General features: G+C 54.2%; 323 protein-coding genes, 7 tRNA genes, 1 other RNA gene, 1 pseudogene and 3 CRISPR repeat arrays (1 of these 335 only partly in view). Of the genes and pseudogenes, 158 read left to right on the plus strand and 174 right to left on the minus strand.

The window, feature by feature from the left end; all coding sequences use genetic code 11:
* The 11 genes from ACI43T_RS00310 to ACI43T_RS00360 all read left to right on the plus strand — a co-directional run.
* Window positions 1-696 carry the 3' portion of an LpxL/LpxP family acyltransferase gene (locus ACI43T_RS00310; RefSeq protein ID WP_405385221.1) on the plus strand. Its footprint begins 234 nt before the window's first position, so 696 of the gene's 930 nt are visible here — the last part of the coding sequence; the start codon falls outside the window, past its left edge; it ends in the stop codon at window positions 694-696.
* A gap of 53 nt (window positions 697-749) precedes the next feature.
* A complete protein-coding gene (locus ACI43T_RS00315; RefSeq protein WP_039862881.1) occupies window positions 750-1,187 on the plus strand; it encodes an acyl-CoA thioesterase in 438 nt (145 codons plus the stop codon).
* Between the two features lie 47 nt (window positions 1,188-1,234).
* Complete coding sequence (locus tag ACI43T_RS00320; protein ID WP_405385222.1) at window positions 1,235-1,825, plus strand: LolA family protein; 591 nt, start codon at window positions 1,235-1,237, stop codon at window positions 1,823-1,825.
* Between the two features lie 537 nt (window positions 1,826-2,362).
* The gene (locus ACI43T_RS00325) at window positions 2,363-3,283 is read left to right on the plus strand and encodes a flavodoxin family protein (RefSeq protein WP_405385223.1); all 921 of its coding nucleotides are present in this window, start codon (window positions 2,363-2,365) and stop codon (window positions 3,281-3,283) included.
* A 37-nt stretch (window positions 3,284-3,320) separates the two neighbouring features.
* Window positions 3,321-3,740 carry a nuclear transport factor 2 family protein gene (locus ACI43T_RS00330; RefSeq protein ID WP_405385224.1) on the plus strand — a complete coding sequence of 140 codons (420 nt, stop codon included), beginning with the start codon at window positions 3,321-3,323 and terminating at the stop codon, window positions 3,738-3,740.
* 115 nt (window positions 3,741-3,855) lie between these two features.
* Window positions 3,856-4,101: a GNAT family N-acetyltransferase gene (locus ACI43T_RS00335; protein ID WP_009174195.1), complete on the plus strand. Its 246-nt coding sequence runs from the start codon at window positions 3,856-3,858 to the stop codon at window positions 4,099-4,101.
* Between the two features lie 78 nt (window positions 4,102-4,179).
* Window positions 4,180-5,337 carry a beta-ketoacyl-ACP synthase III gene (locus tag ACI43T_RS00340; RefSeq protein WP_377079480.1) on the plus strand — a complete coding sequence of 386 codons (1,158 nt, stop codon included), beginning with the start codon at window positions 4,180-4,182 and terminating at the stop codon, window positions 5,335-5,337.
* A gap of 27 nt (window positions 5,338-5,364) precedes the next feature.
* Window positions 5,365-5,763, plus strand: coding sequence for a hypothetical protein (locus ACI43T_RS00345; protein ID WP_377079479.1), 399 nt, complete (start codon window positions 5,365-5,367; stop codon window positions 5,761-5,763).
* Between the two features lie 127 nt (window positions 5,764-5,890).
* Entirely contained in the window at window positions 5,891-6,883 is a 993-nt protein-coding gene (locus ACI43T_RS00350; protein ID WP_377079478.1) for a BtrH N-terminal domain-containing protein, read from the plus strand.
* Between the two features lie 108 nt (window positions 6,884-6,991).
* The gene (locus tag ACI43T_RS00355; RefSeq protein WP_405385225.1) at window positions 6,992-7,906 is read left to right on the plus strand and encodes an ABC transporter ATP-binding protein; all 915 of its coding nucleotides are present in this window, start codon (window positions 6,992-6,994) and stop codon (window positions 7,904-7,906) included.
* Window positions 7,903-9,156: an ABC transporter permease gene (locus ACI43T_RS00360; RefSeq protein WP_377079477.1), complete on the plus strand. Its 1,254-nt coding sequence runs from the start codon at window positions 7,903-7,905 to the stop codon at window positions 9,154-9,156. Before ACI43T_RS00355 ends, ACI43T_RS00360 begins: the two co-directional genes overlap by 4 nt.
* A gap of 391 nt (window positions 9,157-9,547) precedes the next feature.
* Here ACI43T_RS00360 and ACI43T_RS00365 read toward each other — a convergent pair whose 3' ends face one another.
* From ACI43T_RS00365 to ACI43T_RS00380, 4 genes are all read right to left on the minus strand, one after another.
* Window positions 9,548-10,069: a lytic enzyme gene (locus ACI43T_RS00365; protein ID WP_377079476.1), complete on the minus strand. Its 522-nt coding sequence runs from the start codon at window positions 10,067-10,069 to the stop codon at window positions 9,548-9,550.
* 83 nt (window positions 10,070-10,152) lie between these two features.
* Window positions 10,153-11,268 carry a hypothetical protein gene (locus tag ACI43T_RS00370; RefSeq protein ID WP_377079475.1) on the minus strand — a complete coding sequence of 372 codons (1,116 nt, stop codon included), beginning with the start codon at window positions 11,266-11,268 and terminating at the stop codon, window positions 10,153-10,155.
* 89 nt (window positions 11,269-11,357) lie between these two features.
* Window positions 11,358-11,819 (minus strand): hypothetical protein, encoded by a 462-nt coding sequence (locus ACI43T_RS00375; protein ID WP_377079474.1) that lies wholly within the window; start codon window positions 11,817-11,819, stop codon window positions 11,358-11,360.
* 213 nt (window positions 11,820-12,032) lie between these two features.
* Window positions 12,033-12,242 carry a hypothetical protein gene (locus ACI43T_RS00380; protein ID WP_377079473.1) on the minus strand — a complete coding sequence of 70 codons (210 nt, stop codon included), beginning with the start codon at window positions 12,240-12,242 and terminating at the stop codon, window positions 12,033-12,035.
* Between the two features lie 106 nt (window positions 12,243-12,348).
* On the opposite strand from ACI43T_RS00380, the gene ACI43T_RS00385 reads away from it, so the two are divergent.
* The 3 genes from ACI43T_RS00385 to ACI43T_RS00395 are packed head-to-tail and all read left to right on the plus strand — an operon-like array spanning window position 12,349 to window position 14,419.
* Window positions 12,349-12,639, plus strand: coding sequence for a phosphopantetheine-binding protein (locus tag ACI43T_RS00385; protein WP_003763573.1), 291 nt, complete (start codon window positions 12,349-12,351; stop codon window positions 12,637-12,639).
* Window positions 12,636-13,670, plus strand: coding sequence for a beta-ketoacyl synthase N-terminal-like domain-containing protein (locus tag ACI43T_RS00390; protein ID WP_405385382.1), 1,035 nt, complete (start codon window positions 12,636-12,638; stop codon window positions 13,668-13,670). Before ACI43T_RS00385 ends, ACI43T_RS00390 begins: the two co-directional genes overlap by 4 nt.
* Window positions 13,652-14,419 (plus strand): hypothetical protein, encoded by a 768-nt coding sequence (locus ACI43T_RS00395; RefSeq protein ID WP_405385226.1) that lies wholly within the window; start codon window positions 13,652-13,654, stop codon window positions 14,417-14,419. The genes ACI43T_RS00390 and ACI43T_RS00395 overlap by 19 nt, the downstream gene beginning before the upstream one ends.
* A 176-nt stretch (window positions 14,420-14,595) precedes the next feature.
* Here ACI43T_RS00395 and miaB read toward each other — a convergent pair whose 3' ends face one another.
* Both miaB and ACI43T_RS00405 read right to left on the minus strand, forming a co-directional pair.
* Window positions 14,596-15,924 carry a tRNA (N6-isopentenyl adenosine(37)-C2)-methylthiotransferase MiaB gene (gene miaB, locus ACI43T_RS00400; RefSeq protein ID WP_377079471.1) on the minus strand — a complete coding sequence of 443 codons (1,329 nt, stop codon included), beginning with the start codon at window positions 15,922-15,924 and terminating at the stop codon, window positions 14,596-14,598.
* 147 nt (window positions 15,925-16,071) lie between these two features.
* Entirely contained in the window at window positions 16,072-16,455 is a 384-nt protein-coding gene (locus tag ACI43T_RS00405) for a hypothetical protein (RefSeq protein ID WP_377079470.1), read from the minus strand.
* 234 nt (window positions 16,456-16,689) lie between these two features.
* Between ACI43T_RS00405 and hemL the strand changes: the two genes are divergently transcribed.
* Window positions 16,690-17,976 (plus strand): glutamate-1-semialdehyde 2,1-aminomutase, encoded by a 1,287-nt coding sequence (gene hemL / locus ACI43T_RS00410; protein ID WP_377079490.1) that lies wholly within the window; start codon window positions 16,690-16,692, stop codon window positions 17,974-17,976.
* Between the two features lie 72 nt (window positions 17,977-18,048).
* Here hemL and ACI43T_RS00415 read toward each other — a convergent pair whose 3' ends face one another.
* Window positions 18,049-20,262 (minus strand): RelA/SpoT family protein, encoded by a 2,214-nt coding sequence (locus ACI43T_RS00415; protein ID WP_377079469.1) that lies wholly within the window; start codon window positions 20,260-20,262, stop codon window positions 18,049-18,051.
* A gap of 230 nt (window positions 20,263-20,492) precedes the next feature.
* Here ACI43T_RS00415 and ACI43T_RS00420 point away from each other — a divergent pair, with 230 nt between their 5' ends.
* A complete protein-coding gene (locus ACI43T_RS00420; RefSeq protein ID WP_308022498.1) occupies window positions 20,493-21,143 on the plus strand; it encodes a GrxB family glutaredoxin in 651 nt (216 codons plus the stop codon).
* Window positions 21,144-21,199: 56 nt separating this feature from the next.
* Here ACI43T_RS00420 and rarD read toward each other — a convergent pair whose 3' ends face one another.
* The 3 genes from rarD to ACI43T_RS00435 form a co-directional block, all read right to left on the minus strand.
* The gene (gene rarD, locus ACI43T_RS00425) at window positions 21,200-22,084 is read right to left on the minus strand and encodes an EamA family transporter RarD (protein WP_308022501.1); all 885 of its coding nucleotides are present in this window, start codon (window positions 22,082-22,084) and stop codon (window positions 21,200-21,202) included.
* 58 nt (window positions 22,085-22,142) lie between these two features.
* A complete protein-coding gene (locus tag ACI43T_RS00430; protein WP_405385227.1) occupies window positions 22,143-23,513 on the minus strand; it encodes a DEAD/DEAH box helicase in 1,371 nt (456 codons plus the stop codon).
* Window positions 23,514-23,747: 234 nt separating this feature from the next.
* Window positions 23,748-24,524, minus strand: coding sequence for a FadR/GntR family transcriptional regulator (locus tag ACI43T_RS00435; RefSeq protein WP_297957862.1), 777 nt, complete (start codon window positions 24,522-24,524; stop codon window positions 23,748-23,750).
* 134 nt (window positions 24,525-24,658) lie between these two features.
* On the opposite strand from ACI43T_RS00435, the gene ACI43T_RS00440 reads away from it, so the two are divergent.
* Window positions 24,659-24,790 carry a hypothetical protein gene (locus ACI43T_RS00440; protein WP_405385228.1) on the plus strand — a complete coding sequence of 44 codons (132 nt, stop codon included), beginning with the start codon at window positions 24,659-24,661 and terminating at the stop codon, window positions 24,788-24,790.
* Window positions 24,791-25,412: 622 nt separating this feature from the next.
* Window positions 25,413-25,694, plus strand: coding sequence for a hypothetical protein (locus ACI43T_RS00445; protein WP_009174214.1), 282 nt, complete (start codon window positions 25,413-25,415; stop codon window positions 25,692-25,694).
* Between the two features lie 239 nt (window positions 25,695-25,933).
* Here ACI43T_RS00445 and ACI43T_RS00450 read toward each other — a convergent pair whose 3' ends face one another.
* The 3 genes from ACI43T_RS00450 to ACI43T_RS00460 are packed head-to-tail and all read right to left on the minus strand — an operon-like array spanning window position 25,934 to window position 31,946.
* On the minus strand, window positions 25,934-27,373 hold the full coding sequence (locus ACI43T_RS00450) for an efflux transporter outer membrane subunit (protein WP_405385229.1): 1,440 nt from the start codon (window positions 27,371-27,373) through the stop codon (window positions 25,934-25,936).
* 53 nt (window positions 27,374-27,426) lie between these two features.
* The gene (locus ACI43T_RS00455) at window positions 27,427-30,660 is read right to left on the minus strand and encodes an efflux RND transporter permease subunit (RefSeq protein WP_377079465.1); all 3,234 of its coding nucleotides are present in this window, start codon (window positions 30,658-30,660) and stop codon (window positions 27,427-27,429) included.
* A gap of 11 nt (window positions 30,661-30,671) precedes the next feature.
* On the minus strand, window positions 30,672-31,946 hold the full coding sequence (locus ACI43T_RS00460; RefSeq protein ID WP_405385230.1) for an efflux RND transporter periplasmic adaptor subunit: 1,275 nt from the start codon (window positions 31,944-31,946) through the stop codon (window positions 30,672-30,674).
* 264 nt (window positions 31,947-32,210) lie between these two features.
* Between ACI43T_RS00460 and mtrR the strand changes: the two genes are divergently transcribed.
* Window positions 32,211-32,849: a multidrug efflux system transcriptional repressor MtrR gene (gene mtrR, locus ACI43T_RS00465; RefSeq protein ID WP_009174220.1), complete on the plus strand. Its 639-nt coding sequence runs from the start codon at window positions 32,211-32,213 to the stop codon at window positions 32,847-32,849.
* Between the two features lie 67 nt (window positions 32,850-32,916).
* Here mtrR and ACI43T_RS00470 read toward each other — a convergent pair whose 3' ends face one another.
* Together ACI43T_RS00470 and ACI43T_RS00475 are read right to left on the minus strand one after the other, a co-directional pair.
* Complete coding sequence (locus ACI43T_RS00470) at window positions 32,917-33,435, minus strand: gluconokinase, GntK/IdnK-type (RefSeq protein WP_009174221.1); 519 nt, start codon at window positions 33,433-33,435, stop codon at window positions 32,917-32,919.
* 23 nt (window positions 33,436-33,458) lie between these two features.
* Window positions 33,459-34,844: a GntP family permease gene (locus ACI43T_RS00475; RefSeq protein ID WP_377079463.1), complete on the minus strand. Its 1,386-nt coding sequence runs from the start codon at window positions 34,842-34,844 to the stop codon at window positions 33,459-33,461.
* A 364-nt stretch (window positions 34,845-35,208) separates the two neighbouring features.
* Here ACI43T_RS00475 and lspA point away from each other — a divergent pair, with 364 nt between their 5' ends.
* On the plus strand, window positions 35,209-35,718 hold the full coding sequence (gene lspA / locus ACI43T_RS00480) for a signal peptidase II (protein ID WP_039850830.1): 510 nt from the start codon (window positions 35,209-35,211) through the stop codon (window positions 35,716-35,718).
* Between the two features lie 15 nt (window positions 35,719-35,733).
* Complete coding sequence (ispH, locus tag ACI43T_RS00485) at window positions 35,734-36,702, plus strand: 4-hydroxy-3-methylbut-2-enyl diphosphate reductase (RefSeq protein WP_009174224.1); 969 nt, start codon at window positions 35,734-35,736, stop codon at window positions 36,700-36,702.
* 79 nt (window positions 36,703-36,781) lie between these two features.
* Here ispH and rbsK read toward each other — a convergent pair whose 3' ends face one another.
* Entirely contained in the window at window positions 36,782-37,687 is a 906-nt protein-coding gene (gene rbsK, locus ACI43T_RS00490) for a ribokinase (RefSeq protein ID WP_405385231.1), read from the minus strand.
* A gap of 398 nt (window positions 37,688-38,085) precedes the next feature.
* Complete coding sequence (locus tag ACI43T_RS00495) at window positions 38,086-39,816, minus strand: potassium/proton antiporter (protein ID WP_405385232.1); 1,731 nt, start codon at window positions 39,814-39,816, stop codon at window positions 38,086-38,088.
* Window positions 39,817-40,004: 188 nt separating this feature from the next.
* Here ACI43T_RS00495 and ACI43T_RS00500 point away from each other — a divergent pair, with 188 nt between their 5' ends.
* The 11 genes from ACI43T_RS00500 (at window position 40,005) to ACI43T_RS00550 (ending at window position 57,938) form a co-directional block, all read left to right on the plus strand.
* Window positions 40,005-40,877, plus strand: coding sequence for a DUF808 domain-containing protein (locus ACI43T_RS00500; RefSeq protein ID WP_405385233.1), 873 nt, complete (start codon window positions 40,005-40,007; stop codon window positions 40,875-40,877).
* Between the two features lie 54 nt (window positions 40,878-40,931).
* Window positions 40,932-42,473 (plus strand): apolipoprotein N-acyltransferase, encoded by a 1,542-nt coding sequence (gene lnt / locus ACI43T_RS00505; RefSeq protein WP_405385234.1) that lies wholly within the window; start codon window positions 40,932-40,934, stop codon window positions 42,471-42,473.
* Window positions 42,474-42,775: 302 nt separating this feature from the next.
* Entirely contained in the window at window positions 42,776-43,639 is an 864-nt protein-coding gene (gene rpoH / locus ACI43T_RS00510) for an RNA polymerase sigma factor RpoH (RefSeq protein WP_314106608.1), read from the plus strand.
* A gap of 169 nt (window positions 43,640-43,808) precedes the next feature.
* Window positions 43,809-45,062 (plus strand): glutamyl-tRNA reductase, encoded by a 1,254-nt coding sequence (hemA, locus tag ACI43T_RS00515; RefSeq protein ID WP_009174229.1) that lies wholly within the window; start codon window positions 43,809-43,811, stop codon window positions 45,060-45,062.
* Between the two features lie 118 nt (window positions 45,063-45,180).
* Window positions 45,181-46,125, plus strand: coding sequence for a type I-F CRISPR-associated endonuclease Cas1f (cas1f, locus tag ACI43T_RS00520; protein ID WP_405385235.1), 945 nt, complete (start codon window positions 45,181-45,183; stop codon window positions 46,123-46,125).
* A gap of 338 nt (window positions 46,126-46,463) precedes the next feature.
* Window positions 46,464-49,808, plus strand: coding sequence for a type I-F CRISPR-associated helicase Cas3f (cas3f, locus tag ACI43T_RS00525; RefSeq protein WP_405385236.1), 3,345 nt, complete (start codon window positions 46,464-46,466; stop codon window positions 49,806-49,808).
* A 140-nt stretch (window positions 49,809-49,948) separates the two neighbouring features.
* A CRISPR array of direct repeats spans window positions 49,949-51,658; the repeat unit is 28 nt; unit sequence GTTACCTGCCGCACAGGCAGCTTAGAAA.
* Window positions 51,659-51,915: 257 nt separating this feature from the next.
* Entirely contained in the window at window positions 51,916-53,280 is a 1,365-nt protein-coding gene (gene csy1 / locus ACI43T_RS00530; RefSeq protein WP_405385237.1) for a type I-F CRISPR-associated protein Csy1, read from the plus strand.
* Window positions 53,277-54,248 (plus strand): type I-F CRISPR-associated protein Csy2, encoded by a 972-nt coding sequence (csy2, locus tag ACI43T_RS00535; RefSeq protein WP_405385238.1) that lies wholly within the window; start codon window positions 53,277-53,279, stop codon window positions 54,246-54,248. The genes csy1 and csy2 overlap by 4 nt, the downstream gene beginning before the upstream one ends.
* Window positions 54,249-54,263: 15 nt before the next feature.
* Window positions 54,264-55,280 carry a type I-F CRISPR-associated protein Csy3 gene (gene csy3, locus ACI43T_RS00540; RefSeq protein ID WP_377081904.1) on the plus strand — a complete coding sequence of 339 codons (1,017 nt, stop codon included), beginning with the start codon at window positions 54,264-54,266 and terminating at the stop codon, window positions 55,278-55,280.
* Window positions 55,281-55,283: 3 nt separating this feature from the next.
* Window positions 55,284-55,853, plus strand: a complete 570-nt coding sequence (cas6f, locus tag ACI43T_RS00545) for a type I-F CRISPR-associated endoribonuclease Cas6/Csy4 (RefSeq protein ID WP_405385239.1) — start codon at window positions 55,284-55,286, stop codon at window positions 55,851-55,853.
* Between the two features lie 129 nt (window positions 55,854-55,982).
* A CRISPR array of direct repeats spans window positions 55,983-57,211; the repeat unit is 28 nt; unit sequence GTTACCTGCCGAATAGGCAGCTTAGAAA.
* A 232-nt stretch (window positions 57,212-57,443) separates the two neighbouring features.
* The gene (locus tag ACI43T_RS00550; protein ID WP_405385240.1) at window positions 57,444-57,938 is read left to right on the plus strand and encodes a disulfide bond formation protein B; all 495 of its coding nucleotides are present in this window, start codon (window positions 57,444-57,446) and stop codon (window positions 57,936-57,938) included.
* Between the two features lie 287 nt (window positions 57,939-58,225).
* Here ACI43T_RS00550 and gcvP read toward each other — a convergent pair whose 3' ends face one another.
* Window positions 58,226-61,078, minus strand: a complete 2,853-nt coding sequence (gene gcvP, locus ACI43T_RS00555) for an aminomethyl-transferring glycine dehydrogenase (protein ID WP_405385241.1) — start codon at window positions 61,076-61,078, stop codon at window positions 58,226-58,228.
* A gap of 220 nt (window positions 61,079-61,298) precedes the next feature.
* On the opposite strand from gcvP, the gene kdsC reads away from it, so the two are divergent.
* From kdsC to hpf, 6 genes are all read left to right on the plus strand, one after another.
* Window positions 61,299-61,877, plus strand: coding sequence for a 3-deoxy-manno-octulosonate-8-phosphatase KdsC (gene kdsC, locus ACI43T_RS00560; RefSeq protein WP_377080112.1), 579 nt, complete (start codon window positions 61,299-61,301; stop codon window positions 61,875-61,877).
* The gene (gene lptC, locus ACI43T_RS00565) at window positions 61,874-62,455 is read left to right on the plus strand and encodes an LPS export ABC transporter periplasmic protein LptC (RefSeq protein ID WP_308024663.1); all 582 of its coding nucleotides are present in this window, start codon (window positions 61,874-61,876) and stop codon (window positions 62,453-62,455) included. Before kdsC ends, lptC begins: the two co-directional genes overlap by 4 nt.
* Window positions 62,436-62,963 carry a lipopolysaccharide transport periplasmic protein LptA gene (lptA, locus tag ACI43T_RS00570; RefSeq protein WP_039850833.1) on the plus strand — a complete coding sequence of 176 codons (528 nt, stop codon included), beginning with the start codon at window positions 62,436-62,438 and terminating at the stop codon, window positions 62,961-62,963. Before lptC ends, lptA begins: the two co-directional genes overlap by 20 nt.
* Window positions 62,964-63,056: 93 nt before the next feature.
* On the plus strand, window positions 63,057-63,791 hold the full coding sequence (gene lptB / locus ACI43T_RS00575; RefSeq protein ID WP_009174241.1) for an LPS export ABC transporter ATP-binding protein: 735 nt from the start codon (window positions 63,057-63,059) through the stop codon (window positions 63,789-63,791).
* A gap of 197 nt (window positions 63,792-63,988) precedes the next feature.
* Window positions 63,989-65,350 carry an RNA polymerase factor sigma-54 gene (rpoN, locus tag ACI43T_RS00580; protein WP_297954721.1) on the plus strand — a complete coding sequence of 454 codons (1,362 nt, stop codon included), beginning with the start codon at window positions 63,989-63,991 and terminating at the stop codon, window positions 65,348-65,350.
* Between the two features lie 55 nt (window positions 65,351-65,405).
* The gene (gene hpf, locus ACI43T_RS00585) at window positions 65,406-65,720 is read left to right on the plus strand and encodes a ribosome hibernation-promoting factor, HPF/YfiA family (protein ID WP_009174243.1); all 315 of its coding nucleotides are present in this window, start codon (window positions 65,406-65,408) and stop codon (window positions 65,718-65,720) included.
* Between the two features lie 94 nt (window positions 65,721-65,814).
* Here hpf and ACI43T_RS00590 read toward each other — a convergent pair whose 3' ends face one another.
* Genes ACI43T_RS00590 through ACI43T_RS00600 form a run of 3 tightly spaced genes read right to left on the minus strand, consistent with a single transcriptional unit; the run spans window position 65,815 to window position 67,909 of the window.
* Window positions 65,815-66,522, minus strand: a complete 708-nt coding sequence (locus ACI43T_RS00590) for a glutamine amidotransferase (protein ID WP_405385242.1) — start codon at window positions 66,520-66,522, stop codon at window positions 65,815-65,817.
* 31 nt (window positions 66,523-66,553) lie between these two features.
* A complete protein-coding gene (locus tag ACI43T_RS00595) occupies window positions 66,554-67,264 on the minus strand; it encodes an SAM-dependent methyltransferase (protein WP_405385243.1) in 711 nt (236 codons plus the stop codon).
* A gap of 54 nt (window positions 67,265-67,318) precedes the next feature.
* The gene (locus tag ACI43T_RS00600; protein WP_405385244.1) at window positions 67,319-67,909 is read right to left on the minus strand and encodes a Maf family protein; all 591 of its coding nucleotides are present in this window, start codon (window positions 67,907-67,909) and stop codon (window positions 67,319-67,321) included.
* Between the two features lie 53 nt (window positions 67,910-67,962).
* Here ACI43T_RS00600 and ACI43T_RS00605 point away from each other — a divergent pair, with 53 nt between their 5' ends.
* The 18 genes from ACI43T_RS00605 (at window position 67,963) to ACI43T_RS00690 (ending at window position 86,526) form a co-directional block, all read left to right on the plus strand.
* Window positions 67,963-68,460 carry a YceD family protein gene (locus tag ACI43T_RS00605; RefSeq protein WP_009174247.1) on the plus strand — a complete coding sequence of 166 codons (498 nt, stop codon included), beginning with the start codon at window positions 67,963-67,965 and terminating at the stop codon, window positions 68,458-68,460.
* 51 nt (window positions 68,461-68,511) lie between these two features.
* The gene (rpmF, locus tag ACI43T_RS00610; RefSeq protein ID WP_009174248.1) at window positions 68,512-68,691 is read left to right on the plus strand and encodes a 50S ribosomal protein L32; all 180 of its coding nucleotides are present in this window, start codon (window positions 68,512-68,514) and stop codon (window positions 68,689-68,691) included.
* Between the two features lie 176 nt (window positions 68,692-68,867).
* Complete coding sequence (locus tag ACI43T_RS00615; protein ID WP_293278009.1) at window positions 68,868-69,395, plus strand: phosphoribosyltransferase; 528 nt, start codon at window positions 68,868-68,870, stop codon at window positions 69,393-69,395.
* A 181-nt stretch (window positions 69,396-69,576) separates the two neighbouring features.
* Window positions 69,577-70,644 (plus strand): phosphate acyltransferase PlsX, encoded by a 1,068-nt coding sequence (gene plsX / locus ACI43T_RS00620; RefSeq protein ID WP_009174250.1) that lies wholly within the window; start codon window positions 69,577-69,579, stop codon window positions 70,642-70,644.
* A 214-nt stretch (window positions 70,645-70,858) separates the two neighbouring features.
* Window positions 70,859-71,821 carry a beta-ketoacyl-ACP synthase III gene (locus ACI43T_RS00625; protein ID WP_405385245.1) on the plus strand — a complete coding sequence of 321 codons (963 nt, stop codon included), beginning with the start codon at window positions 70,859-70,861 and terminating at the stop codon, window positions 71,819-71,821.
* A gap of 216 nt (window positions 71,822-72,037) precedes the next feature.
* The gene (locus ACI43T_RS00630; protein WP_377080130.1) at window positions 72,038-73,279 is read left to right on the plus strand and encodes a DUF1294 domain-containing protein; all 1,242 of its coding nucleotides are present in this window, start codon (window positions 72,038-72,040) and stop codon (window positions 73,277-73,279) included.
* Window positions 73,280-73,287: 8 nt separating this feature from the next.
* The gene (gene fabD, locus ACI43T_RS00635; protein ID WP_377080132.1) at window positions 73,288-74,214 is read left to right on the plus strand and encodes an ACP S-malonyltransferase; all 927 of its coding nucleotides are present in this window, start codon (window positions 73,288-73,290) and stop codon (window positions 74,212-74,214) included.
* 420 nt (window positions 74,215-74,634) lie between these two features.
* The gene (gene msbA / locus ACI43T_RS00640) at window positions 74,635-76,485 is read left to right on the plus strand and encodes a lipid A export permease/ATP-binding protein MsbA (protein ID WP_377080136.1); all 1,851 of its coding nucleotides are present in this window, start codon (window positions 74,635-74,637) and stop codon (window positions 76,483-76,485) included.
* A 95-nt stretch (window positions 76,486-76,580) separates the two neighbouring features.
* Entirely contained in the window at window positions 76,581-77,423 is an 843-nt protein-coding gene (locus tag ACI43T_RS00645; protein WP_377080138.1) for a glycosyltransferase, read from the plus strand.
* A gap of 3 nt (window positions 77,424-77,426) precedes the next feature.
* Window positions 77,427-78,506 carry a glycosyltransferase family 2 protein gene (locus ACI43T_RS00650; protein WP_377080140.1) on the plus strand — a complete coding sequence of 360 codons (1,080 nt, stop codon included), beginning with the start codon at window positions 77,427-77,429 and terminating at the stop codon, window positions 78,504-78,506.
* A 108-nt stretch (window positions 78,507-78,614) separates the two neighbouring features.
* Complete coding sequence (gene glyS / locus ACI43T_RS00655) at window positions 78,615-80,678, plus strand: glycine--tRNA ligase subunit beta (RefSeq protein WP_405385246.1); 2,064 nt, start codon at window positions 78,615-78,617, stop codon at window positions 80,676-80,678.
* Window positions 80,679-80,854: 176 nt separating this feature from the next.
* Window positions 80,855-81,865, plus strand: coding sequence for a hypothetical protein (locus tag ACI43T_RS00660; RefSeq protein ID WP_405385247.1), 1,011 nt, complete (start codon window positions 80,855-80,857; stop codon window positions 81,863-81,865).
* A gap of 9 nt (window positions 81,866-81,874) precedes the next feature.
* Window positions 81,875-82,915, plus strand: a complete 1,041-nt coding sequence (locus ACI43T_RS00665; protein WP_405385248.1) for a hypothetical protein — start codon at window positions 81,875-81,877, stop codon at window positions 82,913-82,915.
* Window positions 82,916-83,117: 202 nt separating this feature from the next.
* The gene (gene fabG, locus ACI43T_RS00670) at window positions 83,118-83,864 is read left to right on the plus strand and encodes a 3-oxoacyl-ACP reductase FabG (protein ID WP_405385249.1); all 747 of its coding nucleotides are present in this window, start codon (window positions 83,118-83,120) and stop codon (window positions 83,862-83,864) included.
* 301 nt (window positions 83,865-84,165) lie between these two features.
* The gene (locus ACI43T_RS00675; RefSeq protein ID WP_039850835.1) at window positions 84,166-86,148 is read left to right on the plus strand and encodes a monovalent cation:proton antiporter family protein; all 1,983 of its coding nucleotides are present in this window, start codon (window positions 84,166-84,168) and stop codon (window positions 86,146-86,148) included.
* A 72-nt stretch (window positions 86,149-86,220) separates the two neighbouring features.
* A tRNA-Val gene (locus tag ACI43T_RS00680) sits at window positions 86,221-86,296 on the plus strand.
* Between the two features lie 35 nt (window positions 86,297-86,331).
* Window positions 86,332-86,408, plus strand: a tRNA-Asp gene (locus ACI43T_RS00685).
* A gap of 42 nt (window positions 86,409-86,450) precedes the next feature.
* A tRNA-Val gene (locus tag ACI43T_RS00690) sits at window positions 86,451-86,526 on the plus strand.
* 146 nt (window positions 86,527-86,672) lie between these two features.
* Here the strand turns inward: ACI43T_RS00690 and ACI43T_RS00695 are convergent.
* A complete protein-coding gene (locus ACI43T_RS00695; protein ID WP_405385250.1) occupies window positions 86,673-87,311 on the minus strand; it encodes an OmpA family protein in 639 nt (212 codons plus the stop codon).
* Between the two features lie 137 nt (window positions 87,312-87,448).
* Between ACI43T_RS00695 and glyQ the strand changes: the two genes are divergently transcribed.
* Complete coding sequence (gene glyQ, locus ACI43T_RS00700; protein ID WP_009174262.1) at window positions 87,449-88,360, plus strand: glycine--tRNA ligase subunit alpha; 912 nt, start codon at window positions 87,449-87,451, stop codon at window positions 88,358-88,360.
* Window positions 88,361-88,492: 132 nt separating this feature from the next.
* Here the strand turns inward: glyQ and ACI43T_RS00705 are convergent, their stop codons facing one another.
* Window positions 88,493-89,218 carry a 16S rRNA (uracil(1498)-N(3))-methyltransferase gene (locus ACI43T_RS00705; protein ID WP_377081085.1) on the minus strand — a complete coding sequence of 242 codons (726 nt, stop codon included), beginning with the start codon at window positions 89,216-89,218 and terminating at the stop codon, window positions 88,493-88,495.
* 83 nt (window positions 89,219-89,301) lie between these two features.
* Here ACI43T_RS00705 and ACI43T_RS00710 point away from each other — a divergent pair, with 83 nt between their 5' ends.
* Window positions 89,302-90,090 (plus strand): inositol monophosphatase family protein, encoded by a 789-nt coding sequence (locus tag ACI43T_RS00710; RefSeq protein WP_405385251.1) that lies wholly within the window; start codon window positions 89,302-89,304, stop codon window positions 90,088-90,090.
* 250 nt (window positions 90,091-90,340) lie between these two features.
* On the opposite strand, the gene ACI43T_RS00715 is transcribed toward ACI43T_RS00710, so the two are convergent.
* Entirely contained in the window at window positions 90,341-90,811 is a 471-nt protein-coding gene (locus tag ACI43T_RS00715) for a YchJ family protein (protein WP_405385252.1), read from the minus strand.
* 171 nt (window positions 90,812-90,982) lie between these two features.
* Here ACI43T_RS00715 and ACI43T_RS00720 point away from each other — a divergent pair, with 171 nt between their 5' ends.
* Together ACI43T_RS00720 and gap are read left to right on the plus strand one after the other, a co-directional pair.
* Window positions 90,983-91,831, plus strand: a complete 849-nt coding sequence (locus ACI43T_RS00720; RefSeq protein WP_405385253.1) for an RnfABCDGE type electron transport complex subunit B — start codon at window positions 90,983-90,985, stop codon at window positions 91,829-91,831.
* Between the two features lie 376 nt (window positions 91,832-92,207).
* Window positions 92,208-93,239: a type I glyceraldehyde-3-phosphate dehydrogenase gene (gap, locus tag ACI43T_RS00725; RefSeq protein ID WP_405385254.1), complete on the plus strand. Its 1,032-nt coding sequence runs from the start codon at window positions 92,208-92,210 to the stop codon at window positions 93,237-93,239.
* 64 nt (window positions 93,240-93,303) lie between these two features.
* Here gap and dnaJ read toward each other — a convergent pair whose 3' ends face one another.
* Window positions 93,304-94,440: a molecular chaperone DnaJ gene (gene dnaJ, locus ACI43T_RS00730; protein ID WP_405385255.1), complete on the minus strand. Its 1,137-nt coding sequence runs from the start codon at window positions 94,438-94,440 to the stop codon at window positions 93,304-93,306.
* A gap of 222 nt (window positions 94,441-94,662) precedes the next feature.
* Between dnaJ and leuS the strand changes: the two genes are divergently transcribed.
* Together leuS and ACI43T_RS00740 are read left to right on the plus strand one after the other, a co-directional pair.
* Window positions 94,663-97,293 carry a leucine--tRNA ligase gene (gene leuS / locus ACI43T_RS00735; RefSeq protein ID WP_405385256.1) on the plus strand — a complete coding sequence of 877 codons (2,631 nt, stop codon included), beginning with the start codon at window positions 94,663-94,665 and terminating at the stop codon, window positions 97,291-97,293.
* A gap of 1,091 nt (window positions 97,294-98,384) precedes the next feature.
* Window positions 98,385-101,261: a right-handed parallel beta-helix repeat-containing protein gene (locus ACI43T_RS00740; RefSeq protein ID WP_405385257.1), complete on the plus strand. Its 2,877-nt coding sequence runs from the start codon at window positions 98,385-98,387 to the stop codon at window positions 101,259-101,261.
* A 94-nt stretch (window positions 101,262-101,355) separates the two neighbouring features.
* On the opposite strand, the gene ACI43T_RS00745 is transcribed toward ACI43T_RS00740, so the two are convergent.
* From ACI43T_RS00745 to ppc, 5 genes and pseudogenes are all read right to left on the minus strand, one after another.
* On the minus strand, window positions 101,356-102,375 hold the full coding sequence (locus ACI43T_RS00745) for a lysozyme inhibitor LprI family protein (RefSeq protein WP_405385258.1): 1,020 nt from the start codon (window positions 102,373-102,375) through the stop codon (window positions 101,356-101,358).
* Between the two features lie 274 nt (window positions 102,376-102,649).
* Entirely contained in the window at window positions 102,650-104,437 is a 1,788-nt protein-coding gene (locus ACI43T_RS00750) for an acyl-CoA dehydrogenase (protein ID WP_405385259.1), read from the minus strand.
* A 318-nt stretch (window positions 104,438-104,755) separates the two neighbouring features.
* Window positions 104,756-106,240 (minus strand): annotated as a pseudogene (gene msrAB / locus ACI43T_RS00755) (bifunctional peptide-methionine (S)-S-oxide reductase MsrA/peptide-methionine (R)-S-oxide reductase MsrB); the annotation flags it as partial.
* Window positions 106,241-106,473: 233 nt separating this feature from the next.
* A complete protein-coding gene (locus ACI43T_RS00760; RefSeq protein WP_405385383.1) occupies window positions 106,474-108,060 on the minus strand; it encodes an L-lactate permease in 1,587 nt (528 codons plus the stop codon).
* Window positions 108,061-108,515: 455 nt separating this feature from the next.
* Window positions 108,516-111,218: a phosphoenolpyruvate carboxylase gene (ppc, locus tag ACI43T_RS00765; protein WP_405385260.1), complete on the minus strand. Its 2,703-nt coding sequence runs from the start codon at window positions 111,216-111,218 to the stop codon at window positions 108,516-108,518.
* A 338-nt stretch (window positions 111,219-111,556) separates the two neighbouring features.
* Between ppc and moaC the strand changes: the two genes are divergently transcribed.
* Both moaC and ACI43T_RS00775 read left to right on the plus strand, forming a co-directional pair.
* Entirely contained in the window at window positions 111,557-112,057 is a 501-nt protein-coding gene (moaC, locus tag ACI43T_RS00770; protein ID WP_009174278.1) for a cyclic pyranopterin monophosphate synthase MoaC, read from the plus strand.
* Between the two features lie 138 nt (window positions 112,058-112,195).
* Window positions 112,196-112,945, plus strand: a complete 750-nt coding sequence (locus ACI43T_RS00775; RefSeq protein ID WP_314107755.1) for a HesA/MoeB/ThiF family protein — start codon at window positions 112,196-112,198, stop codon at window positions 112,943-112,945.
* Between the two features lie 70 nt (window positions 112,946-113,015).
* Here the strand turns inward: ACI43T_RS00775 and thiE are convergent, their stop codons facing one another.
* Window positions 113,016-113,630 carry a thiamine phosphate synthase gene (gene thiE, locus ACI43T_RS00780; protein WP_405385261.1) on the minus strand — a complete coding sequence of 205 codons (615 nt, stop codon included), beginning with the start codon at window positions 113,628-113,630 and terminating at the stop codon, window positions 113,016-113,018.
* Window positions 113,631-113,711: 81 nt separating this feature from the next.
* Complete coding sequence (locus ACI43T_RS00785) at window positions 113,712-114,071, minus strand: MerR family transcriptional regulator (RefSeq protein ID WP_405385262.1); 360 nt, start codon at window positions 114,069-114,071, stop codon at window positions 113,712-113,714.
* A gap of 87 nt (window positions 114,072-114,158) precedes the next feature.
* On the opposite strand from ACI43T_RS00785, the gene ACI43T_RS00790 reads away from it, so the two are divergent.
* Together ACI43T_RS00790 and glnE are read left to right on the plus strand one after the other, a co-directional pair.
* Window positions 114,159-114,536 carry a carboxymuconolactone decarboxylase family protein gene (locus ACI43T_RS00790; protein ID WP_297953689.1) on the plus strand — a complete coding sequence of 126 codons (378 nt, stop codon included), beginning with the start codon at window positions 114,159-114,161 and terminating at the stop codon, window positions 114,534-114,536.
* A 101-nt stretch (window positions 114,537-114,637) separates the two neighbouring features.
* Complete coding sequence (gene glnE, locus ACI43T_RS00795; RefSeq protein ID WP_405385263.1) at window positions 114,638-117,322, plus strand: bifunctional [glutamate--ammonia ligase]-adenylyl-L-tyrosine phosphorylase/[glutamate--ammonia-ligase] adenylyltransferase; 2,685 nt, start codon at window positions 114,638-114,640, stop codon at window positions 117,320-117,322.
* Between the two features lie 470 nt (window positions 117,323-117,792).
* On the opposite strand, the gene ACI43T_RS00800 is transcribed toward glnE, so the two are convergent.
* Window positions 117,793-118,038, minus strand: a complete 246-nt coding sequence (locus ACI43T_RS00800; RefSeq protein ID WP_009174284.1) for a Blp family class II bacteriocin — start codon at window positions 118,036-118,038, stop codon at window positions 117,793-117,795.
* A gap of 452 nt (window positions 118,039-118,490) precedes the next feature.
* Window positions 118,491-120,002 (minus strand): catalase KatA, encoded by a 1,512-nt coding sequence (katA, locus tag ACI43T_RS00805; RefSeq protein WP_405385264.1) that lies wholly within the window; start codon window positions 120,000-120,002, stop codon window positions 118,491-118,493.
* Between the two features lie 373 nt (window positions 120,003-120,375).
* Here katA and uvrD point away from each other — a divergent pair, with 373 nt between their 5' ends.
* From uvrD to ACI43T_RS00820, 3 genes are all read left to right on the plus strand, one after another.
* A complete protein-coding gene (gene uvrD / locus ACI43T_RS00810; RefSeq protein ID WP_405385265.1) occupies window positions 120,376-122,583 on the plus strand; it encodes a DNA helicase II in 2,208 nt (735 codons plus the stop codon).
* A gap of 97 nt (window positions 122,584-122,680) precedes the next feature.
* A complete protein-coding gene (locus ACI43T_RS00815) occupies window positions 122,681-122,830 on the plus strand; it encodes a hypothetical protein (RefSeq protein WP_405385266.1) in 150 nt (49 codons plus the stop codon).
* 174 nt (window positions 122,831-123,004) lie between these two features.
* Window positions 123,005-123,181, plus strand: coding sequence for a hypothetical protein (locus tag ACI43T_RS00820; protein ID WP_405385267.1), 177 nt, complete (start codon window positions 123,005-123,007; stop codon window positions 123,179-123,181).
* 51 nt (window positions 123,182-123,232) lie between these two features.
* Here the strand turns inward: ACI43T_RS00820 and ACI43T_RS00825 are convergent, their stop codons facing one another.
* From ACI43T_RS00825 to ACI43T_RS00890, 14 genes are all read right to left on the minus strand, one after another.
* Window positions 123,233-124,072, minus strand: a complete 840-nt coding sequence (locus ACI43T_RS00825) for a DNA adenine methylase (RefSeq protein ID WP_009173248.1) — start codon at window positions 124,070-124,072, stop codon at window positions 123,233-123,235.
* Window positions 124,073-124,155: 83 nt separating this feature from the next.
* On the minus strand, window positions 124,156-124,269 hold the full coding sequence (locus tag ACI43T_RS00830) for a zinc finger domain-containing protein (protein WP_405385268.1): 114 nt from the start codon (window positions 124,267-124,269) through the stop codon (window positions 124,156-124,158).
* Between the two features lie 149 nt (window positions 124,270-124,418).
* Window positions 124,419-124,907: a hypothetical protein gene (locus ACI43T_RS00835; protein WP_405385269.1), complete on the minus strand. Its 489-nt coding sequence runs from the start codon at window positions 124,905-124,907 to the stop codon at window positions 124,419-124,421.
* Window positions 124,908-125,531 carry a hypothetical protein gene (locus ACI43T_RS00840; protein ID WP_405385270.1) on the minus strand — a complete coding sequence of 208 codons (624 nt, stop codon included), beginning with the start codon at window positions 125,529-125,531 and terminating at the stop codon, window positions 124,908-124,910. It abuts the gene before it with no gap.
* Window positions 125,528-127,810: a tail fiber domain-containing protein gene (locus tag ACI43T_RS00845; protein WP_405385271.1), complete on the minus strand. Its 2,283-nt coding sequence runs from the start codon at window positions 127,808-127,810 to the stop codon at window positions 125,528-125,530. Before ACI43T_RS00845 ends, ACI43T_RS00840 begins: the two co-directional genes overlap by 4 nt.
* Before the next feature lie 2 nt (window positions 127,811-127,812).
* Window positions 127,813-128,379 (minus strand): YmfQ family protein, encoded by a 567-nt coding sequence (locus ACI43T_RS00850; protein WP_009173245.1) that lies wholly within the window; start codon window positions 128,377-128,379, stop codon window positions 127,813-127,815.
* Complete coding sequence (locus ACI43T_RS00855) at window positions 128,376-129,443, minus strand: baseplate J/gp47 family protein (RefSeq protein WP_405385272.1); 1,068 nt, start codon at window positions 129,441-129,443, stop codon at window positions 128,376-128,378. Before ACI43T_RS00855 ends, ACI43T_RS00850 begins: the two co-directional genes overlap by 4 nt.
* Window positions 129,440-129,793 carry a phage GP46 family protein gene (locus tag ACI43T_RS00860; RefSeq protein WP_002212752.1) on the minus strand — a complete coding sequence of 118 codons (354 nt, stop codon included), beginning with the start codon at window positions 129,791-129,793 and terminating at the stop codon, window positions 129,440-129,442. Before ACI43T_RS00860 ends, ACI43T_RS00855 begins: the two co-directional genes overlap by 4 nt.
* A gap of 60 nt (window positions 129,794-129,853) precedes the next feature.
* Window positions 129,854-130,483 carry a phage baseplate assembly protein V gene (locus ACI43T_RS00865; protein WP_405385273.1) on the minus strand — a complete coding sequence of 210 codons (630 nt, stop codon included), beginning with the start codon at window positions 130,481-130,483 and terminating at the stop codon, window positions 129,854-129,856.
* The gene (locus ACI43T_RS00870) at window positions 130,484-131,623 is read right to left on the minus strand and encodes a phage baseplate assembly protein (protein ID WP_405385274.1); all 1,140 of its coding nucleotides are present in this window, start codon (window positions 131,621-131,623) and stop codon (window positions 130,484-130,486) included.
* The gene (locus ACI43T_RS00875; protein WP_405385275.1) at window positions 131,607-132,974 is read right to left on the minus strand and encodes a DNA circularization protein; all 1,368 of its coding nucleotides are present in this window, start codon (window positions 132,972-132,974) and stop codon (window positions 131,607-131,609) included. Before ACI43T_RS00875 ends, ACI43T_RS00870 begins: the two co-directional genes overlap by 17 nt.
* Complete coding sequence (locus tag ACI43T_RS00880; RefSeq protein WP_009173241.1) at window positions 132,974-135,118, minus strand: phage tail tape measure protein; 2,145 nt, start codon at window positions 135,116-135,118, stop codon at window positions 132,974-132,976. The genes ACI43T_RS00875 and ACI43T_RS00880 overlap by 1 nt, the downstream gene beginning before the upstream one ends.
* On the minus strand, window positions 135,115-135,363 hold the full coding sequence (locus ACI43T_RS00885; protein ID WP_405385276.1) for a hypothetical protein: 249 nt from the start codon (window positions 135,361-135,363) through the stop codon (window positions 135,115-135,117). Before ACI43T_RS00885 ends, ACI43T_RS00880 begins: the two co-directional genes overlap by 4 nt.
* Window positions 135,321-135,710 (minus strand): hypothetical protein, encoded by a 390-nt coding sequence (locus ACI43T_RS00890; protein ID WP_405385277.1) that lies wholly within the window; start codon window positions 135,708-135,710, stop codon window positions 135,321-135,323. The genes ACI43T_RS00885 and ACI43T_RS00890 overlap by 43 nt, the downstream gene beginning before the upstream one ends.
* Before the next feature lie 168 nt (window positions 135,711-135,878).
* Here ACI43T_RS00890 and ACI43T_RS00895 point away from each other — a divergent pair, with 168 nt between their 5' ends.
* Window positions 135,879-136,058 carry a YdcA family protein gene (locus ACI43T_RS00895; protein ID WP_405385278.1) on the plus strand — a complete coding sequence of 60 codons (180 nt, stop codon included), beginning with the start codon at window positions 135,879-135,881 and terminating at the stop codon, window positions 136,056-136,058.
* A gap of 41 nt (window positions 136,059-136,099) precedes the next feature.
* On the opposite strand, the gene ACI43T_RS00900 is transcribed toward ACI43T_RS00895, so the two are convergent.
* The 12 genes from ACI43T_RS00900 to terL form a co-directional block, all read right to left on the minus strand.
* Window positions 136,100-136,474 carry a hypothetical protein gene (locus tag ACI43T_RS00900; protein ID WP_002212737.1) on the minus strand — a complete coding sequence of 125 codons (375 nt, stop codon included), beginning with the start codon at window positions 136,472-136,474 and terminating at the stop codon, window positions 136,100-136,102.
* Window positions 136,475-136,487: 13 nt separating this feature from the next.
* Complete coding sequence (locus ACI43T_RS00905; protein WP_405385279.1) at window positions 136,488-137,915, minus strand: phage tail sheath C-terminal domain-containing protein; 1,428 nt, start codon at window positions 137,913-137,915, stop codon at window positions 136,488-136,490.
* Complete coding sequence (locus tag ACI43T_RS00910) at window positions 137,915-138,103, minus strand: DUF2635 domain-containing protein (protein WP_002212735.1); 189 nt, start codon at window positions 138,101-138,103, stop codon at window positions 137,915-137,917. The genes ACI43T_RS00905 and ACI43T_RS00910 overlap by 1 nt, the downstream gene beginning before the upstream one ends.
* Window positions 138,100-138,768 (minus strand): phage protein Gp37, encoded by a 669-nt coding sequence (locus ACI43T_RS00915; protein ID WP_405385280.1) that lies wholly within the window; start codon window positions 138,766-138,768, stop codon window positions 138,100-138,102. The genes ACI43T_RS00910 and ACI43T_RS00915 overlap by 4 nt, the downstream gene beginning before the upstream one ends.
* Entirely contained in the window at window positions 138,752-139,177 is a 426-nt protein-coding gene (locus ACI43T_RS00920) for a gp436 family protein (protein ID WP_002212733.1), read from the minus strand. Before ACI43T_RS00920 ends, ACI43T_RS00915 begins: the two co-directional genes overlap by 17 nt.
* Entirely contained in the window at window positions 139,174-139,647 is a 474-nt protein-coding gene (locus ACI43T_RS00925) for a hypothetical protein (protein WP_405385281.1), read from the minus strand. The genes ACI43T_RS00920 and ACI43T_RS00925 overlap by 4 nt, the downstream gene beginning before the upstream one ends.
* A 37-nt stretch (window positions 139,648-139,684) precedes the next feature.
* The gene (locus ACI43T_RS00930) at window positions 139,685-140,587 is read right to left on the minus strand and encodes a Mu-like prophage major head subunit gpT family protein (RefSeq protein WP_002212731.1); all 903 of its coding nucleotides are present in this window, start codon (window positions 140,585-140,587) and stop codon (window positions 139,685-139,687) included.
* A gap of 21 nt (window positions 140,588-140,608) precedes the next feature.
* A complete protein-coding gene (locus tag ACI43T_RS00935; RefSeq protein ID WP_405385282.1) occupies window positions 140,609-141,673 on the minus strand; it encodes a phage protease in 1,065 nt (354 codons plus the stop codon).
* A 208-nt stretch (window positions 141,674-141,881) separates the two neighbouring features.
* Window positions 141,882-142,379: a phage virion morphogenesis protein gene (locus ACI43T_RS00940; RefSeq protein WP_314764122.1), complete on the minus strand. Its 498-nt coding sequence runs from the start codon at window positions 142,377-142,379 to the stop codon at window positions 141,882-141,884.
* Window positions 142,380-142,482: 103 nt separating this feature from the next.
* Window positions 142,483-143,829 carry a phage head morphogenesis protein gene (locus tag ACI43T_RS00945; protein WP_405385283.1) on the minus strand — a complete coding sequence of 449 codons (1,347 nt, stop codon included), beginning with the start codon at window positions 143,827-143,829 and terminating at the stop codon, window positions 142,483-142,485.
* Complete coding sequence (locus ACI43T_RS00950; RefSeq protein WP_405385284.1) at window positions 143,822-145,381, minus strand: DUF935 domain-containing protein; 1,560 nt, start codon at window positions 145,379-145,381, stop codon at window positions 143,822-143,824. Before ACI43T_RS00950 ends, ACI43T_RS00945 begins: the two co-directional genes overlap by 8 nt.
* Before the next feature lie 78 nt (window positions 145,382-145,459).
* Window positions 145,460-147,079 (minus strand): phage terminase large subunit, encoded by a 1,620-nt coding sequence (terL, locus tag ACI43T_RS00955; protein WP_405385285.1) that lies wholly within the window; start codon window positions 147,077-147,079, stop codon window positions 145,460-145,462.
* Between the two features lie 12 nt (window positions 147,080-147,091).
* On the opposite strand from terL, the gene ACI43T_RS00960 reads away from it, so the two are divergent.
* Window positions 147,092-147,361 (plus strand): hypothetical protein, encoded by a 270-nt coding sequence (locus ACI43T_RS00960; protein WP_257065931.1) that lies wholly within the window; start codon window positions 147,092-147,094, stop codon window positions 147,359-147,361.
* Here the strand turns inward: ACI43T_RS00960 and ACI43T_RS00965 are convergent.
* The 5 genes from ACI43T_RS00965 to ACI43T_RS00985 are packed head-to-tail and all read right to left on the minus strand — an operon-like array spanning window position 147,358 to window position 148,919.
* Complete coding sequence (locus tag ACI43T_RS00965) at window positions 147,358-147,864, minus strand: DUF1804 family protein (protein WP_257065933.1); 507 nt, start codon at window positions 147,862-147,864, stop codon at window positions 147,358-147,360. The genes ACI43T_RS00960 and ACI43T_RS00965 overlap by 4 nt on opposite strands.
* Before the next feature lie 2 nt (window positions 147,865-147,866).
* A complete protein-coding gene (locus ACI43T_RS00970) occupies window positions 147,867-148,082 on the minus strand; it encodes a hypothetical protein (RefSeq protein ID WP_002212722.1) in 216 nt (71 codons plus the stop codon).
* Window positions 148,082-148,363: a hypothetical protein gene (locus ACI43T_RS00975; protein WP_257065934.1), complete on the minus strand. Its 282-nt coding sequence runs from the start codon at window positions 148,361-148,363 to the stop codon at window positions 148,082-148,084. Before ACI43T_RS00975 ends, ACI43T_RS00970 begins: the two co-directional genes overlap by 1 nt.
* Window positions 148,360-148,704, minus strand: coding sequence for a hypothetical protein (locus ACI43T_RS00980; RefSeq protein ID WP_314764114.1), 345 nt, complete (start codon window positions 148,702-148,704; stop codon window positions 148,360-148,362). Before ACI43T_RS00980 ends, ACI43T_RS00975 begins: the two co-directional genes overlap by 4 nt.
* Complete coding sequence (locus tag ACI43T_RS00985) at window positions 148,701-148,919, minus strand: hypothetical protein (protein WP_405385286.1); 219 nt, start codon at window positions 148,917-148,919, stop codon at window positions 148,701-148,703. The genes ACI43T_RS00980 and ACI43T_RS00985 overlap by 4 nt, the downstream gene beginning before the upstream one ends.
* Window positions 148,920-148,931: 12 nt before the next feature.
* On the opposite strand from ACI43T_RS00985, the gene ACI43T_RS00990 reads away from it, so the two are divergent.
* Complete coding sequence (locus ACI43T_RS00990) at window positions 148,932-149,102, plus strand: YegP family protein (protein WP_002215844.1); 171 nt, start codon at window positions 148,932-148,934, stop codon at window positions 149,100-149,102.
* Window positions 149,103-149,147: 45 nt separating this feature from the next.
* Here ACI43T_RS00990 and ACI43T_RS00995 read toward each other — a convergent pair whose 3' ends face one another.
* The 25 genes from ACI43T_RS00995 to ACI43T_RS01115 all read right to left on the minus strand — a co-directional run bounded on the left by ACI43T_RS00995 (window position 149,148) and on the right by ACI43T_RS01115 (window position 160,626).
* Window positions 149,148-149,330, minus strand: a complete 183-nt coding sequence (locus tag ACI43T_RS00995; RefSeq protein ID WP_405385287.1) for a hypothetical protein — start codon at window positions 149,328-149,330, stop codon at window positions 149,148-149,150.
* Window positions 149,331-149,349: 19 nt separating this feature from the next.
* Window positions 149,350-149,766: a hypothetical protein gene (locus ACI43T_RS01000; protein WP_405385288.1), complete on the minus strand. Its 417-nt coding sequence runs from the start codon at window positions 149,764-149,766 to the stop codon at window positions 149,350-149,352.
* Window positions 149,747-149,980, minus strand: a complete 234-nt coding sequence (locus tag ACI43T_RS01005) for a hypothetical protein (protein WP_405385289.1) — start codon at window positions 149,978-149,980, stop codon at window positions 149,747-149,749. The genes ACI43T_RS01000 and ACI43T_RS01005 overlap by 20 nt, the downstream gene beginning before the upstream one ends.
* Window positions 149,981-150,141: 161 nt before the next feature.
* A complete protein-coding gene (locus ACI43T_RS01010; protein ID WP_405385290.1) occupies window positions 150,142-150,351 on the minus strand; it encodes a hypothetical protein in 210 nt (69 codons plus the stop codon).
* Window positions 150,348-150,893, minus strand: a complete 546-nt coding sequence (locus ACI43T_RS01015) for an N-acetylmuramoyl-L-alanine amidase (protein ID WP_405385291.1) — start codon at window positions 150,891-150,893, stop codon at window positions 150,348-150,350. Before ACI43T_RS01015 ends, ACI43T_RS01010 begins: the two co-directional genes overlap by 4 nt.
* Before the next feature lie 131 nt (window positions 150,894-151,024).
* Window positions 151,025-151,666, minus strand: a complete 642-nt coding sequence (locus ACI43T_RS01020) for a hypothetical protein (RefSeq protein WP_405385292.1) — start codon at window positions 151,664-151,666, stop codon at window positions 151,025-151,027.
* 47 nt (window positions 151,667-151,713) lie between these two features.
* The gene (locus ACI43T_RS01025; protein WP_002237250.1) at window positions 151,714-152,160 is read right to left on the minus strand and encodes a Mor transcription activator family protein; all 447 of its coding nucleotides are present in this window, start codon (window positions 152,158-152,160) and stop codon (window positions 151,714-151,716) included.
* Entirely contained in the window at window positions 152,157-152,597 is a 441-nt protein-coding gene (locus tag ACI43T_RS01030) for a gp16 family protein (protein ID WP_405385293.1), read from the minus strand. The genes ACI43T_RS01025 and ACI43T_RS01030 overlap by 4 nt, the downstream gene beginning before the upstream one ends.
* A gap of 75 nt (window positions 152,598-152,672) precedes the next feature.
* Window positions 152,673-152,981 carry an HU family DNA-binding protein gene (locus ACI43T_RS01035; RefSeq protein ID WP_405385384.1) on the minus strand — a complete coding sequence of 103 codons (309 nt, stop codon included), beginning with the start codon at window positions 152,979-152,981 and terminating at the stop codon, window positions 152,673-152,675.
* Between the two features lie 19 nt (window positions 152,982-153,000).
* Complete coding sequence (locus ACI43T_RS01040) at window positions 153,001-153,186, minus strand: hypothetical protein (RefSeq protein WP_405385294.1); 186 nt, start codon at window positions 153,184-153,186, stop codon at window positions 153,001-153,003.
* Window positions 153,187-153,567 carry a hypothetical protein gene (locus ACI43T_RS01045; protein ID WP_405385295.1) on the minus strand — a complete coding sequence of 127 codons (381 nt, stop codon included), beginning with the start codon at window positions 153,565-153,567 and terminating at the stop codon, window positions 153,187-153,189. It abuts the gene before it with no gap.
* Between the two features lie 5 nt (window positions 153,568-153,572).
* Window positions 153,573-153,836 (minus strand): hypothetical protein, encoded by a 264-nt coding sequence (locus ACI43T_RS01050; RefSeq protein ID WP_405385296.1) that lies wholly within the window; start codon window positions 153,834-153,836, stop codon window positions 153,573-153,575.
* A 5-nt stretch (window positions 153,837-153,841) separates the two neighbouring features.
* On the minus strand, window positions 153,842-154,453 hold the full coding sequence (locus tag ACI43T_RS01055) for a DUF3164 family protein (RefSeq protein WP_257065943.1): 612 nt from the start codon (window positions 154,451-154,453) through the stop codon (window positions 153,842-153,844).
* Window positions 154,450-154,908, minus strand: coding sequence for a hypothetical protein (locus ACI43T_RS01060; RefSeq protein WP_405385297.1), 459 nt, complete (start codon window positions 154,906-154,908; stop codon window positions 154,450-154,452). The genes ACI43T_RS01055 and ACI43T_RS01060 overlap by 4 nt, the downstream gene beginning before the upstream one ends.
* Entirely contained in the window at window positions 154,892-155,392 is a 501-nt protein-coding gene (locus ACI43T_RS01065) for a hypothetical protein (RefSeq protein ID WP_306440781.1), read from the minus strand. Before ACI43T_RS01065 ends, ACI43T_RS01060 begins: the two co-directional genes overlap by 17 nt.
* Complete coding sequence (locus tag ACI43T_RS01070; protein WP_257065946.1) at window positions 155,389-155,676, minus strand: hypothetical protein; 288 nt, start codon at window positions 155,674-155,676, stop codon at window positions 155,389-155,391. Before ACI43T_RS01070 ends, ACI43T_RS01065 begins: the two co-directional genes overlap by 4 nt.
* Entirely contained in the window at window positions 155,673-155,852 is a 180-nt protein-coding gene (locus tag ACI43T_RS01075; protein ID WP_257065947.1) for a hypothetical protein, read from the minus strand. Before ACI43T_RS01075 ends, ACI43T_RS01070 begins: the two co-directional genes overlap by 4 nt.
* Window positions 155,852-156,325 carry a hypothetical protein gene (locus tag ACI43T_RS01080; RefSeq protein ID WP_257065948.1) on the minus strand — a complete coding sequence of 158 codons (474 nt, stop codon included), beginning with the start codon at window positions 156,323-156,325 and terminating at the stop codon, window positions 155,852-155,854. Before ACI43T_RS01080 ends, ACI43T_RS01075 begins: the two co-directional genes overlap by 1 nt.
* Before the next feature lie 16 nt (window positions 156,326-156,341).
* Entirely contained in the window at window positions 156,342-156,506 is a 165-nt protein-coding gene (locus ACI43T_RS01085; RefSeq protein ID WP_002212708.1) for a hypothetical protein, read from the minus strand.
* Window positions 156,507-156,521: 15 nt separating this feature from the next.
* On the minus strand, window positions 156,522-156,674 hold the full coding sequence (locus ACI43T_RS01090) for a hypothetical protein (RefSeq protein WP_002212707.1): 153 nt from the start codon (window positions 156,672-156,674) through the stop codon (window positions 156,522-156,524).
* 2 nt (window positions 156,675-156,676) lie between these two features.
* Complete coding sequence (locus tag ACI43T_RS01095; RefSeq protein WP_405385298.1) at window positions 156,677-156,976, minus strand: hypothetical protein; 300 nt, start codon at window positions 156,974-156,976, stop codon at window positions 156,677-156,679.
* Window positions 156,966-157,208: a hypothetical protein gene (locus tag ACI43T_RS01100; protein WP_405385299.1), complete on the minus strand. Its 243-nt coding sequence runs from the start codon at window positions 157,206-157,208 to the stop codon at window positions 156,966-156,968. The genes ACI43T_RS01095 and ACI43T_RS01100 overlap by 11 nt, the downstream gene beginning before the upstream one ends.
* A gap of 75 nt (window positions 157,209-157,283) precedes the next feature.
* Entirely contained in the window at window positions 157,284-158,198 is a 915-nt protein-coding gene (locus tag ACI43T_RS01105) for an AAA family ATPase (protein WP_314764089.1), read from the minus strand.
* 41 nt (window positions 158,199-158,239) lie between these two features.
* Window positions 158,240-160,285 carry a Mu transposase C-terminal domain-containing protein gene (locus ACI43T_RS01110; protein ID WP_257065950.1) on the minus strand — a complete coding sequence of 682 codons (2,046 nt, stop codon included), beginning with the start codon at window positions 160,283-160,285 and terminating at the stop codon, window positions 158,240-158,242.
* A gap of 77 nt (window positions 160,286-160,362) precedes the next feature.
* The gene (locus tag ACI43T_RS01115) at window positions 160,363-160,626 is read right to left on the minus strand and encodes a helix-turn-helix domain-containing protein (RefSeq protein WP_002212702.1); all 264 of its coding nucleotides are present in this window, start codon (window positions 160,624-160,626) and stop codon (window positions 160,363-160,365) included.
* A gap of 216 nt (window positions 160,627-160,842) precedes the next feature.
* Here ACI43T_RS01115 and ACI43T_RS01120 point away from each other — a divergent pair, with 216 nt between their 5' ends.
* The 8 genes from ACI43T_RS01120 (at window position 160,843) to ACI43T_RS01155 (ending at window position 169,762) form a co-directional block, all read left to right on the plus strand.
* Entirely contained in the window at window positions 160,843-161,547 is a 705-nt protein-coding gene (locus tag ACI43T_RS01120; protein WP_002212701.1) for a LexA family transcriptional regulator, read from the plus strand.
* Window positions 161,548-161,831: 284 nt separating this feature from the next.
* Window positions 161,832-162,995 (plus strand): pentapeptide repeat-containing protein, encoded by a 1,164-nt coding sequence (locus ACI43T_RS01125; RefSeq protein WP_405385385.1) that lies wholly within the window; start codon window positions 161,832-161,834, stop codon window positions 162,993-162,995.
* A gap of 100 nt (window positions 162,996-163,095) precedes the next feature.
* Window positions 163,096-163,503, plus strand: coding sequence for an OsmC family protein (locus ACI43T_RS01130; RefSeq protein ID WP_308023458.1), 408 nt, complete (start codon window positions 163,096-163,098; stop codon window positions 163,501-163,503).
* A gap of 153 nt (window positions 163,504-163,656) precedes the next feature.
* Window positions 163,657-164,508, plus strand: coding sequence for a mechanosensitive ion channel family protein (locus ACI43T_RS01135; RefSeq protein ID WP_293278427.1), 852 nt, complete (start codon window positions 163,657-163,659; stop codon window positions 164,506-164,508).
* Between the two features lie 27 nt (window positions 164,509-164,535).
* Window positions 164,536-165,402, plus strand: a complete 867-nt coding sequence (locus ACI43T_RS01140; RefSeq protein ID WP_405385300.1) for a hypothetical protein — start codon at window positions 164,536-164,538, stop codon at window positions 165,400-165,402.
* A gap of 254 nt (window positions 165,403-165,656) precedes the next feature.
* Window positions 165,657-167,693, plus strand: a complete 2,037-nt coding sequence (locus ACI43T_RS01145) for a M3 family metallopeptidase (protein WP_405385301.1) — start codon at window positions 165,657-165,659, stop codon at window positions 167,691-167,693.
* A gap of 272 nt (window positions 167,694-167,965) precedes the next feature.
* Window positions 167,966-168,634: a DUF4145 domain-containing protein gene (locus ACI43T_RS01150; RefSeq protein WP_405385302.1), complete on the plus strand. Its 669-nt coding sequence runs from the start codon at window positions 167,966-167,968 to the stop codon at window positions 168,632-168,634.
* 63 nt (window positions 168,635-168,697) lie between these two features.
* The gene (locus ACI43T_RS01155; RefSeq protein ID WP_297953718.1) at window positions 168,698-169,762 is read left to right on the plus strand and encodes an AI-2E family transporter; all 1,065 of its coding nucleotides are present in this window, start codon (window positions 168,698-168,700) and stop codon (window positions 169,760-169,762) included.
* An 842-nt stretch (window positions 169,763-170,604) separates the two neighbouring features.
* Here ACI43T_RS01155 and ACI43T_RS01160 read toward each other — a convergent pair.
* Together ACI43T_RS01160 and ACI43T_RS01165 are read right to left on the minus strand one after the other, a co-directional pair.
* Window positions 170,605-172,170, minus strand: a complete 1,566-nt coding sequence (locus ACI43T_RS01160; RefSeq protein ID WP_405385303.1) for a SulP family inorganic anion transporter — start codon at window positions 172,168-172,170, stop codon at window positions 170,605-170,607.
* Window positions 172,171-172,457: 287 nt separating this feature from the next.
* A complete protein-coding gene (locus ACI43T_RS01165) occupies window positions 172,458-173,132 on the minus strand; it encodes a carbonic anhydrase (protein WP_405385304.1) in 675 nt (224 codons plus the stop codon).
* 420 nt (window positions 173,133-173,552) lie between these two features.
* Between ACI43T_RS01165 and ACI43T_RS01170 the strand changes: the two genes are divergently transcribed.
* The 17 genes from ACI43T_RS01170 to murU all read left to right on the plus strand — a co-directional run bounded on the left by ACI43T_RS01170 (window position 173,553) and on the right by murU (window position 185,497).
* The gene (locus tag ACI43T_RS01170; protein ID WP_405385305.1) at window positions 173,553-174,794 is read left to right on the plus strand and encodes an aromatic amino acid transporter; all 1,242 of its coding nucleotides are present in this window, start codon (window positions 173,553-173,555) and stop codon (window positions 174,792-174,794) included.
* 141 nt (window positions 174,795-174,935) lie between these two features.
* Window positions 174,936-175,382, plus strand: a complete 447-nt coding sequence (locus ACI43T_RS01175) for a DUF7832 domain-containing protein (RefSeq protein ID WP_308024738.1) — start codon at window positions 174,936-174,938, stop codon at window positions 175,380-175,382.
* A gap of 27 nt (window positions 175,383-175,409) precedes the next feature.
* Window positions 175,410-176,477, plus strand: coding sequence for a glycosyltransferase family 4 protein (locus ACI43T_RS01180; RefSeq protein WP_405385306.1), 1,068 nt, complete (start codon window positions 175,410-175,412; stop codon window positions 176,475-176,477).
* A gap of 92 nt (window positions 176,478-176,569) precedes the next feature.
* Window positions 176,570-177,148 carry a D-glycero-beta-D-manno-heptose 1,7-bisphosphate 7-phosphatase gene (gmhB, locus tag ACI43T_RS01185; RefSeq protein WP_377080568.1) on the plus strand — a complete coding sequence of 193 codons (579 nt, stop codon included), beginning with the start codon at window positions 176,570-176,572 and terminating at the stop codon, window positions 177,146-177,148.
* A gap of 433 nt (window positions 177,149-177,581) precedes the next feature.
* Window positions 177,582-178,316, plus strand: coding sequence for a lysophospholipid acyltransferase family protein (locus tag ACI43T_RS01190; RefSeq protein ID WP_377080571.1), 735 nt, complete (start codon window positions 177,582-177,584; stop codon window positions 178,314-178,316).
* A 33-nt stretch (window positions 178,317-178,349) separates the two neighbouring features.
* Window positions 178,350-179,045, plus strand: a complete 696-nt coding sequence (locus ACI43T_RS01195; RefSeq protein WP_377080574.1) for a M48 family metallopeptidase — start codon at window positions 178,350-178,352, stop codon at window positions 179,043-179,045.
* Window positions 179,046-179,170: 125 nt separating this feature from the next.
* Window positions 179,171-180,160 carry an NAD(P)H-dependent glycerol-3-phosphate dehydrogenase gene (locus ACI43T_RS01200; protein ID WP_377080577.1) on the plus strand — a complete coding sequence of 330 codons (990 nt, stop codon included), beginning with the start codon at window positions 179,171-179,173 and terminating at the stop codon, window positions 180,158-180,160.
* 138 nt (window positions 180,161-180,298) lie between these two features.
* On the plus strand, window positions 180,299-180,625 hold the full coding sequence (locus ACI43T_RS01205) for a hypothetical protein (RefSeq protein ID WP_314107339.1): 327 nt from the start codon (window positions 180,299-180,301) through the stop codon (window positions 180,623-180,625).
* 9 nt (window positions 180,626-180,634) lie between these two features.
* Window positions 180,635-180,931: a cell division protein ZapA gene (locus tag ACI43T_RS01210; RefSeq protein WP_009174305.1), complete on the plus strand. Its 297-nt coding sequence runs from the start codon at window positions 180,635-180,637 to the stop codon at window positions 180,929-180,931.
* Between the two features lie 11 nt (window positions 180,932-180,942).
* Window positions 180,943-181,122: non-coding RNA, 6S RNA (gene ssrS / locus ACI43T_RS01215), on the plus strand.
* 188 nt (window positions 181,123-181,310) lie between these two features.
* Window positions 181,311-181,742, plus strand: coding sequence for a 50S ribosomal protein L13 (gene rplM / locus ACI43T_RS01220; RefSeq protein ID WP_009174306.1), 432 nt, complete (start codon window positions 181,311-181,313; stop codon window positions 181,740-181,742).
* Window positions 181,743-181,751: 9 nt separating this feature from the next.
* Window positions 181,752-182,144, plus strand: coding sequence for a 30S ribosomal protein S9 (rpsI, locus tag ACI43T_RS01225; protein ID WP_009174307.1), 393 nt, complete (start codon window positions 181,752-181,754; stop codon window positions 182,142-182,144).
* A 258-nt stretch (window positions 182,145-182,402) separates the two neighbouring features.
* Entirely contained in the window at window positions 182,403-182,651 is a 249-nt protein-coding gene (locus ACI43T_RS01230) for a GlsB/YeaQ/YmgE family stress response membrane protein (protein WP_009174308.1), read from the plus strand.
* A 68-nt stretch (window positions 182,652-182,719) separates the two neighbouring features.
* Complete coding sequence (locus tag ACI43T_RS01235) at window positions 182,720-183,229, plus strand: protein disulfide oxidoreductase (protein ID WP_405385308.1); 510 nt, start codon at window positions 182,720-182,722, stop codon at window positions 183,227-183,229.
* 313 nt (window positions 183,230-183,542) lie between these two features.
* Window positions 183,543-183,980 carry a homoprotocatechuate degradation operon regulator HpaR gene (gene hpaR / locus ACI43T_RS01240; protein ID WP_009174310.1) on the plus strand — a complete coding sequence of 146 codons (438 nt, stop codon included), beginning with the start codon at window positions 183,543-183,545 and terminating at the stop codon, window positions 183,978-183,980.
* A 17-nt stretch (window positions 183,981-183,997) separates the two neighbouring features.
* Window positions 183,998-184,498 (plus strand): 4-hydroxyphenylacetate 3-monooxygenase, reductase component, encoded by a 501-nt coding sequence (gene hpaC / locus ACI43T_RS01245; RefSeq protein ID WP_308022287.1) that lies wholly within the window; start codon window positions 183,998-184,000, stop codon window positions 184,496-184,498.
* Window positions 184,499-184,798: 300 nt separating this feature from the next.
* A complete protein-coding gene (gene murU, locus ACI43T_RS01250) occupies window positions 184,799-185,497 on the plus strand; it encodes an N-acetylmuramate alpha-1-phosphate uridylyltransferase MurU (protein WP_377080588.1) in 699 nt (232 codons plus the stop codon).
* A gap of 136 nt (window positions 185,498-185,633) precedes the next feature.
* Here the strand turns inward: murU and ftsZ are convergent, their stop codons facing one another.
* The 22 genes from ftsZ to mraZ all read right to left on the minus strand — a co-directional run bounded on the left by ftsZ (window position 185,634) and on the right by mraZ (window position 209,287).
* Window positions 185,634-186,842 carry a cell division protein FtsZ gene (gene ftsZ, locus ACI43T_RS01255; RefSeq protein ID WP_009174313.1) on the minus strand — a complete coding sequence of 403 codons (1,209 nt, stop codon included), beginning with the start codon at window positions 186,840-186,842 and terminating at the stop codon, window positions 185,634-185,636.
* 300 nt (window positions 186,843-187,142) lie between these two features.
* Window positions 187,143-188,387, minus strand: a complete 1,245-nt coding sequence (gene ftsA / locus ACI43T_RS01260) for a cell division protein FtsA (protein WP_009174314.1) — start codon at window positions 188,385-188,387, stop codon at window positions 187,143-187,145.
* A 14-nt stretch (window positions 188,388-188,401) separates the two neighbouring features.
* Window positions 188,402-189,145 carry a cell division protein FtsQ/DivIB gene (locus tag ACI43T_RS01265; RefSeq protein ID WP_314107336.1) on the minus strand — a complete coding sequence of 248 codons (744 nt, stop codon included), beginning with the start codon at window positions 189,143-189,145 and terminating at the stop codon, window positions 188,402-188,404.
* Window positions 189,135-190,046: a D-alanine--D-alanine ligase gene (locus tag ACI43T_RS01270; protein ID WP_405385309.1), complete on the minus strand. Its 912-nt coding sequence runs from the start codon at window positions 190,044-190,046 to the stop codon at window positions 189,135-189,137. The genes ACI43T_RS01265 and ACI43T_RS01270 overlap by 11 nt, the downstream gene beginning before the upstream one ends.
* A gap of 190 nt (window positions 190,047-190,236) precedes the next feature.
* Complete coding sequence (murC, locus tag ACI43T_RS01275; protein WP_297955952.1) at window positions 190,237-191,646, minus strand: UDP-N-acetylmuramate--L-alanine ligase; 1,410 nt, start codon at window positions 191,644-191,646, stop codon at window positions 190,237-190,239.
* 144 nt (window positions 191,647-191,790) lie between these two features.
* Window positions 191,791-192,858: an undecaprenyldiphospho-muramoylpentapeptide beta-N-acetylglucosaminyltransferase gene (murG, locus tag ACI43T_RS01280; RefSeq protein WP_405385310.1), complete on the minus strand. Its 1,068-nt coding sequence runs from the start codon at window positions 192,856-192,858 to the stop codon at window positions 191,791-191,793.
* Window positions 192,859-192,861: 3 nt separating this feature from the next.
* Window positions 192,862-194,022 carry a putative lipid II flippase FtsW gene (ftsW, locus tag ACI43T_RS01285; RefSeq protein ID WP_405385311.1) on the minus strand — a complete coding sequence of 387 codons (1,161 nt, stop codon included), beginning with the start codon at window positions 194,020-194,022 and terminating at the stop codon, window positions 192,862-192,864.
* Between the two features lie 282 nt (window positions 194,023-194,304).
* A complete protein-coding gene (locus ACI43T_RS01290; protein ID WP_405385312.1) occupies window positions 194,305-195,039 on the minus strand; it encodes a hypothetical protein in 735 nt (244 codons plus the stop codon).
* A 77-nt stretch (window positions 195,040-195,116) separates the two neighbouring features.
* Window positions 195,117-196,613 carry an amidase gene (locus ACI43T_RS01295; RefSeq protein WP_405385313.1) on the minus strand — a complete coding sequence of 499 codons (1,497 nt, stop codon included), beginning with the start codon at window positions 196,611-196,613 and terminating at the stop codon, window positions 195,117-195,119.
* Between the two features lie 203 nt (window positions 196,614-196,816).
* Window positions 196,817-197,401, minus strand: a complete 585-nt coding sequence (locus ACI43T_RS01300) for a L,D-transpeptidase family protein (protein ID WP_405385314.1) — start codon at window positions 197,399-197,401, stop codon at window positions 196,817-196,819.
* Window positions 197,402-197,414: 13 nt separating this feature from the next.
* Entirely contained in the window at window positions 197,415-198,752 is a 1,338-nt protein-coding gene (gene murD, locus ACI43T_RS01305; RefSeq protein ID WP_405385315.1) for a UDP-N-acetylmuramoyl-L-alanine--D-glutamate ligase, read from the minus strand.
* A gap of 57 nt (window positions 198,753-198,809) precedes the next feature.
* Window positions 198,810-199,892 (minus strand): phospho-N-acetylmuramoyl-pentapeptide-transferase, encoded by a 1,083-nt coding sequence (gene mraY / locus ACI43T_RS01310; RefSeq protein ID WP_009174321.1) that lies wholly within the window; start codon window positions 199,890-199,892, stop codon window positions 198,810-198,812.
* 357 nt (window positions 199,893-200,249) lie between these two features.
* The gene (locus tag ACI43T_RS01315) at window positions 200,250-200,438 is read right to left on the minus strand and encodes a hypothetical protein (RefSeq protein WP_405385316.1); all 189 of its coding nucleotides are present in this window, start codon (window positions 200,436-200,438) and stop codon (window positions 200,250-200,252) included.
* Between the two features lie 2 nt (window positions 200,439-200,440).
* On the minus strand, window positions 200,441-201,808 hold the full coding sequence (locus ACI43T_RS01320; protein WP_405385317.1) for a UDP-N-acetylmuramoyl-tripeptide--D-alanyl-D-alanine ligase: 1,368 nt from the start codon (window positions 201,806-201,808) through the stop codon (window positions 200,441-200,443).
* A gap of 55 nt (window positions 201,809-201,863) precedes the next feature.
* The gene (locus ACI43T_RS01325; RefSeq protein WP_405385318.1) at window positions 201,864-202,745 is read right to left on the minus strand and encodes a uracil-DNA glycosylase family protein; all 882 of its coding nucleotides are present in this window, start codon (window positions 202,743-202,745) and stop codon (window positions 201,864-201,866) included.
* Window positions 202,636-203,496, minus strand: a complete 861-nt coding sequence (locus tag ACI43T_RS01330) for a peptidase (protein ID WP_405385319.1) — start codon at window positions 203,494-203,496, stop codon at window positions 202,636-202,638. Before ACI43T_RS01330 ends, ACI43T_RS01325 begins: the two co-directional genes overlap by 110 nt.
* Before the next feature lie 24 nt (window positions 203,497-203,520).
* Window positions 203,521-204,042 carry a M23 family metallopeptidase gene (locus tag ACI43T_RS01335; protein WP_377079752.1) on the minus strand — a complete coding sequence of 174 codons (522 nt, stop codon included), beginning with the start codon at window positions 204,040-204,042 and terminating at the stop codon, window positions 203,521-203,523.
* 187 nt (window positions 204,043-204,229) lie between these two features.
* A complete protein-coding gene (locus ACI43T_RS01340) occupies window positions 204,230-205,708 on the minus strand; it encodes a UDP-N-acetylmuramoyl-L-alanyl-D-glutamate--2,6-diaminopimelate ligase (RefSeq protein ID WP_405385320.1) in 1,479 nt (492 codons plus the stop codon).
* Between the two features lie 25 nt (window positions 205,709-205,733).
* Window positions 205,734-207,479: a peptidoglycan D,D-transpeptidase FtsI family protein gene (locus ACI43T_RS01345; protein WP_314106089.1), complete on the minus strand. Its 1,746-nt coding sequence runs from the start codon at window positions 207,477-207,479 to the stop codon at window positions 205,734-205,736.
* Window positions 207,480-207,598: 119 nt separating this feature from the next.
* Window positions 207,599-207,862, minus strand: a complete 264-nt coding sequence (gene ftsL / locus ACI43T_RS01350; protein ID WP_293278364.1) for a cell division protein FtsL — start codon at window positions 207,860-207,862, stop codon at window positions 207,599-207,601.
* Between the two features lies 1 nt (window position 207,863).
* Window positions 207,864-208,835: a 16S rRNA (cytosine(1402)-N(4))-methyltransferase RsmH gene (rsmH, locus tag ACI43T_RS01355; protein ID WP_405385321.1), complete on the minus strand. Its 972-nt coding sequence runs from the start codon at window positions 208,833-208,835 to the stop codon at window positions 207,864-207,866.
* Window positions 208,832-209,287 (minus strand): division/cell wall cluster transcriptional repressor MraZ, encoded by a 456-nt coding sequence (gene mraZ / locus ACI43T_RS01360; RefSeq protein WP_009174330.1) that lies wholly within the window; start codon window positions 209,285-209,287, stop codon window positions 208,832-208,834. Before mraZ ends, rsmH begins: the two co-directional genes overlap by 4 nt.
* A gap of 352 nt (window positions 209,288-209,639) precedes the next feature.
* Here mraZ and ACI43T_RS01365 point away from each other — a divergent pair, with 352 nt between their 5' ends.
* The 3 genes from ACI43T_RS01365 (at window position 209,640) to ACI43T_RS01375 (ending at window position 211,120) form a co-directional block, all read left to right on the plus strand.
* A complete protein-coding gene (locus tag ACI43T_RS01365; RefSeq protein ID WP_405385322.1) occupies window positions 209,640-210,791 on the plus strand; it encodes a class I SAM-dependent methyltransferase in 1,152 nt (383 codons plus the stop codon).
* 173 nt (window positions 210,792-210,964) lie between these two features.
* A tRNA-Met gene (locus tag ACI43T_RS01370) sits at window positions 210,965-211,041 on the plus strand.
* A 3-nt stretch (window positions 211,042-211,044) separates the two neighbouring features.
* Window positions 211,045-211,120: transfer RNA gene (locus ACI43T_RS01375), tRNA-Ala, on the plus strand.
* Between the two features lie 137 nt (window positions 211,121-211,257).
* Here ACI43T_RS01375 and ACI43T_RS01380 read toward each other — a convergent pair.
* On the minus strand, window positions 211,258-212,079 hold the full coding sequence (locus ACI43T_RS01380; protein ID WP_405385323.1) for an alpha/beta hydrolase: 822 nt from the start codon (window positions 212,077-212,079) through the stop codon (window positions 211,258-211,260).
* Window positions 212,080-212,351: 272 nt separating this feature from the next.
* The gene (locus ACI43T_RS01385) at window positions 212,352-214,454 is read right to left on the minus strand and encodes a TonB-dependent siderophore receptor (RefSeq protein WP_405385324.1); all 2,103 of its coding nucleotides are present in this window, start codon (window positions 214,452-214,454) and stop codon (window positions 212,352-212,354) included.
* A gap of 371 nt (window positions 214,455-214,825) precedes the next feature.
* Between ACI43T_RS01385 and ACI43T_RS01390 the strand changes: the two genes are divergently transcribed.
* Window positions 214,826-215,734, plus strand: a complete 909-nt coding sequence (locus tag ACI43T_RS01390; protein WP_009174334.1) for a helix-turn-helix transcriptional regulator — start codon at window positions 214,826-214,828, stop codon at window positions 215,732-215,734.
* A gap of 55 nt (window positions 215,735-215,789) precedes the next feature.
* Here the strand turns inward: ACI43T_RS01390 and dnaE are convergent, their stop codons facing one another.
* A complete protein-coding gene (dnaE, locus tag ACI43T_RS01395) occupies window positions 215,790-219,224 on the minus strand; it encodes a DNA polymerase III subunit alpha (RefSeq protein ID WP_405385325.1) in 3,435 nt (1,144 codons plus the stop codon).
* 164 nt (window positions 219,225-219,388) lie between these two features.
* Between dnaE and ACI43T_RS01400 the strand changes: the two genes are divergently transcribed.
* The 3 genes from ACI43T_RS01400 (at window position 219,389) to ACI43T_RS01410 (ending at window position 220,971) form a co-directional block, all read left to right on the plus strand.
* The gene (locus ACI43T_RS01400; protein ID WP_405385386.1) at window positions 219,389-219,646 is read left to right on the plus strand and encodes an RNA-binding S4 domain-containing protein; all 258 of its coding nucleotides are present in this window, start codon (window positions 219,389-219,391) and stop codon (window positions 219,644-219,646) included.
* Complete coding sequence (locus ACI43T_RS01405) at window positions 219,624-219,842, plus strand: hypothetical protein (protein WP_405385326.1); 219 nt, start codon at window positions 219,624-219,626, stop codon at window positions 219,840-219,842. Before ACI43T_RS01400 ends, ACI43T_RS01405 begins: the two co-directional genes overlap by 23 nt.
* A 292-nt stretch (window positions 219,843-220,134) precedes the next feature.
* A complete protein-coding gene (locus tag ACI43T_RS01410; protein ID WP_405385327.1) occupies window positions 220,135-220,971 on the plus strand; it encodes a PHP domain-containing protein in 837 nt (278 codons plus the stop codon).
* 76 nt (window positions 220,972-221,047) lie between these two features.
* Here ACI43T_RS01410 and luxS read toward each other — a convergent pair whose 3' ends face one another.
* Together luxS and cyaY are read right to left on the minus strand one after the other, a co-directional pair.
* Entirely contained in the window at window positions 221,048-221,554 is a 507-nt protein-coding gene (gene luxS, locus ACI43T_RS01415; protein WP_405385328.1) for an S-ribosylhomocysteine lyase, read from the minus strand.
* Window positions 221,555-221,608: 54 nt separating this feature from the next.
* Window positions 221,609-221,932, minus strand: coding sequence for an iron donor protein CyaY (gene cyaY, locus ACI43T_RS01420; RefSeq protein ID WP_003755648.1), 324 nt, complete (start codon window positions 221,930-221,932; stop codon window positions 221,609-221,611).
* A gap of 70 nt (window positions 221,933-222,002) precedes the next feature.
* Between cyaY and lptM the strand changes: the two genes are divergently transcribed.
* Together lptM and lysA are read left to right on the plus strand one after the other, a co-directional pair.
* Entirely contained in the window at window positions 222,003-222,185 is a 183-nt protein-coding gene (lptM, locus tag ACI43T_RS01425) for an LPS translocon maturation chaperone LptM (RefSeq protein WP_293278346.1), read from the plus strand.
* The gene (gene lysA, locus ACI43T_RS01430; RefSeq protein WP_405385329.1) at window positions 222,182-223,402 is read left to right on the plus strand and encodes a diaminopimelate decarboxylase; all 1,221 of its coding nucleotides are present in this window, start codon (window positions 222,182-222,184) and stop codon (window positions 223,400-223,402) included. Before lptM ends, lysA begins: the two co-directional genes overlap by 4 nt.
* 79 nt (window positions 223,403-223,481) lie before the next feature.
* On the opposite strand, the gene ACI43T_RS01435 is transcribed toward lysA, so the two are convergent.
* Window positions 223,482-223,709: a SlyX family protein gene (locus ACI43T_RS01435; protein ID WP_405385330.1), complete on the minus strand. Its 228-nt coding sequence runs from the start codon at window positions 223,707-223,709 to the stop codon at window positions 223,482-223,484.
* Window positions 223,710-225,080: a Na+/H+ antiporter family protein gene (locus tag ACI43T_RS01440; protein ID WP_377081776.1), complete on the minus strand. Its 1,371-nt coding sequence runs from the start codon at window positions 225,078-225,080 to the stop codon at window positions 223,710-223,712. It lies immediately after the preceding gene.
* Between the two features lie 391 nt (window positions 225,081-225,471).
* On the opposite strand from ACI43T_RS01440, the gene ACI43T_RS01445 reads away from it, so the two are divergent.
* Window positions 225,472-225,657, plus strand: a complete 186-nt coding sequence (locus ACI43T_RS01445) for a hypothetical protein (RefSeq protein ID WP_009174345.1) — start codon at window positions 225,472-225,474, stop codon at window positions 225,655-225,657.
* 334 nt (window positions 225,658-225,991) lie between these two features.
* On the opposite strand, the gene ACI43T_RS01450 is transcribed toward ACI43T_RS01445, so the two are convergent.
* The 4 genes from ACI43T_RS01450 to ACI43T_RS01465 all read right to left on the minus strand — a co-directional run bounded on the left by ACI43T_RS01450 (window position 225,992) and on the right by ACI43T_RS01465 (window position 229,329).
* On the minus strand, window positions 225,992-226,381 hold the full coding sequence (locus ACI43T_RS01450; protein WP_009174346.1) for a glycine zipper domain-containing protein: 390 nt from the start codon (window positions 226,379-226,381) through the stop codon (window positions 225,992-225,994).
* Window positions 226,382-226,618: 237 nt separating this feature from the next.
* The gene (prmC, locus tag ACI43T_RS01455) at window positions 226,619-227,443 is read right to left on the minus strand and encodes a peptide chain release factor N(5)-glutamine methyltransferase (RefSeq protein WP_405385331.1); all 825 of its coding nucleotides are present in this window, start codon (window positions 227,441-227,443) and stop codon (window positions 226,619-226,621) included.
* Between the two features lie 76 nt (window positions 227,444-227,519).
* Window positions 227,520-228,434 carry a DUF58 domain-containing protein gene (locus ACI43T_RS01460; protein WP_405385332.1) on the minus strand — a complete coding sequence of 305 codons (915 nt, stop codon included), beginning with the start codon at window positions 228,432-228,434 and terminating at the stop codon, window positions 227,520-227,522.
* Entirely contained in the window at window positions 228,421-229,329 is a 909-nt protein-coding gene (locus ACI43T_RS01465; protein ID WP_405385333.1) for an AAA family ATPase, read from the minus strand. Before ACI43T_RS01465 ends, ACI43T_RS01460 begins: the two co-directional genes overlap by 14 nt.
* A gap of 182 nt (window positions 229,330-229,511) precedes the next feature.
* Here ACI43T_RS01465 and ACI43T_RS01470 point away from each other — a divergent pair, with 182 nt between their 5' ends.
* The gene (locus tag ACI43T_RS01470; RefSeq protein WP_405385334.1) at window positions 229,512-230,912 is read left to right on the plus strand and encodes a tetratricopeptide repeat protein; all 1,401 of its coding nucleotides are present in this window, start codon (window positions 229,512-229,514) and stop codon (window positions 230,910-230,912) included.
* Window positions 230,913-231,190: 278 nt separating this feature from the next.
* On the opposite strand, the gene ACI43T_RS01475 is transcribed toward ACI43T_RS01470, so the two are convergent.
* From ACI43T_RS01475 to ACI43T_RS01500, 6 genes are all read right to left on the minus strand, one after another.
* Window positions 231,191-231,316, minus strand: a complete 126-nt coding sequence (locus ACI43T_RS01475; protein ID WP_314106060.1) for a hypothetical protein — start codon at window positions 231,314-231,316, stop codon at window positions 231,191-231,193.
* 189 nt (window positions 231,317-231,505) lie between these two features.
* Window positions 231,506-232,393 carry a prephenate dehydrogenase gene (locus tag ACI43T_RS01480; RefSeq protein ID WP_377081806.1) on the minus strand — a complete coding sequence of 296 codons (888 nt, stop codon included), beginning with the start codon at window positions 232,391-232,393 and terminating at the stop codon, window positions 231,506-231,508.
* A 141-nt stretch (window positions 232,394-232,534) separates the two neighbouring features.
* On the minus strand, window positions 232,535-233,338 hold the full coding sequence (locus ACI43T_RS01485) for a 3'-5' exonuclease (protein WP_009174352.1): 804 nt from the start codon (window positions 233,336-233,338) through the stop codon (window positions 232,535-232,537).
* Between the two features lie 791 nt (window positions 233,339-234,129).
* On the minus strand, window positions 234,130-234,999 hold the full coding sequence (locus ACI43T_RS01490; RefSeq protein ID WP_405385335.1) for a lipid A biosynthesis lauroyl acyltransferase: 870 nt from the start codon (window positions 234,997-234,999) through the stop codon (window positions 234,130-234,132).
* A gap of 144 nt (window positions 235,000-235,143) precedes the next feature.
* Window positions 235,144-235,692: a crossover junction endodeoxyribonuclease RuvC gene (gene ruvC, locus ACI43T_RS01495; RefSeq protein WP_405385336.1), complete on the minus strand. Its 549-nt coding sequence runs from the start codon at window positions 235,690-235,692 to the stop codon at window positions 235,144-235,146.
* 44 nt (window positions 235,693-235,736) lie between these two features.
* The gene (locus tag ACI43T_RS01500; protein WP_405385337.1) at window positions 235,737-236,576 is read right to left on the minus strand and encodes a carbon-nitrogen hydrolase family protein; all 840 of its coding nucleotides are present in this window, start codon (window positions 236,574-236,576) and stop codon (window positions 235,737-235,739) included.
* Window positions 236,577-236,676: 100 nt separating this feature from the next.
* Between ACI43T_RS01500 and ACI43T_RS01505 the strand changes: the two genes are divergently transcribed.
* Window positions 236,677-236,991: a porin gene (locus ACI43T_RS01505; protein WP_377080909.1), complete on the plus strand. Its 315-nt coding sequence runs from the start codon at window positions 236,677-236,679 to the stop codon at window positions 236,989-236,991.
* 75 nt (window positions 236,992-237,066) lie between these two features.
* Here ACI43T_RS01505 and rfaQ read toward each other — a convergent pair whose 3' ends face one another.
* Both rfaQ and ACI43T_RS01515 read right to left on the minus strand, forming a co-directional pair.
* A complete protein-coding gene (rfaQ, locus tag ACI43T_RS01510) occupies window positions 237,067-238,137 on the minus strand; it encodes a putative lipopolysaccharide heptosyltransferase III (RefSeq protein ID WP_297956292.1) in 1,071 nt (356 codons plus the stop codon).
* Window positions 238,138-238,627: 490 nt separating this feature from the next.
* A complete protein-coding gene (locus ACI43T_RS01515; RefSeq protein WP_405385338.1) occupies window positions 238,628-239,920 on the minus strand; it encodes a valine--pyruvate transaminase in 1,293 nt (430 codons plus the stop codon).
* 383 nt (window positions 239,921-240,303) lie between these two features.
* Here ACI43T_RS01515 and cas9 point away from each other — a divergent pair, with 383 nt between their 5' ends.
* The 3 genes from cas9 (at window position 240,304) to cas2 (ending at window position 244,878) form a co-directional block, all read left to right on the plus strand.
* Window positions 240,304-243,573 (plus strand): type II CRISPR RNA-guided endonuclease Cas9, encoded by a 3,270-nt coding sequence (gene cas9 / locus ACI43T_RS01520; protein ID WP_377080903.1) that lies wholly within the window; start codon window positions 240,304-240,306, stop codon window positions 243,571-243,573.
* Between the two features lie 71 nt (window positions 243,574-243,644).
* Complete coding sequence (gene cas1 / locus ACI43T_RS01525; protein WP_377080901.1) at window positions 243,645-244,559, plus strand: type II CRISPR-associated endonuclease Cas1; 915 nt, start codon at window positions 243,645-243,647, stop codon at window positions 244,557-244,559.
* Window positions 244,552-244,878 carry a CRISPR-associated endonuclease Cas2 gene (gene cas2 / locus ACI43T_RS01530; RefSeq protein WP_009174361.1) on the plus strand — a complete coding sequence of 109 codons (327 nt, stop codon included), beginning with the start codon at window positions 244,552-244,554 and terminating at the stop codon, window positions 244,876-244,878. The genes cas1 and cas2 overlap by 8 nt, the downstream gene beginning before the upstream one ends.
* Before the next feature lie 62 nt (window positions 244,879-244,940).
* Window positions 244,941-246,231: a CRISPR direct-repeat array (repeat unit 36 nt; unit sequence ATTGTAGCACTGCGAAATGAGAAAGGGAGCTACAAC).
* 65 nt (window positions 246,232-246,296) lie between these two features.
* On the opposite strand, the gene ACI43T_RS01535 is transcribed toward cas2, so the two are convergent.
* Window positions 246,297-247,832 carry an ABC transporter permease gene (locus ACI43T_RS01535; protein WP_405385339.1) on the minus strand — a complete coding sequence of 512 codons (1,536 nt, stop codon included), beginning with the start codon at window positions 247,830-247,832 and terminating at the stop codon, window positions 246,297-246,299.
* Between the two features lie 506 nt (window positions 247,833-248,338).
* On the opposite strand from ACI43T_RS01535, the gene ACI43T_RS01540 reads away from it, so the two are divergent.
* Complete coding sequence (locus ACI43T_RS01540; RefSeq protein ID WP_405385340.1) at window positions 248,339-249,826, plus strand: RNA-directed DNA polymerase; 1,488 nt, start codon at window positions 248,339-248,341, stop codon at window positions 249,824-249,826.
* A 241-nt stretch (window positions 249,827-250,067) separates the two neighbouring features.
* On the opposite strand, the gene ACI43T_RS01545 is transcribed toward ACI43T_RS01540, so the two are convergent.
* The 3 genes from ACI43T_RS01545 to ACI43T_RS01555 form a co-directional block, all read right to left on the minus strand.
* A complete protein-coding gene (locus ACI43T_RS01545) occupies window positions 250,068-250,448 on the minus strand; it encodes an ACP-like domain-containing protein (RefSeq protein ID WP_009174363.1) in 381 nt (126 codons plus the stop codon).
* Between the two features lie 140 nt (window positions 250,449-250,588).
* Complete coding sequence (locus ACI43T_RS01550; protein WP_405385341.1) at window positions 250,589-251,578, minus strand: ABC transporter ATP-binding protein; 990 nt, start codon at window positions 251,576-251,578, stop codon at window positions 250,589-250,591.
* Window positions 251,579-251,580: 2 nt separating this feature from the next.
* A complete protein-coding gene (locus tag ACI43T_RS01555) occupies window positions 251,581-252,474 on the minus strand; it encodes an NUDIX hydrolase (protein WP_405385342.1) in 894 nt (297 codons plus the stop codon).
* Between the two features lie 130 nt (window positions 252,475-252,604).
* On the opposite strand from ACI43T_RS01555, the gene ACI43T_RS01560 reads away from it, so the two are divergent.
* The 4 genes from ACI43T_RS01560 (at window position 252,605) to ACI43T_RS01575 (ending at window position 254,885) form a co-directional block, all read left to right on the plus strand.
* Window positions 252,605-253,192, plus strand: a complete 588-nt coding sequence (locus tag ACI43T_RS01560) for a beta-class carbonic anhydrase (RefSeq protein WP_297956306.1) — start codon at window positions 252,605-252,607, stop codon at window positions 253,190-253,192.
* 3 nt (window positions 253,193-253,195) lie between these two features.
* Complete coding sequence (gene nadD, locus ACI43T_RS01565) at window positions 253,196-253,804, plus strand: nicotinate-nucleotide adenylyltransferase (protein WP_377081551.1); 609 nt, start codon at window positions 253,196-253,198, stop codon at window positions 253,802-253,804.
* Between the two features lie 136 nt (window positions 253,805-253,940).
* A complete protein-coding gene (gene rsfS / locus ACI43T_RS01570; protein ID WP_009174368.1) occupies window positions 253,941-254,333 on the plus strand; it encodes a ribosome silencing factor in 393 nt (130 codons plus the stop codon).
* 189 nt (window positions 254,334-254,522) lie between these two features.
* On the plus strand, window positions 254,523-254,885 hold the full coding sequence (locus ACI43T_RS01575; RefSeq protein WP_039850851.1) for a DUF5339 family protein: 363 nt from the start codon (window positions 254,523-254,525) through the stop codon (window positions 254,883-254,885).
* A gap of 219 nt (window positions 254,886-255,104) precedes the next feature.
* Here the strand turns inward: ACI43T_RS01575 and ACI43T_RS01580 are convergent, their stop codons facing one another.
* The 5 genes from ACI43T_RS01580 to ACI43T_RS01600 form a co-directional block, all read right to left on the minus strand.
* Window positions 255,105-266,666: a YadA-like family protein gene (locus ACI43T_RS01580; protein ID WP_405385343.1), complete on the minus strand. Its 11,562-nt coding sequence runs from the start codon at window positions 266,664-266,666 to the stop codon at window positions 255,105-255,107.
* A 647-nt stretch (window positions 266,667-267,313) separates the two neighbouring features.
* Window positions 267,314-268,663: a chloride channel protein gene (locus tag ACI43T_RS01585; protein ID WP_405385387.1), complete on the minus strand. Its 1,350-nt coding sequence runs from the start codon at window positions 268,661-268,663 to the stop codon at window positions 267,314-267,316.
* 342 nt (window positions 268,664-269,005) lie between these two features.
* Window positions 269,006-270,226, minus strand: a complete 1,221-nt coding sequence (gene argJ, locus ACI43T_RS01590; protein WP_009174372.1) for a bifunctional glutamate N-acetyltransferase/amino-acid acetyltransferase ArgJ — start codon at window positions 270,224-270,226, stop codon at window positions 269,006-269,008.
* A gap of 303 nt (window positions 270,227-270,529) precedes the next feature.
* Window positions 270,530-270,748 carry a hypothetical protein gene (locus ACI43T_RS01595; RefSeq protein WP_009174373.1) on the minus strand — a complete coding sequence of 73 codons (219 nt, stop codon included), beginning with the start codon at window positions 270,746-270,748 and terminating at the stop codon, window positions 270,530-270,532.
* 11 nt (window positions 270,749-270,759) lie between these two features.
* Window positions 270,760-271,470, minus strand: a complete 711-nt coding sequence (locus tag ACI43T_RS01600) for a C40 family peptidase (RefSeq protein WP_039850854.1) — start codon at window positions 271,468-271,470, stop codon at window positions 270,760-270,762.
* 176 nt (window positions 271,471-271,646) lie between these two features.
* Between ACI43T_RS01600 and ACI43T_RS01605 the strand changes: the two genes are divergently transcribed.
* The 20 genes from ACI43T_RS01605 to polA all read left to right on the plus strand — a co-directional run bounded on the left by ACI43T_RS01605 (window position 271,647) and on the right by polA (window position 290,557).
* Window positions 271,647-273,290: an ABC1 kinase family protein gene (locus tag ACI43T_RS01605; RefSeq protein WP_405385344.1), complete on the plus strand. Its 1,644-nt coding sequence runs from the start codon at window positions 271,647-271,649 to the stop codon at window positions 273,288-273,290.
* Between the two features lie 156 nt (window positions 273,291-273,446).
* Window positions 273,447-274,349, plus strand: coding sequence for an Hsp33 family molecular chaperone HslO (gene hslO / locus ACI43T_RS01610; RefSeq protein WP_405385345.1), 903 nt, complete (start codon window positions 273,447-273,449; stop codon window positions 274,347-274,349).
* Window positions 274,350-274,625: 276 nt separating this feature from the next.
* Window positions 274,626-275,426: an ABC transporter ATP-binding protein gene (locus tag ACI43T_RS01615; protein WP_009174377.1), complete on the plus strand. Its 801-nt coding sequence runs from the start codon at window positions 274,626-274,628 to the stop codon at window positions 275,424-275,426.
* Window positions 275,427-275,452: 26 nt separating this feature from the next.
* Entirely contained in the window at window positions 275,453-275,914 is a 462-nt protein-coding gene (locus tag ACI43T_RS01620) for a hypothetical protein (RefSeq protein ID WP_405385346.1), read from the plus strand.
* A 120-nt stretch (window positions 275,915-276,034) separates the two neighbouring features.
* On the plus strand, window positions 276,035-276,811 hold the full coding sequence (mlaE, locus tag ACI43T_RS01625) for a lipid asymmetry maintenance ABC transporter permease subunit MlaE (RefSeq protein WP_405385347.1): 777 nt from the start codon (window positions 276,035-276,037) through the stop codon (window positions 276,809-276,811).
* A 5-nt stretch (window positions 276,812-276,816) separates the two neighbouring features.
* A complete protein-coding gene (mlaD, locus tag ACI43T_RS01630; RefSeq protein WP_039850855.1) occupies window positions 276,817-277,320 on the plus strand; it encodes an outer membrane lipid asymmetry maintenance protein MlaD in 504 nt (167 codons plus the stop codon).
* Between the two features lie 33 nt (window positions 277,321-277,353).
* Window positions 277,354-277,956, plus strand: coding sequence for an MlaC/ttg2D family ABC transporter substrate-binding protein (locus tag ACI43T_RS01635; RefSeq protein ID WP_308022555.1), 603 nt, complete (start codon window positions 277,354-277,356; stop codon window positions 277,954-277,956).
* The gene (locus tag ACI43T_RS01640; protein WP_405385348.1) at window positions 277,953-278,228 is read left to right on the plus strand and encodes an STAS domain-containing protein; all 276 of its coding nucleotides are present in this window, start codon (window positions 277,953-277,955) and stop codon (window positions 278,226-278,228) included. The genes ACI43T_RS01635 and ACI43T_RS01640 overlap by 4 nt, the downstream gene beginning before the upstream one ends.
* The gene (locus ACI43T_RS01645; RefSeq protein ID WP_405385388.1) at window positions 278,225-279,076 is read left to right on the plus strand and encodes an MlaA family lipoprotein; all 852 of its coding nucleotides are present in this window, start codon (window positions 278,225-278,227) and stop codon (window positions 279,074-279,076) included. The genes ACI43T_RS01640 and ACI43T_RS01645 overlap by 4 nt, the downstream gene beginning before the upstream one ends.
* Window positions 279,077-279,251: 175 nt before the next feature.
* A complete protein-coding gene (locus ACI43T_RS01650; RefSeq protein WP_293278272.1) occupies window positions 279,252-279,914 on the plus strand; it encodes an NAD(P)H-dependent oxidoreductase in 663 nt (220 codons plus the stop codon).
* 137 nt (window positions 279,915-280,051) lie between these two features.
* Window positions 280,052-280,414, plus strand: a complete 363-nt coding sequence (locus ACI43T_RS01655) for a hypothetical protein (protein WP_009174385.1) — start codon at window positions 280,052-280,054, stop codon at window positions 280,412-280,414.
* Window positions 280,414-280,800 carry an acyl-CoA thioesterase gene (locus ACI43T_RS01660; RefSeq protein WP_293278269.1) on the plus strand — a complete coding sequence of 129 codons (387 nt, stop codon included), beginning with the start codon at window positions 280,414-280,416 and terminating at the stop codon, window positions 280,798-280,800. Before ACI43T_RS01655 ends, ACI43T_RS01660 begins: the two co-directional genes overlap by 1 nt.
* On the plus strand, window positions 280,797-281,285 hold the full coding sequence (locus ACI43T_RS01665; RefSeq protein ID WP_405385349.1) for a peroxiredoxin family protein: 489 nt from the start codon (window positions 280,797-280,799) through the stop codon (window positions 281,283-281,285). The genes ACI43T_RS01660 and ACI43T_RS01665 overlap by 4 nt, the downstream gene beginning before the upstream one ends.
* Before the next feature lie 273 nt (window positions 281,286-281,558).
* Window positions 281,559-282,707 carry a GTPase ObgE gene (gene obgE, locus ACI43T_RS01670; protein ID WP_405385350.1) on the plus strand — a complete coding sequence of 383 codons (1,149 nt, stop codon included), beginning with the start codon at window positions 281,559-281,561 and terminating at the stop codon, window positions 282,705-282,707.
* 62 nt (window positions 282,708-282,769) lie between these two features.
* Window positions 282,770-282,952 (plus strand): hypothetical protein, encoded by a 183-nt coding sequence (locus ACI43T_RS01675; protein ID WP_003760384.1) that lies wholly within the window; start codon window positions 282,770-282,772, stop codon window positions 282,950-282,952.
* Between the two features lie 90 nt (window positions 282,953-283,042).
* On the plus strand, window positions 283,043-283,822 hold the full coding sequence (locus ACI43T_RS01680; protein ID WP_234396306.1) for a TIR domain-containing protein: 780 nt from the start codon (window positions 283,043-283,045) through the stop codon (window positions 283,820-283,822).
* A 26-nt stretch (window positions 283,823-283,848) separates the two neighbouring features.
* A complete protein-coding gene (gene cysS / locus ACI43T_RS01685) occupies window positions 283,849-285,270 on the plus strand; it encodes a cysteine--tRNA ligase (protein ID WP_405385351.1) in 1,422 nt (473 codons plus the stop codon).
* A gap of 158 nt (window positions 285,271-285,428) precedes the next feature.
* Window positions 285,429-285,647 (plus strand): 50S ribosomal protein L31, encoded by a 219-nt coding sequence (gene rpmE / locus ACI43T_RS01690; RefSeq protein ID WP_009174393.1) that lies wholly within the window; start codon window positions 285,429-285,431, stop codon window positions 285,645-285,647.
* Between the two features lie 160 nt (window positions 285,648-285,807).
* Window positions 285,808-287,460 carry an ArnT family glycosyltransferase gene (locus ACI43T_RS01695; protein ID WP_405385352.1) on the plus strand — a complete coding sequence of 551 codons (1,653 nt, stop codon included), beginning with the start codon at window positions 285,808-285,810 and terminating at the stop codon, window positions 287,458-287,460.
* A 307-nt stretch (window positions 287,461-287,767) separates the two neighbouring features.
* Window positions 287,768-290,557 (plus strand): DNA polymerase I, encoded by a 2,790-nt coding sequence (polA, locus tag ACI43T_RS01700; RefSeq protein WP_405385353.1) that lies wholly within the window; start codon window positions 287,768-287,770, stop codon window positions 290,555-290,557.
* Window positions 290,558-290,619: 62 nt separating this feature from the next.
* On the opposite strand, the gene ACI43T_RS01705 is transcribed toward polA, so the two are convergent.
* From ACI43T_RS01705 to ACI43T_RS01715, 3 genes are read right to left on the minus strand one after another with little or no spacing between them, the layout of a single operon-like run.
* On the minus strand, window positions 290,620-291,243 hold the full coding sequence (locus tag ACI43T_RS01705) for a hypothetical protein (RefSeq protein WP_405385354.1): 624 nt from the start codon (window positions 291,241-291,243) through the stop codon (window positions 290,620-290,622).
* The gene (locus tag ACI43T_RS01710) at window positions 291,243-291,932 is read right to left on the minus strand and encodes a hypothetical protein (protein ID WP_405385355.1); all 690 of its coding nucleotides are present in this window, start codon (window positions 291,930-291,932) and stop codon (window positions 291,243-291,245) included. Before ACI43T_RS01710 ends, ACI43T_RS01705 begins: the two co-directional genes overlap by 1 nt.
* Window positions 291,929-292,636 (minus strand): hypothetical protein, encoded by a 708-nt coding sequence (locus ACI43T_RS01715; protein ID WP_405385356.1) that lies wholly within the window; start codon window positions 292,634-292,636, stop codon window positions 291,929-291,931. The genes ACI43T_RS01710 and ACI43T_RS01715 overlap by 4 nt, the downstream gene beginning before the upstream one ends.
* A gap of 236 nt (window positions 292,637-292,872) precedes the next feature.
* Here ACI43T_RS01715 and ACI43T_RS01720 point away from each other — a divergent pair, with 236 nt between their 5' ends.
* The 3 genes from ACI43T_RS01720 (at window position 292,873) to ACI43T_RS01730 (ending at window position 294,686) form a co-directional block, all read left to right on the plus strand.
* Window positions 292,873-293,013, plus strand: coding sequence for a hypothetical protein (locus ACI43T_RS01720; protein WP_405385391.1), 141 nt, complete (start codon window positions 292,873-292,875; stop codon window positions 293,011-293,013).
* A 110-nt stretch (window positions 293,014-293,123) separates the two neighbouring features.
* Entirely contained in the window at window positions 293,124-293,756 is a 633-nt protein-coding gene (locus ACI43T_RS01725) for a DUF421 domain-containing protein (RefSeq protein ID WP_405385357.1), read from the plus strand.
* Window positions 293,757-293,840: 84 nt separating this feature from the next.
* The gene (locus tag ACI43T_RS01730; protein ID WP_405385358.1) at window positions 293,841-294,686 is read left to right on the plus strand and encodes a mechanosensitive ion channel family protein; all 846 of its coding nucleotides are present in this window, start codon (window positions 293,841-293,843) and stop codon (window positions 294,684-294,686) included.
* A gap of 536 nt (window positions 294,687-295,222) precedes the next feature.
* Here ACI43T_RS01730 and ACI43T_RS01735 read toward each other — a convergent pair.
* Window positions 295,223-295,918, minus strand: coding sequence for an LrgB family protein (locus ACI43T_RS01735; protein WP_405385359.1), 696 nt, complete (start codon window positions 295,916-295,918; stop codon window positions 295,223-295,225).
* Window positions 295,919-295,930: 12 nt separating this feature from the next.
* Window positions 295,931-296,323 (minus strand): CidA/LrgA family protein, encoded by a 393-nt coding sequence (locus tag ACI43T_RS01740; protein ID WP_293278241.1) that lies wholly within the window; start codon window positions 296,321-296,323, stop codon window positions 295,931-295,933.
* Window positions 296,324-296,460: 137 nt separating this feature from the next.
* Here ACI43T_RS01740 and ACI43T_RS01745 point away from each other — a divergent pair, with 137 nt between their 5' ends.
* Window positions 296,461-297,351 carry a LysR family transcriptional regulator gene (locus ACI43T_RS01745; protein WP_405385360.1) on the plus strand — a complete coding sequence of 297 codons (891 nt, stop codon included), beginning with the start codon at window positions 296,461-296,463 and terminating at the stop codon, window positions 297,349-297,351.
* A 325-nt stretch (window positions 297,352-297,676) separates the two neighbouring features.
* On the opposite strand, the gene pgmB is transcribed toward ACI43T_RS01745, so the two are convergent.
* The 10 genes from pgmB to rpmH all read right to left on the minus strand — a co-directional run bounded on the left by pgmB (window position 297,677) and on the right by rpmH (window position 308,636).
* The gene (pgmB, locus tag ACI43T_RS01750; RefSeq protein WP_405385361.1) at window positions 297,677-298,342 is read right to left on the minus strand and encodes a beta-phosphoglucomutase; all 666 of its coding nucleotides are present in this window, start codon (window positions 298,340-298,342) and stop codon (window positions 297,677-297,679) included.
* A gap of 12 nt (window positions 298,343-298,354) precedes the next feature.
* Window positions 298,355-300,613 (minus strand): glycoside hydrolase family 65 protein, encoded by a 2,259-nt coding sequence (locus ACI43T_RS01755; protein WP_405385362.1) that lies wholly within the window; start codon window positions 300,611-300,613, stop codon window positions 298,355-298,357.
* Window positions 300,614-300,692: 79 nt separating this feature from the next.
* Window positions 300,693-301,700, minus strand: a complete 1,008-nt coding sequence (locus ACI43T_RS01760; protein ID WP_405385363.1) for an aldose epimerase family protein — start codon at window positions 301,698-301,700, stop codon at window positions 300,693-300,695.
* A 3-nt stretch (window positions 301,701-301,703) separates the two neighbouring features.
* Entirely contained in the window at window positions 301,704-303,059 is a 1,356-nt protein-coding gene (locus ACI43T_RS01765; RefSeq protein WP_377080148.1) for an SLC45 family MFS transporter, read from the minus strand.
* 468 nt (window positions 303,060-303,527) lie between these two features.
* The gene (gene apbC / locus ACI43T_RS01770; protein ID WP_405385364.1) at window positions 303,528-304,607 is read right to left on the minus strand and encodes an iron-sulfur cluster carrier protein ApbC; all 1,080 of its coding nucleotides are present in this window, start codon (window positions 304,605-304,607) and stop codon (window positions 303,528-303,530) included.
* 145 nt (window positions 304,608-304,752) lie between these two features.
* On the minus strand, window positions 304,753-305,712 hold the full coding sequence (locus ACI43T_RS01775; protein ID WP_009174410.1) for an L-lactate dehydrogenase: 960 nt from the start codon (window positions 305,710-305,712) through the stop codon (window positions 304,753-304,755).
* A gap of 326 nt (window positions 305,713-306,038) precedes the next feature.
* Window positions 306,039-307,673 (minus strand): membrane protein insertase YidC, encoded by a 1,635-nt coding sequence (gene yidC, locus ACI43T_RS01780; protein ID WP_405385365.1) that lies wholly within the window; start codon window positions 307,671-307,673, stop codon window positions 306,039-306,041.
* 269 nt (window positions 307,674-307,942) lie between these two features.
* Window positions 307,943-308,161 (minus strand): membrane protein insertion efficiency factor YidD, encoded by a 219-nt coding sequence (gene yidD / locus ACI43T_RS01785; RefSeq protein ID WP_009174412.1) that lies wholly within the window; start codon window positions 308,159-308,161, stop codon window positions 307,943-307,945.
* Window positions 308,161-308,499 carry a ribonuclease P protein component gene (gene rnpA, locus ACI43T_RS01790; RefSeq protein ID WP_009174413.1) on the minus strand — a complete coding sequence of 113 codons (339 nt, stop codon included), beginning with the start codon at window positions 308,497-308,499 and terminating at the stop codon, window positions 308,161-308,163. The genes yidD and rnpA overlap by 1 nt, the downstream gene beginning before the upstream one ends.
* Before the next feature lie 2 nt (window positions 308,500-308,501).
* On the minus strand, window positions 308,502-308,636 hold the full coding sequence (gene rpmH, locus ACI43T_RS01795) for a 50S ribosomal protein L34 (RefSeq protein WP_002214728.1): 135 nt from the start codon (window positions 308,634-308,636) through the stop codon (window positions 308,502-308,504).
* A gap of 290 nt (window positions 308,637-308,926) precedes the next feature.
* On the opposite strand from rpmH, the gene dnaA reads away from it, so the two are divergent.
* From dnaA to ACI43T_RS01810, 3 genes are all read left to right on the plus strand, one after another.
* Window positions 308,927-310,441 carry a chromosomal replication initiator protein DnaA gene (dnaA, locus tag ACI43T_RS01800; protein ID WP_377080153.1) on the plus strand — a complete coding sequence of 505 codons (1,515 nt, stop codon included), beginning with the start codon at window positions 308,927-308,929 and terminating at the stop codon, window positions 310,439-310,441.
* An 88-nt stretch (window positions 310,442-310,529) separates the two neighbouring features.
* Complete coding sequence (dnaN, locus tag ACI43T_RS01805; protein ID WP_377080155.1) at window positions 310,530-311,633, plus strand: DNA polymerase III subunit beta; 1,104 nt, start codon at window positions 310,530-310,532, stop codon at window positions 311,631-311,633.
* A 434-nt stretch (window positions 311,634-312,067) separates the two neighbouring features.
* Window positions 312,068-315,988 carry a pilus assembly protein gene (locus ACI43T_RS01810; RefSeq protein WP_405385366.1) on the plus strand — a complete coding sequence of 1,307 codons (3,921 nt, stop codon included), beginning with the start codon at window positions 312,068-312,070 and terminating at the stop codon, window positions 315,986-315,988.
* 107 nt (window positions 315,989-316,095) lie between these two features.
* Here the strand turns inward: ACI43T_RS01810 and ACI43T_RS01815 are convergent, their stop codons facing one another.
* Window positions 316,096-316,695, minus strand: a complete 600-nt coding sequence (locus ACI43T_RS01815) for an RDD family protein (protein ID WP_405385367.1) — start codon at window positions 316,693-316,695, stop codon at window positions 316,096-316,098.
* Between the two features lie 149 nt (window positions 316,696-316,844).
* On the opposite strand from ACI43T_RS01815, the gene asd reads away from it, so the two are divergent.
* Window positions 316,845-317,960: an aspartate-semialdehyde dehydrogenase gene (asd, locus tag ACI43T_RS01820; RefSeq protein WP_405385368.1), complete on the plus strand. Its 1,116-nt coding sequence runs from the start codon at window positions 316,845-316,847 to the stop codon at window positions 317,958-317,960.
* A gap of 58 nt (window positions 317,961-318,018) precedes the next feature.
* Here the strand turns inward: asd and ACI43T_RS01825 are convergent.
* The 6 genes from ACI43T_RS01825 to gluQRS form a co-directional block, all read right to left on the minus strand.
* Window positions 318,019-318,094: transfer RNA gene (locus tag ACI43T_RS01825), tRNA-Lys, on the minus strand.
* Between the two features lie 123 nt (window positions 318,095-318,217).
* Entirely contained in the window at window positions 318,218-318,682 is a 465-nt protein-coding gene (locus ACI43T_RS01830; protein ID WP_009174419.1) for an outer membrane protein assembly factor BamE, read from the minus strand.
* Window positions 318,683-318,737: 55 nt separating this feature from the next.
* Window positions 318,738-320,006: a YadA family autotransporter adhesin gene (locus tag ACI43T_RS01835; protein ID WP_405385369.1), complete on the minus strand. Its 1,269-nt coding sequence runs from the start codon at window positions 320,004-320,006 to the stop codon at window positions 318,738-318,740.
* A gap of 463 nt (window positions 320,007-320,469) precedes the next feature.
* Window positions 320,470-321,135, minus strand: a complete 666-nt coding sequence (locus ACI43T_RS01840; protein ID WP_405385370.1) for a histidine phosphatase family protein — start codon at window positions 321,133-321,135, stop codon at window positions 320,470-320,472.
* 93 nt (window positions 321,136-321,228) lie between these two features.
* A complete protein-coding gene (locus ACI43T_RS01845) occupies window positions 321,229-321,960 on the minus strand; it encodes a LytR/AlgR family response regulator transcription factor (RefSeq protein ID WP_009174422.1) in 732 nt (243 codons plus the stop codon).
* Between the two features lie 317 nt (window positions 321,961-322,277).
* Window positions 322,278-323,165, minus strand: a complete 888-nt coding sequence (gluQRS, locus tag ACI43T_RS01850; protein ID WP_405385389.1) for a tRNA glutamyl-Q(34) synthetase GluQRS — start codon at window positions 323,163-323,165, stop codon at window positions 322,278-322,280.
* A 161-nt stretch (window positions 323,166-323,326) separates the two neighbouring features.
* Here gluQRS and tsaB point away from each other — a divergent pair, with 161 nt between their 5' ends.
* The 8 genes from tsaB to ptsP all read left to right on the plus strand — a co-directional run bounded on the left by tsaB (window position 323,327) and on the right by ptsP (window position 331,112).
* A complete protein-coding gene (gene tsaB / locus ACI43T_RS01855) occupies window positions 323,327-324,007 on the plus strand; it encodes a tRNA (adenosine(37)-N6)-threonylcarbamoyltransferase complex dimerization subunit type 1 TsaB (RefSeq protein WP_405385371.1) in 681 nt (226 codons plus the stop codon).
* Window positions 324,004-324,480 carry a ribosomal protein S18-alanine N-acetyltransferase gene (gene rimI / locus ACI43T_RS01860; protein ID WP_314764528.1) on the plus strand — a complete coding sequence of 159 codons (477 nt, stop codon included), beginning with the start codon at window positions 324,004-324,006 and terminating at the stop codon, window positions 324,478-324,480. Before tsaB ends, rimI begins: the two co-directional genes overlap by 4 nt.
* The gene (locus ACI43T_RS01865) at window positions 324,480-325,277 is read left to right on the plus strand and encodes a uracil-DNA glycosylase family protein (protein ID WP_405385390.1); all 798 of its coding nucleotides are present in this window, start codon (window positions 324,480-324,482) and stop codon (window positions 325,275-325,277) included. The genes rimI and ACI43T_RS01865 overlap by 1 nt, the downstream gene beginning before the upstream one ends.
* A 1,025-nt stretch (window positions 325,278-326,302) precedes the next feature.
* Window positions 326,303-327,793, plus strand: coding sequence for a DNA recombination protein RmuC (rmuC, locus tag ACI43T_RS01870; protein ID WP_405385372.1), 1,491 nt, complete (start codon window positions 326,303-326,305; stop codon window positions 327,791-327,793).
* Between the two features lie 100 nt (window positions 327,794-327,893).
* Window positions 327,894-328,457 (plus strand): hypoxanthine-guanine phosphoribosyltransferase, encoded by a 564-nt coding sequence (locus ACI43T_RS01875; protein WP_405385373.1) that lies wholly within the window; start codon window positions 327,894-327,896, stop codon window positions 328,455-328,457.
* Window positions 328,458-328,568: 111 nt separating this feature from the next.
* Window positions 328,569-329,027 (plus strand): PTS sugar transporter subunit IIA, encoded by a 459-nt coding sequence (locus ACI43T_RS01880; protein ID WP_297954686.1) that lies wholly within the window; start codon window positions 328,569-328,571, stop codon window positions 329,025-329,027.
* A 52-nt stretch (window positions 329,028-329,079) separates the two neighbouring features.
* Window positions 329,080-329,349 (plus strand): HPr family phosphocarrier protein, encoded by a 270-nt coding sequence (locus ACI43T_RS01885; RefSeq protein WP_297954688.1) that lies wholly within the window; start codon window positions 329,080-329,082, stop codon window positions 329,347-329,349.
* Window positions 329,349-331,112, plus strand: coding sequence for a phosphoenolpyruvate--protein phosphotransferase (gene ptsP / locus ACI43T_RS01890; protein WP_405385374.1), 1,764 nt, complete (start codon window positions 329,349-329,351; stop codon window positions 331,110-331,112). Before ACI43T_RS01885 ends, ptsP begins: the two co-directional genes overlap by 1 nt.
* A gap of 66 nt (window positions 331,113-331,178) precedes the next feature.
* On the opposite strand, the gene ACI43T_RS01895 is transcribed toward ptsP, so the two are convergent.
* The 5 genes from ACI43T_RS01895 to ACI43T_RS01915 form a co-directional block, all read right to left on the minus strand.
* Window positions 331,179-331,703 (minus strand): DUF2478 domain-containing protein, encoded by a 525-nt coding sequence (locus tag ACI43T_RS01895; protein WP_377081403.1) that lies wholly within the window; start codon window positions 331,701-331,703, stop codon window positions 331,179-331,181.
* Between the two features lie 138 nt (window positions 331,704-331,841).
* On the minus strand, window positions 331,842-332,234 hold the full coding sequence (locus ACI43T_RS01900) for a murein L,D-transpeptidase (RefSeq protein WP_377081414.1): 393 nt from the start codon (window positions 332,232-332,234) through the stop codon (window positions 331,842-331,844).
* Window positions 332,235-332,282: 48 nt separating this feature from the next.
* Window positions 332,283-332,795, minus strand: coding sequence for an outer membrane protein assembly factor BamE (locus ACI43T_RS01905; RefSeq protein ID WP_377081405.1), 513 nt, complete (start codon window positions 332,793-332,795; stop codon window positions 332,283-332,285).
* Between the two features lie 415 nt (window positions 332,796-333,210).
* Window positions 333,211-334,449, minus strand: coding sequence for a DUF937 domain-containing protein (locus ACI43T_RS01910; RefSeq protein ID WP_377081407.1), 1,239 nt, complete (start codon window positions 334,447-334,449; stop codon window positions 333,211-333,213).
* A 185-nt stretch (window positions 334,450-334,634) separates the two neighbouring features.
* A complete protein-coding gene (locus ACI43T_RS01915) occupies window positions 334,635-335,267 on the minus strand; it encodes an MBL fold metallo-hydrolase (RefSeq protein ID WP_377081409.1) in 633 nt (210 codons plus the stop codon).
* Between the two features lie 91 nt (window positions 335,268-335,358).
* Between ACI43T_RS01915 and ACI43T_RS01920 the strand changes: the two genes are divergently transcribed.
* Window positions 335,359-336,231: a DNA ligase gene (locus ACI43T_RS01920; RefSeq protein WP_405385375.1), complete on the plus strand. Its 873-nt coding sequence runs from the start codon at window positions 335,359-335,361 to the stop codon at window positions 336,229-336,231.
* Window positions 336,232-336,470: 239 nt separating this feature from the next.
* Here the strand turns inward: ACI43T_RS01920 and ACI43T_RS01925 are convergent.
* The 3 genes from ACI43T_RS01925 to tpiA form a co-directional block, all read right to left on the minus strand.
* Window positions 336,471-336,556: transfer RNA gene (locus ACI43T_RS01925), tRNA-Leu, on the minus strand.
* A gap of 15 nt (window positions 336,557-336,571) precedes the next feature.
* The gene (secG, locus tag ACI43T_RS01930) at window positions 336,572-336,934 is read right to left on the minus strand and encodes a preprotein translocase subunit SecG (RefSeq protein ID WP_308024750.1); all 363 of its coding nucleotides are present in this window, start codon (window positions 336,932-336,934) and stop codon (window positions 336,572-336,574) included.
* A gap of 6 nt (window positions 336,935-336,940) precedes the next feature.
* Window positions 336,941-337,714: a triose-phosphate isomerase gene (tpiA, locus tag ACI43T_RS01935; protein WP_009174440.1), complete on the minus strand. Its 774-nt coding sequence runs from the start codon at window positions 337,712-337,714 to the stop codon at window positions 336,941-336,943.
* Window positions 337,715-337,887: 173 nt separating this feature from the next.
* Between tpiA and ACI43T_RS01940 the strand changes: the two genes are divergently transcribed.
* The 4 genes from ACI43T_RS01940 to moaA all read left to right on the plus strand — a co-directional run bounded on the left by ACI43T_RS01940 (window position 337,888) and on the right by moaA (window position 340,630).
* The gene (locus ACI43T_RS01940) at window positions 337,888-338,385 is read left to right on the plus strand and encodes a GAF domain-containing protein (RefSeq protein WP_405385376.1); all 498 of its coding nucleotides are present in this window, start codon (window positions 337,888-337,890) and stop codon (window positions 338,383-338,385) included.
* Between the two features lie 89 nt (window positions 338,386-338,474).
* The gene (locus tag ACI43T_RS01945) at window positions 338,475-339,131 is read left to right on the plus strand and encodes a protein-L-isoaspartate O-methyltransferase family protein (RefSeq protein WP_009174442.1); all 657 of its coding nucleotides are present in this window, start codon (window positions 338,475-338,477) and stop codon (window positions 339,129-339,131) included.
* Window positions 339,132-339,237: 106 nt separating this feature from the next.
* Window positions 339,238-339,561 carry a rhodanese-like domain-containing protein gene (locus ACI43T_RS01950; RefSeq protein WP_009174443.1) on the plus strand — a complete coding sequence of 108 codons (324 nt, stop codon included), beginning with the start codon at window positions 339,238-339,240 and terminating at the stop codon, window positions 339,559-339,561.
* Between the two features lie 94 nt (window positions 339,562-339,655).
* The gene (moaA, locus tag ACI43T_RS01955) at window positions 339,656-340,630 is read left to right on the plus strand and encodes a GTP 3',8-cyclase MoaA (RefSeq protein WP_405385377.1); all 975 of its coding nucleotides are present in this window, start codon (window positions 339,656-339,658) and stop codon (window positions 340,628-340,630) included.
* A 101-nt stretch (window positions 340,631-340,731) separates the two neighbouring features.
* Here the strand turns inward: moaA and ACI43T_RS01960 are convergent, their stop codons facing one another.
* Together ACI43T_RS01960 and orn are read right to left on the minus strand one after the other, a co-directional pair.
* A complete protein-coding gene (locus ACI43T_RS01960) occupies window positions 340,732-341,781 on the minus strand; it encodes a metallophosphoesterase (RefSeq protein WP_405385378.1) in 1,050 nt (349 codons plus the stop codon).
* 41 nt (window positions 341,782-341,822) lie between these two features.
* Window positions 341,823-342,380 (minus strand): oligoribonuclease, encoded by a 558-nt coding sequence (orn, locus tag ACI43T_RS01965; protein ID WP_405385379.1) that lies wholly within the window; start codon window positions 342,378-342,380, stop codon window positions 341,823-341,825.
* Window positions 342,381-342,519 lie beyond the last annotated feature (139 nt).

The following is a 342,519-nucleotide window of genomic DNA, read 5'->3' on the forward strand; positions in this document are numbered from 1 at the left end:
GTATTCAAACAATTTATCGCGTTCGGCGAGGCAATATGCGACCGTTTTGCCGTGTGGCAGCGCAAAATCCGTTATGAAGATTTGGTACTGGAAGACCCGGACGGCGTTTATGCGCAAGTGAGCAATTCGGTACGCGGGCAGATTTTCGCCTGCTCCCACTTGGGCAACACCGAAGTCTGCCGCGCGCTGGTGTCGCACCATAAAGGCTTCAGGCTCAATGTGTTGGTACACAGCAAACACGCACAGGCGTTCAACGAAGCCTTGCAAAAAGCGGGCGCGGAACACATCCGCCTGATTCAGGTCACAGATTTGGATTCCACCCTGATGATGGAGTTGAACCGCCGCATCGAAGACGGCGAATGGATAGCCATTGCCGCCGACCGCGTGCCCGTGCGCGGCGAGAAAACCGCCGACATCCATTTCCTAGGCCATACCGCCCCCATGCCGCAAGGCGCATGGCTCTTGGCGGCGCTCTTGAAAACGCAGGTGAACACGCTGTTTTGCGTCAAGCAAAACGGCCGCTACCATTTGAAACTGCGCCGCTTCACCGACACCTCCGACTGGAAACGCGGCAACCGCGAAGCCGCCGTTACCGCCGCCATGCAGAGCTTCGCCGATATTTTGGCGCAAGAATGCGCGCAAAATCCGCTGCAATGGTTTAATTTTTATGATTTTTGGAGTGAACAGGCCGTCTGAAAAACCGGTATCGTCCGCCCCCCGGCCTTTCCCTCCCCCACACAAGGAACCTCATGAAAAAACACATCTACTGCCGCCACAGCTTTGAAATCGAAGTCCAGTTTTTCGACGTGGACGCCATGCACATCGTCTGGCACGGCAACTATGTGAAATACCTCGAAACCGCCCGCTGCGCCTTTCTGTCCGCCATCGGCTACGACTACAACGAAATGGCGCGGCAGGGATATAGTTGGCCGATTGTGCAGATGAACCTCAAATACATCCGCCCCGCCCGCTTCGGTCAAAAAATCCGCGTCGATATGGACATCGTCGAAATCGAAAGCTGCCTGCGTATCGATTACACGATTTATGATGTTGAAACCAACGAAAAGCTGACCCGCGCCTCGACCACCCAAGCCGCCGTTTCGCTTTCAGACGGCCTGATGCAGTTTCAAACGCCCGGCAGTTGGCTGGAAGCCGTGAAAAGGCATCCGACTTTTCAGGCCGTCTGAAACCGCAGCACAAACCCGACATCCGAAACATTCAAAGGAAATTGAAGATGAAAAAAACCATCGCCGCCGCCCTTCTCACCCTCGCCAGCCCCGCCTTGTGGGCGTTTTCCACCGCCGAACTCGCCCAAACCCTGCAAAAACCGTCTAACGTACAGGGCGCGTTTACCCAGCAGCGGCAGTTGAAATCCCTGAGCAAACCGATGGTTACCGGCGGGAAATTCGTCCTTATCCCGAAAAAAGGCTTGTTGTGGCAAATGCAGAAACCGTTTGAAACCACCCTGCGCGTGCGTGCGGACGGCATCATGCAGTGGAACGGCAGCGCATGGACCAACCCCAACCAAGGCAAAATCGGTCAGGGCCAACAAATCAAACTTTTCCTCGACCTGCTCGGCGGCAACACGCAGGGGCTGGAAAAGCAATTCGACCTCGCCCTCTCCGGCACTGAAAAGCAATGGACGCTCAATTTGACGCCGAAAACCGCCGTTACCCGCCAGATTTTCAACCGCATCGCCATCAGCGGCGACAGCGTGGTGCGTAAAATCGAGTTGGACGAAAAACAGGGCGACAAAACCGTGATGCAGTTCAGAGAGGTGCAAACCGGCAAGCCGCTGGACGATTTCTCCCAGAAAGCCTTGTAAGCGCCGCCATCCGACAGGCTTCCCGCGAAAGTCCGAATCGTCCAAATCTCTCGAAAAAACAAACCTGACGGTCTGTTGCCTCCCCCTCTCCCCTCATGCGTGGAGAGAAGGCTGATTGTCAGAAAACCTGAAAACAGGTCGAGTTTAGGCGGCGTTAATCGGGCATTTATACCCGACAAATGCAGGCCGCGGCAGCGACGGAATTTCAGACGGCCTTTTCACCGCAACGGCAATCTTGCCCCTCCCCTGCGGGAGAAAGGGCTGTTGCCAAATCTCAATACAGGCCTGCCTTTGTATCCGCCGGATAGTGTGCCGCCGCTATTTTTTATTCGGCGATTTCATATACATCTTTGCGTGCACAAGGTTTCGCAGCAAGCCTGCCTGAATGATGAAGGAGACGCCGTCTGAAAATCGTTTTCACGCCGGTTAAACCCTTTCAGACGGCCTCCGTTTCATCCGCCTTACCTTATTGTTCTTTAAATAATTTTACAGAAAAGCTATAATAGCTGTTCATCGAATAATTTTTGTTAATACATAATGGGAAACGACGTGAAAAAAGTGCTGCTGGTGTATTACTCGCAAACCGGACAGCTGGCGGAACTGGTGCGGAATTTCGCCGAACCTTTGCAGCAGGGTGGCGTCCATGTGGATTGCGTGAACCTTGAACCGCAAGAGCCGTATCCGTTTCCGTGGTCGTTTTGGCGGTTTTTCAACACCTTTCCCGAAACCGTCCACCTGAAACCCGCGCCGATTCTGCCGCCCGCCATTCCCGCCGACGATTACGACGCTGTGGTTATCGCTTATACCGTCTGGTTCCTCTCGCCCGCGCAGCCGATTACCGCCTTCCTGCAACGGGAAGAAACCCGCCGCCTGCTCAACGGCAAACCCGTGGTAACGCTTATCGGCTGCCGCAATATGTGGTTGGGCGCGCAGGAAAAAATGAAGTCGCTTTTGGCACAAAACGGCGCGAAACTCATCGGCAACATCGTTAAAATCGACGCATGCAACAGCGCCGCCAGCTTCATCACCACCCCCGCATGGCTGCTGTCGGGCGACAAACAATACTTCCGCGCCCTGCCCTCCGCCGGCATCGCAGACGGAGAGCTGGCCGACGCGGCGCGCTTCGGCGCGAAAATGCGGGATACCCTGTTGCAAAACAAAACTTTGGACGAAACCCTGTTTCAAAACATGGGCGCGGCCAAGGTGAACGAAAAACTGATTTTCAGCGAAAAAGCCGCCGGACGCAGCTTTTTCCTGTGGGGCAGGCTGCTGATGGCCGCCGGACGTGTGTCCCCCCTGCTGCGCCGCGCCCTGCTGTGTTTTTATATCCTGTTTCTGCTGGCAATGATTCTGGTGTTGGTACCGGTGAGCGTATTGGTAAAAAAACTGCTGCATCCGCTGCTTAAAGGCCGTCTGAAAAAACTGGCCGATTATTACGGCCAACCTTCCGGCGGATGAATCGGATTGCGGGCGGCAACCTGTAAGGAGACTGTATATGGACGATTTTGAACGCATTTACCGCGACTGGCACGAATATGCCAAAAACCGCGACACCGACGCGCTGATTGCGCTGTATGCCGACGACGCCGTATTTGAAAGCCCGCTGGTGCCCGCGATTATGGATACCGACAGCGGCATCCTGTGCGGCAAAGCCGAAATCCTGCGTTTCTTACAGGAAGGCACGCGCCGCCGTCCCAACGATTTGGTGCGCTGGTATCGGGACGGCCGCTATTTCGTTGCGGGCGATACGCTGGTGTGGGAATATCCGCGCCAAACGCCCGACGGCGATCAGGTAGATATTTTGGAAGTGATGCGGCTGGAAGACGGCAAAATCAAGCACCACCGCATTTATTGGGGCTGGTTCGGCACGCAGATGCTGACAGCTTCGGCACTCGCCAAAGCGGTTAAGGATTGACGCCGGAAGCCGCACCGACGTTGGCAGAGGCCGTCTGAAAACGACCAAAATGTTTTACAGCAACGGCCGACGACAGTTTTGCTTTTCAGACGGCCTCAAATACAGAAAGCACTCCATGCCCGAAGTGATCCATTACCCCGAACGCCGCCGCTTCCAAATCGACATCAACGGTTTGGAAGCAGGCTACATCAGTTATACCGAACACAACGGAAGCTGGGACGTGGACCATACCGAAGTTTCGCCCAATTTCCGCAATCAGGGCATCGCCCGAATGCTGGTGGATGCGTTAACGGCATATGCCGAAGCACACGGCATCCCGCTCACCGCAAGCTGCGATTACGCGGCGCGGTTTATCGGCTGACCACTTATCATAGTGAGACAAAATAAGGCAAGGCAACGCCGTAGTATCATATTTTGTTTCGCCATATAACAAAGAACCATGATTCCAAATAACACACTCAAAAACGTTTACCTCAACCGTACCGCCGCCTTCCTGCCCAACACGCCCGTCGGCAATGATGCGATAGAAGCCGTACTCGGCATGGCGGGCGATCTGCCCTCGCGCGTGCGGCGCATGATTTTGCGTTCCAACGGCATCCAAACGCGGCACTACGCCATAGACCCCGACAGCCGCCGCGCCACGCACACCAATGCCGAACTTGCCGCCGAAGCAGTCCGCCGGCTGTTCGCACAAGGCATCAAGCCTGAAGACATCACCAGCCTGTCCTGCGCCACGTCCTACCCCGACCAGACCATGCCCGGACACGGCGTGATGGTACACGGCCTTTTAGATATGCCCTCCTGTGAAGTGTTGAGCATGGCGGGCGTGTGCGCGGCAGGCATGGCGGCGATGAAACACGCCTACAATGCCGTCCGCACCGGCGAACACGCCCACGCCGTTGCCGTCGCATCGGAAAACGCTTCGGCGGTGATGCGCGGCGAAGTGTTCCAACACGAAACCGACCATAAAAAGCTGGAGAATGCCTCCCCAGAAATCGGTTTTGAAAAAGACTTTTTGCGCTGGATGCTGTCGGACGGCGCGGGCGCGGCATACTTGTCCGACCGCCCCAATTCAGACGGCCTCAGCCTGAAAATCCGCTGGATAGAGCTACTCTCCTACGCCAACGAAATGCCGCCCTGTATGTATGCCGGCGCAGAATTCCGCGACGGCGTGTTCGAAGGCTGGAAACACGCCGACCCCGAATACAGCCGCCGCCACAGCCTGATGGCGGTCAAGCAGGACGTAAAATTATTGAACGAAAACATCGTCCGCTACACGGTGGAAAAACCGCTCGCGCAAATCGCCGCCAAACACGGCATCCGCGCCGACGAAATCGACTGGTTCCTGCCCCACTATTCTTCCGGCTTTTTCCGCGACCGCCTTTCAGACGGCCTGAAAAACATCGGCTTCGAAATCCCGCAGGGAAAATGGTTTACCAACCTCTACACCAAAGGCAACACCGGCTCGGCATCGATTTACATTATCCTTGAAGAATTTATGCGCACTTTCCCATTGGAGCGCGGTCAAAAAGTTTTGTGCTACGTTCCCGAAAGCGGGCGTTTCTCAACTTGCTTTATGCTTTTGGAAGCGGTATAGCGAACTGAAAAAAGGTCGTCTGAAACTATGGAAATCAAAGACATCCCGCAAGATGACAGCGAAAGCTACCACGGACATCTGAAAGTCATTTACGGCACGCGCGACGGGCGTTACGAAGCCGGTACCAGCAGCGGCTGGCAGGACGAAGCCTACGCCACCGAAATGGCGGTCGCCGAACTCGACGAACAAACCCGTGCCGCCCGCGAAGCAGTGGCACAGGGCGAATATTCGCCGCTGTATTACCATATGTTCCGCTTCCGCCACGACGAAGCCGGTTTGGCAATGGCCGCGGGCGTATGGAAATGGCAGCTCCGCCGCCACCTGCGTCCCGAAATCTTCGCCAAGCTGCCCGACAAAACCCTGCAAAAATACGCCGACGCGCTGCAAATCAACATAGACGAATTGAAGCGGACGGACGCGGATTAAGGCGAACCGGCCCTTGCTGACGGCGGCAACCTGCCCTGATTTGTTTTTCAGACGACCTTACCTGTGTTTGAAACGCAGCCGCCTAACCATAAAAATACTTCTAAACAGACACCCGATTGATACCCCCATGACCGAATTCCCACACCAGCATACCGCCCACTGCGAAAGCGGCGTAATGTCCACACTGCTCAAATACCACGGCCACGATTTGGACGAAGCCATGATTTTCGGCATCGCCCACGCGCTGACCTTTGTCTGGCTGCCCGTCGTCAAGCTGGGCGGCATGCCGCTGGTTTCCTACCGCATCGCACCGCGCGGCATCATCAAAAACACCTGCAAGGCATTGGGGCTGAAATTGTCCGCCCGCAAATTTTCCAATGCTAAAAAGGGACAAGACGCGCTGGATGCCGCGCTTTCATCGGGCAAACTGGCGGGTTTGCAGACCTCCGTATTCTGGCTGCCGTATTTCCCGCCGCAAATGCGTTTCCATTTCAACGCGCACAATCTCTTGGTGTACGGCAAAGACGGCGGCGACTACCTGATCAGCGACCCCGTGTTTGAAACAGTGCAGCGCTGCGCCGCCGAAGATTTGCAGCGGGCGCGCTTCGCCAAAGGCGTATTGGCCGCCAAAGGCATGATGTACACGCTGGAAAACGACAGGCCGTCTGAAAAAGTTAAGGCCGACTTACCCGCCATCATCCGCAAAGCCATACGCAAAAACGCCAAACAAATGCTCCCGCCCGTTTTTTTCGTCGGCGTAAAAGGCATCCGCACGTTGGCAAAAAACATCGAAGCCCTGCCCGCCAAACGAAATGAAAAATACCAAAAGCTGTTTCTCGGCCATCTCGTGCGGATGCAGGAAGAAATCGGCACCGGCGGCGCGGGTTTCCGCTATATCTACGCCTATTTCCTCGAGCAGGCTGCCCGTATCTGCGACAACCCCGCGTTTCAGACGGCCTCGGAACAAATGACCGCCATCGGCGACCAATGGCGGCAGTTTGCAGCGATGTGCGTGAAGCAGTGCAAAAAGCCGTCTGAAAACGGCTGCCGCGAAATCGCCGCGTTTTTGCGCAAGATTGCGGATGATGAAGAAGCGTTGTGGCGGGGATTGTTGAAATAATGGGGAATCATGCGGTATCGATAAATTTTCTATAAACGTTTGCGCGCAGGTAAACCGATGCCGTAGCGATTTCACTATGCTCCACCCATACTAAGGCCGTCTGAAACCATGATTCAAATCCAATCCCTCTCCCACCGTTATCCCAAAGCCGAAACTGCCGCGCTGGACAATGTGTCGTTCGACATTGCCGACGGCGAATGTTTGGGGCTGCTCGGTCACAACGGTGCGGGGAAAACGACGCTGATGTCGCTTTTGGCCGGCTTGCAGGAAGTACGGCAGGGCGAAATCTTGTTTGACGGCAAGCCTTTGCGCCTGTTAAGCCGCAGCGAACGGCAGAAAATCGGTTTGGTGCCGCAGGATTTTGCGTTTTATCCGCAGCTTTCGGTGTGGGACAACCTGCTGTTTTTCGCCTCGCTTTACAAAGTGCGCGACAAAGGCCGTCTGAACGCGCTGTTGGAACAGACCGACCTGACCGCCCACAAAAACAAAGCGGCAAAGCATCTTTCGGGCGGGCTTAAACGTCGTCTGAATTTTGCCATCGGCCTGATTAACACGCCGCAACTGGTGTTCCTCGACGAAATCACAGTCGGCATCGACCCGCAGTCGCGCCGCTTTATCCTCGACAGCGTGGCGGATTTGACGCGGCAGGGAGTAACGGTGGTTTACACCTCGCACTATCTGTCTGAAATCGAGCAGCTTTGCGGCAAAATCGCGCTGTTGCAACACGGCAAACTGGTGTACCACGGCGGTTTGGACGAGCTTCTAAGCACGCAAACCGATGTCGTGCGTTTTACCGTTGAACCGTCGCTGCTGCCTCAGACGCTGGCCGCTTTGGGTGCAAAGCAAGTGGACAGCCGCGGCATGATGGAAACGGCGCACGATGCCGCCGCCGTTTACGCCGCCCTGCAAAAAAGCGGCGCGCAAATCCGCTACTTCCAGCAGGGACACGGTTCGCTGGAAACGTTTTACCTTGATTTCCTGCGCAAAGACGAGCCAGCAACAGATAAGCAAAATCCACAATGACAACCTCCTCCCTCCTCAAAGAACTCAAACTGCTCTGCCGCGACCTGCACGGTTTGGCCGTGTTGTTTGTGATGCCCATCGCTTTCATGCTGATTATGTCGTTGGCGCTGAGCCGCGACCAAGACCCGCACACCGACAGCCGCATCGCGCTGGTCGGCGCGGCAGACGACAGCGTCAATACCGCGCTGGCCGCCGCGCTGGAAAAAGAGCAGATTCATGTCACGCTGATGTCGTCTGAAAAACTGACCGACGCGCAAAACGGCCTGCACGACAAACGTTTCCAACTGGTGCTGCACAACCCGAACCCCGCTTCCGGCAAAATCGCCGACAACAAAGCCTTGCAAATCTATGTACCGCCCGATACCGAGCCTTCATGGCTGGCGGCGGTTAAAGGCGTTTTGCAGCAGCACTACACCCAAACGCGGCTGGACGCCTATTTCGACAACAACGACGGCATCAAAATCGACAATAAAAAACTGCCCCGCTCCATCCGCAAAGACATCCAGAAAAAAGTCGATGAAAAAAACGACGAACAATTCGCCGCCGTGCGCAGCTTTTTAGATAAAAAAATGCTGGAAGAACACTACCTGAGCGCAGGCAGCGGCACGGTGGAAAAACCCAACGCCGTACAGCACAGCGTTCCCGCATGGCTGATTTTCGGTATGTTTTTCATCATGATACCGCTGTCAAACGTCATGGCGCTGGAACGCCAGACCAACACCATCACCCGCCTGCGTCTCGCCCGCGCCTCCGCGTCCGGTCTAATTGCCGCCAAACTCGTCCCCTATTTCCTGATTAACCAGCTTCAGTTTGTCGGAATGCTGCTGCTCGGCCGTTACCTGCTGCCCGAAATCGGCGTGCCCGCCCTCATACTCAACGGCAGCCTTGTTCCCTACGCGCTGCTGTCCGCCGCCGTCAGCGCCGCCGCACTCGGCTACGCGCTTTTGGTCAGCGTCTGCGCCAAATCCACCGAACATGCCGTCGTCCTCGGCGGCGGCGGCATCATCCTGATGGCGGCAATCGGCGGCATTATGGTACCCGCCCACGTCATGCCAGAAACCATGCAGCAACTCACTTGGATTTCCCCGATGGCATGGGGTCTGAAGGCCTTTCAAGAACTGCTGCTCAACCGCAGCGGACTGGACGGAATCGGCCGCTACCTTATCCTGCTGTCCGCCTTCGCCGCCACCACCCTGACCGCCGCCGTGCTGGTTTACCGCAGACAGTTGCAGACGCAGGTGCGGTTTTAAAAAAACGTTGTCAAAACCATAAAAAAGGCCGTCCGAAATTATGTTTAAATTTCGGACAGCTTTTTTATTAAAACTATAACAGTTTCAACTTGCTTCAATAAAAAGAAAACCAATAGTGACTGTATTTTTAACTCCATCGGGTAAAAAATACAGTCACTACAGGCTCCAAAGAACGGTCAAATTTTAGAGAATTTTTACAAATTGTCTTACTCAAAAGTTTGTCAATCATGGATAAGTGACAAAGCAGTTTGCGAATCAGAAATACAATTTTCTGATTCGCAAAGGCCGTCTGAAAACTTGTATTTAGATTTTAATAGTAGTTCTATACTGAAAAAAGTGGTAAGTTTTCATGATGGTGAAAACTTCTTTAGGAATACTGAAAGGTTTTACGTCATCTGTGCTGAATAACCCGATAGCCATTTTCAACGCTTTTACCTGTTTTAGCACAAAGCTCATCACCACATCGCACAATATTAGCACGGTTGATGCGGCCGACCATATCCGCATCTTGTCTTTTTTGCTCAATCAGCATGGAGTAAAAGAAAAACAGTACCAATCCGCCAATAATCAATGTCGCCATAGAAATAGAAATGATCAAAACCAATCGAGAAGATATTTTTTTGTTTTCCTCATTAACTTTGTTCAGATAAGAATTAAATTCCCTCACTTGGTTTACCATTTGGTTGCGGGCATTTTCCATGTCTCTAACATATCCCGCAACTGAAACCGACATCTCTCGCATTACCTCGTTCCTAACCATGTCCGTAATCATTTCGCGCTGATCACAAAGAGATTTATCCAATTTTTCCTGAAGACTTCGAACAATATGACTACTGTTCTGCTTAAATTGCGCCATAACTTCGGCAGTTTCAAGTAAAAGATTATGGGCGCGCTCGATTTCGTTATTATCCATGATTTACTTTCCATAAAATAATAAAAAGATGAAGGAATGCTTTAATCCGCACTCCTTCAAATCCATTTTCAACAACCGATTACTCAACCAAACGAACGGCCGCCATAGCTGCGCTCTTCTTGAATCTGCGGCGTATTTTGTGCAACCTCCTGCTGCTGTTGTTGGCTGCGTTCTTTCAATACCTCTTGCTGTTCGGCTCTGAAGTTTGCCACCACGTCAGCATTTTCAGCCAAGGCTTTGGCAGCGAATGAACCATCGGTATCGTTTTTAAAACCTTGGATTAGGGCGTGGAGACGGTCGGCTGGATTATTATTACTGCTTGTATTGAACTCGGCAGATTTCTGATTATCTTGCTGACGAGTTGGAGCAGTAATTTTTTCTATATTTTCATCTCTACGAATGGCATCTTGATGTGTTTTAAGCCCTTGGGGATCTTTTTTTGTCTTTAATCCAACACCATACGCTGTATTCATACGGAAATTTTTAAGATCTTCCATATCTAATTGACCACGTACTTTTACTGTATGTGGTGGAACACTATATTCTTTATTTTTTTTATTTACATATCCAGGCAGAGTAACACCTTTATCATGTTCAGTTTGATTAAGAAATTGCTTAAGTTTCTCGTTTACAACTGAGCCATATTGGTTACCAATATCTGCAATAAAGACTTTAGCTTGCATACTAGATTCAAGGAATCTCTTATTTTCTGGGATATTAATTTGATTAATGACCTTATTTACATCATTAATCTTTTTATCCAAGGCTTTTGGATAATCCTGGTTAATTAATTGCATACCTATTTCAGAACTTAAAGCCTTATCCAATTTTGGTTTTAAATGATCATATATTTGCTTCTCTTCTTGAGACATCTTATTGAATGGTTTATATAAATGTCTTTGCATCTGCTTGATTTCCTCATCAGATACAAAACGTTTACCATCACCATTTTTAGCCTGTGTTGCCACTTTTTCAAGTAATACACGCCCATCTTTATTATTACTACCAATATCATATTGAATAGGCCCAAAACTCGGACCACTTGAACCTTTACCGGCATTAGACATTAAATATCCACCATAACCATTGTCTAATTCGTTCACCATCATGGTTTTGTGCAGATAATATTTAAAACCATCTTCCGGCCTTAAATGATCACCACCAGTGAAACGAGGGCCATATTGTGTTTTTTGACTCATCCTTGATTCCTTTCCAAAATTAAGTCAATAAGAAAAAGTTTTCCTAAATTTTTAAAGCTGCTCATAAACTATTGTTTAAGACATAAAAACTAAAAGATTTCTTTATCAAAGCGCTCAAGAGTTTTTAACTGAAATAATTTTTGCTCTATATAACAGACTAGATAAGTGCTTTCATACGCCGTTTTCATCCCTCCAGTTTCCTCAACCAAAGGATTGAAACAGGCCTTTTCTTTGTAAGCATTATATTTTTCCTTCAATTTTGAAAAATAATTCTGAGGTAATTTTGGTTTCAGCTTATTTTGTTTATTTTTAGCTTGTAGATCTTTATACCTTTTATCTATCGCCGCGTCCAAATCCAGAGATAGACCATATAAACAATCATCTCCGATTTCATCCAGTTGATTGCGTTTTCCTATTTCACATAAATTATATGTTTTTCCATCAGTTGATTTTTTAATGGTATCTCGAAATGCAGAAAGTGTTGAAACATCTTGGGCATAACAAAAAGCTACGCCCATTAAAATCACAGAGAAAAATAATGTTTTTCTCATTTTGAATACTCCTTAAATTTGCAGAAACTTAGTTCATTATGATCATAATAACAACTTATGCACAATGTATCAATATTTGGTCATTCATATTTTACAGGCTACCTGCCGCAATGACTGCCGACACCGTAACCAGCAAGCAGTACGACAGCAAATCGTTGGACAAATTTCATATCCTTCTCCTATCATCTTTGGTTTCAGAAATGTAGTAGCTTTTCAAATGACATCAAACGGTATCTGAAAAAATTCAGGCTTTATCCGCACGATTTTGCCTTTCGCTGCACGCGACACCTCGCACGCACACAAGAACAATTTGCCCACCACCAGTGTTTTCACCTGCAAACCCTCAGCAAACAGGGCTGTTTCTTCATGGTTCAGTTGGAGCAAGACGTTTGCACTTAAGGCAAGATAGGCGGATAGAGGCATGATAAAATGCTGCATGAGAAATTTAAATTATATCAGTTTGGAAAACCTTGGGCCGTCTGAAAACACAAGCCGACATCCATCCCCACCCTAAACACGAAAGCAAAAAATGTCCTACACCTTTACCTTGGCAGAACACGCGCTGGAAGCGGAATTGAAAAAGCTGATTCTGCAAGAAGCCGACAAAACCGATGACGTTGCCGCCGAAGACTTTACCGACGATGCGCCGTTGTTCGGCGATGGCAGCCCTGTCGATTTGGATTCGCTCGACGCGCTGCAAATCTGCGTCGCGCTGCAACAGTATTTCCAAGTGCGGCTGCAAGGCGACCGCATGGTGCGCAAGCATATGATGTGCGTGCGCGATTTGGCGGCGTTCGTCCGCGCGGAGCATGGGGCGTGAGCTGGGTTTGCGGTACGGCGGCCACCTCCGCGCTGAATCCGCAGGCGGATTTCAGACGACCCGATGCGGTGTCTTATACGTTTTTAAACCAGCCGCAGCAGGCCGCTTATTTCCGCGCTTTTGCCGACGACAGCTTGGGGAGCACCGCTTTTGCGGATATTGCCGAACAACATTTGCGCCGCGCCGCCGAAGATGCCGGATGGCCGTCTGAAAGCTGGCACGATGCGCCGGTTTTTATCGGTTCGAGCTCCTACGCCATCGCCGAATACGAAAACCGCCGCCGCGCGGGCAATACGGACATTGGGGAACACGGCTTGCTCTATCTTGCCGAAGATTTGCGCAAACGCAGCGGCAACCGGCAGATTTTCAGTTTGGCGACCGCCTGCACCTCGTCCGCCCATGCGCTGATTCAGGCAGACAATTGTTTGCGCGGCGGGGCTGAACGCGCCTTCGTCCTCGGCATCGAAAACCTCAACCGCCTGACCCTGCTGCATTTCCACAGCTTGGGTTTGTTTACCGAACGCTATCGGCCCTTCGGCGGCAACGGTCTGATTTTGGGCGAAGGTGTCGCCGCACTCGCCCTCTCTGCCACGCCGCCCGACTGTGCAGGTCGTCTGAAACTCGTCGGACACGCCGCCAATACCGGCAACGACCTGATTCAAAGCAACAGTAAGGCGTTGGAACAGGTTATCCGCCGCGCTTTAAACATCGCCGCCGTTGCACCCGAAAACATCGCCGCCGTCAAAACCCACGGCATCGGCACCGCCGACAGCGACGCCGCCGAACTGGCTGCGCTGGAAACCGTGTTCGGCACCCTTCCGCCGCTGATGGCATTCAAAGCGCAAATCGGCCACACCCTCGGCGCAACCGCCGCCCTCGAAACCGCGCTGCTCTTGTCCGCCCTGAAACAAGGCGGCGCTACCGATTATCAAGGACGCGAAATCGAGTTTTCAGATGACGTTTTCTGTCTCGCCAACCATTTCGGTTTCGGCGGCAGCAACACAGCTATGGTATGGCAATGGCAATCATAAATCCCGACATCCGCATCACTGCCGCCGCGCGTTTCGACACCGAAGCAGCCGTCGGCAACAAAATCCTCAAACAAACCTTGCAGCAGCAAAGCGGCACGGACGCCCGCCGCCTCAGCCGCCTGAGCCTGATTGCAGCACTCGGCGCAGGCCTGCTGCGCGGACAAGGCGAAATCCGCCACGATTGCGCCGTATTCCTCGGCACGCCGTTTTCCTCGCCGTCCGTGTTTGAAAAAATGGTGGATAACGTGTTCAACCACCATGCCGCCATGCCTTTCGACTTCATCGCCAACCTGCACAACGCCCCCGTTTTTCATGCCGCGCAAACCCTAGGCACACACGGCGCAACGTTGGCGGTTGCTACCGAACGCCATTTGGAAACCCGTTTCCATCCCCTGCTGCTCGCCGCACAATCCTTGCCAAACGGCGGACAGGCCGCAGTCGGTTGGGCATACGAACACCAAGCCGCCCACGCCGATACGCGCGAAGGCAGCATTTGGATTTTGCTTGGACACGGCGCGGAACACGGCGTTCCCGTTACCTTGGGCGGACAAACTAAAGAAGCTGAAAGGCCGTCCCGTCAGGAGGCTGCGCACTCTGAAACGCAAAGATACTATTGGCAGGATATTGCCGATTGGGCGGAAGAGCTGGGAAGGTGCGACAATTCGGCGGCAGCCGGAACATGGACGTTGGACACGCGCAAAGCGGAGCATGAAAAAGATAGGATAACGGTTAAAAAATCGGCGATATAGCGGATGGAAATAAAAATAAATATGCCTCGCCGTGTTACCCGCGCGGGCATAACGGAAAATATGTTTTCCATTTGTTGCACTGTTCGGGCGGGCGGGCCGCAAAAGCAAGCGTCCGTCCTGCATTTGCGAAAAGGCCGTCTGAAAATTTCAGACGGCCTTCATCAATTCCCAATCCGTTACGCTTCGACCGGTTTGCCGCGCAGGGAGAAGGTGTAGGCTTCGGTGATTTCCAAATCGATCATTTGGTTGATCATATCGGGCGTGCCGGTGAAGTTGACCACGCGGTTGTTGGCGGTGCGGGCTTGGAGTTGGTCGGGGTCTTTTTTGGAGATGCCTTCCACCAAGCAGCGCTGCACCGTGCCGAGCATGGTTTGGTTGATGCGGGCGGTTTCGGCTTCAATTACTTCGTTCAGTGCTTCCAAGCGGCGCACTTTTTCTTCGTGCGGCGTGTCGTCCGGCAGGTTGGCGGCGGGCGTGCCGGGGCGCGGGCTGTAAATGAAGACGAAACTTAAATCAAAGGCGATGTCTTTCACCAGTTTCAGCGTTTGCTCGAATTCGCGCTCGGTTTCGCCGGGGAAGCCGACGATGAAGTCGCTGCTCAGGCACAAATCTGGGCGGATGGCGCGCAGTTTGCGGATGATGGATTTGTATTCCAAGGCGGTGTAGCCGCGTTTCATCGCGCTCAATACGCGGTCGGAACCGCTTTGAATCGGTAGGTGCAGGTGCGACACCAGCTTGGGCAGGTCGCGGTAGCACTCGATAATCGAGTCGGTAAACTCGCGCGGGTGGCTGGTGGTGAAGCGCATACGCTCAATGCCGGGGATTTCGTGGACGATGCGCAGCAGGGTGGCGAAGTCGCAGATTTCGCCGTCTTCCATTTCGCCGCGATAGGCGTTGACGTTTTGTCCCAAGAGGTTGATTTCTTTCACGCCTTGCTGAGCAAGGTTGGCGATTTCGGTCAAAACGTCGTTCAGCGGGCGGGAGAATTCTTCGCCGCGGGTGTAGGGGACGACGCAGAACGAGCAGTATTTGGAACAGCCTTCCATGATGGACACGAATGCTGCGCCGCCTTCGACGCGGGCGGGCGGCAGGTGGTCGAATTTTTCGATTTCGGGGAAGGAAATATCGACTTGCGACAGGCCGCTGGTTTCTTTATCCACAATCATTTTGGGCAGGCGGTGCAGCGTTTGCGGGCCGAAGACGACGTCCACATAAGGCGCGCGTTTGATGATGTTTTCGCCTTCTTGGGAGGCGACGCAGCCGGCAACGCCGATGATGAGGTCGGGATTTTTCTCTTTGAGCGGGCGCACGCGGCCTAAGTCGGAGAACACTTTTTCCTGCGCTTTTTCACGCACTGAGCAGGTGTTGAAGAGGATGATGTCGGCTTCGTCGGCTTCGGTCACTTGTTCGATGCCGCCGTTTTCCTCAGCGAGTACGGCGAGCATTTTTTCGCTGTCGTATTCGTTCATTTGGCAGCCGAAGGTGCGGATAAATACTTTTTTCATGGTAGTTTGTTACTGTCTGCAATGGTTTTACGCCCCTGCGGGGGCAAAAAAGCAAGGCCGGACGCCTTGCGCTTTTCGGTTTTCAGACGGCCTGCGGGCAGATGGCCGGGCCGTCTGAAAACAAACCGCCGATGCGGAACGCTATATTTATTTTGCCTGCGCCGCAGCGGCTTTTTCTTTGAACGCGGCCACTTCGTCGTCGTTCAGCAGCCAAAGTTCGCGGATGACGCCCGCAGCATCGCGTTTCACGGCCACGGGTTTGCCCGACTGCACGGTCAGCCTGCCCAACACGAGGAAGCGGTCGTTTTCGTCCCTCAGGCGGACGCCGCGCGCAAGCTGGAATGTGGCGGCGTTGCCGTCTATCCAGCCCAGCGTCAGTACCTTCATCCATGAAAAACCGCCGCTGCTCAATTCTACATAAGGCAGGTCGATTCGTTTTAAAACGGCAACATCCATATCGTCCGGCAGGATGCGCGCCCAAGTCAGCGACGACAGGAGCAATATTGAAACAGCAATGAATCCGCGTAACATGTTTATCTTTCTTAAATACTTAATAATCGGTACAGGGGCGGGATTATAACACAGCGGGGCAAAACATGCCCATAGTGGTTGTTTTTACAGAACAATTTTTACGGCGCGCGCAAACGGTCCGGCGCAGTGTCAAAGGCCGTCTGAAAAACGCGATAAATGTTAGAATATCCCCGTTTTGAATCCCGTTTTACCGTGCTGGAACCGCGTTTTCAGACGGCCTTGAAAGGAATGATTATGACCGACCGCAACGAAACCCTGTTCAACCGCGCCAAAGCCATCATCCCCGGCGGCGTAAACTCCCCCGTCCGCGCATTCGGCAGCGTCGGCGGCGTGCCGCGCTTCATCAAAAAAGCCCAAGGCGCGTATGTGTGGGACGAAAACGGCACGCGCTACACCGATTACGTCGGCTCGTGGGGGCCTGCGATTGTGGGGCACGCGCATCCCGAAGTCATCGAGGCTGTGCGCGAAGCGGCTTTGGGCGGATTGTCGTTCGGCGCGCCCACCGAGGCGGAAATCGTCATCGCCGAAAAAATTGCCGAACTCGTGCCCAGCGTCGAACAACTGCGGCTGGTCAGCTCAGGCACCGAAGCCACCATGTCGGCCATCCGCCTCGCGCGCGGCTTTACCGGCCGCGACAAAATCATCAAGTTCGAAGGCTGCTACCACGGCCATTCCGACAGCTTGCTGGTCAAAGCCGGCAGCGGCCTGCTTACCTTCGGCAATCCGTCTTCCGCCGGCGTGCCGGCCGATTTCACCAAGCACACGCTGGTGCTCGAATACAACAACACCGCCCAACTGGAAGAAACGTTTGAAAAAATCGGCGGCGAAATTGCCTGCGTGATTGTCGAACCGTTCGCGGGCAATATGAATCTGGTCAGGCCGTCTGAAAACTTCGTCCGCGCCCTGCGCTCCCTCACCGACAAACACGGCGCGGTGTTGATTTACGACGAAGTGATGACCGGCTTCCGCGTCGCGCTCGGCGGCGCGCAGTCGCTGCACGGCATCACGCCCGACCTGACCACGATGGGCAAAGTCATCGGCGGCGGTATGCCGCTGGCGGCGTTCGGCGGGCGCAAAGACATCATGGCCTGCATCTCCCCGCTGGGCGGCGTGTATCAGGCGGGCACTTTGTCGGGCAACCCCGTGGCCGTGGCGGCCGGACTGAAAACACTGGAAATCATCCGGCGCGAAGGCTTCTACGAAGACCTGACCGCGCGCACCGAACAGTTGGTTAAAGGTTTTCAGACGGCCGCCGCCAAAGCAGGCGTGGCGTTCACCGCCGACAGCGTGGGCGGCATGTTCGGCCTGTATTTCGCCGACCATGTGCCGCAAAACTACGCCGACATGGCGCGCTCGAATACCGACGGTTTCAAACATTTCTTCCACGGCATGTTGGAACGCGGCGTCGCCTTCGGCCCGTCGGCCTACGAAGCGGGCTTCGTCTCCGCTGCGCACACGCCCGAGCTGATAGACGAAACCGTGGCGGCGGCGGAAGCGGTGTTCGCCGGAATGGCTGAATAACGGGCATCCGTTTGTAACAGAGGCCGTCTGAAAATTCTTTCAGACGGCCTCTTGCCATTTCTGCGCCCCGCGCTACAACCTCGTTACGCTCAACACGCCTTTGACGTCGCCGAGGCTGGCGAGGACGCGCGGGAGGTCGTTGACTTGTTTGACCTCGAGCGTGAACCTCATGCTGGCTTCCAAGTCGCGGGACTGGGTTTGCACGGCGGTAACGTTGAGTTTGTGGCGGGCGAGCGCGTCGGATACGTCGCGCAAAAGCCCTGAGCGGTCTTGGGCGCGGATTTCGACATCGACGGCGAACACTTGCCCTTCCTGCAACGCCGCCCAGCTTGCGTCCAACACTTTTTCAGGCGCTTGTTCGGCGAGGTGTTGGAAAGAGGGGCAGGTTTTGCGGTGTACGGAAATGCCGCGTTCGCGGGTAACGAAGCCGACAATATCGTCGGGCGGCGCGGGTTTGCAGCATTTGGCCAGCGTGGTCATCAGCCCGTCTTCGCCATCGATGAGCACACCGGTTTTGCCGCCTTTTTTGATTTTGGACTGTTTGACGATGGTGGTTTCGCTGACGGGCACGGGCGGCGGTTCGTTCAGCGTGCCGCAGGCTTTCTGGATGGCGCGGTTGGAAATTTCGCCCTGTCCGACGGCGGTGTAGAGGTCGTCGAGTTTTTTGTAGCCGAGATTTTCGGCAAGCTCTTGCAGGTTGGGCTTGGGCGTGAGTTTGGCAAGCTGCTTGTCGAGCTGGACGCGGCCTTCTTCGCGCACGGTGTCGGCGTTTTGCTGGCGGATGTAGGCGCGGATTTTGCTGATTGCCTTGCTGGATTTGACCCAGCCTTCGTAGAGCCAGTTGACGGAAGGATGCCCTTCTTTGGCGGTAATGATTTCGACGCGCTGTCCGTTTTCGAGCGGGGTGGACAGCGGCACGATTTGCCCTTCAACTTTCGCGCCGCGGCAGCGGTCGCCGATGCTGCTGTGCAGGGCGTAGGCGAAGTCGATGGGAGTCGCGCCCGTAGGCAGGGAGAGGACTTTGCCGTGCGGGGTCAGGACGTAAATCGTGTCGTTGAAAAGCTCGGTTTTGAAGGCGGCGGCGAGGTCTTCCTTGCCGCTTTCCGCCATGTTTTCTCGCCAGTCCAAGAGTTGGCGCAACCAAGCGATTTTTTGTTCGTAGGCGGAATCGCCCTTGCCGCCCTCTTTGTAACGCCAGTGGGCGGCGACACCGAATTCGTTGAATTGGTGCATATCGAAGGTGCGGATTTGCACTTCCACGCCTTTGTCTTCCGGGCCGACGATGACGGTGTGCAAACTTTTATAGCCGTTGCCTTTGGGGTTGGCGATGTAGTCGTCGAACTCGCCCGGGATAGGCTGCCAGAGGCTGTGGACGATGCCCAGCGTGGTGTAACACTCGGGGACGGTATCGACCAAAATCCGCACGGCGCGGATGTCGAACAGCCCGTCGAAGCTGAGTTTTTTCTTCACCATTTTTTTGTAAATGGAGTAGATGTGTTTCGGGCGGCCGGCGACTTCAAAGTGAACGTTGTATTTTTTGAGCTCCGCGCGCAGGATGTTGAGGAAGTTTTCGATATATTCGAGGCGCTCGGTGCGTTTTTCGTCCAAAAGCAGCGCGATTTCGCGATATTTTTCGGGTTCTTGATGGCGGAAGCCGAGGTCTTCAAGCTGCCATTTGAGCTGCCACACGCCCAGACGGTTGGCGAGCGGGGCAAAAATGTCGAGGGTTTCTTTGGCAACAGCACGTTTTTCGGGGCAGTCGGGGATATTGCTGAGAAACTGCATGGTGCGGGTGCGCATGGCGAGTTTGATTAGCACGACGCGGATGTCGGTCACCATCGCCAGCAGCATTTTACGCATGGTTTCGGCTTGCTGGGCGCGCTCTTCGGAAGTGGCAAGGCTGTCCACTCGGGCGAAGTGGGTGAGCTTCTGCACTTCGTCCACACCTTTGACCAGCTCGCAGATGGTTGCGTTGCACTGCTCGGTAACGACCTGCTGCCAGTCGGGACAGTAACCCGAAATAGCGGCAAGGAGGGTGGCGGCGACGGCATCTGGCAGCAAATCCATGTCGTTGACCATCTGCGCCGCCCCCATCAGATTGCTCAACAACGGCTCTCCGCTGTCGGTCTTCGCTTCGGCGGGATAATGCCGCTGTGCCAGTTTCAAGGCCGTCTGAAGCAGCCGCACATCTTTGTCGGGCAAGCCTGCGAGATAACCGTCGAACCAGCCGCGGTAATTTTCAAGGTCGGGCGCGATACTGCTCGGAGTGTGGAGGATGCCGTTCATGGTGCTTCCTAGATAGGTGTCGGAACAAACCGGCCGCAAGACGGCGGCCTTGAGAAAGGATTATTGACTGTTTGTCGGTCGTTTATATTGTATCAAAAACGGGTAGGATTAATAATATCTATTGAGCCTATATCAAATAGGCCTAATACCGCCGAGCCGTCCGCAGCCCTTGTTTCAGACGGCCTGAAATGCTATGTTAGCCCTATCCGCCACCCATTCGGAGCATAAACATGAAGCTTTATATATACGACCATTGTCCGTTCTGCGTCCGCGCCCGCATGATTTTCGGCCTGCGCGGCGTAGAAGTGGAAAACATCATCCTCGCCAATGACGACGAAGACACCCCCATCGGCATGATTGGTGCCAAACAAGTCCCGATTCTGGAAAAAGACGACGGCACGTTTATGGGCGAAAGCCTCGACATCGTACACTATATCGACGAAACGGCTGGCAAAGGCCGTCTGAAAACCGAAGTCCGCCCCGAATTGCAGGCATGGCTCGACAAAGTCGGCGAATACAACAACCGCCTTGCCCAGCCGCGCCTGGTCAAAATCGGCCTGCCTGAGTTCGCCACCGAATCAGCGGTACAATACTTCATTGATAAAAAAGAGAAAAACATCGGCAACTTCGAAACCAACCTAAACGAAACCGCACAATATCTGGAACGGCTCAACCAAGACCTTGCCCAACTGGAAACCCTCGCCGCTTCCGGTTCGGACGGCATCGGCGGCGAAATCGGCATGGAAGACATCCTGACCTTTCCGATTCTGCGCAACCTCACCGTCGTCCGCGGCGTACAGTGGCCGGCAAAAATCGCAGACTACTTAGCGCGGATGAGCGCGCAAAGCAGCGTACCGCTCTATTTCGACCGCGCCTTGTGAAAACCCGCTTCCATAAGCGCCAAAGGCCGTCTGAAAAATTTTCAGACGGCCTTTGTTTATTTTTTCTTCATTCTAATTAAACTGTTAGCTATCATCACGCTCAGACCCAGCCAAATCAGGCCGTAGCCGGCGAGGGCGCTGTTTTCGAGCGGTTCGTCCAGCCAGAGCACCGCGATGACGAACAGTAAAATAGGTTCGAGATAACTCAGCATGCCGAATACGGCCATCGGCAGCATGTTGTTGGCCTGAAGGTTCAGATACATCGCCAGCGCGCTGTTGATGCCGATCAGAACGATGAATGCAATCAAACTCGGTTGGGCGGCTATCATGCCCGGGCTGTCGGAAAAGAAAACGATATACACCAGCATACAGGGGGTGATGATAATCAAGTCGACGAGCAGGCCGATAAGGGACGGCACGCCCAGTTTGCGGCGCAGCAGGTAATACAGCGGATAGGTGCCGAACACCCACACCGTCACCCATGAAAATGCGCCGTTGCGCCACAGTTGGCAGGCGACGCCGGCGCAGGCCAATGTTACGGCAAGGCGTTGCGGGCCGCCCAGCCGTTCTTTGAACCAAATCCTGCCTACCAACATCATGGCCAGCGGAAACAGGAAATAACCCATGGCGACGTTGATGCCCTCGCCGTTGACGGGCGACCAGACAAACAGCCAAAGCTGGCTGGCGAGTATCGGCGTAGGCAGGATGACGAGCAGCCAGCGTTTCCAGTCTTTGCCGATGCCGGCGGCGAAATTCAGCGCGCCCTGCCAACTGTGTGTCAGGCTTGCTAGGGCGAACAGGGCAAACAGCATTCCGACCATGCGCCATGCGAATACGTCGGTACCGTTCATCGGCTTCATCCAGCTGCTATACAGAAACAGCATGGCAAACAGTACGTTGGACGCAACGGCGGCGAGTACGCCTTTGGCGGTCTGCGGCATTGCTTCAGACGGCATCGTTTTCTCCGGACGTGTTTTAATCAGTATGCCGTGTAATTTTTTATGCGCCGTAATTCGGTTGTAAGAGTGCGCACGGCTGGCGTTCGCGGCGGCTGCGGCGGTTGCGTCCGGCGATTTTTCCGCAGGCCGCGCCCGGATCGGTTTTATCGGCATGGGGTTTGTCGCTGCGTTCGCCTGCCTTGCGCGCGTTGTCGCGCCGGCGTTCGCGGCGGCTTTCAGACGGCCTGCTTTCTTCGGAAGACGCGGTATCCGCCCCGCCCCACCACTGCGGCTCGAAGCCTTCGATGCGTTCGACTACCAAGTCGTTGCCGGTCAATTCTTTGATGGCTTCAAACATTTTTTGCTCGGTTTTGTCCATCAGGGAAATGGCGACGCCGTCCGCGCCTGCCCTGCCGGTGCGTCCGATGCGGTGGACGTAGTCTTCGGGCTGGGTCGGCAGCTCGTAGTTGATGACGAAGGGCAGCTCGGCGATGTCCAAACCGCGTGCGGCGACGTCGGTGGCGACGAGGACGCGCAGGCTGCCTTCCTTGAAGGCGTTGAGGGTTTCGAGGCGGCTTTGCTGGGATTTGTCGCCGTGGATGGATTGGGCGGCAAGGTTGCGGCGCACGAGGTCGCGGGTGACTTGGTCGACGCTTTGTTTGGTTTTGCAGAACACGATGACTTGGTTCATCTGCAAATCGACAATCAGCCGCTCTAAGAGGTTGCGTTTTTTGAGCGCGTCAACGGCGATGATGTGCTGCTCGACATTGGCGCTGGTGGTGTTTTGCGCGGCGACTTCGACGATTTCGGGCGCGTTCATGAAGTCTTTGGCGAGCTTGCGGATGGGCGGGGCAAAGGTTGCGGAAAAGAGCAGGGTTTGACGTGGTTTGGGTAGCATCTGCATGATTTTGCGGATGTCGTCGATGAAACCCATATCCAGCATACGGTCGGCTTCGTCGAGAACGACGATTTCGACTTTGTTTAAGTTGATGTTTTTCTGTTTGACGTGGTCAAGCAGCCTGCCGACGGTGGCGACGACGATTTCGCAGCCGGCACGCAGGTCGGCGGTTTGTTTGTCCATGTTGACGCCGCCGAAGAGGACGGTATGCCGCAACGGCAAGTTTTTGATGTAACCCTGCACGTTTTGGTCGATTTGGTCGGCGAGTTCGCGCGTCGGGGTCAACACCAGCATACGCACGGGGTGCATCGCGGGCGAAGTGCTGGAGGTAGCGTAGCGCTTGAGCCGTTCCAACGCGGGCAGCATAAAGGCAGCGGTTTTGCCCGTGCCGGTTTGGGCGGCGGCCAAGAGGTCGTGGCCGGCGAGTGCTTTGGGGATGGCGGCGGTTTGGATGGGGGTCGGGGTTTCGTAACCTTGCTCGGTCAGCGCGGAAACGATTTCGCTGCCCAAGCCGAGGGATGCAAATGGATTCATATCGGTCGTCTCTCTGTTCAGACGGCCTTTTGCGGTATGCAGGCCGTCTGAAAAATAGTGTGTCGGATGCAAACAGACGGTTTGCTTCGAACTTCGGATTATGCCACAAAACATACCGCTTTATCAGGCCGCAGGGATGCGCCGACCGAAGGGCCGATACATATCAGGCCGTCTGAAACCTTGTTTTCAGACGGCCTGGAAGACAGGATGAAGGTCAAAATGCGGATTTACTTCTCACCAATCCTGCACCCGCTTCAAATCGTTCTGCGCCAGCGTGTCGGCGTGTTCGTTGCGGCTTTTGTATTCCCTGTTTTGCAATATGCTGTTGGCGACGTAGTTTAAGTGTATTTTTGCGGCTTCGGCGGCATCGGCAGGGCGGCGTTCCAAGATGGCTTCGTAGATGGCGCGGTGTTGGGCAATCAGCTTCGGGCGCGGGTCTTCGGTTTGGTTGAAGTAGATGATGCTGCTGCGCGTCTGGCGGTAGAGCATTTTGAGCAGGCCGCCGGAGAGGTGGCTGAAGAGGATGTTGTGCGCGGCGTCGGCGATGGTTTGATGGAAGCTCACGTCAGCTTCGGTTTGGTGTTCCAGATGGCCGCTTTCGCAGGCGGATTCGAATTTTTGCCGCCAAAAATCAATCCGTTTCAAATCGGCATCGGTGCGCCTCTCGGCAGCCAGCGATGCCATGCAGCCTTCGATGTGGCAGCTGAAATCGAAAACGTCGGTTTCCCAGTTGGAATGTTTGCCGAGCAATTCCTGCCAGCTTTGGAGGAAATCTTGTTGCGGTTTGACGGAAACGTAATAGCCGTCGCCCTGCCGCGCTTCCAAAACCTGCCGCGCAATCAGTATGTTCAGCGCGACCCTGACCGACGGACGCGATACGCCGAACTCTTCCGCCAGCGTGCGCTCGGGCGGGATTTTGCCGCCTTCTTCGTAAATGCCCGCCGCGATGCGTTCTTCCAAAACCGACAATACTTGGTCGCTGACTTTTTGCGGCCGAACCAGTTTCGCCATCTTTATCCCTCTTTTTTGCTTGATTCAGGGCGGACCGGCCATTCGATAACGGCGGTATTCTGCCCCATACAACAGCATCTGCTACGTTTAAAATGCCTTTAAATAAAGCGTTCACCGACTTTTGAAACGGCTATATGGAGAATTTGGATATTTCCTATCCCAATCCATATAAAAGGCCGTCTGAAAACAAGGCATCAGTGAAACGGGGTTTCGTCCAAGGTTTTCAGACGGCCTCCATTCCAAGCTACAAAGCCGCGCACTTTTGAAATTGGACTGACCAATGCGGCGTATTCTAATAACAGCCCATACCCCCGTCAACATCCCGCCCCATGCTTCTCAAGCGCATCAAACCACACAGGACTGCATTTTACATCTTTAATAACAATTTGTTTTATTTGATTTTAAGCAGATGCCTCCATCAAGCCGGATAAGGCCGTCTGAAAAATAATTTTCCGGCATATCAAAGTTTTGCGAACCTGCGCAATTCCGATATTGGTTTAACCAATTATTCGGATGTATCAGAAAACATTGGGAGACTCTTCAGCCACAGAAACTTGAATTCAAAACCACAGCGCTTTTTCCTGCCTCTTTATCGACATACTGCCGCTGCCTCGGGCTTACGTTTTGCCGCGAACGCCGGTTCTCCCCCGGCAAATAACATTCGGGCAAACATTCCGCTTTAACAGCACAAACTTTTGAGTTCGGACTGTTTTTGTTTTTGTCATTAACACTCCGCCTATTCCCTTAGCGTAAACTTACATCATGATTTGAAACTAAATCCGCCGAATCCAATCTCTAACACAGGACCGCCCAATGATGTCCGAATGCGTTTGCCGCATCGGCGGATTACGGCTTCTGACGACCATAAACAGACTAAGGATTATACAAATGAAAAAATTATTGATTTCGACAATCGCAGCTGGTTTGATGTTAAGCGCATGTGCCAGCAACAAGTCTGCGGAAGAAAACCAAGCTCCGCAGCAGATGAGCGTTGAAGAAGCGAAACAGCAATGCCAACAGGCCGGCGGAGCCGGTCAGGACAGCGCCACTTTTGACGCATGTATGAAAGGCAAAGGTTTCGAACGCGTATCCGTTCCCGCACAAGCTGCTCCCGCTCCGACTCAGGAAGCGGCTCCGGCTACCGCTCCGGCTGTTCCGGCTAAAAAATAAGGCCGTCTTTGTTTACTCCCTAACAAGCAGTCGTTTAAAAGCGGCAAAAGGCCGTCTGAAAATTTCAGACGGCCTTTTGTTTTGGTGTCAGCATGGCATGAGAGGTTGACTGTGCCGCCATGACAAACCGGCTGACGTCCGGCCTCTTCCATACGGAATCTTCCCGAAAAACGGAAAAAGAGGCCGTCTGAAAACGTAAATCCTGTTTTCAGACGGCCTCTTATGCTCGAACGCAACGCTTATTTCGACGAGCCTTCGGTTTCACCGGTCATACGTTTCAAACCGCCGCCGAGCGCTTTATACAAATCGGCAAGGTTTTCCAAACGGGTCAACTGGTTAGACAACAGGGCCGTATCGGCGCCATAACTGCTGCGTTCGGCATCCAGCAAATCCAGCGCACTGGAAACGCCGTGTTTGTAGCGCAGGCGGACCAAACGCAGCGCATCGGCGTAAGCCTTGCTCTGCCGGCGGTTGGCGGCATAGGTTTTGTCCAACTGTTCACGGGCGACAAGTGCGTCGGAAACGTCGCGGAAAGCCGACTGCACGGCCGCCTCATAATTCACAATCTGAACCTGCTGCTGGATTTTGGCGTAATCCAAATTGGCTTTGTTGCTGCCCCAGTTGAAAATCGGCAGGTTGATGGTCGGCGCAAACGCCCATGTGCGGTTGCCGCCTTTAAACAGGCCGCTCAATTCGGTCGAACCCGTGCCTATGGTGCTGGTCAGGCTGATGCTGGGGAAAAACGCCGCGCGCGCCGCGCCGATATTGGCATTGGCTTTTTTCAAATCAAACTCGGCGGCACGGATGTCGGGCCGGTTCAGCAATACTTCCGAAGACAGGCCGGCCGGCAGCTTGGTGATTTTAAACTGCTTGTCCAGCGGCAGCGGTGCGGGCAGGTCTTCGGGAATCGGGCCGTTTATCAACACGGCCAGCGCATTGCGCGCCTGTTCCCTGTTTTTAACGGCGTTTTCATAATCTGCTTTGGCCGATTCTATCAGTGCCTGCTGCTGGCTCAGATCGACGGCGGAAATAACACCCGCCTTGTGTTTCAACTGCGTCAGTTTGAAAGTCCGCTCGCGCGATTTCAACACGTTTTGCGCCAGCTTCATCGAATCTTGGGCGTAAAGTTCGTTGAAATAGGCTTTGGCCACCGAAGCAATCAGGCTCAAATGGGCCGAATCGCGCGCGGCAAGGCTGCTGAAATAAGTTTGCAGCGCGGCTTGGGTATTGCTGCGCACTTTGCCGAACAGGTCCAATTCGTATGACGTTACGCCCAGTCCGACGTTATAGGCCGAAGAAACATTAGAATTGCCGGTCGAACTCAAATCCTTCGCCGTGCGGCCGCGCGAACCGCTACCGGTGGCATTGATGCCCGGCAGCAGGTCGGCGCGGCTAATCATATACTGCTTGCGCAGCCCTTCGGCGTTCAGTGCGGCGGTACGCAAATCGGTATTGCGCTCCAACGCAATGTCAATCAAACGGTACAGGCGCGGGTCGGCGAAATAGTCCTGCCACCCCAAGGAAGCCGCTTGGATGCCTGTTCCGGCCTGCGTATCGTATTTGAATGTTTCGGGCACGTTCACTGCGGGCTGTTCGTATTTCGGAATCATGGTACAGGCCGACAGGGCGACAGCGGCAGCCAGAACGCTCAAAACAGGCTTGAATGTGATATTTTTCATGTCTAATCCTCGTTATAGATGCCGTCTGAAAATTTCAGACGGCATCTGTTCGCTCAGTGTTTCTTATCCGAATCTTCTTCGTCTTCAAACGGAATGTCTTCAATCATCATCGCGCCGCTTTCGGCCGCATGTTTGGCGGCCATTTCGTGCTCGTGCGCAGTTTCTTTGAAGAGTTTACGCACGATGACATAAAAGAGCGGCACAAGGAACACGGACAAAATCGTACCGATCAACATACCCCAGAACACAGTCGTACCGATGGCACGCTGGCTGGCGGAACTGGCCCCGCTGGCGATATACAGCGGCACCACGCCCAAGATGAAGGCAAACGAAGTCATGATAATCGGGCGGAAACGCAGGTGTGCCGCAGCCAATGCGGCCTGCAAGGCACTCTTGCCCTGAGCCTGCAAGTCTTTGGCAAATTCGATAATCAAAATCGCGTTTTTCGCACTCAGACCCATCACGGTGATGAAGCCGACTTGGAAATAGATGTCGTTGGTAAACGAAGGCACTTTACCGAGCAGCCCTTCAAACAGGTTGCGTCCGGTCACACCCAAAGCGGCACCGATCAAACCCAACGGAATCACCAGAATTACCGCCAGCGGAATCGACCAGCTTTCGTACAGTGCGGCAAGCACCAAGAATACGGCGGCAATCGACAAAGCATACAGAATCAGTGTTTGCGAACCGCCTTTGGCTTCTTCGCGCGACTGGCCGCCCCATTCGAGACTGTAACCGCTGCCCATTTCGTCAACCATTTTCTGTACCGCCGCCATTGCCTGACCGGTAGATACACCAGTGGCGGGTGAAGCAGAAAGGCTCATTGCAGGATAACCGTTGAAGCGCACGCTTTGCTCCATGCCGTTTTCCCAAGAAACGGTGGCGATGGTGGAAAGCGGCACGGCGACGCCGGAACTGTTAGGCACGGTCAGGTTCAGGATGTCGGCGGGTTGCATACGGGAGTTTGCATCAGCCTGAACCATTACGCGTTGCAGACGGCCTTGGTTCGGGAAGTCATTGACATAAGAAGAACCCAGCGAAGTCGCCAACGCAGTACGGATGTCGGAAAACGAAATCCCCTGCGCAGCGGCGGCGGCACGGTTGATGTCGATTTTCAACTGCGGCGCATCTTCCAGACCGCTGGCACGGACGGTGCTCGGGTCAAACAGGCCGCTGGCGCGCATTTTCTGAATCAACTCGTTGCGTTTGGCCAGCAATGCGGCATGACCGGTGTTGTTGCGGTCTTGCAGGTTGATGGTCAGACCGGAACCGTTGCCCAGCTCCATAATCGGAGGAGGCGTTACGGCAATACCGAAGCCGTCTTTAAGCGTACCCATCATCATGCCGGTCAGTTTGCCTGCAACCGATTCCGCATCGCTGCCCGGAGTTTTACGCTCGTTCCAGTCTTTGAGCATGGCAAAACCCATCGCCATGTTCTGACCGCTGCCCGAAAAGCTGAAGCCGGAAACGGTAATGATGTTTTCAATTTCAGGAATGCTTTTTGCCAACTGCGTTACTTGCGCCAGCGTCGCATCAGTACGCTCTTTGGTCGCACCCGCAGGCAGTTGCACGCTGACCATGATGAAGCCTTGGTCTTCGGTCGGCAGGAAGGCAGTCGGCAGGCGCATAAACAGGAATACGCCCACAACCGCCAAGCCGATATAGATAACCATCATGCGGAAAGTCTTACGCAGCACTTTGGCAACCCAGCCTTCGTAGCCATGCGTCCAAGCGGTGAATTTTTTGTTGAACCAGCCGAAGAAACCTTTTTTCTCTTCGTGATGCCCTTTCGGAATCGGCTTGAGCATGGTGGCGCACAAGGCTGGTGTCAGCGTCAGGGCAAGGAAGGCAGAGAATGCGATTGATGCCGCCATGGTCAGGGCGAACTGTTTGTAAATATTGCCGGTCGCGCCGCTGAACATCGCCAGAGGCACGAACACGGAAATCAGGACGGCGGTAATACCGATAACCGCGCCGGAAATCTGACCCATCGCTTTTTTGGTGGCTTCTTTAGGCGGCAAACCTTCCGTCGCCATAATGCGCTCAACATTTTCGACGACCACAATCGCATCGTCGACCACGATACCGATGACCAATACCATCGCAAACATGGTCAGTACGTTAATCGACATGCCCATATAGGAGATGAAGGCAAAACCACCCAACAGCGAAATCGGCACGACAATGGTCGGAATCAGCGTATAGCGGATATTTTGCAGGAAGAGGAACATCACCAGAAATACCAATGCGATGGCTTCCAAAAGCGTATGAATCACTTTTTGAATCGAAAGATCAACGAATTTGGAGGTATTGTAAGGGTTTTTCCAGCTCATGCCCTGCGGGAAGTATTTTTTCAAGGTCGCCATCTTTTCCTGCACGGCGGTAGCAGTTGCCAAAGCATTACCGCTGTTGGACAGCATAACCGCCATACCGGTGGTGTTCACGCCGTTCAGACGGATTGAGGCGGAATAGTCTTCCATACCTAGGCTGACTTTCGCCACGTCTTTCAGGTAGACGTTGGAACCGTCGGTATTGGAAACCAGAATGATGTTGCCAAACTCTTCGGCCGTACTCAACTGACCTTGCGCCGTAACGGTCGCCGAAATGGTCTGGCCTTGCGCGGCAGGCAGCGAACCGATGGAACCCGCGGAAATCTGAACGTTCTGAGCAGACAGCGCATTGGTTACCGTTGAAAACGACAAGTTGTAGTTTTGCAGTTTTTTCGGGTCAACCCAAATACGCATGGCGCGTTGCGCACCAAACAATCGAACCTGACCCACGCCGTCAATACGTTGCAATTCAGGTACGATATTGCGCTGCGCGTAGTCGTTCATCTCCTCGATGGACTGTACGTCTGACGAGAGCATCACAATCATCAGAAAGTTGTCACGCGCTTTGGATACGGTAACGCCGTATTGCTGCACGGTAGCAGGCAGGTTGTTCAACACTTCGGAGAGTTTGTTCTGCACGTCCACCTGCGCCAAATCTTCGTCGGTTTCAGGCGTAAATGTGATGCTGACGCTGCCGCTGCCGCTGGAGTCGGCGGAAGTGGTCATATAGTCCAAGCCATCTACGCCATACATATTGCGTTCGATAACGGCAAGCACGCTGTCTTCCATTACCTGCGCGGACGCGCCAGGATAAGTGGCGGTCAGCGTAATGGTCGGTGCGGCAACGGACGGATATTGGGAAACCGGCAGGCTTCTGATGCCGATAATACCTGCCGCGATGATGAAAATCGCAATCACCCATGCGAAGATGGGACGGTCGATAAAAAACTTAGCCATTGATGCCTTCCTTATTTAGCCGCAGATGCCGGTTTGGCTTCAGAGGCCGTCTGAACGGCCGGTTTGGCGGAAGAAGCGGCTGCCTGAGGAGCAGAAGCGGCGGATTTGCTTTCAGACGGCGTCCATTCTTTCGGCGTTACTTTCTTCGCACCCGACATGGCGGCGATACTGGTTCCTTCCACGACGACTTTGTCGCCGTCGTTCAGACCTGCGGTGATAATCCAGTTGGTTCCCTGCTGTCGGGCAACTGTTACCTCGCGCGGCTCCATTTCGCCTTTGGCGTTCACAATAAGAACCGTATCTTTCGTGCCTCGGGTAACGGCCTGCTGCGGAACGACGAACGAGTCGGCAATATCGGCCTGCGGCAGACGCACGCGGACATACAGACCCGGCAGCAATACATTGTCTTTATTCGGCACTTCCGCACGCAGTGTTACTTGTCCCGTGGTTTCGTTCACGGTCGGGTCGGCAAACAACAGGCGGCCTTTATGTGGATATTCCGTACCGTTTTCCAGCAAAATGCTCACTTCCACCGCACCGTTTACCGCCTGCATTTTACCGTCGGCAATATCCTGCTTCAGACGCATCACGTCGGTAGCGGACTGGGTAAGGTTGACATACATCGGATTGGTTTGCTGGATGGTCGCCAGTACGGTACTATCGTTCGCGCCGACCAGCGAGCCTTCGGAAACTTTGGATTGTCCGATATAGCCCGAAATCGGCGCGGTAATGCGCGAATAACCGACGTTGATTTGCGCGGATTTAATCGCAGCTTTGGCCGATTTTACCGACGCTTCGCCGGAACGCTTGGATGCCACGGCGGCATCGTAATCCTGTTTGCTGATGGCATCGGCGGCCACCAACGGTTTATAGCGCGTCAAATCCGCATTGGCTTTCGCCAGAGAGGCTTCCGCCGTCGCCAGCTGCGCGCGCGCGCTTTCCAGAGAAGCGACATAAGTTGCGTCATCAAGTTGGTAAAGCGGCTGCCCGGCCTTCACATAACTGCCCTCTTGAAACAAGCGTTTCTTGATAATGCCGCCGACTTGGGCGCGGACACCTGCCGAACGGAACGATTCCAGACGGCCGGGAAGGTCGGTGCTGATGGTAACCTGTTGCGGATGTACCGTAACCACCCTGACTTCGGGCGCGGGGGCCTGTTGGCCTGCCGCCGCACCGCCCTGCTGTCCGGCTTTGTCTTCACTCTTGCCGCAGGCAGACAGAGCCAGCGCCGTTGCCGCAGCGATTGCCGCTACGCGCAGCATCTTGTTAGAGACATGAAGAGTCATTATTTTTCCTATCTGAAATATTGATGATAACGAATATTTGTTATTGAAAACGCGCTGCAAACCTATCGTACGGACCAACCGCCTACACGGCCGTTTTTCCGAGCAATGCAGGAAAATGAGAATTACGAATGCGTACAACACATTGATACTTCTATTACATTTCAGCGCGGTATTATACATACATTCTTGCATGTTCCCAAGGATTTTTTTATAATTACAGACAGACTTGAAATACTTTTACACGACCGCTTCCGGACTTCAGCCATGAGAAAAACCAAAATCGAAGCATTGAAAACCAAAGAACATTTAATGCTTGCCGCTCTGGACACCTTCTACAAAAAAGGTATCGCGCGCACTTCGCTCAACGAAATCGCCCAAGCCGCAGGCGTAACGCGCGGTGCGCTGTATTGGCATTTCAAAAACAAAGAAGACTTGTTCGACGCCCTGTTCCAACGCATCTGCGACGATATCGAAAGCTGTATGCAGCAGGATTTGGAAAGCAATGCGGGAGAATGCTGGCCGAATTTCCGCCTGACCCTGCTGAAATTCTTTCAGCGTTTGGAAAATAACAGCATGCACTACAAATTCCACAACATCCTGTTTTTAAAATGCGAACATACCGAACAAAACGAAGCGGTCATCGCAATGGCCAACAAACACCAGCTGCTGTGGCGTGAAAAAATCACCACCATTCTTTCCGCATCCATCCGCCAGAACGCCCTGCCTGAGGATTTGGACATCGACATGGCCGTCATTTTCCTCAACTCTATGCTCGACGGCCTGATTTGGCGGTGGTTCACTTCGCCGCAATCTTTCGATTTGGGCACGACGGCCCCCCGCATGGTGGAAATTGCTTTGGACAATCTGCAAAACCACCCGCAACTGCGCAAGCAGGCGAATTAAAGCGTCCGAACATTAAAGAGGCCGTCTGAAAAATCATTTCAGACGGCCTCCCAACGTTATATGAGTCCTATACCAACCCTTCTTTTTCCACCCAAGCGGTAATATCGGCCTCCACTTCCTCAGGCGTGCCCGGATTGCCGATTTTCACGCCGTATTCGTCCGCATCCAATTCTTCCAGAATCTCCAGTTGCGAATCCAGCATTCCGGCCTTCATATAATGCCCTTTGCGCGCCATCATGCGTTGCAGGTTCACCTCCTGCGGCGGCGTCAGGTGCACGAATACCACCTTTCCCTCCGCACCGCGCAGAATATCGCGGTAACTGCGTTTCAGCGCCGAACAGGTTACGACGGAATACGCCACCCCTTCACGCGACCGCTCCGTCATCCAGTCCCGCAACCGGCACAGCCACGGATAACGGTCTTCGTCGGTCAGCGGAATGCCCGCGCCCATTTTGTCGCGGTTTTCCTGCGTATGAAACTCGTCGCCTTCGGCATACGGGCAGCCATTCAAAAATCTCTGCAACGCAAGCGCAGCCGTGGTTTTACCGCAGCCGCACACGCCCATCATCACAAAATGCACTGTCATTCCGCCTCTCCTTCCTTATCCAATCAAACCAAAACGAAGGCCAACGCCGACAATGCAAACCCGATGGCTGCAATCAGCGTTTGGTTGACCGTCCACGTTTTCAGCGTCGTCGGCACGTCCATATCCAGCAGGCGGCCGACCAGCCAGAAGCCCGAATCGTTGAAATGGCTGCAACCGACCGAACCTGCCGCCGTCGCCAACACCACACATGCAAGCTGCCAGTCGCTGAAACCTGCGGCGGCAACGGCAGGAGCCATCAGCGCGGCGGCGGTCGTCAATGCGACCGTTGCCGAACCTTGCGCCACGCGCAACGCCAGCGCCACCAAAAAACAGCCCAGCAAAACGGGAATACCCAAATCCGCCATACTGTCGGCCAGTGCCTTGCCGATACCCGATGCACGCAATACGCCGCCGAACATGCCGCCCGCGCCGGTAATCAAAATCACCGAGCAGACCGGACCGAGCGCGCCGTCTATGGTTTTCTCCAGCGCACTGGCTTTATCGCCGCGTTTGCGTCCCAGCACGAACATTGCCGCCAACACCGAAATCAACAACGCTACGGGTGTCGAACCCAACATCTGCAAAATTTGAACCCAACTTTCGCCCGCATCGACCACTTTCTCGCTGATTAAGGTGGCCAGACCGGTATTCAGGAAGATCAACACCATAGGAATCAGCAAGATACCGATAACCGTCGCCGCGGAGGCCGGTTCCTGCGGCTGGTCCGCATCTTGCGCGCCGCCGCTCAGAAAATCGGGAACGGGGACATGAATCGTGCGCCCCAGCACTTTGCCGAGCAGATAACCGCTGAAATACCATGCGACGAACGCCACCGGCAGCCCGATAATCAGCACATGGCCGATATTCGCACCGTAAAATTCCGCCGAAGCAATCGGCCCGGGATGCGGCGGCAGGAAGACGTGCATCACCGAAAACGCGCCGATGGACGCCAGCGCATAAGGCAGCACGTCCTGTTTCATACGCCGCGCGGTGGCGAACACAATCGGCAGCATCACCATCAGTCCCGCGTCAAAGAAAATCGGGAAACCGAAAATCAGCGAAGCCATCCCCAGCGCAAACGGTGCGCGTTTCTCGCCGAACGCCCGCACCAGCGCATCGGCCAGCGACTGCGCGCCGCCGGACGTTTCCACCAGCCGCCCCAGCATCGCGCCCAAGCCGACCAGCAAGGCCACGCTGCCGAGCGTGCCGCCGAAGTTTTTGACCAGCACGTCGTTGACGATATGGTTCATCGGCAGCCCCGTCGCCACCGCCGTGGCCAGGCTGACCAGAATCAGCGTCAGCAGCGCGTGGATACGGAACTTCACAATCAGCACCAAAATCAGCAACACCGCGCCCGCGGCAATACCCAAGAGCGTGCCCGCACTTAAAGTCTGCGTCCAGTTTTCCATTTCGGATACCTCTGAGTAGAAAAAATACAAATAATATGCCGTTCATATCCAAGATAGCACAAACCTGACGCGGCAGCGCCACCGTTTAAACCGTTTTCGGTTAACCGTTTATTTTCAAATTAAAAAAGGCCGTCTGAAAAACGGCTTTCAGACGGCCTTCGGGAAAACGGCGGTTGTTAAAGCTGAAACATTCATTCATATGCCGAACGAAGCCTGTAATCGGATTTCATTATCCCGCTCCCGCCGTTTTCAGACGGCCTCGGCAACGATGGCGCACGGAAGGCGCGGCGCGGGCAAAAGTCGGACATCCCGCTGCGCTTTCGGGTAGAATACGGGCTTTGTGTTTATCAGGCCGTCTGAAAATATGTCTTCCGCCCCGTCTTCAAAAATCCCCTATTTCCTGTTGTCCGCACTGGCCGTCGCATCCGACCAGTTCAGCAAACTGGCCGTGCTGGAGAGTTTCCGCTTCATGGAGCGGCTGAACATCGTCCCCGGCTTTTTCGACCTGACGCTGGTATACAATACCGGCGCGGCATTCAGTTTTCTGGCCGACCAAGGCGGCTGGCAAAAGTTCTTTTTTCTGGTGTTGGCCGCCGTCATCAGCCTATACCTTGCCCGCGCCATCTGGCGCGACGACTTCGGGCGCTGGGGCAAAATCGGCGCGGCAATGATTATCGGCGGCGCGGTCGGCAACGTCATCGACCGTTTGCTTTACGGCCATGTGGTTGATTTTTTATTGTTTTACTGGCAGGATTGGTTTTATCCGGCCTTTAACATCGCCGACAGCTTCATCTGCGTAGGCGCGGTGCTGCTGGTAGTGGACGGTTTGAAAAACAAAAAACCGTCCGAAAATGGAAATAAAGAAAAACAATAAACGGAATCACACGCAATGTCTGAAAAAACCATTATTCTGGCCAACCCGCGCGGCTTCTGCGCCGGTGTCGACCGGGCCATCAGTATCGTGGAGCGCGCGCTGGAAGAATTCGGCGCGCCGATTTATGTGCGTCATGAAGTGGTGCACAATAAATTCGTGGTGGACAATCTGCGCGAAAAAGGTGCGGTCTTTATCGAAAACCTGTCCGAAGTGCCTGCCGGCGCAACCCTGATTTACTCGGCGCACGGCGTGTCCAAAGCCGTACAGGAAGAAGCCAAGGCGCGCGGCTTCCGCGTGTTCGACGCCACCTGCCCGCTGGTAACGAAGGTACACAAGGAAGTGGCGCGGCTGGACGCGCAAGACTGCGAAATCATCATGATAGGCCACAAAGGCCATGTCGAAGTCGAAGGCACGATGGGCCAACTGCCGCCGGGCAAAATGTTTCTGGTCGAAACGGTCGAAGACGTGGCGCGGCTCGAAGTCAGAAATCCCGACAAGCTGGCCTATGTCAGCCAGACCACGCTTTCGGTCGACGAAACCAAAGACATCATCGCCGCACTGAACGCGCGCTTCCCCAACATCCGCAACCCGCATAAAGAAGACATCTGCTACGCCACCACCAACCGTCAGAAAGCCGTCAAAGAGCTGGCGGAAGAATGCGATTTGGTGATTGTGGTCGGTTCGCCCAACTCCTCCAACAGCAACCGCTTGCGCGAAGTCGCGGCCCTGCGCGGCGTGGACGCCTACATGGTGGACAACGCCGGCTACCTGCGGCGCGAATGGTTCGAAGGCAAAAACAAGGTCGGCGTCACCGCCGGCGCATCCGCCCCCGAAGTGCTGGTCAAAGAGGTGCTGCAAACCATTCAGGAATGGGGGCACGAAACCATACGCGAGGGCGAAGGCGCGGAAGAAAGCATCGTATTCGTCCTGCCCAAAGAACTGAGGCGCGAGGGTGAAAACAAACAGGCGTTGAACAAAGGCTGAAAAACCTTCGGAAACAGATGAGGCCGTCTGAAAACAGATTTTCAGACGGCCTCGTTACCAACGGGAAACCGAACGCAGCTTATCGACGGATTGCCAGAAATTCTTCCAGCTCCTCTTCAGACGGCATACCGCTTTGCGCGCCGTTTTGGGTAATGGACACTGCGGCTGCGGCGCAGGCTTTGCGTACGGCGGTTTCCATGCCCTCTTTCCAATACACCGCAAATGCGCCGTTGAAGGTGTCGCCCGCGCCGGTGGAATCGACCGGCGTTACCGGAAAACTCGGCACATAGTGCAGCACACCTTGCTCGTCGTTATAAACCGCACCTTTTTCGCCAACCGTCATCAGCACGGGGCAGGGCGAACGGCTGATGAGTTCCTCGGCAGACATATCCTGAGGCAGCCCCAAGCTGGCGGCCAGCTCGTAAGTGTTGGGCGTCAGCAGCGTGGTCAGTTCGAGCAGCTCCTGCGGCAGCCTCTGCGCCGGCGCGGGGTTCAACACAAACGGCCTGCCGTGTTTCTGCGCCAGCTTCGCCGCGGTAATCACGCACTCCATCGGTATTTCGAGCTGCGAGAGCACCACATCGCTTCCGGCAATGGTTTCCTCATGCGCCAGCACGTCTTCCTGCGTCAGGGCGAAATTGGCGCCGGACACGGCAACAATCGAATTTTCACCGCCCGCAACGGTGATGTTGGCGATACCGCTCGAGTATCCCTGCACCGTCTTGACACAATCGCTGCATACGCCCTCACGGTCGAGGTTGGTCAGCATTTCATAGCCGAAACCGTCGTCGCCCACCGCGCCGATCATGCGCACGTCCGCACCCAGGCGCGCGGCGGCCACCGCCTGATTGGCCCCCTTGCCGCCCATGAAGCGGTTGAAATCCGTTCCCAGCAGCGTTTCGCCCATACGCGGGAAACGCGGTGCGTTGGTTACCAAATCCATATTGATACTGCCGACTACGGCCACTCTTACCTGTTTGAACACAATAAATCCCTTATATAATTTGCCATGCCGCCTTTTTCAGACGGCCTTTCATCACTTTTTACATACACGGAATACTATGACGTATGCAACCGTCTGTCAAACTATAATACCGTTAATCTGATTATTTAATACCGAAATTTAGCATTTTTGCAGCATTTCAGCATAAACGGCAGCGAGGCCGTCTGAAAATCGGGAATCCGGCGGCGGATGCCCTGCGCTGTTTTTCAGACGGCCTCTTTCAATTCGACGGCATCCGATATTTTACGCACGGCAACCGTTGCCGCAAACACCGCGCCGCCGTCTCGGGAAACATAATGCCCAACGGCGTTTCGCCGTCCAAAAGGATACGGTAGGACACGAATCCGCCCGCAACGCCGGTTGCGGGGAAACGGCGGCGGTTATTGCGGACATTTCAGACCCAGCCATTTAATCGTGCCGTTTTTGTCCAATTCTTTGACGATCAGCATAAAGCCACCGATTTCGATGCGATCGCCCTCCACCGGATATTTGCTGTCGGCGCGCATTTCAAACAATTCGTACAGGCTCAGGCTCTCCTCGCCGTCGTTGAGCCTCAGGCCGTAAGCCTGCGCCAAATCGCCCGCCCTGCCGGCCGGATCGACGACAAATTCGCCGAAGAAATTGAAATTCATGCGCACGCTGCTACCGGTTTCGGTAAAGTAGCGCGCCATATTGTCTACCTGCTCTTCCGGCAGGATATACCATGCCGTGTCGCCCGCCTGCAAAGCGGTGTCGCCGTGCAGCGCAATCCGCCTGCCGCCGCGTATCAGGGCGAAGCAGCGCAGCTCGAACGACGAGGAAATCGGCGCGACTTTGTCGGGGTGCATCCCTTCGGCCTCCGAATCGGCCGCCACGCGGTAGGCGGTCAGGCGCACGGATTCGCGTTCGGCCAGCCAGATGTCGCGCGTGTCTTTCGGTTCTGGTTTGGGCGGCACGGCCACTTTCAGCCAGCGCGCCATCACCGGAATGGTGGTTCCTTGAATCAGCAGCGACAAAATCACCACGGCAAACGCAACGTCAAACAACAGCTTCGAATTCGGCACGCCCATCACCAGCGGCATCATCGCCAACGAAATCGGTACGGCGCCGCGCAAACCGAGCCAACTGATATATGCCTTTTCACGCAGGCTGTAATGGAATTTCCACAAGCCGCCGAATACGGCTGCGGGACGCGCCACCAGCATCAGGAACACGGCGATGACCAGCGCGTCCGCGCCTTTTTCCAGTACGCTGGTCGGCGTGACGAGCAGGCCGAGCACTACGAACATGGTCGCCTGCGCCAGCCACGCCAGCCCGTCCATCACCCGCAGCACATGTTCGGTTGCCCGGCTGTGCTGGTTGCCGACGATGATGCCCGCGAGGTACACCGCCAGAAACCCGCTGCCGCCGATGAGGTTGGTAAAGGCGAACACCAGCAGCCCGCCCGAAACAATCATCAGCGCATACAGCCCCTCCGCCAGATTCAGACGGCCTACCAGCTTGGCCAGTATCTTGCCGCCGAGCCAGCCCAGCAGCAGGCCGAAGCCGAGTTGCCGCACCAGCATCCACAGGAACGACAGTACGCCCGACCGCTCCGGCTGCATAATCAGGCCAATCAGCGCCGTAACCAGAAAAACCGCCATCGGGTCGTTGGCGCCCGATTCGATTTCCAATGTTGCCTGCACGCGCTCGTTCAGGCGCACGCCGCTGTTGCGCAGCAGGCTGAACACCGCGCCCGCATCGGTCGAACCGACAATCGCCGCCATCAGGATGCCGAACTTCCAGTCCGACCCCAGATAAAACGTGGTAAACAGTCCCAGCAGCAACACGGTCGCAAACACGCCCCAAGTCGCCAGCACCACCGACGGTTTCAGCGCGATGCGGAAACTTTCCAGCCGCGTGCGCAGCCCGCCGTCGAGCAGGATGACCGCCAGCGCAAGCTGGCTGATGACGTTGGCCTGTACGAAATTGTCGAAGTCGACACGGCCGATGCCGTCTTCCCCCGCCAGCATTCCGACCGCAAGAAACACCAGCAGCAACGGCATCCCCAACCGTGCCGACAGCGTGGTCGAAACCACGCTCAGAAACAGCAGCGCCCCGCAAAGTAAAAACAGGCTGTTCATCCAATCCAATTTGTCCGCCCTCCCCTCGTCATGATATGCGTGTGAAATTTTCAGAATTTTATCATGAAAACAATGGGTTTTACCGACCGCGCCGCAGTCCGGCCGACAAAGCCGCCGCAGGCTGTTTTCGGTCGGACGCCCCGTTATCAGTTATAATGCGCGGTTCGCACATACTAACTTTTTCAGGAACCGCACACATGGCCTTTGCCTCGCTTTTCACCCTGCTCGACGACATCACGTCCGTTTTGGACGACGTCGCCCTGATGACCAAAATGGCCGCCAAAAAAACCGCCGGCGTAGTCGGCGACGACCTGGCACTGAACGCCAACCAGGTAACCGGCGTTTCCGCCGATAGGGAGCTGCCGATTATCTGGGCCGTCGCCAAAGGCTCGCTCGTCAACAAAATCATCCTCGTGCCGCTGGCGCTGCTGCTGTCGTTCTTCCTGCCCGCCGCGATTACACCGTTGCTGATGATAGGCGGCGCATACCTGTGTTTCGAAGGCGTGGAAAAACTGCTGCACAAATTCCTCCGTTCAGACGGCCACGAAGAAGCCGGAAGTCCGGCGGAAACATTGGATGAAAAAACCAAAATCAAAGGCGCCATCCGCACCGACTTCATCCTTTCCGCCGAAATCATCATCATCGCGCTGGGCGTGGTGGAACGGTACGACGCCGTTACCCAATCGCTGGTGATGGCCGCCATCGGTGTCGGCATGACCGCCTTCGTGTACGGCTTGGTCGGCGTCATCGTCAAACTCGACGATTTGGGTATGTTCCTGATGAAAAAAGACAGCGGCGCGGCCAAAACGCTGGGGCGCGGGCTGATTGCCTTTATGCCGTGGTTCATGCGCACGTTGAGCGTGGTCGGCACGCTGGCGATGTTTTTGGTCGGCGGCGGCCTCATCGTGCACAACTTCGCCCCGCTGCACCACTTCCTCGAAGCGCGCCACTGGGCCGACGGCCTCGCAGGCAATATCGCGGGGCTGGTAACCGGCCTCGTCAGCGGCGCCATCGTCTGCGCCGTCGTCCTGCCGCTGCTGCACCTGGCAAACAAAAGCAAATCCCACTGACAACCAACTGAAAGGCCGTCTGAAATCCGTTTTCAGACGGCCTGTCCGAATATTATGAAACTCATCCGCACCCTCGAAACCTACTGGCGGCAACCCCGTTTCTACTGGCCGCTCACCGTCATCATCGCCGCCGCCACGCCGCTGACTTTCGCCCCCTATTACCATTTCTGGCTGATGCCGCTGCTGTTCGGCGCCCTCGTCCGCCTGACCGAACTGCGCCCCGAACGCGCCGCCGCCACCGCCTACCTCTACGGCCTTGTCGGTTACGCCGCCCAGTTTTACTGGATACATACCGCCATGCACGACGTATCCGGCCTGAGCAACCTTTATGCCGTTCCGATTACCTTCCTGCTGCCCGCCTTTCTGGCGCTCTACCCCGCCCTGTGCTTCCGCCTGCTCCGCATGTTCCGTTACCCGCGCGCGGTCAACATCGGCATCATCCTGCCGCTATTGTGGACGCTGGCGGAATTTGCCCGCGAACGCCTGCTCACCGGCTTCGGCTGGGGCGCGCTGGGCTATTCGCAAATCGTCCCGAACAGCCCGCTGGCAGGATTCGCCCCCGTAGGCGGCATCCATCTGGTTACGCTGGCGACCGCCTGTACCGGCGCATGGCTGGTTTTGCTGATTGACAACACAGGCCGTCTGAAAAAACGCCTGCTGCCGCTGGCGGGCATCGCCGCCCTGTGCGGCACCGGCTACGCCCTCCAGCAGACTGATTTCACCCGTCCCGACGGCAGCACTGCCACCGTCGCTCTGATACAGGGCAATATCGAGCAGACCTTCAAGTGGCACGAAGACCAAATCGTTCCCACCATCCAAAAATACTACGCCCTGCTCGGCCAAACCAAAGCCGACATCGTCATCATGCCCGAAACCGCCATCCCCGTGATGCGGCAGGACTTACCGCCCGACGTACTGGTCAAATTCGCCGAACAGGCCGACGGCAACAACAGCGCGCTGGCACTGGGCATCAGCCAATACACCGCCGACGGCAGCGGCTACGAAAACGCCGTTGTCAACCTCAGCGGCTACCGCGACGGCGGCAAAACCCCGCCCTATTACGCCAAAGACCACCTCGTCCCGTTTGGCGAATACAAACCGCTCAAATTCATCACCGAACCGCTCTACCGGCTGATGAACATGCCGCTGGCCGACTTCCGGCGCGGCGGCGGCAGGCAAATGCCGCTGGAAATGAAAAACCAGAAAATCGCGTTCAACATCTGCTACGAAGACGGCTTCGGCGACGACTTAATCGCCACGGCCAAGCATTCCACCCTGCTGGCCAACGCCAGCAATCTGGCATGGTTCGGCGGTTCCAACGCCATGTACCAGCAGCTCCAGCAGTCGCAGGCGCGCGCAATGGAATTGGGCCGTTACATGGTACGCGCCACCAACACCGGCGCAACCGCCATCGTTTCCCCTAAAGGCGCTGTCCTCGCCGCAGCGGAACCCAACACCGATGCCGTACTGGAAGGCACCGTCAAAGGCCATACCGGCGAAACGCCCTATATGAAGCTGGGCGGCTCATGGCCGCTAATCTGCCTGCTGGCGGGCACCGTACTGTTTTTATACTTATTGCAGAAAAAACAAAAATAACGCCTGCGCTTACCTTTTTTCAGACGGCCTTTACCCAACTTTGAGGCCGTCTGAATTTACATTCACCATTGTTTGTAATATACTAAATCAAATTCATATGAATCTGCTCAAATTTTAAAAATCAATCAAAATTAATAAATCACAAAATTTTACCTATCACATATTGAACATTAACCGCAAACCCGCGTCTAATTAGTCATCCGCAGCAAGCAATGCTATACTGACCGGCCAAACGGCCGCATAATCCGCAAACAACACACAAGCGGCGCCGGAAAGCGCCGCCTCACAAAGGAAAACACTCGATGAACAACGCTTTCGCATTACCCGCCGTACACAGCGGCAACGGCAGCCTCGAACAATACATCCACACCGTCAACAGCATTCCCATGCTTTCCGCCGAAGAAGAAAGCAGCTTGGCCGAGCGTCAGCAGAAAGGCGACCTCGAAGCCGCCAAACAGCTCATCCTTTCCCACCTGCGCGTGGTCGTATCCATCGCGCGCGGTTACGACGGCTACGGCCTCAACCAGGCCGATCTGATTCAAGAAGGCAACATCGGCCTGATGAAGGCCGTCAAACGCTACGAACCCAGCCGCGGCGCGCGCCTGTTTTCGTTCGCCGTACACTGGATTAAAGCCGAAATCCACGAATTCATCCTGCGCAACTGGCGCCTGGTGCGCGTCGCCACCACCAAACCGCAGCGCAAACTGTTCTTCAACCTGCGCAGTATGCGCAAAAGCCTCAATGCACTGTCGCCGAAAGAAGCGCAGGAAATCGCCGACGATTTGGGCGTGAAACTTTCCGAAGTGCTGGAAATGGAACAGCGCATGACCAGCCACGACATCGGCATCATGGCGGACAGCAGCGACGACGAAGACAGCTTCGCCCCCATCGACTGGTTGGCCGACCACGACGCCGAACCGAGCCGCCAGCTTGCCAAACAGGCCCATTACGCCCTGCAAACCGAAGGCCTGCAAAACGCGCTGGCGCAGCTTGACGATCGCAGCCGCCGCATCGTCGAAAGCCGCTGGCTGCAAGACGACGGTGGGCTGACCCTGCACGAGCTGGCCGACGAATACGGCGTGTCGGCCGAGCGCATCCGCCAAATCGAAGCCAAAGCCATGCAGAAACTGCGCGGATTCCTCGCCGAAGAGGCCGCAGCCGTCTGATCCCGTTTCCAAGCGCATAACAGGCCGTCTGAAAAACTCCGCGATACGTTTTCAGACGGCCTGTTTTTATTTTCCTAATCAACAGGATTGACGCCTCCGAACATTCATTTCAAGGCTGATTTGTTCTATAATACGCCCTGACACACATCCCTATCCCCGCCCCACTCCCATGCAACTTACCGCCGTCGGACTCAACCACCAAACTGCGCCTTTGAGCATACGCGAAAAGCTGGCGTTTGCAGCCGAAAGTCTGCCCGAAGCCATGAGCAGTCTGGCCCGAAGCGAGGCCGCCAGAGAAGCGGTAATCTTATCCACCTGCAACCGTACCGAGCTTTACTGCATCGGCGAAGCCGAGCGGATTATCGAATGGCTGGCGCAATACCACGGCCTGCCCGCCGAAGAAATCCGTCCTTACCTCTACACCTTAGACAGCGGCGAAACCGTCCGCCACGCCTTCCGCGTCGCCTGCGGGCTGGATTCCATGGTACTCGGCGAACCGCAGATTCTCGGCCAAATCAAAAACGCCGTGCGCATCGCCCAAGAGCAGGAAAGCATCAACAGCGGCCTCAACGCCCTGTTTCAAAAAACCTTCGCCGTTGCCAAAGAAGTCCGCACCGATACCGCCGTCGGCGCCAACTCCGTTTCCATGGCTTCCGCTTCGGTCAAGCTGGCCGAACAGATTTTTCCCGCCATTGCCGATTTGAACGTTTTATTCATCGGTGCCGGCGAAATGATCGAGCTGGTCGCCACCTACTTCGCCGCCAAAAACCCCAAACTGATTACCGTCGCCAACCGCACCCTGCCGCGTGCGCAGGAATTGTGCGACAAGCTCGGCCTCAACGCCGAACCGTGCCTGTTGAGCGAACTGCCCGCCATCCTGCACGAGTACGACGTCGTCGTTTCGTCCACCGCCAGCCAGCTTCCGCTCGTCGGCAAAGGCATGGTCGAAAGCGCGCTGAAAAAGCGCCACAGTATGCCCGTGTTCCTGCTTGATTTGGCCGTCCCGCGCGACATCGAGGCCGAAGTCGCCGAACTGAACGACGCCTACCTCTACACCGTCGACGACATGATGGACATCGTCCAAAGCGGCAAAGACGCCCGCCAGAAGGCCGCCGCTGAAGCCGAAGCGATGGTGGAGGAAAAAGTCGCCGAATTTATCCACCGGCAGCAAAGCCGCCAGAGCGTTCCCCTTATCCGTGCCCTGCGCGACGAAGGCGAACGCGCCCGCCGCCAAGTGCTCGAAAACGCCATGAAGCAGCTTGCCAAAGGCACTTCCGCCGAAGAAGTGCTCGAACGCCTCTCCATCCAGCTCACCAACAAGCTGCTCCACTCACCGACCCGCACCCTCAACAAAGCGGGTTCGGAAAACAGCGGGCTGGTTGACGCCGTCGCGCAAATCTATCAGTTGGACCACCACGACTGAAAGGCACATACCCGAAAGGCCGTCTGAAATCCGCGTATTACGTTTTTCAGACGGCCTTTTCCGACACACCGACGATTCCACGGAACGCAGCATCGTCCCGCCCCGAACGGAGTATTCCATGCCCGCCTACATCCCGTCTTCCGATTTGAAAACCATCCTCCATTCCAAACGCGCCAACCTCTATTACCTAGAGCACTGCCGCATACTGGTCAACGGCGGCCGCGTCGAATACGTTACCGAGCAGGGGAAGGAATCCCTGTATTGGAACATTCCGATAGCCAACACCACCTGCATCCTGCTGGGAACGGGCACATCCGTTACCCAGGCCGCCGTGCGCGAGCTGTCCAAAGCGGGCGTGGTCATCGGATTTTGCGGCGGAGGCGGAACACCCTTGTTTGCCGGTTGCGAAGTCGAATTTTTCAGCCCGCAGAGCGAATACCGCCCCACCGAATACCTGCAACGCTGGTGCGACTTCTGGTTTGACGACGCCAAACGGCTGGCGGCCGCCAAACACCTACAGGCCGCCCGTCTGAAAACAGTGGCGCAAATCTGGTCCCAAACCGACTGGCAGCCCGATTCGGACATTCTCAACGGCCTGCTGCGGCGATACGAGAAAGAATTTCAGACGGCCCCGGACAACCAATCGCTGCTCGCCGCCGAAGGACGCTTCACCGCCAAACTTTACAGCATCGCCAACCGGGCCACGCTGAACGACGCGACGTTCAAACGCAGCACGCGCGGCGAAAGCGGCGACGCGGCCAACAAATTCCTCGACCACGGCAACTACCTCGCCTACGGGCTGGGCGCAACCGCCTGCTGGGTGCTCGGCCTGCCGCACGGTTTGGCGGTGCTGCACGGCAAAACGCGGCGCGGCGGCCTGGTATTCGACGCCGCCGACATCGTCAAAGACGCGCTCATCCTGCCGCAGGCCTTTATCAGCGCGGCCGAAGGCGACAACGAGCGCGAATTCCGCCAACGCTGTATCGAACGGCTGGTGCACTTCGAAGCACTCGACATCATTATCGACACGCTGAAATCCATCGCCGCCGAATCCTCGAAATAAGGCCGTGCCGCAATCATCCGCCCACAGGCGGCAATCCGCACTCCAAAGTTTCAGACGCAGAATCAAATAACTCTATTTAAAACACTTACTTTAATTGATACAGTTACAGCTACAATGAATTCACTTCATTTTTGATACAGCGGCCTATTGATTCCGTCATTCCCGCGCAGGCGGGAATCCAGGCCTATCCGCACAGAACTATCGAGGGAAAGGGTTCCCTGAATTTTGCGTTCTAGATTTCCGCCTGCGCGGGAATGACGGAATTTAATGACCGGTTGTATTTAAAATTTAGTAAGTTCACTGTATATGACGCAACCGGCCTATCGGGAAGAAAACGCATGAACATCCTGCTCATCAGCCAATGCAGCAAAAACGCCCTCAAAACCACCCGCCGCATCCTCGACCAATTTGCCGAACGCTGCGGCGAACGCACCTGGCAGACGCCGATAACCGAAGCAGGGCTGGACACCCTGCACCGGATGCTGCGCGAGACCGCACGCAAAAACACCGCCGTCGCCTGCTACTGGACGCGCGGCAGAAACCGCACCGAGCTGTTATGGATAGTCGGCGACCGCAGGCAGTTCAACGCGCAGGGCCGCGTTCCGACCAACCGCAGCCGCCGCGACATCTTGCGCAGCGACCACGAAACCGAGTGGCGGCACGGCGCTTCCATCCAGATTGCCGCCACCCTCGCCGCCCTGCTGCACGACTTGGGCAAAGCCACCGGATTTTTTCAGAACAAACTGAAAACCCGCACCCCGTCGGCCGACCCCTACCGCCACGAATGGCTGTCGCTGCGCCTGTTTCAAGCCATGATTAAGGGCTGCCGCACCGACGCCGAATGGTTGGGCCGCCTGAAAAATTGGCCGCAATACCTGGCCAAGCATCCGCATTGGTATAAAAATTTCGGCGCAAGCGATAAAAATCCCAAAGGCGATTATGATTTCACATTCCCGCCGCTGGCCAGATGGATTGCATGGCTGATTGTCAGCCACCACCGATTGCCGTTTTATCCCCGCTACAATTATCCTGGCGATACCTTTAAAAAAGGCTGGGAAGACACCCGCACCAGACAAACCGTCGGCGAATTCTTCGACCAGCTGGAACCTGCCGACCGTTGGGTGCGCAATTCAGCAGCCAAAATCAACAAAACCTCTTTCTTCTCGCTCCAGGCCGACCCGACGACCAGCCCGCTATGGCAGAAACAGGCGGCTTTTTGGGCGGACAGGGCCTTGCAGCACCGCCCGCTGGCGGAGTGGTGCGAACAAAACCATTCCGACACACCCGCCGATCCGTTGCTCCTGCACCTCTCCCGCCTGTGCCTGATGGCCGGCGACCACAACTACTCCGCCCTGCCGCCAAACGACGAAAGCCGTCTGAAAGGCGTGTCCGAACTCTACGCCAACACCGATAAAGATAAAGAAAAACGCCCCAAACAAAAACTCGACGAACACCTCTGCGGCGTCGCCAAACTCACCGCCCGCTTCGCCCGCCTGTTGCCGCTGCTGCCGCGCGAACTGCCCGCCCTCGGCAACCACCGCCCGTTCAGAAAGCCCACCGCAAATCCCCGTTTCCAGTGGCAGAACAAAGCCTTCGACCTCAGCCGCCGTTTTCAGACGGCCTCTGCCAAACAAGGCTTCTTCGGCGTCAACCTCGCCAGCACCGGCTGCGGCAAAACGCTCGCCAACGCCCGCATCATGTACGCCCTTTCAGATCCGGACCGCGGCGCGCGCTTTACCATCGCCCTCGGCCTGCGCGTGCTCACCCTGCAAACCGGCCTCGCCCTGCGCCAACGGCTGGAACTCGAAGAAAACGAAAGCCTTGCCACATTGGTCGGCGGCGGTGCGGCCAAAGAACTGTTTGCCCGCCGTGCCGACGATTCGCCGCCGGAAAAAGAAAACGGGCCGACGCCGGAAGAAACCGGCAGCGAATCCGCTGAAGGCCTGCTTGACGGCAAATCATTCACCGACATCAGCGACTGCCCGATAGACGACAAAATCTTCGGCACGCTCATCGCCGACACCACCGCCCGCAGGCTGCTGCACACCCCCGTCGTTACCTGCACCGTCGACCACCTGATGCAGCTTTGCGAACAACAACGCGGCGGCCGCTACATCGTCCCCATGCTGCGCCTGCTCGGCAGCGATTTAGTGCTCGACGAACCCGACGACTTCTCCACCGAAGACCTGCCCGCCCTCTCGCGGCTGGTTTACTGGGCCGGACTGCTCGGCAGCCGCGTCCTGCTCTCCTCCGCCACCCTCACCCCCGACATGGTCATCGGCCTGCGCGACGCCTACCGCGACGGCCGCAGAATCTGGAACGAACACCAAGGCCTGCCGCAGGAACCCGTCGTCTGCGCCTGGTTCGACGAATTCGACCAACATATCGGCGCATACCGCAGGGAAGAATTCATCCGGCAACACGAAACCTTTTGCCGCAACCGCAGCGAAAAACTCGCCGCCCAACCCGTCCGCCGCCGTGCCGAATGGCTCGACATCGACAGCACCGACCCCGCAACCCTCACCGCCAAACTGCTCGAACGGGCAAGCACCCTCCACCGCCGCCACAGCCAGACCGACCCCGCAAGCGGCAAACACATCAGCGTCGGCCTGATACGCTTCGCCAACATCAACCCGATGGTCAAATACGCCCAAGCCATGTTCGGCCTTACCCTGCCCGACGACACCGCCCTGCACATCGCCTGCTACCACTCCCAGCAGCTCCTGCTGCTGCGCAGCAACCTCGAACGCCGCCTCGACACCCTGCTCGACCGCAAAGACCCCGCCAAACTGTTCGCCCACCGCGACATTCAGACGGCCTTAGCCCAAAGCCCCGCCCGAAACCACATCTTCATCGTCTTCGGCTCCCCCGTAACCGAAGTCGGCCGCGACCACGATTACGACTGGGCCATTATCGAACCCTCCTCCATGCGCTCGCTCATCCAACTCTGCGGGCGCGTATGGCGGCACCGTCCGCACCTGAGCGCGGCAGAACACGCCAACATCGCCATCCTCAGCCGAAACATCAAGGCACTGACCCGCAGCCCGGAAGAACCCGCCTATTGCCACCCCGGCTTCGAAAGCAAAAACGCCATGCTGAGCAGCCACGACGCCCAAACCCTCATCAGCAGCGAAGAAACCGGCCACATCAACTCCATCCCCCGCCTGCACCGCCCCATGCCGTCTGAAAAACCGAAGCCAAGGTCAGACAGCCTGACCGAACTCGAACACCGCGTCATGGCCGACATCCTCAACAACCCGCAACGCTTCCCCGCCCTATACCGCCAACCCGGCAACGCCGCCCCGCTGACCGCCCACCACGCCAAAATCAGCCCGTTCCGCTCCGGCCGCCCCCAAACCGACTATGTCGCCTTCTGGGACGCCGAAGACGAAAAAATCGCCTTCAAAACCAGTGAAAACGCCGAACGCTACGGCGGCAGCAAAGACGGCCGGGATACCGAAGTAGCTTTCAAGCTCACCGCCGCCCCCAGCCCCACCGCAGCCGTTTTCCCGTGGCTTTGCCAAAGCCTGCCCGACGCCCTTGCCAAAAAAGCAGACGGCGACACCCCCGAAGCCCTCGCCGCCGCCGCGCAAAAATACGCCGTCGTCAGCCTCGATATAGACAGTGAAAAATGGTGCTACAACGAATGGAGCGGCTTCTGGCATGACACCGAACAAACCTAGGCCGTCTGAAACCCTTTTTTCAGACGGCCTGCAAACCGCACGTTTTATCAGGCCCGCAGCAATGGCTGCAAAAAAAGGTTTTCTGATACAATGCCGCGCAGGGTTTTCATTTTTCTGAAGAAAACCGGAAACTCGGTTAGGTTACCTGCCGCACAGGCAGCTTAGAAATTCTTCAATCAAGGCGATGATTTGATTAGTTAGTTACCTGCCGCACAGGCAGCTTAGAAAAAAGATATTGTGATTCCTTTTGAAGTGCTGACGTTACCTGCCGCACAGGCAGCTTAGAAACAAACTTTCAGACGGCCTCCACGCCTATTTCTGTTACCTGCCGCACAGGCAGCTTAGAAATGTTTCACCGTCGCTATGCTCATGACCATCGTGTTACCTGCCGCACAGGCAGCTTAGAAAGCTTTGTAACATGACTTCAATTCGTTCAACGTGGTTACCTGCCGCACAGGCAGCTTAGAAATCACGGAATTCGTAATCTTCCGGATTCTTGCCGTTACCTGCCGCACAGGCAGCTTAGAAAATATCCCTTAAAAGTAAAGGAGGCAGCGGCATGTTACCTGCCGCACAGGCAGCTTAGAAAAAAGAACATCGGGCAAGGGAAAGAAAATGACTGTTACCTGCCGCACAGGCAGCTTAGAAATACACTAAATGCCAGCAATGGCAAACAAAACAGTTACCTGCCGCACAGGCAGCTTAGAAATGTCGGTAAACCGCTTAAATTTGCGCGTATGCGTTACCTGCCGCACAGGCAGCTTAGAAATTTCCCGCTTCAATCAAACGGATGATTTCATTGTTACCTGCCGCACAGGCAGCTTAGAAAGCCTGAACAACCAACCGCAAAGCGGTTTCATCGTTACCTGCCGCACAGGCAGCTTAGAAAATTCTATTCAGGCGCAAATATCCTTTTGCGATGTTACCTGCCGCACAGGCAGCTTAGAAAGGCTATATCAACGAAAAACTAGCACCATACAGGTTACCTGCCGCACAGGCAGCTTAGAAAGTTGTCAAACGACAAATTGCCTTCTTCAATCAAGTTACCTGCCGCACAGGCAGCTTAGAAAGGTCAAAACGGGCATACATGGTCGCTTTGCCGGTTACCTGCCGCACAGGCAGCTTAGAAAGATGGCGGCAACGCCGTCAGCGGCCGCAGCGCGTTACCTGCCGCACAGGCAGCTTAGAAAACATTTTCGGATGTACCGGAAAGCACGACCAAGTTACCTGCCGCACAGGCAGCTTAGAAATGATGTGTTTGTTCAACTCGTATTGTTTCTGTGTTACCTGCCGCACAGGCAGCTTAGAAATACGCCGCCGCGGATAAGGACGCTGATGACGTGTTACCTGCCGCACAGGCAGCTTAGAAATTCTGAAAGAATGTTACAATTTGCCTTTAATAGTTACCTGCCGCACAGGCAGCTTAGAAAAGCCTGACCCCGCTGAAAGAGTCCGTTCCTTAGTTACCTGCCGCACAGGCAGCTTAGAAAGTCGAAAATTGCTGACGGTAACTGTACCTGTAGTTACCTGCCGCACAGGCAGCTTAGAAAGATAACAGCCGTATTTTTTACCTCAACATAGAGTTACCTGCCGCACAGGCAGCTTAGAAAATACCCGCCAGCCGTCGGCCGCCGCCCCGACCGTTACCTGCCGCACAGGCAGCTTAGAAAAGCAAGACGCACGGACTTGGAAGCGCGTCGGTGTTACCTGCCGCACAGGCAGCTTAGAAAGACTGTTTCAAAAAACAGAAGGCGGAAGAAGTGTTACCTGCCGCACAGGCAGCTTAGAAAACACGGCCTTCGGAAACTCCTCGGATATAACCGTTACCTGCCGCACAGGCAGCTTAGAAAGCCTGTTACCGGACCCTCTCATCAGGCTACCCGTTACCTGCCGCACAGGCAGCCTTATCCATCCCTTTCTTAAACCCGCCCGTCGTCATTCCCGCGCAGGCGGGAATAACGGGGTTCAATAAACAGTCGTATCAATGTAAATTCGCCATATTGGGGCCGTCTGAAAACGTTTTGTTTTCAGACGGCCCCAATGCTTCTATTCCCCTGTCGTCCGTATTAGAATCTCCTCACGAAACAACCCTTTCAAGGAGAAACTTATGCCCGATATTTCCACGGCGCAAGTCCGGGCGGCCATACTGGGTTTTCTGCAAAGCCAGTATGAAAAAAAGGCCGAAGCGAATTTGAAAAAGCTGGCGAAGGCGAAAGAAGCCCGCGATAAAGCCAAGATTGCTTCGCTTCAGACGGCCTTATCGGCCTTAAAGGCCCAATACGGTTTGGACGCATGGCTTGAGCAGGTCGCCGTCCGTTTTGCGGCGCAACTTAAATTCGGCTCGCACATCTCCAAAGGCATACATTCCAGTTCTCAGGGCGACAACGTGATTTTCCAAACAGATTTTGAATTACCTGCATCTTTGGCCGGTTCGCAATCTTTACGCAAAGCCGAGAAAAAATTGGACGCGACCAGAAATGCCACCGCCCTGCCTTTGGCGGCCTTTTTTGATACCATCGTCGACGAGGCTTCGCAGTCCACCCTGCTGGATTTGCTGTTGCAAGACCATCCCGCACTGAAAGGGGCGTTTGCCGACGACCGTGAACGTTCCGACCGTTACCGGCAGGTTTTTCAGACGGCCTTGCAGGCGCAAACGGATACGCCCGCATCAGACGAACGTAACAAGCAGATATTGTGGCCGTTGGGGGATGATGCCATCAAAACCGATCGCTATATCACGCTGATTCCGCTGCATCCCGCCTCGCTGACCCATAGTTTTTATCAAAAAGTGAAACAAGTGAAAAAACAGCATTTCGGTGAAGAAAATGCCCAAGCCCAGGAAAACCGCCGCGAGGGCAAAGGCAGCCAGACGGCCTATACTGAATTTTCGCCGCTGGCTTATGTGAAACTCGGCGGAGGGAATTCGCAAAACGTCAGTTGGCTGACCAAACTCCAGAACGGCAGGAACTACCTGCTGCCGTCGCTGCCGCCGCAATACGAGCGTCCGAAACAGCTTCATTTTTCGCGTAAGAGTAACTCTTTCTTCAACAACGGCCTGCGTTATTTATGCCGTTCGGGCTATAAAATCCTGACCAATGCGGTGAAGGCGAAGAAAAACAAAAAAGACACGCGCCTGCTGCGCGAACAGGCGCTGGAGATGATAGTGCGGCAGATTGTCGTCGTATCGGAGCATCTGCGCGAAACGCAACCCGCAGGCTGGACGGACGATTACCGTGATCTTAATGCCAACCACAAGCATTGGCTGGACAGGAAATACCCGCTTTCAGACGGCCCCGACGGCTGGCAGGAAAAAATTGCCGACGACTTCGGGAAATGGTTGCAGGATTTATTGAGAAAGGACTTCCAATCCATCAAACATGATTTTGACGAGATCGAATGCGCGCAATGGTGCAAAACCCTAGCCGACGCGCTGAAGGCGGCGCAGCGGCGCAACAAACGGAGGGCGGCATGAATACCGATTTTTATCTTTTGTTCGACCGCGTGGAGATTCAGGGCGCAAACTGCATTTCCTCGCCGCTGACCTACGGTTTTCCCGCGCTCAACGGCTTCCTCGGCGCCATCCATGCGCTGCAACGCCGCCTGCCGCAGGATTGCGGCCTCACCCTCGGCGGCGTGCTGATTGCCTGCCACTGGTGCAGCCCGCAGATATTCCGCGCCGATACCTACAGCGACGCAACCTTTGTCCAAAGCCGCAACCCGCTGAAAAAAAACGGTAAGCCGGCTTCGATTATCGAAGAGGGTAAGACCGACCTGACGGTCAGCCTAGTTGTGGAAGTGGGCGGTACCCCGAACGACATCAGAAAAAACAAAGAGCAGCGCGAAACCTTATTGCAATTCCTGCTCCAGCAACAGCGCATCGCCGGCGGCAGCGTGCGCCATATCGAACGTACCGCGCTATACGAGTCCAATCAGGACGAGGAATTGAAAGCCGCGCTGTTCCCCGCCTATATCTTGGCCGATGCCGGCAACGATTTTGCCGCCATCACGCAGGAGCTGCAACTCGGCTGCCGCGTTACCGCCGATAAAGACGGCGGCACCACCGTCTATGAAGACCGGCCCACCGGCCTGCCGCCGCAGCCGGAGGCCACCGCGCTCGACGCATTGTTTGCCACCGCACAGTCTTTCCACCTGCCGCCCGACGACGAACATCCGCAATGGCATACCTACCGTATCCGCCAAGGCCGCGGCTGGCTGGTGCCGATACCTGTGGGCTATCAGGCCATCGCGCCGGAACACGCGGCCGGCGTGATGCAGCACGTGCGCAATCCCGAATATCCGTCCCGCTATGTGGAAACGGTATACAGCCTCGGCAAATGGCTGTTCCCCAACAAACTTTCAGACGGCCTCCACGCCTATTTCTGGCGCTACGCCCCACCGCAGGACAACCTTTACCTTATCACCCAGACAACCCGCCCCTAATTAAGGAGACACATCATGGCAAAACCCGAAACCCCCAGCCTGCTGGCCTTTGAACGCAAACTCGACTGCTCCGACGCCGTGTTCAGCCAAACCGACGGCAACAATCCCGAAGCGCGGGAACTGCCCGTCACCGTCAGCGAAAAATCCATACGCGGCACCATTTCCAACCGCCAGAAAAACCCCATCGCCAACGATCCGGCCAAGCTCGACACTAAAATCGAAAACGCCAACCTGCAAACCGTCGATGTCGCCGCATTAAGCAGCGGCTGCGACACCCTGATTGCGCGCTTCACGCTGAAAGTATTGCCGTTCGACGGCAGCCCATGCATCTGCAACGGCATGGAATACCGCGGCAGACTGCTCGAAACCGTAACGCAATACCTGCAAAAGGAAAAAATGCAGGCACTGGCCGAACGCTACGCCGCCAATATCGCCAACGGCCGCTGGCTGTGGCGCAACCGCATGGGTGCGGAAAATATCCGCATCACCGTGTCCAACAAAAACGACAGCATAACCGTCGACAACGCCAAGGCCCTGCCGCTGGACCGCTTCGACAGGCCGTCTGAAAACGTCGCCAAAATCGCCGAATGGATAAGCCAAGGCCTAAGCGGCGAAGCCTTCATCCTGCTCAACATTGAAGCCCGCGTCCGAGCCGGCTATGGACAAGAAGTCTATCCCTCGCAAGAATTTATTTCAGACACCGACTCAAACAACAAAAATAACCCAAACAATAAACGCAAAGTGCTCTACCAAACCGACGGCAAAGCCGGCATGCACAGCCAAAAAATCGGCAACGCCATCCGCACCATCGACACATGGTACGCCCCGGACGCCGCCTTCCCCATCGCCGCCGAACCCTACGGCACCGTAACCACCCTCGGCACCGCGTTCCGCCAGCCCAAACAGAAAAACGACTTCTACACCCTACTTGACAACTGGGTATTAAAAGGCGAACAACCGAGTATCGAACAACAACACTACGTCATCAGCGTCCTTATCCGCGGCGGCGTATTCGGTTCAAGCGAGGGATAAATCATGCCCAGCCACTACGCCGACCTGAAAGCCATACCGCAGGCCGAAATGCTGCAAAGCCAGGTAGTCGCGCACATCGTGCAGACCCTGCACGGCCTGCTGCCCCGCTTCGGCGGACGCATCGGCATCGGCTTTCCCGCCTACGGGCAAAACCGTACCCTCGGCGGCATCGTCCGCCTGTTCGGCAGCGAAACCGATTTAGACGACCTGCACTGCCTGCTGCAAAACACCGGCCTGTCCGATTACGCCCTAATCGGCCGCATAGAGGAAGTGCCGTCTGAAAAAGTGTACGCCCACGCCCGCTTCGTCCGCCGCCAGCCCAAACACGGCAGCGACCTCAGGCGCGCCGAAAAACGCATGGCGGCGCAAGGCCTCCCGCCCGAAGAAATCCGGCGGCGGCTGGCCGCCAAAGCCGCCAAACGCAGCGCCTGCACCCTGCCGCATATCTTTTTGAACAGCAAATCCACCTGCCAACGCTACCTGCTGGCCGTGGACAAAAAAATCGCCGCCCGAACCGAAGGCACGTTCAACAGCCACGGCCTCAGCCTCGGCGCAAGCGTACCACTGTTCTGACCCTTTTTTTCAGACGGCCTCAGAAAGCCCGTATCACCAAGCCTCCCGCAGGCCGTCTGAAAAAGGGTAAAAACCGAAAACACCGGATAACAGTTTATTTTTATACGGGATTTCTTTGGTTTTATTGTAGTTACCTGCCGAATAGGCAGCTTAGAAATCAGCCTGTCTTTTTGATTTCGTCGGATTGCTGTTACCTGCCGAATAGGCAGCTTAGAAATGACAATCAAGTATTTCGCTTCCACACTTCTAGTTACCTGCCGAATAGGCAGCTTAGAAACCTCTGCGCCGGCGCGGGGTTCAACACAAACGGTTACCTGCCGAATAGGCAGCTTAGAAACGATTTGGTTTGCAGTCTGAATAGCTGTACGCGTTACCTGCCGAATAGGCAGCTTAGAAAAACTGCCAAATCCTTGTTCCGTTGTCGACCGTGTTACCTGCCGAATAGGCAGCTTAGAAATGAACATACGAAGAACCTATTGCTAATATGGCGTTACCTGCCGAATAGGCAGCTTAGAAACCTGTACTACGGTTCATAGAAACAACCGGATTGTTACCTGCCGAATAGGCAGCTTAGAAATTGCGGCGCAAGGCCGGCATCGAAACGTTCGTGTTACCTGCCGAATAGGCAGCTTAGAAAAATTTGACATCTTCGGGGGAAACATATGTTTCGTTACCTGCCGAATAGGCAGCTTAGAAACAGACGAGTTGGTAGGTACCGAGTGCGAAGACGTTACCTGCCGAATAGGCAGCTTAGAAACCTGTCCAAATCCAGCACAAACAGATAAGAATGTTACCTGCCGAATAGGCAGCTTAGAAAAAAAAAAACCGCCATAAGGCGGATACAAAAAACGTTACCTGCCGAATAGGCAGCTTAGAAACGCGGCATTGATATTCGGCACGATACCGCCATGTTACCTGCCGAATAGGCAGCTTAGAAACTTGCTACCACCGAACGGGAAAAAGACGAAAAGTTACCTGCCGAATAGGCAGCTTAGAAAAAAAACAGAACGTTATAACAACATCGCAATTCGTTACCTGCCGAATAGGCAGCTTAGAAATCTCTGTCCGTGAGGATTTGGATATTTCCTTAGTTACCTGCCGAATAGGCAGCTTAGAAACAATGTTCAGACGGCTCTACCCGTCTTTAAATGTTACCTGCCGAATAGGCAGCTTAGAAAAATGATCCAACAACGGGATGTCGGAAAGCTGCGTTACCTGCCGAATAGGCAGCTTAGAAATCATTGATACATCAACAATGGCCCGTGCAGTAGTTACCTGCCGAATAGGCAGCTTAGAAAATAGCGGCAGTGCGATGATGAATTGGGTGGTCGTTACCTGCCGAATAGGCAGTTTTAGAAAATGATGTGCAGCGGGAAAGCCGAGTCGTAATCGTTACCTGCCTAATAACCAGTCGGAGCTTTGGCTTTAGCTGGAACGGTTTTTCAGACGGCCTTGCGGGATTTGTGGTTCGGGGCGTGCGGTTAGGGTGTCTTCGCCGTTAATCTGTAAACGTTTTGTGGTAAAGTTACATTTCCGATATGTTGAGGCCGTCTGAAAACGGGGCGGTCGGGATTGGATAGGCGGATTACGATGAATTTCTTTCGGAAAACCTTGTGGGGTATCGCGGCGTTGTCGGTTTTGACTGCCTGCGGTTCGTTTGTTTCGCAATATGTGCTGGGGATGAATCCCTGCGTTTTGTGTATTTTGCAGCGGCTGTCGGTATTGGCGGTCGGGCTGGCGGCTTTGCTGGCGGCGTTTTTCAAACAGTCCGGCCGCATCGGGCGGACGGTGAGTGCGCTGGCGGTCAGTATTCCGGCCGTATACGGGGCGGGGGTGGCGGTTTATCAGCGCTATATCCAGAGCCTGCCGCCGGGTACGGCGCCCGAATGCGGCGCGCCGTGGACGTTTCGTTTGAGGGACTGGCCGTTGTTTGAGTGGTACGAACCGGTTATCCGCGGCTTCGGCGACTGCGCGGTACCGGATTATCTGCTGGGGGTGCCGCTGCCGATATGGAGTGTACTGTATTTCTGCTTCGTGCTGCTGCTGGTCTGGTTCGGCTGGTTTAAGGCGCGCGCCGTCGGGTAAACACGGCAAAGCGGCATGCCTTTTTCAGGCCAAAGGCCGTCTGAAAAATTTTCAGACGGCCTTTCGGTATCAAAATAACACAAATCCGTGCCGTCATTCCCGCGCAGGCGGGAATCTAGAATGCGAAATTGAAGAAAACCTTTTTACCCGATAGGTTCCTGTGCGGATAAGCCTGGATTTCTGCCTGCGCGGGAATGACGGTTGTCGGACAGCATTCTTTTCGCGGCATTTCCGATACTCCGAAAGGCCGTCTGAAATCTTCAGACGGCCTTTCTTCGTTTCAAGCCTTAATCTTCATACGCTTCCATCGGCGGGCAGGTGCAGACCAGATTCCGGTCGCCGTACACGTCATCCACGCGGTTGACGCTCGGCCAGAATTTGTTTTCGCGCACGAAAGGCAACGGGAAGACGGCTTCTTCGCGGGAGTACGGATGCGCCCATTCGCCGGTTACGTCGGCGGCGGTGTGCGGGGCGTTGACCAGCGGGTTGTCGTCTTTCGGCCATTCGCCGCGCTCGACTTTCAGCACTTCCTGTTTGATTTGTTTCAGGGCGGCGATGAAGCGGTCGAGTTCGGCTTTGCTCTCGCTTTCGGTCGGCTCGATCATCAGCGTGCCGGCAACGGGGAAGGAAACGGTCGGGGCGTGGAAGCCGTAGTCCATCAGGCGTTTGGCGATGTCGGTTTCGGTGATGCCGCTTTCGGCTTTGAGCGGACGCAAATCGACGATACATTCGTGCGCGACGCGGCCGTTTTTGCCTGTGTAGAGAACGGGATAGTCTTCGCTCAGGCGTTTGGCGACGTAGTTGGCGTTGAGCAATGCCCAGCGCGTTGCCTGTTCCATGCCTTGTTTGCCCATCATGGTCAGGTACATCCAGGTAATCGGCAGGATGGACGCGGAACCGAAGGCGGCGGAGGAAACGGCGGTTTGCTTGGCACTGGCGCTGTGCGTGTCGGTTAACACATGGCCTGGGGCAAACGGGGCGAGGTGGGCTTTCAGGCCGATAGGGCCCATGCCCGGGCCGCCGCCTCCGTGGGGGATGCAGAAGGTTTTGTGCAGGTTCATGTGCAACACGTCCGCGCCGACTTCGGCGGGCTGCATGATGCCGATTTGGGCGTTGAGGTTGGCGCCATCCATGTAAACCTGTCCGCCGTTTTCATGGATGATGCGGCAGATGTCGCGGATGCCTTCTTCGTACACGCCGTGGGTGGACGGGTAGGTAATCATGATGGCGGACAAGGCGTCGCGGTGTTGTTCGGCTTTGGCTTTCAAATCGTCGATGTTGACGTTGCCGTGTTCGTCGGTATCGACGACGACGACTTTCAAACCGAGCATGGCGGCGGTGGCGGGGTTGGTGCCGTGGGCGGACTTGGGAATCAGGCAGATGTTGCGGTGCGCTTCGCCTTGGGCTTCCTGATAGCGGCGGATGGCGAGCATACCGCTGTATTCGCCCTGCGCGCCGGAGTTGGGCTGGAAGGAAATCGCGTCAAAGCCAGTGATGGCTTTCAGGCTGTTTTCCATGTCGGTCAGGATCTCGCGGTAGCCTGCGGTTTGGGTTTCGGGGGCGTAGGGGTGGATGTCGGAGAACTCCGCCCAAGTAATCGGCAGCATTTCGGCGGTGGCGTTGAGCTTCATGGTGCAGCTGCCCAGCGAAATCATGCTGCGGTTCATCGCCAAGTCGCGGTCTTCGAGTTTCTTCAGGTAGCGCAGCATTTCGTGCTCGGTGTGGTAACGGTTGAACACGGGATGTTGCAAGATATTGTCTTGACGCAGGAATTCGGTTTTCAGACGGCCTTTGACGTCGTCTGAAAGCGTGAAGGTGTTGTTGCCGGTGAAGGCGTAGTACAACACGGCAAGGTCTTCACGCACGGACGTTTCGTGGAAGGCGGCGGCGATTTGGGTGTCGCTGACGCGGCGCAGGTTGTAGCCCAGTTCCAAAGCGGTTTGGAACGCTTTGTCCGCTTTGTCTTTACTGCCGAAATCGACGGTAACGGTATCGAAGAAGGTTTCGTGAACCACTTTCAGGCCGTCTGAAACCAGCGCGTCGGCAAAGACGGAAGCCAGCGCGTGAATGCGGTTGGCGATGCGTTTCACACCTTCGGGGCCGTGATAAACGGCGTACATGCCCGCCAAGTTCGCCAGCAATGCTTGTGCGGTACAAATATTGGATGTCGCTTTTTCGCGGCGGATGTGTTGTTCACGGGTGGACAACGCCATGCGCAGCGCGGGTTTGCCTGATGCGTCTTTGGATACGCCGATGATGCGGCCCGGGGCGGAGCGTTTGAACTCGTCTTTAAACGCGAAATAAGCGGCGTGCGGCCCGCCGAAGCCCATCGGTACGCCGAAGCGTTGGGTGTTGCCCAATGCAATGTCCGCGCCCAATTCGGCAGAGGATTTCAGTAAAACCAAGCTCATGATGTCGGCAGCAACGGCAACAATCGTGCCTTTGGTTTTCAGACGACCTATAACGCTTTGCAAGTCTTGCACGTCGCCGTCTTTGCCGACGTATTGGAACAGCGCGCCGAAGTATTCGCCTTCATCCGCTTTGGCAAAATCGCCAACCACCAGCTCAAAGCCAAAGTATTTGGCACGGGTTTTCATTACGTCCAAAGTTTGTGGATAAACGCGCTTGTCCACGAAGAAACGCTCGGATTTCACTTTGCCCACGCGGTGCGCCATCGCCATCGCTTCAGCCGCGGCAGTCGCCTCATCCAGCAAAGACGCGCCCGCCACGGGGAAACCGGTCAAATCGATACACACCTGCTGGAAGTTCAACAACGCTTCCAAACGACCCTGCGCGATTTCCGCCTGATACGGCGTGTAGGCGGTGTACCAGCCCGGATTTTCCAACACGTTGCGCAAAATCACGTTCGGCACGCGGGTCGGATAATAGCCCAAGCCGATATAGGATTTGTTGATCACGTTTTTCGCCGCAATGGCTTTCAGCTTCGCCAAAGCGTCCGCCTCGGTCAGGGCTGCGGGCAGGTCGAGTTCGGACGGCATACGGATGCTTTGCGGCACGGTGTTGCCGACAAAATCGTCCATGCTCTTCTCGCCGAGCGCTTCCAAAAGCGCAGCCTCGTCGCCGAAACTCAAATGACGCGCGGCAAATTCGTTGGGGTTGAACAGTTCGGATAGTTTCATTTCTACTCCTCGTTATTGGAAATACCGCACGCACGCGGCGGTAACGTTTTTTTCAGACGGCCTCGATACCGTCAGGCCGTCTGAAATAATATATGAGACCGCCGGCCATTTGAATATCCGCCGGCAAAAAACATGACCCCCGCCGCACGGCATTCTGTAATCCCATGCCATACAGAACCCGAACATCCGCTAACGTTTTTCAGACGGCCTTTATGTTAAAATGCCCCCAAACCAACACAGGCCGTCTGAAACGGAGACCGCTATGCAAACCTTATCCCCCGACCTGCAAGCCCGTGCGGCGCAGATCAAGCTGCTGATTCTCGATGTCGACGGCGTATTGACCGACGGCCGCATCTTCATCCGCGACAACGGGGAAGAAATCAAATCGTTCAACACCTTGGACGGCCACGGGTTGAAAATGCTGCAAGCCGGCGGCGTGCAGACCGCCGTGATTACCGGCCGCGACGCACCGTCGGTGGGCGTGCGCATCCAACAGCTCGGCATACGCTACTATTTCAAAGGCATCAGCGACAAACGCGCGGCCTATGCCGAACTGCGCAAACAGGCGGACGTAGAAGAACACGAATGCGCATATGTCGGCGACGACGTGGTCGATTTGCCGGTCATGGTGCGCTGCGGCCTGCCGGTCGCCGTGCCCGATGCGCACTGGTTTACGCTGCAACACGCGGCTTACGTTACCCGCCGTCGCGGCGGACGCGGCGCGGTGCGCGAAGTGTGCGACCTGATTATGCGGGCGAAAGGCACGCTCGGCGCAGCTTTGAGCGAGTATGTCAAATGAAGCTGAGATGGCGCTACGGTATCGCGTTTCCGCTGATTTTATCCGTCGCCCTCGGCGGCCTCGCGGCATGGCTGGGGCGCATCAGCGAAATCCAAACGGAGGAAGTCCGCCTCAACCCCAACGAGCCGCAATATTCGATGAAAGGCATCAACGGCAAGCGTTTCGACGAGGCAGGCCGTCTGAAAGAAAACCTGAGTTCGTCCAAAGCATGGCAGATGCCGGGCAGCAACGACGTCCATTTTTCCAGCCCGCAACTGATATTCCGCAAAGAAGGCCGCCTGCTTTACCAAGTCAGAAGCGACGAAGCGGTCTACAATACCGAAAACAAACAGGTTGTGTTTGACAACAACGTCATTCTGACTAAAGAAGCCGATGCCGAACACCCTGCGGGCGTGTTCAAAACCAGCCGCCTGCATGTCGATACCGAAACGGAATTTGCCAAAACCGATGCGCCCGTAGCCTACGAATACGGCCAGTCGCACGGCACGGCCAACGGTATGACTTTCGACAATAAAAAAAGTCTGCTGAATTTCCCTTCCAGAGTGAAAGCCACGATTTATGATGCGAAAAACCTTTAAAACCGCCGCCCTTTCCCTGCTGCTGGCCAGCGCGCCCGCCTTCGCCCTGCAAAGCGACAGCAAGCAGCCCATCCAAATCGAAGCCGACCAAGGCTCGCTCGACCAAGCCAAACAAGTTACCCATTTCAGCGGCAACGTGATTATCAAACAAGGCACGCTCAACCTGCGCGCCGCCAACGTGCGCGTTTCGCGCAACGACAAAGGCGAACAGTTCATGGCCGCCGACGGCTCGCCCGTCAAATTCAGCCAGACGCTCGACGACAACCAGGGCGTCGTCAACGGCCAAGCCAACAACGCCGAATATTCCTCGGCCACCGGTATCGTCAAACTGACCGGCAACGCCAAAGTGCAGCGCGGCGGCGACGTCGCACAGGGCGCGGTAATCACCTACAACATGCGTACCGAGGTGTACAACATCATCGGCGGCGGCAAATCCTCCGCCAAGGCAGGCACCAAATCCGGCCGCGTCAGCGTCGTCATCCAGCCCTCCAGCACACAGAAAAAATAATGTAAAGGCCGTCTGAAACCCCGCCCGCAGGCTTTTCAGACGGCCCCGCACACCAGCAAACGATACACAGCAACCATCCCGAAGAGCCATATCATGACCGAAACCGCCAGCCGCCTTGTCGTTCAAAACCTTCAAAAAAGTTTCCGAAAACGCCAGGTCGTCAAAAACTTCTCACTCGAAATCGAAAGCGGCGAAGTCATCGGCCTGCTCGGCCCCAACGGCGCCGGCAAGACCACCAGTTTCTACATGATAGTCGGCCTGATTGCCGCCGACGCAGGCAGCGTGATGCTCGACGGCCAGGAATTGCGCCACCTGCCCATACACGAACGCGCCCGCTTGGGCGTCGGCTACCTGCCTCAAGAAGCCTCGATTTTCCGCAAAATGACGGTCGAGCAAAACATCCGCGCCATTCTGGAAATCAGCACCAAAGACAAAAACCGCATCGACAGCGAAGTGGAAAGGCTGCTGTCGGACCTCAACATCGAACGCCTGCGCCACAATCCCGCCCCGTCGTTATCGGGCGGCGAACGCCGCCGCGTCGAAATCGCCCGCGTACTGGCCATGCAGCCGCGCTTCATCCTCTTGGACGAACCCTTCGCCGGCGTCGACCCGATTGCCGTCATCGACATCCAGAAAATCATCGAGTTCCTCAAATCGCGCGGCATCGGCGTGCTGATTACCGACCACAACGTGCGCGAAACCCTCAGCATCTGCGACAGGGCTTACATCATCAGCGACGGCGCGGTCCTTGCCGCAGGCAAACCCGACGAACTGGTCAACAACGAACAAGTCCGCTCCGTTTACTTGGGCGAAAATTTCAAATATTGAACGGACAGGGCCGCCCGAAACAACGATTAACAAAGGGATACGGCATTTTCAGACGGCCTGCCGCAAATATTTGACCCAAAGCTCTAAAAGTTTTAACCTAGACACATCCGGTTCCGACTGCCGGATTAAAGGGAAGCAGCCGCATCAGAACAACACGGGCTGCCGCTAAACAGACAATAACAAAACGTACTTACAACATGACCCAAAACTTCAGCCTGAAACTCAAACAAACCCAGCAGCTCAACCAGCGCCTGCAACAGTCTTTGCGCATACTGCAAATGTCCGGCCTGGAAATCGAGCGCGAAGTGGAAGACTGGCTTCAGGACAATCCCCTGCTCGAACGCCACGAAACCGAAGAATTCACCGACGCGGATTTCAACAGCAAAATTTCGGCCGCCCTGCCGCGCAGCGGCCAGATAGGCGGCGACGATGCGGAAGACGCGTGGCTCAATATCGCTGCCGAAGAAGATTTCAACACCTACCTGCACAAACAAGTCTGCGAGCATCCGCTCACCGAAAAAGAAGCGGCGCACGTCCATATCCTCATCGACTTTCTCGACGAACAAGGTTACTTCACCGACAGCCTCGAAGACGTCATCGACAATACCCCGCTGGACTGGATGCTTGACGAAGACGACCTGCAAAACGCCCTCGACCTGCTGCAAACTTTCGACCCGCCCGGCGTTGCCGCCGCCAACCTGACCGAATCGCTGATGCTCCAGCTCATGCGCCTGCCCCCCTCGCCCGCGCGCCAACTCGCCGCCCACCTGATTCAAGACTCCCTCCACGAATTAGGCAAAAACCGCCAACAAAACATCGCCCGTTTCCGCAAATCATTTCCCGAAGCCTCGGTCGAAACCATTCAGACGGCCTTGGACATCATCGCCGCACTCAACCCCTATCCCGCCTACGGTTTCGCCTCCGCCGAACCGACGGCCTATGTCCAACCCGACGTATGGGTCAAAGAAACCGCATCCGGCTGGAAAGTCATCGGCAACGATGCCGCATGGCCGAAAATCCGCCTCAACAAAGAATACTGCGACCTGCTTCAGGAAGCCGGCAGCGGCGACGCGGCGTGGAAAGACAAACTCAACGAGGCCAGGCAGAAAATCGACATTCTGGAACTGCGCAAAAACACCGTTATCCGTCTGGCGGAGTACATCGTCGCCAAACAGGAAGACTTCTTCACTTTCGGAGAAATCGGCCTCACCCCCATGCTGCTGAAAGACGCCGCCGCCGAGCTGGACGTGGCCGAAAGCACCGTTTCGCGTGCCGCCAACCAGAAATATTTAGCTTGCCCGCGGGGTATATTTGCGTTACGCTATTTCTTCACACAGGCCGTCGGCACGGACAGCGACAACGAAGGCGTCAGCCAAGGCGCCATCAAAGCCGTCATCTCGCAACTCATCGACAACGAAAACAGCAGCAAACCGTATTCCGACGAAGCTCTGGTCCGCCTGCTCAAACAACAGGGCATCGACATCGCCCGCAGAACCGTAGCCAAATACAGAGAGTCGCTCGACATCCCCCCCGCGCACAAGCGCAAAACCGTCGGATAAGGATTTTTCCACACCTGCCCCACGGGCGGGCTTACACAACCGAAGGAGCTGTATTATGAATCTGAAAATTACCGGTCTGAATTTTGATGTTACCGCAGCAATCAAAAACCATGTTACCGAGAAATTAGAGCGCATCAGCCGCCATGCTTCCAACGTGATTTCCGTTGCCATTACCCTCTCGGTGGAAAAAGTGAACCATAAAGCCGAAGCCGACATCCATTTGGCCGGTAAAGACCTGCACGTCGAAGCCGTCGAAGCCGACATGTATGCCGCCGTCGACGTATTGATGGACAAAATTGACCGCGCCGTCCTGAAATACAAAGAAAAAAGCAACGACGTGCGCAATACGGTGAAACCCGCCGCCGAATAAACGGGAAACAAACAACGGCAGCAGTCTGCCAATAAGCCGGAGGCCGTCTGAAAACAGTTTCAGACGGCCTCCGGCTTATTATCGGTTGCATTATTTATTCGGAACCGGCCAACGCTCCGCTCAGCCACTCCGACACCGTCTTCTCGCCGGCCAGACGCAACAGCGTACCGAATGCCGCCGCATCATCGCGGATTTGCCGCACGTCCGCCCCCGCAACACCCAATTCGCAAGCATGACCGACCAGCCAATATTCGATTCTGTCCGCATCCGCCTCCAGATGGAACTGCAAACCCAGCACCTTGTCCCCCAGCGCGAACGCCTGTTCGCCGCACACATCGGTATAAGCAAGCCGCACCGCGCCGGCGGGCAGCACATAACGGTCGCCGTGCCAATGCAACACGGGTATGTTTTCCAAATGCCGCAGCGGCGAACGCCTGCCCGCCTCAGTCAAAGTCAGCGGGGAAAAACCGATTTCCTTCGTGGCCATCGGCACGACCTCCGCCCCCAGCATCCGCGCCATCAGTTGCGCACCGAGGCACACGCCCAATATCGGTTTGCCCGATGCCAGCCGCCGCCCGATACATTCGGCCTCCGCCGCAACAAAAGGATAAAGTGCGTCATCATACGCCCCGACCGGCCCGCCCAACACCACCAGCAAATCCGCGTCCTGCAAAGCGGCATCGGAAAAATCCGCCTCCGGCGCTTCGTAATAGGCCACCTTGTCGCCGCGGCGGGCGAACAAATCTGCCAAAACACCCAAATCCTCAAACGCCACATGGCGCACGACAGCAATCGCAGCCATACCTTCTCCTTTTCAGACGGCCTGCAACCATTCAAGCCGCATACAGAACAAAAATCGCCGGCCGCTTTTTCAAGTTCGGCATCTCTTTCAATTTGCGCCAATCGGCGACAGCCTTACTGATTATTGTCTGCGTCGGCAACGTCAAATCGCAGGCGACGCACAACCGCGTGGCCGGATGAAGCTGGCCGACCGCATCTGCCAGCAACGCATCGTTTCGGTATGGCGTTTCAATGAAAATCTGCGTTTCGCCGTGTTTGCGCGAATGTTGCTCCAACGCCTTCAAAGCCTGAATCCGCCCGTCTTTTTCAGACGGCAGATAGCCCTTGAACGCAAAACTCTGCCCGTTTGCCCCCGAAGCCATCAGCGCCAGCAGCAGGCTGGACGGCCCCACCAGCGGCCGCACCTCAAACCCGCGCGCGTGGGCCAGCGCCACCAGATTCGCCCCGGGGTCCGCCACCGCCGGACAACCCGCCTCGCTGACAATCCCCATGCTCCTGCCCTCCTGCAACGGCTTGAGCAAATCGGGCAGCGTCTTCAAATCGGTGTGTTCGTTCAACGTTTGCAGATTCAGTTCCCGTATCGGCGCGGTTACGCCCAAATGTTTCAGATGCAGGCGCGCGGTTTTCTCCGCCTCGACCACAAAATCAGTCAGCCCTGCAATCTGCACCTGCTCATGCGGCAGCAGGCAGGGGGTATCGGGCGCACCCAACGGGGTGGGTATCAAATAAAGTACCGGATTCATTCCATTTCCTCAAAGGCCGTCTGAAAACAGCCTTGCCATATCGTTCAGACGGCCTCACAAAATTTCAACGCCTTCGTTGCGCAGAAAATCAATCAGGCGGAATAACGGCAGACCGATTAGCGCGTTCGGATCGGTACTGTCTATCCGCGCCAGCAGCGCCGCACCCAGCCCTTCGCTTTTCGCCGCACCCGCGCAGTACACCGCATCCGGTTCGCGTTCGAGATAACGGCGGATATCCCCCTCGCCCAGCTCGCGCATGGTAACGACGGTTTTATCCGCATGGCGCTGCACCCGTCCCGTTGCAGTGTTCAAAAGCACGATTGCGCTGTAAAATTCGATAACCTTACCGCTGAGCTCGGCCAGCATTTGTTGTGCCGCCGCCACGTTCATTGGCTTGCCCAACTGCCTGCCGCCGCACCACGCGACTTGGTCGGCGCCGATGACCAGCGCCGCAGGAAACCGTCCCGCCAACGACCGCGCCTTGCCCTCGGCCAAACGCAGCGCAGTCTCCCGCGCACCCTCGCCCGCCAACGGCGTTTCGTCGAAATCCGGCGGGGCCGTCTGAAAGGCAATGCCCAGACGCTCAAGTTGCGCGCGGCGGAACACCGAACCCGACCCCAATACCAACGGTAGTTTTTCACTCATTTTTACTTAAAAATATTGACGTTAGACTGCCGAAATTATATCATGCCCAGTTTATGTCAGACCTTAATTTGATTGACCCGAAGGTTTTCGCCGAAGAAAAGCAGAAGCTGCAAGGCAGTTTCCGGCTCGGCGAATTGGACGAACGCGTCAGTTCGCACGACTATCCGGCCGACAGTCAAACCGAAATTTCGTTTACCCTGCAAGGCGGACGCGACTCTTTGCAGCGTTTGTTTTTGGAATTGACGGTCAAAGCCGACATGCCGCTCGTCTGCCAACGCTGCATCAAGCCGATGCCGTTCAAATTGGACGAAACCAGCCGCATCGTCCTGTTTGCTGACGACGAAAGCCTTGACGCGGCAATGCTTGCCGACGACGAGTTGGAAGGCATACTGACGGAAAAAGAGCTTGACGTGCGGGAACTGGTCGAAGACCAAATCCTGATGGCGCTGCCTTTCTCACCGCGCCACGAAGAATGCGGCAACGTCCCGTTGGCGCAAATCAATCAGGACAAACCCAATCCGTTCGCCGTACTGGCCGGTTTGAAGAAATAACCCCGTGCAGCTTTGGGCAACAGTTTTATTTATATTATCTAGGAGCTTGAAATGGCCGTTCAACAGAACAAAAAATCCCCTTCCAAACGCGGTATGCACCGTTCGCACGACGCACTGACTTCTCCCGCCCTGTCTGTCGACAGCACCACCGGCGAAGTACACCGCCCGCACCACATTTCGCCCAACGGCATGTACCGCGGCCGCAAAGTGGTTAAAGCAAAAGGCGAATAATTTATCCGACCGACAAAAAAGCCAGAAAATTGCCGGAAGTTTGCAATTAACTGGCTTTTTTGTGTTGCAGCCCACCTTTCAGACGGCCTCGGAATTCCGGCCGGCGAAACACGTTCTTCCGCCGGCCTCCGCACCGCCTGCCCCCCCCCAAAGCAAAACACAACAGCGGAACCGATATGAAACAGAAAATCTGGTACACCTACGACGACATCCACCGCGTTATCAAAAACCTGGCGGAAAAAATCCGGGCTGCGGGCATAAAATACGATGCCATGATTGCCATCGGCGGCGGCGGCTTCATCCCTGCGCGCATGTTGCGCTGTTTTCTTGAAATCCCGATTTACGCCGTAACCACGGCCTATTACGACAGCGACAACGAAGGCCAGGTTACCGAGGAAATCAAAAAAGTACAGTGGCTGGACCCCGTACCAGAGGTGCTGGAAGGTAAAAACGTTTTGGTCGTCGACGAAGTGGACGACAGCCGCGTTACAATGGAATTCTGTCTGAACGAGTTTTTGAAAGAGAAATTCAACACCGTCGGCGTAGCCGTCCTTCACGAGAAAATCAAGGCGAAGACCGGCAAAATCCCCGACGGCATCCCCTATTTCAGCGGCATTACCGTCGAAGACTTGTGGATAAATTATCCGTGGGACGCCGAAAACATCGACGAACACAACCGTTTGGCGGCAGAAAGCAAACGCTGATTCCCGTCCGCAGCCAACAGCGGCATTCCGCTGTTTCAGACGGCCTGTCAAATGTTTTCATGCCGTCCGGAAGCGGAATAATCTTTTGAAAAAAGCATTTCTGAAAACCGGAAATCGGGACTGAAAATACAGCCCCAAAATAGGAAAACGCACGTTCTATAGCAGGAATACGGAGACAAGCATGATTACATTGGCCGTAGATGCCATGGGCGGCGATTCGGGTTTGGCAGTTACCGCTCCCGGAGCCGCCGCATTCCTGAAACAGCAGCGGGATGTACGACTGATTATGGTCGGCGACGAAGCTGCCGTCCGCAAGGCGCTTGCCGAGGCCGGCGCGCCGATGGAGCGTATCACCATCCAACACGCAACTCAGGTGGTGGAAATGGATGAAGCCCCCCAATCCGCCCTGAAAAACAAAAAAGATTCATCCATGCGCATCGCCATCAACCAAGTCAAAGAAGGCAACGCGCAAGCCGCTGTTTCCGCCGGCAACACCGGCGCGCTGATGGCCACCGCCCGCTTCGTACTGAAAACCATGGCCGGTATCGAACGCCCTGCCATAGCCAAATTCATTCCTTCCGCGGGCAACCACATGACGCTGGTGCTCGACTTAGGTGCGAACGTGGATTGCAATGCCGACCAACTGACGCAGTTCGCCGTCATCGGCAGCGAGCTTTTTCAGGCACTCTATCCCGAAAAAGGCCGTCCGCGCGTCGGGTTGTTGAACGTCGGCACGGAAGACATCAAAGGCACGGACACGGCCAAACAGACATTCAAACTGCTGCGGGGCAGCAAACTGAATTTCGTCGGCAACGTGGAAGGCAACAGCGTTTTTACCGGCGAAGTGGATGTGGTTGTCGCCGACGGCTTTGTCGGTAACATTATGTTGAAAACCATCGAGGGCGCGGTTAAATTCATGGGCAGCGCCATCAGGGAAGAATTTCAGCGCACCCTGTTCAACAAACTGGCCGCCGTCGCCGCCATCCCCGCCTTGAAAGGCATGAAAAACAAACTCGACCCGCGCAAATTCAACGGTGCGATTTTCCTCGGCCTGCGCGGCGTCGTCATTAAAAGCCACGGCGGCACCGACCAAACCGGCTTTATGTACGCGCTGGAAGAAGCCTGCCACGAAGCGCGCGCCGCCAGTTTATCGAAAATCGAGCAAGGCGTGGCCGTTCAGCTTGCCGCTTTGGACGAAGCACGCGCCCAAGAAGCCGCCGAAGGCGAAACGGCAAACGAAACCCAATAAAGCCAATATCAAATTCCGCATCCCCAGTGAGGCCGTCTGAAAATCCCTTCGCTGTTTTTTCAGACGGCCTCTCCGCTTATCCAAACATATCCGACTGGCCTTTTCCCGAAACATTTGTTTCACTTTGCAAAACTGCGTTTTCCATTGGGAAACATACCCGTTTTCGCTTACAATAGCCGGCATTCCAATTTAAACAAAATCTCAGAGGCTACACATGCAATATGCCAAAATTCTCGGAACAGGCAGCTACCTTCCCGCCAACCGCATCAGCAACGACGACTTGGCGCAAAAAGTGGACACATCCGACGAATGGATAACCACACGCACCGGTATCAAGTTCCGCCATATTGCAGACGAAAACGAAAAAACCAGTGATCTGGCTGCAGAATCCGCCCGCCGCGCACTGGCCGCCGCAGGCATCTCGGCAGACGAAATCGACCTGATTATCGTCGCCACCGCCACACCCGATATGCAGTTCCCCTCCACCGCCACCATCGTACAACACAAACTCGGCATGACCAACGGCTGTCCCGCGTTCGACGTACAGGCCGTATGCGCAGGATTTATGTACGCCCTCAACACTGCCGATGCCTATGTCAAAAGCGGCATGGCAAAGAAAGTTTTGGTTATCGGCGCAGAAACGTTCAGCCGCATTCTCGACTGGAGCGACCGGACGACCTGCGTGCTGTTCGGCGACGGCGCCGGAGCGGTGGTACTGGGCGCAGCCGACGAACCCGGCATCATTCACGGCAAATTGCAGGCGGACGGCAACTATCTCGACCTGCTCAATGTTCCCGGCCAAATTGCCAACGGCCAAATCTGCGGTACGCCGTACATTAAAATGGACGGTCCGGGCGTTTTCAAATTCGCCGTCAAAATGCTGGCCAAAGTGGCGGAAGAAGTGATTCAGGAAGCAGGCATGACGCCCGACCAAGTCGATTGGCTCGTTCCACATCAGGCCAACAAACGCATCATCGAATCCACGGCCAAACACTTGGGCTTGGGCATGGAAAAAGTCATACTGACCGTACAGGACCACGGCAACACTTCCGCCGCCTCCATCCCGCTGGCTTTGGACGCCGGTATCCAAAGCGGGCAAATCCAACGCGGCCACAACCTGCTGCTTGAAGGTATAGGCGGCGGCTTCGCATGGGGCGCGGTGTTGCTGAAATACTGACCGGAAACACCCGAAAGGCCGTCTGAAAAAAGTGGAAAACCGACATTCCGCTTTTTTCAGACGGCCTTTGCATATTTTCATTAACAATGGTTATGATAAGTTGGTATAATTTACGAAATTTACCATATTGCCGCTAATCCGTTTTTCCATCCGCATGGGCGATTTAACAAAAATACGGACGGCGGAATCCATAACAATCAACTTATCATAACAACAATGGAACAAAAAAAATATTACGGGACCATCGTTCACTGGTTTAACGATTTGCACCGCGGCTCCATCCTCCCCGATGATTCGGCGCAACGGATTTTCGCCGACGGACAATCGCTCACCGCAGACTACCTCTCACCGAAATCGGGCGACCGTGTCGGCTTTTATCTGGATGCCGGCGAAAAGCAGCCCGTCGCACACGATGTCTCCCCCGTCCCCGATTATCATCCTGACGAAAAAACCGTCATTACGTTGGAAGAATGGGACTTCCAGCAAAACGGCGGTTACGGCAGCAGCAAAAAAAACAAAGGCCGCCCCGTATTCGTCTTGGGTCAGTTTCTCACCGACCAAACCCGCGTGCCCGAAATCGGCGAACTCCTGGAAGGCCGCCTGTGCCAGCACAGCAACGGCCAATGGTTGCTGAAAGAAGCCGTCATCCTAGAACAAACGGTTCCCGCAAAGAAAGAACCTTCCCCGCGCGTCCGGCCGGTTGCGGCAGATTTGCCGAAAGGAAGCATCCCATTGCCTCCGACCGCGCCGACGGAAGAAACCGTCCACAAAGCCCAAACGCAGGCAACGACCGAAAACCTGCCGGTCAACCGCATCATAAAAGGTTCTATTATCAGTTGGGATGACGCAAAAGGTTACGGCTTCATCAACTACGGCAGCAAAACCCACAATATCTTCTTCCACATCAGCGCCTTCCACTATACCAACCGCCGCCCGAAAACCGGCCAGGCCGTCAGCTTTTACTGCCATCCCGCCAACGGCTGCGGCAAGCAAAAAGCAGCGCGCGTGGTGTTGCGCGGCGACGAAGCAAGGCTGTCAGACGACCGTCCGCAGCAATCCCTGCCAATCAATATCATCAATCTGCTGGGCGGAATCGTCGCCTCCGCCGCTTATTTGGGCGCGGTCTCCTTGTTGTCGAGGAAACTTGCCGCCGTGTATCTGCTTGTATCCGCCGCAACCTTTTGGTATTACCGCGAAGACAAACGGATTGCATTGAAAAAAAACAATAAAAAAGACAGCGGCTACCTCGGCCGCATTCCCGAAAACCTGTTGCACAAACTCGGTTTGTTCGGCGGCTGGCCTGGCGCGCTGATTGCCCGCAACGCATTGAACCACAAAACCAGCAAAGTTCCTTTCGTGCGCAAATTCTGGCTGACTGCCGCCGTCAATATTGCCATTACCTACGCTCTGCTGATACATTATGCCGACAAACCGTTTATTTCCCTCTTACGAAACTAAGGAATCCCATGTCTTTTGCATTTTTCTTTCCCGGACAAGGTTCGCAAAGCCTCGGCATGATGAGCGGCTTTGACGGCCGAACCGTCGTTAAAGCCACCTTCGACGAAGCAGCCGGCATTCTCGGCCAAGACCTGTGGGCCATGATTAACGGCAGCGACGCCGACATCATCGGCCAAACCGTCAACACCCAACCCATCATGCTGGCCGCCGGCGTAGCGACTTACCGCGCCTATCTGGAGGCAGGCGGCAAAACACCCGCCGCCGTCGCCGGACACAGCTTGGGCGAATATACCGCCCTTGTTGCCGCCGATGCCCTGTCGTTTGCCGATGCCGTCAGACTCGTCCGCCTGCGTGCCGAACTGATGCAGGCGGCCGTTCCGCAGGGTGCGGGCGCGATGGCTGCCGTGCTGGGGCTGGAAGACGAGCAAGTCAAAGCCCTTTGTGCCGCAGCCGCACAGGGTGAAGTGGTAGAAGCAGTGAATTTCAACTCCCCCGGACAAGTGGTGATTGCCGGCCACGCCGCTGCCGTCGAACGTGCCATAAATGCCGCCAAGGAAGCGGGTGCCAAGCGCGCCTTGCCGCTGCCCGTGTCCGTGCCCTCGCATTGCAGCCTGATGAAACCGGCCGCCGAGAAACTGGCCGAGGCGCTGCAAAGCGTGAAAATCGACCGCCCGAAAATCCGCGTCATCCATAATGCCGACGTCGCATCCTACGACGACGCCGAGAAAATCAAAGATACCTTAGTCCGCCAGCTCTACAGCCCCGTGCGCTGGACGGAAACCGTCAACGCGCTGGTTTCAGACGGCCTCACCGAATCCGCCGAATGCGGCCCGGGCAAGGTGCTGGCAGGTTTGGCCAAACGCATCAACAAAGAAGCGGTCTGCACCGCGTTAACCAATATCGAGCAGGTAACGGCCTTCGTCGAAACGCATTGATATTGTCTGAAATATAAGATTCGTACGACGCGCTCCGCCGCCGATATGCAAACAAAAACCGCAGGACACCGTTTTTTAAAGCCTGCGGTTTTTGTTTGCGCCGCCATCGTACAAAATAAAAATGATTTGCCGTCCCAAGCCCTCATTGCTTTACAGGCAGCCAATTATCCGCTGAATCCTTCTTTTCCAAACTCGGCAGGCCGTCTGAAATACAGGGTTCCCCGGCCGGAATCACCGCCTTTTGCAAAGAGTATCATTAATTTCGTCACGATAATCCTCATCCTGAGATATAATTTCAGACGGCCTCCGTCGTTGAGGCCGTCTGAAATTATACGGTTCGCCAATTAAGAAAGACCGACCGGCGCGGCCTTACCCCTAAACCGAAACGACCGCCAACCACTTCCCGCAGAATCCAAAGCCATGATAGAAAAACTGACCTTCGGCCTTTTTACCAAAGAAGATTCGCATAACTTCATGCGTCTGATGGACTACGTCCGTCCCTATAAGGCCCGCATTATCTGCGCCCTGCTCGCCATCTTCGGCGTTGCCGCCACTGAAAGCTATCTGGCCGCCTTTATCGCACCTTTGGTCAACCAAGGTTTCGCCGCGCCTTCCGCCCCGCCGGAACTCAATACCGCCGCCGGTATCGTCGCCACCCTGCAAAACTGGAAAGCGCAATTCACGCACATGATTTGGGGCACATCCAATAAGGTCTGGATTGTGCCGGTCTTTTTTATCATTTTGGTCATCATCCGCGGCATCTGCCGCTTCGTCAGCACCTATTTGCTGACATGGGTGTCCGTCATGGCCATCAGCCACGTCCGCCGCGACATGTTCAACAAAATGCTGCTGCTGTCCTCCAAATTCCATCAAGAAACGCCCCCCGGCACCGTGTTAATGAACTTGGTACATATGGCCGAACAGTCTATCAGCAACGCCAGCAACGTATTTATCGTCCTGACCCGCGACACTATGATCGTCATCGGACTGGTTTGCGTATTGCTCTATCTGAACTGGCAGCTCAGCCTGATTGTCGCCCTGATGTTTCCACTGCTGTCGTTACTGTCGCGCTACTACCGCAACCGCCTGAAAAGCATCATCGCCAGTTCGCAACTCAGTATCGGCACCATGAACAACGTCGTCAACGAGGTGCATCAGGGGCATCGCGTCGTCAAACTGTTCGGCGGCCAACGTCAGGCGGCCGAACGCTTCACCGCCGTCAACGACACCATCGTCCGCTTGGGTAAAAAAATCACCCAAGCCACCGCCGCCCGTTCCCCGTTCAGCGAATTAATCGCCTCGTTCGCGCTGGCCGTCGTCATATTCATCGCACTCTGGCAGAGCCAGAAAGGCTATACCACCATCGGCGAATTTATGGCCTTTATCGTTGCCATGCTGCAAATGCTCAGTCCCATCAAAAATCTGGCCAATATCAGCATCCCCATGCAGACCATGTTTTTAGCATCAGATGCCGTCTGCCAGTTTTTAGATACCGAACCCGAAAAAGATACCGGCACCCAAAACCTGCAAAACGTTTCAGGCCGTCTGAAATTCGAAAACATTGACGTACGCTACCGCGAAGACGGCAAAAAAGCCCTAGACGGATTCAACCTCGACATCCGCCAGGGCGAACGCGTCGCCTTGGTCGGCCGCTCCGGCAGCGGCAAATCCACCGTCGTCAACCTGCTGCCGCGCTTTGTGGAGCCGAGCGCAGGCGCAATCTATCTCGACGGCATCAACATCGCCGACGTCAGACTGACCGACTTGCGCGCGCAATTCGCCCTAGTCTCCCAAGACGTTTTCCTGTTTGACGACACCCTTTTGGCAAACGTGCGTTACAGCCGCCCCGAAGCCAGCGAAGAAGAAGTTTCAGCCGCCCTCAAAGCCGCCAATCTGCAAGACTTGGTCGAAAACTCGCCGCACGGCCTGCACCAACCCATAGGCGCAAACGGCAACCAGCTCTCCGGCGGACAGCGGCAGCGCGTCGCTATTGCCCGCGCCATCCTGAAAGATGCCCCCATCCTGCTCTTGGACGAAGCCACCAGCGCACTGGACAACGAATCCGAACGCCTCGTCCAACAAGCTCTCGAACGCCTGATGGAAAACCGCACCAGCATCATCGTCGCCCACCGCCTGACCACCGTCGAACAAGCCGACCGCATCATCGTCATGGACGACGGCCATATCGTCGAGCAAGGTTCGCACAGCGAACTGATGGCCCAAAACGGCTACTACGCCATGCTGCGCAACATGCCGAAAATCACAGGTTAGTTTTAAACATTATCTAATTTACATGAGAAAAATTAATTAATGTAAAATATTAAAATATGTTATCTCCCATAATATTTCTTTAAGGCAATCAAATCATGCGAGAAAACCCTTTGATTAGTATTGGTATCATCACTTTTAACAATTCAATTAGTGAAATCAAAAGATGTCTAGATTCTATATATAGCCAAACTTACGATATAGAACAGATTGAGATAATTATCAGAAATCAAGGAAGGTCAAGAGTATTACAAGAAATCGAAGCTCTTATCCAACAAAACAACTGGCAGAATATCAAAGCCTATCAAGGCGAAAATATAGGCTTTGGGAAAGGCCATAACGAATTATTCTCCAGAATTTCTCCTCAAAGTAAGGCATATATCTGTTTTAACCCAGACGGTTTTTGGCATGACGAAGCTCTAGATCGCCTAATTACAATGGCACATATAAATGATTGGAATGGTATATTTGAGTCAATTCAAGAGCCTATTATGCATCCAAAAGTTTTTGACGCTCATACAGGTGTTACCGCATGGTGTTCCGGAGCATGTCTGCTTATTCCTACAACAATCTACAAAATAATAAACGGTTATGATGAAGACTTTTTCCTTTATTGTGAAGATGTAGATTTATCTTGGCGAGTAAAAGCCTCCGGATTTAATTGTTATACATGTCCTGAATCATACTTTTTCCACTATGCAATGGAGCGACAATCTCGAGAGCAGGAGATATGGAAAGCCGCATCCTATCTTGCCCATAAATGGCGATCTGATAAATTTAAAAAAATCGCATTACAACAATGGTCAAAATACTGTGACGTCCCTGAGTCGGACTTGGAAAAAGATATAGCTGCTTTACAACAACATAGTTTTGAAGAAGTAAAGCGCGCAAACCCCGACTTCCACCATGGTCTTGTATTTTCTCAACAGATGTGGAGCTAAAAAATGAATAAATCATTATCTATAATTATCCGCACTATGCCTAGACGCGAGAAATTCCTTGACAAATGTTTGTTTATTTTAACAGGACAAACATATACATCTATTACGATTATTGTTGTATGCCAAAAACTAAAAGATACCGACTCTACTGAAAAAATTAAAAACATAATTCAAAAATGGAAACATTATTTCCAAGATATTCAATATTTCGAACATACCTCTAAAACAGATGCGCGTTCACATAGCCTAAACATAGGATTAGATGCAGTAAAAAGTAGATTTGTGGCATTCTTAGATGATGACGATAAAGTTTACCCCAGTCACTATGAAAACTTAATCAAGCCATTAGTAGATGATTGTGCGGCATGGTCATACAGCGATGTCATTCTCTCTAAATTTAATAACAATGATCAATTAATTGCAAGAGAAACTCCTTTTAAAAGAAACGGATATTCTTTTCTTGAACACATTAAGGCTAATTTCATTCCTATCCATTCATTCGTAATGAACTATGATAAGGTTAAAAGCATTGGTAAAATTAACGAAACCTTAGATAAACATGAGGATTACGATTTTTTATTACGTCTGGCGTTTAAACACGAACCTATTTATGTTCAAGGTTTCAGTGCCGAATACTGTACCCGTTCAGATGGTAGTAATACCATCCTTGCAGCCGGATTGACTAAAACAGAATTTCATAAAAGGTGTACTCAATGGGAAACATCTACTCGAAAATTAAATGAATTAAAAAGGGAACAATTTGGTTGGTGGATAGACGAATTGGAAGCACAACATCTCTCTGTTCCTTTTCATCCTAACTCATCCAGTTTTAATAATATCGATGCACAAACTCTTCTAAATAGAATCTATCATTCATATACATGGGAAATCATCCGTTTTATAAAAAAAATTAACTGGTTTATCCGCCGTCGACCTAAAAAACGGCGCTCAATACCTAGTTCTCCAGAACTAGCACAACAAGAATTAAATAAATTATTACTATCACCCTGTTGGTTATTAATGGCTCCTTTATATCTCATAGAAAGTCAAATCCGCTTTAGAAAAATAAAATCTACAAAATAGCCACCATTCTTATTGCTTAACAACTTAGAATTTAACGGCTGTTTATACCAAAGTTCACAACAAGCAACTCAACCAATAATATATGAGCAAGACAACAGAAAGTTACCCATGACAACCCAAACCCTTTTAATCGAACTCCTTACCGAAGAACTCCCCCCAAAAGCCCTGAATAATTTAGGCAACCACTTCGCCGCTTCTGTTACCGAAGGCTTGGAAAAAGCGCAACTGATTGACGGCACAGCCGAATTTACTGCCTACGCCTCGCCGCGCCGTTTGGCCGTTCAAATCAAAAATGTCAAAGCCGTGCAAGCCGATCAAAAAATCGTGAAAAAAGGCCCAGCCGTGGCCAATGCCATGAAAGACGGTGCGCCGACCAAGGCTTTAGAAGGTTTTGCACGCGGTGCGGGGGCGAAAATCGAAGACTTGACCATCGTCCACGACGGCAAGCAGGATGTGTACGCCTACGAATACGTCCAAACCGGCAAACCGTTGGGCGAACTTTTGGAAGACATTATCAATCAAGCCGTTAAGAAACTGCCGATTCCGAAAGTGATGCGTTGGGGCAGCAGCACGTTTACCTTCGTGCGCCCCGTTCACGGGCTGATTGTGCTGCATGGCGACGACATTGTGAACGTCAGCGTCTTGGGTCTGCAAAGCAGCAATCAAACCTTGGGACACCGCTTCCTGTCCAACGGCGAAATCACCATTGAAAACGCCGACAGCTACGCCGCACAAATGCGCGAGCAAGGCAAAGTCGTCGCTTCATTTGCCGAGCGCAAAGCTGCGATTCAGACGGCCTTAAACGAGCAGGCAGGCCGTCTGAAAGCGACCGTTGCCGCCGATGAAGCCCTGCTGGACGAAGTGACCGCGCTGGTCGAATACCCCGTTGTTTTGGAAGCCGGTTTTGAAGAGCATTTCCTCGCCGTGCCGCAAGAATGCCTGATTCTGACCATGCAGCAAAACCAAAAATACTTCCCGCTGCTCGACCAAAACGGCAAGCTGATGAACCGCTTCCTGCTGGTCTCCAACCTGCAAACCGAAGACCCGTCGCACATCATCCAAGGCAACGAACGCGTCTTACGCGCGCGCCTGTCTGATGCCGAGTTCTTCTACAAGCAAGACCAAAAAGCGACTTTGGAAAGCCGCCTGCCCAAGCTGGCAAACGTGGTTTATCACAACAAAATCGGCTCGCAAGCCGAACGCATCGAACGCCTGCAAAGCATTGCCGCCCACATCGCCAAGGCTTTAGGCGTGGACGCTGCCGCAGCCGAACGCGCCGCGCGTTTGGCGAAAGCCGACTTGGTTACCGAAATGGTCGGCGAGTTCCCCGAACTGCAAGGCACGATGGGCAAATACTACGCCCGTTTGGACGGCGAAACCGAAGAAATCGCCGAAGCCGTCGAACAGCACTATCAACCGCGTTTTGCCGGCGACAACCTTCCGAACGGCAAAGTTGCTACCGCCGTGGCGCTGGCCGACAAACTGGAAACCTTGGTCGGCATTTGGGGCATCGGCCTGATTCCGACCGGCGACAAAGACCCCTACGCCCTGCGCCGCGCCGCCTTGGGTATTTTGCGGATGCTAATGCAGTATGGTTTGGACGTAAACGAGCTGATTCAGACGACCTTCGACAGCTTCCCCAAAGGTTTGCTCAACGAAAAAACGCCGTCTGAAACCGCCGACTTCATGCAGGCGCGCCTTGCCGTGTTGTTGCAAAACGACTATCCGCAAGACATTGTTGCCGCCGTACTTGCCAAACAGCCGCGCCGTTTGGACGATTTGACCGCCAAACTGCAAGCTGTTACCGCGTTCAAGCAACTGCCCGAAGCCGCCGCGCTCGCCGCCGCCAACAAACGCGTGCAAAACCTGCTGAAAAAAGCCGATGCCGAGTTGGGCGAAGTCAATGAAAGCCTGCTGCAACAAGATGAAGAAAAAGCCCTGTACGCCGCCGCACAAGGCTTGCAGCCGAAAATTGCCGCCGCTGTTGCCGAAGGCAATTTTCAGACGGCCTTGTCCGAACTGGCTTCCGTCAAACCGCAAGTCGATGCCTTCTTCGACGGCGTGATGGTAATGGCGGAAGACCCCGCAGTGAAGCAAAACCGCCTGAACCTGCTGAACCGCTTGGCAGAGCAGATGAACGCGGTAGCGGATATTGCGGTATTGGGCGAGTGAGGCCGATTATTATCAAAAAGCATCCTGTAGTTAAATGCTTTATCCCGTTTTGACGCCGGAATTTATAAAATTCCCTGTCAAAACCTACGGCACGCATTTAACTACATGTCCCACAAATAATATTCCGACATAATCTGTTCACCCGACTATGAATTTTCCGCATTTAGTATTTTCATATGAGTAAAACCATCATACTGGCCGTTCCCTATATGTACGGGTTGGACAAGTGCATAGAGAAAAACCTGCGCTTCCACGGCTTCAATGTCATCAATCTCTGTTACGACGACAGGGACTCATACTATCCGCACATAGGCTGCCGTATTCTCGGTTTGTATCATAAACACATTAAAAAAGACGGCGATTATAAGAAAAAACTGAAATATTCCCGCTACCGCAAGCAGATAGCCGAAAAACTGGCTTCTTTGGAAGGCGGCAAAGCAGACTACGCCCTTTGCATCCGCGCCAATATTTATCCCAAAGAAATCATTTCCGCCATCCGCGAACACAGCAAAGTATGCGTCAACTACCAATGGGACGGTATCGACCGTTTCCCCGACATCATCGAATATCTGCCCTATTTTGACCGCTGCTGGGTGTTCAATAAAAACGATGTGGAGAAATACCCCCAACACCGTTTCAAAGCAACCACCAATTTCTATTTCGATTTTCCGATTGACGGAAACGGAAAAACGGAAGGCCTTTATTTTTTAGGCGGCTACGAAGCAGGCAGAGAACATCAAACCTCCGTTTTTCTCGATGAAGCACGCAGACTGGGGCTGCCTTTGGATTTCCACATCTACTGCAAAGACGACCGCGCAAGCAAAATTTTCGGCAACGACGGCATTACCTATTTAGACAGACAAAGCATCCTGAGCTTCGAGCAAAACCTGCAAAAGGTCAAAAACTGCCTGGCAGTCGTCGATTTTGTCCAATTTGAAAATTACGGTCTGTCTTTCCGCGTATTCGACGCCCTGTGTTTCGACAAAAAACTGATTACCACCAATCAGGCCGTAGCGGAATGCGACTTCTACCATCCCGACAACATCTTTATTTGGGACGGAGAAAACCCCGAAGGCTTGCAAGACTTTTTCAGACGGCCTTACCATCCGCTTCCTGAAGAAATAAAAGCCCGATACGCCTTCGGCAACTGGGTCCGCCGAATCCTCGACATATCAGACGAAGCATAAACAGATACCATGCCGACCGAACAAAAAACGATTATTCTGGGCATGCCCGCCGACAACCAAATCTACCGCGTCATCGAAGCCGCCTTGGATCATCACGGCTTCAACGTCGTCAGCGTCGTCATGGACAACCTGAATTTCCGCTATCCCTCCCTTTCCTGCCGTCTGAAAATCAAATTCAGGCAACTGGTGCTGCGGGACAAGAATGCCAAAAAAGACTTTAAATCCGCCCAATTAATCCGAGACGTCGAAAACAAACTGGCAGCGTACGGCAAGGCGGATTACGCCCTGTTTATCCGCGGCGACATCTACTCGCCTGAGTTTCTGGATATGATTAAACGCCATACCCGTCATGGCAATATGGTCAACTACCAATGGGACGGCATCGACCGTTTCCCCGCCATTTGGGATTGCGCCGACCGGTTCGACCGTATTTACGTTTTTGATCCCGCCGATATGCGAAATCCGAAACATCCTTTCCTGCCGACCACCAACTTCTATTTCGATCACGACGTCAACCTGCCCGAAAACCCGCCCAACGATTTCTATTTCATCGGCTGGCATATGCCCGACCGCGCCCCGATTATTTCCGCGTTCGGCAAAGCGGCCGAAACGCTGGGCTGGAAGCTCGACTTCAATATCGGCTGTCTGAATACCGACGTCGATACCCTCCGCCGTTTTTATCCTACGGAAAACATCAAAATCTTCATCGGCGTCAGAAGTTTCGTAGACAACCTCGAAGCCGCCAAACAGGCAAAAATCCTGATAGATTTCAAAACGCCCGTTCACAACGGCCTCTCGTTCCGCCCCTTCGAAGCCCTCGGCTACCGCAAAAAACTGATTACCACCAACGCCGAAATCAAAAAATACGATTTCTACCACCCCGACAATATCTTCGTTTGGGACGGTAAAAGTTTGGACGGTTTGGCAGAATTTGTCGCCAAACCCTATCGCGAGCTGCCGCCTGAAATCTACCAAAAATACAGCTTCGGCAACTGGTTGCGCTATATTCTGGACATACCGCCCCATCAAAAAATCACCCTGCCCGAATAAACGGAGAGGCCGTCTGAAATTTGCCGATATAGCAGATTGAAATAGGTAATTCCAGCACCGTCATTCCCGCCTGCGCGGGAATGACAATACGGAGGCTTCTTATTTTGTTTCAGACGGCCTCAAAAATTAGATTCATCACACTATTTATGCTATAAGGTCGTCTGAAATAAACAGACTCTATTCTCGAAACAAGGAAGTAAACATGAGTACACAAGATTTAAGCGGCAAAGTCGCATTGGTAACTGGCGCATCGCGCGGTATCGGCGCAGCGATTGCCAACACGCTGGCGGCAGCAGGAGCCAAAGTCATCGGTACGGCGACCAGCGAAAGCGGCGCGGCAGCGATTAGCGAGCGTCTGGCGCAATGGGGCGGCGAAGGCCGTGCATTGAATTCCGCCGAACCCAAAACCATCGAAAACCTGATTGCCGACATCGAAAAAGAATTCGGCAAACTGGACATTCTGGTCAACAACGCCGGCATCACCCGCGACAACCTCCTGATGCGTATGAAAGAAGAAGAGTGGGACGACATCATGCAGGTCAACCTTAAATCCGTGTTCCGCGCCTCCAAAGCCGTCTTGCGCGGCATGATGAAGCAACGCACCGGCCGCATCATCAACATCACATCCGTTGTCGGCGTGATGGGCAATGCCGGTCAGACCAACTATGCCGCGGCAAAAGCAGGCTTGATCGGTTTCTCCAAATCCATGGCGCGCGAAGTCGGCAGCCGCGGCATTACCGTCAACTGCGTCGCCCCCGGCTTTATCGACACCGACATGACCCGCGCGCTGCCTGAAGAAACCCGCAAAACCTTCGAAGCGCAAACTTCGTTGGGCAAATTCGGCGAAGCGCAGGACATTGCCGATGCGGTATTGTTCCTCGCTTCCGACCAAGCAAAATACATCACCGGTCAAACGCTGCACGTCAACGGCGGCATGTTGATGCCTTAACGGGTCGGAAGCTAAAAAACCACCGTGTTCGCCCCGCATGCATCATTCCTGATTAAGCGGCTACAAAAAGGCCGTCTGAATTTTTTCAGACGGCCTTCCACCACCCGATTCAGACAGGACGCCCTTCGGGACAATATTTCAGACGGCATTTTTTTGGTCATACAAAACATTATTTTACAAATTTTTTTGATATAATTTTAACAATCCGTTCCGATAACCGTTGATATTATTTCTCGCGTGTTTTCAGACGGCCTATCATAAAAATACGATTCATCTTGCAACAAAAAAGGCCGCCCGCGCTATGCACGAATTCTCCCTTGCTCCCATTGTCATTGTCCTGCTGGTTTCCGTCATCACAGTTATCTGCTGCCGCAAATTCAATATCCCCTCCATGCTCGGTTATCTTCTGGTCGGTTTTCTGGCCGGTCCGAGTATGCTCAGTTTGATTCCGAAAAGCGATGCCACCGATTACTTAGGCGAAATCGGTATCGTCTTTCTGATGTTCAGCATCGGCCTCGAATTTTCCTTGCCCAAGCTCAAAGCCATGCGCCGCTTGGTGTTCGGGCTGGGCGGATTGCAGGTCGTCGTTACCATGCTGTCTATTATGAGCATCTTGATGCTGATGGACGTCCAATTCAACTGGGCGTTTGCCGCCGCCGGTGCGCTGACCATGTCGTCCACGGCGATCGTCAGCCGCATCCTCTCGGAAAAGACCGAACTGGGGCAGCCGCACGGTCAGATGTCGATGGGCGTCTTATTAATGCAGGACATCGCGGTCGTGCCACTGATGATTCTGATTCCCGCATTGGCAGGCGGCAACAGCGGCAACCTCTGGCTGGAATTGGGTTTGGCTGCATTAAAAATGATCATTACGCTGGGCGTGCTGTTCATCGTCGGCAACAAAATCATGTCGCCGTGGTTCAGGCTGGTGGCCAAACGCAAATCGTCCGAACTCTTCATGATTAACGTGTTGCTGGTAACGCTCGGCGTCGCCTATCTGACCGAACTGGAAGGCCTGTCGCTGGCGCTGGGCGCATTTGTGGCCGGTATGCTGCTTTCCGAAACCGAATACCGCTTTCAAGTGGAAGACGACATCCGCCCGTTCCGCGACATCCTGCTCGGTTTCTTCTTCATTACAGTCGGTATGAAACTGGACATTCAAGCCTTAATCGGCGGCTGGCGGCAAATTCTGATTCTGCTGGCGATTTTGTTGGTTTTGAAAGCATTGGTCGTAGCCATCATCGCATTCCGCATGAAACACCCCGTTGCCGACAGCCTGAAAAGTGCGCTCTATCTGGCGCAAGGCGGCGAATTCGGTTTTGTGATGCTGGCAATTTCCAGCAAAATCAATATGGTTTCCCCCGAGTTGGAGCAGGCCGCCACCGCCGCCATCCTGCTGTCGATGATTATCGCCCCGTTCCTGCTGGGTGCCAGCGATACCCTCATCAACTTTTTCGTCAAATCAAACTGGGACATGAAAGCGCTGGATTTGCACAGTATGCTGGTGGAAACCATGAACAAATCCGACCACGTGCTGATTATCGGCTTCGGGCGCGGCGGTCAGACCATAGGCCGTATTCTGGCGCAGGAAAACATCCCCTACTACGCCCTCGACCTTGACGTAGAGCGCGTACAAGTCGCCCGCAGCGCAGGCGAGCCGGTGTCTTTCGGCGACGCCAAACGCCGCGAAGTATTGGAGGCTGCCGGCTTGAACCGCGCAAAAGTGGTTGTAATTACGCTGAATAATATGCACGAAACGCAGCATGTTTTGGACAACATCATGTCGCTGCACCCCACCATGCCGGTCTACGTCCGCGCCGTCAACGACGATTACCTGAAAAAATTTAGCGACATGGGCGCGGAAGAAGCCGTATCCGACACCAAAGAAACCAGCCTCGCCCTTGCCAGTTATGCCATGCTTGCCAACGGTGCGCCCTATACCCATGTATATCAGACCATTACCAACATCCGCCGCAGCCGTTACGCCTCGCTGGAAGACCTGTTTGTCGGCAGCGACGACGAAACCTCATTTTCTGAAGAAAGCAAAAACATCAGCCGCCACGCTTTTCCGCTGGCCGGCGAAGCGTATGCCATCGGCAAAACTATTCAGGACCTGCCGCTAGCAGGCAACGGCATCAAACTGCTGTTCGTCCGCCGCAACACCAGCCGCCTCGACAGCCTTGAACCGGATTTCCGGCTCCAAGCCGGTGATATTTTGGTGGTTGCGGGAAGAAAAGAAGAAATTATCTCTTTTGAAAACTGGAGTTTGCAGGGAAACACCTGATTACGGCAAAATAAACCTTGCACGAAGGCAGCCGATTTGGTTTAATAGCGGCTTCGCAGTTTCGGCTGCAACGGGTGATTAGCTCAGTTGGTAGAGCGTCTGCCTTACAAGCAGAATGTCGGCGGTTCGACTCCGTCATCACCCACCAAGTTTCTTTTCCGCTGTTGTTAATGCAGCGGATGCGCGGTGGTAGCTCAGTTGGTTAGAGTACCGGCCTGTCACGCCGGGGGTCGCGGGTTCGAGCCCCGTCCGCCGCGCCAAATCCCCAAAATACCGACTTTGTCGGTATTTTTTGTTTTTAGGGGTGATTAGCTCAGTTGGTAGAGCGTCTGCCTTACAAGCAGAATGTCGGCGGTTCGACTCCGTCATCACCCACCACCGAACCAAACGGCCTTATCGGGAAGATAAGGCCGCAGCCGTTTTCAGACGGCCTCAAATTCTACCGCCAATGCAGGCCGTCTGAAAAACGGCAACAAAAAGCCCGAATCTTTCCATTCGGGCTTCTTCCATCATATTGGTAACCGCTACTCCAAAACCACCTCCACACGGCGGGCTTCGGCTTTGCTGCCGCTGCCTTCGCTGTCGGACGGTTTACGCAGTTCGATTTGGTTTTCCGCCACGCCAAGACCCATCAAAGCGTTTTTCACGGCAAATGCGCGCTGTTTGGACAATTCCTCATTCAGCGCCTGATTGCCCGTTTTATCGTGAAAACCGGAAACCACTGCCTTCTTGCCTGCTTTCACACCGGCCAAAACATCTTTCAAGGCATCTTCCGCACCGGCAGCCAAATCCGATTTGCCGCTGGCGAAGTAGAATTTCACAATACCGTTTTCCACCACTACCGCTGCTTCGTTTTCAGACGGCATAGAGGCAGACGCTTCGGTCGGCGCGACATCGGCCGGCGCAACGGTTTCCGACGCCGAATTTTCGGCCATTCCGTTCACTACGGCCTGTTCGACTGCGGCCTCTTCTTTTCCCTCTTCGGCGGCGGATGCTTCCTCCATCACCACAGCAGAGGCATTGGCATTATTCGGCGAACCTTCTATCCGGCCGGTTTCCCAGCCCCAGACGGTAAAAAACAGGGTTGCTGCCGCCGCCAAACCTGCCGCGCCGCCGACCAGCCAAAGTCCCAAACGTTGTTCTTTGTGTTCGTCGTTAGCCATTTCCAGCCTCCTCGTTGAATTGAAAAATCGTCATGCTCCAATTATACATAAAAAGCCGAAACAAACCGACAAAACTATCCAAACCGATATCAAAACAGTAAAATGCCTACCTTCTCCCCAACCGACACAACTGTACCATGCTCACCTTCCAACAAATCATCTTCAAACTGCAAACATTCTGGGCAGACAAAGGCTGCACCGTCATCCAACCTTTCGACATGGAAGTCGGTGCCGGCACCTCCCACCCTGCCACCTGCCTGCGCGCGCTCGGCCCAGAACCTTGGTTTGCCGCCTACGTCCAGCCCAGCCGCCGCCCCAAAGACGGCCGCTACGGCGACAACCCCAACCGCCTGCAACACTATTACCAATTCCAAGTCGCCCTCAAACCCGCCCCCGCCAATATCCAAGACCTCTATCTCGATTCCCTGCGCGAATTGGGCATCGACCCCAAAGTCCACGACATCCGCTTCGTCGAAGACGACTGGGAAAACCCCACCCTCGGCGCATGGGGCTTGGGCTGGGAAGTCTGGCTCAACGGCATGGAAGTGACCCAGTTCACCTACTTCCAACAAGTCGGCGGCATCGACTGCACCCCCGTACTCGGCGAAATCACCTACGGCATCGAACGCTTGGCGATGTATCTGCAAGGCGTGGAAAACGTCTATGACCTCGTTTGGGCAAAAACGCTCGACGGCAACACCGTCACCTACGGCGACGTGTACCACCAAAACGAAGTCGAACAATCCACCTACAACTTCGAATACAGCGATGCCGACTGGCTGCTGCGCCAGTTCAACGACTACGAAGCGCAAGCCAAACGCCTGCTCGCCGAAGAAAACGCCAGCCTCGCCCTGCCCGCCTACGAGCTTGTCCTCAAAGCCGGACACACCTTCAACCTCTTAGACGCACGCGGCGCCATTTCCGTTACCGAACGCGCCACCTACATCGGCCGCATCCGCGCGCTGAGCCGCACCGTGGCGCAGAAATACGTCGAAAGCCGCGAGAAGCTGGGCTTCCCGTTGATTAAAGACAAGGCTCAGGCCGCATGATTTTCAGACGGCCTCTGAAACGTCCCGCCGAATAGGAAAGGTCGTCTGAAACAATTTCAGACGGCCTTTTTCCTTTTACTCTACTTATTCCGTATCGGCAAACCACGATAACCGCTATCCGTTCCGCATCTTTCAAACAAAATCGCCCCACAAAGTCTGCATCGCCGCAATCGCCGCCAACGATGCCGTTTCCGTCCGCAATACGCGCGGCCCCAGCGTTACCGCCTGAAAGCCCGCACCGAACGCCTGCTGCTCCTCACTTTCCGTCCAGCCTCCTTCCGGACCGACCATAAAAATCAGGCCGTCTGAAGACGGAGTGATCCGGTTCAGTTTCTGTGCGTTCCGCACACTCATCAGCAATTTGGTTTTTTCAGACGGCATCTGCCGCAGTACTTCCTGATAAGAAACCAGCGGCAACACCTGCGGCACGGTATTGCGGCCGCTCTGCTCGCAGGCAGAAACAACAATTTCCTGCCAACGCGCCACCCGCTTCGCCGCCCGTTCGCCGTCCAACCTGACTACGCAGCGCTCGCTGAGTACGGGGCGGATTTCGCCGACGCCCAGTTCGACGCTTTTTTGCAGGGTAAAATCCATCCGTTCGCCGCTGGAAACAGCCTGTACCAGCGTAATATTCAACGGAGACTCGTTGCCCGCCTCTTCTTCACGCAGGATTTCGGCCGTGGCGCGGCGCTTTTCCAAAACGCCCAAGCGGGCCGGATACGCCTTACCGTCGCCGTTGAACAAAACGATTTCCTCGTCCGGCTTCAAACGCAAAACATGCAAATGACGGACGACATTGTCGGGCAGCGATACCGCCCTTCCGGCAGACAAAACTTCGGACAGGTAAAAACGGGGCATAGGTTCAAACTTATCGGCGTATAATGCGGAAATCCTGAATATTGGCGGCTGCACGCCGAAATGGCAAGACTCAAGGACAAAAAGTGCTACACAAACTGCAAAACGTGATACGGCACATCGCCCAAACGGAAGTGATGCCGCGCTTTTTAAATACGCCCTCGTTCCGCAAAGAAGACGGTTCGATGCTCAGCGAAGCGGATTTGGCGGCGCAAACGGCTTTCGCCGCCGCCCTGCCGCTGCTTATCGGCTGTCCGATGCTGGGCGAAGAAATGACGGCGCAACAGCAGGCGGATTTGTGGCACAACCATTCAGACGGCCTGTGGATTGTCGATCCGATTGACGGCACGAATAACTTTATCAACGGCCTGCCGCATTTCGCCGTATCCGTAGCCTATGTCCGGTACGGACGCGCGCAGCTGGGCGTTATCTACAACCCCGTCAGCGGCGAATGTTTTTACGCCGAACGCGGCCGCGGCGCCTTCCTCAACGGCACACCGCTCCCTTTGCGCCTCGTCGGCAAAAAACTGAACGAAGCCATCGCCGGCGTCGAAATCAAATACCTGCGTTCGGGCAAACTCTCCAGCCGCCTGAACACACTCGCCCCTTTCGGCACGATACGCAGCATGGGCAGCAGCACTTTGGACTGGTGCTACCTTGCCTGCGGCCGCTACGACGTTTATGTGCACGGCGGACAAAAACTGTGGGACTATGCCGCAGGCGCGCTGATTTTCGAAGAAGCCGGCGGCTGCCTGAGCACCTTGGAAGGCGATGACTTTTGGAACGGCGAACACGTTTTCAAGCGTTCGGTTGTTGCGGCTTTGCAACCGGATTTATTCGAAAAATGGTTAAAATGGATACGCGAAAATCAATAATACGTAGGCATATTTACGCAATATACCGTTTATCTTGTCTTTCAATCGCTCATACGCGCAATTTACTAAAATCATTTCACATCTTAACGGCATTTAATACTAAGGTAGGTAGAATAGCCATTGCTGACACACACCGCTCTTTTCATCCCTTTTAGGGCGGTGCAGCAAGTAAGACGTTTTCCCGCAATGTATTGGCCATTCATACTTCTCCCTTAGTATGAATGGTTTTTTTTATCTGAAAACGGCTTACTTATCGGAAAAACCGTCCGCAGCAAGCCTTGAACTTTTTACCCGACCCGCAGAGACACGCCTGCTTCATGGCAGGCAGCGGCACGGTAGGGTCGATAAAATACCAGCGGCCGCCGATGTTGACGAAAATCGACCGTTCGCGGTGGCAGTATGTCTCGCCGTTTTGCCGGAAATGTGCCGCAAATTCCACTTGCGCATGGTGTTTGCCGATTTTGGGAATGTGCGCCGACACATCCAGCCCCAGCCACTGCGCCGAACGCCCCCATTCCGCCATCCCTTCCACATCCAGCAAATGCCGCTGGCTAGGTACCGTCGTTTCCACGAGATAAGCCGTTTTCTGCAAAACATATGCGCTGTAACGCGAGCGCATCAGTTCCTCTGCGGTGGCGGGATTGGTTCCGTCATGAAAAAGCGCGCAACAAGCCGCATAGGGCTTGCCCGATTGGCACGGGCAAAGTTCAGTATCCGTCATCTTTTTAAAAAGCCAAGCAAAAATCGGATTATAAGGCCGTCTGAAACCGTATACCGGATTTTCAGACGGCCTCAATGCGGCCTAATCGGAACTTCCGCCTTTGGCATACCAAAGTTTCTTCGTTCAAACAATATGTTAAAATATAATTTTCGATTTTGACCACCATCCGCCATGACCGCCACCGTTCAACGCCTCAACCGCCTGCTGCCGCAAACCCAATGCCGGGAATGCGGCTACGACGGCTGTCTGCCCTACGCTCAGGCTCTCGCCGAAGGCAGCGCACCCGTCAATCTGTGCGCGCCGGGAGGGGAGGCCGTTATGGCAGACATTGCCGGACTGCTCGGCAAAGCGCGTATCGCTCCGGCCAAAATCCAGCATCACGCACTGGCATGGATTGACGAAACGGCCTGTATCGGCTGCACCGCCTGCATCCGCGCCTGCCCTGTCGACGCCATCATGGGGGCGCGCAAACTGATGCACACCGTGATTGCCGACGAATGCACCGGCTGCGGATTATGCGTTGCCCCTTGCCCGGTCGACTGCATCCACATGCAACCGGTCAAAGCCGACTACCTGCCGCAGGCACGCCATCTTTCCAATAACGGCGCGGCACGTTTTGCCGCCGCCGAACACGCGAAAACCCGTTACGAACGCCATCAGGCCAGAAAACAGCGCGAAGCCGCCGAACGCAATGCCATGCTGGCCGGACGCGAAGCCGCCGCCAAAGCCAGAATCCAAGCCCAAGCCGCCTCTACCGCAGCAAAGTCCGCGTTCAATCCGGCCGACCTGATTGCCAAAGCAATGGCCAAAGCCCAGGCGCAACAAACCCAGTTGATTACGCCGCAAAACCGCGACGACTTCAAAGCCAGACAACTCGAGGAAGCCAAGCAACGTGCCGCCTACCGCCGCGCCCAACGCGACATGAAATACGGCAGTGCGGCGGAAAAGGCCGAGGCATTGGAATTTTTGCGCCGCCACAAGGCGGAGCAGGAAGCCAAAGAGGCCACTGCTGCAAAATAAAGCACCTCACTAAAGTTGGAAGGCCGTCTGAAAAAACGATTTTCAGACGGCCTTATTATTGCCTTATCATGTTGTTCCGTGTAACAGAGATTCCACCTGACGCATAACCGAGGGATTAATAAAACCAATGATAAAATTTTCTCCCCGCACACTCTCTTCTCACAATAACGCATTAAAAATGCAAACAACGAAATTTTCAGGAATATTATGCCAAAAATGGTTTTTATGTGAAATTTAACATCTTAAAATCCAATCCGATAATACGCGATACAAAGCCGGCAGCTTAAACCAATTCAATAAAATATTAATTACATAAAACTACATTTTTGCTATAATCCGCCCCAACATTCCGCAACCAAACGAGGACAAACTGACCATGGGTATCAAAGTCGCCATCAACGGCTACGGCCGCATCGGCCGCCAAGTATTACGCGCCATTTATGATTACAAGCTGCAAGACCAGTTCGAAGTCGTCGCCGTCAACGCCAGCGGCAGCCTCGAAACCAATGCCCACCTGACCAAATTCGACACCGTTCACGGCCGCTTCGATGCCGACATTAGCCATGATGCCACCCACCTCATCATCAACGGCCGCAAAATCCCGTTCTTCTCCACCCGCAATCCTGCCGAACTGCCGTGGCGTGATTTGGACGTGGATTTGGTGATGGAATGTACCGGCTCATTCACCAGCAAATCCAAAGCCAACGCCCACCTCGAAAGCGGCGCGAAAAAAGTCCTGATTTCCGCCCCGTGCGAGGCAGATGTTGACGCCACCATCGTTTACGGTGTGAACGACGACATCATCACCGACGACATGACCGTCATTTCCAACGCCTCCTGCACCACCAACTGCCTTGCCCCCATCGCCAAAGTCCTGCACGAAAACGTCGGCATCGTCAAAGGCGCGATGACCACCATCCACGCACTGACCAACGACCAGACCGTTACCGACGTGCGCCACACAGACCTGCGCCGCGCGCGCAGCGGCGTGGAAAACATGATTCCGACCAAAACCGGCGCGGCAAAAGCCGTCGGTCTGGTACTGCCCGAATTGAAAGGCAAACTCGACGGCCTCGCCATCCGTGTGCCGACCGTCAATGTTTCTGTGGTCGATTTGAGCTTCCAAGCCGCGCGCGACACCACCGTCGAAGAAATCAACGCCCTGATGCAGGCCGCTTCCGAAGAAGGCCGTCTGAAAGGCATTTTGTGCTGCAACACCCTGCCGCTGGTCTCCATGGACTTCAACCACACCACCCAAGCCAGCACCTTCGACGCCACCCTGACCAAAGTCATAGACGGCAACATGGTCAAAGTATTCGCTTGGTACGACAACGAATGGGGGTTCAGTTGCCAAATGCTCAACACCGCCCGCAGAATGTTCGGTTTCGAAGTTCGGCCGTTTAAATAAACAAACAGGGAAAGGCCGTCTGAAAGCAGCTTTCAGACGGCCTTTCCCTGTTTTTAAGCCCGAATCAGTCGAACAAATCGCCTACTTTGTCCCAAAATGATTTTTTGCGCGGGGTTTGGCTGCGGTCGAGGCCGGTGGAGATCTTTTCAAACTCTTCCAGCAATTCTTTCTGGCGGTCGGTCAGGTTGACCGGCGTTTCCACCAAAACGTGGCAGTACAAATCACCCATCGAGTTGGAGCGCAGGGATTTGATGCCTTTGCCTTTGACGCGCATACGGCGGCCGGTTTGCGTTTCTTTCGGGATGTTCAGTTTGACTTTGCCGTCTAAAGTCGGGACTTCGACTTCGCCACCCAAGGCTGCGACGGCGAAACTGATGGGCAGCTCGCAATGCAAATCCAAGCCGTTGCGCTCGAAGATTTTGTGTTCTTTGACGCGGACGTTGACGTACAAATCGCCTGCGGGCGCGCCGTGCGTACCCAGTTCGCCTTCGCCGCTCAAGCGGATGCGTTGACCGTCGTCGATGCCGGCGGGAATGTTGACCTCAACGGTTTTGCTGGTTTTGGTGCGGCCTTCGCCACGACATTTGACGCACGGGTCTTTGATTTCCTTGCCTGTGCCGTGGCAGGTCGGACAGGTCTGCTGCATTTGGAAAATGGCTTGGCGGATGTGCACCGTACCCGAACCGTGGCAGGTCGAACAGGTCGACGCGGACGTACCCGGTTTCGCGCCCGAACCGTGGCAGACGCTGCATTCTTCGTAGGTCGGGATGTTAATGCGTTTTTTGATGCCTTTGGCGGCATCTTCCAGCGTAATTTCCACGCCAACCTGCAAATCCGCGCCTTGATAGTTTGGCTGACGGCCGCCACCCCCGCCTCCGCCGAACATTTGGCTGAAGATGTCAGAAAAGTCGAAGCCCTGCGCGCCGCCGAACCCGCCAAAACCGCCGAATCCGCCCGCGCCGCCGCCCATGCCCTGTTCGAACGCGGCATGGCCGTATTGGTCGTACATGGCGCGTTTTTCTTTGTCGGACAGCGTGTCGTAGGCTTTCTGCACTTCTTTGAATTTATCTTCCGCTTCTTTGTCGCCCGGATTACGGTCGGGATGGTATTTCATCGCCAGCTTGCGGTAGGCTTTTTTGATTTCGTCGTCGCTCGCACCGCGCGCCACGCCGAGTGTTTCGTAAAAATCTTTATTGCTCATAGTGTTATCGATAAAATTGGGTTTTGTGAAAACTGCCCTGCAAATATGGGCGGCTATGGAAAAACTCAAGGGCATAGGGCGGTTTTATGTTTCAGGCCGTCTGAAAATCCGTTTTCAGACGGCCTCTTAACGTATTTTCCTGCCGTCAACAATCACACCGACAACCTGCTATAATCCCTCCTTTATTTTTCCTAACGTTTTCAAGCGAAAAACAGAATGACCATGCAAGAACATTACCAGCCCGCCGCCATCGAGCCTGCGGCGCAGAAAAAATGGGACGACGCCCGTATTTTCAACGTCTCCGAAGACGCTTCCAAACCAAAATACTACTGCCTCTCCATGTTCCCTTACCCCAGCGGCAAGCTGCACATGGGGCATGTGCGCAACTACACCATCGGCGACGTATTAAGCCGCTTCAAACTCTTAAACGGCTTCAACGTCATGCAGCCTATGGGTTGGGACGCGTTTGGTATGCCTGCGGAAAACGCGGCGATGAAAAACAACGTCGCCCCCGCCGCTTGGACGTACGACAACATCGAATACATGAAAACCCAGCTCAAAAGCCTGGGTTTTGCGATTGACTGGGAACGCGAAGTCGCCACCTGCAAACCCGAATACTACCGTTGGGAACAATGGTTGTTTACCAAGCTTTTTGAAAAAGGCATCGTCTATCGCAAAAACGGCACGGTAAACTGGGACCCTGTCGACCAAACCGTCCTTGCCAACGAGCAAGTCATCGACGGGCGCGGCTGGCGTTCGGGCGCGTTGATCGAAAAACGCGAAATCCCGATGTATTACTTCAAAATCACGGATTACGCCGAAGAGCTGCTCAACGATTTGGACAAGCTGGAACACTGGCCGGAACAAGTCAAAACCATGCAGCGCAACTGGATCGGCAAATCTCGCGGCATGACCGTGCGCTTCGCCGTTTCAGACGACAGCAAACAAGGCTTGGAAGGCGATTACGCGAAATTCCTGCAAGTTTATACCACCCGCCCCGACACGCTGATGGGCGCAACTTATGTTGCCGTTGCCGCCGAGCATCCGCTGGCAACCGCCGCAGCCGCCGACAAACCCGAATTGCAGGCATTTATCGCCGAATGCAAAGCCGGATCCGTTGCCGAAGCCGATATGGCGACAATGGAGAAAAAAGGCGTGCCGACCGGCCGCTACGTCGTCAATCCGCTCAACGGCGACAAGCTGGAAGTGTGGATTGCCAACTATGTCTTGTGGGGCTACGGCGACGGCGCGGTGATGGCGGTTCCGGCGCACGACGAACGCGATTTCGAGTTCGCCACCAAATACAATCTGCCGAAAAAACAAGTCATTGCCGTCGGCGACAACGCATTCGACGCAAACCAATGGCAAGAATGGTATGCCGACAAAGAAAACGGCGTATTGGTCAACAGCGGCGACTTGGACGGTATGAATTTTCAGACGGCCTTCGACGCCATCGCCACCAAACTGCAAAGCCAAGACGCAGGCGAACCGAAAACCCAATACCGCCTGCGCGACTGGGGTATTTCGCGCCAACGCTACTGGGGCTGCCCGATTCCCATCGTCCATTGCGAAAAATGCGGCGACGTCCCCGTCCCTGCCGACCAACTGCCCGTCGTCCTGCCTGAAAACGTCGTACCCGACGGCATGGGTTCGCCGCTGGCAAAAATGCCCGAGTTTTACGAAACCACCTGCCCATGCTGCGGCGGCGCGGCGAAACGCGAAACCGACACCATGGACACCTTCATGGAATCGAGCTGGTATTTCTTCCGCTACATGTCGCCCAAGTTCGCAGAAGGCATGGTATCGGCTGAAGCCGCGAAATACTGGGGCGCGGTCGACCAATACATCGGCGGTATCGAACACGCGATTTTGCACCTCTTATACGCGCGCTTCTTCACCAAACTGATGCGCGACGAAGGCTTGGTTAATGTTGACGAACCGTTTGAACGCCTGCTGACTCAAGGCATGGTCGTCTGCGAAACCTACTACCGTGAAAACGCCAACGGCAGCAAAGACTGGATCAACCCCGCCGATGTCGAATTGACTTTCGACGACAAAGGCCGCCCCGTTTCCGCCGTCCTCAAAGCCGACGGACTGCCCGTCGTCATCAGCGGCACGGAAAAAATGTCCAAGTCCAAAAACAACGGCGTCGATCCGCAAGAGCTGATTAACGCCTACGGCGCGGACACCGCCCGCCTGTTCATGATGTTCGCCGCACCGCCCGAACAGTCCCTCGAATGGAGCGACAGCGGCGTCGAAGGCGCACACCGCTTCCTGCGCCGCCTGTGGCGCACCGTTTACGAATACCTGAAGCAAGGCGGCGCAGTCAAAGCATTTGCAGGCAACCAAGACGGTTTATCTAAAGAACTCAAAGACCTGCGCCACAAGCTGCACGCCACCATCGCCAAAGTCAGCGACGACTACGGTCGCCGCCAGCAGTTCAACACCGCCATCGCCGCCGTGATGGAACTGCTCAACCAATACGACAAAACCGACACCGGCAGCGAACAAGGCCGCGCCGTCGCCCAAGAAGTATTGGAAACCGTCGTACGCCTGTTATGGCCTATCGTGCCGCACATCTGCGAAACCCTGTGGAGCGAATTGAACGGCGCGAAACTGTGGGAAGCAGGCTGGCCGACAGTCGACGAAGCCGCCTTGGTCAAATCCGAAATCGAAGTGATGGTTCAAGTCAACGGCAAACTGCGCGGCAAAATCACCGTCGCCGCCGACGCCTCCAAAGCCGACCTCGAAGCCGCCGCACTCGCCACCGAAGGCGCGGTGAAATTCATGGAAGGCAAGCCTGCGAAGAAAATCATCGTCGTGCCGGGCAGACTGGTGAACATCGTGGTGTAAAGCCCGATGTAGCTTGCGCCATCAACCAAACGCATGTGCCGAAATAATCCGCACATGCGTTTTTTATTGGCCGCCCGACATCCGAACCGCACCGGCTATCGCACAACATTCGAAGGCCGTCTGAAAAGATAAACAAACATTTTTCAGACGGCCTTTATACTTTTTTACAACATTTTCCGTTTTACCACAGTATCCATTGGTAAATTTCCATTTTATGGCAACGGCAATTTTAACATTTATCCCGATGCGGATTTTATGTCTTTAAAATATCCGTGCAAATCAAACAACCCTTTAATTTTTCTGACATTCGCATCTTTAGTATAAATACTCATAATTACGCGAAAAATTATCCATTATGAGTATTTTTAGTTTTTTATGCCAACTAGGCATAAATCATTTCCTCTCCCTTTCACCATACCGTTCGTAAATCATATTGACCGCTCATCTGGCAATATCAATAATATTGCATATCCGATTCGATTATCACACAGAAAAACAGTCGCATGTACGGCGAAAAATAGGAAAACGTCCGCAGTACAACGACAACAGGCCGTCTGAAAGAGACGCTCACCTCTTGGCCTGCCGCCTACCGTTCAAAATCAAACAGGCGGAAAACGAACTGGATAAAGCAATAAAATATTACACCGCAGCGGAATTTCCGATGCGATACCATCCGGAAGGCGGACACACTCACTTCCGCCAACCGAAAGGTCGACCGCACAAAGAGGCGGCGGCGAAAACAACCGCAGACAAAACAGAATGCGCCGTTTTAAACGTCCGGTGCATTTTGCAGGGCAAACCGAAAGGCACTCACTCCTTTTTGCCCGCACGTTCTCCGCAGCATGGCCGGGAAAACCATGACCGACGGAAACGGCTGCCGACCGATAAACAAAACACGGCGGCAGGGTTGCATATAGAAATTTAAAGCGCAGCCGTTTTAAACGTCCGGCTTCGTTTTTAAATTCAAGGCCGTCTGAAAAGGGCTACTCACCCCTTTCCGACCGGCAAAGCAAATCTTACCGGCTTGCGGCCTTGATTTGCCGACTGTCTGCGCAAGCGGACAGCACTATAACAACATTAGAAAGAAAATCATGTCTAAACACATTACGTTATCTGTCCGCGAGTCGGACAGCGGGTTACTGTCGCCATCGGTTTCTCAAAACCGCCATCACCACTCTGACCAAGGCCGCGAACAGCTTGCCGCGCAAGCTGTCGACGCCGCCTTGCAGCCTCAAAACGGCGAAGTGGAAAAACTGCCTGAAAACGCAGTATTCCTGTCCGCCGACGATGCATTAGACATCGGCCTGACTCCGGATTACGCGGCCCTTGCCGCCTCCGCAGGCCAATACCGTCCCATTGCCGCCAACGGCTTTACCCCCTTATCCGAATATTCCGAAGACGAATTTGCAATCGACACCGATCAAGAATCCGCAGGATTAGAACCTGTACGCGCATCGGAAATCATCTCCCGCACATCCCAATCCTCTTCATTCGCCCCCAAACTGCTGGGCGGACTTGCCGGAACCGGCCTGCTGGGCGGTTTGGCTGCCGCAGGCGGCGGTGGAGGCGGCGGCAAAGGTGAAGAAAAGCCTGCCGAAAAAACCGCTGCTGAGAAAGCTGCTGCTGAGAAAGCCGCCGCTGAGAAAGCCGCCGCTGAGAAAGCCGCCGCTGAGAAAGCCGCCGCTGAGAAAGCTGCTGCTGAGAAAGCTGCTGCTGAGAAAGCTGCTGCTGAGAAAGCTGCTGCTGAGAAAGCTGCTGCTGAGAAAGCTGCTACTGAGAAAGCTGCTACTGAGAAAGCTGCTGCCGAGAAAGCCGCTGCTGAAAAAGCCGCTGCTGAAAAAGCCGCTGCTGAAAAAGCCGCTGCTGAAAAAGCCGCTGCTGAAAAAGCCGCTGCTGAAAAAGCCGCTGCTGAAAAAGCCGCTGCTGAAAAAGCCGCTGCTGAAAAAGCCGCTGCCGAAAAACACCATAACGACGTTGACCATCACAATGATGCTTCCCACAATCATGATATGTCGGGCAAAGGTTATACCGTCCATATGCACGAAACCCGCGGCAAATATATCGACGCATCCGATTTCGGCACCGATCCCACCGGCAAAACCGACAGTCTGCCTGCCATCAAAGCCGCGCTTGCTGCTGCCCATGCAGAAGGAGCCTCGCTATACCTGCACGGCAAGCTGTATATTTCCGATCAGATTAAAATCGACCACAGTTTGAGCAATGTTAAAGGTTTGTTCGGCGACGGTATGGGCAAAACTGAAATCAGCTTCGACAAAGCGCAAACCGGTGTTTTCAACTCCAATACGAACGAAGACGACATCCGTCCGTTCGCAGGCATTTTGGTAGACAACGTAAACGGCGTAACCATTGCTGATTTGTCCGTCAAATACACCAATCCGGATTTCTACCGCAAAGGCAGCAGCTACTTCGGCAAGGTAAACGGCATTATGGTCAATGATTCGGACCACACTCTGATCGACGGAGTGGAAGTTACCGGTGTCAACCGCGCGGGTGTCTTTTTCGGTTCGACAGCCACGCTGACCAAGGATCCGCTCGGCAGCGGGGCGACTTACAAAGCCCGTCTGATCAGGGGCGAAATCGACGAAAATTACGGAACGCTGCCTTTGGGCGAGCACAACAGCGTCGTGAACAGCTACCTGCACCACAACCGCGTCGCCGGCGTTCTTTTCGCCTATCAGAAAAACTTTACCGCCGACCACAACAGACTCGACTGGAACGGCCACGAGGCCGACGGCGGTACGGGTTACGGCGTGGCGGCTATGGCCGGCAGCTACAACTACGGTATCACCTTTACCAACAACTCTACCGACCACAACTACCGCAAGGGCTTGGACGTCCACGACGGCAACGACATCGTCATCAGCAACAATACACTGAACGGCGACCGATTATACGGTATCGGTGTCTACAACCGCCAGTTTACAATGGACAACGTCAAAATCACCAATAACGTCATCACGCAGGATGCGAAGTTCCGTCTGCCGGTGGACGACGATTTGCCCGCCAACTACCACAGCTATTCGGGAATCCAACTGCAAACCAATACGCAGTATAAAAACCTCCATACCGAAAACAATGCTTCGTACGTCATCAACGGCAACACGATTAAAGGCCTGACACTGTATACATACGACCGCACCGACCGCTCCGCATTGCAGACATACGGCATCGAAGTGCGCAACCACGAGCAGACCATCGACTACACCATCGATATCAGCAATAACACCATCGAAGGCAATTCCTCGCGCTACCTGATTGCGGTGATCAACAGCACGCAAAATCCGGCCACCAAAGACAAAGGTCCGGGTTCGGGCGACATCAACATCACCGGCAACAATCTGTCTATCGAAGAAATTCCAAACGGCACGATGCCTATTTATGTTGAAGAAAAACACAACAACGGCAGCCTGCGCGGCGACGTCGACGTATCCGGCAACCACATTGCCATCGCCAAATCCAACGGCACGGTGGAAGCCATCCAAATGTTGGGCAATGCCGAAACCTACACGGTCAGCCACAACAAATTCGAACTGCACGGCATGTTGGACAAATCCATCGTCAGCATCCACGGCAGGGGCGACAGCGCTTCCAGCGTTACCATCAGCGACAACGATTTGGTAACGGACCGTACGGACGCCCTTTACAAAGGCTGGATTGAAACCAAAAACGTGTCCTACATCTCCATCGACAACACCCACAACAACGATGCGGTGGCAGTCAGCTCGAACATGTCGACGGAAGATGTCGCCGCGTTTACCGCCAAACACGAAGCGGCCGATCTGGCCAAAGAGTGGGCTGCCGATACCTCGCTCGACCTTTCCAGCCTGCTGTCTGCCGACGGTTCGGCACAGGCAGGAATCATAGATGTCGCAGCCGGTGCGGAACACGCCGCCTATGCAATGACCGACACCTTCACTGTCGACACTTCGGATACCCACGTCCTGTAAGGCAAGCATCTCTCCGAAACGGCAGAAAGGCCGTCTGAAACAAGTTTTCAGACGGCCTTTTATCTTACGTCCGGCCCGTGTCGCGCCAAACCTTTTAATTAATCGTATAACCGCGCAGGTATTGCACCCGTTCGCGCGTCATGCGCGTATCGCACTGGAGCCGGAGATATTCGGCCTGCGCCGGATTGTCTGCTTCCGCGGCGGCTTGGGCGCAGTTTTGTTTTTTGCTCTGAATCCAAGAACGCTGCTCGGCCAACATTCCCTGCTGGATGGTTTTGTCCATACCGCCCCAGATACGGTTGATTTCACTGTCGGCCTTACGGTTTTGCTCGCGCGCGCGTTCCAAATCGCTGAAGGCGGGCGACGGGGTTTCCTGTTCGGTGGTTTTCGGGCTCAGCAGTTCGGCATCCGAACCGGTATCCTCCAGCAATGACGAGAGTCCGGCTTCCTGACTGGCCGCGTTGTTTTCCAAAATGTCTTCCGGTTTGAGTTCGGGCGGTTCGCCGAACGCTCCGCCGCGGTTCATTTTCAACGCGTCTTCTTTGGACACGGCCTTGCCGTCTATCATCACGATGCTTTTGACGCCGTAGGGCAGCAATGCCGAGGAAATAATCTGCGCGGTGGTGTTCAGCGTATTGTCTTCAAAGGTTACTTCTTTGTTTTGATTCGGCGTGTAACTCAGCGCGGTGGAGAAGGTGCCGCCGTTGTAGCTCAGGTTGCTGCCCATGATTTTCCGTTCGATAAACTGGTTCAGGCCGAGGTCGCCGTAAATCAGCGGGCTGTTGTTTTCGGCAGTGGCGGCAATTTCGGAAGGTATCTGGACTTTCAAATCGGCACGGCAGATTTTTTTATTGTCTTCGGTGGTTTCTTCGGCATTTTCCAACGAAATTTCAAGCTGGCTGCCGGCGGCGATGAGTTTGTCGGCATCGACGAACTGGCGGCTGTCTTTACGTGCGAACTCCCGCGCCTGCTGCTTGATGATTTCCTGAATATTGCTGCGTACGCTCTGCTCTACCGAGGTATCGCCGCAGGCAAGGGGCTGCTGGTCGGAATCTTTGCTGCACGCGCAGAGGACGGCAGCCGTCAAAGATAAGGCAAGCAGTTTTTTGTACATGAGTGTCTCCTTAGGCCGCAAGGCCGTTGCAGGGTCGTTTGTTTTTCAGACGGCCTCTGCCGTATGGTGCCCGGTGCAAACGGCGGAGGTTTGTTTCCATATCGCATGATGATAGCAAAAGCATCCGCAACGGTTAAGACATTGCGGATGCTTTTTAGTTTACTTAGCGGCTTATTTTCGGGAAATTTACGAAAACAGGCAGAACTAAACCCTGATGCGGGCCGTCTGCGGCCAAGCCGGAACGGATAGCCGCCCCGCCCGATTCGGAAAGGTTTCAGACGGCCTCGCTTCCATCGAAACACCCTAACGGCACATCCAGCAATGCCTGCGCGTTTTCAATCTGCGCGGCGCAGGCGTAAACCTGCGGCAGGACGTGGGCGTAATAGACGCGGGCGTTATGTTTCTGCGCGGCGTAGAAACCGCTGCCGAAGCCGTCGGCGTCGTCCTTTTGGGCGGATTCGGCGGCAAGGTAGGCGCGGGCGAGTCCGATGGCGCCGAGCGTCAGCCCCATTTGTTGCAGGTAGGCGTTGGACGCGGCGGCGGCGAGGGCGGGACGGTCGGCGTATCCGACCATGCGGGCGATGCTTTGTTCCGCCGTTTCAATGGCTTGCGTCAGTTGTTGCGCGGCGGCGGGTTCGGCGGCGGCGAGTTTGTCCGCCAGCTCTTTGCCTTCGGCGAGCAGCTTCAAAGGCAGCGCGCCGTTTTTGCCGGTGGTTTTGCGCCCTGCCAAATCGGCGGCCTGTATGCCGTTGGTGCCTTCGTAAATCGGCGTAATCCGCACGTCGCGCAGGTATTGCGCCACGCCGCTTTCTTCGACGTAACCCGCGCCGCCGTAAATCTGGACGGCGAGGTTGGTCAGGACGACGCCGTTGTCGGTCGGCCAGGCTTTGACGATGGGAATCAGGAAATCCAGTTCGCGCTCCGCTTCTTTGCGCAATACGTTGTCGGGGCAGGCGGCGGCAACATCGGTCAGGGCGGCGGCGCGCAGATAGAGGGCGCGTTGGGCGGCGAGCGTTGCCTTTTGTATCAACAACATACGGCGCACGTCGGGATGGCGGATAATCGCCACGTCGTCTGAACCGTCCGCCTCGTCGCGTCCCTGCACGCGTTCTTTGGCATAGGCGAGCGCGTTTTGATAGGCGCGTTCGGCGACGGCGTGGCCTTCGATGCCGACGTTCAGCCGTGCGGTTTTCATCATGGTAAACATATACGCCAAACCCTTGCCCGCCCTGCCGACCAAATAGCCTTCGGCGTTGTCGAACTCCATCGTACAGGTCGGGCTGGCGTGTATGCCGAGCTTGTGTTCGATGCCGATGGCGCGCACGCCGTTGCGTCCGCCCAAGCTGCCGTCCGCGTTCACCAAATATTTCGGCACGATAAACATCGACACGCCCTGCACGCCCGGCGCGGCATCGGGCAGGCGCGCGAGCACCAGATGGACGATGTTTTCCGTCATTTCCTGATCGCCCCAAGTGATGAAGATTTTCTGACCGCTGAGGGCATACGCACCGTTTTCTTTCGGCACGGCGCGGGTGGCAATGTGGTTCAAATCCGAACCCGCCTGCGGTTCGCTCAAATTCATCGTTCCCGCCCATTCGCCGCTGCACATTTTCGGCAGGTAGGTCTGTTTCTGCTCCTCGCTGCCGTGTTTGAACAGCGCATCCACCGCCCCCAGCGTCAGCATCGGCATCAGCGACAGGGCGAGGTTGGCGGCACACCACATCTCTTCACACGCCGCCGACACGACCGCCGGCAGCCCCTGCCCGCCAAACTCCGCCGGCGCGCGCAAACCCGCCCAGCCCGCTTCGCAGAAATCGCGGTAGGCACGCGCCAAATCGGGATGTGTGGTGATCAGGTCGTCTGAAAAACCCGCGCCGTAGAGGTCGCCGGTGCGGTTGGTGTCCGCCCATTGCTCCGAGGCAAACCGCGCCGCTTCGTCCAGCACCGCATCCACCGTTTCCGCATCCAAACCTTCCGCATGGGGCAGTTGCAGGATTTCGTCCAACCTGCCGTGCACGCGGATTCCGAAACGCAATTCGTTTACAGGGGCCGTGTAACTCATGGAATCTCTCCGAAGTGAATGATTTGAAATGGATTTGGGATAAATTCGTGCGGTTATACTAATCCCAAACGGCAGATTTGGAAAGCGCGGCGGCTTTCAGACGGCCTCTGTCAAAACCGCCCGCTTCCTTATATATAGAGAAGGTCAAGCGGTTAGTTTGCGGAAACACCGCCGGCAACTATGCGCAGCCTAAGTCAATGCCCGACAAAACCGTTCCTCATATGCGCGGAAAAGGCTGCAAATGAAAAAGGCCGTCTGAAAACTTTAAAACTTCGTTGAAGTATACGTTTTCAGACGGCCCCCATCCGTTCAACCGCTTTATTTCACTTTGCCCTTCAACGCGCCGTAGCCTGCCGCGTCCATTTGTTCCAGCGGGATGAATTTCAGGCTCGCGCCGTTGATGCAGTAGCGCAGGCCGCCTTTATCTTTGGGGCCGTCGGGGAAGACGTGCCCCAAGTGCGAATCGGCGGCACGGCTGCGCACTTCGGTGCGGCGCATGTTGTAGCTGAAATCGTCGTGTTCGGTAACGGCGGCGGCGTTAATCGGGCGGGTGAAGCTCGGCCAGCCGCAGCCGGAATCGAATTTGTCGGCGGAGCTGAACAGGGGTTCGCCGCTGACGACGTCCACATAAATGCCGGGCTTAAACAGATGGTCGTATTCGTGGCTGAAGGCGTATTCGGTTGCGCTTTTTTGAGTAACTTGGTATTGCTCTTCGGTCAGGATGCGTTTGAGTTCGGCATCACTGGGTTTTTTATACGTTGCCGCGTCGAAGCCTTTGCCTTGCGGGGCGGCTTTGGTTTTGCCCGGCAGCGGTTCGTCGGCTTTGCGGATGTCGATGTGGCAGTAGCCGTTGGGGTTTTTAATCAGGTAGTCCTGATGGTATTCCTCGGCGTCGTAGAAGTTTTTCAGCGGCTCGTTTTCGACGACGAGGGGCTGTTGGTATTTTTGCTGCTCGCGTTTGAGGGCGGCGGCGATGACGGCTTTTTCGGCGGGGTCGGTGTAGTACACGCCGCTGCGGTATTGCGTGCCGGTGTCGTTGCCTTGTTTGTTGAGGCTGGTCGGGTCAACGACGCGGAAATAGTATTGCAGGATGTCGTCGAGGCTGAGTTTGTCGGCATCGTAGGTGACTTTGACGGTCTCGGCATGGCCCGTATCGCGGTAGGACACGTCTTCGTAGCTCGGACTTTTTGTTTTGCCGTTGGCGTAGCCGGATACTGCGTCAACCACGCCGTCTATGCGTTGGAAATAGGCTTCCAAGCCCCAGAAGCAGCCGCCGGCGAGATAGATGGTGCGCGTGTTCATGATTTTTGAATCCTTTTTCTGTGTATCGGGTTTGTAGAACGAATTTTTCAGACGGCCTAAATCGGCATTCGGGTCGCGGATTAACGCCAATGCCTGCGCTTCGTTGATGCTGCCTTTGACGATACGCTGCACGTCGCCGTCTTTACCGAGCAATGCCCACGAGGGATAAACGCCGATATTCAGGCTTTGTGCGATGGTGCCGCCGTTGTCGGTAACGACGGGCAGCTTGGGATAGTTCAAACCGGCATACCATTTTTGAAAGTCGCCGTCTTTTTTCTCGTGCAAAAAGCCGGGGGAAGCGACGGTAATCAGGTTGGCGGAGCCGAACCGCTTGTCCTGCGCCCATTTTTCGGTTTGTCCCAATTCGGACAGACACAAAGGACACCAGCTCGCCCAGAATTTAATCAGGGTCGGTTTGTTTTTCACCAGCAGCGAAGCCGCCGGCCGGCCGTGCGAATCTTTCAGCCGCGACAGCATCTGCGGTACCGGCGCCGCCTGCACGGGAGCGGCTTGCGGCAGCAGGAAAGCGGTTCCCGCCACGGCCGCTCCCAGCAGCAGCGCGATTTTCCAAACGGATGTTTTTCCCATTTTCATTTTTTGCTCCTCATGGTTGCGTTTCGATAGTACGGATTAGACGGCGGCGGATACCGAATCTTACAGTCTTACGCATAAAAAAGTAAAAAGGCCGTCTGAAAATCGGTTTTCAGACGGCCTTCGGTCTATAAAACGGCGGATTACAGGAACAATACCAGCGCCACCGCCACGGCAATCACGCCGTAAATCGTCATCGGAATCACGGTTTTCTTGATAATCGCGCCTTCGGCATTGTGCACGTCAAGCACGGTACATACGGCGATGATATTGTTGATGCAGACCATGTTGCCCATCGCGCCGCCGACCGACTGCAAGGCCAGAATCAGGGTGACGGACAGGCCGGTGTCCAGCGCGATTTGCTGTTGAATCGGGCCGAAAGTCAGGTTGGACACGGTGTTCGAACCGGAGAAGAACGCGCCGATGGCACCCAGATACGGCGAGAAGTAAATCCAGTGTTCGCCCGCCATGGCGGCAAATTCTTTACCGATGATTTTCACCATCGAATTGTCGCCGCCGACCATCATCAGTTTCACCATAATCAGCGCACCCATCAGGGCCAGCAGCGGTTTTTTGGTCTGATGGAAAGTCGCCGCGTAAAACTCCCAGGCGTCTTTAAACTTGGTTTTGTAAAGCGCGATGCAGATCCATACGGTAAACACAAACGGAATCCACGCCGGCACATACAGCGTCTGATACGACTCGCTCACGCCCTGTCCGAAGATGTTGCTGAAGGTAATGGTCAGAGAATCGCTGACGGAGATTTTGCTCAAATCAAACGGCAGTTGGAAGCTGAACCATTCGGTTTTGCTGGTCAGCAGGCCTTTGATGCCGAGCTGTTTGATGCGCGTAACCACCAGCATACCGATAAGCATACCCAGCGGCGCGAGTGCTTTGGCGACTTGGGCGAAAGGCACTTTTTCGGCGTTCGGGTCTTTCGCATGGTCTTTGCTCAGGCCCCAGCCGTGGTTGGCGGCGAACACGGACACCAGCAGGCCGACGGCGCCCGCCACCAGCGACGGAAATTCCTCGTTGACCATCGCCAGCGCAACATAAGGAATGGTACAGGAAAACACGCTGATGCCGACGAAACCGAGGTTTTTGCGGATTTCCGCCCACGGCACGATAAAGCTCAGGCCGATGACGGGGATGATGAAACCTGCGGCAAAGTGCATGATGCCGGTTTGTCTGCCGATGGCCATGATGTCTTCGGCACTCAGGTTCAACGGTGCGAAACCGAACCAGGTCGGCGTACCCACCGCGCCGAACGATACCGGCACGGAGTTCATCACCAGGGTGAAAATCGCCACTTTCAACGGATTGAAACCCAGACTCATCAGAATCGGGGCGGCAATCGCGGCCGGCGTGCCGAAACCGGACGCGCCTTCAATCATAAAGGCAAACGCCCAGCCGATAATCATCAACTGCGCCACGGGGTTCGGGCTGATGGTTGCCAGCCATTTGCGGATAACGTCGATACAGCCGGTGGTTTCCATCATGCGGTTGAACATAATCGCGCCGAAAATCACGGTAATCGGCGTCAGGGTCGAAACCAGGCCCGATGCCGCGGTAGCGTTGAGCAGCATGGCGTCGTCGTCGAAATAAAACAGCTTGATGGCGTAAATCAGCGCGGCGGTAATCGGCAGCGCGATATACGAGGGCATACTGTTTTTCTTCACCATCAGCCAAATCAGGAGAATGATGGGAAAGATACTGAGAAAAAGAGGCATCATACTGCGCATCCTTGTATTACAAAATTAATCTTGTCCGGCCCGTAACGGACAGGCCGTCTGAAAAATATCCGTCGAGTCGTTTTTCGAAAATTGGTTTTACCAATTTTCGAAAAACTTGCTTACTTTATGTAATATCGTGTTGTCCGTCAAGAAGATTCTGAACGACAATAAATCCCGTTTGCAAAACGATATTGTCATTCTTACGATATTTTTTTATTTTCAACGGATTAAAACCATTCGAACGGACAGCGGTTTTCAGACGGCCTGTTTCCAAGCAAGCAAAAAAGGTACGCGTGGAAGAATATCGGCCGGCGCAATGGTCAAACCATTTGATACGAAAGAGAAGCGGTATGGGCCGTTTGCGCCGCCATTCCGCCAAAAACCGAAGGCCGTCTGAAAACGGAATCCCCGTTTTCAGACGGCCTCGATTCAAACCGATGCTTTCCGCGGCATCAGCCCGTATTGCGCAGCCCCTGCGCCACACCGTTGATGGTCAGATGCACCATCAGCAGCAGGTGCGGATTGTTCGGGTCTTTGCGCAGGCGTTTGAGCATGGCGACCTGTAAGCCGTTGAGCGCGTTCAGATACGGGATGCGCAATGCCAGCGAACGGGCAAGGCTGCGGTTGCCGCTTAAAAGCCCGGCGGTTTTCAGGATGTCCAGCAGGGCTTTGCGGCTGCGCAGGTATTCTTCTTTAATCATGCCGAAGATGATTTCGGCTTTTTCCGGCGACTCGCTCAATCCGGCGTAACTTTCCGCCAACATGATGTCGGTTTTCGCCATCACCTGCTCCATGTTCGACAGCATGGCGCGGAAGAACGGGTTGTCTTGCGCGTGCTGCTGCAACAGCGACATATCGTCGGGATTGCGGCGGCACAATTCTTCCACCGCGCTGCCGAAGCCGTACCAAGCGGGCAGCATCAGGCGGTTTTGCATCCATGAGAACACCCACGGAATCGCGCGCAAGTCCTGAATCCGCGCCAAGGTTTTGCGGCTGGCGGGACGGCTGCCGAGATTAAGCGAGGCGATTTCGCGTATCGGACTGGTTTGCAGGAAATAGTCGATAAAGTCTTCGTGCGTAATCAGCGCGCGGTAAAACTTGAACGAACTGTCGGACAATTCCTGCATCAGCCTGCCGTCGGGGTCTTTGCGGTCGGGCAGCAGGCTGGCTTCGAGCGTAGCGGCGACCAGTGTTTCCAGATTGCGTTGCGCGTTGCCGGGGTCGGCGTATTTGGCGGTGATGACTTCGCCTTGTTCGGTGATGCGGATTTGTCCGGCCACGCTGCCCGCCGGTTGGGCGAGAATGGCTTGGTAAGACGGGCCGCCGCCGCGTCCGACGCTGCCGCCGCGGCCGTGGAAGAGGCGCATACGGACATCGTATTTTTTGAAGAGTTCGACCAAACCCAATTCCGCTTGATAGAGGCACCAAGAGCTGGTTACGTAGCCGCCGTCTTTATTGGAATCGGAATAGCCGAGCATGATTTCCTGAATGTTGTCGCGGCTTTGCAGCAGGGCGCGGTACCATTCGTTGCTGAACATGGTTTCCATGACGGGGCAGGCGTTTTCGAGGGCTTCGATGGTTTCGAAGAGGGGGACGATGTTGATGCGGCTTTGCGGTTTGCCGTTTTCAACTGTCAACAAGCCGCTTTCTTTGAGCAGCAGCGCGAGGGCGAGCAGGTCGCTGGGCTGTTCGCAGTTGGAGATGATGCTTTGGGTAACGGCGTTTTCACCGAATTCGTCTTTGATTTTGCGCGCTTCGTTGAAAATCGCCATTTCGCGGCGGGTGTGTTCGCTGTAAGTGATGAACGGGCTGGACAGCGGCCGCTGGTGTTTCAGCTCGCGCAGCAGGACTTTCTGTTTTTCCGTTTCGGAAAGGCTGGCGTAGTCTTCCAAACCGGCGTGTTTGAAGAGTTCGGCGACGACATCGGCGTGTTTTTCCGCGTGCTGGCGCAAGTCGAGCGGCATCATGTGGAAGCCGCATACCGACGCGGTGCGGATGATGTTGGCCAGCCGCCCCTGCGCCAACAGCGCGCTGCCGTTGTCGCACAGGGAGCGTTGCAGCTTGAGGAGGTCGTCTGAAAACTCTTGCGCGGAGGCGTAGGGCAGCATGAAGCCGAATTTGCAGCCCATACCCAAGCCGAGCGAGCGGGCTTTGCCCATCACGCGCGCCATGATGTAGGCGATGGCGCGGCGGTACGGCTCTTCGGTGCGGGCGATTTCTTCGTCGGGCGATTCGTCGGACAACGCCATCACGTCGTCGTTGACTTTGACGCGGCGGACGGAAAGCGGCAGCTCGCGGTAGAGTTTGTCGAGTTCGCCGCGGTAAAAACGGAACACGGCGTCGGCATGGCGGCGGAAAGCGAAACGCAGGGTTTCGGCGGAGACAAACGGATTGCCGTCGCGGTCGCCGCCTATCCAGCCGCCGATTTTCAGGATGTCGGGGATGACGACGTCGGGATAGGCCGTCTGAAACTCGCGTTCCATGCTGCGGTAGAGTTTGGGCAGCGCCTCGAAGAAACTCATCGGAAAGATGGATACGCCGTTGTTGATTTCATCGTTGACGCTGATTTTGTGGTGGCGCGTTTCGCTGGTCTGCCACAGGCTGAGCAACACGGTGTCGATTTCACGGCGCAAATCCGTCAGCGCTTCCGCGTTGGTGCAGCGTTCCCGCATTGATAGCAGCGAATGGATGCGGCGGTTGAAGCCCAACACCGTCTGCCGCTGCACTTCGGTCGGATGCGCGGTCAGCACGGCGGTGATGCTCGTTCCGTCGAGCTGCTTCTGCACGGCGCTGCCTACGATTTGATTGGCCTTCAGCTTGCGCACGGTTTCCGACAGGCTGCCTTCGGCGGCATTGTGCCCCGCGTCTTCGTGAATCTGGCGGCGACGTTCGTGGTGCACGTCTTCGGCGATGTTCAGAATCTGCGCAAACAACCCGCAGGCCAGCGTCAAATCGTGGGTCTGCTGCTCGTCCAGTTCCGGCAGCACCTTTTCGATAACCGCGCTGCTGTCGTCGGAAGAGGCCAGCAGTTTGACCGTTTCCACCACCTGCGGCGAGGCTTCCTCGTGCAGCAGGTTGAACAGCGACTGCTTCAGAAACTCCGCATCCGCCGCCAACGGCGCGTCTTTCGGATTATTGAGGATATGGAGCTGCATGACTTTTCTCGCTTTCCTTTACATTTGAATGAAACCATTGTATAGCAGGCACACCGAATCTGCCATAAGCGTAAACAATGTAATGCAACGTAATTTGATATAAATCTTACAAATCAATCAGTCATTCAAAAGAAAACCAAGAAAAATACATTTTTTAACCGTATTCCCATATTTACCTTCTTTCACACCAAACCGTCCGGCATAAAATTCCAGCCGATTATCATAAAAACAACAACGCCGCCCCTCATCATGCAGAGCGGTAAGCGTAAAACCGAAAAATGACTTAAAATAGTCCCGATTTTACTCATAAATAAACCTCACATTCGCAGGAACCGAAAATGTTTGATTTAACCCACTTGAACGAAAACGGCGATGCCCACATGGTCGATATTTCCGGCAAAGCCTCCACCGAGCGCACCGCCATCGCCAGCGGCGTCATCAACATGAGCCTCAAGGCCATCGGCATCCTTGCCGACAACACCGCTGAAAAAGGCGACGTACTGGGTACGGCCCGCATCGCCGCCATCCAGGCCGCCAAGCAGACCGGCTTTCTGATTCCCCTCTGCCATCCGATCGCACTGAACCATATCCGCGTCGACTTCGACATCGACAAAGACCTCGCCCGCGTCAAAGCCACCGTAACCGCGTCCACCGAAGGCCAGACCGGCGTGGAAATGGAAGCGCTGATGGGCGTCAACATCGCGCTGCTCACCATTTACGACATGATGAAGGCGGTCGACAAAACCATGATTATCAGCCAAGTGCATCTGGAAGAGAAAACCGGCGGCAAAAGCGGCAATTTCATTTTTACCGACGACTACGAAAACATCGACTTCTGATTTCCGCACAATACAAACAGCCTGCACGGGTTTATAATCGTGCAGGCTGTTTTGCCGGATAAGACATACCGCCGACCAACCCCTTTTCAGGCCGTCTGAAAACCGCAATAGTGTTTTCAGACGGCCTCATCCATCACCATGAACGACCACCAACTGCTCCGATACAGCCGCCACATCCTGCTTGACGAAATCGGCATCGAAGGCCAGGAAAAACTGCTTGGCGCCCACGCGCTCGTCGTCGGCTGCGGCGGTTTGGGTGCGGCCGCCCTGCCCTATCTCGCCGCATCGGGCATCGGCCGGCTGACCATCGCCGACCCCGACACCATAGACGACACCAACCTCCAGCGCCAGATTACCTTCACCGAAGCCGACATCGGCCGATCCAAAGCCCTGGTCATGGAAGGCCGTCTGAAAAACATCAACAGCCAGGCCGGTATCACCGCGCTGCCCGAAAAACTCACCGAAGCGCGCCTGACCGAACTCATGCGCGCCGCCGACATCGTCCTCGACTGCTGCGACAACTTCCCCACCCGCCAGGCCGTCAACCGCGCCGCCGTCGCCACCCGCACGCCGCTGGTTTCCGGCGCCGCCGTGCGCTTCGACGGCCAAATCGCCGTGTACCGTCCCGACCTGCCCGACTCCCCCTGCTATGCCTGCCTGTTCGACGGCGACACCGCCGACGACGGCGCCTGCGCCCTGTTCGGCGTATTCTCCCCGCTGGTCGGCATCATCGGCGCCACCCAAGCCGCCGAGGCACTGAAAGTCTTGGCAGGCATCGGCACGCCGGCACACGGCAAGCTGATGACTTACGACGCGCTGGCGGGGGAATGGCACACCTTCCGGCTGGAACGCCGCCCCGAATGCCGCGTCTGCGGCGGCAGACGCTGAACGGCAAACCATACTGGAGGCCGTCTGAAAACGGAAAGCTGTTTTCAGACGGCCTCTTTATATAAAACGGTTACTTCCACAAAGCCTGAAACGCCTTCACCGCCGCTTCGGGATTTCCGGCCTTGGTAACGGCACTCACCACCGCCAGCGAAGCAACTCCCGTCGCCAGCACGTCGGCGGCATTGTCCAGCGTAATCCCGCCGATGGCGACCACAGGCGTACCGCCGGCCCGCACGACCTGCCCGCGCAGCCGCTCCAAGCCCTGCGGCGCGGTGGGCATGTCTTTGGTGGCGGTCGGGAACACCGCGCCGCTGGCCACATAGCTGGGATGCAAGGCCAACGCCCGGTCCATCTCTTCAAGGGAATGGGTACTCAACCCCAGCCGCAAACCCGCCGCTGCGATGGCGGCGAAATCGGCGGTATCCATGTCCTCCTGCCCCAGATGCACGCCGTATGCGCCCGCCGCCACCGCTTCGCGCCAATGGTCGTTGATAAAAAGCTGCGTGCGGCTGCCGCGGCAGGCGGCGACGCAACGCTCGATTTCCCGTTTCAATTCATCGCCGTACAGGGTTTTGCAGCGCAGTTGAACCGTGTCCGCCCCCGCCCTGACCATACGTTCCACCCACTCGGCGGTGGGGACGACGGCGTAAAATTTCAGCGGGGATTTCAAGGGGGGAAAACGCATGATGTGGCTCCTTAATGATTTACCTGCCGGAATTTTAAAACGCCCCGATACGGAACGGTAGCCTTTTTCGCTACCTTCCCGTCAACCGCGTTCCGCCATCGCTTTCCGGTATACGTCCAGTTTGCGTTCTAGAAATTCCTGATGTTCCGCCAGTTGCCGCTGCTGCGCCGCCAATGTTTCCTTGTGCGCCTGCAAAATGGCGAAGCGTTCGGGGATGGTGCTCTCGCCCAAGTGCCGCAGGCGGGCGTATTCTTTGATTCTGGCAAGCGGCACGCCCATTTCTTTCAGGCGCAGGATGAAGCCCGTCCATTCGGCGTCGCGCGTGCCGTAAACGCGGTAGCCGTTGCCGTCGCGTTCCGGCAGCAGCAGCCCTTCTTTTTCGTAGTAGCGCAGCGTGTCGGCCGACAGCCCCGTCTGCGCGGAAAATTCTTTGATATACATAAACCCGGCCCCTTGCATTGGAGTTTGCTCCATAGTTTAACCTGTATGCGCCATTTGGCAAAACAACCTGATTTCAAAGGACTTATCATGTTAAACGACGAAAAACTGCTGCAACGCGGTATGCAGACGCTGAACGACATCGACGGCGAACAGGGTGCGAAGGTGATGCAGGCGCTGGCGGACATTGCGCCCGATTTGGGGCGGTACATCATCGGTTTCGGCTTCGGCGAAATCTACAACCGGCCCCATCTGGACAATCAACGGCGCGAACTGGTTACGCTGGCGGCCCTGGCGGCGCAGGGCGGCTGCGAGAAACAGCTTGCCGTCCATATCCATGCCGCGCTCAATGTCGGCCTGAGCCGTGAGGAAATCGTGGAAACCTTTATCCACTGCGTGCCGTATCTGGGTTTCCCGAAAGTGCTGAACGCGGTGTTCGCCGCCAAAGAAGTGTTTGCGGAAGGCTGACGGCGCGGGGGTGAAGGCAGGCCGTCTGAAAACAATCCGTCCTTTCAGACGGCCTCAAACATTGTTATGATTCCCCATCAATATCCTTCGCCCCGACCGCCATGAACCGCCTCGACACTGCCCGCCGCCATTCCCTGTTCCTCGCCCGCCAGCTCGACAACGGCAAACTCAAGCCCGAAATCTTCCTGCCCATGTTGGACAAGGTTTTAACCGAAGCGGATTTCCAAGCCTTTGCCGACTGGGACAAAATCCGCGCGGAAGAAAACGAGGAAGAATTGGCGCGGCAGTTGCGCGAGTTGCGCCGTTATGTCGTGTCGCAGATTATCGTGCGCGATATAAACCGCATCAGCGATTTGAACGAAGTAACCCGCACGATTACGCTGTTTGCCGATTTTGCCGTCAATACCGCGCTGGATTTCGCCTACGCCTATTATCGGGACATGTACGGCACGCCGATCGGGCGTTATACCAAATCACCGCAGCATTTGAGCGTGGTGGCGATGGGCAAGGCGGGCGGCTATGAGTTGAACGTGTCTTCCGACATTGATTTGATTTTCATCTATCCCGAATCGGGCGACACCGACGGCAGGCGGGAACGCGGCAATCAGGAGTTTTTCACCAAAGTCGGGCAGAAACTGATTGCGCTGCTGAACGACATTACCGCCGACGGGCAGGTGTTCCGCGTCGATATGCGGCTGCGGCCGGACGGCGATTCGGGCGCGCTGGTATTGAGCGAAACTGCGCTGGAGCAATATTTGATTACGCAGGGACGCGAATGGGAACGCTACGCATGGTGCAAAGGCCGCGTGGTTACGCCGTATCCGAACGACATCAAATCTCTGGTGCGCCCCTTCGTGTTCCGAAAATATCTGGATTACAGCGCGTATGAAGCGATGCGGAACCTACACCGCCAAATCCGCAGCGAAGTCAGCAAAAAAGGCATGGCGGACAACATCAAACTCGGCGCGGGCGGCATCCGCGAAGTCGAATTTATCGCCCAGATTTTCCAGATGATACGTGGCGGTCAAATGCGCGCGCTGCAACTGAAAGGCACGCAGGAAACGCTGAAGAAACTTGCCGAGCTGGGCATCATGCCGTCTGAAAACGTCGAAACCCTGCTCGCCGCCTACCGCTTCCTGCGCGACGTCGAACACCGCCTGCAATACTGGGACGACCAGCAAACCCAAACCCTGCCCGCCTCGCCCGAACAGCAGCAACTGCTTGCCGAAAGCATGGGTTTCGACAGCTACGCCGCCTTTTCAGACGGCCTCAACGCCCATCGCGCCAAGGTGAATCAGTTGTTCAACGAAATTTTGAGCGAACCCGAAGAACAAACGCAAAGCAACAGCGAATGGCAGTGGGTATGGCAGGAAAAGCCCGACGAAGAAGAGCGGCAAGGCCGTCTGAAAGAACACGGGTTCGATGCCGAAACCGTCGCCACAAGGCTCGACCAAATCCGCAACGGCCATAAATACCGCCATCTCTCCGCACACGCCCAGCCGCGTTTCGACGCCATTGTGCCGTTGTTGGTACAGGCGGCGGCAGAGCAAAACAACCCGACCGATACGCTGATGCGGCTGTTTGACTTCCTCGAAAACATCAGCCGCCGCTCCGCCTATCTCGCCTTTCTCAACGAGCATCCGCAGACCTTGGCGCAACTGGCGCAGATTATGAGCCAAAGCTCATGGGTGGCGGCGTATCTGAGCAAATATCCGATTCTGCTGGACGAACTCATCAGCGCGCAGCTTTTAGATACCGCGTTCGACTGGCAAGCCCTCGCCGCCGCCCTTTCAGACGACCTCAAAGCCTGCGGCGGCGACACCGAAGCGCAAATGGACACCCTGCGCCGCTTCCAGCACGCCCAAGTCTTCCGCCTCGCCGTCCAAGACCTCGCCGGACTGTGGACCGTAGAATCCCTCTCCGACCAACTCTCCGCCCTCGCCGACACCATCCTTGCCGCCGCCCTGCCGTGCGCGTGGGCGGACATGCCCAAAAAACACCGCGATACCCCGCAATTCGCCATCGTCGGCTACGGCAAACTCGGCGGCAAAGAACTTGGCTACGCCTCCGACCTCGACCTCGTCTACCTCTACGACGATCCCCATCCTGACGCAGGCGACGTGTACAGCCGCCTCGCCCGCCGCCTGACCAACTGGCTTTCCGCCGCCACCGGCGCAGGCAGCCTCTACGAAACCGACCTGCGCCTGCGCCCCAACGGCGACGCCGGCTTCCTCGCCCACAGCATCGCCGCCTTCGAAAAATACCAGCGCGAAAACGCATGGACATGGGAACACCAGTCCCTCACCCGCGCCCGCTTCATCTGCGGCACACCCGAAATTCAGACGGCCTTCGACCGCATCCGCACCGAAATCCTCACCGCCGAACGCGACCAAACCGCCTTGGCAGGCGAAATCATCGAAATGCGCGAAAAAATGTTCCCCACCCATCCGCCGGTTGACAGCAACGTCAAATACGCGCGCGGCGGCGTGGTCGACGTCGAATTTATCGTCCAATACCTCATCCTTGCCCATGCCCGCCGATATCCGCAACTCCTCGACAACTACGGCAACATCGCCCTCTTGAACATCGCCGCCGACTGCGGCCTCATCGACAAAACCCTCGCCGAACAAAGCCGCACCGCCTACCGCTTCTACCGCCAGCAGCAACACAACACCAAACTGCGCGATGCGGAAAAAACCGAAGTAACCGACGAATTGCTGGCACATTACGGCAATGTCAGGAAATTGTGGCGGGAAGTGTTCGGCAGGGAAGTGAAGTTCGGGTAAAGAAAGAAACTCAAAGGCCGTCTGAAAACAGATTTCCGTTTTCAGACGGCCTTTTTTAGGGTTTATATAGCTAAAACACCTAATTGTTTGATGCGGTACTTACCCACTGTCGTCATCCCCACCTCCGCCCATGCGCAGCAGGTTCGGACAAATCATTTAAATTTATTTTTATTGAAAACTTTTTGCAAAACGATATTCAGGGGCACGAATATTAAAACGGCCAGCGACGTTACCTTCAAAGACTGCATGAAATCATGAAATATCAGAAAATAGGTTGCGATAAGCGTAAATACAAAAACGAAAACTGCCGTTACAAGTATAAAAAGATTGAATTTCATCACATCGGCATCCTTAATTTTATCAAGCATGAAACCGTAAAATTTCAACTAATTAAATCTTGAATGACTATGTCGGACTTGTGCCGAAAAGCACGAGTCCGACCACCTTGCTACAAGATTCTGTTTCGGGGATTATTCCCAACCATCTGAAACCACAGTGGAACCGAAGCCTCCGACAAATCCACCGGCTGCAGCTGCGGCTGCAACTCCCGGCCCGCCTGTCAGACCGGCTACTCCGGCACTCAATCCAGTTACTGCGCCAACCGCAACAGCCTTACCCCATTGAACTTTATCCCAATTAAACCCACCGGCAACCAAACTCAATTCATCCATAGAAAGAGTACGGATTTCAGTTTTGTCTGCGTAAAATGCTTGCATAATATTCTCCTATCGAAGTGAATTAATCAAATACATCGTACTGGCGTACCAACCGACCATAATCCGATTTTTATTTTTTTTATTTTGTTCGCTTCTTTCAGGTTAAATTCAGAAAATACATTTATATTTATTTTAACTTCATATACATACAAAAATATATGTGATGCTCACATACAAAATAAAACTGATAAATTTAAAAATACAGCAGCACCACAACGGGCATAACAGCCCGACCGACCTTTGTTTTCAGACGGCCTCATATTTCCATTAAAATACCGTATTCCCATTTTCAGACGGCCTTTTTAGGTTTGATTGCCAATTAACCGACTCCGATACGGCACTTGCCGGATACCGTTATTCCCGTCTGCACGGGAATAACCGGGCTTAATAAACGGTCGTATCGGAAGTTAAGTTAATCCGCTATTGCTCAAATGCGATTTGCAGCCTTGATTTTACAGCAAACCAGCCTGACCCAATGCGGGGTCGGTCGCGCGGGCGGCTTGTGCGTCTTCAACGGTCAACCCTAAGGCTTTCGCCACGCCTTCGCCGTAGGCGGGGTCGCAACGGTGGCAGTTGCGGATGTGGCGGTATTTGATGAAGTCGGGCGCGTCGCCCATTGCAGCGGCGGTGTTGTCGAACAAAGCCTGTTTCTGCGCGTCGTTCATCAGGTTAAACAAGGCGCGCGGTTGGCTGAAGTAGTCGTCATCGTCTTGGCGGTAGTCCCAGTGCGCCGCGTCGCCTTTGATTTTCAAAGGCGGTTCGGCGAAGTCGGGCTGTTGCTGCCATTGGCCGAAGCTGTTGGGTTCGTAGTGCGGCAGGCTGCCGTAGTTGCCGTCGGCGCGGCCTTGTCCATCGCGCTGGTTGCTGTGGACGGGGCAACGCGGGCGGTTGACGGGAATTTGGCGGAAGTTTACCCCCAGGCGGTAGCGTTGCGCGTCGGCGTAATTGAACAAACGGGCTTGCAGCATTTTGTCGGGGCTGGCGCCGATACCGGGAACAAGGTTGCTCGGTGCAAAGGCGGATTGTTCCACATCGGCGAAGAAGTTTTCGGGATTGCGGTTCAACTCGAATTCGCCCACTTCGATCAACGGATAGTCTTTTTTCGGCCAAACTTTGGTCAGGTCGAAGGGATGATACGGTACTTTTTCCGCATCGGCTTCAGGCATGACTTGGATGTACATCGTCCATTTCGGAAACTCGCCGCGTTCGATGGCTTCGTACAGGTCGCGCTGGTGGCTTTCGCGGTCGTCGGCGATGATTTTTGCGGCTTCTTCGTTGGTCAGGTTTTTAATGCCTTGCTGGCTGCGGAAATGGAATTTCACCCAAAAACGCTCGCCCGCTTCGTTCCAGAAGCTGTAAGTATGCGAACCGAAGCCGTGCATATGGCGGTAGCTGGCGGGGATACCGCGGTCGCTCATGACGATGGTGACTTGGTGCAGGGCTTCGGGCAGCAGCGTCCAGAAGTCCCAGTTGTTCGTGGCGGAGCGCATATTGGTGCGCGGGTCGCGTTTAACCGCCTTGTTCAAGTCGGGGAATTTGCGCGGGTCACGCAGGAAGAACACAGGCGTGTTGTTGCCGACCATATCCCAGTTGCCTTCTTCGGTATAGAACTTCAACGCAAAGCCGCGGATGTCGCGTTCCGCATCGGCTGCGCCGCGCTCGCCTGCCACGGTGGTGAAACGGGCGAACATCTCGGTTTGCTTGCCGACTTCGCTGAAGATTTTGGCGCGGGTGTATTTCGTGATGTCGTGCGTCACAGTAAACGTACCGAACGCGCCCGAACCTTTGGCGTGCATACGGCGTTCGGGGATGACTTCGCGCACGAAGTCGGCAAGTTTTTCATTCAGCCACAAATCCTGCGCCAGCAACGGGCCGCGCGCGCCTGCGGTCAGGCTGTTTTGATTGTCGGCAACTGGGGCGCCGTTGTTCATGGTGAGATGGGTTACAGGGCATTTTTGGGTCATGGTTTGTGTTCCTTTTGCTTCGTTGGCGGGTAAAGCAGCTTACAGCGCAATTTGGCAGAAAGCGCATTCGTAACTTGCTTCTCAGTTAAAATAGATTTTTTAAATAGATATTTAATTCTCTTTTTGTTTAAACTATGCATCGAACTATACAGGAATATTTTAACTATTACAACACTGGAATCGATTTACAATACATATCAATCTACAACCCCATGACTTAAAAACCGCACCAATCCATTGAAATAATTGCCGGCAGGCCGTCTGAAACGGCAGCCTGCGCGGTTTCGGCCGTAAATAAAAATCCTGCAACGCCGCATTGCCTTGTATCATTCCCTATTTGTTTCATAACCCATTTTTCAGACGGCCTCTCCCTATGTTTCCCGACCAATCCGCCCCCAATCTGCTGCAAGGCTTGAACCCCGAACAACTCTCCGCCGTAACCTGGCCGCCGCAATCCGCCCTCGTTTTGGCGGGCGCGGGCAGCGGCAAAACGCGCGTGCTGACCACGCGCATCGCGTGGCTTTTGCAAACCGGTCAGGCAAGCGTACACAGCATCATGGCGGTAACGTTTACCAACAAAGCCGCCAAAGAAATGCAAACCCGTCTCGGCGCGATGATTCCCATCAACGTCCGCGCCATGTGGCTCGGCACGTTCCACGGCTTGTGCCACCGCTTTCTACGGCTGCACCACCGCGACGCCGGCCTGCCGTCTTCCTTTCAAATCCTCGACAGCGGCGACCAGCTTTCCCTCATCAAACGCCTGCTCAAAAGCCTCAACATCGCCGAAGAAATCATCGCCCCTCGTTCGCTGCAAGGCTTTATCAACGCGCAAAAAGAATCCGGTTTGCGCGCTTCCGTGTTGAGCGCGCCCGACCCGCATACAAGCCGCATGATTGAGTGCTACGCCGAATACGACAAAATCTGCCAACGCGAAGGCGTGGTCGATTTCGCCGAACTCATGCTCCGCAGCTACGAGATGCTGCAAAGCAACGAAATCCTGCGCCAGCACTACCAAAACCGCTTCAACCACATTCTGGTCGATGAGTTCCAAGACACCAACAAACTGCAATACGCCTGGCTCAAACTTATGGCGGGCGGCAACGCGGCGGTATTTGCCGTCGGCGACGACGACCAAAGCATCTACCGGTTCCGCGGCGCGCACGTCGGCAACATGACCGCGCTGATGGAAGAGTTCCACATCGACGCGCCCGTCAAACTCGAACAAAACTACCGCTCCGTCGGCAACATCCTTGCCGCCGCCAATGCCGTGATTGAAAACAACGACGAACGCCTCGGCAAAAACCTGCGCACCGATGCCGAAGCAGGCGACAAAATCCGCTACTACTCCGCCTTTACCGACCTCGAAGAAGCCCAATTCATCGTTGACGAAACCAAAGCCCTCGAACGCGAAGGCTGGGATTTGGACGAAATCGCCGTCCTCTACCGCAGCAACGCCCAATCCCGCGTCATCGAACAAAGCCTGTTCCGCAGCGGCATCCCCTACAAAATCTACGGCGGCCTGCGCTTTTACGAACGCCAAGAAATCAAACACGCACTCGCCTACCTGCGCCTCGCCGTCAATCCCGACGACGACAACGCCCTCTTGCGCGTCATCAACTTCCCGCCGCGCGGCATCGGCGCGCGCACTATTGAAAACCTTCAGACGGCCTCCAGCGAACAAGGCATCACCCTCTGGCAGGCAGTCTGCAACGCCGGCGCAAAAGCCGCCAAAGTCGCCGCCTTCGTCCGCCTGATTGAAGCCCTGCGCAACCAAGTCGGACAACTGCCACTGCCCGAAATCATCGTCGGCATCCTCAAAGACAGCGGCCTGACCGAACACTACCGAACCCCAAAAGGCGACAACCAAGACCGCCTCGACAACCTCGACGAACTCGTCAACGCCGCCATCGAGTTCAAACCCGAAGACAGCAACTTCGAAATCCTGCCTGAAAACATTTCAGACGACCCTGCCCTCCCCATCCTCGCCTTCCTAAGCAACGCCGCCCTCGAATCCGGCGAAAACCAAGCAGGCACGGGCGAAAAAGCTGTCCAACTCATGACCGTCCACGCCGCCAAAGGCTTGGAATTCAACGCCGTCTTTCTCACCGGCATGGAAGAAGGCAGGTTCCCCAGCGAGATGAGCCTTGCCGAACGCGGCGGCCTCGAAGAAGAACGCCGCCTCATGTACGTCGCCATCACCCGCGCCCGCAAACGCCTCTACATCACCATGGCGCAGCAAAGAATGCTGCACGGGCAAACCCAATTCGGCATCGTCTCCCGCTTCGTCGAAGAAATCCCGCCCGAAGTGCTGCACTACCTGTCCGTCAAAAAAACCGCCTACGACAGCTACGGTAACACGCGCCAAACCGCCGTACAACGAGACAAAATCCTCGATGACTTCAAACAGCCGCAAACCTACGCAGGCTTCCGCATCGGACAAAACGTCCGCCACGCCAAATTCGGTACCGGCGTGATTATCGACGCCGTGGACAAAGGCGAATCCGCCCGACTGACCATCAACTTCGGCAAACAGGGCGTGAAAGAGCTGGATACCAAGTTTGCGAAATTGGAAGAGATGTGAAAAGGGAGATGGCAGAGGTCGTCTGAAACCCGTAGCGTGGGCTTTGCCCGCGAATCAAACCCAAAATTTCAGACGGCCTCTTTTACCCAACATTATCGTGGGCAAAGCCCACGCTACGATGTACACCGACAGGGCAAAAGGCCGTCTGAAAACGAGAGGAGCAATTTTTGCCGAAACCTCCGCCGTCATTCCCGCGCAGGTGGGAATCCAGAAGTTTGAGGTCGCAGCAGCCTTGAAATATTTCTGAAATACCAAGGTCTGGATTCCCGCCTGCGCGGGAATGACGAACGGAAAAACGCAGGTGGGTCGGACATTCATGCCCGACCTACGGCTTAGGCTAGTGAATTACCTGCTCAAGTCAATCCAACGATTATGGTTAATTTAGAGAAAAACAATGGAACAAACATACAAGAAGATAGACATGGACACCGCAGTATCCATGCTGAAAGACCATCAGTTATGGCTTTCAAGTGGTGGTAAAGAAGGTAAACAAGCTGTTTTTACGGGATATGATTTAAGCGGTTTAGATTCAGATTATGCAGAAGCGTATAAGGCGGCGCGAACTTTAGCACCTTTTCGGAAAATCTTTGACACCTAGTTAGGCCGCGCTATAAGGTAGAACTTTGATACCGCCCGCCGTTTAGGCGGGTTAATCTATTTTATAAATCATATTGTCCTGATACTCGATGCCTTTGCCCATCTTGGCATCTAGTGAAACGATATTGTAGCCGCTGAAGCGCCGGTATTTGTCCGGTTCGCACTCTTGCAAAAATTGGAAGTAGTCCAGCGCCTCGCTACGGGTGGAGCTAAATAGGATAAACGGTGGGCGCATATACTGAATCATACGCAGGAAGCTAACCATATTAAAGTATTTATCAGCGGCATACGCACCCTGAGCAGTGGACACATAAGGCGGGTCTAATACCAGCAGAGTATTGGGGTTATGCTGATGCTCAGCCATCAAAAGATTATAGTCTTGCCGGGTGATTTCGAGGCCGTCTAAATAGTCGGCAGCGATGGAGTACGGGGATTGGCGTACCTTATTGTAGAACTCAAACCCCAGCAATTGTTCAAGCGAATTTGCCTGTTTGGCACTAAATAAAAGCCATGATGAAAGTACGCGCACATCAATGTGGCCTTGGAAATTAGTGATTGTTTGTTGCACTGATCGGGTGCGTTCAGGGTCTAGCCTTGAGCCTTTGGGGATGCCGCCAACTATCTGCGCGATTTGTTCACGCAAACGGTTGTAATCTGGGATGTGCCGCAGGCGGTCTGAGTAGTTGTCATAGTCGTTGTAAATTACCCGCGCCTGCGGTTTGATACGTTTTGCAACGTGTGCCAACAGGCCGCTGCCGCCGAATACGTCTACAATTGTCCAATGTTTGCCGTCAGCTGGAATTTGCGACAATACTTTAGTGAAGTGTTTAATGAAATATCGCTTCTGTCCGACGAATGGCAGCGGGGCCGTTGAGTGGTATTTTTGCATCATTTTTACTTACTCTCCGACACTCTCGCTGGTGTTCTGAAATCAGTTTTAAAATGATGCTCAACGGCATTCTTAGTAATGGTTGTCTAGTTGAAAGTATTAACCGTTTTACAACGGTTACACTTGATTTGTACGTTACCGCTGCCTTTGGCCAACAGTTTTTTGCAGTAGACACAACGTAATTCACGATAATAAACCATGTCGCATTAACTCCGTTTAGGTTAGAATTACCGCCGCTTAGCTAGGCAAAGCGGCCTTGAAGTCAATGCAGGGTACATCTGCTTGGCTGGCGTGCCGGTGCTCGCAACACAGACACGTCGCCGCTCCTCTTTATTTAAAACTTTCTAAATTACTTTGTTTCCTCCATTTTCTCAGACGGCCTATCTTTAGTTGATACCGCGGCATATAGGGCTTGCGGGCTGTATCGGCACGGGTTAGTGTAGCCTATTACATATGCGCACCATTCGCTGCAAAACCAGCGGCTTTTGCTGTGTGGTGATTTGAGTACCACGCCAATCGCACCTAGCCAGTCGTAACCTGCCCCGTGTGTACGGTGGAACAAGCGGCTGGCCGATATGGCAACAGATTGCGGCAGCGGGATTAAGTCCCATTTATCAGCAGACAGCGGCATGGTTTTAATGCGCACCCCGCCGTCTCTCGCGCTAGACGAATAACAATCAAACAGGCCGTCGCGTGGGTGCTTAACAGCGATTTCACAATGGCTGTACGGGCTGCATGTTGCCAATCGTACAACGCTGTCGGCAATGCGTTTAACCACATCGCGCGGGGTGTTGATTGCGGCTTTGCCTTTATAGAGTGCCAAATAGACTTGAACCATTCAGACGGCCTCCGGCAGTGTGAATACGACTGCAATCTTATCAAGCGCGGCCTGAGTTTTCGCTGCTTCGATTTTGCTTTGCAGCGCTTGTCGTTGACCTGCCACATGTGCGGTCAGCTTTTCATAAGCGAGCGTTTTTCGCAGTGCGGCCTCTTTGAGCTTATCTGCATCAATGCCACGACTAGCGGCGATTTGGTCTAATATGGGAGTAGACGCGGTCTTATCCGTCGCCCACGCCCGCACCTCTGCCGCTTGGAGTGCCCATGTCTGTACCTCGAAATCAGGCACCTTGTCGATTTCGGCGGCAGTATTGATAAAGGCTTGTGCCACAGAGTTTAAGCGGCTGATTTTGGCGGATTTGAGTACAGACAAATCAACGCTTTCCGCGCCGGTAAGGCTCACTCCTTCCGGCAATTCGCCCGCCTTGTCCCAGAATATTTCGCGGCCGTTGCTATAAACAATCTGCCCGCGGTAATCGGGGATAATTTCCCATTTCGAACCATTCCATCGGGCGGCTTTTCCGTCTGAATATTCGGGCAATTCGGCCTCGATACTTTGTCGGCCGTCGTCAAAATATTGCTCTTCTACGAACAGGCCGTCTGAATCAATTACACATCTTGTCATTTTTTCAATTCCTTGATTTCGGTTTCTAATGTTTCAATTCTTGCGGCCATTTCTTGAATCGCTTTAGTCAAAACTGGGATGAACGTTTCGTATTCGATGGTGTATGTATCGTTCTTTTCATTTACCATCGGCAGGCGGCCATATTCATCTTCCAGCGCGGCAATGTCCTGGGCGATAAACCAATGCTGCAAGCGGTCTTCTTTATGGCGGCCGTCTTTTGTTGGGTTCTTCCACCATTCGCGGACTTTGACTGCGCGTTCTTCCTCTGGCAAATCGGCAAATAATTCGTCAACATAAGCATCGCGTCGGTCGTAATAGCCCGTGACCGGCTTTAATTTCATGACAAATTGCAGGCCGTTTTTCAGCGGCTTGACGTCAGCCTTGTCGCGGCCGTCTGAGCGGATGTTCACGGCTGTCGGCGCGTATAAGGTTTGCCCCGTGGAGCCGATTTGGATTTCATTGTCGCCATTTAGGCGCGCACCGTAGCCGATTGCGATTGAGTTTGTGATTTTTCCGCTTAATACAGTACCTTGTACATTCCGATAACCCGCGGAATCGCCAATAAATACGCTTTGTTCACTACTGATTGTAGGACCGCACCAGTAGCCGACGGCCACGCTAGACAGGTGGGTACCATTCCGCAGTGCCGATGCACCAATGGCAACTGTCTTTTGCGGGTTATCGCTGGATAACATCGCATCAGCGCCAATTACCGTCGTATATGCGCCGCTTACCGCATTCTTAAGTGCATTGGTACCGATTACTGTCAATTCTTCGTTTTTCGCGGCCGACGATGATGTCGAATAAACATATTTAAGTTCTGCGTTACCCGATGCGTTAAGCTCTTTCGGGCTGCGGATGGTGAGGCTGTTGCCTGCCGCTGCTGTTACTTCTACCGGTACAACATCACCTTGCACAGTTGCAGCATCGCCTGAAGTCAGACGGATGCCTACCCAGTAACCGACTTGAGCGCCTCGAATATTGCCAAAGCTCAACGTAATATCATGGCCGTTCTGAATATAACTGCCGCTTTCCGTTCCGTTCCAGAGTACATCACCGCCATTCGGCGCACGGGTGCGCTCTAGGTTTTCTAAGGCCGCCGCGCCGAGTACGGTTACTTTTTCCGCAGTTTTGGCATTTTTTGCCGCACCACCGCCGACCGCGGTTTGTGCATCTCGGCCTTGGTACATCTGTAGCGCCGACTCGCCAATGGCAACAGTTCGAGAAGTTGGCGACGACCAAAAAACTTCGATGTCGCCCGTTAAGCCAATCGGCGCAGTACCTGCCAACGCGGCCGAACCTAAGGCAACATTTGAATAGCCTGTACCTAATCCCTGCCCGGCATTGCGCCCGATTGACACATTAGCGTAACCGCTGGTAATGCCGCGTCCTGCATTGCCGCCGATACCGATGTTTCGTGTGCCAGACATGCGGGATTGTTCATACCATTCGGTGTCTGCTTGCACGTTAATCAAACTGTCCGCGCCGATAGCGATATTGTCTCGGCTGATACGGGAAAAGCCCTGAGCGCGGTCACCGATGGCGATTGCCGAAACGCATTTTTCAGTTTTCCCCATCGCGCCCTCGCCGATGACCACTACGCCAGCGCCGGTCCACTCTCCCGACTTGAGGCTTGCCGCTGCGCCGCTGCCTGCAATAAACCGACCGATTCCGTTGCGGATGGCTTGATATTGAACATCGACAGTTTTGCCGTTAATCACAAACTTGCCGTTTGTGTATTTGTTTTTTTGCGGGTAGTTGCTACCCGTATCAATAGATAAACCTAAGCAGTCGACAACAATGCCAAGCGCGGCGGTTTCAGCGGCATTTAAAGTTGCGAGTGCATTGTTTTTGCTGGCCACATAGCCAAAATCATGCAGGTTAAGCACCCCTGAAAACACACGCTTCCAGCGCGTGCCGTCGGTAGAAACAATAACGGTACAGCCGTTATCAGCGGTAGATTTATCGGCTTTATCCGCCACAAATACGCCGCCGCCCACTGTTGTATTGGCGTGATAGGCGTTGACGTTCACATAGCCTGTGCCGCTGTATTTACGCAGAGCATCAATACTGGCAACCTGCGAAGCATCGGCGGCCAGCGTTTTAATGGCCGATAAGACTTGGGCATGGTCGGCTTTGTTAGGCTCAATGCCAACCGCGTTTAAAATGCTGTACAACTCGCCTTGTAACTGGTTCAGCCACCATGCGGGTACGGGAGTCCCGGGCGTGCGGCGGTCGCCGTCGACAAATTGCTTATTCGGGGTTTGGATTAAGTCCATTTTTATACCTCTTCTTCATATTCAAAGCGGCAATACGTCCATGCCGGTTTTAATTCTTCAAACATCGTTTCGATAATCGGGTCGGTGTACACACTGATGCGGTCGCCTGCACGGCTTTGACCGGCGCGGAAAATATAGGCGGTGGCTTTGCCGTCGGCGATGTCGACGCACCAACGCCAGATGGCGTCTTCGGTATTCAAACAATCACCCGCACAGCTTTCGCCGGCGCGGAATTGGTCTTCTTCGTAAATAGTGACGGTGTAGCCTGCCGATTCGGCGATGGCGGTAAAGTAGGCAATACTCAAACCGCCCAAGGCATTGAGTTTGGCCAGCACGGCATCAGTACGTTGTTGGGTATTGGCTCCGGCAGGTGGGGTGATGGCCAGCAGCTCTTCCCAGCGGTACAGGTAATCGTTTTCCGCATCAGGGAACGGAGCATTTTTCACTCCTTCCGCATGGTCGGCCACAATATCAAACACACCCGCTTCGGCTTTGATTTCTGCCGTTTCTCCTACGGTGTCGTAGCTGACGGGCGGGCGCATGGCGGCGAGTAAGGTTTGATGGCTCACGTGGTGTACTCCACGTTAATACTGCCCGGGCGCAGCCAGTAAATATCTTCGGCACTCTCCTGAGGCTTGATATTGCCCACAGGGGCGGTTAAGACACGGTCTCGCACGCCGTACACCTCGCTGATTATGGTTTCCAACTGGCTTTTAATGAGGGTGTCTCCGGGCTTTAACGCATCAAAATAGGCGTTTACAGCTGACTTGATGGCAGCGGTGGCCGTATCGGTATCGGTGCCGCTGCTTAAAGTAATGGTGACGGCCATATTCACGGTTTGGATACTGGGCGCAAGGGCTAGAAAGCCGTTTTTACGGGTAACAGGTCGCACCGCATCGACATGAGCCTGTACGGCGGCCAGTGTTTCTGCGCTGGGAATACCGTTTTCACCCAAAATAACGGCATCGACAAAGCCGTTACCACGACGCAAAGGGTAGATAAAGGCATCAACCACACCCGGCACTTCCAAGCACCAATTGCGGAAGTCGTATTGATTACCGCCCGCAGCGGGTCGGCGCAGACGTTCTTCATATCGTGCCAACAGGCTCTCATCGCTTTCGGCATCTGTACCACCGACCATCGTTAGCAAGACGGCGGAACTGTCAATCCCCGCAGGTACGCTTTGCAGCGTAGCCGCGGATTCGGCGGTTTGATTTTGAGCACTACCCGCAACAGTGGCGATAACGGCTATTTCGGCACTTCCAAGCGCACCGATAACGGCGGATTCGGCGGTTAAATACACCTTATCGCCCACATTGATCTGTTGGCCAACCGGCACCGTTGCGCCGACCGCGCCGCGAACACGCACCTTGCCGCCCGCGAAGGTGGCGGTTTTTCGGTAGATGCCGTATTTAGCGGCATGTTTTTCTAGGTAGGCGCTGTCTGCGGTATCGGCAAAGGCTTGGCGCAAAATCCACTCCTGATGCTGGTATTGGCCTTCGCCCACTGCGGCAATGGCGGTGGCGCGTACATGGTTGTCGCTGCCCGCGTGTACATGGGCGGCAGGGTTTTGGTTTTGCAGGTCGCGCAGATAGTTGGCGCGGATTTGCTCTAAATTCAGTGCCTGCGTCATATCACGGCTACCTTGTGGTTCAGGGTTACTGTATCGCCCGCGGCATCGACGGCTTCAATATGCAGCTTCAGCCAGCCGTGCTGCGGGGCGGATGCGGTTACTTGGATGGATTGGGCGCGTTTGGACTGAATCACGGGCTGCAAGGCTTGCTCGGCGTACTGCTTGGCCAGTACTTCGATGCGCTTTAAATGCTTTTGGCGGCGCAATTCGTGCAGGCGGCTGCCGAGCGTGCGGTCTGCCCAGTAACTGCCCAAGGGCGTGACCAAGCGGATATACAACTCGTTTTCGATGGATTGGGCGGATTGGTTGACCACATAGCCGCCCGTTTGGGGATTAAGCAAAGCGTCCATACCTTTATTTTCAGGTAAGGACGCTTGGGGTTTGGTTTGATGGATGTCAGGCCGTCTGAATTACAGCGGGTCGGATGTCGTGCCGCCGCTGTCGCCGGTGTGTTTGTGGTCGGGGCCGACACTTTTACCGTTGTTGGTCAGTTTGCCGGTAGTGTCCAAATCGCCGACCATCTGCACATTGCCGGTAAATGATGTGCCACTGCCGCCTTTCACCACCATGCCGCCGTTGCCGTTGATTTGACCCTCGGCGGTAATCTGCGCGGTGCAGCCTACATTGGGCGCGTCAATATTCACGCCGCCCGGTGCTTTGATATTCAGCGTTTCGCAGTCAATTTCGATAATCCGGCCTTTCTTTAACACCATCTTGGCACCGTCGGCGTTGTAAACCGCCGTTTCGCCTTCGGCAAGGCCGGTAATGCGGTATGCGCCGTTGGTGGTGGTGACGATGATGCCGTGGCTGGTTTTGCCGCCCAACGGTACGACGACGCAATCGCTGCCTGCGGGCGGGTTCGACGTAAAACCGAAGTTTTCGGCGTGTTCCAAGTCCTGCACGGTTTCGCCTTCCAAACCTTCCACTTGGATTTTCTGCACGCCGCCGGCTGCTTTGACGCGGGCGATTTTGCCGCGGAAGGCTTGGCGGATGCCATTAAATGCCCGTCGGATACGGTTGTCTATGGTTTTTGCATCCATTTAAATCACCTGCAATTCCTGTACGGCCTGTTTGGCTTGGCGGCGTTTTTTCGGTTTGGCGGCTGCTTGGCCGTTGGCTTTGCGGCTTTCAGACGGCCTTTTGGTTTTGCCCGATTTCTTCGGTGGGTCGGCATCCAATACCCATGCGCCGTCCTCTTTCAGTGTCAGCACGGTTTCGGTGGGTTGGCCGCGACCGCCGGTGAAGGTTCTCGCCATCAGGAAATACACCGCGTCGATGCCGTCCGGTTCGCTCAATACGTTGATGCGCTGACCGGGCTGCCACAAGGTGCCGTCGTCAGTGCGGTGGCCTTGTACGGTGGCGGTAATTGTTAAGCCTTCCAGCCTGCTGTCGGCCAGCCGCTTTTTCGCCTTGCGCTGCGCTTGAGCCTGACTGTCGATGTCCGGCTCGGTTACGATTAGGGGGCGGTGCAGTTTGACGGATTCGTCTTTGGCGGTGGCTTTAATGTTGTTTTTGCCGCTGTGGCTTTGCGCCAATACGGTGATTTCGCTGTACCGAGCCGCCATATCGCGGTTTACTTCCAGCCGCTTGATGTTGTTGTTTTGGCCGTTGGTCCGTAAAACCAGTTCGGCCACCGGTGCGGCGGTGTAATCGGGGCCGCCGATTACCAGCGTACCGTCCGGCTCCAGCCACGGCCACAAACCGTTTGCCTCGGCATATTCCAGCAGGGCGTCCCACGCGCGGCTGCCCGGCTCGATCTGCACTTTGTGGGTTTTGTCGGTTTTGGCGGCATCAATGCGGATTTTGGCCAAACCCAAAGGCTTGACGATTTTTTCGATGATTTGGTTTAAATCCATATCTTGCGCGTTAAACAGCGGGGCGGAGCAGTCCAATAGCACGCCCGCATCATCGCGGCCTTGTATGGTTAAGGTTTTGCCGCCTTTTTCAGTAACGGTCTGCACGCGGTCTATGCGGCCGCTCAATACCGTATCGCCGCCCACACGCACTTCAACCTTGTCACCCGCCCGCACCGTATCGGGTTTGGCATCGACGGGGCGGCCAAGTGTGACTGAAAAGTCATCGGCGGGGGTGAGCAGGTCGGAAACGATGTCGTAATTCGTCCATTGGCCGTGTGTTTTACCGTTAATCAGCAGAGTAACGGTGTTATCGGGCGTAGGCATTCAGTACCGTGCCTTTCTCAATAAAATTCGGGTGGCGGATTTGCGGATTCAGGCGCAAGAGTTCGCCAAAGCGGCTGTAGTCACCGTACCACTCAAAGGCCAGCAGGTGCAGGCCGATATCGCGGGTTACGGTTTTCTGTACCAACGGCGGCTTCATATTGATGACCGCAAACGCCTGTTTTTGCAGTTTATGCGCCGTATTGCGCAGACTTTCGGTAAGCGCGGCGGCAGTTTCCAGATAAGGGGTTTGCGGCAGCAGCCCGGCCGCTTCGATGCGTTGGTACACATCATCGGCACTGTCTGCCGGTGTTTGATACAGCCGCAGCAGGCAATAGGTCAGTTTGTCGGCTTTGGTTTCATCCGCCAGCATCATGGCCAAGATACGCTGGGCGGCCAAAGCACGCTGCAAGGCGGCACGGGTATCGGCCAGCAGACGTGAGATTTCCACAGGTGTCAAAGTTGGCTCGTTCAGTTGTACGGCTAAAATATCGGCGGCTTGTTCGGCCAGCGCACACGCGCCCACGGTGGCGGTAAGCGCGGTAAAGGCAGCCACATCTTCGGGCTTGGCGCGTTGGATTAAATCTACCGCCGCCACACTGCCTTCGGTTCCGCGGCTGACCTGCCACGGCGTAGCGGCTGCTTTAGATACGCCGCCCACCATATCGCGCCAGCCGTCCAGCCCGCTTTTACCGACATTGTGCATATTGGCCAGCGCACCAAACACAGATTTCAGCTCCGCCACCAATACGCGCGGGCTGTTCAGCAGGTTCAGGCCGCCGGTGAAGATGCCGTTTACCTGCCCATACAATACGCCCACCACCATTAATACCGTGGCATGAAAAGCATTCCAGCGGCTTTGCGCTTTCTGAATTTTGTTTAAGGCCGTCTGAAACACCTCGAAGCCCTGCCATGCGGCCAAGTCGGCAAGGAAATCCACTTCGTCGGCCAAGGCTGTCGGCAAGTCGCGGTCAAAAAACGGCGCGGCTTTGACACTTTGCTTAAAGGTCATCCGCACGGTGCAGTAGTCGGGATTTTCTTCGTTGTGCGCGACCTCGAAATCCGCCACCACGCAATCGGGCACGCTGCCGTAAATCGGGTGGATCAATTCGCCCGCGCCCGTTTCGCGCAATACGTTCAGCAGGTTTTGCAGGCGGCCTTCGTAATCTTCACCCCACAATACGGCGGTCAAAGCCATATCCATCGCAGATACGCCCGTATCTTCGATGTCCGCGCCCTGTACGAACGGGTATTCGTGTTCCGCCAGCGCGTGGGTGCCGCGCAGTGTGTCGTCGATGACGTCAAAGGTAACGCCCTTGAAGCCCGCATCCAGTAAAGTGTCTTTCCAAGCCATTAATTTTTCCTACTGTTGCGTTCTACCGCCTGATTCACATAGGCCATAATGTTGCCGTTTTGCACGGTAACGGTAATCGGAATCGGCTTGCCTGCCGCCGCCTGCATTTGTGCGGCAGCAGCCGTCATCTGTGCCGCCGCGCCGGTAATCTGCGCTGTTGCCGCCTGATTCTCCGCCGCCGCCTGCACATACTGCTGGCTTGCCTGCTGGTTGGTTTGTGCCGATTGGTTAAGCTGCGCCATACTCTCTTTTAAAACAGGACTATCGAGCGGGGCATTATTGCCGCCCAGTTCTTCACGTTTGCGCAGATATTCGGCTTTCGCCCCCGCTGAAAAATCCGGCAGGATACTTTCCAGCCAAGACGATAATTTAGCAAACGGTTTTGACCATTCCGCATATTTGTCGCGCTGCCCCGCCAAATGGGTTGCCCCGCCCATTACGGCCAACGGTGCCGCACCGAGCGCGACGGGACCTAGCGAGGAGGCCGAGGGCATCAGGCGGCCCGCCTGTAAGGCCCTGCTGCTTCCGCCGAACAGTTTGGAAAGCAGGCCGCCGCCCCCAAACATAGAGCTTGTGCCGGCCGCCGCCGATGCGGCCGCCGCGCCGTATCCTACCTGCGTGGCGGTTTGCGCCTGTTCGGGATGCCCGCGCATCCATTGTGCGGCCGACTGCATCCAGCCGCCGATGCGGTCGCTGAATTTTTCAAATGCGCCGTATTCGGCTTCTGATTTGGCGAGGGAGAATTGGGATTTTTTAAACCCCGAACCTTCGGCGACGAATCCGTATGCACCGTCCACCGCACCCGCCGCATTTGTCTGGCCTGCTTGCAGGCGGGTGAGTTCCTGTTTGTTGTTGACCAATGCCAGCAATGCCATCAATGCCTGACGGTCGGAAACCAGCTTCCCGATGGCAGTGCCGTCTACCAAGGCCTTTTGGTTTTCCAGCAAAGCCAGCTTGGCTTCATCGCCTTGCGCGGCATTAATCTGTTTCATCAGAGCGGCGGACTTCTTATCCTTGGCCGTGATTTCTCCGACAATGTCCACCAACGCATCAAGTGAGTTCATGCCTGCTGCCTGCCGTTTGTTCATGCTGGCGGTGAAATCGAAACCTTCTTTGCCGTTGATGGTAATTTTTTTGGCTTTGGTCACAATATCCTGACTGTTGATTTTTGCCAGCAGGTTGACTAGGTTGTTCCCCGCTTCATCGGTATTGCCCGCGGTCATAAACGACAATTGGTTGGCATTGAGCAGGCTGGAAAAATTATCCAGCGTCGCGCCCATACCGGCGTTTTTCATTGCAGCCAACTGCTGCGGCAGCCAGCGCGACATGTCTTTCAATTCAAAACCGCCGTCCGCGCCCGATTGCAACGCACGGTCAAGCAGCGACGGAATATCCGCCTCTTTAAATCCCGCCTGCAACGCCTTGGTTACGATGTTGGCGATATCGTTTCCTTCCGTATTGGCGGCGGTGGCGGTTTTCATAACGGTCGGCAGCAGTTTTTTCACGGCTTCGTCGCTCATCGCTCCGCTGGCCACCATTGTATTCATGGCTTCCAAAGCGGCATCACGCGTCGTTCCGCCGACATAGGCGGCATCCATGACCGATTTCTTGATTTCCGCCATACCTGCGCGCTTCTCGGCCATGCTCTTGCCTGCATACATGGTATTGGCGGCATGACGCAATGATGTGTCAAAGTCCATCGTCCGGTTGACCGGCTGCGCCAACACATAAGCCCCTGCCGCCGCACCCGCCGCCACACCGGCCACACCGCGCCCGATTGTCCGGACTCCCGAACCGATACGTTGCAAACGGCTTGCACCGCCGTTGATTTCGGCAGTCAGCTCGCGTACGCGGCTGCGCGTTACCTGTGCAGCCCTCGCCAGTTCGCGTTGCGAAGCCATGCCGCTTTTGGCTAAACGGTTGTAAGCCGCCTGCGTTTGTTGGATTTCACGGCGGATTTGGTGTTCGGTACGGATGCCCAAACGGGCGGTGGCGCTGTACATCTCTTGATGTTTCAGCTTGACCGCTGCGGCTTTCTGCAACTGCCGGCTGCCTGTTTTTTCCGCTTCCGCCGCCAAACGGCGGAGGCCGGGCGTGGCGTTGTCCTTAAACTTAGCAACCAGTTCTACACTATGCTGGCTCATTTTTTCTTACGCTTGCTGATAAAGGTTTGGGTCTGACCGCCCGTGGCGACGGATGGTTTGACGTTCGCAGGAATAAACCACGGCATCACTACCGGCGCGGCGCGGCCGCGCTCGATTAAGTCGGCCTGTTTTAACCAGCCTTCCAGTTCGGGTTGGGTCATGCCGTCGATTTGGGCGGGCGTGATACCGTATCGGCCGAGTTTTAAGACGGCGTATCGGTAACGGTCGGCGCGGGGTGCGGGCAAAGCCGCTTTTTTTTCAGCAGCTCTTGCGCCCAGTACAGCGCGTCAAAGTCAGCAGCAGCCATCTCATCAAGCAGCAAATCAGGTGTCAAAGATTCGGCTGTTAAGCCACCCAATTTATCCAGTGATGCGGCATAGGCGGCAACCAGCCGCGGTTGGCCTTCAAGTTGCGGATCAATCGCCATGTCCTCGCGCACGGTTAAAAGGTGCATGGAAAAATCATGGTGCATTTCGCCGTCAATCACACCAATGCCGTATTTCAGACGGCCGGTAACGGTTTTCAGGTCGGAAGAAACGCGCAATTCGTAATCTTCGATGGCGCGGGTGAGTTCGGGGGAAAATTCAGACATAAAAAAGCCCTTAAACGTTGGTTAAACCTTGTATAAATCAAGGCTTAATTGTCGCTTAAGGGTTATGGCTCCGAAATTTGTCGGATGTCAGGCAAAATACAAAATGACTCTAAGAATATGCTGTGATACTATCATTTCCCCTACATAAAGATATAAAGGAAAACTTCCATGAAACATTTATTTTTATTGGTAATAGTGGCAACAGTCGGCATCGGTTCTGCCGATGCGCGCGGCAGAGAACCTTGTTCCGGCAGTAAAGGCGGTATCAAAGCCTGTACGGCAGACGGAAAGTTCCTATGTAAAGATGGTACTTTAAGCAAATCCAAAAAGATATGCAGTAGTCGATAAATATCTCGTAAAAAAACCCGCAATCATGCGGGTTTTCTAATTTACTCCAACACCTTCCGAATCGCAAAACCGGTCACATCCACCACCAGTTCATTATCCACGGTATAGCTGTCGCCCGCTTCGGTGGCGCAGAAGCCGAGGTACGATGTCGGACGCGCGCCTTCCACGTCGGGAACTAGGCTGATTTTGGCGTCGTCGATCTTTGCCCAGTCCACCGCCGTGCCGTCGGTCGGCACCACGGCGGTAAAGGTAATGTCGTATTGGCCGACGCCGCGGGTAAAGCCTTTGACGCGGCGGGTGCGGTTCATGGTTTTCACAGGCTTTTTGCCGGTGTTGTCTTTCACGTCGATTTTGGTTACTTCGACTTCGTTCGCGCCCAGATAGAGGATGACGCTGCCAACGTATTCGGTACTCATGTTTCAGCCTTTCTTACAAATATAAATCTACAACCATACCTACTACATGCAGGCCGTTGACGACATCGCTGGGAATGCGGCAGTTCAACATGCCGGTGTTTTGCAGGTCGCGTTCCACAATCAGTTTTGGCAGGTTTTCTTCCACGCGCTCCAAAATTTCCAGCTCTTCGCAGCGCATCAATACGTCAATCAGTTCGCTACGCACGCGCGGCGGGGTGCGGTCGCTCAATTTGTCGCGCGGGAATCTTAGGGCGATGCGGTCGACGCAGGCGCGGCTTACATAAATCAGGGTGCGCACGGTGGTTACGTCCAGCAGGCTTTCGTCTGCCGTGCCGTTGGCGGTTTTGGTGTAGGTGGTGATGGCGCGCACGATTTGCGCCTGCGTACCGGCCGGACTGGTTTCAATCGGGGTAACACCGTTATAAAGGGCGTTTTCCTGCTCGGTGCGCATGGTTTTGTCTTTGCTTTCGCACACGCCGATGCTGTTTAAGGCCAGCGTGTTCAACGGGCGGGCGGGGTCTTCTTCGCTCGCCATCACGGCGGCAAAGACGGCGGCCAGCTCGCAAGGCAGGCTGGGTGTGCCGCGATACCACGCGCTGACGATATGGCCGTGGTTCAGACGGCCTGCCAAGGTGGTGGCTTGCGCCAGCGTACCGGTTTGGCCGTATACGCCGATTGCCCAGCGTTTTTCCATCGGGCTGGCTACGGTATCCAAATGGGCACGCAGTTTCAGCAGGTTGGTTTCGTCGTTGATGCCGCAGGCGATGATGTGGTGGCCTTCGGCGACTACGGCATTGAGCGCGGCGGCAATATCGGGGTTGGCATCGCCGCCCGTCATGGCGGTAACGGCGGCGGTAATGCCTTCGGCGGTATTGCTGGTTTTGATGCGGATGGCGTTGCCGGCCGTACCTTTGTTTTTGGCGGTAAGCGTCACCACTGCTTCGGCAACGGTGGCGGTAACCGGCAAATCGGGCACAGCATCGATGGCGGCTTTAACGGCGGCGGCAACGGTGGCTGCGGTGTCTTCGGCGCCGATGCCGATGGTTAAAGTGTCGGCATTGGCAATGCTCACACGCAACACGCCTTGGGTATTGGCAGTACCGCTTAAGGTGATTTTACCGCCGGCGGCCACTCCGGCCTTGTTGTCGGCTACGGTAATCAGGCTTAAATCGGCATAGGCATAGGCTTTAATCGCGGCGGTAACCATCAGGTGCGCCATGCTGCCTGCGCCGTATTTGGCGGCCGCATCGGCGGCGGAAAACACGTTTTCCAGCTCGGTAAGCTCACCCAAGGCGGGATTGTTGTGCTGCGCCACAATCAGCACGCGCTGTTTGTTGGTGGGCAGGTTGCGCACGGCCAGCTTGGTGTTCCACTCGGCGTACACGCCCGGCTTGCGGGTGCTGGCGGGGATTTTTTCGAAATTGATGTTTGCGGATGCCATTATTTGCTGCCTTTCGCGGGTTGGGTGTCTTCGGTTACGACCACAAGGTCGCCGTATTCGATACAGCGGCGGTAATAGGCGGCATCGGGTACGGTAACGGTTTCTTGGTCGGTAATGTATTCATGTGGTTTACCGGCCAGCGGCACTTGCAGGCCGTCGGCGGCGCGTACTTTAATGGTTTCGTTCATGGTTTCACCTTGGTTTCAACGGTGGCCGCCATATCGGCGGGTTGGTCGGGGGTTTTCGGCGGGATACGCAATTCAAGGTTCACGCCTTTAAAGTCGGGATGTTCGGGTTCGGTGCGGCCTTGGTATTCGGATACGTCGGCATATACTTTCGCATGTTGGCCGTCTGAAACCGCAGGCCGCGGCCAATCACCGTCTTGCAGCGCGTCTTCAAACCAATACGTTTCAAATTCCAGCGCAAACACACTGACGGCGTCTTGCTCCATTTGGCGGCTGAACAGGCTTTTGGCCGCCCCCGGTTGCAGACGGCCTATCTGTAAGCCCAGCGATTGATTGGTCAGCAGGTGGCGGACGATCTGCATCAGGCGGTAGGTGCCGACATCATGGCGGTGCAGGCCGCCGAAACGGCTGTCTGCCTCGCTGCCGCTGGCACGGTCTCCCACCAATACCGTGAATTGGCCAATCGCTTTAAAACGGCTGCCGCGCGTGTCGTGGCGGACGGTGTCTTTGATGCCGGCAAACATGACCCACACGGCGGGGAACTGGTTGACCACCTGCGCCAAACCTTCGCCGTCAAACTCCCCGCCGTAAGTAAAGACACCCGTTACCATTTGGCCGAGGCCGTCTGAAAGCCGCTGCCTGATGGCTTGTTCAATAGACGCTATCACGGCCGAACACCTTTTCCTGCGTGGTAAACATCACGCCGTTGCCTTGTACGGCGGGCTTTTCGCCTGCGGGTTCGGTAACGCCCAAGCCGACTTTCCCCGCCGCCACCAGTTGCAGGAACTTCACTGCCGCTTCATAGCGGTGCACGATGTCTTCGGTGAGTTGCCGTTTGCCGGTGCACAGGCGGTACACCGCAATATCGCAGCAATACACGGTTAAAATGCGCAGCGGCTTGGGCAGCGGCAGGGTATAGCGGTTCATCAGATAGCCATCGATTTCGGCGGCGGCATCATCCAAAGCCTGCTGTGCGACGGTTTCGTCCACCGCGCCCTTGCGGGACAAGTCGGTCAGACCGGTGATGGTGGCTTCGCCGAAACGCGCCACCAAATCGGCAACGGCAGCGTAGCTCATGCTGCATCCGTCGGCAGGGCTTCGCGCGCTTCAACCATACGGTCGCCAATCAGACGCTCAAAGTCGGCGGGTTCGAAGTCCGCACGGCGCACAAACGTCCAGTGCGGCTGTACATGGTAGCCGGCGCGGAAAAACGCATGGCCGTGTTTGCTCTTAATCGCCACCACTTCGGCATCTGCGGCGGGTGCTCCGCTGCCGGTGTAAAAGGCGGCTTCCGCTTCAGGTGTCAAAGTTTCGCCGTCTGAAATGCCGCCGGGTGTAAGGCCGGCTTCAAGCAGTCTTTCCAATTTGGCATTGCGCTCTTGCGCGGCGGCCAACTCTGCCTGCGCTACCTGAATTTCGGCATTGGCTTTGTCTAATTCGGCTCTCAAGGCTTCAATCTCGGCCTGTAAGGCAGCGGTTACGGTTACCTCTTCCGGTTGGACATCGACGGTCGCGCCAACTTCCTGTCCGTTTTTTTCTTTTGCCATTTTCTATCCCTTCCGGCGGGCGGTGCCCGCCTGTTCGTTACAGCAACCAAGGCGATACGATGACTTTCGCCTTGCCTTTGTTTGGGTTGTACGCGCCGTTGGCCAAGCGGTCGCCTTCCACCAGCTCTTTGGCCGCGTTTTCCAAAGCAGGCGGTACCAGCAGCACATTCGGGCGGATGGCCAGCGGTCTGCCGCCGTCGCCTTTCAGGCTCACCATCGCGTTGTAGGCTTTCTCGAAACCGGCAGCGTCCAGTTTCTCTTGCGATTTCGCCGCCATCTGCCAGAAGCCCAAGCCCACGTTGCAACGGCCGTCCACGCCGTAGCGGTATTCGTTGCGCATGAATACGCCCTCATCGGTATCGGCGGTCATGGCGGTAAACTGCTTCGCTTTACGCTCTTGGTAAATCAACGGTTTCAGGGCGCGGGTAGTGTCCAGCAGATACCAGGCCGCTTCGCTGCCGGCGAAAATATTGGATACGGTACTGGCTTGACCGGTGCCGTCCACTTTTTCATACACGGGATGGTCGGTATCAAAGAAGTTCTGACCGTCGTAACACAACGTGGCGTGTGCGTTTTTCAGCAAGGCAAACACCAATTCGTCGGGATGCACCGCCGAAGCACGGCCCATCTCGGTCATCATCGGCGCGTAAATGCCGACGTTGTCGTCTTCGATGTCGTTTCGGTTGACCTTGACCGAGCTTTCAAAATGTTTGTTGGTGATGGCATAGCCGTGTGCCTTCATATCTTGGAATACGCGGTCGCCCACCCATTCGCGGAAAGCGGGCCATTGGCCGAGCCAGCCGTAAGTATTGGACGCAGTGGAAGACGGAATGACGGTGGCGATTTCCTTGTATTGGCTTTCCGCCATTTTCAGGCCGTCTTGGAAATTCTTTTTAAAGCCGGTGAACAGGGCTTTTAAGGTGTCTGGTGTGATAATCATGTTGTCTTTTCCTTTATCGGATTACTTGGCCTTCGCATAATCTTCGGCAGAGATGCCCAATTGCGCGGCGACGGCTGCTTCTTCGGCGGTCAGCGCGGACGTACCGTCTGCGCCGCCTTTGCCGCCGGTCTGCGTTTTGCTCAAAGCGGCCAGTGCCAAGCTGCCGTCAATCAGGGCTTTAAACGCTTCAGGGGCTTTGGCGGCCAGTTGGCGCGCCGATGCTTCTTGATGCGGCAACAGGCGGCCGTCTGAAAGCGCGGCACGGATCAGGCCGTCTGAAGTGCCGCCCACTTCCATTGCAATCACTTTCTTGCTCAACGCGGCCACTTGCGCTTTGAGTTCGGCCACTTCGCCGTCGTCGGCATTGCCGCCTTGCGGCTTGTCTTCAGGTTTGCCGGCAGTGCCTTTATCGCCTTCGCCACCTTGCGGTTCTTCTTTGGGTGCGGCCAGTGCTTCGGCAAGCGTTTTACCGCCCAGCTTTTCCTGTGCTTCGGCCAAAGCCGCTTCGATGGCTTTGTCATCGGCATCCGCCGCCAAGCCCAAGAGCTTGATTAAAGCTTCCTTGTTCATACTTGTTTCCTGTTTGGGGTTGATAGAGTTTTGGCGGCTCAATGCAGCCAGAGCCATGCCGTCCAGTGCGGGCGAATTGGTCAACGCCACACTGTGCAGCCCGCGTACATTGCCCAGTGTGTCGTATTCGAGTACCGGCGACAGATAGCGGTATTCGCCGCTGTCTATCATGTCTTTGGCGCGTTGCGTCCATTTCACTTCGCCCATCAGGCCGCGCTCGTCATCCCATACATATTTGCTGATCCAGCCGGCGGCAGGGTTTTGCTGCCCCGTTTCGGCGGCTTTCAGCGTGGCGTGTTCGTAGTCGACCACAAGGTCGGTTTGCGCGGCGTCAAAGGCGGCAATGATTTGCTGTGCCAAATCGGCAGACATCGTCCAGTGCGGCACACCCGTATCGGTGCGGCCGTCAACCGGTGCGAATTGGCCTTTGGGTACGATTTTGATTAAGCCGTCCGAACCGCCGACATGGGCGGCGGATAAGGCGGCAAGAAGGGTTTTGGTGTCCATAGCCCGCATTATGCGGCAGCCGCGCCCTCGTCAAAGCTTGGCCTATGTCAGACAGATGAATTTCTAGGGAAGGGAAATGTACTTGCAGAGATGCGCGCGGGATAGTGTTCAAAAGGTGTTCAAACGCGCGCAGGATTGATTTTCAGGCGATGGGTAGGGGTAAGTATGGGTTAGGGCGTTTTCGGGCTGTTTTTCGGCATTTTTCAGGCAGGCATGATTACCGCCCCTGAATGGCCTGTGCCAGATATTCCGCCACCGCATCGGATAGGGCCTTTTCGTCCTCCGGTTGCAGGGTCATAAACGGGCGTGCGGGAATATTGCTGCCGGGGTGGTTAACCTGCTTGGCAAAGCGGCCGCCGAATTTCAACGCTTTGCCTTTTTTCGGTCTAATCAAGTGTGGCGAGGTTTTCCCACCGAAGTTATGGATAGCCGCATATTCCACATTGGTGCCGACCACCGCCGTATCGTTGGTACTGCTCGGCGTAATCGAATTGCGCAGGCGGCCGCTGGCTTGCAACAGCCCCGAACCTTCACGCGCGGCCAGATACTTGCGCGGCGCCCAAGCGGGACGGCCTCCGGCGGCGAAATTATCCAGCACGGCGTTGCGCATGATGCGGGCAAGCCGCGTCATCAAAGGCTTGGTGTGGGAGGTACGCCGCGCCGCAGCGTTTAAGCTGTTTTGCAGGGTGTCTGTGTTGATTTTTATCTCAATCATGGTATATTGGTTCCAACAGCCATAAAACTCGGGTTTCCTACTGGAAAGGTTACGGCCACGTTACCGTGTCGCGTATTATCCTGTTCGAATCAGGCAAAGAGTTTTATGGCTTTTTCCATATTGTTTCATACCCGTACAGTAAGCTATCCACCTGTTTATCCGTTTCTGCAATCATGCCGGTGTTGACCATATTCAAGGTCAGATGTTCTTTCTTACCTGTCAACGGATGTCGGGTTTTCACATCATAGTCCAGCGTTACCACCAGCTTCCCCTTGCCTGCCGACAGCGGATACACAAATGCCAAAAACTGTTTGGCATCGTCATTTCGTCCCGCCTTGCCTAATAAAATCTGCTCCGGTTCTTGCAGCAGTTCGGGTATCCTCTCCCAAAACGATACCGGCAGCGGCTTGACCTTCTCGTCGCGCAAAGCGTGCAATACCCGCTCGTCGCTTATGGCAATCACGGCGGATTGCGGGTAAATTTTCCTTGTCGCCAAAACTTCCAATAAGGGTAGGGCCAATGCGCCCACATACAGCGTTTTCCCGCGCGCTACTTTTTCCGCATCCACCCGCCGCACCATTTGCGCCGCCTGTTGCGACACCGCCCGCATCAAATCGGGCTGTTTTAAGGCCGTCTGAATCGATACGCTCGCCAGTTTCGGCGGCAGTTCCACCGCCCGCTGCATCTGCAACTGCCCCAAGTTGGCCAAATGGCTTTTACCGACATTGTGCTGAAAGCCAGCATCGGTATAAAAGCGGCGGCCGTCCGGCAACTTTACCGCTTTGGCGGGGCGGGTATCGCCCTTGCGGTTGACCACCACTTCCGTATCTTCAAGCTGCGCTTTTTGCGGCAGCAGATTGCGCCGTTTCAAATCACTGTCTGAAAGCGCCCGCACGGTACAGCGGCAATTGAAGCCGTTGGGCGGGTAGAAGTAATCCCAAAACGGGTCGTCGATGTGATACACCGCACCATGCGCCGCCGCATGGCTTTGGCGTGTGCGGCTGTCCAAAATGGCCGAGTATTGCAGCCACGGCGCATCATCCCGACCTTCTTCAAACGCCTGCCAATGACCGGCCATGTAAGCCGATTGCATCTGCGTGCGGAAAATCGTTTCCATGCGGTGTTTGGTAATGCCGCGTCCGAGGACTTCGCCGGTGTCTCCGTCCACAATATCGCCGTCTTTGAGCAGATGCCAATCATGTGCTTTCAGACGGCCTTGCACTTCATCGCGCCAAGCCTCAAACGATTTGCCCGATTTCGCCGCCCCATACATTGCCGCGTGAAACTCGCCGACGATATCTTGCCTGTGTATGCCTGCAATCGCCCGCGCCTTGGCCTGCGCCTCATTCCATTTCACATCCCAGTCGGGCGGGATATGGTAGCCCAAACCTTCAAAATATTTGACCGCCGCTTCCGGCTCCAAACCGAAGGCAAAACCCAAATCAGCCATTGAGCCGTCCCCACAGGTCGGAGATGAAAATCACCCGCGCCAAGGCCGTCTGAAATTCGGTGCTGTCCAAATGCGGATAAGCCCGCAACAGCCGCTCCTGCACCTCTTCATAGCTGTCGCCCTCGGCCAAAGCCTGACCCAACCCGCGCAAAAACGGTTCGATATGCTCGGGCAGGGCGATTTTGCCCAAACCTGCGTTATCGATGGCCGCCTGCCCCATATCCAAGATTTCGCCCTGCCTGCTCAAGGCCACGCGGCGGTAACTTAACGGCGCAACTTTGACACCTTCGCTTTCAGCCGTCTGCAAAGCCAATACCGGCTCGTCGTCCGAAGCCAGCGGAATCGCCAGTTTTTCCTGCGCCCACGCCAGCGGAATCTTCATGCCCATCTCTACCAGCCTAGGCAAAGATTCGGCGTAAACCGCCATATCTTCGGGCAGCTGCGTATCAAACTGGAAACGCGGCAGGCGGGTTTCATCCACGTTGCCTTTATTCAGCCGCAGCAGGGGCAGAATCAGTTGCTGCGTTATCGTACCGGCAAGCTGCTTGGCATCCGACACCAGCAAATCATGGCGCACCTCGTTATGCACCTGACCCAGCGCGTTGGTACTGGTTTTACCGTCGGCCATGCTGGTAAGCGTACCGCCCAGAATCGCTTTCGACGATGTTTTATCCGCCCAGTCGATCATCGCCATAAACGGCTCGCTGCTGCCGTTGGCGGCATTGAGCAATTCGATATTCATGGTTTCGGGGATAATGCCCGCAGCGTTGTGTCCGATTTCCTTTACCGCCCGCAACAGCGTGGTTTTATCGGTTTCATCCGCCCCCACCGCGTATTTGCCCAAGCGCGTCGGCAGGCCGTAGATTTCCAGAAACTCGGCCAAATCGCGCACCGAATAATTCTTAAACAGATACGGCCAAACCAGTGTGCGCATCAGCCCGCCGCGTACCAGCAAACCCGAACGGCTGCGGTGTTTGTGTACCAGCCAGCCGAACGCCCACAGCTCTTCCCCATCCGGATTATCCTGTTTGGCCAACCGCACATTATCGGCACCGTCCACCTTAAACCAGCCTTGCGGACGGTGGATAAAGTTTTTCGGCAGCCACAGGCCGCCCATTTGCTGCCATTCGATTTCCACACAGGCAAAGCCGTGTCCGACTGCATCCAAAAGGTCGAACATCATGTCTTCGAAATCGGGCAGACGCTCAATCCATCCCTTGACTTCTTCGGCCAGCCGCCGTTCGGCGTCGGTGCTGTCCGGCGGCGGCATCACGCGCCAATCCAGCCCGATGACCGCCCGTTTGCGCTTGCTCATCTCGGAAAAGATATGGCCGTCTTTCTCTTCGATGTCGGCAAAGAGTTCCGACTGCGCCTTCATATCGCCGCGCTCGGCAGCTTCCAAAATGCCGTGCAGCTTCTGCGGTGTCAAACCTTTGCTCGGGTGTTCGTGAGTCTGGGTGTTTTGGGTAATTTCCGCCGTTTGCGGGGTGGATTTCGGTGTATAGCGGCCCGGCAGAATTTTGCTCAATGCACTGCTGAAAATGTTTTTCATAAATAAAAAAAGGGCAAGTTAAACTTGCCCCAATTCTCTGCTGCCTGCATTAATCGTAAGCCCTGCCCGGTGTCAGTTTCACCATGCGCCGCTGCCGAAACTGCCGTCCGCCCCATGTTTCGTCACCGCTATATATTCCACCGGCGCACTGTTGGCCGTTGCTCCCGACCACAGCATATGCACCGCGTCGGGGCCGTCGTCATGGTCTGCCTTGGGAAAATGGCGAAACTGTTGGATTAAGGTTTGCTGATTGGCATTAAGCAAAATCAACCCATTGGCCATGTGCGGCTGCAAAGTCTCAATCCGTAGCAGCTTGTCGGCAATCGGTTTGACCGCCCGCGCCGGCACGGGAATGCCTTTTGCCGCACTTCGTTTTACCAGCTCGTCTTTCAGGAACTCCTGAAACTGCACCGTTTCCACAAACCACAGCTTGCACTTATATTGCGCGTGCAAGCGGATAACGTCCTCAATAATCAAATCGGGCAAACGCTTCTTAATTTGCGCTTCCACGATAAATAGCTTGCCGCTGCTTCTTTGATACCCGCCCACGATAATCGCACTCGGGTCGCGGCTGGCCCCCGCTTTGCCGAGCGAAGGGTCGAGCGCGCCGAAATACACCAAATCGGCGGGCAGCTCCGCCCAAAACTGCATGGATTGGGCAAACGGTGCATCTTCACCGCTCACCGGATCATTCTGATATTCCGAATCGAAAGCCGCGTGTCCGTCGCGGGCGCGGATTTTCATCAAGGCCAGCACGCCGCGCGCCGCCCAAGAGGTTTCCGCCCCTCGTTCCATTTCCGCTTTGTTCGTTTGATAGAACGCATCGGCCACCAACTCACCTTCATTGCGGTACAACTCTTCCCATCTGTCCCACAAATCCATGCGGTCGGGCCATTTCAACATGGCTTTAAACTTGATGCCTTTCCAAAACGGATTATTGAGCGTTCGGTTCAACACACTGTCGTAATGCAAAATCGTGCCGATATAAATCACATCGTATTTTTGCCCCACGCCGCCGAGCGGCAGCACGGTTTTCGTCAGCCACGCATTGAGCTTGTCGCGCTGTTCGGGATTTCGGACTTGTTCGTCGTTTTCAATATCGTCCAAAATAGTCAGGTCGGGGCGGTAAGGACCGTGGCGCAATCCGCGCAGCTTTTTGCCGCTGCCCGCTACCTGCACCTTGATGTCGTTGGCCGTTACGATGGTACCTGCCTGCCACACGCGGCCTTGGCCGCAGACATCCGCAAAATCGGTTTTCAGGCGGGGATTAAACTCCAATTCCGCTTTGATGGCTTCAAGCATCGGGTATGCCTGGTCTATGCTGTCCATCACAATCACGCAGTAATGCTTGCGTCCCGTTACAATGCACCACAAAGTAAACAACTGCGTAACCTGCGTCGATTTACCCTCGCCGCGCGGCGCGCCAACCGCTTCGTTCTCGCCTTCCGGGGATTCGACGATTTCCGGTAAACGCCTGAATAAGAAACGGTGCAGGTCGGATTTTTCAGGCGAACGGATATAATGCGGGAAGTAGGTGTTGACGAAATACTCGTAACCGCCTACCGGGTCAAATACCTTCGCCCGCCGCTCGGCCACCGCCGTCGGCGAAGCATCGAAACCGTCTACTTCGGCCTCGATGACTTGACGCAGATTGGCGGCAAGGGCGGACAGGGATTTAAGGAAATCTTTATTTTTCATAAGGATATTAAAATGCCGGAAGCATTAAAAGACATTATTTATCAGGTGATTGAAGCCTACTATGAGTTTGAGAAAGAAAATCGTATCAAAATAAATGAACCTTTACATTATCCATTTTGTGGTATCGATGTAGCTAATATGCAGCCTAAAATTCTTCACAACCTAGGCATAAGTGCAGGCTATTTAGATATCGAAAATTGCGCTATCGAGCTTGTCCAAGAAGGAAGAGCTAAATATGTACCAATTTATAATGCTTATACTTCAGTAAAAGCACCCAACTAACCAAACTTCCTCTCCACCTCCACCCCGAACGGCTCCAACACCTCCACAAAGGCAGCCAAATGTTTGGGGTGTTTTTCTTGCACGAATACCATCAAAAACTGCAACAACTCCAAAGCCGTCGCCAGTTGCGAGGTTTCTGGCAACACCCGCTTGTTCGCCGCCACCGTTTTGGTAAACGCATCGGCCAAACTCGCCAGCAGTTGCACCCGTTTGCTCGGCGGCAAATCTTCCACTTCCGCATCCTGCAACATCGTCATCGTCGCCTGATACTGCACCAGAAACGACGTCATCATCGCCCGCGCGATTTCGTCTATGCTGCCGCCGGCCAGCGTGTGGGCCGCGCGCAGCTTGTTCCAGTCGTCGCCCTGCGCCTTGGCCTCATCGCGCCAGCGGCGGGCGGTGCCGAGCGATACGCCGCATAAAGCCGCCGCCGTCTCAAGGCTCTGCTCGCCGTTGCAGTAGAGTGCCCGCAGCTTGTCGCGGGTCGCCTTCGGATGCGCCATCGTTACAGCCCCAACTTGGCGCGGGCAAATGCGATGCCCGTAGCCACAATGCCGCCCGAAATCGCGCCCGCGGCCGCGCCGGTGGTTGCCGACGTGCGGCGGCAATCGGCATGGATTTTCTTGATTTCCGCATCCATGCGTTCCTGATTTTGTAACAATTTGTCCTGCTTGCCGTTGATTTCTGCCAACGCTCTTAAAATAGGGTCTTGGTTTTGCATTATTTGTCTGCCTTCCGTTCGATTTTCTGGCCGACTTCTTTCAAATCAGCCTTGATTTCACGCAACAAGTTTAAGATTTCGTTCCTGTTGTCTTTTGCTTCCGCTTTCGTCTGATAAGATGTTTCTACGCTGTGCAACCTGCCGAGCAGTTCATCACGATCTTTGCGGGCTTCTTTCAGGCCGTCTGAAATGCTTTTTACCCAATACCACAATAAAGCAATCAGAAACGACACCAACGTGCCGAACACATATTCCACGGTAATCGGTGTATCTCCGTTCATAACACGTCTCCGAACACCACCCGGCAGGCCGCAATACCATAGGGCAGGCGGTCGGATTCGACAGTCAGCGCATCCCCGTCGGCCTCCACCTCGAATTTTTCCGCCAGCGCCTGTTTGACCGCCGCGAATTGATGCTCGAAAGCCACATAGCCCAAATCTACGATAAACGTAACTTCAAACCGCGCATCCATCCGCATCACATAGCCCCACATCGTGCGGCTTAAAGTTTCGGCCACCGCCGCGATGAACGGCTCTTGCTCGTTGGCCTTTTGCAGCCCGATTTGCAAACCCGCTTGGCGCACCGCCAACTGACGTTCAATTAATTCACGGTATACGGTCATTCTTTGATACCCATTAAATATTTTATCCGCTTGTACAATTTATTAACCCATGAAATATTTACAAATGTACAAACCTTTGCTATAACTTCACCGTCATACTGCGCATTTTCCCGGGCCGCCCGAAATTTTGCCCGGGCTTCTTCGGGGCTGTCCGCCCAAATGCTCAATGACCAGGACTTGCCGTCAAAGCGGTAAGAAAACGTGTACTCATTCATAGGAGAAACCTTATGTATTTTGAAATCTATAAAGACGCAAAAGGCGAATACCGTTGGCGTTTGAAAGCAGCCAACCATGAAATCATCGCTCAGGGCGAAGGCTACACCAGCAAGCAAAACTGCCAGCACGCAGTCGATTTGCTGAAAAGCACCACCGCCGCCACCCCTGTAAAAGAGGTATAAAATCCGCTTTCACCCTCAGCCCGCGCCCTACGCGGGCTTTTTTTGTCAGTCACCGACTTTGCGGGAGTGGCTGCCCGCCCAATCGCGCCATGCCGCGTTTTGATTTTCAAGTTCGGCAACATAGCCGCCAAACTCCACAGCGTGTTCAAGCAAAGCGCGGGTACTGCCGCTTTCCGGAGGAGCAGGGCGTACCGGCGGCACCATCAGGGCGGCAGGCGGCGCGGGCATAACCGGCACCTCAACCGTTTTAATCGGCACCGTATCCGAGGGCTTGGCGGTATTGGCGCAGCCCGTTAGCGCCCAGACCGTCAATACAAGCATTGCCGGCAATGCTTTTATCCTGTTCGATTGCATGGTGAATCCCTTTCCTGTATTGCTGTTTCAGACGGCCTATTTCAGCATTGGCTGCCGCCAGCTTAATGCCTGCCTGTTGCGTTTTTTCCGCCTGCTCCTGCTGCCGGGCATTGGCCCGTTCCAATTCCGCGGCAAATGCCCGGCTGGATGCCAAGAGCGCGGCGGACTTGTCTTTTCCCGCCTGTTCGATAATGACCTGCTGTTTGTGATAGGCCGTCTGAAAGCCCGCACGGTAGGCCAACCCCAACGCCGCCACCAGCAGCAACGCCGCGACCAAATGGGGCAGGTATTTAATCAGTTTCACGGGCATGGTCGCTCTCCAATTCCTGCCGCTTCACGCTGACAAACGAGCGCGCCACGGCATAGCCGCCGACGATGCCCAAATACACCGCCCAAATCTCCGCCGAGGGGTCGGGCAGCATCACAAATTTAAACGTCCCAGCCGCGCAGGCGACGTTTGCCCACAGTTTCGAGTGCGACACATTGCCCGTCGCGGGGTTTTTGAAAATATCCAAAATACGCATTATTTATCCCGTAGGTCGGGCATTTACGCCCGACAAATATCAGTGCTTTTTTTTCACAATGATTGGGCGGTCGTAATAACCATTGCCGATACAGCGTGTTTCAATTCGGACTTCCCAATCATTCGATACCAAATTCAGAATCCAACAAATCAGACGTGCTTTCAGCATTTTTTCGCCTTGCGTTTACGCGCCGCCCGTTTAGCTGCGGCCACACCTGACTTACCGTAACTAGGACGCGGATAGCTGTTCAAAGGACGTACCCTAGGCATACGGACAAGTGCACGGTTTACTTGCTCATAGCTTGGATTCGAGCCAATCAATGTTGCCAAAAAATGATAAGCGGCTTCTTTCAGACTACCGATAATGTTCATACCCGTGCCGCTCCCACTTCCATCGCAATGGCCGTCGCAATCGCGCGGCAAATAGCCCACTTGCGTTCCTTAAAGAGCTTGAGGTCGGCATCATTGCTGATAAAAAACGGCTCAAACACAATGCCACCGTTCTGAGCATAAGCAAGGCGGGAATGTTGCCCTGCGTTATCAGGCTTAAAGCCGTCTTCGCCGCGCAGTTTCCAGCCGGTTGCCTTGGCAACGGCCTTGCTCAATACCTGACACCAACGTTTGTTTTTAACGATACTTAAAGCCTCAATGCCCGTAGCCGCTTTGCTGACGGCAGCGTTGGTATGGAACTCAATCGCCACATCCGAGCCTCGAATCAGTTTGACAGCCTCACGCAACGGCATATTGCCCTTGCCCTCGCCGTCGGTTTTGACCGTCAAGCCATAATCGTTGCGTAAAATCGATGCCGTAATATTGCGTATATCCTGCGCGATGTCCGCTTCGCGGTCGCTGCCGTTTACCGCACCCGGATCGGTGTTGCTGTGGCCTGCGGTCAGCACAATAATCTTGCTCATAGATTTGTCCTGCTTAGTCTGTTATCGAGCCTTGATTATCCCGTCCGCTTATTTGGCACCGCGTCTGCCCCATGTCAGACAGGCAGCAAAAAGCCCGATGGCTTTTGCTCTCGGGCTGGGTTTCAGACGGCCTATTTTACTTCCATCGGGCAGGTGTAGGTATCAAATTCTTCATCTCCGGCCAATACCGACAAACAATTATTCAACGGCAGCTTGATACCTTTACGCGCATACACTGTCGCTTGGGCGGTTGGCGGGGTGCGGATTTGCCCTTGGCAGGCAGCTATGTTGTCCGTGTATTGTTTGCGGTAATTTTCGGTCAGCGCATCCTTTCTCTGCCGGGCGAAAAAATAATCGTAAGCCGCATTGGCCGCAGCGGCACATTGATAAAGCCCCGCCTTATCCGCAAGAAAAGGGCCGCCGAAAGATTCCTCGGCAGATTTTGCCACCGCCGCGAAAGCCGCATTGAATTCTTTGATTTTGGCTGCATCGCTGGGCAAAACCCATACACGGCTTTCCTTGTCGGCCTGCGCCAATAAAGACAGCAGCTTTTGAGCGTGCTCTTTCAAATTGGCGTGCAGACGGATTTGTTCCAAATTGTTTTCACCGATGAAATATTCTTCATCGGCCAAACGTGCGGCAATCTGTTTTTGCTGATTCTGATATTGCTGCGCCCGATTATCGGTTTGACTTTCGCTGGTAGCAGGCTTGTTTTCTTGTCCGCCGCAAGCCGCAAGCATTGCGGCCAACATCAGAACATAAAACGTCTTCATCTTGATTTCCCATAAAAAATGCCGTGTTATCCCCACGGCATTATAATTTAAAACAACCCGCCTTGCTCACACTCATTATCCGGCTTCTTCAGAATCCGCCAGATATGGCGGTCGGTCAGCGCGTGCGCCAAAGCCAAATCGTTCACCGCCTCATAAGCGGGTACGCCTTTACCCGTCTGCGCATCGAAGCGGCGGCGGATATGGCGGTCGCGCAATTCCAGCAAAGCCTGTTCGCATTTCGGGATAAACAGATCGCAGGGGGCCAGTGCTTCCACCATTTTTTCCATTGCTGCACCGCCGACGATTTCCTCCAAATAAGCCAGCCGCGATTCGCTGCCTTTGGTGCGTCCCTGCCGCAACGGGTAGGTCGTGCCGCCTAAGTTTTTCACCAGCTCCACCGTTTCTGTCAGCCCGATGATCGTAATCAGTGCCAGCACACTTTCGGGCAGCAGGTGGCGCACCGCCTCAAAATCTTCTTCATCTACCCTGATCATTGCTCTGCCGCCTTTTTTGCCTGTTCCTTATTAGTATGGATTTGCAGTGCCTGCACCAGTTTGTATAGCTGCTCGGGTGTCAAAAATCGTACCAAATCCTTGCCAAACATCCTTTTGGCCATCCCGTCGGCGTATTGCCAGCTTTTATCGCCCACCGTCAACAGCGCCTCCAGCTTATTCAGCAGGGCTTCGCGGTCGGGCGTCAAATGCGGGCGGATGCCTTTGCCCTTCGGTGCGGTCTGCTTAAAGCCCATCCGCTTCATTTCCGCCGCCACCGCCTGTAATTCGGCCAGATTCATCTTCGTGCAGGATGTTTTGCCGCACACGCGCGCCAGCATCGCACGGTAAACATCATCTTCCATCCCAAGCTGGCTTTGCGCGATTTTGATTTTCGCAATCAGCCCCTTGCGTTTGTACTGTTCGTTTGTGTTCATCATGGTTTTCCTCGTCGCTAAAACTTCAAACTGAAGCGGACTTTTCAAAAATCCGCTTGGATTTGGGGTTTCAGACGTTTAACCGTTTACCGCATCTTTCAACGCCTTGCCCGGGCGGAACTTGGGCGTTTTGCGCGCCGCGATGGTCAGCGGTTCGCCCGTTTTCGGATTGCGTCCCTGACGCTCGGCGGATTGGGCGGCGTGGAACGTGCCGAAGCCGACCAGCGTAACGTCGTTTCCGTCTTTCAGTTCTTGCGTTACCACGCTGACAAACGCATCGACAAACTCCGCCGCAGCGCGTTTGCTCAATTCCGCCTCGTCGGCGATGGCTTGGATTAATTCGGATTTATTCACTTTTTGACTCCTATTTAGATTTAAATGCGGCAGACCGTGCCGCGCGGGTTAGTTAATAAGGGATTCTCCATTTCGATCTGATACAGGCATTATTTGCTTCCTCTAATATCTTTTTGACAATTAGCACAATCTGTTTGGGCATTTTCCAGTCTTTTTCTAAGACAGGTGGCCTATCTCCATGTGCCGTTATCATCACGCCGTCGGGCGTATCTTCGATTTCAATAATGAATTTTGCCATTTAAGCCTCCTGTTCTTCGGCATCATTCCGTGTTTCCTGCCATTTCCCAACCAAGTAATCCCACTCATACCGAGGAATGACACGGCAGCCCGGTAACAGATTCTGCCAATCAAAATCTTCGGGCGGCTGCATCGTACAGCCGTTTCTGATTCTCTTAGCCCCTTCTCTAAGCTCGTAGGCATAATCAGGAGTTACCACGCCCTTTGGCGCGTCCTCCTCCAATCCCGCCCAAACGAACTGAACAGGATTAAAGAAATTACCGATACCCCACGATGCCCAAGTCTCTCCGTCGTTATTCTTTTCAAAAATCATTGTTGGTGCGGTGATGCTAACTTCTTCCAAATACTCTTCAGGGCGTTTAAATCTTTTGTTGAGTGGCATGGTTTTTAGGATTGGGTTGTTTTTCCGTGGCCAACAAGTTCCGTTCTTATTGGGCTTTTTCCATCCATCGGGTATGCCAGAAGGGAACGCAAACCTGCCACTTGCCCATCGCTCCATTCCCGCATTAGCGCGTCTGACGGCAAGTGTTCGCGCGCCCAATCAAGCCACGCCTGTCGCATTGCGTCCTTGTCCTGCTGAAAACTTCGCAGTGCTTTTGCAACCGGCCCATCATTAACTTCAATCAAATAAATCATTATATTTGCGTTCATTTTTCCTACACCTTCGCCACATCCAAATTCATTAACTGATACTCCCCATCCTCGCCGCGCTGATACACCCGCACAAACGGCTTGCTGATATGCACCTGCAAACTGTCGGAGAGCGCATCCATCGCCCGTTGCCATTTTTCATCCGTGATTTGCAGGCGGCGCAGGCCGAGGACGCGGGCGGTGCTGATATTGCCTTCTTTGTCCACTTGGAAGGCCGCGTTAATCAGTGTTTTCAATTCCGTGCGGCTGCCTTCCGTCCATTCGTTGATGCACTCGTCAATCAGAGCCTTGGCCGCCAGCAGTCCCTCGTCGAATACCAGTGTGTCCTGCATGGCGAGGTTGACGCGGTACGCGCCGTCAAAGCTGTGCAGGCTGATATTGCCTTTCTTACCGCCGACATTCACGTCGTATCGGTCGGCACTCAACTGTACAAACGCCGCAATATCGTCCATAGCTTCGCGTTTGAAGGCGATTAAGTTATCCTGTACCGCGCGGGCTTTTGCAGCGATTTCCTGCACCAGCTCGTCGCGCAGCAGGTCAATTTCGCGGATATTGGCCAGCGGCACGAGATTGCCTTTGGCATCCTGTTTGTATTGGCTTACATCTAAATTACTCATTTTGTTTTACCTTTCTGCCTTTCGGCATAAATCCTTTTACACTCATCCACCGTACGGTGGCGTTGCCCGTGTATCCAGTCCCTGTCCATACAGGGCGCGTTTTCCAATCTGCCGACAATCTTTTTCAGTTCGGCGGCCTGCGCTTTGCCGTATTCCGTCGGGCGGTGCTTCTTTTCCAGCCTCGGCACCATCCTGATTTCGGGCGGCGGCAGGTGTTTGATAAGGTCGGCAGGGTTTGGCCACTCTGACGAGGATGCCGCGATAGCCCTAAAGGCTGCCTGTATCCTGATTCCGTCCTGTTCCGGTTGCCACGACCGGCCGCTTAGTATGCCTAACCAAAGTTCGGCGACTGCCGTCAAATCCGCCGAGGCAGGGCGGCCTTTGAGGTTTAGGGCGGCGAGCATCATAAAACCCTGCGCGATTGCTTTTTTAAGCCAGCTATTGTTGTCCTCCATTCGACCACTCCATCAAATCGCCCAAACCGCTCCTCAATTTGGTACTTACTCCCTCTCCCGCGGGAGAGGGTTGGGGAGAAGGCAAAACCGCCGTTCCCGCCGTCTTTTCAGGCGACCAAAACGTGATGTTTTCCAACAAATAACCGTGGCTGGTCAGCGGCGGCGTCAACTTTCCCGCGTCCCGTGCCTCAAGGCATCGCGTTACCGCCCAAATCCAAGCCTCGCGCGGGGCCGGGTAAGTTTTGCGGTTGCGGACAATCTTTCGGTCCCGTATCATCGGCGCAATCTCGCCGACGAGCTTTGAAACACGGTTAAAACTTAAATCCTTTTCGGCGGGGCGAAACAGCGTCAGATACCGCAATACCGCCTTAAAAAGGTCGTCTGAAATGCCTGTCAGGGCAATCAGAGCTTCGCGTGCATCATCATGGGCGATTAATACATCTAAGCTCATCACTGCACCGCAAGTAGGGCAGCGCACTTTCATGTTCTCGCCTCCATCAGACTTTTAAGGCCGCAGTAAACCGAGTCAGAAAAATCAATAGCTGCATCACATGCCTGCTCCCCGTCTTCTACGTCCACCGGCGGACAATAAAACAACCCGTTTTTCCAAGATGTATTTGCGGCGACAACCGCATAAGCCTCCTCAAGCGTACAGCCCTCGTTCAGCTCTTTACTCAGATAATCCGTATCGCCTTCTCGGTCGCCCAAAGCATTATCTTGGGTAATTTTGATAATGCCGTCGCGGGCGATATTCAGATAAATCGTCATTTCAACACCCCCATCACCCTTGCCGCCGACACCGCCACCGCAAAAGCCGAACACATCACACCCAACAGCCCCGTTATCAGGCCGTATGGTGATTCCGAGTGATAAGTCTCTTTAGCAGCACGGACAAAACAGACCAGCCCAACCAACCCCAAAAACAACGTGAACACCATATTCATCACATTTCCTCCCATACTTTCATCGCATCATCCAACGCTTCGCGGTAGTTGTTTCCATACCCGATGACATCATGCTCAGGTAAGAAACAGCATTTTCTTCCGTCATATGTGCATGAAAATTCAACAGATTCAACATCGAACAAAAAGTCTAACCTTTCTGCGTCCTTCATAGCCTGTTTAAATTTCGGTGAGAAATCCAAAACATCAGATTCTTGGTCAATAATGTTGTTATTTTCGGAAATCAGGGTGTCCAATACACACATAATCCAAGGCAAATTGGCATCATCAGTCAAAGATTCCAAAGCTTCAAACACCGTATCAGCAGGCGCGGCGGACAGGTATTCGAAATCGTCTTCGTCCTCCGGATCGGCAGGCTGATAAGTCGGATTCAAGCCCTGCGCTATTTTGTTTAAAAACGCGACCAGTTCCCATACTGCTTCAAGGTCTTCTTTTCTTGGTTTGGCAATATTCATCACATTTCCTCCTGTATCATTCCTGCCACCCGTCATCCGGTCGGCACGCCTTATCCAGCAGTTTCCCCAGCCGTTCCTTAACCCGTTGCTCGACCAATATCTCGACCAACACAGTCATTACCGCCGCCAGCAATATGGCAATAACCAACAAAGCCGCTACCGCATTCATTTCATTCATCATTTTCTTATTCCTTGTTTAATCAGTCTGTTTGTTGTCTGTTGAGGCAAGCCGTATCGCTTTCTCGCCCCACCGTGCCCGAATCTTCTCGACCGCCTGTTTCAGGGCGAACGCTTTAACCCGTTTCAATTCGTGTTTCGGCATCTTCCGTCGTGCCAACCGTTTACTCATGGTTAAAGTCCTTTTAATGGTCTTCTATAATCCGTTTTTGTAACGGTCCAGTATTTGTTTTTCATAAATTCAGGTTCTTCAGGAAATTCCATATGCGTTTTCCCTCCATTTATGCTGATGCCTTTAGAGATAATCTTTCTTTCCGCCATACTGTCTCGGACTGCCTTCAGTTCCTTTGCTCTGGCGTTTAAACACTCGTAATATACAGGCCTATACCCGCCTACATAGGCATCGTCTTTTTTGAAACGGAACAACGGCCTCTCTTCTCCGCATTTTTTGCAGATTTTCGTCTCAGTTTTCATAAACCACCCCTTTCATCCGCTCTTTATCGCTCATCCGTTCATAGGCTTTTTCTGCCTGCAATACCGCAAAGTCAGCCGCATTCTGTTTTTCCCGCATCAGCCGCTGCTGACTGGTCTCGTTCTGATACAGGCTCCACGCCGGCACCGGCTCGGTGCAGCGGTTCGCACACGCCGTTACCGCAATCACAATCGTCGGTATGGCGAGCAGATGCCGCATTTTCAAATTTTCCATTTTTAGTTTTCCTTTAATTTCAATAACTTAACAAAATAACAAGGTAAAAAAATTATTGCCTTATCTGTCAAAGGTTTAGTGGATTAAATAGGTTTCCGCGTGTTCGATTACATCATCATCCAAATCAACATCAGGGTTAACCTGCAACAAATAGTCCACAATCAGCAGCAGCTTCGACAGTTTCCGCGCATTGCCTTTGGCCGTTTTCACCACCTTCTGCAATACCGCTTCATCGTTCGTCTTCAACACTGCCGCCGCAATCTGTTTTAAATCCGCTTCCGGCAGCATCTCGCCCAATTCCATCTTGACCGATACCCTTGAAAACAACTGCTTAAATTCACTGTTCGGCCCCTTCAGATTCAGCAGCAGCTTGGGCATCCCCACCAACGCCACCGCCACGCCCGATTTATCATGTATCCGCCGCAGGCTCTCCAGTGCGCGTGTCGGTAACTGTTCTGCCTCGTCAATCAGCAAAATACGGTGTGCATCACGCGGGCTGCGGCTCTTCTTATCACGCTTCAGGCAGTTGATAATCCGCTCCGTCAGCTCATGGATATTGCCTCTCTCGCTTAAATCCAGTGCATGACAGATTTCCTGCAACAACACCTTTGCCGTATAGCCTGTATCCGGCTCAATCAACAAAGCCAGCGGGTTAGTGGCCGCATATTGTTTCAATACCGTGGTTTTACCCAAGCCCGCGCCGCCATACACAATACCGAGCTGCCCCAGCCATGCCGCCAAACCCAGCCAACCTTTCATCTTCTTGGCCGTGCCCGTTTCAACATAGGGAATATCCAGCTTTTTCAATTCCGCCCGGTCGCCTTCCTGTTCAAGAAACAGCGCGGCTTTCTTATCCATCCCCGCAATATCGCCGTCGTATTTGCCGTTCAAATAGCCCGACAATGCACTTCTCGATACGCCCATGCGGTCGGCCGCCTTGTTTTGGCTCATGCCGCTGGTTTCCAGAAATTGTCTTAATTTCTCAATCATTTTTCGTTTTCCTTAAAAAGTGTCAAAGATGTGCCGTCATACTAACCGGCGTCTTCCCATAAAAAATCGCGTAACTTCTTCTTACCTTTGCCGCTTTCAGACGGCCTGTTTTCCACCTCTACCAATCCGCCGCTTTCCGTTTCCAGCTTCAAAAATTCGCCGAAATCAGGCTGCTGCTCGATAATCGGCGTGGCCGATTGGCGTTGCGCCTCGATTAAATCCATCTTGTCTTGCAGACGTTTGGCTTGGCCTTTGCGGCGGCGTTCGGCCAGTTGTTCCATCCGCGTTTCCGCAAATGCCGCCCGTTTGTTGCCGTTGAATACCGCTTTGCAAATCACCTTGCCCTGCATATCCTTCACAATCACATGGTCGGCATCGTGGATGTCGTAAGCCACCCGTACCTTCTGACCGCTGTAATCCAGCAATCCTTGGTGGAAGTAAGTATTGTTGTGCAGAGACACCGCTCCGCGGTCGGGGATGCGTTCTTCCTCCGGACGGTACATAAAATCCAACTCCAGCGGGCTTAATACATCCGTTTTCACCCTCATGCCGTCTGTTTTCATCCGGTATTCGTAATATTTCATCGGCGTAAAATGCCGTCCCGTTTCCGGATTTTTCGGCAGGCTGCGGTGCTCGTGTTCAAAGTTGTATCGGCGTACCGCTTCTTCCAAATCCGCCATAAACTGCGCCCAAGTCGGTGCTGCCGCCAGCACCGCTTCCTGCGCCTTGCTCAGTTCCTTACCCTTTTTCTGCACTTTCTGCGCACTCGCCAGCGCATTCGATACCTTTCTCAGTGTTTCGGCATCAGCATCCTTGCCCTGATAAGTCGCATACTGCTTGGCTAAAGGAATTGTGATGGTCTGCCATAATCGTTCAATCTTGCCGCGCCCCTGCGGATTGCCCGGAATGCCCGTAAAATGCTCGATACCGATACGCGGCAAAATACCCGTCGTTTCCTTATCCAACATATCGCCCGTTTCGCCCGAGCCGTTATCCGAGTAATAACCCAAGGGCGGCGGGAAATGCGTCATCCCGTGGCGCAAAGCATCCGCCACCGCTACCGCCGTTTCCGACAGCGCCACACTCCAACCCACGACCGCACCGCTGCAACCGTCCACAATCATCGTCACTTCCGGCGTAAACAGATACCCCATCGGATGCCGGATTTTTGCTTTAAAGCTGTGGCCGTCGCCCACCCAGACATCGTTCGGTTTCAACGCCGTCCAATCTCTGTCAATGTAAGGCAGCAAAGCCTTATAAGCCGACCCCGTGCGCCTGCCGCGCTCCTTCATATGTTCCGGCAGCCGTTTCATCACTGTTTGAATCTGGTCATAGCTCGGCATCTGCTCGATTTTTCCCTGTTCCAGATACCATTGCGCCAGTTTCTTCGCCGCCGCCATCATCGTCGGCTTGTTCGGCCGCTGATAAAACATCAAGAAGTAAGGCAGCCAGTCAATCGCCAGCAGCGGCGTCTTTTCCCGTGTTTTCACCGGCGCAAGCGCCAAGAGGCGGCTCATGCTGTCCGGTGCCGCACGGTAAGCCCGCACCCATCGGTATAAAGTCGGTTCGCTTAAACTGCGTTCGCCGTTGTTCCGCGCATTCGCCAACGGAATCAGCTTGGCCACATCCTCCGGCAACCTGCCCGCCGTCGCTTCAGCTGCCACAAACGCCACCGCCTTCTTAATCGGCATACCCGCCAATTCATGCAGCGGCAATACATAGGCGACAATCGCACAACGCGCGTGGGCCGTTTCCGTCTGCCTGTCGTCCAACCGCGCCAAACCTTCCTCGCACGGTATCAAACCCAACTGCCGCATCTTCTTATTTTGCCGAAGCGGTTTTTTTACTTCTGCCGGCAACATCGGCACCTTGGCTAACAATGTTGCCGCCTGTTTTTCCTGTATGGCCGCCTGAATCTCCGAAGGGAGGGCGGAAACCAAATATTTCTTAAGCTTGCCGCCTCGAGCCTGTCCTACAACCTCTTCAAACGGCCAATTATTCTTTTTGGCGTGGTACTCGATGCCTTGTCTACTGTTCGGCAGCTTTGGAAGTTGCAAGCCCGCCAACTCAACCGCTGAAATCAACATTTTGCTATTTCTTTCTTTTTGTGTTTTACTTAAATGCGTATAACCTTTAGCATTTAAGGAACTAAATCGAAAACCACTTATCCATTAACTACTCTTTTGGGGAAAACAGGTTTTAAATTCCGATCTGCATACCGTTCGGGCCAAATCTCTTCCGGTTCCACTCCGATTGCAGCGGCAATAATCCTTTCTCCCTTAAGATAAGGGGCTGCCAGTGCGCTTCTAAGCGTATTCGGCGACAACCCCGCTTCTATTGAAAGTGCTCGAAGCGACCAGCCTTTCTTTTTCAAAGCAGCAACAATATCCGCGCGGTGCCAGTTTTTCGGCGTTGCGTTTTTTTGCATAATTGACTTACTCCATTCAGTAATGTGATTTACTTCGTTAATTGATTAAGTGAGTGAATAATACTAAGCAAAAAAGGTTATTGCAACTCTTTTGCTTAGAAATATAACGCAAAAAAGCAAAATATTAGCCATCTATTTGATTATTTGACGAATTAATTTTAAGCAAAAGAAGTGAATTTTTTGCTTAAATGCGAAATTCTAAGCAAAAGGACAATCATGGACTTTTTAGAGCGTTTGAAATCTTTGTGGCCGGACAATGCCAAACCCGCCGACTTCTACAATAAGATTGATATGTCTGCTTCCGGTTTTAGCCGCGTCTGGAAAGACGGTGCCATTCCAACAGCAGACTATCTGATTAAAATTCAAGAAGTAACCGGTTGCGATTTAAACTGGCTTCTTACCGGCCAAGGCTCGCCATACATGAATAAAGGCCAAGCGGTCGAAGTCCGTACCCATACCGACGGTACGGCTACCGATACCCTCGGCAATCCCATCAACTTAGACGAGTTCGTCTTTATCCCGCGTTACGACGTCTACGCCGCCGCAGGGCACGGTTATCCCGCAGAAGACGACAAGCCCTTATTCTGCATGGCATTCAGGCGTTACTGGATAGAAAACTACGTTACCCGCCAGCTCGACAAACTGTCCGTCATCGCCGTAAAGGGCGATTCGATGGAGGGCGTACTCAACCACGGCGACAACATCCTAGTGAATCACGCCGAAACCACCCCGCGCGACGGACTGTACGTTATCCGCATCGATAATCACCTGTTTGTCAAACAAATCCAAAAACTACCCGGCAAGCTGCTCGTCAAATCAGCCAATCCGGTTTATGAGCCTTTCGAAATAGATTTAACCGACGACAACCAAAATGTAGCCATCATCGGACGCGTAGAATGGTATGGCCGTACCGTTAACTAAAAAAACGGCGTTTGGATATTCCAAACGCCGTTCAATTCAAATAAAACCAAAATCAACCCAAAACCTTATCAAAACTGTGCAAAAAAGGTATCAAAGTTATATCAATTTCTACCTACTTTGCACCTAAAGGTGTCAAAGCCGCTTTTTCCTAAATTTCCGTTCAAATTTTTGTTTCCTTTAAAATTTTCGCCTTCTTTTGCTTTCTTTCTAAAGGTGTCAAAATAATACCTACCCCATAAGCGAGATACATAGTCCCTCCTTTTTGGGAGAAGGATCTCTCAAAAATAGATTTGAGTTATTCAAACCTAAGTGGATTGTATTTTAGGGAAGTAAACTTAAGCCACGCTGATTTTCGCGGTGCAAATCTGAAAAACACCCATTTTTATTGGGCAACTTTATTTGATGCGGATTTCAGCGGGGCGGATATTAGTGAGGCAAACATTGAGGAAAGCTCTCTGGTTCAAGCAAATTTGACGAAAGCAGATCTCTCTAAAACATACATAGCCTATTCATATCTAGAAGATGCAAACCTTCAAGATGCGAACTGTCAAGAAACGAATTTTCAGCGGACACAATTACAAGGAGCAAATTTGTATGGAGCTAATTTTTATGGGGCAAGATTTGTAGCCACAACCATAGAAGAAAATCAATTCATTCATATCAGATTTCCGGAAAGTATCGAGTCCCCCTTTTGGGATACAGGTCTTGTTTCTTTGCAAGCCCAAATAGCTGAATCTGAAAACAAGATTCGACAACTAGAGAAAGAGCTAGAACAAGCAAAATCGGTAGCCGACCAAGAAAGCCAAGAGGAAATCAATCGACTAGAAAATCAGCTTAAACAAGAAAGAGAAGAGAAGAACCGATTTTCAGAAAGATTAAAAGATGTTTCGAAAAAAGAATTGAATAGTCGGATTCAGGATGCCATAGATGCATTAGAACATGCTTTAAAAAATACAGATAAACAGATTGAAAATAATGAAAATGCAGCAAGACTGTTCAAATTTTTTGGGATTGGCTTATTCGTTATAGGTATTATCTTACTCATAGCTTTTAGATTCGTTTCCCCTCCTGATTCTTTGCCAACACTCTTGTTTTACACTTTCCCTATCATTACGTTAATGCTGATTGGCACAACCTGTCTGCGTCATCAAAAAAACTTGTTGGGGGAAGTCCGTCATTTTTCCAATATGAAACACCAAATCGAACTGTATAGTGGTTTACTTAAAGCATCTCTACCTGCTGCTGCTAGTTACTATGAGTCGGAAAAAGCAGGTGAATATGTGCAGGAAACCTTTACCCAAATCCGCAATCGCTTGTTGAGCAATCCATACTTGCCTGACAATTCATCAGCAGACAAACAGTCTGACAATGATTTGGGGTCAGATAAGGTACTTGATTTATTAAATAAGATTGCCGATTTGTCCGGCAAGAAACCTATGGGGAATTAACCAAGAGACAGTTGTTACCCGAAAGGCCGTCTGAAAACCTTTTCAGACGGCCTGTCTTGTTTTAAGCTGTCTTTTTCAACCCTGAAACAAAGGAGTTCCCATGTCCCGTATCGCTACCGTCCGTTATACCGGCAATCTGCACAGCGACCTCACCCACCTGCAAAGCGGCAACGTTATCAGCACGGATGCGCCGACCGACAACAACGGCAGGGGCGAGGCTTTTTCGCCCACGGATTTGCTTGCCGCGTCGCTGGGCGCGTGTGCGATGACGATTATGGGGATGAAGGCGGCGGATTTGGGCGCGGACTTGGCCGGCGCGCGCGCCGAGGTGGTCAAGGAAATGGCCGCCAACCCGCGCCGCGTGGCGAAAGTGGCGGTGGATTTTTATCTGAGCAAAGACTTGGACGAACGAAGCCGCAAGCTCTTGGAAGCCGCCGCCCACACCTGCCCCGTCGCTCAAAGCCTGAGCGCGGAGTTGGTGCAGGAATTGCGGTTCCACTATGAATAAACCGGCGCAGGCCGTCTGAAACGGGAAATCCGGTTTTCAGACGGCCTGCGCCGTTGCTTATCATTTATAATGTCTTTTTCCTACCGAACGATACGGCCGGCGGTGCCGTTTTCCTTTTTTATCCCAAAGGCCGTCTGAAACGGATTTTCAACCATGTGGAACACGATACAACAATGGCTTCACGGCCTGCCGATACGCGCGGAAGTCATCGAATCGGTGCTGATGGTGGCGGTGGTGCTGATCATGCGCAGCGTGTTGCTGACAACGCATTTCCGCCGCCATCCCGATTTGAACATCGAAGACAAACGCCGCTCGTTGGTACTCAGCCGCAATCTGACGCTGATGCTGGTTCTGCTGGGTCTGGCGATGATTTGGGCGGCGCAGATTCAAACGCTGGCGTTGTCGATGTTTGCCGTGGCGGCGGCGATTGTGGTGGCGACGAAGGAGCTGATTATGTGTTTGTCGGGCAGCATCCTGCGCTCGGTAACGAAGCAGTATTCGGTCGGCGACTATATCGAGGTCAACGGCCTGCGCGGGCGGGTGGTCGACATTAATCTTTTGAACACGCTGATGATGCAGATCGGCCCGAACCCGCTGGTCGGCCAGCTTTCGGGCAAAACGCTGTCGTTTCCCAACAGCCTGCTTTTGAGCCATTATGTGCGCCGCGACAATATTTTGGGGCCGTATGTGATTCATACGGTGGAAATCCCCGTGCCCATCCATTTGGACTCGGATGCGGTGATTCCGAATCTGAAACAGGTGCTCGAACCGCTGTGCGCACCTTATGTGCCTGAAATTTCGCGCTATCTCGACGCGGTGCAGGCGGAAAAGCTGTTTATCACCCCCGCCGCCCAGCCGCGCGTTACCCGCGTGCCGCACGACGACAAGGTCTACAACATCATCGTGCGCTATGCCTCGCCCGTGTCGAAACGGCTGGAAATCCAGCAGGCGGTGCTGGATGAGTTTCTGCGCGTACAATACCGCCTGCTGAACCCGCATTCTTAATCTACTATAAATAATCAGGAAAATACTATGTTGCCCGAATCCGCCCTTACGCAAATGTACCCCGTCATCATGACCCCCAGCCACGACGGAAAATATTTTCATAATTACGTCCTTTCGCTGCTCAACATCGTCCACACCAGCGCGCAAAACGGCTGGCCGCTGCAAGTGATGATGCAGCGCGGCGAAAGCCTGATTACCCGCGCGCGCAACAACTGCGTGGCGACCTTTATGGCGCACCCAGAATGGACGCACCTCTTCTGGATAGACTCCGACATCGGTTTTTCCGCCGAAGCGTTCTACCGCCTGCTGCTGGCGGATAAAGACGTGGTGGCGGGCATTTATCCGCTGAAACGGGAAAACTGGCCTGCCGAAGGCGTTCCCGCCGGCACGACGCAGGCGGATTTCGAGCGGATGTACACGTGCTACACCGTCAACACCGACGCTAAGGACGAAAACGGCGAAATCGTGCTGCGGGTAGATGAAGAAGGCTTTATGAAAGTCAATGACGCGCCGACCGGATTCATGGTCATCAAACGCGGCGTGTTCGAAAAAATGATGGCCGCCTATCCCGATCTGAACTACATCTCCGACAGCGACTACAACCGCGAAGACAACGGGCTGCACTACCGCTTCTTCGACTGCATGGTCGATCCCGAAAGCAAACGCTACCTTTCCGAAGACTACACGTTCTGCCGCCTGTGGCAGCAAATCGGCGGCGAAGTCTATGTCGACGTCCAATCCAACCTGACCCACCAAGGCGCGAAAATCTACCGCGGCGCGTTTGCCGATTCTCTGCAAACCAATGTCGCACAAGCCGTCTTCGCCCCCGCCGGCACGCCGATGAGTCTCGACCTCGCCGCCCCGCTCGCTTCCAACCCGCGCGGCGCAGAATAGCGTAAAAACAGGGAAAGATGCTTTAAGCAGGACCGGATGGCACTATATCTGCTGTATCGTTTGGTTTTCAGACGGCCTTGCCGCGTGAACTCGATTAAAAATAGGCTATCTTAACGGCTGCCCCTCCCGCCTATGCGCAGACGGGCATGACGGCAGACCGTCCGTATTTTTCCGTTTACCCAGGCAACCATTTTTCAGACGGCCTCCGTAAAAGGCCGTCTGAATCCGCCATCCACACAAAAGGAATCCCGTTTATGACCGATAATGTACTGCTTCATTTGGGTGAAAAACCCCGTTTCGACCAAATCCAAACCGCCGACATCAAACCCGCCCTGCAAACCGCCATCGCCGAGGCGCGCGCGCAGATTGCCGAAGTCAAAGCCCAAACGCACACCGACTGGGCAAACACCATCGAGCGTCTGACCGACATCACCGAACGCGTCGGCAGGATTTGGGGCGTGGTGTCGCACCTCAACTCTGTGGTCGACACACCCGAACTGCGCGCCGTCTATAACGAACTGATGCCCGAAATCACCGTCTTCTTCACCGGAATCGGACAAGACATCGAGCTGTACAACCGCTTCAAAACCATTAAAAATTCCCCCGAATTCGCCACCCTCTCCCCCGCACAGCAAACCAAGCTCAACCACGACCTGCGCGATTTCGTCCTCAGCGGCGCAGAATTGCCGCCCGAACAGCAGGCAGAACTGGCAAAACTGCAAACCGAAGGCGCGCAACTCTCCGCCAAATTCTCGCAAAACGTCTTAGACTCAACCGACGCCTTCGCCCTCTACTTCGACGCCGCCGCACCGCTTGCCGGCATTCCCGAAGACTCGCTCGCCATGTTTGCCGCCGCCGCGCAAAGCGAAGGCAAAACAGGCTACAAAATCGGTTTGCAGATTCCGCACTACCTCGCCGTCATCCAATACGCCGACAACCGCGATCTGCGCAAACAAATCTACCGCGCCTACGTTACCCGCGCCAGCGAACTTTCAGACGACGGCAAATTCGACAATACCGCCAACATCGACCGCACCCTCGAAAACGCCCTGCAAACCGCCAAACTGCTCGGCTTCAAAAACTACGCCGAGCTGTCGCTCTTCACCAAAATGGCTGACAGCCCCGAACAAGTTCTCACCTTCCTGCACGACCTCGCCCGCCGCGCCAAACCCTACGCCGAAAAAGACCTCGCCGAAGTCAAAGCCTTCGCCCGCGAACGCCTGAACCTCGCCGACCCGCAGCCGTGGGATTTGAGCTACGCCAGCGAAAAACTGCGCGAAGCCAAATACGCATTCAGCGAAACCGAAGTCAAAAAATACTTCCCCGTCGGCAAAGTTCTGGCAGGACTGTTCGCCCAAATCAAAAAACTCTACGGCATCGGATTCGCCGAAAAAACCGTTCCCGTCTGGCACAAAGACGTGCGCTACTTCGAGCTGGAGCAAAACGGCAAAACCATAGGCGGCGTCTATATGGACCTCTACGCCCGCGAAGGCAAACGCGGCGGCGCGTGGATGAACGACTACAAAGGCCGCCGCCGCTTCGCCGACGGCACGCTGCAACTGCCCACCGCCTACCTTGTCTGCAACTTCACCCCGCCCGTCGGCGGCAAAGAAGCCCGCCTGAGACATGACGAAATCCTCACCCTCTTCCACGAAACCGGCCACGGCCTGCACCACCTGCTCACCCAAGTGGACGAACTGGGCGTATCCGGCATCAACGGCGTCGAGTGGGACGCCGTCGAGCTGCCCAGCCAGTTTATGGAAAACTTCGTCTGGGAATACGACGTCTTGGCACAAATGTCCGCCCACGAAGAAACCGGCACTGCCCTGCCGAAAGAACTCTTCGACAAAATGCTCGCCGCCAAAAACTTCCAACGCGGCCTGTTCCTCGTCCGCCAGATGGAGTTCGCCCTCTTCGACATGACCATTTACAGCGAAGACGACGAAGGCCGTCTGAAAAACTGGCCGCAGGTTTTAGACAGCGTGCGCAAAGAAGTCGCCGTCATCCAACCGCCAGAATACAACCGCTTCGCCAACAGCTTCGGCCACATCTTCGCCGGCGGCTATTCCGCAGGCTATTACAGCTACGCATGGGCGGAAGTCCTCAGCGCCGACGCCTACGCCGCCTTTGAAGAAAGCGACGACGTCGCCGCCACAGGCAAACGCTTCTGGCAGGAAATCCTCGCCGTCGGCGGCTCCCGCAGCGCGGCGGAGTCCTTCAAAGCCTTCCGCGGACGCGAACCGAGCATAGACGCACTGCTGCGCCACAGCGGCTTCGACAACGCGGCTTGATAGTAAGGTTGATATAAAAATATAGCGGATTCGATATAGAAATGCCTGAATCGTCATTCCCGCGCAGGCGGGAATCCAGAACGTAAAGTTGAAGAAACCGTTTTACCCGATAAGTTCCTGTGCGGACAGGTCTGGATTCACGCCTGCGCGGGAATGACGAGGAAGATGTTTTTTATTTGAAATTTACTAAAAAAGGTCGTCTGAAAGTTTCAGACGGCCTTTATCGAAACCAATAGATATTGTTTTGTTACCATTGATGGGAGGTGTCAGAAATGACAGCATACACAGCACCTGAATTTAGGAAAGCTGCTTTTAATTGCCCGCATTGCGGGGCATATGCGCATATGGAATGGATTGGTATATATCAAGATCACGGACACAACGATAGAACAGCGATTCCATATACGTGTGCACTATGCCCGCATTGCAAGCAAATCAGTCTTTGGAAATCTTTTAAAGACTTTTTCTTAGGCGAAATGCTCTACCCTGATTTCGGCGCTACCCCCCTTCCCTCCGAAGACATGCCCGAGGATGTGAAAAAAGATTACGAAGAAGCTGCCCGAATTTTCATCAAATCGCCCCGAGGTGCAGCGGCATTACTGCGTTTAGGCTTACAAAAATTATGTATCCATTTGGGAGAAGAAGGAAAAAACATCAATACCGACATCAGGTCGCTGGTTGAAAAAGGCGTATTCTCAGGACAGGTTGTCAAAGTTGCCGATACTTTGCGGATTACTGGAAATAATGCCGTACATCCCGGTCAAATTTCAGATGCAGATTTTGATAAGGCTGCCGGAAAAATGTTCGACCTAATCAATTTCATTGTGAAGAAAGCCATTACCGAACCGAAAGAATTGGACGAGCTTTATCAGCTGATGCCCGAAAATGCAAGAAACGCCGCAGAAGCGCAAGACAAAAAGGCTTTGGAAGCCAAAACATAATATCCAGCCTAATTTATTTAGAACCTCCATTGTTTACTTCATGTATTAGAAATCTCATCTACCATGCACCCGCCCTATCCCGCCCAAAAGTTCCGCAACGTATCCTATATCCTGATGGGCATGGCCCTGCTTGCGGTGCTGTATTTCCATTTTCTGCCCCTTTTGCTCGCCGTCATCCTGACCTACGTCTTCATCACCAAGACCAACGGCCTGATTCTTTGGCTGCGCCGCCGTACGCTCACGCGCAATACGTTTCTGCACAAATCGCTCAACGCGCACAATATCAACCTGATTTCGACCACGCTGACCATAGGTATCGTGTTGACGGTTATCCTATTGATGTCGCTGGGGATTTACCACCTGATTCACGGCGGGCACATCACCGTGATGCTGACCAAGCTGGCGGCGATTCTGGAAGACACGAAAAACAGCAGCAGCCTGCCGCAGTCGGTTTTGAACATGCTGCCCAACAATACCGCCGAAATCAAAGCCTATGCGGTCAAATTGATTGAAGAATACAGCGCCGCGCTGACGCGCATCAGTAAAAACAGCTTCACCTCGTTCGTGTACATCCTTATCGGCATCATCATCGGCGCAATGCTCAGTTTCCACCGCCTCAACATGCGCAAAAACCGCCGCAAAATGCCGCCCTTCAAGGCAGAACTGGTGCGGCGGATTGTGAACTTCGAAACCAGCTTCGAGCGCGTGTTTCTGGCACAGGTCAAAATCTCGCTGATAGATACCGCGCTGACGGGCGTGTACCTTTATCTAATCCTGCCGCTTTTCGGCGTGGAGTTGCCGTTTAAAATAACCGTGTTGGTCATCGCCTTCATCGTCGGGCTGATTCCCGTGGCAGGCAACCTGATTTCCAACACCATCATTATCATCTTGAGCCTCGGTGCATCTTTATATGTAGCGGTCGCTTCGCTGGTGTTTCTGGTCGTCATCCACAAGCTCGAATACTTCCTGAACGCGAAAATCATCGGTTCGGAAATCGAATCAAGTGCATGGGAACTGCTGGTGGCGATGGTCGTGTTCGAACGGATTTTCGGCGTCGGCGGCATCATCGTCGCACCGGTTTATTATGCGTATCTGAAGAATGAGTTGAAACAGCAGAAGCTGATTTAGATAGGGTTTGAAATATAGATGAAAGGTCGTCTGAAAAGCTCGAAATAGGTTTTTCAGACGACCTTTTTCAGCTACAGCAACCTGATCCCTTCCCCCTGTCCGGCGGGGGAAGGCTAGGATGGGGGTGGCTTGCAAATATACGGAATAAGGGACAAGAGCCACCCTCTCCCCAACCCTCTCCCGCCGGACGGGAGAGGGGGCAGATTACTGAATACTGCCGTTACTGTTTCTTAAATATTTCATTATGTTTCTTTTCTGTCGGACGAAACAGCCGATTCAATCAGCCGCCGTCATTCCCGCGCAGGCGGGAATCCAGCTCTGAAAGGCCGCTGCAATTTTTAAAGATTTCCATAACTTCCAAAACCTAGATTCCCGCCTGCGCGGGAATGACGAAGCAGGTATTTTCCATTTTTATCTGCCAAAGAGGCCGTCTGAAAAGATTGAAATAGGTTTTCAGACGACCTCTTTCAGTTACAGCAACCTGATCCCTTCCCCCGTCCGGCGGGGGAAGGCTAGGATGGGGGTGGCTTGCGGATATACGGCATAAGGATCAAAGTCCCCCTCTTCCGACTCCCCTTTCACCAAACATGAGAGGGGGCGGATTCTCGTGGGCAAAGCCCACGCTACGGTTATCCCACAAATCAACACAATACCTCCCGCTATGGGCTTTCCACCAACTTTAGGCATTACCCGACGGCGTAGTGTGGGCTTTGCCCGCGAATCCTATCGTATTGAAGCGATAATAGATTTATAGTTTCGAAATACAAAAAGGTCGTCTGAAAATCCTCCAAAACAGGTTTTTCAAACGACCTTTTCTTCTCCTACGAATTCCAACCCGACTTCTAAATACTCGCGCTATGTCCCACCCGCACATGGCTGTGGTGGTCGCGGCCTTCGTGGTCGTAGTCGGATTTGAAGCCTTTAAGTACGACGTCTATGTCGTTTTCCTTGGCAAAGACGTTGGCGAAGTCTTCAATCAGTTCCAATACGTCGCCGGCGATGTAGGACGAGCGTTCGGCGTTGATGGTTACTTTGGAACCCGGGCGGATGTTTTTCAGGGTTTTCTTGATGGCGGCTTTGTTCAGGAACGAGACTTCTTCCGCCAGTTCCAAGCTGATTTCGTCAGCTTCGGCGAGTTCTTCGCGGCTGAGGTAGTAGGCGCGTTTCATGTTGCCCTGAAGGATGAAGATGATGCTGATGGCGAGCCCGATGCCGACGCCTTTGAGCAGGTCGAGCGCGACGACTGCGGCGAGGGTGGCGGCGAATGGGATGAACTGGTACAGCCCTTTATGCCAGAAATGCAGGAGGGTGGCGGGTTTTGCCAGTTTGTAGCCCACCAGCAGTAAGACGGCGGCGAGGGTGGACAGGGGGATCATGTTCAGGATAAAGGGAATCGCCAAAACACACACCAGCAACAGGACGCCGTGGATAACGGCAGACAGTTTGTGCGTCGCGCCTGCATTGGCATTGGCGGACGAACGCACGACGACGGAGGTGATGGGCAGGCCGCCGATGAGCGAGCTGACGATGTTGCCTGCGCCCTGCGCGCGCAATTCGCGGTTGGTGTCGGTGATGCGGCGGTGAATATCGAGACGGTCGGCGGCTTCGATGCAAAGCAGGGTTTCAATCGAGGCGACGATGGCGATGGTGATGCCGGTCATCCAAACGTAGCTGTTGCCGAAACCTGAAAAATTGGGCAGCGTGAGCATACCTGCGGCTTCGCGCCATGTGTCGGGGACGGGCAGTTGGACGAGTTGTCCGGCGGGAATGGCAAGGCTGCTGCCGCTGGCGACGAACCATTGGTTCATCAGTATCCCCGCGCCCACGGCAACCAGCGCGGCGGGCAGGGCTTTGATGTTTTTCAGCGCGGGGATTTTGTCCCATACGATTAGGATCGCCATCGACACGCCCGCTACCAAAAGGGAGCCTGTGTGGATGTCGGCGAACAGGGCGGCGGGGTCGGCGAGGCTGCCGTTGCTGCCCAAGGCAAACGGAATCTGTTTCATGATGATAATCACGCCGATGCCCGCCAACATGCCTTCGATAACGGACACGGGGATGTATTCGGCAAGGCTGCCGGCGCGGATGAAGCCGAGCAAAAGCTGGATGGCACCGGCGATTAAGCCCGCGCACAGAAACAGCTCGAACGAACCGAGTTCGGTAATCGCGGCAAGGATAATCGCCGCCAAGCCTGCGGCAGGACCGGACACGCTGATGTGCGAAGTGCTGAGGGAACCGATGACGATGCCGCCGACGATGCCCGCCAACACGCCGGACAACGGCGGCGCGCCGGAAGCAAGCGCGATGCCGAGGCACAACGGCAGGGCGACGAGGAAGACGACCAGCCCGGAAGCGAAATTGGACTTAAACAGGCTGCCCAAAGGCTGTTTTTTCTGATGGGGTTTCATGGTGAGGGGTACTCCTGATGTGTGTGTTTGTGTGTATGTTTTTTTGTATGGATGAAGCAGGGTTTCGGGAAGGAAAGGCCGTCTGAAAAAATCGGACATAGCGGATAAACTTATTTTTCAGCCGCCGGACAAACGCACCCGCCGTCCTTCCCGCGCAGGCGGGAATCCACCTTTGGGAGACGGTTTATCGAGTTTCACAAATATTGTTTATCGTCCGAACGGATTTCCGCCTGCGCGGGTAAGGACGGCAATTTTCCAAGCGATATTTTCAGACGGCCTCCGGCCTATCAACCCGCTTTCTTGCGCGCGTTGACCACCCATTCTGAATCGGTGAGGTTGTAGATTTTCTGGATGTCGGCGAGGATGTTTTTGAAGTCGATGTTCAAATCGATGAGGCGGCCGGTACGCAGGTCGAAGACCCAGCCGTGCACGATCGGATAACCGTCGAGCAGGTAGCGTTCCTGCACGCACGCCATTTTGATGACGTTGAGGCACTGCTCCTGCACGTTCAATTCGACCAGGCGGTCGTAGCGCAGGTGTCCGTCCTCAATCGCGTCCAATTCTTCCTGATGCAGGCGGTACACGTCGCGGATGCTGCGCAGCCACGGGTTCATCGAACCCAAATCCTGCGGTTTCATCGCCGCTTTGATGCCGCCGCAGTTGTAGTGGCCGCAGATGATGATATGTTTGACTTTCAGGTGCGACACGGCATATTCGATGGCGGAGGCGGCGTTCAAATCCAGACCGTGCACAAGGTTGGCGACGTTGCGGTGCACGAACACTTCGCCGGGTTCCAGCCCCATCATCCCTTCCGCCGCGACACGGCTGTCGGAACAGCCGATGTAGAGGTATTCGGGGTTTTGCCCGTCGGCAAGTTCTTTAAAATAATCGGGATACTGCTGTTTTTTCTGCTCCAGCCATTTGCGGTTGTTTTCAAAAATGACTTCGTATGATTGGCTCATTGCCGATTCCTTTCCTTGATATATTGTGTGTTTGTGTGTTTCGGAGTTGCCGCCTGCCTGAATGTCCGGCGGCACACCTGCATTGCGGTTTAAAAACGGCGTCGTGCCGCCGGATGGAAAAGCCGGAACCCGCGTGCGGCGGCAAGGCGCTCCGCGCAAGCCGGACGGTTGAGTGAGAAAGGAATAAACCCGTAGATTCGGGGCGTTTTATTGGTTATCGGCCGCCCCGTTTTTTAGAAAAACCGGCATTGTAGGTAGCCAAAATTAGAGAAAAATTAGCCCCGTGCGCCAAGGCTGCCTGTAAAGAAGCCATAACACGGTAAGAGGCCATCTGAAATCATTTTTTCAGACGGCCTCCTTACTAATCCTTACGCTTTACGGCATAATGGCGGACACGTTTTTGTAGGAGGGAGATAAATAATGTCTGCCAAAACCCCGTCGCTCTTCGGCGGCGCCATGATTATTGCCGGTACGGTCATCGGTGCGGGTATGCTCGCCAACCCGACCGCCACCTCCGGCGTCTGGTTTGCCGGTTCGCTGATTGTGTTGCTTTACACTTGGTTTTCCATGCTCTCCAGCGGCCTGATGATACTCGAAGTCAACACCCACTATCCGCACGGCGCCAGCTTCGACACCATGGTCAAAGACCTGCTCGGACCGATTTGGAACGTCATCAACGGCGTTGCCGTCGCCTTCGTTTTATATCTGCTCACCTACGCCTACATCTTCGTCGGCGGCGACTTGACCGCCAAAGGCCTGGGCAGCGCGGTGGGAAGCGACGTTTCGCTCACCGTCGGGCAACTCGTTTTCTTCGGTATCCTCGCGTTTTGCGTGTGGGCGTCGGCACGGCTGGTCGACCGCTTCACCAGCGTCCTCATCGGCGGCATGGTGCTGACCTTCATCTGGGCGACCGGCGGGCTGATTGCCGATGCCAAACTGCCCGTCCTCTTCGACACCCAAGCCCCCGCAGGCACGAGCTACTGGATTTACGCCGCCACCGCCCTGCCCGTCTGCCTCGCTTCCTTCGGCTTCCACGGCAACGTTTCCAGCCTGCTCAAATACTTTAAAGGCGACGCGCCCAGAGTGGCCAAATCCCTCTGGGCGGGCACGCTGGTCGCGCTGGTGATTTACGTCCTGTGGCAAATCGCCATCCAAGGCAACTTGCCGCGCAGCGAGTTCGCCCCCGTCATCGCCGCCGAAGGGCAAGTCTCCGTCCTCATCGAAACCCTGTCCAAATTCGCCCAAACCGGCAGCATGGACAAAGTGTTGACCCTCTTCTCCTACATGGCGATTGCCACTTCCTTCCTCGGCGTAACGCTCGGCCTGTTTGACTACATCGCCGACATCTTCAAATGGAACGACAGCGTGTCCGGCCGCACCAAAACCGCCGCCCTCACCTTCCTGCCGCCCCTGATTTCCTGCCTGCTGTTCCCCACCGGCTTCGTTACCGCCATCGGCTACGTCGGTCTGGCGGCAACCATTTGGACCGGCATCATCCCCGCCATGCTGCTCTACCGTTCGCGCAAAAAATTCGGCGCAGGCAAAAACTATAAGGTTTACGGCGGATTCGGGCTGATGGTTTGGGTTTTCCTCTTCGGCGTCGTCAACATCGCCGCGCAGGTATTGAGCCAGCTCGAACTCGTCCCCGTGTTCAAAGGCTGAGAGACCGTCTGAAACATCCGCGCAAAGCGTCAAACCGGCTTGCCGGCAAAGGCCGTCTGAAAATCGAATAAACAGTTTTCAGACGGCCTCGCGCATTTTTCCGTTACAATAACCCCATTGCGAACCATCCGCCATCCGTCCATGTACGACCACATCCGTTTCCACACCGAGGAAGACTATCCCGAAAACCTCCCGCCCGAAAACGCCGCCACCCACATCGGCATGTACTGGCAATGGGCGGCGCAGGCAGGGCTGGCCAACCCCGTCTGGCAGGCCGCCCCCGAAACCGCGGCAGACTTCGCCGCCATGCTCGAAGGCCGGTTCAGCGGCGCGCAATTCCTGCTCAAACACATGGACGGCGCGCTCACGCCCGACGACTTCAACCCCTTCGGCCAGAGTTTTACCTCCTATTACTACGATGACGAGGAAGAAGGCTACGGCGCCTTTATGGAAGACTACGTCCGCACCCTCGACACCCCGTCGCTCGGCGGCTTCTACTACGTCGAAGACTCCCCCGAAACCTACGCCAAACTCGCCCCCGTTTTTCAGACGGCCTTTGAAAAATGGAAAAGCAGCCTGGTCATGTAAGGCCGTCTGAAAGAACCGATACCGATTATGCAGATTACGCAGAAAAGCAAAACCGACATCGCCATCAACTGTTTCCGTCGCGGCGGCGGCATGGAAAGCTATACCTTCGACCTTGTGCGCGGCCTGCGCGCGCGCGGCGCAGAGATTGCCGTTTACGCCGCCCAGACCGATCCCGCCGTTCCCGAATACAACCAAGTGGAAATACACCGCATCAACCAGCAGATTATCCCCAAAAAGCTGCGCCCCTACTTTTTCACCCGCCAGCTTGCACATGCGCGGCGCGGCCGAAATGTCCCGCTCATCGCCTGCAACCCCAGCGACCATGCCGACATATTCGTCTGCGGCGGTACACACCTAGGCTATCTGCACAACATGGGCGAACGGCCCGGCCTGCTCGACCGCCTCACCATCCGCCGCAACCGCAGCAACTACGTGACGGCCAAATCCATCATGGCACATTCGCACCTGATGCAGCGCGAACTGACCGGACTCTACGGCGTGCCGCCCGAAAAAATCCGCGTCATCCATCCGCCCGCCGACACCGCCCGCTTCTATCCCGCCCCCGATGAAACCGCCGCCGTCCGCGCGAAATACGGCTTTCGGGACGACGAAACCGTGTTCCTGTTCCCCTCGACCGGCCACAAGCGCAAAGGACTCGATTTGCTGGCGGACTTTTTCGAACACACCGACCTGCCCGTCAAACTCGCCGTCGCCGGTTCGCCGCTGCCGCGCCCCATGAAAAACGTCGTCGGGCTGGGTTTCTGCACAAACATGCCCGAACTCTACCGCGCCGCCGATTTCACCGTCATGGCGTCCCTGTACGAACCTTTCGGACTGGTCGGCGTCGAATCCGTCTTGTGCGGCACACGCGTCGTCCTCTCCGACAACATGGCCTGTACCGAAGTCATGAACGATGAAGCAGGCTTTTTCTTCTCGCGCAGCCGCCCCGAAACACTGGCCCAGGCCGTCGCCCAAGCGGCCGCACTCAAACAGCAGGGCCGCCACAAAATCACCGACCCGATGCAGGCTTTGACTTATAATCCGACCTTGGAGCACCACATCAACCAAACCGTCACCATGTTGGAGGCCGTCTGAAAAATACAGAACGCCCGAAAAATCCGTTTGCAGACGGCATCCGTACCCAAACAGGCACAAAGGCCGTCTGAAAACCACCATCAGGAACACCCATGAAACTCATCATCCTCGACCGCGACGGCGTCATCAACCAAGACCGCGACGACTTCGTCAAATCCGCCGACGAATGGATACCCATAGAAGGCAGCATGGACGCCATCGCCTTCCTCACCCAGGCAGGTTACACCGTCGCCGTCGCCACCAACCAATCCGGCATCGGCCGCAAATACTTCACCGTCCAAGACCTGACCGAAATGCACGCCAAAATGCACCGCCTCGCCGTACAGGCGGGCGGCGCCATCGACGGCATCTGGTTCTGCCCGCACACTGCCGCCGACAACTGCGACTGCCGCAAACCCAAGCCCGGCATGATTTGCGACATCCTCGAACGCTTCAAAGCCGACCCCGCCGAAACCTGGCTGGTCGGCGACAGCCTGCGCGACCTGCAAGCCGTCGACGCCGCCGGCGGCAAACCCGCACTGGTACTGACCGGCAAAGGCAAGAAAACCTTGTCCGAACACGAAAACGAGCTGCCCGAAAACACCCAAATCTTCGACAACCTGCTCGCCTTCTCACAGTACATCATGCACGAAGCCGCACAAGACCGTGCAGACGGGCAGGCAAACCCGTAACAGCCGTATTCAGCAATCGGCCCCTCTCCCGTCCGTCCGGCGGGAAAGGGTCGGGGAAAGGATGGCCCTACGGCCTTTATGCCGCGTATCCGCCCCCAGCCTAACCTCCCCCCCACTGGACGGAGGAAAGAACAAGATTGCCGTTGCAGTTTAGTTATAGAGACCGTCTGAAACCTTGTCCGCGGCCAAATTTTCAGACGGCCTTCGCAAAAAAGAAACCTAAACAGCCGTCATTCCTGCCCCCGCCTACGCGGGGGCAGGCTGCGGCGAAAATCCGGAGATTTGAGATTACAGTAACCTTTGCATATTTCTGAATACTGACAGTCTGGATTCCCGCCTGCGCGGGAATGACGAAATGAGTGTTCCTGATTTGAAGGTTACTATATATTTTGTCCCATCCCGTTTTCAGACGACCCATCCGACAGGTAGAAACATGCTCCTCATCCGTAACCTGACCTACTGGTTCATCCTCAGCACCAGCCTGATTTTACTTTTCCCCTTCATGCTCCTCGCCCTGCCCTTCCAAGGCGGCGCGCACAAAATGGCGCAAATTTGGGTACGCATCCTCAACTGGTCGCTCAAACACATCATCGGACTCAAATACCGCCTCATCGGTGCCGAAAACATCCCCGACCGCCCCTCCATCATCTGCGCCAAACACCAAAGCGGCTGGGAAACCCTCGCCCTGCAAGAAATCTTCCCGCCGCAGGTTTACGTCGCCAAACGCGAATTGTTCAAAATCCCCTTCTTCGGCTGGGGACTGAAACTCGTCAAAACCATAGGCATAGACCGCAGCAACAGCCGCGAAGCCAGCAAACAACTGATGGAACAAGGCATGGCGCGCAAAAACGAAGGCTACTGGATCACCATCTTCCCCGAAGGCACACGCCTGCCGCCCGGCGAAAAAGGCCGCTACAAACTCGGCGGCGCGCGCATGGCGAAAATGTTTGAAATGGACATCGTCCCCGTCTCCCTCAACAGCGGCGAATTTTGGCCGAAAAACGCCTTCCTCAAACACCCCGGCACCATCACCGTCGTCATCAACCCCGTTATCCCACACAACAGCGGTACGGAAGCCGAATTGATGGCAGAATGCGAGAAACGGATTGAAACGCAACAACCCCTTATCGAAGGAAAAGGACCGTTTGCCGTCGCAAAGGTCGTCTGAAAACGCAGATTCGCCCCGACACCAACCCAATCCATGTCCCGACACTACGCACACACCCTTTCAGACGGCCAGTCCATCCGAATCCGGCTCCAACGCAGCGCCAAGAAAAACCTCATCCTGCGCCCCGTATCCCGCGACACCGTCAGCATCAACGTTCCCCCGTTTGTCAGCCATCGCTTTCTCGCCCAATGGCTGACCGACAACGAACCGCTCTTGCGCCGCACCCTCGCCCAAGCCCCGACCGCCGCCGTATCCGCCGACACCCTTCCCGAATGGATTTGGTATCAAGGCGTTCAGACGACCCTGTCCGTCCACAGCGGCAGCCACATCCAAATCAGGCCGTCTGAAATCCTGCTGCCCGAAAAAGAACCCTCCGCCCAACTGACCCACCTGCGCCGCTTCCTGCACGAACGCGCCCGCGAATACCTGCTGCCGCGCCTCGAACACCACGCCCGCGCCACCGCCCTCATTCCCGCCGCGACCGCCCTCTCCAACGCCAAAACCTTCTGGGGCGTCTGCCGCCACACCACCGGCATCCGCCTCAACTGGCGGCTCATCGGCGCGCCCGATTATGTCGCAGACTACATCTGCATCCACGAACTCTGCCACCTGCCCCACCCCGACCACAGCCCGCAGTTTTGGGCAACCGTCAACCGCCTCACCCCGCATACCCAAGCCGCCAAAACATGGCTGAAAGCCCACGGCCGCGAATTGTTTTTCCTCGGCTGAACCTGAAACAGGCCGTCTGAAAACCCGAATCCCACCCGCCGCATATACCGCAACGCCGCCCTACCCCTTGCACCTGAAGCACGATTGTTTTAAAGTTAACGCCAGTTTTTAACCGGAAGAAAACCATGAAAATCACCGTCCTCGGCGCAGGCTCGTGGGGCACCGCCCTCGCCCTCCATTTCTCCCAACACGGCAACGAAGTCGCCCTGTGGTCGCGCAACACAGCATATATGAAAGAACTCCAGGCCGACCGCGAAAACAAAAAAGGGCTGCCCGGTTTCACTTTCCCCGACACACTGTACGTCCATACCGACTTAGGCGAAGCGTTGAAAGGTTCCGAGCTCGCCATCATCGCCACATCCGTAGCCGGCCTGCGCGACAGCGCCGCCCTGCTCAAACAACATGACGCCGCCCATCTGCCCGTACTGGCCGCCTGCAAAGGTTTCGAACAAGACACCGGCCTGCTGACCTTCCAGGTCGTCAAAGACGTATTGCCCGCCAACAAAAAAATCGGCGTACTCTCAGGCCCCAGCTTCGCACAAGAGCTGGCGCAACAACTTCCCTGTGCCGTCGTCCTCGCCTCCGAAAACAAAGAATGGATTGAAGAACTGATCCCGCAGCTCAACACCGGCGTGATGCGGCTGTACGGCAGCGACGACGCCGTCGGCGTAGCAGTCGGCGGCGCAGTGAAAAACATCATGGCCATCGCCACCGGCCTTTCAGACGGCCTCGAATACGGCCTCAACGCCCGCGCAGCCCTCGTTACCCGCGGCTTGGCAGAAATCACCCGCCTGGCCGTCGCCATGGGTGCCCAACCCAAAACCCTGATGGGGCTTGCAGGCATCGGCGACCTGATATTGACCTGCACTGGCGCACTCTCGCGCAACCGCCGCGTCGGCCTGGGTTTGGCCGAAGGCAAAGAACTGCACCAAGTATTAATGGAAATCGGCCACGTCTCCGAAGGTGTCAGCACCATCGAAGAAGTGTTCAACACCGCCGCCAAATACCAAATCGACATGCCCATCACCCAAACCCTGCTCCAACTCATCCGTAAAGAAATGACCCCGCAGCAAGTGGTCGAAAGACTGATGGAACGCAACGCGCGTTTCGAATAAAACAACACAAAAAACCCGCCCCAAACCGTCAGGCCGTCTGAAAACGCCGCACAGCAGCTTTCAGACGGCCTTTCATTGACAGCGGGTCAACATCTCACTATGCTTACAACCAACTCGAACCTTTCAGAATCATGAATCATGAATCACTCACTCGACAAACTGGAAATCAGCGTTTACCAGCTCGCCCAGAAGTTTGAAACACTGATAGGCGAAAACAGCCGCCTCAACGAAGAAATCACCCGCCTCAAACTCGAACAGGAAAAACAAAAAGCCGCCCACGAAAACGCCGTAGACGAACTGAGCGAGGCCTTATTGGTACAAGTCGGCAAACTGAAAGAAGACCTGCAAGGCAAAATCGACCGGCTCAACATCGAAAAAGACCAATACCGCAGCGCATTAGCCCAAAGCGCCGCACAAATCCGCCGTCTGCTGGCACGCCTGCCCAAAGAAGAACAACCGCAATAAGGACACAACATGAGCCTCGAACAAGTCAGCCTTGACATCATGAATGTCAACTTCAACATCAACACCCCGGCGGAAGAAAAAGACACCCTACTCCAAGCCGTTGATATGCTGAACAAAAAAATCGAAACCATCCGTCAGAACGGCCGCATCGTCGGTACCGACAAAATTGCCATTATGGCCGCACTCAACGTCGTCCACGACCTACTGAAAATGAGCATGAAAGACGGTTTGGCAATCGGCGAGTTTGAGCGTAAAATAACTGACATGACTAATGCTTGCGACAAAGCATTATCACGTCTCGGATAGAGCATTTCCCTTTTTCCCTGCGGTGTCCGCAAAGGCATACATTCCTTTGAACCAATAAGTTCGCTTAAGGTTGCCGGGAGTAGCAGTGGGCGCGAGCGTCTCTCTTGAGAAGCACCCGAAACTGCCCGAGGTAACCACCTTGTCAGCAAGGTTCAAGCGGATTCAGCCGAAACGGCATCTGCGGGGAATCCCATAACGGCAAAAAAGCGGCAGCAAAAATACGCTGCCGCTTCCGTTTTGCCGGTATCATCCGCTACTAATCCGCAAACACCTTTCCGGCTAAGGCCATACATAATTTTCAGACGGCCTCAACACGATTGACAAAACCCAATCCCACCTTTAGAATTCATAACTTTCTATATCTATCTGGATTTCCACTATGAAAACCTTTTCAGCGAAACCGCACGAGGTGAAGCGCGAATGGTTTGTAATCGATGCCGAAGACAAAGTCTTGGGCCGAGTTGCCGCCGAAGTCGCACACCGCCTGCGCGGCAAACACAAACCCGAATACACCCCGCACGTTGATACCGGTGATTACATTATCGTCATCAATGCCGACAAACTGCGCGTAACCGGTGCCAAATTCGAGGACAAAAAATACTACCGCCATTCCGGTTTCCCCGGCGGCATTTACGAGCGTACCTTCCGCGAAATGCAAGAACAATTCCCTGGCCGCGCACTGGAGCAAGCCGTTAAAGGCATGCTGCCGAAAGGCCCGCTGGGTTACGCCATGATTAAAAAACTGAAAGTGTACGCAGGCGCAGAACACGCGCATGCCGCACAACAGCCTAAAACTCTAGAATTGAAATAAGGACGAGACATGAACGGTAAATATTACTACGGCACAGGACGCCGCAAAAGTTCAGTAGCTCGCGTATTCCTGCAAAAAGGTAGCGGCCAGATTATCGTAAACGGCCGCCCCGTTGACGAATTTTTCTCACGCGAAACCAGTCGCATGGTTGTTCGCCAGCCTTTGGTTCTGACTGAAAATGCCGAATCCTTCGACATCAAAGTAAACGTAGTCGGTGGCGGCGAAACAGGTCAATCCGGTGCTATCCGCCACGGCATTACCCGCGCATTGATTGATTTTGATGCTGCTTTAAAACCGGCTCTGTCTCAAGCTGGTTTTGTTACCCGCGATGCCCGCGAAGTTGAACGTAAAAAACCAGGTCTGCGCAAAGCTCGCCGCGCAAAACAATTCTCAAAACGTTAATCCCGTTTCTATTTCAAAACCCTGCTTCTCGCAGGGTTTTTATTTTATCACGTCATACCGACACCGTTATTAAATTCACCAACAGAACCAAACATATGAAAAATCACGCAATAATAAAAGACGCACCAACCGAATCTCGGTATATTTCCTAATTGTATGGTAAACCGTAGGGAATGAATTGGTAACAATCGAATACGTACCAAATAATATTTAGATATCACTCAAATTAAATCCAATAGATGATATGAAAGGAAATTTATGGGCTGGCTGAGTACCATTTTAGTCGGATTTATCGTCGGGGTTTTAGCCAAATTTTTCCACCCCGGAAATGATAATTTAGGCTTTATTATGACTACCATCTTAGGCATCGCAGGTGCCACCCTAGCTGGGTTTATCGGTCAAAATGCCGGTTGGTATCAAGTTGGTGAAACAGCGGGATGGATTGCTTCTACAATATGCGCGGTCATTATCCTTGCTATTTATACTCATTTAATTAAAAAACGATAGTCGTTATTTTCTATCCTAGCAGGTTCGCGTATTGCGGAGCCTGCTTTTCTGCATTTTAAATAATTATTATGTATAAACAAACCCTTCAGTACCTAAAATCAATCGTTCAGGCACTTATTGTTTTTTGCCTCCTATCTACCTTAATGGATTGGTATCGCCAACCAGCCCAACCGCCTATATCCCCTTCTCAAACATTAATTACGCTATCCAACCAACCTGTTACCTTAAACAATTTTAGCCGAAACCGCATAAGCCTCCTCTATTTCTGGGGTAGTTGGTGCGGAATATGCAAATATACATCTCCCTCTGTCGAGGCATTACATCAAGACGGTATCCCTGTAATCAGCATCGCCCTAAAATCAGGCTCGGATCGAGAAATCACTACCTACATGCAAAACTACGGAATGCACTTTCAAACCGTAAACGATTCAGACGGCCTCATTGCGAACCAATGGCAAATATCTGCTACTCCCACCATCATATTCATCAAAGATGGACAAATGATATCCAGCACAACAGGCATTAGCAGTTATTGGGGCTTACGCGGCAAAATCTGGCTGAAAAATCTTTTAGGCTAACTCATCGGAGGAATACCGTTCGTTCTCCACTCCTTCAAGCATAACTAAATTACCTTATTCATACAAACTCCCTGAAATACCAGCTTTGTTTACCAAGCAAACAAGTGAATTTGTCTTTAAGACCATATGATTTCGTTGAGCTTTTCAAAAAAATAGACTAAGATTATTAAACAAGGCAATAGATTAATATTATTATTAAAATAAATTTGCCAGCATCCCTAAAAACGGTTGTCTTAAGCCAATCATTTCAATATAAACCTTGCCACAACGCTTCATCATCGTCTGATTTTTGGTAATCATGGAGACTAAAATAATGCCTACCCAATCCAAACACGCGTCCATAAACATCGGGCTTATTCAGGCACGAGAAGCTTTAATGACACAATTTCGCCCTATTTTGAATCAAGCCAATATTACAGATCAACAATGGCGAATTATCCGTTTATTGGCCGAAAATGGTACGCTTGATTTCCAAGACTTAGCCAATAAAGCCTGTATTCTACGTCCTAGCCTGACAGGTATTTTAACCCGTTTGGAAAAAGCCGGAATGGCCGTGCGCCTAAAACCGTCAAATGACCAGCGCCGTGTATTTCTAAAACTGACTCAAGAAGGTGAGAAACTTTACCAAAGTATTGGTGAAAAAGTTGACGAACGCTATGACGCGATTGAAAATGTATTTTCAAAAGAAAAATTGGAGAAACTAAAAGAACTACTAACCGAATTAGCAATGATCGAAAAATCACTGAAATAAAAACAAAACCATACCGAATGACACTCCCTACACACACCTTCAAGCAGTCTTTTCGAGATGCGATGGCATCTTGTGCCTCAGGCGTTCATGTCATCACCACAGATGGGGCTGCTGGACGCTACGGCATTACCATGACTGCCGTTACCTCAGTTACAGACGAACCGCCTACCATGATGCTGTGCATCAACCGAGAGGCAGGTATTATTCCTGTATTACTGGCAAACCGAGACTTATGCATAAACACACTATCTCACAAACAGCAAGATATCGCAGAACATTTTGCCGGAATGACCAACCTCTCCCCTGAAGAACGTTTCACATACCACATATGGAACCGAGGTCAGAATGGTCAATTAGAAGTAGAAGGGGCGCTAGCCCAGCTACACGGAAGTATTATTGCCCAGAAGGAAATGGGGACACACTTTGTCTTTTTCGCGCAAATCAACGAAATCAAAACATTAAACACCCGCTCTCCCGCTTTACTTTATTTCCGTAGATCGTTCAGATCATTAGATTAAAGTAGGTTATCCTGAAATTTTCAGACGACCTTTTTTTCAATAACGACAAACGTCTAAAAATGAAAGAGGCATTCCAATATCCATCCTCCAAGACAAACCTTTGCCAACTAAGCAACCTTTTTGTTGCCATTCAATAATTCCAAATTATGTTTATCGAATCAATAATCATTGATAATCTATTTGTATATCAAATAAGGTAAACTACTATTTATTGCGTTTGGATTAATTTCCTCCAATTGCTTGCCCCAACTGTAATATCAACTATACAATCCAATCCGTTTATCAAAATGAAACTGCATCATGAAAGCAATGATTTTAGCTGCCGGACGCGGGGAACGTATGCGCCCGCTTACCGATAATTGTCCTAAACCTTTATTACAAGTAGGGAAAGAACCATTAATCGGCTGGCATTTACGCCGTCTGAAACAAGCCGGAATCACAGAAATTGTGATTAACCATGCTTGGCTGGGAGAAAAAATTGAAGAAGCATTGGGAAACGGCTATCAATATGGAGTCAAGATTTCGTATTCTCCCGAACGAAACGGCGGCTTAGAAACAGCAGGTGGAATTGCTACCGCTCTGCCGTTACTAGGAAATGAACCGTTTTTAGTTGTGAACGGTGATATATTGACTGATATTGATTTTCAGACGGCCTTTCAAATTTCGGATACGTTAATACAGCAAAAAAAATCTGCCTACCTATGGCTAGTGCCGAATCCGCCACATAATCCTAATGGTGATTTCGTTTTGGATTCCGACGGCCGCATCTATCCGGACAACAAAGCCAGAGGAGAAACATTGACTTTCAGCGGCATGGGCATATATCAACCGACCTTATTTAAAAATACGCCCGCTCATCAAATTGCCAAACTGACTCCATTGCTGCGTATTGCAATGAATAATAATTCGGTAATAGGGGAAAAGCATAATGGGTTATGGTTGGATGTAGGAACAGTTGAACGGCTTGAAACTGCAAACAAGCTGGCCGAAAATTGGTAATAATAGATACCTATCCACCATCAACTCAAAAGTATTGAATAGCAGAAATGAGGCCGTCTGAACCATATTTTCAGACGGCCTTAAGCCTTATTACCAAAAGACCTGTTCATAAAGAACAGATCTTTTCACATTCACATTATTTATCAGATGCTGAATGCTGACGACGCAAAATGGCAGGGATTTCAAAATCATCCAATACTGATTGATTACCGAAATCAGCAGCAGTTAAATTCATGTTCCGTGCATTGCGACCTGAACGAACCAAACCGTCCATACCGGCTTGTTGATGATGTTGATGCGGCTGACTTGTTACATTATCTGCTCCGCCTACCAATTGCTGAGTACGCGCTGCGGCACGGAATTGGTTCGTATCATTACTTTCCTTCAAACCGGTTGCGATAATGGTAACTCGGATGGCATCTTCGCTCATACTGTCATCTTCAGCGGTACCATATTTGCACTCTGCCTCAGGATGCGCGTTTTCATTTACGACTTTCATAATTTCACGGTATTCCGACATTTTCAGGCAGTCAGGCGCAGTAGTGATGTTTACCAATACGCCGCGGGCACCGTCCAAAGTAACATTATCAAGCAGTGGGCTGGAAATAGCATGTTCGGTAGCTAAACGCGCACGGTCAATTCCTTGCGAATAACCTGATCCCATCATGGCAATGCCTTTAATGCCCATAACATTTTTCACGTCGGCGAAGTCCAAGTTGATAAATCCTGGACGGGTAACCACTTCGGAAATACCTGCAACTGCATCACGCAATACATTGTCTGCTGCACGGAACGCTTCACGCATAGTCACGTCTTCACCCAATGCAGTCATCAACTTGTCATTAGGGATGATAATCAAAGAATCAACTTGACTTTTTAACTGCTCTAAACCCACTTGGGCGATATGAACACGCTTGCCTTCATAACCAAACGGACGGGTCACAACCGCTACGGTTAGAATACCCATTTCCTTGGCAATTTCCGCTACGACTGGAGCCGCGCCTGTACCGGTACCGCCACCCATACCGGTAGTAATGAACAACATATTTGCACCGTGAATCGCATCTTCGATCGCTTCACGGTCTTCTTGCGCAGCGGCCCGACCAATTTCAGGATTCGCGCCCGCACCCAAACCACGGGTCAAGTTTGTACCTAATTGAATACGTTTTGCCGCATTGTTTTTACCCAGAGACTGGGCATCTGTATTTGCACTGATAAATTCCACACCTTGGATGGTGTTTTCAATCATATTGTTGATGGCATTACAACCACCACCACCCAAACCAATTACCTTGATAATTGCAGGGCTTGCAGCCGATTCGACTACATCGTAAACCAATTCCATTCAAATACTCCTCTGCGCCCTGCATTGAGGACGGCTCAAAAATAACTAATTTTTATATTATATAAGAAGTCTTAAGCTACTGGCAAAATTCTTCTCGTTTTTACCCTTATAGCATTTTTCAAATCTCATATTTTTAACAAAAAACATACAATTCTAACCACCTCGTCTATTCCACCCAAATTAACTGCATTATTTTCATTTCTAGTTATTCTGTTTTTTATTCGGATAGAATTAAAGCATCTCCAAATATCATTATTTATTCCATTCAGAGATGCTTCATTATGTTCAACCGAATTAATTTTAGAAATTATCTTTCAGCCATTTTTGGAATCTAGACCATAAGCTGACTTTAGGCCCTTGCTCACTAACGGCAACCGCTCCTGCCACAGCAGTACCATCTTCCTCACCTCTGGCTGCCTGCAACAAACCGATAGCAGTAGCATAACGAGGATTACGGATACGTTCGGACACTCCACCCATTTCCTGCGGCACTCCAATGCGGGCAGGCAGATTGAATACTTCTTCGGCCAATTCTACGATACCGGTCAGCATAGATGCACCGCCGGTCAAAACAATGCCTGAGGTCAGCACCTCTTCAGGAAATCCCGAACGACGTAACTCATTCAAGGTCAATTCTAAAATTTCTTCTACCCGCGGACCAATCACACTAGCCAGCACACGACGGGAAATTTGGCGGGGTTGTCGGTCGCCGACACTGGGGACTTCCACCATCTCATCCAATCCGTCCATTGTTGGCATAGCCACGCCGTAATGAATTTTGATATATTCAGCAGCACTGTGTGGCGTACGCAGAGCTTGTGCTAAATCTTTGGTAATCAAATCCCCTGCAACCGGTATGACAGCAGTATGTCGGATAGCTCCATTAGTATAGACAGCAATGTCAGTGGTACCACCGCCGATGTCAATCACACACACACCTAAATCTTTTTCATCTTCGGTTAAAACCGCCTGCCCGCTGGCCAAAGGCTGCAACATAATCTGATCCATTTGCAGGCCGCAACGATGGATACATTTTTGGATATTCTGCAATGCGGTAATTGCACCGGTGATAATATGGACGCGGGTATCCAAACGCACACCACTCATGCCGATGGGCTCTTTGACTCCAGGTTGGTTGTCAATAATATATTCTTGCACGACCGTATGTAGGATATTATGGTCAGGCGGGATATTGACTGCCTTAGCCGTTTCAATGGCGCGGTCTATATCCGCTTGGCTGACTTCTCCGTCTTTGATTTTAACTACACCTTGAGAATTCAGGCTTCGAATATGGTTGCCGGCGATGCCCGTAGTAACGTGGGAAATTTTGGTATCTGCCATCAATTCAGCTTCATTAACTGCCTGTCTGATGGCCTGTGCAGTCGCATCAATATTGGTCACCATGCCTGCTTTCAAGCCGCGCGAAGGCGCCTGCCCCAAACCGACGATGTGAATTTCGTTATCCTCTTGGACCTCTCCGATAAGTGCGATAACTTTTGACGTACCAATGTCCAGTGCACTGATATATTTACCTTGTTGTTCCATAAATTCCCATTCATTCAATTAGATGTTTGTTCCTGAACCTCTTTTTCAGAAGGTTCATCCAATGGTTTGCTGTAGCGCACGGCAAAGCCGTCTTTATAACGCATATCGACATAAGCCAAGCGGTTTTCGTGTTTTTTCAATAAACTCGGCCAAATTCCTGCAAACCGTTGCAGACGAAAGATTTCGTTTTCGCGCCCGAGGCGTATCGTAATCCCGTTGTCCAACTCAATCGACCACGCCGAACGCGGCGTATAAATCAATTTGCCTATTTTCAAACCTTGTGGTTCCAAAATATCAGTAAATTCACGATAACGCTGCACCATATCCTTACCGGTACCTTCTTGCCCCTCAAACACAGGCAGATTATCAGGAATTTTTGCAGGGAATACATTACCCTGCATATCTACCAGACCAATGTCGTACCATTTTGCCACTGGTTCGCGTTCTTTTAAAATGATTTCTACCGTATCCGGCAAACGGCGGCGGACAGCAGCAGACGAAATCCACGGCAACTGGCTGAAAGCCGTTTGCGCACCATTAACATCAGCGCGAAAGATATTGCCGCGCATATATTCGTGCGCAATGGCCTGCAACTGTTTGCCGTCGGTATGCAGCAGCTTACCTTGGATCGACACCTGTTTTACGGGAAAATACGGCGAGTTGTAAATCCAAGCCACACCAGCCCCCAGCAGCATCAGAACCATCAGCAGCAATAACCAACGAGTCAAGCGCCCTAGCGCACCGGCATCATCCCACATGAGCTGTTTTCAAAATTTCAATACACAAATCGGGAAAATCCATACCGATTTGCGCCGCAGATTTCGGTACCAGACTATGGCTGGTCATACCGGGCAGCGTATTAATTTCCAACAGATAGAGTTTGCCGTCCAAATCTTTTAAGAAGTCCACACGAACGCACCCTTCTGCACCAATCGCCTGAGCACCGCGCACTGCCAATTCGCGCATTAATTCTTCATCGACCGCGTTCAAATCGGACGGGCATCGGTATACCGTATCATCACGATTGTATTTCGCTTCATAATCGTAAAATTCGGTTGCGGGCACAATCAGAATCGAAGGCAAGCCGCAGCCTCCGAGTACGGGGCACGAATATTCACCGCCGCCGATAAAACGTTCGGCGATAATCTCGCCTTTCATATGCTTCAATTCCGCATACACGTCTTTCAGACGGCCTTTTTCTTTTACTTTGACCACCCCGACACTACTGCCTTCATTGGCAGGTTTGACGAACATTGGCAATCCCAACCGCTTTTCTACCGCCTCAAAATCGGTATCTTCACGCAATACCGCAAATTCGGGAACAGGCAGGCCCAAGGCCTGCCAAATCAACTTGCAACGGTATTTATCCATGCCGATTGCCGAGGCCGCCACGCCGCTGCCGGTATAAGGGATACCGAGCAACTCCAAGGTCCCTTGAACTGCTCCGTCTTCACCATAGGTACCGTGCAAGATGTTGAAGGCCGTCTGAAACCCTTGGGTTTTCAAATCGGCCAAAGGCGTCTCTTTCGGATCGAACGCATGTGCGTCCACTCCCCTGCCCTTCAATGCGGCGACAATCGCAGCACCGCTGTCCAACGAAACATTGCGTTCGCTGGAAAAACCGCCCATCAACACGGCAACTTTGCCAAAATTCTGCATTATTAAAATTCTTTCTTTATTTTTGATACAGGCCGTCTGAAAGATTTTCAGACGGCATCAATGCTTTAAATTATCTGTCTTACAGCGCACAAGGAAATTACCCGCTTCTGCCAAATCGAACATTGCTGACAAAGCCGACCAATCAACTTTCAAACCACCCGCACGCGACAGCTTTCAAGCTGACCATCACTCAGGTTTGCTGCGACAATTCGAGCAGTGCGGCAGGCACTCTGTTGATATTACCCGCCCCCATGTTCAATACAATGTCGCCATCTTGCAAAACGTTCAACAACATTGCGGGCAGTTCGCTGACATTTTCACAGTAAATCGGTTCCAATTTACCCAAAACGCGGATGGCACGAGCCAAGGCACGAGAATCGGCAGCGGCAATCGGTTCTTCCCCTGCGGCATAAACTTCGGTCAATACCAATAAGTCCACCGTATTCAGGATTTTAGTGAAATCTTCAAACAAATCGCGTGTACGGGTATAGCGATGCGGCTGAAACGCCAACACCAGACGTTTTTCAGGATAGGCTCCGCGTGCCGCCGCCAAAGTAGCAGCCATTTCGACCGGATGGTGGCCATAATCATCCACCACCAGTGCCGTCCCACCATTAGGCAGTTTGATGTCGCCGTATTTCTGGAAGCGGCGGCCGACGCCCTCAAAGCCGAGCAATCCTTGCTGAATGGCTTCAACGGGCGCACCGACTTCAAGTGCCACACCGATGGCAGCCAATGCGTTCAATACATTATGGCGGCCAGGCATATTTAAGACTACGCCGAAGGTTTTCCGCTCGTGTCCTTTCATGTTGACGTGAACGGTGAATTTCATCTGCGCGCCGATATTTTCAATATCGGTAGCGTAAATATCGGCGGTATCGTCCAATCCGTAAGTGGCGTAGGGTTTGCTTACTTTGGGCAGAATAGCGCGGACGTGTGCGCTGTCGACGCATAAAAACGCTTTGCCGTAGAACGGCATACGGTGGATAAAATCTACAAAAGCCTGATGCAGTTTTTCAACGCTGTGCCCGTAGGTATCCATGTGGTCTTCGTCGATATTGGTTACGACGGACATAATCGGGGTCAGATGCAGGAATGAGGCGTCTGACTCATCGGCCTCGGCAACGATGTATTCACCTTTGCCCAAACGTGCGTTGGTTCCCGCGGCATTCAGTTTGCCGCCGATAACAAAAGTCGGGTCTAACCCCGCCGCACCGAGAATGGATGCCGTCAGACTGGTGGTGGTGGTTTTGCCGTGCGTGCCGGCGATGGCGATGCCGTCGCGGAAACGCATCAATTCAGCCAGCATCAGCGCGCGCGGAATTACCGGAATCTGCTGTTCATTGGCAGCCACCACTTCCGGATTGTCTTTTTTCACCGCAGTAGAAGTAACCACCACATCGGCACCATTAACGTGTTCGGCGGTATGGCCGGGATAAACCTGTATCCCCAAACTGCTCAGATGTTCGGTAGCGGCGTTTTTCGCCTGATCGGAACCGGAGATTTTAAAACCCAAATTGTGTAAAACTTCGGCAATGCCGCTCATACCCGAACCGCCGATACCGACAAAATGGATATTGGTTACTCTGTTTTTCATCATAATTTCGTGTTCCGATGGGCGTAATTACGCGTAAAGTCGTTATTTTAAAGGGCTGCGGCGTTCTACGCTATGGTTTTAGCGTAAAGAATAATTAACATTGCTTATTATTTCAGCACCTTTCCCATCCCACTGTTTCAGACGGCCTTACGATATTGTTTCTATTGCGATTTCAGCCACATCGTCCGCGCTGTGCGGCAAAGCCAGCGTGCGGGCGTTTTCCGCCCATTTGAGGCATTTTTCACGGTTTAAGCCGCCGAGGATTTCAGCGAGCTTTTCCGCTGTCAACTGGGCTTGCGGCAACAGCAGCCCTGCCTCCGCCTGCACCATAAAACGCGCGTTGGCGGTTTGGTGGTCATCGACGGCGTAAGGATACGGTACCAGCAACGCACCCAGACCCGCCGCCGTCAACTCGGCAATCGTCAGCGCGCCGGCACGGCAAATCACCAAATCGGCATCGCGGTAGGCGGACACCATGTCGGTAATAAATTCCACACACTCGGCTTCCACGCCCAGCGCGTCGTAATCCGCCTGCAAGCTGCCCAGTTTGCCTCGACCCGATTGGTGATACATCTGCGGGCGCGCATCTTCGGGCAGCAAAACCAATGCCTGCGGTACGGTTTTGTTCAATACGTCTGCGCCCAAACTGCCGCCGACCACCAGGATTTTCAGACGGCCTTCGCGCTCTGCAAAACGTTCGGCAGGCGCGGGCAGGTTGGCAATATCGGCGCGGACGGGGTTGCCGACCAAGCCGCCTTCGTGACTGAACGCTTTCGGAAAAGCGTACAACACCCGCTTCGCCCAGCGCGACAGTTGGCGGTTGGACAAACCAGCCACGGCGTTTTGTTCGTGAATCACAATCGGCACGCCCAAGAGCTTCGCCGCCAAGCCGCCGGGGAAGGTAACGAAGCCGCCGAAACCGATGACGCACTCGACGCGGTGTTTCCGGATAATCCGCTGCGCTTCGCGGACGGTTTTATACAAAGTAAACGGCAGCATCAGCTTGCGTTTGATGCCGTTGCCGCGCACGCCTTTAATCGCCAGCGTTTCGAGCAGGATGTCGTATTGCGGCACGATGCGTTCTTCCATCGAGCCTTCGCTGCCCAGCCAAATCACATGATGGCCGCGCGCGCGCAATGAGTCCGCCACCGCCAGCGCAGGGAAAATATGGCCGCCGGTACCGCCCGCCATCAGCATGAAAGTTTTACCGCCCATAATTTACTCCACTTGGTAACCGCGCATTTTCTGGCGGTTTTCATAATCGATACGCAACAGCAGGGTCATGCACAACAGCATCACGACCACCGACGAACCGCCGTAAGACATCAACGGCAGCGGCAGTCCTTTGGTCGGCAGAATACCGATATTGACGCCGATATTGAAAAAGCTCTGTATACCCAGCCAGATGCCGATGCCTTTGGCCACATACGCGCTGAAAAACAACTCCAAATCCCGCGCCTGCTTGCCGATGGAAAACGCACGGAACACCAGCCAGCCGTAGCAGAATACCAGCAGGCACATTCCCATAAAGCCGAACTCTTCGCCGATAACGGCGAAAATAAAATCAGTATGCGCCTCCGGCAGATAAAATCGTTTTTCCAAACTGGCACCCAGCCCCACGCCGAACCATTCGCCGCGCGCAATCGCCATCAGCGAATGGGTGAGCTGATAGCCTTTGCCCAACGGATCCTCCCACGGGTTGAGAAACGCCGACACGCGCGCCATCCGGTACGGTGCAACGGCAATCAGGCTGACCATACCCGTCATCGCTGCGGCCAGCATCATCACAAAATACTTCCACGGGAACCCCGCCAGAAACAGCATTCCCATCGCCACCACCGTAACCACCACGAACGAACCGAAGTCCGGCTGCAACATCATCAGTGCCAACCCGATACCCACCACCGCTCCGGGAAACAGGATTTTCTTCGCCTGTTTCAGAACTTCCACCCGACGGGTAAAGAAGCTGGACAGATAAAGCACCACCGCCAGCTTGAACATCTCCGTCGGTTGTAGGTTGACCGGCCCCAAGTGTATCCAGCGGCGCGCACCGTTGATTTCGCGCCCGAGCACCAGCACCGCGCACAACAGCACGAAACAGCCTATCAGGTACCACGGTGTAAATTTCTTCCAGCGGTACATCGGCATAAACAGCGCCGCGCCGCCGCAAACCGCCACGCTTCCCGCCACAAACGCAGCTTGCTTGAGGACAAACGACCATTTGGTTCCCTCTTCGCCTGCCGCATAGGCAATCGACGCAGAATAAATCATCACCAGGCTGAAGGCGGTCATCAAAACGACCATCCACAACAGTGACACATCGAATTTCCGACCGTCCAAAGAAATCGGGCGGTCGAGAAGTTTGGAAAGACTAATCATGAAAAACATCCGTATGGGGGCAGACGGAAAAATCCGCCCCGGAACAACCAGAACAAAGCGTTTCAGACGACCCTCCGCCTAATCGGGACATCGAAGGTCGTCTGAAAAAATAGCGTGAATCAGAAAAACGTCATTCTAAAGGTTTCTTGGCAAAGCAACAATTCAGATTCTTTAAAGACAGTCGGATTCCGACGTTCTTTGCGCCCTACCCTACCCATCACACACGCAAAAAAGGTCGTCTGAAAACGTTTTGATGTTTTCAGACGACCTTATGGGCTGCCTTTAAAACGGCAGCAATTTGGGCAATACGGTTTGCAGATAGTCTTGGAATTCGGGCGCATCCACTTCGCTGCCAAAGCCGCCGTTGGCGAAAATGTGGCGCAGATACGCGATAAATTGTGTATTTTGCGGGGCGTACAGCACTTTACCATCCACACTTGGCTTGGTGCTTAATGCGATTTCATAAGCATTGCCGCCGCTTACATTGTCTTTGTGGTAATCATCGGGCGAAAATGTCAAACCAATCGGGCATTTTGGGTTTTCCGCAAGCAATTCTCGGGTACATTCCAGCCACTCGTTGTCTTCGTTTTCCACTTCTTCCAAAACAAAATCTATGCCGTACACACACAAAGGGTCGGCATATTCCCACAAAATTTCAGGATATCCGTCATAGTCCCAGATAAAGTTGATTTCGCCGACAATCCGGTAGAAGTATTGCAGCGAAAGGGGAATGAAACCGACAGGCTGCACAGCTTGGACAAGGCGGCGGATATGTTCGTCCGCATCGGGCAGGGGCGGCGTAATCACGTTATCGCGCCATCGGTTGAACCGATAGCCGAACTGCGGCAGGGTCTCTGCAACGATATTCGCGTTGTGCAGCACACGCCGAAAGGTTTCGGTAAGCAAGCGGTCGATTTCCGCTGCTGCTTCGGGTTGAAAGGCTTTTTGCCGCAGTCGGGCGATGTCGGCATAAACTTGGCTGTATTCGCCGTTCAGATAACGTTGGTAGAAAGACAAGGCAAAATTCCTTCAGTTTGTGATAGAGGATGCAATCCGTTTTGTCAGCGCAGACCGCTTCTTATCCAATGCAAAACCTACGCCAACTGCGGTATTTCCGCCCATGGCTGTATCTGTTCCAACTGCGCGGCGAGGCGGAGCAGCGTGTCTTCGCGCCCGTGTGCGGCGGCGAACTGGGTGCCGACGGGCAGCCCGTGATGCCGGTAAAGCGGCACACTCATGGCGGGGTTGCCGCTCATGTTCAGCGGCGACGTATAGCCGACGTATTGCAGCGCGGCGGCGGCTTCCTTTTCCAAAAACGGGTTGTTTTTCAACAGGAAACCCAAGCGCAGCGTGCCGAACAGCAGGCGCATGGCTTTTTGCGCGGCGGGCGGCGGCATCATCTCGCCGATTTTCGGCGTGGTGCGCGGGCAGACGGGCGTCATCAACACGTCGTAGCGCGTGAAAAATGCTTTGGCGGCGCGTTCCTGCGCCAGCATCACATCGCGCGCCCAAGCCATTTCGCCCGCGCTGATTTGCCGCCCCTGCACAATCATTGCCCACGTTGTCGGCTCAAGCAGGTGGTGCGGCAGTTTTTGTCCGGTTTCGTATTGATATTGGTAGAACAGTTTTGCCGTTTCACCCATGACGATGACGCGGGCGGCGCGGTTGAGCTGTTCGGGCGGTGCGAAATCGGGCGTGGCTTCTTCTAATTCGTGTCCCGCATCTTGCATCAGTTTCAAACTATGGGCGAACGCGGCTTCCGTGCCTTCGTCGTTGCCGCCGCCAAACCATGTCTGCTTCCAAAAAGCGATTTTCAGACGACCTGTTTCTTGTTTCAGGCTGTCTGCAAAACCGTTTTCGGGCGGCGGCGGGCAAGCATACAGGGCGCGCTCTTGGGTTCGAGCGGCGATGTCCAGCAAAACCGCGCTGTCGCGCACGCTGCGGGTCAAGACATGGTCGCATACCAAACCTTGCCATGCCTCCGATGCGTTTGGCGCATAACTGCTGCGGCCGCGCGTGGGTTTCAGCCCGAACACGCCGCAGTTGTGCGCGGGTAAGCGGATGGAACCGCCGCCGTCGCTGCCGTGCGCTGCGGGTACGACGCCCGAAGCCACTGCCGCCGCCGCACCGCCGCTGCTGCCGCCCGCGGTGTAATCCAAATGCCACGGATTGCGCGTGATGCCGTAAATTTCGGTTTCGGTAACGGGATACGCGCCCCATTCGGGCGTGGTGGTTTTGCCGAACACGCGCAGCCCCGCATCGAGATAGGCTTGGGTCAAATCGCTGTTTTGCTTGGCAATGTAATGCTGCATCATGCGCGAACCCGACCATGTCGGCGCGCCTTCCCAATCCGCCAACAGGTCTTTGAGCAAAAACGGCACGCCCGCCAGTGGCGTATCGGCATTTTCAGACGACCCCTGCCACGCCGCCGCGCGTTCGCGCAAATCGTGCGCCAACAGATTGAGCTTGGGATTGACTTCGTCCAAGCGGTTTAAAGCAGCCTGCAATACTTCATCGGCACACACTTCTTTTTTGCGGATCAGCTCTGCCAAACCGACGGCATCGTAACGGATGTAGTCTTGAAAATTCATGGGTTTTCCTTTCGGATTGATGAACACACGTTTTGTCGGTCTGGCATGACTGCCCGCCGCCTCGCCGTTTGCCCGCATAGGCAAATTTTAAGAAACAGTCACACCGGATAAAGGCAAGGAACAAGTTTGCCGTTGCTGCAAAAAGGTCGTCTGAAACCGCCTTGACGTTTTCAGACGACCTTTGAGGCAATGGCGCACAAGGCTTACGGCAAAATCTCAATTTCCGCGTTGTGTTTCACGCTGCGGTAGAGTTCGTCGATTTCCTCGTCCGTTACCGCGATGCAGCCGTCGGTCCAGTCTCTTTGCAGATGCCTTTTGCCGATGGAACCCCAGCCGTTTTTGATGCCGTGGATTTTAATCAGCCCGCCCGGACTTTTACCTTGTGCCGCCGCATAGGCTTTGTCGGCCTCGTTGGGATAGGAAACGCCGAGTTTTTTGTGGTATGCGCTGTTGGGATTGCGATCGTTGATGCGGTATTTCCCTTCGGGCGTTTTGCCGTCGCCTTCAAAGTGTTTATGCCCGACGGGCTGCTTGCCCAGCGCAATGGGATAGGTTTTCAGCAACCTGCCTTTCGAGTACGCCGACATGGTGCGCTTGCTTTTATGTACGACCAATCTGTCGATAACGGCATTTGCGGGAAGCGGCGTTTCGCTTGGCGCAGCAACGGCGGGTTTACCTGATGTCGCAACGGTCTGCTCGGAACGGATGGGCATGGAATACCAAACCACTCCGGCAGCGACTGCCAAAAGCAAAACCGCCGCCAAACTGATTTTCAACCCTCTTTTCATGTTTCAGACGGCCTCACAAAGCCTTAAACGCCTCGATAAACACTTCCGAACGGTGCGCATAGCCTTTGAACATATCGAAGCTCGCGCAGGCGGGGCTGAGCAGCACGATATCGCCCGCTTCGGCTTGGGCATATGCCGTCTGAACCGCTTCTTCCAAAGTGGCGCAGTCGGTCATATTCAGATCGCAGCCGTCCAAATCGCGGCGGATTTGCGGCGCATCGACACCGATCAGGAACACGCCTTTTGCCTTGCCGGCAAGCGCGTCGCGCAGGGGCGTGAAGTCCTGCCCTTTGCCCATACCGCCCAAAATCACGAAGAGCGGATTTTGCAAACCGGCAATCGCGGCGGCAGTCGCTCCGACGTTCGTGCCTTTGCTGTCGTCGATGAACACCACGCCGTTTTTCTCGCCGATTTTTTCCACGCGGTGCGGTAGGCCTTGGAAGGCTTTGACGTGTTCGAGCAATGCTTCGCGCGGCAAACCGACGGCTTCGCACAAGGCAACGGCAGCCATGACGTTGGCGGCGTTGTGCAGGCCTTGCAGCGGGATGTCTTGCGTGGCAATCAAATCTTCATTGCCTTGTTTCAGACGGCCTGTCTCGCGCTCCAACCAAAAATCGGCTTCGTGTTCCAACGAAAACCATTTCACCTCGCGCCCGGCGCGTTTCATGGCGCGGCAGAACACGTCGTCTGAATTTAAAACCTGCACGCCATCGCCACGGAAAATCTTGGCTTTGGTATGCGCATAGTCGAGCAAATCGTCGTAGCGGTCGAGATGGTCTTCGGAGATGTTCAGCACCGTCGCCGCGGTCGGGCGCAGGCTTTCGGTGTTTTCCAGTTGAAAGCTGGAAAGCTCCAACACCCACACATCTGCCTTTTTGCCTTCGCGCTGCAATTCCGCCTCCAAAACCGGCGTGCCGATATTGCCCGCGATAACGGTATCCAGCCCGCACTTGATGCAGAGATAGCCGACCAGGCTCGTTACCGTGGTTTTGCCGTTGCTGCCGGTAATCGCAATCACCTTGTCGCCGCGGCGGTTCACAATATCCGCCAGCAATTCGATGTCGCCCAACACGCGCCCGCCGTTTTGCTTGAACGCCTCAATATCAGGCTGCCGCTCGCTGATACCGGGGCTGAGCGCCAGAATATCGAAACCGTTGTCCAGCGCATCTTTCAGACGACCCGTGTAAAACACCAGCCCGTCAAACATCTTACCGATTTGCGACACGCGCTCCGGTTTCAACTCCGCATCATAAGCGGCAACCTCCGCGCCGTTTTTGCGCAGGTAGGCAATCATGGAAATACCCGTGCCGCCGAGTCCGGCGACGAGGATTTTTTTGTTTTGGAAAGTCATTTTCTTTGCCTCGGTTTTCAGACGGCCTTCAGGCCGTCTGAAAAACAGTTTGTAATTTTAGCGGATTTTCAGCGTACTCAATCCGACCAGTACCAACACGATGGTAATAATCCAGAAGCGGACGACGACTTGGGTTTCTTTCCAACCCTTTTGTTCATAATGGTGGTGGATGGGCGCCATCAGGAAGATGCGTTTTTTGGTGCGTTTGTACCAGCCGACCTGCAACATCACCGATACGGCTTCGACGACGAACAAACCGCCCATGATGAATAAAACGATTTCCTGCCGCACAATGACCGCCACCGTACCGAGTGCGGCACCGAGTGCCAAGGCGCCGACGTCGCCCATAAAGACTTGGGCGGGATAGGCGTTGAACCATAAGAAGCCGAGGCAGGCGCCGCACATGGCGGCGCAGAAGACGACGACTTCGTTGGCGCCGGCCACATAGGGCAGTTGCAGGTATTGGGCAAACTGGGCATGGCCGCTGGCATAGGCGAAAATCGCCAAACCGCCCGCCACCAAAACAACGGGGAATGCGGCCAAACCGTCCAAGCCGTCGGTCAGGTTGACGGCGTTGGATGTGCCGACAATCACGAAATAGGTCAGCACGACAAAACCGACGCCGCCGAGCGGATAGGCAATTTGTTTGAGAAACGGCACGATAAAGGCCGTACTGGACGGCAGTTCGGCGGCGTAAAACAGAAACACGCCCGCCAAGATGGCAACGCTCGACTGCCACACCATTTTGAATTTGGCGGAAACGCCGTTGGGGTCTTTATAGACGACTTTGCGCCAGTCGTCGTAAAAACCGAGTGCACCGGTGGCGAGCAATACCGCCAGCAGAATCCAGATATACGGGTTGGCCCAGTTGCCCCACAACAGCGTGGATACGGCGATGGCGGTCAGAATCAGCGAGCCGCCCATCGTCGGCGTGCCGTTTTTGATGAGGTGGGTTTGCGGCCCGTCGGTACGCACTGCCTGCCCGACTTTCAACTGAGTCAGTTTGCGGATGGTCCACGGACCGAGCAGCAGCGAAAACACCAGCGCGGTCAGCGCGGCCATTACGGCACGGAAGGTGGTATATTGAAAAACATTCAGCGCCGACAACCAGTCGCTGAGATGTGAGAGCCATACAAACATGGGGCTTCCTTCTTTTATTTTTGTTGTTGCACAGGCCGTCTGAAAAATCTTCAGACGGCATCGGGTTTCTATTTGACGAGTCGGCGCTATCTTCAAACATCCAGCCTTCCAAACCGTCAGTACGGCGGATGGCTGTGAACCTGTCCGCTTTGCCGTACGCCTTCCTGCCTAAATAGCAGATACTGTTTTTCGGAACGATAAAATCCGCACGCGAATATGCGGCATTGCTGTCGCGGCAGACAGGGACATCTCGAACTGCCTGTACTTTGATTTCCCACCGATAACAAGCACCCGGCAGCAAAACGCTCAACAGACAAAAAAGCTTATTCATTTTCAGGCCGTCTGAAAAATACACATTTATTTCAGACGTTCGTCCGCGACATTCTTGTCCAGCACGCAAATCGGATAACTCCCCGGATTCTTGCCGCCGCCCAAATCCAGACAGAGGTCTTCATAAAGATACGCCTGCGTCCGCATTCCGGCATAAAACGCGCCAATCAGAGCGGCAATCAGCAATAAGGCTTTCACAAAGCTGCGGCTTTTCATTTTCAGACGGCCTCTTTATCCGTCAATGCCTCGACCACTTCTTCCATCTTCATAAAGCGCGAACCTTTCACCAACACGGTGGCGCGTTCGGGCAAATCGTGGCTCAACACTTGAATCAACGGGTCTTTGGCGGCAAACCACAAACCGTCCGCGCCAAATGTTTCCGCCGCTTCGACGCTGTTGTCGCCGACAAAATAAGCCGCTTCGATGCCTTGGTCGCGGGCGTACGCGCCGACTTCGGCGTGCATGGCGGCGGCTTCGTCCTCGCCCAATTCGCCCATATCGCCCATCACGAAAATACGCGGCGCAGGCATACGCGCCAACACGTCAATCGCGGCTTTCATGCTGTCGGGGTTAGCGTTGTAAGTATCGTCAATCAGGGTCGCACCTTTGATGCCCAACTTGACGTTCAGACGGCCTTTGATATTGCTAAAGCCTTGCAAACCTTCCGCCACATCGTTCAAACTCAAACCTGCCGCCAAAGCCAGCGCGGCGGCAGCGGCGGCGTTATGGACATTGTGGCGGCCGGGAACGGGCAGCACCACGGCTGTGCGCTCGTTGCCGCACACCAAATCAAATTCGCACGACAAAGGTTTCAGCACGATATTTTCCGCGTGGACATCGCCGCTATCGACACCGAAAGTCCGCTGCTGATGACTTTGGGAGGCCGTCTGAAACACGGCGGCATGTTCGTCTTCGCACGGAATCAAAGCCAATCCGTCTTCGCCCAAGCCTTGATAAATCTCGCTTTTCGCCTTGGCAATATCGAGCGTACCGTCAAAACCGCAGCCGACATGGGCGCGCAGGGCGTTGTTGACCAAAGCGGCATCGGGTTTGGCTATTTGCGTCAAAACCGCCAGCTCGCCGAAATGGTTCATGCCCATTTCAATCACGGCATAGCGGTGTTTTTCGTTTAATTTCAACAAAGTCAGCGGAAGGCCGATATGGTTGTTGAAGTTGCCCGCCGTCGCCAACACTGCATCATCGCCGAAACGGCGGCGCAATACCGCAGCTAGCATTTCCTTCACCGTCGTCTTGCCGCCCGAGCCGGTAATGCCGAACACAAACGGGTTCACATTATCGCGCCACGCCTTCGCCAACGTTTGCAACGCGGCAAGCGTGTCATCGACTTTCAACGCACCGTCCATTACAGCACAATCTTCGCGCGAAACCACAACCGCCGCCGCACCCTCAGCCAATACGTCTTCAACAAAATCATGCGCGTCAAACCGCTCGCCCGCCAATGCGAAAAACACATCGCCCGCGCGGATGTCGCGGCTGTCGGTTACGACACGCGAAACGGGTTTGTTTTCAGACGACGTCGGAAGATTGAGGGTTTGGCAGATAAAGTTTAGGTCTAGTGGTTTCATGGTCTCTTTCGTTTGTTTTTTTATTTTCAAACAGGCGTTTTGTTGCAAAGGCATTTTACACTTTGGCAGAAGGCAGCAACTCTTCGACGAGCACCTTTAAAGCACGCCTTCCTTCTCGATTTCTGGTACTGGGATGAGGTGCTCGGTAACATATTATTTCCTTATCACCTTCAAAAGAAAATTTTTCCAGTTTTCCCTTATTCAAGCCGTTTACGCCTTGACCCGAGCCGGACAAATCAGGAAAGCACTCCCTCTGCGCCGCTACACCGCCGTCTCCGCTTACGAAAAGAATAATCTGTGGCTTTAAAATTTCAATTTGGGCACGCAGTAATTTACAGGAAAGTGTTTTTATATCTTCGAACCAATCCGAATACTTGGGATGTTTAGTTTTATAGTCCACCGCAAAAATATTAGCCCACAAGATGCCTTCGTTCCCACTTCGCTTGGCAACCTTGCGGACGAAATTGAAAAAGGTTGCTCCTTTTGTGTTTCTTTTTAAATCTCCAGTCAAATTCCGCCAAATAAAATCTTTGCTTAACGACATCAGTTGCCTTACATTTTCGGCATGATATTCATCAAATTTCTTGCTATCGTACCAACTGCGTGTTTCTCTGCCGACAATCAGAATTTTGTGTTCTGCGCTTTCATAATGCTCAGGAACAAAACCCAAATGGATATTGGATAATTTATTGTCCTTATTGTTAATTGCATGCAACAAGTTCTGATGTTCCGGTTTGTTTAAAATCTCTACATATTTACTCAGCAATACTTCTTGTAAATCATTCACTTGACGTATTTCTGTAATATTGAAACCGATTTTCCCATACTCAACTGCCGATTTTCCCATACCTCTGGTAATCGGAAAAACACAATACGGCGGTTTTGCCATTTTGACGGTAGGGGCGACAAAGGCTGTAATTGCCGTCATGCGCTTCATAACGTATTTCATCGGTTTGTCCGGCAAATACTTTTTGCAGGTATTCGCGCTCATTTAAGTCTGGGGCGTAAAGATACTCTGTTTTTCTGACTACTTTTTTCTCACCGTTTCTGACAACCACGAAACCGCCGTCGTCGGTTTGCTCCTGACTGCCTTCTGGCACAGGTTCACCAACGGTCTCATCAAAGCGGGAATGGGCGGAAAACAGCAGGTAAACCGGCTTGCCGCCGACCGTATCCGGCACAATCAGCGAAGCGGATTCGAAAGCCGAATCTTCTTTCGCCATCACTTTTAGGATTTCCGCCGATTTGTTGATATACGCCGAATCGAAACGGTAATCCGCCAGCGCGCTCATTTGGGCGGGACTGTCTTTAACGATACGTTCTGCCGATTTAATCAGGATTTCACGCTTTTTCTGCACAGTCAGATAGTTGCCTCCGAACAATAATGCCGCTAAAACGGGGAAGACTGCAAACAGCAGATATAGGATTTTTCTGCCGTTTTTCACATCAGCCTCTTGACCGCGCTCAGCTATGCGAGTCAGGTTCAACATAATATTCAGCATCAGCGCACCCGCCATCACGGCAAGAATGCCCAAAATGCTCATCGCAAAGATTTCTGTAATATGTTCGCGAAATATCCGAAGACCGAAAACGCTGGTCAAAATCAGGACAAACACCCAATACACCAGCAGCACGACTGCCGTCATGCCGATAATGTTTGTGGCTTTGACCAATTTTTTTGCGTTCATTGCTTCACCCTTTTTTCAGACGACCTATTTGTCCTGATTAATCAACAGATACGGATTAATCGCACCGCTTGGCAGATACACGCCGTAATGCAAATGGGCAGGCGTGGTTTTGGCGTTGCCGGTTTTGCCGACATAGCCGATGACCTGTCCTTCTTTCACACGTTCATACAGGCGGACGCTGGCGAATTTGTTGAGGTGGGCATAGTAGTGCCATGCGCCCGGCCCTTGGATGCCGATGACTTTGCCACCCAATCGGTTGCGCCCGATTTTGGTTACGATACCGGGCGTCGTACTGCGTATCGGCGTGTTTTTCTTAGCGAAAATATCCACGCCTTCATGTCTGCGCCCCTGGCTGCGCGCCGCGCCCCAAGTGTCGTCAAAACGCTTGCCTTTAACAGGATTGGGCAAACTTTGCGCCGCCGGCGGCTCTTTCGCCCTCAGCTCGGCAATTTCAGCGTTCGGGCGCGGCAGTTGTTTGGTGGTACAGCCCGCAAATAAAATCATGGCTGCACTGATTAAAAGGGTTTTTGTCGGCATTTTCAGCATCAAATCGGTCTCCTTGTTTTTTCAGACGGCCTCTTGAAACGATAATCAGAGGCCGTCTGAAACAACTGCGATAGGTTTAATAGCTGACGTGCCGTAATGCGTGTGTCTGTTGTTTTTATCGTGGGTATAAACGCTTTCAGACGACCTTGATGGTCTTCAGGCCGTCTGAAAACTTTGGTACCCGTTGTTATATCCGCTCTGCCAACGCTTTCTCTGCAACTTCAAAATCAGAAAAATGATGCTTCACTCCCTGCATATCCTGATAATTTTCGTGTCCTTTTCCGGCAATCAGGATAATGTCGTTTGCGGCGGCACGTTCGACTACATAACGGATAGCTGCGGCGCGGTCGGCTTCGACGCATTCGGGCGCGGGCACGGCAGGCAGGATGTCGTTGATGATGTCTTGCGGATTTTCCAAACGCGGGTTGTCGCTGGTTACGACGACTTTATCTGCGCCCTGCACGGCTGCTACGCCCATCAGCGGGCGTTTGCCTCGGTCACGGTTGCCGCCGCAGCCGAATACGCACCACAAAGCCGCGCCCTGCGGTTTGATTTCCTGCAAAGTAGCGAGTGCTTTTTCCAATGCATCGGGCGTGTGGGCGTAATCGACGACGACCAAAGGCTTGCCGCTGTTCATGATGCAGTCCATGCGACCTGAGGCAGGACGGATTTTTGCCAGCACATCCAATACTTTATCAAGCGGATAGCCGTTGGCACAAAGCAAGGCGATGCAGGCGGCGAGGTTTTGCGCGTTGAACCGTCCGAGCAGGCGCGTGCGGCAGCGGCCTTCGCCCCACGGCGTTTGGAATACGGCTTCCATGCCGTCTGAAGAGGCGGTGAAATGAACAATGCAGATGTCGGCGTGTTCGCTGAAGCCGTAGCTGTAAACAGCCAAATCAGGGCAGTCTTTTTTCAGACGACCTACGAGTTCTGCGCCATATTCGTCATCTACGTTGATGACGGCGTGTTTCAAGCTGTGCCAGTAAAACAGGCGCGACTTGATGGCACCGTAGGCTTCCATCGTGCCGTGATAGTCGAGATGGTCTCGGGTGAGGTTGGTGAAAATTGCGCTGCGGAATGGCACGCCGTTGACGCGCGACTGATCAAGGCCGTGGCTGGAGACTTCCATCGCGGCGGCTGTTGCGCCCTGTTGACGGAAGCGGTAGAGCAGGGTTTGGACATCGACGGGGGCGGGGGTGGTGTGCGTGGTTTCTTCCAATGCGCCCCAAAAGCCATTGCCGACCGTGCCGATGATGGCAGTTTTTTCGCCCAACAAATCGGCGGCTTGCGCCAGCCATTGTGTGATGGAGGTTTTGCCGTTGGTGCCGGTTACGCCCCAGACTTTGAGGTCGTCTGAAACGTTGCCGTAAACTTGCGCCGCCAACATGCCGGCACGGTGTTTCAAATCTTTGATGCCTTGATTGGGGACTTTCCATTCGGGATTCCACGCAAATTTGCCGTCGTCGTCCCAAAAAACAAAAGCCGCGCCGTTGGCAATGGCAGCGGGGATATAACTGCGGCCGTCGGTATATTCGCCCTGACAGGCAACGAAAATATCACCTTGTTTGATTTGACGGCTGTCTGAATGCAACAAACGCCCTGCTGCGTTTGCACACAGCAGAGGCGGAAAGTTGGTTTCAGCTAAAGGGGTTAACTTGCTGAACATATACAGTTTCTTTTTTAATGGCTTATTATGACGATACTTTAACGGTTGCCGCTTCTTTCAGTGGTTTGGTTGGAGACACGCCCAGAATATTCAGACTGCCGCTCATAACCTGTTTGAACACAGGTCCCGCGACCGTACCGCCGTAGTAGCCGTTGGCAGTCGGTTCATCCACGGTTACCGCCACAATAACGCGCGGATTCTGCGCAGGTGCAAAGCCGACGAAAGTTGCAACGTGCTTGTTATCCACATAGCGGCCGTTAATTAATTTACGCGCAGTACCCGTTTTGGCACCGACATCAAAACCGTCCACCGCACCGGCAGTACCCGTACCGCCCGGCTCAGTTACCGCAACCATCATTTCACGAATCTGTCTTGCGGTTTCAGCCTTAATAACTCGTTTGCCTTCGGGGGCAACAGCCTGTTTTTCAAAGCTGACCGGCAAAAGCTCGCCGTCATGGGTCAGCATAGTATAAGCACGCGCCAATTGCAGCAGGCTCAGTTGCAGACCGTAACCAAACGACATGGTTGCTTGTTCGATAGGGCGCCATCTTTTCCAGTTGCGCAGCAACCCTGCACTTTCGCCCGGGAAACCGGAGTGCATACGCACACCTACGCCCAAGTCGTGATAGAAGTCATACATTTCTTTCGGCTTGAACATAGCCGATAATTTGCTTGTTCCGACATTGGAAGATTTTTGCATAATGCCGCGCAAATCCAAAGAAGGATAAACATGGGTATCACGCACGGTAGCCGGTCCGATTTTATACGGATTGGTGTTAAATCTTTGGCTGGTGTTGACCTTACCGGAGTCCAACGCTTTGGCGATAGTAAAAGGCTTCATGGCCGAACCTGGTTCAATCATATCGGTAACGGCGCGGTTTCGGCGTTGTTCGCTGCCTGCGCTACCGGGCTGGTTGGGGTCGTAGGCGGGGCTGTTGACCAAGGCAAGGATTTCGCCTGTCTGCGCATCCAATACGACGACCGTACCGGCTTTGGCCTGATGGTAGTCGACGGCTTTGTTTAATTCCTCGTAAGCCAATGTTTGGATACGTTGGTCAAGCGACAGAACCATATCGCGTCCGTTTTTCGGCGCATTGTTGCGCGGAGAATCGAGGCTGTCTACGATATTGCCTTTATTGTCGCGCAACACAACTTTAGCGCCGTCCGAACCACGCAAAATATCTTCGCGGGAAAGTTCCAAACCTTCCTGGCCTTTACCGTCGATATTGGTAAAACCGATAACATGTGCAAACAGGTTGCCCATCGGATAATGGCGTTTCAGCTCTTTTTGGAAGCCAAAGCCCTTGATGCCCAACGCAGCAATCTCATCGGCTTTTTCCTTGCTCAATTGGCGCTTCAGATAGATAAAGTCTTTTTTCTTCCCTAACTTTTCCTTAATGGACGCAACCGGCACCTCAATAATAGACGATAGTTTTTCCAACTGCGCCTCAGTCGGCATTTCATCCATTTCAGACGGCATGGCAAACAGGGATTCCGTTGGAGCGCTCAAAGCAAGCGTCGCACCGTTGCGGTCGGTAATCATGCCGCGCGAAGCCGGCAGGGTCAGCGTACGAACAAAGCGTTGGTCACCTTGATTTTTAAGAAATTCATGTTGCGAAGTCTGCAAATACACACCTCGCCCCAATAATCCTGCAAACCCGACAGCCAGCGCCCCTAAAACCACAAGAATACGCCCATTGCTGGAAATGGGTTTCTTGGCCTTAGGTGCTTTCGGCAGCATCTGCGGCTTAAATTCGTTTCTAATCAACATACTAAACTTCTCTTATTACTTGACGGCATCGACCTTTTATCCGAACTGGGCTTTCCCGAACCAATCTTCGGAGTAAAGCTTTAATTGTTATTTTGATAAAGACTCTGCCTGTGTTTTCATTATTTTCCGTGTTCAACCATTACAGTATTGTGTGCACTCGGCGGTTGTAACCGTTGCTTTTCAGCTGCCACTTTAATCAGTTTGTGATTGGACAATTTAGCCTGTCCGAGCTTCAACCTCGCATAATCCTGTTCGAGCTTGATTTCTTGTTTCTGAGCCTTGTCCAACACCATATAATTGCGCCGCGCCTGATCCTGTACGGTTACTACCGCAAAACCGGATGCCGATGCGGCAACCAATAAAATCACGTTCAATTTATTCATTTCAGACGGCCTTTCCTTCGGCGTTAAAACTACCGGCCGTACGCTCGGCTACACGCAGCACCGCAGAACGCGACCTCGGATTGGCCAAAATTTCCGCATCGCTGGGTCTGACTGCCTTCCCTACCGGCCTCAACGGCGGCTGTGGCAAATCCGCTTCTTTTACTGCTGCCCAACGTGGCAATGGCGCATGTTGCGATTGTTTTTTGATGAACTGTTTTACAATACGGTCTTCCAAAGAATGGAACGCGATGACCGCCAACCGCCCACCCTCTTTCAGACGGCCTGTTGCTTGAGGCAATACAACTTCTATTTCTTCGAGCTCGCGGTTAATAAAGATGCGAACTGCTTGAAAGGTGCGCGTTGCCGGGTCTTGTCCGCGCTCGCGAGTACGGACGTTTTGAGCCACGAGCTGCGCCAGCTTGCGGGTTGTATCGATAGGACTTTCTTCCCGTTGCGCAACAATGGCGCGCGCAATCTGGCGACTAAACCGCTCTTCACCATAATTCTTGATTACCTCGTTTAAATCTTGTTCGGATGCTGTGGCAATCCATTCTGCTGCCGACATCCCGCGGGTCGGATCCATCCGCATGTCCAGAGGCGCATCGAAACGGAAGCTGAAGCCGCGACCACCCTCGTCAATTTGCGGGGATGAAACACCTAAATCGAATAATGCTCCATCCACTTTCCCGATCCCCAGCTCATCCAATGCCGTCTGAAAAACGGAAAATCCGTCATGCACCACGCTAACCCGCATATCATATGCCGCCAGCTTGCGTGCCGCAACTATTGCCTGTGGGTCTTTGTCGAAAACAATCAAACGGCCTTCTTCGCCCAAACGGGACAAAATCAGGCGGGAGTGCCCTCCCCTGCCGAACGTACCGTCAACATACACACCGTCCGGCCGGATATTCAGCGCATCCACCGCCTCGTTCAGCAATACGGTAATATGTTTGTATTCCCCAGCCTCGCTCACAACTGCAAATCCGTCTGACTCAACTGGTAATCCAGCTCTTCAGGATTAATATCCAAAGCCTGGTTCATCTCAGCTTCCCAATGCTCCCGACCCCACAACTCCAACCGGTTGGCGCGGCCGGCAAGCGTTACCTCTTTTTCAAAATCCACGCGTTTGCGCAAATTGGCCGACAACAAAATACGGCCGGCACTGTCCCACTCCAGCAATTCGGCATTGTGCAGCAATAAGTTCTGGTAACGCTGCAACACAGGATTTCCGTTTACTTTCAAAGCCAAAAGCTGCTGGGATACTTTCTCCCATTCGCTTTCGGGATACATCAGCAAACGCTGGCGCGAATCCAGCGTAACCACGACGGCGGGGGTATAGCGGCGCAGCAAAATATCGCGGAACTTAGCCGGAATGGCCAACCGCCCTTTGCTGTCTATACTCAACTCATGAACACCGCCAAACACTTTAAACCTATCCTGTCGTCGTAGAGAAAAATTTTGGGCAATTGGTACACTTTCCCCCACATCGCCCCACTAGCCCACACTATAAGAAATTTTGCCGACACGGTCAAATCGCAAACACTCTGAAAATGCTTATTTTCGGTTCAAAAAATACTTTTAAATACAGACAGATACCCAAACAACCACATTACCCGAACGGTCTTTTTCCAATCAAAATGGATGATAAAACACAATATCTTGTATCGTTTGTGTAAATTTACTACTACATATAGCACATAATATCGGTTTCCCGACCACAAAACAGGTACGTTATAATACATGCGCAAATTCTAAATTTTTACATTATCTAACAGTCATGAAACTCCAAATTCCGGTCCCTTCTCCTGCCGCACAACACTCCTGCCGGCAACTGTGCCGCCTGATAAGCGACGAAATCTCAGACAAAGGCAACTGGATTCCTTTCTCCCGTTTCATGGAACTCGCCCTCTATGCTCCCGACTTCGGTTACTACACCGGAGGAAGCCATAAAATCGGTGCGGGCGGAGATTTCATTACCGCCCCTGCACTGTCGCCCCTGTTCGGAAAAACCTTGTTTGCGCAACTCTCCGTCCTCTTGCCGCAAACCGCAGGCAACATATACGAATTCGGTGCCGGAACGGGGGATTTGGCCGTGAGCCTGCTGCAAAACTTTTCAGACGGCCTCAGGCATTATTACATCGTCGAACTCTCTCCCGAGCTGGCCGAACGCCAGCGTGCCATGATTTCAAACAGTCTTCCTCCCAAAACCGCACGAAAAATCATCCATCTCGACACGCTTCCCGACGAATTTGACGGCATCGTCATCGGCAACGAGGTGCTGGACGCTATGCCGGTGGAACTTGTCCGGAAAGAAGGCGGCAACTTTCAACAAATCGGCGTCAGTATAAAAAACGGGGAATTTGTCCAAGTTCCCCAAACACTTGCCACCCCTACCCTGCTTCGCTCTGCCGAAAACTATTTTCCCGACGCCGAACCGTACACCAGCGAGCTTCATCCCGCGCAACATGCCTTTGTGCACACCGTTGCCTCGAAACTCCGCCAAGGCGGCATGATATTCATCGATTACGGCTTTGATGCCGCCCAGTATTACCACCCGCAGCGCCATATGGGGACGCTCATCGGCCATTACCGGCACCACACCGTTCACGACCCTTTTTTTCTGCCCGGCCTAACCGACCTGACGGCCCATGTCAACTTCACCGATATTGCACAAGCGGCCACCGATGCCGGTTTGGATTTAATCGGCTACACCACCCAAGCCAATTTTCTTCTGAATCTGGGCATCACCGATCTTTTGGCACAAACGGGCCATCCTGATACCGCAGCCTATCTGACCGCCGCAGCGGCAGTACAGCAACTGGTTAACCCGCATGAAATGGGCGAGCTTTTCAAAGTTATCGCGTTCGGAAAAAACATAGATACAAACTGGCAGGGTTTCGCTTTCGGCGACATATGCCACATGCTTTGAATCAGGCCGTCTGAAAACTGCCACTACAATCTTTCAGACGGCCCGCACTAATAACCTAACCGACCGATGCACAAATCTATTTTTTATCCTTTAAAATCAAAATAGAAAACGAAACACAAATAAATGCGCTTGCCAAAAACGCAGAAAAACCTATAATAGCGGTTTCACGAAACGGCGAATTAGCTCAGTCGGTTAGAGCAGAGGAATCATAATCCTTGTGTCCGGGGTTCGAGTCCCTGATTCGCCACCATTCGGGGGTATAGCTCAGTTGGTAGAGCGCTTGCATGGCATGCAAGAGGTCAGCGGTTCGATCCCGCTTACCTCCACCAGAATAAGGAAAGGAACCGATTATTATCGGTTCCTTATTTTATTTGCATCTGCTGATGCTCCATCAGACGCCCGTTCATCACCCATCGGCTTCCGCCCGCCGCATTTCCTTTTTTCCTTTTCCGTCCGCACATGCCGTTCAGACGGCCTGCCATACCTTCGCCAATGCGGCAAGGCAATCGGGTAAGGCTCGGAAGGGAACGCTGCCGTGGTTGTCGTTCGGATAGTTCTCAAACACGGTTTCCACGCCTTTACCGCGCAATCTGACGGCGAAATCTTCTGCCTGCGTAACCATGTTGCGTTCGCGCTGGTGTCGCGTGCCGTTGCAGGCAGGTTGTTCCAAACCGCCTACGCGTATCTCGGCATAACACTCCTGCGGAATTTCAGACGGCATGAAATCAAGAAGGCGGCGGTTATGCCACCACATTGAAGGGCTGATGAGAAAATAGCGGCGGAAACGTTTGGTTGAGACGAGCAGGCTGTACGCACCGAACAGCGCGCCGAAAGAATGGCCGAACAAGGCCTGCTCGGCCGTATTAATCGGGAACCTGTCCGCCAGCAGCGGCATAAGTTCGCCGTCGACAAATGCGCCGAAGCGGTCGGCCTGCCCATACCGGCGGCAGTCGGCTTCGGTTGCGCCGGCGGGCAGCGGCGGGGTGTAATCCAGTGCGCGCCGTTGCAAATCGCGGATGGCGCCGTTGGGATAGCCGATACCGACTAAGAGGCACGGGGCGTTGCTGCGGGTCATCGGATTGACCAGCAACGATTGCGCCATGCTGAGTGCCGCCGGAAAAAACGCGTCGCCGTCAAGTATATAGAGGACCGGACAGCCTTGCGGCGGCGGTGTACCGATACAGGCCGTCTGAATGCGGTAGCTGCGGCCGGTATGTTGCGAATGGATTTGCGTTTCCTGCGCTTGCAGCAGGCGGGCATCCTGCCATTTGGGAATACGGGAGGTCATGATGTTTCCGGTTTCAGACGGCCTATTCAAGGTATGTGGTTGGGTTGGAATGAATCTGGTGCCTCGCTGCTTTTTTATTTTCATCCGTTCTCTTTTAGATTCGGCAGGGGTTCAGCACACCGCCCCGATGTTTGCTTGTTAGAAATGAAAAAACCAAACCGGCTGACGTTTCCCGCCGGCTTGGATAAATTTCCCGTAATGTGTTTGTTTTGTCGGGTTGGCAGGCCGTCTGAAAACGCCGCAGCGTTTTTTCAGACGGCCTTTTTTACCGTTTAGAAATCATACCGCACGTTCGCCATCAGGCTGCGTTCCGCACCGGGAATGTTGAAGGTGTTGGCGGAGCCTACGCGGGTGTAGTAGTGGCGGTTGAAAATGTTGTCGGCGTTGACTTGCAGTTTCAGCTTGGGCGTAAACTGGTAAGCCGCCATCGCGTCGAAGGTGGCGTATCCGCCCGCGCGCAACCCTGCCGACGAGGTAATGTGGCTCATCGCGTTCACGCCGCCGCCGAGGGTCAGTTTGGGCGTAACTTGGTAAGTCGTCCACAGGTTCGCGCTGTGTTTGGGCATCAGCAGGAAGATGCCATCGTCGCGATTGGTGGAGGCGGCTTTGATTTGGCTGTGCAGATAGCTGTAGCCTGCGTGAACCTGCCATTTCGGTGTAATCGCGCCGCTGATTTCGGTTTCGACGCCTTCCATCACACGTTTGCCCAGCGCGGCGTAGTGGGTGCTGTCGCCGACGATGCTGGCGGCGGCATTTTTGTCCTTCATACGGTAGAACGATACGCGGGTATTCAGGCGTTCGTTCATGTAGCTGCCTTTGTAACCCGCTTCAAACTGATTGCCCTGCCGCGCTTTCAGTAGCTTGCCGTCGGTGCCGAGGCTGGTTTGCGGCGTGTAGAGCTGGGAGAAGCTGGCGTAGAGGCTGTTGGCATCGTTCAAATCGTATACTGCGCCTGCGTAGCCGGTGAATTTGGTTTTATCGGCTTTGTTCAACGCCGTATCGTCGCCGGCCTCGATTTTGTAGTGGCCGACACGGCCGCCGGCAATCAGCGACAGGCCGTCGACGGGACGGAATACGGTTTTGCCGTAGAGGCCGAATTCGTCGAGGTTTTCTTTGGAAACGGAATAATTATACCCGCGGGTACCGGCACGCGCCTGTTGCAGCAGGTTCACATAAGGTACGGAACGGAAATCCCCCAAAGCGACGCCGCGGGCAAGCGCCGATCGGCCTTGTTCGGTCGTGCTCTTAAAGTGGTTGTAGTCGGCACCGACCACAAATTCGTTGGCGGTATTGCCCAGGCGGAACGGCTGGCTGTAGCTGGCGTCAAACGCAAAGGCTTTCTGCCGGATGTCGGTACCGAGGCCGGTTACCGTCGCACTGCCGTTTTCCGCCCGTTTGCTGCCTGCAAAAGTGTAGTTGGAATCGGCATCGCGGTCGGAATAGCGCACGCCGACTTTGCCGTAGCCGCCGTTGCCGAAGTAATGTTTCAAATCGGCGAACACGTCGTGGCTGTTCATTTTAAATTTGTTCCAATCCGCGCCGACAAAGGTGTGTTCGGGCAGCTTCATCAGCGAGCCGTCATGGTTGACCGGCAGACCGTTATACGGCGCGAGGTGGCGTTGCTGGTAAAGATAGCCCGCGCCCAAAGTCGTGTCGGGGTTGATGTCCCAATCCGCCGCTGCGTAGAAGGTTTCGTGGTGGTTGTTTTTCTCCGCCGGACGTGGAGACGCGCCGACGGTCTGCGCCATCACGCGGCCGCGCACGCTGCCGTCGGCGTTCAGACGGCCTGAAACGTCGGCCTCGGCTTTATATTGTTTGTGCGTACCGAACCCTGCCGCCGCATGGCCTTGGAACTCTTTGGTCGGGCGTTTGCGCACCAAATTCACAATGCCGCCCATCTCGCCGCTGCTGTCGAATAAGCCGCTCGGCCCGCGCATCACTTCGACGCGGTCGAAGGCGAACAGGTTGGGCAGCGTGCCGTTAATACTCTGCATCTGCGCAGGCAGGCCGTCGATGTTGTATTCGCTGTATTCGTAGCCGCGCGCATAAACCGACGAGCGGCCGTCGTCATTGCTCAACACGCGCAGGCCCGGCGTTTTGCGCGCCAACTGGTCAAACGTATCGACGTTGCGGTCTTTTACCTGCTGGTTGGTGATGATGCTGACGGATTGCGGAATTTCGCGCAAAGACGCGGGGATTTTTGTGCCGACGGTGGCGGCAAACGAGCTGTAATCGCCGTTTTTCTCGGTGGCAATCGCATTATACGAACGCTGCCCCTGAACATGCACGGCTTCCAGATTAACCTGATCGGCGGCGGAAACGGCCGAAGAAAACGCCGCCAAAACGGCAACGGCGGTCAAATTATGGCGGAACATCAATCATCCTCCTTATATGGAAATAGGAATGATTGCATTTTATATTTTCTACGGTCGTTCATGTAAACGGATATCATCGTTTTTCCGACAATCTTTTTTGAAAATGCGACAAACTGTTTTTGTGCTTTAAAAATAAAACGTTTGGGGATTTTTTATTGTTTTCAGACGGCCTCGCGGGGTGTTTTGTTGTGTTTCCGGCCTGCCGCATAAACAGGGGCGCGCAATGTATCGGAAAGTTGTTATTTGAACAAACAAGATAATCTTATTGGATCATTTGCTTTAATTAATAATTATTATATTTATGAAACGGTTTGTCCGTTTGAAGGATAAATGTTATCGTTGGGCCGGCAATCTCTATTGAAAACACGACAATGAGCACTCTGCACATCAACAGCCGCCATTTCATGCGCCTCGTCCAGCAAGGCGACAGTAACGACTATCTGAGCGGGCATTACCATTTCGACACGCTGCACAGCGGCATCAGCCTGCACGGAGGGCGCGCCACGGCGGAACAGGACCTGCATTGCAGCCGCCTGACCGATGCGTACGTCAACTTCGTCATCCTGCTGGAAGGCAGGCTGGATTTCGGTATCAACCGCGAGCGCTACTGCATCCGGGCCGACGGCGGCAAAGTAATTCTGGTGGCGGCAGGCGAAGAAATTTTGTTCAGCCGCTATCTCCACCGCGGCGAAACCACCGTCAAAATCGCGTTAAAAGGCATCGAACACTGGCTTTCCCAGCCGCAATACCGCCACCTGCTGTCCCACGTCTACCGCGAACCGGTCAGAAGCTGGCCTTTGGACGACGGATTGGCCGTACTGGTCGGGCGCTGCCTGCAACGTCCGGACGGCAGCATCGCCGATGCTTTGCAGCAGGAAGCCGACGCGCTGCAACTTCTGGCCGGACTGTGGCGCGATTTTCTGGCACGCCATCCCGTTCAGACGGCCTGCGAGGTTTCCGTGCCGTCTGAAAGTTTCGTCCACAGCCTCAATCATGCGTTTGACAACGGCGCGCACCAAGTCGCCGAGCTGGCCGCCGCGCTGCATATCAGCGAACGCACCCTGCAACGCCGCCTGCGCGAATCTTTCGGCATCACCGCCAGCGACTGGCTGCGCCACAAGCATATGCAATACGCGCTTTACGCGCTGACGACCGGGCAGGAAAGCATCAGCGAAACCGCCTACCGCTGCGGCTACCGCCATACGTCCAGCTTTACGCAGGCGTTCAAGCAGTATTTCGACTGCACGCCGGCGGAAATGCAGCGGCGCGGCAGGGAATAAAATCAAGAGGCCGTCTGAAACTTTGTTTTCAGACGGCCTCTTGATTTCCAACCGGCTACCAGTTCACCCTGACCGATTTACTGCCGAGCAGCGCCTCCAGTTCGCCGAACAAATCCGCGCTCGGCGTCACCATCCATTTCGGCGGCACTTGAAACCTGCCCGACGCTTTGTCGTTGCTGTACGACAGTTGCAGCGGGATGTGCGACGTGTCGGGCAGGCGGTGGGCGGTGAGGATGGTGGCGAGGCGTTCGATGTCGTGGCCGGGGGCGAGAGCGAGGCTGAGGCTGCGGGCATAACGTTCGCGCGCCATTTGCAGGGTCATGACTTGGTTTGCCATGATGCGCAGTCCGTCGCCGCCGCCGTAGTCGTCGCGGCTGACTTTGGATTCGATAATCAGTACTTGGTCGGATTTGAGGTAGTCGGCGCAGTTTTCCAGCGTCTGGCCGCTGACCATGATTTCAATCTGCCCGCTCAAATCTTCGAGGCTGACGAAGGCGATTTTGCCGCGTTTGCCCATCATGGTGCGCACGGCGGTAACGAATCCGGCGAGGCGCACGCTGTCTTGCGGTTTCAGACGGCCTAATTTGGTCGGGGCGATTTGGCGGACTTCTTGGGCATACGGGCCGAAGGGGTGGCCGGACAGGTAAAAGCCGATGACGGTTTTTTCTTCGGCGAGTTTTTCCGATTCGCTCCACATGGGCGCGTCGATGAGCTGCACCGGTTCGATGGCGTCTTCCATCATGTCAAACAGCCCGCCCTGATTGGCGTTGGCGGCTTTTTGGTCGGCGTTGTTCATGGCGAGGTCGATGTTTGCCAAGAGCATGGCGCGGTTGGGTTCGATGCTGTCGAACGCGCCGCCGCGTATCAGGGCTTCGAGGGTGCGGCGGTTCATGTGTTCTTTGCCGACGCGCTCGCAGAAGTCCAACAGGCCGGTAAATTTGCCGCCGCTTTGCCGCGCGGCGATGATGGATTCGACGGCGGCTTCGCCCGTGCCTTTAATCGCGCCGAGTGCGTAGCGGATTTTCATGTTCGGATACGGCGTGAAGCGGTAGTCGGATTCGTTGATGTCGGGCGGCAGGAACTCGATGCCGTTGGCGCGGCAGTCGTCGTAGAAATGTTTGAGCTGGTCGGTGTTGTCCAATTCAGACGACATGGTCGCCGCCATAAATTCGGCGGGGTAATGGGCTTTGAGCCATGCGGTCTGGTAGGAAATCAGGGCGTAGGCGGCGGCGTGGGATTTGTTGAAACCGTAGCCGGCGAATTTTTCCATGTAGTTGAAGATTTCGTCGGATTTTTCGCGCGAAATGCCTTGTTTTGCCGCGCCTTCGGCGAAGATTTCGCGGTGTTTCACCATTTCTTCGGGCTTTTTCTTACCCATGGCGCGGCGCAGCAGGTCCGCGCCGCCGAGCGAATAGCCGCCGATAATCTGCGCCGCCTGCATCACTTGTTCCTGATACACCATAATCCCGTAGGTCGGCGCGAGGATGCCTTCCAGCAGAGGGTGGATGTATTGAAATTCCTGACCCTTCATACGCGCGACGAAGTCGGGGATGTTGTCCATCGGGCCGGGGCGGTAGAGCGATACGAAGGCGATGAGTTCTTCAAACTTGGTGGTGTGCGCCGTTTTCAGCATTTTTTTCATGCCGGTCGACTCGAACTGGAATACGGCGGTGGTGTTCGCATCGCGGAAGATTTTGTAGGCGGCCTGGTCGTCAAGCGGGATTTTGCCGACATCGACAATATCGCCGGTGGTGTTTTTGATGTTGTTCTGCGCCATTTCGATAATGGTCAGATTGCGCAGACCCAAAAAATCGAACTTCACCAAACCCACGTCTTCCACGTCGCCCTTGTCGTACATGGATACGGGCGAGGCGGATTCGTCCGCCTGATACACGGGGCTGTAATCGGAAATCTTGCCTGGCGCAATCAACACGCCGCCCGCGTGCATACCCAGACCGCGCGTCAGGTCTTCCAGCTTTTTCGCCAGCGTAATCAGTTCGTCCGCTTCTTCCGCCTCAATCAATTCCTGAATCTGCGGCTCCGCCTTCATCGCATCGTCCAACCCCAGAGGCTTGTTGGCTTCCAGCGGAATCAGCTTCGACAGTTTGTCGCACAGGGTAAACGGCAGCTCCAGCACGCGCCCTACGTCGCGGATCACCGCTTTGGACGACATTGTGCCGAAGGTCACAATCTGGCTCACCGCCTGCGCGCCGTATTTATCGCGCACATACTCAATCACGCGGCCGCGGTTGCTTTGACAAAAGTCCACGTCGAAGTCGGGCATGGAAACGCGTTCGGGGTTTAAGAAACGTTCGAACAGCAGCGCGTATTTCAGCGGATCAAGGTCGGTAATTTTCAGCGAATACGCCACCAGCGAACCCGCGCCCGAACCGCGTCCCGGCCCGACCGGACAGCCGTGCGTTTTCGCCCAGTTGATAAAGTCTTGTACGATAAGGAAATAGCCGGGGAATTTCATCTGGATGATGATGTTCAACTCAAAATCCAGCCGCTCCTGATATTCCGGCATTTTCGCCGCCCGCTCCGCCTCGTCGGGATAAAGCTGAACCATGCGTTCCTGCAAGCCCTCGTTGGACAGTTTCACCAGATAATCGTCGAGCGACAGGCCGTCGGGCGTCGGGAACAGGGGCAAGAAGTTTTTGCCCAGCGTGATATGGATATTGCAGCGTTTGGCAATTTCCACCGTGTTTTCCAAGGCTTCGGGCAAGTCGGCGAAACGCTCCAGCATCGTTTCCGGCGGAATGAAAAACTGGCTCGGCGTGAAATCACGCGGACGTTTCTTGTCCGTCAGCACCCAGCCGCCCGCTATGCACACCCGCGCCTCGTGCGCGTTGAAATCGTCGCGGCTCATAAACTGCGTCGGATGTGTCGCCACCACCGGCAAACCCAATTCCTCCGCCAGCTTCACGCTACCCGAAACGCAAGCCTCCCATTCGGGACGCTCGGGCAGGCGTTGCAGCTCCAGATAAAACGCATCGGGGAACCACGCCGCATACTTCAACGCCGCCGCACGCGCCGCGTCTTCATTGCCGTTCAACAGATTCACGCCCACTTCGCCGTAATGCGCGCCGCTCAAACAAATCAAGCCGCTGTTGTCGCCGTTTTCCAACCATTCGGGATTGAGTTCCGCATGATGGACATTGCGGTCTTTGCCGACATAAGCCGCCGTCAGAAGCTCGCTCAAGCGCAGATAGCCCACATCGTTGCGGATAATCAGCATGGCGCGGAACGGCTTGTCGGGCGCATTCGGATTGCCTATCCACACATCCGCCGCCCCGACGGGCTTAATCCCCGCGCTGCGGCAGGCTTTATAGAATTTCACCAAACCGAATTCGTTCATCAAATCGCTGATGCCCAAAGCAGGCAAACCGTATTCCTGCGCTTTGGCAATCAGTTTTTTAATCCGCACCATACCGTCGGTAATTGAGAACTCGGTATGCAGGCGCAGCGGGATGTAGGTCGGCTCGGTCATGGCAAAATCGGCGTGAACAATAAAAGGCGTATTGTAGCAGGGTTGGAAAAAGGTCGTCTGAAAACGAGTGAAGCGGGTTTCGCTAAAACGGACAAAGTGAGTTTCGCCAAAAGAGGACGAGGCTTTTCAGACGGCCTGAAACCTTCGCGTGCTAAAATGTTCCAATCTTTTTTAAACAGGATACCGACATGGAAGCCACCGTCTATCTCGAAGACAACGAATACATCGCCCTGTGCGACCTCTTGAAACTCGCCGGACTTGCCGAAAGCGGCGGGCAGGCGAAGGCGTTTATCGCCGAAGGGCTGGTGTTGCGCAACGGCGAAACCGAAACCCGCAAAACCGCCAAAATACGCGGCGGCGAAGTCATCGAGTTTGACGGCGCGCGCTTGGAAATCACCGATGGATACGACCCTGAAGAATAAAGCCGAAGCCCTCTTGGGCGAGCCGCTTCTAGACGAACCCGTCCGCCCCGAATCGTGGGAATGCTGCGGCAGCGACTGCGGCGATGTCTGCATCCAGACGGTTTATTGGACGGAAAAAGCCCGCTACGACGCGCAACGGCGGAAATTGAAAGAAGCGGGTTGGCCGAACGACGAAGACAACGGAAAGGCCGTCTGAAAACGGTTCGGCTTGATAAAACCACGTTTTCAGATGGCCTTTTATAGTAGATTAAAATTGAAAACGTTCATATCGTCATTCCCGCGCAGGCGGGAATCTAGAAGTTTGAAATAGCGGTTAACCTTAAACATTTCTGACAAATCAAAGTCTGGATTCCCGCCTGCGCGGGAATGACGGCATAGCGACTTTTCCTTTGAATTTGCCATACACCCGTTTTTAAAATTACCGTCGTCGCCACACTGCCTGACAATATTGACACCCTACCCACCGTTCACCACTCACATAACGCCCCATGATAGACCTGCACTGCCATTCCACCGTTTCTGACGGTATGCTCTCCCCCGCTGAAGTCGTGCGCCTCGCGCATCAAAACGGCTGCACGCTGCTGGCGTTGACCGACCACGACCACACCGGCGGCATTGCTGAAGCGCGTGCCGAAGCGGACAAGCTCGGGCTGCGTTTCGTCAACGGCGTGGAAATCTCCGTAACTTGGCGCGGGCGCACCATACACGTTGTCGGTTTGGATTTCGACGAGCAGGACGAAAACCTGCAAAACCTGTTGGCACAAGTACGGCAAGGCCGTCTGAAACGCCTCGAAGCCATCGCAGCCAAGCTCGAAAAGAAAAGCATCGGCGGCGCATACGACGGCGCGCTCGCGCTGGCGGCAAACAAAGAAATGGTCAGCCGCACCCACATCGCCGAGTTCCTCATCCGAGCGGGACACGTCAAAAACAAGCAGCAGGCTTTCACCAAATACTTGGGCGACGGCAAACCCTGCGCCGTCCGCCACGAATGGGCGACGCTGGCAGACTGCGTCTCCGCCGTCAACGGTGCGGGCGGCGTGGCAGTCATCGCCCACCCCATGCGCTACGACTTGTCCGCCACCGCCAAGCGCAATCTGTTTGAAGAATTTAAAAACCTCGGCGGCGTGGGCATCGAAGTCCACAGCGGCAACTGCTGCAAAAACGACCGCCTCAACTACGCGCTTTTGGCAGAACGCTTCGGTATGCTCGCCAGCGCGGGCAGCGACTTCCACCGCTTAAACGACTTCAGTGGCGGTATCCTCGGCGCATGTCCCGAACTGCCGGAAAACTGCAAACCGGTTTGGGAACATTTCAAACCGGTATAAACCTAAACCGAATATAAAGGCCGTCTGAAATCCAGTGTTCAGACGGCCTTATCTCATCTTCGTCAAAGAATGGAAACTACCCTTTCAAAAAATCGTCATCCAGCGTCAAATCCTCGTTTTTGTTCACCGCTACTTTGCGCGCCAACACGTTTTGCGCGATTTCCTGCGCTTCGGCAAGCGAGTGCATCAGATAGGTGCCGCATTGGTATTCGTTCAATTCAGGGATTTTTCTTTGGTCTTTGACATTGACCACATCCTGCATCGAAGCGAGCCATGCATCGGCGACCTGCTGCTCGTCGGGCGTGCCGATAAGGCTCATGTAGAAACCGGTGCGGCAGCCCATCGGGGAAATGTCGATGATTTCGACGCCGTTGCCGTTCAAGTGGTCGCGCATAAAGCCTGCGAACAAATGCTCCAGCGTGTGGATGCCTTTTTCGGACAGGATTTCTTTGTTGGGAACGCAAAAGCGCAGGTCGAATACGGTAATGGTGTCGCCTTTGGGCGTGGTCATGGTTTTCGCCACACGCACGGCGGGGGCGTGCATACGGGTGTGGTCGACTTTGAAACTGTCTAACAGGGGCATTTGGTTATCCTTTTGAATGAATGGTTTTGGGGTAGGATGGGCTTCTGAGTCCAATTACAATTCGGCAATCTCCACCGCTTCGCCCGAAGCCGCGCTCAGGGCTTCGTTTAAAACGTCGTAGAAATCCCGTCCGTCGCGCGTTGCCAGCCATTTGCCGTTTTGCTCGGCGAAATGGTAGCCGCCGCTTTTGGCGGCAATCCACAATTCCTGATTGGGCGTGTGGCGGTTGACAATGATTTGCGTGCCGTCCGCCGCTTCGATGGTCAGGACGTTTCCGGCAAACTGGCAGTCGAAATCCCAGCCGTTTTCGTCGATTTGGTCTTCGATGTGTTCGAACAATTCTTCGCTCATGCGGATGAATTCGCTTTCGGTCATCATGGCTTTTTGCGTGTTTTTTGTTTAAGATACCGAATCTTGCCACATTCGCGCTTGCGAAGAAAGTTTACCGATGAAATACGGCGTATTTTTTGCTGCGGCAACCGCCCTCCTGCTCTCGGCCTGCGGTTATAAAGGCGACCTCTATCTGCCCAAGGAAGGCGACAAGGCGCGTTTCGGCGTGATCCAAACCGGCTTGCCGATTCACACCCCCGCCAGCCAACCGGAACAAGACAAAGCCAAAGCACAACCATGACCCTGCATTGCGAACAAGTCCCTTACTCCCGCCTTGCCGAAGAATTCGGCACGCCGCTTTATGTGTACAGCCAATCCGCGCTGACCGAAGCGTTTGAAAACTACCAAACCGCGTTTGCCGCGCTCTCCCCGCTCGTCTGCTACGCCGTCAAGGCCAACGGCAATCTGAGCATCATCAAACACTTCGCCTCGCTGGGGAGCGGTTTCGACATCGTTTCCGGCGGCGAATTGGCGCGCGTTTTGGCGGCGGGCGGCGACGCGGCGAAAACCATATTTTCAGGCGTGGGCAAAAGCGAGGCGGAAATCGAATTCGCGCTTCATGCAGGCGTGAAATGCTTCAATATGGAAAGCATCCCCGAAATCGACCGCATTCAAAAGGTTGCCGAACGCTTGGGCAAAACCGCATCCGTCTCCCTGCGCGTCAACCCCGATGTTGATGCCAAAACCCATCCCTATATCTCCACAGGCCTGAAAGCCAACAAATTCGGCATCGCCTACGCCGACGCGCTCGAAGCCTACCGCCATGCAGCCCGCCAAAGCCACCTCAAAATCATCGGCATCGACTGCCACATCGGTTCGCAACTGACCGACCTCAGCCCGCTGGTCGAAGCCTGCGAGCGCATTTTGATTTTGGTTGACCGATTGGCCGACGAAGGCATCGTTTTGGAACATTTAGACTTAGGCGGCGGCGTCGGCATCGTTTATCAAGACGAAACCGTCCCCGATTTAGGCGCGTATGCCCAAGCGGTTCAAAAACTGATCGGCACACGTCGTCTGAAACTGATCCTCGAACCCGGCCGCAGCTTGGTCGGCAACGCAGGCTCGCTGCTGGCGCGCGTCGAGTTCATCAAACACGGCGAAGAGAAAAACTTCGTCATGGTCGATGCCGCCATGAACGACCTCATGCGCCCCGCCCTGTATGACGCCTATCACCATATCGAAGCGGTAGACCCAAAAAACATCCCGCCGCTGACCGCCGACATCGTCGGCCCGATTTGCGAAACCGGCGACTTCCTCGGCAAAGACCGTACCCTTGCCTGCGAAGAAGGCGATTTGCTGGTCATCCGCAGCGCAGGGGCATACGGTGCCAGCATGGCAAGCAATTACAACGCGCGCAACCGGGCGGCGGAAGTGCTGGTAAACGGCAACGAAAGCAAACTCATCCGCCGGCGCGAAACATGGGAGCAACAAATGGCAAACGAACTGGATTGCCTGTAAACACCGGACAAAATAGAACAAAATACACAAGAGGCCGTCTGAAACCCAGTTTTCAGACGGCCTTTTCCATCAAAACCCATCAATAATGCGGCGGCACCTCGTCGCACAGACTATACGGTTCGCGCTCGCCGTTCGCACCTTTGTCCTGCATCCGCTGGTAAAGCAGCCTCAACTGCGCCTGCTGCAAGTCCAACGTCTGCTGCATTTTGGCGACGGTATCGTTCAGGCTGCTGATCAAATCTTCCTGCAAGGCCGTCTGAATTTCCAGTTCGGTAATGCGGTGTTCCAAATCGCCGGCCGCACTCATTTACAGCACCATCGCGGCAATCCATCCGGCCACCATCAGCGGGATGTTGTAGTGGATAAAAGTAGGCACGACGGAATCGCGGATGTGGTCGTGCTGGCCGTCGGCATTCAGCCCCATGGTCGGGCCGAGGGTCGAATCGGAAGCGGGCGAACCGGCGTCGCCCAGCGCGCCGGCCGTGCCGACAATCGCCACGGTTGCCAGCGGCGAAAAGCCCAAGCTCATACACAGCGGCACATAAATCGCCGTAATAATCGGCAGGGTGGAAAACGACGAACCGATACCCATCGTAACCAGCAGTCCGACCAGCAGCATGGCAAACGCAGCCATACCTTTGCTGCCGCCGAACATTTTCATACTGCCGTCCACCAACGGCTGGATGTCGCCTGTTGCCTGCATCACCGCGGCGAACCCCTGCGCGGCAATCATAATAAAGCCGACCATCGCCATCATTTTGATGCCCGCACCGAACACATCGTTGGCATCGTGACGTTTGACCACGCCCAAAGTCATGAATACAGCGAAACCGAGCATCGCGCCCAGCAGCAGCGCATCGTTGTACACCAACTGGATGGCGAAGCAGACCGCAATCGCCACGCCCGCCACTAGGCTGCGGTAGTACGAAGGCTCCGGCTGGTCGGCTGCGGAACGGTTGTCGGCCGTATCGATTTGATTGCTCTGGTACACGCGCGGTTTGCGGTAATGGACGAACGAGAGCAACAGGCCCGCCGCCATGCCCAGCGCGGGAATCGCCATCGCCTCCATCACATTGATGCCGTCCACGGCCATACCGGCGGAACGGATATTGCCCAACAGGATTTCATTCAGGAAAATCGCACCAAACCCGTAAGGCAGAAACATATACGTCGTTACCAAACCGAAAGTTATCACGCAGGCAATCAGGCGGCGGTCGACCTGGAGGCGGTTGAATACCAACAGCAGCGGCGGAATGACCATCGGAATAAAGGCGATATGGATAGGGACAACGTTCTGACTGAGGACGCCCATCACCAGAATCACCAGCAACAGCAGCCATTTCACCATACTCGTTCCCGATTCCGCGCCGTTGCGGTTCAGTTTGCGCACCACCGCGCCGGCAAGCTGCTGCGGCAGGCCGGAATGGGTAATCGCCATAGCGAACGCCCCCAGCATCGCATATGACAGCGCAATTTTCGCCCCGCCGGACAAACCGTTTTGAAACACGGTGATAATACCCGGCTGCGACACCTTGCCCGCCGCATCGGCCACATCGGTCAGCGGCATCCCCGCCAGCAACCCGCCGGCAAACGCACCGACGGTCAGACTCAACACCACATGCACCCGCGCCAGCGACAACGCCAGCATCACGATTACAGCAATCACAACGGCATTCATGCCTTTTCTCCGTTTGGTTACAACCCGTCCGTTTCAGACGGCATCAAAGGCCGTCTGAAAAACGTTAACAAAGAAACATCATAACCCACGCCACGCCCGCCTTCAATATTGAATCCCTCAAGAACAAACGGCCCCGCCCCCGAATAAAGAGGCCGGAATGCCGCGGAAAATTGCGCCGAATCATTGCGCCGACGCAGTTGATATTTTAATAACACATTGTATTATTTATGTTTTTCAGGTAGATGATTCTTAAACCGCCGCTTACGGTTTTTTGTTTTTCAAAACAAACTTTGATTCGAGTAAGAACTCTCAACCAATGAAGTCCATTCTTAAAATTTCAAAAGAACTGATTTCAAATACCTTTTTATAGTTAAATTTAGGAGAGGTTGTCATGAAAAAGTTGAATGTTTTTGAATTGAAACAGGTGTCGGGCGGCGATTCAGGCGAAGTGAAGCATATAAGTGATTTGATTGCCCCCGCTCCCAGAGATTTTGTCATCTCACTCGAAGAATTCGAACGCAGAATGCGGGACGCGGGACGGGTTAGAATACCGGAAGATCCGGGTATGTATATATAGGTAATTTTAAAAGTCATGGCGTTTCATGACGGAAAACAATCCGGCATTGCCGGATTGTTTTTTAGACGGCGTTTTTTAAAATAAGGGGACTGCAACGAAAAAAACAGGCATGACCGGACTGAAACGGATTTCGGGCGGAGATTCGGATAACCGCCGCCTATGAAGACATGATAGCCCTCTCCCCGCCGATAAACATCGCAATCAAGATAACATACGAAGAATTGATGCATCCGAAACCGGCACCAATAGAAATTATGTAGAAATTTGTACAAGGCCGTCTGAAACGTTACCGTTTCAGACGGCCTTTCAAACCGTTTCCAACAACCTGTCCGGTTTAATCGTCCCAGTCATCCCAGTCGTCCCAATCGCGCCAGTGTCTTTTCTTGGGACGGAAATGGCTGTGCCGCTTGTAACGTCCGTGGTCGTACCAGTCGTCGTAATAACGTGAATCGCGGTACCAGCGGTCGCGCCGTTCGATTTCGGCGTCTTTCTGGTTCATTTTCTTATTGTGGTAGGCATAGGCGTTGCCTGCCAAACCTCCGGCGGCCGCACCAATCAGCATACTTTGGCCGTCGTTGCCCAAAATGCCGCCCAAAGCCGCTCCCGCAGCCGCGCCGGCCAGAGTGGCTTTTTTCTGGTTGTCCGTACCGCGTGCCTGAACCGTAACGGCCGGGAAAGCCAGCGTTGCGGCAACTAAAGCAGTAATAAGCTGTTTTTTGGTCATAATCTCTTCCTTTCTTATACACCTTCGGCAAGTGCCGGATGTATAGATATTATAGGACAGCCTTTTCAAAGGGCGTCTGCGCCGCTGCGGCAAAATAGCGTAAACGAATGTTGGGCTTACGTCATGTTCCTTACCCTGCGGTACTTTGCGGTGCGGTGCGGCGGGCGGGCGGGCTGTATCAATCCTGCAAAAAGGCCGTCTGAAACCGGATTTCAGACGGCCTTTCGGTGAGAAAAATCAATTTCCGTGGTCGAAAACGCCCAGCGTTACCCTGTCCAACCCCGCCAAATCCGGCAGGGTATCGATACGCGAGAAGCCGTGTTCCGCCAGAACCGCCCTGACCTGCCCTCCTTGGCCGCAGCCGTGCTCGAGCAGCAGCCATCCGCCGTTTTTCAGATACGCGGGCGAACCGGCGGCCAGCGCGCGGATGCAGGAGAGGCCGTCTGAAAAATCGGTCAACGCGCCTTGCGGCTCGAAGCGCAAATCGCCCTGCTCGAGATGCGCGTCGCCCGCTTCGATATACGGCGGATTGGAAACGATGATGTCGTAGGATTTTTTTTCAGACGACCTGTCGGTATCGAACCACGAACCGAGTGCAAACTCAATGTCCGCGCCCAAAGCGGCGGCGTTTTGCGCGGCGGTGTGCAGGGCGGCCGCGCTGATGTCGGATGCGCGCACCCGTGCGTCGGGGCGCTCCAGCGCGATGCTTACGGCCACCGCGCCGCTGCCCGTCCCCAAATCCCACACCCTGCCCTGCGGCGGCAGGCGGTCGAGGACGGCTTCGACCAGGTGTTCGGTTTCGGAGCGGGGAATCAATACGTCGGGATTGACGCGGAACATGCGCCCGTAAAATTCGCGTTCGCCCAAAATATAGGCCATCGGCTCGCCCTGAATGCGGCGGTGCGCCAACTCCTGCGCGGTAGCGGCGGCGTGTTCGGACATTTCGCTGCCGCCCTGCGTCAGCAACTGCACGCGCGTGCAGCCGAGTGCGCGTTGCAGCAGCATTCTGGCTTCGTTTCGGGGCAGCGGGCAGGTGCGCAGCCATTGGTCGGGGGTGGGCATTTTCAGACGGCCTTTCGGGTTCGGACGGACGGATTATAGTGAAACCGGCCGCCATCCGGTATGTTTTCAGACGGCCTCACCACAGGGCCAGCGCAGTCAGGCAGATTTCACGCTGGCTTTTCTGCGGCGCGACGGTGCGTCCGGGCAGTTCGAGTTCGTAGCGTATGCCGCGACGTTCGGCTTCGAGCACGCGGTGGCAGAGCAATGCGGCAAGCTGTTCCCGTCCTGCGGAGGGATAGTCCCGATAGGAAATGATATGACTGCCGCCGCCCGCTTCGGCGGCTTCGAATTTTTTGTCGAGCATTTCGCCGGTTTTGGCGTAGGTCTTCCAAGCGATGTGCTGCAACGACGCGCCGCTTTGATGCGCCTGAAGGTGGGACAAATCGTCGCTGCTGCGCGCAGACGCGGCCTGTACGCCGCCGCATTCGTCGGCATGGAATCCCGCAGGCGGATCGTGCGCTTCCGGCGCGGGGAACACGACTTTGTCGCTCCGCCATTGCCAGCGGCATTCCGTCGTGCAGATACCGAACGGTGCGGCAGCGGCGACGCGCAGCAGGGGCAGCCGCAAATAGCCGCGCATCTGCGCCTGCAACGGCAAAACGGCAGACGCGGAACCGCCCGGAATATGCCACGGCTGCCAGCCGTCTCCGTCATCCTGCGCCAACCACAGCCGTCGGCGGCGGGTATTGCCTGCGGCGTCCAACGTTATTTCGGCGGGCGTGCCCGCAAAGATTTCAGACGGCATCTTCACCTCAAGCCGCAGGCCGAGCAGTTGGGCGCGGTTTTGTAGCACGGCGACGATGATGAAGCCCAACAGCCAGAACGCGGCGATATAGGCGAGATTGGCCTGATAATTCAGTCCGACCAGCCACAACAAGGCCACCATAACCAGCAGCCCGACGCCCAAACGGGTCGGTACGGTGCGGATGTGCCGCCGGGCCGCCGCTTCATTGTCCCGCACCGGCAGGAGTGCCGTTTCAGACGGCCACATGATTGAGCAAATCCGTCAGCACCTGTGCGGACGTCAAACCCTGCTGCACCGGTTTGACACGGTGGTTTGCCACCGCCACCCACACCGACTTGATGTCGTCGGGCAGCACATGTCCGCGCCCCTGCATAAACGCCCATGCTTTGGCCGCGCCGACCACCGCCAGCCCCGCGCGCGGGCTGAGTCCCGCCGCAAACCGCCCGGACTGCCGCGTCGCCTGCACCAGCCGATACACATAGTCGGCCGCCGCCTGCGCAAACGTTACCTGCGAAACCTGCTGCTGCCACTGCTGCAACTGCCGCGCATCGCATACGGCCTGCAAACTGCCCGCCGCACTGCGGCTGCCGCCCTGCAAATAAAGCTGTTTTTCCGCCTCGGCGGCCGGATAGCCCATGCTCAGGCGCATCATAAAGCGGTCGAGCTGGGATTCGGGCAGCGGGAACGTACCGAGCTGTTCGGTCGGGTTCTGCGTCGCCATCACGATAAACGGCTGCGGCAGCGGATAGGTTTCGCCGTCCACCGACACCTGCCGCTCCTCCATCGCCTCCAGAAGCGCCGACTGCAATTTCGGCGACGCGCGGTTAATCTCGTCCGCCAGCAAAAACGCATGGAACACCGGCCCCGAATGAAACTCAAACCGCCCCTCGTTCGGACGGAACACATTAACCCCCAGCAAATCGGAAGGCAGCATGTCGTTGGTAAACTGCACCCGCCGGTAGTCCAGCCCCAGCACCGCCGCCACCCCGTGCGACAGCGTGGTCTTCCCCACCCCGGGCACGTCCTCCAGAAGCACATGCCCGCCCGCCAGCACGGCGGCGAATATCTGCCGTAAAACGTTCTCTTTCCCTAAAATCAGCCCGTTGAGCTGCTGTAATGCGTGTTGTATCTGATGATTCATTTTTATTCACTTGAGTGGTAGTTTGATTCAGACGGCATTTTAACATGGAATACAGAAAGGCCGTCTGAAAACATCCTCTCAAACAACCTTTTATCATGAAAACCTACCAGTAAAACGCCGCCCTGTTAACAATAAATTACAGAGAAGGTATAATTTGAAATTTTAGACGCCCGTTTCCAATCATGGCCAACGCAGCATCAGATTCCCTTTTCCGGCAGGCAGACCAACTGCTGGCGCAAAATCCGCCCGACTACGGGCAGGCACTGCCGTTGCTGCAACAAGCCGCCCGTCAGGGTCATGCCGAGGCCGCGTTCCAACTGGCCGGCATCTTTCTGGAGCAGTCCGAACCGGACATCGAAGCCGCCATCCCGTGGCTGGAAATCGCCGCCAAACAAAACCATCCCTACGCCGTTTACAACCTGCTGCACCTGCGCGAACGCGCGGGCGAACCGTTTTCCGCCTTCCTCAGCGAATACGCGTGGCTGGGCGAACGCGGCATACTGGCGGCGCAGCTGCGCCTGCTCGAATACTATGCCGACCACCACGAACCGCAGGCCGTCTATTGGGCGCGCAAAGCCGCCGGACAAGGCCATCCGTTCGGGCAATACTTCCTCGCCCAACACTACCACCTCTCCGGCGAAGCCGACCTGACCATCGCCCGCGGCCTCTATCACGAAGCCGCTGAGCAGGGGCTTTCCGTCGCACACTGGCAGCTCGGCAAAATCTATCGCAAAGGCATGGGCACCCCGCCCGATTTGGAGCGTGCGGCCTTCCATCTCCGTCAGGCCGCGGAACAAGGATTTATCGGCGCGCAAACCATGTTGGCCGACGTACTGGCCGAACAGGGCAACCCCGACGCGCTGGACTGGTACAAGGCCGCCGCCGACCAGCGTGACTACGATGCCGTTACCGCCCTTGCGCGGCACTACCTCATCGGCACGCTGACCGAGCGCAACCAGTTGAAAGCCGTCCGCTATGCCGAAACCGCCGCGGAATACGGCCATCCCGAAGCCCTCTCGCTGATGGGCGACATCTACCGCTACGGTTTGGGCGTCCGGCCCGACCACCATACCGCGCAAAACTACTACCGTCAGGCCGCCGAAGCAGGCAGCCTCTCCGCCTGCCGCAAACTCCTGAGCGATGCCGCCCTGCACGACCAAGACCACTACGAAGACATCAAACGGACCGCGCTGATACTCCAGCACATCGAAAAAACCTTTCAGGAAGCACTGGCTTATCAGGAAGGTATCGGCAGGCAGCAGGACTACACCGCGGCGCGCAAACTCTACCTTGAAGCCGCCGAATTCCACCACAGCGGCGCCGCAGCGCAGCTCGGCGTGATTTACTACTACGGCCAAGGCGTGAAATACAGTCCGAAGGAAGCCGCCTACTGGTTCGAAACCGCCGCCGTACAGGACAACGCCATGGCGCAATACCACCTTGCGCGCATGTATTACTACGGCCGCGGCGTACCCTTCAACGTCGCCACCGCCTGCCGCTGGCTCCAGGCCGCCATCTGGAACGGCTACGAAAATCCCGCAGCGTTCAAGCACCTGCTGGCACAATGGCGCAGGCGGATGTAACCGGAAGATTGCAGAAAATATCGGCAGCCTCAAGCACAATCAAAAGGCCGTCTGAAACTTAAGTTTCAGACGGCCTTTGAACATATCAGTTGGAAATACGCATCCGCCAGCATGTAAAGACTGGCAGGAGGACAAGTAAAACGGCAAATGTGACACACATTTAAGTACACATCCCAAACCTCGGTCGGGTTTGCTGATTTACCTGCAATAATCCCGCACTGTGTGAACCATCCTCAAATTACTGCGAGGATTAGAATTCCCAAGTCCAATAAACTTCTTTAAAGAAGTAACGGAGAGAACGGGTTAGAAAAATCAGGATCTAACCAATCTAAGAATCCAAATGAATCCCAATTAATTCCTCCGGCCACCTGTCCCAACTCTTTTACCGTTAATTCTTCCATCATAATCTCCTTAAATCAAATCATAAACATAAAATGAACCAGTATTGACCAATTCGGTATTTGGGACTGAATAATCCGATTAAAGTTCCTAATATTCACCCCCGCCTCAAATAACCGACTGCTACAACGGGCAATCAAAAGGCCGTCTGAAACTTAAGTTTCAGACGGCCTCGCTGTATTTTGCCGCTGCCCTCACAACGGCTGATTCGCCTGCCAATCGTCGCGCGTCTGTTTGGCTTCTTCCAGATAACGGTAAAGCGCAGGCCTGTCGCCGGTTTCCAAAATGTCCTTCAAAACACCAAGCTGTGCGTGCAGGCCGCCGATTAAGTCCAGCAGGCTGTTTTTGTTGGCCATGCAGATGTCCGTCCAGATAGCGGGATGGCTGGAGGCGATGCGGGTGAAGTCGCGGAATCCCGTCGCAGCGAACTTCAGGTAGGTTTGCCCCGCGGGGTGGTCGAGAATCTGGTGAACGAAGGCGAAGGCGAGCAGGTGCGGCATGTGGGAGACGGCGGCGAATACGGCGTCGTGTTCCGCCGCGCTCATACGGTATGTTTCGGCACCGACGGCCTGCCACAAGGATTCCAGCCTGCAAAGGCCGTCTGAATCTTCCCGTCCGTGCGGCGTGATGATGAGTTTTTTACCCTGATACAGGCCGAACTGGGCGGCCAGTGCGCCGCTGCGGTCTGAACCTGCAATCGGATGGGCGGCGATGCAGTACGGGAGATGTCCGGGCAGGCAATCGCGGAAGGCTTCGAGTGCGGACTGTTTGGTGCTGCCGACGTCGGATACCAGCGTTCCGGCCTTGAGGAACGGCGCGATGCTGCGGCAGATGGCGGACAGGGTCGATACGGGTGTGGCGATGAGGACCAAATCCGCCGCACCGATATTGTCTTCGTTGACGGTATCAAAGGCTTCGTCAATCACGCCGCGCTCCAGCGCGCGGTCGAGATTGCTGCGGCTCAGGTCGATGCCGACGACTTTTTCCACCAGCCCGAGCCGTTTCAAATCCAGCGCAAACGAACCGCCGATGAGGCCGACGCCGATAAGGGTGATTTGTCTGAGTGCAGCGGGCGGGTTCATGTTTTCTGCAAAGCCGTTAAAAGGTTGGGAGGCCGTCTGAAAACGGGAACGTGGTTTCAGACGGCCTCAATCTTAGCGTAACGTTTCGGCGGGCGGCAAGCCTGTTTTCCGTGATATGGGAACAGGCCTGCCGCACCGGCTTCAGACGGCCTGCCGCCATGCACGGGTAAACTCGGCCCAGTGCGGCTTATCCTTCGCTTGGTCGGCAAGGTAGTTTTTCAGGCGTTTGATTTCGACTTCGTATTCGTCGGCGTCCAGCGCACCGCTCATCAGGCGGAAACGCAGGTACATCAGATAAGTGTTCGCCGCGTCGGTTTCGCAATAATCGCGGATGTCTTTCAGACGGCCTGCATGGAAGGCTTCCCACACTTTGCCGCCGTCCATGCCGAGCTTGCCGGGAAAGCCGCAGAGTTTGGCCATGTCGTCGAGCGGCACGCTGGCGCGCGGCTGGTAGAGTGCGAGCAGGTCCATCAGGTCGCAATGGCGGTTGTGGTAGCGGCTGATGTAGTTGTTCCATTTGAAATCGCGGCTGTCGCCGAAATCGCCCTCCCCCGTGTCCCAGTACCGCGCGGCGGCGATGCCGTGAATCAGCGAACGGTAATGCAGCACGGGCAGGTCGAAGCCGCCGCCGTTCCAACTCACCAGTTGCGGCGTATGGGTCTCGATGAGGTCGAAAAACTTGGCAATCATCACCTCTTCGCTGTCGTGCATTTCGCCGATGGTGCCGACATGGATTTTGTCCTGCCCCCAGCGCATACAGCAGGAAATGGCCACCACCTGATGCAGGTGGTGCTGCATGAAATCGCCGCCGGTCTGGGCGCGGCGTTTCTGCTGGGCGAACATAACGGCCTCGCTGTCGGGCAGGTTGTCAGGCAGGTCGTACAACAGGCGGATGCCGTGTACGTCGGGTACGGTTTCGATGTCAAAGGCTAAAATCGGGGTCATGGCGTCGCTCCGGCAACCAACGGGATGAATGACGGCATTGTTACATGAAGCGGAGGATAAAGAAAGCCGGCGGCAAACGGCAAAAAAATGGGCAACCCCCCACAGGATTGCCCCAATACCTCAAATCAGAGATTTACGCTTCACAAACAATGCAGGCTTGCACCTGCAACTTTACCGACGCAGCTCAACTCTGCACCGATAAAATTCCGTTCCAGCGGAGAGAAGCAAACCGCCGAAACGCTCCCGCAGGGGGAAAACCCTATACACGGAAATCCTTACGGCCGAGAGGCCGTCTGAAAACGTGTAATCAAGTGTAGCGGAATTTACGCCTTTTCCAGACGTTTGCCAAGTGTTATTTCCCGAAAGATGTATTTTTCCGACATCTCTCCGTTTTATTCAAAATATTATATTTTTAAAATTTAAAATATTTAAATTTTATTTTTTAGAAATTTAATTCTATAAAATGGTTATTTTTTAATATTAAATTTCACAAAACAAAGCCGCATGGTTTTCAAACCATTTTCCTCTCTTTGTAATACACTGATTTTAAATAAAATTATTTTTAATATATTAACCAAATCGCACCGATTTATCCATTTAATATTCAGGCCGTCTGAAAAACATCCTTCTAACGCTCATTCGCAATATCTTTTTTCTATATTTTTCCGAATGTTTTATCCAAAGCCCGCAAAACTTTCAAAACCCATCAGGCATATACAAATTCAATCGCATTCAAACAAAAACAGGCCGGAGCGGTTACCGGCCTGTTTTTGTTTGAAATTGTATGTAATTCAATAAAACCCCTGTTCGCCTTCGGGACGGGTTTTAAAGCGCTTGTGCAGCCAGAAATATTGTTCGGGATTTTCCCTTGCCCGCGCTTCGATAAAGTCGTTCATGCGCTGGGTGTCGGCTGCAACGTCGTCTGAAGGGAAGTTTTCCCATGCCGGATAGAAACGCAGCGTAACCGTGTTGTCGGCATTGCGCGTGGGTATGGCGGGGATGACTTTGGCTTTCGTCATGCCGGCGATGCGGCTTAAGCCTGTAATCGTGGCGGTGGGGATGCCGAAGAAGTTGACGAAGATGGAGTCGTTGCGGCCGAAATCCTGGTCGGGCAGGTAAAGGAAGGGGACGTCGCTTTTGCGCAGTTGCTTGATAATCGCGCGCAGACCTTCGGTGCGGCCGATGAGGAAGACGTTGTTGTAGCGGTGGCGGCCTTTGAGGATTTGTTCGTCCAACGCTTTGTTTTTTTGGTGCGAATACATGCTGGTCAGCGGCACGTCCTGATTGAGGGTGTAAACCGCCATTTCAAATGCGGTGAAATGCGGATAAAGCAGGATGACTTTTTCGCCTGCCGCGAGCGCGTCGTCAAGATGGTGTTTGTCTTGATAATGTACGAGTTTGCGCAGCCTGTCGGCAGGCGCATACCAATACAGGCCGTATTCGAGCATCAGCTTCGCCATGTGTTGAAAATGGCGTTTGAGCACGGCTTTGCGCTTGTCTTCGCTCCATTCTGGAAAGCATTTTCTGAGGTTGGTCTCGCCGACTTTGCGGCGCGGTTTGACGGCGTAATAGGCAAGGATGCCCACTGCATCGGCAATTTTGTGTATGGCTTTGAAGGGCAGGAGCTGAATGAGGTAGAGGAGGAAAAAGGCGGCTTTCATGGCGGCTGGCGGAAGCGGAAAAATGCGATTATAACTGAAAGGGTTGTTTTTCAGGCGGATTGCGGGTCGGGAATGGGGTGGTTTTAGCGAAACCCGCCGCACTGTTTTTGGCGAAACCCGCTACGCTCGTTTTCAGACGGCCTTTTACCACTGGAAACGGCCGCGTTTGACCTTCATTCCGTTCGGATTCAACTGCGCGGCAAGTCCGTGGTTGCGCAGGGCGTGGGTCAGGGCGACGGCGAGGCCGTCGGCGGCATCGGACTGGGGCGTGCCGGAAAGCGACAGCATTTGCACGACCATGTGCTGCACTTGTTCTTTCGCCGCCTTGCCTTTGCCGACGACGGCCTGCTTGACTTGCAGGGCGGTGTATTCGGACACGGGCAGCTCGTGCATGACCAAGGCGGCCAATGCCGCGCCGCGCGCCTGTCCGAGCATCAGGGTCGAGGCCGGATTGACGTTGACGAATACTTGTTCTACTGCGGCCTGTTGCGGCCGGTACAGCCGGACGATTTCGCCGATATGGCGCACGATGACGGCGATACGTTCCGACAACGGCGCGTCCGGCGGAGTTTTGATGCAGCCGGAGGCTACATAGAAATGTTCGCGGCCGCAGACGTCGATGACGCCGAAGCCGGTTACGCGGCTGCCGGGGTCTATGCCTAGGATGCGGGTGGTTTGCAGGGTTCGGGTCATAGGGAAAATCAGCGGAAATCCGGAAAACGGTTTTTCAGACGGCCTCAAAGAATGGTTTGCAGCAATCTGTGTTTCAACGCGGGCAGCCTGGTGCGCACGCTTTGCAGCCGCGCGCCGTCCAAATCGGCCACGACGACGCCCTCGCCTTCGGGCAAAACGGCCAGCACTTCGCCCCACGGGTCGATAATCATGCTGTGGCCGAAAGTGCGCCTGTCGCTTTCGTGTTCGCCGCCTTGCGCCGCCGCTACGACGTAACATTGGTTTTCCACCGCGCGGGCGCGCAGCAGCAATTCCCAATGCGCCCTGCCTGTCGTATAAGTGAAGGCGGCGGGCAGCAGCAAAACGTCAAACGGCCGCTGGGCGCGGAAAAATTCGGGAAAACGCAAATCGTAGCAGATGCCGGCGGCAAGCGGAACCTCTTCGGCACTCAGTTCCGGCACATCGCCGCCCGCGCTGATGGTGTCCGCTTCGGCATAGCGTTCGCCCAAGCCTGAGAAACCGAACAGGTGCATTTTGTGGTACAGCCCGATTTGCGCGCCGTCGCGGCCGTACACCAGCATGGTGTTCATCACTTTGCCCGCGTCGGGGCTTTGCAGCGGAACCGTGCCGCCGAACAGCACCACGCCGCATTCCGCCGCCGTTTCGCTCAAGGCCGTCTGAAAACGAGCGTAGCGGGTTTCGCCACAACGGCCGCCGACTAAAGGTTCGGCGAAGGCGAGTTTGTCGGTATCGTTGCGCCCCATCAGCGGCCAGTATTCCGGCAGCAGCACCCAGTCCGCCCCTTGCTCTGCGGCTTGGCGCACGAGGCGTTTCATCGCGGCGGTGTTGGCGTCGGGGTCGGTGGAGGAAATCATTTGCACGGCGGCGGCGCGGATGTTTTGCATGGCGGTTTTCCTGTTTCAGACGGCCTTTTGCATGAATTGCGGTTTGTTTACAAGGCGGGCGGATATACTTCCCCCGTTTTCCCAACGAAGGATGCACATAATGAATAAACGGCTCACCCTCCTCCTGCTCGCCCTGCCCGCGTTTGCGTCGGCCGACGTGCGGCTCTACGGCGATTTGAAAAGCGGTGTGGAAACTTCGCAAACCAGATTCGGCGGCAAAACTTCGTCTTATACGGGCGTTTCCGATTTGGGCAGCCATATCGGAATGCGCGGTTCGCACCCGATAGGCGGCGGGAGCAGCGTCATCTGGCAGATGGAGCAGGACACGCCGCTAGGGCGGGATAAAAGCGATCGGCAAAGCGACCTCCGGCGCGGACGGGACGGCGGCGAAATCTATATCGGCATCGGGCGTTGAACGGCGCTCCGAACCTCCGACGACAAACGGCCTTGCGGCCGTTTTGTTTTTTCAGACGGCCTGAGGCGGACAGCCTCACAGCCCCAGCTTGGCCCTCACCTTTTCCCAGACCACGTCCAACGGAATCGCGCCGAGCAGGCGGGTGGCGTCGTTGGTATTGATGCTGTCGGGGTGCGGCAGTTCGGCAAAATCGCCCGCCCACACTACCTCGGCCTTATCCGAATAAGGCCGCCAGCGGCCGACCCAGCTCGGCCCGAACAACGCCACCTGCGGCTTGTCGAGGGCGGCGGCGATGTGCATCGGCACGGAATCGACGCCGAAAAACAGTTCCGCCCCGTCAATCGCGGCGGCCAGCTCGCGCAGGTTGAGGCAGCCGGACAACACCCACACATGCACGCCGTCGGGGATTTTCAGACGGCCTAAAATGCTTTGTACCATTTCCTGCTCGGCGGCATCGGGAGAAGCGGTCAAAACGACGTTTTTGCCGTTGAGCAGCAAAAGCTGGAGCAGCGCGGCGTTTTTACCGTCTTCCCAGCACTTGAAAAACCAGCGCGCGCCGGGATGCGCCAGCACATACGGTTCGCCGTTCCAGCCCTGTGCGCTCAGTTTTTCCAACACGCTTTCGCGGTTGGCGGGGGCGATTTCCATACGCACTTTGGCCGGATATTCTTCCGGCAGCACCAGCGGCGGCAATACGTTCAGGTTGCTTTCGACCATATGGTGCGAAGTGTCGAGTTCTTCGTTCAGAAAATCGTGGCAGTGCCGCCAGAGAAAATTGTCGCGCTTGCAGCAGGCGATGCCCGCACTGTAATGCGCGCAGAGTTTGGCCAAAAACGCCGCGCGCCACTGGTCGGAAATATTAAACGCCCAATCGTAGTTTCTGGCTTTCAGGCTTTTGAACAATGCCTTCTCATGCGCAAGCTGTGCCCTGACGCCCTGTTTCTTCCATTCGCGGTCGATGGTGAAGATATTGGAAATTTGGCGGTTGTCGAGGATGACGTCGGTGGTGGCGGCATACACCAGCATATCGACTTCGCAGTCGGGAAATTTGTGCTTGAGGGCGTCCACAACCGGCGTGGACAGCAATACGTCGCCGTGGTGCCGCAGCTTGATGATTAAAACCCGTTCGGGCTGGGAAATAGACATAATGAATCGTTCCGACGGCCTGTATGAGAGTTGCAATTCTAAAACAGTCGGAAGATTTAGGGAACAAAGCCCGCCCCGCCGCAGGGCGCGTTTAAGGTAAACCTAGGCAAAAATAAGCGGTTATCGTATTGATGAAAAAGTTTCAGGCCGTCTGAAACTGAAAAAGCAGCTTTCAGACGGCCTGAATCCTTTATAGCTAACTTATTTAATTTTTGATACGACGTTTATCGAATCCCGTCATTCCCGTGCAGGCGGGAATCCAGAATGTAGAATTTAGGAAACTTTTTCCCCGACAGGTTCCTGTGCCGACAGGTCTGGATTCCCGCCTGCGCGGGAATGACGCCTGATGGTGAGAGATATATCAAAAAGCAAGCGAACTGGCTATATTCAATAAACTTACTGCGAAACCGTATTTTGTCCGCAAGGCTGGCGGTTTGCTTTCAATCATTTGGAATTTTGCAGGGAGTCTAAATGAAGGCCCTGCCCCAACTCACGCCGCGTCGTACAAACCGCGCACCACCCTGCCGATGGCGGCGATGCCTTTTTCCAGCGTTTCCGCGTCCTGGGCGATGCTCATGCGGATGCACTCGCAGGCGTGCGGGTAATCCTGCGTGTCGATGCCAACGAAGAAATGTTCGCCCGGAATAATCAGCGTGTCTTCGGCTTTGAGCATTTCGTACAGGGTTTGCGACGAAACGGGCAGGTTTTCAAACCAGAGCCACAGGAAAATCGCGCCTTCGGGTTTGTGGATTTTCAGCGGATACGCGCCCAGCTCGCGCTTGAGCAGCGAGACGGCGGTTTGCACCTGATTGCGGTAAAACGGCCGGATGACGTCGTCTGAAAGCTGTTTCAGACGACCGTCCTGCAACAGCGGCGTTGCGATGGCCGCGCCGAAGCGGGTGGGCGACAGGTTCACAATCGCATTCAGGCTGCTGACGGCTTTGACGACTTCGGGTGCGGCGACGATGATGCCGGTGCGCACGCCAGGTAAGCCGACTTTGGAAAGGCTGAAGCAGAGGATGATGTTTTCGTGCCAATTCAGCGTCACGTCGCTATAAATGATGTTGGGGAACGGCATTCCGTAGGCGTTGTCGATAATCAGCGGAATGCCGTGTTCTTGCGCCAAAGCGTCCAGCCGCACCATTTCGCCGTCGGTCAACACATTGCCGGTCGGGTTGGTCGGGCGCGAACAGCAAATCGCGCCGATTTTGCCCGCTTTGAGTTCGGACAGGCTTTCCAGCGCGTCAAAGTCCACGCGGTATTTGAAGAAGCCTTCTTCGCCTTCATGTTCGACAGCTTCGATTTTCGGTTTGACGGAAACAAAGTGCTGCCCTTCGACATGCACGTCGGCATAGCCGATGTATTCGGGCGCGAGCGGCAGCAGGATGGCTTTTTCGGTCGAGAGGCCGTCTGAAACGTTGAATTTGCCGCCGAATAGGTTGAAAAGATAGAAAAACGCGTTCTGCGAACCGTTGGTCAGCGCGATATTGTCGGCGGTCAGGTTCCAGCCGTATTCGCGGTTGAGGAAAGCGGTCAACGCGTCAATCAGCGCGGCATCGCCTTGGGGGTTGGAGTAGTTGCCGATGTTCTCGACGGCGTGTTCCGCCGCCAGCTTGGAAAATACGTCGGCGAACACGGCGTTGACTTCGGCGATTCGCGCCGGATTACCGCCGCCGAGCATGTTGACGGGCTTGTCGCTTTTGAGCGCGTCGCCGAGGTCGTCCATAAGTTGCAGGATGCCGCTGTGTTGCGTGAATTTTTCGCCGAATGCCGAGAACTGCATGAAACCTCCGTATCTGTATCTTTGAAGGTGATTATAACAGCTTGAACATAAGCAGAGGCCGTCTGAAAACTCGCATGTTGAAATTTCAGACGGCCTTTCGTTTTTTATGTTTGATACCAAAGGAAATGCCCCTTGAAACCGAAGAATTTCAAGGGGCTGATGATGTTCTCCAGAACAGTGGTTCTAAAGGACAGAGCATTGCGACACGATGTATTTTCATACATCCTTCGAGGTCTTATTGTAGCAACGTTTCTCATTTCGCAGTGCAACAATATGTTGGAAATTCTAGCGATTGCAGTAACGGAAGTCAACTATTTCATTTGCATGTTAATGCTTTTTTCAGATATATTGCTGTTGTTGTTTATGAAATTGCGGAGAAACAAATGACTGCTTTTAAACCCAATCCACTGAATTACATCCTCGGTCTCGATATCGGCATTGCATCCGTCGGTTGGGCGATGGTGGAAATTGATGATAAAGAAAATCCGGTTCGCCTGATTGATTTGGGCGTGCGTGTTTTTGAGCGTGCGGAAGTGCCGAAAACGGGAGATTCGCTGGCCGCGGCAAGGCGTTTGGCGCGCAGCGTCCGCCGTTTGACCCGCCGTCGCGCCCACCGCCTGCTTCGGGCGCGTCGTCTGTTGAAACACGAAGGCGTTTTAAAACCTGAAGATTTTGATGAAAACGGTTTGGTTAAACCTTTACCCTATATACCAAAACAACCTCGTAATACGCCGTGGCAACTTCGTGCGGCCGCATTGGACCGCAAATTGACACCTTTAGAATGGGCAGCAGTTTTGCTGCATTTGGTCAAACATCGCGGCTATCTGTCGCAACGGAAAAACGAGGGGGAAACTGATGATAAGGAACTGGGCGCTTTGCTCAAAGGTGTGGCTGATAATACCCACGCTTTACAAGCAGGCAATTTTCGCACTCCGGCCGAATTGGCTTTGAATAAATTTGAAAAAGAAAGCGGTCATATCCGTAACCAGCGCGGCGATTATTCGCATACATTCAGCCGCAAAGATTTACAAGCGGAACTCGTTTTGCTGTTTGAAAAACAAAAAGAATTCGGCAATCCGTATGTTTCAGACGACCTCAAAAACGGTATTGAAAACCTGCTGATGACGCAACGTCCTGCCCTATCCGGCGATGCCATTCAAAAAATGTTAGGACATTGCACCTTCGAGCCGGCAGAACCGAAAGCAGCCAAAAACACCTACACCGCCGAACGTTTTATCTGGCTGACCAAACTGAACAATCTGCGTATTTTAAATCAAGGAAACGAACGTCCGCTGACTGATGCCGAACGTACCACGCTTATGGACGAACCATACAAAAAGTCCAAGCTGACCTATGCCCAAGCCCGCAAACTGCTGGACTTGGACGATACGGCATTCTTCAAAGGCTTGCGTTACGGCAAAGACAATGCCGAATCCGCAACACTGATGGAAATGAAGGCTTACCACGCCATCAGCCGCGCGCTAGAAAAAGAGGGTTTGAAAGACAAGAAATCTCCGTTGAGCCTTTCTCCCGAATTGCAGGATGAAATCGGCACAGCATTTTCCCTGTTTAAGACCGATGAAGAGATTACAGGTCGTCTGAAAGGCTGCTTGCAACCTGAAATCTTGGATGCGCTGTTAAAACACATCAGCTTTGACAAGTTCGTCCAGATTTCTTTGAAAGCGTTGCGCCGAATTGTGCCATTGATGGAACAAGGCAAACGTTACGATGAAGCCTGCGCCGAAATCTACGGCGATCATCACGGAAGGAGAAATTCGGAGGAAACGCTTTATCTACCGCCGATTCCCGCCGACGAAATCCGCAATCCCGTCGTCTTGCGCGCCTTATCGCAAGCAAGGAAAGTCATTAACGGCGTGGTGCGGCGTTACGGCTCTCCTGCGCGCATTCATATCGAAACAGCGCGTGAAGTGGGTAAATCATTTAAAGACCGCAAAGAAATTGAGAAACGTCAGGAAGAAAACCGCAAAGACAGGGAAAAAGCTGCTGCTGAATTTCAAGAATATTTCCCCAATTTTGTCGGCGAACCCAAATCCAAAGATATTTTGAAACTACGTCTATACCGACAACAAAACTGTAAATGTCTGTATTCAGGCAAAGAAATTAATTTAGGCCGTTTGAACGAAAAAGGCTATGTTGAAATTGACCATGCCTTGCCGTTTTCGCGCACATGGGACGACAGTTTCAACAATAAAGTGCTGGTATTGGGCAGCGAAAACCAAAACAAAGGCAACCGAACACCTTATGAATATTTAAACGGCAAAGACAACAGCCGCGAATGGCAGGAATTTAAAGCGCGCGTAGAAACCAGCCGTTTTCCTCACAGTAAAAAGCAACGGATTCTACTGCAGAAATTCGATGAAGAAGGATTTAAAGAACGCAACTTGAACGATACGCGCTACGTCAACCGTTTTCTGTGCAAATTTGTTGCCGACCATATGCAACTGACCGGAAAAGGAAAAAGACGCGTATTTGCCTCCAACGGACAAATTACCAATTTATTGCGCGGCTTTTGGGGATTACGCAAAGTGCGTGCGGAAAACGACCGCCATCATGCTTTGGACGCAGTCGTCGTTGCCTGTTCGACCGTTGCCATGCAGCAGAGAATTACCCGTTTTGTACGTTACAAAGAAATGAACGCGTTTGACGGTAAAACCGTGGATAAAGAGACGGGAGAAGTGCTGCATCAAAAAACACACTTCCCGCAACCTTGGGAATTTTTCGCACAAGAAGTCATGATACGCGTCTTTGGCAAACCGGACGGCAAACCCGAACTTGAAGAAGCCGATACCCCCGAAAAACTGCGTGCGTTGCTTGCTGAAAAATTATCATCTCGCCCCGAAGCCGTACACGAATACGTTACGCCGCTGTTTGTTTCGCGCGCGCCCAATCGGAAGATGAGCGGGCAAGGCCATATGGAAACCGTCAAATCCGCCAAACGGCTGGACGAAGGCATTAGTGTATTACGCGTACCGCTTACACAGTTAAAACTGAAAGACTTGGAAAAAATGGTCAATCGGGAGCGCGAACCCAAACTATACGAAGGACTGAAAGCACGTTTGGAAGCGCATAAAGACGATCCTGCCAAAGCCTTTGCCGAGCCGTTTTACAAACAAAATAAAGCAGGCAACCCAACTCAGCAGGTAAAAGCCGTGCGCATCGAGCAGGTACAGAAAACCGGTGTCTGGGTACGCAACCGTAACGGCGTTGCCGACAACGCAACTATGGTGCGCATAGATGTGTTTGAGAAAGGTGGCAAATATTATTTGGTGCCGATTTACAGTTGGCAGGTAGCGAAAGGGATTTTGCCGGATAGAGCGGTGGTGCAAGGGAGAGATGAAGAAGATTGGACGGTAATGGATGATAGTTTTGAGTTTAAATTTGTACTTTATGCCAATGATTTGATTAAACTAACTGCTAAGAAAAATGTATTTTTAGGCTATTTCGTCAGCCTAAATAGAGCAACTGGAGCGATTGATATTCGTACACATGATACGGATAGCACAAAAGGGAAAAACGGCATTTTCCAAAGTGTTGGTGTTAAAACCGCCCTTTCATTCCAAAAATACCAAATCGACGAACTCGGCAAAGAAATCAAACCATGTCGTCTGAAAAAACGTCCGCCTGTCCGTTAAATAAACTTATCCCTGTTTCAGACGACCTGAAGCAGGGATTTTTCGTCGCACAAACACAAAGGAGAAAACACATGACATGGCGCAGCCTGCTTATCCAAAACAGCGGCAAACTGTCGCTGCACCGCGAACAAATGCTGATTCGTCAAAACGGAGAATCTTATACCGTTCCCTTGGAAGACATCGCCGTCATCGTTGTTGAGCATCGGGAAACACTGATTACCGCTCCGCTTTTATCGGCATTGGCAGAATACGGAACCACTCTGCTGACTTGCGACGAACAATTCCTACCCTGTGGCCAATGGCTGCCTTACTCACAATACCATCGTCAATTAAAAACCCTCAAGCTGCAACTAAATATCAGCGAACCCTTAAAAAAGCAACTTTGGCAACATATCGTCCGTCGAAAAATCCTCAACCAAGCATTTGTTGCCGACGAAACAGGCAATGACATTGCTGCTAAACGACTACGCACATTGGCTGCCGAAGTTCGCTCCGGCGATACAGGGAACCGCGAAGCTCAAGCCGCCGCCCTCTATTTTCAAGCCGTGTTTGGAGAAAAATTTACCCGCAACGACAACAATACCGTCAATGCCAGTCTGAATTACGCCTACTCCGTGATTCGTGCCGCCGTTGCCCGATCCCTCGCCTTATATGGTTGGTTGCCCGCATTGGGACTGTTTCATAAAAGCGAACTCAATCCCTTCAATCTTGCCGACGACTTTATCGAACCATTGCGCCCGCTTGCCGACCTGACCATACTGAATCTGAAAGAGCAAGGTCGTCTGAAAAGCGAATTGACGCCGCAAACCAAACAAACCTTGATCAAAGTCCTGCACTCCCAAGTCAGCATCGAACAGCAGACCTTCAGCACACTGGCAGCCATAGACAAAATGATTGCCTCATTCCAGCCGAGCATCGTCGCAAAAAACGCCAGACTGCTGAAACTGCCCGAAATCCTGCCTTTGAAAGAATATCAATATGAGTGAGGCAAAATTTATGCGGATCATCGTCTTTTTCGACCTACCGGTCACTACCGTTGCCAAACGCAAGGCTGCCAACCAATTCCGACATTTTTTGCTGAAAGACGGCTATCAAATGCTACAACTTTCCGTGTATAGCAGGATTGTCAAAGGCAGGGATGCGTTACAGAAACACCACAACAGGCTATGCGCCAACTTGCCGCAAGAAGGTTCAATACGCTGTTTGGAGGTAACAGAAAAGCAGTTTGCTGCCATGAAACTGCTTTTAGGTGAACTCAAAACCCAAGAAAAAAAGGTCAATTCAGACCAATTATTGCTGTTCTAACCCATTTTTTCAGACAAAAGAAAACGGGAAATCCTTACAGAATAAGGATTTCCCGTTGAGGTATTGTAGCACTGCGAAATGAGAAAGGGAGCTACAACTTTGTTTGTAAATGGCATTCCTGAACTTAAATTGTAGCACTGCGAAATGAGAAAGGGAGCTACAACTATGTTGGTTCTCGTAGTTCTTCGAAGTACATTGTAGCACTGCGAAATGAGAAAGGGAGCTACAACAAATATTATAATTCATATTTATTTTTATTTTATTGTAGCACTGCGAAATGAGAAAGGGAGCTACAACCATCACATGATGCCGTGCGGCGAATCCGTCATTGTAGCACTGCGAAATGAGAAAGGGAGCTACAACGGTTGTGTTGAAGGGGGTAAGAGTGGTTGTATTGTAGCACTGCGAAATGAGAAAGGGAGCTACAACGCCACCGGCTGGATGCTGATTAAAGAAGCCATTGTAGCACTGCGAAATGAGAAAGGGAGCTACAACGATACTTCTGGTGGAAGACTCCATAAGGTTATTGTAGCACTGCGAAATGAGAAAGGGAGCTACAACAACAACATGTCTAAAAAGATTTCAGATTCTATTGTAGCACTGCGAAATGAGAAAGGGAGCTACAACTCTGTTATTCATCGATTGATGAATGATGAGATTGTAGCACTGCGAAATGAGAAAGGGAGCTACAACTACTTTTCCAGGCGTTGTTGCACGGTCTGCATTGTAGCACTGCGAAATGAGAAAGGGAGCTACAACATGAGCGACATCTAAGGCAAGCTATTATACATTGTAGCACTGCGAAATGAGAAAGGGAGCTACAACTTAATAAGCACTACGAAAGTTTGACAGATGATTGTAGCACTGCGAAATGAGAAAGGGAGCTACAACCCGATTGGACTGGCGCCGTTGCAGTTGATGATTGTAGCACTGCGAAATGAGAAAGGGAGCTACAACTAGCTCGCGTTCATCATCATCTTTTCCAAGATTGTAGCACTGCGAAATGAGAAAGGGAGCTACAACGCCTTGCCGCATCTTCCATGTCGTGTCCGCATTGTAGCACTGCGAAATGAGAAAGGGAGCTACAACCGCACGAGCTAATCTCAATCAACCCGAACTATTGTAGCACTGCGAAATGAGAAAGGGAGCTACAACGAGTTCGATGAAATTATTAAAGGGCTAAGTATTGTAGCACTGCGAAATGAGAAAGGGAGCTACAACCGCACGAGCTAATCTCAATCAACCCGAACTATTGTAGCACTGCGAAATGAGAAAGGGAGCTACAACCCAACCCCTGCGGGGAGCGTATTTAACGTGATTGTAGCACTGCGAAATGAGAAAGGGAGCTACAACGCATTTTGCCGTGCACGCCGCCACGGCGGTATTGTAGCACTGCGAAATGAGGAAATCATTGCTTTTCAGACGGCCTTTCGCCCCTCTTCTGCGTCCAACACCAGGAATATCGCCAGTGCCACTGCCATCAGCACCGCCGTCAGTACCATCGCCCGTGCGTAATTGTCTGCGCCGGCCGTGCCCAGATAGCGGTAAATCAAGGTTGTCAGGGTTTGCCATTCGGGGCGGGACAGGAACAGTGTGGCGGCAAATTCGCCCGCGCAGGTGGCGGCGGCGAATGTCAGGCCGCGGCGCAGGGCGGGCTTCAGCAGCGGGGCGGTAACATATAAGGCCGTCTGAAAACGGCTGGCGCCCATGCTTCGGGCGGCATCGGCATAATCGGGCGGCAGTGCGTCCCATGCGGCGGATACGTCTTTGGCGACAAACGGATAGGCAAGCAGCGCGTAGGTGGCGATCAGCAAGGGCAGCGAGGCCGTCCAGGCGGGGTAAAGCAGCAGCACGCCGAAGGCGACGCACACGGGCGACACCATAAACGGCAGGAAAGTCAGCCCGCGCACCCACGGCGCGCGGCGTACGAGGCAGGCGTGCAAAATACCCAATGCGGCCGCCAGCAGCACCGCCATCGCCGAAAACCGCAACGTGTTCCACAGTGCCGCCAGCGTGTCCGCCTCCGCCAGTACGCGCCAGGAATCACCCGCCGCCAAGGCTTTCGCGCCCACGGCGCCCAGCGGCAGTACGCAGCAAAACAGCAGCACCAGCAATGCAGCCGCCAGCAGCAACCGTTCGCCGGCAGACTGCGGCCTGCGCGGGGCCGGCACGCGCACTGTTTTCCCCGCCGCAGCATTGCGGCTGAGGCGGGCATAGAGCAATCCGGCGGCGGCCGTTACCGCCAGAACCAGCCACACAAGCACCGACGCCTGCGCCATATCCAGTTCGTAGGCGATCAGTTGGTAAACTTCCACCTCCACCGTCGCGTAGCGGTTGCCGCCCAGCAGCAACGCGAGTCCGAAACCGGAAAAACAGTATAGAAACACCAGACACGCCCCGCCCGCAAGCCATGGGCGCAAGACGGGCCATTCCACATCGGTGAATCGCCGCCATGCGCCCGCCCCCAGCGTGCGGGCCGTCTGAAGCCGCGCTTCGGGCACCTGCATGAACCCCTGATACACCGAACGTACCAGTACCGGCAGGTTAAAAAACACGTTGCCGTAAAGCAGCAGGTACGGCGTATCCTGCCAGCCCGCCCACAATGCGCCGTGCGCGCCGAAAAGCGCCAGCACGCCCATACCGGCCACCAGCGTCGGCATCACAAACGGCAGCATCAGCAGCCGCAGAATCCAGCCGCGGCCGAAAAAGTCCAGCCGCGCCAGCACCCAGCCGGTCGGCACGCCCGCCAGCACAGTCAGCACGCAGGTTACGGCCGCCTGAAACACCGTCCAGCCTATCCTGTGCCGCATGTAGCCGTCTTGCAGGATTTCCCGCACCATGCCGCCGCTGTCGTATGCCGCCAGCGCAAACAGCGGCGCGACCACCATGACGGTGAGAAAACCGAGCGGCACAAGTGCGAACAGTAAGGTGGTGCATAAACGGCGGAGATTCATGGCGGCTGCCTGTCGTAGGGGAAAACCGTATTCTATAACCAAACGGCCTGCAATTTGATACGGCCGGAACAAACCGCCCTTTCAAATAATTGAGGCCGTCTGAAAGACGACATCAATTAAAACATGACACACACAAAAACATCCAACATCCGTGGCCGGTTATCGCCGCCGGCGGCGCCTTGCTGAACCTACCGATTAAAAAACCGAAAAACTGATTTGGCATCCGCGCACCGTTCACTTTCCTGCGGAAAAACCGAGTATCATATGCAAAGCCGCTACCGCGTATCTATTTATATTTTCAGACAGCCTAAGGAACAAAACATCCTCCACCATGAGCGAACTCTTAAACAGCGGACAAACCCTGAACTCTAACCTCGACCACGGCAAACGTTGTAAAGCCTGCCGTTGGTGGAAATTTGCCAGCTGGAGTTGGTTGGGAAGATGATTGAAAACAAATAATCTAATTCAGAGAATGATAAATTCTTTTTAATGGAAGAAAGAATGAGATGAGTCGAAAAACTATTTTAGAATTGAATGCTGTAGAAGCAAGAAAATTCTTTTTAAAACATGAAAGCTATTGCAATATTGATTTGCCAAAATATTTTTCATTTTCCGAATTATTGGAAAAAGTATCTAATGAATGTAATGGTAAAAAAATAAATGACTTTAGTAATTCAGCAAGCGCAATGAAAATGCTAGATGATGTAAATTACCTTCTATATGCCAATAAAGATGGGAAATTATCATGGAGACCATTACAGATTATTCACCCTTTAGTATATGTCGATTTAGTACATAAAATAACTACACAAGAACACTGGAATAAACTACAAAAAAAATTTAAAAAGTTTCAATCTAATGAAAAAATAAAATGTTTAAGTATACCTATTCAATCTGAAAATGAACAATCAAATAAAGCTCAACAAATTTCTAATTGGTGGGAGCAAGTAGAACAAAAATCTATTTCACTCTCATTAGAATACGATTATATTTTTGATACTGATGTAGCAGATTGTTATGGTTCAATCTATACACACTCTATTGCTTGGGCTATCGAAGGAAGAAAAAAGGCTAAGAATAACCGAAAAAATAGTTTGCTTGGCAATTTTATAGATACAAGCATACAAAATGCCCAGTATGGGCAGACTAATGGCATTCCTCAGGGCTCAGTATTGACGGATTTTATTGCTGAGATAGTGTTAGGTTACATAGATTTAACTCTAACAATTTCTCTTCGAAAATGTGAAGTGAAAAAATATCAGATTTTACGTTATCGTGATGATTACAGGATTTTTGTTTGCAACGCTAATGATGGAGAAAAAATTCTTAAATTAATTTCTGAAATAATGATGCCTTTTGGGTTAAAGTTAAATGCAAGCAAAACCAAAGGAAGTCAAGATATTATTACTCAATCAATTAAAAAGGATAAATTAGCTTGGTTGTCCATTCCACAAAACAATAGAATTAGTTTACAAAAAAAGCTCTTACTTATTAGGCAGCATGGTATCAGTTATGCCAACTCAGGTAGTTTAACTACAGCGTTAAATAAGCTTGATAAGCAAATAGAGAAAATTAGAGGGAAAAGAAAAATTAACAGCATAGAACAGCTCATTAGTATTGCAACAGATATTGCATACAACAACCCTAAAACAATACCGGTATGCTGCGCCATTATTAGCAAACTATTATCAGAATTAGAGGACAGTGAAAAAATATCTTTCTTAATTCATAATAAATTAAGCAAAATGCCTAATTCAGGTTTTGCACAGATATGGTTGCAAAGAATGCTGAAAGATAACTTGGACAATATTCAATTTATTGAAAAAATGTGTAAGCTTAAAAATGGTAAAGTTACCTTGTGGAATCATAATTGGATTCAAAGTAATAGTAAGATGTACCAGATCCTTAGTAATACACCTATTTTCTTACAAAATGAGTTTAATAATTTAGATAGTATTATTCCCAATGCAGAAATTGATCTTTTCAACTACTAAAATATTCTTAATATTAGAACTTCTAAAAACATAATCAAATCCTAAACAAACGTAGGCGTAACCCAACAAAATGCCAAAATTCCCAACTAAGGCCGTCTGAAAACCCATCGCCGCCATACCCTGCATCGTGATGATTGTTTCGTGATTCCACTATATACGCCAACCAAAAAGTTACTTACATAAAAACATAAAAGGCCGTCTGAAAACATGTTTCAGACGGCCTTTTTCTATTGGTGATTACTTAGCGCGGCGAGCAGTCTTTCAATACGATTTCGTCGTCGGGTGCGGTAATCATAATCGGCTGTTTGCGGTATGTTTTTTTGTCCATGTAAGCGGTGCTCAACACATAGCCGCCTTCTTTGCCGTAGTAAGTGTCGGCGTTGTCGGAGCGGTCGAGGTCGATGGGCATGAAGCGGCGTTTGCCGTCAACCACTGCGGAAGCGGAGGTAGTCAGACCCTGTTTGTTGAAGCCGTAGGTTACGGTTACGTGTTTGCCTTGCTGGCAACGGTAGGTTACAGATTTTTTAGCAACGGTCGGGTTGCTGATTTTTGCGGGTTTGGCGATGGCCGCGCCGCTCACTGCTACTGCCGAAGCCAATACGATTGCAGACAATAGTTTCATTGCAAGTATCCTTTTAAAGTGTGGGATTGAATGTGCTACGGCTCATGACTGCTCATGCTTCCGAAAGCGTGCCCATACTAATACCGGTAATATTTAAAATATAAGTTCGTTTGGATAATTTTTGTAAATCCGGCGGTTTTTCAGACGGCTCCGCCGCCAGCAGAGGCCTGACCGGCAAAGCGGACGATTTGCCGGTCGTCTATGGCGACACCGATTCTGCCGTTATCCGGCAGGGAATCGAGCCATCCGGCCTGTTGCCGGTCTAAGTCGGCGGTCAATTCGCCGTAGCGGCGGTGGACGAAAATGAGGCGGCGCGCTTCCGGAAGGTCGGTGATACGGACGATGCGGCCTTCGGCCGGCGAATCCGAACCGGCGGCGCAAACGGTTATCGCCTGCGGCGGGATGTAGCGTTCTTCGCTGACGTTCTGCAAACCCAGCAGCCGCGCGGCTTGCGCGTCGGCAGGATGTTGCAGCAGGTCGCGCGGCGCGCCGTATTGCAACACCCTGCCCGCGTGCATCAGGGCGATGCGGTCGGCGAGGGTGAAGGCTTCTTCGGGGTCGTGGGTAACTAATATGGCGGGAATGTTCTGCCGGCGTATCCGGCGGACGGTTTGGTCGCGCAGGTGGCGGCGCAGGTGGGTGTCGAGGCTGGAAAAAGCTTCGTCCAGCAACAGCAGGTCGGGCTGCGTCACCAGTGCGCGGGCCAGTGCGAGGCGCTGCTGTTCGCCGCCGGACAGGCTGTCCACGCTGCGTTCGGCTTCGCCGCCCAGTCCGACTTCGTCCAAGGCTTGCCGCGCCCGCTGTTCGGCCTCTTTCCGCGGCACTTTGCGCATCTTGAGGCCGAAGGCGGCGTTCTGCCATGCGTTGAGATGCGGAAACAGGGCGTAGTCTTGGAACATTAATGAGATATTGCGTTTTTCAGACGGCATCAGGGTAATGTCGCGCCCGTTCAGCCAGACTTCGCCGCCGTCGGCGGGGGTCAGGCCCGCAATGATTTTGAGCAGGGTGGATTTGCCGCAGCCCGATTTGCCCAACACGGCGAGCACGCCGCCGCCTTCCACGCTCAGGCTGATGTTTTGCGCGACTTGTTTCGTACCGAAGGATTTGTCGATGTTTTTCAGTTGCAGCATTTTCAGACGGCCTCTTGCGGATGGCGGCGCAGGCTTTCAAGCCATTGCGACAGCGGATGTTGCGGTTTCAGCAGGCCGTAGCGGCGGAAGGCGTCGAGCGTCACCAACTGGGCGTCATCCATCATTTCGCCGGCGAGCATGGCTTCGACCAATTCGGGAATGTCCATCAGGACGAATCCGGCCACTTCGCCGTCTTGGTTTTTCGGAGCGAAGTCGGGCGGCAGCACGACATCGAAAATATGCAGGATTTCGTTGTGCAGGCCGCGCGATACGGGGCGCAGGCTGTGCAGGCAGCTTTGCCGCCGCAGTCTGTCGGGCAAAACCGCGCCCAGCCCCGCTTCTTCTTCGCTCTCGCGCAATGCGGCCTCAAGCGCCGTTTCACCGCTGGCGACACCGCCGCCGACGATGTTGTCGAGCTTGTTCGGATCGACGGCTTTGTCCGCACTGCGGCGGCCTATCCAAAACCGCCAGCCGCCGCGGCAGGTCAGCCCGTTCAGGTGTATGGCGCGGCTCAACAGCCCGAACGGGCGGAAGGCGGCGCGTTCTAGGGCAAACAGCGGCTGGCCGGCTTCGTCGCACACGTCGAAATATTCGCCGCGCCAGCCGCGCAGTACGCCGGCCTCCCGCCAGCCGCAGGCCGTGCTTTGCAGGCTGAGGCCCAAAGCCGCCCAGCTTTCTCCGGCCAAGTGCAGGCCGTCTGAATCTTCGCCGACGGCGCCCGGCCAGTCTTTTTTAAGCTGCGCGCCCCATTGCGGATTCAGACGGCCCAAAGGCAACCCGTTGAGCCAGAGCGTCTGCCAGCTTCCTTTCAAACCATACTGCCGCTGCGCCCACTGCCACAGGCCGTCGTGTGCGCTGCCATCCAAAACACCCGAAAAACAAGGTCGCTCAGCCATAATCTGCCTGCCCGAATATTGACGACGTATAAGATTTTAACTGCTTCATTCCGATTTGCAAGCCGCAGACCGGACCGGCGAAACCGCGTTATAATGACCGCGGCACACACCCGACCGACAGGAGCGGCAAATGAGCGAACTGGAAAGCATCCTTTCTTTCAACCGGCAATTCGTCGATTCAGGCGAATACGAGAAATTCTTTACCGACAAATACCCCGAACGCGGGCTGGCGATTCTGTCGTGCATGGACGCGCGGATGATGGAATTGCTCCCTCGCGCGCTCGGCCTGAAAAACGGCGACGCCAAACTGATTAAAAACGCCGGCGCGGTCGTCAGCCACCCGTGGGGGTCGGTGATGCGCAGCCTGCTGGTGGCCGTGTTCGAACTGAAAGTCAGGGAAATCATGGTCATCGCCCACCACGACTGCGGTATGCAGGGGCTGCACGCCGAAAGTTTCCTAAACAAAGTGCACGACAGCGACATCCCCGATGACCGCATCGAAACCCTGCGCCATGCCGGCATCAACCTCGACGGCTGGCTGACCGGCTTCGACAATGTGGAAGACAGCGTGCGGCACACGGTCAGGCTTATCCGCAACCACCCGCTGATGCCCGCCGACATCGCCGTACACGGCCTCGTCATCCACCCGACCACGGGCAAACTGAACATGGTCGTCGACGGCACCCTTGCGCAGGCAAATCTTTCAGACGGCCTTTGAACCATGAAAAACATCGGACTATTCGGCGGCACCTTCGACCCCGTACACAACGGCCACCTCCACATCGCCCGCGCCTTCGCCGACGAAACCGGTTTGGACACGGTCGTTTTCCTGCCCGCAGGCGACCCCTACCACAAACCGCAGGCCACGCAGACTTCCGCCGCACACCGCCTCGCCATGACCGAGCTTGCCGCAGCGGAAGATGCCCGTTTCGCCGTCAGCGACTGCGACATCGTGCGCGGCGGCGCGACCTACACCTTCGACACGGTGCAGATTTTCCGCCAGCAGTTTCCCGCCGCCCGACTCTGGTGGCTGCTCGGCAGCGACAGCCTGATGAAGCTGCACACCTGGAAAAAATGGCAGACGCTGGTTAAACAGACCCACATCGCCGTCGCCATGCGCGAAGGCGACAGCCTCGGGCAAACCCCGCGCGAACTGCACGCATGGCTGGGCGAAGCACTGCAAAACGGCAGCGTCAGAATCCTGCAAGCCCCGCTGTACGGCATCAGCTCCACCCGAATCCGACAGGACATCCGCAACGGCAGCCTTCCCGACGGCCTGATACCGCCGCAGGTGGCGCGCTATATCCGCGAACACGGCCTGTACCGCTGACCCGCATCCCCGTCTGACGCCGGCAAGGCCGTCTGAAAACAGGCATCTTGTTTTCAGACGGCCTTTGTCGTTCTGTTTGCGATATGGAACGCCGTAATCGGGTATAATCGGCGGCATACTTTTTATGGAAGCCGATATGACAGAACAAGAACTGCAAGACCTGCAAAAAATGGTCGAAACCGCCGTCGAAGCATTGGACGACATCAAAGCCGACAATATTTCGGTTTTGGAAACGCAAGACAAAACCTCGCTGTTTTCCCGCATGATTATCGCCAGCGGCGACAGCAGCCGCCAGGTCAAAGCCTTGGCCAACAACGTGGCCGTCAGCCTGAAAGAAGCCGGATTCGAAATCCTGAGCACGGAAGGACAGGACAGCGGCGAATGGGCGCTGGTGGACGCGGGCGATTTGGTGGTGCACGTCATGCTGCCCGCCGTGCGCGACTATTACGACATCGACACCCTCTGGGGCGGCGAAAAGCCGAGTTTCTACGCCGGCGCGCAAAAACCCTGGCACGCGGCCGACAATTAAATCGGCCGCAACCGGCCGTCAGGCCGTCTGAAAAGCACTAAGGCACGCCGCCCCGCCCTTTTCAGACGGCCTGATTTCGTCTAAACATGTGATTTGAATCAAAGAAATAAAATGACAATGTTTGACACCCGGCCGAAATGGTTTAACATGCAGGTCCTTTTAACCAAAATTTCTAAAAGAGAGATACCGATGAAAACATCAGCTTTACTGGCAACCCTGTTGGCCGCACTGGCCCTGTCCGCATGCGGCGACAGCTCTTCCGGCTCCGGCAGCGCAAGCTCGGCAGTCTGCGACGAATACGAAAAAGCATTTGCCGCATCCGTCGAAGGTGTGGACGCAGCAACTAAAGAAATGATGCAAAAATCGTTCGACCAGACCAAAGAAGCGCTGAAAAACCTGCCCGCCGACCAGCGCGACGCCACTTGCAGCGAATCGCTGAAAGCACTGAAAGGCGAACAAGCCGGCGCCGCCGAAGATAAAGCCGAAGAAGCGAAAGAAGCTGCCGAAGAAGCCAAAGACGCCGCGGCTGACGCTAAAGAAGACGCCCAATAATACGGCCGTTTACCATCGGAGCCGTCCGAATATTCAGACGGCCTGCGCTAAAACACCGGATTTCGAACCATACGGAATCCGGTGTTTTTTTGCCTTTACCGCGCGGCAGGCAAATCGGAAACGGGGCGCTGCCGGTTCTGCCCATCAAAAAAGGCCGTCTGAAAACGATACTTCCGTTTTCAGACGGCCTTTACTTTACCCTATCGCGGTATCAGCCGTTTACCATTGGTAGCCCACGCCTGCGGTGGCGCCGTAATGGCCGCGCGAGTTGCCGGTGGCCGTACCTTTGATAATCCAGTTGCCGCCGTCGGAGATACTGGAGAAGCCGACGGCATAGCCGCTTTCGCCCCTGTATGCGCTGCCGGAAACGGCCATCATGCTCTTGCCGGGCAGATAGGCCTGCGGCAGACCGGCCACAGCCATCGCCGCTGCGGTACCGGCTTTAGAGTCGCTCTCGACATCGTTGATACGTTGGTTCAACTGGTTGCCCATGTTCGCAACGTAATTGTTGATGCTGTTGATGCTCTGGTTAATCGCCTGGTTGGTGTAGTACAACTGGCTGCCGTTGATGGCGTCGGTCGAAGCCGCCGATACCACGCCTGCGGCCACGCCTTGTACCTGGCGGGTTTCGTCCGCGTTGTTGCCCACGGTTACCACACCGGCCACTTTATTGGCGGTTGCGCTCGAACCCGCTTTGCCTGCGACGGCTGCGTCGTTCAGGCCGCCGTAGGTGTACGCTTCGCCGGAAGCGGTATTGGCGGTATGCACGCCGCTGGTCGTAGCGCGGTCGCCGAGGTACACGGAATCTGCCGTACCGGCGGTGATGTTGCTGCCCAAGGCGTAAGCATTGTTGGCGGACACGGTGTTGTTGTTACCCACAGAGTACGAGCTGTTGCCGGTAACCACGCTCGGGTCGCCGATGGCGCCGGAGGCTTTGCCGCTGACGATGTTGCCGGTACCGATGGCGATGGTGTTCTCGGCGGTGGCCTGCGCACCCTTACCGATGGCGATGGCATTCATGCCGCTGGAGACGGATTGTCTGCCGATGGCCAGCGTATCGGAAGCGGAAGCCTGAGCCTGATAGCCGACTGCCGTCGAGTACGCGCCGCTCGCGCTGGAATCCTCGGTATTGGTGGCCTGAACCGCAGGATCCACTTCGCCGTCGTTGGTATGGAAGAACCTGATACCTTGCTCGTTTATACGGCCTACGGCTTCAATCACGTCATTGGTGACATACATGCCTTTGCCTTCGACGTTATAGGTAACCAAAGTGTAACCGTTGGACTGCGCCACGGTGGTTTGGTTGGTTACGTTTTTAACGTTGCCGTTCTGGCTATTGTCCACCAAGGTAATGCCCTTGATATTGCCCACGTTGCTGGTACCGGTGCTGCTGTCGGTAGTCGGTTTGGTGGTGCTGTGGTTTTCGCCGTTGCTGCCGATTAACTGGTAAAGCTGGTGCAGCTGGCCGCCGTTGACGGCATCTTTGCTGTCTGCCGACACGGTTCCGGCCGCAACGTTGGTAACCTTGTTACCGCCGTTGTTGAGGCCGCCCGAAGTCAGGCTGACTGCGTTGTTGCCGGAACCGACGGTAACGCCGCCGTTATCCACCACGGTATTGCCCGCAGTAACACTGTTGACGTTCAAGTCTTTGTTGAGGCTGACTTGGACGCCGGCTGCGTCGGCTTTGGTCGTGATGTTGGCATCGCCTTTCACCGCTACGCTGTCGCCCAGTTTCTTCGCACCGGTGCTGCCGCTGTCGCCGGTAAAGGTCAGGCCTTTGGAATCGACGATGTCTTTGGCCGCCGCACCTTTGGCGATGTCTGCTTTGACGTTTTGCGCCAAATCGACGGCGTAATCGGTAACGTTGTTGCCGTCTTTCGCGCCTTTGGCCACGACGATGTCGGACGAACCGGCGGATACGCTGGCACCATCGGCGTTAACGGTGTAAATGGTCTGGCCGTTGCCGCCCTGGCTGCTGGTTACGCTTGCGATGTTGGTTCCGCCCGCCACTTCGGTTTTGGCCGCTGCGGCTTTTTGGTTCAACTGGCTGACGTTGACGGCATCGGTGTCGTTGACGCCTGCGGCCACGTTGGTCACGGCTTTGTTGCCCGCGTTGATGCCTGCGGCGGTTACGCCCACGTCTCCGGCTTTGAGGCCGTCTGAAGTCAGGGCTACGTCGCTGCCTACTTTGACGCCGTCGTTGTTCAACACGGTATCGCCTGCGGTAACGCTGTCGGCTTTCAAGTCATTGGCTGTCGCCACTTTATAGGTGGTGCTGCCGTCAGAGTTGTTCACGGTTTCGACTACGATATTGTCGTGGCCGCTGGCAACTTTGCTGGTGGCCGCCGCTGCCGCTGCATCGAGCTGGGCTTTGTTTACTGCGTCGTCATCCGCTTCGCCTTTGGCAACTTTGCTGATTTTGTTGCCGCCGTTGTTGAGGCCGTCTGAAGTCAGGCTGACCGGCTGTTTGCCGTCAGCGGGCGTAATGGTCATGCCGCTGCCGTTGATAACGGTATTGCCGCCGAGCACGTTGGCAAAGGTCGCGCTGCTCAGGTTGGTCAACGTTTTATTCAGCGCCACGCTGATACCGTCTGCGTCGGCTTTGGTCGTGATGTTGTCGTCGCCTTTCACCGCTAGGCTGTCGCCCAGTTTCTTCGTACCGGTGCTGCCGCTGTCGCCGGCAAAGGTCAGGCCTTTGTTGTCGACGGCTTCTTTGGCCGCTACGCCTTTGGCGATGTCCTCTTTGGCTTCGTCGGTCAGGTCGAGCGCGTAATCGGTTACGCCGTCGTCGTCTTTCTCGCCAGCGTTCACTTTAACCGCGCCGCCGGCAGCCTGGCTGAGGGTAGTCTTGTCGGCATTGACGGTGTACTCGGTGTTGTTGCCTTCCACTTTGCTGCTGACGGTAACGTTTTTACCTGCCGCTACGGTGGTGGTTTTTTCGCTGGCATCCAACTGCTGTTTCAACTGGCCGAGGTTGACGGCGTCGGTGTCGTTGACGCCTGCGGCCACGTTGGTGATGGCTTTGTTGCCCGCGTTGATGCCTGCGGCGGTTACGCCCACGTCTCCGGCTTTGAGGCCGTCTGAAGTCAGGGCTACGTCGTTGCCTACTTTGACGCCGTTGTTGTTCAACACGGTATCGCCTGCGGTAACGCTGTCGATGTTCAGGGCTCTGTTGAGGCGGACTTGAACGCCGTCTGCGTCGGCTTTGGTTGTGATGTTGTCGTCACCTTTCACCGCCAGACTGTCGCCCAGTTTCTTCGCACCGGTGCTGCCGCTGTCGCCGGCAAAGGTCAGGCCTTTGTTGTCGACGGCCTCTTTGGCCGCTACGCCTTTGGCAATGTCCTCTTTGGCTTCGTCGGTCAGGTCGAGCGCGTAATCGGTTACGCCGTCGCCGTCTTTCTCGCCAGCGTTCACTTTAACCGCGCCGCCGGCAGCCTGACTGAGGGTGGTCTTGTCGGCATTGACGGTGTACTCGGTGTTGTTGCCTTCCACTTTGCTGCTGACGGTAACGTTTTTACCTGCCGCTACGGTGGTGGTTTTTTCGCTGGCGTCCAACTGCTGTTTCAACTGGCCGAGGTTGACGGCGTCGGTGTCGTTGACGCCTGCGGCCACGTTGGTCACGGCTTTGTTACCCGCGTTGATGCCTGCGGCGGTTACGCCCACGTCTCCGGCTTTGAGGCCGTCTGAAGTCAGGGCTACGTCGCTGCCTACTTTGACGCCGTCGTTGTTCAACACAGTATCGCCTGCGGTAACGCTGTCGGCTTTCAAGTCATTGGCTGTCGCCACTTTATAGGTAGTGCTGCCGTCAGAGTTGTTCACGGTTTCGACTACGATATTGTCGTGGCCGCTGGCAACTTTGCTGGTGGCCGCCGCTGCCGCTGCATCGAGCTGGGCCTTGTTTACTGCGTCGTCATCCGCTTCGCCTTTGGCAACTTTGCTGATTTTGTTGCCGCCGTTGTTGAGGCCGTCTGAAGTCAGGCTGACCGGCTGTTTGCCGCTTGCGGCGGACGGCGTAACGGTTACACCGTTGGCCGAGATTTTGCCGGTGTTGCCGTCCGCGTCTTTAAATTCGGCGGAAGCCAATTCTTTCAACTCTTTGGCCAGTTTGACATTCAGCGTATCGCTGCCGTTGGAAACGACGCCGATATTGCCTTCGCTCAGTTCGGCCGCATCTGCGCCGCCTTTGACGAATACTCGGCTGCCCAGTTTGCGCTCGAAGTTTGCGGTATCGTTGTCGCCGCCGAAAGTCAGCGGGCTGGTAACGGCGGTGTTCAATGCATTCAGCGCGGTACCTACATTGTTGTAAGTCTTGGCGGGCTTGCCTTCCGCCGGCGTACCGTCAACCAAGGCATAGGCCGGAGCAACCAGATTGCCGTCGTTGTCGACGCTGCCGCCCAACACTTCGGCCGTTTTGGCCGCCGCGTTGTACAACTGGCTGCCGTTGACGGCTTCTTTGCTGCCTGCGGCAACTTTGCCTTCGGCAACGTTGGCCAGTTTGAACGGATCGGTCGTGCTGCCCGCCGCGTTTTGCAGGGAGGCAATCACGTTGGTGTCGGCAATTTCGTCGCCTTGTCCGTTCGGTCCGGTACGGAAGCTGCCGTCTTGTTGTTTGTACACTCTGTTGCCGGAAGCATCGGTGTAGACCACCGGATGTTGTGCAGTTTCGGCAAGGTTTTGCGCATCGACGCTGACTTTGACGGTGCTGACGCCGTTTGCACTTTCTACGCTGACAGTCGTACCGGTGCCGTTGGCGAAGTTAACGGTATCGTAGGCGGTAACGACGTCTTTCGCTTCGCTGTTGCCTTGCAGGTTCCATCCGGCGTTCAGTACGTCGTTCACCGTGGCGGCATTGCTGCCGTTGATGTTTGCGGGCTTGGCCCCCGATGTATCGCCTGCGGCGACTGTGGTCAGGTTGTCGCCCAAGCCGCTGATTTTGCCTGAGGTACCATCGATGGTAATCGGTTTGGCCGCGTTTTTACCGACGGTAATCTTATCGGCCAGGCCGAAATCGATTTGGTTGTCGGACACGGTCGTTACGATGTTTTTGTCCACGCTGGTATACAGGACGACTTCGCCCGGTTTGACATGGTCCTTCGTCCCGCTGTTTGCCAGATTGCTCTTATCGGCGGTAATGTTCAGACCTTTCTGCAACTCGATGCCGATGTTGTCCAACGCGCCCTGTACGGTATTGGCCGCCACCGAAGAACCGTCGGATTTGGTTACGTTGAACGTCGGTGCGGCAATACTGCCGTCGGCATTGCTGAAGGCCGCGCCCAAGGCCGCCGCCAGCGGTTTGAGCTGGCTGACGTTGGCGGCATCGGTATCGTTTTTACCTGCGGCGACCGAGGTAATCGTTTTGCCGCCGTTGTTGAGGCCGTCTGAAGTCAGTTTCACGGGATTGGCGGCCGTACCCACGGTTACGCCTGCGGCGTTGACGGTAGTCGTATTGCCCGAAGTATCGGTAAAGGCGGCCGAATCCAAGCCTTTCAGTGCTTTCGCCAGTTTGACGTCCAATGTGCCCTGGCCGTCTGAAACGACGCCGATGTTGTTGTCGCTCAACTTATCCGTATCGGTTTCACCGCCTTTGACGGTAACGGTGCTGCCCAGCTGTTTGGTAGCCGTCGCCCCCGTATCGCCGGCAAAGTTCAGCGGACTTCTCACGGCATCGCTCAGGGCGGAAAATGCTTTGTCCGCACTGTCGTAAGTGGTCACGCCCGCAGTGGCCGGGCTGCCTGAAATCACAGTATAGCTCGGCGCGGTAATGGTACCGTCGGGATTAACCTTGGTGCCGGCCGCTTTAGCCAGTTTGTCGAGCTGCGCCACGTTTACCGCGTCGTTCTGCTTGGTACCGGCTTTGATATTGCCCAAAGCGGTCGGCGTGGAAGTCTGCGGGTCGGTCGGATTCAGTGCCGCGATGGTGATGTTACCGGTATCGGTGTAAGGCGTACCGTCTTCGGCATGGACGAACGATACGGTTTTCACACCCGTATGCGGGTCAACGTCCACTTTACGGTTCAGGATTTTGCCGTCCGAACCGATATAGGAAAACGGTGCGTCGTTATTGACCGTTGTCAGCGTGCTGACGCGCAGGTTGTTCAACGCGTCGGTCAACTGGCCGAGATTGACCGCGTCGGTGGCACTGTCGCCCCTGCCGACATTGGTAATCTTGTTATCGGCCATATCCAATCCGCCTTTGGCCTTAACCACGCCTGAAAACTCAGGGGCGTCCGCCGTGTTGATGCTGACGGTGCTTTCGTTTTGGTTCAGGACGATGTTTTTGCCTGCTTCAAGCGTGATGGTCGAGCCGCTGGTGATTTCTTTCAGCGAATGGTTGTTTGCCTGCCCGTTGGTGCCGCTGGTGGCCGCCGTAACCAGTTTGAATGATTTGTAGGCACCCGTATTCAGCGCCGAAATCGCACCTTCGATGGTGCTGGCGCCCGTGCCGCCGATATTGCTCATGGTAATTCCGCCGTCGGCATTCAACTTGGCATTGCCGCCCAGCACTCCGGCAACGGTTTTACCCATATTGTCCAAAGAAGCCTGCGTGGAGTAGAGCTGGCTGCCGTTGACGGCGTCCGTACTGTTTGCATCGACGCGGCCTGCGGCAACGTTGGTAATGGCTTTGTTACCCGCATTGATGCCTGCGGCGGCTACGGCAACGTCTCCGACTCTGAGGCCGTCTGAAGTCAGGCTGGCGGAATTGCCGCCGGCAGACGTGATGTTCACGCCACTTCCGTCAACGACAGTATCGCCTACCGTTACTTTATTGAAAGCCACTTCGTCTTTGGTCGCAACGGTTATTTTGTTTTCGGCCTGGGTCAGCTTGATATTTTTTCCCGCATCTACGGTAACAGTTTCGCCGTTTTGTACGTTTTCGACGTTCGAACCGGCCACTTCGCCTTCAGATTGGGAAGTTTGCAGCTTGAAGCCGGCCGATTTGAGCTGGGCCACATTGACGGCATCGGTGTCCTGGGTACCTGCCGCAAGGGAGGTAATCTGGCGCGTGATGTTTCCTTCGGCATCGCCCACCGACACGGCGGCACGGGTGGATTTCCATGCTGCAATGGTTTTATCGGCAGCCGAACCCAACGGATCCGCACCCACCGCACCTTTGTCGACGGAAGCTTTGCTGGCACGTCCCAAAGCAACGCCGTCTGAAACGGTTACCGACGTGCCGCTACCCAATGCGACCGCACCGGTAATATTTTTCTCGCCGGCAAAAGTTACGGTATCGCTGCGCGGTAAATCCCTGCTCGGATTGGCGGCCCAGTTCGCAGTCGTCAAAGTCGCCGCAGAAGCGCCGATTTTTACATCGTTACCCAACACGAAGGTATCGGAAGTCTGGCTGCCGACGATATTTTTATTACCGATGGCGTAGTTTCCCGTACCGCCGATTACACTGCGCGTCTCCACATTCCTGTCGGCCCTCGCACCTGTTCCGGCGTTTTGGATCGCACCGCTCCATACACCCGAATATGCGCCGGAAACAACGGAACCCGAACCAAAGGCGGTACTGGCATGGGCATTTTGAGTAACCAAGGAATCGCTGCCGATGGCGACGCTGCTATCCGCATGGGCGGCCGAATAACGGCCTATCGTGCTGGCACGGATTCCGCTCAAAGTTCCGGTACCCAATGCCACACTCTGCGCACCGAAAGCATTGGCCGTAGAGCCGATTGCCGTCGCATAATCGCCTGCTTTGGAATAAGAACCGATGGCCAGCGCATTGTTTTCCAGAGCTTTTGCACTGTTACCGATGGCAACCGTACTCAATTTCAATGCTTGGGAGAGTTTGCCGATGGCAATAGAGGAATCTCCGTTTGCAATATTCTGCTTACCGATAGCAATGGCGTTAGAGGCATTTGTATTCGTGTTACTACCGTCCGTCGAAATGGAAACTTTGTTTTCGGAACCGATGGCGATGGCCGGTTCTTCATTGTCCGCGCCTGTGCCGCCAACGGTATTCCTACTTCCCATGACGATGGCGTGGGTACGGTTTACCGTATTGCTGTTACCTTGGATGTGAACATTGGTAACGGCATTGATACTATTGTCATTGCCGATTATCGTGCTCTGCGTGGCGGCAATCGGTGCGCCCTGCGCACCGTTACCGTTGCCCAAAACATGAGTGTTTGTACCGCTGACGAAACCGCGTCTTCCGATAACGGTAGAAGATTCGCCGCTTGCTTCGTTAGTGCTGCCAATCGAAATTGACTGGTCGCCTTTTGCTTTGACATTTTGTCCTATTGCAACGGCGTTAATTCCCTCTGCCAGCGCATCGACACCCGCCGCCAGCGCGTTTTCGCCGGTTGCGCCGTCGTTGTTGTAGTTGCCTTTCGTGCTGTCCGTATTTTTAACGCTGTAAAAGTGGTGTTTCGCGGTATTGACGGACTGATTGAGGCTGTTAATCGAATTCCGGATATCGCCGACAGACGTATTCAAACCATCAATGGCAGTGTTGGCTTTATCAGCCGCCGTATTTGCAGCATCGGCGGTCGTTTTCAGTGCCGCCAAGGCATCGTGCACGGTATTTTGGTTCGTACCGCCAAGATTGTTTACGGTCAGGTTGCCCGCGCCATCCACGGCAGTCTCGCCGCCCAAGGCATTTTTAGTGGCGGTGGCAAGGTTGAGCAGGTAGGAATTGGTGGCGTAGAGCTGGCTGCCGTTTACGGCATCAGTGCTGTCCGCACTGAGCACGCCGGCGGCCACGTTTTGAATCTGGCGTTTGGTACCGACTGTTTTACCGACGGAAACAACGCCGTATGAATCCTTACCGGCGGCGGTATAACTGTTGCTCAGGGTATACTCACCCGCATGTGGCGCCTCGGTAACGCTTCCCGCGCCTAAAGCCACGTCGTTCTCATTGACCGCCTGCGAAGCATAGCCCAATGCAGTCGAATTTACGGCTTCGGCCTTAGTATAAGCGCCCACGGTAGCGGCTCCGGCGGCATTTGATGTTGCTGAAACACCGAAGGCAACGGTATTGGCACCCAAAGCACCGGCAGAATGGCCGATAGCCAGCGCTTCGCTGTCTGTTGCCTGAGCCGTATTACCAAATGCAATCGAACTGTTGCCTAGTGCTTTGGTATCCAAACCCATAGACATAGCATAATTTTCGGCGGCTACTGCACCGCTGCCGATGGCGATACCGTTAAGTTTGCTGTCTGATACGGTGGCTTTGTTACCGATAGCAATGGCAAACTTACCGGAAGCATTGGAATCTATACCCAATGCTACGGCTTCGCTGCCGGAAGCATTGGCACGCTGACCGACAGCCACCGCAGATACTCCGCTTGCAAGGGTATTGTGGCCAATCGCAACGGTTTCATGGCCGTTTGCACGGGCATTGCTGCCTGCGGCCACCGAGAAATCGCCGGCAGCGGCAGCAGCCACGCCCGCCGCCATAGCGTTTGTGCCCGTTGCACCGTCATTGGCGCGGTTGCCTTCCGTATTATCTTGTTCCGTCGGATTTACCGAATAATATTTCACACTTGCGTCGGCAATTTTGGTTGCCAGCACGTTGGCCACAGAATAAAGCTGGCTGCCGTTAATGGCATCGGTAGAAGTCTCAGAAATCGCGCCCGGTGCGATATGTTTGAGTTGGCGTTCGTAGCCCGCACTACCGAAGGATACCTGGTCGCCGGCGATAATCCTGCTACCGCCTGCAAAATTGCCGTATTGTACGCCGTTGACGTTGGCGTCGCGTTCGCCCGTTGCATCTGTTTCCGTCGTGCTGCCCGCACCAATCGCCACCGCATTGCCTTTGGTCGCTCTCGCCCCCATACCGAATGCGGCAGAAGCCAAACCTGTCGCACTTGTACCCGTACCGAATGCGGTTGAAAGCTCGCCGGTGGCTTGCGATTTAGTACCGATGGCTACGGCTGCTTCGCCCGAAGTCGGTTGAATATAGCTGTTCTTTCCGGTTGCCATCTCGTCGCCGGTATATTCCCTATAGATTTCTTTAACGGTTTTGCCCGAACCGTCCTCTACCTGTTTTTCTGCAACGGTGTCCCAGTCATCCGAACCGATGACGATAGAGGAGTTGCCTTTGGCGGTAACATTGTTACCGATAGCGGTAGACTGGTCCCCCCAGGCATTGGCAAAGGCACCGATGGCCACAGTCTGGTTGGTATCTTGATTTGAAGCAGAGTCTGCCGGATTGATCGCCGAAGCGTTATAGCCGATAACCACGGAACGCGAGTTATTGGAGTGCGCTCCCTCGCCAATCACTATCGAGCTGTATTTCAAAGCCCGGGCATTATTACCGATGGCGATTGCGGCAGCCTGTGCCGCCATGCTGGATGTACCGATGGCAAGTGCATTAGTATCATCGGCATTCGCCCCCTGACCCAAAGCAACGGCATTCGCCTGACGGGCATGGCTGTTCAAACCTATAGCGACAGCTTGTTCACCGTCTGCATTAGCCGAATGTCCGAACGCGATGGAATCGACTTTCCAAGCATTGTTGTTCGTACCGATAGCAATGGCATCTTTGCCTTCGGCTTTGTTGCTCTTACCGAAAGCCAGGGCATTTTGGCCGGAAGCCACGGTAGAATCACCCATCGCAATGGCATCGCCTGCCGATGCCTGCGAATTTTTACCGAAAGCCATCGCACGGTTTTGGGCGGCGTTGGCATTGTTGCCGACGGCGACGGCATCTTCGCCCAGCGATTTAGCCTCATTGCCCAAAGCAATGGCATTTGCTTTGGCCGCATTAGCTTGGCGGCCCACTGCAAGTGAATTTTCCCCTGTCGCACGGTTATTGAAACCCAGTGTAGCCGCACCCAAAGCAGGCGCCTGACTATAAGGGCCAACAGCAACCGAGGAATTTCCCTTAGCCATCGCGCCATCACCGAGAGCTACGCTGGATTTGCCTGTTGCCTGGGAGTTTTGGCCGCCCGAAAACGAGTTCTGCCCATAGGCATTGCTGGCCTGGCCGATGGCGGTTGCATTTGTGCCGCTCGCGGTGCTTAGCGCACCGATCGCTACGGAACCTGCACCCGTGGTCGTACCCGAAACGTTGGGATCGGCGGGCGCCGTATCCGCATTAACCGAGGCTCTATTACCGATTACCACCGCATTTTGCGCCTCTGCCTTGGTTTCACTACCGATGGCAACGGTCTGTTCGGCAGTTGCCTGAGTCGCGTAGCCGATGGCAACAGTATTGTTTTTGTTTGCTACGACGTCGGCACCGACGGCGATAATGTTATCGCCCCTTACCAGCACATGGGTACCGATACCGATAGATTTTGTTCCCTGAACCCCGAGGGCGGCGGCCCTGCCCGCATCGTTACTGCCGATGCCGATGGAACCCTGGCCGTTTACCGATGTATCCGCACCAATCGTGATGGCTTTTTGACCGGTCGCTTTGATGTTTACACCGATTGCCGTTGAATTGTTACTTGCCGCAATGGTAGTGGAAGTACCGGAGTTCGGACCGATTGCCAAAGCGCCGTTGTTACTTGCCTGAGCATTGTTACCGATAGCTACCGCACCGGAACCGTGAGCCGAGGTGGTGCCGTTGCCGATGGCGAATGTCGCGCCTCCCGTAGCGGGTTTTTCAGTAATGGTCGCCCAAACCCCTTCCGACATTCCCAGCAATGCCATACTCAATGCAGTCAGTCTGAACAAGGCTTTCAGACGGCCTTGTTCGACGGCGCGGACTTCTTCTGCTGCGCCGCCGACTGTCGACGAGGCTTTGACATGTCCTTTTGCCAATTCGGAAGTTACGACGAAAGACTGGATCGTACGGTTCCAAACAATCTTGAAAATCTTGTTCATTTTATTTTCCTAATAATGTTAAACAAATAAATTTAATATATTACTGATTTTCTAAAATACTCCCGCCATTCGAAAATCAGTTTGCGTGGGACGGAGCAATCCGCATGTTGGAAATCGGGTGAGCTCTTTGTAAAAATACCAAAACAATATGACGATTATTGTCACTTCCAAACAAATTTCAGAATAAATTTATATCCTGAAAGATAGTATCTATACTTTAAATACAATCCGTTCAGGATTATAAACAATCCGATTATCTATGAAATATAAAAAATTTAACTTTATTTTTCATTTTTAACGGAACTCTGACTGGCAATATCGAAGCAATTACTATGCCAAAACCTGAAATCCGTTTTACGGCGTCTGTATTTCTACGGCATTTTCCGCATTTTCAGACGGCAAAAAAAGAATACAGGCCGTCTGAAAATTTCAGACGGCCTGTATCAGAAAAGCATATCGATTAATTTTGAACAATTTTAGAATAATTGCTTGATTAAGAAATTTTAACAATCAGAACAACGGGATACCGCCACATTCGTTAGACGCCGCCCCAAACGGGTAAAAACAAAAGCAGCGGCATCAGAAAGGACACGGATGACATTTTCAGACGGCCTGACGGAAATGCCCGCAGGCCGTCTGAAACCGATTCAGTTTCCGTCCTGTTTTTCCAGCCGCTGTTTAAACCGCACGCCGGCGGCATGATAAAACGGTTTGGGTGAGAACTGGCGCGAGACCTGCGAAGCGGTGATGGCACCAATAAGCAGCCAGAACAGCAGATTTTGTCCGCCGGTCATCTCCATCACCACCACGCTGGCGGTCAGCGGCGACTGGGTGGCGCCGGCAAGGAAGGCCGCCATGCAGATGAGGACGACGACGTTGACTCCCGTTTCCAGCCCGACCAAGGCGGCGATATGGCTGCCGAGCATGGCACCTATGGTCAGCGACGGGGTAAAGATACCGCCCGGAATACCCGCCCAATAGGAAAACACGGTGGCCGCCCACTTGGCGGCGGCGATGCCGAACGGTGCATCGTACATGCGGCGCAGCGCACCCGATGCTTCGTTATAGCCCGTACCGTAAGTCTGCCCCTGATAAACCGTTCCCAACAAGGCCAGCAACACGCCCATTGCGGCAGCCAGCAGCAGCGGATGGCGGACAATCAGGCCGCGCCATTTTTGCGGGGAAAACGCCGCCGCGCCTTTATACAGAAATTGCCCGAACAGGCCGCCCGCGATGCCGCAAACCAGCCCCGAACCCAGCACCCATAGCAGCATATTGTCCAACTCGCCGCCGTGGAAGCCCGAAAAATACGGGTTGTTGCCCTGTACGGCCACTTGGATGAAACCCGCCGCCAGCACGCCCAACAGGATTTGCCGTTCCCAGCGCAGCATCACGCCCCGACCCAGTTCTTCAATGGCGAAAACCACGCCCGCCAACGGGGCGTTGAACGCCGCCGCCAATCCGCCTGCCGCACCCGCCGCTATCAGATCGTTTTCCTGCATCCCCCTGAACGCGAGATTGTGTTTTTTACACCAGCCGCCCCAAGCCGACATCACCGCCGCGCTGACCTGTACCGACGGCCCTTCGCGGCCGATGGACGCGCCGCACACCATGCCGATGAAGGTCAGCGGGATTTTGAGCAACGTCTGTCCGAACGGAATCAAACGGGTTTTGTTCACCCCGTAGGGCAGCGACAGCGAGGCCAGCACCTGCGGAATGCCGCTGCCCGCCGTATACGGGGCGAAACGGCGCGTCAGCCACGCAATCAGCGGCAGGCCCAGCGGCAACGCCACCCATGCGAACCACGGATATTGCCTGACCAGCCTGGCGTTGGTTTCCAACGCAAAGTCGGCCATATGTGCGAACAGGAGCGACACCAGCGCAACCAGTGCCGAACCGGCAAGCAGGAAAGCGAAGGCGGCGGTTTTGCGGGAAAGGCGGCGCGTCTGCCTGAGTTTGTGGGCGATGCGCAAGCCGATAAATCTTGGGAGAGGCATTTTGTCGTGCAGATGGAAAAGTTGGATAAAAGGCCGTCTGAAAATGAAGTTCGGCAGGCTTAAGCAGGGACAGACAATCAGGTTTTTCAGACGGCCTGTCGGATTTGCTGCATCATCGCGGCCCTGCCGCAACATGTCTGCTGCTTAACTATTGATAGAGTTGATTAGCTGCCGACGGCACTAACCGCCTGCCGTCATTCCCGCGCAGGCGGGAATCCAGAACGTGGAATTTCAGAAATTTTTTCTTCATCGGTTTCTTAAGCCGAACAGTCTGGATTCCCGCCTGCGCGGGAATGACGGAACAGAGGCCGTCTGAAACCCATTTTTCAGACGGCCTCCTGTTTACGAGCGGTAATCCGCATTAATCGATATATATTCGTGCGTCAGGTCGCAGGTGTATACCGTCGCTTCGGCCTTGCCGCGCTGCAAATCGATGCGCACGGTGATTTCGTCTTCATCCATTACCGCCTGCCCCTGCTCTTCGGTGTAACTTTCGGCGCGGCCGCCGTGTTCGGCAACCAGCACGTCGCCCAACCACATCCTGATTCTGTCGACATCCAAATCGGCGATGCCCGCATAACCGATGGCGGCCAGCAGGCGGCCGAGGTTGGGGTCGCCGGCAGAAAAAGCGGTTTTGACCAGCGGGGAACGGGCAACGGCATAAGCGACCTTGCGCGCCTCTTCCCTGTCGGCGGCGCGTTCCACGCGGATGGTGATGAATTTGCCGGCACCTTCGCCGTCGCGCACGATGGCCTGCGCAAGTTCCAGCGCGATGCCGCCGAGCAATTCTTTCAACTGGCCGTAACGCGGGTCGGCGGTATTGTCGATTTCCATCTGACCGCATTTGCCCGTGGCCATGATGACGAAGCTGTCGTTGGTGCTGGTGTCGCCGTCGACGGTGATGGTATTGAACGTGGCATCGGCGATTTCCTGCGTCAGAAGCTGCAACACGGGTTGCGATACTTTGGCGTCGGTGGCGATAAAGGCCAGCATGGTGGCCATGTTCGGATGAATCATGCCCGAACCCTTGGCGATGCCAGTAGCGCGGACCGTGTGTTTCTCACCGACTTTCCCCTCGCGGCTGGCGGCCTTGGACACGGTGTCGGTGGTCATAATCGCGCGGGCGGCGTCGCTCCAGTGCACGGGTTTGACATTGGGCAGCGCGCCGATGATTTTCTGAACGGGCAGCGGCTCCAGTATCACGCCGGTAGAAAACGGTAGTATCTGCGAAGGTTTGCAGCCCACCTGCCGCGCGGCGGCCTCGCAGACTTCCACCGCGTCGGCGCGCCCTTGGGCGCCCGTACCCGCATTGGCGTTGCCCGTATTGATGACCAGCGCGCGCACGCCGTCTTCGTCGAACAGGTGCGATTTGGCGATATAGACCGGCGCGGCGCAAAAGCGGTTTTGCGTGAACACGGCACCGACGGTATTCTGGCTGTTCAGCACAATCAGCGTCAGGTCGTCGCGGTCGGCTTTTTTCACGCCGGCCTGACCGACGTATACCTGCACGCCGTCGATGCTCAGCAGTTCGGACGGGGATTTTTCTGTGAGGCGGACTGCCATTTTCTGCTCCTTGTTTTTCCTTGCGTTTTTCGTTTTCAGACGGCCTTTTGACGAAACAGGCCGTCTGAACGTTAAAATCAAGCCCGTCCGGCTTCCTGCGGGTCCGGCGGTATCGGATTGCTCTTGGCGGTGTGTTGCGTGCGGACGGCCCGTTTCGGCATCGGCGGGGCAAATCTTCTTTTTTTACAAAGAGAACGGTTTCTTTGTTTGATTTTTGTTAAGGTCTTAATCATAACGCGCAAGAGGCCGTCTGAAAAGTACCGGCATGAAAAACGGCATCCTTGCGGATGCCGTTGCGATATGTCAGTTTTTCCGGTAAGGGTTTTCCACCGCCTCAATCAGCGCCTTCAGATATTCGCGCAACTGCGCCTCGCCGCAACCCATCAGCAGCGCGTCTTCAAACGCGTCCTGCGCAAGCTGGTAAAGTTCGGTCATGTTTTCGGTCATTACCTTCACCTTCTCGGTACACGACACAATCTGACCGTCGTCGCCATACCATTTTGGCATTTCCGGCATACTCATGTTTCACGCCCTCAGTTCAGGAAACGGGACGGGTCGTTTTTCTTCACGCGGCGGCCGAACGCGTATTTCCGGTTCCAATATTTGTTGCTGAGGCTGGTGATTTCGATACGCTTGCCGGTACGCGGCGCATGGATGAAGCGGTTGTTGCCGATAAACAGGCCGACGTGGGAAATCCGCCCGCGCACCGTGCGGAAAAACACCATGTCGCCCGGCTGCAATTCGCTGCGGCTGACCATCGTACCCATCTGCGCCTGCATGGCGGACGTGCGCGGCAGGCTGATGCCCATGCTGTTGCGGAAGATGTGCTGCATGAAGCCGCTGCAATCGAAGCCGGTCCGCACCGACGTACCGCCCCAGCGGTATGCCACGCCCAGCAGTCCCATCGCGCTGCGGATAAGGTCGTCCGCATTGCCGTCGCGCTGGTAGTTTGCGGCCTGCGGCGCAATATCGCCGCCTTGCCCTTGCCCGTTCAGAATGGCGGCCGCGCGCGAAGAAGACGGAACCAGCAGTTTCTGTACGGTTATCGGCGAGCCGTAAGAAGGCCGCGCGGGCGTTACCGGCGCAGTAGCGGGAGAAGAGGGAGTAGTGGAATTGCCGCCGTTAAACTGGTTCAGCACCTGCTGGCGGTTGCTCAACATTTTTTCCAAATCGTCGGCGTGGATAGGGGCTGCAAGCAGGCAGGCCGACACCATCATTGTGATCAGTCTGACAAATCGGTTCATTCGGTATTTCCGTTTCAGACGGCCTCTGTACCGTCTGCTGTTTATGTTATTCTTAAAACTGTTTTCAGCATTTTCGGGTCCGATTGTATATAAAAATCGGGATGCTTGGCAAAAAAGCATCTGTTATATTGCGTTAACATATTGTTTTACAAAGACTTCATAAATAATCCTATATCATGATGATTCCCACTTTGCTCGCCATGCGCGACATATCCCGAATGCGCGAAATTATTACCGTTATGACAAAATACGGGTTGGGCGGTTTTTTGCAGCGCATCAAACTCTCCTACGGCAGCGCAGACGAATCTGCATCGGGCAGCCGCTATATGAGCACGCCGCGCCGCTTCCGTATGGCATTCGAAGAGCTGGGGCCGACTTTCGTCAAGCTCGGGCAGATTCTGTCTACGCGGGTGGACATCTTCGACGCGGAATGGATTGAAGAATTTGAGAAGCTGCAAAGCAACGTCGCCCCGATTCCGGTGGCAAGCATAGACGAATTAATCGAATCCTACCTCGGCAGGCCGATGGGGGAAGTGTTCCGTTCGTTTGATTCCGTCCCCGTCGGCAGCGCGTCCATCGCACAAGTGCACAAGGCCGTCCTGTCGGACGGCGAAACCGTGGCCGTGAAAATCAAGCGCCCCGACATCGAGCCGGTCATTCAGGCAGACTTGCGCATCCTGACCCACCTTGCCGGACTCATAGAATCGGAAATCCCTGAAGTGCGCCGCTACCAGCCGGTGCAGATGGTGCAGTATTTCGCCCGCAGTCTGGCGAAAGAAACCGATTTGTCGGTGGAGCTGCGCTATATGCAGCGCTTCGGCCAGACCTTCGACAGCGACCCGTCCGTCCGCATCCCCCGCGTCTATCCCGACATTTCCAACCGCCAGATTCTCGTTCAGGAACACATCGGCGACACATTATTAAAAGACATCCGCATCGAAACGCTCGATGCGCCAATGCGCACGCAGCTCGCCGCACGCATCACCGACACCCTGTTTACCATGATTCTGCAACAGGGCTTTTTCCACGCCGACCCCCATCCTGGCAATATCTTTATCGGTTCGGACGGCCGCATCACCCTAATCGACTTCGGACTGGTCGGCCACCTCAGCAGCACCCGCCGCCGCGAAATCGTCGACTTAATCAACGCCCTTACCCGCAAAGACCAGTTCACCATGCAATATGTATTAAGCAACTGGGCGCAGGGCGACCTGCCCGACGAAAACCTGCTCGGAGCCGACGTATTGGAAATGCTGCTCAACTACGAACACACGCCCGTGCGCGACCTGCGCATCAGCCAAGTCATCAACGACATCACCCAGATTATGCGCAACCACGGCCTGACACTGCCGGGCGACTTGGTCATGCTGTTTAAAACCCTCATCACGCTCGAAGGCGTGGCCAAGCGGCTGGACGGCCAAACCGAACTCTTGGAGCGCGCCAAACCCATCGTGGCCGACGCCTTTAAAGAGCGTTCCTCGCCCGAACACATTTTGCGTAAAGGCAGGATGCACCTGCAAACGCTGCTGCAAGCCGCCGACGAACTGCCGCAAAACCTGTTCCGCCTCAGCCGCCGCCTGCAAAAAGGCCAGATGGGGATTACGCTGGACTTCAAACGCTTCGACCAAATCAGCCACCAAATCGACCGTGCCGCCAACCGTCTGACGATGGGCATCGTTACCGCCGCGCTGATTATCGGTTCGTCCATCGTCATGAGCATCGAAACCGGCCCGAAATTCATCGGCTTCATCGGCTATCTGCTCGCCTTCGCCAACAGCCTGTGGATTATCTGGTCGATTTGGCGTTCGGGAAAACACTGAAACCTCCGGCGCACACGCCCTTTTAAATGAAATCAACCCCGTCAGGCCGTCTGAAACCGCGTTCCGCCGCACACCGTTTTCAGACGGCCTTGATTTATCCGCCGCCGCAACCATATAGCCGTCAATCCGTTATCCGCATAATATATAGAGAACACCATGACGCAACGCACCCCCGCCGCCGACAGCCGCACACGCTTCATCTTCGACGACATGCCCGTACGCGGCCTGCATGTCCGGCTCGAAAACGTATGGCGGCACATCGCAGGCCAGAAACCCTACCCCGCCGCCATCCGCCGCGCACTGGGCGAACTGCTGGCAGCAGGCGTACTGCTGTCGAGCAACCTGAAAACCGACGGCACACTGACCGTACAAGTACAAGGACAAGGCCGTCTGAAAATGCTGGTGGTCGAAGCCACTTCCGAACACACCGTGCGCGCTACCGCCCGCTGGGACGAACAGGCCGAAATCGGCGCGGACGAAAGCCTGACCGATCTCTTGGGCGACAACGGCATCTTCGCCCTGACGCTGCAACCCAAAGACGGCGAACAATGGCAGGGCATTGTCCCCCTCGAAGGCGACAGCATCGCCCACATGCTGATGAACTACATGAAACGTTCCGAACAGCTCGACACCCACATCACCCTATCCGCATCCGACGACGCCTGCGGCGGCCTTCTGGTGCAACGCCTGCCCGAAGAAGAAACCGACGGCGACGCATGGGCGCACGTCGGCACGCTGGCGCAAACCGCCACAGCGGAAGAACTGGTCTCGCTCGACGCCCACCACCTGCTCTACCGGCTGTTTCACGAAACCCCGCCGCGCGTGTTCGAACCCGAACAAATCGAATTTTCCTGCACCTGTTCGCGCGGCAAAGTCAGCGACATGCTGCTGATGCTTGGCGCGGCAGAAGTCGGCGGCGTTGTGGCCGAACAAGGCAGCATCGAAGCGGATTGTGACTTCTGCCACGCCAAATATGTGTTCGACGAAACCGACGTCAACGCCCTGTTCGGCGCAGACATCGTCGACACCGCGCGGCAGGAAATCCGCCGCCTGCAATAACGTCCGCTCCGTCAGGCCGTCTGAAAACCAGCCGCACGCTTTTCAGACGGCCTCATCGTCTTTCAGCGTATACAGCATAATTACAGACAAGATAATTACATACACTGTCGCATGTCTATCCAATCTGAGAAAAACCAGTCTTTTAAAATACTTGCCGTAAAATTACCGCGCACGGGCCGTCTGAAAGGCGGGTAAAGATTCCGTTAAAATTGCCCATCCCAGCCGAAACCATCTAAAATACAGGCAATTAAATTACATACCCTGCGCCGCCCTTCCATGAGCACAACCCCCTTTATCGAACTGAAAAACGTCGTATTCGCCTACGGCGACCGCCCGATTCTGCACGACATCAACTTCACCGTCGAACAGGGGAATTTCGCCGCCATCATGGGCGGTTCCGGCAGCGGCAAGACCACGCTGATGCGCCTGATTACCGGCCAAATCCACCCGCAGCAGGGACAGGTATTAATCGAAGGACGCGACGTCGCCCGCTTTTCCGACGCCGAACTCTACGAACACCGCCGCCGCATGGGCGTGTTGTTCCAACACGGCGCCCTTTTCACCGACCTTTCCGTGTACGACAACATCGCCTTCCCGATGCGCGAGCTGACCGGACTGCCCGAAGACGTCATCCGCGATTTGGTCGTCCTGAAACTGAACGCCGTCGGCCTGCGCGGCGTCGAACGCCTGATGCCGTCCGAACTCTCCGGCGGCATGTCGCGCCGCGTCGCCCTCGCCCGCACTATCGCGCTCGACCCCGAAATCATGCTCTACGACGAACCGTTTACCGGCCTCGACCCGATTTCGCTGGGCGTGATCGCCCACCTCATCAGCCGCGTCAACAAAGCCCTGCGCTCGACCAGCATCATGGTAACGCACGACATCGAGAAATCGCTGGAAATCGTCAACCAAGTCATCTTTCTGGCGCACGGCGAAATCATGTTCTCCGGCTCGCCGCAGGAAATGCGCGAACTCGATTCGCCGTGGGTCAGACAGTTTATCGGCGGTCTGGCCGACGGGCCGGTGGCGTTCCGCTATCCCGCCCAGACGACGTTGCAGCAGGATTTGATGGGGTAAAGGCCGTCTGAAAACGGCAAAATACGATGAAAACCGACCGGCTCCCGCTCCTCATCCTCGCCCTTGCAGACATCGCAGGCTTGGTTTACGCGGTTTACGGATTCGCCCGTGCGGGCACTTTCGTTTTGACGTTTTTGGCGGAACGGGTATCGGAAGCGGCAGCGTCTTTCTCGTTTGACGACTTCGGACTCAGCAGCCTTTTTCTGATCACGCCGTTGTCGTCGCTGCTTTTGTACTGCCTGCTGCCCGTTTCGGCATACGGCCTCTCCCGCGGCAGGACATGGGTAAGATGGGTGGTGCCGGCGCAGTTGCCGCTGCGCCTGCTGGACGCCTCGCCCACCGTTCCCGTGGCCGAAACCGCCCTCGCCGAACAGCTTGCCGCCCCGCTGCCCGAACTTTGGCAGACCGATGCGGTACTTGCTTTGCTGGTACTGGCCGAAGCGGGGAAAGCCGTATGGGTGTTTTACCTTGTGCGGCGGCAGAAATGATTTTTTCAGGCGGCCTCATCCCGTTGAGGCCGTCTGAAACTGCAAGCCGGATTTCCGAATCCGGCGAAACCTTTTAAAACACAACGCTTGTCGGATTCAGGCAGCCCACCCGTAAAAAATATGAACTTTATCCGAACCGTCGGGGCCAAAACCCTTGACTTTATCCAATCCCTAGGCAGCATCACCCTGTTTCTGCTGCGCATTCTGACGAAATCGGCCACGGCGTTCACACGTCCGCGGCTGAGTATCCGCCAAGTGTATTTTTCCGGCGTCATGTCGGTACTGATTATCGCCGTATCCGGCCTGTTCGTCGGCATGGTGCTGGGTTTACAGGGCTACACTCAGCTGGCCAAATTCAAATCCGCCGATATTCTGGGCTATATGGTCGCCGCTTCGCTGCTGCGCGAGCTGGGGCCGGTATTGGCGGCGATTCTGTTCGCCAGCAGCGCGGGCGGTGCGATGACCAGCGAAATCGGCCTGATGAAAACCACCGAGCAGCTCGAAGCGATGAACGTGATGGCGGTTGACCCCGTCGCCCGCGTGGTGGCGCCGCGCTTTTGGGCGGGCGTGTTTTCCATGCCGCTGCTGGCTTCGATTTTCAACGTGGCGGGCATTTACGGCGCGTATCTGGTCGGCGTGCAGTGGCTGGGGTTGGACGGCGGTATTTTCTGGGCGCAGATGCAGAACAATATCTCGTTCGGCTATGATGTCGCCAACGGCCTGATTAAGTCCGCCGCATTCGGTATCGCAGTAACGCTGATTGCCGTGCATCAGGGTTTCCACTGCGTGCCGACTTCCGAAGGAATTTTACGCGCCAGTACGCGCACGGTGGTTTCTTCCGCCCTGACGATTCTGGCGGTCGATTTTGTTTTAACAGCATGGATGTTTACCGAGTAAGTACAATGAAAAAAAGTATTTTAGAATTTTGGGTGGGCCTGTTTGTCCTGCTGGGCGCGGTGGCGGTCGGCTTTCTGGCGTTCCGCGTGGCAGGCGGTACGGCAATCAGCGGCTCTTCCGGCAAAAGTTATACCGTGTACGCCGAATTCAGCGACATCGGCGGCCTGAAAACGAATGCGCCGGTCAAATCCGCCGGCGTGCTGGTCGGCCGTGTCGCGTCGATTTCGCTCGACCCGAAAACTTATCAGGCCAAAGTCAGTCTCAATCTGAACAGCCAGTATAAATTCAGCAGCGACGTATCCGCCCAAATCCTCACCTCCGGCCTTTTGGGCGAGCAATACATCGGCCTGCAACAAGGCGGCGACACCGAAGATTTGGCTGCCGGCGACACCATTTCCGTAACCAGTTCCGCCATGGTGCTGGAAAACCTCATCGGCAAATTCATGACCAACTTTGCCGAAAAGAACGCGGGCGACAGCAAAAAAGCCGCCGATTCCGCAGCGGAATAACCGTAACCATACCGTTCCATTCAGGAAAACAACATGAAAAAAATTTCGTTTATCAGCGCAGTGAGCATCGGTTTACTCAGCATCAGCCTGGCGGCGGCATCGCCCTCCGACGCGGTCGGACAAATCCGCCAGAACGCCACACAGGTCCTGTCGATTCTGAAAGGCGGCGATACCGACGGTGCGCGCCGCAAAGCAGAAGCCTACGCGCTGCCCTACTTCGACTTCCAGCGTATGACCGCGCTGGCGGTGGGCAATCCGTGGCGGCAGGCGACCGACATGCAGAAGCAGGCGCTGACCCGCGAGTTCCAAACCCTGCTCATCCGTACCTATTCCGGTACGATGCTCCAGTTTAAAAACGCCAAGGTAAACGTCAAAGACAACCCTGTCGTCAATAAAGGCGGCAAAGAAATCGTCGTCCGCGTCGAAGTCAGCAATTCGGGTGAAAAACCGGTCAATATGGATTTTTCCACATACCAGAGCGGCAGCCGCTACCGCGTGTACAACGTGGCGGTGGAAGGCGCGAGCTTGGTAACGGTTTACCGCGGACAATTTAACGAAACCGTCAAAAACAAAGGCATCGACGGCCTGATTGACGAGTTGAAAACCAAAAACAGCGGCAAAGCAAGCAAGTCATGAATTCAGAAACACGCGACGGCACCCTCTATCTCAGCGGCGACATAACGGTCAAGACCGTTACCACCTCCGCTTTTGCCGGATTCGGGCGGCAATGCCGTCTGAAAGACATCCGTATTCTTGATTTGGCCGAAGTCGGCCGTGCCGACTCTGCCTGCGTATCGCTGCTGCTGACCGCCCTGCGCGCCAACGGTTCACTGGAAATCCGCAACCTGCCTCAGTCCGTACAGGCATTGGCCGAACTTTACGAAATCAGAGAATGGGTACACTCATGAAGAAAACCGCCGCAACCCTGCTTTCACTCACGCTGCTCTCCGCCCTGCCCGCTTCGGCGGCGGAACGCAACAGCGCCGACCCGTATGAACCGTACAACCGCTTTGTTTTCAACATCAACGACAAAGCCGACCACTATGTACTTGCCCCTGTCGCCCGCGGTTACCGCAAGGTTACGCCGAAACCGGTGCGCGCGGGCGTCAGCAATTTTTTCAACAACCTGCGCGACGTCGTCAGCTTCGGCAGCAACGTCCTGCGGCTGGACGCCAAACGTGCCAGCGAGGATTTCGTGCGCGTCGGCATCAACACTACCTTCGGCTTGGGCGGACTGATTGACGTCGCCGGTGCCGGCGGCATCCCGAACAACAAAAATACGCTGGGCGACACCCTTGCCTCGTGGGGCTGGAAAAACAGCAACTATTTCGTCGTTCCCCTGCTCGGACCTTCCACCGTGCGCGACACGACAGGTTCCATCGTCACCACCGTCTACCCCGTTAAAAATGCCGTGTTCCATACTTCGGTCGGACGCTGGGGCACTACCAGTCTCAATGCCGTCAACAACCGTGAAGGGCTGCTCAACCTGACCGACAGCCTCGAAGGTGCGGCCCTCGACAAATACAGCTACACCCGCGACCTCTACATGCGTATGCGCGCACGGCAGACCGGCGGCACCTTGCCGCAAACTCCCGATGACGACATCGACATTGACGAACTGGTAGACAGCGGCAAGCCGGACAACCTTTCCCCCGCCGAAACCGCCGACACGCCCCAAACTGCTTCCGCACCCGTTACCGAAGAGTGGGTCCGCATCCGCCCCGAAGGCGGCAGCAATGCGGGGCAGGTGCAGTAACGCAGCCCGTATTTAAATATTCAGAGGCCGTCTGAAAAAATTTCAGACGGCCTCTGCCTTATTCTCCGCCCGCGCCGGTCAAAACGGCGATGAAGCCCGCGTTTTACTTTGACGGCGGAGAAGCCAGCCAGTATCCTGTTATTCCGACTTCACGACAAATACGATTGGAGAAACCATGTTCGCCGACAAACAAACCGTTTTAGACGCCTTCAACTTCCGCCATGCCTGCAAAAGCTATGATGCGTCCAAAAAAATCAGTGCTGAGGATTTCGACTTCATTCTGGAGTCCGCCCGCCTGTCGCCCAGTTCGTTCGGATTGGAGCCGTGGCGTTTTCTGGTGATACAGAATCCCGAACTGCGCGGCGAAATCCGCGACATCTCCTGGGGAGCGAGCAAAATCATGGATTGCAGCCATTTCGTCATCCTGCTAGCGCGCACGCAGCAGGCCATGCAGGCCGACTACCAGCGCAGAATCTGGGGCGGCGTACACCATATACCGCCTGAAACCATCGAAATCATGGAAAAATTCTTTAAGAATTTCAGCGAACGCGATTTCGCCATTACCGAAAACCCGCGCACCTTCCACGATTGGGCATGCAAGCAGACTTATATCGCACTGGCCAACATGATGACCGCCGCCGCCCTCATCGGCATTGATTCCACGCCGGTGGAAGGCTTCCAACTCGACAAAGCCAACAGCCTGCTGGCCGAAAAAGGACTGATGGACCCTGACGAATACCGCATCAGCGTCATGGTGGCGTTCGGCTACCGCGCCCGCGAACCGAAACGCGCCAAAACCCGTCAGGCTGCGGCGGACATCATCCAGTGGGTCGAATAGGTTTTTGACCCGTTACCTGCCAAAGGCCGTCTGAAACCCGCCCCCCTATTTTTCAGACGGCCTCTCCGAATGTGCAAATATAGCGTTTCCTCGGTCTTTGCTATATCATTCCCCTACCTGAATCGAAGGAAAACACCATGTACGAAGTCAACCGCAGCGTCTTCCTGCTCATTCCGCTCGAACCCTTTTGGAACTGGCTGCAATCCCTGCCCGGCAACCACCTCGACGGCCTGACCCTCGAAGATATCCAGGCCGACGCCAATTCCTACCTCGTGCGTCCGTGCGAAACCGCCGACGAAGTTTGGGACGAAATCGAAACCCGTTTCGAAGACATTTTCGCCGCCGAACTCGCCGACTGGTGCGAAGACGAACGCGAATGGCCGGATTTGGACGCCGACATTTTCAACGAATGGTTCGACATCCAGCTTTCCACCGTCATCACCGACCTCGAACACGAACCGCTGGCGCGCGAAGCCTTCCAGCCCATCAACCTGAACTGATGAACGTCCGCGTCCGCAACTACCACCTCGACGGCTACGGCCACGTCAACAACGCGCGCTATCTCGAATTTCTCGAAGAAGCGCGCTGGACGTTTTTTGAGCAACACGGTTTGCTGTCCGCACTCAAAGGCATCATGCTCGTCGTCGCGCGTGCCGACATCCGCTACCGCCGCCCCGCCGTCGAAGGCAACGAATTGCGCTTCGAAGGCCGTCTGAAAGAAATGACCTCGCGCCATATCGTGCTGACCCAAACCATCATCCTGCCCAACGGCAAAAACGCCGTCGAAGCCGAAATCACAATGATGGCCGTCAACGCCGCCAACGGGCGCAGCATCAGCATTCCCGCCCCCCTGTCAACCGCCTTGAAAACCATCGCCGCCGAATGAAAAAACTGCTTTCCCTAGCCGCCGTCGCCGTCATCGGTACGCTGCTCGCCCTCGTACTCATTCCCGAAAACAAAACCGCCCCCGCCTTCTCCCTGACCGACCTGCAAGGCAAAACCGTGTCCGACGCCGACTTGCGGGGCAAAGTAAGCTTTATCAATTTCTGGTTTCCGTCCTGCCCCGGCTGCGTCAGCGAAATGCCCAAAGTCATCAAAATGGCCAAAGACTATCGGGGCAAAGACTTCCAAGTCCTCGGCATCGCCCAGCCGATAGACCCGCCTGAAAGCGTGAACCAATACGTCCGCGAATACGGCCTGCCTTTCACCGTCATGTTCGACGGCAAAAAAACCGCCGCCCAAGCCTTCGGCACACAGGTTTACCCGACCTCGTTCCTCATCAACAAAAAAGGCGAAATCCTGAAAACCTTTGTCGGCGAACCCGATTTCGCCGCGCTCTATCAGGAAATCGACAAAGAATTGGCGAAATAAGGCAAGAGGCCGTCTGAAACGCGTTTTCAGACGGCCTCACAAACCAATACCGATGCCGTTGTCCGCCATCCTTAAAAATGGAAGGAACGGCTTGATTATCCGGCAAAATCCGAAAGCAGCAGCCCCGAAACCCCAACCCAACGCTTATCCCGTATAATAAACCGAATAGTCCCGTTTCAGGAGCAACACCTTCCGTCCAAACGGCTCCGGCAGACAACGGGCCGACAGGCCGTCTGAAACCGGCAACAGATTCCCGAAATTTAAGAGAACACCATGAAATTCATCGACGAAGCAAAAATCGAAGTTGCCGCAGGCAAAGGCGGTAATGGCGCAACCAGTTTCCGCCGCGAAAAATTCGTACCGCGCGGCGGTCCCGACGGCGGCGACGGCGGCAAAGGCGGCAGCGTCTGGGCAGAAGCCGACGAAAACACCAACACCCTCGTCGAATACCGCTTCGTCAAACGCTACCAAGCCAAAAACGGCGAAAAAGGCCACGGCTCCGACCGCTACGGCGCAGGGGCGGACGACATCGTCCTCAAAATGCCCGTTGGTACCCTTATCCGCGACCTCGACACCGACGAAATCGTCGCCGACCTCACCCACCACGGCCAGCGCGTCTGCCTCGCCAAGGGCGGCAAAGGCGGCTTGGGCAACATCCACTTCAAATCGTCCGTCAACCGCGCGCCCAAACAATCCACGCCCGGCGAAGAAGGCGAAACCCGTTCCCTGCAACTTGAGCTTAAAGTTCTCGCCGATGTCGGCTTATTAGGCATGCCCAACGCCGGTAAATCCACCCTGATTACCGCCGTATCCGCCGCACGCCCCAAAATCGCCAACTACCCCTTCACCACCCTGCACCCGAATTTAGGCGTCGTGCGCATCGACGAAAACCACAGCTTCGTCATGGCAGACATTCCCGGCCTGATTGAAGGCGCGGCAGAAGGCGCAGGCCTCGGCCATCGCTTCCTCAAACACTTATCGCGCACCGGCCTGCTGCTGCACGTTGTCGATTTAGCCCCCTTCGACGAAGCCGTCAACCCCGCCGAAGAAACCCTCGCCATCATCAACGAATTGCGCAAATACGATGAAGAACTTTACGGCAAACCGCGCTGGCTGGTGCTGAACAAACTCGACATGCTCGACGAAGAAGAAGCCCAAGCACGCACCGCCGCCTTCCTCGAAGCCATCGGCTGGGATTACCCCAAACCGGACGACCGCTTCCAATTCGACATGGAAACCCCGCGCCTCTTCCAAATCAGCGCGCTGACCCACCAAGGTACGCAGGAATTGGTACACCAAATCAACCAATACCTAACCGAAAAAAAACGCATCGAAGCCGAAGCAGAAGCCGCCGAAAAAGCCCAAGCCGCCCAAGTTGCCGCACAGCCGCAAACCGATACTTCGGTGCTGAAAGCGGAGTGAATGCAAATTGAGGCCGTCTGAAAAGGTTTCAGACGGCCTAATCCGCGCCATAATGGAGTAACATGATTACCCAAGAGCAAATCCAACGCCTCAAACGCAAACAAGACACGCTGCAAAGCCTCTACCGCGCATGGATGGCCGAAAAGCGCAAATACACATCGGTGTATGTCGGCGATGAAAACGGCAATATCGTCGAACTTCGGCCGGATGGCACGGAAAAGATCGTCGGCCATGTAGAGCGTTAAACCTAAAGCGTTTTTTTTACTGCAGTGCAAATAGGGTATGAAAATTTACTAAACATTATCTTATAGCCCATTATTAAGGGAGCAATTATTATGACTATAAAATTTCGTGGAACTCTCGACAACCTTAAACAACATCTATCAAAGAATGGATTCAATCCAATCAAAGAAGAGATAGATGGCAGTAATAAAATTTGTTTAAGATTCCAAGATGGATCAATAATAAATTTTTGGCCTAGTACAGGAACTATTAATATTCAGGGGAAACCAAATGAGGCATTAAGCAAAATGATTAATGAATTATGTGATTCAAATACTTCTTCAATATCCTCTATATCACAAGCAAAAACTCATCAGCTACAAACAATAGAAAAAATTGTTCCTGCTACAGTTGAAACGAAAGGCAAAGTATTTGTGGTTCATGGGCATGATGAAATGGCTCGTGAACAGTTAGAGTTGGTTTTACATAAACTTGGTATTGAACATTTCGTTTTGCAAAATACTGGGGGTAATGGTCTAACTATTATTGAGGCTTTGGAGCAGCAAATTGGGACAGCTCCTACAGAAGTAAAATTTGGGATAGTTTTACTTACTCCAGATGATATGGGATATGCAATTAAATCACCTGATAAAGTGCAGCCACGAGCAAGGCAAAATGTTGTACTTGAAATGGGAATGCTACTTTCTTCTATAGGAAGAAAGCATGTTGCTATTCTAAAAAAAGGGGATTTAGAAGTCCCGTCAGATGCTAATGGCATTTTATATATTGGTTTCGATAATCATGTTAGAGAAACTGTTTCTCGTTTAGTGGAGAGGCTAACGGAATCTGGATTTAAAATTAATCCAGAAAATATTATAAAAGCGTCATCTTGAAAATTATTCTTACCAAAGTTATAAAAATGCTAAACCTCTACAACACCCTCACCCGCCAAAAAGAACCCTTCGCCCCCATCGACCCTAAAAACGTGCGTATGTACGTTTGCGGTATGACTGTTTACGACTACTGCCATTTAGGCCATGCCCGCGTGATGGTTGTATTCGACATGATTGCCCGTTGGCTGCGCGAGTGCGGTTATCCGCTTACTTATGTGCGTAATATCACCGACATCGACGACAAAATCATTGCCCGTGCGGCTGAGAACGGCGAAACCATCGGTGAACTGACTGCGCGTTTCATTCAGGCTATGCACGAAGATGCCGATGCTCTGGGCGTATTGCGTCCCGACATCGAGCCGAAGGCGACGGAAAACATCCCGCAAATGATTGCCATGATTGAGACCCTGATTCAAAACGGCAAGGCATATCCTGCCGCCAACGGCGACGTTTATTACGCCGTGCGCGAGTTTGCCGCTTACGGACAATTGTCGGGCAAATCGTTGGACGACCTGCGCGCAGGCGAGCGTGTGGAAGTGGATGGTTTCAAACGCGATCCGCTTGATTTTGTGTTGTGGAAAGCGGCCAAAGCAGGCGAGCCGGCATGGGAAAGCCCGTGGGGTAATGGTCGTCCGGGCTGGCATATCGAATGCTCTGCCATGAGTGAAAACCTGTTTGGCGATACTTTCGACATTCATGGTGGCGGCGCGGACTTGCAATTCCCGCACCATGAAAACGAAATTGCTCAAAGTGTCGGCGCGACAGGCCATACCTGCGGCCACGACCACGCTCAAACCCACCACGGGCAAAGTATTGCCAGCCACGTCAAATACTGGCTGCACAACGGCTTTATCCGTGTGGACGGCGAAAAAATGTCCAAATCGTTGGGCAACTTCTTCACCATCCGCGAAGTGTTGAAGCAATATGACCCCGAAGTCGTGCGTTTCTTTATCCTGCGTGCCCACTACCGCAGCCCGCTAAACTACTCCGACGCGCATCTGGATGACGCAAAAGGCGCGCTGACACGCCTGTACACCACGCTGAAAAACACCCCTGCCGCCGCGTTCGAATTGTCCGAAAACGCCAATGACTACACCCGCCGCTTCTACGCCGCTATGAATGACGATTTCGGTACGGTCGAAGCCGTTGCCGTGTTATTCGAACTGGCAGGCGAAGTGAACAAAACCAACGACGCACACCTCGCCGGCTGCCTGAAAGCCTTGGGTGGCATTATCGGCTTGCTGCAACGCGACCCAACCGAGTTCTTGCAAGGCGGGGCGGTTTCAGACGGTCTCTCCAGCGAAGAAATCGAAGACTTAATCGCCCGACGCAAACAGGCACGCGCAGATAAAAACTGGGCAGAGTCCGACCGCATCCGCGACCTTCTGAACGAACACAAAATCATCCTGGAAGACAACGCAGGCGGTACAACTTGGCGGCGCGGCTGACAACCGAAACGAAACCGGCAGGCCGCCCTGCCGCCGTTGCGGTATTTCCCACATCCGCTGCTTATCTGTTTGACACACCGAAAGAAAATAACGATAATACGCAGCTTGTCTTGAAGTATAGGCAAAACCCCTATACCCGCTAATCGAAAGGAAACATCATGAAACAAGGTATTCACCCTAATTACCACGAAATCAGCGTTACCTGCTCCTGCGGTAACAAATTCACCACCAAATCGGCTATGGAAAAAGAAAACTTCACCATCGAGGTTTGTTCTTTGTGCCACCCGTTCTACACCGGCACCCAGAAAATCGTCGACACCACCGGTCGCGTGGACAAATTCAACAACAAATTCGGCAACCTGTTCAAACGCGGTTAACCGGCTGCCAAAAAAGACTGCTCAGGCAGTCTTTTTTATTGCCCGTTTTTCAGACGGCCTGCATCGGCAGGCCACCGCTTCTTACAGAATTTAAAGCAGCTTGCGTTTATAATTTGATAAACTTCCGTCGTCCATACTCACACGCAGATTACGTTTTACTATGCTTACTTACACTCCGCCGGATTCCCGCAAACCCGCCAAGACTTACGAAAAGCCCTGGCTGCTGCTTCTGATGGTGTTCGCATGGCTGTGGCCGGGCGTGTTTTCGCACGACTTGTGGAATCCCGCCGAACCGGTCGTGTTTACCGCACTCGAAGCCTTGCGGCACGGCGCATCGCCGCTGATTGCCGACGTGTTGGGACAGGCGGACTTTAAAATTCCGCCGGTCTATCTCTGGACGGCCGCCGCGTTTCAAAACCTGCTTTCGCCCTGGGCCGCCGACGCCTATTCCGCCGCACGTTTCGCCAGCGTGTTTTTTACCGCTGCCGGTCTTGCCTGCTGCGGTTTCGCCGGATTCAATCTTCTGGGCAGGCATCACGGCCGCAGCGTGGTGCTGATTCTAGCCGGTTGCGTCGGCCTGCTCTCGATGGCGCACTTTCTCAGCGGCCTGTCGGTTACCTTTGCCGCGCTGTCCATGATTCTGTGCGGCTTTTCACTGGCACATAAAAAAGTGATTACCGGTGCGTTGCTGCTGGGCGGCGGCTGGGCGCTGCTGTCGCTGTCGGCAGGCTTCCTGCTGACCGCCGTGCTGGTGCTGACGGCGCTATTACTGCCGCTGCATCCGCAATGGCGCTTCAAACGCTATGCCCTGACACTGGTCGGCGCATTCGCCGTCGGCCTGCCGCTGATGGTGGTTTACCCCTTTTTGCTGCACCGCCTGCAACCCGCCGCATTCGATTTGTGGCTGAATACCCGTTCACTCGGCGCATTCGGCGGTCTGGCGGATTTTCAGATGGCCTTCAACCTGCCCTACTATTTGAAAAACCTGATTTGGTTCGCCTTCCCCGCCTGGCCACTGATGGCTTGGACCTACACCCGCATACGCATTGGCGCGCAACGCTGGAGCGTATTGGGTACGGCATGGATTGGCGCCGCCGCCGTCCTGCTCGCCGCCAATCCCGAAACCTACCAAGACCACCTCGTGTGGCTGCTGCCGCCGATGGCGCTGCTCGGCGCGGCGCAGCTCGACGGGCTGAGGCGCGGCGCGGCGGCGTTTATCAACTGGTTCGGCATCATGACCTTCGGCTTCTTAGCCGTGTTCCTATGGATAGGTTTCTTCGCCATGAATTACGGCTGGCCCGCCAAGCTCGCCGAACGCGCCGCCTATTTCAGCCCGTATTATGTTCCCGACATCGACCCCGCTCCGATGGCGGTGGCGTTGTTGTTCACCCCGCTGTGGCTGTGGGCGATTACCCGTAAAAACATCCGCGGCCGCCAAGCCGTTACCAACTGGGCGGCGGGCGTTACCTTGGCGTGGGCGTTGCTGATGACGCTGTTCCTGCCTTGGCTGGATGCCGCCAAAAGCCACGCGCCCGTTGTTCACCAAATGGAAGCCGCCCTTGCTCCCGAACTGAAACAGCGGTTTTCAGACGGCCTCGAATGTATCAGCGTCGCCGCCGCCGACCACCGCGCCCGCATCGCCTGGACACAATACGGCAGCCTGAAACTGAATGTCGATGACACCGCCTGCCGCTACCGCCTGGTGCAGCAGCCGAAAAACACCGCCTCCCCGCAAGGCTGGACGCAAATCTGGCAGGGTGCACGGCCGAGAAACAAGGTGGAAGGTTTCGCACTGTTGGAAAAAGCGGAGTAAGCAAACCGGCTTTTCATAAAGTAAAAAGCCGCCTGAGTCTTATTTCAGACAGCCGTAAAACTTTTCTTCTTCCTCATTCTAAAATCTTCGTAGATAGATCTGTTCCTGCTCTTTAATACTTCATTTGAAAGAGAAAGACGTTTCTAAGAAAATGGAAGCAACCATCATTTTCAGATGAATTCAAGCTTATATCCATAATAAGCATTCATTTTCTTTTCACAAGACAAAATCCCTTGAAAGAACTGCCCCTTGCCTTTTCCTTTATAATCCATCCATCTATTTTTCACTTATTTCAAGCAGGTTCACCATGTCCAGACCCACTCTCCTCCTCGTTGACGGCTCTTCTTATCTCTACCGTGCTTATCACGCGATGGCGCAGTTGTCCGCGCCTGACGGTGCGCCGACGGGTGCGCTTTATGGCGTGTTGAACATGTTGCGCCGGCTGCGGGCGGATTATGTGCACGATTATTGCGCGGTGGCGTTTGATGCGAAGGGCAAGAATTTCCGCCACGAGATGTTCCCCGACTACAAGGCGACGCGCCCGCCGATGCCGGACGATTTGCGCCCGCAGGCGGAAGCTTTGCCGGATTTGGTGCGGCTGATGGGCTGGCCGGTGCTGGTGATTCCGCAAGTGGAAGCGGACGACGTTATCGGTACGCTGGCGGCGATGGCCGGCGAAGCGGGTTGGAACGTGGTGGTGTCCACCGGCGATAAGGACATGGCGCAGCTGGTGAATGAGCGCGTTACGCTGGTGAACACGATGAGCGGCGAAACGCTGGACATTGAAGGCGTGAAGGAGAAATTCGGCGTGCGCCCCGACCAAATCCGCGATTATCTCGCGCTGATGGGCGACAAGGTGGACAATGTGCCGGGCGTGGAGAAGTGCGGCCCGAAAACGGCGGTGAAGTGGCTGGAAGCCTACGGTTCGCTGGCAGGCGTAATAGAACACGCTGCGGAAATCAAGGGTAAGGTCGGCGAAAACTTGCAAGCCGCGCTATCCCAACTGCCGCTGTCGTATGATTTGGTGACGATTAAAACCGATGTGGACTTGCACACAGAGCTTTCAGACGGCCTCGAAAGCCTGCGCCGCACTTCGCCGAAATGGTCGCAGCTTGCGGTCGATTTCAAACGCTGGGGCTTCCGCACTTGGCTGAAAGAAGCGGAAAGCCGTATGCACGAAGCGGCAGACGGCGATTTGTTCGGCAGCGATACGATAGGCGAACAGGCTGCGTTGGACATGGAAACGTCGTCTGAAAAAATCATAGAACATGCCCCCGCGCCCGAAAAGCTGGATTATCAAGCCGTTACCACCGAAGCGCAGTTTGCCGCCTTGTTGGACAAACTGTCTCAGGCAGATAAAATCGGCATCGATACGGAAACCACCTCCCTAGACGCGATGAACGCCTCGCTGGTCGGCATCAGCATCGCGTTCCAAGCTGGCGAGGCGGTTTACATCCCCGTAGGACACAGCCTGACCGCCGCGCCCGAACAGCTTGATTTGCAGGACGTATTAGGTCGTCTGAAACCGCATTTGGAAAACCCCGCCCTGAAAAAAATCGGGCAAAACCTCAAATACGACCAACACGTTTTCGCCAACTACGGCATCGCCCTGAACGGCATTGCCGGCGACGCCATGCTCGCTTCCTACATCATCGAGAGCCATCTCGGACACGGCTTGGACGAATTGTCCGAACGCTGGCTCGGCTTGGAAACCATTACCTACGAATCGCTGTGCGGCAAAGGCGCGAAGCAAATCGGTTTTGCCGACGTCGCTATCGAGCAGGCGACCGAATACGCCGCCCAAGACGCCGATTTCGCCCTGCGCCTCGACGCGCACCTGCGCGCGCAAATGGACGCCAAACAGCTTGAAATGTATGAAAAAATGGAGCTTCCCGTCGCGCAGGTATTGTTTGAAATGGAACGCAACGGCGTGCAAATCGACCGCGCCGAACTCGCCCGCCAAAGCGCAGAACTCGGTGCCGAGCTGATGAAGCTCGAACAAGAAGCCTACGCCGCCGCAGGCCAGCCGTTCAACCTCAACTCGCCCAAACAGCTGCAAGAAATCCTGTTCGACAAAATGGGCATCCCCACCAAAGGCCTGAAAAAAACCGCCAAAGGCGGCATTTCCACCAACGAAGCCGTGCTCGAACAGCTCGCGCCCGACTACCCCCTGCCAAAAATCATCCTGCAAAACCGCAGCCTGGCGAAACTCAAATCTACCTACACCGACAAACTGCCCGAAATGATTTCCCCCAAAGACGGCCGCGTGCACACCACCTACGCCCAAGCCGTCGCCATTACCGGCCGCCTCGCCAGCAACAACCCCAACCTGCAAAACATCCCCATCCGCACCGCCGAAGGCCGCCGCGTACGCCGCGCCTTCACCGCACCGCAAGGCAGCGTCATCGTTTCCGCCGACTATTCCCAAATCGAGCTGCGCATCATGGCACACCTCTCCGGCGACAAAACCCTCATCGCCGCGTTCCAAAACGGCGAAGACGTACACCGCCGCACCGCCGCCGAAGTATTCGGCATCGCCCCCGAAAACGTCTCGCCCGAACAACGCCGCTACGCGAAAACCATCAACTTCGGCCTCATTTACGGCATGGGACAATACGGCCTCGCCAAATCGCTGGGCATAGACAACCTGTCCGCCAAAACCTTCATCGACCGCTACTTCGCCCGCTACCCCGGCGTCGCCGAATACATGCAGCGCACCAAAGAACAAGCCGCCGCCCAAGGCTTCGTCGAAACCCTGTTCGGCCGCCGCCTCTACCTGCCCGACATCCATAACAAAAACGCCAACGCCCGCGCCGGAGCAGAACGCGCCGCCATCAACGCCCCCATGCAGGGCACCGCCTCCGACCTCATCAAACGCGCCATGATAGACGTATCCCGCTGGCTGGTTTCAGACGACCTGAAGAGCAAGCTGATTATGCAGGTGCATGACGAACTGGTGTTGGAAGTGCCCAAGACCGAACTGGATTTGGTCAAAGAAAAACTGCCGCAGATTATGGCGAAAGTGGACGAAGGGATGTTGGAAGTACCGCTGGTGGCAGAGGTTGGTGTGGGGATGAATTGGGAAGAGGCACATTGATAATTATATGAATGAAATGCCGCCTGAAAATTTTTCAGACGGCATTTCATTCAAAATATAATTTAAAATATACTAAAATTTATTGTTGTATCACTAGTCTCTAGTGTCTCAACATCTAGTTCTAATATTAATAATTGACTATGATCATCAGACTGATTCATATTTTCTTTCCAATATCCATCGCTTCCCAAACAATAACTTTCCTTTTTGTCTAAAATAAATTCTTGTTTACAAATTTCTCCAATTGACTTCTTTGTACGAAATGATTGGGTAACATAGTGTTCCAATCCAGATATAACATGCGGTTCCGTCAACCATTTCCATTCGTTATTTGTTTTACAACCAAATCTACAATCACCAAGATTAAAACTTTGTGTTTGGAAATTTCCCTTATCAACTATCAATATATGTAGAGATGCCATTTGATTTGGCAATTTGTTTGGTATTCCTACTGCTTTAACGTATGACTCCTTAGCATGTTTTAATATGCCTAAAATATTTCGATTTTCTGAATTTATTTTTTTTGCAATGAACTCCAAAATATATTTAATAAAATTTTGGGATTCAATTTCTTCTTTTGCATCTCCAATTATAAAAACATAGTAATTGGAATAATTGCAAAAAACACCATAATCGCTATTATATTTCCTATCTTTCCCCTGACAACTTCTCCAAATCACTTTCATTATAATTCCAATATATTGATAATCTTATCTTCTACACGTGGGTATTCGTCTAGTTTATATAAAAAGAAAGCTTCATTCTTTAATATCTTAAATTGCTCTTGAATAAATTCTATAACCTTATTATCTTTAAATTTAGATTTAAACTCAAAAAGTTCTTCATAAATTTGGGGTCGTCCATTTATTACAATCAAAATATCCTCAATATCTTTACTTTCAAGAATGTCTCCATTACCTCGATTGTTGTAAGCTTCAAATTTAGTTGCTAAAAAATAAATTGGGTGAATCAATTTAATTATAAAGTCATCTAATTGATAATTTTCAGCTGTTTCAAAAGCTATTGGATACCATTTATTTTCAAAACCTAAAATAGCGTTTGTTGGCATTAGATCTATTAAAATATTCTCTAATTTCATTCTGCATATTGGTCCTTCCTCATCTTCTAAGCCAAGCTCTTTAAATCCGCAACTTTTTAATTCTTCTTGAAAGTGTCTGTATTCACAATGTGTTAATACAGAAATAATCAAGTCTACGTCTTCTGTACTGCGAATATCTTCTTGACTTACATCATCTACAAATAAACAAGTTGTACAGCCTCCTACAAAAACAATTTTTTCTCTTAATGAAGGTGTTAACTTCGATACTACTTTTTTCAGCATATCAAAATGCAATTTACTTGCCGTATTCATCATTTTCCCATAAAAATATCTTTTAATTGCTCAAATGCTACTTGCTTTTCCCTAGGTGCATTGAGCCTAATTGAATCTACCAGCACTAATAATTCATATAGCAGGGGGTCTTTTACCGCAGCATATGGGACTGTCTTATATAGTGGTTCAATAGCATCCCCTACTACTGTACCATTAGCATCTTCCCACACCATCGGAAGTTTTCTGCCTGATACGATGTTCTCATACAAAAAAGGTGATGAATATGAAATAGGTATTCCTCTAACATTACCTATTTTTTTTATAGGGAAAAAAAATCTCAATGCAGGAATTACAACATTCAGGAGTTCCTGTGTATTTACATAGGGTATTTTATCTCGAATCAGTAGCAATTTTAAATCAATACATCTTTTTAATGAAAGACTGATTTGAGATTTGCTAATACCTGTACTTTTCTCCAATGACAAAAGCGAATATTTATTCTCATCAAAAAGACTATCAAAATCTATTTTTGAATATAAATTTTCAATCTCTCCATAATATTTATTCAAGTAATATTTGTTATATTTTAATTCTTTATTTTTATAAATAATATTTAAATAATATTGCTTCTTCTGCTGGTCAGTAAAAAATTCTGGCTTCGCCATTTTCTTATTGGCAAGGTCAATTTTCTCGTAGTAGGAAAGACTGAATATTTTTAATAGTAACAGAATATCTTGACTTTTCATGATAAAAACTCCTTGATTTTTTCAAATTATAAAATAAAAATATTTTTTTTCCTAGGAATTGGGAAGTTTTTCAAAAATCTCTTGAGCAAAACTGTTGATAACCTGTGTGTAAATATATTTTTATAAATTAATGAATGAATCGTAGCATCCAACAAAGTTTGCTGATATTGCCACCCATTCCATTTATAGCTGCCATCTCAAAGCCGTCAGATTCGAGAATCCGACCTACCAAACTGATGCTGGAAGTCCCCGAAGCCAAACTGGATTTGGTGAAAGAAAAACTGCCGCAGATTATGGCGAAAGTGAATGAAGGGATGTTGAAAGTGCCGCTGGTGGCTGAGGTTGGTGTGGGAACGAATTGGGAAAAGGCGCATTAATATTTTTAGGTATAATTCTGTCGGTATTTCAATGGGGCGCAAGTACAGATTCAACCTAAACTGCGCCCGCTAAGAATAAAACTACGCCATTTTTCCAGAGGTATACGCTGATGTTTTACATAATCGTTGCAATCAAACTTATCTTGGGCCTATTGGCACTCGTGCTGGTTATTAATCTCACCGGAAAGGGCAATCTTGCGCCTGCTTCGGCCAGCGACCAAGTGCAGAACTATGTACTTGGCGGTATTGTCGGTGGGGTCATCTACAACACCGATATTTCTATTCCCGTATTTATGCTGATTTTGGCTATTTGGTTTGCGGCGGTTTTATCGCTGCGCTGGCTGAAAAAACATAACAATTTGGTTAAGAGATTAGTGGACGGGCGACCTGTGATGTTGATTTCACACGGCAAAATCGATGTGGACGCGGTGCGTAAAGTAGGTATCTCAGCGAATGATTTGTCCTTTAAGCTGCGTATGCAGGGCATTTATGCGGTGAAAGATGTCAAACAGGCCATTCTCGAACAGGACGGGCAGCTCATCATCACATCTTTTGGTGAGGAAAATCCGAAATATCCGTTGATTACCGACGGCAGCATTCAGCCGGCCACACTGGAAATGATTGATAAAGATGAAGATTGGCTACTGGCCGAATTGAAAACTCAGGGAATAACGGATGTTGGCACGGTATTTCTTGCGGAATACGACAGCGGAAAGATTACGGTAACGGAATATGGGCAATAAGGTTTGCAACGGAATTGCTGTTACCCCCTTAATTTTAATAAATACATTTAAAAATATTATCCTCAACTATCATCCTCAAAAATCATGAATTTCGATCTTGAAAACTTCTCCTCATTCTCAGGCTGGGAACGCCTCGCTGAAACCGGTATGGCATTCGGCACCAACCTCGTTGCCGCGCTGGCGATTTTCCTTATCGGTAAATGGATAGCTTCCCGCCTCGTTATTTTGATGAAAGCTGCGCTGACCCGTGCCAAAGTGGACAGAACGCTGGTGAGCTTTCTGGGCAATGTAGCTAATATCGGTCTGTTAATCCTGATTATCATTGCCGCGCTGGGCAAGCTGGGCATCCCGACCACGTCGGTTACCGCCTTAATCGGCGGCGCGGGTTTGGCGGTGGCTTTGTCGCTGAAAGACCAACTGTCGAACTTTGCCGCCGGTGCGCTGATTATCCTGTTTCGTCCGTTTAAGGTTGGTGATTTCATCAAAGTAAACGGCTTCGAAGGCACCGTGAGCGAGATTAAAATGGTGCAGACCGCACTGAGTACGCCCGACAATGAAGAAGTTATCCTGCCCAACAGCGTTGTCATGAGCAACTGTATCGTGAATCGTTCTTCCATGCCGTTGTGCCGCGTGCAGGTGGTGGTCGGCGTCGATTACGGTTGCGATCTGAAAGCCGCTAAAGCCGCCGTCTTGAAAGCCGCCACCGAGCATCCCTTGTGTGTGCAGACCTCAGGCAAAGAGGCAGTAACATATATTACCAACCTGGGCGACAGCGCCATCGAAATCACACTTTGGGCGTGGACGAACGAAGCCGATTTGGGCGCGTTCCGCTTCGGGCTGAACGAGCAGGTAGTGGAAAACCTGCGCGCTGCAAATATCAATATCCCCTTCCCGCAGCGCGATGTGCATATCATCCCGCAGCAGGGGTAAGGGTAAGTTGCAGGCTTTTGTCGGATTCGAGAATCCGACCTACTGAAACCGCGTGCATACCTTAAGGCACGCACGCGGCGGTTGAAATACAAAACACATCCAAGGCCGTCTAAAAATCCCTAAACGTTTTCAGACGGCCTTGTTACATCTGTTGGCATTCCTGCGCGGACGGGTATTTTCTATTTTTCTGAGTAGAGGTAGGTCGGACATGGCTGTCCGACCTACTCTGGCTGATTTCAGGTTTTCAGACGGCCTCTGTCTCCCCTATTCGCTGGACAACGAAGCCCAAACAAGGGCAATTTTGTCCTTCACCCGTCCGGCAGGGAAGGTCAGGACGGTAGGATTTCAGCAATATAAATGCCGCTGACTCCGCCGCCGGACGGGCAAGAGAGCAGGTTACCAGAAACCCCTAGGCCGGGCCGAAATCCGCCCGAACTCAATAAACCGCGCAAATTTAAAAGGCGGGCAAGAATGCCCGCCCTATGATGGGCTTCCAAGCGTGAAAGGCCGTCTGAAATTCCTCTTTGAAAGGACACTCAACCCATCATCCAAACCACCAAATGAACCATGCTCGGACCGAACAGTACCATAAACAGCCCTGCCAATATCATGGTCAGGCTTGCCATCACGCCTTCGGTTTCGTGGCGTTGTCCGGCGCGGGAAGTGCCGAAGCCGTGGGCGGCGTTTCCGAAGGCGACGCCGTTGGCGGTATGGAAACGGATGCGGGTAAACGCTAAAAACAAGTCGCCGAATATCATGCCGACGAAGCCGGTGATGATGGTGAACAGCGACACCAGCGCGGCCGAGCCGTGGATTTCGCCCGCCAATACGACGGCAAACGGTGTGGAAATCGAGCGCGCCATCAGGCTGTTGGTCACTTCGCTGTCGAAGTGGAACATATTGCCCATCAGAAACGCGCTGACGACGCCGACGAACATGCCGACCATAATCGCTATCGACAGGATGGGAAGCTGGCGGCGGATGACTTCGCGGTTTTCATAAATCGGGATGGCGAAGGCGACCGTTACTGGCGTGAGCAGGAAAACGATGCCTTGCGTGTATTTGTGGTAAGTATCGTAGGAAATGCCTAAAAGCAGCATCAGGACGATGGTGCTGACCGAGACGGTAACGACGGGCGAGAAAATCATCAGCGGTTTTTTACGGTAGATTTTTTTCGCCACGAAATAGGCGAAGCAGGTCCAGACGAAGCAGGCAAGTGCAACGTAATCCATTTTTATTCCTTATCAGGCGTGCAGTTTTTTATGCAGGCGGCGTTTCCAGCGGTAGCAGAAATTCAGCGTCAGCGCCGTGCTGATCATCACCAGTGCGGTACCGACGGCGATGGTCAGCACGAGCTGCCAGCCTTCCGACATCAGCAAATCGCGGTACTGCAACACGGATACCATAATCGGGATGAAGAAGAACACCAGTTCGCCCAACACCCATTTGGCACCGCGCTCGACCATGCCGACTTTAATCACGCCGCTGCCCAACAGGGCCAACATTAAAAACAGGCCCAATACGCCCGAAGATACGGGAAGGTGGGTAAAACGCACTACGGCTTCCGATACGGCCCATACCAAGCCGACAATGGCCAGTTGCAAGGCCGTCTGAAAAATTCTGCTGAAAGAATCCATGATGTTTAGTAGTAATCGATATAGTTGTTTGAGGTAACGTCGGGTGCAATGCCTGCATCCGCAAAAGGCTTGATTATAGGGGTTTCCTTTACGCATAATATGAATTATCCCCGTCAAAATCATGCCCAAGAGGAATAATGGACTTCAAAAGCCTGTACTGTTTCGCCGAACTCGTGCGCCTGCAAAGTTTCTCCGCCGCCGCATCCGCGCTCAACCTGACCCAGCCCACCGTCAGCAAAACCATACAGGCATTGGAAGAAGAACTGGGCGTACCATTGTTGGTTAAAGAAAACGGCCGCAAAAAACGCCAAGTCGCCACCACACCCATCGGCGAAGAAGTGTACCGCCACGCGCTGAACCTCCTGCACGAACGCGACTTGCTGCTCGCCCGCATCGACGGCTACCGCCACATCAAAAGCGGCACGTTGCGGCTGGGTTTGGCACTGCTCGGCAGCGACCTGCTCAGCAACGCCCTGTTCCGCTTCCGCCGCCAATGGCCCGGCATCGAATTGACCTTCCTCGAACAAGGTTCGCTCGCCATCGAACAATCCTTGCGCAACAACGAACTCGACGCCGGACAACTGCTCGCCCCCGTCCACGAAGACTTCGACAGCATCCCCCTGTGCGACTACCCGCTCGTCGTCCTTATGCCGCGCGCCCAAGCCCGTCATGCCACCCTCAGCCTCAAAAGCCTGCAACACGAACCGTTTATCCTGTTCGGCTCAGGGTTTTCCCTCAACGAAACCATCCAAACCGCCTGCCGCAGCCAAGGCTTCACCCCCAACGTCGTCTGCCGCACCGGACAATGGGACCTGCTCGCCGACATGGTGGCGCACCATATGGGTATCGCCCTTCTGCCCGAATACTACGCCCGCAAAATCAACCCCGACACCTTCGCCGCCGTCCCGCTGACCGAACCCGAAATCCGCTGGCAACTGACGATGGCGTGGAAAAAACACCAGCGCCCTACCCCCGCGCTCAGGGCTTGGCTGGACATTGTGCGGGAAGAGTTCGGGAAACAGGGATGAGAGGCCGTCTGAAAACTCAGGGATTGCTTGTCGGCCATGACTGATTATTAAGCCCCGCCGTTCCCGCGCAGGCGGGAATCCAAAACGTAGAATTGAGGAAACCTCTTTACCCGATAAGTTTCTGTGCATATGGGTCTGGATTCCCGCCTGCGGGGGAATGACGGTTGACAGTAGGTAATGCATCAAAAAGTAAGTGAATTATCCATAGACGGAAGTGACGAAAAGTTAAATATCAACACGACATCCAAACACGACCAAAAATTAAAAAGACCGTCTGAAAACGATACCTCCTGTTTTCAGACGGCCTTTTTGTGCCCTCGCGGCTTTACCTGCCCGACTGTGCCCACACGCTTTGCAGGTAGGCGTAGGTCAGCTCGGCGGTGCCGGACACCAGCGCAATGTCGCTGCCCAAGTCTTCGGCTTTGCCCACGCCGATGGGCAAGGCGCCGGCGGCTTTGATGGCGGCTACTCCTGCTGCTGCGTCTTCAATGCCGATGCAGCGGCGGATGTCCGCGCCCACGCCCTCGGCGGCGGCGAGGAAGATGTCGGGGGCGGGTTTGGAATGCGCGACGGCGGCTGGGTCGGCGACGGCGTCGAAGAAGTGGGTCAGCCCCATGCGTTCGAGCAGGAACGGGCCGTTTTTACTGGCGGACGCGAGGGCGATTTTTTTGCCGTTTGCTTTCAATGCTTCCAGCAGCGGCAAAATGCCGGGGTACACGTCTTCGGGTTTGACTGCCTGAATCATCTCCAAGTAGTTGTCGTTTTTGCGGCGGGTCAGTTCGGCGAACTCGGCTTCGCCGACGGTTTTGCCGCCGTGCGCGAGGATGCGTTTGAGCGAATCGTCGCGCGACACGCCTTTGAGCTGCTCGTTAAACTTGCGGTCGATGCTGATGTCCAGCCCTTCGGCGAGCTTTTTCCATGCGCGGTAGTGATATTCGGCGGTGTCGGTGATGACGCCGTCGAGGTCAAAGAGCACTGCGGTGAAAGTCATTTTGCATCCTCCTTATTTGTTTAACGCAACGGTGTAGCTGCCGCTGAGCGTGATGTCTTTGCCGTACACCTGCAAATCGAGCGGTTCGCCTTTGAGCAGGGTGAAGACCACGTTTTCTTTACCGACGGCGACTTTAATCAGACGGCCGCGGTAGTTGATGTGGAAGGCATAGCCTGTCCACGCACTCGGCAGGAACGGTGCGAAGCTGAGTTTGCCGCCCCAGGTTTTCATTTGGGCGAAACCTTGGACGATGGCAAGCCACGAGCCGGTCATGGAGGTGATGTGCAGGCCGTCTTCGGTGTCGTTGTTGTAGTTGTCCAAGTCCAAGCGGGCGGTGCGCTGGTACATTTTCACGGCTTTTTCTTCTTTGCCCAGTTCGGCGGCAAGGATGGCGTGGATACAAGGCGACAGCGAGCTTTCGTGCACGGTCATCGGTTCGTAGAAGTCGAAGTTGCGGCGTTTTTCGTCCATGTTGAAACGGTCGCCGAAGAAGTAGATGCCTTGCAAGACGTCCGCCTGTTTGATGAAGGGCGAACGCAGGATTTTGTCCCACGACCATTTCTGGTTGAGCGGCAAATCGTTGGGCGAAAGCGCGGACACTGGGCGGATGTCTTTATCGAGGAAGCCGTCGTGCTGCACGAATACGCCGAGTTCTTCATCATGCGGACGGTACATATTGGCGCTGATGTCCGCCCATTTTTCCAACTCGGCGGCGCTCACGTTCAAATCGGGGCGCGGGTATTTCGCCAAGGCTTCGCGGGTGTAGTCCAATACCCATGCGGCAAGGGTGTTGGTGTACCAGTTGTTGTTGATGTTGTTTTCGTATTCGTTCGGGCCGGTTACGCCGTGAATCATGTATTTGCCGTTGCGTTTGGAGAAGTGGACGCGGTCCGCCCAGAAGCGGGACACTTCGACCAAGACTTCCAAGCCTTCTTTGGCAAGATAGCTTTCGTCGCCGGTGTAGTTGGTGTAGTTGTAGATGGCGTAAGGAATCGCACCGTTGCGGTGGATTTCCTCGAAGGTGATTTCCCATTCGTTGTGGCACTCGATGCCCGTAAACGTCACCATCGGATAGAGTGCGCCCGCCAAGCCCTGTTCGCGCGCGTTGTGTTGCGCCTGCGGCAGTTGGTTGCGGCGGTATTGCAGCAGGTTGCGGGTAACTTCGGGTTCCGCCAGTGCGAGGTAAAGCGGCACGGCGTAGGCTTCGGTGTCCCAATAGGTCGCGCCGCCGTATTTTTCGCCGGTAAAGCCTTTGGGGCCGATGTTCAGGCGCGCGTCTTCGCCGTAGTAGGTGGAGAACAGTTGGAACAGGTTGAAGCGGATGCCCTGCTGCGCTTCGTCGCTGCCTTCGATGACTACGTCGGCGATTTCCCAACGGTGCAGCCAGCCTGCTTTGTGTGCCTCCAGCAAGGTTTCAAACGCAACGCCTGCGATTTTTTCCGACAAGGCGCGGCCTGCGGCTTTCACTGTTTCCAAGCCCTGATAATCGCGGCTGGTGGTGACAATCACGCGTTTTTCAAAGGTTTCGGGCGTACTGCCGACTTCGGCTTCAAAAGAATTGGAGACCTGCCAGTCGGTTTGGCTGCCGCCGAGGGCTTTGAAGCTGCCGGCGAAGGTTTGCTCGGCGTTGACGATGAATTGTTCCACGCCGAAGGGATTGGCGACGGTTTGGGTGGCAATGTAGGAGCGGTCGTCTGAAACGCCTTTGTCCAATACCTGCCAGAATTTTTCTTCGTAGTTGGAGTCTTCGTTTTTCACGTCGGCGTCGATGATGGAATCGATGCGGACTTGGTGGGTTTTGCCGTCGACGGACACAGCTTCCCAGCGGATGACCGCCAGTTCTTTTTGCGCGACGGACAGGAATTTGCATACATCGAAACGCACGCCGAATACGGTGAACGAGCGGCGCAACACGCCGTACTGCATATCGAGTTCGACGGAGAAGCCGGCAACGTCGTTTTTCGCCAAGTCGACTTCCTGCCCGTCGACAAAGATTTTGACTTTGCTGAAATTGAGCGCGTTGATGGCTTTGCCGAAATATTTGGGGTAGCCGTTTTTCCACCAGCCGACGCGGGTTTTATCGGGGAACCACACGCCGGCGATGTAGGTGCCCAAGTGGCTGTCGGCGGAATAGGTTTCCTCAAAGCTGCCGCGCATACCCATATAGCCGTTGCCCAAGCTGGTCAGGCTCTCTTGCAGCCGTTTGTGTTCTTTTTCCAGTTTTGCCGAACGCAGCGTCCAAGGGCTGATTTCCATGATTCTTGTGTACATCGTAAAGCTCCTGTTTGGATTGATTTGAGGGAATGGTGAAATCTTAAAAAGGCCGTCTGAAACCGGTGTTAAGAGGCTCCTAAGAAAGGGATTCGATGCCGTAAGCAATCGTCGCCTCCCTAGTATCACCCTTGTTCAGACGGATATTGCCGAACTCGGGCCAATGCAGGCTGTCGGGCAGCGTCTGCGCCTCGGTCGCCAGCGCGTCGTAAACGCCCGCATCGTGCCGCGCGAAATCCTGCGGGGCGGCGGTAAAGATGACTAGGCCGTTGCGGTCGCTGTATATGCTGATGCGGCGGCATCCGGCCTGCAACACGGCGGCGGGACGATCTATATCGGGCGGCACGCGGTAAGCGTCGTCGAAACCGGCCCGGCCCGTTTCGCGGCGCAGGGCGGCAACGGCGGCATCCAGCGGCTTGGGCCGGCTGAAATCAAATACTTCGAGGCCGTCTGAAACCGTTGAGACGGGCAGTTTTTCGGCATCGGCCGGAATATGTCCGCCCTGCGGAATATGCAGAACCGCATCGTGCAGGCCCGCGTCCAGCCGCCAGTAAATGTGCAGCGTCGGATCGAACACCGTGTCGCCGAGCGCGGTGGCGCGATAGGTAACGGTAAGCCGGTCGTCCTCGTCCAAGCGGTAGGAAATATCCAAATCCAAATCGTTGGGATAACCGTCGGCCGACTGTTGCAGGCGGCTGCGCAGCACCACCGAACGGCCGTCTGCCGCCACCGCGTCGAAACGGGTAACGGCCAGCCCGTGCGAACCGCCGTGCAGCGCGTTCCTGCCTTCGTTGGCCTCCACACGGTAAGTCCTGCCGTTGATGTCGAACGCCGCGCCGCGGATGCGTCCGGCCACGCGCCCTATCTGCTTGTTAATTTGAAACGGATTGTCCGCATAGGAAGCCGCATCGTCGAACGACACCACGAGGTTTTCGCGCACGCCGTCTGCCAAAACGGAAAATTCCTGCACAATCCCGCCCAAGTCCAGCACGCAGACGCGCGTACCGCGCCGGTTGGACAGCACATAGCCGGTTACGACCCGCCCGTCGAGCAGGCCGAAATCGCGGGTAGCGGGGGTATCGCTCATCGCTCAAACCCCGCCGTGTGTTTCTTTAATCAGGAACACGGAAAACGCGCCCAACAACAGCACAACCCCCGCCGCCAGAAACATATTGGCCTGCAAACCGCCCAGCATCGGGAATAATATGAAGCTCAACAGCGAAGCAACGATTTGGGGCATACAGATAGAGCCGTTAAACAAGCCCAAGTAAGTCCCCATGTGTTTGCCCGATAAGGCGTTGGTCACAATCGTCAGCGGATAAGTGATGATGCCCGCCCAAGCGATGCCGATTAAGGTGTACGACAACACCAGCGCGTATTGGTTGCTGATGAAGAAAACGGAGAAAAAGCCGAGCGCGCCCAAAGCCAGGCAGCTGAAATAACCGGCCTTATGGTATTGGTTGGGGACTTTCGCCAGTACAAACGAACAGGCCACCGCCGCAACCGACTGCACCGCCGCCAATACACCGTACCAGTTGCCCGCTTCCTGATAGCCTACGGAAGACGCATCGGTGGTGTGCCAGACGTTTTCCGCAATCGCGCCTGCGGAATAAGTCCACATATACTGGAAGGCGAACCAGCAGAAAAACTGCACCAGAGTGACCGTCCAAAACGCTTTGGGTGCGGTTTTCAAGAGTTCGAACCAGTTGGCCTTTTCCTGATTCGCCGCCACGTCGATGCCGTGGTAGCGGGCGTAGGTTTCCGGATCGTATTCCTTCACTTTGAAAATCGTGAACGCGCTGGTAATCACCAGCAACGCCGCGCCCACATAAAACGCCACGACCACGGTCTGCGGCACGACGCCTTTCTCGGCCGTGTTCGCCAAACCGATATACGCGAACACAAACGGCAAGACCGCCGCCACAACCGCGCCCGTATTCGCCAAGAAGCTCTGAATCCCGTAGGCGTAGCTTTTCTGCTCTTCGTTGACCATGTCGCCGACCATCATCTTAAACGGCTGCATCGCCATATTCGACGACACGTCCAACAGCGCAATCATCAGCGCGCCGAACGACAAAGCCGCCAGCGACGCATAGCCGAAACCGAAGCTGCCCGAGTTCGGCATCAGAATCATCACGATGACCGCAATCAGCGTGCCGTAAAGCAGATACGGCAGACGGCGGCCGCCCAAGCGCGGCTTCCATGTGCGGTCGGAGTAATAACCGACAATCGGCTGCACCAGCATCCCTGCCAACGGCGGCAGGATAAAGAACCAGCCGAGGCTGTGCGGGTCAGCGCCGAGCGTCTGGAAGATGCGGCTCATCTGCGAGCTTTGCAGGGTAAAGGCCGTCTGAACGCCGAGAAAGCCGAAACTGAGCATCCAAATCGTGCTTTTCGGCAGCGAGGGCAAACCCTGCCGCGAAGGTTTTTGCGTATTTTCCGACATGAGGTAGTTCCTTTCTTTTTTAGCTGTAAATAAATAAAAGAAATTATGGTTTATTAGGCTTCCTGCGAAGGTTTGAATCCGAGCGGAAACAGGCCGGTCGTTTGGCCGGATATGCCGCAGGAAGTTTGTTATTCATCGACAACTCAAAAACCGGTTTGCTCTTGAAGAAAATGTGGTGATAGCGGTTGATTCGGAACAGTAACGGCCGTGTCCGCATGGCTCATGTTGTTTTTCAGACAGCCTGCACGGTTTCGATACCGTGTCTCGATATTTTTAAAACGGCAGTGCGAAACCCGACATCTGCCCGCCTGCCAGTCTATCCGACCCGCCCGTGTTCGGCAACGGCAGTTTCATCCGGAACTGTTTTAAATCAAAGCATATAACAAAAGGCCGTCTGAAAACAGTTTTCAGACGGCCTCGACGGTTAAAAAGCCCGATTATTGCAAGCAGGCTTGCTGCCCGAGCACTTTATTCGACGACGATTTTCGGGAAGCGGCTGCTGAAATCCTTGCCTTTGTCGGCGATGGCGAGGGCGATTTGGAAAGCCGCGTCGGTATAGATTTCGGCGATGGCGGGATTGTCTTCCAAAAGCTGCTTGGCCGAACCGCTGTCCATCGCTTCGCGCACGGGCAGGCTCAGCGGGAGCTGTCCGAGCAGCGGCACGTTCAGACGGCCTGCCAGATTTTTGCCGCCTTCCGAACCGAAAATGGCTTCGGCGTGGCCGCAGTTGGAGCAGATGTGTACCGACATGTTTTCCAGTACGCCGAGAATCGGGATGTTGACTTTGTTGAACATATCCACCGCCTTGCGCGCGTCAATCAGGGCGATGTCCTGCGGCGTGGTAACGACCACCGAACCGGTTACCGGAATTTTCTGCGACAGGGTAAGCTGGATGTCGCCCGTGCCCGGCGGCAGGTCGATGAAGAGGTAGTCCACGTCGTCCCACTCGCTTTGAAACATCAACTGCTGCAAGGCCTGGCTCACCATCGGCCCGCGCCAGACAACGGCTTGGTCGGTGTCGACCAGAAAGCCGATGGACATCACTTGGATGCCGCTGTCGGCTTCGACGGGTATCAGTTTTTGGTTCTGCTGGTCGGGTTTGCGGTCTTGCACGCCCAACATGGTCGGCTGGCTGGGGCCGTAGAGGTCGGCATCCAGCACGCCCACGCGCGCGCCCATACGCGCCATGGCGGTAGCGAGGTTGGCGGTGGTGGTGGACTTGCCGACGCCGCCCTTGCCGGATGCGACGGCGATGATGTTTTTCACGCCTTTGATGGTGGCAACGCCGGGCTGCACTTTGTGCGTGCCGATAACGGTGTCGATGCTGAGGTGGATGTGCGCATCGCCTGTGATGCCGATGACGGCCTCCTGCACCCTGTTCGCCAATTCCGCGCCGATATGGTTGACGGGAAAGCCGAATTGCAGGGTGATGTAGAGGCCGTCTGAACGCTCTTCGACCGCCTGTACGGCCTTTTCACCGCCGAGCGTGCGGCCGGTATTGGGAATCTGCACCGCCTCGAGGGCGGTCCGAATGGCTGGGATATTCATGGTATTTCTCTTGATGTGTTTGTTCGGGTTAATAATCGGATGCGGATATTTTAACAGAACGCGGGATATATTGGACTCAGCCGCTGTAACTAAGCCCTGCTCCGGCGGGGAACAGGGCTTGGTTTTCAGACGGCCAGGAGCGGGATTACCGTGCCGCCATAAAGTCGTCGACTTTCCGCTGGTAGCTTTTCAACAATTCGGCGGAGCGGGCAAACTGCTCCGCTTCGTCGTCGGACAAATCCAGATTGATGATGCGCACCGCACCTTGGCGGTTGACCACGGTCGGCACGCCGATATACACGTTTTCTTGTCCGAACTCGCCCTCAAGCAGGGACGACACCGGCAACACCACGCCCTGATTGTGCAGAATCGCATTGGAAATGCGGCTCAAGCCCATGCCGATACCGTGGCTGGTCGAACCTTTGGCCTCAATCACTTCGTAAGCGGCATTGCGCACGTTGGAATAGATTTTCTCCATCCGCGCCTTGCCGCCCTCTTCCTGCCCCAGAATCTTTTTCACCGACATGCCGGAAATATTGGCGGTGCTCCATACGGCGATCACGCTGTCGCCGTGTTCGCCTATCATCATCGCATCCACGCTCCAAGGCGCAACATTAAATTCGTTGCCCAAACAACTGCGGAAGCGGGCGGAGTCGATAATCGTACCCGAACCGATGACGCGCTCCTTCGGCAGGCCGGAGAACCGCCAAGTCGCATACGACAGCACATCGACAGGGTTGGTCGCCACCAGAAAGATTCCATCGAAGCCCGACGCCATAACCGCCGTAACGATGGAATGGAACACGCGCAGGTTGTTGTCGATCAAATCCAGCCGCGTTTCGCCCGGGCGTTGCGGCAGTCCGGCGCAGATGCACACGATGTCGGCATCGGAACAGTCGCCGTAATCGCCGACATAAATCCGTGCCGGCGACGCGGCATAAGGCATCCCGTGCCGAAAGTCGCGCGCCTCGCCTTCGGCGCGTTTGCGGTTAAGGTCGATTAAGACCAAATCATCACAAAGTGCCTGATTCAGCATCGAATACGCATAGCTGATACCCACCGAGCCTGTGCCGACCACCACCACTTTGTTACCTACTTTTTTCATTGCCTCATCCTTAAAGATTTGTTGCGAAATATTGCCAAACAAGAATTAATAGCACTAAGCACCCGCAACGTCAAATTACAGACCGCCTCTATCCGCCTGAAATCTGGTGTACCCGAATGGAAGAAAATCAAACGGACGGCAAACACATTCCTGCCTTTCCCTACTGCCAGAAGGCCGTCTGAAACTTAAACGTCCGGCAGTTATCGCATCCCAAACCACGCTCACGACAGAAAAACGCCGGACAAAGCCCGAACCGAAACAAACCACCCTCCCGATACGAAAAGGCCGTCTGAAAATGTTTTCAGACGGCCTCCTTTATCCTTAACTTAAGAAACCACTTCGCCCTGAGTGCGCTGCTTCTCAATATTCCTGTTGATATACCATTGCTGCGCGATGGTCAGCAGATTGTTGACCACCCAGTACAGTACCAAACCGGCGGGGAAGAAGAAGAACATCACCGAAAAAACCATCGGCATGATTTTCATCATCTTCGCCTGCATCGGATCGGTCGGCGGCGGATTGAGAAAAGTCTGGGCAAACATCGTACCGGCCATAATCAGCGGCAGGATGTAAAACGGATCGGGACGGCTCAAGTCGGTAATCCAGCCCAGCCACGGCGCCTGACGCAACTCGACCGAGGCAAACAGCGCCCAGTAAAGGCCGATGAACACGGGAATCTGCAACAGCATCGGCAAACAGCCGCCGAGCGGATTGATTTTCTCGTCTTTATACATCTGCATCATGGCCTGTTGCTGCGCCATACGGTCGTCGCCGTATTTTTCTTTAATCGCCTGAAGTTTCGGCGCCACGGCACGCATTTTGGCCATCGAGCGGTAGGACGCATTGGTCAGCGGATACAGCACCGCCTTAACGATGATAGTCAGCGCGATAATCGACCAGCCCCAGTTGCCGATAAGTTCATGCAGCTTGTTCAACAGCCAGAACAGCGGCGACGCAAACCAGTGTACCTTGCCGTAATCTTTGGCCAGTTGCAGCTTGTCGGCAATACCTGCCAACACGCTGGTGGTCTGCGGGCCGGCATACAGATTCATCGAAACCGACGCTTTGCCGCCCGCGGCAACGGCCGCCATCGGCACGCTCACTCCCGCGCTGTAAAGGTTGTCGCCGCGGCGTTTGATGTCAATCTGGCAGTCGCCCGCCACACAAACGGTCTGGCCGTCTTTCGGCTGGAGAATCCAAGTCGCCATAAAATGATGCTCAATCATGCCCAACCAACCGCTATTGGTTTTGTGCACATATTCGGCTTTGTTTTTGCCGGATTTGAAATCGTCGTCCAAATCGGAGAAGGTTACTTTTTCAAACTGGCCTTCGGGCGTATAAACCACGGGGCCGACATACGACTGGGTGAAATAGCCCTGCCCTTCGGGCTTGCTACTGTCGCGCACCACGCGGTAGTTGGCGGTCAGGTTGACAGGCTTGCCGCCCGCGTCAGTTACGTCAAACCGTACATTGATCAAATAGCTGCCTTTGGTGAAAGTATAGACTTTGTCGATTTTCAGACCGTCCGCCTCCGCACTCAGGCGCACTTCGGTTTTATCGCCGTTTAACGTATATTGTTTTTGCGGCGCGGTAAAACCGACGTTTTTCAGGACATTGTTGCCCTGCGCATCCAACAGTTCGGCTTGCGCGACATAAGTGTGGTCTTTGCCGTCGTCAAACAGGACGAAATCCTTGTTCGCATCACCCGACGCTTTGTACTTCAGCAAAGTCAGCCGACGCAAATCTCCGCTCTTCTCATCAATAACGGCCTTGACCGTATCGGTGGTCACGGTAATCGGCACGGCGGCAGTCAGTGCCGCTTCCGCCTTGGCGGCAACCGCCTGCTGTTGCTGCACGGCATGTTGCGTCTGCGCCGGCTTCGGTGCAGGGAAAAGCTTCTGCCAACCGAACAATATCGCAAACGCGATAACGGCAAAGGTTACAAGTCTTTTAGAATCCATAAAAATTTTCCAAATTTACAGGATGTAAATATCAAAAGGTGGGATGGTTACTTCAGACGGCATTATATAGAAACCGATGAGAAATAAAAGAAAAATACGCAAAAAGCAAATGCGGTGCAGATAGGCCTTAAAACGGCTGTTTCAACGGCAACGGACATACAAACCCGACACGGATTTTCGCGGTTCGGTGGGGCATATTCCGTTCCGCCCGACTAAATTCCATACAAACCATTCCCCGTCTTCCCGCCCCAATTCTCTTAAAAAGTTCTTTAAGGTACGGGGTCGTGTCCGCTGCCGCCGAAAGGATGGCAGCGGGCAATGCGTTTGACGGCAAGCCAACCTCCTTTGAACGCGCCGTATTTCTTTACCGCTTCCAGCGCATATTGCGAACAAGTCGGCGTATACCGGCAACGCGGCGGAATCAGCGGGCTGACGGCATACTGGTAAAACCGAATCAGCCCGAGCATGATTTTTGCAGTCAGCCCCATCAGCGTTTCTTCATCAGTTGCGCCAACTGTTCGCGGGCATCGGCGGCATTTTCACGCGTAAAAGGCCGATGCACCCGCACCACGAAATCGTGCGGCGGCAAAATTTCCTTATGGCGGCGGAACCAGTCGCGGATAACGCGTTTCATATAGTTGCGCGCATTGGCTCGTTTGGCGGCCTTCTTGCCGACCACGAGACCGAGGCGCGGATGGTTCAGGCCGTTGTCGCCCGACTGCGAAACCTGCAACAAATCGCGGCTGCGTCGGTTTCTTAACGCAAAAACGGATGAAAAATCATCCGTTTTTAATAAGCGGTACTGCCTGCCGAAGCGGTTGTCCAAAATTATACGGCCAGGCGTTTGCGGCCTTTGGCCCGACGCGCAGCCAACACTGCGCGGCCGCCGCGGGTTTTGGAGCGCACCAAGAAGCCGTGGGTGCGTTTGCGTTTGGTAACCGAAGGTTGATAAGTGCGTTTCATGTCTTTTCCTAAAAAATCGGTAGAATTAAACTGCGGATTACACCCTAATCCGACGGATTTGTCAATCAGAATTAACGCGTTGGCGATGATTTTATCGAACGTTCCGATTTGCCGCGAGTTAAAATGTGGCCGCTTCTGTGGATAAAATTTCTGATGCGCTTGTGGATAAAAATCGGTATAATTGCATTAATTATGCATATTTCCTTGCAGGCCGTCTGAAAAATAACGAACGTTGTGGCTGCTTTTTTATTTTTCAGACGGCCTGATTTGATTTTCCTGACGGGCTTTTCATGACTTTGGCAGAATTCTGGCCGCTGTGCCTCCGCAAACTCCACGATTCCCTACCTGCGCAACAATTCCAAACTTGGATTGCGCCGCTGACCGTGGGCGAAGAAAACGGCACATGGGTGGTGTACGGTAAAAACCAGTTTGCCTGCAACATGCTACAAAACCGCTTTGCCGCCGATATTGAAGCCGTCCGCGCCGAACTTGCGCCGCAACAAGCCGCATTCTTGTTCAAAACGGGTACGGGCCGAAGCTACCCTATGGCCTCAGACGCATCCGGCAAATCTTTGGAAGAAAGGCCGTCTGAAAACGCCCCCGCCCATCCGCACACCACACCGGCACCTTCGAACAAAACCGCCGCAGACATCCTCGCCGAGCGCATGAAAAACCTGCCGCACGGCAACCGCCGTACCGAGCCAGAACCCGCACCTGCGGCGGCCAACCCGACTGCCAAAACCAAACACGACGAACAGCGCGGCGCGGCGGAAACGCGTTACAGCCAGACCAACCTGTCTTCCGACTATACTTTTGAAACGCTGGTGGAAGGCAAAGGCAACCGCATCGCCGCCGCCGCCGCACAATCCATCGCCGAAAATCCCGGCCAAAGCTACAACCCGTTTTTCCTCTACGGCAGCACCGGCTTGGGCAAAACCCATCTGGTACAGGCCATCGGCAACGAGCTGTTGAAAAACCGCCCCGACGCCAAAGTGCGTTACATGCACTCCGACGACTATATACGCAGCTTTATGAGCGCCGTACGTACCAACAGCTACGACGTGTTCAAACAGCAATACAAACAATACGACCTGCTCATCATCGACGACATTCAGTTCATCAAGGGCAAAGACCGTACGATGGAAGAATTTTTCTATCTGTACAACCACTTCCATAACGAAAAAAAACAGCTTATCCTTACCTGCGACGTCCTTCCCGCCAAAATCGAAGATATGGACGACCGGCTGAAATCGCGTTTTTCATGGGGATTGACGCTGGAGCTCGAACCGCCCGAACTGGAAATGCGCGTGGCGATTTTACAAAAAAAAGCCGAATCCTCCGGTATCAGCCTGACCGACGAGGCCGCCTTTTTCATTGCCAACCTTATCCGTTCCAACGTGCGCGAGCTGGAAGGCGCGTTCAACCGCGTCAGCGCCAGCAGCCGCTTCATGAATAAGCCGATTGACATCGATTTGGCGCGCGACGCTTTACAGGACATCATCGCCGTCAAACACAAAGTCATTACCGCCGACATCATCATCGATGCAACGGCGAAATACTACCGGATTAAAATCAGCGACATACTTGGCAAAAAACGCACCCGCAACATCGCCCGCCCGCGCCAAGTCGCCATGAGCCTGACCAAAGAGCTGACCAACCTCAGCCTGCCCTCCATCGGCGATGCGTTCGGCGGGCGGGACCACACCACGGTCATGCACGGCGTCAAAGCCGTCGCCAAATTGCGCGAAGACGACCCCGAACTGGCGCAGGATTACGAAAAGCTGCTGATTATGATTCAAAATTGACTTTCAGACGGCCTCTCTCCAACCCAATCGGCTAAAGGCCGTCTGAAAAACAGATAAAACCGGATTTCAAAATTCAAAGGAATAAAACATGTTGATTCTACAAGCCGACCGCGACAGCCTGCTCAAGCCGCTACAAGCAGTAACCGGCATCGTCGAGCGCCGCCACACCCTGCCGATTCTGTCCAACGTACTGCTCGAAAGCAGCAACGGACAAACCAACATTCTGGCCACCGACTTGGAAATCCAAATCAACACCGCCGGCCCCGAAAGCCAGACCGGAGACTTCCGCATTACCACCAATGCCAAGAAATTCCAAGACATCCTGCGCGCCCTGCCCGAAAGCGCCATCGTATCGCTCGACTGGGCCGACAACCGGCTGACCCTTAAAGCAGGAAAATCCCGATTCGCCCTGCAAACCCTGCCTGCCGAGGATTTCCCGCTGATGAGCGTCGGTAACGACGTCAGCACGGCTTTTTCGCTGACTCAGGAAACCTTCAAAAACATGCTCTCGCAGGTGCAATACAGCATGGCCGTGCAAGACATCCGTTATTACCTCAACGGCCTCTTGATGCAGGTCGAAGGCAACCAATTACGCCTTGTCGCCACCGACGGCCACCGCCTTGCCTATGCCGCCAGCCAAATCGAAGCCGAATTGCCCAAAACCGAAGTTATCCTGCCGCGTAAAACCGTATTGGAACTCTTTAAGCTGCTGAACAATCCGTCCGAACAAATCACCGTCGAGCTGCTTGACAACCAAGTGCGTTTCCAATGCAACGGCACCACCATCGTCAGCAAAGTCATCGACGGCAAATTCCCCGATTTCAACCGCGTCATCCCGCTGGACAACGACAAAATCTTCCTTGTTTCCCGAACCGACTTCTTGGGTGCACTCGAGCGTGCCGCCATTCTCGCCAACGAAAAATTCCGCGGAGCGCGCCTGTTCCTGCAACCGGGCCTGTTAAGCGTCGTGTGCAGCAATAACGAACAGGAAGAAGCCCGCGAAGAACTTGAAATCGCCTACCAAGGCGGCGAACTTGAGGTCGGTTTCAACATCGGCTACCTGATGGACGTGCTTCGCAACGTACACGCCGACGACATGCAACTCGCCTTCGGAGACGCCAACCGTTCGACCCTGTTTACCATCCCCAATAATCCGAACTTTAAATACATCGTGATGCCGATGCGGATTTGATGGGTAACAAAAACCGAGGCCGTCTGAAACTTGTTTTCAGACGGCCTTTTTACTGTTCTGCCGGCAATATTCGCTTTCCCTGCGCACTCCTCATCCAAGATTGTCCATTCCCCAAAATCGCTCACCATACTGTCACAACCCTATAAAACATAAAATACCACTTGCATTTTATAGACAAGCGGTAAATAATTCGGACATTCGTAATTATTACCAGCTATTGTTATTATTCACTCAGTAACAGAGTTTCACAAAACTAAATTTGTTACAGGTATTGGATAAATACATAACCAAGGTACAGATTAATAGTTTATTAAAGAAGAAAATATTAATTTAATTATAATTTTATTTTTTACAATAACAATTATTAACAATAATTCATTACGACACTTTGCTCAGGCGCCGTCTGCAACGCAACTCTTACGAAAAAGAAAACGATGGAAAAATTCAACAAACACCCGTACTTCCCCATTCGTACACTCGCCGCCTGCACAGCGGCCGCATTGACCGTCTTACTGCCAACACACGCCTCTGCCACTACCTTTGACCAACAGCCGCTGGTAGGGGTGGGGTCAGTTTACCCGCCAAATATTCTGCTGGCCCTGTCGGTGGAATATCCGACGGCAGGGGCGGCTTATGAAGCTGCGAATATATGGAACCCAAAAGGTAAAAGACAGCTTAACGAACAAAAATTCGACCAAAGCAAATCTTTCATCGGTTATTTTGATTCCGGTAAGTGCTACAGCTATATCGGCAGCGGGGACAATGCTTATTTTACTCCCGTCAATACAACCAACAACGGCAACTGCGGCGGAAATACCTTTAGCGGTAAAGCTTTAAACTGGCTGGGGATGAGCGCCATCGATATTTTCCGTAAAGAGATGACCGGCGGTAATCGTGCTTTCGGAGCCAAAGGTTCGTCTGTCGAAAATTACCAAAACGGCGATATGCCCAACCGTACAACCTTGCGTCGTGCCTTCGTCATGGGTGGCGAATACAGTACTAACGTTGAAAGTTTCCTAAACCGCTCCATCAGTGCCACACTGCTAAGCCGTACCATGCCGTCTGTCGCGCGTACTATACGGTCATCTTCCGGCCTTCAGGACGACATCACTGTCATGAGCTCCGGTTTCAAAATAACGTTTTGCAATGCGCCGACCAAAATCCCTAATTCTGCAACACGTATACAACGCAGCTACATGAACTGCAACGAAGGCGATGCAAACAGCCAAACTTTCAACATGGTGGTGGAGGTATGCAAACCCGGCCTGCTGGAAGACAACTGCCGCCAATACGGTTCATATTACAAACCCGAGGGCATCATGCAGGCCAAAGCTGAAAAGGCCCGCTTCAGTGTATTCGGCTACATGAACGTCGGCACTCATGATGGCGGCGTGATGCGCGCCCGCATGAAATCGCTATTGGGAGGCCGCACCAATACGGGGATAGATCTTGGCAAAGAAATTAACGAAACCGACGGTACTTTCATTATCAATCCCGATGCCAAAGATGCCGATGCAAGCGGCGTATCCAACAGCGGCGTCATCAACTACCTCAACAAATTCGGCGATGCAGGCACATATAAGACATTAGACCCCGTAGATGAGCTTTACTATACAGGCCTGCTTTATCTGCGAAACCGAAAAGACTTGGTCCCTGCCTCTTTCTCCGCCATTCCTCCGGATCCGGTTAAAGCGGCTACCGCCAAAGACGGTTTCCCCGTTATTTCCAGTTCGAATTGGGACGACCCCCTACTGCCGCAAACCAAAGACAACTTAGGCAACTGGGTAGAATCCGCTACCGACGGCAAAGCGGCGGTATGCCGTCCCAACTATATTCTGTTCATTGGCGACACCAACTCAAACTTAGACCAAGACCTTCCCGGTTCAGGACCGGAATACGCGAACAGCCATGTATCCGACAGCGAGATAGATGTCAGCCTGTATATGAATAAAATCAAGACGAATGAAAGCAAGGTAGATCCGAAAATCCACAGCGGTTATCAACTGACCAACCGAAGCAGCTCAAAATCCTACGGAGCAATTGCAGGCTTGGCTTATTGGGCGCGTACCAACGATTTCCGTCCTCAATTATTGGGGAAACAATATATCAAATCAATTATGCTGGATGTCGTCGAACACAATGACTATAAAGGCTGGGCAAACCAATTTTATTGGGCGGCCAAATACGGCGGCTTCTACAGCAGCAAAGAGGAAGAAGAAGGCGGAACGCCGGAATTGACTGCATACGAGTCCGACCGTTGGCGTTGGACCGATGACGCCGTAGGGAAAAGCCGAATAATTAAGAGTAACGGACAAACTCCCTTTCCTGACGGGGTACCGCGCAATTATTCTGCCGCGAATAATCCTGAATCTATGATTGAGGCGTTACGCAGTTCGTTTAATGCCGCTTCGGCCAGGTCCGACAATCCGTCCCAAGCAGTCTTAAATGCAGAATTGAATAAGAACGGCGTATTAGATTTGACAACGAAGGAAAAACCTTTCGTATTGCAATCTTCATATAAGAAAAGCCAACAATTCGGCTGGCAAGGCGACGTTATTGCGTATTATTTGTCTGATGACGGCAACACCAGATTTTCCACTCCGCAATGGCAGTTGAGCACCCTGTTTAGTACCAAATATCGTTCAGGATGGAATTCACGCAATATATGGACCCGCTCGGGCAGGAACACGGTATTGCTGCAAAATGTGGCAAGTTCTGTTTTTAACTTAAAATCGGGAGAAAGCACCAGTGCCAACTATAACGCTCAAAATCTGATCCAATATATACGCGGCTCGGACGAATTCGAACAAGACGGCACCTTCCGCAAGCGTGCCGTGGACGGACTTTTGGGTACGGTGGTCAATTCAGCGGTAACGCCGATTTTGGCACCTGCAGAAGAAACCGTAGCGGATACTTGCAAATATGAAAACTTTGCCTCCGTGCGAAACCGGACGACGGTTTACGCTTTCGCCGCCAATGACGGTATGTTGCATATAGTAGGTAAAGATGGCGAAGAAAAATACGCCTATATTCCTTCGACTGCGTTGCCCAAGTTGAAAAACTATGCCCTCAGCCGCCAGCCTGACAACACTTCAGACGGCCATATCTTCCTGAACGACGGTACTCCCGTTACCGCCGAAATCTGTTTGGGCAACGGGACAAACAAAAAAGCAAAATCCGTTATCATCGGTACTGCCGGACGCGGGGGTGAGGCCGTATATGCCGTGGATGCCACCAACCTAGATAATGCGGGTTCGGCCAATCTGCTCTGGGAATTCAGCAAAGCGGACGATGATGGTTTGGGCTTGACTATACATAAACCCGTCATTACCGAAATTGAATCCAACGGCGGCAAAAAAGCGGTGGCCATTGTTAGCAGCGGTTACAAAGCAGATAAAAATTACAAGGGCTACATCTATATACTTGACATCGGGAAAAGCGGCGGCCCGTGGATAAACGGAACCCATTACCAGCGCATCGAGCTGGGGAACTCCGGTGTAGGGGCGCCGAAGGTATTGGATACAGATAGCGACGGGGCAAGCGACCGTATCTATGTAGGTGATGAGTCCGGCAACCTCTGGCGTATCGATTACGATAAAGCCACCAAAAGATGGACTGCTAAAAATATTTTCACAAGTACGGCGCAAGAACCGATTACCGGAGCACCAGACGCAATCGCATCACGCAACGGCTACACGGTTATCTTCAGCACCGGAAAATATTTTACTGTAGAAGACAGTACACGCCGAAACCTGCAAAACTATGCTTACGGCCTTTTCGATACCGATGGTTCCAAAATTGCCGAAACCAGCCTACTCGGACAAACCATTAATAGCGTAACACCGGTAGCTTCGCAAACCGACAGAACCTATTACTCAGCCTCCCAAAATGCGATTTCCGACAAACATAAAGGCTGGAAACTTTCCCTCCCTTCCGGATTTATCAGTATTGACGATGCCTTAATCCGCAATAAAAGAGTGGCCCAGTTTTTTGCCTTCAACGTCAATCATAATGACAGCATCAATACCAACCGGAACACTAACAACGGCAATATTTGCTCCAACAATTCCGGCGTATCTGCATTGATAGAAGTGGATTTGCAAACAGGCGGCATGTATCGTAACCCGGTATTCGATACCAACCGCGACCATAGGTTTGATAGCAGTGATGCACTATCGGCTATGGTGGTACATACCGGACAACTCGCCTTGAAACGCAATACGGTAACGATGCTTACAAAAGCAGGAAAAAAACAAGGTTCATTGCTGGTAGGAGACAGCGGGGAGCCTACCAATGAGAACCTTAATCCTCTTTTCAATACGGTACACCGTATTAGTTGGGGAGAAATCTTCTAAACCGTCGGATATATAAAAATTGGCCGAAACTGATAAACATTCAGTTTCGGCCAATTTTTATCGGGTTATTTTACAAAATGAATATAAAAAACTATCCATAAAATTCTCTACCGTTGCCGCTTCGGCAACTTAACCACAACCGTATCTGCCAAATAATCAGACAACGTCCTTCGGTCGATTTTCGTTTGAAATAGCATTACAACACAAACGATAAAAGCCCCCCAACTGACAATTTGTTCCATCTTTACACCAACATTCTCGCTACCCGTTGCCAACTGACCTAATTTTCCGATAGCAACAGCAACCAATGCAACAATCAGATTATAAAGCACCTCGCGCATCAGGACCGCACCGACAAACCCGGGATTTCGTCCGTCTGTTTTCAGCACACGGATGCCCATTATCTTTTTACCCAACGATTGCCCATCACGGCTCATAAAATAAATTTGCACGATAATGTAAAGCACCACAACAAGCAGCCCAAGTAACATCAGCCACCCCATATCCTGCCAGAAACCTTCCAAGGCAGCCATTTGTTTGAATCCACCGGTTTTTACCTCCAAACTCTTGACGACTATAAAAAATGGGCTAAATGCAATCACGCCGAAAATAATGTTAATTAAATATGCAGCCATGCGGCTGCCCGCACTGGCAATAGTAACTTCGACTTCGTTCTGGTTTAACAAATCAAATTTTTCAAAATTCATAATCTTTCCTTTAAGCGTCTAACGATTCCAATCTTGCAGGTAATTTCAAAAAAATTCAACAAAAGCCTTTACAATTTCTCCGGGCGGCGTTAAAACGCTCTTTGTATTTTCACAATCTATTGTTAACAATTTCCTTAGGAGCAACTGTAATGAAAGTAGGTTTCGTCGGCTGGCGCGGCATGGTCGGTTCGGTTTTGATGCAGCGTATGAAAGAAGAAAACGACTTCGCCCACATTCCCGAAGCGTTCTTCTTCACCACTTCCAGCGTCGGCGGCGCGGCACCTGATTTTGGTCAGGCGGCTAAAACATTATTGGACGCGAACGACGTTGCCGAGCTGGCGAAAATGGACATCATCGTGACCTGCCAAGGCGGCGATTACACCAAATCCGTGTTCCAACCCCTGCGCGACAGCGGCTGGAACGGCTACTGGATTGACGCGGCATCCTCCCTGCGCATGAAAGACGACGCGATTATCGTCCTCGACCCTGTCAACCGCAACGTCATCGACAACGGCCTTAAAAACGGCGTGAAAAACTACATCGGCGGCAACTGCACCGTTTCCCTGATGCTGATGGCGCTGGGCGGTCTGTTCCAAAACGATTTGGTCGAATGGGCGACCAGCATGACCTACCAAGCCGCATCCGGCGCGGGCGCGAAAAACATGCGCGAACTCATCAGTGGCATGGGCGCGATTCACGCCAAAGTGGCGGACGAGCTTGCCGATCCTTCCAGCGCAATTCTCGACATCGACCGCAAAGTGTCCGATTTCCTGCGCAGCGAAGACTATCCGAAAGCCAACTTCGGCGTACCGCTCGCCGGCAGCCTGATTCCGTGGATTGACGTGGATTTGGGCAACGGCCAGTCCAAAGAAGAATGGAAAGGCGGCGTGGAAACCAACAAAATCCTCGGCCGCAGCGACAATCCGACCGTGATTGACGGTTTGTGCGTCCGCATCGGTTCTATGCGCTGCCACAGCCAAGCCATCACCCTGAAACTGAAAAAAGACCTGCCCGTTTCTGAAATCGAAGCGATTTTGGCAGGCGCGAACGACTGGGTGAAAGTTATCCCCAATGAAAAAGAAGCCAGCATCCACGAGCTGACGCCCGCCAAAGTAACCGGCACGCTATCCGTCCCCGTCGGACGTATCCGCAAATTAGGCATGGGCGGCGAATACATCAGCGCGTTCACCGTCGGCGACCAGCTGTTGTGGGGCGCAGCCGAACCCCTGCGCCGCGTGTTGCGCATCGTGTTGGGCAGTTTGTAATTCCGCTTTAAAGAATAAAAAAGCCAAGTCATGATGACTTGGCTTTTTTTGTGGAAACTGGTGGGTCGTGAGCGATTCGAACGCTCGACCAACGGATTAAAAGTCCGCTGCTCTACCGACTGAGCTAACGACCCGATAAGTCGCGTACTATACGGATTCTACCTTGTTTTGTCAAGAACACTGTATCAATAGAGGCCGTCTGAAATATTAATGATACGGTTTTCAGACGGCCTTTTACTTACAGCATTTGTCAAATATTACTGACGGATACGGGCTGCCGGAGCCGGTGCAACCTCACGAACAATCACTTCACGTACAGGCTCAGGTTTTTTAGGACCACAACCTTCAGGCAACCAGTAGAATGATTGTGCGTTTTGGTTTTTATCAAACAAGATTTTATACTGGCAAGTCTTGAGTTCGCCGTCTTCACGGTAGTTGAACAGATAATCCCATTCACGCACGCCGTACAAACCTTCGCGGAAATGCGGGCGACCGATTAATTGGTAAATCTGATCTTTATTCATGCCGGCTTCAATCTGACGAACATTATCCCAATTTGGCCAAGAACCGTTTTGAGTGCCGCTATGGCGAAAACTGGTTTTTTCAGGGTTCGGCCATACGGGATTGTCGGTCGTACCTTCTTTGGTTACTTTACTCAAATTACCGCAAGCCGCCAATGCGAATGCTGCGATTACAGGCAATACAAAAGTAGATAATTTCATGATTTTTCCTTTATTGCATAATTCTTTAACTTAGGCCGTCTGAAACAGGCACGTCTTACCATTGGTAACCGACGCTGCCGCCCCAGTTGACGTCTTTCTTGGTATTCACAGATACGCCGGTTTTGATAGACCATTTGTTGTTATCGGAATTATGTGCATAACCAACTGCAACAGCCTGTTGGTCACGGAAACCACCCACCGCGGCAGACACAATACTCTTACCGGCTTCGTTAGGACGTTGCAGGAAGCCGATAGCGGTTGCACCTGCGATACCGGCACGCAAATCGTCTTCTACATCATCCAATCGTTTATCCAAATTAGCATGACGGTTGTTGAGTTGGTTGATTGCATTGGTATTGTTGCTGACCTGGGTTGCCACCGAATATAACTGGCTGCCGTTGATGGCATCTGTGCTGTCGGAAGTAACACGGCCTGCCGCAACATTGGTAATCGTACGTTCGGAATCCTTTTTGCCTACGCTGACGGTCGCAACGGGAGCAGTACCCGCAAAACCACCATAATTTACGCCGCCGACTGTCGCATTTGTCGTACCGACTGGCGCCGATGTGGTAGAGTTCGCACCCAACGCAACTGAATATTCATCACTTGCCACTGCATTACGGCCAATCGCTACTGCACCTTTGCCGCTTGCTTTAGACTGCAAACCAACTGCAACCGAAGCATCTCCGCTGGCATTTGAACCAGTACCGTAAGCGCTTGCATATTTGCCAGAAGCTACCGAGCCGGAACCGAAGGCAGACGAACCGAGACCTGAAGCATTCGCTTTAGTACCTACCGCGGAAGAGTTAATACCGGACGACTGGGCACCTTGGCCTAATGCAGTCGAATTGGTTCCCGACGCAGAAGTTCCGGAACCAAATGCAATAGCAGCGGGACCGCTTGCTTTCGAAGCAGAACCGATGGCTGTGCTGCCTTTACCGCTGGCATTCGCCTGACGGCCGATAGCCGTTGCGGCATTGGCGCTTGCTAATGTACCTTGGCCGATAGCGGTAGAAGAAACACCGCTGGCATTAGAATAAGTACCGATACTGATGGCGGCGTTATTGGTAGCGGAAGTTGCGGCACCAATGGCGGTTGCACCTTGATTCTTTGCAGAAGCATCAACGCCGATAGCGGTACTGTTACGGCCTGTCGCACCGTCATTTTTGTAATTACCACGGCTATCGGCCGCAACGGCACCATCATTAATTGAAATATAATGATCGGCCGCGTAAGCAGTACCGGCCAACACAACACCGGCAGTTAATAATGATGCAACTACATTTTTGCCGGATTTGAAAACGGCCTGTTTCTTGTGATTCATGTTAATCTCCCTGATGCGAAACACATTTGAAATCTATCAATAAATATATTTTCACTATTCTATTGACATAAGAACTTCATCCACGCAAAATAGCACTAGATAATCAAACGTCATCTTTTGCAGATATAGAGAAATATATTTGTTTAACGATCGTGCCGTTTAGCAATTAATCAATTCAAAATTAATACTGACTGCACATATCCTTACTCAACTTTATTATAAGTAGATGGACACCCAATATTTGTTTTATTTTTTTATCGGGTGATACTCTATGTTTCATAATATTAATTGCATTTCAAACACTAACAGTTATTATCTTTACAATAAACAGACAATTTCATTTCATTTATTTTCAAATAATTTCCATATCATCCATTATGTATACTTCAAAGTAATCGGATTTACAAAACGATTAGCTTTTGACTATGTAAAAAACTGTCGGCATTATTTCCGGTTTCACTTTTTATTCATTTATTTGTTCGCCTATACTCATAATTTTCCAACCTTCTCCATTGAATACCAGCCTTGAGACTGTCGCATTTTTGACACTTTTATACAGGCTGGAAGCGGGATCTATACTTTTTAATATTCCTGTAATCGACATTCCGTGCGAAACCAGCAACACTTTCCCGCTTTCGGGAGACTGTTCGACTAAGATTTCCAACCCTTTTTTCAAGCGTTTTACAAACTGAGCTTCTGTTTCCGCCAAACCGAGCGGATCAAGTTCGCTGATGCTTTCGGCAAGCATATTGTGCTCTCCGTGACGGTAGGCTTTCAGCCACGATTTGGTATCTGCAAATCCGCGCGTTTGTGCAATCATATGATGGACATTTTCCGCCAAGTCTCCTTCGAAACTGCCGAAACAGTATTCCTTCAATTCGTTGATTTGTATCAACGGCAAATCATTCTGTCCCTTCGACGCCAGAATCAGCTTGGCCGTATCGACGGCCCGAGGGCTGGTACTGCTGAATGCGGCGTCAAAATCAATTTTCCCTGCCAGTGCGCGCCCTAACTTTTCCGCCACGACCACACCTTCCGGCATCAAAGGGGAATCACTCCAGCCTTGCACCCTGCCGGTGGTATTGAAGACTGTTTTTCCGTGGCGCACCAAATAAACTTCCAATGACATTCTTTTTTCTCCAATATTTTGTTTCAGACGGCCTTTGTTTCTTTTTTCCAAAAACAGAAACCCTGCCGACAGGCAGGGTTTGGTTTGAAAGGATTACACGACACCTCGCAGAATTTTGCGGATTGCAGCCAGCTGGCGGCGGCTGACGGGAAGCGGTTTTTCGATGTCTAAGACTCTTGCCGCCCAACTTGCGTTGCTTTCGTCTTCTTCATCGTCCAGACGGATCAGGCAGTCGAGGGTATGGCGGAACACCAGTGCGTTGCGGTGGATGCGAATGACTTTTTCGCCCAGCAATTCTTCCCAATACACCAACGTTTTCGGCAATTCATAACTTTGGCCGTCGCCGGTAATCAGATAGACGGTTTTGTGTTCCGCCATCAAGTAACGCGCCTGCTGCCACGGGATTTCAATCATGCGGTCACGGCTGAATACTCTGAAATGGGTGAAATCGTCCGCTTTTTCTTTGTATTTTTCGCTGACGCGGTCAAGTGCAACCTGCAGGCGGGTCATCCGTATCGGTTTGAGCAGGTAATCCACGGCTGCCAGTTCAAACGCCCGCAGCGCATGTTCTTCATATGCGGTGGTAAAAATCACTTCGGGCTGGCGTTTGGCGACCCGTTTGATGCGTTCCACCAGCTCCAAGCCGGTGATTTCGGGCAGGCCGATGTCGGCGAACACGATGTCGGTTTCATGCACGCTCAACCAATCCAGCGCGGGTTGCGCGTGGTGGAAGGTTTTCAGTAAAACAACGTTGCATTCTTCCAATAACACCCTTAGGCGCTCGGCGGCAAGCACTTCGTCTTCTACAATAATGGCACTCGGCATATTTTGCGCACTCTTTATTTTAATTGATGATTATGCGGGAAATTGTTTGTGCGCCTATAATATCTGCAATAAAACTGTATATCAATAGGGCTTTCCGCTAATTATCCCGACAAGAGGGTTTCTATATTACCTAAACATTCTATCGCCATGCCGTCGGAATTTCAGACGGCATCTGTTTGGGCAGGCAGGATAACGCGCGCAAAGCGACAACCGGTATTCCGCCCGAGGGGGCGGGTTATCCGTTCAAACACGGGAGGCCGTCTGAAACCAAACGGCATATACGGAAGTTTTGTGTCTTTTTGTCGTATATCCGCAAATCATTCCGTACAGACTGCGGCGGCGGGAACGGCGGCCATATGCCAATTTTCCGCCGCCCAATCCAATAAATCGCGCGGGCGGTCCGTATCCGGGGCGGGAGGAAGGTTGAGATAGCCCATGACCTGCCGCAGCAGCGTATCGCACTGCGCCGTATCCAAGGCGGGAGCCAGTGTCTGTTTCGACCACTTCTGCCCCGCACTGTTGACCAGCAGCGGCAAATGCGCGTAATGCGGCGTTTCGAAACCCAGACAGCGTTGCAGGAAAATCTGACGCGGGGTCGAAACCAGCAAGTCTTGTCCGCGGACGACATGCGTTACACCCTGCTCGGCGTCGTCGGCGACCACGGCAAGCTGGTATGCCCAGTAGCCGTCTGCCCGCAGCAGTACGAAATCGCCGATGTCGCGCGCCAGATTCTGCGCATAATGTCCGACGACTTCATCATCGAAACCGACGGTTTCGTCGGGAACGCGGATGCGCCATGCGGGCTGTTTGCCCGTTTCAGACGGCCTGTCCGCCGGATTGCGGCAACGGCCGCTGTAAACAAACCCGTCCGCCCCGGCCGAAGCCGCCGCCTGCCAGTCTTTCCGGCTGCAATAACACGGATACACCAGCCCTTCGTCTTTCAGACGGCCTAATGCCGCTTCATAGATTGCATACCGTCGGCTTTGGTATGCCACCGCGCCGTCCCATTCGAAGCCGAACGCCTCCAGCGTGCGCAGGATATGTTCCGCGGCACCCGCCATTTCGCGCGGAGGATCCAAATCCTCCATGCGCACCAGCCACTTTCCGCCGCGGCTGCGCGCATCGGCGTAGGAAGCGACCGCGGTCAGCAACGAACCGATGTGCAGCAAGCCCGTCGGACTGGGGGCGAAACGTCCTATATACATCATTCGAACCTTCTCTAAAATTTCCTGCCCGAACCGCCGTCCGGCCGTTTCAGACGGCCTCTCCATACGGCAAAAACGACGGCCTCCGGCGGCTTGGTATTATCGGGCATCCGATGCGACAATGCTATAATGCCGTCTGAAACCAGCAACCGAAACCCGCCATGCAAGCCGATTTTAACCTACCCGTCCTCGCCATCGACACCAGCACCTCATTCCTGTCGCTCGCCCTGCGCGCCAACGGCAGGACGCTTGTCCGCCACAATGAAGTCGGCAACCGGCAATCCGAACTGATTTTGCCGCAAACCGGCGAACTTTTCGCCGAAGCGGGCATCGGTGCGGCCGATTTGGGCGCCATCGTTTATGCCCAAGGGCCGGGCGCATTTACCGGCCTGCGCATCGGCATCGGCGTGGCACAAGGCCTGGCCGCACCGTTTGCCACACCGCTTATCGGCGTGCCGTGTCTGGACGCTGCGGCTTACCGGCTGCCCGGCCGGCCGTGCGTCTTGGCTGCGACCGACGCGCGGATGGGCGAAGTATTCTACGCCTGGTTCGACACCGCTGCCCACCGCCGCCTGAGCGGCTACCATGTCGGCAAGGCGGCGGAAATCGCCCTGCCGACCGCCTGCACCGAGTGTTCAGACGGCATCGGCAATGCTTTCGCGCTGGCCGACAAGCCGCCTTTTGCGGGCAGTCCGCGGATGCCGACCGCCGCCGACTATTTGGATTTGGCGGCGACAGGCCGTTATCCCGCCACGGATGCGGCGCAGGCGGCGCTGCTTTATGTGCGCGACAAAATCGCCCTGACCGCCAGAGAACAGGCCGAGCGGAAGGCCGCGCCGTGATTATCCGCGCCGCCACCGCCGCCGATTGCGCCGATCTTGCCGCCGCCGACAGCCGGAGCAACCCGTCGCCGTGGTCGGAAAACCAGTTCCGCTCCGCGCTGGACGAACGTTTTACCACCGTCCTGATTGCCGAATGCGGCGGGAAGACGGCGGGCTTCATCGTCTGGCAGAGCGTGTGCGGAGAATCCGAACTCCACCTCGTCGCCACCGACCCGCCTTACCGCAGGCAGGGCGTGGCGGCGCAGTTGTTGGCGCAATGGTTTCAGACGGCCTTTTCAGAACACGCGGAACGGCTGTTCTTGGAAGTACGTGCGGGCAACTCCGCCGCGCAAAACCTGTACCGCAAATTCGGTTTCGCCGAATGCGGACGGCGCAAAAATTATTATCCCCTGCCCGAAGGCGGGTACGAAGACGCCGTGCTGATGACGCGCGGCCCGTCTGATTCCGAAACCGCAGAAATTCCGAAACCATGATGTTGAGCAGCCGTTATCTCCATTTGCACGAAGCCTTGGGCCTAGGCCCGATGTGGCTGAACAAAGATGCCGTTTTCAGGCCGTCTGAAACTGCACCGGTCAAAAGTAAAGATGCCGTACCGCCGTCCGCCGCCAAACCGGTGGCGCAGGCGGTACAAGCCGCCGCATCGGGCCGTCGGGCGCGGATGGCGGCGATGGCCGCCGTCGGTTCGCAAACGGAAGCCCCGCCGGCCGCCGCGCCCTTCCAAGCCGAAGGTTCGCCTGAAACCGCACCCGTAGCCAAAATGCGTGTGGAATCCGCCCTGCCGGCCGCACCGACGCCCGCCGCCGTTTTTTCAGACGGCCTGCCGCGTATCGAAACTTCGGTCAGGCCGTCTGAAATCATGGTTATCAGCATCTGCCCGTCCACCGAAGACTGTCTGGCCGGACATCTTTTCAGCGGTGCCGCCGGCGTGCTGCTCGACAAGATGCTCGCCGCTGTCGGACTGCAAGCCCATCAGGCTTACAAAACCAGTTGGATAAAAACCGCCCCCATCTCCGGCGATCGTCCCGATAACGCCCGAATCAGCGGGGAGCTGCCGCATGTCCGCACCGAGCTGGCGCAATCGCAGGCCAAGGCCGTTTTGTTTCTGGGACAGGATTTTGAAAAGCCCGAACTGGCAAAAGACATGGCGCAACTGTGCGGCGACCTGCCCTTCTTCGTCATACCGCACCCCGCCCGCCTGTTGCGCCAGCCGCAATTCAAAGCCCGGGCATGGGCGGAACTGAAAAAGCTGAAGCGGCTGCTGGGGCGGTAATCCCCGCCGCACCGCCCGAAACGGAAAAAGGCCGTCTGAAAAATTCAGACGGCCTTTACATCATCAAAGCAGTTTGTATTCGGATTATTTGGCGGCATCGGCCATGTTTTGGGCAACTGTCGTCGCGCTTACGGCCAGACCGGACATACCGATCAGGGAAGCGGCGGCAAGTTTGATCAAATCGTTCATTGTGTACCTTTCTTTTTCTATTCGCACCGTACCGGCCGGTTGAGGCGGCGCGGTACGGATTTCCAACAATGATCAGCGGTGGGGATTATCGGGAAGCGTTTTTTATGTTTTCCGCCACGCTGCGGGTACCGGCATTAACGCCCGACATACCGATTAAGGCGGCTGCGGCAAATTTAATGATTTCTTTCATATTGTGTTTTTACTCTCTTAGTGTGGTTCGTTTCTTTTCAAATTATTTTGAAGCGGCGGAAATATTGCGCGCTGCGACGGCGGCTGAAACGGCTACGCCCGACATACCGGCCAAAGAAGCAGCAGCAAAAGCAATCCAATGTTTCATTTGGGTTCCTTGATACTGAAATTAATGTTGTTAAATAACAAATCGGTCGAATCCGACTGTCGCGCTGTTGTCGACGGGGCACATCTTACCGCCTTAATAGTTAAATTAAATACATTTAATGTAAAATTAAATTATTAAAATATCTGCAATTTAATGAAATTGATAAATAATTTTTGTATTTGTAAATGACACCGATGTCCAAACTCATGACACCGATGTCTTGACTACATACAAATTACAAACGAGGTAACAACCGCGTTTCAACTGCGGTTGTCCCGTTGCAATTACACATCAATTCTTTCAGCAATGCAAAATAGTCATTAAATACAAAAAGATATGATTAAACAACTTTTCCCGTTTTCCACAATCCTCTCGACGGCACTGCCCGTTCGGCGGTTTGAACGCCCGTGCCGCCACAATCGGCGGCCTTTGCGGCGGTAAAAAGACCGTCTAAAACATGATATAGTCTGCCGTCCAATGTTTTCAGACGGCCTGTGTTATGAACTTTCCCTCCCTGCCCATTGTCGCCGCGTGTGCCGCCCTGCTCGGCGCCCTGATTGCTTGGCTTATCGTGCAAATGCGTTCCCAGCGGCGGCGGCACCTGCTGGAACAACAGCTTGCCGAACGTACCCAGCAATACCGCTTCGCCCGCCAAGCGCAGGAAACTGCCGAAGAAGCCTTGGCCGACAGCCGCCGCCATATTCAGGATTTGCAAATCGAATTGCAGGAACTGGGCAACCGCTTCGCCGCCGCCGAACGCCAAATCGCCTATCTGCAAGAGCGTGAAGCCGAGGCAGGCCGTCTGAAACAAGATTACGCCGATTTGCAGCAGGCCGCGCAAACCCTGCAAGTGAACAACGAACGCCTCCACACCCGACTCGAGCAGGAGCGCCTCGCCGCCGACGAAAAACTCAAGCTCCTCACCGAAGCCCGCCAAAGTTTGGGCGAGCAGTTTCAAAACCTTGCCAACACGATACTGGAAGAAAAAAGCCGCCGCTTCACCGAACAAAACCGCGACCAGTTGAACCAAATCCTCACCCCGCTCAACGAACGCATCCACGGCTTCGGCGAACTCGTGCAGCAAACCTATGAAAAAGAATCCCGCCAACGACTGACCCTCGAAAACGAACTCAAACGCCTGCAAACCCTCAACACCCAACTGCACGGCGACGCCAAAGCCCTCACCGACGCGCTCACCGGCACGCAAAACAAAACCCAAGGCAACTGGGGCGAGATGATTTTAGAAAGCGTTTTAGAACATTCCGGTCTGCAAAAAGGGCGCGAATACACCGTCCAAGCCGCCTCCGTCCGGCAGGAAGAAGACGGACGCACCCGCCGCCTCCAGCCCGACGTCCTCGTCCACCTGCCCGAAGGCAAACAAATCGTCATCGATTCCAAAGTCTCGCTGACCGCCTACGTCCGCCACACCCAAGCCGCCGACGCCGAAACCGCCGAGCGCGAACTCGCCGCCCACATCGCCAGCATCCGCGCCCATGTCAGAAACCTGTCGCAGAAAGACTATACCGATTTGGAAGGTGTCAACACGTTGGACTTCGTGTTTATGTTCGTCCCCGTCGAACCCGCCTATCTGCTCGCCCTGCAACACGATGCCGGCCTCTTCCAAGAATGTTTCGACAAACGCATCATGCTGGCAGGCCCGAGTACGCTGCTGGCCACCCTGCGCACTGTCGCCAACCTCTGGCGCAACGAGCAGCAAAACCAAAACGCCCTCGCCATTGCGGAAGAAGGCGGCAGGCTCTACGACAAATTCGTCGGTTTCGTCCAAACGCTGGAGGGTGTCGGCAAAAACATGGCCCAAGCGCAAAGCCAGTTCCAAGCCGCCTGCAAACAGCTCTCGCAGGGGAAAGGCAACCTCGTCAGCCGCGCCGAAAAACTGCGCGCCTTGGGCGTTAAGGCCGGCAAGCGGTTGGACAAAAACCTGGTGGAAAATTCGCAAACCGCCTCCCTGCCCGACACGGACACAGATTGAAAGAAGAGGCCGTCTGAAAACCGGACAAGGTTTTCAGACGGCCTCTTACGATTGGTTTATAATTACTTTTCCTTACAACCTCACACACTGCGCACACACTATGACCGACTTAGCAACCAAACGCCGACACACCCAAACCATGCTCGACCGCGCCGAACTGCTGTTCGACCAAGACCAATGCCGCGCCGCACTGCAACGGATAGCCGACGAAATCACGCGCGATTTGAGCGGCGAATATCCGCTGCTGCTGCCGGTGATGGGCGGGGCGGTCGTATTCACCGGCCAACTGCTGCCGCTGCTGCGCTTCCCGCTGGACTTCGATTACATTCATGTTTCGCGTTACGGCGACAAACTGGCGGGCGGCACGTTCAACTGGAAGCGTATGCCCGACCCCGAACAAATCAAAAACCGCCATGTGGTCGTGTTGGACGACATTTTGGACGAAGGCCACACGATGGCGGCGATTCAGGAAAAGCTGCGCGAAATGGGGGCGGCAAGCTGTCGCGCGGCCGTGTTCGCCAACAAACTGATTGGCAAAGAAAAACCGACCAAAGCCGATTATGTCGGGCTGGACGTACCCAACCGCTACGTCTTCGGCTACGGCATGGACGCGGCGGGCTGCTGGCGCAATCTGGGCGAGATTTACGCGCTGAATCAGGACTGAACCGAACCATCATGACGCAGGCCGTCCCAAAGTCTTTTCAGACGGCCTTGTTTCCCTGCAAACCGCAACCATATCCCTTTATATAAAGTAACAAATACCTTAGGAACGGCCATGATAGGTTTACTCATCATTACCCACGAATCCATAGGCGAAGCCTACCGCAGCTTGGCGCAGCATTTCTTCCCGCACGGCACGCCGGAAAACATCCACATCCTCGGCGTACAGCCCGACGAAGACCAAGACGACATTATCAACGACGCGATTGCGAAACTTCAGGAATTTCCTGAAAACCACGGCGTGCTGATTATGACCGACATCTTCGGCGCAACGCCGTGCAACGCCGCGCGCAGGATGGTGCGGGCGGACAAATCCGCCATCCTGACCGGCCTGAACGCGCCGATGCTGATTAAAGCCATTCAGCACTCCCCCGCCGCAGAACACCTGAATGCCTTTACCGACATGGTGAAAGAAGCCGCCGTGAGGGGGATTTTCGCCATTACCGCCGAACCGGAAGGCTTGGTTTGCAAAAAATCGTCCGAACGCATCGAAGACGTTTCCAAATCGTCGTAACTTCCGCCCACACCACCCGAACACACACATCAGGCCGTCTGAAAGGAACAGAATGCTGAAACAATCCGTCGAAATCATCAACAAACTCGGACTGCACGCCCGCGCTTCCAGCAAATTCACCCAAACCGCGTCTCAGTTCAAATGCGAAGTCTGGGTTACTAAAGACGGCAGCCGCGTCAACGGCAAAAGCATCATGGGCCTAATGATGCTCGCGGCGGCAAAAGGCACGGTCATCGAGCTGGAAACCGACGGCGCCGACGAAGCGGCGGCCATGCAGGCACTGACTGATTTAATCAACGACTACTTCGGCGAGGGCGAATAATGAGCATCGTGCTGCACGGTGTCGCGGCGGGCAAAGGTATCGCCGTCGGACACGCCCACCTGATTACGCGCGGCACGGCGGAAGTGCCGCAATACGACGTTTCAGACGACCTCATCGACGCCGAAGCCGCCCGTTTCGACGCCGCCATCAAAGCCACGCGCAAAGAATTGGAACAACTGCGCAGCGCGATTCCCGAAAACGCCCCGACCGAATTGGGCGCATTCATCTCGCTGCACCTCATGCTGTTGACCGACGTGACCCTTTCGCGCGAACCCGTCGATATTTTAAAAGAACAAAAAATCAACGCCGAATGGGCGTTGAAACAGCAAAGCGACAAACTCGCCGCCCAGTTCGACAACATCGAAGACGACTACCTGCGCGAACGCAAACAAGACATGCTGCAAGTCGTCCGCCGCATCCACAACAACCTCGTCGGCCAAAGCAACGACTTAAACCTGAACGAAGGCTTGTTTGAAGACACCATCCTGATTGCCCACGACCTCTCGCCCGCCGACACGGTGTTATTCAAAGAACAAAAAATCACCGCATTCGTTACCGACGCCGGCGGCCCCACCAGCCACACCGCCATCCTCGGCCGCAGCCTCGACATCCCTTCCGTCATCGGCCTGCACAACGCCCGCAAGCTCATCACCGAAAACGAAACCGTCATTGTCGACGGCATCAACGGCGTCCTCATCATCGAGCCGGACGAAGTCGTCCTCAACGAATACCGCCGCCTCGCCCGCGAATACCGCAACCACAAGCGCGAACTCAACAAACTCAAAAAAACCGCCGCCACCACCGCCGACGGCGTCAGCATCGAACTTCTGGCCAACATCGAATCCGCCGAAGACATCAAAGCCCTGCACAACTTCGGCGCAGACGGCGTAGGCCTCTTCCGCAGCGAATTTCTCTATCTCAACCGCGACACCATGCCGTCTGAAGACGAGCAGTACGAAGTGTACAGCGCGATTGTGAAAAAAATGAAAGGCAAAAGCGTTACCTTCCGCACCGTCGACTTGGGCGTTGACAAAAACCCCCGCTGGTTCGGTCAGAACACCACGCCCAACGGCAGCCTCAACCCCGCACTCGGACTCACCGGCATCCGCCTGTGCCTCGCCGAACCGGTCATGTTCCGCACCCAAATGCGCGCCATCCTCCGCGCCGCCGTTCACGGCACCGTGCGCATGATGTGGCCGATGATTACCTCCGTGTCCGAAGTGCGCCAGTGCCTCATCCACCTCGACACCGCCCAACGCCAGCTTGTCGAGCGCGGCGAAACCTTCGGCACGGTCAACGTCGGCTGCATGATAGAAATCCCGTCCGCCGCCATGACCGTCGGCAGCATCCTGAAACTGATAGACTTTATTTCCATCGGCACCAACGACCTGATCCAATACGTTTTGTCGGTCGACCGCGGCGACGACAGCGTCAGCCACCTCTACCAGCCCGACCATCCCGCCGTGTTGAAAACCATCCAGCACATCATCCGCACCGCCAACCGCGTGAAGAAAAGCGTGTCCATCTGCGGCGAAATGGCCGGCGATACCGCGTTCACCCGCATCCTGCTCGGCATGGGGCTGCGCCGCTTCTCCATGAATCCCAACAACCTGCTGGCGGTGAAAAACATCGTGCTGCACAGCGATACGGAACGGCTCAGACACGAAACCGCCAAACTGCTGCGCAACGATGACCCCGAAAAATCGGAAAAACTGCTCAAAGCCCTAAACAGCATCTCGGTGGCCGTAGAAACCGCGCAGTAAGCCGTTTCCCAAACGACAGGCTGTCTGAAAAACCATTTTCAGACGGCCTGTCGTTACGCTTCGTCTTTACTCTGCGGCATCCTGCCGCCCTTTCTGGGCCTGCGCCCAATCCAGCACGCCTTGCAGGCCGTTTTCCAACTCCGTTCCCATACCGTCGGTAAATTCGCGCCATTGCGGCAGGTATTTGTCCTGCAACAGCGAAATAACCGGAATCCCCGCCGCCACCGCCTGCGCGTATTCGTCAATCAGCCCGCTGCCTTCGCTCTCGGCATGGCCGAATTTGTTGAACACCAAAATATCGGGCGGACTTTGTAGTGCTTCACGGATAACCTCGGAAGAAGCCGCCAGCCCGCGCGGGTCGAGTTTGCAGGTATCTTCGGTGCAGCCGCCGTCGTACATAATCGCGTATTCGCGGCTGTCGGTCAGTGAGCAGACGCGGTCACGCATTTTGCCGCCCTGCGCATCGGTTTTGTTCAGCAAGCCCTTGATGCTGAACCCCCAGTCGTGCAACTGCCCGACGGCCTGCCACAACGTGCGCAGTTCGTCGTCGCCTTCCCCGCGGTAGATTAATGCTGCAATCGGCGTGGCCATGTTTTTTTCCTTTCCGTTCAAACAGTATCGAGCGCCGGCAAACCGGCCCGAAACGACAGTTTAGATGCGCCCGCCCCGAAAAGGCAAATAAAAAAAACGGACTGCCGCCGCAATCCGTTTTCCGCCTTTCAGACGGCCTCAAATCACTTCCAAAACAAAATACGTTTTCAGTTTGTTGTACACATCGTTGGTTACGTTGATGCAGCCGTTGGTGATGATGCGGTCGGACACCACCGGAGAGGCGATGCGTTCCATGCGCCGTTCGGAAGGTTTGAGCGTCCAAACGCGGTGCAGGGCAAACAGGAAATCTTTTTCCTGTTTGAATCCGATAACGTCGCCGCCGTAACCTGCTTTGTCGGTTTTGTAGATATTCATGCTGAACGTACCCTTCGGCGTGGTCTTGCCAATTAATACGGGATGGCATTTTTTCTCGTCGGCAAAGCAGAGTTCGGCTTTCGAGGTGTTTACGATGACTTTGCGCTTGCTCATGTAGTCTTTGATGTTTTCGCCAGACACGGCAAAAGCGTTCATACCGGCCAGCATCAGGGCGCACAAAACTGCTTTTCTCAACATTCTCAATTACTGTCGTATCTTGCTGCGCGTCGGCTCCACCTCGCGGATGATGACTTGAGGCTCGGCCTTCGGAGCGGGGGGCGGGCAGACCGCATCTTCGGGAAACACGGGATTCCAATAGAAGCTGCGGGCGAATTTGTGTTTATCGAATACCACTTTATACTGACAGGTGGTAATACCGTCAACTCCGGATTTGTTGGCCGGGTCGGCTTCCACCCCGGGCGTATGGAAGTGGAACAGGTAATCCCATTCGCGCACGCCGAACATACCTTCGTCGTAATGCGGGCGGCCCAGGATTTTATAAATATCGTCTTTGGTCAGGCCCGGGCGCATCTGTTCCAGCTCGTCGTAAGTCGGAAACGTGCCGCGGTCTTTGTCGAACGTCAGCGAATACGGTTTGGGAAATACCGGCGAGTCGGTCGTGCCGTCGGCTGTAATTTTGCTTTTGGTGGCACACGCGGCCAGCAGGCAGGCTGCAAGCAGGGGCAATCCGGTTTTGACGATTTGTTTCAACTTCATGTTTTTGATTCCTTTCTGGCTCCCGACCGTGCTTTCAGACGGCCTGTCGGACTGACATTTATCGGCACTTTGTAACAATTTAATCCAATACCAATCGCCTGTTTCAATGTATTGACCGTGATTATCCGTATCGGAAAATATCCGACAACCGTCCTTACCGCTTGTTTCGGCAGGGATTTCCGGCGGCATGTTTGCGGATTGGCAGCTTTGGCTGCTGTATTACATGCAATTTTTATGCCATTTTCAAAAAGGAAGGAAACGTATTGTGTTGCGGTCTGTTTCGTCAAAGGCCGTCTGAAAACATGCCCGCACGGCGTTTTCAGACGGCCTTTCCGGTTTTTTCGAGTCGGCGGGCCTGAGGGCAAGCCGACTTACGGGCCAAGGCGGTTTTTGCCGCTTCGCCCTGGGCAGCCTTTCAACCTTCGACTTTCACCTCTACGCGGCGGCCTTCGGCATCATTGCCCTCCGCGCCAGTGGTGCTTTTCGGTTTGCGCAGCTCAATGTTTCCGGCTTTCACGCCGTGCGCTTCAAAAAACGCCTGCACCGCTTGGGCGCGTTTTTTCGACAATTCCTGATTGGAGGCCGCATTGCCGGTACTGTCGGCAAAACCGCTGATGACCAGTTTCTTGCCGTCCTTACCGGCTTCAATCAAATCGGCCACGACCTGTTCCGCACCTTCGGCCACATCGTTCTTGCCGGTGGCGAAGAAGAATTTGGCCACGCCGCCGTCCATCACGACCTGCGATGTGTCGGCTGCGGGCGCGGAAACCGGAGAGGCAGCCACCTCGGATGCGGCGGCAGGCTCGTTTTCATGTTCGTCCAAAACGGCGGAAGTCGGCATCACGGGAGCCGATTTTTCGACCGCCGACACGGCGCCGTCTTCCGGTTCGGAAGCCTCTGCCGCCGATGCGGCCGTTTCGGTCGGAGCATGTCCGCCGCTGGTGTTGCAGCTCTTGAACGCAAACAGGGCGGCCAGTGCGGCAATACCCAGAATAATCCATTTGCCGAAACCGCCCTTCTTGGCTGCTGCCGTCGCACCCGCTACGGCAGCGGTTCCGGCCGCCGTGGCGGAACCGAAGTTGCCGGCCAGTCCGGACAAACTGCCGAACAGCCCGCTCAGGCTGCCGATACCCAATGCGGAAAGCATGTCGCTGCTCAGCGCCTGCGACAGCCAGCCTTGCTGTTGGCCCAGCAATCCCAAAATCTGGCTGCCCTGCAAGTTGTTATCCTTCGCTTTGCCGCGCAATACCGACAACACCAACGGCAGCGACAACGCCAGCAGCGAACCGGACGCTGCTTTGGATACGCCGCTTTCCTGCGAAATCCGGTCGGCAACATTTGCCGCATTGCCACCCAACAGTTCGGGCAGCAGTTTCTTGCCCGTTTCCAGCAGTCCGCCGACACCTTCTGCCGAAGAAGCCTTCGCCACCGCACCGTCTAATATGCTGCCTGACGTACCGGTCAGCAAATCCAGTACACCCGACGCATTGGACGGATTGGCGCCGATGTGTTTCAACAAACCCGCCACTACGGCAGGCAGTGCCAGTCCGGCGGCTTTCGTACTGCTTTCAGCGGGTTCGCCCGAAGAAGCCAGAAAACCGCCCAATACATCACCAAGCTGACTTTGCAGCAAATTGCCTAAATCAAAAGCCATTGTTGTTATTCCTTCATGATTGTTAAAAATAAATAGTAAAAATACCTTACCTGCGGATTAGTATGGATAAGTTAATAGATAGTTCCTATGGTCGAACGTAAATCTATTGGCTTTATCCTTTTTTACGCAGCCGTACCAAACGGCATTTATGGCGGAAAACAACAACGGCAGGCCGTCTGAAAGGCTTACAGAAACGGATTGTGCCGTTTTTCATGACCGATGGTCGTCATCCTGCCGTGTCCCGCGATGACCTGTGTGTCATCCGGCAACACCAGCAGTTTGCGACGGATATTGTCAATCAAATCGGCATGATTGCCGCGCGGGAAATCGGTGCGGCCTATGCTTTCGTAAAACAGCACGTCTCCCGCCACCAGCAGTCCTGCCTGCGCGCAGTAAAACACCACCTGCCCGGGCGTATGGCCGGGAATATGCAATACGGCGAACCGGTACCGGCCCACATTCAATACATCGCCTTCTTCCAGCCAGCGGGTCGGTTTAAACGGAGGCGATACGGGGAAACCGTATTGCGCGGTAATATCCAGCAGCGAATCCAGCAGGAATTCGTCATCCCGATGCGGCCCGACAACCGGTACATCTTTGTGTGACAAAAATTCCACCACCCCGCCCGCATGGTCGAGATGGCCGTGCGTCAGCCAGATTTCCTTCACATCCAGCCTGCGGGCGGCCACTTCGTTCAGAACAAACGGCACATCGCCGCCCATATCGGTCAACACCGCCTCGCGGGTTTCGTCATCCCACAACAGGGTACAGTTCTGGCGAAATGGCGTTACCGCCAGAATTTCAAATTGTAAAGCCATAGTTCGGTTCCTTATTTCAATTTCAGACGGCATATTGTTATGCTAATATTTATAACTTTAACAACTATTCCGCAATATATATAAAATATCAATGAAAATCATCATACCCATTTGTACCGCATTGTGCATCTCCCTTCCCGCTTCCGCATCAGGATTGCTGCTTGCCCAAGAATATAAAAACCAAGAAATAGCCGGCTGGGCCATGAGCGAAAAACTCGACGGCGTGCGCGCCTATTGGGACGGCAAACGGCTTATCAGCCGGCAAGGACATCCGTTTACCCCGCCAGCAGGCTATACGCGCAATTTCCCACTGAACGAGCGCGTGCAGGCAACATTGGAAATCCCAGCAGGCTATACGCGCAATTTCCCACCCTATCCGATAGACGGCGAACTTTACACTTCGCGCGGCCGTTTCGAGCAGATTTCCGCCGCCGTCCGTTCGGACAAAAGCGACTGGCGCGGTATCAAACTCCATGTTTTCGACGTGCCCAAAGCCGCAGGCAACCTTTACCAACGCCTCGCCGTACTGCAAAGCTGGCTGGAAACCCACCCCGAAGCCCCCATCGTCGTCATACGCCAAATTCCCGCCCGCGACCGCGCCCACGCTCAAACCTTCCTGAAAGAAATCGAAGCGCAAGGCGGGGAAGGCGTCATGTTGCGCAATCCGAACCATCCTTACGCCGCAGGCCGCAGCAGCCAGCTTTTAAAACTTAAAAGCCGACACGACGCCGAGTGTACCGTAACGCAGCACTACGAAGGCAAAGGGAAGAACGCGGGCAGACTGGGCGCAGTCGGCTGTAAAAACCAATATGGGGAATTTCGTATCGGCAGCGGTTTCAAAGATCAAGACCGCGATAATCCCCCTCCTGTCGGCAGCACCATCACCTACCGCTACCGCGGCTTTACTCAAAAAGGAACGCCGCGGTTTGCCACCTTTGTCAGAATCCGCCAAGACAGCCGGTAGCCCCGCCCGATTAAAGTAAAAACCGGCGCCTATCTGCTTATTTTGAAGATTCAGGCCGTCTGAAAACGTTTTCAGACGGCCTGCGCACCGTCCTTTACCCGTTATTCAAACGCTTGGATATAAAAAAACAGTCCTGATTCGTCAGGACTGTTTTTTTTCTTCAAATAAGTAAAACGGTGCATCAGTTGGCACACATATGTTTTATTTATGTTTTCTTGTTTATGCTTTGATTTGTTATTTGGTGCCGACAGCGAGATTTGAACTCGCACAGCCTACGGCCACTACCCCCTCAAGATAGCGTGTCTACCAATTCCACCATGTCGGCTAAATTCTTTTTTCTTTACTGCTGTTTGGGTGCGGCGGGTACGGTGTCCGTCTTGCCGCCGTTTGCCGGAACCTGCTGCGTTTTGGCCGGCAGGCTCTGTTTTACGTTACTGAAATCCAAACCGTGACGGGTCGTATTCGAGTGGATATAAACCATCGCCATACAGGTGGCGAAAAAGAACGTGGCGGCGATGGCGGTTGCATGGCTTAGAAAGTTGGCGTTGCCGCCGGAACCGAACACCCCCTGCGCGCTGCCGGTGCCCGACCCGAAAGTCGCTCCCGCGTCCGCGCCTTTGCCGTGTTGCAGCAATACCAGCACGATGACGGCCAAGGCGGAAATGATGTTTATAATCCAGATAACGGTTTTAAAGGCTTCCATAATTCTCTACGAGGCTTGCGCGGCATTGATGATGGCGGTAAACGAGTCATAGGATAATGAAGCTCCGCCCACCAGTGCGCCGTCGACATAAGGTACGGCGAAAATATCTGCCGCGTTTTCGGCTTTCACGCTTCCACCGTAAAGAACGCGGATTTTAACATCGCTGCCGCACAATGACAAGATTTCCTGATAGATAAATGCGTGCATGGCGGCGATTTGTTCCACCGTGGCGACTTTGCCCGTACCGATGGCCCACACGGGTTCGTAGGCGACGGCGATATGTCCGGTGTTCAGTCCTTTCAGAATGGAGAGCTGATGGGCGATGATTTCTTTTTCCCTGCCCGCTTCGCGCTCGTCAAGGCTCTCGCCGACGCATAACAAAGGTATCAGGCCGACATTGAGGACATTTTCCATTTTCTGACGGTGGATTTCGTTTTTTTCGCCGAAATACAGGCTGCGTTCGGAGTGGCCGATTAAGACGATGTCGGTACCGATGTCGGCGAGCATTTCTGCGGAAACTTCGCCGGTGTAGGCGCCGTTGTTGGGGAATCGGCTGACGTCTTGGGCGCAGGTCAGGATGCGGTTGCTCAACACTATCTGCATGGCGTTGTGCAGTTGCAGCAGGTAAACGGTGGGGGCGGCCAACCCGATGAGTACGCGTTCGGCGGTCGGAAGGATGCGGAAGCGGTGCATCAATGCGTTATTGTTTTGCAGGCGCCCGTTCATTTTCCAGTTGCCGATAACCCATTTCTGTTCCCACATTCCGTTGTCGTGATCCATCTTTAAGTGCTCCATATTGCGGTTTTGTGTAGGGAAGTGTAGTTCATATGGACATGATTCGCAACCTGCCTTGCCCGACCGTGTTTCGATGCCGTCTGAAAGCGGGTTTCAGACGGCCTGCCGCCGGATGGAATATAATGTCGGTAATTTGTTATTTAATTTGTGGGGCCGTCATGCACACCATCCGTATTGCGTCTTCGGACAAAACTTCTGTTTATCGGGAAATCCTGCCGCAAATCGAAAGCCTGACCGACGGCGAACCGTGTTTTACGGCCAATCTGGCCAATATCGCCGCCGTTTTGAAAGAGGCGTTCGGCTGGTTCTGGGTGGGGTTTTACTTGGTGGAACGGGCAAGCAACGAATTGGTGTTGGGGCCGTTTCAGGGGCCGGCGGCCTGCACGCGCATTCCTTACGGCCGCGGGGTGTGCGGACAGGCTTGGGCGGGCGGCAAAGCGGTGGTGGTGGAAGACGTCAACCGCCATCCCGACCATATTGCCTGCTCGTCCTTATCGCAGTCGGAAATCGTGATACCGCTGTTCGACCGCAACCGCCGTTGTTTCGGCGTGCTCGACGCCGACAGCGACCGTTTGGCGCAGTTTGACGAAACCGACGCCCGTTACCTGAACCAACTGGCGGAACTCGTCGGCAGGCTGTACGAACGGGATATTTGAGCGCCGGGGCCGTCTGAAAGATAGCGGCGGCGTACCGAAAGCACTATAATCACAGCCGTATCTGTATATAAATCTCAACGGAGCGCAACATGGATTTTGAAAAAGCACGTTTCAATATGGTAGAACAGCAAATCCGCCCGTGGGACGTGTTGGATTTCGACGTTCTCGACGCGCTGGGGGACATTCCGCGCGAAAAATTCGTCGGAGCCGGATTTCAAGGTTTGGCCTATGCCGACAAAGAGCTGCCGCTGCCCAACGGCGGCAAAATGCTCGAGCCGAAAGTCGTGGCGCGTCTGGTGCAGGGTTTGAAACTGACCAAGCAGGACAAGGTATTGGAAATCGGCACGGGTTCCGGTTACGCCACAGCGCTGCTGGCGGCGCTGGCGGGAGAAGTCGTTACCGCCGACATCGACGCCGCGCAGCTTGAGGCGGCCAAAACAGTGCTGGACGGCATCGGCTGCGGCAATGTCCGCTACGTCTGCAACGACGCCCTGGCACAGGAAACCGAAGGTGCGCCGTTTGACGCGGTTTATGTCGGCGGCAGCGTCGGCCGAGTGCCCGAAACGCTGAAACGGCAGCTTAAAGACGGCGGCCGCATGGCGGTCATCGTCGGCGGCAAGCCGGTACAGCGCGCCTTGCTGATTACCCGCGACGGCGGCGTATTCCGCGAAAAAGTGATGTTCGACACACTGGCGGCGGGCCTGAGCGATAAAGCAGACAAACCGTTCGGCGATTTTGACTTTTAATCGGCCGTCCGCTTCCGAAGGCCGTCTGAAAACGCGGTTTGGCAAAACACAAACCCGTTTTCAGACGGCCTCTCCGCAACTATAACGACACACGGAATCCAAACACATGCACATCCCCCAACTCTCCCCTGCCGAACTGCAACGCTGGCGGCAGGACGGCAAAGCCTTTCTGCTGCTTGACGTGCGTACCGACGAAGAAACCGCCGTCTGCACCCTACCCGATTCCGTCCACATCCCGATGAACCTGATTCCGCTGCGCAGCAACGAACTGCCCGACGGCCTGCCGATTGTCGTGTATTGCCACCACGGCATCCGCAGCCTGCACACCGCCATGTATCTGGCCGACGCCGGCTTCGAAACACTCTACAACCTTCAGGGCGGCATCGACGCATGGGCGGCGCAGATAGATGAGAATATGGCGCGTTATTAAAGGGCACAAAAGGCCCAAGGTTTTTCCATTTGCCATCCTTTCAGACGGCCTGTAAGATTAAATGCATAATTCCTAAAGACAAATCAAACACACTATGTTGACAGACCCATTCGGCCGCACCGTCGATTACCTGCGAATTTCCGTAACCGACCGCTGCGATTTGCGCTGCACTTACTGCCTGCCCAAAGGCTTTAAGGGCTTTGCCGTGCCGAAAGACTGGCTGACCATAGAAGAAACCGCCCGCGTTGCCGCCGCCTTCGCGCGGCTGGGTACCAAACGTTTCCGCCTCACCGGCGGCGAACCCCTGTTGCGCAAGGGCCTGACCGAACTGGCCGCCGAAATCAGCCGTCAGCCCGGCGTCGAAGACATTTCCCTGACCACCAACGGCACCCGCCTCGGCCAACAGGCCCGTGCCCTGCGCTCGGCAGGCGTGCGCCGCCTCAATATCAGCCTCGACAGCCTGCGCCGCGACTGCGTGGCCAGCATCACCGGCAGCGACTGCCTGCCGCAGGTACTGGAAGGCATCACCGCCGCCAAAGAAGCCGGTTTCGAGCGCATCAAAATCAACATGGTTCCGCTCAAAGGCATCAACGACGCCGATTTGGACGATATGGTCGCGTTCTGCATCAAACACGGCTTCATCCTCAACCTCATCGAAGCCATGCCGATGGGGGCGACCGGCCAGATGCACGCCAAAGTCAACCTGCAACCCGTATTGGAAGACCTGCGCCGTAAATTCGGCCTGACCCCGTTTGAAGGCCGCATCGGCGGCGGCCCCGCCCGCTACTGGCACAACGGCAGCAGCGGCTTCACCCTCGGCCTGATTACGCCGATGAGCCAGCACTTCTGCGCCACCTGCAACCGTGTGCGGCTGTCGGCAACCGGCAACATCCACCTGTGTCTGGGGCAGGAAGACAAAGTACCGTTGCGCGACCTTCTGCGCGGCGGCTGTACCGATGCCGAACTCGACCAGAAAATCCGCGACGCGATTGCATTGAAGCCCGAAAAACACGAATTTGTGGAAAATCCGAAAAAAATCATCCGCGTCATGGCACTGACCGGCGGCTGACCGCTTCCGTTCTTGACAACGCCGCCGCCGAATAGACTCAGGCCGTCTGAAAAACCTCAAAACGTTTTTTCAGACGGCCTTTTATCTGTCCGTATCCGCATCTAACGCGTCGCCGCGCATTCGCCGTTTTCAAACACCAACACCTTCTCCGGCCAGCGCAACGCCGCCAGCCTGAACTGTTCAGGACGGTATTTCTGCGGGAATTTCCTTGCCCGCCAGCTTGCACCAATCGAGAAATCGACACAGAACACGTTGCGCCGCGCGCCGTGCCACACATCCGGCTGCGGCGGCAGCAACAGCCGTTCGGCGGCAACGGCGGCGGGAGACGGCTGCCAACTGCGCCAATAATGGCCGATAACGACGGGCTTATCGTCGCGGTAGTCGTCCCACCACGCGCAACGGGTCGTACCGCGCCAGCGTCCTCCGGCATAAAACGGCTCGTCCGCCAAACGCTCCACGCCGCTGGTGAGGGCGCGTATCGGATGCAGGCGGCTGCGTTCGAGTTCGTATCGCGCCGTGGCGGGCATGGGCGGCGGCGCATGGTCGGGATTTTCCGCCTGTGGGGCGTAATGCGCCTGTTCGTAGAGGTAGTCGGGATACCAAGAGGCCGTCTGAAGGCGGTGTTTCAACTCGGCATCGAAGCGGCGGTATTGTGCGGTCAGGCTTTCGCCTTTTGCTTCTTCGAGGCGTTCGATTTGCGGCGGCAGCCAGGCGGCGTGGACGATGCGCAGGTCTTCGCGCTCCAGCAGCAGCGGCTGTTTGGCCAGCCATGCGCGCAATTCGGTTTTTTCTTTCTCTTCCACGCAATGCCACGGCGCGTAATGGGCGTCTTTTTCGGCGCGGACATCGAAAAACCAGCCGGAGCCGTCTTTCGGGTCGTCGGCAAGGATGTTCAGTTCGTGGTTACCCAAAACCATCCATGCCCATCCGCGTTCGTAAGCCTGTTTGAACCATGCCAACATCGCTGGGCTGTCGGGACCGCGGTCGCACAAATCGCCGACGAACACCAGCCGCCGCCCGCGCGGATGGAAACCGTCGTCGCGGTAGCCGAGCCGGTGCAGCAGCGATTGAAAGGCGGCAAATTCGCCGTGAACGTCGCCGACGATGTCCAGCGGCGTGTCGGGCAGTGATTGGCGGTATGGATAGGACATGATGGTGGGAGGTCGTCTGAAAAAGTGTGCCGACGGTGTTTTCAGACGGCCTCAGGCAGTTTCAAGAAGTTTTCGCGGTAGTAACGCATTTCCTCGATGCTTTCGAGAATGTCATCCAAAGCCTGATGCGAACCGCGTTTCACCACGCCTTTGGCAACGGGCGGATTCCAACGTTTGGCGAGTTCTTTCAGGGTGGATACGTCCAGATTGCGGTAGTGGAAATACGCTTCGAGGCACGGCATGTATTTGACCATGAAGCGGCGGTCTTGATGGATGGAATTGCCGCACATCGGCGTGGCTTTTTCGGGAATCCATTGCGCGATAAAGTCGAGCAGTTTCTGCTCAACTTCGGCTTCGGACAGCCGCGATTCGCGCACGCGTTGGGTCAGCCCCGTGCGGCCGTGGGTGGCGGTGTTCCATTCGTCCATGCCGTCGAGCAGTTCGTCACTTTGGTGGACGACATAAACTTCGGACTGCGCCAAGACGTTCAAATCGGAGTCGGTAATAATCATGGCGACTTCGATGATGCGTTCGCGCTCGGGGTCAAGCCCGGTCATTTCCATATCGAGCCAGCAGAGGTTGCTTGCGTTTTGGGTCATTTCAGACGGCCTTTCGTCGGTTTAAAAACAATGAGCGGTATTATAGTGGATTTGTAAACATGAGGCCGTCTGAAAAATTTCAGACGGCCTTTTATCAATCATTTGTCCAACCGAACCGGTTTCCCCTTTACCTTGGCGC

Origin of the sequence: Neisseria oralis (genome assembly GCF_045062685.1) — a bacterium.
GTDB classification, from domain to species: domain Bacteria; phylum Pseudomonadota; class Gammaproteobacteria; order Burkholderiales; family Neisseriaceae; genus Neisseria; species Neisseria oralis.

Excerpts from the sequence above, each read along its gene's own strand:
- ACI43T_RS00315 (WP_039862881.1), top strand. The coding sequence starts at position 750 with ATGAAAAAACACATCTACTGCCGCCACAGCTTTGAAATCGAAGTCCAG.
- ACI43T_RS00320 (WP_405385222.1), top strand. The coding sequence starts at position 1,235 with ATGAAAAAAACCATCGCCGCCGCCCTTCTCACCCTCGCCAGCCCCGCC.
- ACI43T_RS00325 (WP_405385223.1), top strand. The coding sequence starts at position 2,363 with ATGGGAAACGACGTGAAAAAAGTGCTGCTGGTGTATTACTCGCAAACC.
- ACI43T_RS00330 (WP_405385224.1), top strand. The coding sequence starts at position 3,321 with ATGGACGATTTTGAACGCATTTACCGCGACTGGCACGAATATGCCAAA.
- ACI43T_RS00335 (WP_009174195.1), top strand. The coding sequence starts at position 3,856 with ATGCCCGAAGTGATCCATTACCCCGAACGCCGCCGCTTCCAAATCGAC.
- ACI43T_RS00340 (WP_377079480.1), top strand. The coding sequence starts at position 4,180 with ATGATTCCAAATAACACACTCAAAAACGTTTACCTCAACCGTACCGCC.
- ACI43T_RS00345 (WP_377079479.1), top strand. The coding sequence starts at position 5,365 with ATGGAAATCAAAGACATCCCGCAAGATGACAGCGAAAGCTACCACGGA.
- ACI43T_RS00350 (WP_377079478.1), top strand. The coding sequence starts at position 5,891 with ATGACCGAATTCCCACACCAGCATACCGCCCACTGCGAAAGCGGCGTA.
- ACI43T_RS00355 (WP_405385225.1), top strand. The coding sequence starts at position 6,992 with ATGATTCAAATCCAATCCCTCTCCCACCGTTATCCCAAAGCCGAAACT.
- ACI43T_RS00360 (WP_377079477.1), top strand. The coding sequence starts at position 7,903 with ATGACAACCTCCTCCCTCCTCAAAGAACTCAAACTGCTCTGCCGCGAC.
- ACI43T_RS00365 (WP_377079476.1), bottom strand. The coding sequence starts at position 10,069 with ATGGATAATAACGAAATCGAGCGCGCCCATAATCTTTTACTTGAAACT.
- ACI43T_RS00370 (WP_377079475.1), bottom strand. The coding sequence starts at position 11,268 with ATGAGTCAAAAAACACAATATGGCCCTCGTTTCACTGGTGGTGATCAT.
- ACI43T_RS00375 (WP_377079474.1), bottom strand. The coding sequence starts at position 11,819 with ATGAGAAAAACATTATTTTTCTCTGTGATTTTAATGGGCGTAGCTTTT.
- ACI43T_RS00380 (WP_377079473.1), bottom strand. The coding sequence starts at position 12,242 with ATGCCTCTATCCGCCTATCTTGCCTTAAGTGCAAACGTCTTGCTCCAA.
- ACI43T_RS00385 (WP_003763573.1), top strand. The coding sequence starts at position 12,349 with ATGTCCTACACCTTTACCTTGGCAGAACACGCGCTGGAAGCGGAATTG.
- ACI43T_RS00395 (WP_405385226.1), top strand. The coding sequence starts at position 13,652 with ATGGCAATGGCAATCATAAATCCCGACATCCGCATCACTGCCGCCGCG.
- miaB (WP_377079471.1), bottom strand. The coding sequence starts at position 15,924 with ATGAAAAAAGTATTTATCCGCACCTTCGGCTGCCAAATGAACGAATAC.
- ACI43T_RS00405 (WP_377079470.1), bottom strand. The coding sequence starts at position 16,455 with ATGTTACGCGGATTCATTGCTGTTTCAATATTGCTCCTGTCGTCGCTG.
- hemL (WP_377079490.1), top strand. The coding sequence starts at position 16,690 with ATGACCGACCGCAACGAAACCCTGTTCAACCGCGCCAAAGCCATCATC.
- ACI43T_RS00415 (WP_377079469.1), bottom strand. The coding sequence starts at position 20,262 with ATGAACGGCATCCTCCACACTCCGAGCAGTATCGCGCCCGACCTTGAA.
- ACI43T_RS00420 (WP_308022498.1), top strand. The coding sequence starts at position 20,493 with ATGAAGCTTTATATATACGACCATTGTCCGTTCTGCGTCCGCGCCCGC.
- rarD (WP_308022501.1), bottom strand. The coding sequence starts at position 22,084 with ATGCCGCAGACCGCCAAAGGCGTACTCGCCGCCGTTGCGTCCAACGTA.
- ACI43T_RS00430 (WP_405385227.1), bottom strand. The coding sequence starts at position 23,513 with ATGAATCCATTTGCATCCCTCGGCTTGGGCAGCGAAATCGTTTCCGCG.
- ACI43T_RS00435 (WP_297957862.1), bottom strand. The coding sequence starts at position 24,524 with ATGGCGAAACTGGTTCGGCCGCAAAAAGTCAGCGACCAAGTATTGTCG.
- ACI43T_RS00440 (WP_405385228.1), top strand. The coding sequence starts at position 24,659 with ATGGAGAATTTGGATATTTCCTATCCCAATCCATATAAAAGGCCGTCT.
- ACI43T_RS00445 (WP_009174214.1), top strand. The coding sequence starts at position 25,413 with ATGAAAAAATTATTGATTTCGACAATCGCAGCTGGTTTGATGTTAAGC.
- ACI43T_RS00450 (WP_405385229.1), bottom strand. The coding sequence starts at position 27,373 with ATGAAAAATATCACATTCAAGCCTGTTTTGAGCGTTCTGGCTGCCGCT.
- ACI43T_RS00455 (WP_377079465.1), bottom strand. The coding sequence starts at position 30,660 with ATGGCTAAGTTTTTTATCGACCGTCCCATCTTCGCATGGGTGATTGCG.
- ACI43T_RS00460 (WP_405385230.1), bottom strand. The coding sequence starts at position 31,946 with ATGACTCTTCATGTCTCTAACAAGATGCTGCGCGTAGCGGCAATCGCT.
- mtrR (WP_009174220.1), top strand. The coding sequence starts at position 32,211 with ATGAGAAAAACCAAAATCGAAGCATTGAAAACCAAAGAACATTTAATG.
- ACI43T_RS00470 (WP_009174221.1), bottom strand. The coding sequence starts at position 33,435 with ATGACAGTGCATTTTGTGATGATGGGCGTGTGCGGCTGCGGTAAAACC.
- ACI43T_RS00475 (WP_377079463.1), bottom strand. The coding sequence starts at position 34,844 with ATGGAAAACTGGACGCAGACTTTAAGTGCGGGCACGCTCTTGGGTATT.
- lspA (WP_039850830.1), top strand. The coding sequence starts at position 35,209 with ATGTCTTCCGCCCCGTCTTCAAAAATCCCCTATTTCCTGTTGTCCGCA.
- ispH (WP_009174224.1), top strand. The coding sequence starts at position 35,734 with ATGTCTGAAAAAACCATTATTCTGGCCAACCCGCGCGGCTTCTGCGCC.
- ACI43T_RS00500 (WP_405385233.1), top strand. The coding sequence starts at position 40,005 with ATGGCCTTTGCCTCGCTTTTCACCCTGCTCGACGACATCACGTCCGTT.
- lnt (WP_405385234.1), top strand. The coding sequence starts at position 40,932 with ATGAAACTCATCCGCACCCTCGAAACCTACTGGCGGCAACCCCGTTTC.
- rpoH (WP_314106608.1), top strand. The coding sequence starts at position 42,776 with ATGAACAACGCTTTCGCATTACCCGCCGTACACAGCGGCAACGGCAGC.
- hemA (WP_009174229.1), top strand. The coding sequence starts at position 43,809 with ATGCAACTTACCGCCGTCGGACTCAACCACCAAACTGCGCCTTTGAGC.
- cas1f (WP_405385235.1), top strand. The coding sequence starts at position 45,181 with ATGCCCGCCTACATCCCGTCTTCCGATTTGAAAACCATCCTCCATTCC.
- cas3f (WP_405385236.1), top strand. The coding sequence starts at position 46,464 with ATGAACATCCTGCTCATCAGCCAATGCAGCAAAAACGCCCTCAAAACC.
- csy1 (WP_405385237.1), top strand. The coding sequence starts at position 51,916 with ATGCCCGATATTTCCACGGCGCAAGTCCGGGCGGCCATACTGGGTTTT.
- csy2 (WP_405385238.1), top strand. The coding sequence starts at position 53,277 with ATGAATACCGATTTTTATCTTTTGTTCGACCGCGTGGAGATTCAGGGC.
- csy3 (WP_377081904.1), top strand. The coding sequence starts at position 54,264 with ATGGCAAAACCCGAAACCCCCAGCCTGCTGGCCTTTGAACGCAAACTC.
- cas6f (WP_405385239.1), top strand. The coding sequence starts at position 55,284 with ATGCCCAGCCACTACGCCGACCTGAAAGCCATACCGCAGGCCGAAATG.
- ACI43T_RS00550 (WP_405385240.1), top strand. The coding sequence starts at position 57,444 with ATGAATTTCTTTCGGAAAACCTTGTGGGGTATCGCGGCGTTGTCGGTT.
- gcvP (WP_405385241.1), bottom strand. The coding sequence starts at position 61,078 with ATGAAACTATCCGAACTGTTCAACCCCAACGAATTTGCCGCGCGTCAT.
- kdsC (WP_377080112.1), top strand. The coding sequence starts at position 61,299 with ATGCCCCCAAACCAACACAGGCCGTCTGAAACGGAGACCGCTATGCAA.
- lptC (WP_308024663.1), top strand. The coding sequence starts at position 61,874 with ATGAAGCTGAGATGGCGCTACGGTATCGCGTTTCCGCTGATTTTATCC.
- lptA (WP_039850833.1), top strand. The coding sequence starts at position 62,436 with ATGATGCGAAAAACCTTTAAAACCGCCGCCCTTTCCCTGCTGCTGGCC.
- lptB (WP_009174241.1), top strand. The coding sequence starts at position 63,057 with ATGACCGAAACCGCCAGCCGCCTTGTCGTTCAAAACCTTCAAAAAAGT.
- rpoN (WP_297954721.1), top strand. The coding sequence starts at position 63,989 with ATGACCCAAAACTTCAGCCTGAAACTCAAACAAACCCAGCAGCTCAAC.
- hpf (WP_009174243.1), top strand. The coding sequence starts at position 65,406 with ATGAATCTGAAAATTACCGGTCTGAATTTTGATGTTACCGCAGCAATC.
- ACI43T_RS00590 (WP_405385242.1), bottom strand. The coding sequence starts at position 66,522 with ATGGCTGCGATTGCTGTCGTGCGCCATGTGGCGTTTGAGGATTTGGGT.
- ACI43T_RS00595 (WP_405385243.1), bottom strand. The coding sequence starts at position 67,264 with ATGAATCCGGTACTTTATTTGATACCCACCCCGTTGGGTGCGCCCGAT.
- ACI43T_RS00600 (WP_405385244.1), bottom strand. The coding sequence starts at position 67,909 with ATGAGTGAAAAACTACCGTTGGTATTGGGGTCGGGTTCGGTGTTCCGC.
- ACI43T_RS00605 (WP_009174247.1), top strand. The coding sequence starts at position 67,963 with ATGTCAGACCTTAATTTGATTGACCCGAAGGTTTTCGCCGAAGAAAAG.
- rpmF (WP_009174248.1), top strand. The coding sequence starts at position 68,512 with ATGGCCGTTCAACAGAACAAAAAATCCCCTTCCAAACGCGGTATGCAC.
- ACI43T_RS00615 (WP_293278009.1), top strand. The coding sequence starts at position 68,868 with ATGAAACAGAAAATCTGGTACACCTACGACGACATCCACCGCGTTATC.
- plsX (WP_009174250.1), top strand. The coding sequence starts at position 69,577 with ATGATTACATTGGCCGTAGATGCCATGGGCGGCGATTCGGGTTTGGCA.
- ACI43T_RS00625 (WP_405385245.1), top strand. The coding sequence starts at position 70,859 with ATGCAATATGCCAAAATTCTCGGAACAGGCAGCTACCTTCCCGCCAAC.
- ACI43T_RS00630 (WP_377080130.1), top strand. The coding sequence starts at position 72,038 with ATGGAACAAAAAAAATATTACGGGACCATCGTTCACTGGTTTAACGAT.
- fabD (WP_377080132.1), top strand. The coding sequence starts at position 73,288 with ATGTCTTTTGCATTTTTCTTTCCCGGACAAGGTTCGCAAAGCCTCGGC.
- msbA (WP_377080136.1), top strand. The coding sequence starts at position 74,635 with ATGATAGAAAAACTGACCTTCGGCCTTTTTACCAAAGAAGATTCGCAT.
- ACI43T_RS00645 (WP_377080138.1), top strand. The coding sequence starts at position 76,581 with ATGCGAGAAAACCCTTTGATTAGTATTGGTATCATCACTTTTAACAAT.
- ACI43T_RS00650 (WP_377080140.1), top strand. The coding sequence starts at position 77,427 with ATGAATAAATCATTATCTATAATTATCCGCACTATGCCTAGACGCGAG.
- glyS (WP_405385246.1), top strand. The coding sequence starts at position 78,615 with ATGACAACCCAAACCCTTTTAATCGAACTCCTTACCGAAGAACTCCCC.
- ACI43T_RS00660 (WP_405385247.1), top strand. The coding sequence starts at position 80,855 with ATGAGTAAAACCATCATACTGGCCGTTCCCTATATGTACGGGTTGGAC.
- ACI43T_RS00665 (WP_405385248.1), top strand. The coding sequence starts at position 81,875 with ATGCCGACCGAACAAAAAACGATTATTCTGGGCATGCCCGCCGACAAC.
- fabG (WP_405385249.1), top strand. The coding sequence starts at position 83,118 with ATGAGTACACAAGATTTAAGCGGCAAAGTCGCATTGGTAACTGGCGCA.
- ACI43T_RS00675 (WP_039850835.1), top strand. The coding sequence starts at position 84,166 with ATGCACGAATTCTCCCTTGCTCCCATTGTCATTGTCCTGCTGGTTTCC.
- ACI43T_RS00695 (WP_405385250.1), bottom strand. The coding sequence starts at position 87,311 with ATGGCTAACGACGAACACAAAGAACAACGTTTGGGACTTTGGCTGGTC.
- glyQ (WP_009174262.1), top strand. The coding sequence starts at position 87,449 with ATGCTCACCTTCCAACAAATCATCTTCAAACTGCAAACATTCTGGGCA.
- ACI43T_RS00705 (WP_377081085.1), bottom strand. The coding sequence starts at position 89,218 with ATGCCCCGTTTTTACCTGTCCGAAGTTTTGTCTGCCGGAAGGGCGGTA.
- ACI43T_RS00715 (WP_405385252.1), bottom strand. The coding sequence starts at position 90,811 with ATGACGGATACTGAACTTTGCCCGTGCCAATCGGGCAAGCCCTATGCG.
- ACI43T_RS00720 (WP_405385253.1), top strand. The coding sequence starts at position 90,983 with ATGACCGCCACCGTTCAACGCCTCAACCGCCTGCTGCCGCAAACCCAA.
- gap (WP_405385254.1), top strand. The coding sequence starts at position 92,208 with ATGGGTATCAAAGTCGCCATCAACGGCTACGGCCGCATCGGCCGCCAA.
- dnaJ (WP_405385255.1), bottom strand. The coding sequence starts at position 94,440 with ATGAGCAATAAAGATTTTTACGAAACACTCGGCGTGGCGCGCGGTGCG.
- leuS (WP_405385256.1), top strand. The coding sequence starts at position 94,663 with ATGCAAGAACATTACCAGCCCGCCGCCATCGAGCCTGCGGCGCAGAAA.
- ACI43T_RS00740 (WP_405385257.1), top strand. The coding sequence starts at position 98,385 with ATGTCTAAACACATTACGTTATCTGTCCGCGAGTCGGACAGCGGGTTA.
- ACI43T_RS00745 (WP_405385258.1), bottom strand. The coding sequence starts at position 102,375 with ATGTACAAAAAACTGCTTGCCTTATCTTTGACGGCTGCCGTCCTCTGC.
- ACI43T_RS00750 (WP_405385259.1), bottom strand. The coding sequence starts at position 104,437 with ATGAGTTACACGGCCCCTGTAAACGAATTGCGTTTCGGAATCCGCGTG.
- ACI43T_RS00760 (WP_405385383.1), bottom strand. The coding sequence starts at position 108,060 with ATGCCTCTTTTTCTCAGTATCTTTCCCATCATTCTCCTGATTTGGCTG.
- ppc (WP_405385260.1), bottom strand. The coding sequence starts at position 111,218 with ATGCAGCTCCATATCCTCAATAATCCGAAAGACGCGCCGTTGGCGGCG.
- moaC (WP_009174278.1), top strand. The coding sequence starts at position 111,557 with ATGTTTGATTTAACCCACTTGAACGAAAACGGCGATGCCCACATGGTC.
- ACI43T_RS00775 (WP_314107755.1), top strand. The coding sequence starts at position 112,196 with ATGAACGACCACCAACTGCTCCGATACAGCCGCCACATCCTGCTTGAC.
- thiE (WP_405385261.1), bottom strand. The coding sequence starts at position 113,630 with ATGCGTTTTCCCCCCTTGAAATCCCCGCTGAAATTTTACGCCGTCGTC.
- ACI43T_RS00785 (WP_405385262.1), bottom strand. The coding sequence starts at position 114,071 with ATGTATATCAAAGAATTTTCCGCGCAGACGGGGCTGTCGGCCGACACG.
- ACI43T_RS00790 (WP_297953689.1), top strand. The coding sequence starts at position 114,159 with ATGTTAAACGACGAAAAACTGCTGCAACGCGGTATGCAGACGCTGAAC.
- glnE (WP_405385263.1), top strand. The coding sequence starts at position 114,638 with ATGAACCGCCTCGACACTGCCCGCCGCCATTCCCTGTTCCTCGCCCGC.
- ACI43T_RS00800 (WP_009174284.1), bottom strand. The coding sequence starts at position 118,038 with ATGCAAGCATTTTACGCAGACAAAACTGAAATCCGTACTCTTTCTATG.
- katA (WP_405385264.1), bottom strand. The coding sequence starts at position 120,002 with ATGACCCAAAAATGCCCTGTAACCCATCTCACCATGAACAACGGCGCC.
- uvrD (WP_405385265.1), top strand. The coding sequence starts at position 120,376 with ATGTTTCCCGACCAATCCGCCCCCAATCTGCTGCAAGGCTTGAACCCC.
- ACI43T_RS00820 (WP_405385267.1), top strand. The coding sequence starts at position 123,005 with ATGGACACCGCAGTATCCATGCTGAAAGACCATCAGTTATGGCTTTCA.
- ACI43T_RS00825 (WP_009173248.1), bottom strand. The coding sequence starts at position 124,072 with ATGATGCAAAAATACCACTCAACGGCCCCGCTGCCATTCGTCGGACAG.
- ACI43T_RS00830 (WP_405385268.1), bottom strand. The coding sequence starts at position 124,269 with ATGGTTTATTATCGTGAATTACGTTGTGTCTACTGCAAAAAACTGTTG.
- ACI43T_RS00835 (WP_405385269.1), bottom strand. The coding sequence starts at position 124,907 with ATGGTTCAAGTCTATTTGGCACTCTATAAAGGCAAAGCCGCAATCAAC.
- ACI43T_RS00840 (WP_405385270.1), bottom strand. The coding sequence starts at position 125,531 with ATGACAAGATGTGTAATTGATTCAGACGGCCTGTTCGTAGAAGAGCAA.
- ACI43T_RS00845 (WP_405385271.1), bottom strand. The coding sequence starts at position 127,810 with ATGGACTTAATCCAAACCCCGAATAAGCAATTTGTCGACGGCGACCGC.
- ACI43T_RS00855 (WP_405385272.1), bottom strand. The coding sequence starts at position 129,443 with ATGACGCAGGCACTGAATTTAGAGCAAATCCGCGCCAACTATCTGCGC.
- ACI43T_RS00860 (WP_002212752.1), bottom strand. The coding sequence starts at position 129,793 with ATGGACGCTTTGCTTAATCCCCAAACGGGCGGCTATGTGGTCAACCAA.
- ACI43T_RS00865 (WP_405385273.1), bottom strand. The coding sequence starts at position 130,483 with ATGGATGCAAAAACCATAGACAACCGTATCCGACGGGCATTTAATGGC.
- ACI43T_RS00870 (WP_405385274.1), bottom strand. The coding sequence starts at position 131,623 with ATGCCTACGCCCGATAACACCGTTACTCTGCTGATTAACGGTAAAACA.
- ACI43T_RS00875 (WP_405385275.1), bottom strand. The coding sequence starts at position 132,974 with ATGGCTTGGAAAGACACTTTACTGGATGCGGGCTTCAAGGGCGTTACC.
- ACI43T_RS00880 (WP_009173241.1), bottom strand. The coding sequence starts at position 135,118 with ATGAGCCAGCATAGTGTAGAACTGGTTGCTAAGTTTAAGGACAACGCC.
- ACI43T_RS00890 (WP_405385277.1), bottom strand. The coding sequence starts at position 135,710 with ATGTCTGAATTTTCCCCCGAACTCACCCGCGCCATCGAAGATTACGAA.
- ACI43T_RS00895 (WP_405385278.1), top strand. The coding sequence starts at position 135,879 with ATGAAACATTTATTTTTATTGGTAATAGTGGCAACAGTCGGCATCGGT.
- ACI43T_RS00900 (WP_002212737.1), bottom strand. The coding sequence starts at position 136,474 with ATGAGTACCGAATACGTTGGCAGCGTCATCCTCTATCTGGGCGCGAAC.
- ACI43T_RS00905 (WP_405385279.1), bottom strand. The coding sequence starts at position 137,915 with ATGGCATCCGCAAACATCAATTTCGAAAAAATCCCCGCCAGCACCCGC.
- ACI43T_RS00910 (WP_002212735.1), bottom strand. The coding sequence starts at position 138,103 with ATGAACGAAACCATTAAAGTACGCGCCGCCGACGGCCTGCAAGTGCCG.
- ACI43T_RS00920 (WP_002212733.1), bottom strand. The coding sequence starts at position 139,177 with ATGAGCTACGCTGCCGTTGCCGATTTGGTGGCGCGTTTCGGCGAAGCC.
- ACI43T_RS00925 (WP_405385281.1), bottom strand. The coding sequence starts at position 139,647 with ATGGCAAAAGAAAAAAACGGACAGGAAGTTGGCGCGACCGTCGATGTC.
- ACI43T_RS00930 (WP_002212731.1), bottom strand. The coding sequence starts at position 140,587 with ATGATTATCACACCAGACACCTTAAAAGCCCTGTTCACCGGCTTTAAA.
- ACI43T_RS00935 (WP_405385282.1), bottom strand. The coding sequence starts at position 141,673 with ATGCGGGCTATGGACACCAAAACCCTTCTTGCCGCCTTATCCGCCGCC.
- ACI43T_RS00940 (WP_314764122.1), bottom strand. The coding sequence starts at position 142,379 with ATGATTGAGATAAAAATCAACACAGACACCCTGCAAAACAGCTTAAAC.
- ACI43T_RS00945 (WP_405385283.1), bottom strand. The coding sequence starts at position 143,829 with ATGGCTGATTTGGGTTTTGCCTTCGGTTTGGAGCCGGAAGCGGCGGTC.
- ACI43T_RS00950 (WP_405385284.1), bottom strand. The coding sequence starts at position 145,381 with ATGAAAAACATTTTCAGCAGTGCATTGAGCAAAATTCTGCCGGGCCGC.
- terL (WP_405385285.1), bottom strand. The coding sequence starts at position 147,079 with ATGAAAAATAAAGATTTCCTTAAATCCCTGTCCGCCCTTGCCGCCAAT.
- ACI43T_RS00960 (WP_257065931.1), top strand. The coding sequence starts at position 147,092 with ATGCCGGAAGCATTAAAAGACATTATTTATCAGGTGATTGAAGCCTAC.
- ACI43T_RS00965 (WP_257065933.1), bottom strand. The coding sequence starts at position 147,864 with ATGGCGCATCCGAAGGCGACCCGCGACAAGCTGCGGGCACTCTACTGC.
- ACI43T_RS00970 (WP_002212722.1), bottom strand. The coding sequence starts at position 148,082 with ATGCAAAACCAAGACCCTATTTTAAGAGCGTTGGCAGAAATCAACGGC.
- ACI43T_RS00975 (WP_257065934.1), bottom strand. The coding sequence starts at position 148,363 with ATGAACGGAGATACACCGATTACCGTGGAATATGTGTTCGGCACGTTG.
- ACI43T_RS00980 (WP_314764114.1), bottom strand. The coding sequence starts at position 148,704 with ATGACCGTATACCGTGAATTAATTGAACGTCAGTTGGCGGTGCGCCAA.
- ACI43T_RS00985 (WP_405385286.1), bottom strand. The coding sequence starts at position 148,919 with ATGAATGAGTACACGTTTTCTTACCGCTTTGACGGCAAGTCCTGGTCA.
- ACI43T_RS00990 (WP_002215844.1), top strand. The coding sequence starts at position 148,932 with ATGTATTTTGAAATCTATAAAGACGCAAAAGGCGAATACCGTTGGCGT.
- ACI43T_RS00995 (WP_405385287.1), bottom strand. The coding sequence starts at position 149,330 with ATGCCCGCGCCGCCTGCCGCCCTGATGGTGCCGCCGGTACGCCCTGCT.
- ACI43T_RS01000 (WP_405385288.1), bottom strand. The coding sequence starts at position 149,766 with ATGCCCGTGAAACTGATTAAATACCTGCCCCATTTGGTCGCGGCGTTG.
- ACI43T_RS01005 (WP_405385289.1), bottom strand. The coding sequence starts at position 149,980 with ATGCGTATTTTGGATATTTTCAAAAACCCCGCGACGGGCAATGTGTCG.
- ACI43T_RS01010 (WP_405385290.1), bottom strand. The coding sequence starts at position 150,351 with ATGAACATTATCGGTAGTCTGAAAGAAGCCGCTTATCATTTTTTGGCA.
- ACI43T_RS01015 (WP_405385291.1), bottom strand. The coding sequence starts at position 150,893 with ATGAGCAAGATTATTGTGCTGACCGCAGGCCACAGCAACACCGATCCG.
- ACI43T_RS01020 (WP_405385292.1), bottom strand. The coding sequence starts at position 151,666 with ATGAAGACGTTTTATGTTCTGATGTTGGCCGCAATGCTTGCGGCTTGC.
- ACI43T_RS01025 (WP_002237250.1), bottom strand. The coding sequence starts at position 152,160 with ATGATCAGGGTAGATGAAGAAGATTTTGAGGCGGTGCGCCACCTGCTG.
- ACI43T_RS01030 (WP_405385293.1), bottom strand. The coding sequence starts at position 152,597 with ATGATGAACACAAACGAACAGTACAAACGCAAGGGGCTGATTGCGAAA.
- ACI43T_RS01040 (WP_405385294.1), bottom strand. The coding sequence starts at position 153,186 with ATGGCAAAATTCATTATTGAAATCGAAGATACGCCCGACGGCGTGATG.
- ACI43T_RS01045 (WP_405385295.1), bottom strand. The coding sequence starts at position 153,567 with ATGCCACTCAACAAAAGATTTAAACGCCCTGAAGAGTATTTGGAAGAA.
- ACI43T_RS01050 (WP_405385296.1), bottom strand. The coding sequence starts at position 153,836 with ATGAACGCAAATATAATGATTTATTTGATTGAAGTTAATGATGGGCCG.
- ACI43T_RS01055 (WP_257065943.1), bottom strand. The coding sequence starts at position 154,453 with ATGAGTAATTTAGATGTAAGCCAATACAAACAGGATGCCAAAGGCAAT.
- ACI43T_RS01060 (WP_405385297.1), bottom strand. The coding sequence starts at position 154,908 with ATGGAGGACAACAATAGCTGGCTTAAAAAAGCAATCGCGCAGGGTTTT.
- ACI43T_RS01065 (WP_306440781.1), bottom strand. The coding sequence starts at position 155,392 with ATGAAAGTGCGCTGCCCTACTTGCGGTGCAGTGATGAGCTTAGATGTA.
- ACI43T_RS01070 (WP_257065946.1), bottom strand. The coding sequence starts at position 155,676 with ATGACGATTTATCTGAATATCGCCCGCGACGGCATTATCAAAATTACC.
- ACI43T_RS01075 (WP_257065947.1), bottom strand. The coding sequence starts at position 155,852 with ATGAATATGGTGTTCACGTTGTTTTTGGGGTTGGTTGGGCTGGTCTGT.
- ACI43T_RS01080 (WP_257065948.1), bottom strand. The coding sequence starts at position 156,325 with ATGAATATTGCCAAACCAAGAAAAGAAGACCTTGAAGCAGTATGGGAA.
- ACI43T_RS01085 (WP_002212708.1), bottom strand. The coding sequence starts at position 156,506 with ATGATGAATGAAATGAATGCGGTAGCGGCTTTGTTGGTTATTGCCATA.
- ACI43T_RS01090 (WP_002212707.1), bottom strand. The coding sequence starts at position 156,674 with ATGAGTAAACGGTTGGCACGACGGAAGATGCCGAAACACGAATTGAAA.
- ACI43T_RS01095 (WP_405385298.1), bottom strand. The coding sequence starts at position 156,976 with ATGAAAACTGAGACGAAAATCTGCAAAAAATGCGGAGAAGAGAGGCCG.
- ACI43T_RS01100 (WP_405385299.1), bottom strand. The coding sequence starts at position 157,208 with ATGGAAAATTTGAAAATGCGGCATCTGCTCGCCATACCGACGATTGTG.
- ACI43T_RS01105 (WP_314764089.1), bottom strand. The coding sequence starts at position 158,198 with ATGATTGAGAAATTAAGACAATTTCTGGAAACCAGCGGCATGAGCCAA.
- ACI43T_RS01110 (WP_257065950.1), bottom strand. The coding sequence starts at position 160,285 with ATGTTGATTTCAGCGGTTGAGTTGGCGGGCTTGCAACTTCCAAAGCTG.
- ACI43T_RS01115 (WP_002212702.1), bottom strand. The coding sequence starts at position 160,626 with ATGCAAAAAAACGCAACGCCGAAAAACTGGCACCGCGCGGATATTGTT.
- ACI43T_RS01120 (WP_002212701.1), top strand. The coding sequence starts at position 160,843 with ATGGACTTTTTAGAGCGTTTGAAATCTTTGTGGCCGGACAATGCCAAA.
- ACI43T_RS01130 (WP_308023458.1), top strand. The coding sequence starts at position 163,096 with ATGTCCCGTATCGCTACCGTCCGTTATACCGGCAATCTGCACAGCGAC.
- ACI43T_RS01135 (WP_293278427.1), top strand. The coding sequence starts at position 163,657 with ATGTGGAACACGATACAACAATGGCTTCACGGCCTGCCGATACGCGCG.
- ACI43T_RS01140 (WP_405385300.1), top strand. The coding sequence starts at position 164,536 with ATGTTGCCCGAATCCGCCCTTACGCAAATGTACCCCGTCATCATGACC.
- ACI43T_RS01145 (WP_405385301.1), top strand. The coding sequence starts at position 165,657 with ATGACCGATAATGTACTGCTTCATTTGGGTGAAAAACCCCGTTTCGAC.
- ACI43T_RS01150 (WP_405385302.1), top strand. The coding sequence starts at position 167,966 with ATGACAGCATACACAGCACCTGAATTTAGGAAAGCTGCTTTTAATTGC.
- ACI43T_RS01155 (WP_297953718.1), top strand. The coding sequence starts at position 168,698 with ATGCACCCGCCCTATCCCGCCCAAAAGTTCCGCAACGTATCCTATATC.
- ACI43T_RS01160 (WP_405385303.1), bottom strand. The coding sequence starts at position 172,170 with ATGAAACCCCATCAGAAAAAACAGCCTTTGGGCAGCCTGTTTAAGTCC.
- ACI43T_RS01165 (WP_405385304.1), bottom strand. The coding sequence starts at position 173,132 with ATGAGCCAATCATACGAAGTCATTTTTGAAAACAACCGCAAATGGCTG.
- ACI43T_RS01170 (WP_405385305.1), top strand. The coding sequence starts at position 173,553 with ATGTCTGCCAAAACCCCGTCGCTCTTCGGCGGCGCCATGATTATTGCC.
- ACI43T_RS01175 (WP_308024738.1), top strand. The coding sequence starts at position 174,936 with ATGTACGACCACATCCGTTTCCACACCGAGGAAGACTATCCCGAAAAC.
- ACI43T_RS01180 (WP_405385306.1), top strand. The coding sequence starts at position 175,410 with ATGCAGATTACGCAGAAAAGCAAAACCGACATCGCCATCAACTGTTTC.
- gmhB (WP_377080568.1), top strand. The coding sequence starts at position 176,570 with ATGAAACTCATCATCCTCGACCGCGACGGCGTCATCAACCAAGACCGC.
- ACI43T_RS01190 (WP_377080571.1), top strand. The coding sequence starts at position 177,582 with ATGCTCCTCATCCGTAACCTGACCTACTGGTTCATCCTCAGCACCAGC.
- ACI43T_RS01195 (WP_377080574.1), top strand. The coding sequence starts at position 178,350 with ATGTCCCGACACTACGCACACACCCTTTCAGACGGCCAGTCCATCCGA.
- ACI43T_RS01200 (WP_377080577.1), top strand. The coding sequence starts at position 179,171 with ATGAAAATCACCGTCCTCGGCGCAGGCTCGTGGGGCACCGCCCTCGCC.
- ACI43T_RS01205 (WP_314107339.1), top strand. The coding sequence starts at position 180,299 with ATGAATCACTCACTCGACAAACTGGAAATCAGCGTTTACCAGCTCGCC.
- ACI43T_RS01210 (WP_009174305.1), top strand. The coding sequence starts at position 180,635 with ATGAGCCTCGAACAAGTCAGCCTTGACATCATGAATGTCAACTTCAAC.
- rplM (WP_009174306.1), top strand. The coding sequence starts at position 181,311 with ATGAAAACCTTTTCAGCGAAACCGCACGAGGTGAAGCGCGAATGGTTT.
- rpsI (WP_009174307.1), top strand. The coding sequence starts at position 181,752 with ATGAACGGTAAATATTACTACGGCACAGGACGCCGCAAAAGTTCAGTA.
- ACI43T_RS01230 (WP_009174308.1), top strand. The coding sequence starts at position 182,403 with ATGGGCTGGCTGAGTACCATTTTAGTCGGATTTATCGTCGGGGTTTTA.
- ACI43T_RS01235 (WP_405385308.1), top strand. The coding sequence starts at position 182,720 with ATGTATAAACAAACCCTTCAGTACCTAAAATCAATCGTTCAGGCACTT.
- hpaR (WP_009174310.1), top strand. The coding sequence starts at position 183,543 with ATGCCTACCCAATCCAAACACGCGTCCATAAACATCGGGCTTATTCAG.
- hpaC (WP_308022287.1), top strand. The coding sequence starts at position 183,998 with ATGACACTCCCTACACACACCTTCAAGCAGTCTTTTCGAGATGCGATG.
- murU (WP_377080588.1), top strand. The coding sequence starts at position 184,799 with ATGAAAGCAATGATTTTAGCTGCCGGACGCGGGGAACGTATGCGCCCG.
- ftsZ (WP_009174313.1), bottom strand. The coding sequence starts at position 186,842 with ATGGAATTGGTTTACGATGTAGTCGAATCGGCTGCAAGCCCTGCAATT.
- ftsA (WP_009174314.1), bottom strand. The coding sequence starts at position 188,387 with ATGGAACAACAAGGTAAATATATCAGTGCACTGGACATTGGTACGTCA.
- ACI43T_RS01265 (WP_314107336.1), bottom strand. The coding sequence starts at position 189,145 with ATGTGGGATGATGCCGGTGCGCTAGGGCGCTTGACTCGTTGGTTATTG.
- ACI43T_RS01270 (WP_405385309.1), bottom strand. The coding sequence starts at position 190,046 with ATGCAGAATTTTGGCAAAGTTGCCGTGTTGATGGGCGGTTTTTCCAGC.
- murC (WP_297955952.1), bottom strand. The coding sequence starts at position 191,646 with ATGATGAAAAACAGAGTAACCAATATCCATTTTGTCGGTATCGGCGGT.
- murG (WP_405385310.1), bottom strand. The coding sequence starts at position 192,858 with ATGGGCGGTAAAACTTTCATGCTGATGGCGGGCGGTACCGGCGGCCAT.
- ftsW (WP_405385311.1), bottom strand. The coding sequence starts at position 194,022 with ATGATTAGTCTTTCCAAACTTCTCGACCGCCCGATTTCTTTGGACGGT.
- ACI43T_RS01295 (WP_405385313.1), bottom strand. The coding sequence starts at position 196,613 with ATGAATTTTCAAGACTACATCCGTTACGATGCCGTCGGTTTGGCAGAG.
- ACI43T_RS01300 (WP_405385314.1), bottom strand. The coding sequence starts at position 197,401 with ATGAAAAGAGGGTTGAAAATCAGTTTGGCGGCGGTTTTGCTTTTGGCA.
- murD (WP_405385315.1), bottom strand. The coding sequence starts at position 198,752 with ATGACTTTCCAAAACAAAAAAATCCTCGTCGCCGGACTCGGCGGCACG.
- mraY (WP_009174321.1), bottom strand. The coding sequence starts at position 199,892 with ATGTTTGTATGGCTCTCACATCTCAGCGACTGGTTGTCGGCGCTGAAT.
- ACI43T_RS01315 (WP_405385316.1), bottom strand. The coding sequence starts at position 200,438 with ATGAAAAGCCGCAGCTTTGTGAAAGCCTTATTGCTGATTGCCGCTCTG.
- ACI43T_RS01320 (WP_405385317.1), bottom strand. The coding sequence starts at position 201,808 with ATGAAACCACTAGACCTAAACTTTATCTGCCAAACCCTCAATCTTCCG.
- ACI43T_RS01325 (WP_405385318.1), bottom strand. The coding sequence starts at position 202,745 with ATGAAGCGCATGACGGCAATTACAGCCTTTGTCGCCCCTACCGTCAAA.
- ACI43T_RS01330 (WP_405385319.1), bottom strand. The coding sequence starts at position 203,496 with ATGAACGCAAAAAAATTGGTCAAAGCCACAAACATTATCGGCATGACG.
- ACI43T_RS01335 (WP_377079752.1), bottom strand. The coding sequence starts at position 204,042 with ATGCTGAAAATGCCGACAAAAACCCTTTTAATCAGTGCAGCCATGATT.
- ACI43T_RS01340 (WP_405385320.1), bottom strand. The coding sequence starts at position 205,708 with ATGTTCAGCAAGTTAACCCCTTTAGCTGAAACCAACTTTCCGCCTCTG.
- ACI43T_RS01345 (WP_314106089.1), bottom strand. The coding sequence starts at position 207,479 with ATGTTGATTAGAAACGAATTTAAGCCGCAGATGCTGCCGAAAGCACCT.
- ftsL (WP_293278364.1), bottom strand. The coding sequence starts at position 207,862 with ATGAATAAATTGAACGTGATTTTATTGGTTGCCGCATCGGCATCCGGT.
- ACI43T_RS01365 (WP_405385322.1), top strand. The coding sequence starts at position 209,640 with ATGAAACTCCAAATTCCGGTCCCTTCTCCTGCCGCACAACACTCCTGC.
- ACI43T_RS01380 (WP_405385323.1), bottom strand. The coding sequence starts at position 212,079 with ATGACCTCCCGTATTCCCAAATGGCAGGATGCCCGCCTGCTGCAAGCG.
- ACI43T_RS01385 (WP_405385324.1), bottom strand. The coding sequence starts at position 214,454 with ATGTTCCGCCATAATTTGACCGCCGTTGCCGTTTTGGCGGCGTTTTCT.
- ACI43T_RS01390 (WP_009174334.1), top strand. The coding sequence starts at position 214,826 with ATGAGCACTCTGCACATCAACAGCCGCCATTTCATGCGCCTCGTCCAG.
- dnaE (WP_405385325.1), bottom strand. The coding sequence starts at position 219,224 with ATGACCGAGCCGACCTACATCCCGCTGCGCCTGCATACCGAGTTCTCA.
- ACI43T_RS01405 (WP_405385326.1), top strand. The coding sequence starts at position 219,624 with ATGGATACGACCCTGAAGAATAAAGCCGAAGCCCTCTTGGGCGAGCCG.
- ACI43T_RS01410 (WP_405385327.1), top strand. The coding sequence starts at position 220,135 with ATGATAGACCTGCACTGCCATTCCACCGTTTCTGACGGTATGCTCTCC.
- luxS (WP_405385328.1), bottom strand. The coding sequence starts at position 221,554 with ATGCCCCTGTTAGACAGTTTCAAAGTCGACCACACCCGTATGCACGCC.
- cyaY (WP_003755648.1), bottom strand. The coding sequence starts at position 221,932 with ATGATGACCGAAAGCGAATTCATCCGCATGAGCGAAGAATTGTTCGAA.
- lptM (WP_293278346.1), top strand. The coding sequence starts at position 222,003 with ATGAAATACGGCGTATTTTTTGCTGCGGCAACCGCCCTCCTGCTCTCG.
- lysA (WP_405385329.1), top strand. The coding sequence starts at position 222,182 with ATGACCCTGCATTGCGAACAAGTCCCTTACTCCCGCCTTGCCGAAGAA.
- ACI43T_RS01435 (WP_405385330.1), bottom strand. The coding sequence starts at position 223,709 with ATGAGTGCGGCCGGCGATTTGGAACACCGCATTACCGAACTGGAAATT.
- ACI43T_RS01440 (WP_377081776.1), bottom strand. The coding sequence starts at position 225,080 with ATGAATGCCGTTGTGATTGCTGTAATCGTGATGCTGGCGTTGTCGCTG.
- ACI43T_RS01445 (WP_009174345.1), top strand. The coding sequence starts at position 225,472 with ATGAAAAAGTTGAATGTTTTTGAATTGAAACAGGTGTCGGGCGGCGAT.
- ACI43T_RS01450 (WP_009174346.1), bottom strand. The coding sequence starts at position 226,381 with ATGACCAAAAAACAGCTTATTACTGCTTTAGTTGCCGCAACGCTGGCT.
- prmC (WP_405385331.1), bottom strand. The coding sequence starts at position 227,443 with ATGCCCACCCCCGACCAATGGCTGCGCACCTGCCCGCTGCCCCGAAAC.
- ACI43T_RS01460 (WP_405385332.1), bottom strand. The coding sequence starts at position 228,434 with ATGTGGCCGTCTGAAACGGCACTCCTGCCGGTGCGGGACAATGAAGCG.
- ACI43T_RS01465 (WP_405385333.1), bottom strand. The coding sequence starts at position 229,329 with ATGAATCATCAGATACAACACGCATTACAGCAGCTCAACGGGCTGATT.
- ACI43T_RS01470 (WP_405385334.1), top strand. The coding sequence starts at position 229,512 with ATGGCCAACGCAGCATCAGATTCCCTTTTCCGGCAGGCAGACCAACTG.
- ACI43T_RS01475 (WP_314106060.1), bottom strand. The coding sequence starts at position 231,316 with ATGATGGAAGAATTAACGGTAAAAGAGTTGGGACAGGTGGCCGGAGGA.
- ACI43T_RS01480 (WP_377081806.1), bottom strand. The coding sequence starts at position 232,393 with ATGAACCCGCCCGCTGCACTCAGACAAATCACCCTTATCGGCGTCGGC.
- ACI43T_RS01485 (WP_009174352.1), bottom strand. The coding sequence starts at position 233,338 with ATGACCCCGATTTTAGCCTTTGACATCGAAACCGTACCCGACGTACAC.
- ACI43T_RS01490 (WP_405385335.1), bottom strand. The coding sequence starts at position 234,999 with ATGAAAGCCGCCTTTTTCCTCCTCTACCTCATTCAGCTCCTGCCCTTC.
- ruvC (WP_405385336.1), bottom strand. The coding sequence starts at position 235,692 with ATGACCCGAACCCTGCAAACCACCCGCATCCTAGGCATAGACCCCGGC.
- ACI43T_RS01500 (WP_405385337.1), bottom strand. The coding sequence starts at position 236,576 with ATGCAAAACATCCGCGCCGCCGCCGTGCAAATGATTTCCTCCACCGAC.
- ACI43T_RS01505 (WP_377080909.1), top strand. The coding sequence starts at position 236,677 with ATGAATAAACGGCTCACCCTCCTCCTGCTCGCCCTGCCCGCGTTTGCG.
- rfaQ (WP_297956292.1), bottom strand. The coding sequence starts at position 238,137 with ATGTCTATTTCCCAGCCCGAACGGGTTTTAATCATCAAGCTGCGGCAC.
- ACI43T_RS01515 (WP_405385338.1), bottom strand. The coding sequence starts at position 239,920 with ATGCAGTTCTCGGCATTCGGCGAAAAATTCACGCAACACAGCGGCATC.
- cas9 (WP_377080903.1), top strand. The coding sequence starts at position 240,304 with ATGACTGCTTTTAAACCCAATCCACTGAATTACATCCTCGGTCTCGAT.
- cas1 (WP_377080901.1), top strand. The coding sequence starts at position 243,645 with ATGACATGGCGCAGCCTGCTTATCCAAAACAGCGGCAAACTGTCGCTG.
- cas2 (WP_009174361.1), top strand. The coding sequence starts at position 244,552 with ATGAGTGAGGCAAAATTTATGCGGATCATCGTCTTTTTCGACCTACCG.
- ACI43T_RS01535 (WP_405385339.1), bottom strand. The coding sequence starts at position 247,832 with ATGAATCTCCGCCGTTTATGCACCACCTTACTGTTCGCACTTGTGCCG.
- ACI43T_RS01540 (WP_405385340.1), top strand. The coding sequence starts at position 248,339 with ATGAGTCGAAAAACTATTTTAGAATTGAATGCTGTAGAAGCAAGAAAA.
- ACI43T_RS01545 (WP_009174363.1), bottom strand. The coding sequence starts at position 250,448 with ATGAAACTATTGTCTGCAATCGTATTGGCTTCGGCAGTAGCAGTGAGC.
- ACI43T_RS01550 (WP_405385341.1), bottom strand. The coding sequence starts at position 251,578 with ATGCTGCAACTGAAAAACATCGACAAATCCTTCGGTACGAAACAAGTC.
- ACI43T_RS01555 (WP_405385342.1), bottom strand. The coding sequence starts at position 252,474 with ATGGCTGAGCGACCTTGTTTTTCGGGTGTTTTGGATGGCAGCGCACAC.
- ACI43T_RS01560 (WP_297956306.1), top strand. The coding sequence starts at position 252,605 with ATGAGCGAACTGGAAAGCATCCTTTCTTTCAACCGGCAATTCGTCGAT.
- nadD (WP_377081551.1), top strand. The coding sequence starts at position 253,196 with ATGAAAAACATCGGACTATTCGGCGGCACCTTCGACCCCGTACACAAC.
- rsfS (WP_009174368.1), top strand. The coding sequence starts at position 253,941 with ATGACAGAACAAGAACTGCAAGACCTGCAAAAAATGGTCGAAACCGCC.
- ACI43T_RS01575 (WP_039850851.1), top strand. The coding sequence starts at position 254,523 with ATGAAAACATCAGCTTTACTGGCAACCCTGTTGGCCGCACTGGCCCTG.
- ACI43T_RS01580 (WP_405385343.1), bottom strand. The coding sequence starts at position 266,666 with ATGAACAAGATTTTCAAGATTGTTTGGAACCGTACGATCCAGTCTTTC.
- ACI43T_RS01585 (WP_405385387.1), bottom strand. The coding sequence starts at position 268,663 with ATGCCTCTCCCAAGATTTATCGGCTTGCGCATCGCCCACAAACTCAGG.
- argJ (WP_009174372.1), bottom strand. The coding sequence starts at position 270,226 with ATGGCAGTCCGCCTCACAGAAAAATCCCCGTCCGAACTGCTGAGCATC.
- ACI43T_RS01595 (WP_009174373.1), bottom strand. The coding sequence starts at position 270,748 with ATGAGTATGCCGGAAATGCCAAAATGGTATGGCGACGACGGTCAGATT.
- ACI43T_RS01600 (WP_039850854.1), bottom strand. The coding sequence starts at position 271,470 with ATGAACCGATTTGTCAGACTGATCACAATGATGGTGTCGGCCTGCCTG.
- ACI43T_RS01605 (WP_405385344.1), top strand. The coding sequence starts at position 271,647 with ATGATGATTCCCACTTTGCTCGCCATGCGCGACATATCCCGAATGCGC.
- hslO (WP_405385345.1), top strand. The coding sequence starts at position 273,447 with ATGACGCAACGCACCCCCGCCGCCGACAGCCGCACACGCTTCATCTTC.
- ACI43T_RS01615 (WP_009174377.1), top strand. The coding sequence starts at position 274,626 with ATGAGCACAACCCCCTTTATCGAACTGAAAAACGTCGTATTCGCCTAC.
- ACI43T_RS01620 (WP_405385346.1), top strand. The coding sequence starts at position 275,453 with ATGAAAACCGACCGGCTCCCGCTCCTCATCCTCGCCCTTGCAGACATC.
- mlaE (WP_405385347.1), top strand. The coding sequence starts at position 276,035 with ATGAACTTTATCCGAACCGTCGGGGCCAAAACCCTTGACTTTATCCAA.
- mlaD (WP_039850855.1), top strand. The coding sequence starts at position 276,817 with ATGAAAAAAAGTATTTTAGAATTTTGGGTGGGCCTGTTTGTCCTGCTG.
- ACI43T_RS01635 (WP_308022555.1), top strand. The coding sequence starts at position 277,354 with ATGAAAAAAATTTCGTTTATCAGCGCAGTGAGCATCGGTTTACTCAGC.
- ACI43T_RS01640 (WP_405385348.1), top strand. The coding sequence starts at position 277,953 with ATGAATTCAGAAACACGCGACGGCACCCTCTATCTCAGCGGCGACATA.
- ACI43T_RS01645 (WP_405385388.1), top strand. The coding sequence starts at position 278,225 with ATGAAGAAAACCGCCGCAACCCTGCTTTCACTCACGCTGCTCTCCGCC.
- ACI43T_RS01650 (WP_293278272.1), top strand. The coding sequence starts at position 279,252 with ATGTTCGCCGACAAACAAACCGTTTTAGACGCCTTCAACTTCCGCCAT.
- ACI43T_RS01655 (WP_009174385.1), top strand. The coding sequence starts at position 280,052 with ATGTACGAAGTCAACCGCAGCGTCTTCCTGCTCATTCCGCTCGAACCC.
- ACI43T_RS01660 (WP_293278269.1), top strand. The coding sequence starts at position 280,414 with ATGAACGTCCGCGTCCGCAACTACCACCTCGACGGCTACGGCCACGTC.
- ACI43T_RS01665 (WP_405385349.1), top strand. The coding sequence starts at position 280,797 with ATGAAAAAACTGCTTTCCCTAGCCGCCGTCGCCGTCATCGGTACGCTG.
- obgE (WP_405385350.1), top strand. The coding sequence starts at position 281,559 with ATGAAATTCATCGACGAAGCAAAAATCGAAGTTGCCGCAGGCAAAGGC.
- ACI43T_RS01675 (WP_003760384.1), top strand. The coding sequence starts at position 282,770 with ATGATTACCCAAGAGCAAATCCAACGCCTCAAACGCAAACAAGACACG.
- ACI43T_RS01680 (WP_234396306.1), top strand. The coding sequence starts at position 283,043 with ATGACTATAAAATTTCGTGGAACTCTCGACAACCTTAAACAACATCTA.
- cysS (WP_405385351.1), top strand. The coding sequence starts at position 283,849 with ATGCTAAACCTCTACAACACCCTCACCCGCCAAAAAGAACCCTTCGCC.
- rpmE (WP_009174393.1), top strand. The coding sequence starts at position 285,429 with ATGAAACAAGGTATTCACCCTAATTACCACGAAATCAGCGTTACCTGC.
- ACI43T_RS01695 (WP_405385352.1), top strand. The coding sequence starts at position 285,808 with ATGCTTACTTACACTCCGCCGGATTCCCGCAAACCCGCCAAGACTTAC.
- polA (WP_405385353.1), top strand. The coding sequence starts at position 287,768 with ATGTCCAGACCCACTCTCCTCCTCGTTGACGGCTCTTCTTATCTCTAC.
- ACI43T_RS01705 (WP_405385354.1), bottom strand. The coding sequence starts at position 291,243 with ATGAAAGTGATTTGGAGAAGTTGTCAGGGGAAAGATAGGAAATATAAT.
- ACI43T_RS01710 (WP_405385355.1), bottom strand. The coding sequence starts at position 291,932 with ATGATGAATACGGCAAGTAAATTGCATTTTGATATGCTGAAAAAAGTA.
- ACI43T_RS01715 (WP_405385356.1), bottom strand. The coding sequence starts at position 292,636 with ATGAAAAGTCAAGATATTCTGTTACTATTAAAAATATTCAGTCTTTCC.
- ACI43T_RS01720 (WP_405385391.1), top strand. The coding sequence starts at position 292,873 with ATGCTGGAAGTCCCCGAAGCCAAACTGGATTTGGTGAAAGAAAAACTG.
- ACI43T_RS01725 (WP_405385357.1), top strand. The coding sequence starts at position 293,124 with ATGTTTTACATAATCGTTGCAATCAAACTTATCTTGGGCCTATTGGCA.
- ACI43T_RS01730 (WP_405385358.1), top strand. The coding sequence starts at position 293,841 with ATGAATTTCGATCTTGAAAACTTCTCCTCATTCTCAGGCTGGGAACGC.
- ACI43T_RS01735 (WP_405385359.1), bottom strand. The coding sequence starts at position 295,918 with ATGGATTACGTTGCACTTGCCTGCTTCGTCTGGACCTGCTTCGCCTAT.
- ACI43T_RS01740 (WP_293278241.1), bottom strand. The coding sequence starts at position 296,323 with ATGGATTCTTTCAGCAGAATTTTTCAGACGGCCTTGCAACTGGCCATT.
- ACI43T_RS01745 (WP_405385360.1), top strand. The coding sequence starts at position 296,461 with ATGGACTTCAAAAGCCTGTACTGTTTCGCCGAACTCGTGCGCCTGCAA.
- pgmB (WP_405385361.1), bottom strand. The coding sequence starts at position 298,342 with ATGACTTTCACCGCAGTGCTCTTTGACCTCGACGGCGTCATCACCGAC.
- ACI43T_RS01755 (WP_405385362.1), bottom strand. The coding sequence starts at position 300,613 with ATGTACACAAGAATCATGGAAATCAGCCCTTGGACGCTGCGTTCGGCA.
- ACI43T_RS01760 (WP_405385363.1), bottom strand. The coding sequence starts at position 301,700 with ATGAGCGATACCCCCGCTACCCGCGATTTCGGCCTGCTCGACGGGCGG.
- ACI43T_RS01765 (WP_377080148.1), bottom strand. The coding sequence starts at position 303,059 with ATGTCGGAAAATACGCAAAAACCTTCGCGGCAGGGTTTGCCCTCGCTG.
- apbC (WP_405385364.1), bottom strand. The coding sequence starts at position 304,607 with ATGAATATCCCAGCCATTCGGACCGCCCTCGAGGCGGTGCAGATTCCC.
- ACI43T_RS01775 (WP_009174410.1), bottom strand. The coding sequence starts at position 305,712 with ATGAAAAAAGTAGGTAACAAAGTGGTGGTGGTCGGCACAGGCTCGGTG.
- yidC (WP_405385365.1), bottom strand. The coding sequence starts at position 307,673 with ATGGATTCTAAAAGACTTGTAACCTTTGCCGTTATCGCGTTTGCGATA.
- yidD (WP_009174412.1), bottom strand. The coding sequence starts at position 308,161 with ATGGGGCTGACTGCAAAAATCATGCTCGGGCTGATTCGGTTTTACCAG.
- rpmH (WP_002214728.1), bottom strand. The coding sequence starts at position 308,636 with ATGAAACGCACTTATCAACCTTCGGTTACCAAACGCAAACGCACCCAC.
- dnaA (WP_377080153.1), top strand. The coding sequence starts at position 308,927 with ATGACTTTGGCAGAATTCTGGCCGCTGTGCCTCCGCAAACTCCACGAT.
- dnaN (WP_377080155.1), top strand. The coding sequence starts at position 310,530 with ATGTTGATTCTACAAGCCGACCGCGACAGCCTGCTCAAGCCGCTACAA.
- ACI43T_RS01810 (WP_405385366.1), top strand. The coding sequence starts at position 312,068 with ATGGAAAAATTCAACAAACACCCGTACTTCCCCATTCGTACACTCGCC.
- ACI43T_RS01815 (WP_405385367.1), bottom strand. The coding sequence starts at position 316,695 with ATGAATTTTGAAAAATTTGATTTGTTAAACCAGAACGAAGTCGAAGTT.
- asd (WP_405385368.1), top strand. The coding sequence starts at position 316,845 with ATGAAAGTAGGTTTCGTCGGCTGGCGCGGCATGGTCGGTTCGGTTTTG.
- ACI43T_RS01830 (WP_009174419.1), bottom strand. The coding sequence starts at position 318,682 with ATGAAATTATCTACTTTTGTATTGCCTGTAATCGCAGCATTCGCATTG.
- ACI43T_RS01835 (WP_405385369.1), bottom strand. The coding sequence starts at position 320,006 with ATGAATCACAAGAAACAGGCCGTTTTCAAATCCGGCAAAAATGTAGTT.
- ACI43T_RS01840 (WP_405385370.1), bottom strand. The coding sequence starts at position 321,135 with ATGTCATTGGAAGTTTATTTGGTGCGCCACGGAAAAACAGTCTTCAAT.
- ACI43T_RS01845 (WP_009174422.1), bottom strand. The coding sequence starts at position 321,960 with ATGCCGAGTGCCATTATTGTAGAAGACGAAGTGCTTGCCGCCGAGCGC.
- gluQRS (WP_405385389.1), bottom strand. The coding sequence starts at position 323,165 with ATGTATATAGGACGTTTCGCCCCCAGTCCGACGGGCTTGCTGCACATC.
- tsaB (WP_405385371.1), top strand. The coding sequence starts at position 323,327 with ATGCAAGCCGATTTTAACCTACCCGTCCTCGCCATCGACACCAGCACC.
- ACI43T_RS01865 (WP_405385390.1), top strand. The coding sequence starts at position 324,480 with ATGTTGAGCAGCCGTTATCTCCATTTGCACGAAGCCTTGGGCCTAGGC.
- rmuC (WP_405385372.1), top strand. The coding sequence starts at position 326,303 with ATGAACTTTCCCTCCCTGCCCATTGTCGCCGCGTGTGCCGCCCTGCTC.
- ACI43T_RS01875 (WP_405385373.1), top strand. The coding sequence starts at position 327,894 with ATGACCGACTTAGCAACCAAACGCCGACACACCCAAACCATGCTCGAC.
- ACI43T_RS01880 (WP_297954686.1), top strand. The coding sequence starts at position 328,569 with ATGATAGGTTTACTCATCATTACCCACGAATCCATAGGCGAAGCCTAC.
- ACI43T_RS01885 (WP_297954688.1), top strand. The coding sequence starts at position 329,080 with ATGCTGAAACAATCCGTCGAAATCATCAACAAACTCGGACTGCACGCC.
- ptsP (WP_405385374.1), top strand. The coding sequence starts at position 329,349 with ATGAGCATCGTGCTGCACGGTGTCGCGGCGGGCAAAGGTATCGCCGTC.
- ACI43T_RS01895 (WP_377081403.1), bottom strand. The coding sequence starts at position 331,703 with ATGGCCACGCCGATTGCAGCATTAATCTACCGCGGGGAAGGCGACGAC.
- ACI43T_RS01900 (WP_377081414.1), bottom strand. The coding sequence starts at position 332,234 with ATGAACGCTTTTGCCGTGTCTGGCGAAAACATCAAAGACTACATGAGC.
- ACI43T_RS01905 (WP_377081405.1), bottom strand. The coding sequence starts at position 332,795 with ATGAAGTTGAAACAAATCGTCAAAACCGGATTGCCCCTGCTTGCAGCC.
- ACI43T_RS01910 (WP_377081407.1), bottom strand. The coding sequence starts at position 334,449 with ATGGCTTTTGATTTAGGCAATTTGCTGCAAAGTCAGCTTGGTGATGTA.
- ACI43T_RS01915 (WP_377081409.1), bottom strand. The coding sequence starts at position 335,267 with ATGGCTTTACAATTTGAAATTCTGGCGGTAACGCCATTTCGCCAGAAC.
- ACI43T_RS01920 (WP_405385375.1), top strand. The coding sequence starts at position 335,359 with ATGAAAATCATCATACCCATTTGTACCGCATTGTGCATCTCCCTTCCC.
- secG (WP_308024750.1), bottom strand. The coding sequence starts at position 336,934 with ATGGAAGCCTTTAAAACCGTTATCTGGATTATAAACATCATTTCCGCC.
- tpiA (WP_009174440.1), bottom strand. The coding sequence starts at position 337,714 with ATGGATCACGACAACGGAATGTGGGAACAGAAATGGGTTATCGGCAAC.
- ACI43T_RS01940 (WP_405385376.1), top strand. The coding sequence starts at position 337,888 with ATGCACACCATCCGTATTGCGTCTTCGGACAAAACTTCTGTTTATCGG.
- ACI43T_RS01945 (WP_009174442.1), top strand. The coding sequence starts at position 338,475 with ATGGATTTTGAAAAAGCACGTTTCAATATGGTAGAACAGCAAATCCGC.
- ACI43T_RS01950 (WP_009174443.1), top strand. The coding sequence starts at position 339,238 with ATGCACATCCCCCAACTCTCCCCTGCCGAACTGCAACGCTGGCGGCAG.
- moaA (WP_405385377.1), top strand. The coding sequence starts at position 339,656 with ATGTTGACAGACCCATTCGGCCGCACCGTCGATTACCTGCGAATTTCC.
- ACI43T_RS01960 (WP_405385378.1), bottom strand. The coding sequence starts at position 341,781 with ATGTCCTATCCATACCGCCAATCACTGCCCGACACGCCGCTGGACATC.
- orn (WP_405385379.1), bottom strand. The coding sequence starts at position 342,380 with ATGACCCAAAACGCAAGCAACCTCTGCTGGCTCGATATGGAAATGACC.